Genomic DNA, 426962 nt, shown 5'->3' with positions numbered 1-426962 from the left:
TTGCTCGGACGTAATCGTCGTATAGAACTAGCTACCAAATAAAAAAACGTCCGAAATCCACCGAATAAAAAAATTTGAGGAGTGGGGTTTTTAAAGCCTAAAATCTATCCGATAAATCACTAAAACCAGCTATAACATCAGCTAGGGCCAATAATAAAAGTTTTTTTATCAATCAGTTTAGTGCTTCTCATTTAGCGACATCAGCAATGTGCTGATAACTGAGTGAGGTTAGCATGGCAAACAGGGAAGTTTGACAAGGCTGTTGTTTGTCAGAAACAAATCACAGCCGGTGCGTTAAGAGCGAACGATGGCGGAAGGCAGTCACATCGTGACCACTTGCGTAGTCGCCGCGGGAGTTGGTAAAGAGGGTTCGCGTAAACCCTCTTTACTCGGACGTAATCTCCGTATAGAACTAGCTATTAAACAACAAAACGTCCGAAACTCACCGAATAAAAAAATTTGAGGAGCGGGGTTTTTTAAGAGTAAAATCCATCCGATAAATCACTAAAACCAGCTATAACATCAGCTAGGGTCAATAATAAAAGTTTATTTTTATCAATTAGTTTAGTGCTTCTCATTTAGCGACATCAGCAATGTGCTGACAACTGAGTGAGATTAGCATGACAAACAGGGATGTTTGACAAGGCTGTTGTTTGTCAGAAACAAATCACAGCCGGTGCGTTAAGGGCGAACGATGGCGGAAGGCAGTCACATCGTGACCACTTGCGTAGTCGCCGCGGGAGTTGGTAAAGAGGGTTCGCGTGAACCCTCTTTGCTCGGACGTAATCACCACATAAAACTAGCCACCAAACAACAAAACGTCCGAAACTCACCGAATAAAAAAATTTGAGGAGCGGGGTTTTTAAAGCCTAAAATCTTCTAAAAAAACAATTCTACGGTATTAGGTTGCGCAAAAACAGCTATTTGCCTTTTGCTGTACATTATTCCAGACAATGTTTATAGTAGTTTATATTCTGAATTAATATTGGTTTTAATTACTAACGATATTATGAAGCTTCAACAGTTACGTTACATTTTAGAAATTGCCCGCTCAGGCTCAATCAATGAGGCTGCTAAAAATTTGTATATTACTCAACCAAGTTTATCAACTGCAGTGAAGGAGTTGGAAGCTGAATTTGGTATTGAAATTTTTGTACGGACATCTAAAGGAGTTTCATTATCGACTGATGGAGTTGAATTTTTAGGTTATGCAAAACAGGTTTTAGATCAAGCTCAGCTACTAGAACAGCACTATGCCAAAAAAGTACCTTCCAAACAACTGTGTAGCATTTCAACCCAACATTATGCATTTGCGGTAAACGCTTTTGTTAATTTAATCAAAAAGAATCATACTGATGAATATGAGTTTACCCTACGTGAAACTCGCACTTACGATATTATAACTGATGTTGCTAATTTACGTAGTGAAGTAGGTATTTTGTATCTAACTGATTTTAATCAAAAAGTTATTTTACGCTTGCTTAAAGAACATCGTTTAACTTTTAATCCACTATTTGAGGCTGATCCACATGTATTTATCAGTACCAATCATCCTTTGGCGGCCATGAAATCTTTAACGTTAGATGATTTAGAGGATTTTCCCTATCTTTCATTTGAACAAGGCGAATATAACTCTTTTTATTTTTCCGAAGAGATTTTAAGTACTGTGTATCATAAAAAGAGTATTCATGTCAGTGATAGGGCAACGTTATTTAATTTATTGCATGGATTAAATGGCTATACAATTAGTACTGGTGTGCTCAGTACTGATTTAAATGGTTCAGACATTCTATCTATCCCTTTAGATGTCGAAGAAAAGATATTAATTGGTTGGATAACATCACAAAAAGCACAGCTAAGTTTATCGGCACAAAATTATATCGAAGCGTTGAAAAAGCTTATTCAAGAAGAGTATGGTTTTAAGCTTAAATAAGCGTTTGCGATTAATAAATCAAATTGCTATTTCAGTAAATTCCAGTATAATTGCGCACGATTCATATATTTATTATATGGATGCCGAGGGATGTCTGAATTAGAGATCGGTCATTCCATTTTTTATATTTATTTTAAGAGGTTTATTATGTCTCTAACTGTAGAAGCTAAAGCGAAAATCGTTGCTGAATATGGTCGTGGTACTAACGACACTGGTTCAACTGAAGTTCAAGTTGCTCTTTTAACTGCACGCATTAATGACTTACAAGGTCATTTTTCTGAGCATAAAAAAGATCACCATAGCCGCCGTGGTTTATTACGCATGGTGTCTAGCCGTCGTAAATTATTAGATTATTTACGTCGTAAAGACTTTGAACGTTATAGCCAATTAATTCAAAGACTAGGTTTACGTCGCTAATTATTTATCTACTTGAAAAGAGGCTTAGGCCTCTTTTTTCGTTGTGAAAATTCAAGGCTTTGATATAATGCAGAGTCCGAAAAGCTAAATAAATGCTTTGAAGATAGAAATTAATAAAATAAAAGATTATATCTCATGTTTCGCGCGACTAATGAGAGCTCTATAGTTTATAGATTTGTCATTAGTCGTGACAGTGAAATAATCTTTTGTTTAGTATCCCACACATAGTTGAAGTGTGTATCAATATGTTCCAGCGTCATGCTGCTTCCTGTCGAAATATCAAACTTCAACGTGATTTATTACAAGAGGACATTATTTTGTTTAATCCGACATATCAAAAATTCCAATATGGTCGCCATACTGTTACTTTAGAAACGGGTATTATGGCGCGTCAAGCAACTGCTGCAGTTATGGTTAACATGGACGATACTGCGGTATTTGTCACTGTAGTTGCTAATAAAAAAGTTAAAGAAGGACAAGACTTTTTCCCTTTAACCGTTAACTATCAAGAACGTACTTATGCTGCTGGTCGTATTCCTGGTGGCTTTTTCAAACGCGAAGGTCGCCCAAGTGAAGGCGAAACATTAATTGCCCGTTTAATCGACCGTCCACTTCGTCCATTATTTCCTGAAGGTTTTGTCAATGAAATTCAAATCATTGCAACAGTGGTATCAGTGAATCCTGAAGTAAGCCCTGATTTAGTTGCTATGATTGGTGCATCAGCTGCACTTTGTTTATCTGGCGTTCCTTTCCATGGCCCAATTGGTGCTGCTCGTGTAGGCTTTATTAATGATGAATTTGTGTTAAATCCATCAGTAAAAGAATTAGCAACTAGTCGTTTAGATTTAGTTGTAGCAGGTACCAAAAGTGCTGTATTAATGGTTGAATCAGAAGCTGATTTATTAACTGAAGACCAAATGTTAGCGGCAGTGGTATTTGGGCATGATCAACAACAAGTTGTAATTGATAATATCAATGAATTTGTTGCTAAAGCGAATTGTGAAAAATGGGATTGGGTTGCACCAGCTAAAAATGAAGAGCTATTTAATGCGGTTTCTGAATTAGCTAAAGATCGTTTAGGTGAAGCCTATCGTATTACTGAAAAACAAGCTCGTTATGCGCAAATCGATTTAATTAAAGAAGAAGTGTTAGCTGCACTTAAAGAAAAAGATGAAGAGCTTGACGAAAACGAAGTTATCAACATTATTGTTGATTTAGAAAGCCAAATCGTTCGTCAACGTGTTATTGCTGGTGAACCACGTATCGATGGTCGTGAAAAAGATATGATTCGTGCTCTGGATATTCGTACCAATGTATTACCAAGAACTCATGGTAGCGCATTATTTACTCGTGGCGAAACGCAAGCATTAGTTACCGCAACTTTAGGTACTGAACGTGATGCACAGATCATTGATGAGTTAACTGGTGAATATACCGAACGTTTCCTTTTACATTATAACTTCCCTCCATATTCAGTTGGTGAAACAGGTATGGTTGGTTCACCAAAACGTCGTGAAATTGGTCATGGTCGTTTAGCAAAACGTGGTGTTGCTGCGGTAATGCCAAGCAAAGAAGAATTTCCATATACTGTACGTGTAGTTTCTGAAATTACTGAATCTAATGGATCTTCTTCAATGGCTTCAGTTTGTGGCGCATCATTGGCATTAATGGATGCTGGTGTTCCAATTAAGTCTTCTGTTGCTGGTATTGCAATGGGCCTTGTTAAAGAAGGTGATAATTTTGTAGTATTATCTGATATTTTAGGTGATGAAGACCATCTTGGTGATATGGACTTTAAAGTAGCTGGTACCCGTGAAGGTGTAAGTGCACTACAAATGGATATCAAAATTGAAGGTATCACTAAAGAAATTATGCAAGTTGCATTAAACCAAGCTAAAGGGGCACGTTTGCATATTTTAGGGGTAATGGAACAAGCGATTAATAAACCTCGTCAAGAGATATCTGAATTTGCTCCTCGTATCTATACGATGAATGTTAATCCAGATAAAATCCGTGATATCATTGGTAAAGGTGGTGCAACGATTCGTGCATTAACTGAAGAAACCGGTACTACCATTGAAATAACTGATGATGGTACAGTGAAAATTGCGGCATCTGATGGTAATAAAGCACAAGATGCAATTGCACGTATCAATAATTTAGTTGCTGATGTTGAAATTGGTAAAATTTATACCGGTAAAGTCACTCGAATTGTTGATTTTGGTGCTTTCGTTTCAGTTATTGGTGGAAAAGAAGGACTTGTTCACGTTTCACAAATCGCTGATCATCGAGTGGAAAAAGTTGCTGACTACTTAAAAGTAGGTCAAGAAGTGAATGTTAAAGTACTAGAAATTGATCGCCAAGGTCGAATTCGTTTAAGTATGAAAGATGCAGTTGAGTCTACACCAGAAGTTACGCCAACTGCTGAATAAAATCTGATCCACTAGGAGCTTAATATGAGATTATTCAACCTGAGAATGTTGTGCTGTATTTTTGCAGTCATTATCTTGTCAGGTTGTTCTTATTCTCTACCTTTACTTGCTGTTCCTGAGCAAGTTTCGTATGATGATGAATTGAAAATAGCTGAAATAAGTCAACAGTTATCAAGACGAGATCTTGATACTGTTTCTCGAATGCAGCTGATTTTCGAACGAGGAATTGTTTACGATTCATTAGGTTTTAAAGCATTTGCACAAAGTGATTTTAATCACCTTTTAAGTTTTAATCCTGAAATACCTGATGTTTATAATTTTCTTGGTACTTATGCACTAAGAGATGGTGATTTCGATAATGCTATGATGGCATTTAATACTACACTAGAAATAGATCCATCTTATGCTTTTGCTTATTTGAATCGTGCAATTACTTTATATCGTACAGGACATTATCAAGCTGCACAGCTTGATGCACAAAAATTCTATCAATATGATGTCAACGAACCTATTCGTGTTTTATGGCTTTATTTGATTGAAAAAGAAATAGATAAACAAGCTGCCCTAGCTCAGTTGCAAAATCGTTACGATAAACTAAACGATAAAATGAGTTATGGTGGTGATATCATTGCATTTTATTTAGGTAATATTAGTGAATCTAAATTAATGCAAAACCTTCAACAAGGTGTTGAAAATGACCGGCAATTAGCCGAACGCCTATGTGAAGCGTACTTTTATTTAGGTAAATATTACCTAGGTAAAGGTAACAATGAGCGTGCCAAAATATTATTTAAATATGCTTTAGCTAATAATATTTATAACTTTGTTGAACATCAACAGGCACTCTACGAAATTAAGTTACTTGAAGAAAAGTAACAAGGGTCATGCCAGTTTTAAAAGTGAAAATATTGTTATAGCGTAGTTCTGATTTGCCCATAATATTCTCAATTATTTTTATGCTATCTATCTTTTGTATTAAATAAAGTAATTATTTAAGCAACAGTTATGCATGTTTGATTGTTGATTATTGGCAGTTAGTTATTGGGGTGAGTTGTAAATTTTCAATTTAGTGAGCTGGCATAAATTTATATAGTGTTTTATTTAGGTAATGTAATATTTTATGAGCAATATTGTAATCCTCATAAATTATCTTGATTAGTAATTATCAGGTTTGTTGCTAACTTAAAATTAAGCCTATATATCCAATTTGCAAGCGAGTTTACATGACAACAGAAATATCTTTTATTGACCTTGGTTTATCTGAGGAAATCCTTAACGCATTAAATGATCTTGGTTTTACTAAACCATCGCCAATCCAAGCAGAATGTATTCCTTTACTTTTACAAGGGAACGATGTGTTGGGTATGGCACAAACTGGTAGTGGTAAAACAGCTGCTTTTTCCATTCCTTTTTTGATGAATATTGATGCTAATTTAAAAGCACCACAATTATTGGTTTTAGCACCAACTCGTGAATTGGCAATTCAAGTTGCTGATGCCTGTGCTGAATATGCAAAATATGTGAAAGGAGTAAAAGTTTTACCACTGTATGGTGGTCAACGTTATGACGTGCAATTACGTGCATTAAAACAAGGTCCACAAATTGTAGTGGGTACTCCAGGTCGATTGTTAGATCATTTAAATCGTAAAACATTAGATCTTTCAAACCTTAAAGGTTTAGTTTTAGATGAAGCCGACGAAATGTTAAGAATGGGCTTTATTGATGATGTTGAAAGTATTATGGCTACGATCCCAGAAGATCATCAAACAGCACTATTTTCAGCAACAATGCCGGCACCAATTCGTCGTATTACTAAACGTTTTATGCATAACCCGAAAGAAGTACAAATTAAAGGTACTAATCAAACTGCACCTGATATTGATCAAAGCTATTGGTTAGTACGCGGTATGCGTAAAAACGAAGCAATTGTACGCTTTTTAGAAGCTGAGGATTTTGATGCAGCAATTATTTTTGTTCGTACCAAAACAGCAACATTAGATGTCGCCGAAGTATTAGAAAAAAATGGTTATAGTTGTGCTGCTCTGAATGGTGATATGACTCAGCAACTTCGTGAGCAAACGCTTGATCGTTTACGTAATGGCCGATTAGATATCCTAATTGCAACTGATGTGGCTGCTCGAGGTTTAGATGTTGAGCGTATCAGTTTAGTTATTAACTATGATATCACTCTTGATTCAGAATCTTATGTTCACCGTATTGGGCGAACTGGTCGTGCTGGTCGTGCAGGACGAGCAATTTTATTTGTTGATAGTCGTGAACGCCGTTTACTTAAGAATATTGAACAAACAATTAAAAAGCCGATTCCTGAAGTAGCATTACCATCTAAAGAGTTGCTTGAAAAACGTCGTTTAGCGAAATTTACTCAGAAAATTCAGCAACAATTAGAAAGTGCCGATTTAGATCAATATCAAGCGTTATTAGAGCAAATCCAAGCAGATAGTGGCGCAGATCTTGAAACGATTGCAACAGCATTATTGAGATTAGCTCAGAGTGATCGTCCGTTGATTCTACCGCCAGATCCAGTATTTAAACCATCAAGAGAATTTCGTGATCGTGATAATCGAAATGGTGAACGTCGCTTACGTGGCGATAATCGTGAATCACCAAAACGTCGTGAACGCCGAGATGTGGGTGAAATGGATATGTATCGTATCGAAATTGGTAAAGAAAACGGTGTTGAAGTGCGTCATATTGTTGGTGCAATTGCTAATGAAGCCGATATTAGTAGTCGCTATATTGGTAATATCAAACTTTATGAAACTTATTCAACCGTTGAGTTACCAAAAGGCATGCCGAAAGATATTCTTAAGCATTTTGAACGGGTTAGAGTACTTAATCAACCAATGAAAATGAGCTTGGTAGCAGGTAAGCCATCTGAAGCTAAACGTGGACGTAAAAGTAGTAAAACAGAATCTAATGACAAAGGTTTTGCGAAAAAACGTGGCCGTCCTAGCGCACCTAAGTTCTAATATTTTTTAGGTTTGCTTCTTAAGAACCTCTGCCAAATAGCAGGGGTTTTTTATTGCTTATCTTTTAGATTGTTACCTGCATTTTTTGGCAAGGTAATAAAGTCAATCATTGCTAACAAGGTCATTCCTGCTACCATTAATAGTGCTAAGCTAAAATCTTCCACCATTAAACCCGTTTGGCTATGGCCATTATAGCTAGATGCAATAAATAGAAATAAAGCACTTAACACAATGCCGAGTACGTTATTTAGCTGCTGGAAAATGGTAGATAAAATGTTAGCGCTCTGTATTTCTGTTTTATCAATTTCTGAAAAACTAAGCGTGGTGATGGTAGTAAATTGAATAGAACGAGCACCACCGGAAAAGAATAGCACTAATATAATCCAGATGATAGGTGTTTGTGGCGTGAAAAGCGCACATAACACAAAACTTGAAGATAATAACAGCCCATTGATAATCAGAATTTTGCGGAATCCAAACTTATGAATTAAAGGTGTGTTTACTGTTTTAAGCAGGATATTGCCGGCAAATAATGATAGCAGTAGTGAACCTGCAGTTAACGGTGACCAACCAAAACCGACTTGAAACATTAGCGGTAAGATAAACGGAGCACTATTTAAGCCAATACGTATTAATGAACCACCAAAAAAGGTCATTCTAAATGTACGTTTAGAAAAGGCATATAGACTAATTAATGGGTGTTGAGTATGAGCTAAATGATAGTAGGCAAAGATTAATATTAGGCTACCGACCAAAGATAGTGTTACGCCTACCCAGAGACTACCATTTGAATGAGAAATCATTTCAAGCCCATAAACAAATAGTAAAAGGCCTAAACCACAGGTGATAAATCCAACACCGTCAAATGTACGTTTTTCAGGTAATTCTTTGGGTAATAATCGATGAGCGAAAAATAGGGCGATAAAACCTAATGGAATATTAAGAAGAAATATCCAGTGCCATGTTAGATATTGAGCAAAGAAGCCACCAATAATCGGCCCCATTAATGGCGCAATTAAGCCTGGCCAAACTAAAATAGAAATAGTGCTGACTAAATGTTGTTTTTCCGTTCGACTTAATACCACCGTTCTGCCTACAGGCACCATTAATGATCCACCTAAACCTTGAATTAATCTTGCGATGGTAAACATGGTCAGATTAGTCGATATGGCACACAATATTGATGCTAACATAAATAAAATAATCGAAATCGAAAAGACTCGATAGGCGGTGAAACGGTTAGCGATCCAGCCACTGGCAGGTAAACCAATTGTAAGTGCTAGCATATAGGCGCTAATCCCAATAGATAAATCTTGAGGATTGGTTAAAAATGATTTTGCCATAGCTGGAATTGCCGTGGTGATCACTGTAGCGTCTAGATTTTCCATGAAAAACGTCGCAGCGACTAAAATCGCCATTTTTCGGACGTGACTATTTTGTTGCATCATGTGGTTTGATTAATTCAAAAAAATAACAATAAAACTTTAATATACGCTAAAAATTTGTGTTGTGGTAAAGGTTTTTAACATTTTGCCCTTAATTGTGATTAAGAGTATACTAATGCCATATTAATCGGTAAAACAGAGGTAGAGGTACACAATGACAGATTCTTTAAATAAATGTAAAGCTAACGAAACACCTGCATGTTGTTGCGTTGATGTAGGTACAATTATAGACAATGAAGATTGTAGTGCAGAATATGAGCATGTTTTTACATCTGAATCAGAAGCAAATGCCAAATTAGCTACATTAACTCAAGCTGCAAAAGCTGTTGAAACAGAGCCTTGTGAAATTAACAGCAGCATCGATAAAGTTGAAAATGGCTATAAATTAACAGCTAAATTTACTTTCTGCTGTGGCGCTGAATGTATGATTTTCCAATTGAAATTACGTTAATTATTCATTTATGAAAGTTTGTATTATGAGACATGGTGAGGCAGGTTTTGCTGCTTCATCTGATGCAAGTCGTACTTTAACTGATTATGGTTTAAAACAAGCCTGTCAAGCTGGACTATGGCTTAATCAACAAAATTTTAAATTTGATTTAGGGTTAGTCAGTCCTTATTTAAGAGCCCAACAGACTTTCACTGAATTATCCTCTCACTGCCGAGTTTCTCAATTCGAAACTGATAATCTTTTGGTACCTGGTGGTAGCCCTTCTCATATTGCTGATTTATTAATGACACTGCCCGATCGTGGTATCGAAAATGTGATTATTGTTTCGCATCTACCTCTAGTTGGTTATTTGGTTAATGAGTTATGTCCAGATGTTTCACCACCAATGTTTCCTACAGCTGCTATTGCTTGTGTTGATTTATCCGCCAATACGGCAGGAAAGCTAGAATGGTTTCATGTAGTGGAATAAAAAAGCTTAACTTATTTGATTTACCTTTAACTGGTCGAACGCTAATCGAAGCGTCAGCAGGAACGGGTAAAACCTATTCGCTCGCATTTATTTATCTGCGATTATTATTGGGGATTGGTAAAAACAGTTATCCCACACCTCTTGATGTTAATCAGATTTTAGTGGTGACCTTTACTAAAGCCGCTACTCAAGAACTGCGATCTCGTATCAGGCAAAATATTCAAGAATTACGATTAGGGTTGTTACAAGGTCATCATGATGATCCAATTTATCAACAATTAATTGATTTAGTTGATGATAGCAACCAAGCAATACAGAAATTAACCCAAGCACAACAATCAATGGATGATGCGGCGATTTATACGATTCATGGTTTTTGTCAACGTATATTGACTAGTCATGCTTTCGAATCAGGTGTACTGTTTGAACAAACATTGATAACTGATGAACAAGATCTAAAGTTACAAGTTGTGCAAGATTTTTGGCGTCACTACTTTGTTCCTCTCGACAAAGCATTAGCCTACCTGATTCTTGACTATTGGCAGGATCCAGAAAGATTGCTATCCGACATCAGACCTTATTTAAATTTTGAATTTGATGAGCAGCAAGAAGAACATATTGATATCAGTGGCAAGATTCAGCAATTTTATCAAAAATATTTTCAGCAGATCAGTCTGATCAAAAAACAGTGGTTAGATTCAATTGCCGATCTGCCAGAAATAATTGCTCAATCAGGCGTTAATAAACAATCCTATAGTAGCCGTAATTTACCTAATTGGTTGGCCAAAGTTACTGCCTGGGCGCAGATGCCAATCCGTTCATTTAAACTGCCTAATGAGTTAACTAAATTTAGTCAGTCGATTTTAATTGAAAAAACTAAGCAAGGTAAAAATCCTCCGACTCATGCCGTTTTTGAGAGTATTGAAGCGCTATGTAATAGTTCTATTGATTTACGCGGCGAAGTTCTAATGGATATCGTTAAAGTCATTCAAAAGCGTATTTATATTCAGAAGATCAAACGTGGTGAAATGAGCTTTGATGATCTCTTAAGCCAGTTGAACCGAGCTCTACGTGCTAGAAATGGTAATCGATTAGCAGAGAGTATTGCGAAAAAATACTGTGTAGCGCTGATTGATGAATTTCAAGATACTGATCCGGTGCAGTATAAAATTTTTGATCGTATCTATAATCGTTATCCGAAAGAGACGGGTTTACTGTTTATTGGTGATCCTAAACAAGCGATTTATAGCTTCCGTGGTGCGGATATTTTTACATATCTAAAAGCAAAATCCTCAACCGGTGAAAATAATTTTACTATGCAGGTCAACCACCGTTCTTCATCATCGATGGTGAATGCGGTTAATGCATTATTTAATCATCATGATAATCCGTTTATTTTTGAAAATATTCCATTTTTACCAATGGAAAGTGCCGAACGTAATCAACAAAAAGGTTTAATTATCAATAATCAAGAGGTTAATGCTTTAGCGGCATACTTATTACCTGATGAAGTTAGCTCAAAAACGGATTATCAAGAACATATCGCTAACTGTTGTGCTAAGCAGATTGTGACGTGGTTGATGGATCCGACCATTTTATTGAAGGATAAAGATGGTCAACGACCAATTACAACTGCTGATATTGCCATTTTAGTCCGTACCGGATACGAAGCTGAGATTATCCAACAAAAGTTAACCAGTGTTGGAGTTAAAAGCGTTTATTTATCTAATCGGAGTAGTGTCTTTCTGGCTAAAGAAGCACAGGAGGTCCTGTGTTTATTACAAGCAGTGCTTATGCCAGAAAACGAATCGGCTCTACGCTTAGCTTTAATGACGACACTGTTGGGTCAAACCATGACTGATCTTGAGCAAATAACCGACGATCAAGATATATGGGAAGGTTTGATAGAGGAGTTTAAACAGTATCAGATTATCTGGCAATATTATGGTGTGTTAGTCATGTTGCGCCGGATGATGAAAAAACGTCAGTTAGCTGAAAATATATTAGCTAGCCCAAATGGTGAACGTACTTTAACTAATTTGATGCATCTAGGCGAGCTATTGCAAGAAGCGGCCGACGAACTTGATAGTCCACATGCTTTGGTTCGTTGGTTATCAAGACAAATTGTCAGTCCTGATGCAAATTTAGAAAATCATGAGCAACGATTAGAAAGTGATGAAAATTTAGTAAAAATTATTACTATTCATAAATCTAAAGGTTTAGAGTTTCCTATTGTTTGGTTACCATTTGCAGCTCAATTTCGAAATTCAGATAGTCAGTTTTATCATGACAAAAATAATGACTATCAACCAACTTATGCTTGGCTATTAACCGATGAAATAAAACAACAGATTGAAGATGAACGTTTAGCCGAAGATTTACGTTTACTTTATGTTGCTATGACACGTTCAATCTTTCATTGTAGCGTTGGGTTAGCATCATTAAAAAACAGTCAATCAGCGATTGATTATTTATTAAAAGGTGACTTACGTTCAATTGCTAAATTTGCTAATTTGGTTGAATTACAATTACCTATTTTAGGTGAGCAGTATAATCCTGAATTAGCCGCCAATCTTTCACTTACCGCCAATGTATTTAAACGTAAATTATCTAATAGTTGGCGTGTAACCAGTTATACCGAATTACAAAAGCATAATAATTTGGTTGGCCTTAATTCAACTATGATGAGTGATTGGCGTGAAAATAATTTTGAATCCGCCGATTCATTATCAACTGAAGAGCAATATGATATCCATCATTTTCCAAAAGGTGCATATGTGGGTACATTATTGCATTCCATTATGGAAAATTTAACGCCAACTAATGCCGATGATTTGTGCGCTAGTACGATTAAAAAATTGAGTTTACCACCACATTGGTTAACAGTGCTAAGTGATTGGTTGCAACACGTTTTAGCAACGAAACTAAATAAAAAACAAGATCAAGATGGGCCGTTATTAGCCGATGTTTTAAATAGCCAATGTATTAATGAATTACAATTTTATTTTCCCATTCGTAGTGCAGTGACCAGTAAGCAATTAGATAGTTTATGTAAAGAGTATGATGATTTATCCAAACAATGTCCTTCATTAGATTTTGAAACTGTACAAGGCATGTTAAAAGGGTTTATCGATTTAGTGTTTGAGTATCAGGGTAAATATTATATTGTTGATTATAAATCAAATTGGTTAGGTGACGGGGTAGAGGCTTATACCGAGTCAGCCTTAAATCAAGTTATGTGTGAGCATCGTTATGAGCTTCAGTATCAAATTTATTGCTTAGCCCTGCATCGATTTTTACGAAGCCGTCTAGCTGATTATCGATATGAAACTCATTTTGGTGGTGTTTATTATCTATTTTTACGGGGACTTCCTAAACAAGGGATCTTTTATCATCGACCAAAGCAACAGTTTATTGAGAAACTTGATAAGTTATTTGATGGGAAAGATTTAACTTAAATAACTAGGCACAATTACTTGTGATTTTGCGATATCTGGACAACAAAATTGTGTTGGTTTTATCGTTAACTATCTATTTATTATGATAATTTTTTAGTCATTACCTATTCACTATTATCATTTGTTTGGTTACCAGCAATACTGCGAATGCAATCTTATTTTCAATTATTGTAATATGATCATTAGGCTACTAGCAGGTTGCTGAGAATTTTTACATGCCTAAACAAATCACTTGTAGATAGAATTATATGCACGAATTAATATTGTTGTTCATTGTTCTTCCTGCTTTCTATAGTGATCATTTTTTTGATGAAAATACTGATAAATAATCTTTATTTTTGTCTGTTGATTATTTCAGCAATAATCAAATTATTAGATTGTCTTTTCAATAGTTCGTCGTTTAACAATTGTTAATTAATATTATGATTTTACTTGCTAAGCATAAATATTCGTTTACTAAAAAAGAGTTTTACTAACATTTTGTAATCGATTACATTAAATTTTATTTAAAAATGTTATAAAAAACAATGAACTTTGACAGGAGTAAAATATTAATGTGACAATTGTCACATTCCAGAGATTTATTTGTTAAATGATCAAGTTTATTGGTTATAGTAAATAAGCTTATTTAATAAGCGTTGGATTGCTACCGTAGCAGTATAACGGGCAAAACCTAAAGCATAGATTATTAATCTACGCTTTAGGTTTTTTTTTGTCTCAATTTTCTGAGACTTCTTTAATCTCTATTAAATAATGAGTAGAAAAAAATGAAATATTTAACTAAAGCAGTATTAAAAGTAAAACCTAAACGAATTGTTTTAATTACTTTACTTGGCTTGTGCTATATACCGAACTCTTTTGCTACTACTCAAGATGAGTTAGAGGCTAGAATATCAATGTTAGAGCAAAAATTATTAGCACTATCTCAAGAGTCAATAGATTTAAAAAAACAAGTTATTGAATCGAATAAACAACTCGCACAATTGAATAAAAATATTCAACAACAACAGGTTGTAATTAATAATCAACAGAAAGCATTGAAAAAACAGAGTGTTGCTGTAGCAAATGTTCAAAACAATGCCGATTCTAAAGTTGTTACACAACATCAGCCCGCACTCGATAATCAAATTGTGTTAATTAATGACGCCAAAGCAAACGGTAGTAAAGACCAGTCAACAGCAACTAAAACAATTAAAAATGCCTATACCCTTTCTGAGTTTAAAGATTTTATCAAAGATGAAATTGGTTTTTCATTTAATGGTTATTTCCGTGGTGGTTGGTCTACTTCAAAAAATGGCAAACCAAAAAATTATGCTGAAGGAGCCCTAGGTAGATTTGGTAATGAGTATGGTGGTTGGTATGATTTGGTATTCAAACAAAAGGTGTATGATGAAGATGGTCATAGGGTTGATGCCATTGTTATGATTGATGGTAATGTGGCTACGAATAAGGCTGCTGGTTTGTTTAATACCCAAGATGATAATATCATGCAGTTTTCTGATATCTATTTATCGACTAAAGGATTTATCCCTGGTTTTCCTGATGCAAATTTATGGGTAGGTAAACATTCACTTCCATATAATGAAATTCAAATGTTGGATTGGAAAACGCAAAAAACCCCTGCAGGTGGGGGAATCGGTATTGAAGGTTTAGATGTTGGCGTTGGTAAACTTGATTTAGCTTTAGTAAGAGCTGACGTTAATGTCAAACAAACTAAAAAAACCGAGGTTGTTGAGAACGGTAAAACTGAAATAAAAGAAGTCACTAAGCGTGAAGAAGTTGATTTAAACGAAGTAGAGTTTCGCTATCGAGATATTCCTTTATGGCAAGATGCAACCTTGGCGATTAATGGCCGTTACTCGGCACCAAATAAATCGAAAATCCAAGATAGTGTTAGTGTCAAAAATGCTTGGTTAGGTAGTTTTGTTCTAAGACAAAATAATTTCTTTGGTGGATTTAATCAATTAACCTTACAAACTGCAACTAATTCAGTGGCTTCTCAATTAGCTAATATTAATACTAATAACCCTGAATTTGCAGCTAATTCTGATAACGATTATATTGGTACACATACTGGCGGTAAGGCTTATCGTTTAGTATCTGAAGGTGAGGCTTATTTAGCTGATAAAGTCATAGTCGCTCACGCTTTAGCACTTACAACAGGTAACGATGTCTATTCGTATGATTTGAGTTCAGCTCATACCGATTTTACTAGTTTCAAATCGGCAATCAGACCTGCTTATATTTGGGATACTTACAATCAAAGTGGTGTCGAGTTAGGTTACTTTAAACAAAAAAATAAAGTTAAAGGTAAAAATTATACTGAGGAAGGTTTTAAAACAACACTCTTCCATTCGTTTAAAGTGGGTGAGAGCATTTTAACTTCAAGACCTGATATTCGTTTTTATGTTTCGTATATAGAATCAATGCAAAATGAAATTAGTAAATTTGACTTTAATGGCAAAGAAAATCAAATTAGCTTTGGTGTGCAAACCGAAGTTTGGTTTTAGATAATCTTGTCAGGGTGAAATATAATATTAATGTCGAAAACGATAATTATAGGTTTTCGACATTTTCTAAGAGATTTGTTAGCTTTAAACTTAATATATTAGCCGATATTGTTAACTGAGTATCGCTTTGTTAACGTTGGAATAAATACATTAATTAAGTTCGTCGGAGGCGGCTCTCCTTTTGCTAATCGTAATGCAAGTTCAGCAGCTTGTTCGGCCATTGTGTGTAGTGGATAACGAATGGTTGTTAGCTTAGGATGTAGATACCGAGCAATTAAAAGATCATCAAAGCCAATAATTGAAACATCATTCGGAATTTTTATATCATTATCATATAATACTGACATAGCCCCAGCTGCCATTGAATCATTGTAACAGGCAATTGCCGTAATTTGTCGATTTCGTTCTAAAAGAGACATCATGGCTTGTTCTCCACCTTCTTCATTAGGCGAAGCGAAGGCAATAAAGTTATCATTAATATCAATATTATGTTCGATTAATGCATCTTTATAGCCCTGCAATCTATCTATTGCATCAGATATGCTATGTTTAGAACTTAAATATCCAATGTTGGTATGACCATGCTGAATTAAATGTTTAACTGCTAGGTATGAGCCATAACGACTATCAAGCGCAATACAGCGTTTTTCAAAACCTTTTAATATCCGATTAATTAGGACCATACCAGGTATTTGTTGCATTAATTTTATTAATTGATCATCGGGTAACATTTTTGCATGCACAACTAAAGAAGAACAACGATGTTCTATAAGATTGGTTATAGCTCTATATTCTTGCTGTTTATTATGATATCCATTACCAATTAGCAAAAAATGGCCGTTTTTCGCTGCAACTTTTTCAACAGTACTAATCATTGCGCCAGAAAATGGATCGGATAGGTCTGCTACCACGATGCCAATAGTATTAGAGTTTTGTTGGGATAACGCTCGGGCGTTAGCATCAGGATAATAATTTAATTTTTCCATGGCTCTTTTTACTGTTTCACGAGTCTTATCACTTACATTGTCAGCGTCATTAATTACCCGTGATACCGTTGCAACGGAAACTTTTGCTAGCTTTGCAACATCTTTTATTGTCGCCATAAAAAATCCTTTTAACTTTTTAACTCATTGCCAATATAGAGTTTTTAGATTACCGATTGGTTAGAATATATAGCTCGTAAATTGGCGGAAAACCTAAGATTCAAATATTTCGATTATATTTGCTGTCGATACAACCTGTAATATTCTGAATATCTACTTAACTGCTTATAATAGAATAAAATTTTTAGTTTGCCAATAAGCTCATTTTTATATGAATCGTTTCAGTAAAAAAATATTAATGTAGAAGATTGAAAATATTAAGCTGTAAAATTTAATGGAAAAATTACACACCTTAGTTTGTTATTACGCCTATTAACATGGTGTAACTAGGTTTAGTTCTAGCAACAGTAAATAAATATTTATTAACCAATGGTGTTGGATAGTAGATTGCATAGCATAATTAGTGATTATTAACTCGATATTTTGCTGAGTTTCAAAATTTTCATCTGGTGTAGTTTATTAGTAATCATATTAGTGATGCTGATTTACATTTTAAAGAATCAGTTGGTTATGTAAATTTAGCAATGATAAATATATAAATACTTTTTGCTGCCGATTTGCTACATGATAATTTTATATTATAAGACTACTATCAAGCTTTGATTAGATGCTCTCCCATTTAAGAAATAGCTTATTTCAATTTTAATTGGTAAATTCCGTACATTTACTATCAGTACAATTATCAAATAGATATTTATCAAAAATGTAATCGATTACATGATCAGGGTGAATGGCATAGGTTTGACTGGTTAAAATGATTTATATAACTATGTTATCTAAGATAGATTATCTATAATTATTTTTATATTAATATTATGATTTTAAATCAATTAATATTATTGAAATGTTGTTTTTTGATTCATATAGTTAATCGATATATTCGATTTTATTTGGTTATTAATAAAGAGTTAAACTTCACAAATTTTTATTACAAATGGTTGTGCGAAAAGCCTACATTTTGTGTTATTATGTTTTAATTGTGGGTGAAATTTTAAAATATCATGAAAAAACAGAATATTATTACTTTACTTTCTTTTATTGCTGTAGCTTTTAGTGCAAATGCTGTTGATAAATATGTTACTGAAAATGTTGATATTTATTTACGTCGTGGCCCAGGTTCACAATATGCCTATTCAAACGCAGTTAAAGCTGGTCAAAAAGTAATTGAACTTGAAAAAAGTGCTGATGGCAAATATACCAGGATACAGCTTCCTAGTGGTAATTCAGCTTGGATTGAGTCTAATAAATTAAAAGATCAACCTAGTTTTAAAGAACTTGTGCCATCATTAGAAGCACAACTCGCTGAGTATAAAGATAAAGTTGATAATGCAGAAAAAAATCAACAAAATGCCATCCGAGATTATGCGGAAAAACTACAAAAAGCTGAACAAACGATTGAAAGCCTACAAGCTAAGAATAATGAGTTAGAACAACTTAATAAACAGCAAGATATGAAGCTTGAGTCTATGTTAAATCAAGTTGATGATAAGCGCCGTGATCTGATTGTAACTTGGTTTACTTATGGTGGCTTAGTTGCTGGTGGTGGTTTCCTTCTAGGTCTTATTTTGCCGGCTATTATGCCTGGTCGTCGTAAAAAAGATCGTTGGATGCGTTAAATGAGTAAAATCTATCTTGTTGGTGGTTCAGTTAGAGATAGATTGCTACATCTCCCTGTTGTTGATCGAGATTGGGTTGTGGTTGGTGCAACCCCAGATGAACTTTTAGCATTAGGTTACCAACAAGTTGGTAAAGATTTTCCTGTTTTTTTACACCCCAAAACTAAAGAAGAGTATGCTTTGGCTCGAACAGAGCGGAAATCAGGTAAAGGCTATACAGGCTTTATATGTGACTTTAGTAAAGATATTACTTTAGAGCAAGATCTTATTCGACGAGATCTTACTATAAATGCGATTGCCATGGATCAAGAAGGCAATATTGTCGATCCTTATCATGGTGTTAATGATATTAAGCTTAAATTATTACGCCATGTTTCTCCTGCGTTCAGAGAAGATCCGCTACGAATTTTACGTGTGGCTCGTTTTGCTGCCCGTTATCACCATTTAGGTTTTAGAATCGTTGCTGAAACGAGTAATTTAATGAAAGAGATGGTCTCTGCAGGTGAAATAAATACCCTTACAGCAGAAAGAGTATGGAAAGAGACTGAAAAGGCGCTAGCGACTGAGGATCCTCAAGTTTATTTTCAAGTATTGGAACAATGTGGTGCTTTAGCGTTATTATTTCCATCTCTCAAACTTTCCTGCACTATTACTGATGCATTAAAAAAATCGACTTTATTGACTGATGATTTGACTGTGCGCTTTGCAGTCTTGTGCGGTGAGTTTGCATCCAAAACTGAGCTAGAAAAACTTTGTTTACAAATTAAAGCCCCCAATCAATATACGAAATTAGCAATTATGGTGCAGCAATTTCACAATAGTGTTGCTAATGTGATACAGTTAACTGCGGAACAAATTATCGAATTGTTCAATAAAATAGATGTATGGCGCAATCCAGCCCATCTTAATCAATTGATAATTGCTAGCCAATCTTATGCTAAAACGGAATTATTTCCTCAAGCTCAATACCTTGAACAAGCATATAAATTAGCTCTAGCTGTCGATGTTCAAAATATTATTGCCGAAGGTTATACTGGAAAGTTAATTCATAATGAGTTACAAAAAAGGCGAATTGAAGTGTTATTAAACGGTATTTGATTGCATCTTAATCAATCGTCACTTTTTTTTAAAATATCTAAAAAAAAGGGTTGACGATTTGCCGTAACACAAGCATAATGCGCCTCGCAGTGTTGGTTATGACGTTGCGAATGAAATGGCTACGTAGCTCAGCTGGTTAGAGCACATCACTCATAATGATGGGGTCACAGGTTCGAATCCCGTCGTAGCCACCATTAAGGTTAGTTTGTATTTTTACCGAAAGTATACAGTGCGGGTGTGGCGAAATTGGTAGACGCACCAGATTTAGGTTCTGGCGCCGCAAGGTGTGTGAGTTCAAGTCTCTCCACCCGCACCATTTTAATCTTAATGTCTATCCTTTATTGGGGTATAGCCAAGCGGTAAGGCAGCGGGTTTTGATCCCGCCACGCCCAGGTTCGAATCCTGGTACCCCAGCCATTCCAATCTGCTCATATTTTTATATCTGACTTTTTAGTCTATTTTTTATATTGGAACTTTGCCACTATAATCAATTCTATAAAAATATGCGGAATTAGTAGATTTACTAGATATCTAATCTCCATTCATATTGGGGTATAGCCAAGCGGTAAGGCAGCGGGTTTTGATCCCGCCATGCCCAGGTTCGAATCCTGGTACCCCAGCCATTTAATTTTCAAACATTATCTATGTATCACTTTTTTGAGTGAATTAATAATCATCTTTGAAAAATTAGCCACTATTTATTTTTTGATTAAGTTTACTTGTCTTATTTAGTATATAAATGAAGAGTTGCTTTTAACAGTAAATACTAAAGTAGATTATCTGCTTTTTAAAAGCTAAATTAGAATTATTCTAACTATAATAAGAATAAAAATTGCGCTATACCTTCTTATAACGCAATTTATGAATGTATTTTCTATTTCAGCACACAAACAAAATATAATTCATTATCTTTTAACTGCCATTCAATAGCGCCTTTTGTTGCACCTACTGCATATTGGTTATTACTATCTCTTTCGTCCGAAGTCCAATATAAACGTCCTTTAGGGAAATGGTTGCCGGGATAGGTGTGATGATAATAGTTTTCTTCGTTAGTTACATCACCCCATTCAGCTAAAAGATTGTTTCCAACCCGACGATAATAGTGATTTGTTGTAATGGCTAGACAATTATCTGAGTTATTATCAGATTGGCAAGCACCACCACTAGTAATAAGACTTTGGTCACTGTTGGTTAAATCTTCAATAGATGGCACGATATAGTTTCCCTGACAAACACTTCTACGTTGATTATAAGGATGAAAATCTTGGCTGGGTGCGGAAAACCATTTCTTAATAGTAAACGAATAAATATCTTCACCGTTGGATTTTATAGAAAATGTAGGGTTTGCTTCAGTGGCTTCTCCTAGCAATTTGACTTGAACAGCCGTGTTAGCTAGGTGGCTATCTACATCATTATCACTAATTTTTTTTATCTCTACATTTACTCCCTTTGAACTATTTGATGATGTTATTGTCGATAAATCAAATGGTACGCCAGCTATAAACATGAGAAATCGTGCTTGATCAAACCCTGTATTTGGAAAACCACCAGAACTGACTTTATTAACGAAACCAGAATCAACTATGTATTGATTGTTATCGCCCCAAGTTAAATGGGCCCAGTCGCCAGTATAATCTCTATTTTCGAAAGGAAATGAGTTTACAATTGATGGTCGATTGGCACAAACGGTAGGTTTGATCGCATTGTAAATCAAAAAATCACTCTTGGGCGTAGAATAAATTGTATAATTTGGTATGCCATATTCAGAGACTAAAGCGATGGTGCCTGAAATTCTGATATACGGATTCCACCCCAACCGTGCTAGTTCACAAAAGGTTCTATCTCTATCTGGTTCCAATAATAAATAAGATATATTGGCTGCTCGATAGAACCAATCTATTTTAAAACCGTCATCAGGTGGGGTTATTTTGGCTATAACATCGCCGTCATCATCAGAGACATTCTGGCTATCAATTGGATTAGTCGGTGAAAATGGCATTATTATAGGTTCAAAACCATAATCAGACTTTAACATCGTTAACAATTGATTGGGTGTGGTGGTATTAGGATCAACCTGAGGGAAATTTATGGATTTTATTGTGTCATTTAAACTATTCAATTCAGCGTTTATTGTAGTTTTTAATTTTACTCCAAAATAGTGAAAGTTTTGTTGATTATATTCTCGAGATCCATTTATGCCTATCGCATCTGGGTTAATAAAATAGGGGGCGGAACCATGAATAACTGCTACTGTTTTTGCATCCAAAGCCAAAGCTAAATCGTTCATTAAAAACACTGAAATTAAAAAGAATATGATAAATCGTGTTAACCATGGAAATTGAGAAAACAGAATAAATTTAAATCCTTTCAATAACATCATCTTACCTTACCTTTTAATTCTTAAATTTAAATAAAAAATACATTTATTGTGTTTAAATTATGCTGATACTTATTACTACAAACTTAGATCGTAAAAAGCTTAATTCTTGGATAAAAATGTTTTTCTTATGAATTGCAATATTAGGTCGAGCTTGAAACTGAAAGTTTAGTTACGTAAAAATCCATGTGTAAAAATATGATATTTAACACATGGATAATTATGTAGTGGATTGTTATTTATATAAATTTACATAAACTGTTTGAGCGGTATCGGCACGATTAGCAGAGACTTCTTTAACATAATAGAAATGAGCATCATTAGCGATAGCATATTTTTGTGCAGCAGCACTAATTTCGCTAGTATTATTAAATGTGCCATGGAACACAATAGTTTGATAAGGTTTCATTACTTTGAAAGCATCACTAGTGATTTCATAAGCATCTTGACCTGCAATTGCTTTAGAGATAATAAAGTCACGGACAGGTGCATCTTTTTTATATAAAGCAACATCGATTTCCTGCTCATTATTTTTAACATCATCGGCAGTAATTGAATACACATAAAATGCATAAGCATTTTTTTCAGCAGCTATTTTACTTGCTGAATCCATTATTTCAGATGTGTTGTTGTAGCTACCTTTGAATTTGACTATTTCAAATGGTAAATAATAAAGAGCTTTAGATCGTGGATAAAGCACAATGCCGTTATGGGTAGCTTCATCTTTGCTTACAGCAATTGGTGCATTTGATAAATAAATATCAGCATAAACAATAGCACGATCGGTTGAAGTTCCAGTAGCTGGTTGTTCAATACCAGTGATATGATAATATTTTGCTCCAGCTTCATCAGCAGCTTTAGATATATCATCTGCTGCATTTTGTGCTTGTAAATAGCTACCAGTTACTGAAATTTCTTTGTAAGGAATGAGGTTATTACTTTCTTCAGCTGTTAATGGTAATGCCGCATAAGTATTGGCAACAGGTAGAGATAATAGTAAAGCTAATGCAATAGATGATTTATTAAAACGTTTCATAATAATGTCCTTCATATTTATGTTATAAAAATTAAAAAACAATTTGTAACGCTTATTCTATGAGGGTATTGCATGAGAGTTTTTTAAACAAGAATAACGCTCTCGAAATAATTTTTTTACTAATTCTTTCAGACAGCTAGATAAAACAGGGTAGAAATGATAGAAATGAGAAATAACCGATTAATAGTATATATTAATCAAAATATTTGTGTAGGTACCACTTGGTTTTTTTGGAAAAAATTTTTCTTAAAGCATTTTATGTTAAAGTCAAAACTGAATCATATTTAATTTAGCTGTAATTTATAATTGGGCATTACATTTGATGGTTCTTATAAAACTATTAATAATTTGTGCAGTTAATCCCTAAATAACAAAATTTTCATATTGATAAAAATAAACATCATGTTGTGACTTTTGTTGCCAATTTGCTGTTCGATTAGGTACCAATTCAAATGGAAAATTGTCGTCAGGTTTAAAACCAACTAACATAGTGGCTTGTTTCGGTTGATGGTTAATAAACCATTCAAGTGGAACCGTAAAAATAGATTCAACTTCATCTTGATTAAGTAGCAAATTATCTAAAGATTCAATTTTTGCGACAAATGGATAAATCATCATCCCTAACGAAGCAATAAATTTCGGTAATTGTCCTAAAATAGTTATTTGATCAATAGTAATGCCTAACTCTTCAAAGGTTTCACGTTTAGCTGTATATTCAGGGTTATTATCAGTTGCTTCAACGCGACCACCAGGAAAACAAATATCACCGGGTTGCCATTTAAGTTTCTTTGAACGTACTTGAAAGAGTAGGTGTAATTGATTTTCGATAGTTATAATTGGGATTAAAACAGCAGCTTTATTAATAGTATGAAATTGGTTTTTGTTTTTTTTTAAAGCTTGTGATATTTTTTTTATTGTGGTCATGATATTTATTTCGTTTTATTTTTAGATTTACATTCTTTTTACGTTATAATATAAACTTATTGGAGAAATTGTTCGTCAATAGTACATCTGTTTCACCTGAATAATACTATGCAATACGATATTAATAACATAAAAAAAGAACTTGATGATCTTGCTATTCTGAAACATGAGCGAGCTCGGAGTGGAATGCCTTTGGAATTCCAACGAGTTTTTTCATTGTTACCAGTACTTTTTCATTTTCATCATCCAGATCTTCCCGGTTATCTTGATATAGAAACGCCATCAGGTATTGCATACTATCAACCTTCAAACGAGGTTATTGAACAACTACAACATTGTTTCAATTTTAATAACACTACACAGAAAAAATATTCTGATATATCTGCACTATATTCAATGGGTAGTACTTGCTCTATAGGACAGGCAGTTACCTCGGATCTTGATATATGGGTTTGTATCGAAAATAATTTATCTGCAGTTAAAAAGCAAGCTTTAATAACAAAGTGTCGATTGATTGAAGAGTGGGCTGAAAAACTTGGTGTAAAACTTACTTTATTTGTCGTTGATGTCGATCGATTTATCAATCAACATCATGAGTGTTTGATGGGTGAAAACTGTGGTTCAGCGCAACATATTTTATTGCTGGAAGAGTTCTATCGTTCGGCCAATCTTTTAGCTGGCAAACGACTGCTATGGTTTGCAGTTCCAGCTGATTTTACAATTAATGATGTTACTTATCCAACTTATGACACATGTGTTCAAGCATTGGTGGTTGCTAATATAATCAAACGTGAAGAATGGATCGATTTTGGACCACTTACAGAATTGTCTGCAGAAGAGTATTTTGGTGCAAGTTTATGGCAACTCTATAAAAGTATAGATTCACCATTTAAAGCTGTATTAAAAACATTACTACTTGAAGTTTATTCTTCAATCTATCCTGAAAATAGACCAATTGCTTATGAAATGCGCGAGTATATTCAAAAAGGTGAAATTCATGTTCATCATTATCTTGATTCATACTCTATGTTGTTAGATCGAATTTCCAATTATCTAATTGAAATTAGAGATTTTCAACGTCTTGAGTTGGTAAGACATTGCTTTTATTTAAAAGTAAATGAAAAATTATCAGATAATGATCAACCATCATCATGGCGTCGTAAAATATTACATGAATTAGTTCAACAATGGGGATGGAAGCATAAGTTATTGGTAAAATTGGACGCCAGTAAAACATGGAAAATAGAACAAGTACGTGAAATACACGAAATAATGCTCCACACAATGATGACAGGTTATCGTAATTTACTCAATTTTGGGCGTCGTAATAACTTAGATTCACTTATTAGCCCACAAGATTTGGCCATATTGACTCGTAAATTATATGCCTCTTTTGAAGTTTTACCGGGTAAAATTTCAACATTAAAACTTAATATTTCGGATAATCTGCAAGAAGAGGTATTAACTTTTATTCATGTCAAAGAAGATCGTATTAATCGAGCCGGTTGGTATGTTTATAATCAAACACCTAAACTAAATTCTATTATCGGTCATCAATACTTAGAATATAGTAAATACTTAGTCAAATTAGTTGGTTGGTGTTATTTTAATGGTTTAATTTCTGATTCAACTAATTTTTATTATTACGATGGTGATGAACGAGAAAATCAAAGAATAACCAAGCTCATCGAAGATCTGAAAAATTATTTTCCGATAGATGTACCTACCGCGACTGAGGAACAGTTATATGGGCCTTGTGAAATACGCCATTTAGCTATTATCTTGAATTTAGAAGATGATCCAACTATTAATTTAGAACTTGAGGATGAAATTAGTACTAATGTTTTAAATTATGGCAAGCAAGAATTAAGCTTAGTTGGTTCTATCGATTTACTTTATCGTAACTCATGGAATGAGATTCGAGTGTTACATTTTAGCGGTTCTTTATGTGTACTTGAAGCTATAAAAGCATTACTTAATCGTATGCATAAAGATGCTGATTTACCTAACTCAGTCGAAATTTTCTGTTATAGTAAATATCTTAGTCATGAAATCCGTAAACAAATGAAAAAACTGATGGATGACTGTGTTGATTTACGATTAACTACTACTAAAAATAACTTAACTCAAGTCAAACCACTTAGAATAGATGGTGCTTCATGGTATCTATTTTTTGAACGATTTGGCGTTTCATTTCATCAGTTTGAAAATGCTATTGATTTTTATGGAGCGGTATCGAATAATAAGGTTCAAGGTAGGCCGTTAAATATCTTAGATGAAAGCAATGAATTACCTAAAGAGATAGATAGCGTCGCTTATGAAGGTATTATTCAATTCTTCTTTGAAGATACCACTTCAGGATTTGACTTATATATTTTAAATGAACATAATCAAATAGAAATATACCGTAATTGTAATGGTACTAAAGAAAATATGGTTAAAGATATCAATGATTTTTATGTATTATCTGATGACCGTTTTACTTTCACTACCAGTAGCTCAGTTAATTTTAATTTACCGCAATTTTATCAGATCACATATAATGATGCGGGTGAGCGTGAAATCTTCTTATTGAATTAATTATCTAAAAAAATTTATCCAAAAATTTAATAAAATCATTATCTTTTAGTATATAAATAATTAAAAATGAAAATGATTGATTAAAAAAATGAAATTTCTATTAAAATAATGGGAACTTTTTTTAAATTTACGAATCTAACTGTTAGAGTGCACAGTTTTGGGCCAACTAATAGTTATTAACATAATAAGGAATGGCCTTTAATGGGGGAGCAAATAACAGACCAAGTTTTAGTTGATCGCGTTTTAAACGGAGATAAAAATGCGTTTAATTTACTTGTTGTTCGTTATCAAAATAAGCTAGCTCATTTGGTATCACGTTACGTTTTACCTTCTGAGGTCCCTGATGTTGTGCAAGAAACCTTTATCAAAGCTTATCGTTCGTTAAGTTCTTTTAAGGGTGAAAGTATTTTTTATACTTGGTTGTACCGAATTGCGGTTAATACAGCAAAAAATTATTTAATTTCGCAAGGTCGACGACCGCCATCTTCGGATATTGATGCTAGTGAAGCTGAAAGTTATGAAGGTGCCGACTCATTGAGAGTTGTCGATAACCCAGAAAGTTTGGTTCTTTCTAAAGAAGTTGAAAAAGTTGTATTTGATGCAATTGAAGCATTACCTGATGATTTGAGAACTGCTATCACATTACGTGAAATTGACGGTCTAAGTTATGAGGAAATTGCCGAGATTATGGGAACACCGGTTGGAACAGTTAGATCACGAATTTTTAGAGCTCGTGATGCTATTGATGAAAAAATTAAACCTTTAATTGGTTAAATAAATTAAGTAGCAAGACATTTAAGGTATCTACTATGCAAATAGAACAGAAACAGCAACTTTCATTATTAATGGATGGTGAGTTAACTGATCAACACTTTGTTGAAATGGTTACTCATGATGAAAGTTTGCAATCCTGCTGGCATCGTTATCATATTGCAAGAGACGCAATGCGAGGAGAATTGCACGGTAGTTCATTAACATTAGATATTACTAATCAAGTTGCTATGGCGATTGCTGATGATGATTTATATCCACAATTAACTGAGCAACCATCTCAAAGTGAGATTTTAATTCCAAAAGCCGAAAATCTATTCTGGATTCGAATGAAAGATATTATGGCTAAAGTTAGTCAAGTTGGATTAGCTGCTTGTGTTACATTAGCTATTATTGCTGGAGTTCAATATCATCAAGGTCAATCAGATGAAGCTAGTGGTGCGCCTACGCTAAATACTATCCCTATGGGGGTAAACGTTGCGCCTGTTGGTGGTATACAACAACATAATGATCAGCAACTTCTTGAAAAAAGACAATATGATAAGATTAGGTTGTTGGTTCAAGATTATGAATTACAAAAAAGGTTAAATGCCCGTTAACTTAAAATGAATATTCTTTATTCTTTGATAAGACTTAAGCTGAAACAGAGTAACAATTATATTATTACTCTGTTTTTTATATTTTTCTCCGCATCAGTTATGGCTGAAGAAACTCATGATGCTTTGAGTTTACTCAATAAAATGACCAAAGCGGTGCAGACAAGAGATTATCAAATTCATTTTGTTGCCCAAGATAAAGATCAATATGCAACTACTTTTGAATATAATCACTTAGGTGCTGATAAGAAAGAGAATATTAATGCTCAACTACTTTATCTTGAAGGTCCAGCTAAAGAGATTATTTTACATAATAATACTACTAGTTATTTTCAACCAGATAGCCCTTCTTTTTCGATTTCAAGTTCCCGCATAACAGAAGCTTTTCCTGACGTTATTTATAATGATTTTAATTCATTAGCTAATATTTATGATTTTATTTTATTAGGTAAGGCTAGAACGGCCAATCGAGGTACTCAATTAGTCAAAGTCATTGCTAAAGATAAAGATCGTTACAGTTATGTTATATGGATCGATGACGAAATTTTTTTACCTCTACGCATTGATTTATTAGATGAAGATAATGATATTGTTAATCAATTAAAAGTGGTTGATCTCGATAAAGACTTTGATGCAAAAAAATTTAAAAATTATATTGATAATCGAACCTACCCAATTTTATTATCAATTGAAAAACAAAATAATCTTCTTGATGCATGGCATTTAGCATGGTTACCTAAAGGGTTTAAAGAAATAGCTGCTTATAATGTTAATTTTTATAGCTCTGATATAGCGACTAAGCTGTTTTCTGATGGTGTGTTTTCATTTACTGTAAATGTTTCTTTAGAGCAGGCCAGTCAATTAAATCAGATTATACAGCAAGGTGGCCGAACGATTTTCTCAACTAACATGGGTAATAAAAATATTATAATTATTGGCAATTTACCACAAGTGACAATAGAAAAAATTGCACAAAATATTGTTGAGAAATCACCGGAAAACTCTCGATAACACTATGCTTACTCACTATTAATGTGTAGAATGTCTGCTTTCAAATTCGTGATTATTTGACTTGTTATTTATAGCCAATAACATTAATGATAATTAACAGTACATAACTAAAATATAACTTATTGATATGAATAAAAATATCCGCAATTTTTCAATTATTGCTCATATTGACCATGGTAAATCAACGCTTTCTGATCGTATTATCCAAATTTGTGGTGGACTTTCTGATCGCGAAATGGAAGCTCAAGTTCTAGACTCGATGGATTTGGAACGTGAACGAGGGATTACGATTAAGGCTCAAAGTGTTACTTTAGACTTTCATGCTAAAGATGGCCAAACATATCAGCTGAATTTTATTGATACTCCTGGACATGTTGACTTCTCTTATGAAGTATCACGCTCGTTAGCTGCATGCGAAGGAGCATTATTGGTAGTCGATGCTGGACAAGGTGTTGAAGCGCAAACACTTGCCAATTGTTATACGGCACTCGATATGGATCTAGAAGTCGTGCCAGTACTTAATAAGATCGATTTACCTGCCGCTGAACCTGAACGAGTGGCAGAAGAGATTGAAGACATTGTTGGTATAGATGCTAGCAATGCAGTCAGATGTTCAGCGAAAACCGGTGTTGGAGTAGTTGATGTACTTGAACAACTTGTTCATGATATTCCTGCACCCGAAGGTGATTCCAATGCACCATTACAAGCGCTAATTATTGACTCATGGTTTGATAACTACCTAGGTGTTGTATCACTAATTCGTATTAAAAATGGTGAACTGCGCAAAGGTGAGAAAATCAAAGTTATGAGTACCGGAATGACTTATAATGTTGATCGTTTAGGTATCTTTACACCAAAACAAGTTGATAAAGACTGTTTACATTGCGGTGAAGTAGGTTGGGTGGTTTGTGCTATTAAAGATATCTTAGGTGCACCAGTCGGTGATACCTTAACATCAGCTAGAGCACCTGCTGAGAAAGCATTACCAGGTTTTAAGAAAGTTAAACCACAAGTCTATGCAGGTTTGTTTCCAACTAGCTCAGATGATTACGAAGCATTTCGTGATGCATTAGGTAAATTAAGCCTTAACGATGCTTCACTTTTTTATGAACCAGAAAATTCAGGTGCATTAGGATTTGGTTTCCGTTGTGGTTTCCTTGGCTTGTTGCATATGGAAATCATTCAAGAACGATTAGAGCGCGAATATAACCTTGATCTTATTACAACTGCTCCAACGGTAGTTTATGAGGTTTTAACCACTCAAAATGAAATCATTTATGTTGATAGCCCTGCTAAACTACCGGCCGTAAATAATATTCAAGAACTGCGTGAGCCGATAGCTGAATGTAATATTTTAGTACCACAAACTTACTTAGGTAATGTAATAACATTATGTGCTGAAAAACGTGGTGTACAAGTTAATATGGTTTATCATGGCAATCAAGTTGCTTTAACTTACGAAATACCAATGACCGAAGTTGTGTTGGATTTCTTTGATAAACTTAAGTCGACTTCACGTGGTTATGCTTCCTTAGATTATAGTTTTAAACGTTTCCAAGTTGCTGACATGGTAAGACTTGATGTATTGATTAATGGTGAACGAGTTGATGCATTGGCACTTATCACGCACAAAGATAATGCACCTTACCGTGGACGAGAATTAGTGGAAAAGATGAAAGATCTTATTCCTCGTCAACAGTTTGATATAGCAATTCAAGCGGCAATTGGTAATCATGTAATAGCACGTTCTACAGTAAAACAATTACGCAAAAACGTATTAGCCAAATGTTATGGCGGTGACGTTAGTCGTAAAAAGAAACTTTTACAGAAGCAAAAAGAGGGTAAAAAACGCATGAAGCAAGTAGGTAATGTTGAACTGCCTCAAGAAGCGTTTTTAGCAATTTTGCATGTAGGAAAAGATTAATCAGTTAAAGAGGAAAACAAATGGCTGGAACATTTGCCATCATATTAACACTAGCAACCTTTATTACCGCAATCTTCTGGTTTTTAGAAAAATTTAGATGGAAACCAGCTAGACAACGTAAAGTAGAAGAAGTGCGTAAAGCCCATAATGGTGAGGTTGATGGGCGAATCCTTGCTGAGGTTGGAAAACCAAAAGGTTGGGTAGAAAGCTTAGCATCTTTTTTTCCGGTTTTATTCGTGGTTTTTGTTATTCGTTCATTTATCTATGAACCCTTTCAGATTCCTTCAGGGTCAATGATGCAAACTTTATTAATTGGTGATTTTATTGCTGTAGAAAAATTTTCTTATGGCTTAAAAAATCCAATTAACAATAAAGTACTAATTGCTACAGGAAAACCCCAAAGAGGTGACGTTGCTGTATTTAAGCACCCTAACATACCGCAAATGGATCTAATTAAACGTGTGGTTGGTTTACCTGGTGATAAGATTGTTTATTTGGTTAATGAAAAGAAAATAGTTATTTATCCTGCGTGTCAAACAGCGGATAATAATTGTGTTGGTCAACGATCTGAACCATTAGATTTGCACTATACTCAACCACAACCAAGTAATTGGAAACAAGTACACGAAAAAGATAAATCTAACCCAAGTTTTTATACCTTGGAACAATATAAGGACAAAGGTATTGTTGATTCTCAATCCATGAGAACGTTTGATATAAAAATTCAACAAGAAACCTTGGGTAACAAGTCGCATGATATTTTAACCACGTCAGGAATAGAGGAAGATCCGAGTTATTATTATCATCAAAAAGGTCAACCGGTTGCTACTTGGGTAGTACCACAAGGTAATTACTTTATGATGGGTGACAATCGTGATAATAGTGGTGATAGCCGATATTTTGGTTTTGTTCCCGAAGAAAACTTTGTTGGTCGTGCAACCGCCATTTGGATTAGTTTTGAAAAACAACCTGATGAATGGCCTACAGGAATTCGATTCAGCCGTATCGGTGGGATCCACTAATGTGATAACTATGAAAAATTTGAATCAAATACAACAATCGATTGGTTATCATTTTAATAATACATCTTTACTGCAACTCGCACTGACTCATCGCAGTGCGAATAAAATGCACAATGAGCGGCTAGAGTTTTTAGGTGATTCAATCCTTAGTTTTGTTATTGCTGATGAGCTTTATCATCGATTTAGCAAGCAAGATGAAGGTGATCTTAGCCAAATGAGAGCAAGTTTAGTTTGCGGTCAAACTCTTGCTGAAATGGGTAAAGCGTTTAAATTAGGTGATTATCTTATCTTAGGTCAAGGTGAATTAAAAAGTGGTGGTTATCGCCGTGAGTCGATTATTTCTGATGCCGTGGAAGCTATCATCGGTGCTGTTTATTTAGATAGTAATATTGAAAATATTCGTCAGTTAATTTTAGCTTGGTATACAACACGTTTAAACGAAATTAAACCCGGCATTAAGCAAAAAGATGCTAAAACACGGTTACAGGAATATTTGCAAGGTATTCGACATGAACGACCATGCTATTTAATTCTTGAAGTTACTGGTGATAATCATGAGCAAGAGTTTCTCATTCAATGCAAAATTGACAATGATGATCATCAATATTTAGGACGAGGTTTAAGCCGCCGTAAGGCTGAACAAGCCGCTGCTCAAGAAGCACTAAACCAATTAGGTATAAAATGACAGAATCAAAACAACATTGTGGATTTGTTGCCATCGTCGGGAGACCAAATGTCGGCAAATCAACTTTATTAAATCAACTACTTGGCCAAAAAGTATCAATCACTTCACGCAAGGCACAAACTACACGCCACCGTATTGTAGGTATTGATACTCAAGGTGATGATCAAATTATCTATATTGATACCCCCGGTCTTCATATTGAAGAAAAAAGAGCGATTAACCGTTTAATGAATCGTGCTGCTAGCAGTTCAATTGGTGATGTTGAATTGGTTATCTTTGTTGTTGAAGGCACACACTGGACTGATGATGATGAAATGGTTGCAGGCAAACTTAAAGATTGTAAGGCACCCGTATTACTGGTGATCAATAAAATTGACAATGTTACGGACAAAACCCAGCTGTTGCCTCATATTCAAGAAATCAGCCAAAAGATCAACTTTTTGGATGTTGTGCCTATTAGTGCTGAAAAAGGCGAAGGCGTTGATATCATCAAAGACATTGTAAAAAAACATTTACCTGTTGGTGAACATCATTTCCCAGAAGATTATATTACTGATCGTTCACAACGGTTTATGGCATCAGAAATCATCCGTGAAAAACTAATGCGCTTTTTAGGTGATGAACTACCTTATTCTGTCACGGTTGAAATAGAACAATTTAAAGTCGATGAACGTACTGGCATGTACCGTATCAATGGTTTAATTTTAGTTGAACGTGATGGTCAAAAGAAAATGGTCATTGGTAATAAAGGTGAAAAAATCAAAAAAATTGGTATAGAAGCACGTAAAGATATGCAATTATTTTTTGATAATAAAGTTCATTTAGAATTGTGGGTAAAAGTTAAAGCCGGCTGGGCTGATGATGAGAGAGCTCTTCGAAGCTTAGGCTATAGTGACGATTAATCCAAATTCTTTTGTATAAAAATCAGGCAAGGTTTTGCCTGATGATTACTTTCTAATTTATCAACTTCTGTTCCGGTTTATTTTTCAAAAGTTAATGCTAAACATCTACTCTGGTTTTATATATAATAGCCTTTCACTGACTTGGATTTAGAATTTTAATTTCGGAGCTTTTTTCATGCAGCAGTTTCGTCCTATCCGTCGTGCTCTACTTAGTGTTTCTGATAAAACAGGAATTATTGAATTTGCCAAAGCCTTATCAGAGCGTAATGTAGAACTCCTTTCCACTGGTGGTACCGCCAAACTATTAATTGACAACCATATTCCTGTTACAGAAGTATCTAATTATACTGGTTTTCCTGAAATGATGGATGGTCGAGTTAAAACCTTACATCCTAAAATACATGGTGGTATTTTAGGTCGTCGGGGTGTTGATGATGACATCATGCAACAACACCAGATCGATCCAATTGATATGGTTGTTGTGAACTTATACCCTTTTGCAAAAACTGTTGCTGATCCAAATTGTAGTTTAGAAGATGCGATAGAAAATATCGATATTGGTGGGCCAACCATGGTACGTTCTGCAGCTAAAAATAATAAAGATGTTGCGATTGTGGTTGATTGTCAGGATTATAACACAATCATTGATATGTTGGATAATCAACAAAATTGCCTCTCCTTAAAATATCGTTTTAGTCTAGCAATAAAAGCTTTTGAACATACAGCTCAATATGACGGCATGATTGCTAACTATTTTGGTAAACTTGTCCCACCATATTATGGTGACACTGATAAGCCTGCTGGAGAGTTTCCTCGAACTTTAAATCTGCAGTTTATTAAAAAACAAGATATGCGATATGGTGAAAATGCTCATCAACAAGCTGCGTTTTATGTTGAAGAACAGCTTGAGCAAGCCTCTATTGCAACCGCTAAACAGCTACAAGGTAAAGAATTATCCTATAATAATATTGCCGATACTGATGCTGCATTGGAATGTGTAAAATCCTTTGATGAACCAGCTTGCGTAATTGTTAAACACGCCAACCCATGTGGTATTGCAGTGAGTGATAACATTTTAACTGCATATTTAAATGCTTTTAAAACTGACCCAACCTCTGCATTTGGTGGCATTATTGCTTTTAATCGCCCTTTAGATGCTAAGACCGCCCAAACTATTGTCGATAAACAATTTGTTGAAGTGATTATTGCACCTTCAATTGACCAAGAAGCATTAGCTATCACACAAACTAAAAAGAATGTTCGTGTACTTGAATGTGGTAGTTGGTCGAGTAATTCTACAACTAGTTTAGATTTTAAACGTGTTAATGGTGGGGTTCTTGTACAAGAAAAAGATTTAGGTATGGTTACTAAAGATCAGTTAAAAGTTGTTACCAAACGCCAACCAACTGAAAAAGAACTATCCGATGCGCTATTTTGTTGGAAGGTAGCAAAATTTGTTAAATCTAACGCCATTGTTTATGCCAAAGATAATATGACAATTGGTATTGGTGCAGGACAAATGAGCCGTGTTTATTCAGCGAAAATTGCCGGCATCAAAGCAAAAGATGAAAACCTAGAAGTTGCTGGTTCGGTAGTTGCTTCTGATGCTTTCTTTCCATTTAGAGATGGCGTTGATGCAGCCGCTGCGGTGGGCGTTACTTGCGTTATTCAACCGGGTGGATCGATTCGTGATGATGAAGTGATTCAAGCCGCAAACGAGCATAATATTGCGATGATTTTTACCAATATGCGTCATTTTAGGCATTAATCTTTAAAAGTATTGAAAGGACCTTGTATGAAAGTTTTAGTTATCGGTAATGGTGGGCGTGAACATGCCTTAGCATGGAAAGCAGCACAATCACCATTAGTGACCAAAGTATTTGTTGCGCCGGGTAATGCAGGTACCGCACTTGAAACAAATTTAGAAAACATCAATATAAAAGCAACCGACATTGCCGGACTATTAAATTTTGCACAGGAGCAACAAATAGACTTAACCATAGTCGGACCAGAAGCGCCATTAGTTATCGGCATTGTTGACAGTTTTCAAAAAGCTGGATTGAAAATTTTTGGCCCATCTAAAGCGGCTGCACAGTTAGAGGGATCAAAAGCTTTTACTAAAGACTTCTTAGCTCGTCACAATATCCCAACGGCTGAATACCAAAATTTTACCGAAATTGAGCCTGCTATTGCATATATTCGCCAAAAAGGTGCGCCAATTGTGATAAAAGCCGATGGTTTAGCTGCTGGTAAAGGTGTGATTGTCGCTATGACGCTAAAAGAAGCTGAAGATGCTGTACATGATATGTTAGCGGGTAATGCCTTTGGTGATGCTGGTCATAGAGTAGTCATTGAAGAGTTTCTTGATGGTGAGGAGGCCAGTTTTATTGTTATGGTCGATGGTAAACATATTGAACCAATGGCAACCAGTCAAGATCATAAACGAGTAGGGGATGGTGATACAGGTCTTAATACTGGTGGAATGGGTGCATATTCACCAGCGCCAGTGGTAACTGATGATGTATTTACTAAAGTGATGGAACAAGTCATCTATCCAACAGTTAATGGCATGGCACAGGAAGGTAATGTGTATGTTGGCTTTCTTTATGCCGGTTTAATGATTGATAAACAAGGTAATCCAAAAGTTATTGAATTTAACTGTCGATTTGGTGATCCTGAAACCCAACCAATAATGATGCGAATGCAATCTGATTTGGTTGAACTCTGTTTAGCTGCTGTAGAGGGTAAATTGAACACAGTTAAATCTCAATGGGATCCAAGACCTGCTTTAGGGGTAGTTCTTGCTGCAGGTGGATACCCTGGTGATTACAATACTAAAGATGTCATTTTAGGCTTACCTGCTGAAATAGATCAAGATTGCAAAGTCTTTCATGCTGGAACCAGCTTAGAAAATGGACAAGTATATACTAATGGTGGGCGAGTTCTTTGTGTTACTGCATTAGGTAACACGGTATCTGATGCTCAACAATATGCCTATGGACAACTTAAAAATATCTATTGGCATGGTTGTTACTATCGTCATGATATTGGTTATCGAGCTATTGAACGAGAAAAAAATAGTTAGAAGACTAATCAATAAAAATAGCGCTGTATAGCGCTATTTTTTATCTGTGAATAAGTTAAAAAAATTGAGGAGAGGGGTTTTTTAACCCCCAAATCTCATTATCACTTTTCCAAACATTATTTGGGCCTTTTTATATTTAATTTATTATTGATATTAAATTTTATTATTTACTGTTTTTGACAATATGATGTGGTTTACTGTGAATTAGAACATGATAGATAATAACAAAATGGTAAGATAAATGGGATGTAACAAAATAAAAGGGAAATAATGAAATTGTTTTTTGAAATAGTTTTACAAAATATGAAATAAAAAATTGAATTGTTGAACGCTTCGTAATGACCATGTTTAATGTTGTATTATAATCTTTATTATTGATATAAGCCGCTCGCAAGAAAGGTTGTATTCTCATTCTCCAGTCTAATCATTACTATTATTGGCTTTTTAGTAGGTCATAAAACTAAAAGTTAAGCTCATTTAATTAATTTGTCCCTAATATAGCTTATAAATAATATTATTGCTTATATTGAAGCGAAAAACATAATTAACCCTCACCATGATACTCAATGTTCGTAAAAAAGCTTTTTTTGGCGTTTTCTAACTGATGAATAAAGCCGTTATCACTTTCATTAGTTGATTAAAAATACAGCAAACTCACTGTTTTCCATCTAATAAAAACTTTAGCATAAAAATGTAAAGTTTTGTTAATATTTTTAATATTCTATTAAATATTTGTTTTTTTGTGAAATATTTCTTTTTGCCAAAGAAAATCCATTTTAATAACTCGCTAAAAAATTGACTTTTATAAAATTGATGTAAAAAACATAATTAAAATCATGACATTAACACGGTTTAATTGAAACCGTTTACACAAACAGATAATATATATAGTATATAAATTAAAAAATATTTCTAATTTATCAACGTTAGTTATTAGGTTTTCATAAAGGAATCGAAAACTTGTGTAGTAGCCCAAAAAAGGAGTAGTACGAAATGATTGTAATTTTATAAAACAAATACTATTTTTATAGGCAAGAAAGATGAAGAAAATAAGACTTACTCCCTATCAATCAATTTTTTATTATGAATGGTTAGCAAACCCATCAAGAAGTGATTACAACATTGTATGTGATAATATAATCTCTGGAGAACTCAATCGAAAAAAACTTTTTGAAAGTTTTAAGAATGTGGTTAATGAGCATTTTGTTTTCAGGAGTTTCATTGTAAATCAGGGAGATGGTATTTTCTGGCAAAAAAGAGAATCAATCACAGAAGATAAATTAAAAACATTATTAGTTTATCATGATCACTGCTTAACTAACGAAGATATCAGTAAAATAGTTTCAGAACCCTTTGATTTAGAAAAGGATATTCCTGCAAGACTTCATATTATTCGAGTTGACCATCAACAATATCGAATTATTTTAGTATTTCATCATATTTTAGTTGATGGAGTAAGTACACAAGAGTTTTGGGATAAACTAAGTCAATATTATAACGATATACCTTATGAGCTACCGTCATATGAAGCACAAGCTCAACTGCATGAAAAACTTAATGATTCTTATCATGAAATTCTAACAACGCAAAAACAGCAGATGGAAGATTTTTGGAAAGAAGAGTTACAAGATGTAAAAAATATCGACTTTACTTTCTTAAAGTTAGCAACCGAAAAACCAAAGCAATTAAATCAATTTAAACCTCATATTAGTGAATTTACTTTTAGCTATGATGAAAACATTTATAATCAAGTTAAAGCAATACGACGTAAATATAAGATAACACCTTACTTATTCGGTCAATTAGTAGCGGCGTTGTTATTAAACAAAATGACGTCTCAAAGCGCAATTCCTCTTGTTTATCCAATTGCTTTTAATGAAGGTAAAGAATTAATCTACGGCGCTCATATTAATACATTACCAGTTGTTTACCATTTTGAAGAAAATTCAACTTTAGAATCTGTTATACAAAATATTTTGCTTCATTATAAAAAGGTTAAACAAACTGGCGCTAGATACTTACCAGTTTACGATATTATGCAATTTGCTGAGAATGCTAATATTCTAGATGTGGCGTTTGTGCAAACCTTTGTTCGAGATCATAAAATGAATCTGAATGGGATGATTGATGAAGCTGTTAATCATGAATTTCAAATAGATTTATCTAATAAATTGGTGTTTGAGCAAGAAGAACATAACAACCAAATTAACTATCGCGTTAAATTTAGTGAACAGCAATTTGATAAACAACTGGTTGAACAACTTGTGATGTTCTATCAGAGATTGTTTATAAAATTACTTAACTATTTAAGTAATGATCAAGCCGATATTTTAGTAAATGATATTGAGGTACTGGATGAAGATGAATTAAAAGTTTTAATTCATGATATAAATCAAACTCAACAACCTTATAAAAGAGATAAAATAATTGCTCAATTATTTGAAGAGCAATGTCAAAAAACACCAAACAATACCGCTGTGTTATTTGAACAAATTGAGATGTCCTACTCTGAATTAAACAACAAAGCCAATCAATTTGCTCACTACCTTCAAGATCACTTTTCTATCAAACCAAATGATTTAGTGGGCCTTTATTTAGATCGTACTGAACAAATTATTGTTGCTATTATAGCAGTACTTAAATCTGGAGCCGCCTATGTTCCGATCGATCCAACTGCACCTCCTGAACGTAATAAATATATTTTAGAGGATGCCAATATTCGTGCAGTTATTACACAATCTCATTATGTTGATAAATTGAATGAGTTAATGCCAACTGTTACAAGTGTTCCGGTTGATGATCCATCTTTTATTGCAACCTTACAAAATTATTCAACAGATAATACTGTTATCGAAACTAAACCCAATGATTTAGCTTATGTTATTTATACTAGCGGAACAACGGGAAATCCGAAGGGAACATTAATTGAGCAACACTGTGTTAATCGTTTAGTCCTTGATGCTAATTACGTCGAAGTTGATGAGTCAGATCGCATATTATGTATTGCAGGATATCATTTTGACGCATCAATTTATGAAATATTCATGGCTTTACTCAATGGTGCTGGCGTCGTTATTACCGCTAAAGAAAATCTCTTAGATTTAGATAAGTTTAATCAGTTAATTGAGCAATATGATATTACCAATATCCTAGCTATATCAACATTTTTCAATACGTTAGTTGATGCTCAGTTGCCTAATATAGCAAAATTACGCTATATTCTAGCAGCAGGAGAAGCTTTATCAGCGGTTCACGTAAATAAATGCCTTAAGTTATACCCAAATGTTAACCTCTTGAATGCTTATGGCCCAACAGAAACGACTTGTCTTGCTACAACTTATCTAACTAATCAATGTCAAACAACATTCGTTAACAATGTTCCTATTGGTGTAGCCTTACCAAATACCTCGTTATATGTTTTAAATCCACAACGTCGCCCATTACCTGTTGGCTGTATTGGTGAGCTTTATATTGGCGGTGCAGGAGTCGGTCGTGGTTATCTGAACAATGTTGAGATGACTAATAAAGTGTTCATTAAAAATCCATTTCAAACTGAAGATGAACGAAAACAAAACTATAATGATCGTATTTATAAAACAGGTGATTTAGTCCGTTTGTTACCTGATGGTAATATTGAATATATCGGTCGTAATGACTTCCAAGTAAAAATCCGTGGTTTCCGTATAGAGCTTGGTGAGATCGAAACGCATTTAATGATGCATCCACAGATCAAACAAGCCACGGTATTAGCACTAAATAATCAAGGTGGTTATAAATATTTAGCAGCATATTATGTCGCTGATAATGAACTTGATACAGAAGAATTAGTAGCGTATTTAAACAATGTGTTACCTGAATATATGGTTCCTTCAGCATTTGTTCATTTACTCGCTATGCCTATGACGATAAATGGTAAAACTGATCAAAGAGCATTACCAAAACCAACCTTAATGACCCAAACTAGCTATGTTGCACCTAGCTCAACCACTGAGCATTCAATTGTAGAGGCAATCGCCAGTTTATTAGGATTTGAAGAGAGTGCTATCAGTGTCACAGATGATTTCTTCCGTTTAGGTGGTAATAGTATTTTAGCTATCAAATTATCAAGTAAGTTGACTCGAGAATTTGATCGTTCTATTCGAGTGGCTGATATTTTTACTTTACGTACCACACAAAAAATAGCTCAATTCATTGATAAGAACCAAGAAAAAAGACAGATAATTAATGTCATACCTGTTGAACATATTGAGCAACAATTATTATCTTTTGCGCAAGAACGTCTATGGTTTATCGATTCTTATGAAGGTGGTAGTAATGCTTACAATGTTCCATTGGCATTTAAACTAACAAGCACGACAGATATTAATCTACTTGAAAAAGCAATATACGCAATTATCGAACGACACGAAGTTTTACGTTCTTTAATTAAAACGAATGCACAAGGTATTGGCTATCAGCAAGTTATTGATTTACAAAAATTCCCATGGAAGATTAATAAACAAAACTGTTCAAACAAAGCAGAACTTGAAGCGACAATTTATGAGGATCTGCATAGAATATTTAATTTATCCGAAGAATTACCGATTTATGTTTGCTGTTATCAATTTGCTGGTGAAAGTTATTTAAGCATTGTCATTCATCATATTGCATTTGATGGTTGGTCAACAGATGTCTTTTTAGACGAGTTAGTTAATCTTTATCATTATGTTACGGCTTTATCTCAAGGAGATAACCAATACGCTGAAACATTACGCTTACCGGCAGTCGAAGTTCAATATAAAGATTTCGCTTTATGGCAACGTGATCTTTTAAAAGGTGATTTTTTAAATAATCAATTAAATTTCTGGAAAAGACAGTTAGAAGATTTTGAACAACTTAATCTGCCTACTGATTACCCGCGTCCACGTGAGATTGATTACACTGGTCATGATATTCCTTTTGAACTTAATGAACAAATAAGTCAACAAATCCGTTCATTAGCTAATGAACTTAATGTGAGTGTCTATTCGGTATTGTTGAGTGGTTTCTATCTATTATTAGGTACTTTTAGCAATCAGAAAGATGTAGTTGTTGGTTCTCCAATTGCGGGTAGAAATTATTCAGGTATTGAAAATACTATAGGCTTTTTTGTTAATACTATCGCACTACGTAAATGTATTGATCCGAAAGACAGTTTAAAATCATTCATTTTACAAACCAGTGAGTTAGTCACCCAAGCTCAACAATATCAAGATTTGCCATTTGAACGATTAGTTGATGCATTAGCTATTGAAAAAGATTCTTCACGGCATCCAATATTCCAAGTAATGTTTGGTGTACAATCATTTGGGTCAGCGATACATAATGGTAAAATTGAAGAGCTATTAAGTTTATATCAAAGTGAAATTGTTAATTATCAATCTGCTAAGTTTGATATGACGGTAATGCTTGATGACTCTAAATCAGCTATTACTGGTCTATTTAATTATGCTTGCAAACTCTATCGCCAAGAAACAATTGAGCACTACATCACTATTTATCAAACTATTTTAGAACAGTTTGCTCAAATGTGTCAGTTAGAACAACCGTTAACTGAAATGCGGTTAGTTGATGCGGCTACTTTCGATAGATTGGTCTTTGATAAAAATAAACCGTTTCAACCTTATGCAAGGGACAAGTCTATTGCAGAATTGTTTGAAGAAAAAGCTCAGCAAATACCTGATAATATTGCAGTCATTTTCCAAAACAATGAACTGACTTATCAACAAATTAATGAGCAATCCAATCAGCTAGCGCGTTACCTTAAAAAGCATTTTGATATAAAACCTAACGATTTGATTGGTCTTTATCTCGATCGTTCACAATATATCTTGATCTGCTTCTTAGCTATTTTGAAGGCTGGTGGCGCCTATGTTCCATTGGATCCTAATGCGCCAGATACACGTAACGAATTCATAATGCAAGATGCGCAAGTTAAAGCAGTTCTTACAACCGAAAATCATTGTAATAAATTAACTGGTTTAGCCTCTAATTTATCCATAGTAGCTGTTGATCAAGCTGATTTTGTTGACAATCTACAACATTATGCGAAAGATAATCTTTTGATTAAAGTGAAACCGCATGATTTAGCTTATGTTATCTATACGAGTGGAACAACCGGAAATCCAAAAGGAACACTCATAGAGCATAGAAATCTTAATAACTATATTGTTAATGCTAATTATGTCAAAATCAATTCTGACGATCGTTTACTAAGTATCTCAGGTTATCAATTTGACGGTTCTGTTTATGATTTTTACACACCTTTACTTAATGGTGTACCGTTAGTTATTATTGAAAAAGAGACATTTTTAGATTTAGAACAGTTTAATGAGTTAATTGCCGATAAAAAAATTACTAATTTCTTCTGTACAACCACCTTTTTCAATGCGTTAATCGATAATGAAGTTGCTAATTTAAAATTATTAAATTACATACTTGTCGGTGGTGAAGCTTTATCGGCACATCATATTAATAAATGCCATCAACTTTATCCGCATGTCAAAGTGGTTAATGGTTATGGTCCAACCGAAACCACTGTATTTGCTGTTACTTATTTAACTAATTTAGCTCAAGAACCATTTATTTACAGTGTTCCTATCGGTAAAGCGTTGACAAATACTTCATTGTATATTTTAGATGAACAACTTCGTCCTGTACCTGAAGGGGCAATTGGTGAACTTTATATTGGAGGGGAAGGTGTTGGTCGTGGTTATTTACATAAACCAGAACTGACAAATAAAGTATTTATTCAAAACCCATTCCAGACTGTTGTTGAAAAGGCACAAAATTATAATGCGCGAATCTATAAAACAGGTGATTTAGTTCGTTATTTAGCTGACGGCAATGTTGATTATATTGGTCGTAATGATTTCCAAGTTAAAATTCGTGGATTCAGAATTGAACTTGCAGAAATTGAAGCTTGTTTAATTAGTCATCCTGATATTCAACAAGCTGCTGTACTAGCTTTGAAAAATAGTGCTGGAGCTAAATATATTGCAGCTTATTATGTGGCTAAACAACCATTGACTCAAGATCAACTAATTGATTATTTACAGAAGTCTCTTCCTGAATATATGATCCCAGCTGCGTTTGTTTATCTTGATGCTATGCCAATGAATATGAATGGTAAATTGGATCGTAAAGCGTTACCAACACCACAGCTTCTTGATGAGCAAAACTACGTTGGTCCAACAAATGAAACTGAAGCTATTTTTTGTCAAACCTTTGCCAATATACTTGGTTTACAAGCCAATGAAATCAGTATTCATGATGACTTCTTTAAACTCGGTGCGGACAGTATTAGCAGTATCCAGCTTACCAACCGAATTAAACAGGCTCTTAATTATTATCTATCCATTAAAGATATTTTTAATTTAAGAACGGTAGAAGCTTTAAGTAACCATGTGATTAATAATCGCCATGAATCAAAAGCCAATGTGGAAACCGAACAAGGAATTTTAACTGGAACTCTTGAACTTTCACCTATTCAACAGTGGTTCTTTAAAGAAGTTGAAGTTGGCCGATTCCAAGACTATCACCATTGGAATCAAGCCTTTTTGCTTAAAGTTCCAATGCTAAACGTTGATTTACTCAAACTAAGTGTCCAAAAATTGCTTGAATATCATGATATGTTACGGGTTAATTATCATGATTCAGCCGCAACATATCAATCATTGCCTGATCTGTTGCCATTTTCTACTCAAAATATATCTGGTTGGTCACAAGATAAGATTCAACAATTATTGACTGATTGGCAAAGCCATTTTACCTTTAATCAAGGGGCGTTATGTCATTTTGGTTATTTAACTGGTTTTGATGATAATTCTGCTCGTATTCATGTCGCTGCACATCATTTAAATATTGATGTAGTAAGTTGGCGTATCATTAAAGATGACCTAGAAGCTATTTATCAATATTTAAGCCAACAATCATCCGTTGATGCCAATATCAATGTTAAAGATATTCTTGGTGAAAAAGGTAGTAGTTATCGTCAATGGGTCAATAAACAACAGCAGTATTCAACGCTAATTGCCAATGAGCAAGAATCTGCTTATTGGCAAACTATATTGGCTGATATTAATCAGTATCATAATCACCTTGATCAACATCGTGTTGATACGCTATATCAAGCTAAAATGCAGCTATCTAAGACGCAAACATCTCGTTTACTTAGCCAAGTTAATAAGGTATATGGCACAGAAATTAACGATATTTTATTAACAGCGCTCGCGCAAGCGTTAAAATTGGTATTCAGTGGTAATGATCACTATATTTTATTAGAAGGTCATGGACGAGAAGATCTCTACAGTGAAATTGATATTAATAACACGGTTGGTTGGTTTACCAGTATGTATCCAGTTAAACTAATGGTAAATAACCAGAATGTTATTAATAATGTTGCCATGATTAAAGATACCTTAAGACAAATACCTAACCATGGTGTAGGTTACGGTTATTTGGTGGGGTATATTAAACAAGCTTTACCAGCGATTAGTTTTAACTATTTAGGCCAATTTGATAGTACTGAAAAAGCTAATAAATGGCGATTTAGCGATGAAGATAGTGGTTTAGAAATGTCTCCAAATAATCGCATGACTGACTTTTTATCCGTTAATGGCGGTATTTTGGATGATCAATTACAATTTGCTATTACAGGATACGTCAATAATGTACATGGTGAAGCTTTAGTTACGGCATTTACTCAGCAGCTTAATGAGCTCATTGATCAACTAGTACTGATTGAACGAAGCTATTTGACACAATCTGATATTAATAACGTGATCTCTCCAACACTGCTTAATTCATTACAAAGCGATAAAGAAATAGAGGCAATTTATCCTGCAAATAGTTTACAGCAAGGGTTTATCTATCATGCTGTTTCGCAGGGAGATTCGGATAATGCTTATCGAATTCAGATGATTTGGGATTATCACAATTCACTAGATATCAATTTGCTTAAACAAGCATGGCATCTTACACAGCAAAAATTTCCATCATTACGATTACGTTTCTCATGGGTGGAAGAGCTGGTACAGATTATTGATAAACAATCTGATTTTGCTTGGCAATTTGTTGATCTTAGCAATCAAACTCAAGAGCAACAACAAGTCAGTATCAATCAATTGATTAAACAAGATGAACAAATCGGTTATGATTTAATGAAAGGCCAACTATTTAGAGTGACTTTAGTTAAATGTTCTGATGAGTATTATCGATGTTTATTTAATAATCATCATGCTATTTTAGACGGTTGGAGTTTACCTATCTTACTTAATGATGTACATCAAAATTATCTATCTTTATTACATCAAAAAGAGGTTATTATCCAAGAAGATAGTAGCTATTTAGCTGCACAATCTTACTTACAAAGTAAAACCAATGAGACGGCATCATTCTGGAAACAATACCTTAATGTCGAACTTGAACCTGAAAATCTAGAGAGCTTACTTAAAGCGGATTTAGGGCATATTAATTTATCTGACCATAAATATGTTGAAGATCCACAAGAAATTTCGATAGAGATTGGTTCCCAACAATGTGAAGAATTAAAATCTTTATGTAAAAACAATGAGTTTACATTAAATGCTTTGGTTCAATATTGCTGGCATCAACAATTAAGCATTTTTGGTAATAGCAACACTACCGTTGTTGGTATGACGTTATCAGGTCGTAATTTACCGATTGACGGTATAGAAAACTCTATCGGACTTTATATTAATACATTACCTGTAATTTTAGAGCATACTGATGGTAGCGTCATTGAAACTATCAAAATGTTACAATCACATATTAATAATGTGAATAATAACAGTAATATCAATCTGATTGAATTACAAAAATCTGGTACACGTTTATTTAACTCATTATTCGTATTTGAAAATTATCCATTATCAGAAAGCGAACAAGATGAATTAAAAATTGTGTTTCAAGGTGGTCATGAAAAACTTGATTATCCTCTCGGAATTGTGGTCTTCGAGAGTGCAGGTAAGTTATCGATTAAAATCAAATATGCTGGAGAACTCTTTAATGACACAGCTATAAAACGTGTATTGAAAGGAATAGAATTAACCTTAACACATTTAGCTAAAAATCCAGCTATAGAGGCATCTAAGCTTAACTTATTAACTGAGCAAGAGTATGACCAATTAATCGTTAACCAACAAAAAAATATCTTTCCATTTGAAAATCATAAACTGGCGAGCCGATTGTTTGAAGAGCAAGTTCAGAAAACACCTGACTCTATTGCAGTTGTTTATGAAGGGATAACATTAACCTATCAAAGTTTGAATGAACAAGCGAATCAACTGGCAAATTATTTACGATCTCAATTATCAATTCAACCTGATGATTTAATTGCGTTATATTTAGATAAATCGCAATATATGATAGTAAGTATTTTAGCTGTGCTGAAAGCAGGCGCTGCTTATGTGCCGATTAGTCCAAGTACGCCAGCAGAACGAGTAGAGTTAATTCTTAATGATACTAAAGCGAAAGGAGTGTTAACTCACGCTCATTATGCTAAAGAATTAATTCAATTAAAAACGGAACTGCAACCAGAAGTTATTGCTGTTGATGATCCATCAATGAATAACAAATTTTCACAGTTTGATAAGCACAATCTGGTTACATCAACACAAGCCCATCATTTGGCCTATGTGATTTATACGAGTGGTACCACTGGACTACCAAAAGGGGTAATGATCGAACACCATGGAATAGCTAATTTAGCAACAGTTCAGCAAGACATTTTAGATCTACAACCATGTCATCATGAACAAGAACAAAAAAATGTTCTGTGGTATTCAAATTATATTTTTGATGCGCATGCTTTCGAAATATATAACGCCTTACTTAATGGTCATCAGTTGCACATTCTGTCAGAAGATAAACGTTTAGACTTTATAGCATTATCAAAATATACCCAAGATCAACATATTGATTTTGCCTTTATTCCACCAGCTTTACTCGATCAAGATGAACTGCTTTCTGTTCCTGTTTTGACCGTGGGTGGTGAAGCAGTTAATGCTAAATTAGTTAATCTTTACTGCCAGCAGGGTATCAAGTTAATTAATGTTTATGGACCAAGTGAAACGACTGTTTGGGCTATGGCTCATCGTTATAATAAAGATGACTTAAATACAGATTTGGGAACAGCCATTAAAAACGTGACTTTATATGTTCTTGATGAATATTTGCGTCCTGTGCCTCCTGGTGTCATTGGTGAATTATATATCGGTGGTGCTGGTGTTGGTCGTGGTTATCTAAATAACCCTGAATTAACAAATCAGACATTTATCGCAAATCCATTCCAAACCAGTGAGGAAGAAGCGCAAAATTATAATGCTCGAATCTATAAAACTGGCGATCTGGTTCGTTATTTGCCAAACGGTCATATTGAATATATTGGTCGTAATGATTTTCAGGTTAAAATTCGTGGTTTCAGAATTGAATTAGGTGAGATTGAAACGCGATTAATCAGTCATCCTCAAATTAAGCAGGTACTTGTTGTGGCACTGACTAATAACCAAGGTAATAAATATCTTGCTGCTTATTATGTATCTGATACAGCTATAGATCAGACTGAATTAACCAGCTATTTAGAAAAAACATTACCTGAATATATGGTTCCTGCGGCCTTTGTACACCTAACGATTATGCCTGTTAATGTGAATGGTAAAATTGATCGTAAAGCATTGCCAAAACCTAACTTTGTTATGCAAGAAAGTTATGTTGCTCCTAGTACAGTGACTGAACAACAGTTAGTTGCTGATATTGCTGAATTATTAGATATGGATATCGACTCAATTAGTGTGGTCGATGACTTCTTCAGATTAGGTGGTAACAGTATTTTAGCTATTAAGCTGTCAAGTAGAATAGCCAAAACTTTTGAACGTGATGTGCGTGTAGGTGATATTTTTACATATCGTACCATTAAGGAAATTGCGAAATTTATTGACAGTAATCATCAAAAACGTCAATCAATTACCATACAAAAGGTGGCTAATGAACAAGAACAGAGATTATCCTTTGCGCAGGAACGCTTATGGTTCATCGATTGTTATGAAGGAGGTAGCAACGCATACAATATACCACTAGTATTTAAACTTCTGCCAGAGACTAATATCTCGTTTGTTGAGCAAGCTTTACACGAAATTGTTCAGCGTCATGAAGTATTGCGTTCATTAATTAAAAATACAGCAGATGGTGTTGCCTACCAACAAGTGATAAGTTTGCAACAGCAACCGTTGGTAATCGAAAATCATTATTGTGATAGCCAAGCTGAATTAGATAAAGCGATTCATAATCATATATACAAAGTAATAATGTTATCTCATGAGTTACCGATTTCGATTTGTCGCTATCAATTAGCTCAAGAGTATTATATGAGTATTGTGATCCACCATATTGCATTTGATGGTTGGTCAATTGATCTGTTCATTAATGAGTTCAGACAGTTATATCAATACTATGAGGTTTTATCTTTAGGTGATAGTAATCAAACGGTAACACTTAACTTACCACCTGTCGACGTGCAATATAAAGACTTTGCTTTATGGCAGCGGCAGTATTTGCAAGGTGATATTTTGAATCAGCAATTGCAGTTCTGGCAAGATCAACTAGCTGATTTTGAACCGCTTAATTTGCCGACTGACTATGTTCGTCCACAACAAATTGATTATACAGGTCAAAATGTTATGTTTGAGCTTGATTATGATGTCAGCCAACAAATACGTTCATTGGCAAAAGAACTCAATGTTAGTGTTTATTCTGTACTACTCAGTGGTTTCTATTTACTACTTAGTTCATTCAGTAATCAAAAAGATATTGTCATTGGTTCACCAATTGCAGGAAGAAATTATCAGGGTACAGAAAATACCATTGGCTTCTTTGTTAATACATTAGCATTAAGAAAATGTATTGAACCAAGCGACAGTATAAAAACGTTCATTTTGCAGACTAGTGAATTAATTACACAAGCTCAACAATATCAAGATCTACCATTTGAGCGCTTAGTGGATGCGTTATCTATTGAAAAAGATACTTCGCGACATCCTATTTTCCAAGTAATGTTTGGCGTACAGTCATTTGGTGAAGATGGGAAAGAGGGTAATTTATTGCAGCGTTATAATAATGACAATGCAAGTTATCAAGCTGCTAAGTTTGATATGACCGTGATGCTTGATGATTCTAAACCAGCGATAACTGGCTTATTCAACTATGCGACTAAACTCTATAAGCCGCAGACTATTGAACACTATATCACTATTTATGAATCAATCTTGCAGCAATTTACAAAGATGTATCAACAGCAACAAGTTCTGTCAGATTTACGTTTAATTGATAACTCAACTTATCAAAAAGTGATCTTTGATTGGAATAAGACGCGTTGCGATTATCCAACAGATGTGACAATGCATCAATTGTTTGAAAGACAAGTATTAAAAACACCAAATAATCTAGCTTTAGTTTATGAAAATGATCGCTTGACCTATCAAGAACTTAATGAACAAGCTAATCAGCTAGCACATTATTTGCGTGAAAACTTTGATATTCAGCCTGATGATTTGGTGGCAATCTGTCTTGAACGTTGTAAATACATGTTAGTAAGTATCTTAGCTATCTTGAAGGCAGGAGGAGCTTATGTACCAATGGATCCTAATATGCCAGAAGATCGTCTCAGTTATATGATCGAAGATACAAAAGCTAAGGTTGTATTAACTACTAACTTAAGTTATGAAAAAATCAATTCGTTAGTTTCTAAGGATCAAGTTGCATTGAACTTGCAATCCTCACAAACTATTGATTGCTTAAGTAAATATCCAACAACTAACCCAACACCATTAGCTCAGCCTAAAAACTTAGCTTATGTGATTTATACCAGTGGTACGACCGGTATGCCAAAAGGTGTAATGTTAGAGCATCAAGGCGCGGTTAACCGTATTATTTGGATGAATAACGAATATCCGATTACTGAAAAGGATCATATTTTACAAAAAACGAATTATACCTTTGATGTCTCGGTGTGGGAGCTATTTTGGGCGAATTGGTATGGTGCTTGTATTGTCTTTGCTCATTCAGAACTTTATAAAGATAATGTCTATCTTGCAGAGTTGATTGAAGCTGAACAAATCACCGTATTACATTTTGTGCCATCTATGTTAGTTGCATTTGTGGAAACATTAGAAGCACAACCTAATTTGGTTCCAAAAGTTCAGGGATTAAAATATCTGTTCTGTAGTGGTGAAGCACTTAACCTTTATGAAGTGAAAAAATGTCAAGTGTTGATGCCAAACTGTGAGATACACAATCTTTATGGACCAACAGAAGCAACCATTGATGTACTTTATTATGATTGTAATAATCCGAATATTTCACAAGTATTAATTGGTAAACCTGTTGCTAATACTTCAGCTTATGTTCTTAATGAATTATTACAACCAGTACCTATTGGCGGAATAGGTGAGTTGTATGTCGGTGGTGATAATGTTGCTAGAGGTTATCTAAATAACATTCCATTATCGAATGAACGTTTTATTGTTAATCCGTTCCAAACAGAAGCAGAAAAAGCGCAAGATTACAATGGTCGAATTTATAAAACTGGCGATCTTGTTCGTTCTTTAGCTGATGGTAATATTGAGTATTTAGGTCGTAATGACTTCCAAGTTAAAATTCGTGGATTCAGAATAGAACTTGGTGAAATTGAAGCTCGATTAACCCAATTTAATGGAATCAAACATAGTATCGTTATCGCTTATGAACAGGCTTCGGGCAGCAAGTATTTGGTTGCTTATTATCTTGCTAATGAGGAGATTGATAGCCAATTATTACAAGCTCATTTAAGTGAAACTTTACCAGGATATATGATTCCATCAGCATTTATATATTTAACTGAATTACCAATTACCTCAAATGGTAAGTTAAATCGTCGAGCGCTACCAAAACCAGAGCTTACCGATAAGGTTGAGTATGTCGCGCCAGAAAATGATGCTGAAAGAACATTATGTGAAGTCGTTGCTAATATCCTTAAAATTCCTGCTGAAGAAATTAGTATGCAAGATAGTTTCTTCCGATTAGGTGGTAATAGTATCTTAGCTATGATGCTTAATAACCGAATTAATGATGCATTTAAAGTTAAAATGCGTTTAGTTGATATTTTAAGCGTTAATACAATTCGGGAGTTAGCGAAAAAAATCTCAACGACTCAACAGCAGTTTAATCCTATTGTGGAATTAAGAACAAATCATGAAAAACCACAAATTTTCATGATCCACCCAGGATTAAGCGGTTGTGATGTTTATCAATCATTAGCGAATAAGTTATCCTCAAAATACAGCTGTTTTGGTGTAGATTCTTACAATTTATATCATGACAAACCTATCGAGGATCTCAATGTATTAGCGCAATATTATCTGGATCATATCAGTAAAGTTGCAACAAAAGATCTGCCAATAAAATTATTTGGTTGGTCTTTAGGTGGCAACATTGCGTTACAAATCGCAGTACTACTTGAACAGCAAGGAATCGAAAATATTGAAGTTTATCTATTGGATTCTTGGCTATTAAAAGAGCGGGATTTAGATCAATATAAGCATCCAGTTAACATTACTCGTGCTATGGATCGATTAAATATACCTGCACATGTACGCGGTGAAATTGAGAATTTTGCAAAAATTGATAACAAGCTCGTTGTACAGCCATTATCTGCTCAATTGAAACAGACTCAAGTAGTGTTGTTTAAAGCTACACAGATTGAACAAGGTGGAGATATAGCTGAAAAATATGTATTAAATAATATTGATACTTATTTAGAAGATAATTCTCAATTAAAATTGGTTAAGTTAGATTGTGGTCACTACACAATTTTATCTCATGAACAAGAGATCTTAGCTCAGATTTTATAACCTTAATGTTAATTATCCCCTTAAAAAATCTTATTTTAAGGGGATGCTTTTTAGGTAAAGATAATGAACTTTATTTATTTAGCGAATATCAATAATCTGTCGTGGTCTGTTTTAAAAGATCAAAAAAAAATACTTAGCCACTCTGCACAGTTAGATATCGAGAAATTTAGATTTGATCGAGATAAATGTCGCAATTTAGTTGGCAAACTGCTGTTGCTTTATTCTTTGCAGCGTCATGAAAAATTTGAACAATCCTGTTTACCCGTCATTGATTACGGTCCTTATCGAAAACCATTTATTCATTCAATGCAAGGACATTTCAATATTTCACATGCTCATAATTGGGTTGCTTGTGTATATAGTACTAATGGCGAAGTTGGCATTGATATTGAATATATTACGCCAATTAACATTATTGATTATCAGAATGTTATGACTGAAAATGAGTATCAAATTGCACTTAATAATCCACATTTTGATTTCTTTCAATTATGGACATTAAAAGAAGCAATTATGAAAGCTCAAGGGCAGGGGTTTTATCTTTCACCATCTTCGTTTGAGTTACCATTCCCTTTTTGTAATGATGAGATCGTTGAAATTAACCACACACGCTGGTTCGTTTATAGTCAAAGCTTTGCCAATGAATATCGGTTGTCTTTGGCTTCTTTATATCCAATAGTTGGCAATATACAAGTTATTCCTTTGCAACTTGATCAATTTTGGCAGTAATCAATTATCACGCCTTACTTCATTACTGACAATAATATTAATCGTTAAAATTAACTATCTATTCTTGATATTGAAGTTTAAAATATATCCATATTCATAAATTAGTATGAATATTATTCAAGTTCCAATCTTTTCTTTTCTATCTTTTTCTATTTCATAAATCTTAGCACTTGAGGACAATTATTATGTTTCAATGGCTTTCAAATTGGATTTTAGATGGACTTAAGCATTCACCCGAAATACTTTTATTTCTTTCTTTAAGTTTAGGGTATTTGATTGGTGGAATTCGAATCGGTAAATTTCAATTAGGTGGCGTTGCTGGTTCATTATTGGTGGCAGTGGCATTAAGTGTATTTGGTGTTACTGTCGATGCTGGCGTTAAAGCTGTGCTTTTCGCCCTATTTATTTATGCTGTCGGGTTCGAAAGTGGACCACAATTTTTCCGTTCATTAGGAGTTAAAACTCTGCGTGAAATCTTTTTAGCGTTATTTATTGCTGTTGCTGGTTTTGTAACGGTAGTAGTTTTAGCCAAATTATTCAATTTAGATAAAGGCCTTGCTGCTGGTTTAGCTGCAGGAGGATTAACACAATCAGCTATTATGGGTACAGCATCTGACGCGTTGACTCAGCTAGGTTTAAGTCCAGAAGAGTTAAGCCGATTACAAGGTAATGTGACCATTGGTTATGCTGTGACTTATATCTTCGGTTCACTTGGCGCTATTATTGTCTGTGTAAATATTTTGCCGAAAATTATGGGGCGTGAAATTAATGATGATGCAATTCAGGCCGAAGCAGAACAATTACATGGTTCGCTTTTATTAGGTAATGGCCAGAATTTTGCTTTGTCTGATGTAACTGGTCGCTTATACCGAATTACTAATAAGGTTAATCAAACCGTTGAAAGTTTAGAAAAGGTGATTAATGGTATTAGTATTGAACGAATCAAACGTGGCAATCGTATTATTGAAGCTGCACCTGAAACCTTATTAAAAGCCAAAGATATTATTTTAGTTGTTGGTCATCGGGATGCCATGATTGCTGCAGCTGATTTATTGGGTGAAGAAGTGAATTCAGCACAAGGTATGGATGTGGTGATGAATACTCAAGATGTTGAAATGCGTAATACTCGATATGTCGGTCAAAATTTAACGCAAGTGCTTTCATCTGACGAAGTGATGAAGTTAAAGCATGGTATTTATTTAATTGCTGTTCATCGTGATGGACAACCATTGCCATTAAATAATGATATGGTATTTAAGTTAGGTGATGTCATTACTATTTATGGTACTGATGGTGACTTAAGACGTGTAGTAGATAGAATTGGTGCGCCGATTACCAAAAGTGAAAAAACTGATTGGATATTCCATGGTTTAGGTCTTGTTGTTGGACTTATAATTGGTCTTATTGTGATTAGAGTCAGTGATATTCCAATCACTTTAGGTGCAGGTGGTGGTGCATTATTATCAGGATTATTGTTTGGTTGGTATCGCTCCTTACATCAAACTGTTGGAAATATTCCAACCGGAGCGGTGCAACTACTTAAAGATTTTGGCCTAGCTGGCTTTGTTGCAGTGGTTGGTCTAAGTTCAGGTTTACAAGCCATTAATACGATTAAAGATCAAGGTCTTTCATTATTCTTAATTGGTGTTGTAGTGACTTTATTGCCGATGTTACTTGGCATTTATTTTGGCAAGTATGTACTAGGTTATAAAAATTCAGCGGTATTTGCTGGCGCTTTAGCTGGCTCTCGTAGTGCGAATCCTGCTTTTGGTGAAGTACTTAATAAAGCTGGTAACTCAACGCCTACCAATTCTTTTGCTATTACCTATGCTTTAGCTAATGTTTTCCTAACATTATTGGGACCATTAGTTGTTGCTTTTGTTTAATTGACATCTCAAATTAAGGATACATGGTTATGAAAAGTAATAATGAATATGCAAAATATGCGAATTTAAGTCCTTTTGAATTGAAAGATAACTTAATTAAACTAGCACAAAGCCATACTGACCGTGTGATGTTAAATGCAGGGCGTGGTAATCCTAATTTTTTGGCAACATGGCCACGACAAGCATTTTTTCAACTTGGTGTTTTTGCGCTACAAGAATCCGAAATGTCATTTTCATATATGAATGAAGGTGTTGGTGGTATGCCAATTAAGGCTGGTTTAACTGGTCGTTTTGAACATTTTGTTCGTCAAAATTATCAAACACCTGGCGTGTCATTTTTAGGTAAAGCATTTTCTTATATTCGCGATCAGCTCGGCCTAGATGAAAATGCATTTTTACAAGAGATGGTGGAAGGTATTTTAGGTTGTAATTATCCTGTACCAGATAGAATGTTACGCTTTAGCGAAGAGGTAGTTAAAGCATATGTGCTTACACAAATGGGAGCACAATATCTTGGTCGTGATGATCTTGATCTGTTTGCCGTTGAAGGTGGTACTGCAGCAATGGCTTATATTTTCAATTCTATGAAAGAAAATAACTTAATCGAAAAAGGCGACAAAATTGCGATTGGCGCACCTATTTTTACACCATATTTAGAAATTCCAGAGCTTAATGATTATCAATTAGTAGAGGTATTAGTTAATTCTGATCCTGATGCGAATTGGCAATATCCAGAAGCTGAATTACGTAAATTAGAAGATCCTACTATTAAAGCTTTTTACTTAGTTAATCCATCTAATCCCCCATCAGTAAAAATTGATGATAAAAGCTTGCAGATCATTGCTGATATTGTGAAAAAACGTCCTGATTTAATTATTTTAACTGATGATGTTTATGGCACATTTGCCGATAATTTCCAATCTTTGTTTGCTATTTGTCCAAAAAATACGATTTTAGTTTATTCATTTTCTAAATACTTTGGTGCAACTGGTTGGCGTTTAGGTGTTATTGCTACAGCACGTGATAATATATTCGATAAAAAAATTAAGGCATTGCCTAGCAAAACGAGACAAATTTTAGATAAACGCTATAGTTCTATTGTAACTGATCCTGAAAATTTAAAATTTATTGATCGTTTAGTGGCCGATAGTCGTGCAGTTGCACTAAATCATACCGCTGGGCTTTCAACTCCACAACAAGTACAAATGGTGTTATTTGCATTGTGTGAAATGATGGATACCGATCAAAGTTATAAAGCAGCATTAAAATCATTGATCCGTCGTCGAGCGGCTTCGTTATATCAACATTTAGGACTTGCGCATCATACTGATGAAAATAGTGTTGATTACTATACCTTAATTGATCTAGAACATATTTGTCGTGAGCTTTATGATGACAAATTTGCTAAATGGATCTTAAAAAATAAAAATCCATCTGAAATGTTATTTAGAATTGCCGATGAAGCTGGCGTTGTTTTATTGCCAGGTAAAGGATTTGCTGTACAACATCCTTCGGCTCGAGCTTCATTAGCCAACTTAAATGAATATCAATATGCAGCGATTGGTTTATCAATGCGAAAACTTGCTCAAGAGTATTATGCTGAGTATCAAAGTAAAGCTAAGAAAAAATAGTTAATCATTTAGATTAATTCATCTGTCTACATATCAAACCCTAGTTTAACTAGGGTTTTTTATTTATATATCATTTAACTTGATTATAAATTTTAGTTATTCCTTCTGAATAAAATCAAGTTAATTTAATAATATTGATTTTTTTTAAACAGTAATTTGACAGCTTATTTTCCAATCTATATGATCGCAAATGAAAATCATTATCAACTGTGCGATTCGGATGAAAAAAATAACTGCAAAATTTAGTTTATTTAGCTTGTGCCTTATAAGCTGTTATAGCTCTATTGTTCTAGCTGAAAATAAAATTAAAGATATCAAGGAAGATAATGAAAAAGATAAATTGGAGACAATTACTGTTACTGGTGAAGGGGTCCAACGTAGTGAATTGACATAGTAAGCCTTATGTCCTCATCTTCTCGATATAGTACTTATCAGCAACCATGACAAGTAGGTATTTCTGCACAAATAACCTATTGATAAATCAGTTAAATATTATATGTACGAAAGGTCTAAATTTGTTTTATTTTTTACTACTAAAGAATGGTATTAATGAAAATATTATGACCACAAAATAGGTACTGCAAAAGGAAAATTAGTAAATGAATGACAAAGCAACAATTAAATTACCTAAAAATGTATGGTTATTATTTGTAAGTCTTTATATTACAGAATATGTTGGTATTGGCTTTTTGACTATCGCCTTAGCTTTAATCCTAAGAAAAGATGGCATGGAGTTAGACCAATTAAGTCTTATTCCTTTAATGATGTTACCAATTGGTTTAAAAATTTTATGGGCACCTGTTATTGATAAATATTTAAAAAGACGAATATCTCATTATCGCAATTGGTTATTTATCTCTTTAACGCTAATGTTAGTATGCTTAATCTTTATAGCTTTGTTAGATCCTATAAAACAGTTTTATATCATTTTACCCATCATTTTTATTTTTTCGACCATGACTGCAACTCAAGAATTAGCCATATCAGGATTAGCCTGTAATATTTTTTTAGTTCAGCAACGTTATCTAATTTCAAGTATCAAAACCAGTGGTTCTATGATAGGTAATATTTTAGGTGGCGGAGTAATTTTACTACTTTATGCCTATATTGGTTGGATGGGTTGTTTATTATTAATTGCTATTTTAATTGGATTTACATTAATTCAACTTTTCTTTTTTGAAGAGTACCGTTACTGTCAAAATAAACCAATATATGAAAATATGGATCCTAAATATTGGAAAGATCTGATTATCATCTGGAAAGGTAGAATTAATTGGTTAATTATTTTGATACTTATGCCGTTTAGTTTCTTACCGGCTTATAATCTATTATCACCAATACTTGTCGATGATGGTTGGGCATTATCAGATATTGCTATTTTATTAAAAGTATTTGGATCCATTGTTAGCTTAGTGGCTGTTATATTAGTTGCAAAAATCCTCAAGCGATTATCTAGGAAACAAAGTTTAACATATTCATTACTTTTTCATGCTTTTGGTTTACTTGCATTCATCCCGATCTCGTTAGGTTATGTTAATATTTTTAATGTCTATTTAGCCTGTTTTCTTTACTTCTTTAGTTTACCTTTAATGTCTATTGCGATTACTGCCATCATAATGGACAACTCAGATAGTTCACAGGCACGTTCTACTGCTTGTAATGCTCAATCAGCGCCAAGTTTTATATGTGGATTTATCGTAATATCACTAAGTTATTATCTTGCACAAAAATTTGGTTATTTTCCAGTTGTAATCGGCTCAATAGTATTGGCATTTTTAAATGCATTTTATGCAAGTCGAACAATGGGAAAATAGTATCAGAATAGGTAGATAGGATAACTTTAAAGCGTAATTGGATGGATAATTAAATTAGTATGCTTATTGCTCAAGATATTGAATACCAAATTCAAGATACCCTTGTTGTTAATCATGTAACGACTCAATTTCAACCAGGGCTTGTCTATGGTATTGTTGGTCATAACGGTTCTGGCAAATCGACATTTATTAAATTATTAGCAAAGCAAATTGCCGCAACATCTGGTGTTATCACATTAGATGAAAAAGAACTGACTCACTATTCACATAAACAGCTCGCGAGAATACTGAGTTATTTACCACAATATTTGCCTACTGACATTAATCTGCCGGTTAAAGAACTGGTTAAATTAGGGCGATTTGCATGGCATGGTGTACTTGATCGCTATACGGAAAAAGATTATAAAATTGTTGATCAAGCATTAATACAAACAAATACTGCACATCTTAAAGAACGCTACTTAAGCTCACTGTCAGGAGGAGAACGTCAACGAGTTTGGTTATCCATGTGTTTAGCTCAGCAAAGTCAATATCTTTTACTTGATGAACCTCTTTCAGCGTTAGATATTAATTATCAAATTGAAGTAATGAAATTACTTCGACAGCTGGCCCAAAAGCATCGAATAACCACTATTATTGTTCTTCATGATATTAATTTGGCCAGTGAGTTTTGTGACCAGCTATTAGCTTTTAAACAAGGTCACTTAATTTTTGATTTACCGACAAAACAGATGATTACACCATCGATTTTACAGAAAATTTATGGTGTTCATTTTGAGATCATTGATCATCCTACTCGAAGTCATAAGGTTGCTTTAGCATGAAGTTCAAAATAACCCTAATTAGCCTTGTGATTGTAAGCTCTATTTTATGGATAACGCATTTACCTGATAGTAATCAGGATTATGCACAATTTGATAACCCAACTAGAATTATCACTACGGATTGGACTATTGCAGAAACATTATTAGCTTTACAAGCACCGTTAGTGGGAGTAGGTGATACAAAAGAGTATGCCACGTGGGTAAGTGAACCTGTCTTAAATGATAATATTGTTGATTTAGGGTTACGATCACAACCTAATTTAGAAGTGATTGCTAATTTAAAACCGACTCTATTGATAAATTCAACTTGGACACAAAATCTGATCCCTAAAAATATTATTCCCATAAATTTAGCTGCAATTGATTTTTACACAAATGAAGGTACAAGTTGGTCGCACATCGTGCAAACAACAGAAAAATTAGCGCAACTAGTCAACAAAACCACACAAGCTCAGATATTGATAAGCCAGACCGAAAAACAGTTTACCGATAATATCCAACGATTAAAGAAAATACCAAAACAGTCCTATGCAGTTGTGCAATTTATTGATTCTCATCAATTACGTATCTATGGCGCCAATAGTTTATACGGTGTGGTATTAACCAAATTGAATTTAGATAATGCATGGCAACATTCGACAAATGCATGGGGATTTAGTCAAATTAGTTTAATTGACTTAACGACATTACCTAAAAATACGAGTCTTATTATTGTTAAACCTTATCCAGCTAATGTTAATCAGCAATTAGAAAAGAATTCATTATGGCAAAAGTTGCCATTTAGTCAGCAGGGAAATTATTATATTTTACCCTCCGTGTGGGGATTTGGAGCGTTACCTTCAATGCAACGGTTTAGTTATTCATTAACTAACGCTTTAACTAAGCAAACAGTGAATACATGGTGATTGTATGTCGGCATTGAAGAAAATCATCTTAATTAATTTATCTCTTTTTTTACTTGCACTGATAGCAATCGTTTGGATTATTGTGCATGAGTTACATCAGCCTTTTTTGCAAGTTGATTTAATTCAAGTAAGTGTATTAAAACGTATAATTCTTGTCGATAACTGGTTACCTCGCTTTACTATGGCTTTATTGGTTGGAGGGGCATTAGGTATTAGTACCATCATTCTACAGCAAGTTACTTATAATCCCTTAGCCTCTGATTCAACGTTAGCTGTAAGTAGCGGCGCTTATATTGCCCTACTGGGCACTCATCTATTTATACCATCATTATTACTTTGGTTAAGTAGTGCAATGATTGCATTCTTTGGTGGACTTGCCAGTTTACTGCTTGTGTTTATGATGTCTTATCGTAATCAATTTTTACCAATCAGGATGCTACTGTCAGGTTTGATATTAAATTTATATTTGGGAGCATTAGCCACAGCATTAGTTATATTCCATCCTGAAGCGGCTAAAAATATTTTTGCTTGGCAAGCTGGCTCATTAATTCAAGATAGTTGGCATGATGTCAAACAGATAGTTATTGTCTCTTTGATTGCATTTTCCATCCTGATTTTATTATTGCGCGCATTTGAAGTTATGCAATTAGGTGAAACTCAAGCAAAAAGTTTAGGTGTACCGGTAGTGGTGCTCCGTGTTGTCTGTATTTTGTTTGTCGCTTATTTATGTGCTACAACACTAAGTTTAGTCGGGATGATTGGATTTATAGGCCTAGCCGCAGCTACCATGATTAATCAATTGCAGTTAACTAAAGCCTGGCACAAGCTTCTCTTTTCATATACAACAGCAGGATTAATTTTATTATTAACAGATTGTCTTTTAGTTATTATCCAGTTCTATTGTTCTTTTTATTTGCCTGTCGGCACAGTCAGTGCATTTATTGGAACACCTTTATTACTTTATTTAATTTTCAAAGCGTTACCTACAACAATTAGTATATCAAGTAATAACTCTTTAACTCGATGTGATTTATTAACGCCTATAAAAACAAGGGGACACTGGATATTAGCGATATTAATAATCTTAATATTATTATGGTTTAGTTTAACAATCAGTAATACACAATACGGTTTTATATCGACTGGTTGGAATCATTCTCTTATAAACATTAAATTACCAAGAATTATCACCGCCATTTCGGCTGGAATCATGTTAAGCACGTGTGGCGTTTTACTGCAATGCATGACCCATAATTCTCTGGCTAGCCCTGATTTGTTAGGTATTAGCTCAGGTGCAGCTATTGCTATTATTGTCACAGTTATGACGATGGGGTCTGACATCATGCAACTTTGGTTGCCGGGATTATTGGGTGCTCTACTGACCTTTTTATTTATTATTGCAATTAATATTAAAAATAAATTCCAACCTGAAAAAGTGGTTTTAACGGGAATAGCTTTTGCCGCTTTTTTAACGGCTCTGATTCAATTATTTTTAGTTACTGGCGATCCGCGTATTCAATATTTATTAATATGGTTATCGGGATCAACATACAGTAGTGGGCTACTAAGTAGTGTGGTGATATTTTTAGTAGCATTATTCATTTTATTTATATTATTAATATTTTCACGGTCAATAAGCTTGTTGGAATTGCCAGAAAATATGAGTAATGCATTAGGAATGAATAGCAATATTGTCCGTTTTTTATTAATTGTCGTTTCGACCATTTTAATTACTTTAGCCACATTACAAATTGGACCACTTAGTTTCATTGGTCTACTTGCGCCATTAATGACTCGGATTATTGGTTTTCATTTCATCCGTAACCAATTACTCATGTCATCGCTAATTGGAAGCATATTAATGATCGCTGCTGATTGGTTAGGTCGTAATATTATGTTTCCTTATGAAATTCCGACAGGAGTTATGGCATCACTGATTGGTGGGTCTTGCTTTATCTATCTAATAAGGCGTTCTTGATAATGTCGGCTTTTTTGCAAACTTTTAAACCATATGGTCATACTATTTTTGCTATTAGTCATGATAACAATATTTTGAGCATACTGATGGCATTATTGAGGAGTTCAATGATCAACTATATGAACTCAGTTCATCACCAAAAAGGAGAAAACTATGAGTTATTCAACTCATTTTAAACCTAAAAATCGCATTTTAGCTTGTTCTATATTATCTGTTTTACCTATCATCGCATATGCTGAAACAACCGATACAATGGAAGTTGTTGGTTCAATGGCTAAAACAGGCACGGTCAAATTTTATGATACGCAATCAACAGATTCTATTGATGAAAAGCAGATTAAAGATAAAGACTATAAAAAAGTTGACGAAGCACTATCTTATACTTCTGGCGTATTGAATAGTTCATATGGTCATGATGGCCGAACAAATTGGTTGAAAATTAGAGGGTTAGATGCTTCTTTTACTTTAGACGGTATGCCTCAATTTACTTATAGTTATTTTGGTTCAACACCTGAAATTTTCGGACTGGAAAAAATAGAAATATTAAAGGGCGCAAGTTCTCAACTATATGGTTCATCTAAACCTGGCGGTACTGTCAATATGATAACCAAACGCCCCAAAAATACTCCGGCTGGTGAAGTTAATGTGTTTTATGGAACACATGCACAAGTAGGAATAAATGGAGATTATAGTGGCATATTAACTGATGATATACGATATCGAGTAGTGGGTGCCTATCGAGATGAAAATGGACAACAAACTAAAACTGGATTAAAGCATTATTATTTTGCGCCGAGTTTAACATGGGACATAAATGAACTAACTTCTTTAACTTTATTATCAAGTTTTCAACGTGATTTTGGCATTCCTGAAAATGGATTTTTCCCTGCTTATGGCACGCTATTTCATTCTAAATATGGGAAAGTAGCAAGGGATACTTATTATGGTGATAAAGATTTTGATAATTTTAATCGTAAATCAGAAACAGTCGGTTATGAATTTAGACATCAATTTAATAATGGATTTGTTTTTACACAAAACTATAAATATGCTCATCAAGATTTAGATTTATCAGGTGTTTATGGTATGGATTTTACACCAACAGTTGATGGAAAAAATTATTCACGTTTTGCATATTCTCAAATAGGTATTAACAATACTCATACAATTGATAATCGCCTTTCTAAAGATTTTGAATATGGAAATTGGCGAGACACATTATTAATTGGCATTGATTATTTAAATACCAATATGAGTGGAAATAATTTTAGTGGCAGCGCTAGTACAGTGAATCGTTTTAAACCAAGATTAACCCATTCAAATATTACAGGTAGTTATTCGCCTTTTAAATTAAAAGCACAAGAATTAGGTGCATATGTACAAAATCAACTGACTTTTGATAATAAACTGATTTTCAATCAAGGTATGCGTCATAGCAAAATAAAAAATGATGGATACTGGAGTGGTTCTGATTTTAATCGTGATTATAACCACAATGCCTACAATGCAGGTTTAATGTATATTTTTGATAGTAATATCGCACCTTATATAAATTATTCAGAATCATTTTTGCCAGTGTATGGTTATGATAGTGTCAACAAAACAATGTATCGACCTTATGAAGCAAAACAGTGGGAAGTAGGGGGGAAGTATGAGCCTGATTGGTTTAATGGTACATTCACTCTGGCCTATTTTGATATTAAATCTCAGAATTCATTTGTTTCTAATGGGACAGGGCAAGCATCACAAACATTAGAAACACGCAGTAAAGGTGTAGAGTTGCAAATAAAGGCTGATATTACTAAAAGTATAGATATGGATTTTGCTTATACTTACACTCATGCTAAAACAGATCAAACAGCTTCATTGACAACACGTAGTTCATTAATTCCAAAACATGCTGCTTCAGCTTGGGTAAATTATAAATTTGATGGTCAGTTTGATGGGTTAACTGTTGGATCAGGGCTTCGTTATATTGGTAAAACTGTTGATGAAGTCTATTATCCAAATGAAAGTGTACCTAGTTATACCTTATGGGATGCAATGGTTAAATATCAGTTTAATAAATCATGGTCAGTACAAGTTAATGCAACTAACTTAACCGACAAAAAATATATATCAGGTTGTAGTTATTGGTGTTATTACGGTGCGGAACGCAGTGTGGTTGGAACGCTTAGCTATAAATGGTAGCTATCAACTTTAAACTAATAAAATGCAAACAATTGTTTGCATTTTTTATACTATTTAAAAAGGTATCATTAAAATAAGACAGTTAGAAAGTTCATCCTTGTTGGTTTATATTTGAACAGTTTAAAATGAAATTAGCTTTCTATATTATGGTTTGACTTTAGGTCCATAACTCCAGTCTAGAATGTATGGTTTATAATTAATATCTTGTTCATTATACTTTATAGAAGAGTCCATATCTTCCTCTTCATCTGAAGGAATTTTACCAACAAAATCATTCAAATCACCTACTTTAGGTATTGTAGCAAATTCTTCAATAGTGACTAATTTATCGTTTTTAACGTAAGTGATCTTCCAAATGTAATCTGTAGGCTCTTCACCTCGATAAAAAGTATCAGCAAATTTTTCTACCGTAGTTAACAATGTAAATAACTCACCACATAGATCTGATTCATCAACACAAAACTCAACCGAAACTACACGATAAATATTGTTACCGATGATATATCTTGCGACCGCTTCTCTGGAATAATCGTTTTTATCAGAATAATTATTAATAATAAATACAAAGCGACCATCATCAATATCTGCTGAGTAAGTTAAATATTCTATTCCATCATTTAAAACTTCTTTCTGTTTTTTAAATATGGATATATTTTCAGTATTTGGGGTGGCAAATAATGGAGCAGCAAACAACAAAGATAATATAGTGATTTGTTTTAATAGTTCTTTCATGTGTCATATTCCTATATTTTTATATGCAACAAATTATCTAAATATGCATTTCAGTAAAGATCGCCGTTTATTGCATTTCAATTTGGTTATTGTAGAAATGTTTGGCGCTCAATATTGCCAACAAAATGGACAGATAAGAGTAAAAAACAGATATTTTTCATAAAAAACCGAACATAAATAATCTTCTAATAAATAAATGCTAAAAGCAATGTTTCCCTTTAAAAAAACTCACTTTTTTGGTGTTTTTTGATAAACTAATTATTAATAAACAATATAATCGTAACAGATATAATATGTAGTATTTGTTTTAATTTTTTTATTTAGGAAAAAACGTGCGAGCTTTTTTTCAGCAATCAAATTTTACTGATGGAGCACTAGCTTTAGCGCTTTCTCCTGCATTGACGCCAACAGGTATTGTTAATCATCCGGTATTTTTTTCTGGTTTTGCTCTTTACCCTCAAATTATTGCAAGAGGATTTCTTGTATGAGCAGACATTACTTCTACGAACTATTTCCAGTATAAGCCTGAGTTTCAAAAAGATCCGGTACTTTCAGCGCAAGGCGATCGTGTAAGAGCAGAGTGTTTTTCTGCCTGTAATGGGGTATATGCACGTTTAGATTTATTAAGAGAAGGCCTTGATGGAGAGATTTATCGAGGTACTACTAATGTTGATATTGGTATTGGTTTAAGACAAGCTCTTGCTAAGGTTAATAGTAAAGACAGACTTCATTTAAATATAGGTGATCAAGGGTTACTAACACGGCATATAGAGGATAAAGGCAATCATCTCAAAGGGTTAGATAAAATCATTTTACAACGGCCTGTTCAAATGCCTAATCGGTGGATAAGAGCTTTAGGCAATATCGCTGAAATCCATAAAAACATGAAGCCAGTTTTTACAATAAAAGGACCTCAAGCACAAATGTTTGTGAGTACTCTACCTAATGTAACGAGTAAAAATCAATCTGGTTGGCTTGTACTATCGCGTTCAGGTATTAAATTAATGCCTAGAAGCGATACGCATAGTGTTTATATATCTGGCTTGCATCGTCTTAATGCACTTAAACGTCTAATAACTAATATTATAAGTTTAACCTTTTACTGTTTGCAAAATAACGAGCAGGGGCCATGCATGATTGAAGTAAGCCTTTTGGGCGCTCGTTTAACACTCAGCTTAACAGCTGAAGCATGGCAAGGATATTCTGGTGAAGGAGCATTGTTAACCTCTTTAGTTTCATCAGCAGAACAAAAAGATTCAAAAATAGTGAATGATCTTTTACAGTTTGATGCGCTTATTAATAAAGAACAATTGTCAAATGCTTCAGCATTAGAGGATTATCGCATTGAGCGGGCACTTGCTTATCTTGCCGTTTGTGGAAAACTTGGGTTTGATGCATATGAAGGTTCTTATTTTCATCGCGAGTTACCAGAAGATCCGAACCGAGTTTTAAAAGATAACCCACGGCTTATTGGTGCGTATAAATTAGTTGATCGGATCGAAAAAATTGATGAGATGACATGGATAGTCAATTCTACAGATGATAGTTATCGAGTGTCTATTCCAACAAATCAATTGAATTGCAATCCTCAATGTACATGTAGTTGGTATCTTAAAAATCAACAGAAAAAAGGCCCCTGTAAGCACGTTTTAGCTGTACAAATCAAGGAAGGTATTTATGAACTCTAAGCTTGAAGAAGCCGTCGCTATTTTTAACTCTTTGGGATGGGAAAAAGTAACTATAGATACCATATTACAGCAACCACTAGGAACAAAAGAACAACAAAAAATTGCGCTGAATGGTCTAAAAAATGGAGACTGGGAGCGTCTTATTAAAAGAGAAGCGAACAGTACTTACACCAATGAAGGATATATTGAATGCAATCTCAAACATATTACATTGTATGCTATTAGGATTGGAGTTTCTATCACCCGTGCTCTAGAGTTTGCTTATTTTGCTGATAGGCCATTATTACTGCCTATTATTAAGGATAAGGGTGAAAAGTATGCGACTAACTTTATCAGCAAAGCTTGCGTATCCAGAAGAAGAGTATTTGAACACTCTTCAAGTGTATTTGGTGATATTGCAGTTCAACTTGTTGATCAGTTAAATTTAGCTATTCCTGAAAGCTACGAATATATGAAAGATTGGGCCGTTTATGCTGCTTTGTCCATGGGATTACCTGCTGAAGACTATTCTAGAGCAGTATCGACACAAGAGTTACCAACACAAGAACAAATAAAACGCAGGTTTTCTGAGCATATTAAAATAGCGATTGCCGTCAATGTACCTGCAACCGGACCATTCTTTTCTGTATTTATCGAAGGTGTTAAACAAGGTTGGCTCTCAAAACACGATGCAATAGAGTTTATCTTTTTTGCGTTAGATAATGCTATTCGACCTGGGGATAGAAAGGTTTGGGTTAGTGCTATAGATGAGTTGGGGATAAGTACTACAACGTTACATGAAAGAGCAGCAATTTTGATTCCTTTACTTGCCAAAGGTGAATCAAGTGTAATTGCAAAAATTGCTCCTATATTGATTGAGAATGTTGATGATGAACTTTTAAATGAGGTAATGATAGCCTCATTTTCAGCAAAGGTTAAATCAACAAAACAGTTAGTTTTGAAAACAGCAATGACAAGAGTAGCCCCTAATGATGTAGCGCAACTCACACCATGGCTGGCGATATGGTGTGATGATAAAGATAAATCTATTGCAAAGTTAGCTCGTCAATTGGCTAACCATTGGCAACTCAATTATGCACAAATTGAAGAAAGTCATACACAGGACATTAAACATCTTTGGCAAAAAACACCATCTTTATGGATATGTCCTCAATTTGATTGGGGAGAAGTTACACCTCAAGCACTAACAGAGCTTGCCAGTGAACTAGTTAATCGAAGAGAGTTTGTTTGTGATACTGTTGCTGAAAGATTTTTAGCTGTTGCAAATAAGATCGCTTATACCGATCCTCAATCGGCTAAAACAAGTTTGGCTGGATTGAAAACAATATCTTTTGATGTGCTATTTTATTTAATTGCTTGTTGGGTGAAAGGAATCGAACCTGAAGGCTATTGGGGCGCTGATCAGAAAGATATGGTACATGAAGTATTGCATGCTCGTAATTATGTAGTTTGTAAAAATTTAGATCAATTACCTTGTATTTTATCAACTCCCAGTAAGAGTGATCTTTCAATTACAGTTGATGATCTTTGTAAACGGCTAGAAAAATATCAGAAAAATAATATTCATGCACTTGAAGCAGATATATTTTTAGCTTTAACTCGTTTGGATACCAAAACACAAAGTAGTAAAAATTTAAACTTATTAAAAACGTTAAAGGTTGATGTCATTTTACAATCAGGTAAAAAAATGCCTGTTAACGCTGGTGACATAGTTTTAGCTTATCTTGATTGCCCTGTAAAAGAAGTTTTATTAGATTATAATGAGGAATATTTTGGGGATATAAAAATTCCAACCACTCCATCATTACAATACTTTCCTAAACGGTTTGATTCTTTACGTGATTTGACTACTAGTGCATTTTCTGTGTTTCCGCTCTGGGGTGATGCGGCTATACGACTGAGTGTTTCCTCATTCAATGAAATGGAGCATGCCAAAGGCCTCATTTTTAGGCAAATTGCAAAACGGCAAATACCGTTTACTGCTGGTGTTGCAATGAATATTCTCGCTGCACAGCGTTCAGCATCACCCCGTGCTATAGCTGATATAGCCTTAGCCGTGAATGAGGCATGGGAAAGAGGTTTGCTTATACCAGGAATTGCTGATGTTTTCTTACTAGACTGGATAAATAGCACTCCTTCTAAATTAGTTAGCTTAGTTGCAACGCTGTCAAATATTGCTCAGCAAGGGCTTTTATCAGTTGTATGGCCAATTTTAGACGAATTAATTTTAGCCTCTTTAAAAGCGCCGAGATTACGAGTGGGAACTGATGAAATTGTAAATGCTATAGCAGAATTTTTACCCGAAGTTCAGTTTGCAGTTACCAATGGACTTGCGTCGCCAAATCAACTGGATCTTTTAGGTTTGAGAACTTTAGCTGAAAAAACAGGCAGTTCACGGGTAATCAATGTAGCAAAATATATTATTACTCAATTACCAGACATTAAGTCTGTTAAATCAAAAAAATCTAATGAAGTTAATGTAACTGATTTTGATAAAATTTGGCCTAAAAAAGAAAAAAACATTCCGGTACTTGATGATGGCGCTATTATCTCAATTGATTTATTTGAGCAAAGCAAATCTAATTCCGCTTTCATTTTTACATTGAAACTACCAGATATTAATGACCGAGTTTTTCATATAGTAAAAACAAATTGGTTTTTTGATTTAGAAGAAGGGCAATGTCAAGCATATCCAGCCCCCATAGAACACCCTAAATTTACAACGGATAGCCAAAAAAGTGTTTATTTGCATTGGGATAATGATAAAAAAGCCTTACTGGTCAGCAAATATCGAAATTGGTTAAAAAATGAAGATGGCCCATTGTCTAGTACAAAAATACCAGCATTATCAAATGTTTCATTATTTCTAAATTGGCTAAGTAATAAATATGAACCATTATCTAGTACAGAAATACCCGCATTATCGAATACTTTATTAATGGTTGTTATTGGGCTTCTTGCTCAAGATGGCGAGGGTGCCTATTTTGCTGAAAATTATGTTTTAACGGGTCGTATTAATGACGGAACTGTTCGTAGAGCAATTTTACTATTTTTAAAAAATCCCATTGTAAGTCCTGCAAAACTTATTAGGTCATTAGAAAAAGAAATTAAATTTTTACCGCTACTTTGGCCTATTTTAATTGAATGTGTTCGTTTTGTTGGTAATCTTGTTAGTCGAGGGGAAAAAATACCAGTCTGGACAAATCGTATTTTAGATATATCGTTACAGTATGCTGCTTATTTGAAAGAAGCTGCATTGCGTGGTTACATAACAAACAAAGATGCTAAATGGGAAGGTCTACATACAATAGCTTCATCTAAATTAAAGTCAGCAGCAGTTGCGAAAGCAAAACAGTTGCAAGAAGATTTAAATATTAACCTTTAATCAAAGACTGTTACAGTACTATTAAATGTATATTTATTTTGTTATTTCTAGTGCATCATGAACTTTAATGCCTAAATAGGATGTTATACTTTTGTAGTAGTATGTCTATTTAGGCAATAGTTTTTTAGTTAGAATGAGCCTTAAGCATAGCTAACCCCTTTATCCATAGTCACCCAAACGAGAGTGCTTTATTAATCCCAAAATATTAATATGATGGTATACACTCCTCAATTATTTTTACATATAAATGATGGAGTGATACTACAGGGAAGAAAGATAACTAACACTTCAATAAAAATGACTTATCCTGAAATCAGTTATTTCTTTACCAAAAAATTCCAGATAGAATACTTGCAAATATATATTTTTTATATAGTTATATTCTCGGTTAAACGTATATTGATTAAATTTAATTTTTTATCATAATAACGATGTGTATGAGGAATAGGTGTTCCTCTAGTTTTGTACTCAATATGAAAATGTAACATACTATCTTCAATATTTATCAAGTGTATTTTTTCCATATTCGGATGCATTGTTAATTGTTTACATAATGATTCAAAAGAGCAATTAGTCATTTTATCTAATTTGGAAAGTATTAACTCAGTCTTAATTCATCAAGGTATAAGTGCTTGCGAACTCTTGATACAGCTCAATGGTATTGCGATTAATCAAATGCAATCTTTGGTCAATATTTCTGAAATGAAGAATCTTATATTCAGTTAGTAGTATATAAACGATAATACATTGTATTTTAGGTATGTAATGCCTGAAATACGCTGTACAAACAGTAATGTTTTCCGCATATAGTGTCTTTATTATCAATTATTAAAGCTCGTTTCAGTTGTGATGGTCTCAGCCCCAAACTAGATAAACATGTTCTGCTAAAATGAGCCGAATCAGAAAATCCCATATCATTGGCTAATTTTGTCAGTGTTGTAGAGGAGTCGAGTGTATCAATTACATCCTGTAATCTTTTCCACAATAGATAACCCCTGAAATTAATACCCAACTCAGAACGAAAAAGATGAAGAAAGCGACTTTCAGAAAGGTGTATTTTTTCGGCGATTTCCCTCGATGAAATTTGCTTTATGGGTAATGATGAAATAATAGAGACTGCTTTATTAATGCGGTTATCTTGATCACATGAACAATTAGGATCTGACTCACGTAATAACTTATAGACGTGATAAAGATCAAATGGTTGGCTAATCGTAACAGATTTCATAAAATAACTGGCAATTTTTAATGCTTCTTCTTTAGTTAGAAAATAAACAGGATTAGTTTCAGTAAAATGCGATAATAAGTGATAATAGGGATTTTCTGGGTCAATAAGCAAATTAATACAACAGACATCTGGTGCGCTCAGTTTATGAGGAACATTTGATTGAATAATAAAACCAAACACCTCTTTTTTTTCATCTGGTGTTTCTAGCTCAAAAGACATATTGTGCAATGATATTGTCAATTGAAGAGAAGGGTGACGATGCCAATCCGTCGTGATATTGTTTATAAAAAGCAATGTAGATAAATTTTGTCGGTGCACTTTAACTAACAGATCATTGTCTAACATGATATTTTATCCTTGCTAAATAAACATCCTTGCCATCAAAAACAGTAACATAAACCATATGTAAAGACTATATATACGTAATTCGATTAACTAAAACTAACTAAAGGATAACACACATCATATATAAAGTTAATCAAGAACAATACAAACGTATTTTTGGCTATTTTAAACCTATCACCAAGAACTTTATTATAGGATCTCAAAATATTTCGCTATCTTTTAGCCATTTTCAGTAGATAATTTTAATATTAATAATTTTGATGATTTACCATTAAAATTAAAAAAAGATATTCAATACATTCCAGTAAGGAGAAAAATAGAGTTCTTAGCTGGTAGAGTGTTTTCTGCTATGGCATTAGAAAACTTATTGCGTGAGGGAGAATATTACTGGAGACTAAAAAGTTCCAACGGAGCCATTTTATGACCTAAAAACATAGCTGGTTCAATATCTCACTCTAATAATTTTGTAACTGCGGTTACAATAAAACACTCAAATGAGGTTTAAAGCATAGGCGTTGATATAGAAAAAATAATGTCCACTCAAAAAACAATTGATTTAAGTCAAACGATCTTAAAATGCCTACTCCCAGTGACATGATAATGGACATAACACATTACATTACTTTAGTATTTTCAGCCCAAGAGAGTTTATATAAGGCGTTTAGCTCAACTGGTATTACACTTTCATATGAAAATATTTTTTGCATAGGTATAAACAAAGAAAAAAAACATGTACATTACATGTAGGTAATCCGATCAATAAAGTTTTTGAAGTTCATTTTTATTTTTCAAAATATCATAATCTTGTTATGACTTACGTACTTATCTAACCAACTATTTTTCTATTTCATTCTTTGATGTAATGGTTGATTTTGCAAACCAAACAACTATGATTAATAGTATAAAAATAATTCCATATAGCCAAAAAATTTCGTTGGTTGCGATTACCAGCCCCTGATTAGTAATATTTTGTGCTAGTTTTGCCGAAGCTTGAGTTTCAGAAAAACCTTGCAACTGAAACTGCTGATAAGTGTATTCTAGCGTTTGTATATTTTGATTCATTAGATCAGTTAGTTGGTTGTGATGAATTGCTTCGCGATGTTCCCATAATGAATTTGTTAAAGAAGTACCAATGGAAGTAGATAATGTTCTAAAAAAATTAAATAAACTTCCTGCTGCCGCTAACTTGTGAGAAGGTATATCAGTTAAAATTATTATATTCAAAGGCATAACAAAGCAAGCTATCGCAAATCCTTGAAAGAATTGGGGCCATGCTGAACTCGAAAAATCCATATTAGGCTCAAACGAGTAAGCTCTCCAAAAAAAGCACAAAGCAAAAACAATGAAACCAAAAGTCACAAGCTTCCTCATATCTAAATAAGGAACCAAACGGCCGACAATTGGAGCAAGAACGATAGGAACTAAACCGATGGGAGACAATGCTAATCCAGCCCACGTTGCAGTATAACCAAAAACTCGTTGTAATAGCTGTGGTTGCATAACTAATGTTCCTATATGTAGCAAAAATGCCAAACTTATGCAAATCGTCCCTACTGTAAAATTTCTTGATCTAAATAAAGATAGATCAACAATAGGATGATTCGATGTCATTTCCCAAAGAACAAAAAAAGAAAGTGTTACTAACGCTATCACAGATAAAATAATAATTTCAGATGAATTAAACCAATCCAGTTCTTTTCCTCTATCTAAAATAAGCTGTAAACTACCAACACCAAATATTAATAAAGCAAGCCCGATAGTATCTATTCGAGATTTACTTATTTCTGTTTCTCGTCCTTTTAATAATATTCTAATACTTATCCATGCTATTAGACCAATTGGCACATTTAGTAAAAAAATCCAGCCCCAAAATAAATTGTCACTTATCCATCCACCCAAAATAGGTCCGCAGACGGGAGCAATAATAATAGTCATCGACCATATTGCTAAAGACATATTTTTTTTGGAATCTGGAGAGTTAGCTAATAATAAGCTTTGAGAAAGAGGAATAATTGGTCCAGAAACCGCACCTTGTAGTACTCGTGAAATAATTAACATTTCAAGGCTGTTGGACACACCACATAACCAAGAAGCAAATACAAACAACAAAATTGAAAACAAAAATAATTTAACTTCCCCAAAGTACTTAGCTAGCCATCCAGATAAAGGAATTGAAATGGCATTGGATACGGCAAATGATGTAATTACCCATGTTGCTTGACTACTTGATGTTCCTAGGTTTCCAGCAATAGTAGAGAGAGCTACATTGGCAATTGTTAAATCTAAAATTTGTAAGAAGGCCACTGTTGCCAATGCAACAATAAGCCCAATTAATTTTGCACCTGATAGATATAATGGTGACATTTTATGATTCACTGAATATTACTCTCTAAAATTAAGTTATTTTGCATAATTTCTCGTACTAGTTGCTCGAATTCATCTAAGTCGTAAGCAAGTACATCTGTTTGATATTTAATTTCTTGAGGTGAAATATCAGTAAGTAATTTTCCACTTACATCACTGGTATCCACTGTTACATACATAGATAACCCTACCCGTAATGGATATTCCTTAATTTGCTCTTTATTCAATTCAATACGAACAGGTAAACGCTGAACTACTTTAATCCAATTTCCTGTTGCATTTTGTGCTGGTAATAACGAAAATGCACTTCCCGTTCCCATAGCAATTCCTGTAATCACCCCGTCGAATTTAATATCATCTCCATAAAAATCACTAGTTAACTTAACTTTTTGTCCTAATCGAATGTGTTTTAGTTGAACTTCTTTAAAGTTAGCTTCTACCCAAACTTGATCCAAAGGAACAATAACTAATAATCGTTCTCCTCTATTAACCTGTGTTCCAACTTGGACTTGGCGCCTCGAAACATATCCAGTGACAGGGGAAACAATTGTTACTCGTTTTAAGTTAAGCCAAGCTTCCTTTAGTTTAGAAATAGCTTGTTGAATACGTGGCTGTTCTAATAATGAATTCTGCATTAATAGGGCATTATTAATTTCTAACTCTTGCTTGGAAATTTTTAAGTCATTTAACGCAATTAATACATCTTGCCTAGCATGCTCTATTTCTTCTTTTGAAATAGCATTACGAGACCAAAGGCCTTCTCTCCGAGCTAAATCTTTTTCTAATTTATCTAATGTCGCTTGCTTTAATTGAATACTTGCTGACAATTTTTCAGTTGTCAGTTTGATCTGTTGAATTTCTCTTATTACCTTGGCTAATTCATTTTTTGCATAACTAAAATTATTTTCAGCATCAATTGATTCTAATTGAGCGATAACATCTTTTTTTCTTACAAAGTCATTATCATCAACGTAAATGGAGGAGATTCCTCCGCTTATTTGAGTATGAATTGGAATTTGATTTCCCATAACATACGCATTATCTGTAGATTCTGTAAACCGAGAAAACATGTACCAAAAAATGAAATATCCTATCCCTGAAACAAGGAAAATAACAGATAAAATAATCAATTTTTTATATCGTGTTAAACCATTGAATTGTCGGTCATCGGTGTTGTTTTCCATCGTACACTCCATTTACATCTTTTATTTTAATCATTGCTTCTATGAACAGCATCACAAAATACTGTTTCATTAAGCAGACATTCCACCATCAATAACTAGAGTTTGACCCGTAATATAATTACCCTCACAACCGAGTAAAAAATTCACAGACATAGCCACTTCCATATTATTTTTTATTATGTTACTCCATCTCTTGTTTGGTTATTAGATTGTGAAAAGTTAACGACATTATATAAATGGGTGACTAATATTGTCTTGAACAAATAAGCTGACTTCATTTTATAAAATAAAATTATTGATTTATTTAACTCTTTATATTTCAAATAGTTATTTATTCCTTGACAATTATTTTCATTTAAAAAAAAGAATGAGAGATCTAATATAGCTAGTTTATTCAATTAAATAACCTTTGAATTGATACACGCTCACCCAACATATATCTATTAGAGGATAAAATTCATGACTTACGACAGTGTAATCATTGGTGCTGGGCAAGCTGAACTGTGTTTATCATCATTTCTGACTAAAAAAATATCACTGTTCTTATATTAGAAATGGAAATACATGATTTTTACATGGAAAAAGTGACGGAGAAGAAATTGATGGCTCTAATCACTATAGAAAACAAGCTGTATCGCCTTACGTTATGCCTATATATGTGAATAAATTAATAAGAAAAATAAAAAAAGATTCTAAAGTAGATATAAAATCATTCTATGTTAGTGAAAAAAATATGGCCGATAGATTTAAAAGAGATATAAAAAGCAAAATAACATCCAATCCTGCTTTCAGACAATCAAACCAAGACGTTTTTATGGAAGTCGGTGGGGAGAATTTTCTGGTTATTAAAAATAATAAGCCTACATGTGCAACAGGAAATGCAGCAACATGTAGAGCAATAAGATATTTAGTGATATCAAATAAAATTTTTGATAATTATATATCTCATATTGGAGTTTTCCCTCTTTGTTCATTGGATAATGTATTAAATGGGTATGGAGCTGCTACTTCTTTCTTTGGAAATCTCAATTTACCATGCTTGTTAGTTTTTTTTGGAAAATCATGTTTTGAGTAGTATATGAAAATAAAATTATTAATTAATGATATTAGAGGCTTCAAATTAAGCCCCAATAAAGGTGTTAGTTTTTATATTGAAGATGATAATACAAAAATTCTAATGGATTGTGGATCTGAATGGAGTGAAAATTTAACTCTAAATAACATAACTTATATAGTTTTATCACACGGTCATTATGATCATTCTGGTGGAATAAAACATGTAAATATAAATCAGGATGCATTAGAAAAAATAACGCTAATAGCACATCCTGATGCATTAGAAAAAAGATATGCCATCAATCCACTAAAAATTCGATCGGATGGCAGGTTATCCTTGGAAAAATTGAAAACAAAATTTGATATAAAGTTAACAACAGAAGCTATTTGGTTAACAAAAAAAATGGTATTTCTTGGTGATGTTGGTGGATGCAAATTACCCACAGGAATTATTAAAACTGATAATAAAATAAGGTTAGACTATATTAATGATGATTCTAGTTTAGTTTATTGTTCAGAAAAGGGATTAGTCATTATTACCGGATGCAATCATGCTGGTTTGAAGAAACATATAAATAAAGCTATCAGAATAACTGAGGATAAAAGAGTTTATGCAATAGTTGGTGGATTACATTTTAATGGGCTTTCTGTATTAAAATTACCATTCGTGCTTAGAATTTTAAAAAAAACAAATACGACTAATTTTTATACATGTCATTGTACAGGTAAAATTGCAGAAAAAATATTAAATTCAAAAAAAATGTCTACTGGTGATATATTAGAGTTTATATAATCTATATTTTTTGTCTTAATGATAGTGCGGTTATGTTAAACACTTTAAATATGTGATGGCTTGTTTGTCGACCAATCACTTTACGTCCAAATAAATATAACCATCCTTGTTTTCTTCAACTGTTTTTTTCTCTTAACAACTTTCGACAGTTGCGCGCTTCTTCTCTTACTTCTGACAAAGAAACAGTATGTGTAGCGCCAAGTCTGATTCAATGCGCTCTTTTTTAAATTAACACGAAATATCCAAGATTTGGCTCCCGCATGACTAACGCAAAGCCAAAGTCCACCTTCATCACTATAACAATCAGCTGTATTTATTTTTTTCACAGATAAAGCTGTCAGTTTTTCAATTAGCCTTGCCATGAATAATCCCCCAACATTTTTTTAATGTGTTGAATTATGTAGAACGAGATAGGCGCATTTAATAAAAAATACAAAACGGTCCAGTATTTTTATGTGGACGTTTTGGTACAAGTTCTAAGCGTGGATTGAAATGATTTACTCTGGATGAGCATAAGATTAATGAAAAAGTGGAAATAAAAAAATCCACGTAACCTCATGACTACCAAGATTCTAGTGGATTCTATTACATTGCAGTGGATTCTGCCATAAAAATAAATGGCGGAAGCGCAGAGATTCGAACTCTGGGAGGGTCGCCCCTCGCCGGTTTTCAAGACCGGTGCTTTCAACCGCTCAGCCACACTTCCGCAATGGCTGTGAATATTAAAGGAGACGGACTTGTTTGTAAATAGTAAATTTAATATTTTTTATCGACTGCTTTAATTTTCGCCAAATTCGGGCGAAATTCAGCAAAACTAGATTGTTTACTCGCCAAAACTAGTGTTGCAATCTTATTAATCGAGTATAATACGCAGCAAATATTAAGTTATGTTTTGAAAAATGTTAAATCAAATAGACACTGATGATAAAGGGTATTTAAAAAATTGGCAGGATTGGACTGTTGATTTAGTACCTGAATTAGCTACTTTAGAATCTATAGAGTTAACTGATGCTCACTGGGAAGTGATTTTATTTGTTCGTGATTTTTACTTAGAATATAAAACTTCACCAGCAATTCGTGCATTGGTTAAAGCAATGGAAAAAAAATTTGGTCCAGAAAAGGGCAATAGTCGCTATTTATATAAGTTATTTCCTGATGGTCCAGCTAAACAAGCAACTAAACTAGCAGGCTTACCAAAACCTGTTAAATGTATTTAAGTTAAGAGATAAATTAAACTCATGATTAGGTGGAAAATTCCATTTTTATTACTACTAGTGCTGGGTTATTTACAGTACTCATTGTGGTATGGGAAGAATAACATTTATGATTATCAAGAAAATGTGCAAATATTACAGAATCTGCATCGAGAGAATGATATGTTGAAAGCACGTAACGAACAGATGTTTGCGGAAGTTGACGATTTGCAGAAAGGCTATGAAGCGATTGAAGAAAGAGCGCGTAGCCATTTAGGTATGGTTAAAGCCAATGAGTATTTTTATCGAATAATTATTGATTCTAAAGCAAAATAATAAGGTATTACGTGACAAATAATAGTGATATTATCGCAATCGTTCCTGCGGCAGGAGTGGGTTGTCGCATGAAAAGCCAATTACCTAAACAATATCTAAAAATTGGTCCAATGACAATATTGGAACATACTATACAAAAATTGTTAACTCATCCCAATATTTCCTGTGTAGTGGTGGTTATCAGTCCTGAAGATAAGTTTTTTAATACACTTGAGCTCGCTTCGCAAGACAATGTTAAAATGGCCTATGGCGGTGAAACTCGAGCTGATTCTGTATTAGCAGGTTTGAATTTAGTCAATGATAACCAATGGGCCTTAGTTCATGATGCCGCAAGGCCATGTGTGACTCATGAAGATATTACAAAATTAATTAATCGAGTATTACAAGAAAATAAGGGTGGAATATTAGCAACACCACTAAGTGATACGATAAAACAAGCTTATAGAGATAATCAAACTGTTATTGATCACTCTATTGATCGAACTTATTTATGGGGCGCTGCTACGCCGCAATTATTTAATGCTGGTGAACTTAAAACATGTTTAAATAAAGCATTAAAAAATAACATTGCAATTACTGATGAAGCATCGGCTATAGAGTATTGTGGTGGTCATCCATTATTGGTGGAATGTCGTCGAGATAATATAAAAATTACTCGACCAGAAGATTTAAACTTAGCATCATTTTATTTAACTAATCAAAATTAATATAGGTAGATTATGCGAATCGGTCATGGGTTTGATGTCCATAAATTTGGTGGTGAAGGACCAATTATATTAGCTGGAGTGAAAATCCCTTATCAGTTTGGTCTTGTTGCTCATTCTGATGGTGATGTGGTTTTACATGCTATTACTGATGCATTAATTGGTGCATTGGCCTTAGGTGACATTGGTAAATTATTTCCAGATACAGATCCTAAATACAAAGGTATAGATAGCCGATTATTATTGAAAGAAGTGTATGGTATTATCCAATCTAAAGGTTATAAATTAATTAATTTAGATACGACCATTATTGCACAAGAACCGAAAATGAGACCTCATGTAGATCAAATGCGGGTTAATATTGCTGAAGATTTGCAAGTACATTTTGATCAGATTAGTGTTAAAGCAACGACGACTGAACAATTGGGTTTTACTGGCCGTAAAGAAGGTATAGCTTGTGAAGCCGTAGTGTTATTAGCAAAGAAATAGAGACAAATTAGACAATAGGCGATTACGTGTTAGCACAACTCAATTATTTTTATGGTAAACCAACAAGCTATGGTTTATATAAGCAACAATATGAAGATTTTATTGTTATCGAAGAACTAGGTTTTGATTTAACTGGTGAAGGTGAACATGTTTTAGTGTATCTCGAAAAGAAAGATTGTAATACGGTCTTTGTGGCTGAACAGTTAGCTAAATATGTTGGCATTTCAGCGAAAAATGTCAGTTATGCAGGCCTTAAAGATCGCCAAGCAGTCACCCAACAATGGTTTAGTCTACATATGCCTGGCCAAGATACTCCAGATTTTTCACAATTTGATTTAACTGGCTGTCAAATATTGCAGGTTACTCGGCATAATAAAAAATTGAAAATAGGGGCTTTAAAAGGTAACCGATTTAAAATTGTTTTAAGAAATTTGACTGATAAACAAGAAGTCGAATCAAAATTAGACTTAATTAAACAGCATGGTGTTCCTAATTATTTTGGGGAACAACGATTTGGACGTGAGCAAAATAATATTAATCAAGCAATAAAGTGGGCCAATGGTGAAATTTCAGTTAAAGACCGTAAAAAAAGAAGCTTTTATCTTTCTGCGGCACGAAGTGCTATTTTTAATGATATAGTCAGTCAAAGGATTCAACGCCAGATTCAGCAAACAGTTATTGATGGGGATATATTACAATTATCAAAAAGTAATAGTTGGTTTTTGTCTAAAACTGAGGAATTATCACTTTTACAGCAACGTTTACAAAATGGTGAGATTAATATTACCGCTCCTTTGGTGGGAGATTCAGGATTAGGTACTGAATCTATTGCTTTAACATTTGAACAAAGTTGTTTGGAAAATTGGTTTTGTTTTACTGAGTTATTTAGAAAGGAACGCGTTGAAACTATGCGACGCTCAATATTGTTGCGCCCTGAGCAACTAGAGTGGCAATGGCGAGATGAAAATAACTTAGACATCAGTTTTTATTTACCTTCAGGTTGTTATGCAACAAGTGTATTACGTGAATTGATTATTGAAAATGAGTAACTAAAATGCAAAGTTTAAAAAGGCAGCGGTTGATTGACTTATTACGCCAGCAGGGCATAAAAGATGATCGTGTTTTAGAAGCTATAGCTTCAATACCACGTGAAAAGTTCGTTGATGAAGCGCTTTCACATCAAGCTTATGATGATTGCTCGTTACCTATTGGTAGTGGTCAAACTATTTCTCAACCTTATATTGTTGCTAAAATGACGGAGTTATTAAACTTAACGCCTAATGCAAAGGTACTTGAAATCGGTACTGGTTCAGGATATCAAACGGCAGTTTTAGCCAAGTTAGTAAATCATGTTTGTTCAGTAGAAAGAATTAAAAGTTTACAATGGAATACCAAACGAAGATTAAAATTACTAGATATCCATAATATTTCAACTCGTCATGGCAATGGTTGGCAAGGTTGGCCAGAACGAGGGCCATTTGATGGTATAATTGTAACTGCAGCGGCAACGGAAGTGCCTTCGAGTCTGCTGACACAACTAGCTGATAAAGGGCGGTTAGTATTACCTGTAGGTAAAAATCAGCAAACGTTACAATTAATTGAACGCGATGGTGATAATTTTATTACCAAGAATATAAGTGAAGTGAAATTCGTACCGCTTGTAGATGGCGATATAGAATAATGAAAAAGAAGCAAATAATTTGATTATTTGCTTCTTTTTCAATTTAACTATTCTCTTTCATTTATTAAAAATTAATTTTTCTTCTCTTTTTCATTTTGTTCGGAAAGTTTCCACTCACAAATACCGTATATTGCATTAAACAGATAAATTAAATACTGGGTTGCGATAACAATATTGTCAGTATAAATATTTAAACTAATAACTAATACATTTAATAAGACCCATAAATACCAATTGAAAGCATATCTCATCATTAATAAAAGTTGAGCAACTACGCCCAGACCGAATATAAAGCAGTTAGTAATAAGTTGGTAGGAGGTATTTATTGCGCCGATTTCATTAGTTAAATAAATATTGAAAAAAGCAGCCGCAATGAGGAATATTAACGCATATAAAAAGGCATTTTCATTTAAAGTACGAACTTTAACGCTTTTATTATTATCTAGATTTTTTTGCCAAGTTAATATGCCATAAATATGTGAGCCAAAATAGTAAAACGTTGGCAAACCCGCCCCAATATTGCCACCAAGGAAATTTGCACAACATTCAGCAATTACCGCTAGCATACCAAGCACATTACCTAAATTTTTTCGTTTTGCTAATAAGATCACACATAACAATCCTAAAAATGCACCAGCGTATGATACTGCATAGCGTAAATTGAAATCATTAATTGGATCCGTATATATATATGCTCCGGTGACACAGATAATACAAAACAATGGATAAAATTTATTGCGGCCAATAGCTATGGCAAAATGGCTTAATTTATTCATAATTATTACTCTTCATCATTAATAAGTTGATTGACTAGTTCGATACTTCGCAAATAACGCTCTTCATAATCTGGTGAATCAATTTGGATGTATTTGATATGATTTTTTTCTAACAATGAGATCAGTAATTGTTGAAAATCTTTTCGTTGTTTTGGACTGCCTAAACTTCTTAATCCATCAGCAACCCACGGTGTGTTATTACCTAATAAGATAACTAAATCGAATCGATAATTATTGATCATAGCTTGTAAAAAAGGATGTTCTTTACCTTCATATTTTTTACAAAATGCTTGAGTGGTAATAAAATCAGTATCAATAAATGACACTTTATTAGCATGTTTGATAGCAAAATCAATATATTGAGCATGCCCTAATGCAATTTTATCATAGTCAGCATATTGCAATGCACGTTCATCGCCACCAAGATGAGAAAATACATAATCACGGCCATATTCCCAAGCACTAGTGGTATTAAACATATTGGCTAATTTATTTACTAATGTCGATTTACCGCTTGATTCACCACCAAGAATAGCCACCGTTCTCACAAAAAATGGTCTCACTTCTGTTGGTATATATTGCCAATTTTTTAATGGGGCTTGACGAATTTGAGTACCACTGACTTGCATAAATTGCCGAGTAGGATCGATAAGTACTGTGTCTAAATCGAATAAATCTTTATACATGGCTACATCTTGTGGTTCACTTGAATAGACGCAACTAGGATTAATGCCTTTTTCTTTAAATAATTTTTTGACTCTATCACTCCATTCATTCCAACCATTTGGATAAGCCGGAATACCATCTTCTTCTAAAAGTTCAATATGGATATTTTTTTGATATTTGAATGTTTGTAGCAACCAACGAATCCTATCATTGATCGTTGGTTGGCGTGACATAGCACTTTCTTCAAATAACGCCATATCCCGGATGGTGTCGGAACAAAGAATAATATAAAGTTCATCAACTTGGCTAATTGCACGTTGAATCAAATAAATATGACCAGTATGCAATGGATAAAATTTTCCAAAAATCACTCCAACTTTTTTATTTTTGCTGGCTAAGTCTATTTGTAAATAATGATGCAGTGATTGTAATTTCTGTGCGCTTGGATTTTTAATTTTATCATTAATCAATTGGCTCAAATAACCTTTAGTCATTTGACAAGCATCAGCAACAGTCTGTAATGATAAGTTTTTGCGTTTTATGGCTGCTTTTAAATAATTGAAACCATCCATACCGCCTCCTTTTCGTTTTTTATTTGTTACAAAATTTACATTATTTTTTATAAATGTTCAATATACTAAACAAAAAATAAATATTTTTGATTTGTAATTTAAATCTTATGCTGATTAAATATAAAATAATGAATATTTTTATCATAAAAAAACTGTAGATAATTATATTTTTAATTACATTAATTTAGTAGATTAATAAATAAAATCATGGTGATATAGGGAAATGCTAATATGAAAATTCATAAAATTGCATTGGCGATTGCATTAATTTCAGGGAGTGCTTTGGCAAATAATAATGTTACATTAAATAAAGTAACTTTGTTTTTACAAGGTGCCGAATTACAAGGTCAGTCAACTGTTTTATTAACTAAAGGTGAAAGTGAAATCATATTAACAGGTATCGCTAATAATGTTAAGCCTGATTCAATCAATGTTGGTTTTGGTAATAATGATGTCAAAATATTGTCGACATCATTAAATAATAAATATGCTGGAAGTATTAATAATGATCAGGATATTCAAAAAGTTATTGATAAACTGCAACAACTACAAGAAAAGCATGATATTGTAGAAATTCAATTAAAAGTGGTGAATGAACAAGTTTCACTTTTGCAAGGTAATCGCTTAGATAGTTTAGTTAAAAGTGGATCTGCTGATTTAGTTGCCATGAAAAATGCACTTGATTTTGTGAAAGCTAATCTAATTTTGACATTAAATGAACAAAGTCGATTACAAAAAGAAATTGATTTGTTAGATGAACAAATTAAACAATGCCAAACCCAAATAGATGAAATGCAAGAAGCTGACAAATTACATAATGCGGTTGTTGTCAAAGTCATTTCCAATAAAGATATTACATTACCTATTACACTTTCATATGTTACCTCTGAAGCTGGTTGGGAACCGATTTATGATGTCCGAGTTGCCGATATTAATTCGCCTTTACAATTGACCTATAAAGCAGCAATTTATCAAAACAGTGGTTTAGATTGGCAAAATGTCGATTTTAGTTTATCAACCTCTAATCCAAGTAAAGGTATATCTGCCCCAGAAATTAATCCATGGTATATTGATGTTTATAGTGAAAAAAGTGGTCTATTTTTTTCCAAGTCCGAGAAAGAAGAATATTACGAACGAGAATCAAAATCAAGATTGGTAGAGCCTGGCCAAAATACTAAAGTTAATACTTTAGGTATCAATACCCATTTTGATGTTAAATTACCTCATACTATCAAAACCAATAGTGAAAATAATATTCTTACATTGCAGACAAAAGAAGTTGAAGCTAATTATCATTATATTTCAACGCCTAAATTAGATAGTAGTGTTTATTTACTAGCACAGATAAGAGACTGGGATAAACTGAATCTTTTCTCAGGAAAAGCCAATATCTTCTTTAATGGAGATTTTGTTGGTGAGACAACTATCTCAACCCAAAGTGCTAAAGAGACATTGGATTTTTCATTAGGACGTGATAAAAACATTTTAATCGCCCGCAATCGTAATGTTAAAGAAACCTCAACTCCATTACTATCTGGTGATGATATTTCACAAAAGTATGCTTATACTATTGATGTCAAAAATAATAAAACATTGCCAATTGATATAGAAGTTAATGATCAGCTACCGGTAATTTTAAATAAAACCGTAATACTTGCTGATACCAAATATGATGGTGCTCAATATGATAAACAAACTGGATTATTAACTTGGCGATTTACTTTAAATCCAAATGAAACTAAAGATCTTAATTTAGGTTTTAAACTCACTTATCCAAATGATAAAGAAGAAGATATATATGGTTTATAAACCTCATAAAATAAAGTATAACCTATGTTAACTAATTGGTTCGAGCAATTTAAGCAAAACAGTCAGATCAGTTTACTTGATCTTCATTTGGCCCAATTTTTGGTCAATAAAGTTGATGGCAACGATGAAATTATTAGCAAACGTTTTGCCTTTTTAATTATATCGTTAAGTCAAGAAGTCAGGTCAGGTCATGTTTGTCTTGATATTACTCGCCTGAATCAACAAGTTATTGATCCGCAACTTTGGCAGGAGCTCAATACTCCAACCGTTGAAGATTGGGTTAATGTACTCAGTGTAGCTTCAAATAAACAAGTAGTAAGTGATGGAGAACAACTTGCACCACTTATTTTTATTGAAAATAAACTTTATTTTCAACGTATGTGGCTAGATGAACGTCATGTTGCTCAGTATTTTAATCAACCACAATTGAATATTGCATCAAGTAAACCGATCGACTTAAAAAATATTCTTGACCAACTATTTGTTGATGATAATACAACTGTTGATTGGCAAAAAATTGCGGTTGCGGTGGCTCTAACTCGTAAAGTAGCCATTATTTCAGGTGGCCCAGGTACAGGTAAAACAACAACAGTAGCTAAAATTTTGGCCGGAATAGTGTTAAATGATCCTACCACGCGAATCGTGGCTGCAGCACCAACAGGCAAAGCTGCATCAAGGTTAACAGAATCTCTTAGTCGAGCAATTGAACAGTTATCTTTTGAATCATTAAATATTAAAACCGAAGCAGTGACTCTGCACCGTTTATTGGGTGCAAAAACTGATAATCGCTCATTTAATTATAATAAACACAATCAATTACATATTGATGTTCTTGTGGTTGATGAAGCTTCAATGGTTGATCTGAATATGATGGCAAGAATCATTGAAGCTCTGCCTGATTGTGCTCGCTTAATCTTGTTGGGTGATAAAGATCAGCTATCTTCTGTGGAAGCAGGTGCGGTATTTGGAGACTTATGTGACTTTATTTTAAATGGATATAGTCAATCTAGGGCAGATGAACTAAGTCGATTAACTGGCTATGCTATTCCAATCGCAGACCAACCTGCAAGCATGATCACCGATAGTATTTGCTTATTGAAAAAAAGTTATCGTTTTAATGAGTATTCAGGAATAGGCTTGTTGGCTAATGCGGTGAAAGAAGGTCAATTGCAAGCGGTTAAAAAACTGCTAGCCAATAAATCTTTACCAGATGCTTGTTATTATGAATTATCTTCAAGTCAAACTTACCAAGCTGTTTTAGATGATTGTGTCGCACATTATAAAAATTATCTAAATGCTATTAAACATCATCAAAATAATGATATTGCCAGTATTTTAAGCAAATTTGCTGAGTGTCGTTTACTGTGTGCTTTACGTGAAGGTAAGTTTGGAGTAGGAGGGTTAAATAAACAAATTGAGTTATTATTGACCAAACATAAATTGATTAAATTAAATAATCGTGATCAATGGTATATTGGCCGACCAATTATGATCTTACGTAATAGTACCGCATTAGGTTTATATAATGGTGATATTGGTATTACACTTAGGGCTGAACATGATCACTCAAAACTACGGGTTTATTTCCCTTTTTCTGATGGTTCTATTAAAGGCTTTTCTCCCTATCGATTACCCGAGCATGAAACAGCCTATGCAATGACAATCCATAAATCTCAAGGTTCTGAATTTGATCATGTCAATATTATTCTACCAACAGAATTTTCACCATTACTTAATCGATCATTGCTCTATACAGCAATAACAAGGGCTAAAAAAACAGTTTCAATTTATGCTGATGCTAAAATTTTAGATCGTGTAGTGAAAAGTCAAATACATCGAGAAAGTGGCTTAGTGGAACAGATAAAAAATGTTTTACAATAGTATCGACACTTAAATTATTGCTGATAAAGATAAAGCACCAACTTATTGTATTATAGTTGGTGCTCTTTTTATTTATTAGTGGATGATCTTAGCTAAAAAGTCTTTAGCTCGATCTGATCGTGGATTGGTAAAGAATTGTTCTTTTGAGGTATCTTCAATGATTTCACCTGCATCCATAAAGATTACTCGGTGTGCAACTTTACGTGCAAAGCCCATCTCATGGGTAACAACCATCATTGTCATGCCTTCATAAGCTAATTCAACCATAACATCTAGTACTTCATTAACCATTTCTGGATCAAGAGCCGAGGTTGGTTCATCAAATAGCATAACGACAGGATCCATACATAGTGCTCGAGCGATTGCAACACGTTGTTGTTGACCGCCAGATAGTTGAGCTGGGAATTTATCCGCATGAGCTAATAAGCCAACACGATCTAATAGCGATAGCGCTTTTTCACGTGCTTCTTCATTTGATCGGCCTAATACCTTAATTTGAGCAAGTGTCAAATTTTTCAAAATTGTTAAATGAGGGAAAAGCTCGAAGTGCTGAAATACCATTCCCACTTTTGAACGCAGTTTTGCTAAATTAGTCGATGGATTTGTAATCTCAGTACCATCAATAATAATTTTACCTTGTTGAATAGGTTCTAGAGCATTTACGGTTTTGATTAGTGTTGATTTACCTGAACCAGAAGGCCCACAAACAACAACAACTTCACCTTTACCTACTCTTGTAGTACAGTTTTTTAATACTTGAAATTTTCCGTACCATTTTGATACATTTTGTAAGGAGATCATCGACTTATCCCTTTCTTGAAATAATTAACTAAACGAGAAGCAGTATAACAAATTATAAAGTAACTTATTGCTGCAAAAATAATCATTGAATATTTAACTGTGCCACCCTGAACCGTACCGATTTGGGTCACACTGGCACCAAATAAATCAATTAAGCTCATCACATAAACCAAAGAGGTATCCTGGAACAAGATAATACCTTGCGTTAACAACAATGGCACCATTGATCTAAATGCTTGTGGTAATATTATCAAACGCATTGCCTGACTTTTGGTCATACCTAATGCGTAAGCTGCATGATATTGACCTCTAGCAACCGCATTAATTCCTGCACGTATGATTTCAGAATAGTAAGCTGCTTCAAATAAAGCAAATGCAATCATTGCTGAAACAATCCTAACATCAGCATAAGGCGGTAAATTAAATATATGTTTAATAACTTGTGGTAATGCTAAATAGAACCATAACAAAACTAACAGTAATGGAATGGAACGGAATAAATTGACATAACATTTAGCAAAAATATTTAGTATTTTATTATTTGATAAACGCATTAAAGCTAATACTGTCCCCCAAACAATACCAAATACAACGGCAGTAAATGTAATTTTAGCGGTTAACCACAATCCACTTAATAGTAAATGATAATTGTCTAATACCAATGAAGGTATATCTGCAATCCAATTGAGTAGTTGCATATTATCCTCCATGACTCATATTAGGTAAGCGGGTTTGTTTTTCAACAAAACGCATAATGGTAAGTACGGCATAGTTTATCAACATAAATGCAATTGTTACTCCACATAATATTTCAACAATGCTGTTGGTTGCATCGTTAATGCGATCTATTTGACCAATCAAATCTATCAATCCAATGGTGGATGCAACTGATGAATTTTTAATGATATTGGTCATTTCAGACGTAAGTGGTGGAATAATACGACGATAAGCGTTAGGTAGTAAAACATACATATATGCTTGTCGATTTGTTAAACCAAGTGCAATAGCGGCATAACGTTGACCTTTAGGTAAAGTTTGAATACCGGTTCTAACTTGTTCCGCAATACGCGCAGAAGTAAACAAACCTAGAGCAATTGCTGCCGTAATAAATGCACTAACATCCGGTGATAAGCCAGATATAAACCATGTTTTTAAACTTCCAGAAAGAATTTCTGGAAATAACATGTACCATAAAAACATTTGTACTAGTAATGGGATATTACGGAATAGTTGGATATAACCGGCTGCAAAACGATTTAGAAATTTATTTTCTAATGTTCTACAGATTCCCACTAGTGATCCTAGTATGAATGCAATGATCCAAGCAGTAACCGCTAATGAAACGGTTACAATAATACCGTCCAAAAGCCAGTTTAAGTAAATTCCATCACCATACGGGGTGGATTCAAGAAATAGTGTCCAATTGAAACTCATAATATATTTATTTCACTAAATTAGATTATGTACTAAATGTAACGACCATTTAGTACATAGGATTAGAAAGATAAGAAAAGTATTAATCTAATGCTTTATCATTTGGATTTGCAAAAAGCTCAACCATTTTTGGTGAAATTTCTAGAGCCATATTCGCTCCTTTTGGTGGAACAGGTTGAGTGAACCATTTGTTATAAGATTCTAATGCTTTTCCTGATTTTTGGGCATCAGCAATGGTTTTATCCATTAATTGTTTAAATTGGGTATCACCTTTTCTTAACATACAACCATAAGATTCATAAGATAATGGCTCACCGACAATTTTCCATTCTGCAGGATTAATTGCACGTGAACGTTCGCCCGCTAAAAGTGCATCATCCATTAAAAATGCTACAGCTCGACCAGTTTCGAGAGCATTAAATGCATCACCATGATCTTTTGGTGTAATAATACGAATACCCAATTTTTCTTTATTGTTGATTTGATTTAAACGGACTTCAGATGTAGTACCAGCGGTAGTCACCACATTTTTTCCTTTTAAGTCTTCAATACTATTGATATTACTATCTGCTTTAACAAGGAATCGGGTACCTACAATAAAAATACTGTCAGAAAAATCTACAGTCTTTTGACGTTCAAGATTGTTTGTTGTAGAACCACACTCAAAATCATAGGTATAGTTATTTAGTAATTGAATTCGAGTCTTAGAGGTAACAGGTAAATATTTAACTTTAAGATCCGGTAAGTTTAGTTCTTTTTTGACTGCATCTACAATTAAGTTAGAGTAATCTTGAGAATAACCGATAACTTCTTGTTTTTCACCATAGTAGGAAAATGGGATAGAAGACTCTCGATGACCAACAACAATTACACCGCTTTCTTTGATCTTAGCCAATGTACCACTTAGTTCTTCTGCAACTGCGGCACCACTCATTAGGCCTAGCATTGCTAATGATAACACTAATTTGGTTAGTTTTGTCTTTTTGTACATACTCATCTCCTACTGTTTAATTTGTATCATATTAAATAAATTTAATATTTTTACAAAGGGCGTATATTATAACTTATTTTTTAGCATAAAAGTACTTTTTACTGTTTATTTATCGTTTAAAAGGACAAGCTACAGTCAAGAAATTCTATGATCTTTATCAATTCTTAACGTAGCCAATTTTCTGAATTTCAATAATATAGAAGCAATATTTATGCCAAAATATTGCTTAGCGACGGTTTTTTACAAAAATCAGAATAAATAGTATTGAAATAATTAGGTAATAGGAAAGGTTTCCAAACCTTGCATAAGGGGTTAAACCAACGGTAGGTGATAATTTGTAATTTAAAACCTGAGTTTGAAATTGTGGTAATTGTTTAACAATTTGACCGTGATGATCAATAATTGCTGTAATGCCTGTATTGGTACTACGAATCATTGGTCTGCCAAATTCTAAGGCTCTTGCTTGCGCCATTTGTAAATGTTGTTTGGGGCCAATACTGTTACCAAACCAAGCATCATTAGATACAGTTAGTAAAAAATCTGTGTCTGCCGTAAAGTTTTTCAATATTAAGTCGGATAAAATAACTTCATAGCATATTGCTGTAGTAAATTTAAAGCCTTTTATCTCAAGTGGTGGTTGTTTTTCAGCCCCCGCTTGCATGGATGACATTGGGATATCAAGCATTTGCGCAATAGGATCAAGTAATGATTCAAAAGGAGTAAATTCACCGAACGGCACTAAATGATGTTTCTGATAACGATTGGTGTTAGGGTATTGATATGGTGTTTTTCCACCTAACACTAGCAATGTGTTATAAATATCAGGATTTTCTTGATAACCGTAATTTTCTAAACGGTAATCAATAATACCAACAGCTATTTCACTATTATTTGCTCTTGCTTCGTTGTCTAAAAATTGGAGGAACGGTTGCTGATTAATTTCGTAATCTGTGATACTTGCTTCAGACCAAATAATAATTTTATCTTTAGCAAGATTTTGTTCGGTTAATGAACCATAAGTTTGCAGAGTATTATTTAGTTGCTCTCTGGTCCAGCGAAGAGATTGTGAAATATTACCTTGAATTAAGCTAAAATCAGCAGAACGGCTGTGGTCAATTGTTGTCCAATTAATTAAATTGAATGATATTGGTGCAATAAAGAGCGTAAATAGTGCGAATATTGCACCAATTGGGTGCTTTTTAGTCGAGCGGCTTAATGCCATATTTAAACAATAGATGACCAAACCACAGCAGATAGTCAATATTAATGTGACACCATTTATTCCAACTATTGGGAAGTAGCCTCTTAATGGACTGTCTAGTTGACTATATCCCAGTTCTAACCAAGCAAAACCAGTTAAAATATAACCACGTAAAAATTCAGTAAGCTGCCACAATATAGGGGCCAGGAAAACTAATTGTTTTATTGAGAATTTTGGTGCGAAGCTGTCACATACTCTTAACAATAATGCAAATAACATAGGATAAAATGCTAAGTATGCGATTAGAAGTCCTAAAATAATTACCGCTACCGGAGTTGGTACTTCACCATATTGTTTAATGCTTATATAAACCCAATGAGCACCAGATAGAAAATAGCCAATTCCCCAGCTAAAACCAATAAGCATTGCTTTCTTTTTCGGTTTATCAGCAATTAACCATAAAAGGCCAGCAAATGCTACAAAAGCAAGCGGCCAGATATGAAAGGGCGCATAGCTGAATACAGCAATTGCACCAAAGATAAAGCTCAATAAAATCTGCTTAAGCATTTTCTGATTGCTCTAAATTAGGTATAGCGGCATTTTCAGGGATTGTGACATGCAATTGAATAATACGTCTTCGGTCAGCAATGGTTACTTTAAATTGATAACCATCAATAGTAATCGTTTCGCCACGGATTGGTAAACGGCCAAAATGTTGCATGACGAGTCCGCCAATAGTATCCATTTCATCATCACTAAACGTGGTAGCAAAAATTTCATTAAAATCTTCTACTGAAGTAAGGGCTCGGACAGAATAAACTGATGGTGATAAACGGCGAATATCACGATCTTCAACTTCATCGTATTCATCCTCGATATCCCCAACAATAAGTTCCAAAATATCCTCGATAGTGACTAAACCTGAAACACCACCAAACTCGTCAATCGCCATCGCCATATGATAGCGTTGCATGCGGAATTCTTTTAACATATGGTCAACTCGTTTACTTTCAGGAACGACAACAGTTGGTCTTAGGATCTTTTTCAAATCAAAATCGTTGACACCTTGTCGAATATAAATGAGTAAATCTTTGGCTAATAGAACCCCTTCGATATGGTCTCGATCTTCACTAATTACTGGATAACGTGAATGGCCATGTTCAGAAATAATATCTAAACATTCATCAAGGGTGAAATTATCTTTGATTGTTACAATTTGAGAGCGGGGTATCATGATATCACGAACGCGTTGATCGGCTATATCCATTACACCTTCGATCATATCAAGGGTATCAGGATCAATGAGTTGGTTTTCTTCAGCCTCACGAATAACTTCGATCAGTTCTTCTTTATCTTTTGGTTCTGAATTGAATAATTGACTTAACCATAATGTAAACCCTTTTTTGGGTCTCCGGTGATTATCATCACTCATTTTGCTCTCTTCCTTTTGTAATACCAAATATAATTGGGTTTATTGTTATTGTTCTAATATCTAAACAGATTATTAGTCACATTTATTTAATCAATTAGTTGATAAGGATTATCAAAACCTAATTGTTCCATGATGTCGATTTCGATATTTTCCATTTCTTCAGCTTCTTCGTCAAGAATATGATCATATCCTAATAAATGCAAACATCCATGGACAATCATATGTGCCCAATGTGATGTTAATGATTTATGTTGTTCGCTAGCTTCGATTTCAACCACTTTTTTACAAATCACTAAATCACCGAGTAACGGCACATCAATTTCAATTGGTGATTCAAATGGGAATGATAAGACATTTGTCGGTTTATCTTTATTACGATAAGTGTAATTAAGATGTTGGCTCTCTTCTTCGTCGACAATACGTATAGTAATTTCGGCATTATCCATAAATTGCGGTAAGATCACTTCTAGCCATTGCATAATTTGTTGTTCTGTTGGTAGATTCTCATGATGCTCACTAGCAATTTGCAAATCTAAAATAATAGTGCTCATTTTATAATTCGACCTATTCACGATGATAAGGATGATTAGCCGTTAAACTCCATGCACGATAAAGGCTTTCAGAAACAATGACTCGTACTAATGGATGAGGCAATGTTAAAGGCGATAATGACCAACTTTGGTCAGCAGCCGCTTTACAGGCTGGCGACAAACCTTCAGGACCGCCAATTAACAAACTGACATCACGACCATCGGTTTTCCAACGTTCAAGTTGTTTTGCTAAATCATGGGTCGTATAAGGTTTGCCTGGAATATCCAATGTGACAATGCGATTACCTTTGCCGCATGCAGCTAGCATTAATTCACCTTCTTTATCTAAAATTCGCACAATATCGGCATTTTTAGTCCGTTTTCCTGATGCTATTTCGATAAGTTCTAAAGGCATATCTTTGGGGAAACGGGATTGGTAATCATTAAAAGCAGTGGTTACCCAATTGGGCATTTTATTGCCAACAGCAATAAGCTGTATTTTCACGTCACTAACTCCAAAGTTTCTCGAGTTCGTAAAGTTGTCGGCTCTGTTCTTGCATGATATGTACAATGACAGAATCCATATCAACTACCACCCAATCAGCATCATTTTGGCCTTCACTTCCTAATACAAGATGGCCTTGTTTTTTTGCTTCATCAAGTAAGTGTCTTGCTATTGATGCTACATGACGGCTAGATGTGGCTGTGCAGATAATCATATAATCGGTAATACTTGATTTACCACGAACATCTAGAGTAACTATATCTTCTCCTTTGAGGTCATCAATTTTATCAATAATAAAATCTTGTAATGATTGTTGCAAAATAATCTCTCTACAATTTTAAATAAAGCATTAGTATAACATATTTTTTTTTAATCGCCTTGAAAATAGCGTTTCTCTGAAATAACTCTCTATTTTTAAAAAGTCACAAAAAAAATTTTAACAAGAGCTATTTTAATCAAAAAAATAAAGAAAAGGGGTTTTTAACGGATTGAAAATATGATTTAACTGGTTATCTCACTAATAATATTTACAAAAGTTAACAATTTAACTTTTAAAAAGCAGTTGCATTGGTTATTTTCAGTTACTATACTTTTAGCAGATTTTAAGTACAATACTCGACGAGTATTTAGTCGAAAAGAATTAAAAAAACCAAATAAAACATAAGATTACTTGACAGGATTGTCGCTATGCATTATAATTTACAACACCAAACACCAAACACCAAATCTGCCCAACCTATAATTTAAAATTATTTCATTATTGCAATCAGAGTTTTATATTTCTCAATATTTTAATTTTTCCTCAATTTATAAGATTTATTTTATTCTTACCGTTTTTTTTAGTTATAGCAGTTGTTTTAGTTTTATCCTTTTCACCATGTAGTTATGCATTATCAGTATATACAACTAACGTTATTCATGGTAGTGCACCATATTTAACTTTTGATAAAGGTCGTACTCGTATTACTGATACAAATAATCTATTGGCAATAACCTTATCTGATGGTAGAAAAATTACACCTGATACAAATGATTCATTGATAACGCCAATTGAATTACCCCATGTTGGTGATAGTTTTGCTGATATAGGTATGTTAGTTCCGACCAATATTAATAAAATTGCAATGAATACACTTATTGGTGCACCTTATAACTATTGGGGCGATGATGATGGTGATGGTCAAGGAAGTAATAATATTTCAGCTACTGGCGATTTAACTTTAACTATTGTTGATAAAAATAATAAATCTGTGCCCCGTAATGAAATACCAACAATTTGTAATTCTCCGTATAAGCTATCATTGAGTAGTTCTGCTGGTTATTTAACTACACGTTATGGTATTCCTAATCGAAGTAGTTTTAGTACTGGTAGTGTCAACTATTATATTAATCCTAAAGCATCACCATCCGTTTGTTTTGCAAAACCTAACTTAAAATATGGTGGAGCAAAGGATTGGGTTAATGGTGATATTGTAGACTATCGAGGTCCAGAATGGATGTGGAATACCTATAAAGGTTTTTTAACCCAGTCAGCGACACCATCATCTTATCATCTAAATTTCCCTACAACTGGTGCTGATCATCTATATTTTGATTTAGACATTGGCGGTTATAATGAGCCTTTGACATGGACACCCGTTACGCGAAGTGGCATTACGGCAACTATGAGACCTAATTCAAACAATACTAGTGTTCGTGTTACATTAACCGGCCCTGTAGCTTCCGCTTCTCAATGGAACACAAGTTCTCCTGATCCGATAACTCAACCTGATTTACCACAAACTTTTGAATTAGTTGGTAAAGATAGCAATGGTAAAGAAGTAGTAAAATATGGTTTTGTGCTACGACAGTGGTTTGTCCAGCGTCGTATTAATAGTACTTATTCTCAAGCGTTGTACTGGTGCAAAAATATTGGTTATCGTCTTGCACAAGTTAAAGATTTAACCAATGCTTCTTGTCAAGGCACTTTATCTGACGATCGTTGTGTAGGCGCTGTCGGTGCAACGCCATCATCACCGAATAATCGTTATCAACGCACAATCAATGCTGGTTTTTTCTCGGAGTGGGGATTTATGGATTACTATGTTGGCGCTAATTTTTCTAATACTTTTTATTGGACAATTGATTTACAACGTTCAAGAACTGGGTTTGTGGTATATTCAGATGATGCAGATGTTCATCGTAGAGATATTACTACAAAAACTTTGGCCGTCTGTGTTACGCCTTAGTGTTAATTATGTATTGATTAGCTAATTGCCATAATAAATACACTTTAGTAAAAAATAATATAGATTATATAGGAATAAACCACCCCATATCATCCAAAGATGGTATGGGGTGTATTTAATAATCACAGTAAGTTAATTGAGAGTCATTTTGAAGATAAATTTTACTCTATTAATTAATATGTCCTGAATCGGTTATCTAAATCTAAAACTTACAATTCAACCACTCGATCAAACAATGGACTATCGGTTAATCTATGGGTGACCATTAGTAATGTTTTATTTTTACAGATTTGTTTAATCAGCTCGATGATCTGCTGTTCGGTTTGTTGGTCAAGGCTTTCAGTTGGTTCATCCATTAGGATTAGTGGTGAGTTATGTAATAATGCTCGAGCAATGCCGATACGGCGAATTTCGCCGCCAGATAGAGCGCGCCCACCTTGTCCTAATGGTAAATTCAAACCTTGATCAGTTGCTAACAATTTTGATAGTTCAACTTGATGTAATACATCGATCAACTGTTGGTCAGATGCCTGTCGTTTACCAATTAGCAAATTCTGTTTAAGTGTATCACTAAAAATAGTAATAACCTGAGGTACAACCGCAATGGTTTGGCGGAGTGTAGCTTCATCAAGTTGATCAACTGGAATATCATTGATCAAAATTTTTCCAGAATTTGCTTCCCATGTGCGAGTAACTAAATTAAGCAGTGTTGATTTGCCGCAGCCAGTTTTACCTATTAAACCAATATGTTGACCGGAATTTATGGTTAATGAAAAGTGACTTAAAATAGCAAAAGGTTGATTGGGATAACTAAAACTAATGTCATCGAATTGTAGTTTAGCAATAGATAAATCGATAGTTTTGCCTTGTTCAATAAATTTGATATCAGGTGTTTGGTTAAATAAAGTTGTTGTGCGTGTTGCGGATGTTAATACCTGTCCTAAAAAGATAAATGCTCCTGGTATGGGCGCTAGAATTTCACTACTAGCCAAGCAAACAAAAACAAATAAGGCAACTAAAGGTGATAATGTGTATTGAGTGATCAACCACAGTACCAATAAAGTTAAAAAACCAGCAATCAATACGACGAGCGCACTTGATAGTGCCATTAATGTTGATTGGCGTTGTTGATGAAAAAGCCAGTCTGATTCAAGTTTATCTAGTTTTGTACGATAACGATGTTGCGCATTAAATAACGTTAGTTCAGCTTGACCTTGTAAATAATTAATTAATAACGCCCTATATTCACTTTGTTGTTTAGCTAATGTTTCTCCTAACTGTTTGCCTGCATGATAAAAAATGACAGGTATAGCAAGTAAGGTAATTGTTAACACGATAGTAATGATTAAGGCAATGGGTAAATTGATATAACTTAGCCCGACAAACAGCAACAAAATCATGACTAATGCTGTAACAATTGGTGAAAATAGTTTTAAGTAGAGATGATCAAGTGCATCAATATCGACAATAAAGCGGTTAAGTAAATCAGCTTTTTGATATTGAGCTAATTGGTTAGCACTGAGTGGTAAAATCTTTCTAAATGCTAACGTTCTTAAATAAGCTAAAATTTTAAAAGTAGTGTTGTGATCAACTAAGCGCTCAACATAGCGTGATGCTGTTCGGGTAATTGCTGCTGCTCGTACACCAGCTGCAGGTAACATGTAATTAAAAGTATATAAACCGGCAACACCAACAACGGCTGTAGAGGCTAAAAACCATCCCGATAATGAGAGCAAAAAGACACTGGCAAATAGCGTAAGAATAGATAAACTAAGGCCAATAACGATTTGCCAAAAGTAGTGCTTATAAAGAGCAATATAAGGGCGTAATAGCGTTAGCATGAACTCTCCTTAATAGCGTTAATTTGTCCTTTTGACAGTTTCCAAACTAGCTCAAAATCATGCATATCATCATGTTGATGAGTTATGGTAATACTGTTAGTGGCAATATCATATGGTGCTAACAATTCTACTGTCTGTTTATCTAAACTTGCGGTTGGTTCATCTAGGATTAGTAATTGGCAAGGTTTTAGCATTGCTCTGGCCAGCGCTACACGTTGGGCTTGTCCTACTGATAATCGTACCGCATCATCACCGACCTGTGTCTCCACTCCTTCAGGCAGTTTAGCGATAACATCAGATAATTGTGCTTTGGCTATCACTTCATCAAGCTCACTAGTGGTTGCAGTGGGTTTTCCAAGTAGAATATTTTCACGAATCGAACCGTTAATGAGATAAGGATTTTGGCCAATCCAACTTATTTGTTGTTGCCAACTCTTTAAATCTAAATGATTAAATTCAATACCATTAATTTTGAGTGAACCTTGATAAGGCAAAAATCCAAGTAATACTTGCATGAGCGAGCTTTTTCCTTCACCACTAGTGCCAATTAAGGCTAGTTTAAAGGGTGCATGTAATGAAAAGCTAAGTGGCCCAACAATCGGCAGAGCTTCATTGGATAGTACGATCAGATCTTTGGCTTCAATTGTTTTTAAAACCCCAATATCTAGATAATTGTTTGCTTGCAATTGATTCAAGTTAGTTTTTGGCTGAGCGTTATCAACTTGTTGCGGTAAACTTTTATTTAAAAAAGTTTCGATATTATCAGCAGCAGCAATAGCTTCGGCTTTAGCATGATAATAGACTCCGAGATCTCGTAAGGGTTGAAAATACTCAGGTGCTAAAATTAGTGCAAAAAAACCAGCAAATAAAGTAACAGTTCCATTATAGGCGCCAAAATCAAATTCGCCTAAATAAGAAAAACCAAAATAGACTGCCACAATAGCAATTGAAATTGAGGTAAAAAACTCTAACACAGCAGAGGATAAAAAGGCCATTTTTAACACTTGCATGGTTTTAACACGGAAATCTTCAGATGCTTGAGCGATTTCTTCCGTTTGTTGTTCTCCTTGATTGAATAAACGAATGGTGTTAAGTCCTTTTAATCGATCTAAGAAATGGCCACTTAAATAAGCTAACGCTTTAAAATGGCGTCGATTAATATCAGCTGCTCCCATTCCCACTAAAATCATAAAAATAGGGATCAGGGGGGCTGTGCAAAGCAAAATAACGGCAGCAGCCCAGTTGAAAGGGAAGATAGCAATACAAATTAATATTGGTACCATGCTGGCTAAACGCATTTGCGGTAAATAACGAGCAAAAAAATCATGTAAATTATCGACTTGTTCAATAACTAACGTACTCCATGCTCCGGTAGTGCTTTGATTTAAATAAGCTGGACCAAATAATTCAAACTGATCGATTAATTTTTTTCTAATTTGTTTACGGATCTTTTGACCTAAAGCAAAATTAATCTTTTCACGAAAATAAATTAACGATCCTCGAGCCAGTAAAATGAAAATTAAAGATAAAAAGTAAGGAATAACCGTCAAAAAAGACTGTTGTTCAATAATTAATCTTTGTAAAATAATCGCCAAAAAAGCTGCTTGAGCAATCATTAAAATACTTAACATAAATCCAGTTAAAACCGAAGCCCGTAAATCTGACTTGTGTATATTGGTGTGTTGTTTTAACCAGTTAAGTAAATAAGTTTGGCGTTGTTTATCTAAAGACATATTATTTAGCTGATTCTATTTTAAATTGTCTAAATAATGTTCAGCATCTAACGCTGCCATACATCCCGTTCCAGCTGATGTAATTGCTTGTCGATAAATATGATCCATAACATCACCGGCAGCAAAAATACCCTCAATGCTAGTTTGAGTTGCATTACCTTGAGTGCCTGATTGCACTTTTATATAACCATTATTTAGTTCAAGTTGGCCGTCAAAAATAGCGGTATTAGGTTTGTGACCTATAGCAATAAAAACGCCCATTACATTAATTTCTTCGCTAATATTGGGATCTTGGCTACTACGAATTCTAACACCTGTTACGCCCATATTATCACCTAGAATTTCATCAATAATTTGATGGGTATGCAATATAACTTTACCTTCTTGCACTTTTTCAGATAAGCGGTCCATTAATATTTTTTCAGCCCTAAAACTATCACGACGATGGATCAAATGAACTTCACTAGCGATATTGGCTAAATAAAGAGTTTCTTCAACAGCTGTATTGCCGCCACCGACAACAGCAACTTTTTGGTTACGATAGAAGAAACCGTCACAAGTAGCACAAGCTGACACTCCTTTACTTTTAAATGCTTCTTCCGATGGTAAACCAAGATATTGTGCTGATGCGCCTGTTGCTATGATTAATGCATCACAACTATATTCTGTATCACTGCCAAAAAGTTTGAATGGTTTTTGGCTAAAGTCAACACGGTCAATATGATCTAAAATGATTTCTGTATTAAATCGTTCCGCTTGCTGTTGCATTTTTATCATTAATTCTGGCCCAGTAAGTTCCGAATCGCCAGCAGGCCAGTTTTCTATTTCGGTGGTTGTAGTAAGCTGTCCACCTTGTTGCGTACCAGTAATTAATACTGGTGATAAATTTGCTCGTGCAGCATAAACAGCAGCTGTGTAGCCAGCAGGTCCTGACCCTAGTATCAATAAACGGGCATGTTTGGTCTTCATGTTATATCCTTCTTTATTCTAATATTCTGGCTAATTTGAATATGGTTAGCGCAATTTATAGTTGATAAGTCTAACATTATCAAGCTTTATCGTGCAAAAAAATTGGTTATCATAGCGATAGGTAGCGGTGATAATTTGAATCGCTATTGAATTTTTTATTTCTTTATATTTTTATTTTTTTTATTAGGTTTTACTTTTAAACGTTTTGTGTTGTTTATATTAATTTTTTAAGTTTTCAATTAGATCTTAAAGATTATTTTTATTAAATAATGAGATTAAATGAGTTTCATTTAAAAGCAAATACTATGATCACATCCTCACAATAAACAGTGGAAGCTCTGTTAGCTAAAATAAAGTAGGTAAAAATTTCTAAATTCCACGCAAAAGATATTAGTGATCTGTAAATTGGTAATATTTTATTTAGTATTAAATTTATTTTGCAGTCGCTATCGTTAATGTTGCAATATTGTATCCATTGATGAATTGATTTTTTAGATATTGGCCTTCATGCCGCCGGTTGGCGACAGAAGGAAATTTGTAATTGATTATGATAAATAGGTGGTTACATCTTGAAGTGACCAGCGGATATGTGGTTGTTGCTCATTAACTCGATAACCAAATGCTAAACAGAGTCCAACTCCAAAAGTTTCACCACTAAACTGTGGAATATGTTTTTCTAAAATCTGTATGACTTTATCATGTTCAAATCCACCAATAGCACAAGAATCTATACCTCGATAAGCAGCTGCTGTCATCATATTTGCTGCAGCTAGATAATCTTGCATTTCTGACCAATGATTTACAGTTAAACCATTTGCTAAACCAAATTTAGTAAAATTAATAAAATCTTGGCAAGCAATATCAATTGCGGTTTGATCATTTTGATCAGGTAACGTTCTCGCTACAGCTTGACGTAAATAATGACTTTGTGAAGTAAAGTTACTGGCTTTCCGATAAAGTACAATCACATAGTGTGAGCAACTAGTAACTTGCTCTTGGTTATAACAAATAGCACGTAATTCAGTTTTAATATCTGCATTATCGACAACGACAAAATGCCAAGGCTCCATCCCAAATGATGAAGGTGATAAACGACCAGCCTCTAAAATTGCTTCAAGATCTTCATGATTAATTTTTTTTGATTCATCAAACCGTTTACAAGCGTGTCTAAACTCGAAAGCTAGAGATAGTTTATCCATAGTGTCTCCTAAGATTTTAAATTCCATGGCGCAACTTTTAATAATAACACCATACCAGGTATGGCTAGCATCGTACATAAACCGAAAAAGCTTGTCCAGCCTAAATAATCGACCATAATTCCTGTTGTCGAATTAATAAGTGTTCGAGGAATAGAGGCAATACTGGTAAATAACGCAAACTGTGTTGCAGTATATAATGGATTTGTGGTCTTAGCGATAAAAGCAACAAATGCTGCTGAGCCAAGGCCTACACCTAATGCTTCAAATCCAATGACTAATGCTAATAAAATTTTTTGATGTGTATTGATCTCATCAAAAGGCCCTTCGATCGATAACCAAGCAAAACCTAAAATAGAGATAACTTGGACAAAACCAAAACACCATAAAGCGCGATTAATTCCTATTTTTATCATTAATATACCGCCAATTAGAGCACCAAAAACACTTGGCCATAATGATGCATTTTTAGCAATCCAACCCACATCAAAACGGCTAAAGCCCATTTTTAGATAAAATGGGGTAGCTAAGGACGTTGCCATGCTGTCCCCTAATTTATATAAAAAGATAAAAGCTAAAATCAATACGGCACTTTTAACACCTTGACGTGTAATAAATTCACTAAAAGGTTTAATAATAATTTCATCTAAACTATGAGTCTTGGGAATTTGATTGATTGGTTCTTTGACCAGTAATGTCATAATAATTGCTGGTAACATAAATAATGCAGTAATGAGAAAAACACTGTTCCAAGGTAAATAATTTGATAGTATTAATGATAGTGAGCCTGGCACCAATCCGGCAATACGATAAGCATTAGTATGAATACTGTTACCTAATCCAAGTTCTTTATCGAGTAATAATTCACGTCGAAAAGCGTCTAAAGCAATGTCTTGGGTTGCTGAAAAGAGTGCGATAATAAAACAGATATTAGCGATTAACCAAATATCTAACTTTGGGGAGAAAATACCTAAAATCGCAATCGAAAAGAGTAAAACTAGTTGTGAAATAAACATCCAACCTCGACGTCGCCCAAGTTTGAATAGAGAAATATTATCCATAAATGGCGCCCAGATAAATTTGAAAATATATGGCATCTGGGTTAAAGAGAAAATGCCAATGGTTTTTATGTTGATATCTTCGCTAGCCAGCCATGCAGGTAATAGTTGAATTAATAAATAAAAGGGCAATCCGGATGCAAAACCAGTGAAAATGCAGATTAGCATTTTTGTATTAAAAATAGTTTTGAAAATAGAATCTTGCGGATTATTCATTATTTAATATTATTGGTGAGTTTTTAGTGAGGTGCTATGATAGCATAATAATATAAAAAGTAATTGCTAAAGCCATCATAAAACGTTTTACTATAATATAGATTTGTTGATGCCCAGTTTTTTTAAGGCTAAAAAACAATTAAATCAAATTTCAGTATTCAATGTTGTCAAAATTAGCATGTGACAATGTTTTTCAATCATCATTTAAAATAAAAATAATATATAAAGTTACCTTAAAAGGGAGTAGCCGTTATGAAAAAAACTGTGAAAGTTGCTGTTTTTAGCAGTAAACATTACGACAGAGAACATCTAGAAATTGCAAATAAACATTTCGGATTTGAAATTGAATATTATGAGCATAAATTAAGTCATAAAACGGTGGTTACTGCTGAAGGGTATGATGCTGTATGTGTTTTTGTAAATGATGAAGTGGATAAACGAGTATTACAAAAATTAGCTCATTATGGGATTAAGATTTTAGCTTTGCGCTGTGCTGGTTTTGATAATGTCGATCTAGCTGAAGCTAAAAAATTAGGTATTACTGTAGTGCGTGTTCCTGCTTATTCGCCAGAGGCTGTGGCTGAACATGCTGTTGCATTAATGATGACATTAAACCGTAGAACACATAAAGCTTATCAACGTACACGTGATGCCAACTTTTCTTTAGAAGGATTGACAGGTTTTAATATGCATAATCGTACCGCTGGGGTTATTGGCACAGGTAAAATAGGTCAAGCTGTTATTCGTATTCTAAAAGGATTTGGCATGAATATTTTAGCTTATGATCCTTATCCTAATGATATCGTTGTTGAGTTAGGTGCACAGTATGTTCAGTTAGATGAACTGTATGCTAAATCAGACGTGATTACTTTACATTGTCCGATGTCACCAGAAAATTATCATTTGCTCAATAAAGAGGCATTTAACAAAATGAAAAAAGGTGTGATGATTATTAATACCAGCCGTGGTGGTTTATTAGATGCAACAGCAGCCATTGAAGCGTTAAAACAAACTAAAATTGGTGCATTAGGGATGGATGTGTATGAAAACGAACGTGATCTGTTTTTCGAAGATAAATCCAACGATGTTATTTTAGATGATGTATTCCGTCGTTTATCATCATGTCATAACGTGTTATTCACTGGTCATCAAGCATTTTTAACCCAAGAAGCATTGTTAAATATTTCCGATACAACATTAAATAATATTGCCCAAATTTCAGAAGGCAAAGAATGTCAAAATATTGTTAAATAACAAGAAATAATTTAATATGTCGCCGTTATTTTAATTAATTAAATATGGATGATTTATGCAACGTATCGTTATTTGTCTCATGATGATTTTATGGCTTGCTGCTTGTTCTAGTGGCGGTTCTTCTAAAACTCCAATGCAGAAACATCGAGGACATTCAGATGTAAAAGGTGGTGTTTATTTAGAGAAACAGCATGAACAGCCGAAACCTGATAGTGCACCTTTATCTGTTGATAAAGAAAAGTTTATTGCCATGATGGTAAAAAAACATGGTTTTAATCATCAACAACTTCGTACAGTTTTAGAACAAACAAACAAACTTGATTGGGTAATTGGTTTAATGGATAAACAAGCACCTAAATCAGGCTCTTCAAATGTACCGAATGGCGCTTGGATTCGTTATAAAAATAAATTTATTACACCAAATAATTTGCCTAAAGGTGTTGATTTTTGGAATAAATATGACAAAGATTTACAACGAGCATATAAAGAATATGGTGTACCACCTGAAATCATCGTCGGTATTATTGGCGTTGAGACAGGTTGGGGCCGAGTAATGGGCAAAACAAAAATAATTGATGCATTATCAACGCTAGCATTCCACTATCCTAGAAGATCACAATATTTTGCTAAAGAATTGGAAGATTTTTTAATTATGTGTCGTGATGAAGGAGTGGATCCTTTTGATTTAAATGGATCATTTGCAGGTGCTATGGGATATGGTCAGTTTATGCCATCAGCATTTAGAAATCATGCGGTTGACTTTAATCATGATGGTCATATTGATTTATGGGATCCTGTTGATGCGATTGGTAGTGTGGCTAATTATTTCAAATCACATGGTTGGCAACGCAATAGAAAAGTTGCTGTAGTTGCTGATGGGCAAGCGCTTTCTCTGGATACAGGTTTTAGTACCAAATATTCAATTGAGCATTTGGCTAAATCAGGACTAAAACCGAAAAACTCCTTAGAAGGCCATAAAGAAGTCAGCTTGTTACGTTTAGATATGGGTGATAGTTATCAATTTTGGTATGGTTTACCTAATTTTTATGTCATTACTCGTTATAATCATAGTACACATTATGCGATGGCGGTATGGCAATTAGGATTAGCGGTTAAACAAGCCAGATAAAATAACGCAAAATCCAAAAACTGTAGGTCGCAATTTGCGACCTTTTTTATTAATTCCTGTAAACGCCACTCAAAAATTGAGGAGAGGGGTTTTTACAACCTGAAAATTAGTTAAATCAAAGTAAATAACTATTCTAGATGCTTGCAAAAATACTATCGATTCCCACAATATTTTATTGCTAAAAAAATAATGTTCTGAGGTTTATGTTTTTACGTGTGCTGATAATCAATGGCATTTAGGATGGAAAATATCAAAGAATGCTTTATTAGAACTTAATAAAAAAATAATTAATCATATAATGATTATTTTTGTTTAGCTGTATTAATAATAATTCTACGAAAATAAAATAATCTAGCTAAAACTTAAACTCTTTTAATAATCAAACTTAGAACGATAAAATGGTTTAAGATTATCTTAATAGCTTAGAATTAAGATCGATTCATTCTGCATCGAAACAATTGTTTTTTACAAAACTTAACAATTTTTAGCCTAAAAAATTGTTGCATAGTTTTTCCCAGTAATTATACTTTTCTCGTTCACTACAAAAAGTGATTAGATAGATTGTGATTTAGCTATTTGAGCAAGGAAAGTTCAAATTAAACATTAATTTAATTGACAGGATTGTCGCGATGCATTATAATTTTAACACCAAACACCAAACACCAAACCTGTAAAACTAACCTTATTTTCAAGTTTATTTTTATCAAGTCCACTCTATTTAGTTCCAGTCCTATTTTTTTTATCACTTCCATTTAATAGCCACGCTTTGACGACGAGTACAACGAATTTTATTCATGGTAATGCACCTTATTTAACTTTCGATGATGGTCAAAGTCGCGTTACTGATATGAGTAATTTACTTGGTATCAGCTTATCTGATGGTAGAACTTATTCGCCAAATAATAATTCAGCGACCAATCCGATTGTATTGCCGGATATAAATGAGACATTAATTAATGTTAATATGTTAGTACCAACCAATGTGGACTCAATCGCATTAAATACGCTTATTGGCGCGCCCTATAATTATTGGCGGGATGATGATGGCGATGGTCAAGGTGGTAATGGTATTGCAGTAACAGGTAATTTAACCCTCACCATTACTGATAAAAATAATAAAAAAGTACTGCGTAATACCGCATTAGATATCTGTAATGCACCTTATAAGGTCGTATTAAGTAGTGATGGTGGTACATTATCTACCCAGTATGGTGTACCTAATAGTACTAATTTTAATGCTAGTCGTGCGACTTATTACATTAATCCTAAAGATCGTCCAAAGACCTGTTTTGCTAGGCCAATATTAACATATGGTTCAAATACTGAGATTAGTGACATAGACTTTCGCGGTCCGGCTTCAATGTGGGATCCAAGTAGAGGTTTTATTGTGCAGTCTATGGATCCATCATCTTATGGTTTGAATTTCCCAACAACTGGTGCTAATAATCTATATTTTGATTTAGATATTGGTGGTGTAGGGCCATTGAGATGGGATCCGGTTACTCATGATGGAATAACCGCTACCATGACGCCGAACTCTTCCGGTAGCTATGTTCGTGTTACACTAACAGGTCCTGCAGCAAACGAAGTTCAATCGGAATCGGATTCTCCCGGTATTATATATAGACCTTCTTTACCTCAGACATTCGAGTTGGTTGGTAGAGATAGTTTAGGTAATGCAATTATTAAATATGGTTTTCAGTTAAAACAATGGTTCGTTAATCGTAGAACTGTTTATCGCAATTATTTTAATACATTATCATGGTGTGACAGTATCGGTTATCGGATGGTACAGGTTAAAGACTTAACTAATGCTATTTGTACTGGCGTATGGAGCGGTAGTCATTGTCAAGGTTCTGTCGCGGCTAAACCACCATCAACTGGTAATAATTACCAACGTAGAATCGGTTCAGGTTTTTTTTCCGAGTGGGGGTACATGGATTTTTATTTTAATGCCAGTGTTGATGATTATCGATACAACTATTGGACTAGCGATATTACTTCGGATGGTATCCAGTTTTCAGTTTATCCTAACAATGGTCATGTAAATAGGAATCATTCTAGCGAGACAACCTTAAGGGGGACGTGTTCTATGCCTTAAGATTGCATTATTAGCTATCATAAATCGATATGAATATTTAATGGTTAACTTTAGGACAGAATGCTAAAGATCAAGGAAATCAATTAGAAAAAGATGAACAGTTATTATATTAATAGTGATTTTTATTGTGTATTAGTCATTAGTGTCTATTTTTTTCAAATTACATAATTAAGATGCCTAGAAATATTTGGAAATCATATTAAAAAGCAACAATCTTTGAGAATGACATCAAAAAAATAATAATAGGTTCAATCGTTTAAATCTTATAAAATAAATACTTACTTGATAAGTATATGAGCAATTATTTACAAAAGTTAACAATTTTTAGGAAAAAAAATTGTTGCATAGTTTTTCCTAGTAATTATACTTTTCCCGTTTACTCACAAAAAGTGATTAGATAGATTATTATTTAGCTATTTGAGCAGGGAAAGTTCAAATTAAACATTAAGTTACTTGACAGGATTGTCGCGATGCATTATAATTTTAACACCAAACACCAAACACCAAACCTGTAAAACTAACCTTATTATCAAGTTTATTTTTATCGAGTCCACTCTATTTAGTTCCAGTACTATTTTTTTTATCACTTCCATTTAGTAGCCATGCTTTGACTACGAGTACAACGAATTTTATTCATGGTAATGCACCTTATTTAACTTTCGATGATGGTCAAACTCGCGTTACTGATATGAGTAATTTACTTGGTATCAGCTTATCTGATGGTAGAACTTATTCGCCAAATAATAATTCAGCAACCAACCCAATTGTATTGCCCGAAATGAATGAGACATTAATTAATGTCAATATGTTAGTACCAACCAATGTGGACTCAATCGCATTAAATACGCTTATTGGAGCGCCCTATAATTATTGGTGGGATGATGATGGCGATGGTCAAGGTAGTAATGGTATTGCAGTAACAGGTAATTTAACCCTTACCATTACTGATAAAAATAATAAAAAAGTACTGCGTAATACCGCATTAGATATCTGTAATGCACCTTATAAAGTGGTATTAAGTAGTGATGGTGGTACATTATCTACCCAGTATGGTGTACCTAATAGTACTAATTTTAATGCTAGTCGTGCGACTTATTACATTAACCCTAAGGCGCTGCCAAAATTATGCTTTGTTCGTCCTGAATTGAAATTTGGATCGGATAAGGTGATTAAAGGTACAGACTTTGGTGGTCCAGCTTCAATGTGGAATCCGAATAAAGGTTTTATTCCGCAGTCTAAGGATCCTTCATCTTACGGTTTAAATTTCCCTACAACTGGTGCTAACAATTTGTATTTTTATTTAGAATTAGCTGGTAAAAACTCTTTATCATGGGCGAGTCCTATTTCTCGAGGTGGTATTACTGCTACCATAACACCTAATTCATCTGGTACTAGTGTTCGTGTTAAATTGACAGGTCCTTTTGCGAATGAATCACAATGGAGGTTAGATTCACCAGCTCGTATTACAAAACCAACATTACCACAGACATTTGAATTAGCTGGTAAAGATAGTAAAGGTAATGTAGTGGTTAAGTATGGCTTTCAAATAAAAAAATGGTTCGTTAATCGTGGAACTGTTTATCAAAACTATTCAAATACATTGTCATGGTGTAATAGTATCGGTTATCGTATCGTAAAGGTTCAGGATTTAACTAACGCATCTTGTAATGGCAAAGGTTCTGGTTCTCATTGTCAAGGTGCAGTGGGTGTTAAACCATCATCACTTAACAATAATTACCAACGTAGAATTGGTGGGGGATTGTTTTCGGAGTGGGGCTACATGAATAACTACACGGGAGCTAACTTTGACTCAGACTATCATGATAGTAATGCTCAAGGTAAGCAGAATAGTTCTAATTCAAGCATTGGCCATGCCTATTGGACAAGTGATCCTATCGGTAATGATAATTTTGTCGTATCCTCTAGTAGTGGTTATATCAATCGTTTTAGTTTGGATTATGGTCACGATGGAGTGTGTACCTATCCTTAATGATATGTAGCCTCAGAGTCCGAGCAGCCAATAAATAATGGCTGCTTAAAATTCAATAGAACTGGCATATTTCTATTTCGATTTAAGGTGATTAAATTTTGAGGAACGGTGTTTTTAGATACTAGGATCTTTAAAATCTAAAATCACATGAAATATCATGTACCAATAGTAATTTCATTGAAACACTAATTAAGTATATTTACAAAAGTTAACATTTTTTAGAAAAAAATTGTTGCATAGTTTTTCCCAGTAATTATACTTTTTCCGTTCACTGCAAAAAGTGATTAGATAGATTATTATTTCGCTATTTGAGCAAGGAAAGTTCAAATTAAACATTAAGTTACTTGACAGGATTGTCGCGATGCATTATAATTTTAACACCAAACACCAAACACCAAACCTGTAAAACTAACCTTATTATCAAGTTTATTTTTATCGAGTCCACTCTATTTAGTTTCAGTACTATTTTTTTTATCACTTCCATTTAGTAGCCACGCTTTGACGACGAGTACAACGAATTTTATTCATGGTAATGCACCTTTTTTAACCTTTGATGATGGTCAAAGTCGCGTTACTGATATGAGTAATTTACTTGGTATCAGCTTATCTGATGGTAGAACATATTCGCCAAATAATAATTCAGCGACCAATCCGATTGTATTGCCGGATATAAATGAGACATTAATTAATGTGAATATGCTAGTACCAACCAATGTGGACTCAATCGCATTAAATACACTTATTGGCGCGCCCTATAATTATTGGCGGGATGATGATGGTGATGGTCAAGGCAATAGTGGTATTGCAGTTACAGGTAATTTAACGCTTACCATTACTGATAAAAATAATCAAAAAGTACTGCGTAATACCGCATTAGATATTTGTAATGCACCTTATAAAGTGGTATTGAGTAGTGATGGTGGTACATTATCTACCCAGTATGGTGTACCTAATAGTAGTGATTTTAGTGGTGGTAGTGCGACTTATTATATTAATCCTAAAGATCGTCCAAAGGTCTGTTTTGCGAAACCTACATTAAGATATGGTTCAGATACTGAGATTAGTGGTATAGACTTTCGTGGTCCGGCTTCAATGTGGGATCCGAATAAAGGTTTTATTGTGCAGTCTAGGGATCCATTATCTTATGGTTTGAATTTCCCAACGACTGGTGCTAATAATCTATATTTTGATTTAGATATTGGTGGTGTAGGGCCATTGAGATGGGATCCGGTTACTCACGATGGAATAACCGCGACCATGACGCCGAACTCCTTCGGTACCACTGTTCGTGTTACACTCACTGGTCCTGTTGCTAACGAAGCCCAATGGCAATCAGATTCTCCTGGTATTATATATAGACCTTCATTACCTCAGACATTCGAGTTGGTTGGTAGAGATAGTTTAGGTAATGCAATTATTAAATATGGTTTTCAATTAAAGCAATGGTTTATCAATCGAGGCGTTAACAAATACATTTATGAAAGTACTTCTTCATGGTGTAGTAATATAGGTTATCGTATTCCTACAGTAAAAGATTTAACTAATTCAGTTTGTGAGGGTATATGGAGTCACTCTCGTTGTAAGGATATGGAAGGTGGGATGCCTCCTTCCTCCGGTAATCATTACCAACGCACAATAGGGGCAGGATTTTTTTCTGAATGGGGATTCATGTATTATTACACGGACGCTAATTTTGGTCATAGTGATTACTATTGGACGAGTGAACTTGGGGGTAACGAACGGTTAGATGTTAGCTCTGATGGTGGGCATGTGTTTTGGGCTGGTTATTCATCTTACAGTGTTTATGGTATTTGCTTATTACCTTAGTTATCAATTCTAGGTTTGATAAGTAATATAGTAAAAATAGAATCAAATAGAATTATTCGAGTTTAAGATAAATAAAATTATCATATGGATAGATGATCGTACCGGTAATGATAATTTTGTCGTTCTCGCTAGTAGTGGTTATATTAATCGTTTTAGTTTAGATTATAGTCACGATGGAGTGTGCACCTATCCTTAATGGTTTGGAGCCTCAGAGTCCGAGCAGCCAATAATGGCTGCTTAAAATTCAATAGAACTGGCATATTTCTATTTCGTTTTAGGGTGATTAAATTTTGAGGAACGGTGTTTTTAGATACTAGGATCTTTAAAATCTAAAATCACATGAAATATCATGTACCAATAGTAATTTCATTGAAACACTAATTAAGTATATTTACAAAAGTTAACATTTTTTAGAAAAAAATTGTTGCATAGTTTTTCGCAGTAATTATACTTTTTCCGTTCACTGCAAAAAGTGATTAGATAGATTATTATTTCGCTATTTGAGCAAGGAAAGTTCAAATTAAACATTAAGTTACTTGACAGGATTGTCGCGATGCATTATAATTTTAACACCAAACACCAAACACCAAACCTGTAAAACTAACCTTATTATCAAGTTTATTTTTATCGAGTCCACTCTATTTAGTTTCAGTACTATTTTTTTTATCACTTCCATTTAGTAGCCACGCTTTGACGACGAGTACAACGAATTTTATTCATGGTAATGCACCTTTTTTAACCTTTGATGATGGTCAAAGTCGCGTTACTGATATGAGTAATTTACTTGGTATCAGCTTATCTGATGGTAGGACTTATTCGCCAAATAATAATTCAGCGACCAATCCGATTGTATTGCCGGATATAAATGAGACATTAATTAATGTGAATATGCTAGTACCAACCAATGCAGATTCAATCGCATTAAATACACTTATTGGCGCGCCCTATAATTATTGGGGGGATGATGATGGTGATGGTCAAGGCAGTAATGGTATTGCAGTGACTGGTAATTTAACCCTCACTATTACTGATAAAAATAATCAAAAAGTACTGCGTAATACCGCATTAGATATTTGTAATGCACCTTATAAAGTGGTATTGAGTAGTGATGGTGGTACATTATCTACCCAGTATGGTGTACCTAATAGTAGTGATTTTAGTGGTGGTAGTGCGACTTATTATATTAATCCTAAAGATCGTCCAAAGGTCTGTTTTGCGAAACCTACATTGAGATATGGTTCAGATACTGAGATTAGTGGTATAGACTTTCGTGGTCCGGCTTCAATGTGGGATCCGAATAAAGGTTTTATTGTGCAGTCTAGGGATCCATTATCTTATGGTTTGAATTTCCCAACGACTGGTGCTAATAATCTATATTTTGATTTAGATATTGGTGGTGTAGGGCCATTGAGATGGGATCCGGTTACTCACGATGGAATAACCGCGACCATGACGCCGAACTCCTCCGGTACCACTGTTCGTGTTACACTCACTGGTCCTGTTGCTAACGAAGCCCAATGGCAATCAGATTCTCCTGGTATTATATATAGACCTTCATTACCTCAGACATTCGAGTTGGTTGGTAGAGATAGTTTAGGTAATGCAATTATTAAATATGGTTTTCAATTAAAGCAATGGTTTATCAATCGAGGTAATAAAAGTTCTAATTATAGTTTAGCATTATCATGGTGTAACAGTATTGGTTACAGTGTACCTCAAGTTAAGGATTTAACTAATGCGGTTTGTTCAGGGCCATGGAGTGGTGATAACTGTCAGGGTGCTATCGGAGCCATACCTTCATCTACTGGTAATTACTACCAGCGTCGAATAAATGCTGGATTTTTTACTGAATGGGGATACCTAACCAACTACATTGGTGCGGGTACAGGTCACTATTATTTGTATTGGACTAGAGATCAATCAGGAAGTGAGCAGTTTATTGTTTACCCGTATGGAGGGGATGTTTATATGTACAATCCAGCTATTGACTTTTACGAACCCTACAGTTTTTATGCTCTGTGTACTTCATCTTAGTTGTTGTTTCTTGAATCGAGATTGAATAACTAAAATAGAGTCACGTAAAATTATTCTTGTTTAGGATAAATAGAGAAGTCATATTAACCGCTCTAAATAAGAGCGGTTAATATTTTTGAGAACAGGGATTTTAATTGTAAATTAAGAAACGATTAGTTTGACTGAAATTAATAATAAGAAGATACCAAAATATCTAATTAGTTTATTTATTGATAATTTTTGAGAAATTTGAACTCCGACTTTTGCCATGGGTATGCTAGCTAACATAATTGATAATACTGCGGGTAAATAGACGAAACCCAAACTGTATTCTGGCAGTTCTTTGATATTCCATCCAGCAATGATATAACCAATAGTACCACCTAAGGCTACAGGTAAGGTAAATGCCGCAGAAGTACCGATCGCTTTTCGCATATCCACGCCGCATTTCTTTAAAAAAGGTACCACTAACACACCACCACCTACACCAACTAATGCGGCGAATACACCAATTAATCCGCCGATGAAGATATAGATTGTGTTAGGTAATAATGTCGCTTGGCTATTTTGTTTTTTCGCAACTTTTCCAGTTTTTAGAATAAATTTACTGCCTGTATAGATGAGGAAAACAATAAAAATCCATTTGAGCCAAATACCGGGAATATAAGGTGTCATGTAGGATCCGCCAATAGTGCCAATAATGCAACCTAATACCATCTTTTTTAAGATCGACCAGACAATATTATTATTTTTATTCTGAACCCAACTTGATGATAAGCTAGTACCAATGATTGTTGCTAGAGATGAAGCCACTGCGATATGGTTTATCCATTGCCCTCCATGACCAAAATAATCGAGTACCATAAGTAGTGCTGGTACAATTAACGCTCCACCTCCAATACCGAACATACCTGCAAGTAACCCAGCCAATGCGCCTATACAAAGCAAGATAATAAATTCGACAATCATACTCTATCCTTAAGTTGTGCATTCATAAAACTAATTATTTGATTATTTATTAGTTATAATGAGTTTTTTGGCAAGTCTATTTAAAATAGTATTGGTTATGTACTATGGCAATATTGTACTGAGGCTAGCTAAAAATACCAGTGGATAGTTAACTATTGATGACTTATATCAGAAAAAATAAATCAAAAGATGACATATCGTTTGAAAAGACTTATGTTATTTAGCAATTAATATAAATAAATATGTTTAGTTAATTTTTGATGAAAGGGGAAAATAATGAAAGATCGTTTGAAATGGATTGATGAGTTTGGTTTTTTAGCTGAAACTGCAAGTGGGCACTCCTTAGTAATGGATGGCGGTATTGAACATGGTGGTCGAAACCGTGGTGCGAGACCTATGGAGTTTTTGTTACATGGTGCTGCAGGTTGTATGGCTTACGACATTATTGCTATTTTGAAAAATAATAAAAAGGATGTTCGAGATCTTTGGATCGACATTGATAAAACTCAAGCCACCTCTTCGCCAAAAGTGTATACCTCAATTAATTTTCATATTGTAATTACTGGTAATAATATCGATAACGAGGCTGTTGAAAAGGCGATTAAACTTGCATCTGAAAAATATTGTAGTGCTTCAATTATGTTAGGTAAGACAGCCAAAATGTCCTACACTTATGAAATAAGGGATCATGTTTAATAACTTTTTTATAACTGATAGTTATAAATAAATAACCAGCTGATATTAGTCTGAATTGCATTAATCCTTTAAGATTTCATCCTTTATCAGGAAGAAAACAACGAGAGTGATTATGCAACAATTAAGTAAAAATATGCGGTTTCGAGATTTAGTTATTTTGGGATTGCTTTTTATTGGCCCCGCAGCTCCAGTAGGGCTATTTGGAGTTTTAGATGTTATAAGCGATGGTGCCATTGCACTAGTTTATATTGTTGCGACTTTTGTGATGGCGTTTACGGCATTTTCTTATGCAAGAATGTCAAATGCTTTGCCCCATGCAGGCGCTGTATATGCTTATTGTTCTATTGGTATTCATCCTAATGCTGGATTTCTTGTAGGTTGGTTACTTCTACTAGACTATCTGTTTATTCCTGCTGTTGCCTATTTGTTTAGTGGTATTTCATTAAATGCCTTAATTCCAGAAGTTCCTGTTTGGATATGGACCTGTTTTGCAGTAGTTATCACTACCATGCTTAATTTAATTGGTGTTAAAAAATCGGCTAGAATCACATTAGTTATCTTAGTCGTTGAGATTGCAGTCATGTTTGCTGTGCTTTTAGTTGGTATTTGGATTATTACCACGCATGGAACTAAACAAGATTGGCTTACTCCATTTATTGGTGGTGAGTTATTTAATTGGAGTAGCCTTTTTAATGCGGTCTCTATTGCTGTGCTTTCTTATTTAGGGTTCGATGCTATAGCAACTTTTTCAGAAGAACACAGTGGTAAGCGAAACTTAGTAAGTAAAGCTATTATTAGCTGTTTAATTCTTGCAGGTTGTTTATTTGTAATACAAATTTATATTGGAGCTTTACTTAATCCTTATGATAGCGAATATTTACGTAACCATCCTGAGCTACAAGGCAAAGCTTATTATAATATAGTTAATAATGAAATTAATTTATGGTTAGGATGGTCTCTTAGTTTAATGAAAGCTGTCGGGGCATCGTTTGCCGCTATGGTCGGTCAAGCTGCGGCAAGTCGTCTATTATTTAGTATGGGGCGAGATAAAAGATTACCTGCTTTTTTTGCTAAGATTGGTAAGAAAAGTGGTGTGCCTTCGAGAGCAATTTTATTTTCTGCATTGTTTAATCTATTGTTGGTATTTATTGCTGCCAATCATGCTAAGGGATTACCAATGTTAGTTTCATTTGTCGATGTTGGTGCTTTATGTGCATTTATTATGTTACATGTATCAGTAATAGGTTATTTTAAATTTAAAAAACGTTCGAATGGTTGGCGAGCTAATTTATTTGATATTTTAATCCCTATTATTGGCATTGTCGTATTGTTACCTGTGTTGTTACATATTGATAATTATGCAAAAATTATTGGTGGTATTTGGTTAATTATAGGAGTGATTATTCTTATTTTAAGTAAAAATCAAGGCCAAATCGGTTGGTTAGAAGCAAATAAATAATCAAGATTTTGTTTAATCATTTTAGATGCAAAATTTTTTATAAAATCTGAAAAAATTGTCTGTTATATCTATTTAGCACGGCAATTTACTTTTTGCTATTTTTTGGGGTTAATGGTAATTTTTTATTGATGAGTAAGAGTATTGATGACAGCTAAATGATAATTATGGATATTCATCTTCTATTTAATGCTTTATTGTTGCTGTGTTAATGTTTAATCAAGCTGTTAGTTGTCTGAATTTATAACGGATAAAATGTTTTAAAAGCATTTTTAAGCCAAAAAATTTGAGGAAAGGGGTTTTTTAACCTCTTCCTCAAGTAATCATAAGTTTTACTGTAACGAATAACAGGAAGATAGCAAAATAGTTAATCAGTTTCTTTATTGATAGTTACCTTGCAATTTATCTAACAATGTTTGCTATAAGCTTAATAGAAAATACTACCGCTTTTACCAATCTACAAATAAGCTGATAATTGTATTTGTGCTAAATAAGATAATAAACTCAAAGATAATAAAACTTTCTTGTGTACTTTTTTAATTAATCATATTTTGATTAGTTAACTTCTAGATTTTTAATAATTAATAATTGTATGACTGTTTTTTTATAAAGGATGCATAATCATTGTTGTTTTAATAGTTATACTCATAACCTTTTTGTATAATGCTTCTTATTTACGATGTTAAGTTCAATGCTGACAGAAATATTACGTGGCTCGATGATTTCGGCAAGTTTGATTATAGCTATTGGTGCACAAAATTTGTTTGTACTTAAACAGGGGTTATTAAAAAATCATATCTTTTTTGTCGCTGGTATTTGTTTTATCTGTGATTTTACTTTGATGGCTATCGGTATTTGGGGAGTCGGAGCATTTATTAGTCGTAATCCTATCATAACCGACGTGCTTGCCATTTTAGGCGCTTTATTTTTGATTTGGTATGGATTTAATGCCTGCAAGAGTGCAATACAAGGTAACAGCACTATGCAAATTGATTCTACTCAGCAACAAAAGAATGCGTTAACTAAGGTTATATTGTCTACTTTGGCTGTTACTTTACTTAATCCCCATGTTTATTTAGATACAATTGTAATTGTTGGTGGTATAGCTGGCACTTTATCAACTGAGCAAAAATGGGCATTTTTAATTGGTGCTGTTTGTGTTTCTTTTATTTGGTTTTTTGGTATTGGTTACGGTGCTAGGTTACTTATACCATTATTTAAACAAAAAAGAATGTGGGTTATATTGGACTCAATTGTAGGCGTCGTAATGTTCTATATTGCTTACCGACTTATTTTTTATGTTATTTATGGCAGTTGAATGTTGTTAATTTCCCCACAACATTCAACTTGAAAATCAATTAGCATTAGCTTGAGTACAACTATCTTCATAGCCATTTTGGCAAGCTAGATAATAATAATGTTTGGCTCGTTCTGGATCTTTATCAACTCCCAGCCCTTGTTCATAGATAATTGCTAACATGTATTGGGAGCCTGCTTCGTTTTGAGCGGCTGCAAACTCAAATGATTTTCTGGCTTTGGTATAGTCTTGCTTAAAATAAGTACCTTCATAGAAAAATAAGCCTAAATTGTATTGTGCTAATGGTGATCCTTGTTTGGCAGCTTCGATATCCAATTTTACACCTTTAGCCAAATCTTTGGTTAGTCCAGCATAACCATTGTAGTACATTATAGCCAAATTATGCTTTGCATGACGATCACCACCTTTTGCAGCTATTTCATAATATTTTCTTGCTTTAAATTCATCTTTTTCAACACCACGACCATTTGCATAAAGAACGCCTAAATTATAAGTTGCTTGCATATTTCCTTGTTGTGCGGCTTTTTCATACCATTCTCTAGCTTTGACAAAGTCTTGATAAAATCCACTATCATCTATATTTTTTTCAATTCCTTTGTATGTCTTTTGGGGTTCGGCTTCTTCATATAGAACACCAAAGTAAAATTGACCGATGGGATCTCCACTTAATGCTGATTCTTCAATCAGTTCTTTACCTTTTTGTTTATTTTTATCAATTCCATAACCAAAAAAGTACATTGAACCCAAAACTGCTTGTGCACTCATATGATGTTGTTCGGTTGCTTTTTCAAACCATTCCTTTGCCTTGGTAAAATCTTGTTTAACTCCTTCACCCTTTAGATACATGCGGCCTAAATAGAATTGAGCTTCAGCATCATTTTGCTGCGTTGCTTTTTTATATTGCTCATCAAAAAAAGCCTCAATATTTTCAACTGCAAAGCTGGTATTTATTGCAAATAAAAATAAGCTAATCATTACTATTAATCGGGTCACTGTTTCACCTTATTTGTCCCTAAAATTTAATATTTATTGTTACTAAATACATTTATATATGGATCTTTAATAAATTAATTGGCATTAAAAATTATTACCATTACATGTATAACTAGAATATGCTGAAATTATCTAATAATAACGTGATATTTATCACAATTATAATATTTTTTGTTTATGACAAAAGTAAGTTTTTAATATTATGCTAATTTATAAATTTGGATTGTTACTGTTTAGTTGACATAACTATTCGGGCAAAACCTAAACATCTTACTCAATAAGGTGTTTAGGTTTTTTTGCTTTAAGAAAGCCAAATATATTAACAACTAGGGAATATCAGTTTTAGCGGGTATGCAAAATTAATTGGATACTGAGTAAATAGACAAGGAGTTCTTATGACAAACAAACGAGTGAAATTAGCATTATTGGTTAGTGCGGCTTTGGCTGTTGCTCAAGCAGTTGCTATTGAGCAGGTTGAGATTAAAAGTCATCAATTAAAGAAAATTGTAATTGATAATCTCGAATTTAAAGACTTTGATAAAGATGGCAAATTGTCTCCTTTTGAAGATTGGCGTTTGTCGCCTGAAGTTCGTGCTAAAGATCTACTTAGCAAATTGTCGTTAGAAGAAAAAGCAGGGCTGATGATGCATGGTAATGCCAAAAGTTTAGGCGATGAGCTTGGTCATGGAGATAAGTATAATTTAGAAGAAATTAAACAGTTAGTGCTTGATGATAAGGTAAATAGTTTAATTACTCGTTTAGAAGTGAATCCAAAAGATTTTGCTGAGCAAAATAATCAATTACAACAAATTGCAGAGTCCTCTCGTCTGGCTATTCCTCTGACCATTAGTGTTGATCCGCGAAACACTTTCTATTATGGCAATAAAGTAACGAGTAACGCTGGATTTAGCCAATGGCCAGGAACATTAGGTATGGCTGCGATTGGTAACGAGTCTATTATAAATGAGTACGGAAACATTATTCGACAAGAGTATCGTTCACTAGGGGTAACTCAGGCTTTATCTCCCATGGCAGATTTGGGAACCGAACCACGTTGGTCTCGTTTTGAAGGTACATTTGGCGAAGATCCAATGCTAAGTAAAAGTATGGTGCGAGGTTATATTTCAGGTATGCAAAATGGCAAACTTGGCTTAAATTCACAAAGTGTGGCTGCCGTCGTTAAACATTGGGTTGGTTATGGTGCTGCAGAAGAGGGGTTAGATAGTCATAACTCTTATGGTAAATATGCACTCTATACTCATAAAAACAGTTTAGAACAACATATCATACCATTCACTGGCGCATTTGAGGTCAATGTAGCTGCAATTATGCCGACTTATTCTATTTTAAAAAATGCCCAATTAAATGATCATAAAATTGAACCTGTCGGCGGAGGTTTTAATCGCTATTTATTGAAAGATCTATTAAGAGATACTTATCAATTTAAAGGGGTGATTATTAGTGATTGGAATATTACAAAAGATTGTAATGAAGTTTGTATCAACGGTAACCCACCTGATATAGCGCCTAAAGCGGAAGGAATGCCATGGGGAGTAGAAGATCTCACTGTTGAGCAACGTTTTATTAAAGCTATTCAAGCCGGTGTTCAACAATTTGGTGGAGTGAGTGATAGCTCTGTTATTGTGTCAGCTGTAAAAAACAATAAACTGGATGAAAAAACTATTGATAGTGCAGTTTTAGCAATCTTGACGCAAAAATTTGCTTTAGGACAATTTGAAAATCCTTATGTTGATCCTACTGAAGCAAGCCGTTTTGTTGGTAATCAAGATTTCCAAAAAGTTGCTGATAAAGCGCAATTTGATTCATTGGTTTTATTAGAAAATAAAGATAAGATTCTGCCATTGAAATCCAGTAGTAAAGTCTATTTATATGGTTTTACTGAGGATGCTAAAAACTCCTTAAAAGGTAAAATTACTATTGTTGATAAATTGGATCAAGCTGATGTGGTTGTTGCTAGAGTTAATGCGCCTTATGAACAAAAACATAAAAATTACTTCTTTGGTGCAAGATATCATGAAGGTTCATTAGAATATACTGCTGATGATAAAGATATAAAATTTATTAATGAAGCAAGTAAAAAACATCCCGTTGTTGTCACTGTTTATTTAGATAGACCGGCAGTTTTAACTCCAGTAAAACAAATAGCAAATGCAGTGGTTGCAAATTTTGGTGTAAATGATGATGTGTTATTTAAACGTTTATTAGATAGTAAACCATTCAGCGCTAAATTACCATTTGCATTACCAGACTCAATGGATAGTGTTATAAAACAATCTTCTGATTTAGCAAACGATATGCAGGCATTATATCCATTAGGTTATGGTTTAACGCTTTAAGTCGTCTATTTTGTGCTATTGAATTATGTTAAGGCAATAGCACAATTATTATTTTCAGTAGAGTTTTTAATTATAAATAAGCAATAAATTGAAAAATATGATAATTTTTTCAACATTAACTACATCCACAATCAACACTGCTAGTTTTTTGTTTTTTTGCTTGATTATTTTTCTTAATAATTGCTTGAACTTTTTTGGAAACTACTGATAAATGGTCTTTAGAGTCTAAATAGTTTTGTTCTGCGGCTTTAGCAAACCATTGTTTCGCTTTAAAATAATTCTGTTTAACACCGGTGCCTTTATAATACATAGTTGCTAAAGTATATTGTGCTACAGGATCTCCTTTTTGCGCTGCTTTAGTGTCCCATTCAATACCCTTTAGATAATTTTGCTTAGTACCTTGTCCGTTATAATACAACATAGCTAAACTATGTTGAGCGCCAATATGCCCTTGTTTAGCTGCTTTTTCAAACCATTCTTTTGCTTTGCTATAATCTGGTTCAGTTTTTTGTTCGGGTTCATCAATTGTCCCTTGTTCAATACCTTTAAATACACGTTTTTTAACTGTATAACCATTAAAATACATTATTCCAACATGATATTGAGCCTCAGGATCATTTTGTTCTGTAGCTTTTTGATATTCACTTTCAAAATTTAATTCAGGTTTTTCATCAGCAAAAGCCGAACCATAAGTGAACAAACCTAATGATAGGATTAGAATTAATTTTTTCATTATATACCCAGTAATTTTATTACTGTAAAAAGACTGTAGCGAATTTATTCGTTATAGATAAATCTATTGTCGTTATGTAATTTAGCTATTTTATAAGCAAGTTTACAAAAGTATCAATAGTTTTCTTTTGGTTAGTAAAATGTTGGGTCGTGAGCCAGATTATTCGGCACATCGTGTGCCTGACCCTTTCAGGGCCAACACTTTGTGTTGTTTAAATTCGTTCCAGACGAATTAGTCGAACGCTAGCCGTTCTTATCGCTAAATAATTTATTCGTAATGGAGTAAGTGAAAAAGAAAAAAAGTGGTGGGTCGTGAGCGATTCGAACGCTCGACAAACGGATTAAAAGTCCGCTGCTCTACCGACTGAGCTAACAACCCATTAAGATAGTAAAAGTGGTGGGTGATACCGGGTTCGAACCAGTGACCCCCTCCTTGTAAGGGAGGTGCTCTCCCAACTGAGCTAATCACCCCAAGTGTCTTATTTCTAAAACATCACGGTAAGAATTGGTGGGTGATACCGGGTTCGAACCAGTGACCCCCTCCTTGTAAGGGAGGTGCTCTCCCAACTGAGCTAATCACCCTTACCGTGTGGATGTGCATTATAAGGCACGTCTTATTTCAGTCAACCTTTTTTTTTAAATTTTCTTAAAATTGACCCTGTTCGGTTTAATTTTAGACATTTTTTGGATGATACTTCGCAAATATGCATATTGTTGGCTTATATCCAGCTAATTATGATTATGATTTTTGATATCACCAATCAACATTATTTAAGATACATATGATGGTTTTTAATAAAAAATGTGCTGTTATTACAATCGAACCAGAAATATTACGCTATCAAGTGGTAACTGTTAAAGCCCTTAACGGACATTCTAATAATGAAAATTTAGCTGATATTCCTTATCAAAACTCGACTGATATTGAGCAACTGATACAAATTTTAAAAAAACAGCAGTCAAAATTAACCGCAATAGCACTGAATTTAAGCCAAAGTTACGTTCAGTTTCAGAAAACGGCTTATCCTGAGGTGAAATTAAATTCAGCAGAATTAACTTTATATATAAAAGCAATAATCAATAAACTATATCAGTTACCGGCAAACAATCTGTTTTTCGATTTTGTGTCATTAGCTGGTCCTCAAAAAACTATCATGATTGCTATTTGTGAGAGTGATACAGCCAATTATTGGATAGACTTATCCAAAAAGCATGGTTTAACATTACTTTCTATTAATAGTAAGTTTGAAAATATACAATTTAATTTTTTACCGTGGCGCCAGAAAAAAGCAAGTCAGCATCAGTTTCAATTACTACTTTTCATGGTTAGCTTCATTGGTTTACTGAGTTGTTTGTTCTTTTATCTTTTACTTGATAGCCAAACTACATTTACTCAATATTCGAAACAGCTATCAAAACAACAAGTGCTAGAACAGCAATTGTCTGCTCAATTAGCAAGTTTTATTCCTTATCCTTCACCTAGTCAAAAACAGATTCAACAATCGCTACAAATGTTTGCAGAAATGTTGCCGGAGACAATTTGGTTAAGACTGTATGAATATGAAGCACAACAGATAAAAATTACCGGTCAAAGTATTAATTATGTAGATATTATTAATTTTAATCAGCAGCTTTTATCCAGTCATAAGGTAAATAGTAGCCAAGTGAAAAATATTGAAAATATTGGAGACAGTTTGTTGTTTCAAATGGATATTGAATTAAATGAATAATGATTTTTTTTACAGACCTATTTGGCAACAATACTTAATCAGCTTTTTGCTTCCTTCAATTGTATTTTTCATCTGTTATCAGTTTTTTATTCAAGAACTAAAACAACAAACTGAGATACAAATTACAATATATGAAGAAAAGAAAACAGCAATTAAATTACTTCAATCAAAAATTGAACGTTATCAATCTGCTAAAAAAAGTTCGTTAACTTTACTAACAGAACTTGAGTTTGCTAAAGCAATCAAACGTAATCAATTGCGCTTAACTTCCTTTAAATATGAGAAAAATGAATCGTCAAGTTATTGGCATATTGAGCTACGAGGGCAGTTTATTAATTTTATGCAATTTATTAGTGAGTTAAATGACAATTTTTATTATTTAGATTTTCAGAATTTTATTATTGATAAACAAGATACTTATTTGCAAATTAAATTTAATATATTGATTAAAAAGGATATTAAATGAACCATTATCTTATTATCAGTTCTTTTTTATTAATGATTTGTTGTTTTAATGGTAATGCAGATATTCATTTAGCAAGGGATCCTTTTTTACAAACTATTAATTTTAGTTGTCAGGAGCAGACAGATCTCCTTAATAAACAGATCCAAGTTTGGCAATTTAAAGGTTATATCCAACGCATAGATAACCATTACCAACAATTATGGCTTTTTTCTGAAAATAATTGGTTAGCAATTACTGATAATACCGTACCGCATATTTTGTTTCCATGGACTATAAGTGCTGTATTAGACGATAAACTTTTATGGCAAGCAAATCTACCTAACTATTGCAATCATACAGTGTTATGGACAATGCCGTTAACAAAATAAGTGACTATTCTAATTTAAGGTTGTAATGAATGTTTAAAATTAGCCAAATATTAAAAAGTTTAGCAAAAAAATATTTAAATATTGTTATTATACTTCTGCTTTTTTCTATGTCATGTTGGGCAAATCCTAGAACTTTAACAAGCACTGAATCAGAAGATCTAATTTCTATAAATTTTTATCAAACAGACATTGCCATAATTTTGCAAGCACTTGCTGACAATAAACAAATGAACTTAGTCATGGTCGATGATTTGTCAACTAAACAAACCATTAAACTACGAAATGTTACATGGCAAAAAGCATTAACAGTTGTTTTAAATTCTGCAAATTTATGCTCTGAAATTGACGATAATATCTTATTTATATCAAAAGCTGTTGATCAAGAGGTGTTGCTTCAAAAAAAATTACTAGAACAAAAAGAACTGCAGTTAAATCAGCCTCTAGCTTTACTAACTATTCCTGTTAATCATGCTGACCTTAATAATCTAGTTGAAACTATTCAATCACAAGGATTATTATCTGAACGAGGGAAAGCGTTTATTGATAAAAGAACTAACTCAATCATTATTACCGATATGTCTACAAAATTTTCTAATATTAAAAAATTAGTTAAAAGTTTGGATCAGCCAATTCCTCAAGTACATATTTCGGCTCATATTGTCACAATGAATAAGCAAAGTATGGATGAGTTAGGTATAAAGTGGGGGTATAAGGGGCACTCATCTCAATTGTTAAGTAAGTTTGATGTTGACTTTGGTGTCACCAATGCACCATCTTCTGTCGGTTTTAATTTAGCAAAACTTTCCGGTAGTTTGTTAAATCTTGAACTTTCAGCATTAGAATCAGAAAACCAGTTAGAAATTATAGCAAGTCCGAACTTGTTAACAGCAAATCAGAATATAGCTTCGATAAAACAAGGTACAGAAATCCCTTATGAAGTTTCAAATGGCGGTAATGGATCAACATCTATCGAATTTAAACAAGCTGTATTAGGTTTAGAGGTTACCCCGAAAATTATTGCTAACGATCAAATGATATTAGATTTATATATCACGCAAAATACGGCTGGTCGTTCAATAAAGCGTCGTGATGGAGGCGAAGCGTTAGCCATTGATACACAAGAAATTAGAACGCAAGTCAAAATTAAAAGTGGTGAAACCGTTGTATTAGGGGGAATTTTTCAGCAAGTTAATAATGTTAGTAAAAATAGCGTTCCTGGCATTAGTAATATACCGATTATCGGCAATGCTTTTAAAAACAAAGCAAAAAAACAACAAAAAAGAGAATTAGTTATCTTTATTACTCCGCAATTAGTTGAGTAAATAGTCATGGAGTTGTATCATACTCAATCTTATTTTGTCACTTTGTTTTGAGCATAATAACTCACAGCAAAATATAGTCACTAAAATTACAATTTATTATAAAAGTTGAGAATATCATGTTTCATTTTGTCGCTTCTGATTTAGATGGTACTTTGCTAAATACTGAGCATAGCTTATCGCCATTTACTAAAAAAATTCTTCAAGCTCTACGTCAAATGGGGATTCACTTTGCCTTTGCTACTGGTCGACACCATATCGATGTAGGTCAAATGCGAGAAAATATGGAAATCGACGCTTTTATGATAACCTCAAATGGCGCTAGAGTTCATGATAGCCGAGGTAATTTAGTTTTTAGTCGTAGCTTTGAGCCTAATATAGCCTGTGAGTTAGCACAAATTTGTCAAGACAGTCCATATATTTATACGCATGTTTATCGTGGTGATGATTGGTTAATTAATAAACCAGATGCATACTCGCTTAGTTTTTTCACTGACACGCAATTTAAATATCAGTTTTTCGATCCGCGTAATTTTGTCGCTGATGATATTGCCAAAATTTATTTTACCACTTCTGATGTTGCACATAACTATCATTTGGTTGAACTAAAACATAAAATTGAACAACAATTCGGCAAAAAAGTTAGTATAGCTTTTTCTACAGCAAACTGCCTTGAAGTGATGGCGGAAAATGTAACCAAAGGTAGTGCATTAAAATTAGTGGTTGAAAGCTTAGGTTATCAGCTTAAAGATAGTATTGCCTTTGGTGATGGAATGAATGATTATGAAATGTTAAAAATAGCAGGGAAGGGTTGTATCATGAAAGATGCAAGTCCTGAACTTAAGTCATTACTTCCTGAACTTGAAGTCATTGGCTCTAATGCTGATGATGCTGTACCTCACTATTTAGCTAATCTTTTACTTTAATTTGAATAGTTATATTAACCATAAATATGATTGTTGATAAAGATCTTAATACTCTGGGCTTGCGTTGCCCAGAACCCATTATGCTGGTTCGTAAAGCGATTAGAGAATTAGCTGTTGGTCAAATCTTACATGTTATAGCTGATGATTTGGCTACAACTCGTGATATTCCTAGCTTTTGTCGGCATATGGATCATCAATTAGTTAATGCTCAGATTGAATCTATACCATTTGAATATTGGATTAAAAAATCACATTCATAAATTTATCTGGATAATTTTCAATTAAATTCATTTTCATTACGATAAATCAATTTGTTTTAAATGATAGTGTAGTGTGCGCCAATCATTAGGGGCAAGATTATCGATCATTAAAAATAATACTCTTTTTTTGCCATCACGACATGATTTTAAATTTAAAATTACCATATAACGTAAAAGTAGTGGTTTTCGCATTAAATGCCAACGTTGTTTATGCCAATAAATTTGGTGTATATATTCAAATAATGCCAATTCACCGTTAATAGTTCTGAAATAATTGACACTACGCCACCATTCAACGATTAAAACTAAAATTAAAATATAGATATAACAATTCAAGAATGTATCGGCTAACTGAATAAAACTTATCATAATTAAAATTAAATAAAAACAACTAGAACCTAATAATTGTAAAAAAGATCGAGTAAGATTTGTGCTCCACATATTAATATTCTTAAATTGATGTAAAGCACAATTATTTAATTGTTTTATCTGTTTTATTTAAAAATATAAAAATATTGTGAGATAATACGCAAAATTCTTGAATAATTTAGTAATAATACGGTTAACATCGTCAATTTATTAGCCATTTGGTTGTTGTTTTATAACGTATTGGTTGTAGTAATTTATTAATCAATGTATTAGTAACGATGTATAAAAATGGCAATTAACTTTAATCTAAATTTCTTATTTAAATTAAAAGAATTAATGGTTAAAAAATTTGATTCAAGTATTATTTGCAATATAGATAATTATTGCTTTTTATTTTGAGTCTTATCGAGTAAGTAGTATACTCGTCGGTTAAAAATGATATTAATAAATATAACAACAGTTTTATTATCTTTCTTTGATTAAAAATCAATTGGATAGGAATGATTTGTGATAATACTAAAAATATTAAAATTTTGCCTTAAACTTTTTATAGGTTTATTTCTTTGTGGTTTAATTATTGGCATAGCTGGTTATAGCTATTATTCAAAAGATCTACCGGATGTTGCAACATTAAAGGATGTTAGATTGCAAACACCTATGCAAGTTCTCAGTAAAGATGGTGAATTGATTGCTGTTTTTGGTGAACGTCGACGAATACCATTAAAATACGATCAAATTCCACCTGTTGTCGTAAATGCTGTTATCGCTACTGAAGATGCTCGTTTTCATGAACATTTTGGCATTGACCCAATTGGTATTGTGCGAGCAATGTATGTAGGATTAAAGCAAAAAGGTTTTTCACAAGGTGGTAGTACTATCACCCAACAAGTTGCTAAGAACTTTTTCTTAACACCTGAAAAAAGCATATCTCGTAAAGTAAAAGAGATGATTATTGCTATACGTATGGAGCAAGAATTATCTAAAGACGAGATAATGGCATTATATCTTAATATGATCAATTTTGGATCACGAGCTTATGGTATAGCAGCCGCATCATTTACTTTTTTTGGTAAAACTCCAGACCAGTTAACCATAGATGAAGCTGCATTGCTTGCTGGTTTACCAAATGCACCTTCAGCATTCAATCCGATTTCTCATCCAGATAAAGCGTTAATTAGACGTAACTGGGTATTGGGACGAATGTTAGACCAATCTTATATTACTCAAGCTGAATATGATGAAGCAATTAAGCAACCATTAAATGCAAGTTACCATACACCAAATATTGAATTTTCTGCGCCATATGTTGCTGAAATGGCGAGACAATTTATGTACGATAAATTTGGTGAAAATGCTTATACTGATGGTTACAAAGTTTATACGACAATCTCTAAAACAGATCAAGTTGCAGCAACAGAATCAGTCCAAAAACATATTATTGATTATGATATGCGACATGGCTATCGTGGCCCGGAAAAAATTTTATGGGAAAATAATGAGCCAGCCTTAGATGAAGATCAAATCCAAGCAGCCTTACATAAATATATCTGCTACAGCGGTATGTGCCCAGCAGTGGTATTAGAATCGAATGATAAGGAAGCAAAAGCTGTATTATCTGATAAAAGCAATATTACCATTGCTTACCAAGATATGAAGTGGGCAAGAAAATTTATTAATGATAATCAACAAGGTGCTTCACCAAGAAAAGTTAACGATACATTAAAAGCTGGTCAGTTAATTTGGGTGAAAAAATCTGGTGATAACTGGGCTTTAGCGCAAATACCTGCTGTTAATGCTGCTTTGGTTTCTCTTGATTCGGATAATGGGGCTATTAAGGCGATCGTTGGTGGTTACGATTTCAACTTAAGTAAATTTAATCGTGCAACACAAGCATTACGTCAGTTGGGTTCTAATATTAAACCATTTATCTATACAGCAACGTTAGAACAGGGCTTAACTATGGCAACTCTGCTTAATGACGCACCTATTGTGCGAACTACAGGTAGTGTGACATGGCGTCCTAAAAATTCACCGCCAACCTACGCAGGGCCATTAAGAATGCGAATCGGTTTAGGAATGTCTAAAAACGTGATGATGGTAAGGGCACTACGTGCTATAGGTATCGACTATGCGGCAACTTATTTAGAACGTTTCGGATTCCCGAAAGAAAATATTTCTCATAATGAATCATTAGCCTTAGGTTCAGCATCATTTACACCTTTACAAGTTGCTAGGGCATATTCAGTAATCGTGAACGGTGGTTATTTAATCACGCCATATTTAATTGAAAAAATTGAGCACGATAATGGCAGTGGAGTGTTTTATCAACACCAACCATTGATTGCTTGTCATAATTGTAAAGATGAGGTTGTGAAATTTGATTCAGTTTCAGTATCGTTAGATAATGTTGAAAATGAATCGAATGAACTTGGTAATGAAGAGCCTGAAGAGGCTAATCTTAAGTCAGAAGATAATTTAATCTTACCTGATATTAATAATGATAAAAAAACCGCTGATGTAACACCTAAATATGCGCCACATACGGTTGATAGTGGTATTGCTTATATTATGAAAGATGGTTTACGTACCATCGTGTTTGGTGGCTCTGATTGGCAAGGTACAGCGTGGCGTGTAAAAGCCTTGGGTCGAAGAGACGTTGGTGGTAAAACTGGTACTACTAACCAATCGAAAGATGTTTGGTTTTCTGGGTTTGGTGGCAACATTGTAACATCGGTTTGGATGGGCTTTGATGATCACCGTCGTGCTTTAGGGCGGACTTTCCGTGCCGAAGCTGGTGCAGTTACAGCTAATCCAGTCTGGGTTGATTATATGAAAGTAGCTCTTAAAGATGTGCCAGAAAAACAAGATGTAAAACCAGATAATGTGATTTCAGTGACAATTGATCAACGAACAGGCATGTTACCAGGTTCTGGTGCAAGAACAATGTCAGAATATTTTATTAAAGGAACTGAGCCAACTACATATGGATCACAAGAAGTTGGTACTAGTGTGACGGATTCACAAGGCAATACTCAAGAACTATTCTAAGTAAGGTTATTATATGAATGGTTCAATAAGAATTATTGGTGGTAAATGGCGCGGTAGAAAATTGTCGGTTCTTGATAAGCAAGGCCTGCGCCCAACCACAGATAGGGTAAAAGAAACTTTGTATAATTGGTTAATGCCAATTATACAAAATAGCAATTGTTTAGATTGTTTTTCAGGTAGTGGTTCATTAGGTTTTGAAGCTGCATCACGTGGAGCTCAATCAGTCACTTTATTAGAGAAAGACAAGCAGGTGGCTAATCAGCTGAAAAAAAATAAACAACTCATTGCAAGTGATAATATTGACATTTATGCAACTGATACTTTTCAATGGTTAAATAAACCTGCGCAAAAACAATTTGATATTGTTTTTATCGATCCACCTTTTCATCAATCATTGATTGAAAAGACAGTAAAATTACTTGAAAATAATCATTGGCTTAATTTATCCGCTTATATTTACATCGAGACTGAAACCACTCATGATCTAACTAGTTATATTCCATCAAATTGGTATTTACATAGAGAGAAAACAGCCGGACAAGTTCATAGCTATCTATTTATACGAGAAGACAAATAATGTTTATACTTTTGGGTAAATTAATCTATTCATTTATATGGTTATTTTTATTATTTAACTTAGTTCATCCATTTCCAAAGCCAGCCAATGTTGTTGCATACGTTGGATTGGCCGCTTTTGCTATAACACATGGCTTACAAGCTTGGTTATTACAATCAACGATGACCAATCAAGAAAAGCAGCAGGATAAATATAAAGCACTTAGACTTTTTATTTTTGGTGTTTTTGAAACACTTAGCTGGAAGAACAAAAAATAACGGTTAAAAAAGGTTGCCATACACGAATATTTTTGTATAATGCTCACCACTTCTTTCGAAGCATTCAATATGCGGGAATAGCTCAGTTGGTAGAGCGCAACCTTGCCAAGGTTGAGGTCGCGAGTTCGAACCTCGTTTCCCGCTCCAATTTAAGATTTATAGTATCCTACAATCAACAGTTAACTTATTTCCCTTTTTGGAACTGTCAATAATTGCCATCTCTGTGTCTATATAAGTACATAAATGAAATGCATCAATTCTACTACAGACATACCGACTCAATTATAGAACTCACTAATCAATAAGGTACTATTGTTTTGTGAGCCAATTATAAGACATGGTGTAAAGTTGATAGCTTATGTATCAATAAAATTGAACAAAACCTAAAATATCAAAGCTAATATTTTGGTGAAGAAGCCTGATTATATTACGAAACTTTTAAGTTTTATGAGAAGTAAATAGGGAGATTTATCACTCCAAATCCGATTATGTTATTGGTTGGGATTAACTTATATTAGTATACTTCTAATCCAATAGTTTGGTTTGATCCTTTTGGAATAGATTCTATGTCAGATAAAGTCATTGTTTGTAGAAGATGAGTTTGTTTTCCAGATTGATTGGCGATAAAATAGACACAAAGAAAATTCGTAAAATATTTCTGTTAACTATAGATTTACAAAAACATTAGATAATTAGGTAATGGAATATAACATAATAATGTTGGTGACATACGAGCAACAGGAGGGAGATATCCTCTCCAAATGCTTCTAATCCAAATCATGCAAGCTTATAAGGAATGAATCGTTAAAAAGCGGCATAGTTAATGGATATTTCAAAATTATTGTAGAAGAAAGGTAATTTTTAATGAAAAGTATACTTACAGATCAGGAACTTAAAGAAATATCAGATCGTTGTAGTAAAGCAACAAATGGTCCTTGGATTTCTTATGTGGAAGGAAGGGATCACGTTAGTGGTTCAAATTTTATCATGACTGGTTTAGATGATAATAGAGGTGAAGATATAGAGTTATTCGGTGCAACAATCGATGATCAAGATTTTATTGCTCATGCTCGACAAGACATTCCAAAATTATTAGCGGAAATAGAGTCATTAAAGAAGCAACTTAAAATAATAAGTTAATAATTATGGTATACAGGACTATGCTGCACAAGCAAAATAGAGAAACTTACTTCTATAAAATAGGTAGCTACGCCCAGTTAGATCTATTGATACCAAATACAAAATAGATCAAGTCTATTACAACCATAATGGCGGATGGGTTCATCCATATCCCTCATTAATGAATAAAGAACAATCGTTTGATAAGTCAATTACAAAGCATGAGGCGAGATAGATAGTTTTTGCATTAATGAAATAGAGAAAAATCTGCGTTCTCAATGCAATGACTTTGATAAAAAACTGAGTTACATATACAATATCTTTAGGTATTATGATAAGTATTTACTATTGAAAGACGCGATTGGTTATTAGAAAGGAAGAATCTTTGCTTATAAACCTGATCCTATTACTTAAATTGATCAGCGTAGATTATTATTGATAATTTAAAAAAACAAAACAAAGACAGAAACTCACCATAATATTACACCCCTTACGTAAAATAGAATGTTTGGCCAAAAGATAGCTAATATCGCATAAGTAATCGTATCAAAATGATATTATTTCTTTACCATTTTGGTAATTTGTATTGAATACCCGCTATATCACTAATTGAACTATCATTCATAAATTGAAAAATTTTGAAAATATAGACTAATGACAATATTTCTATTGTTTCTTTATACCTATCTATTTTATCGTCTTATCTATTCATATTGAGGTCAGAAGTTTGGTATCGGCTACGCAAATTTAAAAGAAGTAAGTCCCAACTATGAACCGGTTGTATTTCTACTATAGAGTAGAATAGTTTTTTTATTTAATTATAAATAATCTTATTTTGTTATGCTCATATATTCTATTAAACTATTAACAAATAACCTTACATTCAGCGGTAGGTATTTGGCATGCGGATATAATAAAAAGAATGGCCGTGTTGCGCCATTAAATTCCGTCAATACCTCAACAAGTTCACCACTTTTTAATTCTTTTTCTACCGAAAAACGATAAACTTGCATAAGGCCGGCATGATTTTTGACTAATTCATTAGTTGCCTTTTATTTCTAACTCTACTGGCTTTCCTTTTTTACAGAAATGCCATAATATTTTACGCCCTGTACTCGGTAATTCAAATTCAATACAATTATGTTTTTTTAAATCTTCTAACATAACTGGGATCCCCATATTTTGTAAATATGTTGGGGTTGCCACAACAATTAATTCTGAATCCTCTAATTTTCTGGCGATTAGATTACAGTCTTTCGGTTTTTGTCCTCTTATTGCTATATCAAAATTATCTTCGGAAAAAATTATATTGCGATTGCTAGAGTGTATATCAATATGGATATTTGGGTACTTTTTCTGAAATAGTAGCAAAAAGGGGATTAGTCTAAAATGAGTAAATGGCGTTGGTGCACTTATCCTTATCAAACCGTGCAATGAACTTTGTGCGTTCTTTATCGTAAGTTCTGCATCATTTAACTGATTTAACGCTTGTCGGCATTGATCATAATATGCCTATCCGAAAGATGTAATTCGCAATTGGCGTGTTGTTCTGACAAACAAACGGACACTCAATCTATCCTCTAAACGAGCAATTGATCGGCTAACTGCTGCTGGTGTAATACCTAGCATATTTGCAGCTGCTGTAAAACTGCCTTTCTCTACAGTAAGGCAAAAGTGTTCGATACTACTTAACTGAAAATCTTTGTAATGACGTGACATAATTTCATTGATTACAGTATTGCTAAATGTTAAATATATTACTGGAGAGTTTTATGAGTATTTCAAATAAAACAGTTATTATTACTGGCGCTGCAGGGGGGATAGGTTCAGCACTTGTCAAAGCATATCTAGAATTAGATTATAATGTTGTGGCTAATGGTCGTAATAGTGCTAATTTAGAGGCTATGGCTGCTATGTTGGGTAACCCTGAGCGTTTACTTCTTATTTATGGCGATATCGGTAAACCAGAAACTTCGAAGAAATTATTTGCCAAAGCGATAAAGCGTTTTAATAAAGTAGATGTTTTAATTAATAATGCAGGAATTTTCATTGCCAAACCTATCATTAATTATACTGAGGAAGATGTTGATACAATCATCAATACCAATTTGAAAGGCTTTTTTTATCCATCACAAACAGCAGCTAACCATATGATGAACAACGGTGCTGGTCATATCATTAATATAACTGCATCAATTGCTATTCAGCCGAATGCTAAGTTACCTACATTATTACCTGTATTGATCAAAGGTGGAATAAATCAAGCTACACGAGCATTAGCTTTAGAATTATCTTTATCAAATATACAAGTGAATGCCATTGCTCCAGGTGTAATTGATACGCCTCTTAATGCAATTCATAATGCACATGATAGAGAAAATTTAGCTAAAATGTCTCCTATGGGAAAAATTGGCAATCCGCAAAATATTGTTGATGCAGCTGTTTATTTAACGCAAAGTGAATTTGTGACAGGAACGACAATGATTGTAGATGGTGGCGCCTCAACGGGTGTTTGGTAGAAAAATAATTAAAGTTAAATAAAACTGCAAGTAATAACTATTTATATATTATTGATTGATAAATGTATAATCATACTGCAAAATTAGTTAATAATGTTATTTACTTGCAAACTGAGTTATTAGTTAAAAGTGTATTTTTTATGCTTTTAACCTAGCTAATAAGTTAGTTACAACTTAATTGAGTTAGTCATGGATGCTAAGAAAACAAATATTATTAATAAATTAAATAGGTTATTAAACCGTCAGGTTGCTTTAATTGCGGAAGATATTGATTATTTAAGTTACCAAACAGCCTCTATTCCTAGCGATATTTCTGCTTATGACGCTTATAGAATGATGACTCAATCTCAACCTAAATGGCTTAAAATATTATTTAAGATGAGAGATTTTTTAGGCAGAATGGTAGGAATTAGAACAATAAAAGGTTTTGAACAGTTAAGTAAAAATATACCTAATGTTGGCGATAAAGTGCATTTTTTTAACGTTATTGAGTTAGAAAAAGATAAATTAACTTTAATCACTAGAGATCATCATCTAGATGTTTGTTTACACCTTCGTTTAATTGATGATAATGATAAACAAAATAAATTGTATGTAATTACATCAGTCAAAAATCATAATTTTATCGGCAAGATATATATGGCACCTGTGTCTGTTCTACATCCATTTATTGTTAATAGACTATTGATTAATCTTAAAGCTAAAAAATAAATGTATTAGTAAATGTTGGTTGAATTTGATTGCATAATTAATCATTTTTAACTTTATTTCGTGTTATAAAAAACAAGTCAGAATAAGTAAAATTTTTTAGCTCTGAAAAATTTGGCTAAAGATTTATGCAAATAATTTGAAATATATAAGGAGTGTATAATGATAATTGTAACTTTTAAGTTTAAAAAACCTTTGGAAGAATTGTTAGCTAAATTTGAAGAACATAATAAATTTTTAGATGAGTATTTTGCCAGCAATAAGTTTATTGCGTCTGGTCCTTTAGAGAATAAAACAGGTGCGATTATTGTAGCAATGAGTGATTCACTTGAAGAAGTTAAAAATATTATGAAATTAGATCCATTTTGTATTTATGATCTTGTTGATTTAGAATTTACCTTATTTCAAGCGAATAAAATTTCGCCTAACTTATTAAGTAATTAAATTTACATTACCTGGTTTGATGGGTTAAAAGTAGGTTGCATTCAATGCACCTACTTAATCGAATAATTTAGTAAATACTAAAAAACTTACTTCAATAAAACTAATTTTGTCTATCTAAAAACTATCCGTAGTACGATATCCACCGCCACCAGATGAAGAGCTCGATGAATAACTATTCCTACTGGATGAGGAACTTGAAGAACTTGATGAAGTTCGACTACTACTAGATGACCAGCTTGATGATGAGCGACTTGAGCGCTTAGAAGAAGATGAACTAGAGCTACTTAATATCGACCAGCCACTATTTGTACTTGAGGAAGTTGTATTATTTCTTAGCACGCGTCTAGCTAAAAGTTCCATAACTATTTTTTCAGGAGAATCACCATATTCTATTAAATTATTTAGTAGGTTATTAAGTGTGTTTGAAGAAATTTTATATTCATAAAAAGAACTAGGTATATTATTTTGCCTAAATAAATTTAACGTTTGATTAAAGCGAATAAAAATATCTTCAAGGTTTCCAATTGATTGTTGAAAATGTGGAATACGTTGTTCAAGTTTTTTTATCTGTTTATCTAATTCAGGAATTTTTTTAAGTAATATATCATCTTCTTTGGATTTAGTTTGTAAGGTTAGCTGCTCAAGTTTTTTAATTGACTGATTTTCTAGTAACTTAGCTAGCTTTGAAGATAAATTTTTAAACTGAACGCTTTGTCCTGATTGTGTGTCATTTAATGTATTATAAGCCTCTTGCTTCTGGCATTCAGCTTTATCTAAATCCTGTTCAATTTTAGCTAATTCAGTTTTTAATTGCGGTAGCTTCAAACTGTTTTCAACCAGTTGTTCTTTGTTATTTTTTTGTTTTAAGGCCAAATCGTATAATTTTTTCTGATTATCGTATTTAAATTGCGATTCTTTCATTAAAGATTCGAGTATTTTTTGGTTTTTATAATTTTCATTGAAATGAACAAATTCAGCTAGCGATTCATCCAGATGTCTAAAAATCCAACGACCTTTATAATTATCTTCGCCATAGTTTCTTTTGATTAAATAATTGTAATAGCTATTTTTACTGTACTCGGCTAATTTTTTTGAGAATTCTTTTTGGCATACTTCATAATCTTTGGTTATTTTTTCTAAATTTTCTTGTTCGATAGTAAAACGATTAAACGATGAAACGTAATCAGGATCGCTTTCCAGTTGTAGCACCTTTTGGGTAGTAAGTTCATCTAACTTTGCAAGAGTATTTGTTAATTGCTGTTGATATTGACCAGTTTGTTTTTCTAATTTACTAAGCTTGCTAGTTAAGTCACTATATAGTCCCTGCAATTGCTTAATAATATTTTGGACTTGAGAATCACTATTTTCCGGTGATTCTTTTAAATATATGGTAGCAATTTTTTGATAAATACTAGCCTGTTCATTCTTCAAATTCAAAATTTTATCAAGGGTATCTTGTCTTTCTTTATAAGCCGTATCTAAAGTGGCTTTAATACCCTGTGCTTGTTCATAAATTTTATTTTCAATTATTTTGGTCTGCATGGTTTACCACTCTAAAATCCTTCCAGATTTCACTGATTTTGGACAATTGAAGATTAAACGTCCTTTCGGTTTGGTACAAAGTTTATTGTTATCAATATGCCCATCTTGCATTTTATCGCTTTTAACACTGTTATATTGTTCTAAAGTGACTTGTTGGCCAAATGTATTTACCAATTTTGATTCTCCAGTTTCAATACTTTGTACCCATAATGAATCTGAATGGTTATTGGTTGTCATCGGTCTGACAATCAAGTACCACGATTTACCATTAGTATTGTCATGAGTACGCTCCACTCCCGATTTATAATCTGGATGATCAACAATAGTTAACGTTAAATTGGTTTGAGCTAGTTTTATATAGTAAGCCATCATTTCTTGATAATGTTCGACATGCTCAAAATTCAAATTTTTTAAATCAGCAGTTAAGGCATTTTGTAAAGTAATAACTTCACTCATATCAGAGTTAGGTACGTTTAATGTTTGTAGTTGTTTAGTATCAGATAGAATTTTATTTTCAAGAGCTTCAGCACGTCCAACGGAATGAAAAAGTGTTTCTATTGGTTCAACATCAATATCTTGTTGTCCTTGATTGAGATTATCAAGAATTTTATCAACTGAAATTTGTAAAATAGGATATTTTTTAGTTGCCTCTATAAACTCTTTACTTTGAATTAAATTGGCCAATTTTTTATCCTTTTCAAGTAATTCACTTAATTCTGTTATTTGTTTTGTGATCTCAGGTAAAGTAGAGGAGATTGAGTTATCAAGTTCTTTTAGATCATTAAGTGTTTTCTGATTCATCTCAAACGTTGGCGATGAAATCTCCGTTGATTCAGTAACATGAAGATTAATCTCTTGATTGAGTAAATGAGTAATTGAGTCTTTTAATTTTTTTACGGGAACTTGTGCAAAGTAAACAGGAAGTTTATCAATTTGCAAAAATTTATTGTTAAGATCATTTAAGGTATTTTTTTGGGATAAAATATGACTATAAGTTGTATCGATATTATCATTAATTTTTAGAATATTTTTTAATATGCTGAAGTTGAGCAACAATAAAATAACTAAGATCACACCGATAAAAGGATAAAGTATATTTCTTTTTATGTAACAAAAAGCAAAAAAACGAATTAACCAACTACGTTTAGGTGCAATAAATTGTAATCTTTGGTTAAACCAAAGATTAATTCCCTTCTCAATGATTTCGTCATTAACAATTTGCCCCTTAGCTTGATAATAATTTTTTATATTTTCTGCTAAGTTTGTACGCAAAGCGTTATGATCAAGGTGCTCAAGTAATAATTGTTGCTTTTGATAAAGTTCGTCAATGATTGCCATTGCACCTAGTTGGTCACTAAGCTTAATATTTGACATTAATTATTAGCCTTTAAAATAATATTATTAAAGCGTTGTTTACCATCTTCAACAATACGATCTATCTCTTTCGCATTATCAATTGATTCATTACGTAATTCGGCAATTAGCTGTTGACTTGATTCTTGATAATTGACAATTGCGTCGACTAAAGCACGTAACGAATCAGCTTTAATGGTTGAGCTATATCCAGCACGTAAGCTTTCTTCTAATTGTTTATTACCCGCAGATGCAATGCTTTCAATACCTTTATTCATGCCATCTTTCATCGCGTCTAACGTTTTAGTACTTTCGCTTAAACCAGTTAAAGAAGTGATTGATGCACTTAATGCAGTAAAAACAATTTCATTGGTGGAAAAAAAGCTTACACTTTGTTGATAAACTCGTTCTTTCACTGAGGTTGTTTGTTGTATACGGGCAAAGACTGCTTCTGCTGAATTATAAGAAACGGTTAAATTATTGGCTAAATCCAATATTATTTGATAACGGTTATCTTCTTGTTGGACATTACGTAATGCTTCATCGCGGATAAGCTCTAAACGCGCTTTTGCCACATGATCATCTTCTTTAAAATTATCTACATCGGCAATGGCTAAAGATAATTTATTTTTACATTCTTCAAGACGAGCAGTTGCTATTTGAACTAATTCTTCGGCAGTGATTTGAGCTTGTTTCAATCCAAATCGAAAATCTTGATAGGCATTTAGAATAATATGCTCACGCTCAATTTGATTACCGGTTTCTTGCGATACCTGTAAATAGGTCTTTTTTATCAGATTGAATCGGTCGGGAATAGAGCCTCGTTGAAGTTTCATCCAACCTATTTTTATTCTTTCAAAAAAATCTAATCGACCATCATCAAGCCAACCTAGCATTTTTTCCATATCCGTTCGGATACTATCAAAATGATTAACAATTTTGGTGTAACGTTGTGAAACTTCAACACCATCTATTTGTTCGCGAACCACTTGGTTAAAAGCACTTTGTTGTTGTAAGGTTCGTGCTATTGCGATAACTCGATTTTTATCAATTTCGGCAACATTATCCAATAACTTTAAAATTGGTGCATCGGCTTGTGGTTTAATAATAATTCCGATTTTATTTAATAATTGTACTGCTCTATCAATATAAGGTATGACCTGGCTAGACATTTATAAATCCTTTAATTTTTATTATTACATCGACAAATCTTCTAAATTATATCTTAATATATTGTTTACAACAATTTATCTCAATATTCTTTATGATTCTAAAAAGAATTATTAAAACTAAGAATTTTGAGCATAGTAGGATATTAATTATAAAATAGTTTATTTAATGGGTAGTTTTTTTGCTTGATTTTCTATTTTAATTTTTGAGTAAAATTGTTATTTTAGAATTTAAGTTATTGCAATCGGCTAAAATTTTGCCTACTTATTAAATAATTAAGTTTAAATTATCAGATCCATATAGTTAAAAGTTGGTTGTGTATAATAGATTGAATAATTTAGGAAATGCTAAAAAAAATCATCGGTATAAAATTCATTTTCTTTTTTACACACATTAATATATTTTATTCTTTTAATTGCCAATTTACCTACTATGTGGTAAAAATGAGCGTTGTTCCAGTCAGTTTTCTTTTATGAAAATCAAATTACCTATAACATAGCTTTTCTTTTTCTATTTTAAATTATTTACTAATTTAGTCTTATCATTTGATAAATAAAGTCTTTTTTATTTGTTCGAAATTTTTGCCACGCTCCACAATTGTATAGATTTCTTAGCTGTAAAAAGCAAATGGTCATGCACTTAATAGCACTACTTAAAAATTCTCTATTAGATTTTTCAAATAAAAATGTTGTTTTACCAATATAGATTTATTTTGGAGAGGAAATAATGAATAAAGTATTTAAGTTAGTTTGGAATGCACAGCGTCAGGCGTACGTCGTTACATCAGAAAAAGCACAATCTAAAGGTCGATTGTTTTTACTTAATTTAGCATCAGCTATCAGTTTAACATTAGTCATGACGCCGATGAGTTATGCTCAATGTGATAGTTCATTACTCAACAAAAATTGCACCCGAAACGTTAAAAATGAGATTGTTAATAAAAATTTATCTAATAATCAATTAACTAATAAAAAAATAAATAATTATGTTAACTTACTTTTTGGTGTTACTAACTTTAACGATCCAGTAGAAATATTACTGTCCAAACATATTGAATCTGAGGATGATGGTTATAATTATACTAGTGATAATAATGTTAGTGACATAACTTTACATCAATCTACTGGAGATATTATTGGTGGTAAAAATGGTATTAATCTTAACCATAACGGTAATGGTTCAAGTGGTATTACGATTTCAAGTGATGTCACGGGTAAACAGGGTGATGGAATAAGAACTATAAATAGCACCTCGACTCAAGATCTAAACATTACCGAACTTGTTGGCGCCAATGTTCATGGGCAAGCCAATGGAATTAACGCCGTAAATAATGGACACGGTATAACAATAATTTCAACTGCGGACTCGGTTATCGGTGATGAGCTTGATGGTATTTTGGCTGTAAACGATGGTGATACTCAAGGTTTAAAAATAATCCAATCAGCAGGTGATGTTCATGGGAAAAAAAATGGTATTAATGCTGATAATAAAGGTAAAGGTAGAACCAATATTACTTCCAATGGAGAGGTGGTTGGTGATGAAAATGACGGTATTAATGCCGTTAATGAACAAAATGCAGGTGATTTACTGATTTCACAAAATGGTGGCTCTATTACTGGTGGACTTAATGGTATCAAAGCTAATAATCTGGGCAATGGTTCTACTACAATTGCGGTTTCAGCTAATATTCTTGGTCAACAAAATGATGGGATCTATGCCAATAATAGCAGCAACACTCATGATTTATCGGTGACTCAAAATTCAGGCGTTATTAATGGTAAATTAAACGGTATTAATGCTGTTAATAATGGCAATGGATCAACTATTGTCACAACTTCAGGTACAGTTACTGGTAATGAAAACGATGGGGTAAATATTACTAATCAAGCCAATACGAATAAATTAACTTTTAATCAGTTAAAAGGTGAAATTACAGGTAAAGAATACGGCATAAATATAGTTAATAATGGTAATGGTATAACTTCGATTTCAAGTCATGGAGCGATCGAAGGACAACAAAAAGACGGTATATTAGCTACGGGTAGAGCCAACACAACTGATTTAAACGTTAATCAAACCAGTGGTAGTATAAAAGGTGCACTTAATGGAATGAATTTGACTAATCAAGGTACAGGTTCAACTTTAATTACCACTAATGGCGAAGTGATTGGGCAACAAAATGATGGCCTTTATGCCGTTAATCAGGCTAATACCCACGACATGACGGTTAATCAATCAGCAGGCACGATTTCTGGTCAATCTAATGGTATTAATATTCACAATGAAGGTAATGGATCTTCTGTTATTGGTAGCTCTGGAGATATAACCGGTGAGACTAATTATGGTATTGTTGCTGTTAATGAGACCAATACCAAAGATCTTACAATTATCCAATCGTTAGGTAATATCAATGGTAACCAAGATGGTATTAATATTGAACATAAAGGGACTGGGTCAACCACGATTTCAACTGCAGGACAAGTATCAGGCCATCAAGGTAATGGTATTTATGCAGTGACTCAAACAAATAGCCAAAATTTAACAGCAAAACAATCATCTGGTCGTATCTATGGCAAAAAAAGTGGTATTAATTTTAATAATAATGGTAATGGATCTACATATGTGAATACTTTTGGGGATGTCATTGGTGAAGAGAATGAAGGGATCTTAGTTAATAATGACAGCCATAGCCAAGATGTCAATGTGATGCAGACATCAGGCCTAATTAAAGGTAATACTAATGGTATTAATATTTCTAATAAAGGTAGTGGTAAAACAACAGTAACCTCATCAGGTGACATTATTGGTAGTCAATATAATGCCATTACATTAATCAATGATCAAAATAGCCAAGATATCACGGTGTCACAATTAGATGGTAATATGCAAGGGGAGTCATACGGCATGTATATTACTAATAATGGCAAAAGTACCACAGCTATCACTACTTCAGGCAATGTAACTGGTGCTGGGAATGATGCAATCCGTGTGTTTAACAATAATAGTGCTACGGATTTAAAAATCAATCAATTAAAAGGCTCTATAACCGGTAATCAAGATGGTATAAATATAGAAAATGATGGTCAAGGATTAACCAATATTACTACTTCAGATAACGTTATCGGTAAACAACGAGATGGTATAGCAGCGAAAAATGGTACTAGCTCTAAAAGTCTTAATGTTATCCAATCAGCTGGTGAAATTAATGGAAATCGCTATGGAATATATGCAGTCAATAGTGGTCAAAGCTCTACGGTAATTAGTATTGCAGGTAAAGTGATTGGTAATAATAGTGACGCCATTTTTGCTGTTGCTGAGTCAGCTACAAACAATTTACTTTTTAGTCAAAATAAAGGTAGTGAGATTAATGGCAAGCTCAATAGTGTCAATCTTACCAACAATGGGCAAGGTTCAACGAATATTAAAGTTGCTGGTCAAATTGTTAGTCAAACTTTAGATGCCATTATTGTAGCTAATGATGCCAATACGAGTAGTCTATCCTTTAGACAAGAAGCGGATAGTAATATTCAGGGAGAGATGAATGGCGTTAATCTTACCAATAATGGACGAGGTTTAACGAATATTATAGCTGAAGGTGATATTAGTGCTAATCAAGGTTCAAGCATATTAGCCGTTAATGGTGATACCGCAACAGATCTATTTGTTAAACAATCTAATGGCATTATCAATGGTTTTGATAATGGTATTATGGTAACCAATAATGGCACAGGTATGACTGTACTTGATATATCAGGAAAGGTAGTTGGCCAAAATAATATCACTGGAATAGGCATTAATACTTCTGGTAAAGAAGGTCTTAAAACTTATATCAATTTAAATGAGGGCGCTGATATATCCTCTGCTAGTGGTATTGCGATTAAAAATGAAACAACTGATTCAATTATTTCCCTCAATAATGGTTCTAAAGTTAGTGGTCAAATTAGATTGGGTACTGGCAATGATACCTTATTTATCAATGAGGGTGCAGATATATCGCAATTGACTGTTGTTGATGGGGGCAATAAATTACTTCGCGTAGATGGATCGTCTGATGTTGATAGCCTTAACCTTAATACACATCTTATTGGTTCATCAACCTCTAATGGTACGATAGGTGATGTGGCTATTATTGGTTGGGAAAATATTAATCTTAGCAGTATTGCTAGACTAACACTCACTGGCGATTTAAATACTGATAAATTAACCATTAATTCAGGAGCTATGGTGGATCTTAAAACTGGTCTGCACCAATCTAATATTAGTGGTAGTGTTTATAATAGTGGTGTGATTACCCTCGGTAATCAATTTGCAGGTGACCGTTTAACGATTGCAGGTGATTATATTGGAGATAATGGTAAGTTAATCTTTGACACGGTTGTGCAAGATAGTGATAGTCCAACCGATCGATTATTTGTACAAGGTAATGTTTCGGGTAATACTTTTATAGAGATTAATAATATTGATGGTTTAGGTGCTGATACTAGTAATACTAATGGTATTGAATTAGTGCATGTTGATGGAGCGAGTAGTAATGATGCTTTCAAAATGCAACAAGAGCATCTAGATGTGGGTGCATATGAATATTATTTACATAAAGGGGATCTTAATAATCAAAATAATAACTGGTATTTACGTTCTTACTTACCTAATAACCCAACTGACCCTACAGAACCAACAGATCCTAATGAACCGACACATCCAGTTGATCCAGTAGATCCTTCAACTCCAATTAAACCAATCGACCCAACTGACCCTACGAGACCAATAGATCCTGAACCAGAAAAACCAGCCAGAATAAAAACTTATCGTAAAGAAGTATCAATGTTTGGTGCAATAGCTGAACAACTTCGTTTAGCAGATAACCTTATGCAAAGTAATTTACATCAACGTATTGGTAATGCGCCATTGCAGGATTCATTAATAGGGTGGGGAAGAATTATCACTAAACGTATTAATGTAAAACAGAATGGTACTGCAAATGCACACAGTAAAGGCAACTACTCAGGTTTCCAATTGGGCAGTGATATTTGGCAAAATAACGATTGGCGAATAGGGGGATATTTCGGTTATCTACATGGTAATTTAAGTGTTGATGGCTTTGCTAGTGGTAGATATGGGCGTGTAGGTAGTAATGGTATTAATTCATACTTTATGGCTGCTTATGGTACCTATATGCAAAACGATGGCGGGTATTTCGATATGGTTTTACAAGCTGCTCGTCACCGAGTTGATGTAAATCCAAATAGTAATAAAAATAGCAAACAAAAAGCAAATAGTCTGAATGCCTCCATGGAAACAGGTAAACCATTTGATTTATTTGATACTAATTGGAAAATCGAACCTCAAGCGCAAGTAATTCACCAATGGTTAGATTTAAAAGATAGCCATATCAATGGTAAAACTAAAGTAAAACATAGTGATAATAATGCTTGGCTATTCCGTATTGGGGCTAGATTTGAAGGTGACTATAAAGCTGATAATGAATTATGGCGCCCTTATGCACGGGTAAACCTTTTCTATTCACCAAGTGGTGCTGATCATGTCACTTTTGCTAGTAAAAATGCTGCTACTGAATTTAGTAATGGGGTTAAATCATTCAGTTCTGAATTAGCCATTGGTGGTAGTTATGAAGTTAATAATCAAATTAATGCATATAGTGAAATAGGGCACACATGGACTCATGGTGGCGATGCCAGAGTTAAAGCTCCAATTAGTGCTTCTGTAGGTATCCGTGCTAATTGGTAATCGTTAAATAAAATTTTGTTAACTTTGCTAAGCCGATATTACCTAGTAAATATCGGCTTAATTAATTATTTTTAGTTTTTTGTCAAACTTTCATTCAATTGAAAAATTAAATATTAGGGTTACGTTTAGTTAGCCACTCGACAATTGCTGGATCACGATGTGAGAAGAATGCACTAGTTGCAGTATCAATTGCGGTAATATTGATGAGATCTTGATTTGAAAGTTCAAAATCAAAAACATTAAAATTTTCAGCCATTCGTTCTTTTCTAGTTGATTTTGCTAAGCAAACAATTTGTCTTTGTATTAACCAGCGTAAAATAATTTGGCCAACTGATTTATTATGTTTATTGGCAATAACAGTTAATACAGGGTGATTAAAAATATCGTTTTTTCCCTCAGCGAATGGCGCCCACGCTTCTGGCTGAATAGTTCTACTTTGCATCCAAGGTACTGTCTGCAATTGTTGATTAAATGGATTAATTTCGATTTGATTGATGGCTGGCTTAATTTTATTAAAAGCTATCAAGTCAGCAACACGGTCTGAATGAAAATTACTTACACCAATGGCTTTAATTTTTCCTTGTTGATACAACTCTTCCATTGCTCGCCAAGCGCCATGTATATCACCAAAAGGTTGGTGGATTAAATATAGATCAATGTAATCTGATTGTAGTAAATTTAGCGATTGTTCAAATTGAATTTTAGCACCTTCATAGCTAGCACGATTTAACCAAAGTTTGGAAGTAATAAAAAGATCTTTTCGGTTAATTCCACTCACTTTAATCGCATTTCCGACTTGGCGTTCATTTTGATAAGCTGTAGCGGTATCAATTAGGCGATAACCAACATCAATTGCATCTAATACCGCTCGCTCACACTGTTTTTCATCAATTTGATAAACACCAAAGCCTAAAATAGGCATTTCAATGCCGTTATTTAATTTTGTGCTTTTCATAATGCACACCTCTAATATTAAAATTAACTGAAAATATTAACGGTTGTCTTTTCGAATGATTATTTATTAATCTCACTATTAAGTAAAGCGGAAATGTTATCTCATTAGCCAACAAATAACTTGTTTTATAGTAGTTTTACTAGCTATTTACCTTTATGTTTATCTTCAAAAAACCTTTCCTCAATTTTTTAATCTTAAATAAATTATTATTTAGTTAGTAAAGTGATTATTACTTCAATAAAAACTATTTATTTAAAAAGTGTATTAAATAAAAAAAGAAGAATTATTGATGGATAGGAAACAAGCTGAGTGAATGGATCAGTTATAGTGCAATGGTTATTTGATTTACCAATTATTATAAAAATAATTATTTTTGAAAAAAATATAATATTTATTTTTAAAATATTAGTAATTATTATTTAATTTTTTGCTAACTTCATTAAGTTATATCATGATCATTAAATGATATTAGATATCGCTATAGGTTTATTCTTTGCACATCATTAATCATTATAATTTTTTTTAATTAGTTTTTTGTTAAAAAAATAGTAATTATATTTGCTATTGTTTTTTGAAATATGTTAGAAATATTGGCATAGTAATTGCATGCATTAATATCAGATTAATCATAATTACAGAGAAGTTTAGTAAAGAGGAACATGCGTATGGAAAATCATAGCAGCAGTACCGTTGCTTTTATAAAAAATAGGCGAGCATCGCTGATTAGTGCAATCTTTTTGATGGCAACTTCGGCAATTGGTCCCGGTTTTATTACTCAAACAGCTACTTTTACCGTGACACTTGGCACTGCTTTTGGTTTTGGTATTTTGGCCTCTATCATTATAGATTTTGTGGTTCAGCAAAATATTTGGCGAGTAGTTGCATTAACAAAAATGAACTCATCCGATATCGCTAATAGTACTATACCTTTTAGTGGTTATATATTAGCAATACTAATTATATTTGGTGGTTTAGTTTTTAATATAGGCAACATAGCTGGAGCTGGTCTAGGATTAAATGCATTAGTTGGCCTTGATCCTAAGTGGGGTGGGGCAATTAGTGCTCTAATGGCGGTTTATATATTTTCATCACGTAAAGCGAGTAATTTTATTGATCGCCTAATGATTGGTTTAGGTTTATTGATGATCATTTTGACACTGTTTGTGGTCTTTGCTTCTCATCCACCTGTCGGAGAGGCTTTAAAAGAGACAGTTATACCATCAAATATTGATTTTGCTTCAATCACAACCATTGTTGGTGGTACTGTTGGTGGTTATATCTCCTATGCTGGTGCTCATCGCTTACTTGATAAAGGTATGGTTGGCGTAGAACATATAGACTATGTATCTGGTGCAGCAACAAAAGGGATCATGGTTGTTGGTTTAATGCGTTATATTTTGTTTTTAGCCATTTTAGGTGTAGTAGCCAGTGGCGTAACAATCGATATTTCGAGTTATGCCGCAAATCCTGCGTCACAAGCATTCCAAGCGGCTTTAGGCGAATTAGGTTTGCGTATTTTTGGTTTGATACTGTGGGCAGCTGCCATCACGAGTATTATAGGTGCCGCTTATACCTCAATGACTTTTATTACACCTTTTAAACGTAATATCAGTGAAAAACAACGCCAATTTGCTACTATTGTTTTTATTGCAGCCTCATTGGCGATTTATTTAATTATGGGTACCGCGCCTGTATCATTGCTGGTTTTTGCTGGTGGGTTTAATGGTTTAGTATTACCGCTTGGTTTAACTATCTTTGTTTACATCGGATGGAAACGGGCGGATTTAATGTCTGGTTATCATTATCCTAGATGGCTATTGTGGTCAGGACTTTTGGTTTGTGCTATCACGTGGTATATGGGAGCAATGTCTGTTTTCACTATTTTTAATTATTTAAAATGAAGGGCATCATGATTACTAATAAGATTATTGATTTAAATAGTGATCTTGGCGAAAGTTTTGGTCAATGGCAAATGGGTAATGATGAGGCAATGCTGAAAGTTGTTAGCAGTGCCAATATTGCCTGTGGCTTTCATGCCGGTTCGCCAGAAGGAATTTTAAAAACATTAAAAGCAGCCAAGTTAAATAATGTAAGTATTGGTGCTCATGTTGGATATCCTGATTTAGTTGGTTTTGGCCGACGAAATATGGATATTGGCTCTGAAGAATTAATTGCTGATGTTATTTATCAGATTGGCGCATTAACTGGATTAGCAAAATCTATTGATGCTGAAGTTAGTTATGTTAAACCACATGGTGCTTTATATAACACGATAGCGCATGATAAGCGCCAAGCAATGGCAACGATTGATGCTATTCGACTGATTAATCCTCATCTTGTTTTAGTCGCTTTGGCTGGATCACCATTAATCAGTTGGGCTAAAGAAAGTGGCTTGAAAGTTGTTGCTGAGGCATTTGCTGATAGAGCGTATCATACCGATGGTACATTAGTCTCTCGTAAGGAGGTTGGTGCAGTCTTACATGATCCAGATGTTGTTGCTAATCGTATGTTACAACTTGTTAATGACGGTGGTTTGATATCAATTGAAGGCGAGTTTGTTGAGGTTGATGCTGGATCAATTTGTGTTCATGGTGATAGTATGGGCGCTTTAGCGATGGCGCAAAAAGTTAGCCAACAATTACAAAATAATGGCGTTAAAATTGCTTCATTTACCGATGTTATTAATGAGTAATTTGCAGTAGATATTGCAACAATATAATTCAATTATTTGCCGTAATTATCAAATAAAGATTTACTTATAATCAATCTTCTTTGCGGCTTTTAGAGGTGCATAATGCGTTTTTTACCAGTTAATATTGATGCTCTGCTTGTCGAGTTAGAGACTCTAGAACAAGTGATGGCATTAACTGATGCATTACAATATAAAAAAGATGTATGGAATATAAATGAAATAATACCAGCAGCTCGGACTGTTTTAGTTCGATATAATTCCATTATTTTGGATGGAAATAAACTTGCCCAATATATAGCTCAATTAGATGTATCCTCAGGGCAATTAAGATCAGGTGAATTAGTTACCATTCCAGTTAGTTATAATGGCGAGGATTTAGGTTTTGTAGCAGAATATTTAGGCATTAGCGTTGCTGATGTTATTTCTAGACATACAAGCAATGAATATCAGGTTGCTTTTTGCGGATTTGCACCTGGTTTTGCTTATATGGTAGCGAAGGATATTCAGCTTAATGTTCCTCGCCGTCAATCTCCCCGGGTTCGTATTCCTGCTGGCTCTGTAGCCCTAGCTGGTGAATTTAGTAGTGTTTATCCACAAGCAAGCCCCGGCGGTTGGCAACTGATTGGTGTTACCAACGTTAAAGTCTGGGATATTTATCGTGACGAGCCAGCACTTTTTAAACCAGGTACACGAGTAAATTTTATTGATGCAAGTAAGACTGCTACTAAATATAGCTTACCACAATCGAAAAAAGTGACCCTACCGGTTGAACAACAAGAGCAATCTCAAGATATTGAGATATTAGCCACTGGAATTCAAACTTTATTACAAGATAATGGCCGCATAGGACAAGCTGAATTAGGTATTTCAGAATCAGGTGCAATGGATAAAGCAGCTCTGCATAGTGCCAATCGTATACTAGGTAATCCGACTAATGAGGCTGTTTTAGAAATAACTCAAGGTGGTTTTAAAGCTCGTATTAATAGCGCTATGATAATTGCTGTGACAGGGGCGTCATGTGAGATTAAAGTTACTACAGTTAGCGGTGAAAGCTATTTCGCTCATATGTATCAACCGATCCAATTAGAACAAGGTGATATTGTTCATTTAGGTAACGCGCAGTATGGCGTACGCAGTTATGTTGCTGTACGTGGTGGTTTGCAAATTCAACCAATTTTAGCGAGTTGTTCTTTTGATACATTGGCGCAAGTTGGCCCTAATCCGCTAAAAGTTGGTCAAACATTGGCGATTAAGAATAGTCAGACTTTTAATGCGCTTTCATTAAATGAAACTCCCGTTATCTCTTATCCGTGTAAAGATGATGTTGTCGAATTGGATATAATGTTTGGCCCTCGTACCGATTGGTTTACACAACAAGCTATACAACAATTAACTTCACAATTGTGGCAAGTGACCCCTGCATCAAATCGTATTGGTTTACGTCTTTTGGGGGAAATTCCTTTAGAGCGCGAAAAACAACAAGAATTACCAAGTGAAGGCACTTGTATGGGGGCAATACAAATTCCTGCTAATGGTCAACCAGTACTATTTTTAAATGATCATCCTCTAACAGGCGGTTATCCTGTTATTGCAGCAGTATGTAATTATCATTTGGATTTGGCTGGTCAAATTCCAGTTAATGCCAAAATAAAATTTAATCCGATTGGAGTTTTTAAAGAATTTGAAGGGAGCCATGTTAATCATGTCTGAAATTAATAAACAAGTTGCACACAAAGTATTGATTGCTAATCGTGGTGAAATTGCCGTTCGGATTATTCGTGCTTGTCGAGATATGAATTTTGCATCGATAGCGATTTATGCCGATGTTGATATGGATGCACTGCATGTGCAAATGGCTGATGAGGCTTATGGATTATCAGGTAATACACCGAGTGATACCTATCTAAATATTGATAAGATTATTGCGATTGCGCAAAAATCTGGAGCCACAATGGTTCATCCCGGTTATGGCTTTTTGTCTGAGCGAGTTGAATTCGCCAAAGCGGTACAAGATGCTGGTTTAATTTGGATTGGTCCTAACCCTGAAACAATATCTGTTTTGGGCGATAAAGTAAAAGCGCGACAACTTGCTATCGAAGTAGGGGCACCACTAGTTACCGGTACGGATAAACCTGTACAAAATGCCAAAGAAGTTGTTGAATTTGCACATAAACATGGATTACCAATTGCAATTAAAGCAGCATTTGGCGGTGGAGGCCGAGGACTTAAAGTTGCTTGGCAAATGGATGAAGTAGAAGAACTCTATGATTCAGCTGTGCGTGAAGCAACGGTAGCATTTGGACGTGGTGAATGTTTCTTAGAGCAATTTTTACATCATCCTCGACATATTGAAGCACAGGTTATCGCTGATGCACATGGTAATGTTGTTGTAGTTGGTACTCGTGATTGTTCTTTACAGCGTCGTAATCAAAAGTTGATAGAAGAATCACCAGCACCTTTTTTAGATGAAAAAATAGAAAAACAAATAGTTAAAGCATCAATCGATATCTGTGCTAAAGCAAATTATATTGGCGTTGGTACCGTTGAATTTTTACTGAGTCAGGATGGTAAACTGTCTTTTTTAGAAGTAAATACTCGATTACAAGTTGAACATCCTGTGACGGAAGAAACAACAGGAATTGACCTCGTGATAGAACAGTTACGAATAGCGCAAGGATTACCTGTTAGTATTAAACAAATGCCTCAACCACAAGGGCATGCTATTGAATTTCGCATAAATGCAGAAGATGCTGCTAATGGTTTTTTACCGGTGGCCGGAACGATAACTCATTTTGATATACCGACAGGCCCAGGTGTTCGCTTAGATAGTGGCGTTCATGCAGGATCAGTAATTCCTGCTACATTTGATTCACTCATGGCTAAACTTATTATTGTTGGTAATAATCGCCAACAGGCTTTGGCAAGAGCTCGTCGTGCATTAGCTGAGTTTACCATTAAGGGAGTTGCTAGTGTGCTACCATTTGATCAAAAAGTGATAGACCATCCTGATTTTTGCCAGCAGTTTAATGTGCATACTCGTTGGATTGAAACGGACTTTAATGCAGAACTTGAACCAGCCAAAAGGCAACTTCCGCAGCAAGAAGATATATTGACCCATACCTTTATTGAAATTGATGGTAAACGTTGTAAGCTTGGTTTACCTGCGAAACTATTTTCTGGATTATCTATCAGCCAGACCAATAGTGAAGCCCAATCAGTTGTAACCACTAACACAAATCTTGATTTAATTGTTCCAGCTCCAGTGTCTGGCAATTTGTTTAAATGGTTGGTTGAGGATAATCAAAAGGTTGAACAAGGTGATATGATTGCAATTATCGAGGCAATGAAAATGGAAATTCAAGTAATAGCTCATCGTGAAGGTATTTTGAAACATTCTCATACCGAAGGTACGTATGTTAATGCTGATGATCCTATTGCTGAAATTATTTAGTATTAAAAATAATTTATAAATTAATAATAACAATATGTTTTATTAGATTCTTGCAGTTGGTAAAACATATTGTTTTTTATATTAAGATTATTAGTATTGTCTTTTCGAATCAGTTATATCGGCGATTAATATGTAATTTAAATTTCCTGCTGGTTTTAATATAAATCTCTCTAATCTTATTGTTTGGGATCTTAACTGATAAATTAAACGATATAATATCTAGTATTCATCTCTAATTTGAATTAGTTACCTATTGCTATTCTCGTTTTATCATTATCAAAAACCCCTTTCCTCAAAATTTTTTATTGAATAATAATAGTTATTGGTGACTCTCTCTAATCCTTATATAGATTCAGGATAATAATTAAACTTAATAATTGAACAAAGTAATATAAAAAATAGTTATCATGATAATTTTTTTATAGTTTTAGTTTTAATTTATGATAAGGTTGCCGTTTTGTATTTTATACATAGGGAAGCACTATGACACATTCAACCAATAAATTGGTTCGTTTTTATTTCAAAGTAGGATTAATACCACAAATTATTTTGGGGTTAATCTTAGGTATTGCATTAGCGGCAATTTCAAAAGATGTCGCATTAGATATGTCCTTTATTGGATCACTTTTTATTAATGCTTTGAAATCAGTAGCCCCAATCTTGGTACTTATTTTAGTTATTGCTTCAATATCTAATCACCAACATGGTAAACGGGCCAATATGGGAGAACTATTGGCTCTTTATTTTGCAGGGATGATGTTAGCGGCTTTATTAGCAACTGTTGCTAGTTTTATCTTTCCTTCTGATATCTCTTTAGGTGATACCGCTAATCAAACTAAATTGACACCGCCTGGTAGCGTTATTGAAGTACTAAAAACTTTATTTAACAAGATGATCGACAATCCAATTAATGCTCTGGTTAACGCTAACTATATCGGTCTTATTATTTGGGGTGTTGGTATTGGGATTGCATTAAGACATTCAAGTGAAACCACGAAAACAATGATGAATGATCTTTCTGTAGCTATTTCATTTATCGTTAGAATTATTATTCGTTTTGCGCCATTAGGTGTATTTGGTTTAGTCGCTTCAACTCTTGCTGAAACAGGCTTTGGAGAATTACTTAAATATGCCCATTTAATTCTTGTATTGGTGTCTAGTATGTTAATTGTAGCATTGATCATTAATCCATTACTGGCGTATATGGTCATGCGTAAGAACCCGTATCCATTAGTTTTAACTTCATTAAAAGAGAGTGCTATTCCAGCCTTCTTTACTCGTAGTTCGGCAGCAAATATACCGGTTAATATGGAAATTTGTCGAAAACTAAAAATGGATGAAGATACCTATTCCGTCGCGGTACCGTTAGGGGCAGCCATTAATATGTCAGGTGCAGCTATCACTATTACTATTTTAACCTTAGCAACTGTTAATTCATTACATATAGAAGTTGATGTTCTTTCTGCCGTATTGCTTTGTATTGTAACGAGTGTTTGTGCTTGTGGAGCATCGGGAATTGCTGGTGGTTCATTACTGTTGATTCCTGTTGCTTGTAGTATGTTTGGCATACCTAATGAAATTTCAGCAAAAGTCATTGGTATTGGTATTGCAATTGGCGTAATTCAAGATTCAGTTGAAACAGCACTTAATTCATCAAGTGATGTGGTATTTATTGGTGCTGTTTCAGAGAAAGTACAGCGTAATAAAGCAAAATAGAATCAATTTATTCGTTAGCCAATTTATAATGACTATTAAGCCTGATAGATATCAGGCTTTTTTATGAATTGAAAACACAATCAGTAGCTCAATGATTGCATTTACTCTGATGAATATTTATCATGATTTACATATTAAATGTATTAAGGAATTATCATGTCATTCAATGCAATTATGTTAGGAAAAGATGAGGTTACTGGATTTTCGAATTCCTTAAAGACTATTACTAAACAGCTGTTATTGCAGCAGCAGGGAGATACTTTAGTCCAAATTCATTATTCAAGCATCAATTATAAAGATGCTTTAGCCTTGACGAATAAAAGTCCTATAGTTCGACAATGGCCAATGGTACCGGGTATTGATGGTGTGGGTACCGTCATTGAGTGCCATAGTGGCCGTTATCAAGCAGGTGACTTAGTTATTTTAAATGGCTGGGGATGTGGAGAAACTCATTGGGGATGTTTAGCACAATATGCCTATCTAAAATCAGATTGGTTAATCCCTCTACCTAATAACCTTACTAGTTATCAGTCAATGGCTATGGGCACAGCCGGTTATACCGCTGCACTTTGTGTAAAACGCATTATTGATTATGGCGTTAAACCAGAAGATGGCAAAGTTTTAGTTACTGGTGCAACAGGTGGTGTTGGTTCTGTGGCCATTGCATTATTGTCTAAATTGGGTTTTAACGTTACAGCATCAACAAGTAAAACTTCTGATAAAGAGTATTTATCAAAACTAGGTGCGGTTGATATTATTGATAGTCAATCATTGAAAAAGCCGAATAAACCGTTACAAAAAGAGTTATGGTCAGCTGCAATAGATGTCGTTGGTTCAAACACATTAGCTAATATTTGTGCTCAAACTCAATATGGTGGCATAGTCGCATGTTGTGGTTTGGCGCAAGGTATGGACTTACCTGCAACCGTGGCACCATTTATTTTACGCGGCGTAACACTATCGGGAGTGGATAGTGTGATGGCAAGTTATGATAAACGGGTTGCAGCTTGGCAATTAATAGCAGAAAACATGGACGAGAAACTGTATACTCATATAGCTAAAATCATTACTTTAGATCAATGTTCTGAGATAGCACATAAGATGATCGCTGGTGGAATTAAAGGACGCTTTGTGGTTGATGTGAATTAGTGAACTTTATACTTAAATAAGCAGAATAAATATGCAGCATAGATTAATGCTGCATATTTATTAACTAGTTGGTTGAATTATTGTATAGTTGAATTAAAGAGTTTTCAGTTGTATTTAATGATTTAATTTCTTGGTTAACATCTTTATCATCTAACTTATTTAAAACAAGCTTGATTTGCGTAATCATTTTCGGTAAATAATCAACAAATCCATCATAGTAAATGCGATTTAAGCCTTGTGTTTTTATTACAGAGTCATTACCTTTATATTTTTTTAAATTATCAGAAATATCTACAATTTGTTGAATTTTCAGTTCAATAGCTTGTGTATCTAAATTTTTGAAATTGTTTTTTTCATCAAACGTATTATTAATTAATCCGACAATTTCTTTTGTTATGTCCATTATTTCCATACAATCATATTGAAGAGTTAATCCTCTTTTTTTAAAATCCAATTTTTGAATATCATGTATTTCATTGTATAATTTATTATAAATAAGTTTAGCTGAGTGTTGTGTTTGCATAAACTCATTATATGAATTAGCTAGTTGATTAAAAAGGTTCGGTGCTTTTTGGTAATTATCTGATTGATATTCACCATTAAGAGCGTATTTTTGTAGTTCATGCAAAACTAATGCTAATTTGACATAATTTTCAGCAAATTTTTTACCTTCTATATCTAATTCGAGTAATCGTGGTTCACTTTTTTCTAATTCATCAATTAATAGTTTGTAGTTATGTAGTAATTTTTCAGAAGGTAGAGATAAATTCAAAACAAGAGAAAAATTTTTTAAAGGATCCTTTTTGATTGCTTCCAATGTACAGGCATTATTTTTTTCGCCACAATTTTGAAGAACTTTTTTTGCCTTTTGATCTAAATTAATTAAAGTAGAAGTATTTTTTACGTTTTTATTTAACTTTCGTCCAAAATAACCATAATCATAATTAAATACGGATAGCCAAAGGTTCATTTTCTCGGATTGAGCATATGCTTGACGCGTATTTTCATCCATTGTTTGTTCTATTGATTGAGAAGGTTCTGATTCTGGCTCTGATTCTGAAGCAGGAGTAGGAGCTTGTTCTATCGCTGATATATTGGTAGATTCTACAGGTTGTTGGTCAGCTGGTTGTTGTTTTGTTTTATCATCGCAACTAATTATTAATAAACTAGCTAAAATTAAAGTGAATATTTTTGTTGTCATTTAATTCTTCCATTTAATATAAATAATAACATCAACTAGTTAAGCTTTTTGTATGTAATAGTTTATTAAATAATCGACATTAACTCAATTTGTTATTTTTTAATCAATAAGTAAACCTATTTAGGCTCTTTTGTATCAAATTAAGGTTTATATTAATAACAATATATTTCGAAAAATTTTTTTTCAGTAAAATCAGATTAGATTCAATCTAACTTAACTATTTTGCAGTGATGTTCGTAGTTACCAATCAAAGTTATCAATAATCTGTGATTAATTTCGAAGGGGAATATGATATGCCATATCAAACAAGAGATGATTTACCTGAATCAGTCCGACATGTTTTACCTACCCATGCTCAAGATATTTTTAAAGAAGCTTTTAATAGTGCTATAAAAGAGTATCAAGATCCGAAAAAAAGACGCGATAAAAGTGATGCTGAACAAGTTGCTTTTCGTGTTGCTTGGTCAGCGGTTGAAAAGGTCTATCATAAGGATGAGCATGGCAAATGGGTAGCTAAATAAAACTTAAAACATTTTAGATAGCTTGTTTTATTATTTAATAATGCTATAAATAAGAATAAATGCTAAGCTGACATGGATAGTTGGCTTATTCATATTTAAATTAAGGAGTTATGATGTTCATTTTTTCTCTTTCTTATCTCAAACCTATTAGTCAAGTTGAAAAATATTTACAAGCACATATTGATTATCTAGAGCGTTATTATCAATTAGGACATTTTATTGCTTCAGGTCGCAAAATTCCTCGCACTGGTGGTATTATTATTTGTCGTGCTGAGAGTCATGAACAAGCCATGTCTATCATACAACAAGATCCATTTTATATTCACCAAATTGCTCAATATGAATTAATTGAATTTGTTCCTAGCAAATATGCCAAAGGGTTTGATGATTTTATCTAATGATTATCTAAAACATTAACAATGCTATTAGTGAAATTGATAAACATATTGTTAATTATCGCAAAGCAGCTAAATTCATATTAGCTTATTTAATTATTCCTATTCTTAAATCCTCATTTCAACAAAACTAATAAAAAATTTGAACCTTTTTTATATTTTTTAACCTCTATATAAGTATGGTCATTTTATCAATGAAGTTATATTAAACTCATTTAAACTTAATATTTCATTACGATTTTATTAGCTAGAGATTAAAAACTAATGAGTAAAAATAAACAACAACTCATCGAATTAGCTTGTAAGGGCGATAAACAAGCACTGGAAAAATTGCTAGTCATTTGTCAACCAGATAAAGATTTGCAAGACGAACCTGTTCAAGCTCGGAAGATATTGATGATGCGGTGCAAATTGCACTATGGCAGTTATATCGAAAAATAAGCATGTTGAAAACGGTGGCTACCTTCAGTAGTTGGTTATTTCGAATTGTCGAACGTGAATGTTATCGATTATTCAGAATTAGGAATTCGGAGAATATTGATTCAGGTTTTGATTTCGATAGCCTCAAAACAGCATATACAGATATCGATCTCAAAATTGATTTGATCAATGCAATTCTTGTTTTGCCAATAATCTATCGAGAAGTTCTAATTTTAAGAGATATTAGGGAATATTCATCCCCAGAAGTCGCTGACCAACAAGGTATTAATGTTGAGGCGGTAAAAAGCCGATTGCACCGAGCTAGAATGCTAATAAAAGAAAAAATTAATTCACGAAAACTTTCAAGATTTTAAATAACATGTAGGAGAACTCAATGTATTGTCGTAACTCAATCATTTTACATTTAATAAGAGGTATAGCTGCAATTTCGTTGATATTTGCTGTATTTTTATTTCAACTTCCGCTTTTGCTTAAATTGTTTTTGGTTGTGGGTGCCTTTTTGCTGTTACGAGGTTGTCCTGCCTGTTGGTTGTTAAGTTTAATAAATAAATTACAAACTCAAAAAGGAAAACAATATGAGTGATTATCAATCGAGAGAAGATTTTAAATATTTAGCATGTTTATTGAAATCAGCTCCAAATGAAACACAAGCATTTATTGATTTTGATCAGCAAACGATTAAGCGAAATGATGGAAATATTCCAATAAAAACTCGAGAGTTAATAGCTTTAGCTATCGCACTAACAACGCAATGTGCTTATTGCATTGATGTTCATGTCAAAGGTGCAAAACGAGCAGGAGCTAGTTTAGAAGAGTTGGCTGAATTAATTTCCATTTCCGCATCGGTTAGAGCAGGTGCAACTATGGCTCATGGTTTATTAGCAACGCGATTATTTGAACAAAAAAATGGTTAACTCCTTAGTATTATTGTTTAAATGGCAGTTATTTAGTCATAAATTAGCTGCCAAGTTTTTATTATCTTAAGTTCAAATTTATAACTCCCTGTTTTCTTCCTAATTCTCTTCGTTATCCAAATTTAAGATAAATTTTCCTTATTCTATTTACAATTTTCCTTATCAATACGGAAAAAGTTGGTTAGTAATTATTTATTTTTCCTTTTATACTAAATTTGAATCATCAATAAACATAGGTAATTGATTATGAATAATAAAGGTTTACCAAAAGATTTTCTATGGGGCGGTGCTGTTGCTGCTCACCAATTGGAAGGTGCTTGGCAAGTTGGCGGCAAAGGTATGAGTGTTGCTGATGTGATGACAGTTGGAACGCCGAAAAGCTATCGCAAAATCACTGAAGGTATTATTCCTGGTGAGTATTATCCTAATCACGAAGCTATCGATTTTTATCATCATTATAAAGATGATATCAAGTTATTTGCTGAAATGGGGTTTAAGTGTTTTCGAACTTCCATTGCTTGGACGCGAATTTTTCCAAAAGGCGATGAACTTGAACCAAATGAAGAAGGTTTAAAGTTTTACGATGATTTGTTCGATGAATGTTTAAAATATAACATTGAACCTGTGGTCACTCTTTCACATTTCGAATTACCTTATTATTTAGTAACCGAATATGGTGGTTTTCGTAATCGTAAATTAATCGATTTCTTTGTTCGCTTTGCCGAAGTATGTTTTGATCGTTATAAAAATAAAGTCAAATATTGGATGACCTTTAATGAGATTAATAACCAAGCTAATTTTGACGAAGATTTTGCTCCTTTCACTAATTCTGGTATCTATTATAAAGAAGGTGATAATCGTGAGGAGATCATGTATCAAGCCGCTCATTATGAATTAGTTGCCAGCGCAAAAGCAGTTCAAATTGGTCATGCGATTAACCCTGATTTTCAAATTGGATGCATGATTGCATTAGTGCCAATCTATCCTGAAACTTGTAAACCAAGCGACATCCTAATGGCACAAAAAGTTATGGAACGTAAGTATTTCTTTACTGATGTTCATGTGCATGGCAAATACCCAAATTACATTAAAAAATATTGGCAACGTAAAAACATCAAGCTAGATATTACTTCACAAGATTTAGAAGAGTTAACGAGAGGAACCGTAGACTATATTGGCTTTAGTTATTACATGTCCAATGTTGTTAGGCACAATCAAGGCAATGATCATTATGATTATAATGAAAAAACTGATTTAGTTGGTAATCAATATGTTAAAAAATCAGATTGGGGTTGGCAAATTGATCCAGAAGGCTTACGTTATACCTTAAATTGGCTAACTGACACCTATCAATTACCGCTATTCATTGTGGAAAATGGTTTTGGTGCTTATGACAAAGTTGAGTCTGATGGTAGCGTTCATGATAATTATCGAATTGAATATCTACGTGAACATATAAAACAAATGAAGTTAGCCGTTATTGAAGATGGCGTTGACTTAATGGGTTATACACCATGGGGTTGTATTGATTTAGTTTCTGCGGGTACCGGTGAAATGGAAAAACGTTACGGTTTTATCTATGTTGATAAAGATAATAAAGGCAATGGTACTTTAAAACGTAGTCGTAAAGATTCTTTTGCTTGGTATAAAAAAGTCATTGAGTCAAATGGTGAAATTTTATAACGATTTAAATTCATTAGGAGAAATTATGAAAAAAGCGTTAATTATTTGTGCAGCAGGTATGTCATCATCACTTATGGCTAAAAAAGTTACTGAATTTTTTGCTAGCCAAAATAAAGCCATTGAACTTGATGCGGTATCAGCAACTGAAGGTAGTAATAAGATTAAAAATAGTGATTTTTCACTGTTCTTAATTAGCCCTCAAACCATGATGATGTTTGATAAATTAAAAGCGTTGGGCGATGAAGTAGGAAAACCAGTGGTGAGTATTCCTTTTCAAGCATATATCCCAATACCGTCTGGTATTGAACAATTAGCTAAATTAGTCGAGGATAATATCAACTAATATTCAAGAAAATCTTTGTTCTACCGATCTTAATATGATGCGATTCTTTTATGAAGGCTCGCATCATAAAATGGCTTAAGTTTAACATTGCCATTTTAGTAACTTAACCCTTTGGATAAATTTCATTAATAGTTAAGGTGTAGTAGATAATGATAAAACAAAAACAACGAGAACTAATTAGTTTACTTGTTTGTTCTAAAAATGAATATAAAAGTAGTCAAGAACTAGCTACGCAATTATCGTTATCTGATCGTACCGTACGCACCTACCTTAAAGATTTAAAAACTATAATTGAAAGTAATGGCGGCAATATAATAAGCAAACAAGGTTACGGCTTTCAATTACAAATTGAAGATCGAAATGTATTTAATTTATTTTTAATTGAACATCATTTATTAGATAAAAATGTTGAACAATTTCAATGTCGAGAAGCGAGTGAACGAAAACATTATATTTTGAATTTATTGTTATTAGAAAGTCAAAAAATTGATGTTGAAGCATTATCAGAACAACTATTTATCAGCTCATCTCAATTAAATAAAGATATTACCGAAATTAAATCTCAATTACTTCCTTATGAACTAACGATTAAAAAAAATCATTCACTAGTTTTTGTTGATGGTGAAGAAAAAGCTAAACGTCATTTTATAATGAGCTATTTTTTTCATGAGGATTCAATTAATTTTCTACACCATTTGTCCTATTTTAATCAAGCTTGTGAAACCATTAGTTTTGATTCATTAACTATTATTATTTTAGATGAATGTCGTGAGGCAAATATTAAATTATCAGATGTGATGATACAAAATATTGTCTTGCATTTATCATTAAGTATTAAGCGTTTACAATCGGGACTTTCGATTCAAAATCTTGATTTGCCTGTTTCAACCAATTCATCACTTGAATATCAAGTTGCCGAGCGAATTATCGCTCGCATTGAATCGATTATTGGTTTTCATTTTCCTAAAGAAGAACAGATGTACCTTACTTTACATTTGATGAGTAAATCTAATTTAATTCAAGATGATCTGGATGATGATTTAGGTTCGTCACTAACAAATTTGCTATTAAAGATCCAACAAGAAACAGGCTATCCTTTTTTGCATGATGAACAATTAAAAAATGGATTAATCCAACATTTAAAACCAATGTTAGTACGTTTACAACAGAATATTAAATTAGATAATCCATTAATAGATGAAATTAAACACCAATACTGTGAGGTTTTTGGGTTAGTTAAGCGTTATTTCAATCAATTACCCAATTTACAACAATATGAAGTGAATGATGATGAATGGGGATATTTAGCACTGCACTTTTTAGCATCACTTGAAAAACTAAAAAATGAACAGAAAGCCAAAGTGTTAATTATCTGTGCAACCGGTCTCGGTAGTGCTCAATTACTTAAAAATCGAGTGGAAAATGAATTTGATGAAAGAGTGAAAATTGTGGCAACGCGAGGTTATTATGAAATTGATCCAGAAATGTTAAATGACATCGATTTTATTATTTCTTCGGTCGATTTATCGTCAAAAATATTTAAAGTACCGGTATTTCATGTTTCAGTATTTTTTTGTGAAGAAGATGTTCAAGCGATTCGTCGTTATCTTTCCCATAGACAAAAAACTAATTCATTGCCAAAAAATTCATTTGTGACAACATTTGATGATAAACAGCAAAATCATTCACATTATATTAGCCAAATCTTTGATGATATTGCCGCAGATTATTTTTATTTGTGCTCAAACAAACCATCTAAACAAGCTGTATTGGATCATTTGCTTGATCTCTTATCTATTAATGAGGCAAAAAGCTTTAAACAAGAAATGCAAAAGCAAATGGAAAAACGGATGGTTATTGGTGAGATACTTTTTAGTCCAACCATTGTGGTTCCTCATCCAGCCATTCCAGTAGGTAAAATAGCTAAAATAGCGACTGCCATTATTCCAGAAGGACTTTGTTGGGATGAAAACTACCCAGATGTAAAGTTCGTTTTTATGATTTCACCGTCAATTTATCAAAATTCTCATTTAGCAATGATGACTAAAGCAATTGTCAATTTAATCGATGATTCGGTCATGCAACAAGCCATGTTAAAAATTGCAAATTTTAACCAGTTTAAATCACTTTTTATCCAACTTATTGAAAAAGGAGCATAACAATGAATGACCAAATGAGCTCAGAGGATATTCAAATTACCGCATTTAATATTATTTTACACAGTGGTAATGCCAAAACCAAAATTCATGCTGCTTTCAAAGCAATGAGAAACGCCGAATTTGATACAGCAAATCAGCTGTTAGAAGAGGCCAATGAGGAAATATTAGAAGCACATAAATCGCAAACCGATCTTCTACAATCTTATGCTAATGGTTGTAAAATTGAGATGGAAATTATCATGGTGCATGCTCAGGATCATCTAATGACTACAATGACGTTGCGCGAAGTTGCCATTGAGATGTGTAATCTCTATCAAAAAACCTATAAGTTATCAAATCAATAAAGAGGTTAGCGATGAATACTCCACTAGAAAGCCAACTTAAAATGCATAAAAAAGTCAGTTTGACTAATCTTTATTTTAATCGCTTTTTAGCGGTTCGTTATGCGACAGCCTTCTTTCTATTTATTAACCTGTATTGGGCTGTCTTTCTGTTGGGTAGCTTATCAATTGCTATAGCACTACCACTGTTGCTTATCGTGATGGCTACATTAACCAGTTTTGAGCAAATTAAGCTTTATCGTAATCATAAAAATCATTTACGTTATGCTCGTTTATTGTACCGAACATTATTAATATCCATTATCGTGTTAATGGTTTTGATTTATACCCCATTGTTTCACTTTTTCTTTCCATTTCTAAAAAATTCACCGGAGGCGGTAAATATTATATTAGGCATTTTGGCAGCAAGTTTAGTTTTTACTATTTTTATATTAATAAAACTAAAAAAAATTGAGCGTAATGAGGATAAACATTTTAAAAGAATCCAAGCTTATCAAGAAATCATCAATTGAATGAGGAAAACAAAATGAATACCGGATTTGTGTTGTTACAAAAGTATCTAATGACTCCGATGGCAAAAATATCGCAGTTTAAGATTGTTCGAGCAGTAATGGCAGCTGGAATGGCGTCAGTACCTTTTTGTATAGTTGGATCGATGTTTTTGGTGTTTAATACTTTGCCGATGACATTTACTGGCTTAGAAACAGTATTTGAAAATACTATTTTCAAAGTAAGTGATCTTTATATGATAGCAAATACAGCAACAATGGGGATATTAGCACTCTATTTTAATATTGTTGTTGGTTATGAATTAACTAAAATTGAAGAAGAAGAAACTGGTTTAAAAGTAAATGCACTTAATGGTGCTATGTTATCGGTATTTGCTTTTGTTATGACTCTACCTGAATTGGTGATGCAAAGCGGTGCAATGGTTTTACTTAATGACCAAAGTGAATTAGTTTTTAATGGGTTACGTTTAAAACCATTTGTTTATCGCTTAGGTACATCTGGTATCTTTATTGCCATTGTTATGGCGATTATTGCAACACAGTTGTATTTCCTTTGTGTACGTCGTAATTGGGTGGTTAAAATGCCGGAAACCGTTCCATTAGGCGTATCTCGATCATTCACTGCATTAATTCCAACTTTTGTTATTGCTTTCACAATTCTTATTCTAAACGGAATTTTGGTGTATTTTGGTACGGATATATTTGATATTATCGGTGTTCCATTTACCTTTGTAACCAATTTAACTAAAAGTTGGCTTGGTATAATGGTGATTCTATTTTTAATCCATGCGCTTTGGGTTGTTGGTATTCACGGTGCTAGTATAATTGGGGCATTCATTACACCTATAATGCTTAGTAATATGAATGAAAACGTTGGCGGCGCACATATTCCATTTGCTGGTGAGTTCAATAATTCATTGGTAATTTTAGGTGGTTCAGGTTCAACGTTACTTATGACTTTCTTTATTGCTTTTTGTGCTAAATCGAGTCAATTAAAAATTTTGGGTCGAGCTTCAGCTGTCCCGGCAATTTTTAATATCAATGAGCCAATTATTTTCGGTATGCCGATAGTATATAACCCATATCTTGCCTTACCGTTTTTATTAGCACCAATGGCATGTGGTACTTTAGGTTATTTTGCGATTAGTAGTGGGTTTATGAATCCAATTATTGCATTAATACCATGGCCATCACCAATGGGATTAGGGGCGTTTATTGGTACTGGTGGGGACTATCGAGCTATGTTTGTTGCGATACTTTCAGCAATTTTAGCGTTAGTAATTTACCTACCTTTTGTCAAAATGTACGACAACAAGCTTTATAAAGAAGAACAAGCTAAATCAGACAATCAATAGCTTAATTTATTACTTCACAGATTAACGCACGGAATTAACTCAATTTCGTGCTTTTTTACTTTGTAATATACTCAATTATAATCATCGCTAAACTAATATTAGTTTTTTTCATGGTTAATCTCTGATCGATACAGCCATTTTCTATGCTATATTTAAAATTCCTTTTGATCAAATAATGAATAAAAATCTGAATTTTTTATCAATATTAGAATAGAAGGGAATAATTATTTTTTTAATAAGGAGATGTGAAATGTACTGTATCAAACACAAGTTAAGAAAGTATTGTTGCATTATCTTTCTTCTATCAATAAGTCAATATGTAGCGGCCATAGAAAATGTAAAACATAAGTTTGAAGCTGGTGCTGTGGCTTCTCCTGATTATTATGGCGCCATCGCCGCAGAAGAAATCTTAAAAAAGGGTGGTAATGCAGTTGATGCCGGTGTCGCTACTGCATTTGCTTTAGCTGTAACCTATCCAGAAGCGGGCAATATCGGTGGTGGCGGATTTATGACCATTTGGATGGAAGGAAAACCTTATTTTATCGATTATCGAGAGACAGCACCTAATCAAGCCTCTAAAGATATGTTTCTCGATAAACAGAAAAATGTAGTGGCTGATTTAAGCTTATATTCGCATAAAGCATCAGGTGTTCCAGGAACTGTAGCTGGTATGTGGGCGGTTCATCAGCGATTTGGCAAACTTAGTTGGCAAGAAGTGATAGCACCAGCTATTCGGTTTGCAAACCAAGGTTTTACGGTTGATAAACAGCTGATTACACGTTATCAGGAAGTACAGGATCAAGCACCGACCAATGGACATTTTAAACAGTACTTTGGAACTATGCAGGAAGGAAAAATTTTCAAGCAACCTGAATTAGGCGCTGTATTAACGCGTATCGCAAAAGATGGTGCTGATGAATTTTACCGAGGTAAAACAGCCCAATTAATTGCGCAAGAAATGGCAAAAAATGATGGTTTAATCACACTAAATGATTTAGCCAATTATCAAGCTAAATGGCGAGATCCGATCATAGCTAATTGGCATGATATGCAAGTAGTAACGGCACCACCGCCAAGTTCAGGTGGTGTTGGGTTGATTCAATTATTATTAATGAAACAAAAATTAGCTGATGATTTCAAAGATGTCAAAGTAAATTCTGCTCAGTATGTCCACTTATTAGCAGAGATTGAAAAACGTGTTTTTGCTGACCGCGCTGAATACATGGGTGATCCTGATTTTGTTAATGTACCCGTTGCTAAATTAGTTGATGATAGTTATTTAGCTAATCGGGCTAAATCTATTAATGCCAATGCGGTTTCAATTACTGAGCAAGTAAAACCTGGACTAGATAATAATCATGAAAAATTACAAACTACTCATTTTTCAGTTGTAGACAAATGGGGAAATGCTGTTTCTAATACATATACTTTAAATGGTTGGTTTGGATCTGCTGTTGTTGTAGAAGGAACCGGTATTGTTTTAAACAACGAAATGGATGATTTTAGTAGTAAGCCTGGTATTGCCAATCAATTTGGTGTTATAGGTAAAGATGCTAATGCGATAGAGCCAAATAAACGTCCACTATCATCTATGTCACCTAGTATTTTAGTTAAGGATAATGAAGTTGTTATGGTTATTGGTACCCCTGGCGGTTCGAGAATATTCACTTCTATTTTTCAAGTTGTAACAAATATTTTTGATAATAACATGACATTAAAATCGGCTATGGATGCGCCACGTTACCACCATCAATTATTACCAAATAATGTGATTTTTATCGAGCCTTTTCAGGCTGAAGTACCAATTGATCTAAAAAATCAACTTGAGAAAATGGGATATCAATTTGAAAAACAGGATTTCAGTGGTGATATTCAAGCGATTAGGATTATTAATAATAAACCTCAACCCGTTTCTGATTTACGCGGTAGAGGAACGTCGATTATCGTTAAATAATCGAGTGAATATTACTTAATAACGAAATATAGAATATTCAATTTTGACTCTATTTATCTAATAGATAAATAGTATAAAAAAACCCGTTTAATTAAACGGGTTTTTTGTCACTGTTATTTGATGATTATTCAGGAATAATATCAACAATAACTTTTGCAAAAGCTTCGCTGTGTACTTGGAATAACACTTCGTGTTCACCAGTAGTACGCAATACACCATTTGGTAAACGAACTTCGCTTTTTGATACTTGAATACCACGAGCTTTAACTGCATCAGCGATATCACGAGTACCAATTGAACCAAATAAACGACCTTCATCGCCTGCTTTAGAAGTAATAGTTACTTTACCTAAAGCATTGATTTCAGCAACACGTTGTTCAGCTGCTTTTAATGTTTCAGCTAATTTTGCTTCTAATTCAGCACGACGAGCTTCGAAGAATTCAATATTCTTTTTAGTTGCTGGTACTGCTTTACCTTGTGGAATCAAAAAGTTACGAGCGTAACCCGCTTTAACATTAACTTGATCACCTAAGCTGCCTAAATTAGCAACTTTATCGAGTAGAATAATTTGCATTATATGTTCCCTCTGTTGCTAATTACTGATGATTGTCAGTATATGGTAATAATGCCAAGTAACGAGCGCGTTTGATAGCGCGAGCTAGTTGACGTTGATATTTTGCGCTAGTACCTGTAATACGGCTAGGTACGATTTTACCACTTTCTGTGATATAGCTTTTTAATAAAGAAACATCTTTATAATCAATTTCTTTAACGCCTTCTGCTGTAAAACGGCAGAATTTGCGACGACGGAAGTAACGTGCCATTTGGCTATTCTCCTAATAGTTTAATTTGGTCAGCATGTAAAACTATTTGACTGGTTTTATCTCGTTTAATATGTGTACTAATAAAGCCACTTACCAAAACTTTGCTGCCTTTTTTAATACTGTAACTTAACTCTTGTTGTCCACTGACAATAACGGGCATTATGCACCATGCTTGTCTTGAGAGTCCTGCTTCGATTTGTTCAGAAACATGTTCTAAATAAAACTGACAGTGTGATATCCCACTTGGACTCATTTTTTTAATCGGGGTTTTAGTAATCAATCCCGATAAAACTAAACGATTATTCTTCCGAATCATCGTCCATGTTTGCATCGCTAAAATCTTCTTCAGAACTACGACGTTCATCTTTAGCTTTTAGCATTGGTGATGTTTCAGTTACAGAATGTTTGGTACGCATAATTAAACTGCGAATTACTGCATCATTGAAACGGAAGTTATCTTCAAGTTCATTTACTGCTTCTTGAGTAGCTTCAACATTCATTAACACATAATGTGCTTTATGCAATTTTTCGATAGGATATGCTAATTGACGACGACCCCAATCTTCTAAACGATGGATTTTGCCACCATCAGTGGTTAACGTACCAGTATAACGTTCGATCATACCAGGTACTTGTTCACTTTGATCTGGGTGAACCATAAATACAATTTCGTAATGACGCATTATCGCTCCCTACGGATTAATCAGCTTTCTGTCGGGGCAACCGCAACCCATTGAAAGCAAGGAACATGAAAATTAAGCGGTTGAAATCGACGGCGCATTATATATCAAAATAATTACTTTAACAAATGAATAAATATTAAAAGTGCTATTCGTTTTTTATAATAAAAATAATCTATTAATCATAACTAAAAAATTTAACTAAAAATCGATTATAAATAGGATAAAAAAAACTTTTCGACAAAGTTTTTACTTGAACGGGTGAATTAGGTGTAAAAATGTAACGATATCTATACATCTTTGTCATTAAAATATGTTATTCTTTATAAGATAAAAGTTTAATGTTAATAGCTATTTTTAAAGGAGTGCTTATATGGCTGAAGAAACCATTTTTAGTAAAATAATTCGCCGTGAAATTCCTGCTGATATTGTTTTTCAAGATGATCAGGTCACTGCCTTTCGGGATATTTCTCCTCAAGCCCCTACACATATTTTAATTATTCCCAATAAATTGATTCCAACCGTAAATCATATTGCGGAGTCTGATGAAGCTCTGCTTGGTCATATGATGGTTGTTGCGGCTAAAATTGCCAAGCAAGAAGGGATTGATGAAAGTGGTTATCGTTTAATAATGAATTGTAATAAAGATGCAGGACAAGAAGTTTTTCATATTCACATGCATTTATTAGGTGGTAAAAATTTAGGGCGATTAATAGGTTAGCTTATATGAAACAGTTTAAACGTATCATTGGAATGGGCATGCTTGCTTTTAGTTTAGCTGGATGTCAACTTCTCGGTTATAATCAAAAAACTGAAGTCAATCCGCCAGTAGAAATCCCCGATAACACCGGAGTGGTAGATACTCCTCCACAGATAGTTAAAACAACTGATTGGAATGATATATTATCTCCAGTTGTTAATAAAATATTGCAATCTTCATCAGCAATTGAAGGTAATAAAGTGTTGTTAATTAGTGATATCCAAAATCGTAGTGGTGATTATTTAGCAACAAATCAGATTGATACAACGTTACATAATATACTGAATAAGCAAAGTATTTTCTCTGTGGCTGATAGACAATCGATCAGTCAAGCTAAACAAGCGTTAGGTATTTCTGTTGATGATAAACTTGTTTCTCGCAGTAAAATGATCGGTTTGGCAAAGTCAATAAATGCTGGGTATGTGCTTTTTACCACACTTTATAAGTTACCAGCCGAAAATGAAGATGCCAACCTTTCTATGGAATTACTTTCAACCCAAACGGGTGAAATTTTACAACGTGTGACAACAAAGGATATCCAATCCCAAAATTCTGTTAATCATGCTCAAGGAGCTGCTGAATAATGGGGCCTTTATTGATCGATGTGCCGAGTACATCATTAACCAATGATGATATATCGCTTTTAAAAAATCCAATGGTAGCAGGGATTATTTTATTTAGTCGTAATTATCAGTCTCCTGAGCAATTGACTGATTTGATAAAGCAAATTCGTTCAGTAACATCAGAACGTTTATTAATTTCGGTTGATCATGAAGGTGGTCGAGTTCAACGTTTCAAGCAAGGCTTTACTCTAATCCCTCCTGCGCAATCTTTTGCTTTGCTTAATGATTTAGAAAAAGCGAAATCATTAGCATTTGACGCGGGTTGGTTACTAGCGATGGAATTGATTGCCTACGATATTGATTTAAGTTATGCACCTGTACTTGATTTAGGTCATGATTGTTTAGCCATTGGTAGTCGATCATTTCATCAAGATAGTGATATTGCTTATCAAATTGCATCGTCAATGATTGATGGTATGCATTCGGCAGGAATGAAAACAACGGGTAAACATTTTCCTGGCCATGGCCATGTTATTGCTGATTCTCATAAAGAAACACCTATCGATTATCGTTCGAAAGAACTTATCGAAAATGATATGCAGATTTTTGCCAAATTAATCGCTGAAAAGAAACTCGATGCAATTATGCCTGCTCATGTTATTTATCCTGAATTTAATGATAAACCAGCCAGCGGGTCAGTGTTTTGGCTAAAAACAGTATTACGTGAAAAGTTACATTTTGATGGTGTTATATTTTCTGATGATTTATCGATGGAAGGTGCTTCTGTCTTGGGTGATCACGCTGAACGCGCTAAAGCAGCGCTTAATGCGGGTTGTGATTTATTATTGGCTTGTAATAATCGAAATGGCACATTAGCTATTTTAGATGCATTAACTCGTTTAAATGAAAAACGGTCATTATTAACCGATAAAGCAAAACTACTATTAACTAATACCAAAGTAAATTATGCCGATTTGATAAAGAGTTATGATTGGCAGAATCGTCATCAAAATTTAATGAAGTTGAATGAAAAGTGGGAGCATTATAATGCAAGCAGCCATCATTAAAATCGACAATAATACACATTTAGTTGCTTATAATGATGCAGCAAAAGCATTATTTTCTAGTAATTTATTAAGTTTAGATCAGCCATTTGATTATCGAAATGCATTTAGTTTGGATGCAACATTTGATTTATCCGAACATGACGATACGATTATTGTATTAAACTCGCAGTATTTTTTATTGCAGAAAATTAATGAATCATTTCTTATTACCTTTGTTTTGCAACCAGTTGAATATCTAAAAAAACGGTTATCAAAAATTAATGTTGTTGGACGTCATGCTTTTGATATTTTTGCTGTTAAAAGCCAATCAATGCAAAAATTAATTGCTCAAGCTAAAGCTTTTTCAATGCAAAGGGAGCCACTATTGATTACCGGTGAAACTGGCACAGGTAAAGATTTGTTGGCTAGTGCATGTCATCAATATAGCCCTAGGGGGGATCAAACTTTTTTAGGTCTCAATTGTGCCGCTATGCCTGATGATGTTGTTGAAAGTGAGCTTTATGGCCATGCCGCAGGGGCTTATCCAGGAGCACTTGAAAGCAAAAAAGGTTTTTTTGAACAGGCTAATGGTGGTTCTGTATTACTTGATGGCATCGATGAAATGTCATTCCAAATGCAAACCAAATTATTGCGTTTTATTAATGATGGCTTTTTTAGACGAGTCGGCGATGATAACGAAGTTTATGTTGATGTTAGAATCATCTGTGCAACTAAAGTTGATTTAGCTGAATTGGTGGAACAAGGAAAGTTTAGGAAAGATCTTTATTATCGCTTGAATGTGTTGTCCTTAAATTTACCTTCACTACAAGAGCGTCAGGAAGATATTGCACCACTTACTCAAATTTTTATTGATGAATTTGCTAATAAGCAGGGCATTACACCGCCAACAGTTAATCAAGATGTTATTCCTTATTTAGCTCAATACTCATGGCCTGGAAATGTAAGACAGCTTAAAAATGTACTTTATTCAGCATTGGCTCAGTTAACATCTTCACAATTGACGGTAAAAGACATTGTTTTACCAGCAATAACTTCAACTCAGATCTCATTGATTAGGGATATTGACAATAAAACGCTAGATGAAATGACTAAAAATTATGAAAAAGAAGTCCTAAAAAGTCTTTATGCCAAATATCCAAGCTCAAGAAAACTTGCTAAAAGATTAGGAGTATCCCACACCGCAATTGCGAATAAACTTCGGGATTATGGGATAGGTGATAGATTTTTGTTAAAATAAAAAAATTGGGACAAATTTCATTTTTCAATTATTTCTTGTTTATGGTAAAATAATATTGTTCAATTTATATATATCATATTGTAATAAAATTACTATCTATAAAACATTTTCTTTTATATCTTATCCTTCTGATTTAAATTTTTTGGTGGTGTTTAATTAGTTTGTAATTTAATCTAACTAGGAATAGGTATGACATTACTTTCAGTGGTTTTGCCCATGTATAATTCTGAGAAGTATGCTGATATGTGTATCAGAAACATACTTTCTCAATCATTTAAAGAATTTGAGCTGATAATTATTGATGATGGAAGTTCGGACTCTACTTGTTCAATTTGTGAACAATTTAAATCTGATTTAAGATTAAAATATTTTTATCAACCCAATGGCGGATCTAATAAAGCCAGAAATCTGGGTATTAAAAAAGCATCTGGTAAATTAATTACATTTGTTGATTCTGATGATATTATACCTACTGATTATTTTGAAGTTTTAGTAAGTTTATATAATGACGATATAGACTGTGTATTTTGCGATATTTATCATCAAAAGCATGAAGGTGTAGTTAAAAGTTTCTTTTTTGAAAAGGATCTTGTATCACTAATAAATAGGAAAAAAATAATTTATATGTTAAGTGATGATGCTTTTCCAGCTCCTTATGCTAAATTGTATAATTTAAGTAAAATAAAAAATCTTAGTCATCAATTTCTTGAATATGACAATTATTTTGGATTTGCAGAAGATTTTTATTTTAATTCAATATATTTGATTAATTCTAGAAAAATACTTTATACGAAAAGTACTTATTATATTTATAATAAAATTAACGAAAATTCTCAATGTAACAATCCATCATCAGATATAAAACGACGAAATAATGTAGATAGAGCTATAGTAATTTATTCAATATTACAATATATGTTCCAGAATAAGTTAAATATAAATAACTATAATGCTATATTTTACATGATAAGAAGACATTTGGATTGGGGGGGAGCTGTTACAAAAGAAGCATTATTAAATTTGCTTCAAAGTTCAGACCTACCGAAATCTTACATGAGAAAAATATTTTCTTTTTCATTGGGAATTTGTTTTATTAATTTTTCTAAAAAAATAACAAAGAGTTTAAATTAATTATGATCCCTAAAATAATTCATTATTGTTGGTTTGGTAACAATCCCAAGCCTAAAAAAATATTAAAAAACATAGAAGATTGGAAAGAAAAACTTCCAGATTATAAGTTTGTAGAATGGAATGATAGTCATATTAAATTAGTTAATAATCAATATGTTAATGAGGCGTATGAAGCTAGAAAATTTGCATTTGTTTCCGATTTTTTTAGAATTTATGCTTTATTAACAGAAGGTGGTATTTATATAGATACAGATGTAACTATATCTAAATCATTTGATTCTTTCCTTGATTTGGATTTTTTTTCTTGCTATGAAAACTGGAGAGAAATAATACATCCTATTTCGACAGCTACTTTAGGAGCTGTTAAAAATAATCCATTTATTAAAGAAATCCTCGATACTTATGAAAATGACAAATTTATTAAAAATGGAATGCCAGACCTTACAACAAATGTCGAAAGAATAACAACCCTTCTAAAAAATAAAAATTTGGTATCTGAACCTTACAATAAATTTGATACATTGAAATTATCATCCAAAGAAATAATTTTCCCATCTCATTTTTTTTGTGAAAATATTGAAGGTTATGATAACTATTGTGTACATGAATTTTATGCTTCTTGGAAAGATGACGTAGAAGATATAGCTATTCAAACAGAAGTCAAAAAAGCATTTAAAGTTAAATTTAAGTTAAATAAGAAAGTTGTATTTGTTAAATTAAAACAAGAAACAATTCCAAATAAAATATTATTTTCGTTTTCATTTAATCAAAAAAAATATGCTTTTATTATTATTTAAATAGGAATATTTAATTGTGAAACCTAAATTAACTATTGTGGTGCCTGTTTATAATACAGAGAAATATTTAAGAAAATGTCTAGATAGTTTAGTTAATCAAACTTTTAAGGATATTGAAATTCTCTGTATAAATGATGGTTCTGGCGATAATTCACATATAATTTTAAATGAATACGCTAAAAAAGACTCTAGAATAAAAATATTCAATAAAGCTAACGGTGGGTTGTCATCAGCAAGAAATGTAGGCATTGAACATGCTAGCGGTTATTATATTACTTTTCTTGACTCAGATGATTATGTTGAAAGTAATGCTTACGAATTGGCTTTATCAAGATTTATTAATGATACAGTTGATCTCGTACATTTTTCAACAAATCTAGTCATGGAAGAAAATGATTGTGAACGTTACAATCATGATTATTTTCAACACAAATTTAGTGGACTAGTTAAATTAACTAGTTATGTTATTAATTTTATGGATGTTTGTGCTTGGAATAAAATCTATAAACTTTCGATTATTAAGGACTATAGTATAAGATTTCCAGAAGGAAAACTTTATGAGGATAATCCTTTTTTCTGGTCATATGCGCTAGTTAGTGATTATGTTTATTTTGTGCCAGAAAGGTTACACAACTATTTAAGTCGAAAAAATTCAATTATGAATTTAACTCTACAAGTTCAGAAAAATAAAGAGAATAAATTATCCCATGAATTAGATAGGTTATTTTGTTTCGAAGAGTTATTAACTTTTATTTTTAAATGGAATTTATTATTTAAGGTAGTTTTAACTTTGGAAAAAAATTTTGAAAAGGTTTTTAGAGATGAGCTTGAGCATACATCGAAAAAAAATATAAAAAAAGTATTAGAAAAAGCAACAGATATTGTGAATAAGTTCTCATTAACGACTCTCTTTCCTTCAAATCGTTTTTTTCGTGCATTAGAGAAACGAAAATATTATAAAATAGATGAAATCAATTTTATAACTAGAAAACAGAGCCTTTTCGGTTTTTATCGTTCATCAGGACGTATTACTTTCTGTTTATTAGGAATAAAATTCAAAAAAAGAACATTTAAGAGTAAATTTAAAAAACTTGCTGTAGATACGACTAATAAATTTAATTATCTATATGATGAACTAACAAAGTTACAAAAAATTATTACTTCAAATATTTCAAAACAGAAAAAAGAAAAATTTTCATCAAATAGAAAAAATTTAACTTTATATAATCAAATTAATCTAAATGATTTTAAATATTATTTTGAAAATTTATCTATTATAGCTAATTTGACACCTCATTTAGATGAGTCTAATTCATTGTTTTCTTTTGAACATCAAAATGTTTTTGAAATAATGAAATTAGCAGAGGAAGAACAAAAGCCATTTTATTATATATTTACAGGTTTTATTAGTAATGTAATGCCTCCATATGGAGGTGCAATGCCAAAATTTTGTTCTTGTATTTCGTTTATAATAGATTCAAAAGGTTATTTTAATGATGGTAATGTAACTACGGATCTCGAAACTTTATTAAATACAGAGCAAGTAAATAATAAAGAATTATTAAGAACTAAAAATGTTATAAATAAAATTATTAGTAATAAAATATCCAAATATAATAATTATAATAGAGATTATCTCCTTTATAAGGAAAAGGACAAGAAAAATGTACTTGTTGTTCAATCTGATTGGGAAATTTATAAAAAACACTATGACATAAATTATAATTTTGACGATATGTTAAATGAAGCTATTTGTAATAATCCAAATAGCAATATAGTTATTAAATTTTCCCATAATTGTAATGAGAGTCAGCGTAAACGTTATAAAAGTATTTTGAGGTCTTTATCTGATAATTTATCAGTTAAATTTGTAGAAGATAACATTAACCCATTTGATTTAATTAATCAAATAGATGAAGTGTATGTACATAATGATCTTATAGGATTTGAAGCATTAATGTGTGGTAAACCTGTTAATGTTTATGGTGTACCTTTTTATGCTGGATGGGGGTTAACATTTGATAAAATTCCTCTCCCTCGCAGAAAAAGGCAATTATCTTTAGAAGAGTTATTTTACATTGCTTATATTAACTATTGTATTTATGTTAATCCTGAAACTAAAATGATCTGTGATATTGAAGAAGCTTTAGAGCATTTACTTAAAATAAAAAATATCTATAAATAGCTTAATAAATTTATTTTTTATATTTATTAATATAGTTTAAATCATTAACTGTTTATTTTTGGTATTTATGTAATTTATATTTCATGAAGTAAAAAATATTTTATATAAAAGATTTTAATATAATTCCTATGAATATTTTACCAATTTTATCAATAATAGTTCCTGTATATAATACAGAAAAATATTTAATAAAATGTTTAGATAGTATAATTAATCAAACTATTAAGAATATTGAAATTATTTGCGTTAATGATGGTTCAACAGATGACTCTCTAAAAATATTAGAAATGTATCAAAAAATTGATAATCGAATCAGAATAATTAGCAAAATAAATGGTGGTTTATCTTCAGCACGAAACATAGGAATTGAACAAGCTACGGGGGAATATATTACTTTTGTTGATTCAGATGATTTTATTGAATTAAATACATATGAGAAAGCGATTAAGCAGTTTAATAAACCTGAAGTCGATCTAGTCTATTTTTCGACTAATCTTATAGTTGAAAGTAATCTTAGTAGAACCCAAGACAAACGCTATTTTGAACATAAATATAAAGGTTTTATTAAATTATCTAATGATGTAATGACCAAGATGGATGTATGTGCATGGAATAAAGTTTATAAACTTTCAATCATCAGGCAATACAACATTCTTTTTCCTGCAGGTCTTTGGTATGAAGATAACCCTTTTTTCTGGTCTTATGGATTGTTATGTGATGAAGTCTGTTTTATCAATGACAAATTTTATAACTATCTTATAAGAGATGGTTCTATTATGAGTTATGAGAAAGGAAATCGGAAAAATGGTATGATTTCTCATGAATTAGATTCCTTATTGTGTTTTGATTATTTACTGCAATTTGTTTTTAGATGGCAGTTAATTGATAAGTTTAAACCAGTTTTAGTTGATTTATTACAGGATAAATTGTTAGAGTCGATGCGCCGTTTACCTAAAAAGGATAGAATATTAGCTTTAAATAAAGCTACTCAGATTGTTAAATTATTTGATTTAACGTCTTATTTTCCTAATAATAAATTCTTATATTCAATAGCTGATAAAAACTATTACAAAATAGGAAAGATAAATCAATTATTTTTGAACAAAAGACAACGCTTGATTGGACTTTGGGATGCTGATAAATTTTATATTTTATGTTTTTTAGGTATTAAAATTAAAATAAAAAAATAAATATATCAGTTAATATATATTAAGATTTTATGATGAATTATTACTTAATCTTAACACAAAATATAATTAAATTAACGAGAAAGTCTTATATAGTGTATAATTATATCTAAGTTACTATTTTAATATTCTATTATGCCTCAAAAATTAAACTCAATTACTTCGTTGAAAAAACTTTGGCCATTTATAAAACCATATAAAAGAGCATTAATTGTTGCTGTGTTTGGGCTGTTATTGAATGCAGCTACTGATGCAACATTAATATCACTTACTAAACCTCTACTTGACCATGGTTTAATGGATAAAAATTATTCCCTTTTGATAATAATTGCAATTGCTATCATTGTATTAATTTTACTTAGAGGATTATCGAATTATATTTCAACATATTGTCTTTCTTGGTTATCAGGAAAAGTTGTAACGAAGTTTAGACAAATGATTTTTAATCATTTGGTGAAAAGTCCTATTAGTTTTCATGATAAGCAATCTATAGGAGATTTGGTTTCAGTTATTACTTTTAATACTCAGATGCTATCCAAGGCCTCATCTGACGCTTTAATCATACTTATTCGCGAAATAACTTATGCTGTGGGCTTATGTCTTGTTATGTTATATGGTAGTTGGAAATTAGCTTCAGTATTGATTATTTTGGTTCCATTAATTATTTTTGCTGCCCAGTTTATTGCCAGAAAATTTAGAGAGACAATAGCATCAATGCAAGCAGGAATGGGACAAATTACTATAGCAAGTGACGAAATGTTAAAAGGGCATAAAGAAGTTTTAATTTTTAATGCAAAGGAATATGAAAAACGTAATTTTGATCGTATAACAGATAATTTTCGGCGAAGTATGTTGAAAATAGAAATAGTTTCTAGATTATCAACTCCTATAATTCAGCTAATTGCAACGGCTGGCTTAGGTTTTATACTTTATTTAGTTGCAAGTCAAAATTTAGATATTACGCCAGGTTCATTTACTGTTGTTTTTTCTGCAATGGTTGCCGTAATGCGTCCATTGCGTGAGTTAACAAGCTTACATGTTGAGCTTCAAAAAGGTACTATTGCTTGTGAATCACTGTTTGCACTTTTAGATTCTCCACTAGAAGATGATAATGGAACTATACTTGCTGATAGAGTAAAAGGAAACATTGAATTTAAGAATGTCACGTATACTTATCCGACAAGAAATGCTCCAGTGCTTAATGATTTTTGTTTAAAAATAGAAGCTGGTCAAATGATAGCTCTTGTTGGACGATCAGGTGCTGGTAAATCAACAATTGCTAGCTTATTACCACGTTTTTATGATGTATCAGAAGGCGAAATTTTATTAGATTCTATAAATATTAAAGAATACACATTGAAATCTTTGCGTAAGCAAATTGGTTACGTGTCGCAAAATGTTCATTTATTTAATGGTTCAATTGCAGAAAATATTGCATATGGTGAACAAGGATACCATAGTGAAGAGGACATTATAAGAGCTGCTAAGCAAGCAAATGCTATTGAATTTATTAATAAGTTGGAACATGGTATCAATACTCAAATAGGTGATAATGGGATTTTATTATCTGGTGGACAAAGACAAAGAATTGCAATAGCGCGTGTTTTATTACGTGATAATCCTATATTAATTTTTGATGAAGCAACTTCTGCATTAGATAACGAATCAGAAAGATTAGTACAAGAGGCAATAGAAATATTACAGAAGGATAGAACTTCTATTATTATTGCTCATCGTTTGTCTACCATTGAAAAAGCGGATCGTATTCTAGTTATTGATGATGGAAAAGTAATCGAAGATGGCGATCATCAGTCATTGATCAATTTAAATGGAATTTATGCACAAATGTATGAAATGCAATTTAATACTCAAAATAAACAAAGTAAATAATGAATAATATGAATCAACAAAATAGCCAATACAATATCAATGATATAGATAAAGATTTTTCTACATGGAAGACTTTTTTAAAGTTGTTTCCATTCATTATGGAAAATAAATTCTTTTTATTTTTATCTGTTATTTTGCTTATAGCAAGTGCATTTGCTGATACTTCATTGATAGCATTATTACGGCCTTTATTGGATCGTGGTTTTTCTATGAATGATCAAGATTTTTTACTAATGGCTCCTTTTTACATTTTTGGATTAGTATTATTGCGTGGAATTGCAAACTATGGTTATTCTGTATTTTTGTCATTAATCTCAGGAAAGATTGTGATGAAAATTCGTCAGAGATTATTTAGTCATTTTGTTGATGCTCCAGTTAGTTATTATGATCAAAATTCAACAGGACGGTTGTTGTCACGTATTACTTATGATACAGACCAAGTCGCAGCATCTTCATCAGATGCTTTAATAACTATAATACGTGAAACAGCATTTATTTGCGGTCTATTTTATACAATGTTTTATAATAGCTGGCAATTATCTCTCTCTTTAATCATTATTACACCTATAGTGATAAGTCTTATTACTTTTATCTCAATTAGATTTAGGAGATTGGCAAAAAATATGCAAAATTCAATGGGCAATGTGACAATGTCTGTTGAGCAAATGTTAAAAGGTCATAGGGAAATTATTATATTCGGAGCACAAGAGGAAGAAAATAGAAACTTTGAAAAGGTAAGTAATAAGTTTCGTCGTGATAACATGCGATTGGTTTCTATTTCAGCATTATCAACACCTATTGTTCAAGTTGTTATTTCCTTTGCTATAGCTTTTGTATTACTTACAGCAAGTAATCCTGATTTAAATATCACTCCAGGCGAGTTTACTGTCGTTTTTTCATCATTAGTTGCATTAATGCAGCCGATTAAAAGCCTAACAAGTGTAAATGCAGGATTCCAAAAGGGGATGGCTGCCTGCCAAACATTGTTTTCTATATTAGAACAACCAGTTGAGCAAGATAATGGTAATGTCAATATTGATAAAGTTAAAGGAAATATTATTTTTAAAAATGTTTCATTCAAATATGCAACTAGACAGGATTTAGCGTTAAACAATATTAGTTTTTCTGTGTCTGCCGGTAAAACAGTGGCTTTAGTTGGGAAGTCAGGATCAGGGAAAACTACAATTGCGAATCTATTAACTCGTTTCTATGATATCTCTAATGGAGAAATAACTATTGATGGAATTAATCTGAGTAATTACACATTGTACTGTTTAAGGAATCAAATAGGATTAGTATCACAACATGTGCATTTATTTAATGACACTATCGCAAATAATATAGCATATGGAAAAATTGGTGAGTTTTCTCTGGAGCAAATAGAAGAAGCAGCTAAAAAAGCAAATGCTTATGATTTTATAAAACAATTTGATAAAGGTTTTGATACAATTGTGGGTGAAAATGGCGTTTTATTATCAGGTGGTCAACGCCAACGTATAGCTATTGCAAGAGCTTTATTGAGAGATAACCCTATTCTGATTTTAGATGAAGCCACATCTGCATTAGATACTGAGTCAGAAAAAGCAATACAGAAAGCATTAGATATATTACAAAAGGGAAGAACATCTATTGTTATCGCTCACAGATTATCTACTATTGAAAATGCTGATCAGATATTAGTAATGAATGAAGGAAGTATTATTGAACAAGGTACGCATATCGAGTTATTGAAAAAAGATGGCGCATATACAAAATTATATAAAAGTAATTTTAATGAATAATAATTTATTGATTGTGTAATAAATATGCCTAATATATTTTTAAAATTTATTTAAAGATGAATAGGATTTGTAATCTTTTTTGATATTTAAATCAGGATATTTTTTAGTTATAGCACATTTTATCAGCGCTTTTTTGGCTGAAAATGAACAAGGATTCTTTTTTGTAAATTTTAGTATATAAAAAATATTTCTTATAGCATTCGATTTCTTATTATTAATGATACGTATCATTAATTTGAGGAAGCCGAGTTCCTTTATAATATTATCCTTTATTTTTGTTGTAAATATTTTATCTGATCTTAATAGTGATTCTAAATAGGTTATATTCATGGCAAAAATGTAATTGCATTTTGCTTTATCGGATAATGGTAGTTTATTAATTTTTGTTATGCACTGATTTAAAACTTTTATTAAAGTTTTTAAATTTAAATCATCAATACATTGTTCTGATAATGAGGAAGAACGGACTCGATGAAAGTAACAATTTTTATCAATGAAATAATAAGTTAATTTCGCTTTTGAGATAATAGAAAGCGAAATATTATGATCTTCGTGATTTTTCTCAATGAATTTTTCTGATAACAATTTTCGGTTAAAAATTAATCGCCATACAACGCCAGAATAATTTCTTTTTTCTAGTAAATAATTTAATAACTCTATTCCTGTAGTGAAACTTTTTGTTTTTATTGTCTCCAAATTAGTTGCATAAGAGATTATTTCTGTCTCTTTAAAAGATGTATAATCAAAATAAAAACAATCTAATTGAGGCATAATACTTAAACTGTCTAAGAATTTTTTGAGTAAATCAGAATTTATAATATCATCTGAATCAATGAATAAAATGTACTTACCATTTGAATACTCAATGCCTTTATTTCTAGCTTGACTAACTCCTTGATTTTGTTGCTTGATTATTCTGATATTTTCGAATTTATAACGATATTGTTCAAGTATGTGCTGTGTATTATCGGTTGAACCATCATCAATACATATGATCTCAATTGAATTAGAGTTATATTTTGTTACAGAATCTAGACAATCTATAATGTAGTTTTCAACATTATAACAGGGTATAATTATAGAAAGACAAACGGTGTTATTTATCATAAAATTTTAATTAGATAATTACTTTTTGAGAAATAATTTATATTTTAAATAAATAATATAGTAATAAATAGATTTATAATAGTACCTTTGTTTAAATAAATATTTAGCATAATTTCTTATAGATGAACTATTACCACTTAAAGGCAACTGTTCATCTTTCCAAGGAGATAAAGCTAAATAATACTCAAAAATTTTAGAAAGATAGACTTTAAACCAAGGCTTGTTTTGCGAAATATAGTGTAAAATGACAGTATATGGCCTGATTTCTTTTTCTTGATGTGCGTCGATTGAAATTTTTATTTTAGTATTAAATTTTATAGGCAATAATAGCGTTTTATTTTCCAATAGAATATTTAAAACATCCTGATCTGCAAATTTATAAATATTACCATCATTAATTAATGTTAATGCTTTTTCAGAAATCTTTTCTTCACACCATTTCTTGGTATTTATCAATAAAACTCCAGCATTAAAGTATTTTGTCGAATCAATATCATACATTTTACTAATAGCTTGTTGCATATCTTTAGTATCACTAACAACACCTGCTATATAATCGTCAATATTGAATTCAGCTAATTTAGCTAATGATTTTAAGCAAATTACATCACTATCAAGGTAAATTAATTTGTCAGTCACGGAGACTAGGAGCTTTGGCATAATAAAACGAATACAAGTTGATACAGTTGAAATATGCAAAACCAATGTTTTAGGATTAATGATAAAATTATTATTCAAGTAATATAATGTAATTGATACATTAGAAGAGTTAATTTTTTTAAACTTATCAATGTTTATTGGTGAAACATTATCAACAAATAAGTGGAAATGAAGATTGTAATTCGGAGTGTTTTGGATAACTGATGATATTGTTACGCCTGCAGGCATTGCATAATTATCATCAAAACCTAAAGCAATGTGAAGAGTTGGAAACTGTTGACTATGATTATTACTTATCGGTTCAATCTTGTCAATAAAGTTATTAACGTTATACATTTAATTAATTCTAATTCTTATTTTTCTAACAAAAGATGTGGCTAATTATATATTCGATTGTTAACAAAATATAGGTAAAAATTTTAATATAAATAAAAATCTGGTAAATTCAAAGTTTTTAATTAATCAAATGAATTTACACATTTAATGTATTTATTTAGAATAGAAAAAATTTATAAAGTGAAATAATCAATGTTTAATTCAGAACAATATATAAGTAAAATTGAAAGATTTGCACTAACAGATATTGAAGATAATGAGATAGTTCATATTGCACTTGCATTTGATGATAAATATGCAATGCCTGCAGGGGTAACTATAACTTCAGTAATTGAAAATAATGATAGTTTACATTTTTGTTTTCATCTTCTTGTTGATAACGTCTCTATTGCTAATATAGCTAAGCTAAAAGAACTTGTTCAATATAATGTCAGTATAAAAATATACTATTTAAATGCTAATTTTGATATTAATCCAGATACCTTAGTATTAGGTTATTTATCCGCTGTTTCTTGTGTTCGTTTTATTCTACCTGCTCTATTACATTCTCAGGTAAAAAAATTTTTATATCTTGACAGTGATATTCTTTGTTTGAAATCAATTTCAGAATTATATAATACGGATATATCAAATTGTGTTGCAGGAGTTATTCCTGATGATAAACCAATGCAAAATGAAATAAAAACTTTATATTCTATTGACGCAGAGAAATATTTTAATTCTGGTGTGTTATTAATTAATACTGAAAAGTGGATGGAAAATGATCTAACAAATAAATGTATTAAAAAAGTAAATGATGGGAATATTTATCGTTTTGCTGATCAAGATGTTCTTAATATTTTATTAGAAAACAAAACTATTCTTTTACCTATTAAATATAATACAAAAATTCATATCACCATACCTTGTAGTGAAGAGAAAAAAATTGCGAAATATACCGTTTTGTTACATTATGTGACAGGGTATAAACCATGGTATCAAACGTTTGATTCTCAATTATTTAAGAAATATTATCAATTATCTCCTTGGAAAGATTTAGAACGTCCATTAGCATTAAAAAAATCTTGGTTACGTAATTATGCAAAGTATTGTTTTAAAGAAAAACATTATATGTCGGCTATAAAATTTTATTATTTATATTTACTAAGAAAAGTAAATTAATTACTTTTTGAATAGTTTTAATTTAATATAATGTAAGAAATATTTTGCGCTTTCTTTAAATTTTTTCTGTTTGAAAAAAGAGATAGAATAAATTCGATAATCATTTACTCTCATTTTAGATTTATAACTTTTTAAATTATAGTTAGCCCATGGGGTAAAATGTTTATAAAAACAATAAATATTTTGGGCAAGACCTGTATGTTCTTGATACCATATCTTTCTTGCGCCAGTGAAATGCACAAAACATGGTAATGATTTTTTATTATGGAAAAAAGATTCTTTTTCTTGATCATTCATCCAAGTAAATAAATAATTCCACTTTACATTAATAAAACTAATTTGTTTTTGCAAAACAATGTTTAATGCATCTTGATCTGGGTATATAAGATTATAATTTTGCGGAGATAATAATATTTGGTTAGCTTTATCTTCGGTATCAAATTTTTTCCAATTTTGAGTATTTATATATAAAAAACCAGAGTTAAAATATTTTTCAGATGCTAAACCTAAACGGTTTCTATTTTGTAACATATTATTTACGTCTAAAGAGTCGGCCGTCACAGCGCAAACTACCGAATCAATATCGATATTCAAAATAGAAGATATATCACTAAAGCATAGTATATCTGCATCTAAATAAATAAACTTATCAACATAATCAGGTAATAATCTTGGTACAGATAAGCGAATATACATTGAGCGATTTATATGCTTTATCTTATCATTCTGAATTTCAGAATATTTATCTAACTCATCTGTCGGGATAGAATAAAGATTAATGAAAGGACTAATTTCCTTGAGCTTGTTTTTATCTTCTTCCGAAACATCATATAAAAAAATATGAAAATGAATATTATGATTTTTATTATTAAGTATGATTGAAGTAATAGATACACCAACATGTTCTAAATAATTCGCATCTGTACAATATACAACATTAATAATACTATTATTCATTTCAAATACTCATTGATACGTTGCTTTTAAATATAACATAGCTATTTTGTTATTACAAAATAGCTATGTTATATTCATATTTAATTTTTTCATAAAAATTGATTATGTTACAATAAATAAATTTCTAATTTTGGACATTAAGCCTTGATGTTAGCAGAAAATCTTTTTATTAGTAAGGTCACTACTTTATTTAGTCATACAATTGAATCACAAGAAACAGTTCATATTGCTTTTTGTTTTGATGATAATTATGCAATGCCAGCAGGTATTGCTATGTCATCAGTTATGATTAATAATTCCGATAAAAATTTGGTTTTTCATTTATTTGCCAACAACGTATCTGATGAGAAAATACAAAAATTTCATCAATTAAGTGAAAAAAACACCACAATAATCTGTTACGAAGTTAGCGATGAGTTTTCTATAAATCCAGATACTTTAGTGTTACATGTTTCTGCGTCAACGTGTTTACGTTTTGTCGTACCTCAAATACTAAATAAAATAACATCCAGAGTGTTATATTTAGATTGTGATATTCTTTGTACTAACAATCTGAATCATTTGATCAATACCGACTTATCCGATAAATATGCCGCTGTAGTGCCTGATGTAAAGAAAACTCAAGAAAAACAATGTTCAGCCTGTGATATTCCATATGGCGAATATTTTAATGCGGGTATGATTTATATCAATACTGATATGTGGGTAGATAATAATTTTACCGAAAAAGCTTTTGCAATGATTAATAGTGGTAAAGTTTACAAATTTGCCGATCAGGATGTTCTGAATATATTAATGCAAGGTAAAACTCAGTTTCTACCGAAAATATTTAATCAACTCACATCACTGACTGTTGGTGGAAAAGAAGATAGCGTTTTAAGTGATGATACGGTTATTATTCATTATGTGACAGGTAATAAACCATGGTATCAATTATATTTAACGTCTATTTATCAACGTTATATTGCTACTTCGCCATGGGCTAATCAAAAATTATTATTAGCTAATGAGAATGCGCCATCAACTACAAGGCGTTATGCAAAACTGTTAGCTAGCCAAAAAAAATATTTTTCGGCTTGTAAATATTATTTGCTTTATCTCAAGCATAAAGCGTCTAAAAAACGATAAGGATGAACTTGTGATTCAAATCGATAAATTCATTAATAAAAGAAATGAGTTTTTGTCATGTGATTTTGATAATAACCAATCTATATTAGATATTTTATTATGTTTTGATGATAATTATGCTTTGCCTGCTGGAGTAAATATTTTTTCTATTGTTGAGAGTAATCCTTTACAGCAGATCCATTTTCATTTATTTACGCACAATCTTTCCGATGAAAATAGACGTAAATTTAGCGGAATTAAATTTGATAACATAGCAATAACTGAATATGTGATTAATGATGAATTTAAAATAGATGAACAAAATACCGAACAATTTCCACTTTCAGCCTGTGTTCGCTTAATAGCGCCAATAATACTAAAAAATACTACTGATAAATTACTCTATGTTGATAGTGATACATTATGTATTAACAGTTTGGCAGATATTGATCACATTGATTTAAAAGAAATTATCGTCGCGGCTATTGCAGATGTTCCATATATGCAACAAACTCAATGTGCTAAATATAACGTGGTTCCGGGCACTTATTTTAACTCTGGGGTTATGTTAATTAATATTTCACTTTGGTGTGAAGAAGAAATTACAGATAAAACATTAAGATTATTAAATAGCGGCGAAAAATATCAATATCCCGATCAAGATGTTTTAAATATTTGTGTTGGTCAAAAAAGGCTAATATTACCAAGAAAATTTAATAATTTATTGGCATTATCAATTAATGGAAATGACGATGCAAATGTTCCTAACGGAACAATATTTATCCATTACATTACTAAAAATAAGCCTTGGCACCAACCGTATCGTTCGAAATTATTTGATTCTTATTTAGAAAAATCACCATGGCGAAATGATAATTTACCATTGTATTGTCCTAAAAAGACTTCTTCAATCCGTGCTTATGCAAAATTAATGTTTAGGCAAAAGAAATATCTAGCAGGAATAAAACATTATATTATTTATTTGAAAACTAAATTTAAAAAATAATATTAGGTTAATAATTTTGTTTCTTTCAAGCTTATTTAGTTAATAGATTAGAAAAATTTCAATCTATTTCTAATTAAGCTTTTTATTTATAGTTAAAGTTCATGTATATATTTTTGCCTTGGTTATTGGTATAGTATACCTCGTTGTCTTGATGGTTAATTATCCAATTTCATGACTATTGTTTCATGCCTATTTTAAGAGGACGTTATATTTTACTAACGTTAATTATTTCTTTAACAAATTTTCTAGAAGATATAAATAGGGCTTATCTTTTGATTAGGTGTATTTTAAGTGATTGATGATTTTGCAGAAAATGGTTTACTTGCGACAGCTATTGATGGTTTTGTTGCAAGATCGCCACAAAGACAGATGGCAAATAAAGTCACTAAAGCAATACAAGCGCAACAATCACTGGTAGTTGAAGCGGGAACCGGTACAGGTAAGACCTTTGCTTATTTAGTTCCTGCATTACGAAGTGAAAAGAAAGTCATTATCTCAACTGGCTCAAAAAATTTGCAAGAACAGTTGTATAGTAAAGATTTGCCGATTATCAAAAAAGCTTTGGACTATACCGGTAAAATTTCACTTCTTAAAGGTCGAGCCAACTATCTCTGTTTAGAACGTATGTATCATCAATATGCAGCTGCCGGTGATTTAGATAAGAATTTACGTACAGACCTTGTCCGTGTCAAAAATTGGTCAATTAAAACCAAAGACGGTGATATTAGTAAATGTACAACGGTAACCGAAGATAATCCAATTTGGCCAATTTTAACTAGTACTAATGATAATTGTTTGGGAAGTGAATGCGAGCACTATAATGATTGTTATGTGGTTAAAGCTCGTAAGCGAGCATTAAATGCTGATATTGTTGTGGTCAATCATCATCTGTTTTTAGCGGATGTAGTGGTAAAAGATACAGGGTTTGGTGAATTGATTCCTAAAGCTGATGTGATGATATTCGATGAAGCTCATCAACTTCCAGACTTAGCATGCCATTATTTTGGGGAACAATTAACCAGCCGACAACTTTTTGATTTAGCCAAAGAGATAAATTTAGCTTATCGAACCGAAGTCAAAGATATGTCTCAGTTACAGCAATGTGCTGATAAACTACAAAAATGTACCCAAGATTTACGATTATTAATAAATCAGCAAAATAATAAAGGCAATCTACGTTATTTATTTAATCAAGCTAAAATTAAACAAGAATTATCTTATTTATTTGATGCTCTTGATTTTTGCAAAGAAGTTCTTTTATTAGCAATAGGGCGCTCTACTACCTTAGATAATTGTTTTGATCGCGTTAACCAGTATCAACTATTGTTAAAGCGTCTAACAGAAACACATGTATCTGGTTTTAGTTATTGGTATGAAAGCTCATATAGTTCTTTTTTATTCGCATTAACACCATTGTCGGTAGCTGAAAAATTTGCAGAGTTATTAATCGAGCGCAAAGGGAGCTGGATCTTTACATCAGCAACCTTATCCGTTGATAATCAATTAGATTATTTCACCAAACGTTTGGGGTTAACCAATTCTGACTCATTGATTTTAGAAAGTCCTTTCGACTATAACAACCAGACAATAATGTGTGTGCCGCGTTATATTCCATCACCAAATGAACAAGGTAATGCTGAAAAACTGGTTGATATTTTATTACCCGTTATTGAAGCTAACAAAGGTCGCTGTTTTTTCCTCTGTACTTCATATGCTATGATGAATGCCTTAGCGACACAGTTTCGAGAATTAACCAAACTACCTGTTTTAGTTCAAGGTGATACCAGTAAAGTAAAATTATTGGAACAATTTATTCATAGTGGTAACGCTCTATTAATTGCAACTAGCAGTTTTTGGGAAGGAATAGATGTTAGAGGTGACATTCTTTCTTGTGTTATTATTGATAAATTACCTTTTACTTCACCTGATGAGCCTTTAATTAAAGCTCGAATGGAAGATTGCCAAATGCAAGGTGGTGATGCATTTAATGAGGTCCAATTACCTGAAGCTGTTATTACCTTAAAACAAGGAGTAGGGCGATTAATTCGCCATCACAATGATCGTGGAGCAATTATTATTTGCGATAATCGATTAGTCATGCGACCATATGGCGCAACATTTATTAATAGCTTACCACCTTCGCCAAGAACGCGAGATATAAATAAGGTCATCAATTTTTTATTATCTAACAGTGAATCGATAATCGATAATTTGGAAAACAAATGAGTACTATTTTAGCCATTGATACTTCAACAGAAGCTTGTTCAGTCGCATTATTTTATCAAAATGAAATCACTCATGATTTCATTATTTCAGAGCGAGATCACACCAAGAAAATCTTGCCTATGGTTGATAATATTTTGCATCAAGCTGGGTGTAGTCTTTCACAACTAGATGCAATTGCTTTTGCTCAAGGTCCGGGTAGCTTTACTGGAGTGCGAATAGGGATTGGAGTAGCTCAAGGCTTAGCTCTCGGCATTGATGTACCAATGATAGCTGTATCGACATTGCAAACTTTAGCACAAGGTGCTTATAGAACTAAATGTGCAACTAAAGTTATTCCAGCAATAGACGCTAGAATGGGAGAAGTCTATTTAGGACAATACCATTATCAAGATCAACAATGGCAAACGATCATTCCTGAATGTGTAATTAAACCTGAAGATGTGGTAACTAAAATCCAAAATATTGATAATAATGATTATTCGGCTGGTACAGGTTGGCAAACTTATCCTAATATGTTAGCAATGATTAAACCAAGTGAAATGTTGTTACCTGAAGCACAAGATTTGGTGGTTATCGCCCAGCAAAAATGGTTAAGAAAGGAAGTGGTTAAAGTTGAAGAGGTTGAGCCAACATATTTGCGCAATGAAGTTACATGGCAAAAATTACCAGGTCGATAACAGCAGATAAGCGCTCGAAATGCGTTATCTGCTGTGAAATTAGGTTTACTGCTTATTCTTGAAATAATCCCAAATTTGCTTTGGCATAAGCTTCAAAGTCAGTACAACCACCAATTGGTTTTTCGTCAATAAAAATTTGGGGTACGGTTTCAACTGGTTTACCAACACTTTTTGAAAGATCTTCTTTGGTAATACCTTCAGCATTGATATCAACGTAACGATATGAAAAATCATCTCGTTCTTGTGATAATTTTTCTGCTAACTCTTTAGCTCGCACACAATATGGACATCCTTGACGTCCGAAAATTACAGCATACATAGTTCACCTCTAATAGTTAAATTTAATTGTTGGATCAACTATACTTCAGTTTTAAATAAAAAAAAGTAGTTAAATCTAGTTGATATAATAGATTATACCTATTGATATTACGCTTGCAAAGTTAGCAAGGTATACGTTTTAATCATTTAGATACTTTATTGAATATTTTACCTGTTATTACAAAAAAATATTGAGGAAAGGGGTTTTTTAAGCCTCAAAAATAGTGCTAATTTGATATTACTCGCTATAATTTTAATTTCAACCATTAAATGGATGTCAGTATGTTAAAAAAAATAATATTTATTTTGTCATTAACTTTATCGATAACCACGTTTGCAGCACAAAAAGAGTGCCCTGTAAAACCAAGTTACGACATTGTAATAAATAAAGACAATATCCATATATATAATAAATCTAATGATTTATCTATTATGAATGATGGTCAGGTGATATTGAATAAAAAAATAATATCACTAAATCCATCATTGCGAAAAAAACTTGATCAGTTTCAAAAAGGTTTACGCTCACAATTACCTCAACTAGAGCAGCAATCATTAAGCTTATTGTCTGAAGTAAAAGTTGCTTTTGATCAGGCAATCACCAAAAAGTTGAGTGATGATCGTGAACTACATAGCGAATTAAATAAATTATATAAAAGATTAGTGAAACTATTACATGGTTCCCTTATTAGCGAGAATGGCAGCACAAAATTTTATTATCAAAATTTTAATAAATTAAAAAAAGATGGGCACGATATTGGTGAACGTATTTTTTATAATGTTATCGGCGGCAGTATTTTAGAGTTTAATTTATTTAAAAACATCTCCGCTATTAAAGATATTTCGAAAAATGAATGGAAGGCTCAAAAACCAAAACTTAAAGCCTTTGATGCTCATATTTGCTCAGTTATTACGGATGTTGACCAACAATATCAACAGATTTTAACAGAACTTAGTCAATCGGCCGACAAGTGAATAGACAATAATCAAAACTTTTGCGAGAATATCTTATCTACAATCATCAGGTAAAAGAAGTAATCGGCTTATGACTGCAAATATAATTGATGGCAAAGCGTTAGCATTGCAAATACGCAATGAAATTGCTCAAAAAGTAAAAAAACGTACTGAACAAGGTTTATCTGTTCCCGGCTTGGCTGTTATACAAGTTGGTTCGGATCCTGCCTCGAAAATTTATGTTAAAAATAAACAAAAAGCTTGTGATGATGTTGGTTTTGCTTCTTTTGCTTATGATTTTCCATCGTCAACCACTGATGAATTATTAGCATTAATTGATGAATTGAACCAACGATCCGATGTTCATGGTATCTTAGTTCAATTGCCTTTACCGGATAATATTGATAAAACTAAAGTGCTAGAGCGTATCGATCCTCGTAAAGATGTCGATGGTTTTCATCCTTATAATATTGGCCATTTATTACAACGTGATCCAATACTACGACCATGTACACCATATGGGGTTGTTAAGATGTTAGAATCAACCGGTATTAATTTATCGGGTTTAAATGCGACAGTTGTTGGTGCATCGAGTATTGTTGGTCGTCCTATGGCATTAGAACTATTACTTTTAGGATGCACAACCACAATCACCCATAGTCGAACAGTGGATGTAGCAAAGCATGTTGGTAATGCTGATATTGTTGTGGCTGGTGTCGGTATACCTAATTATGTCAAAGGCGAATGGATAAAACCGGGTGCTATTGTGATTGATGTTGGTATTAATCGTTTACCTGATGGGAAATTAGTTGGTGATGTGGAATTTGATGTTGCTAGCCAGCGAGCCGGCTGGATCACGCCAGTACCTGGCGGTGTTGGGCCGATGACGGTAGCAATGTTAATGAGTAATACATTAGAAGCATGTGAAAGATTTAGTGAGTAAGCATATTAAAAAGATATTGCTCACCTTTTTAACAATTTTTACGTAATAAAATGAAATTAAGGAACATTTTATGATTATATTTCATACTTCATTAGGCGATATTAAGATTAATACTTTTGAAGACAAAGCTCCAGAAACGGTAAAAAATTTTGTTGAATATTGCCAAGAAGGTTTTTATAACAACACCATTTTCCATCGTGTCATTAATAATTTTATGATTCAAGGTGGTGGTTTTGAACCAGGTATGAAACAGAAAAAAACTAAAGCTCCAATTAAGAATGAAGCTGATAATGGTTTAAAAAATAATCGTGGTACATTAGCCATGGCTCGTACTAGTGATCCTCATTCTGCTACAGCACAATTTTTTATCAATGTCGTTGATAATGATTATTTAAATTATCGCTCATCGGATATCAATGGCTATGGTTATTGTGTTTTCGCTGAAGTTGTCGATGGTATGGATGTGGTTGATAAGATTAAAGCGGTTAAAACTGGTCGTAGTGGCATGCATTCTGATGTTCCTGTAGAAGATGTCATAATTAAGAGTGTAACGGTTGAATAATCCGGTTCGTTTTTTTATTGCAGATATTCATCTTGCAGACAATCAGCCTGCTGTAGATCATTTTGATATAACAGCAGGTTTTTTGTCTTTTCTTAAGCAATTACCTAATCAATGTGAGCTTTATATACTTGGTGATTTATTCGATTATTGGGTAGGTGATGATGTACAGTCAATATTACATAATCAAATTGCTGATGCTTTAAAAGAACTCACCTTACGCCATATTAAAAAATTCTTTGTACATGGGAACCGTGATTTTTTGATTGGTAAGCATTACGCTAAACGCTGTGATATGAATTTATTAAGCGATATTAATTGTTTAGTTAATCAGAATAAAAATATTGTATTTCTGCATGGTGATTTGCTTTGCATTGATGATCCTCAATATCAAAAATTCCGTAAAATCATGCATAAAAAATGGCTACAAAAATTATTTCTATTACTGCCATTAAAAATACGTTTAAAAATTGCCACTAAATTACGCAAAGAGAGCAGCCAGCATAATCAAATCAAATCTGAAACTATTATGGATGTAAATCCAAAAGCTGTCATTGATATGATGATTGCTAATAACGCTAGTATTATGGTTCATGGACATACACATAAACCTGCTACACATCATCTTTATATTAATGACGAGCCAGCAACTAGAATTGTGTTAGGCGCTTGGCATGATGGCATTTCGTATATAAAACAAGAAAAAAATAGCGCTACTTTAGAACTTTATAACCACTCTTTCAAATAATCACTTTGTAGAATTTGTTCAGTATCACCATAGGTTTGTAATTTCCCTTGCTCTAAAACCGCTACGTGTTGTGCAATGCGTTTAACTTCATTGATATTGTGCGTTACATAAACAATAGGGATATTGAGATCATTTACTAGTTTATCAATATAACTTAATAGCTCTTTTTTACGAGGCATATCTAAAGCTGAGAGTGGTTCATCCATTAGTAATAATTTTGGTTCAGCTAATAGCGCTCGACCAATGGCAACACGTTGTTTCTCACCACCCGATAACATTGCTGGATAACGATTAAGAAGTGAACCAATGTTGAGTACCGAAACTATTTCGTCAAATCTTTCTGTATTCAATGATTTTGCACCATAAGTTAAGTTTTTTAAAACTTTATAATGGGGAAAAAGCAATGCATCTTGAAAGACAGTACCAATTTGTCTTTTTTCTGGGGTTGTAAAAATTCCTTTTTCAGTATCAACCAAAGTAGTTTGATTTAGTTTAATATAACCGATATCTGGTTTAATCAAACCATTAATAAGGTTAATCAGTGTTGATTTCCCTGAACCGGAGACACCTAAAATTGCCGTCACGCCATGACAGTGAATTTCATGTTTAAACTGGAAAGCATACGAGGCGAGTTTTTTGCTCACATTTATATTTAACATGACGAACTATCCTGTTAACTTCTTTTTATGCCAACGATTAAGCATTTCTGATAAAAATAAGGCAATTAATGATAATACTATCGAAACAATGCAAAGCCGTAATGCACCGGACTCGCCATCAGGGATCTGTAATAAGGTATACATAGCCAAAGGAATTGTACGAGTTTCACCTTGAATATTTGAAACGAAGGTAATTGTTGCGCCAAATTCACCTAGACAACGCGCGAAACCAAGTACGGTTCCCATTAAAATGCCCGGAAATGCTAATGGTAAAGTAATGGTCATAAAAACACGAAATGGTTTAGCGCCAAGGGTTCTTGCGACTTTTTCTAATCTTGAATCAATTGATTCAATCGCTAATCGAATCGATCTGACCATAAGAGGGAATGCCACCACAGCAGAGGCTAAGGCAGCACCTTGCCAATTAAAACTGAAACTGAGATGGAAATAGTTATTTAGCCATTCACCAATAATACCATGACGTCCCATCGTCAAAAGTAGTAGATAGCCTAAAACAACAGGCGGTAAAACTAATGGAAGATGAACAATACTATCAAACAATGATTTACCTATGAATTGACATCTTGCTAAAATCCAAGCAGTTAAGATCCCTAATGGTAGGCTAAAGATTATTGCTGCTCCAGCTATTTTTAAGCTTAGCAGCAATGTTTGCCATTCAAATTCAGTTAATATCATCTTTTCAAAATACTATTTAGTTAAAAAACCATATTTTTGGAAAATATTTTGTGCTGTTTGTGAATTTAAATATTGATAAAACTCTTTTGCTTCAGGTTTCAATAATGTTATTGGATATTCAATAGCTTTAAATGTATCGGCAGGAAAATTACCAACGATCTTCACTTTATCACTTACTTTTGCATCAGTGCTATACACAATCCCTAATGTAGCTTCATTGCGTTCAACTAACATTAACGCATCACGAACATTACTTGCTGGAGCCATTTGTGGTAACAATTTATCAAATACGCCTAAATTAGTTAAAGACTCTTTAGCATAAAGTCCCGCAGGGACATGGTCAGGATCACCGACAGCTAATCTTTCGCCTTTGGGTAAAATTGTTTGCCAGTTAGTCTCTGCATTGATATCTACTTTGTCTAATTTAGATTGTTTTGGCGCTATTAAAACTAAGCCGTTTTTTAACAAATTTTGTTTTTCTGTTGTAATTTTATGTTCAATAAGATAATTCATCCATTTTTGATCTGCTGACATAAAAATATCTGCAGGAGCACCTTGTTCAATTTGTTTAGCTAATACTGAAGAAGAAGCAAATGAAAATACGATTTCGGTATCTTTATGCTCTTTTTTATAACTAGTTGCGATATCTTGCATTGCATTCGTCAATGAGGCTGCAGCAAATACTGTAATTTTTTGACTGGCTGTTGCTGATAAGCTGACAAGTAAAGTTGTTAATGATAGTAGTAATGCAATGATTCTTTCCATGTTATTTTTCATACTCGTTATATAATATAATACATAACGATGCTATCAAACTTTACCTATAATGTACAATTAATCTTTACTCGTTAGCGAAATTTTATTGATCATAAAACGATATGAGGACAATTTTTGGTGAAAAATAAAAAAACGTCTACAATAGAACAACATTACCATTAATAATGGTTTATTAAATCTAATAAGGCACGAAGTAATGTTGTCAGCAGAAATTTTATTAACTTTAAACTTAAATCAGCAACTATTTACTGACCCAAGGCGAATTGCCTTACTAAAAGCGATAGAGCAAACTGGCTCATTAAGTCAAGCCGCCAAACAAATCGGTATAAGTTATAAAACAGCATGGGATGCGGTTAATGAAATCAATAGTTTGGCGCCAAAACCCTTTTTGATTACTGTTACGGGAGGAAAAAATGGTGGAGGTACCAAGCTTAGTGCTTACGCAGTTAGATTTATACAGCTTTATGATCTATTAACTCAGCTACAGTATAATGCATTTAATATTTTAAATAATGACAATATTCCGTTGGATGATATTTTAAAAATTACTGCTAAATTATCATTGCAAACCAGTGCTCGTAATCAAATTTATGGCAGTGTTGTAAGTATTGAAACCAATAATATTGCCGGATTTGTAAAGGTTAAATTGAATGATAATCAAACAGAACTAAAAGCTTATATTACTCAGCAAAGTGTTGAACGCCTAAAAATAGATATTAATAAAACTGTGCTATTACTTATCAAAGCACCTTTGATTGAATTGAATGATTTAAATGAAAATCAATTAACGGTTCAAGTAGAAAAAATAGTCACTGATGGTCAGTTATCTGAAATTTCATTTTCATTACCATCAGGAATGATACTTTACGCAAGCAAATTAACCAGCGAGGTTAATCGTGTAAAGTTAATTGAAGGTCAGCAAACAACCATATCTATCGATCCTCAGCATATTATCATTGCCACATTAGTTTAGTCATTTGAGGTATTTATGTTACAAATTGAAAATACAATATATAAAATTAGTGATTTCCGCGTTTTTACTATCGAATCTTTGATGATTAATGCTGGCGATATTGTTGCTTTTGTCGGCCGAAATGGATCGGGTAAATCAATATTAGCCAAAGCGTTAGCTGGTGATCAAACAATATTATCTGGGAAAGTAATTAATCGTTTTAAATCAATTGCCCACATCTCCTTTGAGTACTTACAAAAAATAATCGATGATGAATGGAAACGAAATAATACTGACATGCTAAGTGATAAAGAAGATGATACTGGATTAACTACGTCTGAGATTATTCAAGAATATAATCAAGATCAAACGCTTTGTGAAAATTTAGCATTACAATTTGGTATAGCACATCTTTTAAATCGTCGTTTTAAATATCTTTCCACTGGAGAAACACGTAAAACCTTAATTTGTCGCACATTAATGAGTAAACCTGAACTATTAATTTTAGATGAGCCATTTGATGGTTTAGATGTTGCTTCTCGAGCTAATTTAGCTGAAATACTTAGCCAACTATCAAAACAAAATATTACTATTGTAATGGTATTAAATCGTTTTAATGAAATTCCGCTATTTGTTAAATATATTGGATTACTGGCTAATTGTCAGCTATTGAAATATGGCACAAAAGACACCATATTAGATGACGTAGCCGTCAAACAACTTGCTAATTTAGAACATTTATCTAATTTTACTTTACCAGATCCAGATGAAATTTCTGTGCCATTACCTAACGATTTAGATCGGATTATTTTAAATAATGGTTTTGTTCAATATGATGGTAAAGCAATTATTAATGGATTAAGTTGGCAAGTTAGAGCTAATGAAAATTGGCAAATTATTGGCCCAAATGGAGCAGGTAAATCCACATTACTCAGTTTAATAACAGGTGATCATCCTCAAGGTTATAGTAATGACTTAACACTATTTGGACGTAAACGAGGCTCAGGTGAAACCATATGGGATATCAAGCGTCATATTGGCTATGTAAGTAGTAGTTTTCATCTTGATTACCGAATTAGTTTAAGTGTAGAAAATGTATTGGCATCGGGTTATTTTGATTCAATTGGCTTATATCAAGCCCCCAGTGATAAACAATTAAAATTAGTTAAACAGTGGTTGCAATTATTGGATTTAACGGAGTTAGCAGAGAAACCATTTCAATCGCTTTCATGGGGTTTGCAACGTTTAGTCCTAATTGCTAGGGCTTTAGTTAAACACCCAACGCTACTTATTTTAGATGAACCATTACAGGGACTAGATTATTTGAATCGTGAACTGGTCAAAAGTTGGATTGATAATTTAATTGATAGAGGTAATACACAATTATTGTTTGTTTCCCATCATACAGAAGATGCGCCAAAATGCATCACTCATCGATTAACTTTTGTGCCTAATGAGCCTGTTGGCTATCAATACAAAATAGAAAGTATGAAATAATTTCTTAGACAAAAACTATTAAACTAAGTTTTAAAAATAGAAACAACCAATAAAAAAAATTTTTAAAACTGTGCGAAATTTAGTCAAAATCCGGAAAAAAGTTTATATTGACTATACTTAGCAAGTTATCCCCTATGCCTGTGGATAAGTCTGTGAGTAGTTTATTGAAAAGTGTGTTAACCTCAATGTTCATCAGGTTTTTATTTGATTTGATTACAACTTAAGCATGATTTTAAATATTTATATATATCAATTGGTTATAATAAATCAAGGGTTGTTTGTTAAGACGCCTTTACATTCTTTTAGCTTAACTGAGCAAAAAATATAACATTTCTAAAGGTCAAGTGTTTTTGGGGATAATTTTTATTAATAGGTAAAATTTTAGGTTGCGAGTAATGAGAAAATTTAAATTATGTTCTGATTTTAAACCTGCTGGTGATCAGCCTGCGGCAATTGATCGGATAAATCAAAATCTTGATGATGGGATAGCGCATCAAACATTATTAGGTGTTACAGGCTCAGGTAAAACATTTACTATGGCCAATGTCATTGCCAAGCATAATCGCCCAACTATTATTTTAGCACCTAATAAAACTTTGGCGGCGCAGTTATATGGTGAAATGAAAGCATTCTTTCCAGATAATGCAGTGGAATATTTTGTGTCTTACTATGATTATTATCAACCAGAATCATATGTGCCTTCTACAGACACATTTATTGAGAAAGATGCCTCAATTAACGAGCATATTGAGCAAATGCGTTTATCGGCTACTAAATCGTTATTAGAACGCCGTGATGTAGTGATTGTGGCTTCAGTGTCTGCTATATATGGATTAGGTGCGCCTGAAACTTATATGTCCATGATTTTACATTTGGCAAGAGGTACCATCACTGATCAGCGTTCAATCTTAACGCGTTTAGCGGAATTACAATATACACGTAATGAAATTGGTTTTAGTCGTGGTACGTTTCGGGTACGAGGTGATGTTATTGATATATTTCCTGCTGATTCTGATGAACTAGCTGTACGTGTTGAGCTTTTTGATGATGAAGTTGAACGGATAGTTATGTTTGATCCATTAACTGGTAATGCGATTAATGAGGTACCTCGTATTACAATTTATCCCAAAACGCACTATGTCACCCCAAGAAATATTATGGACAATGCGATTGCTGAAATTAAGCAAGAGCTTCAAGAACGCCAAAAAGTTTTGTTGGATAATAATCGACTTTTAGAAGAACAACGATTAACTCAGCGGACTCTATTTGATATAGAGATGATGACTGAACTTGGTTACTGTTCAGGAATCGAAAATTATTCCCGATATTTAGCTCAACGTAAAGCAGGAGATCCGCCAGCAACATTATTTGATTATTTGCCGGCTGACGGATTATTATTTATTGATGAATCTCATGTGGCAATTCCGCAATTAGGGGCGATGTATAATGGTGATAGATCACGGAAACTTAATTTAGTTGAATACGGTTTTCGTTTACCATCAGCATTAGATAATCGACCACTAAAATTTTCAGAATTTGAAAACATAATGCCACAAACAATTTATGTTTCAGCAACACCAGCTAAATATGAAATTGAAAAATCGGGTGGTGAAATTATCGAGCAGGTTGTTAGACCTACAGGCTTATTAGATCCAATTATTGAGGTTAGGCCGGTAGCTACTCAAGTTGATGATCTATTATCTGAAATTAAAGTGAGAATAAATCAAGATGAACGAGTATTAGTCACCACTTTGACTAAACGTATGGCTGAAAACTTAACTGATTATTTATCTGAACATAATGTTAATGTTAAATATTTGCATTCGGATATTAATACCGTTGAACGAATGGAAATTATACGCGATCTTCGTCTTGGTAAGGTTGATGTGTTAGTAGGTATCAACTTATTACGTGAAGGATTGGATATTCCCGAAGTATCATTAATTGCAATTTTAGATGCTGACCGAGAAGGCTTTTTGCGTTCAGAAAGTTCATTAATCCAAACGGTTGGTCGTGCAGCTCGAAATGTAAATGGTAAAGCGATTTTATACGCCGATAAAATTACTCCGGCTATGCAGAAAACGATCGACGAAACAGCGCGCCGTCGTAAAAAACAAGAAGATTTTAATGAAGCTCATGGTATTACACCAAAATCAGTACGTAAAGAAATTAAAGATGTTTTAGATGCTGGTTTGAGCACGAAAAAAGCTACGGCTAAAGTACAAGCTTTTGAACCAGGTGGACAGTATAATTATGTTTCGGTCAAAGAAGTTCAAGCAAGAGTTAAAGAGCTTGAAGCTATGATGTATGAAGCCGCCCAAAATCTAGAATTTGAAAAAGCAGGTGTTTTACGTGATGAGATCAAAAAATTACGAGCTGATTTCATCAAAGTATCTTAATAAAAAGTTTTTAAGGAAAATATAATGACAATTACTCGTATAGATCCCGAAGATAGATGGTCGGAAGCGGTGATCCATAATAATGTGATCTATTATACAAGCGTACCAACAGATTTGCGTGATGATGCTTATACGCAAACCCAAAGTGCCTTAGCTGAAATAGATAAAATTTTAGCAAGAGCGAATAGTGATAAAAGTCGCATTTTAGATGCAACCCTTTTTTTGGTAAATAAAAGTGATTTTCCAGCCATGAACAAAGCTTGGGATGAATGGGTAGTGAAAGGGAAAGCTCCAGTTCGTTGTACTGTTCAGGCAGGATTAATGAAAAAAGAGTATTTGATTGAAATTAAAATCGTTGCTGCCGTTAATTCATAAATTTATATGATTATCCGCCATATATTGGCGGATTTAATAACGTTGTATTATGAAATTAACTGTTTTATTTATGCATTAGCTTAAATTGTCCGAATATTGAGTTAAACTTATTGATAAGAAGTCATAGTTCTTGCTATCCCATTTAGCGAATTTTAGTGTATACTTTCGACACTTAATATTTACATCTCCTTATAATCATCTATGCATACTCAACCAAAAATTGCCATTGTAATGGGGTCGAAAAGTGATTGGGCTACTATGCAGCATGCTGCTGATATTTTAGATACTTTAGCCATTACTTATCATGTTGAAATTATTTCTGCCCATCGTACTCCAGATAAATTATTCGAATTTGCTGAAAATGCTAAAACAAAAGGCTTTGATGTTATCATCGCTGGTGCAGGCGGTGCAGCTCATCTACCGGGGATGTTAGCAGCAAAAACCTTAGTTCCTGTTTTAGGCGTGCCGGTTCAAAGTGCAGCATTAAGTGGTGTAGATAGTCTTTATTCAATCGTGCAAATGCCAAAAGGCATTCCTGTTGGAACTTTAGCTATTGGTAAAGCTGGAGCTGCAAATGCAGCCTTATTAGCTGCGCAAATTCTGGCATTACATAACCAAGAAATTTATCAACGTTTATCTAATTGGCGATTGAGTCAAACTGATGAAGTTTTAAATAATCCTGATCCGAGAGTAGCGATATAATATGACAATTCGATCTGTTTGTGTATTAGGAAATGGCCAGTTAGGGCGTATGCTTCGACAGGCAGGTGAACCATTAGGTATTCATGTTTATCCTGTAGGACTAGATGTTGAACCGGCATCAATTCCTTATCAAAATTCTGTTATTACTGCTGAAATTGAACGTTGGCCTGAAACGCAATTTACGCAAATTTTAGCTAGTCATCCTCAGTTTGTTAATCGAGATGTATTTCCTATTATTGCGGACCGTTTAACTCAAAAACAGCTACTTGATGAACTGAAATTACCAACAGCTAAATGGTTTGCTGTTAAAAATCAGTATGATTGGCCGAGTTTTTTTGAAAAATTAGGTGATTTACTAATTGTTAAGCGTCGATCCGGTGGTTATGATGGTCGTGGGCAATGGCGACTTTCAGTAGGTGATGACATCACTGTGCCAAATGACGTTTATGAAAATGCTATTGTTGAACAAGCCATTCCTTTTGAAAAAGAGGTGTCGTTGGTTGGGGCTCGAAATGCCAAAGGGGAAACAGTTTTTTATCCTTTGACTAATAATTTGCATCAAGATGGGATATTAAAAATGAGTGTTGCTATCCCATGTGAAAATGAGACATTACAGATAAGCGCTGAGCAGATGCTAGCAAAGATTATGCATAAACTTAATTATGTTGGTGTTATGGCAATGGAATGTTTTGTCATTGGTGATAGCTTATTAATTAACGAATTGGCCCCAAGGGTACATAATAGTGGCCATTGGACGCAAAACGGTGCTTCTATTAGCCAGTTTGAATTACATTTACGGGCTATTTTAGATTTACCGTTACCTAAACCAGATGTTTTTTGTCCATCAGTGATGGTGAATTTAATTGGTACCGAATTCAACATTAATTGGTTAGCGGTAGATTTAGTTCATTTGCATTGGTATGAAAAAGAAGTAAGAGTTGGGCGTAAAGTTGGTCATATCAATTTAAGCCATCAACATCGCCAAAAATTGATTGAAGCCTTAAATCAACTTGATTCTATGTTACCAGCAGAATATGGTTCACCAATCGAGTGGGCAAAACAGAAATTATAGCTGATTGAACCTCAGGTTGCGATATGATCGATTTTAATAAAAAAATTAATTATCAACGATATGCCAGTAAACAACGACAAGCATCTGATGAATATTCTGTCTTGCGTTTTTTTGAAAGTGATCGTGGTCGCATTCTTAATTCAGCAGCTATACGGCGTTTACAGCAGAAAACGCAAGTATTTCCTTTAGAGCGTAATTCTGTTGTGCGAACTCGGCTTACTCATTCAATGGAAGTACAACAAGTTGGTCGTTATATCGTCAAGGAGATTGTCAATCGTCTTAGTCTCTCTGGAAAATTAAAGACGTTTGGCCTAGATAAATCCGTCATGTCTATAGAAAGCTTAGTTGAAATGGCTTGTTTAATGCATGATATTGGTAATCCACCATTTGGCCATTTTGGTGAAGCTGCGATCAATCAGTGGTTTAATGCGCGTTTGGGAATTAATAAAGATTCAAGCTACCCAATACTTAATATTAATGAGAGCGATGCACAATCACTCAAATCATTAAAATTAAAAATTCGCCAAGATCTTGCAAATTTTGAAGGTAATGCCCAAGCGATTAGATTAGTTCATACTATTCTACGACTTAACTTGACCTATTCACAAATTGCTTCAATTCTAAAATATTCCAAACCTGCTTATTGGTCTAATGATATTCCAGATGAGTTCAGTTATTTGATGAAAAAACCTGGATACTATCTGTCTGAAGAATCTTTTGTTAATGAATTATCACAGCAACTGGATATTCAACCATTTCACCGCTATCCTCTTACTTATATTATGGAAGCTGCGGATGATATTTCCTACTGTATTGCCGATCTGGAAGATGCTGTAGAAAAGAAAATTTTGACTGTGCAACAGCTTTATCACTATTTAAAAGAAGCATGGGGCCCAGTTAAAAAAGGTGATTTATTTGATGAAGTTGTTAATAAACCTTATGACAATTTGAAAAAAAATGAATTTGAAGCGATAGGTATTGACCAATTCTTTATGTATTTACGGGTAAATACTATTGCTAAATTGGTACCACATGCGGCAGAACGATTCATTGAAAACATTGAAACAATCTATCATGGTTCATTTAATCATGCTTTACTTGAAGATCATGAAGCTGAGTATAAATTACTGAATATATTTAAAACAGTTGGATTTGAACATATTTTTAATCATGAGATGGTTGAAAATATTGAATTACAAGGTTATAGAATAATCACTGGTTTATTAGATATTTATAGTCCACTGCTAAATATGTCAACAGAAGATTTTATTAACTTAGCCAAAACAAGTAATCATAAAAACTATCCTATCGAAACAAGGTTGTATCATAAATTATCGGCAAAACATTGTGTTGCTTATCAACAAGCTATTGCATCATTGGACAAAGGGCATTGTAACTTTAAATGTTGGGAATTTTATTATCGTTGCCGGTTAATTCAAGACTATATTAGTGGTATGACTGATCATTTTGCTTATGACGAATATCGCAAACTAATGGTAACATTCTGATTATTAATATCTATCGGCACCAAAAATAGGCATAAGCACCAAATTGGTGCGATAGAAAGCTTATTTTTATCTTTAAAAACCCCTTTCCTCAAAATTTTTTACTTAACAATAATTACCAACCAATTTTAAAAATAGCAAATATTTCAATGGATAATACTTCTCTGCTAATTTTGGCATGCTCCTTGCATTAACTTAAATAACATTAATAGTAATAAGGAGTAATGGATGAAATTTGTCACCGTAGTTATAAAACCTTTCAAATTAGAAGAGGTTAGAGAATCACTATCAAATATTGGAATTACTGGTTTAACCGTAACTGAAGTTAAGGGATTTGGGCGACAAAAAGGTCATGCCGAACTATACCGTGGGGCAGAATATAATGTCAACTTTCTACCTAAAGTAAAAATTGAGCTAGCAATTAGTGATGAATTGCTCGATGAGGTAATTAGTACCATTACTAAAGCTGCTTATACAGGAAAAATAGGGGATGGGAAAATTTTTGTTACTCCGCTAGAACATGTTGTTCGTATTCGTACCGGTGAAACTGATGAGTCAGCACTGTAATTATCAATAAGGATATCATTATGTTGAAAAAATTTATTCTCTGTTTCGGATTCGCTTTAGCAAGTCCAGTGTTTGCTGATGAAGTGGCAATTGCAGATAAAGCTGACAATGGTTTTATGATGATCTGTACTGCATTAGTTTTATTTATGTCAGTACCTGGTATTGCACTTTTTTACGGTGGCTTATTAAGATCTAAAAACGTTTTATCCATGCTTTCACAAGTATTAGTAACATTTTCGTTGATTGCGGTGTTATGGATAGTTTATGGCTACTCTTTAGCCTTTGGTGAAGGTAACTGGTTTTTTGGTAACTTTGACCGTTTTTTATTGGTTAATGTTGGTATTACTGATATTTCTGGTTCGATCTATGAAATGATTTGGATTGCATTTCAAGGTTCTTTTGCTTGTATCACATGTTGTTTAATCTTGGGTGCATTTGCAGAAAGAATTCGTTTTTCGGCAGTTCTTATCTTTATGGTGTTATGGTTCACTTTCTCATATATTCCGATGGCTCATATGGTCTGGGGTGGTGGAATTCTTGGTGATGAAGGCGCATTAGATTTTGCTGGTGGTACTGTGGTACATATCAATGCAGCTGTTGCTGGTTTACTCGGTGCTTATATGCTTAAAAATCGTATTGGTTACAATCGAGAACCATTAAAACCGTTTAACTTACCTTATGTTTATTTAGGTGCAGCTATCTTATATATCGGTTGGTTTGGTTTCAATGCCGGATCGTCAACACATGCTGATGAAATTGCTGGTTTAGCTTTTATTAATACCGTTGCCGCAACTGCTGCCGCTGTTTTAGCGTGGTCATTCGCCGAATGGATATTACGTGGTAAACCATCATGTTTGGGGGCAGCATCAGGCGTGATTGCTGGATTAGTGGGTATCACTCCAGCAGCAGGATTTGTTGGTGTTGGTGGTGCAATGTTAATTGGTCTTATTTGTGGGGTTGCCGGTGTTTGGGGTGTTTCATCTTTAAAAAGGATTTTAAAAGTTGATGATACCTGTGACGTATTTGGTGTACATGGCGTATGTGGTATTGTTGGTTGTCTACTAACTGGGGTTTTTGCTTCTGAGTCATTAGGTGGAACAGGTTATGCCGATGGTATCACTATGACAAGTCAAGTAGGTATACAATTAATGAGTGTTATCACTTGTGTCATTTGGACGGCAATAATAGCTTATATTGCGTATAAAATTGCTGATCTTAGTGTTGGTTTGCGAGTTTCTGAAGAGCATGAACGTGAAGGACTTGATATTAACAGTCATGGTGAAAGTGCATTTAACAGTTAAGATTATTTAGAAGGTTAAAATAAAAAATCTACAGTATGTCAATACTGTAGATTTTGCCTTATTAATTATTGTTAAGTTTTTTTAGTCATCCCAAAGCATAATAGTATTATCCTCAGTTAAGACTAAAGGTGGAGCGAAAAGGTAATCTTTAAATCTAGTTGGTAGCGATTGAACATTGTTCAAGTTAAATTGTATTTCAGGGTAAAACTTCGCAAATTCCTTTAAACGTTCATTTAGCAATTTCTTTACTCTATTTGATTCTTTGGCAATTAATATCTCGTCTTTTAACATGCCAATTTGCTTTTTATGATGTTCTGATTCAAATATTTCTTGAAAAATAAAAGAAAAACCTGACTTGTTATTATTTTGTTTATCATCATGATATTCCCTATATTCAGAATGGTGAAGTTTCAATTCCTTAATACGTAAACCAATAACTTCATCAATATGATCTGTATAATCATTTAATGTTGGGTCAAGATACGCTAAGGTTTTATGCTCAGGTATAGCATCATTGCTATGCACCAAGGTAAATAATGGTTTTTTATATGTCTTCATTCTGTAACTTCCTTTTAATTCAGGGTAAAAATAGAACAATAAATTTGACAACTAAACAGCGTTAATACTCATTATTGTCAAGGCATATCTGTTTAACTTTATGCTTACACATATAAAACAACTAATACTTTTACTATACTGCTATTTACAACTGACTATTAAAACTAATGATTTAATAAAAAATCATCTTGTTACGATATAAATAAGACTAACATGCTATTTGATAGCTTGTTTTAAACCTACTATTTTGTTGTGCCTCCTGTAATGTTATATAAATATTTATTAATAAAAATCTTTAGTTAATATTTACTATATCTAACGGAGATATAGTAATAATTATATAGCTATACTTGATTGGTTTAAGATAAATTAAATAAATCTTAATATGCTTGTTTATTTAGTTATTAATCTATAATAATAAACTGCATGTCTTAGGATGGTGATTTAGATTTGAGATATATTGATACCTCGAATTCCAATCACTGGTTGATATAAGTCCATTTTAGAAGTATCAAATCTTCTGGAAAATGTTTACTAAAAAAGGATAGACTTTATTAAGTTATCATATCGGACTTAATTTTTATGTTATTACGCTATTAAAAATATCTTTTGAAAAACAACTTATTCTTATTCTTGTCAAAGCAACGCTAATCATTCTTAATTGAGAATATCAATAATAATATTGAGACGATCAATAAACTTTTCAATACCTACAGATAACATTACTTCATTTGTGTCATTTTACTAAATGTACTAAATAACAAAATATATCAACCACGGTAAAGACTTTATTTTATAGATGCTAAAACTTATAAAAAATATAGATTACTTTTCTTTGCTATTTTTGATAACACTATACTTTTTTATGCTAATAGATACTAGTATTTTTTATGTTTTTTGTCCAGTATTTGACAAATGATCTATTATTAACTTTGCATGAGCTAAATTGTTGCAACATTATCTTTACGTAAAACTGATAAAAAACAGTGGCTTTCTGAATGGTAATAGATTAGATTAGTAAGATGATCTTGTATGGTGTTCTTTGGAATCACTGTAAATGAATAGTGAAGATAAAGTGTCAAATAGTAGCCGTTTTATTAACCGTTATCAGTTATCAAAGTTACATACATTTGAGTCTGCTGCTCGCCATTTATCTTTTGCTTCCGCCGCAGAAGAGCTCTGTATTAGTCCAAGTGCTGTAAGTCATCAAATCAACAAACTGGAAGAAGAACTGAATTTTAAATTATTTAACCGATTTCATCGAAGGATAACTTTGACCAATGATGGTAAAAATTTATTTGCAGTGGTTAAGAAGTCATTAAGTATTTTAAATCAAGAAATTGTTGATATTAAAAATAAAGATGTTACCGGTGCTATTACTATCTATTCTTGTCCATCTTTTATTCAAGAATGTTTGATTCCAAAGTTATCGCAATTTACGGAATCTTACCCCTATATCATTTTGAATATGATATCAGGCAATACCCCAATTAATTTTAACCAATATCCAGTTGATTTAGCAATCTATTATGATTCTTTGCATTATGATGAATTAGATTGTGAACATTTAATTAGTGAAACACTTATTCCAGTATGTACCCCTGATTATGCTAAGCAATTTAATCTATATAATAATATCGAAAATTTAAAAAAATGTACTTTATTACATTATAACACAGGCGATATGTTAGATTTTAGTTTTGATGAATGGCAAACATGGGCAAATTACTTTTCGTTATCTTTTGATTTTATTAAGATGCAAAATTTGCTATTCGATCGTTCAGACCATGTTGTTGCTGCAGCAATCAATAATGCTGGTATTGCTATAGGTAGAAAACAGACTCTCAAGAAATATCTAGAATCTGGGAAACTGATTGCCCCTTTTTTAGATATGGAAGCACCATGTGCACAGCGTTATTATATTTGCCGATCACATGAAAGATATAATCCTAAAATAGATGTTTTTGTGCAATGGCTTAAAAGCCATATACAAGAATAATTATGATTCAGACAATTAAGTGCAGTAATTCTATTACTACACTTAATACATTGTAGGATTATTATTTTTTTAGGTGTTTTAAATTAGGTAAGGCAATGGCCAACAAAATAATGATCACTCCAATCCATTGGTTGAAATATACCGATTCTCTCAAATAGAAATAAGAGCATGTTACTGCAACGGGAAGTTCTGCTGCTGATAGAATAGCACTTAATGAAATGCCAATTTTTGGAATACCTACCGAGAATAAAAACGGTGGTAAGACAGTTCCTAATAATGCCAGTAAAAAACCTAATTGGTAAATTTTATCATCAATACTGAATTCAAAGAAAAATAGTGGTGGAAAAATAATAAAGGTGACAATACAAGCTCCGGTTATCATGAGTGCACTTTTTTCTAATTTTGGTAATTCGTTACCAATATTGCTACTAGTGGTAATAAAGAGCGAATACATTAATGCTGCTAAAAAACCAAATAAACATCCAGTTAAATTCAACTTAATGGTTTGATTGAATATACCTGCGGCTAAACAACTACCAATGATAATTGTAATGATTGTTACTAACTGAATAGGCGTTGGTTTATTTTTAAAAATAACAAAATCAATAATGACACTTATCCATAAATATTGCATAAGCAAAATAATAGCAATAGATGCAGGAACCAATTGCACGCATTGATAATAACAAATCCCAACTAAGCCTGGAAATATACCAACGGCACACATATGCCATTTTTTAGTTGAGCTTTTTTTGTGTTTATTCGTTACTTTATTTTTATTGGTGGCTTTTACTATAAAATGGATCCCCCATAGTATCAGCATACCAAAGAAACATTGAACTCCAGTCACTTGGCCTAGTGTATAACCTGATTTATAAGCGGTCTTTACAATAGAAGAGAGAACGCCGAAGCTACAAGCGCCTAAAAAAACTAATAAACCACCTAAAAATTTTTCTTTCATAGCTAAATCTCATTACTTTTAAAACTATATGTGTCGTCAATTATTGGCACATAAAAATTATAACCAACAAGAAATATCCTGTGGCTTTATGTCACTATTTTTACGGTATGGGAATACTCAAAAAAACAGAGGATAAATAAGGGATGAGTTATCCCTTATTTATATTGATAAGTTATTACTTCGCAGATTCGGTTTTATGTTGATCATAGTTAAAGGTAAAATAAAACACTATACCTAAAACTAATGCATAAGCTGCAAAACTTAACCATATTGAGTGCCAATCTTTTAATCCATCATGTGTATTGATATCAACCACAATACCACTAATAAATGAACCTATAATCGCACCGATACCATTAACCATGGTCATAAATAACCCTTGGGCACTAGCGCGTATATTAGCATTAACTTCTTTTTCAATAAAGATGGATCCTGAGATATTAAAGAAGTCAAATGCACAACCATATACAATCATTGATAGCATCAATAATACAAAACCAAATGGTGTTGGATCACCATAGGCAAAGAAGCCAAATCTAAGTGTCCAGGCAATTAAGCTGATCATGATGACTTTCTTTATGCCAAATTTATTAAGAAAATATGGAATAGTCAAAATAAAAGCAACTTCTGCCATTTGCGAAACAGATAACAATATTGCTGGATGTTGGACAATTATGCTGTCTTGAAATTCGGCAATTTTGCCAAAATCTTTCAAAAACGCACCACCAAAGGTATTAGTGATTTGTAATATAGCACCTAACAACATCGAAAACAGAAAAAATATTAACATTACTGGTTTTTTAAATAACACAAATGCATCTAAACCTAAACGTGAAATCCATGATTGTTGTTGGTTTTTGGTGATTTCAATATTAGGTAATGTCGCACTATAGATCACCAGAATAACGGAGGCCGCACAAGCAATATAGAGCTGAGCATTGCTTATATCGAATTTTAGTAAACTGATGGTCCACATTGCGATAATAAAACCTACCGTTCCAAAAACGCGGATTTTTGGAAAAACCGTAACAGTGTCTAAATTACTCCTATCTAAACAGTGATAACTTAATGAATTAGATAATGCTATAGTTGGCATAAAAGCCATTGCATTAACCAGCATCACCCAATACAGTTGATTTGGTGTTGTTACTGAGGCTGCATAAAATAACGCAATAGCACAAATAGTATGACAAAGCATAAATAAGTATTTAGGTGGAATAAATTTATCCGCAATAATACCAATAATAAACGGCATAATTAATGCAGCAAAGCCTTTAGTACTGTAAACCAAACCAACGTCATAACCAGAAAAATTTAACGTGTTGATCAAATAAATACCAAAAGTCGTTAACCAGCTTCCCCAAATAAAATATTGGAAAAACATCATGACTTGTAATCTATGTTTTATGTTCATTATTTATATCCAAAATAAAGTGAACTGCTAGTATAAAATTATAAAAAATTACTTTTTAGAATTACCTATTAAAAACTAAAAACGAGCAATTGTTTTAGTAATCAATTGTAAGAAAGTTGATTTAACTCGTTCAGCGGTTTCAATAACTTCTTCATGACCTAAAGGTTGATCTAAAATGCCACAAGCCATATTGGTTAAACATGAGATTCCGATGGTTTTAATACCTGAATGATGAGCAATGATTGCTTCTGGCACGGTTGACATACCAACAGCATCAGCACCTAATACTCTGATCATTCTAATTTCTGCTGGCGTTTCATAAGTCGGGCCAGTCCACCATGCATAAACACCTTGTTGTAACGTGATATTAAGTTCTTTAGCTACTTCGCTAACAGTTGTGCGTAATTGTTTATTGTATACTTCGCTTACATCAAGAAAACGTACACCTAATTCAGGATTATTCGGCCCCATTAATGGGTTATTAGCGGTTAAGTTAATGTGATCTGTAATTATCATTAAATCACCCGGTTTAAAGCTGGTATTAACCGCACCACAGGCATTAGTAATGATAAGTTTTTCTACGCCAAGCATTTTCATTACCCGAACAGGGAAGGTAACTTGATCCAATGAAAAACCTTCGTAGTAATGAAAACGCCCTTTCATGGCAACAACGGTTTTATCGCCACAGTTACCAATAACTAATTCATTAGCATGACCGACAGCAGCAGATTTGGCAAAATGAGGGATATTGTCATAAGGAATATGTACTGCATCTTCAAGAGTATCGGCAAAAGGGCCTAAACCAGATCCAAGTATAATTCCAATTGTAGGTTTTTTATCTGTTTGTTGTTGAATATAGTTTACTGCTTGTTGTATATCTGCTGTTTGATGCATGACTCTATCCTTTCAAATTTTAGTATACGCTTAATTGATAACACGATTAAAAATCATTATTTAAGAAACTTTTTTACTAATGATTTAATTTTGAATTCAAAAAAATCATTATGATTATTAATCAGTTATGTGAAATTATTTATAATATCAATAACTGACAATTGATTAAAATTAGAACAATCATTTAAAAAATAATATATAATAAAAACAAAGTTGTTCTTATTTTCGGCGTATATTATGATGATCTTCGATAAATAAAGAAAGATATGAAATAATATATATTGAATTAAATTTATTTTTATATTAAAAATCAATAAATTGAATGGTTAATTATTTTATTGGTTATGTAAAATAATTGTTTAGTCTGAATTTATTATTGATAGCCTATTTCTCAGTGATTCGTTCACTATCGGTATAAATTACTCCTTGGGTGTTTCTAAAAAAACCAACTAAAGTTAAATTACTTTGTTTGGCTAGTTCAATTGCCATTGTCGTTGCTGCTGATACGGCAAATAGAATTTCTACACCACTACGAGCTGTTTTTTGTACCATTTCATAACTAGCTCGGCTTGAAACAAGAATTATTCCTTGTATGTTTTGCTTAGTTTCTTGTTGTATTTTTGCTCGATAACCTAACAATTTATCTAATGCAACATGTCTGCCGATATCTTCAAATCCAGCAATAAAATTACCAGTTAAATCCAACCATACAGCCGCATGCGTACAACCGGTTTGTCCCCCTACAGTTTGAACTTGCGTTAGATAATCAAGGGCATGATGAAAATCAGATAAACAGATTTTATCGTTTGATAATAGAGGCTGAGTAAATTGACAGACTTGCTCTATTTGTTCTGTGCCACAAATACCACAACCAGTACGACCGGCTAAATTGCGACGCTTTTCTTTTAATTGCATAAACCGTCTTGACGATAGTTCAATATGGACTTCAGTACCTTGTACTGTTTCAATAATATCAATGCTATAAATTTCACTAACTGATTCTATAATTTTTTCAGTTAATGAAAAACCAATAGCAAAATAATTAAGATCTTTTGGGGTTGCCATCATGACGACATGAGAAATACCATTATAAATTAGTGCCACTGGCTTTTCTGTGGCTACGGTATCATCTTCTGATGGTTGCAATTGACCATGTTTAAATTTATTTACATTAAAGTTTTTAATGCCCACTGTCATGGTTTATCTCGTAATAATTGTATGACTGAATCTAGCTATTATTTTAAATATAATAACTTAGCTTAGTATCAATAAAAAGCCCAATATTTAGATTAGTTGATTTTGTAAGATTCTACCAATGGTTAATCCCATTAGAATTATCATATATTTGTTGTGTTAGAATAAAGCCTATCCAAAATGATTATGCGAGGCAACTTTATGTCATTAAATGAAATTACGCATACGATTATGCAGTTTATTGAAACTCATCAAGTGTGGTCTCTGCCAATTATTTTTTTATTAGCATTTGGTGAGTCATTGGCTATCATTTCTTTACTTGTTCCTGCTACAGCAATTTTATTAGGAGCCGGAGCTTTGATTGGAACTGGGGTGATTTCGTTTGTTCCTGTTTTGATTGCTGCATCATGCGGGGCTATCATCGGAGATCTAATATCTTATTGGTTAGGCAAACATTATCATCAACAGGTGATTGCTTCATGGCCATTGAATAAATATCCGAAAATAGTGTTTCGTGCTGAACAGTTTTTTCAGCGTTATGGGACTTTTGGGGTGTTTATTGGACGATTTTTTGGCCCTTTACGAGCCGTCGTTCCTTTGATAGCAGGTACCATGCATATGCCAGCAACAAAATTCAATATTGCTAATGTGGCTTCTGCTCCTATTTGGGCATTTGTCCTTTTGGCACCGGGAGCTTTTGGGGTGCCATGGTTAGAAACAATTTTTGGCTAAACTGTGCCAATACTGTAACTTCGGCGGCCACTTTTACGACCAAGCGCTTCTAAGTTCGTTTGTAGTGGTGGAAATGGTAAGGTCAAGTTATGACGTCGATAAGCATCTAAAATGAGTTTATGTATGGCACTGCGTAGTTTCATTCGATGTCCCATTTCTGCCGCAAATACGCGTAATTCAAACAGTTGAATTCCTTCTTGAATATCAACTAAAAAGACTTGTGGTTCTGGATCGTTAAGTACAAATTCACACTCTTCACAAGCTTGTTGTAAAAGTTTCATAACCAGTTCACTATCTGCATCAATGGTTGCTGGTATGGTTAATACTATACGAGTTATTGAATCGGATAGGGACCAGTTGACTAATTGTTCTGTGATAAACGCCTTATTAGGCATGACAATTTCTTTACGATCCCAATCGACAATTGTAATAGCTCGTGTACTAATTTTAGTGATATTACCGGTTAAATCTCGAATCGTAACGGTATCACCAATCCGCACTGGTTTTTCAAACAAAATAATTAAACCGGAAATAAAATTAGCAAAGATCTCTTGTAGACCAAAACCTAGACCAACACCTAGTGCTGCAATTAACCACTGAATTTTTGCCCAATCTATACCAATGAATGAAAAAGCAATCATACAACCTATCATCAAAATAATGTACTTCGATACCGTTGTAATCGCATACCCAGTACCCGGCGCTAAATCTAAATGTTGTAAAATGCCTAACTCAAGTAATGCAGGTAAATTTTTAACCAATTGAACAGTAATGGTCATGACTAAAATAGCGATACATACCGCACCAAGCGTGATATGTTGTTCAATCTCAGTACCATTGATAATGGTACTTGTACCCCAAAGCTTTATATTATTCATAAAGGCAAAAGCCGAATGAAGTTCCGACCAAAGTAAGATCATACTGATTAATGCTATAAGCATAATAATTGATCTGACTAATTGTAATGATTGGGCACTAATCGCATCTAAATCGATAATAGGTTCATCAACACTATCATTGATTGAGTTTATATCTTCTTCGATGCCTTTGGCGCGTTGCATACGCTCTAATCGGCGTTGTTTAGTCCGTTCGAATTCAATACGACGTTTTTGTATCCACATCCAACGGCGAATCATAAAATAGATAACTAACAAGCCAAACCAGATTATGACTGAGGCTTCTAATCTGCCTAATAAAACTTCTGCCGTCGATAAATAACCTAAACAAGCAGCAATAATAGCTAGCCATGGTGCACTTAATAGCATAAACCACAAAATATGACTTAATACGTTATCACCCGAACCTTTCTTATCAATATAAAGAGGAACGCCAGCTCGATGAATTGAGTTAGTCATAAACACTAAAGCAAAACAGAGGATAATAAATGCTATACGACCGATAGTTGCAGCAAATTGGCGATTACTAAACTGATCAAAACTCATCACAACGACAACTAATGGAATCACGACCCAAACAGATAGTTGATAGTATTTCATTGCGTGACGAACATTTTGTTTTGCCCAACCAAAGTGAGTAATAAATAATCCATTTGGAGATGCAAAGTGTGCCGTAATGATGAATACCCACAAAATAGGCGCTGCGGCATTGACACCATAACCTAAAGCAACTGCGACAGGGTAATCCCAATTAATTTGTAGCGCATAACCCAATGCTGCCCACAAGATAGGTACAGGTAATGCCATTATCAATGAAAAAATAATGACTTTTAAAGTTAAAGAATAATTATCTTGAGTGACTTTGCCGACTCGAGTAGCTGATTTATTTAAGAATGTGTTGTATTTGCCTCGCATTTTAAAATGCACATATACAAACATTATCGATAATACTAAAAAGAATAGTGGTTTTGGGGCACTAAGCACTTCTAAACAAGCATTGTAGAGTTGTGATAGCGTATCAATTGAAACGGTGATATACACAACATCTTTAGCTAAGTCTAAAGGAAAACTAAGTGAAATAGGGTTAACATCAGCAACCCAAAAGAAGTAACGATGAGCGGCATCATTAACTTCATCGATAGCATTGGTTAATTGATTATTGGAAATTTTTAATTTAGTTAATTCAAGAATCGTGGTATCAGTTCCTGAAATTAATGTTTTAAGTAGTTCACTTTGTTCGCGTAACAATCGTCGATATTGACTGGCTGATTTAAGATTACTTAAAGCAACGCTTAGTGTTGGATAATTTTCTAAGCCATTTAAGGTATTTGAATAATTAAGTTGTTGTACTTTCGCCTCAGCGATTTCTGCATCAAGTGGTTGTGACTTAGGTTTTTCTGGTAATCGCAATAGTTGTTGGCGCAAAGTTTCACCTAGGGCGGTTGAAAAACTTAACCATTCGCCTTGTTCAGCAAGCGTGGCAAGGGTATTTTGGACATGTGAAATTTGGGTATTAATATTATTTTGTTCATTAATGATGCTGGTTAAATGTGATTTTTGGTACTCCATATTCTGACGAAGATCTTCATTTTTTTCATCAAGTTTAGTGATCACTTCTGCAAGTTGATCTTCATTATCAATAACAGGTATTGATTCTTCAGCTACAGCAAAGCATGAAATAGCAAGTAATATCCAACACAAAAAACCACGCATCAACATAGATTAGATCCTTTCTGCTAGTTTTTGACCTACTCGGGTAATATCACCATGTTTTAGATGGCTATCAAATTCAACAGCGTTGGAGGCAAATAAGGTGATAACGGTTGAGCCTAATTTAAAGCATCCCATATCTTGGCCTTTTACTAAGTTAACTTCACCAGCATAAGTCCAACGTTTCATCACTCCATCACGAGGTGGTGTAATTATACCAGCCCAATTTAATTCAATACTACCAACGATAGTCGCGCCTACCATAATTTGAGCCATTGGTCCAAATTCAGTTTCAAATAAACAAATTACTCGTTCATTTCGGGCAAAAATATTTGGAATGGTTTCAGTTGTCGCTTTGTTAACTGAAAATAGAGAGCCTGGTACATAAATCATTTCACGTAATATACCATCACAAGGCATATGAAAACGATGATAGTTTTTAGGTGATAAATAAGTGGTAGTAAAAGAGCCATTTTTAAAAAACTTTATCATATCCGGATGACAAGCAAGTAAAGATTCTAATGAGTAAAAATGGCCTTTAGCTTGTAATAATAAATTATCTTGAATATTACCGAATTGACTAATTACACCATCTGCTGGCATGACAATTGAACTTGCCGCAGGATCAATAGGTCTCGCATCTTCATTGAGTTCACGAGCAAAAAAATCGTTAAATGTTGGATAATCTTTAGCATCAGTTAACTTCGCTTCACTTAGATCAATTTTGTATAGCTTACAAAAACCAATAATCATCCATGTTGTGACTTTTCCTAAACGTTTGTTGGCTAACCAACCAAATATAACTGTTAATAACTGTTTAGGTAAAAGATACTGAATTATTGCTTTTAATTGATTTAACATAAATAGCTCTCAATTTATTTACTAAATGAACCATTATATCAATATTTATTATGAAAGTATAAAAACACCACCTTTGTTCTTATTTTGTGGTACAGATCACAAGCATTTTAAAAATTTTGCCAAACTTATTTTGCAATAAGCATTAAAGCAAAAACTAATATTTAGTATTAAGTTTTGATGAAAATCTAAGTGATTTTTTATTACTTATGTTGAACAGGATTTCTGTTTATCCTATTCAAAACAATACAAAAAATACCAAATTATCAATAATAAATATTGGAATTAAAACTCCTATTGACCATTTCATATAACCAAAAAAGCTTGGCATATTAATTTTATGTTGTGTGGCAATACTTTTAACCATAAAGTTAGGTGCATTACCAATGTAACTTAATGCGCCCATAAATACAGAACCCATTGAAATTGCCAATAGTGTGTCTGCATAAGTGGTCATTAATGTAGTTGCATTACCCGAAGCTAAATTAAAAAACACCAGATAAGTTGGTGCATTATCTAAAAATCCTGACAATGATCCCGATAACCAAAAATACATACTGTTTATTGGTGTGGCTTGTTCACTGGTGACCAATGATACTACAGAACTCAAAGCACCGTCATTGCCGGCACGCAAAATTGCCAGAACGGGCACTATAGTAATAAAGATACCAATAAACAATTTGGCAACTTCTTTGATTGGATCCCAATTAAATTCATTGCCAGCTCGTACTTGCTTTGGCGTGATCAGTATTGAAAGAATCGTTATAGCAATAAAAAGGCCATCACGAACTAGATTTTCTAATTCAATTTGCGATCCTAATAGCGTGAAGTTTATCGCTGGATGCCAAATGCCAGATAAAAGCACACTAGCAATTATCGCCATTAGCAAGCCGATATTTTTTAGACCGTATAATTTAACTGCTTCTGAACTATGGGAAAGAGTAATATTGCCATATTGCTTACAATAATAATATCTATCGATAAAATAATAAATAATGAGTAATAAACCGGATGTCAAAATAACTGGCAATAACATTTGTTTAACAGTCCAGAAAAAATCCACTCCTTTTAAAAAACCAATAAATAATGGTGGATCACCTAACGGCGTCAAACCACCACCAATATTGGCGACTAAAAAGATAAAGAAAATTACTGTGTGGACTGAATGGTGTCGTTGCCGATTAGCTCGCAGTATTGGCCGAATCATTAACATAGCTGCGCCAGTTGTTCCCATAATTGAAGCTAATACCACACCAATGGCTAATAAAATAACATTTGATTTTGGCGTACTTATTTTATCACTTTTGATAAGAATACCACCAGAAACAGTGAACAATGCCAAAAGTAATAATATAAAGGGGATATACTCTTCAATAATGGCATGAGCTGTTAATTGAATTGTGGTAGATAAACCAAAAGAAAATAACGCAGAGCCTAGAAATAGTAACGACCAAACCAGAACAATTTTGCCATAATGATGATGCCACAGCCGTGCTAGAAATAATGGGCATAATGCGATAGAAAGCAAAATTCCAACAAATGGGATAGCCCAAAATAACGATAACTCCTGCCCATTAAACTCGCTTGCATGCAGTTGAAAAGAGATTAGCATTAAACTAATAAATGGTATTATTGATAATTTGGATAGACGTTTCATTGCGTTATTATGTGAATTAAAAGTGGCAGATTATAACAAATCCACAGTTAATTTTCGAATTAGTTACACTTAAATAAATTTTAGTTTAACAGTAATAAAAAATTTGAGGAAAGGGGTTTTTACTATCTAAAAGCTTTGGCTATTTTCGCATATTTGTGTAAAAAGGCTATAATGGCCGGCAATTTTTCATATTGGATTATTCATGCAGACAACATCGCCAACAATTAACAAAGATGTTTTACATCATCGTAATAAGCATATTAATGGCTACCCATTTGATTTACTTATTAAAACTTTACCAGCATTATCTAATTTTGTTAAACCTAACCAATATGGCTGGGTAACGATTGATTTTTCTAATCCTATTGCCGTGAAGATGCTAAATAAAGCACTTTTATTGCACTATTATCAACTCTCTTATTGGGATATTCCAGACGATTACCTATGCCCTCCAATACCAGGTCGAGCAGATTATATCCACTATTTGGCTGATTTATTAGCTCAAGATAATCAGAATAATATCCCTAAGGGTAAGAGAATTAGCATTTTAGATATTGGGGTTGGTGCAAATGCCATTTATCCGATTATTGGCTGTGCTGAGTATGGTTGGTCATTTGTTGGCAGTGATATCAATCCAACATCATTCAAGGTTGCGTCGTTAATAGCAAAATCTAATGAATTATTAAAAAATAGCCTACAATGTCGTTTACAACCCAACAGTGATGCTATTTTTGAAAATATCATTAAACCGAAAGAATTTTACTTGGCAACTTTATGCAATCCTCCTTTTCATAATTCAAAGCAACAGGCTCAAGCGAGTGCTTATACAAAACTACAAAAATTGGGTAAATTAAGTTCAGAAAAAGATCAAGTTATACTTAATTTTGGTGGACAACATGCTGAACTTTGGTGCAAAGGAGGAGAAAGTGCATTTATAACCAAAATAATTGCCGAAAGTGTTAACTATAAAACACAATGCCTATGGTTTACTTCGTTGGTTTCGAAAAAAGAATCACTGACAAACATAAAAAAACAGTTAAAAAAATCATCTGTAACTGAATACAAAATTATTCCTATGGCTCAAGGTCAAAAAATAAGCCGTTTTGTTGCGTGGACGTTTTTTGATCGAGAACAACGACAAAAGCAGATCAAAAAATTTTGAGGAAAGGGGTTTTTATGTAATAGCTTAATAACGATATCGTTAATTAACTATAAATTAACTTACACTTCCATAGTCAAAATTAATAGTATTAGATATTTTTTGAGAATATTAAGTTCTATATGATATTTATCTCACTGAAGGCCGATATAATAATTTTGAGTTTTAGCAGTATTATTCTTATTTAGTGATTCTGGTTTTTGAATTCTGTTTAGATTAACGAAAATTAGTTTAATGATCTGTATTATCTAATCTATTAATCATATTTAATCTTTAACTTTACTTCCTTAATTCTGACAATAAACGATATTAATTATTTTGATTATTTTCTTATTTAAAAAATATCCTAATCTAATCTATTTTTTGTTGTATGATGTTTCTGTTATATCAGCAATATAAGGATCATCACATGCAAGAGAAACCAAGAAAAGCAATTATTAATGCGCTATTAACAGTTATCAAAGTTGAACAGTTATCCCGTAGTTTTTTACGTTTGCATTTTAGCTGTGATAAACCATTGATGGTCAATCCGCGTTGGATTTGTCCTCATTTAAAATTACTCTTTGCTGATCCTTTGACTGGTGAAATTACTTTCCCACAATTAGATGAAAATAATAAAATCATGGTCAGTGATCGAATTCGCCAATTAGCACGTAGTTATAGCATTCGTGGGTATGATGAATCCACTAATCAACTAATAATTGATTTTGCTATTCATTCTCAAGGATTAGCGACGGTTTGGGCTCAAAAGGCCAAAATAGGTGATCAAGTTGGTATTGTAGGTACTGCTGGTAAATTAGAATTTGATAATCAATTTTTAGTTTTGATGGGCGATATTTCCGCAGTGCCGAGTATCTGTTATACGCTTGAAAATTTGCCCAGTTCTCAAACAGCATTAGCTTTTATTGAAGTTAATCACAGAACGGATATTGTAGGCCTACCAATCAACAAAAATGTAACAGTTCAATGGTTCGTTAAGGATTTAAATTCTCCTAATCAATTAGTTGAAGCGGTGATGAACATCGATTTGAGTGGTCAAGATAATATATTGTTTTGGGGGGGAATGGAAAGATCATTAGCACAACAATTACGTCATTCAATCAAAGATAAATATCTCAATTTAGAACCTAATGCTATTCAGATCACCAGTTATTGGCGAGAGGGATTTGCGGAGGGAGAATTTAAACATCGTGATTGATTGTTGGTAGAACGTTGTGAATATTCTTGCGCATTTACATTTAGCAACCATTGCCAATAGCTCGCTAATTGGCAATACTGTTGCTGATTTTGTAAAAGGTGATCCTTATCAGCAATTTCCAACTGAGATAGCTGATGGCATTATGTTGCACCGAAAAATTGATAGCTTTACTGATAGCTTTCCTACTGTTAAACAAGCAAAAATGTTGTTTCGAAATAGTCATCAACGTGTTGCTCCAATAACGCTTGATATTGTTTGGGATCATTTTTTATCAAAGTATTGGCATGATTTTGGTTCAACTCAAACTTTATCATCATTTAATATTATGACTAGAAGGTATATCCAGCCTTATATCACAAGTTATCCTTCAGATTATCAACATTTTATGAATGCGATGTGGCAAGAATCATGGTTAGAAAATTATGCTTCAATAGATTTTATTGCGAAAGTATTGAAAGGTATGGCTCAGCGAAGACCAAAACTTTATTTATTGCAAGAAACCATTATTGATATTAAACAAAACTATAGTGCATTAGAATCACATTTTTTTGATTTATATCCGAAAATATGTACAGGTATAAAATCGGTATAAGCTTATGAGATAATAGTTATCGAATAATTTAACTACATAAATTTATTCGATAACCATTAAAAAGTTGGATAGTTTTATTTAGGTAAACTGATTTTTCTATCTTCAATTATAATCAAGTTACTGCTATCCGGTTTTTGTGCTATTGGTACCAAGTTTTCAAGTGTTGCTTGCGGAGCTTGGCTAATGCTGCCACCTCTTGGCTTAGTACGAATTACCTGACTTTCAGGTAATGTAGTATTGTTAGTTAGATTGGCCCATAACCATTCGATGGCATCTTCACCGTAATAGTCAATAGCTAATAGCGTGTTATCAAATGGTGATTTTCCGTCGAGATAACTAGCATTTTCAACTTCGATATAACGTAGTTGCGATTCTTTTCCTTCTACTCCACTATTTAAAGCAACATACGGACGAGATGTATGATTTATTAACTGTTTGACATTATTTTGTCCATGTACAATAAACGTTTTAATTTTATTTAAATTTCCGGTTGCTTGTACTTGTTTTAGTCCATCATTAACTCGTTTCTCGGTTATTTTCTCTCGTAAACAAATAGCCCCTTTAGTACCATAATCTATCTGATTTTTAATTTCAGAGCTTGAGAACCACTCTCTTCTTGGTGAATCGATATCCTTATTTGCGACAAGATCGATTGCGGTAACATCTTTATTGGCCCAAATAGGTAAATGACCATTAGATAGTGACCAGATTTCAGAGAATTTTACTTCTTTTAATGGCATTACTTCACCAAAATTATAGAGTGGATCTTGTTGCGTACTGGCAACAGAATAATCACACATGTTTTCTGTAACATCAAAGCGACCATATGAACTAATATATTGATACGGAAAAGCAATTGATTCTTTATTATAAAAATAGGGTAACTGAATTTCCATCTCTGGACGCCAACCATAACTATATAACTTTTCTAGAGCTTCTTTAGGCGTACCTTTAGTTAATAAGTTAGCCTTTTTTAGTGCATCACAGCGATTTTGCGAATAAAAATATTTTGACGCATAAGGAACATAATTGTCTGCCTTATTAGGCTCAATTGCTGGGATGGCACAAGGAATGTAAAGCGCAGCTGTAGTAGCATAATCAGGGATTGAATTATATTTGAAACTTCTTACACTAGTTCCTTCTTGTATAGTAAGTGAGGCAATCTCTGGATTGGGTTGTATTTGTGGATTAACCGCAACAATACCATTAATGGTTCCGATCTTATCTAATTCACCCGCATTCAAGGCTGCACTAGCACCATCTTCGGCACCATAGATCAATATCAATGTATTATAGCTGGTAAAGTTTCGAGTATTTGTGGCTGAAAATCTATCATTAATTTCATAAAGTGCAAATTCAATTGACTGTAAAACATATTTGCCCCAATTATGTTCAGGGTTCTGTTTTGAGTGTAACTGTTTAACAGCATATCTATTGGGGTAATTTTTTATAAAATTTTCTCTATTTTTGATCTTAGGATTAAATAATAGATTATCTTTTGCAATTTTTCCTTCTATAGTAAAGCCTTGTTGACTACTAATATCATAAATACCATTGCCCAATCCTTTATCATTATAAACTACTGCACAATTGTGTTTTAATCCCCAAAGCCCGCGAATTTGTATATCTTTGGCGTTATATAAACCGTCATAATTGCTAGCTGGAATGGCAACAATACATGGTTTTTTCTTATCAAAATCAACGGGAATTTGTAATAGAACACCGACATTTCCTTCTTTAATTGTCGCTAAAATTTCGGTGCCGGCTATTTTTCCGTCGAACAATGGTGACAAGTTTTGCTGTCTAAATCCAAATAATTGACCTTCACCGGTTTTTGTATCAATAAAGCGATTTAATTTAGCTTGACGGAGCTCACGAGTTGTTGGATTATCAGGATCAGCAAATTTGAATTTTTGTATCATTGATGATAAAGGTGTAAAACCAATGCCGGCTGTAACTAGATCGTCGCTATCTCCATCATAGTAGTTTGAACTGTGAATAGTAATCCATTGTGGTTTTGGATTGTAGGGATTATTTTGATCAGTATAGCCAATATTTGGAATTGCAAGTATTGGTAAAAATAGTAATGATGTTAAAGTTTTTATATTTTTGATTATCAAAGTCATTACACTAACTTCCCATTTTTTAATTAACTTAGTTTTCCATATCATGGATGATAATTATATAATTTATCCGTTAGATGGTAAATTTTTGCTACCAAGAGCCCAAAAGGCTGAAATAATTTTTTCAGATAATCGCCTTTTTTGGACGCATATACCCACATCAAATGGTTCCATTAAATTGGTTGACCATTCAGTAATTCGTTCGCGAACTCTTTCTGGACTGTTTTCCATTACCACTTTTGGCAATAATGCTACACCGCATCCTAAAGCAACCATAGATACAATTGCTTCATGTCCTGCAACTGTTGCATAAATTCTAGGACTGATTATTTTTTGTTGTTTGAACCATAAATCAATTCTCTGTCGGCTGGGGCCATGTTCTGGCAAAATGAAAGGAATATTATGCCAATCTGGCGTTTTTTGATGTAATTTATCACTAAATGAGCTATTGAGCTTAGGAATTAATAAGACCATTTCGATCTCACCTAATTTTATAAATTCAACACCAGCCGGTAATTGTTTAGGTTTGCCTGCAATAGCGAGATCAGCCTGATTAGATTGAATTTTTTCAACTGCATCAGCAGCATCACCAGTAGATAGCTTAATTTCAACTAGTGGATAATGAATGCGGAAGCGATCTAATATATCAGGTAAATGACTATAGGCCGCCGTTACTGAGCAAAATAGGGTTAATTCGCCAACCAATTGTTGATCTGATTGATCTAACTCTTGCTTTAATTGTTGATGTAGATTTACAACTTGTAGAGCAAAACGTTTTACTTTTTCGCCTTCATGAGTAATTTGAACTTGTCGGTTGTCGCGTACAAATAATTGATGCCCAAATTGTTCCTCAAGGCGTTGGATTTGCCTTGAAAGCGTGGAAGGACTTACATGCATTGCATCAGCGCTCATGCCAAAATGGCATGTCTCACACAAATGTAAAAACAATTTTAGGTCACGAATATTCATATTAATGGTTATTTTCAGATATTTCTAATATTAAACACTATTATCAAATAGTGATTATATCACCATCAGTATTAAATGCCGCTATTATTCACAGATATATAAATAAGGCAAATAGCAAAATAGTCTTCTTCAATGGCAATATAGATGTAGACCTGTTAGAATACGCCATTATTTTTGCTTAGCTAAATTGATTAATTTTATGACAGAACAAGCTTATTTAGACGAAGTTAATGCTCGTCGTACTTTTGCTATTATCTCTCACCCGGATGCGGGTAAAACGACTATCACCGAAAAAGTATTGTTGTTTGGACAAGCGATTCAAACTGCGGGTACAGTTAAGGGGCGTGGTGCTAATGCTCAACACGCTAAATCAGATTGGATGGAAATGGAAAAACAACGTGGTATTTCCATCACCACATCGGTCATGCAATTTCCTTATAATGATTGTTTAGTTAACTTACTTGATACTCCTGGGCATGAGGACTTCTCTGAAGATACTTATCGAACGTTAACTGCTGTTGATAGTTGTTTAATGGTTATTGATGCTGCAAAAGGTGTCGAAGATAGAACACGTAAATTGATGGAAGTAACGCGTTTACGTAATACGCCAATTTTGACTTTTATGAATAAACTTGATCGTGATATACGTGACCCGATGGAGTTACTTGATGAAGTTGAAAATGAACTTAATATCATGTGTGCACCTATTACCTGGCCAATTGGTTGTGGTAAATTATTCAAAGGTGTCTATCATTTAGCGAAAGATGAGACCTATCTTTATCAAACAGGTAAAGGCCATACTATTCAAGAAGTTCGTATTATCAAAGGATTAGATAATCCAGAACTCGATACCACAATTGGCGATGATTTAGCACAGCAACTTCGTGATGAGCTTGAATTAGTACAAGGTGCATCAAATGAGTTTGATCTGGAAGCATTTTTATCTGGTGATTTAACTCCAGTATTTTTTGGTACTGCATTAGGAAATTTTGGTGTTGATCATATGCTTGATGGGTTGACTGCTTGGGCTCCGACGCCTCAACCTCGCCAGACCGATAAACGAGAAGTTGTAGCTACTGAAGAAAAATTTACTGGTTTTGTATTTAAGATCCAAGCCAATATGGATCCTAAACATCGTGACAGAGTTGCTTTTATGCGTATTGTATCGGGTAAATACGAGAAAGGCATGAAGTTGCGTCATGTTCGTATCGCAAAAGATGTGAATATTTCTGATGCGTTAACCTTTATGGCTGGTGATCGAGATCATGTCGAGCAAGCTTATGCTGGTGATATTATTGGTTTACATAATCATGGCACTATACAGATTGGTGATACTTTCACTCAAGGTGAAGATCTTAAATTTACCGGTATTCCTAATTTTGCCCCTGAGCTATTTCGTCGTATTCGTTTAAAAGATCCTCTTAAACAGAAACAATTATTAAAAGGTTTAGTTCAACTTTCGGAAGAAGGTGCAGTACAAGTATTCCGTCCAATTGCTAACAATGATTTAATTGTTGGAGCGGTAGGGGTGTTGCAATTTGACGTAGTTGTTACGCGTTTAAAATCTGAATACAACGTAGAAGCGATTTATGAACCAGTAAATGTAACAACGGCTCGTTGGGTTGAATGTAGTGATGCTAAGAAACTTGAAGATTTTAAACGAAAATGTGAGCAAAATTTGGCACTAGATGGTGGTGATAATCTATCTTATATTGCGCCAAGTATGGTTAATCTAAATCTAACACAAGAACGTTATCCAGATGTTGAATTTAGAAAAACACGTGAGCATTAATTGGTTACTCGGTAATTAAGATTAACAATGAGAACACTATTAATGATCTGATAATGAGGAAGGGCTATTTTTAGCCCTTTTTTATTTATTAATTTGTTGTATTTTTAATACGATAATGTTAGTTTAACCATATCTTTTAGATAATTGCTATTTTTATGCAAAATCGATTATCACTATATTGCTCTCTTCTATTAATAAAGCTGTAATTAATCATACCTTCTATATACCTTTATATTCTTGAATTTTGACTGTAATTTTGAATTCCAAATAATAAATTTTTCTTTTTCATTTATATTTATATTTCGATTATACTGTCTTTTAAATTAGGCGAGAATTCTATGAATAACATGAAAACTAAAACACTATTTATTACTGCATTAACCGTTTTTACATTTAATAGTTCATTTGCTATTGAGAATAAGCATGAACATTCTGTATTATCAAATAAAGTTCACCAAAGCGAACGAGATGATCGTCAATATGAAGTGATTGAACTTAATAATAAAATGCGAGTTTTATTAGTTTCAGATCCGAAAGCAACCAAATCACTCGGATCAATAGCATTGCCTGTTGGTTCACTATATGATCCAGTACTTCAACAAGGATTAGCTCATTACACAGAACATATGGTGCTAATGGGTTCGAAAAAGTATCCTCAACCGTCAAGCTTTACTGAGTTTTTGTCACGACATGCCGGTAACTATAATGCTACTACCAGTGGTAATCGGACTGCATTTTTCTTTGAAGTTGAAAACGGTGTGATTAATACTGCATTAGATTATTTAGCTGATGCGATTGCTGAGCCAATTTTTGATCCTAAATTTGCTGATAAAGAACGTAATGCCGTTAGTTCTGAAATGACGATGTACCGATCGAGTGATGGTTTCCGCATTCAGCAAGTTGATTCTGAAACGATTAATCCTAATCATCCAGCAGCACAATTTTCTGGAGGCAATTTAGAAACATTAAGTGATAAAGATAATAGTAAATTGCAAGATGAATTGGTTAACTTTCATGATAAATATTATTCAGCTAATATTATGGTTGGGGTTATTTATAGTAATCAATCCATTGAAAAATTAGAAAATTTGGCTGAATCTACTTATGGTCAAATTCCTAATAAAAATATTGTTGTTCCACCAATTACTAAATCTGCGATTACTCAGGAGTTTACTGGTAAAGAAATTACCATGATACCTGCTCAACCTAGAAAAATGTTGTCTCTAAAATTTCCAATCGAAAATGACATCGATAAATTTGCAGATAAAACCAATGAATACCTTATCTATTTAATAAGTAATAATAGTAAAAATACCTTAGCTGATCAGTTACAAAAACAAGGTTTGATTGAAGCTATTCAAGCAACTTGTGATAGTAAATATTATGGTAATAGTGGGACATTTAATATTAATGTCATTTTAACTGATGAAGGTTTGGCACAAAAAGACAAGGTGATTGCAGCTATATTCAATTATTTACAATTAATTGAAAAACAGGGCGTTTCAGAAGCTTATTACGATGAGATAAAAAAAGTTTTTGCTTTGTCGTTTAAGTATAAAGATGTTAACCGCGATATGTCTTATGTTGAATGGTTATCTGATCAAATGCTGCTTTATCCAGTTAAAAATGTATTAGATGCGGATTATGTTGCTGAACATTTGAATAAAGAAGCTATCATCACTCGAATCAAAAGTTTTACTCCCGATAATGCTAGAGTTTGGTTGATTGCTCCAAATCAAACCACCGATAAAACTGCATATTTTCTTAATGCGCCTTATAAGGTCGATAATATTACAGATGAATTAAAAGCAACGTGGACTAATTTAGCTAAAGATTTTTCGTTTAGTCTGCCTGAATTAAATCCTTATATTCCTGATAATTTTAGTATAATTGCACAAAATGAAGATCAGATTCAACCAGCTACATTTAGTAAACGTGGTAATCATATTCATTTTGTTAGTCGTCATTTTAGTAATGATCCTAAGGCTGTGATTGCTGTTTCTTTACGTAATAATCAGGCTTTTAAAGATGCAAAAACGTCAATTGCTTTTGAGTTACTTGATTACATAGTTAGTCGTGATTTAACTCAATTACAATTTCAAGCTGGTAATGCCGGAATGTCATTATCTACTGGCACTGATAATGGTTTAATGATAACCGCTGCTGGTTTTAATCAACATTTACCAGAAATGGTATTGGCTATTCTTAATAGTTATCGTCAAGTGACTATTGATGAACAAAGTTTAGCATTAGCTAAATCATGGTATCTGCAACGACTTGATGGGGCAGATCATTTCGAAAGTATTCGATTAGCGTCCGAGCCAGTTCTTGCATTATCTAAATTGCCGCACTATTTTGAACGAGATGAAAGACGACAAATTACAAATACTATCACTATTAGTGATGTTGAAGCTTATCGTGATAACTTGATGTCTCAATCGATACCTTACATGATTAGTTTAGGTAATATTTCAAATGAAGATTCTCTGGATCTTTATCATGCAGTACAAAAGACATTAAAACGCAATGTTGAATTTACGCCTTTGGATGATATAGCAATTAAAACTTCGTTTACAGCGAGAATCACCCAACAAGCGAAAAGTACCGATAGCGCATTGTTAATGACTTATTTCCCAACTAATTATGATCCAACTAAAAGCCAAGTAGTTGGCTATACATTAGCTAATATTATGTCACCATGGTTTTTTGATCAATTACGGAGCAATGAACAATTGGGATATCTTGTAGGTATTTTTCCATTTTTCATCGGTGAATCAGTAGGGCTGGGTTTTGCTGTGCAAACTAATCAGTGGGATCCTGCTTATCTATTACAACGTTATCAAGCCTTTTACCCAGCAATGTTAAATAAATTAGATGCGTTAACTGATGAGGATATTGAAGAGTATAAAAGAAGTATCATTGATGAACAGACAATGCCTCCGCAATCCTTAGATGAAGAGTTTGAACGTTTAATTTCAGATTATCGTTTATCTCGTTTTCAATTCGATTCTCGTGATAAAAAAATAGAACTACTTAAGAAAATCACTAAACAAGATTTAATTGATTTTTATAAAAATACCGTTATTGAACAAAAAGGTTTAGTAATAGCATCACAAGTGATAGGAAAAACGGAAAAAGAAGAAAAGCAACCGGAAGCTATCACTGACTATACTGAATTTAAAAATGCATCATCATTACAAAATGAATTATTAAAATAAAAGACTCAAGCATGTATTTAGTCTGAAATATCATTACATTAAATTGGCATTGTACCTACCATATGGTACACTGCCAAAATCCCAATAGTTTGAGTATATTATGATTACTGGATCGATTGATTATTGTGCTATCGGACAGCGATTGCGGGCTTACCGTATCGCTGCGTCTCTCAGAGCTGAAGATGTTGCAGAAAGTCTTAAAATCTCTAGAGCTGCAGTTTACCGTTTAGAAAAAGGCGAAATTGTCAAAATAGAAACACTTGAACGTTTAGCCTCATTATTAGATACTTCATTTGCTAGTTTGCTTGGCATTGACACTGAATACTATTCGAGTGGTGATGGTTTTTTTGAACGCATGCGTCAATTAGAAGAACAATCTACGCACATTTATTCCCATTTTGATCCTTTTTCTTTTCTATTAACTTCATCTGATTATCTTGCTCATTTAGGTATGATGTTAAATGAGTCGAGTGAATCCATTGCAGCGCAAAGATATGCAACATCATTATCGATTTTAAATGAGCGTAAGACACAGTTTTATCAATCTGTACCAAAAGTGATTAATCTAATCAGTTTGCGTAATGTTGAGCGATTTTTGCACATCGGTTTGGTTGGCAATTTAACTATTTCTCCAGGCAAGAAATCTGAAAGAATGTTGTTAGCTCGTAAAGAAATTTATCATTTGATCAAATTGATAGAAGATCAAGCTTATGCGCCAACAATTGCGATTACGGAACAGGCTATCCCATCCATCGCTTTTCAAATATTTTATCAAAATAAAGATGCGTTAGCATTGGCAATGAGTCCTTTTCGATTAGGTGAACTACCTAATATAACCACAGGGATTGCCTCAATAACATCTTCAGAAGATGCAATTAAACGTTATCGCCACTTATTTGATAAGTTATGGCAAAATAGTGCGAAAGATCATAAAGCAATCGATCTATTAAAAACCACCTTAGAAAATTTTTAAAGAATATTAAAATTACTAAAGAGAGTCATTATGTTATCTTTAACATTACAACCGATAAAAAAATTTAGTGGTACCATTAATTTACCTGGTTCTAAAAGTGTATCAAATCGTGCACTATTATTATCTGCACTTAGTCAAGGTAAAACAAGATTAACAAATTTACTTGATAGTGATGATGTTCGCTATATGCTTGGGGCTTTAAAAGCGTTAAACATCAAATATCATCTGTCAGATGACCGAACAATTTGTGATATAGAAGGGTTAGGCGGTAAATTACATTCGGCTCACCCATTAGAACTATTTTTAGGAAATGCCGGGACAGCTATGCGTCCTTTAGCTGCAGCACTTTGTTTAGCCGATAATAATATTGTATTAACGGGTGAACCTCGTATGAAAGAGCGTCCAATTGGTCATTTGGTGGATGCATTACGTCAAGGTGGCGCTAAAATTGATTATCTTGAAAATGAAGGTTATCCGCCACTTCATATCCATGGTGGTTTTACTGGAGGTAAGATTGCTGTAAATGGCTCAGTATCAAGTCAATTTTTGACTGCACTATTGATGGCCGCCCCTTTAGCTAGCAATGATACTGAAATTACTATTATTGGCGATCTAGTTTCTAAACCATATATTGATATTACAATAAAAATGATGGCAATGTTTGGTGTATCGGTTATCAATAATCAATATCAGACATTTGTCATTAAAGCTAATCAAACTTATCAATCGCCTGGTAGTTATTTGGTAGAAGGTGATGCCTCTTCAGCATCCTATTTCTTAGCGGCAGCAGCAATTAAAGGTGGCACTGTTCGTGTTACTGGAGTTGGTAAAAAAAGTTTACAAGGAGATACTCAATTTGCCCATGTGCTTGAAAAAATGGGTGCCAAAATAACTTGGGCTGATGATTATATTGAGTGTACTCGCGGTGAATTAAATGGTGTCGATATGGATATGAATCATATTCCTGATGCTGCGATGACAATTGCAACCACTGCACTCTTTGCTGATGGAACAACGACAATTCGAAATATTTACAATTGGCGAGTAAAAGAGACCGATCGCTTATCGGCTATGGCCAACGAATTACGTAAAGTTGGTGCTACTGTTGAAGAAGGAGAGGATTATATTACTATAACTCCTCCTGCAAAACTCAATCATGCAGAAATCAAAACTTATAATGATCATCGTATGGCTATGTGCTTCTCATTAGTTGCACTTTCTGATACGCCGGTAACTATTTTAGATCCGAAGTGTACAATGAAAACATTTCCTGATTATTTTGAACAATTTAAACGATTAAGCGAAATATAACATGACAAAAAATATTCCTGTTATTGCTGTTGATGGTCCAAGTGGTGTAGGTAAGGGTACATTATGTCAAGCGTTAGCAAATCACTTCAACTGGCATCTTTTGGATTCAGGTGCTATCTATCGTGTATTAGCGCTAGCGGCGTTAAAGCAAAATATTGCTTTAGATGATATTAATCAGCTAACTAAGCTTGCATTGAATTTGCCGTTAACATTTGATAGCAGTCATGATGATGTTAAAGTATTATTGTCTGGGGTTGATGTTTCAAAAGAGATTCGTACCGAACAAACTGGTGGAGCAGCTTCAAAAGTAGCTGCAATAAATGAGGTAAGAACAGCCCTATTACAGCGTCAACGTGATTTTCGACAATTGCCTGGATTAATTGCCGATGGTCGTGATATGGGCACAGTCGTGTTCAGCGATGCCCCTGTAAAAATATTTCTTGATGCTAGCGCTCAATCAAGAGCAGAAAGAAGAATGAAACAGTTGCAAGATAAGCAAATTCATGCTAAATTCCCCGAAATTTTGCAGGAGATAACTGCGCGTGATGAGCGAGATCGAAATCGAGCGGTTGCGCCCTTAAAGCCTGCAGTTGATGCATTAATAATTGATACCACATCTCTCTCTATCGAAGATGTTTTTAATCAAGCTATTATGTATATAAAAGAAAAACTTGCGCTATAAGTTTATATTGTATGTAAACTTATTGTGTAAACGAAGCTCCATTATAAGGATGTAAGTGGAGTAACATAAACAACCCCACAAGACAGGATGTAATGTGGACGTTAATATTAATTTAAGTATATAAAATATGACTGAATCTTTTGCTCAACTCTTTGAAGAGTCTTTAAATCAACTAGACACTCGTTCTGGTAATATGATCCGTGGTACTGTCGTTGCAATCGACAAAGATGTTGTTTTAGTTGATGCTGGTTTAAAATCTGAATCAGCAATTCCAGTAGAGCAGTTTAAAAATGCCCAAGGTGAATTAGAAGTTCAAGTTGGCGACGTTGTAGACGTTGTTCTTGATTCTATTGAAGATGGCTTTGGCGAAACAATCTTATCTCGTGAAAAAGCTAAACGTCATGAAGCGTGGCTAACATTAGAAAAAGCAGTTGAAGATGCTGCAACAGTTTTAGGTGTTATCAATGGTAAAGTTAAAGGTGGCTTTACGGTTGATCTTAATGGCGTTCGTGCGTTCCTACCAGGTTCGCTTGTTGATGTTCGTCCATTACGCGATACTTCTCATATTGAAAATAGAGAGATCGAATTAAAAGTTATTAAATTAGATCAAAAACGCAACAACGTAGTTGTTTCACGTCGTGCAGTAATTGAATCTGAAAATAGCGCAGAAAGAGAACAACTTCTTGAAAATCTACAAGAAGGTTCTGAAGTTAAAGGTATTATCAAAAATCTTACTGATTACGGTGCATTCGTTGATCTTGGTGGGGTTGATGGTTTACTACATATCACTGATATGGCTTGGAAACGTGTTAAACACCCAAGTGAAGTGGTTGAAGTTGGTCAAGAATTACTTGTTAAAGTTCTTAAATTCGATAAAGACCGTTCACGTGTTTCTCTTGGCTTAAAACAATTAGGCGAAGATCCTTGGGTTTCAATTGCTAAACGTTACCCAGAAGGCACTAAAGTAACTGGTAAAGTAACTAACTTAACTGATTACGGTTGTTTCGTTGAAATCGAAACAGGTGTTGAAGGTTTAGTACACGTTTCTGAAATGGATTGGACTAACAAAAATATTCATCCATCTAAAGTAGTTAGCTTAGGTGATGAAGTTGAAGTTGTAGTTCTTGAAATTGATGAAGAACGTCGTCGTATTTCTCTTGGTCTTAAACAATGTAAACCAAATCCATGGTTACAATTTGCTGAATCACACAATAAAGGTGATAAAGTTAGTGGTAAGATCAAATCAATCACTGATTTCGGTATCTTCATCGGTTTAGATGGTGGTATTGATGGTCTAGTGCATCTTTCTGATATTTCTTGGAATATGCCAGGTGAAGAAGCTGTTAAAGCTTATAAGAAAGGTGACGATATTGAAGCTGTTGTTTTACAAGTTGATGCTGACCGTGAACGTATCTCATTAGGTATCAAACAACTTGAAGACGATCCATTCAGCAGCTTTGCATCTAACTTTAAAAAAGGCGCAATTGTTAAAGGTAAAGTTACTGCAGTTGATGCTAAGGGTGCAACAGTTGAAATCGCTGACGGTATCGAAGGTTACTTAAAAGCACAAGATATTGCTCGTGAACGTATTGAAGATGCAACTACTGCATTAAATGTTGGTGATGAAGTAGAAGCGAAAATCGTAAATATCGATCGTAAAACTCGTGCAATTTCACTATCTGTACGTGCTAAAGATGAAGCTGATGAGAAAGAAGCATTAGCAGCTGTAAATAATACTGCAACTCAAGAAGATGCATCATTTACTAATGCAATGGCTGAAGCATTTAAAGCAGCATCAAAAACTGAGTAAAAAATATTTATTCAAAGAGTAAAGAGGGCTTGCCCTCTTTTTCTTTTGTGGTATAAAATGAATAAAATATATACCACATAAAATAAATTAGGAGTGACCATGAACAGATCCGATTTAGCAGAAAGAATAGTCAACTGGCGGGCACACCTTCCTGTGCAACTTGTTGATGATGCTGTTAGAGACATTATTGAACAAATTGCTTTAGCGATGGAAAGTAATGATCGTGTTGAAATACGCGGTTTTGGTAGTTTTAGTCTTAACTACCGCGCTCCACGTAAAGCTAGAAACCCTAGAACAGGAGGAAATGTTGAGGTTAAACACAAATATATCCCTCACTTTAAACCTGGGAAAGAGTTACGTGAACGTGTAAATAATGCAGCTAAAGCATAATTTCAATCCATTTAATAAAAAAGCCTTTGAGTAAAATCAAAGGCTTTTTTATTAATTAGATGAATGATTCTCAATAGAAACAGAAATAGTAATTTTTAAATTGGAATGTAGCTCTAAAATTAAAGGTAAAATAATCCATAGAAAGTTCTAACATATTAGATTGAATATTTGAACAATATTAATATGTAGAAATTGATGCGGCATTACGGTTCAATAGATTTAATGGCAATTGTATTCACCTTAGGATGTGTGCCATTAATGTTTTTGCCATCATTGCCTTCAGAAACAAGTTGGCTTGTTTTGGCTGGGGTATTCATTGTTATTATTTTAGTATGGTCAATACGACGCCATTACTATCTTTGTGTGATTGCTGTTTTTATATTAAGTTTTCTCTGGTCTACAGCAAATGCAAAACAATATTTAAGCCTAATTGAACCATATATTGACCAGACATTAGTCGTCACAGCAAAAGTTGAAACTATTAATACTCAAATTTATTCCCCCAAAAAAAACAATCCGTATTATGCAAAATTTTCCATTTTAAAAATTTCAGATCAGATTTTATCATCACCAATACCTATTATTATTTATTGGCAACAATCAGATTTAATTAAAGCAGGGCAAATTTGGCAATTAACAATAAAAACTAAAGTGACGCAAAGTTATTTAAATGAAGGCTCATTTGATAAACAACGTTTTGCCATTGCAAATCATACTTTGTTAAAAGCTAAAGTTATTAAATCAGTTTTGCTCGAAAAAAAGTTTAATATTCGACAAAGTATTGCTGATAAATGTTTAGCTTATATTAATCTGTTTAGTTATCGAGGCATTTTATTAGCATTAGGATTTGGTGACCGTTCACAGATTTCTGATCATAATCGTTTAACTATGATGCAAACAGGTGTAGCTCATTTAATGGCAATTTCAGGAATGCATATTCTGTTAGTATTCTATATTAGTTGTTTTTTGCTAAAAGGATTACTGTTTTTTTTCCCACAACGCTATAGCCATTTATTATTACCCATATTAATTGGTTGGTTAACAACGTTATGTTATACATGGTTAACTGGTTTTAATCCTCCAGCATTACGAGCTATTTTAGCATTATCAATTTGGATATATTTGCGTTATAAAAATAATCACATCAGCGCGTGGCAGAAAATTAACCGTATTATAGCGTTATTATTAATTTTGGATCCGCTAATGATACTATCTGAAAGTTTTTGGATGTCCTGTTATGCTGTGGTTAGTTTGATTTTTTTATTTGAATGGTTGCCATTAGCTAGCACGTTAAAACATAAAAAACGATGGTATTTTATTAGATTATTACATTTACAATTTGGTTTAACATTATTATTGCTTCCTATCCAATTATTTATTTTTCATGGTATAAGTGTTGTTGCGTTGTTAACTAACTTAATTGCAATTCCTATTGTTTCGTTAATCACCTTTCCCGCGATTTTATTGGCATTATTATTTAGTCTGATGGACTGTTTTTATCTTGCTTTATGGTTATGGTTTGTTGCGCAAACTTCGCTAGAATGGCTTTTTTATTGCTTAGAATATTTAAATATTTTATGGCTAAATATACCAGCGAATTTTTATTTGTTTAGTAGTATTGGATGGTTAACTATTATCATTATTAGGATAGAATTTTGGCGACGTTTCAGCTTTTCTATTATTGTTATGACAATATTATTTTCGCCAATTTATAAACAACCCGATTATCTATGGCGAATGGATATGTTGGATGTTGGACATGGATTGGCCATTGTGATTCACAATGGTAAATCAGCCATTTTGTATGATACTGGTGCAAAATGGGAAAATAGTTCAGCGGCTGAGCAAGTAATCATCCCTTTTTTACAATGGCATAATCTGAATGTTGAAGGCATTATTATTAGCCATAGTCATAATGATCATATTGGTGGTTTAAGCTATTTACGACAACGTTATCCTGATGCGTGGTTAATGAGTTCATCTTCAAGTTTGAGTAATGATTATAACTGTTTAGCTGATCATAAATTTCATTGGCAACATTTACGCTTTAATGTGTTATGGCCGAACAAATTAGTGAGCGATCCTAATAACGGCGATTCATGTGTAATACAAATTACTGATGGTCAATTTTCAGTGTTGTTGACGGGTGACCTAGAACGTAAACAAGAATATGATTTAGTGGTTAAATATAAACGCAATTTACACTCAACCATTCTACAAACTCCTCATCATGGTAGTACTACTTCATCAAGTTATCCATTCTTAAATTATGTTAATCCTTTTAATTCACTAACTTCAACATCACGTTATAACCCATGGAGATTACCTTCCAATAAGATAACTAATCGTTATAAAGCGCTAAATATTAATTATTATGTTACAGGTAAGGAGGGGCAAATAAGTCTATTTTTTTATACGTCATCATGGCAACAAAAAACTATGCGACAAGATATCAATCCAAGATGGTATCATGATTGGTTTGGTAGTTTATCATTTTATGAGTAAAATAGAATTATTGTTAGTATGGTTTATAAATTATGTATTTATCCACTATATAAAAATAAAATTATTGGAATTAGAGAGCATAATAAAGTTATGATTGAGAAACTATGGTATGGTAAAAATAAATCATTTTGGTTGTTGTTGCCATTTTCATTATTGTATGGATTTATTAGCTTTATTCGTCGTCAATTATACAAGTTTGGTATATTCAAAGCATGGCAATCTCCAATTCCCATTATTGTCATTGGTAATTTATCAGCAGGAGGTAATGGCAAAACGCCTCTGGCAATCAGTTTAATTGAAGCCTTAAAGGCTAAAGGCCTGAAGGTTGGATTAGTCTCTCGTGGTTATGGTGGAAAATCCGACCATTATCCATTAATTTTAGATGAACATACTACCACTGCTCAAGCTGGTGATGAACCAATTTTAATTTATCAAAGAACTCAAATACCAATTGCAGTCGCACCTAAGCGAGTCGAGGCAGTTAAAGAATTATTAAAATCATATCAATTGGATGTTGTTTTAACTGATGATGGTTTACAGCATTATGCATTAGCTCGTGATATTGAGATCGTAGTCGTTGATGGTAAACGACTATTCGGAAACGGTTGGTGGATCCCAGCAGGCCCTATGAGAGAGCGAACAAATCGGTTGAAATCAGTAGATTTAATTATGATAAATGGTGACAGCTCGGGCGATATATCAAATCAGTATCCAGATAAAACTTATACTATGCAATTAACCCCTAGTTACGCGGTTAATCTACTAACGAATGAAAAAAGCCAATTATCGGCATTACATCATATTTGTGCCATTGCTGGTATTAGTAATCCAAAGCGATTCTTTGATATGTTAATAAAAATGAATGCAGATTTGTTACATACAGAATCTTTTGCTGATCATCAAAATTTTAGCCTGCCATTGTTAGAGAAAATAGCTGAAAGTAATCAAACACTTTTAATGACCGAAAAAGATGCTGTGAAATGTCGACAATTTGCATTACCTAATTGGTGGTATTTACCAATTGATGCTACGATACCCAATCAGGCTATTGAAAAGATTTATTCACTATTTGTAGAAAGAAAATTACAAAGAGAAAAAAAATGAAACAACTGTTATTAAGTGCTATTGCTTGTCCTAAATGTCATGGACAATTAGAATACGATAAGCAACATCAACAATTAGTTTGCCAAAATGATAGGTTAGTTTACTCAATAAAAGAAGGGATACCGGTATTATTAGCAAGCGAAGCAAATTCACTAAATCAATCTAATTGTAATAAAGAATAATTAAAGTTTTGAGGTAATTTTATGAGTTTTACAGTAATTATTCCTGCTAGATATGCTTCAAGCCGTTTACCGGGAAAACCCCTTGCTGATATCCATGGCAAACCGATGATAATTCGAGTAATGGAACAAGCGCAAAAGTCATCGGCTAGTCGAGTTATCATTGCCACTGATAACCAACAAGTTTTTGATGTAGTGCAAAGCTATGGTGGTGAGGTCGTTTTAACGAGTGATAAGCATAACTCAGGAACTGAACGTTTAGCTGAAGTCATTAATACTTTTCAACTGGCTGACGATGAAGTTATTGTAAATGTTCAAGGTGATGAACCATTAATTCCACCGATTATTATTGATCAAGTTGCTGATAATTTAGTGAAATACAAGACAGGAATGGCAACTTTAGCTGTGCCGATTGCTTCCGTTGAAGAAGCATTTAACCCAGGTGCTGTAAAAGTGGTTATGGATAAAGATGGTTATGCACTCTATTTTTCTCGGGCGACTATTCCGTGGGAGCGTGATCGTTTTGCTCAATTGAGTGAACAAAATAAACTTGATTCGATTGGTGACTTTTACCTACGTCACATTGGTATTTATGCATATCGTGCGGGTTTTATTCGTCAATATATTCAATGGGCACCTTCTGCTTTAGAACAGATAGAAATGTTAGAACAATTAAGAGTTCTTTGGTATGGTGAGAAAATACATGTAGCGGTGGCCAAACAAGCTCCGGCTATTGGGGTTGATACCCAAGAGGACTTAGATAAAGTTAGAGCATTATATCAGGAATAAAATATGGCAAATTTTACTGGCTTTACTCAAGAAGGGTTAAATTTTTTACAAGATGCTTGGATTAACAATAGTAGAGTTTGGTTTGAAGAGCATAGATCAATTTATGACAATGATTTGATCAAACCTTTTCGATTATTGGTTGAGCAACTAACACCAACCATGCTTAAAATTGATGAATGGTTTGAAACGCGTCCAGCTATAGGTAAAACAATTTCACGAATTCATCGTGATACGCGATTCTCTAAAGATAAGTCATTATACCGTAGTCGTTTATGGTTGACGTTTAAACGCCCTAATCGTGATTGGAAAGAAGCTCCAGCCTATTTTTTTGAAATTGGTCCAGATAGCTATAGATATGGTTTAGGTTATTATTGTGCTTCAAAATCTACTATGGATATCTTTAGAGAAGAAATACTAAATGACCCCTCTAAATTTTTGGCGGTAATTAATTGTGTTAAAAAACCATTTGAATTAGTAGGGGAAATGTATAAAAGACCATTAATCAAAGATCAAGATGAAAAATTATCGACATGGTACAATCGAAAGAACATTGCTGTAATGGTAACCAATAATCATATTGAAGATGTTCTAAATGGTGATTTACCGAATAAACTTGCTAAAGGTTTTAAACAACTTTTACCTCTATATGATTATTTGATGCGAGTAGAAATGATAAAAAATATCCCAAATCTATAGTTAATCAATAAGATAAAAAAATTGTAATAAAAAAATAGCCTTTTTCAAATATTTGGGAAGTTTAATATTAATTCTTTAACTCCATTTATAATAAATTGTGTACCAACACAGACCAGTAAAAAGCCCATTATTCTTGATGTGGCTTCTATACCACTTTTACCCATAAAGCGCATTATGCTACCAGCACTACGCATACAGAACCATAAAATAATACATAATAATAAAGGGACAAGTATTGATGAAGTATAAACAACCCAAGTCGATACATTATATCCACCACTTTTTACAGTGGAAGCCATACTGATTATCATAGCAATTGTTCCCGGTCCAGCAGTACTTGGCATTGCAAGTGGAACAAAAGCGATATTATTGGAAACTTCTTTCTTTTTTGCATCTGCTTCTAATGTTTTATGCGAGGGTTGTTGAGGAAAAAGCATTCTAAAACCGATAATGCCAACAATCATACCACCAGCGATTCGTAAACCAGGGATAGATATACCGAATGTGCTCATGACCAATTGTCCACAATAAAATGAAACAATCATGATGATGAAAACATAAATACAAGTCATTTTCGACTGGTAATTACGTTCCTCATTGGTCATATCTCCAGATAGACCTAATAGCAGTACAACGGTAGTTAACGGGTTTGTTAATGGAATAAACAGAATTAAACCAAAACCGACTGTTTGTATAAGTTCCAACATAACATCAATCTAAATCGTAATAAAAGTTCTAATTAAGTATAGATGAAATTTATAAAAAAGATACATTAACTTAGGTGAAAACTAAATAAATATTAGTGCAGTACTGTTTAGTTATGAATCTTTATTTGAAGTCTTGATTTTAAACAATGGTGCTTTTAAGTTTTGTGCTAATATAACGCCGATAAATGACATACCGCCACCAATTAAATGGTAACTACACAGTGTTTCATGCAAAAATAGTATTGAAATTATTGCAGTGATAACCGGTGTTAAATTTAAGAAAAGGGCGGTTTTATTTGCACCTAATTTTTTTATAGCTATAATCCAAGCAAATGGTGCAATAATTGAAGCCGGTATACCTGCATAAATAACAAGCCAAACATTGTCAGAATTTACAGTTAAATTGTTACTCATTAAAAAGCCTGGCAATAACATTAATGTACCAAACAAAATTTGAACATAGACTGAGTGCCAATTTGTGATTTTCATTGTCCATTTTTTGGTTAATACTCCATAAAGTGCATAAGACAGAGCAGCCATTAACATTAAAATTTCACCTTGACCAATCCCAAGTTCGAGAAGCCTAGTTGGCTCACCACCACTAATCAGCCAGATTAATCCAATAAAAGATAAAATACTGCCAATTAGCACCCCTTGAGTTGGTGGTGTTTTTAAAATGAATATGCTTAATAGGATAGTTAACAAAGGAATAATAGACATAATGATCCCCATCGTTAACACACTAATTGTTGCCGCTGCATAATAAGCAAGGCACTGATATAAAGCCATACCTAATAAACTAAGCACCATTAATTTAAGAGCTTGAGGAAAGATTTGCGGTAAGTTCTTAATAATTCCTCTTAGAAAAAATGGGGTTAATAGAATAAGTGCTAAAAACCAACGGTAGAAAGAGATAACCTCAGGTTCAATTGCGCCGACAGATAATTTATTGACAACTTGATTGCCAGCCCAAATAAATACTGCCATCAATGGGTATAAATAAGCCATATATTTCTTATGTAAACAATAGTAAAAGTTATTCGATGTAGTTTAACTTGTCTTAATTTATAAATATCACTAGAATCAGACAAAAAGAGCTATTATAAGACAATATTTATATTATTTAATTACCATGAATTTAATTTTTTAAACTAATTTGAATGATAAGGAATCTAAAAGATTTATGTTTCTTCATGATGAAGCATTTAATGCAGAGACTGAATATTCTTCTCATCAGCATAATTGGGGGCAAATTATATGTGTTAAGTCAGGTATTTTTGTCTTGAAAGTTCAAGGGCATAGATATTTGGCTCCTTCAGGATTTGCATTATGGATTCCGCCATATACCGAACACGGATGTTACAACAAAGAATTAACATGGTTTCGTACAATTAATATAACTAATTGCCAAATTATGCCTGATTACACTTGTTTGTTTGGTTTAAATAAAATCAGCCATGCTATTATTGATTCATTCTTTGAGCGAAATATTCTGGAGCCAGAAAGTGAACAGGATCTTCGTTTAGGACAAGTGTTAATCGATCAGCTCTTAATAGAATCTAACCTCACATTCTATTTGCCAAGTTCGAACGATAAATATTTAGCTCCTATTTTAAAAGAGTTAGAATTAGACCCAGCTAATAATAAGACTCTAGAACAGTGGGCTCAAACAGTATTTACAACCGAACGAACCCTTGCAAGACGTTGCCAACAAAAATTAGGTATGTCATTTAGAATGTGGCGTCAACGGTTACGATTTTTGTATAGTATCTCGCTTTTAGAACAAGATAAATCGATTCAAGATATCGCATTTTCTGTTGGTTATAGTTCAGTATCCGCTTTTATTACTATGTTTAAAAATATCGCAGGAGTTACACCTGATCTTTACCGTTCTAATACAGGTTTTAAGAAAAGTTAAATACAATAAATTGTTATTATTTGATAAAAGCATGTATGAATATGCATTGAACAAAGGCGTAATTTATACGCCTAGGTAATATAGAATTGAATAAATAACCATTAAAATGGAATATCGTCATCGAAGTCCATTGGTGGTTCAGGCATAGTTGGTTGACTAGCTGCTGGTTCATTTGCTGTTGAAGAACGTGGTGTACTAGGAGCAGACGAAGTATTATTAGCACTTTGTCCCCAGTTTTGTGAGCCATCATTAAAACTATCACCAGATCGAGAGCCTAAAATCTGTAATGTGCCACCTACAGCATTTATCACTACTTCAGTAGTATAACGATCATTACCCGCTTGGTCTTGCCATTTACGTGTTTGTAATTGTCCTTCTAAGTAAACTTGAGTACCTTTTTTGACATATTCGCCAGCAATTTCAGCTAATTTACCAAATACAACAACGCGATGCCATTCGGTACGATCTCTGTTTTCACCAGTTTGTTTATCTTTCCAAGATTCTGATGTGGCAACACTAAAATTTGCGACAGCGTTACCGTTTGGCATGTAACGAATTTCTGGATCCTGACCTAAATTACCTACTAAAATGACTTTATTAATACCTCGGTTTGCCATTATACACTCCTAACAATTACATAAATATCTGATATGTATTATTGTATCATGAGACTTAATTAACATCACCGAATTTAATTTAAATTTGGAATTAAGTATCCAAAATTTTAAAATACAGAAAGATTCGCTTTATCATAGGAATTTTTTACTATAACGAGTATAATGCCTGCCATTTGTAGATGTTATATCTTAAATATTTTTTCTCTTGGAGGCCTTATGATTAATGCGTTTGGATTAAAAAACAAACAATTAGTAAAAATTAATGAAGGCGATATTAAAAATGCGATCTGGATTGACTTAATTGAACCAGAAGAAGCTGATCGTGAAGTGATTTTGACTAATTTAGGCCAAAATCTAGCGACAAGTATTGAACTTGATGATATTGAGGCATCAGCCCGTTTTTTCGAAGATAATGAAGGACTACATGTTCACTCGTTCTTCTTTTATGAAGATGCGGAAGACCGAGCCGGTAACTCAACAGTTGCATTTACGGTACACAATGGTCGCTTGTTTACATTACGTGAACGTGATTTACCAGCTTTCCGTCTGTACCGAATGCGTTCACGTTATCAAGGCATGAATGATGGTAATCCATACGAAGTGTTATTGGATTTATTTGAAGTTAAAGTTGAGCAATTAGCTGATCAGATTGAAAATATTTATAGTGAGCTTGAAGAGTTAAGCTTAATTATTATGGATCGCTCAGCTCAAGAACATTATGATGAGGCTATTACATCTTTAGCAGAACTAGAAGATACTGCGTGGAAAGTACGGCTTTGTTTGATGGATAGTCAACGTGCGGTTAACTATTTAGTGCGCCGAGCAAAGATGCCTACAGATCAGTTAGAGCAAGCACGAGAGGTAATACGAGATATTGAATCATTGGTACCTCATAATGAATCTTTGTTCCAAAAAGTAAACTTTTTGATGCAAGCGGCTACCAGTTTTATCAATATTGAGCAAAGCCGAATAATTAAAATTTTCTCAGTTGTTTCGGTTGTATTCCTACCCCCAACTGTGGTTGCATCGGCTTATGGAATGAACTTTGAAAACATGCCTGAATTGAAGTGGGAGTATGGCTATCCTTTATCCTTATTATTGATGTTGCTAGCAGGTGTTGCCCCTTACATTTACTTTAAAGTTAAAAAGTGGTTATAGTTGGTTATTTCCTCCAAATTTCAAATATTAGCCGCTAATATTTTATTAGCGGCAATAATTCCATTAGTGAATTCAGTTAAAGCAATCTAGTTAAATCAATCTAAATAGTCCATAATATTACTCATTATGTTATAGCATTAATTGAATTGATTAAATTAATGGTTATCTAGAAAGATTTTATTTTTAAAAGGGAATCACATGAGTAAATATGCACTAGTTACTGATATTGGTGGAACCAATGCCCGATTTGCACTTTATAATTTAGATAGTAATGAATTATCAGCGATAACTAAAATCCTCATTTCAAAAGATGATGTATTGCTCAATCTTATTAAGACTTATTTAGCATCACAATCTGTAACTATTGAGATGGCTTGTATTGCTATAGCATGTCCAATTAACGAAGGTGATTTAATTGAAATGACGAATAATAATTTGTCATTTTCTCGCTCTGAACTAATTAGAGAATTGAATTTAACTAAGCTTGAAGTTATCAATGATTTCACTGCAGTATCGTATTCCATCCCTCAATTATCATCAGATGATGTGGTAAAAGTTGGTGGTGGTGAAGCTAATCTTAATTATCCAATAGCAATCTATGGTGCTGGAACGGGCTTAGGCGTTTCACATTTAATTAAATTAAACGAACATTGGCTTAGTTTATCCGGTGAAGGGGGGCACACTGAATTACCAATGATTAATGAAGAAGAAGATCGAATTTTACAACAGTTACGCAACAAATTTGGTCGGGTGTCTTCAGAAAGATTTCTATCTGGTAATGGTATTGTTAATATTTATCAAGCATTGTTACAAATCAATAATCAACCGATTGAAAATATCACTCCAGATATAATCGTTAATAAAGCATTGTCTAATAGTTGTCCGCTCTGCTTAGCAACTTTAAATTATTTCTGTACTTTTATGGGACGATTTGGTGGCAATTTGGCTTTAACTCTTAATACCCAAGGCGGTGTGTATATTGCGGGTGGCATTGTTCCCCGATTCATCGAATTTTTTAAATCATCGCCATTTAGAGAAGCATTTGAACACAAAGGTCGTATGTCTTTTTTAGTTAAAAAAATTCCTGTTTATGTCATAACGCATAAAGATCCGGGATTATTTGGTGCTGGTGCTTATTTACAAAATAGCCTGAAATAATTGAGAGGTAAGATGTAATTTTATGATGTGGTGTTATATCTATAGAAGTAGCAAAAAAGAAAACTGTTATTTATATATGGAACGTGAAAATGATTTTTCACATATACCGGAAAAGATAATGTCAATTTTTGGTGCGCCTGTCTTTGTTATGAAAGTATTGCTTGATGGTAAAAGGCGTTTTGTTGTTGGAACAGCAAATGAAATTGAAGAAAAGATCAAAGAGGATGGATTTTTTTTACAAATGTTAAATGAAGATGATTTTAAAGTATGATTGAACCTTTTTGGGAACATAAAACCTTAGATCAGATGAGTGATGATGAATGGGAACAACTTTGTGATGGATGTGGCCAGTGCTGTCTAAATAAATTAATGGACGAAGATACTGACGAAATCCTATATACTAATGTTGCCTGTAATTTGCTTGATTCAAATACTTGTCAATGTAAGCATTATCATACCCGTTTTGATTATGAGCCTGATTGTATAAAATTAACACGGGAAAATTTACTGACTATTGAATGGTTACCAGAAACTTGTACTTACCGTTATTTTTCCGAAACAGGAGTATTACCTGAATGGCATCCGCTGATTGTCGGTAATAAAAAATTAATGCATAAGTTAAAAATATCAGTTAAAAATAGAATTGTTTATGAAAAGGATGTTATTTTTTGGGAAGATCATATTATTTAAAAGAGAGCATAGGCTCTCTTTTATTTTTTAGAATGCTAGCCACAAATTACCGAGAAAATCGATTGCTAATAAATTCAAAAACATCAATATAAACACAACAACCATAAATGAAAGATCAATCATGCCAATTGGTGGAATAATCCGGCGAATTGGCGCAACTAATGGTTCTGTCAATTGAGCAAGTAATTCATCTGCGACTGATTGACCACGACTAACCCAACTTAAGATAGCTCTAAAGAATAATAACCAAAATAATAAATGACCAAAAGCATGCACCATGGCAGCTAAAGCAAATAAAAGATAATAAGGGCTCCAAATCGGTGCATCTATGCCCTCGAAACGATAAATAAACATAACTTTAAGTAATGCAAACAGATAAAAAATGAGCCAAGTTGCTGTATCAATACGTCCGATAGATGGCATTAATTTACGTAATGGACCAATTATCGGTTGGGTAATACGCACAATAAATTGGGTAAATGGGTTATAAAAGTTGACTCTTGCCTGTTGCATCCACAATCGTAGAATAACAACGTATAAGCAAATAGTTAAAACAGCTCTTCCTAAGAAGATTAACGATATCATTGATTACTCCTAAAAAATAACTTGCTCAGCAATATATCATACATATTGTCTGGCACCAAAAATTGCACTGCCAATACGAACCATTGTACTTCCAGCCTCAATAGCAGCGTGCATATCACCAGACATCCCCATAGATAATGTATCTAAAAATGGATAATCAGTTTTTAAAGAACCCAAAAGCTGATTCATTTGTTTAAACACAGCAAATTGTTTCGCAAAATCATTTTCAATTTCAGGGATAGCCATTAAACCTCGTAATCTTAAATTAGGTAATGTAATAATTTGTTTTATCAAATCAGCTACCTCATCTATTGCAACGCCGGATTTGGTCTGTTCATTGCTAATATTTACCTGAATAAGGACATTTAATTTGTCCATATTTGTTGGGCGTTGTGAATCAAGGCGTTGGGCAATTTTGAAACGATCAATGGTATGCATCCAATCAAAATTTTCAGCCACTAATTTAGTTTTGTTCGATTGTAATGGGCCGATAAAATGCCAGACAACAGGGATATCAGGCATACAATGTTTAAAGTGTGTAATCTTCTCAACACCTTCTTGAACATAATTTTCCCCAAATGATAATTGACCAGCATTTATTGCTTGTGAGATTAATTCTACAGGTTTGGTTTTACTAACTGCAATAAGTTCGATTGACTTGGGATCTCTATCGCAATCTAAAGCAATTTTGTTAATTTTGTTTTTAATTGTTATTAAATTGTCATGTACTGTGTTCATGTGAATTCCCAATAAAAGAATGGTTAATTAAAAATAATGTTAAATTCAATGTTGACCTTTAGTTTAACGCAAAAAGCCTCTGATTTGCATCTTTCTAGTGGTGAAGCTCCGTGCATTCGCATTAATGGAAAATTGAAATTTATCTCAAGTGATAAATTATCACCAATTAAGCTAAAAATTGAGTTATTAAATCTACTTGATGATGAGCAAAAAGTAACTTTACAACGAAATCAACAGATTGATTTTGCTTATTATCTTAAGAATGTGGGAAGATTTAGGGTAAACATTTTCTATCAACAACGAGGAATTTCAGCTGCATTTAGAATTATTAACCAACAAATCCCAACTTTATGTGAAATTGAGGCACCAGAAATATTGAAAAAATTGGTAAATGTAGAATCAGGAATTATTTTAGTTACTGGTGCAACTGGTAGTGGGAAATCAACAACATTAGCGTCTTTAATTCAATATATTAATCAAGTTGCAGCTAAACATATTATTACATTAGAAGATCCTATTGAGTTTATTTATCAAAATGAAAAGTCTCTAATCCAGCAAAGAGAAATTTCACATTTTGGTGAAGCTATTGATAGCTTATTAAGACAAGATCCGGATATTATTATGTTAGGTGAATTACGTAATAAAATCACTATTCAAGCCGCATTAACAGCTGCCGAAACTGGGCATTTAGTTTTTGCTACTCTACATACTAATTCAGCAATTCAAACGATTAATCGAATAATTGATGTATTTGAATACGGATCACGTGAGTTAATTCGAACACAATTGTCTAGTAGTTTACAAGCAATTATCTGTCAAAAACTAATCTCATATAATGATACTCGTAAAGCGATATTTGAAGTACTTATCAATACACCAGCAGTGAGTAATTTAATTAGTGAAGGAAAAATAAAGCAAATATTGTCGTTAATGCAGACTGGTCAAAAAAGTGGAATGAAAGTGATGAGTGAAGAAAAATAATAACTTTAAGAATCTTAAAAAAAATTAACAAATTGAGTTTGCCAGATTTTGCAAATTTAATTATAATTTAAGACTTGATTATATTATGAAAATTTGATCAAGTCGTAAAATTAACATTATGACAAAGGACTGAAAATATGTTAAAATACAGTTGTTTAGAGGCCAGCCAGCCAGCCAGCCAGCCAGCCAGCCAGCCAGCCAGCCAGCCAGCCAGCCAGCCAGCCAGCCAGCCATTAATGATCCATCATCGAATTTAGTTTCTTGTTCTTTTTATAGAATTCTAATCGAATTCCTGCAATTTTTACAAAAAAAGATAGTTCCAAAATTTAATAATTGTTTATTTTCTATATTTAATTCTAGCATCTGTTTTTTATTATCTAGCTTATTAAGCAACAAAATTTATACATTTTGTTTTACATTTCAAAAAAGAACTATTAATAAGCGAAAATTTTTAATTGTGTTATTTATTGTATTATCTTTTAGTTCATTAACTATAGATGCTGTATTTGCTTTGACTTCTCACACTGTTAATGTGGTACATGGTAGTAGCCCTTATATTAGTTTTGATGGAGGGGATACCGCTACGGATTCTGTCTTGCCATTAATATCAATAACATTACCAGAGAATAAGGTAATAAATTCTGCAGAAGATAGATCAACACCATCAAATCCTATATTTATAGATAAAGTTTCTCCAATATTCAGCGATATTAATACTTATTTGCCCCATGATAAATACCCATCAGTGGGGTTGTCTAATGTAATATTCACCAATAATTTTTGGGCGGATAATGATGGAGATGAATTGAATATTATTACTGGCAATTTAAATGTGAAATGGCAGAACTCATTAGGTGAGGATATAACTGAGTTTGTCAAATCAAACCCAAATAGTGATTTAGATGCTTGTAAATCTCCTTATAAATTAACAATTACCGTAGATGATGGAATTTTGGTTACTAGTTTTGGTATTCCTAAACAAGGTACTTTTATTGGAGGTAGCCATAGTTATTATATTTCTACAAATTCACCAAAAGCATGTTATGCAAAACCAAGTATTTTAAATGGTACAGGAGTTTTTTTAGGTCCTCCTGAACAATGGGATGCAAATAAAGGTTTCAAACGACAAAATATTGGAATTCCTGATAGCAATTTTCCGACTACAGGTTCACATGGTTTAGATTTTGAACTATTACTTGAGGGAGTAACTTCTCAACAAGTGATATTAGTTAATGGTACAACTATTTCGCCGATATCAGGAAATGGCGTTTCTTTATTATTAACACCTAAAAGTAATAATGTACTAAATATTAAATTACTTGGCCCTAATCATAAATCGGCATCTAAAATATTTTCACCATCATTATTTAAAATTTATGCCGATAATGCAAAAAAACAGCTATTGTATAGTTTTAATCTATCTCGTTGGTATATCGCTAATTCTGAAGGACCAAGAGAAAAAGGGGATGTCAATACAACCTTTGAGACTGCTAAAATTTATTGTCAGCAGTTAGGCGCCTATCGATTGCCTAGTGTTCGAGATTATAGCAATGGTAATAGTGCAGACTGGCATGAAGGTATACCTAATTTTAATCATTTTGAATATCAACGACGCATTAGTTATAAAAATACTCAATCACAATGGGTTGGTGGCATTTTTAACGAATGGGGGATGACTTATACTGATGAAGGGGAATATATAGATAGTGATTGGCTTTATTGGCATGGCTATTGGAGTAGTGATGTATATGTTGATGGGAATCCATATTATGTCGATCCAAGTGATTTAGGTGGAGGTAGTGGTATTGTTCATACCTATCCTGCTACTTATACAAATGTCAGAGTTGCATGTGTGAATGCATATTAGTATAGCAATTAGTAAGCTTGTAGTGCGTAGCACACCAAGCGTTGAATTTAGCAACAAATGCATAACGAACCTTATTGTGCATAGCACGGTAAGGTTCGTCATGTCATCTACTTAAAAAATATACAGTGAAAATAATGAGTAATGAATATTGAAGATAAAATTAAATTAACAGAACAATCTTTAGCAATATACTTTATCAAGGATAGTGGTCTATTTTGTCGGATGTATAATCAGTCAGCGTATATAGTGACCCATTTACTAAAACATAAACTAAAATTACAAGTCAAACAAATTAAAAAAATGAATAACCAATTTATTATTAGTTGTGGGCTTCCAATAGATAGCGTTTTAAACCGTTTTCCTGATGTAAAAAAGACTGACTGGGGATATATTTTATCGAAAAAGTTTGATATGAGTTGTTATCAAGACTGGCGTTTATATCATATTCATCAGGCAAAAGCTAAAATGGTAAAAGATAGCCAATATTCTCAATATGAGAATATGTATAATAATCAAAAAATCAATAGGATAGAGTTATTAAGTGAAAACTTTAGATTAACATCGGAACAAATAGTATATTTATTAAAGCGAAAAGAGGGTAAGTATCCAACCAATTTTGATCATAACTTTTTATCGGAGCTAGCATTAAATATTAGATCATTTTCTCAAAAACATTTATCGGGTAAAACTAAATAGCAAACTTTGAGTATTTATTGAAAAATGTACTATAATTATCCAACTGACTTTTTTGATAGAGGTGTAAATAAATGGAACAGCGTATAGGTTTTATCGGTATAGGTAATATGGGTAATGCTATTTTACAGGGTATTTTGGTAAGTAATATTGTACCTGGCACGCAAATTTATGTTTATGATCCTCACCTTGAAAAAGGCCAAGCATTAAATCAGTCTTATTCAATTAATAACTTGACTTCGGCAAGGGATGTGGCACGAGAATCGGATATTGTGTTTGTAGCCGTCAAACACAACATTATTGCTGATGTATTAAGTGATATTCAAAAAGAATTAAAAAAGAATACTATTGTTATCTCCATTGCCGCTGGTGTAACAATTAAAACTATAGCGAAATGTGTTGGTTATGAGCAAAAAATAGTGAGAGTAATGCCAAATACTCCAGCAGTAGTCAATGCCGCAATGTGTTCAATAACACCTAATACCGAAGTTACAGATGAAGAATTAGCTGTTGTGCAGAAATTATTAAATTGTATCGGTGAAACAGAAGTCGTACCTGAGTATTTAATTGATGCCGTAGTGGGAGCGAGTGGTTCCTCACCAGCTTTCGTATTTATGTTTATTGAAGCGCTTGCCGATGGAGCGGTTAAAGGTGGTTTATCTAGAAAACAAGCGTATAAATTTGCCGCGCAGGCGGTATTGGGCTCGGCAAAATTGCTACTTGAAACAGGTAAGCATCCTGGTGAGTTAAAGGATATGGTTTGTTCACCCGCCGGTACGACAATTGAAGGTGTACAAATGCTAGAGGCAAAAGGGTTTAGATCTGCCATAATTGAGGCTGTAGATGCTGCTATTAAAAAATCTAAAGAATTAGCAGAAAAATAAAAAAATTAACATGATTAATAACAATTGGTTACTAATCATGTTAAGAAAATTTGCAAATTAATAAAAACATTGCTTGTATTGATCATCTTTTTATGAGTTAATAGTCACCAGCATATTACATGCAGATTTATTTTGTAACATTTAGATTTATGCAGTTTGTAGTTTACTTTAATCACGTTTGTATTAGTTTTCTTCAGTCTTGTCTTCTCTTTGTTAATAAGTAGTCTAGGTTTTATGTTTTTAAGTATTGCCTTTTATGGTAGAGATTAATTTATTTATAGGAAGATTATTATGTCTAAAAAAACTGGTCAAGTTAAATGGTTCAATGAAAGTAAAGGTTTCGGTTTTATTTCTCCTTCAGACGGAAGTAAAGATGTGTTTGTTCACTTCTCTGCAATTTCTGGTGATGGTTTTAAAACTCTAGGCGAAGGTCAACAAGTAGAATTTTCTATCCAAGATAGTGCTCGTGGTCCAGCTGCTGCAGATGTTACAATCATCTAACTGATTGTTTAATCTTACCAGTAATATTTTTACTGGTAAGATTCTCTTCTATTATAGAACTTGCCTTATTCCATTCTTTATTCTCAGATTATCCCTAGAACATAAATAAAATTTTATTTTTATAAAATTATTAATTTAGAAATAAAAATTCTAAAAAAATAAGTCCTATTTTTGACTTTGTTTCGTTTCTCTTCGCTCTGTATGGATGAATTAATTGAAAATTGTAAAACTTATTTTGATAAAGTGTATAGTATCTGATGATAAAGTTAATTACCGACAAATGGCTTTGAATAAGCTAAATTTAGAATCAGTTAAACAATGTATTTCGACGAAGTTAGTTGAGAGTCAAGAAGAAGGTTATTAGCAATTAGAAGAAACATTGCAACTATTGGAAGCTATTAGCAAAAAAATTTAAAATTATTTATTACGATAACGAAATTCCCATGGCGCTATCGGACGTTTATCTTTCCATAACCCTTTTTTATTTTGTTTGGCTTTTGACTCAAGTTTCAGCATATTGTTATTATTGACGATGCCTTTATAGCGATAAGCCCACGCAAAACCATTTGCTACCATTTTGGCGTTAATATTGATTTGTTCTAGGTATATGGTTCCTAATGTACGTTGATAGATATCTTTATTACTTTCTTGAACAAAAACATTTTTTCCGGCAATTAATGAGGCTAAGTATTTTCTTGAAGCCTTACCATATGCTTGTTGGCTTTCTGGTGCATCAATATCAAGCAAACGAACGCGAATTTTTTGTTTTTTCGGGGTGAGTATATCTACAGTATCACCATCAATAACTTTAACCACTTTACCATTGAAATCAGCTTGAACTTGGCTAATTACAGTTAAGAATAATGCAATTGAGAGTAAAAATTTGCGAAGAAAATACATTATAGGCCAGCTTTAGAATAGCAAATAAAAAAATACTCCCTGCTAATATTCAGTTAATCACTGACACTAAACAAGGAGTTATATTTTCAAAAATTAAAATTCAGAAGTATCTTTGAATAATCCAACTTTAAGATCAGTTGCTTCGTAAATTAATTTACCATCAACATAAACTTCGCCATCACCGATACCCATAATTAATTTACGGTTAATAACGCGTTTAAAATTAATTTTATAAGTAACTTTTTTATTATGAGGTAATATTTGGCCTTTTAATTTTAATTCACCAACACCAAGTGCTCTACCTTTACCTTTACCACCGATCCAGCCTAGATAAAATCCGACTAATTGCCATAATGCATCAAGGCCAAGACAACCAGGCATTACTGGATCATTTTTGAAATGACATTTAAAAAACCATAAATCAGGGTTAATATCTAATTCAGCTTCAACATAGCCTTTACCAAAACTACCACCGTCTTCGTTCATTTCGATGACACGATCCATCATTAGCATTAAATCAGAAGGTAATGGCGGTCCATCATGACCAAATAATTCACTATTGCCTGATTTAATCAAATCTGCTTTATCATACGAAGATTTACGTTCAAATGTCATAAAAAAAACCTTTTATTTTGTTGTCATTACCTGATTGCTTATAAAAGCATATATTTAATATAAAACAAATAACTATTATAAGCTGTAAAGTTTTACATTATTATCTTTTGATTCCATCAATGGAATTTTGGTCTCAGTTTATTGTGTATTGTTACTTTTTGCAATTTTTTTCCAGCGACCAAGCCAACCATCGTGTTTTCTCTCTTGAACTAACATTGATTGCATACGCGCATGAATCAATTTATAAAGACTAATTTTGTTTTCATCTTTAAAAGGAATACCGGTTAATAAATAGAGTGCATCTGCGACATGTTCGACAGCCCAAATTGAAAATTTATTATTATTAATGGCATCAATAACTTCATCACTTAGACTCAAATGACGTTGATTGCTAGCAGGAATGATTACACCCTGTTGACCAGTTAAACCTTGATGCTGACAAACAGCAAAAAAGCCTTCGATTTTTTCATTTACGCCACCAATTGATTGAACATGACCAAATTGATCAACTGAACCTGTGACAGCTAATTGTTGATCGATAGGTTGATTAGACAGTGCACTAATAAGGGCGCAAAGACCTGCAAGCGAGGCGCTATCGCCATCAATCTCACTATATGATTGTTCAAACACCAAAGATGTAGAAAATGGCAGTTGATGATTAATTGCAAACTCCGACATAACAAATGCTTGCATAATCATCATTCCTTTAGAATGAATATTACCTGCAAGATCGGTTTTACGTTCAATATCAATCAATTCACCGTCACCAAAATGAACTAAACAGCTTAAACGTGTTGGTTCGCCAATGGCTTTAGGATAGCCCGGGTACTCGATAACCGATAATCCATTAATCTGGCCAACCACTTGCGACTTAGTATCAATCATGATTTGATTGGTAAAGAACTCATCATGGAATCGCTCGGTTAAATAATTTTCTCGCCATGCTTTCTGTTCTAAAGCTTTGCTGACTGCTAATTCATCAATATTCTCATTTTGTACAAAATAAGATGAATTTAGTAATAGTGATTGAATCCACTCAATGCTGAGCGGTAGGTAATATTGATCACCGGTATATCTTGTTGCATGCTTGTAAATTTTAGCAAAAGCTGTTTTTTCAATTGTTGATAATGCTAGTTTGCGACTAATAAATTGTAAATAATTCATCCAATCATTGATTTGGGCAGATTCAGTTATTTTTAATTCACTTTCAAATTCAGCATAAATAGATGATGAATAAAATTCAGGTTCAAATTCCTGTAATTCTGCTAAAGATAATCTATCACCAACTAAGATGATACGTAGATCTAACGGCATGGCAGGAATCGATAATGGTAATGGGTGCGAATCATCTGCTGAAAACCATTCAAAGGTTTGCGACATAACCATTTGTTTTAATTTAGTCCAAACAATTGGTTGAGCAAGCAGAGAACGTAAGCCTAAAATTAAAACACCACCATTAGCTTGGTGAACTAATCCCGCTTGTAATTTAATTGGACTGTTTTCTGGTTGGCGTACACAACCAAAAAGTTTTTCAATATCAACTACTGTTGCTGTTAAACAATTATCTTGAACAGCAAAATTATCTTGTTTACTTCTCGCTTGCGTTAATGTGATTTTATTTTCACTAAAATAATAACTATAACCTAGCGTTGTAGAAGTTAAACTTGCTTTAACCGATTGTTTAAGGAGATCAAAAAAAAGTTCGCTTTCAGAAGCTTTTAGTAGCATAAAACGCGAGCGATAATGTGTATTATTATTTTTACACAATAGTGACACGGCTGCGGCAACGCGAGGTTGCCATGATAGTACATTTGTTAATCCATCACTGAATAAATCTGTTTTAATATCGTTATTATTTAAAATGTAATTTATATCAGGTTGGACTTCTTGAGAGTTGAGTTGTTTGATTGCCAAAGTATTGTCTTTTCTATTAGCTATATTATTAAATTAAATTATAACAAGTATCGATTATAACGCCAACAAATAACCAATCTCTTTGTGCTAACAAATAAAAAAATTACAGAAAGATTTTTAAAAATCAGTTAAACTGTTGGGTAAATTTAGTTTAGTTTTTCTTGATTACTACCACTAACAACAATTAAATATGCTCAAACTCAAAAATAATCATATCAAAGATGATCAAACCTCGCAGATAGTCAGTTGGGGGCATTGGTTTACCCTATTTAATATTTTTGTTGTTATTGTACTTGGTAGTCAATATTTGTTAATTGCTGACTGGCCTCGAACTTTTATGGGGCGTTTTTATGCAATCATTAGTGCTATAGGACATTTTAGTTTTCTCACCTTTATAGCCTATCTGATTTTGTTGTTTCCATTAAGTTTTTTTATTCACTCTTCGCGTTGGCAACGAATTATTGCTACTGTAATCGCCACAATAGGTATTAGTTTACTTCTGATTGATATTGAAGTATTTTCTCATTTCAGAATGCACCTTAATCTATCTATATGGCAATTATTCACTTCGGACAAAACGTCTTTTTTAAATAGTGCTTTTATTCTTATTCCTTTTATTCTTTTAATTGAGATATTATTTGCCATATGGAGTTGGAAAAAACTACGTAGCTTAAGTAAACGGAAACGTTATGCTAGACCAGTAGTTATTGGTTTTATTCTTTGTTTTGTTTCATCGCATTTAATTCATATTTGGGCCGATGCTAATTTTTATCGCCCAATTACTATGCAACGTTCAAGTTTACCGCTCTCTTATCCATTAACTGCTCGTCATTTTCTGGAACGTTATGGATTTATTGCCGAAAATGATTACCGAAATAGAACTATTCAGGAAGGTAATCCATTTGCAATTGCTATTGAATATCCACTCGCTCGAATTAGTTTTGATGAACAACAAAATAAGAAAAACGTTTTAATAATCAATATTGATGGTTGGAATAATCAATTATTGGCGAACAATATGCCTTGGCTTAAGGAATTTGCTAATCAGAATATTAATTTTACTAATCATTATGCTACTAGTAGTCAGGCTTATTTGAATAATTTCTCACTATTTTATGGATTAGATCCTAATTACTATAATAGTATCCTTGCCGGTCATAAGACATCGGTTTTATTCGATACAGTAACAAAACAGCGTTATAACATCGGCTTATTCTCTGCTGACGGTTTTTCTGAACCACTTTACCGTTATGCATTATTGTCTAATTTCTCAATTCCTAGTGGTAAAAAACAAACTAATAAACTTACTACTGACTATTGGATGGCATGGCATGACGAACAAAATAAACTTGAGAATCATGCGCCTTTATTTTCTGTCATTCAATATTCTTTTGCTACTAAAAATAAAAAAATACCAATGGTTGAATTAGAAGCAGAAGCTAAAAAACTCGATCAATATTTAGAATCTTTGATTGCTTATTTAAGATTATCTAATGCATATGAGAACACGATAATAATCATTACTGGTTCAAATGATCTAAAAATAGATGAAGCCAAAAAATTAGTACAACGTAATACTGAAAATAGCTTTAATCGTGAGGTATTAAAAGTGCCATTGATTGTTTCATGGCCAGGAAGGGAAATAAAACAAATTAGTACTATTACCTCACAAACAGATATCTTAAGAACATTAATGCAAGATGCATTTAAAGTTACCACCCCAGCGCAGCAGTACAGTCAGGGGCGAAATTTATTTAATGAGTATACTCGTGAATGGATTTTAGCTGGCAGTGAAAATCAAATTGCTGCGCTTTATGATTATAAAACAGTGGTAATTGATGCATATGGACGGTCTAAAATTTATGATTTAAATGGTAAACAATTGAAAGACGAAAAAATTAGCTTACCAATCTTCTTACAAATTGTTACTGAAAATCGCCGTTTTATTGTTGTCGATAATTAAATACTAAATTAATAGGAGGTGATATTTATTTCACCTCTTTTCCCATTGCTTGTAAATCGGCATGATAAGAAGAACGGACAAACGGCCCACAAGCAGCGTGGGTGAATCCCATTGCTAAAGCAGTCTGTTTTAATTCTTCAAATTCTTGAGGTGATACATAACGTTCAACAGGTAAATGATATTTACTTGGTTGTAGATACTGACCTAAAGTTAACATAGTTACGCCATTACTGCGTAAATCTTTTAGTACTTGAATGAGTTCTTCATTTGTTTCACCTAATCCGACCATTAAACCTGATTTAGTCGGAATTTTTGGATGTTTTTCTTTAAAAGAAGCAAGTAATTTTAATGATCCCTCATAATTAGCACCGGGGCGAATTTTTTTGTATAAGCGAGGAATGTTTTCTAAATTATGGTTAAACACATCTGGTGGATTTTCGCTTAAAACCTCTACTGCTTCATCAATACAACCTCGGAAATCAGGTGTTAATGTTTCAACTTTGATATTCGGGCTTAATGCGCGAATTTCTTGAGTACAAGCTGCAAAATGGCTAGCTCCTCCATCTTTTAAATCGTCTCGGTCAACAGATGTGATGACTACATAACGTAATTTCATCTCTTGAATAGTTAAGGCTAGTTTGCTCGGTTCTTCACGATCAGGTGGTAATGGACGGCCATGTGCAACATCACAGAAAGGACAACGGCGAGTACAAATATCGCCTAATATCATAAAAGTTGCTGTACCGTGATTAAAGCATTCAGCCAAATTTGGGCAAGATGCTTCTTCACACACAGAATGTAATCCATGCTTACGCATAGTGTTTTTAATATGGGCAATATTATCGTTATGAGCAGATAATTTAATTCTCATCCAATCAGGTTTTTTTAATGGAGCGATATCCTCAACTGTAATGGTTGGAATGAGACGCGTTTTATCAGCGTCACGATATTTGGAACTGCGGATTTGATTTTCAGTATTTTGCATATTTAATATCTTAGTTGTTTGGTAACTGATTAATAAAATTATCAGTTAATAACTGGTTAATCTCTTGACGATCAATTTGTGCAATATAATGCTTCATGTGAGTCATTTTTAAACCTGCATAGCCACACGGATTAATATAATTAAACGGTGTTAAATCCATATCAATATTAAGTGCTAAACCATGTAATGTACAACCATGCTTAATATGTAATCCTAGTGAGCAGATTTTTTGTTGATTGATATAGACGCCAGGTGCATCCGATTTTGAATAAGCGGTAATGTCATAGTGCTGTAAAGTTTGAATAACACTATTTTCTAAATAACTAACCACATCTCGTATACCTATTTTACGTCTTTTTAAATCAAACAAAATATACATAATTTGTTGGCCAGGGCCATGATAGGTAATTTGACCGCCACGATCAGTTTGCACCACTTGAATGTCAGTAGTGGTCAGTAAATGTTCAGGTTTACCTACTTTACCTTGAGTGAAAACCGGTAAATGCTCAACAAGCCAGATTTCATCTAAGGTTTGCGCATCACGCAGTTTAGTAAAATCGTGCATAGCTTGATAAGTTTTTAGATAAGGCAACATACCTAATTGTTTAATAACAACGTCTTTATTTGGCATATCCAACACTGGTTAAGTTGTAATTTATCAATAAATTTACATCTATATAGCAGATTTTGCTATAACTTGACAACCATCACTCATTCAATGTATAACTCATAACACAAGATTCTTACTATACCCACAAATTAAATTTGATTTTTATCAAATAATTATCATTTTTATCAAATTAATAATTGAAATAGTTGATTAATTTAATAGGAATTAACATTCTTTTATAACCGTCAGTTTACTTTACTTTTTTTAGGAAGATGGCAGACTTATAGCAATAAAGCATCCGTAATGCAAAGTTGGAGCTTATAGAGTTAGTTATGACGTCTGTTATAGCTAAGGATAGCAAAAACTGCATTTTTTAAAACAAAAAAGAGGTTTTTATATGTCGGACATGCAAGTGAATGATATTGATCCAGTAGAAACGCAAGATTGGCTTAAAAGTTTAGAGTCAATTATTCGTGAAGAAGGCGTAGAACGAGCGCAATATATTATTGAACAAATTGTAAATAAAGCCAGAGATGGCGGAGTTCCTTTACTATTTGGTTCATCAACTAGTAACTATATTAATACTATTCCTGTCGATGAACAACCTGCCTATCCAGGTGATTGGGAAATTGAAAGACGTATTCGTTCTATTGTTCGCTGGAATGCAATGATGATGGTTCTTCGCGCTTCTAAAAAAGATTTAGAACTGGGTGGTCACATGGCATCATTCCAATCTGCAGCGACATTTTATGAAGTCTGTTTTAACCATTTTTTCCGTGCTCGTAATGAAAAAGATGGTGGTGACTTAATTTATTTCCAAGGTCATATCTCTCCGGGTGTTTATTCTCGCGCATTTATTGAAGGACGACTAACCGAGGAACAATTAGATAATTTCCGTCAAGAAGTACATGGAAAAGGATTATCATCTTATCCTCATCCAAAATTAATGCCTGAGTTTTGGCAATTCCCAACTGTTTCAATGGGATTAGGTCCAATTAGCGCTATTTACCAAGCTCGCTTTTTAAAATATCTGAATCATCGTGGATTGAAAGATACTACTGAACAAACAGTTTATGCATTTTTAGGTGATGGCGAGATGGATGAGCCAGAATCAAAAGGTGCAATCACAATTGCTACACGTGAAAAATTGGATAACTTAGTATTTGTAATTAATTGTAATTTACAACGCTTAGATGGGCCAGTTACCGGTAATGGCAAAATTGTTAATGAATTAGAAGGCGTATTTGCTGGAGCTGGTTGGAATGTAATTAAAGTGCTTTGGGGTGATCGCTGGGATAAATTATTACAAAAAGATAAATCAGGAAAATTAATTCGCTTAATGAATGAAACGCTTGATGGTGATTACCAAACCTTTAAATCTAAAGATGGTGCTTATGTTCGTGAGCATTTCTTTGGTAAATACCCAGAAACTGCAGAATTAGTAAAAGATATGTCTGATGAAGAAATTTTCAGACTTAATCGTGGTGGTCAAGATCCAGAAAAAATGTTTGCTGCATTTGCTAGAGCAAAAGAAACCAAAGATCGTCCAACAGTGATTTTAGCACATACTATTAAAGGTTATGGTATGGGTGCAGCAGCAGAAGCTAAGAATATTGCGCACCAAGTGAAAAAAATGAATATGGACGGTGTTCGTCATGTTCGTGATTTCTTCAATATCCCAGTTACAGATGATGCACTTGAAAAATTACCTTACATTAAATTTGAAGAACATACTCCTGAATACAAATATATTCATGAACGCCGTCAAGCCTTACACGGTTATGTGCCGTCAAGATTGACTAAATTCTCGGGAACTGTATCAATTCCTTCTTTAACTGAATTTGCACCATTACTTGAAGCGCAATCGAAAGAAATTTCAACCACAATTGCCTTTGTACGTGCACTTAACATTATGTTAAAAGATAAAGAATTAGCGCCTCGTTTAGTGCCGATTCTTGCTGACGAAGCTCGTACCTTTGGGATGGAAGGCTTATTCCGTCAGATAGGAATTTATAATCCACATGGTCAACAATATACTCCGCAAGATAAAGAACAAGTTGCTTACTATCGTGAAGATGAAAAAGGCCAAATCTTGCAAGAAGGTATTAATGAATGTGGTGCAACAGCATCGTGGTTAGCAGCTGCAACTTCTTATAGTACTAATGATTTACCAATGATTCCTTTCTACATTTATTACTCTATGTTTGGTTTCCAACGTATTGGTGATTTAATGTGGGCGGCAGGCGATCAACAAGCTCGCGGCTTTATGATCGGTGGTACTTCTGGTCGTACTACATTAAATGGTGAAGGATTACAACATCAAGATGGTCATAGTCATATTCAAGCGTTAACTATCCCTAACTGTGTATCTTATGATCCAGCTTATGCATATGAAGTTGCTGTTATTATGCAAGATGGTTTACGTCGCATGTATGGTGAACAAGAAAATGTTTACTATTATATTACTACACTTAATGAAAACTATGCTCAACCTGCAATGCCAGAAGGGGCTGAAGAGGGTATCCGTCGTGGTATTTATAAATTAGATACTGTTGAAGGACAACAAGGTAAACCTACTGTTCAATTATTAGGCTCTGGTTCAATATTACGCCATGTTCGTGAAGCGGCAGATATTCTAGCTAAAAATTACGGTATTAGCTCAGAAGTGTATAGTGTAACTTCGTTCACCGAATTAGCTAGAGATGGTCAAGATTGTGAACGTTACAATATGTTACATCCGAGTGAACCAGAGAAAGTTCCTTATGTTGCTCAAATAATGAATAATAATCCAGCAGTTGTTTCAACTGATTATATGAAAATTTATGCAGAACAAATTCGTGGATTTGTACCGGCAGAAAGCTACAGAGTATTAGGTACTGATGGATTCGGTCGCAGTGACAGTCGAGAAAATTTACGTCATCATTTTGAAGTCGATGCATCTTATGTTGTGATTGCAGCATTGGGAGAATTAGCTAAACGTGGTGATATTCAAACAAGTGTTGTTGAAGACGCGATTAAAAAGTTCGACATCAATGCTGATAAGCTCAATCCACGTAATGCATAAGAGGTAAAAAATAATGACTATTGAAATAAAATTACCCGATATCGGAAGTGATGAAGTTGAAGTAACAGAGATTTTAGTTAAAGTTGGCGACAAAGTTGAAGCTGATCAATCGTTATTAACGGTTGAGGGCGATAAAGCATCAATGGAAATTCCTGCTCCACAAGCAGGAATTGTAAAATCAATCATTGTTAAAATCGGCGATAAAGTTACCACTGGTGTAAGTATTATGGAATTTGATGACAGCGGAACAGAGGCTGCAGCAGATAAACAACAAACGGCCGCACCAGTTGCTGCACCATCAGCCCCAAGTGCCAGCCAAGTGGTTGATGTTAATGTACCTGACATTGGTGGTGATGAAGTTGAGGTCACTGAAATTTTAGTTAAAGTTGGTGATTCAGTTTCCGTTGATGATTCACTTATAACAGTAGAAGGCGATAAAGCCTCAATGGAAGTGCCTGCTACTATTGCTGGTGTTGTGAAAAGCATTTCAGTAAAAATTGGTGATAAAGTTAAAACTGGCTCAAAAATTATGGAATTTGAGACAGTTGCTAGCAGTGCACCAGTAAAAACTGATGTTGCACCTGTGGCAGCAGAAAAACCAGCTATTGCAACTCCAGTTGCGAATACTAACAATAATTCTGCTGCGCCAGCCGCATCAGCAAATACCAATGAATTTGTAGAGAATGATGCTTATGCACATGCAACTCCTTCTGTTCGTCGTTTAGCTCGTGAGTTTGGTGTTAACCTTGCTAAGGTACAACCTACTGGCCCTAAACATCGCATTTTACGTGAAGATATTCAAGCTTACGTAAAAAATGCTGTAAAACAGATAGAAAATGGTGGTACCGGTGGTGCATTACCTGGTTTATTACCGTGGCCTAAAGTTGATTTTAGTAAATTTGGTGAAGTTGAATCATTACCATTAACTAAAATTCAAAAAGTATCTGGTGCAAACTTACATCGTAATTGGGTAATGATTCCACATGTTACTGAGTTTGATGAAACAGATATCACTGAATTAGAAGCTTTCCGTAAACAACAAAATGCCGAAGCTGAAAAGAAAAAACTGGATCTGAAAATTACGCCACTAGTGTTTATTATGAAAGCAGTAGCCAGCGCTTTAACAGCTTATCCTCGTTTTAATAGTTCATTGTCTGAAGATGCACAAACTCTTATCATCAAAAAATACATTAATATCGGTGTAGCCGTTGATACACCTAATGGTTTAGTTGTGCCGGTATTTAAAGATGTGAATAAAAAAGGCATTATTGAACTTTCTCGTGAACTTGCAGAAATTTCCAAAAAAGCTCGCGATGGCAAACTTACCGGTAGTGATATGCAAGGTGGTTGTTTCACCATTTCTAGTCTAGGTGGTATCGGAACGACTTCATTTACACCAATTGTAAATGCACCTGAAGTAGGTATTTTAGGTGTATCTCGTTCAAGTATGAAACCAGTTTGGAATGGTAAAGAATTTACACCACGCCTAATGTTACCTTTATCATTATCATTCGATCACCGAGTAATTGATGGGGCTGATGGTGCACGCTTCTTAAGCCATATTGTTAATGTTTTATCCGACTTACGTCGATTAGTGATGTAGTGGGGGAAATTAATTATGAGTCAAGAAGTTAAAACACAAGTTGTTGTCTTAGGAGCTGGTCCAGCGGGTTATTCCGCTGCCTTCCGAGCTGCCGATCTTGGATTAGATGTTACCTTAGTAGAACGTTATTCAACTTTAGGTGGTGTTTGTTTAAATGTTGGTTGTATACCATCTAAAGCATTACTCCATGTTGCCAAAGTAATGGATGAAGCAAAATCATTGACTGAACATGGTATTCATTTTGGTACGCCTAAACTTGAATTAGATAAAGTTCGTGGTTGGAAAGAAAAAGTTATAAACCAACTAACTAATGGGCTTGCTGGTATGGCTAAAATGCGTAAAGTCAATGTTATTCAAGGTGAAGCACAATTCACTGGCAGTCATACTATGGATGTTACTTCATCCAAAGGTATAACTAAAATTACTTTTGATAATGCCATCATTGCCGCGGGTTCAAGACCAATAACTTTACCATTTATTCCACATGAAGATCCTCGTATTTGGGATTCGACAGATGCATTAGCATTAACTACTATTCCTAAAAAACTACTTTTAATGGGTGGTGGTATTATCGGTTTAGAAATGGGGACGGTTTATCATGCATTAGGCTCAGAAGTAGATGTGGTTGAAATGCTTGATCAGGTTATTCCAGCTGCTGATAAAGATGTGGTAAAAATCTTTACTAAACAAATTCAAAAGAAATTTACTTTGAGATTAGAAACTAAAGTAAGTACTGTTGAAGCTAAACATGATGCAATTTATGTCACCATGGAGAAAAAAGATGGAACCATTGAAACTCATACTTATGATGCGGTATTAGTTGCAATAGGCCGTACTCCAAATGGTAAACTAATCAACGCTGAAAAAGCAGGTGTAAATGTGACTGATCGTGGTTTTATCGAAGTAGATAAACAGATGAGAACGAATGTGCCTCATATTTATGCTATTGGCGATATTGTTGGTCAACCGATGCTTGCGCATAAAGGTGTTCATGAAGGTCATGTGGCAGCAGAAGTTATTGCTGGTAAAAAACATTATTTTGATCCAAAAACTATACCATCAATTGCTTATACTGAACCTGAAGTTGCTTGGGTTGGCTTAACTGAAAAAGAAGCTAAAGCAAAAGGTTTAGATTATGAGGTTGCTATATTCCCATGGGCTGCATCAGGTCGTGCGATTGCTTCTGATTGTTCAGAAGGGATGACTAAATTAATCTTTAATAAAGCTGACAATCGTCTTCTTGGTGGTGCTGTCGTAGGGGCAAATGGTGGCGAATTACTTGGGGAAATTACATTGGCAGTTGAAATGGGTTGCGATGCTGAAGATATTGCATTGACCATTCATGCTCACCCAACGTTACATGAATCAATAGGCTTAGCGTCTGAGATTTATGAAGGATCAGTAACTGATTTGCCGAATGCAAAAGCAGTTAAAAAATAAAAACTATTTATTTTATTGTTATCATTGAAATAATGCCGTTAGTTTGCTAACGGCATTTTATTTTTCTAATCAAGATTTCCAATATTTCTAAGTTTACCCGAAATAAGTGTATAACCGTAATAACTTTCAATTTCAATAATCATCTTGCTAAAGCGCTAACTTAATCTTTTAATTATTCATAAAATTATTGTTTATGATTGATTTAAAACTCATTTAATCTTAATAGAAAATTTTGAGGAAAGGGGTTTTTAATTAAAAATAACTGACTAATTATTAAAATAAATATTAAAAAACAACCTTATATTAACGATTATTCGTTTATTACGCTATCAAATCCAATAGATTGAATATATTGTCATACCAAATTTCCATAATTTTCTTGTGCTAAACATCTTTTGTCACGGTTTTGTAATTTGTTTTTTGCATTTTGGTATGCCAATAAATGACATTTATCACATTTTTAGATATTAATGGAATTCCAATTTTGAATGTTGTGAGTAGGATCACAGATTACCTCCCTTATAAGTATTATTTTTTGATTGTCAAAGAATCTCACCTTTCCCCCTAATTGGAGATTGTAAATATGTCTAGAGTAAATGAAGTTATTGATAAACTAGGTAAATTTGCCAATAAATTTAATAGTTTAAGATATATAATGGCAATTAAAGCGGCATTTATTACTTTAATGCCAGTGATAATCGTTGGCGCTTTTGCGGTGCTAATGTCAAATATTGTTTTTGATAAACAAAATGGATTAGCTTATTTTGATTGTTTATCTTTTTTAGCAGTATTAAAGCCCATTGCTAGTAATTTAAATTATGCGACATTGAATTTTCTAACCATTGGCGCTGTGTTTTTAATCGCTATTGAATTAGGACGCATAAATGGTAATAAAACCTTATTTCCTGGATTGTTGGCTATTATATGTTTTATTTCCGTACAACCAACATTTACAGACGTTGTAGTTGAAGGCCAAAAATTTCAAGTAACTAATGTATTAGCACGGCAATTTACTGATACTAAAAGCCTTTTTCTAGGTATGTTTATCGCTATTATATCGGTAGAAATATACTCTAAATTATTAAAAGTAGATAAGCTAAGAGTAAAAATGCCAGATAGTGTTCCATCAAATGTCTCCGCTTCATTTTCAGCACTTATTCCAGCAATAATTACTACTTCAGTCGTAGCGGCTTTTGGTTTTGTATTCTACAAATTAACTGGAATGTATTTGTATGATGCTATCTATATGGTGGTGCAACAGCCGCTTGAGTCTGTCATGCAAAGCCTACCGGGATTATTGTTATTAATGTTTGTCGCACAAATATTTTGGGTTATAGGGATTCATGGTAATCAAATGATAAAACCAATTCGCGAACCCTTATTACTTGGTGCAATAATGGTTAACATGAGTGATTTCGAACAAGGTATTGAGCCAACCAATATTATTACTATGCCGTTTTGGGATGTTTACATGAGTATAGGTGGTTCAGGTTGTACGATTGGATTGTTGATGGCTATTTTTATTGCAATAAAACGCAAAGAAATGAGAGAAATAGCAAAATTATCACTGGGTCCAGGTATTTTCAATATCAATGAACCTGTAATTTTTGGTTTACCAATAATGTTAAACCCGATTTTAGCCATTCCATTTATTATTACACCGTTAATTACTGGCACAATAGGTTATATCGCAACAAGTATTGGTTTTGCAGGTAAAGCCGTGGTTATGGTGCCGTGGACTACGCCACCAATAATTAGTGCTTACTTATCAACAGCCGGATCCTTAGGTGCTGTTGTTACCCAGATCTTCTGTATTATTATTGCTATTTTCATTTATTTACCTTTCCTAAAAATAGCGGCTAAACGTTCTGAAATTCAATCCTAAATTGAATCAACATTCAAGGAGTCAATAATGAGTAAATTAACAATGGATATCCCTAAAAACTTTATTTTAGGCGCTTCAACATCGGCATGGCAAACTGAAGGTTGGTGTGGTAAGAAAGAGAATCAAGATTCATATTTAGATCTTTGGTATAAAAACGATCGTGATGTATGGTATGAAGGTTATGGTCCTGCAATTGCTACTGATTTAATTAATCGCTATCAGGAAGAAGTAGATCTAATGAAAAAGGTAGGACTTACACACTATCGAACATCAATTAACTGGTCGCGTTTTTTAACTGACTACGAAAATGCAATTGTTGATGAAGATTATGCTAAGTATTATGACGATTTTCTAACAAAAATAGTCGAAAACGGTATTGTTCCAATGCTTTGTCTAGAACATTACGAAGTTCCTGCCGAACTATTCAATAAATATGGTGGCTGGAATTCGAAACATGTAGTTGAACTATTTGTTAAATTTGCTGAAAAAGTTTTTGAACGTTATCATAATACCGTTAAACGGTGGTTTGTCTTTAATGAACCAATTGTCATTCAAACGCGAGTGTATCTTGATGCTGAACGTTGGCCTTATGAACAAAATACCAATAAATGGATGCAGTGGAATCACCATAAAAATTTAGCTACGGCCAAAGTTGTTCAGCTATTTCGTCACAAAAATTATCAAGGAAGCATTGGCACTATTATAAATCCAGAGGTGACTTATCCTCGTTCTTCCTCTAAAGAAGATCAACAAGCTGCAAAAATGTATGATCTTTTTTATAATCGAGTTTTTCTTGATCCGGCTTTTAATGGTGAATATCCTCAAGAGCTTATTGATTTATTGGCTAAACATAAAGTTCAGTGGGATTATACCAATCAAGAACTTGAAATAATTAAAAAATTTCCAGTTGATGAAGTTGCTATTAATTTATATTTTCCTCATCGTGTTAAAGCACCTACAAAACAATGGCACAAAGATGCGCCATTTCATCCCGCGTTTTATTACGAATCCTTTGCATTACCTGGAAGAAAAATGAATAAATCTAGAGGTTGGGAAATTTATCCTAAAATTGTTTATGATTTCGCAATGCGAGTTAAACAACAATATAACAATAAATCATGGTTTATTTGTGAAAATGGCATGGGTATTGAAGATGAGCAACGATTTAAAGATGATCAAGGCATGATTCAAGATGATTATCGAATTGATTTTATTTCGAAACATCTTTATTGGACGTTAAAAGCTATCAATGATGGAGCTAATTGTGGTGGTTATATGCTGTGGGCATTTACAGACAATGTTTCACCAATGAATGCATTCAAAAATCGTTATGGACTAATCGAAATTGATCTTGAACAAAATAGAAACAGAAGGTTGAAGAAATCAGCGTTATGGTTCAAAGATTTATCTAAAACAAGACAACTAATTGTAAATCTAGATGATGAAGATAAATAAGGAGTAAAAGATGAAACAAGTTATTTTTGCCTGTGCCGGTGGTATGTCAACCTCATTATTAGTCAACAAAATAAGAAAAGAAGCACTAGAACGATCGTTAGATTTTGATTTTATAGCAATAAGTGAGCAACTTTTATATCAACATCTTAATAGTGATAGTGATAAAATTATCGCGGTATTATTAGGACCACAAATGAGATTCGCCTTAGATGAGAGCAGAAAACAAACAGAAAAATATGGCATACCAATTGACATTATTGATCCAGTTGCTTATGGTACAATGAATGCTGGTAAAGTTTTAGATCAAATTTTGCAAATGATCGAAGCATAATCATAGGAATTAATACAAACATTAGAATATTCGATTTTAATGTTTGTATTTTTGTAGGAACAGGTGAATGTTAACGGACAATATATCGAATCAATATTCTAAAAAACAGTATCAAGAAATAGCAGAACTATTATTGGATAAAATTAGAATGGATGAATATCCATTAGGTTCTAAATTACCACCAGAAAGAACTATTGCCGATGCCTATGGCGTAAGTCGTACTATTGTTCGTGAAGCGTTAATCGCATTGGAAGTAAAAGGTTTTGTATCGATAAAGCAAAGTTCAGGTATTTATGTTATTAATAAACCTGATTCAAATTATTCTCGAGTACTCGGTCCTTTTGAACTACTACAAGCTAGCCAACTGATTGAGACTAATATTGCTTCTTTTGCTTCTCAGATGATAACCATTGCCAATATAGAAAGCTTAAAGAAAATATTAGAGAAAGAATTGCATGCGACTATGAATAACGAATTCAATAACAATAATGATTTCAATTTTCATCTCAATATCGCCGAAGCAACCCAAAATCAGATGTTAGTGAATTCACTTAAGAATTTATGGGAACACAAACAGAACTCATTTAATTGGCAGCAACTTACTGAACATACTAATACTAAAGGCTATCGACTAAAATGGTATGCTGATCATCAACAAATCTTAGCAGCACTATGTCGTCGTGACAGTGTTGGGGCTTATAAAGCCATGTGGCAACATATTGAAAACGAAAAAAATATTTTAATGAATTTATCTGATAAAACATCTATTGATTTTGATGGCTATATTTTTTCATCGATCAATTTATTTGAAAACTTTATCTAAAATATTAATTAGTATTTTAAAATTAATAATCCAATTAAATAAATCCCCATAGTATTACAAAATATTATGGGGATTATTAAATTGTTCAATAAAACAAATGTTGTTAATTAATTATTTTAAAATACGCCAAGTACTACACCAACTGCTGCGATTGCAGTCAAAATTAAAATAACTTTGGTTGCAGACATCTGTTTAGCTGATACTAACCACCATGCTAATAACACCATGGATAATGGCAGTATTTTTGGAAAGATGCCATCAAGTACACTTTGTAATGATCGCATGCTTTCTCCCATCGGAATTTCCAATACTGAATTAAGTACAATATTACCGGCAGCTAAACCACCAACCACCATAATTCCGAGTATGTTAAATGCGTCGGTGATCCGTTTGACGTTATCACCAATAATATTATCAATTGCATTAACGCCTAATTTATAACCGTAATGGAAGCTAAGATAGGAAATTAAAGGGCCTAAAATACCATAAGATAAAATATAGAAAATAGGGCCTATAGCATTACCTCCTGCTGCCATTCCCATAGCAATTGATAACAAAATTGGCACAATAATACCTTGAATCAATGAATCTCCAATTCCAGCTAAAGGGCCCATTAGTGTCGCTTTAATATTTACAGGTAGTTCTTCTGGAACATTTTTGCCTAAAGCAATCTCTTCTTCCATTGACGCAACAATACCGTTAATAATTTGACCGGTTTGTGGTTCAGTATTATAAAACATAGAATGTCTAACTAATAAACGGCGTTTTGCTTCAGGATCATTCTTATAATATTTTTCGGCAAAAGGGATATAGGAAAAAGCCCAAGCATGTGCTTGTAATTTCTCATAGCTCATTGATGATAAATGAGTAAAGCCCCAACGATACCAAATTTGGCGTAATTCTCGTTTTGTTAAACGTTGTTCCTCAATTAATTTATCCATTTTAGTTCTCCTTTTTAGAACAAATCATCATCTTCAAAAACATCTGAATTTGGTGAATTTGTTTCTTTAATTGGTGTTGTTGCCGATTTATTGCTTGCAATAAAGTATAAGTAAGCAACTAAAGCGGAGATGAATACTAGTGCTATCATACTTAACCCTGCAAAAGCTAATAACACGAAACCAGCGAAGAAAAAGATCAGCTGAATTTTCGATTTAATCACGATATTCATAAGCATAGCGATACCTAATGCAGGAAGTACACCACCTAACACTGAGATAATCTTGGTAATAACTTCAGGAACATTAGCTAATAACCATTCAACTAAACCAGAGCCAAAATAGATCGCTAAAAAGACTGGAACGGCACGTAATAAGAATGTTGTAACTTGAGGATAAAATAGATGATTTAGAATGATACCTCGGGTATTGTTAGTTTCAGCTGCATGTTGTGCTTTATTATTCCAGAACGAGTATAATGCCATTCGAGTATTGTAAAATATCAAACCGAAAGTCTGGCCCAATAAAACCGAAAGAGTTACCGCGACAGCAGGATCTTTAGTTGTGGCAAGTGCTAAACCAATTCCACCATAAGCTGCATAGGTTATTTCACTATTTGTTGCCCCTCCAGTTGATAAATTTGCAATAAAAACAGCTTGTACCGCTAAACCACATAATACACCGGCTTGTACATCACCAAAGGCTAAACCAACTAATAACCCAGCAACTAGTGGCCTACCAACTATATAAAAACCACCTGACATACCAAAAAGCCATGGTGATTCAATCGCGCCTAAGTAACAAAATATCCCTGTTAATAAAGCGGGAATAAAAAGAGTTGTTTCCATAATTTTTCCCTCTAAATATGAAAGTTATAAAGTGTCATATTTCTTTTTCATTACGTTCCAATTTTTAGCTTCATCATCTGGCAACAATTGAAATTCAATTTTAATTCCTTGACTTTCAATGTAATCAAATGCTTTATAATCATTCTCATCAATGGCAACAGTTCGTCCTAATACTTTTGCTCCTGCTCGAGTATTCATACAGCCAATATTTAAAGTTGATGGTAATTTAGCACCAGCTTTTAACAATTTTTCAAATGTTTGTGGTGAATCACTAATTAAAAAAAAATTTTTATTTGACTCTGTACCTTGTTTTATTTTCTCTACACCTTGTTCTACTGTGTAAATACCAATTTTTAATGTTCCCGCAGCCGCTTTTAATACTCGTTTGCGTAACTCATCTGAAGCGATATTGTCACCCACTACAAGGATGCCATCGACAGGTCTGACTTTTGTCCAACGCGTCATGATTTGACCATGAATAACACGATCATCGACTCTGGTTAATGTAATTGCCATATTTATTCACTCCTATCGTCTCACTAATTAAAAATCTAAATCTTCACTACTATTTTCGGTTATTGGTGCAATGGATATTGAGGCTTGACCTGCTTCCAGAATTGAATTAATAGCTTCATCTATATTGGGCTCATTAATTATTGTTGCTGCTTGAATTAACATTGATAAATTTAATCCAGCCATAAGATAAACTTTATTTGGATTAGCCAGCATATAACGGAAAGTTTCGTTATAAGGTGTACCCCCCATGATGTCACTTAAAACAATGACAACTTCATTTTTCATAGTTTGTTCATCTAACACGGTTGTTAATCTTGAAGAAAAGTCGCTAATTCCCTTATCGTCAAGTTTGACAGAGATAAATTGTGATATATCACCCGCAATCATTTGATAACTTGATAAGATCCCTTCGCATAATTCGCCGTGAGAAGTAACTACTATTTTCATTTGCAAGTCCCTCTTAAAATAATATTTAAATATATATTTACATATTTATTTTTTAAAACAAATATATTAAGAGTTATTTTTAATGAAATGAGATGTTTATCACATGTTTTATCTATTTTAATTGACGATAAATAAATTTTATTTAAAATATGTAATTACATATTAGGTTGAGGTAAAAAACATGAAAAATTATTCTTTACGAGATTTAAGTCGACTTATTGATCACACTAATTTAAAACCAGATGCAACAACGGCCATGATGAAAAAGCTATGTCAGGAGGCTAGTGACTACCATTTTAAAATGGTTGCAATCAATCAAGTTCAGTCAAAATTGTGTGCTGACCTACTAAAAGATACTGATGTAGATATTGGTGCAGCGATAGCATTTCCTTTAGGCCAAACAACGATAGAATCAAAATGCTTCGAAACGAAAAATGCAATTGAAATTGGGGCAACTGAAATTGATTACGTAATTAATATTTCTGAATTAAAGGCGGGAAATTTGAATTATATTGAACGGGAAATGTCAGAAATCGTTAAGATTTGTCGTCAATATAATGTTACATCAAAAGTCATTTTTGAAAATTGTTATTTAACCGATGAAGAAAAAATAGCACTTTGCCAAATTGCAGTTAAAGTTAAACCAGACTTTATAAAAACATCAACAGGATTTGGTCCTTCCGGTGCGACACTTGAAGATGTTAAATTAATGAAGCAACATGTAGGCGATGTTGTAAAAGTGAAAGCTGCTGGCGGTATTCGTAATGCCGATACATTTAAAAAGATGATTGCAGCGGGGGCGGAACGAATCGGAACAAGTGCCGGTATTGCAATTATTGAAGAGATAAAAAAAGATTTACAAACAACACAAGCGCAAACAATCAAAATTTAAACTTTAATATTTTTGTTGATTAATATACCCACTTATTAGTGGGTATATTTATTATATTAGCTGGAATGATTTAACTCAAAGATAAATGAATTAATATCACCACGATATTTAGATATTGAATATTCGATTGGAGTTCGATCGTGGCTATATCCAATAGAATGGAAATAGAAAATAGGATCTCCTTCTTCAATATCTAATAGATCACTAGTTGTTTCATCGGCTTTTAATACATCTAATTTTCGACGTATTTGGAGAATTGGAAAATTCATTTTTTCTAAAACTGAATACAGTTTTTCTTGTTTAAAGTCATTATCTAAAAAATTAGGCAATGCTTTTACTGGTAAATAAGTTGTCACAAGTACTATTGGCTTGTTTTCGGCATAACGTAGACGCACTAATTTGTACACAGCTTCAAATTCATTGATGTCTAAATGTTTAGCAATATCAACGGTCGCTTTATCCAATTTAAAGGTTAAAACTTTTGTTTTAGGGTGAAGTCCCTTGCGATTCATTTCAGAATCATAACTTTCGATAATATGGGTAAATTCTTGATTAATCTTTTGTTGCTTAACTATTGTTCCTCGACGTTTGCGACGTTCAAGGTATCCATCGTTGACCAAAAACTGAATAGCTTGGCGAACAGTTGGCCGACTGACTTGATAAATATCTGTTAATTCAGATTCTTTAGGAATTAATTGCCCTTCAGCATATTCACCTGACTTGATTTTTTTTAATAAATCTTGCTGAATAAACAAATGGCGTGGAATTTTATTATTAGAATCCATGATGCTTATTTTTAATTATTATATTACTACATATTAATATATTAGTGTAAATATGTAAAACAACCATATTTAACCTATTAAAAAAACTTAATTTTTATTTTTATCCAAAAGCTAATCAAATGCTTTAGCTAATACGCCTAAACCTTGATAATGATATACATCAGTTTGGTAAGCGATTAAAGCCGATTCACCTTTATGTAAAGTTAATGACTGTGATTCAGTTGATAAGGTGATTTCTCCATCAAGACATAACACAATTTGCGCACTATCTACTTTTTCACAATGCAAATTTTGGTCACTTTTTATGATCTCAAATTTAAAATCATCAACCGGTACTGGAAAATCAATTTTATTATCTTTGATAACTGGTTTAGTTAATAATTGATCTAACGCCATACTTTCAAAATTAGTATTATTAATAAGTTCTAAACTATCAATATATTTATGGGTGAGGCCAGCTCTTAATACATTGTCGGAATTAGCCATAACCTCTAAACCAGTTCCAGATAGGTAGGCATGCGGTGTTTTAGCTGATAAAAACATAGCTTGTCCCGGTTTCAGTTCAATTACATTTAATAATAGTGGCATAAATAAACCAATATCATCAGGATAATCTTTAGCTAGAGTCTTAATGGTTAAATAGGGTTCGTCATTAAATGTACTGATTTTCATCAAAAGCTGTTTAATTAACGCGGACTTTGTTTGAGTTGGAAGTGTTAATAAATATTCAAAAAAATGTTTTAATTGGTCAGGATGACGGTGGTTTTTTAATTGTGATATTGGAATAGTTAAATCGGATATGGCAATTATTTCAAACAACACAATAATTTCATCAATAGCACGGAATGAACGCATAGCTTTGAATGGCGTTAATGCATAAATAAGTTCAGGCTTATGATTGGGATCTTTATAATTTCGATTGGGAGCATCACTAGCAATACCTTGTTGGTTCTCTTTTGCAAAGCCAATTTTAGCATTTTCCAATGTTGGGTGGACTTGAATAGATAATGCTTTGTTTGCTGAAAGAATTTTGAATAAAAAGGGAAGTGAACCAAAATGCTGAAAGGTTTTATTACCTAAAATTTGCTGTGGATCGTCTTTTATTAACTTATCAAGCCTTATTTTACCTAGCTTTTCATCAATTGCTAAAGAGCAACCAAGCGGATGCATGCCCATCCAAATTTCAGCCATAGGCTCCGACGTCGGATTGGGAATAGCAAATAAACTGGATATGCCATCGATACTACCCCAATCATAGTGTTTGATAGTATTGTCTAGTTTCCATATAGTTTGGTTCATTTTCGCATCCTTTTCAAATTTTTTATCGCAGTAATCACCACTGGAGATAACATCAATATACACTTGGTATAATAATTTTCAATCAGTAATAAACAACATTGCAGAATTCAGTTATTAATCTGATTTTTAAGATATTAATTTAAATTGAACAATAAAATTACTTAGATATTATACCAATAAATTAATGCTTATCTTAGTTGTAAATGTCATTTATTTCTATCGGCTAAAAAAAGGGAATCAGCTATTTCATTAGCAGTCAGTTTAATCATAATTATAGATTCTGTTTTCGCGATTGGTTTTAATAATATTCGCCTTTGAAATATTACTATTTTGTTCAGATAAAAAAGGGTATAGACAGAGTTATTTTTCTTAATGACTTTATAGTTATGATAAATCCCAATAGCTATTTGACTTTAAGCAATCAGGCTATGGGAGATAGATCATAAAATTAAATTATGGAATGATTAATGTGTTTAGCGAGATTTATCACTTTAAAAATCATTTTTCACTAACAAGTGAAAGCTTTAATTAATATGGTTTTGCTTGATTTATTTTTGAATATCTAAAATATTAAAACATTTTGAAACTAACAAATAGAAAATTGCTGATACATGTAATCATTATTTAAAGAGACAATTAATTATTTAATACCAATATGTTGTTATTCATTGATTAATTTAGCTTCGTCATAAATAAGTAGGAACTGTATTTTACAGGCAATTAAGTATATAATGCCGAGCTAATTCATTTAATCATTAGCAAAAATACAGAGTTATGAAACCTTCAATTATCAGTAAGTTGGAAACGCTACAAGAGCGTTATGAAGAGGTTCAAGCATTACTATCTGATGCAGCGGTTATAGCCGATCAAAACCGATTTTGTACCCTTTCAAAAGAATATGCACAGTTAACCGATGTGGTTAAATGCTTTGCTAATTGGAAGCAAACACAAGAAGATATTGAAACTGCCAAAATGATGCTTTCTGATCCGGAAATGAGTGAAATGGCTCAAGAAGAATTAAACGAAGCATTAAGCCAAGTAGAGCAGCAAGAAAAACAATTACAAGTTCTATTGTTACCTAAAGATCCAAATGATGATTATAACTGTTTTGTTGAAGTGCGGGCTGGTACTGGTGGTGATGAAGCGGCTATTTTTGCTGGTGATTTAGCGAGAATGTATACTAGATATGCTGAATCTCGCAATTGGCGTGTCGAAATCATGAGTTCAAATGATGGAGAACATGGCGGATATAAAGAAGTTATCATGTTAGTAAGTGGTGATGGTGTATATGGACAGTTAAAATTCGAATCTGGTGGTCATCGAGTCCAACGTGTACCAGAGACTGAATCACAAGGACGAATTCACACTTCGGCATGTACTGTTGCTGTTTTACCAGAAATTCCAGAGGCTGAAATGCCAGAAATCAATCCTGCAGATTTGAAAATTGATACTTATCGATCATCAGGTGCTGGTGGTCAGCATGTTAATACTACCGATTCAGCAATTCGTATTACCCATATTCCAACTGGAATTGTAGTTGAATGTCAGGATGAACGTTCACAGCACAAAAATAAAGCTAAGGCGATGTCAGTATTAGCTGCCCGTATTCAAGATGCTGAAATGCGTAAACGTCAACAAGAGGAAGCGTCAACCAGACGTAATTTACTCGGTTCAGGTGATCGTTCGGATCGTATTCGAACTTATAACTATCCTCAAGGCCGAGTTACCGATCATCGTATTAATCTTACTATTTATCGTCTAGATGAGGTCATGGAAGGTAAATTGGATATGTTGATTGAACCAATTGTACAAGAATATCAAGCAGATCAACTTGCAGCTTTATCGGAACAGGATGAATGACCTATTTACAATGGCTTAAATCTGCATCACAAACTTTAACCGACAGCGAAAGTCCAAAACGTGATGCTGAAATTTTATTAAGTTTCGTCACACATAAAACACGTACCTTTTTGATGGCTTTTAGTGAAACATTATTAACTGATGATGAACTAATTGCTTTAGATGGTTATTTAAAAAGGCGTCAAGAAGGGGAACCCATTGCCTATATCACTGGAGAAAAGGAGTTTTGGTCATTGAAGTTTAATGTTTCAAATTCGACCTTAATTCCAAGACCTGATACAGAAAAAGTTGTTGAACTAGGTTTAGAGTATTTGCCGAAAGTCCCTTGTGAAGTTTTAGATTTGGGAACAGGAACTGGTGCTATCGCTATTGCTATGGCCACTGAACGACCAGATTGTTTATTTACTGCAATTGAGAAAAATAAAGATGCTTTGATTTTAGCCCAAAAAAATGCTAATCAAATAGGCGTAAACAATGTTTATTTTTTACAGGGTGATTGGTATAAACCAATTAAAAATCGTAAATTCTCAATGATAACTAGTAATCCTCCATATATCGAACCAACTGATATTCACTTATCTCAAGGCGATGTTCGCTATGAACCTAGAAGCGCCTTAGTTTCTGAGGATGATGGCCTTGCTGATATTAAAGTTATTATTCAAGGTGCAACCAAGCATTTAAATCAATATGGTTGGTTGCTTATCGAACATGGCTGGAAGCAGGGTTTAGCGGTACAAACTATTTTTAAACAACACGGATTTCAATTAGTTGAAACCATCACCGATTATAGTGGCAATGACAGAGTCACCCTAGGTCGTTGGTTTAAACCTTAACTAGGAATAAATTTATGATTAAACAAAAAAGAGTAAAAGTCGGTAATATCACGGTAGCAAATGATTTACCCTTCGTGTTATTCGGAGGTATGAATGTGCTCGAGTCTCGCGATTTAGCAATGAGAATATGTGAGCACTACGTAACGGTAACCGATAAATTAAATATTCCTTACATTTTTAAGGCTTCTTTTGATAAAGCGAATCGTTCATCCATTCACTCTTATCGAGGACCTGGATTAGAAGAAGGAATGAAAATATTCCAAGAATTAAAACAGCAGTTAGGGGTTAAAATTATTACTGACGTTCATACTGAAGAACAGTGTCAACCTGTGGCTGATGTTGTTGATGTTATTCAATTACCGGCTTTTTTAGCAAGACAAACTGATTTGGTTGTTGCAATGGCTAAAACAGGTGCTGTAATTAATGTTAAAAAACCCCAATTTGTTAGCCCTGGCCAAATGGGTAATATTGTCGAAAAATTTGAAGAAGCAGGTAATGACCAAGTGATTCTCTGTGATCGTGGTAGTTGTTTTGGTTATGATAATCTAGTTGTTGATATGCTCGGTTTTAATGTCATGAAAAAAGCCAGCAATGGCTCGCCAGTAATTTTCGATGTTACCCATGCTCTACAATGTCGTGACCCAATGGGCGCAGCATCTGGTGGTCGTCGTGGTCAAGTTACTGAGCTTGCTCGTTCGGGAATGGCTGTTGGTATTGCAGGACTATTTTTAGAGTCTCACCCAGATCCGAGTAGTGCAAAATGCGATGGTCCTTCCGCATTACCATTAGCAAAACTTGAACCTTTCTTAAAACAGATGAAAGCAATTGATGAATTAGTGAAAAGTTTTGAAGAATTGGATACCGAAAATTAAAACAACTGTTTTCATTTTTATCTAAATCAATTATCAAGAGAAATGTTATACATTTCTCTTTTTTATTATTTGTTTATTATTGTTTTTATTCAGATATATATATTTTATAAGTTGGTTCCTTTTAAATTTTTTGGTTGAAGAATAATTAATTTTTTGTGTAAAAAAAGTGAGGGTGATTTTACTTTTAAAAGTTAAAAATTAATTTTTTTGGTGATTTAGATCACGGATTTAGATTAATTAATTTGCGAACTAAAATATGTTTATGCATTATAAAAATGCATATTTATCCTATTTCCACCTTAAGTATGTTTCATAAATGTTGTCTAGATAGCAATTCAAAGCAGTAATACATTCAGTTTGACTTATAAAAACCAATTAAATATTAGGGAATTTTGTGGTCAGTTACACAGTATAATTTTAGGGAAGCAACTATGAATCATAATAATTTACCGATTTTACCTTATCGTTTTAATCTTTTTACTAAGCTTTTATTATCTATTACCGTATTAACCTGTATATGTCCTGCACAAGCCGAATATACTAATAATTTTATTGATGATGCGTCATTAACTGGTAATGTATTTTTCTGGAATCGTGATCGCGAAAGAAAAAATCTTCTTGAACATAAATATGAAAAAAACCTCAGACATTCGTCATTTAATACTAATTTAGATTTTAGATCAGGTTATATCGCTGATCGACTCGCTATTGAGTTGGGCGGTTATGGTGCTTGGGAAGTCAGTAATGGCGGTAAAGGGCATCCAAATGAAATTGGTTTTAGTGGTGCGAATACTCGTTGGGAGGAAGATTGGAAAAAAGATGTCAGTGGCTTAAGTTTTTATAAAGCGCAACTTAACTTTAAGATTGATGAATTGTTTTGGATCAAAACTGGTTATATTCAACCGTCTGGGCAAACTTTACTAGCTCCACACTGGAGTTTATTACCCGGTACCTATCGTGGAGTAGAACTTGGTAGCGTTATTGATTTTGACGATGCGGGTGCTTTATCTATGTCCTATATGTGGGCGGATAAGTACAAAGCACCTTGGTATAAACGTCTTTATGAGTTCCGGCGCTGGGGAAAGGGTAAAAAAATCGATTTTTTACACTCAGCAGGTATGAAATATGATTTTAAGAATGATCTTGTACTTGAAAGTGCCTTTGGCCAAGCTCAGAATTATATGAATCAATTTTTTACTAAAGCTTCTTATAAAACTGATGTGTTAAATAATCCATTAACAATGAGTTATCAGTTTTATGGCGCTAAAGACCAATCTCATAAAGGTGCTAATGTTTATGATGGCTTAGCATGGTTACAAGCAGCTACTTTAGGTTACCAAGTTGGTCCAGTTGGTTTACGACTTGAAGGGGTGTCGGTAAAAGCAGAAGGTGAACAAGGGTTCTTTTTACAACGTATGACGCCAGATTATGCCTCATCTAATGGTCGGTTAGATATTTGGTGGAATTCACGTTCTGATTTTAATGCCAATGGCGAAAAAGCCGCATTTTTTGAGGTGACATATGATTTAAGTCATCTAAATCATTATTTGACTGGTTGGAGAACCGGTGCATCTTATGCTTATGGTTGGGATGCTAAACCAGATTCAAAAGCAAAAAATCAAAAAAATCGTTTAGTAGAATCGGCTTATAATTTTGATTTGGGGTATACCGTCCAAGATAGTTGGGCTAAAGATACTTCATTCCAATTACACTATACCAAATATAATAACCATGAAAGTCATATAAACAGCTGGGGTGGTGGATATGGCAATATTTTCCAAGATGAACGCGATATCAAATTTATTGTTACTTTCCCTTTCACCATTTTCAATGCTAAACAAAAATAGGTAACCGATATGAAAAAGTTTAAATCAGCTATACTTGCTACTTCAATCACATCATTATTAACTCTAGGAGCCAGTCAATCAGTTAATGCTTCACAACACATAGTTGATACGATGAGTTCACAACTGCGTTTAAATTATCAAATAGTCGATAATAATGCCGTTAATGATGGGGTAGATTGTGCTGCATTAGGTGCAGATTGGGCTGCTTGTAACAAAGTTACTTTAACGCTTAAAAACACTGGCCCAGCAATAACCAGTAAAGATTGGGCAATCTATTTTCACAATATTCGAATGATTTTAGCAATAAATAATGATCAGTATAGAATAACTCATGTAACCGGCGATTTACATAAATTAGAACCAACAGCGAAATTTACCAATATTCCTGCCAACTCAGTAGTAACAATCCCAATTATTGGTGAATATTGGCAGATTAGTGAGAGTGATGTGATGCCTCGCTGGTATGTAACTTCAACTGATGCTAAACCTAAAATAATTGCCAACACCAATACTGATTCTGATAATTTATCGGCATTTGTGGCGCCATTAGGTGAACAATGGAAAATATCACCTAATGACCATAATATACTAATGACCCCCGAAAACCGTTATCAACGTAATAATGATATTCAAAAAATTGATGCTGATTTATTAAAAGGTCAAATTTTACCAACACCAGTTAAATTAACGGTTGGTAAAGAATCTATTACCCTAAATCAAAGTGGTGTTAATCTCATACTTAATGGCTTAGCAAAACCAAGCCAATTAGTGTTAGAAAATCATTTCAAACAATTAAATATTGCTGTGACAAAGCAAGGGTTCAAAGTCAATGCATCAATTGATAAAACTGCATTTGAAAAAGGTGTAAATGGCAGTTATAAACTAGATATAACCCCACAAGGTGCAACTATCGTGGCATTTGATGAAAGTGGGATTTTTTATGCTGTAGAATCGATATTATCGTCAATAACAGTTAGTAAACCGCAAATTATTAACACACTTTCAGTTGAAGATGCTCCTCGTTTTGAATATCGGGGTATGATGCTAGATATCGGTCGAAACTTTAAAAGCAAAAAAGCGGTATTACAGTTACTTGATATGATGTCAAAATATAAGATGAATAAATTCCACTTCCATTTAAGTGATGATGAAGGTTGGCGCATAGAAATTCCAGATCTACCTGAACTCACTGATTTTGGTAGCAAACGTTGTCATGATTTAACTGAAAAGCAGTGCTTATTACCACAACTTGGATCTGGGCCAAACAGTGATAATAATGGTAGTGGTTATCTTAGTCGTGCAGATTATATTGAAATAGTTAAGTATGCCAATGACCGATTCATTGAAGTGATCCCCGAAATAGATATGCCTGCACATGCTAGAGCTGCTATTTTATCAATGGAAGTGAGATATCAACGCTTAATGAAGCAAGGAAAAACCGAAGAGGCGAATGAATATCGATTACTTGATCCTACTGATACCTCGAATACTACTACGGTGCAATTCTACAATCGCCAAAGTTATCTAAATCCATGTTTAGATTCTTCGAAAAAATTTGCTAATAAAGTTATTAGTGAAATAACCAAAATGCATGCTGAAGCTGGACAACCGATTTCTACATGGCATTTTGGCGGTGATGAAGCGAAAAATATTCACTTTGGTAATGGTTATCAAGATATCCATGTAGCTAAAAAAGAGGCTGGTAAAGGCTTAATAGATCAAAGCGTTGAAGATCATCCATGGGCAAAATCAAAAGCGTGCCAAACTTTTGTTAGTAATGGTGTTGTGGAAAATATCGAGCATTTGCCAAGTTATTTTGCTATCGAAGTAAGTAAAATCATCAAAAATAATGGTATTAATCGCATGCAAGCTTGGCAAGATGGTGTAAAATTCGCTACCAATGCAAAAGCTTTTGCCACTGATGATGTCGTTGTCAATTTCTGGGATAATTTATATTGGGGAGGATATGATTCAGTCAATGAGTTTGCCAATAAAGGCTACAAAGTGATAGTTTCAAATCCTGATTATGTCTATTTAGATATGCCTTATGAAGTTAATCCTAAAGAAAGTGGCTACTATTGGGCTGCGCGTTTCAATGATGAACGCAAGATTTTCAGTTTTGCACCGAATAATTTACCGCAAAATGCTGAAACTTCGTTCGATCGCAATGGTGACGCTTTTGCAGCCAAAGGTACTATGGATTGGCCAGGAGCCTATGGATTATCAGCACAAATCTGGACTGAGAATATTCGTACAGAAGATAAAATGGCTTATATGACCTATCCACGATTGCTTAGTGTTGCAGAGCGTGCATGGCATAAAGCTGATTGGGAAACTAATTATCAAAAAGATCGCGAATTTGAAAAAGGTAAAACAAAATATGTTGATCAGCAAAAACTGCTAAATGATTGGAATCAATTTGCTAATTTAATTGGCCAACGTGAGTTAACTAAATTAGATCTTGCAGCTATTAACTATCGTTTACCATTGCCTGGTGCCAAAATTGAAAACGGTAAATTAATTGCAAATGTTGTTTTTCCGGGCTTAACTATCGAATATTCGACAGATCAAGGTAAAAATTGGTATTCTTACAATGGCCCTGTAGCGATAAATAAAAACGCTTCGGTTTCGCTTCGTACTGCAACGGCTGATCACAAACGAACTAGCCGTGTTGAACAACTAAATTAAATGTTAACACTATTCTTATCCGTCTGGTGGCGGATAAGAATAGTCATAATTAACAGTTGATTATTTATTAATGAATGGTCTCGCTAACGTCATCTTCATCGAATTGGTCATCACTACCATCTTCAAAATAGGTTCCCCAACCGTCATAATTAACACCAAATTGGTTTGCCAGAGTTATAATTTCGGCGATTTGAGCATTAATTAATTCCGCATTTAACGGACTTTCAGTAATAATATCAAAACCAATTACCACATTACCTGCATCGTCAACATCTTCATCAGGGTCGGTTGCTTCATAGCCTAATTTATAAGCTTCAACAGCGACTTTTTCTAGTTTATCAAAGTCTTGTGATGAAATATGATGTTCAATAATATACAGAGCATGTGGATCACTTCCATCTTCTAAAAGTTCTTGAATAATAGCTAGCGTATCTTGCTGAGCAAGCAGAATTTGATCTTTCATAATATACCTTTTAGTGGTCGTGCAAATTGTGTGGTATATTACACGTTTAAAAATAATTTTCGAGAAAAAAGTGATTGTTGACTTACATTCGCACACAACTGCATCAGATGGAATTTTAACGCCAAGTGAACTGGTCAAAAGAGCTGCTGATAATCAAATCAATATGCTAGCGATTACCGATCACGATACTATCAAGGGATTGCTAGAAGCGAAAGCGACCATAGCACGAGATAATTTGCCGGTTAAATTAATCTATGGGGTTGAAGTGTCAACAATGTGGAAGAATAATGAAATTCATATTGTTGGTTTGAATATCGATATTCAAAATTCTCACTTGCTTGAATTATTAACTGCACAAGAACAAAGTCGTATTGATAGAGCAATCAGTATTAGTGAAAAATTAGCTAAAGTAAGCATAGACAATGCTTATGAGCAAGCTCAACAATTTTCTAAAGGTGATATTGTATCTCGAGCTCATTTTGCGCGCTTTTTAGTCGCTAATAATTATGTTAAAGATATTAAACGAGCATTTAAAAAATATCTAGGTAAAAGTGGTTATGCTTATGTTCCTGCCAAATGGTGCAGTATTGCTGATGCGGTTAATGCGATACATGCGGCAGGTGGACAGGCGGTTTTAGCTCACCCGACACGCTATGATTTGACCTTAACTAAACTAAAATTATTAATTAGTGAATTTAAATCATATGGTGGTGATGGTATTGAAGTTTCTCAGAGTCGCCAAACTCAAGATGATTTACAACGATTAGCAAAACTGGCTAATGAATTTGAATTACTTGCGTCACAAGGTTCGGATTTCCATGATTTGCTTAATTATCTTGATCTTGGTAAAACTACACCATTGCCTGGTAGCGTTACACCTATTTGGCAGAACTGGATATAATAAATATATTGAACTAAAATAGTATCAATTAGCGCTATAAACCGTGATGAAAAAGCCCTTTCCTCACATTTTTTTAACCTGCTGTCAATAAAGAAGAATATTATGAGCCAAACTTTTTATATTCATCCTGATAACCCTCAAACAAGGTTATTAGATCAAGTCGTCAAAATATTAAATGATGGTGGCGTCATTGCATTTCCTACTGATTCAGGTTATTCGCTAGGTTGTTTACTTGATAATAAATATGGTGTAGATCGTATTTGTCAAATCCGTAATCTGGATAAACACCATAACTTTACCTTAATGTGCCGTGATTTATCTGAGCTTTCTTCTTATGCTTTTGTTGATAACACTACCTTTCGATTATTAAAAAATAATACCCCAGGTAAATATGTTTTTATCTTACAAGCGAGCAAAGAAGTACCACGACGTTTGATGAATGAAAAACGTAAAACAATTGGATTGCGTATTCCTGATAATAAAATTGATTTAGCGCTTCTTGAATTATTGGGACAACCTTTAATGACAACTACGCTTATTTTACCTAATGAAAACGAAGCTCAATCTGATCCCGAAGAAATTGAAGATAAAATTGGTCACCAACTAGATGCTATCGTTCATGGTGGTTATATTAGTGAACAGCCAACAACAGTGATTGATTTAACTAACGATTATCCAGATATTATTCGTCAAGGTAGTGGTGATATCAAACCATTCGAGTAAACAAATTAATAATATATCAATGAGTTATTGAGTTAACAAATGATACCTGAGAAGGTAACAGTGAGGATTATATGAAACAAAATAGATCTGCATTTTCCAAAAAACAACGTGGAGCAGATAAACTAATTGAGCAAGAAAGTAATATCGCTCGTAAAAAAAATACCAAATTAAGCCAAACGTCGAATCGTAAAAGTTCACAATCAGATAATACTGAAAAATTACAAAAAGTATTAGCCAATTTAGGCAATGGTTCACGTCGTGAAATTGAAGCTATGATTGTGGCTGGAAAAATTAGTGTTGATGGCAAAATCGCGACTTTAGGTGATCGCGTAGATGTCAATGCTAGTCCAAAAATTCGTATCAATGGTCATTTAGTTCAGTTAAGAAGTAAAGAAAAAGAAGTTTGTCGTGTTCTAGCTTATTATAAACCTGAAGGTGAAATTTGTTCTCGAAATGATCCACAAGGGCGAGCAACAGTGTTTGAGCGATTACCTCGCTTAAAAAATGCACGCTGGATTAACATTGGTCGACTTGATATAAATACATCGGGCTTATTGCTATTCACAACGGATGGCGAATTGGCAAACCGCCTCATGCATCCAAGGCATGAAATTGAACGTGAGTATGCTGTTCGAGTATTTGGTAATATTACTGATCAACAACTTAATCAACTTCGCAAAGGCGTTCAGTTAGAAGATGGGCCAGCTGCATTTAACTCAATTAAACCTCAAGGTGGTGATGGATTGAATCAATGGTTTAATGTCGTTATTACCGAAGGTCGCAATCGAGAAGTCCGCCGTATGTGGGAAGCAATTGATGTTCAAGTTAGCCGTTTGTTACGCATTCGTTATGGTAATATTACTTTACCAAAAGGTTTATCTCGTGGCACATGGATGGAATTAGGTATTGATTCTGTTAATTACTTACGTGAGTTAGTTGGTTTACCTGCTGAAATAAAAAGCTTTACAACCAAATCTTCTGCAGACAAACGGATTGTTAGACCAAAACGTATTAAACTCAATCAGACCAGCAAAACTGCTCGTCAAAAGGTAAATAAAAAACCAACTCGAATTTAATATTTTTGCTGACCCTTACGTAAAATGGTTATTTTATTTAAGGGTTAAAATCATCCCATCGCATTTAAACTAATCATTTTATAAATCCTAATAAATCAGTTAATAGCATTAATTGTTAATAATTAACAAATAACAATTTGATATTAGCAAAAAAGGTTAATAAATACCTTCAAGTTTATAATAAACTCAGCTGACAGTTTTTCTTTAAACTGATAATAAATAGCCATTTTTAATAAAAAGATGGAAATATAGAGTAATGAATGGAATGTTTTGAAAGGTGATTTATGCGCACGATTATTGCTATTTTTTGTATATTTTTATTAACGGCATGCCACACTCGAACAGCAGAAGATGCATTTAAGGAAGGTCGCTATATAGAAAGTATCAATCTTTTAACAGCCAGTTTGGATGAAAAAGGGCCTGCAAAGTTTGATCAAGAGGATGTTAAACGCCTACAAACTATTGTTAGTAGTGTAATGCAGTTTTACGAAAAAGACCTAAATCATTTCCATAAATATGATTATCCACAAAAAATAGATGCATATAAGCATTTATTAACTATGAAAGAGATATTAAGTAATCGCTTTTACTCTGATCAGATCAGTTTTTTCAATGACAAGTATGACACTAGGCAATTAAAGCAAACTCTTGCTAAAGAATATTATGATTATGGTAATTACATCACAGGCACTGACAGTGAAAGTTATCGAACAAAAGCTGAATTATATAAAAATAGTTTGTCATACGACAATTATAAAAATGCCGCTACTTTATATAAAAATGCCAATACCAAATATATGCAGATGGCTGCCAAAAGTTACTATGAGCAAGGAAAACAATTCGAACAACAAGGAAACTATAAAGCTGCCGCTCAAGCTTTTAATCAAGCTTCATCAATACATAAGCCATTAGGTAAATATAAAGATAGTGACAAACGCGCGATAGATAATGACAAAAAATATGCTACCCAGCAGGCCGAAGAAGCTTACCGAGAAGCCAAACAACTCGCAATGAATGCGACAAAGCGTTATGAATATCGGGAAGTAGCCAAGTATTATGCGCGAGCTGCATCTATTTATCGGCCATATGGACAATATTTTGATGCAAGTTCATTAGCTGAAACTTATGAGAGAAAAGGATTAATTAAAGTATATTGTTATTCTTCTTATTTTATTGATGAAATAAGAAACCGATTAAATGCGAATTATATTAAATTTGTTAACTACTCTCGGGATGCAGATATAGATATAAAAATTGATTATGACGACGATTTTGTCGCTAATGGGAAGTCGGTAGAAAACGAAACTAAAATTGAACAAATATTTGATAAATATGTTGAAGTTGAAGATAAAGATGGCAACAAAACTCAAGTAAAAACTTATAAAGACCAAAGATATAACTTGCAAACGGTAACGCATAGTAACAAATTAACCTTTACAACCAGCATCGAGGCTCATGGCATCTATAGTTATAGTAAATCCTTTAAGGTTGAAGAAACCTCATTTAAATATGACTATATTTATAGTGGTGATGTGCCAGCAAGATTTTATAATCATAGTAATGGTCGATTAAAATCGAAAGATGAATTATATACACAAGGCAAAAGAAATCTAATATCTCAAGTAAACTCAATATTAGATAATATAGCTAAAGATCTTTCATATCTATAATGGACAATTTTCAATAAGGAAAAACATGATGAGAATTATTATTGCCTGTTTATTAATGTTTTTATTAATGAGTTGTAGTCACGAACGAACATCTCAAGATGCTTATGCTGAAGGAAGCTATCTTGAAAGCATCAATCTATTAGCGGCAAAAATAGAGGAAAAAAGTGAAGTAAACTTCAAGCAAACTGATGCAGAAAAACTCAGCAATCTGGTTAATGATGTAATGAACAAATATGAGGATGAATTAGCCAGCACCAATAACACAGATTATAAAAAGCGCATTGAAATCTATCAAAAACTGTTAGAGATGAATAAGCGCTTAACTAACCGTTTTTACAGTACGGAATTAGTGAGCTTTTTAGATAAATATCCTGATGAAAGTTTGAGGCAAATTATTGCTAAAGATTTCTATGATTATGGTAATTCAATCACTGGTACTGATTCTGATAGCTATCATACAAAAGCTGAGTTATATAAAAGTGGTTTGTCATACTACAGTTATAAAAATATTGCTACTTTATATAAAAATGCTAATACCAAATATATGCAGATTGCCGCTAAAGATTTCTATGAGCAAGGTAAAGATTTCGAAAAACAGAAAGACTATAAAGCTGCGGCTGAGGCATTTAGTCAAGCATCATCAGTATATCAACCTCTAGGTAAATATAAAGACAGTGATAAACGCGCTTATGATAATGGTAAAAAATACGCTACTTTAATGGCCGAAGCGGCTTATCAAGAGGCAAAAATGCTGGCAAAAAGCGCTAGCAAACGTGTAGATTTTCGTACAGTTGGCGAATATTATAGGCAAGCCGCAAACGTATATAGTCGTTTTGGACGCTATAAAGATGCGGCTTCTTTAGCGAACACCTATAAAGACAAAGGGGTAATATCAGTTTATTGTGATGCCTACGAATATTGTCCTGATATAAGATCGGCTTTTTCAGCTGATTATATCACCTTTGTTGGTTCTCCAAATTATGCTGATATCAAAATTAGAGTAGCTAGTAATAGTTATTATTCTCACCCTCAAGTATCAGTTAGCAACGAAACAAAATTTGAAAAAGTATTTGATAAATATGTACAACAGACAGATGATCAAGGGCATACAACTCAGATCGAAACTTTCAAAGAACTAACTTACTATCAACAAACAGCGATCACTCGCAATAGCTTAACATTATCGACTGAAATAAGCGTTACAGGACTTCTTAACTCTAGTCGCTCATTTAATATAGAAAAATCTTCAGAGAAATATGAATATATTTATTCAGGAAATGTACCTTCACATATACATAACTATAACGAGGGTACATTAGATTCTCAATCTGATTTACAACAAAGAGCTAAAAGCGAACAAAGTGCTGAATTAAGATCAAAGCTAGAAAGTATTGTTCAAGAACTTTCATACCTATAAAGGACAATTTTTAATAAGGATAAATTTGATGAGAATAGTCATTAGCGCTTTATTTATTTCTTTATTAATAGGTTGTGCGCATCAACGCACATTTCAAGAAGCGTACGATGAAGGAAGTTATATTGAAAGTATCAATTTATTAGCGATAAAAATAGAAGAAAAAAGTGAGGCAAACTTTAAGCAAACTGATGCAGCCCAGCTGCGTCAGTTAGTTACCGAGGTGATGAACAAATATGAAAATGAATTAGCTAATACCACAAAGACCAATGATGAACAACGCCAAGAAACATATGAGAAATTATTAGAGCTTAATCAGCGGTTGAGTGATCACTTTTACAATTCCGAATTAGCATTCTTTTTGGATAAATATCCTAGTGAACGTTTAAAACAAAATATTGCTAACTTTTATACTCAACAAGCAAATGCTATCCCAACTAATTCTGCTGGTGATTATGAAAAAAGAGCAGCGCTATATAAAAAATCTTTAGATAGATATTACGATAAAAATATCGAAAAAGCCTATATTCATGCGGATACTAAATATAGGCAGCTTGTGGCACAAACATTATACAATCTTGCTAAACAGGAAATACGTAGCGGTGATTATAATGCAGCGGTAGCTTGTTTTAGAACTATTATTGATATTTATAAGCCATTAGGTCATTACAAAGATACTGAAAAATTAGCTCATTACTATGAAAAAAAAGCGATCAGTCAAGAAGCGTTTAATTCTTATTCTCAAGGTGAAAAAATAGCTAAAAATGCGACTCGAAGTTATCAATATCGACAAGCAGCGACAAATTATCAACATGCCGCGAATACTTATGCAAAGTATGGTAATTATCGAGATTCGGAACAAAAAGCAAGAGACTATGCTAACAAGGGTAAAATAAGACTATATGTGACAGGAAATGCAAATTCATTTTCTAATTTTGTTGAAGATTATTTCAAAAATGATGATGCTATTATATTAGTTTACAACAGCAGTGATAGTGACATTACTATTAATCTTAGTGAAGATGAGCGATATTCTGAAGATGGCGGTTCAGTAACAAATGACACTAAAAAGAATGGTGAAAAAGAATATAACTTAAGAACTGAAACATTAGTAAATAATTATAGTTTAAACCTTAGCGTAAATGTTTCTGGATTAAGTGGTTATTATGACAGTTTTTTAGCTGAAAAAAGTTCAAGGCAAGTTAAGTATATTTATACAGGTGATAAACCTAGTTATGAATTTGATCGTACAGATGGTAATTATTATTCTCGAAGTGAATTAAGACAACAAGCTGAAGATGAAATAAAATCAAGACTTAGTAATTACTTTTCTCGTGTTTCTTCAGCAATTCATCAATTATAAATGATCGCCAATAAATAAAATCCCACTCAGTTATTCTCTAGGTGGGATTTTTATTATTAAAGATGTTTAAATCTCAGTTAAATTTTTAATCAAACCATTATGCAAGACCTAAAACCATTCGTCCATTTCGTGTAGCAACATTAACTACATTATCTAAATCTGTATAACGGCATCCAGTCACTAATAATTTAAGTTCTTCCCACATATTACCGGTTGAAAAAGGTAACATATAATCACTGACGTTATCAGTCCCAATAGCAACAGGTATCCCAGCTGCAGCAAGTTCATCGACTGGCGTTAATGAATTTCGGGTAGGGCCATGTTCTTCACGGCGCGGGCTATCGATCCAAGCAAATGGGCAAGCAATTACCATCATTTTAGCTTCTTTCATTTTTTGATAGAGTTTTTGACGATATTCCAAACTATGAGCGGTAATTGAAATACTATGAATAGCCACCACGCGACCATGCATACCATGCTCAATGGTTTTATCAGTAAGTTGCTCGGTTTCGATTTCATCTGATGAGTTAAATTGGTCAACATGGACATGTACCATTTTGCCTAATGTTTTACCGGTTTGCATTAACACATCTAAATGTTTTAATCCCATGCCTTCACCATGATCTCGCTCATCACGACGCGGCAAACCACCAATAATATCCACTAAATCAGCACCTTTATCAAACCAGTATCGGGCTTCTTTATCAATGACTCCTTTAAGAGTTTGATTGACTAATTTAATCGTAATATCGTTTTTATATGTTTCACGAGCGCGCAGAGCTCCTCTAATTGCTCGCTCTTCGGCAATCGGATCAATATCAACAAATGAACCCATGGCAGTAACACCTTGTTCAATCATGCGTTCAACCGCCATGCTAAAATGTCGATAATAATCATCTTCGGTCATTGCTGCTTTCACTTTATCAAGCGTGTCCCATTTTTCAATTAAAGTCTGTTTTTGGTAGACATCAAAACTATCTACAGAGATAGTAAAAGCACGATCAGCATGCATATGTGAATTAACCCAACCACCATTTTGTTTAATTTTGTTCATCAAATATGCTTTCAAACTCTGATCTCGACTAGTTGATAACATTTGTTTATTATCGGTCATAATGCGCCTCTAAAATTTGGTTACTATTAAGTTTTAATAAAAAATGGATAAAAAAAATCCCCCAAAAAGGAGGATCAAAATAAACCAGTTAGGATATTTCTTATAGTAATGAAAATACAAGTTGTCATGGAAGTTTACACTTTATTATTATTCCTAAGTGGGAGAGATTTTAATGGATTCATTGTTAAGATCAAGTATTTTAATTTTGAAAATATTTAAATAAATGAAATGGTTAAAGTATTATTTTTTAGATTTTTCAAACTAAAAAAAGTCTATTTATACTCTTAAAGAGTAAACTATTAAATTACATATGCCTAACTTACTATTTAATAATAAGTATAGTGGTCGAAAAAATGAGATTAGCATGGTTATTAAAAAGCTGTTTATTCTTAACAGTAGGATTTCAATCATTACAAAACAAATTTACTTATAAGGGTGAAATATGTCACAACTAAACATTATTGCCACCATTACGATAAAACCAGAGTATCATGAAGCATTTAAACCTATATTTAAACGATTAGTTATCGGTAGTCGAGCTGAACACGGTTGTGTTCGGTATGAGCTGAATCAAAGTATTGAGAATCCAAATATTTATATAGTAGTAGAAACGTGGCAATCACAGCAGGCGATTGATTTACATAATACAACGCCACATTTTGTTGAATTTGCTAATTTTGCTAAGGAGCATGTTGATGGATTATCGATTTGTATAGCTAAACAGGTTGATGTCTAAGCGGATAACTAAATACCAACAAAACCACCGATATTTAATCATATCGGTGGCAAATAAGCTTACATTTTGTCAACGGTTTTAATGCCAAGCATATCTAAACCCGTTTTAAGCGTTTTGGCTGTTAATAAGGCCAGTTTCAATCTGCTAACTTTTAAACTTTCATTTTCTGCGGCCAAAATAGGGCAGTGTTCATAAAAACTTGAAAATAGGGTAGCGATATCATACAGATACGCACAAAGAACATGTGGCGTACCTTCGGCGGCAACAGTTGTGATTGTTTCATCAAATTGATTCAAACGAATTGCTAATGCGCGTTCCTTTTCAGTACCTAAATCGATATGACCATCTAGATTGTCTTCATTGATATTTGATTTTTTAAATACTGAAAGTACACGGGTATAGGCATACTGTAAATAAGGCGCTGTATTGCCTTCAAATGACAGCATATTATCCCAATCAAATACATAATCAGTCGTTCTATTTTTGGATAGATCAGCATATTTAACCGCACCAATGGCAACTGCATCAACCACTTGAGCCAGCTCGGTATCAGAAAGATCAGGATTTTTGCTTTTAATTAATGTTGCTGCTCGCTCGGTTGCTTCATCGAGTAAATCATTTAGTTTAACGGTATCACCTGAACGCGTTTTAAATGGTTTACCATCTTTACCTAACATCATACCAAACATATGATGTTCAAGTTTTAAAGATTCTGGGACATATTTTGCTTTATGTACAATCGCCCAAACTTGTTCTAAATGTTGGTGTTGGCGTGAATCGGTATAATATAAAATACGATCCGCGTGTAGCGTTTCATAACGGTATTTTGCACAGGCAATATCGGTTGTTGCATAAAGATAACCACCATCTCGTTTTTGGATGATAACACCCATTGGTTCGCCTTCTTTATTTTTATACTCATCTAAAAACACAACGATAGCGCCTTCACTTTCAACGGCTAATTTTTTCTGTTTAAGATCGGCAACAATGCCCGGAAGCATACTGTTATAGATACTTTCACCCATGGTATCTTCTAGTGAAAGTGTGACATTGAGTCGTTTATATGTGGCAATATTTTGCGTCATGGTAATATCAACCAGTTTTCGCCACATTTCACGGCAATACTCATCACCGCCTTGAAGCTTAACGACATAATTACGGGCTTTTTCAGCAAAGACTTCATCTTCGTCATAATGTTTTTTTGCTGCACGATAAAAAGATTCTAGATCCGATAGATCCATATCGTTGGCCTGTTCGTTTTGCATTTTTTCAAGGTAAGCGATTAACATACCAAATTGGGTTCCCCAATCACCAACGTGATTAGCTCGAATCACATTGTGGCCAAGAAAATTTAAGACTCTAACACTCGCATCACCAATAATCGTTGAGCGTAAATGACCAACATGCATCTCTTTTGCTACGTTTGGTGCTGAGTAATCAACCACAATAGTTTGTGGTTTAGCCGGTAAGGTGATATTCAATTTATCGCTACTTAATGCTACTTCGTTCTGCTCGGCAATCCAACTATTTTTTAAAAAGATATTAATAAAACCCGGTCCAGCAATTTCTACTTTATCGGCAATATCTTCAATATCCAGATGTTGTAATACTTTTTCTGCCAATGCGCGTGGTGGCATAGCCAATTTTTTAGCGGTAGCCATGATACCATTTGCTTGATAGTCACCAAATTGAACTTTGGCTGATTGCTTGATTAAAGCATCACAGTTTTTATCTGCACCAGCCATAATCATTGCTTGCGAAACTCGTTGCGTTAATAGTTGTTGAATGTTCACATTGTACCTAATCAATAATCATAAAATGAGGCATATAATACCGACAAACACAACAATTGTCACTGATTGCCTGTAATCTTACCTTGTTTTAATTTGTCTAAATTTGTATTTATCAACACATCGCCTGTTTACAATTCTATTTGCTATCACTAAACTACTCATCGTTCTCAACGGGGTGCCCTGAAGGGCTGAGAGTGTCAGAAAAACTGACATAACTCGTCGAACCTGAACTGGATAATGCCAGCGGAGGGATTTGAGTTATTATATCTGCTCAAACCTTTTGTCTTTTACACATTACTTTGGAGGCAAAATGTTTCGTAAAAACTTTTTACTATCTGTTATATTTTCATTTTTACTATTTAGTCATCTAGCTAATGCACAACAACCAACTCTAACCGTTTATAGTTACAATTCATTTATGTCACAGTGGGGGCCGGGTGAAACAATTAAAAAAGGCTTCGAAGCGCAATGTCATTGCCAACTTGATGTTGTCACATTGGGAGATGGCGTATCTGTTTTAAATCGCATTCGCCTCGAAGGCGACAAAACAAATGCTGATGTTATTTTAGGATTAGATAACAACCTATTAGCACAAGCCAAGCAAGCGGATATCTTAATTCCGCATCAAATTAGTAAACCCGATAATCTCAATACCGATTGGTGGGATGATAGTTTTATTCCTTATGATTTTGGCTATTTCGCTTTTATCTATAATCAAGATAAAATTAAAAATCCTCCTCATTCATTACATGAATTGATCGAAAACAAAGCTAATTGGAAAATCATTTATCAAGATCCAAGAACCAGTACTCCAGGATTAGGTTTTTTGTTTTGGATGAAAAAGGTCTATGGTGACGAGGTGGCAAATGCATGGCAACAAGTGGCTAAACATACGGTCACAGTAACCAAGGGTTGGAGTGAAGCTTATGGTATGTTCTTAAAAGATGAGGCTGATTTGGTATTAAGTTATAGCACATCGCCGATAGCACATATTATTAATGAAAATAATCATAGCTACGCAGCCGCGATTTTTGATGAAGGTCACTATCGCCAAGTCGAAGTGGCTGGCATCATTAAATATAGCCAAGAAGTCGATTTAGCTCGACAATTTTTACGTTACTTACTAACACCTGAGATACAACGGCAATTTGCTGAAAAAAATGTGATGTATCCAATTATTAAAACCGATCTACCCGATGCTTATAAGCAAATTAATATCATTGATAAATCGCTAGAATTTACACCGGAAGAGATTGAAAAACATCAAAAAGGCTGGATTCGTGAGTGGCAGTCAGCAATAAGTAAATAGTTAAGTATTATTAATGTTAAAATTCAGATCGTTATTACCAGGTATCAGTGCTGCTAGTTTAATTTTAATCATATTAAGTTCAGCACTTTTCGCTATCTGGAAATTTGCCTTGCAGTCAGGAAATTTAAGCATCTATTTTGATAGTTACATATTGCATATTATCTGGATAACTTTTTACCAAGCTGTATTGTCGACGTTATTATCACTAATCGCTGCTATATTAATGGCTAAAGCATTATCTTTAGTGGATTTTAAAGGTAAAAAGTTGTTATTGAAAATGATGCCTATTACCTTTATCTTACCAACACTAGTTGTTGTGACTGGTTTACTATCGGTTTACGGGCGACAAGGTTTATTATCAGATATCTGCCAAATATTACACATACCATTCTCATTTTCAATTTATGGTTTACAAGGCATTTTATTGGCGCATGTATTTCTGAATTTCCCTTATGCCTGCTGTCTATTTTATCAAACCTTACAAAGCGTACCTATTGAACAAAAACATTTAGCTGCGCAATTAAATTTTAGCAATGTAACTTTTTTTAAAATTATTGAATGGCCATTACTGCGTAGACAAATATTACCTATGGCGGCATTAATTTTTATGTTATGTTTTTCAAGTTTTTCCATTGTTTTAGCATTAGGTGGCGGGCCTAAATATACCACGCTTGAAGTTGCTATTTATCAAGCAATTCGTGATTTTGATCTGTTACAAGCAGCATTACTAGCCTGTTTACAACTAGTTTGTTGTATTGCCTTCATTGGATTAATGCAAAAGATAAACAGAATCGATAAAAAATTAACGGTAAACTTTACTCAAACAGACTATCGTTTACCTTTACCCAAAGGATTAAAAATGGTTAGTTCAGTGCTAATTTTGATCGGAGGATTATTTATACTGTTACCGATGCTGACAATTCTGTTTCAAGGTATCTATTTCTTTCAACTCTCATTGTTAACCTTCCCATTACAGCAAGCTTTACTTTTTTCAATCATTATTGCTTTTGGTTCATCAATTATTGCCATGATGCTGGGGTTACTATTACTTTGGACCAATAGTCGACTACTGATAAATAGACAACCTCGATTGAGTAATGGACTATTATTAATTGCATCACTCATTCTAGCCATACCAAGTATGGTATTGGCATCAGGATTATTTTTATTACTATTCGGCTATAGTAATAATGCCGTTTTTATCTGCTTATTAATGATGGTTTGTAATGGACTGATGGCTTTACCATTTATTATAAAAAATCTTGCCGTTCCAATGTATGATATTACCGCTCGATATTGGCGACTTACCCAATCACTGAATATTAATGGTTTAACTCACTTTTATTTAATTGATTTTAGAGGGTTAAGAAGAATCATATTAATGAGTTTTGCATTTGCTGGCATATTGTCATTGGGCGATTTTGGTGTAATTGCCTTATTTGGTGGGCAGTCAGTCACCACTTTACCTTATTATTTATATCAACAGATATCGCATTATCATTATAAAGAAAGTATAGTAACAGCAGCAATTTTATTAATTTTATCATTTAGCTTATTGGTTGTTATGGATTATGATCGAACTTCAAAAAACTGAGTATCAATATGATAACTTCAACATGCACTTTGTGCTTAATATTGCTGCTAAAGAAAGAGTGGTCATTGTTGGTCCAAGCGGTGCAGGCAAAAGTACATTACTCAGTTTAATTGCCGGGTTTATTTTTCCCAATGGTGGAAAAATCATTCTTAATCAGCAAAATGTTACTACAACTTTACCGGGTAAACGGCCGGTATCGATGCTATTCCAAAACAATAATTTATTTAGCCATCTTACCGTCGAACAAAATATAGCGTTAGGTATTAAACCATTATTAAAACTTAGCCGAGCAGAACAGACAATAATTGGTGACATATTAGTGCGTGTCGGATTAGAAGGCTTTAACCAACGTTATCCCGAACAACTTTCAGGAGGTCAACGGCAACGTGTTGCACTGGCACGCTGTTTAATACAACATCGTCCAATTTTACTCCTTGATGAACCATTTTCTGCGCTTGACCAAGCATTACGTTTTGAAATGCTAGCTCTTGTTAATCAAGTTTGTAGCGAATTCAACCTTACTTTAATGATGGTCTCGCATTATTTGGATGATTCTCTTCACCACTTCTCACGTTGCCTCGTTATTGATAATGGAAAAATTATTTTTAATGCAGCTCCAAATCAGCTTAATGAAAATCAAAAGATAGCGGAGTTATTAGGTATTGAAAGTTAGGATTTTAAGTTGAAAAAGTTGAGGAGAGTTTTTTAAATAATTAAAAACTGTGATTTAGCTGGTTATCTTACTAATAATATTTACAAAATTTAACAATTTAGCCTCAAAAAGTGGTTGCGAGTTTTTTTTATGTCTTTATAATTTTAAACAATTTTCAGTAGGATTATCGATCATTATTTAGTTAATTAAACTAACAATTGAAGATAAAATATCAAATTAAACATAAAGTTAATTGACAGGATGTCGAATATGCATTATAATTTTAAACACCAAACACCAAACACCAAACCTGCTCAACCTATAATTTAATTTCAGCTAATTACCTCAATTCAAGTTTACTTTTTCACGATAGTTTATCTTTTCACAGAAAATCCAAGTTAATATCTAGTCTTAGTCCATATCAATTTAGCCAAAGAACAAAAAAAACAAAACGCTGTTTAGTTCAGCCTTCACCTTGTAAAGGTTTCATAGCAAATACAATGCGTTGTATTTTTGCTTTAACAAATTCTTCATTATTATCCGTTTGTTTATCTCTGGTTAAACCGTTTATTTATATTTTATTTATTTTATGCTTTTTAGGCGTCAGTCAAAAAAGCCTAGCACTTACAGCACATAGTATAAATGTCATTATTGGTAATAAACCGAAAGTTGTTGATATTGACGGTGCATCAAAGAAGCATGGTTTTACTGTTAATGGTGTTTTATATAGTTCAAATACCAATAACCTAAGTGACACACAAATCAATCAGTTTGATGGTAATTTAACAATTAATGACTTTATTATTAAAGATTATGCAATGAATGATTTAGATGTGATGGCTAATTATGATGATACCGATGGTGATGGCATTCGCAATAATACTCCGTTCACCGTAGAAGAAACAAATTATAGCTGGTTTGATAATAAAGGGATAAAAATCGAAAATAATGAAAAAATAATTGGTTGTGGTAGTGGTATTTCCATGCCGTTAACTTTAACTATTACAACAAAAGTAAAAACCTATTCCGAATATGGTGTTCCTAATGAAAGCGAATATGTTGATATCACTCAAAAATATAAAATTATGGCTAAACCTGAAATCTGTTATGCTAAACCTTATGGAATGATACTGTATCCACAATATGTTTGGGGAAGTGTTAGACCAGTACCATATCAAGGAAGTCTTGATTGTCTTTTATCTGGTTATGCTGAGCATGAATTTGAATTATCTATGGATGAAAATTTTGTAGATCTTAGAGAGACAAGAGGTTGGAATTATGATAATAGCCGAGAAAGGGATAGCTATTGCGGTGGTGGTTATAATGCGAATGTTTTTGATCCAGTTAATGGTTTTAAAGTGTCAGCTTCTCCTCATTTCCCTACCACAGGCTTTCCAGGAGCAAAATTTCAATTAATTATGACAGGTCATCAAGATGATTTTGAATATACGTTTTCGGCAACGCCAAATGATAGTATTACGGTTGATAAACAAGGTTATGTTATGTTGATTAAAAAGCCGATAGGTCCTGTCACAATAACTGCAAAATTTAAACATGATGAACAAATTCCTGAACAAAATTATACTTTCAATTTAACCGGTATATGGGCTTTACCTCAGGGACAAATTGATAAAGTTTATACTTATCAGCAAGTCGTTAATATGTGCGGAGGGGAGTCTAAATTGCCTACTCGATCCGAAATGTCTAATTCGCCGAATGCCCCTGCTTCTTGGATTAAATATCCTTATAAATGGGATGCTTTTACACGTGATATAGGACAAGGACTTTTGAGTGAGTGGGGAATGACAAGCAAGGAAACTTATCCTGATTCAAATTGGTTCACACATTACTTTTGGTTTTACTCTAAAGACAAGTATCTAGGTCCTTATGGTGATAATAACCATCTATTTGATAGATTTGCCATTGATGCTTGGATTGGGCAAATAGGTGTTTGGGCCTACGCTCAACAACTAAGAGGCGTATGTATTCAATAAGAGAATAATATTAATAAAATACAATGTGGATGAATTTTGGTGATAATTCTCGTAGATGATTTTGATACATGGAGTGAAATACGTTATTAAACAGTCGGTTAAGTGTCTAATAGTTAATGCATTTTCGAAAATATTGATTTTAGTTAAAAGTACTTATCATTTGAAACTTTTATTTATAAATTATTCCTCATAAAACCATCTTTTTCGGATGGAGGTCGTTATTGGCGTCATATTGGTGGAGGATTATTTAGTGAATCGGGGATGTCAATTAAATATAGCTATCCCGATTCTGACTAGCCGGACAGTGGATTACTTTGGTTTTATACAAGAGATCAATATGCAGTATCATCAGATATAGCTGCAGGCTTATCTGATCGGTTTGCTGCTGACGCATGGATAGGACAAATACAAGTTTGGGAAAAAATCAGTCTTTACGAGCGGTCTACAAAGAATAAATACATATTTAACTTAATATTACTATTAGAAAGTTTTAGTATAATTGTTACAAATAAAAAGGGTAGTAATGAATTTTATTCAAAAATTAGAAGAACAATCACAATTTGAAGGTGTTTTATGATTTAAAGAAGGGGTGTTTTTACGTGCATATAATCAAGGCGTGTATATATTAACTGAATTGCTAGGTTATTCATTTAAAGTACGGGTAATAAAATTAAAAACACTTAAAAACAAATCGATAACGACCTGTGCATTTCCACTGAATACACTAGCCACTAGCAAAACGGCTATCTAACGTTAATATAACTGAATTTGGGGTAAGTTATCCGTATGCTTATAATCATGAAAGTTATAGTTTGTGGTTTCAGCGACATTGTCATGAAGAGATCTTTGCAAACGAAAAGGCTATAGCCAGCAGTGAGCCGTTGAAAACACGCGATCGGCGAGCGTCGGCGCTAGCGATTAAAAAATGCACTATAGAGAAAAATACAAACACTATCTATCTAAAATTAAATCAAAAACAAATTAATTATCTTTCAAATTAGCAACAAGGCTGTTATTCGCTTGAAGTAAATTATGCATTTATGCGAAGTTTAAAAAATAAGCTTAATTCTCGATCTAAAAATGGTGATATTGATTATTAACGTAAATCTAATCTATCCAAATTGTTTATATATTATTTAGCCACTTTTTCGGGGGCTTTTATTTGCACTTAAGGTTTTGTTAATCTGATTTTGTTAGTTTAGTTACCATTATTAATTGTGAATAATGGTAACTATGCAAAAGTTAGATAATTCTGTAGGCTTTAATTGGCGTTCATTGATCTATGTAATTTTATTTTTTTGTTACTTTTCTTCTAGTTTGCAACTCTATATTGCATTGTCTGGACATGCTAACTTTATTGGTTTACGTGATTCAATTATTTACAGTATGATTTGGTTAGTACCAGTATTATTTTTCCCTCGTTACACAAAAAAAATTGCTACTGTTTATGGCATTATAATTGGGGGATTATCATTAATTTCTATTGGTTATTTTATCATATATCGACAAGAGTTTTCACAGAGTGTCTTTTTTGTAATGGCTGAGTCCAATTACAATGAATCACATGAGTTTATCTCTCAATATTTAAGCATTAAGTTAGTTATAGTATTGCTGATCTATATTTCGCTTGGTTTTTTTCTATGGCTTAAAGTCAAACCTATTTATGTTAAAAATATGACTAAATGGTTAGTGTCGATAATCATTGTTATTTATGCATTAATGCCGCTGTGTATTAGTGTTGTAATAAAAAAAATGTCGTTTGAACAAGCAACTCAGCATTTTCTAACACGTATGGAAACAACAGTTCCGTGGCAATTAATCAATAGTTATTTAGCTTATCGTTCGCAACTTTCAAATATGGAGAATATCTTAAATCATCTGCAAACACTGCCTGAGTTTGAAAATTTAACGGATGCTAATGGTGATACGCCAAGAACATTAGTGTTAGTGATTGGTGAATCGACTACACGTAATCGTATGGGAATTTATGGTTATGAACGCAATACTACGCCGTTGATTGAACAATTTAAGCAAGATAATCCTGATTTTGTTGTGTTTAATGATGTGGTTTCATCAAGACCTTATACTATTGAAATATTACAGCAAGCCCTAACTTTGGCAGATGAACAAAATCCAGATTTATATCTTAGCAAACCATCTCTTATTCACCTTATGAAGCAAGCTGGTTATAAAACCTTTTGGATCACTAATCAACAGACGATGACAAAACGTAATACGATGTTGACTATGTTTTCTAAACAAGCTGATGAACAGTTTTATATGAATAACGATCGTAATCAAAGTTCACGACAATATGACTCATCGGTATTTGAACCATTTAAAAAAGTATTACATGATCCTGCTGAAAAGAAATTTATCGTCATTCACCTGCTTGGTACGCATATGAAATATGAATTGCGCTATCCTCAAAGTACTGATTATCAGCGTTTTAATAATAGATCAGATTTAGCATTTAAACTTGATGATGATAAGTTAAAAGTTTATAACAGTTATGATAATGCGATAACTTATAATGATTTTGTAACAACTAAATTATTTAATTTATTTAAAGATAGTCAGGAAAATGGTTTTATGTTGTATTTTTCTGATCATGGTGAAGATGTTTATCAGACCCCTCCGCATGATATTCTAGGTCGTAATGAAAAAGCGCCTACTAAGGTGATGTATACTGTACCATTCATGCTATGGCAGTCACCAAAATGGCTAGCTAGTCATCCTAATAACTATCAGTCCTATGTGAATAGAAAATTCAGTACTCAAGACTTGATTCACACTTGGTCTGATTTAGCTGGGCTTAGTTATAAATCCTATACTCCAGAAAAAAGTATAATAAATCCGAAATTTGAACAACCAATTCGTTGGATTGGCGATCCTCATGATAAAAAAGGCTTAACTGATTTTGATAAGTTAACTAAATAATAGTGAGTAATTTGCAGATAAAGTTAAGGTGTGATATTGTATATTTATACAGTTATTTTTTTAATGCTATTACACCTATTATGCGAAAAATTATTCATGTCGATATGGATTGTTTTTATGCCGCTGTCGAAATGAGAGACAATCCCCGTTATCGCAATATTCCTATTGCGGTAGGGGGTGATCCGCGTAAGCGAGGTGTGGTATCAACTGCAAATTACTTAGCTCGTCAATTTGGTGTCCATAGTGCTATGTCCATGGCACAGGCAATTAAGCTCTGTCCTAATCTTAAAGTTATCCCCGGTCGGCATGCTGTTTATAAAGAAGTTTCTAATCAAATTCAGCAAATCTTTAAACGATATACGCAAGCTATTGAAACTCTCTCCCTTGATGAAGCTTATCTCGATGTGACTGATTGTAAGCTTTTTCACGGCTCAGCTACTTTAATTGCTCAAGATATCCGTCAAGCGATATATAAAGAACTCGAACTCACCGCTTCGGCAGGTGTTGCTCCACTTAAGTTCTTAGCCAAAATAGCTTCTGACATGAATAAGCCTAACGGACAGTATGTAATTACACCTGAACAAGTAGGGAGTTTTATTGAGCAGTTACCGCTAAAAAAAATTCCTGGTGTGGGTAAAGTAACTGAGAAAAAGCTAACTGAATTGGGATTATATACTTGTAAGGATGTGGTCAATTATGACCTAACAAAATTGCTTAATCAGTTTGGTAAGTTTGGTCGAATTTTATATGAACGTTGTCAAGGTATAGATGAACGTGAAGTTTGTAATGACAGACAACGTAAATCCGTAGGTGTAGAGCGTACTTTAGTTGATGATATTCATAGTTGGGATGAGTGTTTAGCTCAATTTGAACCGTTATTTGATGAACTCGAAAAAAGATTAAGCAAAGTTCGTGCTGATTTATCGATTGCAAGGCAAGGTGTCAAATTTAAATTTGATGATTTTCAACTGACAACCCAAGAGCATGTATGGTCAAAATTGGATAAGGATGATCTGATTGAACAGGCTTATAAAGTGTGGTCAGAAAGACGAAATAATCGAGGTGTAAGATTAATTGGTTTTCATGTCACTTTAATTGATCCTCAAGTTGAAAAACAGCTAATTTTTCAATTTTGATTGCTAACTGACGATTAAATAGTAATTTTTTACTGTTAGATCATGGTGAGATTTATTAATGATAAAGGATCTGATTTAATTTTGATAAATCAGATCCTTGATTGTTATTTTAAATATATAGCTAAATGATTATTTTAAATTTTGACCATTAGTCTTAATCACATTTTTATACCATTCAAATGATTCTTTTTTATAGCGTTTCATACTGCCGTTACCTTCATTGTCACGATCAACATAAATTACGCCATAACGTTTTTTCATTTCACCAGTAGTGAAAGATACTACGTCGATAATTCCCCAAGCTGTATAACCAATCACATCAACACCATCGTAATCCATTGCTTTTTGCATCGCTTTGATATGAGCGCCAAGGTATTCAATACGTGGTTTATCATGAATTTGGTTATCATGTTCTAGTTCATCTATCGCACCAAAACCATTTTCAACAATGAATAGTGGTAATTGATAACGATCATATAAACGGTTAAGAGTATAACGCAATCCTTCCGGATCGATTGGCCAACCCCAGTCACTGCTTTTAATATATGGATTTTCTACCGCATTTGGTAGCGCACCATTAACAATATTGTCACGATGTTCATTTTTAGCATCAGCTTTTACCACTGTTGACATGTAATAACTAAAGCCAATGTAGTCAACTGTTCCTTGTTTCAAACAGGCTAAATCATCTTCAGTGATATCGAGTTTGTAACCTTCTCGTTCAAACTCTTTTAATGCATAAGCAGGGTAATAACCACGTACATGTACATCAGGGAAGAAGAAGCGTTGATGCATAGCAATTTCTGATGCCATCATATCTTCAGGATTACAAGAATATGGATAGATTGGCACATGCGAAATCATACAACCAATTTCAAAATCAGGATTAATTTTCTTACCAGCAATCACTGCTTTAGCACTGGCTAACAATTCATAGTGAGCCACTTGATAAAGTACTTCTTGTGGATTTTCACCAGGTTTAACTTGCACACCTGAATTAGTCCAAAAGAAGATTGGATTACTGGTGTCCATTTGATTATTAATTTCGTTGAACGTCATCCAATATTTGACTTTATTTTTGTAGCGCTCAAAACAACTAATTGCGAAACGTTCGAAAAACTCAACGGTTTTGCGATTTCTAAATCCACCATAATGACGAGCAATATGTAATGGAATTTCAAAGTGTGAAAGGGTGATAACCGGTTCAATTCCATTAGCAATAAGTTCATCAAACACATCATCATAAAACTGTAGGCCAGCTTCATTTGGTTCTAACTCATCACCATTAGGAAAGATTCGTGTCCAAGCAATTGAAGTACGTAAACATTTCAAACCTAATTCAGCAAATAACTTAATATCCTCTTTATAATGATGATAAAAATCAATCGCGGTATGATTTGGATAAAATTTACCAGCTTCGATATCTTGAGTGATTTGTCTTGCAACGCCATGAGCACCAGCGGTCATGACATCAACCACGCTTGGTCCTTTTCCTCCTTCATTCCAACCGCCTTCAAATTGGTGAGCAGCTAATGCGCCACCCCATAAAAATGGTTTCTTAGTCATTTTTGGTTCCTTGTTATTGCTTAATTTCGAATATGATATCGTCAAGATTTACGTCTTTATTTTCAGTTAATGTGATCAATTGGTACTGATCAGTATTAACAATAATAATTGGTGTGATTAATGGGTAACCAGCTTGTTTAATTGCTTGTGGATCAAAGCTAATTAATAAATCACCCGTTTTAACTTGTTGTCCCATACTCACATGGTAACTAAATTCATTGTTAGTCAGATTAACAGTGTCAATACCAACGTGAATTAATAATTCTACGCCATTATCTAAAGTTAAACCGATAGCATGTTTTGAACTTTCAAAAACGGCAGTCACTTTACCATTATAAGGTGCATAAACATTGTTCTCAGTTGGTTCTATAGCAATACCTTCACCCATCAATTTCTGAGCAAATGCTGGATCTGGTACTTCACTCAGAGGTAATGCTTTACCGATCATGGGACTAGTAATATTGATTTTATCAAGAACAATTTTTGGCGTATCATTTTCAATTTTTTCATTATTTTGGTTATTTTCATTGGTACCAAAAATTTGTATAAGAATAACTGGTCCAAATAACGCAATTAAGGAACCAATGGATACACCGATTACTGAATTATAATGTTCTGGATTAATCGTATTAACAATAGTTAATGGACCGGCTAATGGGGCATAAGCGTAGAAGTAAGGTGTAAAGAAACCTGCGACAATACCACCAATTGATGCACACGCACAACCATAAATAAATGGTTTTTTGAAGCGTAAGTTAACCCCATAAATTGCTGGTTCAGTAATACCAAATAGACCAGTTACAAATGCTGATATTGATACCCCTTTCATCTCGGAAGAACGTGTTTTGATATAGAATCCAAGTGCCGCACCAACTTGACCGATTACGGCAATAGTTTGATAAGCTTGGAATGAATCTTGACCATGTAGCTTCATGTTTTCTAAAACTATTGGAGTTATTCCCCAATGGACGCCGAATATAACAAGTACTTGCCAAAATGCCCCGATAATAGCACCAGCTAACCATGGAGCAAAATCAACTAAATAGTTGTATCCGATTGATATATAGCGTGCAGCCTCAGCAGTAAGAGGTCCAACTACTAGTAATGTTAGTGGTACCATGATAACTAAACAGATGAATGGCATGAACAATGGTTTAATAATGCTGTGTAAGAGCGGTTCTAAGAAACGCTCTAAATGAGAGAGTATCCAGACTAAAAACAGTGGTGGTAATACGGTTGACATATAAGTGGTTTCAGACAACGGTAAACCAAATAAATCAAATGTTCCACCTTCTTTAATAAATTTTGCTATCTCTGCCCAGGTCGGTGAAAGCAGCGCAGCACAACACGCTACCGCAATATAGATATTACAACGGAAATGTTGCGATGCGGTAATGGCAATAAATATAGGTAAAAAAGTGAATGGAGCCCAAGAGATAAAACTAAATACTTGACAAGTGCTCGTTTTATCAAAACCGGGGAAGGCCAGATTAATTAAAATCAAGATCCCTTGTAATATCCCTGCACCAGCTAATACATAAACAAATGGAGCAAAAACGGCTGACATAGTGGCAATAACACGGTTTAAAATGCTACTTTTACTATTTACATCTACTTTATTATCACTTTTCAGTAATTGGGTAAAGGCATTATAAACTTTATCTACATTAGTACCGATAACAATTTGAATTTGTCCACCTTTTTCAACTACCGTGATAACACCCGAAAAACTGGCAATTTTTTCTTTGGCATTTTCGGGGGTAGATTGCGTCACGACACGTAAGCGAGTTGCACAACGTGCAACAGAAACAATATTATTTTCACCGCCTAACTCATTTAAAATATCAACGGCCAATTTATTATAATCTCTAATTTTGGATGACATTAACTAAGCTCCTTTTCATAGAATAGTGAGCTTATATTATCCTTAAATGAAAAATTGTTAATGACCAATTTTATTGTTTGTGATCTAGATCCCGTTTTCTCGCAATTTTGATTTAATAATTAATTTACAGGTATAAAATAAAAACTATTTATAACAATAATAAAGAATAACAAATGTTAAAATATCAAGATGTAGCCAAAAAAATCCAGCAAGCGATTTATCAGCAAAATTTGCCTAAAGGTACGCAGTTGCCTAATATCGAAGGTTTAATTCAGCAATATCAAGTCAGTCGAACCACTATTATTAAGGCACTAAATCGTCTTGAAAGACATGGCGTAATTTATCAAATCCAAGGTAGTGGTATTTTTGTTCGGCAACCCAAAAAACAAGGTTATCTAAATTTTTTAGAAAGTCATGGGTTTAGTGTCGATCTCAATGATTTACCTGGCTCATCGCAAGTATTTAATGTTGATGTTATGCAACCTAATGTCAAAGTTAAAGAATACCTCCAGTGTGAAGATGATGAGTATGTTTATTATATAAAACGGTTGCGTTTGGTTGAAGGTAAAGTATATGGCTTTGAACAATCTTATTATCGAAAAAAAATTGTTTCTTATTTAAATAAAGAAATTGCTGAAAACTCAATTTTTAGTTATGTAAAAGATATTTGTAAGGTCAATATCGGTTTTTCAGACAAATATTTTAAAGCTATAAAATTAGATGAAGATATCGCGCCTTATTTAGGTTTAAATGCTGGCGATCCTGCTCTATGTGTTGAAGAAATCTTTTATACTTCTTCTGGTGAACCTTTCGATTTTTCACAAATTATCTATCATTACGATAATGCGAAATTCTTCGTTCAAAGTCATTCAAAATAGTCTGCAAGATTTCATTTAGTTAATAAATTATTAACCAAATGAAATCTAATCAATCTAAAGTACTTTATATATAAACTTACATCAAATTAGTTTTGCTCGACCTTTTTAAGAGTTTCGAATGAGCCTGATAAGGTTAGGGTGATTTCATATTCAGGTGGTGTATAAATATCAACATTACTATAGTTCTTCATTGAAACCATTTTGAACATCATTTGATCACTACTAGAGTTATTTCTTTCATAAATTGCTTCAGGATATCTTGATTGAATTTCAAGTGAAATAGGTGCACCAACGACATATTGTTTAGCCATTAAACGTTGAACTTTAGTAGTTAATTGGTTTAATAAAAGAGTTTCATGCTCTTTTACTGCAGTTTGAATGGCTTCTGGTGATACGCTATAAGAGATGTCATTATTGACTTTCATTTTTAACTCTTGTGCTTTGGCAATAATCTTACCGATAAGATCGAGTCTATTTATTTTTATTTTTAAAGTGTTATTAACAAAATAACGTTGCTCATTAATTTTGTCTGTATCAATTTGTCTGACAAACGAGCTCTTAATTGAAACATTTGTTAAACCAATATTTTTTAAATCATTCGCGATATTAGTATATTTTTGGTATAGATCTTCTTTTGCTTTACTTTCACTATTAGCGACTGCAGTAATTTGGAATAGATAATAGTTAGTTAACTTCTCTTCTTCAAGCTGAGAAATATCATTTATATTATATTTATCAAGGGCTTTATTTAGATTGATAAAACTGTCATTATCATCAATAGTTAATACAATATTAAGAAACGCTTGATAATGGTTATCTTCTTGATTGTTTTCTTTTGCAATTGTTTTAACTCTGTTTTTGTAGTCTATGGTGACTAAATTATCATCGGTGATATTAAGTGTGTTTAGGTAATTTTTTAATTTCTTCATTGTCTCAACGTTAAGATCTGAAGCTTCAGTAGGTGTTGCACCTTCTGTTTCTAAAGTAATAGAAAATTCAACTGTATCAGGTTTTAATTTAATGCTATCAATAATACTTGAATTAATTTGCCCCACAGGAATGAGATCTTTTCCATATTTTAATTGTTGCAGTTCTAAATAAGAGTTACTGACGTTTAACTCGTTATAGTTTGCCTGAGATGGAAATATGGTGCTTATATTGAGTAACAAAATTAATATAAATGTTTTTTTCATTTTATTTCCTTAATTCAGTCTAGAGAAATGGGCTTAAGTAAATTAATGTAGAAAGATAAGACAAATTATAATTAATTTAATTGAAAAGTTGTCAAATAATTGTAAAAACTTGCAAATATAAAAAAAGCGTCTTACGACGCTTGGTTATTTAATGCCATATTCAGAACGATATGCTTCGACTTGGACTACTTGGTCTTTACGTGATGGATCACGATAAAGATATTGGATCAAATCATCTAAAGTGATAATCGAAATTACGTCACAACTATAAGTTTGTTTGATTTCTTGAATAGCGGATAATTCACCTCTACCTTTTTCTTGACGATCAAGACAGATTAATACGCCAGCAAGTTTAGATTGATTATCTTCTAAAATTCGCATTGATTCACGAATTGCAGTACCAGCGGTAATTACATCATCAACTAACATGACGCGTTGTTGATAAATAGAACTACCAACTAAATTACCACCTTCACCATGATCTTTAGCTTCTTTTCGGTTAAAGCAATAAGGTACATCAACATTGTGGTGCTCGGATAAAGCCACAACTGTAGATGAGACAATTGGGATACCTTTATAGGCAGGACCAAAGATGACATCATATTTTAAATTTGCATCCATTAATGCAGCGGCATAAAAACGACCTAATAACGCCAAATCCTTTCCGGTATTAAATAGTCCTGCATTAAAAAAATAGGGACTTTTCCGTCCTGATTTTAAGGTAAACTCACCAAATTTTAATGCTTGCCTATCTAAAGCAAATTCTATAAATTCACTCTTATATGATTTCATCGATCCTCTCCAATTAATCTTTTAAAGCTTGTTTTTGTGCTTCTATAATGGTTGTAATGCCATTTTTTGCCAGTTCTAATAAAGTTAATAATTCTTCATGACTAAATGGTTCACCTTCGGCAGTACCTTGAACTTCAATGATACGACCATCATCAGTCATTACCACATTCATATCGGTTTCGGCATTAGAATCTTCAATATATTCTAAGTCGCATACCGCTTCACTATTAACAATGCCTACCGATACGGCAGCCACTAAAGATTTAATTGGGTTTTGCTTGATTTTACCACTTGCTAACATCATGTTTATTGCGTCAACTAATGCCACACTAGCACCAGTTATTGATGCTGTTCTAGTGCCTCCATCAGCTTGGATAACATCACAGTCTAATGTAATGGTATATTCCCCTAATAATTTTAGATCAATCATTGCGCGTAATGAACGGGCAATAAGGCGTTGGATTTCCATCGTACGGCCTGTTTGTTTTCCTTTTGCCGCTTCACGTTGAGTTCTTGAATTGGTTGCTCGAGGCAACATACCATATTCAGCGGTTACCCAACCTTGATTTTGACCTTTTAAAAAGCGAGGTACAGATTCTTCAATTGTTGCATTACAAAGTACTTTTGTTTCACCAAACTCGACTAATACAGAACCTTCTGCATGCTTAGTGTAATGACGGGTTATTTTGATTGGGCGGACTTGTTCCGCGGATCGACCAGACGGGCGCATGCAATTCTCCAGCAGTTTTATTTTAAAATTTATCTTTGAACTTATTAAATCATTTAGGAGGACATCAACAAGAAAGCGTTGATGTTTAGCCTAAGCTAAGAGCACATTATACAGAATTTGTGATACAATGCCCAGCAAGTTTTTTATAAATTTAGGACCTATTATGATTTCTAGTATGACCGCATATGCGCGAAAAGAGTTGAACCAATCATGGGGTAGTGCTTCTTGGGAGTTACGTTCGGTCAATCAACGCTACTTAGAAACCTATATTCGTTTACCCGAACAGTTTCGCTCTCTTGAGCCAATTATTCGTGAACGACTTCGAGCACGATTAACGCGCGGAAAAGTCGAATGTAATTTACGTTTCGAATTAGATCCAGCAGCACAACATCAAGAATTGTCATTAAACATTGAACTTGCTAAACAAATATTAGCTGCTGGTGACTGGATAAAACGTGAGTATCAAACGGGACAAATAAATCCGCTTGATGTTTTACGTTGGCCTGGTGTCATGTCAAGTAAAGAACAAAATTTGGATACTATTTCGCAAGAAATTTTGGCTTTACTTGAAACCGCTATTGATGAGTTTATCGCCGTTCGGGAGCGTGAAGGTAAAGCGCTTTGTGAATTAATTACTCAACGCTTACAAGCGATAACCGTGGAAGTTGATAAAATTCGTACTTGGATGCCGCAGATTTTAGAATGGCAAAAAGAACGATTAAAAAGTAAGCTTGAAGAAGCTAATATTGATCTTGATAATTCACGTTTAGAACAAGAAATTGTTATGGTTGCCCAAAAAATTGATGTCGCTGAAGAACTAGATCGGTTAATGACGCATGTTAACGAAACATATTCGATCTTAAAGAAAAATGAGGCAGTAGGTCGTCGACTCGATTTTATGATGCAAGAGTTCAACCGTGAATCTAATACTATTGCTTCAAAATCAATTAATGCTGATGTAACCGCTAGCGCGATTGAACTCAAAGTGTTGATTGAGCAAATCCGCGAGCAAGTACAAAATATCGAATAATTTACTTGTTGATGAATAAGTATCTCGGTATTTTTGCGGTTATTTTGGCATCGCTATTATGGGGCACAACTGGCACAGCAGCCACTTTTGCTCCTACTTTATCTCCTTTATTTGTTGGTTCATTCGCAATGGGCATTGGGGGGATATTGCAATGCGGATTAGCTATTTATAATATCAAGCAAAACCACTCATCATTAACAACTCATAGCCGTTTTTTAATTGTAGGTGCCTTAGCCGTGGCTATCTATCCTTTGGCATTTTATTCATCGATGCGTTTATCGGGTGTTACTATCGGTACGGTTGTTTCAATAGGATCAGCGCCAATCTTATCAGCTATAATTGAATATATTAGTCGTGATTTCCAAGTGACAAAACAATGGGTTATTGGTGCTTTATTGGGTATTATCGGCATGACTATGTTAGCATTTTCTGAAAATGCTTCGACCACAGTTGAATATAATCATGTTGGTTTGGGAATTTTATTAGGACTTATTGCTGGTTTTACTTATGCTCTTTACTCATGGTCAGCACGACAATTAATGTTAAAAGGTATAGATAGCAAAGCGGCCATGGGTGCTACATTTGGTTGTGGCGGTTTATTACTGATTCCAGTGATGCTAATAACGGGAACGACATTTTTTGCAGCATGGAATAATATTGCAGTTGGCTGTTATATGGCATTGATTCCAATGTTTTTAGGATATCTATGCTATGGATATGGATTATCGAAAATATCTGCCAGTTTAGCAACTACTATTAGTCTATTGGAACCGGTTATTGCTGCAATTCTCGCTATGATAATTGTTGGCGAATCGCTGTCATTAATAGCTTGGATTGGTATGTTATTTATCTTTGTCTGTTTGATTATAGTTACATTATCAAGCGTAATTAATAATTAAAAACGATATTATTAATTGAATTTAATTGAACGATTGAATTATTGAACTAAAGACAATAATTTCACTAATCTGATCATTGATTTGCTGGTAACTAAGAATAGATTAATTTTCTAATTTGACTGTCTTGTATTCCTATTTTAAACCTCTAAAATCTATTTTTTCTTCTACTTGAAAATCAATTAAATATTGCTAATATAATGATATTATTTTTGTTGTAAATATATAAAAATATTAAAGGATGAAAAGGAATAACTAATATGAAAAAAATGCTTACAAGTGGTTTATTAATTTTATTTTTTGCATGTTCGGTTAATGCAGCTAAATATGATAATGTACCATATGATGAAGTGCTAAAAATTGCCACCGAGCAAAATGATCCAGTTGCACTAAATGAGTTAGGCTATAGATACCTCAATGGGGTAGATGGTGTTGAAAAAGACTATGTTAAAGCGAGAGAATGGTTTGATAAAGCTATTGCACTAGGCAATGGAAGAGCCGAATCCAATGTAGGTACTATGTATGATAAGGGTAATGGCGTTGAACAAGACTATGCTAAAGCGAAAGAGTGGTATGAAAAAGGTGTGGCAAAAAATGATATGTATGCGCAATTAAATTTAGGTGGCATGTATAAAGAAGGACGAGGAGTTGAAAAAGATCTATTAAAAGCAAAAGAACTACTTGAAAAATCAGCAGAACAAGGTTTGTCTTATGCTCAATCTTTTTTAGGTGATATGTATTTTTTTGGTCAAGGTATTAAAAAAGATGCAATTAAAGCTCGATACTGGTATGAAAAAGCAGCTGAACAAGGTATACCTGAAGCTCAGTTTAATTTAGCTGTCATGTATGAAAATGGTATGGCTGGCTTAAAAAAAGATCACAATAAAGCGATGGATTTATTTGAAAAAGCTTGTGAAGGCGGTGTGGAGCATCCAATTTGTCAATAATTGTTGGTTAATTAGAATTTAGTTTTAGTGAGAATTAACTAAACTACAGTTAAATTCAAATGAAAAAGGCGGACCAAGTCCGCCTTTTTCATTTTTTAGAGTTATAAAATCAATCTTCATCAACTAATTGCTTAATATAAACCTGCTTAAGCTAATCGATGTCTTCTTTTTATCGATTTAAAATACCAATATAACGCAGCATAAGCGATACCCGTTGATAAAAGGTCTGCAGTTGGTGATGCTGCCCAAACGCCATCTAAATCGAAGAATAATGGTAGAATATAAAGTGTTGGTAGTAAAATTAGAAGTTGTCTTGAAAGGCTTAACAAAATAGAGATCTTTGCCATCCCGATACATTGGAAAAAACTAGTTGTTACCATCTGAAAACCGACTAATGCAAATGAAAACGTAGTATAACGTAATGCAATAGCCGATATCGCCACTAAATCGACATCAGAACTAAACGCTCTAACCAGCACCTCAGGAATAAAGCAACCAAATATAAAGCCAACACTGGTGATAACTGTGGCAATTTTAACTGCATAGATAAACGTTTCTTTCACCCGAACATAATTTTTAGAGCCGTAATTATAACCAATAATCGGTTGCATACCTTGATTTACGCCGATGACAATCATGATAATCAGTGTAATTAATCGGTTAGCATTAGAATAACCGGCGATCGCATCATCACTTGAAACAAGTGAAATCGGGGCATAACGGGTTAACTGCCAGTTTATAAAAACAACTACCACTGAGGCGGCAACTTGCATAGCAAATGGTGACATGCCAATCGACAAAATCGACTTAATGTAAGTAAAATCGAGCCTAAAGTTACGACGATATAGCTTTATATTACTGTTTTTGCTAATAAAGTGCTGCATCACAAATAAAAAGCTTATGAACATTGCGAGAGTGGTAGCAAAAGCTGCTCCTCTCATTCCCCAACCTAAAGCAATAATAAAAATTGGTGCAAGAATAATATTCGCAATCACACTAATAAACATAGTCACCATGGCTTTAAACGGATAGCCACTGGCGCGCATCATATTGTTGTAATTAAATGTTAATGTGATAAATATACTGCCCGGTAAAAACACCTCTAAAAACTCACGAGCATAAATATGGTTGGTTGGGCTTGAACCAATAAAGTGTAAAACAGGATCGATAAAATAGAGTAGTAAGGCTAAAGTGATACCACTAAGTACGGCAGTTAACATAAAAGAAGTTCCTGCTACTTTTTCTGCTTTATCGATTTCTCCTCTGCCTAAAAAGATAGATATTCGGCTGGCAGAACCAATACCTACTAGCATGCCAATACCCGCAGCAAGATTCATAACTGGTAAAATAATACCAGCGCCACTTAGTGCTTCACGACCAATCCAATGGCCAATAAAAATTCCATCAATAATGTTATACAGCGTATTCACTGTTGTGCCGATAATAGATGGAAGCGCATATTGCCAAAACAATAAGCTGATTTTTTTATGTTTAAAATCATCATAAATATCGTGTGAGTTTGTCATTTTGATTCACATTGATAAAAGGTTAAAAGTTATAAAGAAGTTTTAGAACAAGGATACGTAAAGTATAAAATTGACTACAACAATGTTACTTAGTTTAGCAGAGTTATAAATTGATGATAGCACTTTTTTAGTGCTTTGTTAAAATATACCCCATTAAATTATCCGATCCAAATAGGAATCTCCATGAGCGTACAAATTGAGAATATAGTTCTACATAAATTAATTAGAAAAAGTGATACTGAAATTGAACTACAACTTCGTGACTCACTCCTCGGTAATGAACAAGCTGTTGCTAACTTGATTGAAGATATTAATAGAATTTACAACAATAAAAGCAAAGCATATGGTTTATTTAATAGTGAAAGTCTTTTTGAACAATCACTTAAAGAGTTACGTTTAGGTAATCAAAATTTTCTTAATTTTAGTCAAGAATCAACCAAACAGTTGCGTAATGAATTAGCCAAATATCCATTTGCAGAAGGTGGTACTGTTATTTTTTGCCACTATCGATACCTTGCTGTTGAATATCTAATTATTGCTGTATTAAATAGTTGCTTAAGCATGTTAGTTAATGAGGAGCTTAATATCTCTGAAACTCAGTATCTAGATATCGATCATGCTGATATTATTGCCCGTATTGATATTACTGAATGGCAAACCGCACCAGAATCAAAACGTTATTTAACTTTCTTAAAAGGCCGAGTCGGGCGAAAAGTATCTGATTTTTTCATGGATTACTTAGGTGCTAGTGAAGGATTAGATGCAAAAGCGCAAAATAAAACTCTTGTTAAAGCGGTAGATGATTACTGTCAAGAGATGCAATTTGACAAACAAGATAAAACCAATGCTCGTGAAAATGTCTATAACTATTGTCAAGCTCAATTACAAGCAGGAGAAGAGATAGAGCTGAAAAATCTTGCTAATGAATTACCAACAAGTGACGAAAATAACTTTATGGAATTTGTAAAAAATAGCGAATATGATTTAGAAGATACATTCCCTGCTGATCGTAGTGCCTTACGTCAATTAAAAAAATTCTCCGGTAGTGGTGGTGGATTAACCCTAAGTTTTAACTCCGATCTATTAGGTGAGCGTATAAAATGGGACCCACAAACTGATTCACTCGTTATTAAGGGCGTCCCACCTAATTTACGTGATCAACTTCAACGCAATAGTGGCTCAAACGAATAATTAGGGGAAAAATATGAAATACATTGGTGCACATGTGAGTGCAGCTGGTGGTGTGGATAATGCGCCAATAAATGCTTATCAAATTGGCGCAACAGCCTTCGCTCTATTTACTAAAAATCAACGACAATGGCATGCAAAACCGCTTGAAACTGCAGTGATTGATAGTTTCAAAAAACGTTGTGAACGATATGGATTCACCAATAAACAAATTCTACCTCATGATAGTTATCTAATTAATTTAGGTAGCCCTGATAGTGAACAACTTGAAAAATCACGTACCGCGTTTCTGGACGAAATGCAACGTTGTGAACAGTTAGGCCTAACTTTGCTAAACTTTCATCCAGGTAGTCATTTACAAAAAATTTCGGTTGATGAATGTTTAGCGCGGATTGCCGAATCGATAAATATCACGCTAGATAAAACCAAAAGTGTCGTCGCTGTGATAGAAAACACAGCAGGACAAGGATCTAACCTAGGCTATAAATTTGAACATCTTGCGCAAATTATCGATAAAGTAGAAGACAAAAGCCGTGTAGGTGTCTGTATTGATACCTGTCATGCCTTTGCTGCTGGTTATGACTTACGCAGCGAAAAAGCCTGCAAAGAAACTTTTGATGAATTTGAAAAAATTGTTGGTTATAAATATTTACGTGGTATGCATTTAAATGACGCCAAAAGTGAACTCGCCAGCCATGTTGACCGTCATGACAGCTTAGGTAAAGGTACCATTGGTGAAATCGCATTTAAATTTATTATGCAAGACTCGCGAATTGATGAAATACCACTTATTCTTGAAACGATTAACCCAGATATTTGGGCACAAGAAATAGCATGGTTAAAAGAACAAGAAAACAGATAACTAACTAGTTTATATATTACAACCTAGTTTTAGCTTAATACAGTCATGTTGGTTTGAACTAATATTATTAAATATGCTGATAGACTTTTTGACTAGCGATAACTAAATGGATATCGGTATTAATAGTACATTAAATAATCTTCAAACAAAAAGAATGTTTTGCTAAAACTAGGTGCTTTGAACAAACATTTGTAATGAAAACCATAGAAGTTAAACCAATAAAAATAGTTTTCCATTTATCTATATAATAAATTACTCACTATTATCAAGCTAGCAATAAATTCAGCGAAATTAATTGTGATACTTATCTGATTACAGCTGTAGCTTTATTTTTACTTTCTAATTATTAAAACTCATTCGATAATCAAATCTACCTTCAATTTTTAGCTTACAAATCATATTTGGTCATGAAAATATGATGGATTTTCTACGTTACTAATAATGAATTATTTTAAATTATATATTGGTCAACTAATTCTAAATAAGATAAAATAAATCAAAATGATAAATTTCTTGCTAGTTTATGTTGAACACTAATTAGCATAAATTAAAGATAATATTGTTTGATGCGATATCACTATCATATAGGTAATTTTTTACCAACTAAAAAGATTGATTTTATCTTCTGATAAAGATATGGCTAATCAGGTAATTGGTGGTTAATTGTTCTCATTATTAAGTAATTAGAAAAGCGAATTTGATAATCATTATTTTTATAAGATGACAAAATTTTGCCAGAGGTCATCGGACAAGGAGAAAGGCTGAAAAATAGATTAACAAAACAACAAAGATTTTTGACTAAACATAACTAGCTTATTGATGATGAAGGAATGAATTATATTGATAATATTTATAATGATTTAAATGGCAAAATTGAATCGGAACAATTAGCGAATAAATATAATGCACAATACTGTTGCAAAGGTATGCCAAAGTTTTGATGTTTTATGTGAGAAAAAGGAATATGAAAAAAATAGAACAATTATCACCTGAACAATTAATTAAGACTATTTTTGAACCATTAAGCGTACAGGATCAAAGCTTACCATCCCGTATTAGCCAATATATTTTACAAGGTGATGAACTAGAGGTGTTGGGCGATTTTGATAAATTATGCCAAACTTCTAAAACAGCTTATAAAATCTATGAATATATGCGCAGGCCTTGCGAGCTTTATAGCGTTGCTACTTTTAGCAAAACTCATGAAGCAGAACAAGCTCGTCTTGAGTTTTATCGCCGTTGGACTGGAACTTTTTCGCCAGAACAAATAATTCGCTTTGCTCGCGTCTTTGCGACCTTATGTGACCATTTATCTTTCGTTAAAGTGTCTAGTGAGAAATTACCAACATGGTTCATCTATCTGTTATATGATGGACTGATTACCTCGTTACCAACTTATTGTGAAAACGAAGAAAAAATTGATCAACGTGAAAGTTGGACAATTCAGCAATTACATCAATTACTTGAAATTGAACAAATAGGTTTAGGCGAAAACTTACTGTTTGCAATCTTTGATCGGCAAAATATTAGCGTTCTATCTCATAGCCACTTCAAATACTTTTTTATGATAAATGGTTTATTGCCCTATATTCAGAAGCATATAACATTATTTAAGCAACTACCGACTCAAGGGTTAGCGATCTTAGGGCAAATAGATCAGTTAAAATATATTCAAAAGCATATGGAACTTCAATTGCCTTTGGCTGATTTTATTACCATGCAGGCATTAAATACTAATAAGCAGATCAATCAATTAGCTACTGAAATTCTGTTTAGCTTACCAAGTGATATTATTCAAATTCAGTTACAATCTTTTTTAACATCTGGTTCAGTTAAGCAACGTAGTAATGCGGCTGTCTTACTAACTAGAATTGTTGCTGATCCTATAATTTTAAAACAAGCATTGGCAGACGAAACCAATAAAACGGTAATTACTGCGATTGAAAGTGCTTTAACACGATTGGAAAGTGCCAATACGGTTAAACGACAATCTGATTTAGTTATTCCTGGTTTTGAACCTCTTATTGACACGCCATTGTCAATAAGTGCTCGTGATTTGTTACAGCAAAATTTTCAAGAATTTTTGATCGAGTGTGAAAAGGATGCACAAAAAGAGATTGAAAATAATCAAAAAAATGGTTTGCCGTGGGTTCATTTGCAAGAACGTTATCAATTATTGAAAAAAACTACCAGCAAAGATTTAGATAATATCTTTGAATATTTGAATGGTAAAATAGAACATTCAATATTAGTAAAAAAAATCAAAAAAAATATCGATTTTCGATTTTTGTTGAGAAAAAAAAGATTACAAAATTTACCTGAGTTTACTTTATTTCACTTACTTCGTGCGACTATATTAGTTGAAGGTCCTACTAATATGAATAGTGAATATTGTTTTCTAAATATGTATAGAAAATATGATGTAATAAGAAATTTTGATCTTCGACAAATCGCCGATATCTTTGAAAAGTTAAACTACTATAAAGGTATTCAATCCATTAAACATATTCAACATATTATCGCAATACCATTTTTAACCAGTGATATTTTTCATGATGTTTATGAAACTGAACCATACAAATTATGGGCTTTTTTTGCTGAGAATGAATTTTTATTGGACGAAGTATTAGGATTTGCTCGCCAACAAAAATACTGGTTCGACTCTTATGTTGATAGAATCAATGCGATAAAAATATTAACCCTTTTTCCAATTATTCCAGTTAAATATGTAACTTACCTATTTGAATTAGCTTTAGATGAACCTAAACAAATTCGTCACGCTGCACAGGATGTGCTAAGCGCAATCCCAAATATACATAATCAAGTTGAACAAGCTTTATCATCGGCTAAACAAGAAGTTCGTCTTGCTGCTGCTGAATGGTTAGCAGAACTAGGCAATAAAAATTCCATTGAAGCCTTAATTGTAGCTTTGAAAAAAGAGAAGCGTGAAATAGTGCAAGCAGCAATATTAATCGCATTGGAAAAAATGGATGAAGACATTAGTCGATATTTAACCGCGAAACAATTATTGACTGCAGCTCAAAAAGGTTTGAAAGGCAAAAAGTCAGCTGATTTTGATTGGTTTGATTTTAACTTAATACCCACTTTGACTTGGCAAAATAGTGATAAAGTTGATCCTCAAATTATTGAGTGGTGGATCTGTTTAGCATTTAAATTAAAAGATCCTAGTCATCCGCTATTCATCACTTATACTCAATTATTAAGTAAACAAAGCCAACAACAATTAGGCGAATTTATTTTACAAAGCTTTATCCAACAAGATACCTTAATGCCAACGATCGAGGAAGCAGAAGCGCAAGCGAGTTCATTAGCTGATAAACGTCTACAACAATATATGAGAGCTTATCAACGTTATCCAAAGTATTATCCTCATTATAATAATATTACTTATGAACAAGTTTTTGACGAAATTAAAAATGAAATACTGGCCAATTATCTAGGTTCAGCCATTAAAGCCAAAGGGATACTATCTTTAACAAGCGGTATTAAAGGGCAGGTTGCTGTATCATTAATAACCCGTTTTATGAGAGAGCATTCTCAACGGCGAGCTCAGATCGAAGCGATACTAGAACCTATGGCGTACAGTAACGATCCTTTTATCATTCAACTGTTATTATCATTAGCGCGTCGATATCGTACAGCTTCAATTCAAGACAAGGCCAGAAATTTAGTAGAACATATTGCTAAGCGTAGTGGTTGGAGTACTGATGAGCTAGCCGATCGTACCATATCGACCGCAGGTTTAGATGATAATGGCTTGTTAATTCTTGATTATGGTGAGCGTACTTTTATTGCTAGTTTGGATGATAAATTTAAGTGGCAATTAAAAAATGCTGAAGGAGAAAAGCTTAAAGCATTACCTGAAGCACGTAACAGAGAAAATCCTGAACTTGTCAAAGAGGCAAAAAAACAGTTCAACAACAGTAAAAAAGAGCTTAGCCAATTGCTGACTATGCAAAGTAGCCGTTTTTACGAAGCCATGTGTGCCCAGCGGCAATGGCGAGTGGAAGATTGGCAAAAATATTTACAGCATCATCCAGTTGTAGGTCGATTAATTCAAGGTTTAGTTTGGTTACAATTAGATAAAAGTGGCCATATCGTTAATAGTTTTAGACCAACGGAAAATAGTCGTTTAGTGACTAATCAAAACGATGAAATCTTCGTTGATCAAAATCACTTTATTACACTAGCCCATTCAGCATTAATGTCCAGTACGGATATTGTACAATGGCAAGTGCATTTTAAACATCACAAACTCAATCAGTTATTTGATCAGTTTAACCATCCATTACCTGACATCAGTAAAATTGACGACGGTATTATTAATGATCGGCTAGGTTGGTTAACAGATAGTTTCACTATACGAGGTATTTTAACTAAATTAGGTTATAGACATGGTGATATCGAAGATGGAGGCAGTTTTTATGGTTATTATAAATATTTTGCCAATTATAAACTTTATATCAATATTGACTTTAGTGGTAGTATGCTGCCAGAGGAAAATATTCCTGTCGTGCTTTATAATCTTTATTTCAGCAAAACACCAGGTTTTATCGAAAGTGCAATTGCACTAGATAATCTACCAAAAGTGTTATTAGCCGAAGGTTACGCTAATTATATGGCGGTAGCTGACGCATCGAATGGTTTTGATCCTAATTGGCAGGATAAATTAATATGGTAAAAAATAACCGAGACCTGATGGAACAGGTCATTCTTGATTGTTTTACTGGTTTACATGATTTAGAACCATCAATGCCTGAACGGAGTTGTCATTATATTTTATATGGCAAAGATCCCATGGTTCTTGATGATCTAAATAAATTAACAAAATCTAATACTTCTAATGAATATGATAAACAGGTTTATAGTTTACTAGGTTGTCCTAGTTTTGTTCTTCTTGCTTATTTTGATGACAGTAATAAACCACAGCAAAGAGCTCGAGGAAAATTTTATCAATTATGGACGAGTCAATATTTATCTTAAAACCGACGATGACATTACCAGCTCGGGACGATTGATTTTATCTAACGCTGATAAACAAAAAATAACCCAATTACAATACCAATGTGACACTCTTGGTTTAAATACTCTAAACCACACTTTAAACAAACTAACGCAAAACCCACCAATCAAAATTAAGCATATTCTACAAACTGCTTATCTTTGTCATTTCGTGAATGAAACCCACTATCAATTGCCAATTGTAATAACACAAAATGAGGAATAAACAAAAATCAACTAACGCCAACTAATAAAATAATTACAACCAAACAAAATAGCTTAGCTAATCATTTTGTTATTGAGTTTTTAATGAATAACATGGAAGGTAACTATCTAAAATCATTCACAAATACCATTATGGTGGTATAGACTTCTCAATATTTTTTACAAGATTTTTGGCTAATTTTTAAGTTAAAAATCATCTTGATTATCTGAATATTTTTATAAATAACTTTATGATGAAATAGACCCCTTAATATTTTTTGCCACTTATGGATTAATTTTGGAGTTAATAATTACATTAAACATTACTATTAGCTTTATTAAATAACGAAAAAGAAACGCATAAATATTAGCCATATTTTACGAGCGGATTGTCTTTGCTATTTGATCAATGAAATCCACTATCAATCGCCAATTGTAATAACAGAAAATGAGGAATAGACAAAAATCAACCAATGCTAACTAATAAAATAATTACAACTAAACAAAATAGTTTAGCTAATCATTTTGTTATTGATTTTTTAATTAATAATATAGAGGTAATTATTTAAAATTATTCATAAATACCATTATGATGGTATAGACTCCTCAATATTTTTTACAAGTTATCTAATTCAATCGTTATATTGAAAAAATTACCTTAATATAAGGTTGTTTATTTCATTGCAAAAGATAATAACCGTTTAAAACAATCCTATTAAGCAGTCTTATTATTCAATTCACAAATAAGAGAAATTATTTCAGGCAATATATCTAAGATTAAGGCTAATTGCTGCATAACCAGCAGATCATTATTACTTTGGTCATCATTGGTTGATAGTGATTCAATATAATCAGCAACCACTTTTTTCAATGGTTGATATTCAGAATCGATTTTTTGGTCACTTAGCATAGTAATTATATAAACCGATATATCATCAAAAATTTCCAAAGTATGCGGTGAAATACTTTTATCGCGATGCGCTCCCAAAGTGGATAGATAACTGATTAAAGTGTGATTAAGGGTCAATAATCTAAAACCTTGGTCAATCACATCTTGTTTAACATGTGGCTCTTTAGTCATTAAGCTGATTAAGGAGGATAAATCTGCATTACTATCATGAGCCGCGCGTCGTGCAACACGGTATTTGGGATCATTAGTTTTACCGGAGACATATTGACTACCTATTACTGCTAAATAGTGGCTATCTTCGTGACAGACTCGATCAACTAATTTAGGTAAATTTCTAAACTTCCAATCAGGCCAGATAAAACTTACAGCAAACCAAGCAATAAAACAGCCAATTAAGGTAGCTATAATGCGTGAAATAGCAACAGAGATACTGCTTTCACCGATTAAACTAAAACTGAAAAATACTAATAAGGTAATAAAGGCAGTGGCATAAGCATATTGTGAGTTTTTGAATAGGAAAAATAACCATCCAGTTATAATGATCAATACTAATTGCGCTTCAATACTAGGAAACAAGTAAGTTAAAGGAATACCGGCAATTATTCCTAAAATAGTACCAAAAACACGCAATTTTAAGCGATATTTCGTAGTTGAATAGTTTGGTTGGCAAACAAATAAGCTGGTTAAAATAATCCAATAACCATGTGAAAGGTTAGAAAAATAAATCACCATATATCCAACAAATAACACAATACTCATACGAATGGCATGTCGAAAGAGTGACGATTTGATGGTTAAGTTTTGCTTAATTTTGGCAAAAATATCATGAAAACGGGTGAGTTCTTCATCAATTAATTGGTTATCATCTTGGATTTTCGATAAATGTTGTTCTGTATCGATATGGGCTAATAATAAATCGATCGCTAGCAGATTTTGATATAAATTTTGTAATGATTTGATGAGTAATAAATTAGCCTTATTTTGTTGTTGATATTCATTTATTGCTTCTTCAAGATAGGCAAAGTAGCGAGCAAATAATGGATCATGTTGGTAAGTTTGATTTAACTTAATTGACAGAGCCAATTTAGCACAGGCTTTAGCTTGTAAATTTAAGATTCTCGCAAAGCGAAATAAAAGATCACTATGTTTAAAATGGTGGCTTAACGCTTTATAATCGCCATGTGATGAACTGGCTCGTTCATGAATATCTTGAGCGACAAAATAGTAACTAAGCATCTTTCTAATATAGCCTTGTCCACGAAAACCTTTTAGTCGATTAAATAATGAACGTTTAGCGTCATTGAATACATTAATAACCTGAGTATTACAGGTCGTTAGCTCAAGAGTTTGTCGCTTAAACCCATCTGTTTCATCAGGATCGAACATTGCTGCTTTTGCATCAAGATAAAAACTTAATTTTATAAAACAATTGGCTAAAGTTTGTTGTGTAGTGCGGATAGGTTGCACAATTGATTCAATTAGTGAAACAAGGTTATACCAAAGTGCACCTAACAATAAAAAACAAGGAAGAGTGTAATTATCAGCAAATAAATTATGTCCGAGCATGGTATAAGCTGCAATTAATAAGGAGCCAAAGGCAATAACACCATAACGTTGCCCCAATGAACCGAGCATAATAAATAGAAACGTTGAGCTAACTAAGCCAATAATAAACAATAGTGGATCATGGAATAGAAATTCGACCGAAAATGTCGCAATTGCAAAACAAATTAGTGTTAATAATATATTAATACAACGGCTTAATAAGCGTGTATCAATCTCTGTCAATCCTGCTGCAACTACTCCCAATGTGAGTGGGATCACTAAAGGTACTGAATCAAAGTACCATGGTACTAATGTAGATCCAGTCAAACTAACCAGCATACGAATACTAAACAGTAAATTACTGCTATAAAAAACTTTGCGTAAGGATAGGATAAATGAATGCACGTTGTTTAGTGTTTGAATTGAGTTGTCATAATAATAGTAAGGATACTATATTGTTATCTTTAGCGAAAGCAAATAAGTATGACGATAATAATTATTTAAATTAGTGGTTTACAGTTTTAGCTATCTATCTTATTTAAAATAGAATTAACTTTATATTATCTATTAAGTTAACTGGTTTTAATTATAATCACGGCATAAGCAAATCAGATAGGCTGATAATTTTTTTTTATTATAAATTAATTTAAGAAAACGTTATATTATGCCTTCAAAAATCATTATGGGATGAAAACATGAAAAACTTATTTAAAGTGATATCGGCGTTAGCATTGTTAAGTTGTGCCTGTCTGAGTGATGCTAAATTACCAGAATCAATCAAAATTGGTTCGGATACATCTTATGCTCCATTTGATTTTATAGATAAAAATGGTGAAATTACAGGTTTTAATATTGAAATTACCAAAGCACTTTGTGAAAAAGCTAATATTAAGTGTGAATTTCAATCGACTGATTTCGATGCATTAATTCCTTCTTTATTGTCACGTAAAATAGATATGATTTCATCATCATTAATGATGACTGAAAAACGCAAAAAACAAATTGCTTTTTCAGATGAAATTTTTCTTACCAATTCTCGATTAATTACTAAACAAGGTGCTAATTTATTACCAAATGTTGAGTCATTAAAAGGCAAAAGAGTAGGCGTTGAACAAGGTACTTCACAGGAACACTTTGTTAATGACAAATGGCGTCCAAATGGCGTTATCATTGTGCCATATCAAAATCAATTACAGGTATTCTCAGATTTAGTAGCAGGTCGTTTAGATGCCGCATTACAAGATGAGGTCACGGGAAGTTATGCATTTTTAAAACAACCACAAGGAAAAGATTTCGCTTTTGCCGGAGAAATTTTAAGCGATAAAGGTTATTTTGATGTTGGTGTCGGTTTAGGATTCCGTAAAAAAGATGATGAACTGCGTGAAGCTTTCAATAAAGCACTAGTTGAAATTTTAAATGACGGTACTTATCAAAAAATAAATGACAAATATTTTGACTTCAACGTCTATAGTAATAAAAAATAGTTCATGCAAGGTTATCGTTCTCTAATATTACAAGGTGCCTTGATCACTATTGAATTAGCGATTTTTTCGCTAATTCTTGCCATTATTATTGGCGTTATTTGTGCACTTGGTAAATTATCAAAAAGGTCAGTATTACGACTAGCTTGTCAGGCTTATACATCATTGATTCGCGGTGTGCCGGATTTGGTTTTAATGATGTTGATCTTTTTTGGCCTTCAATTTTTATTAAATAACATTACCGATTTTTTTGATGTAGATATGTTGGAAATTGATCCATTTGTGGCAGGTATTATTACGTTAGGTTTTATTTATGGTGCCTATTTTACTGAGACGTTTCGTGGTGCATTTCAAGCTGTTCCAAAAACATTAATTGACGCAGCAACTGCATTAGGTATGAATAAATGCCACACCTTTATATATGTCAGGTTCCCATTAATGATGCGTTTTGCTTTACCTGGCATTGCTAATAATTGGTTAGTGATTTTAAAAGCAACAGCATTAGTATCATTATTGGGATTGTTTGACCTTGTTAAAGCCACTAAAACAGCTGGTGAAGCAACATATCAACCGCTATTTTTTGCACTTATAGCTGGCGCTTTTTATCTATTTTTCACCTCTATTTCAAATATTATTCTATGGTGGCTTGAAAAGCATTATTCCACCGGTATCACTAAAGCTAAATTATAAACGAGCAATGTTATGTTAGAAATCCTTCAAGATTATTGGAAAGCTTTATTATGGTCAGATGGCTATCATATTACTGGATTAGCAATGACCTTGTGGATCTTGATTTTATCCGTATCTTTAGGAGGATTATTTGCATTAGTGTTAGCGGTAGGCCGTAATTCAAAACATTTTTTTATAAAATGGCCTATTTGGTTATTTACTTATATTTTTCGTGGAACACCATTATATGTACAGTTATTAATTATTTACACGGGTATATATACATTAAGTTTTGTTAATCAACATCAATCTTTAAATGACTTTTTCCAAAGTGGATTGAATTGTACTATTTTAACCTTTGCTTTAAATACTTGTGCTTATACTACAGAAGTGTTTGCGGGTGCTATTCGCAACGTTCCTAATGGTGAAATTGAAGCTGCTACGGCACTTGGTTTTAATCGTTGCCAATTATATCGATACATTATTTTACCCAGAGCCTTCCGAATTGCATTACCAGCTTATAGTAATGAAGTCATTTTTATGTTGCATTCGACAGCTTTAGCTTTTACGGTGACAGTTCAAGATTTGATGAAAATCGCACGTGATATCTATGCCGAAACTTATCAACCTTTCCATGCTTTTGGTATTGCGGCGGTGATCTATTTATGTGTAAGTTTTGTTTTGATTTTTGGTTTTAGACAACTTGAAAAACATTACTTGCTTTATATGAATATTAGTGGGTCAAAGACTTGTTAAAATAGTAACAGGCAATATTCAATATTGCCTGAAGATATATGAATAAAATTAATTAATTAAATTATCAGCAGGAATTCCATTATCATTGCTATCATGATCTTTTGAACCTGGTAATGCGCGAGTACGATCAATAGGTAAATAACTACCATTTGTTGTTTCGATTTGACATTCACTCCAAAAGATTGAATATTTCGTATTTGCATGCATACTTTCGCCACGGAAATAACAACGGGCTGCATTATATAAATCGCCCCGGCAAAGTATAGCAATTAATAACCAAACGCCAACAACGCTCCATGCAACCCATTTCAAATTATGCCATAAGAAAGACCAAAAACCTTTTTTACTGAAATGGCAATAAGCAAAAATTAATAGTATAACGCCAACAAATCCCAAAAATTCATACAACCAAAATAGCCACATATGGTTAACTCCTAAGCAACAGTACTTAGTATTTTATACTATCTTTAAATTTACATCCACGAACCATTGCGAATAATACCAACAGCAATACCTTCAATAGCAAAACTTTGTTGTTCTAAGTCGACATCAATTGGCGCAAACTCCGCATTTTCAGCTAATAATTTAACGTGACGACCTTTTTGCGATAATCTTTTAACAGTTACTTCGTCATCGATTCGCGCAACAACAACTTGGCCATTTTTAACGTGTTGAGTTTTGTGAACGGCAAGTAAATCACCATCTAAAATACCAATATCTTTCATTGACATACCCTCAACTCTTAATAAAAAATCGGCTTGAGGTTTAAATAAACTTGGCGATACTTGATAATGACTTTCGATATGTTCTTGCGCTAAAATTGGCGATCCGGCTGCGACCTTACCAATTAGCGGTAAACCTTCAAGTTCATTGGGATCATCAGGTTGTTCTAATAATAAACGAATTCCACGTGATGAACCGGCAATCATTTCAATAGCTCCTTTTTTAGCTAAAGCTTTAAGATGTTCTTCAGCTGCGTTAGCTGAACGAAATCCTAATTTTTGGGCAATTTCTGCTCGCGTTGGTGGCATTCCGGTAGTTTGAATGTTTTCTTTAATCAAATCATAAATTTGTTGTTGTCGTTCGGTTAATGGTCTCATGGCAAATTCCTGTTTTTATATACAGATACATGTGATTATATACAGCTAAAAAAACAAAACAACTGTTTTATCTATTTTTTTTTAGAATAATGGATAAAAATGGTAACTAAAGTGAGATTTTCGATCTAAATCACATAATAGTATGGAAAATTTTCATAAAACTATTTAAAAAAACAATTTTATGCTACAAACAATCTATCTATCTATCTATCTATCTATCTAGCTAACTAACTAACAAAGTAATGCTGAGCGTAAATTTAATGGCTAATTTAGCAATTTATTGCCATGTATTCTGTTTAATAGTTGTATGATATAATTCTTATTAAGATGATTCTTTATTGGAAGTAGTGTATGTCTTATATTGTTGCACTTAGTGGTGGCATTGCCAGTGGTAAAAGTACCATTGCCAATCTATTTGCGCAATTAGGTGTACCAATTATTGACGCTGATGTGATTGCTCGTAAAGTTGTTGCTGCAGGCTCCTTTGCACTAACACAGATTGTAAAACATTTTAGTCAAGAGATCTTGTTAGAAAATGGAGAGTTAGATCGAAGTCAATTAAGAGAAATTATTTTCAATAATGATCATGAACGGTTATGGTTGAACAATTTATTGCATCCGATTATTGCACAAGAAACCCAACAACAGATTGCAAAACAAACAGCTCCTTATATTATTTGGGTTGTACCATTATTAATTGAAAATAATCTACATCAATTAGCTGATCGGGTGTTAATAATTGATACCCCAGAGACGTTACAACTAGAGCGCTTAATCGATCGTGATAAAATAAGTGAGTCATTAGCCAAGAGAATGATTGATTCACAAGTTTCATTAAGTGATCGTTTAGCATTTGCAGATGATATTATTGTTAATGACGGTAATTTGGCGTCATTAAAAATGCAAATATATGATTTACATGAAAAATATTTGCATAACTCTAAAATTAAGAATAGCTATGAATAACATTGTTTTTGAACATCCATTAAATGAAAAAATGCGTACTTGGTTACGGCTTGAATTTTTACTTAATCAATTAAACACGCATCATCGTTTCGAGCAAAATAATGCTTTATTGTTTTTTCATGCTTTATCTGAATTACTCGAAATTATTGAACGAAATGATGTTAAAGGGGATTTGATTAAAGAGATTGAATCGCAAAAGCAAAAATTACTTTCTTGGATTGATATTGATGGTGTTGATAAAGAATTGCTTGGTGACATGATTAACCAATATGAACTGTTTTTAACTAAATTTAATTCAAGTTTACGTTTAGGACAGCCGCTAAAAGATGATCGATTTATCATGGCGATTCGTCAGCGTTTGATGATTCCAGGTGGATGTTGTAGTTTTGATTTACCATCTTTCCATTTGTGGTTAAATCAACCGCAAGAAAAACGTAATATGCAAGTTGATAACTGGTTGCAGCATATTACAATACTTGATGAAACGTTAAAAGCATGTTTACAATTTATTAGGCAACTAGGTGAATTTAAAACTTTTATTTGTACTAATAATTTTTTTCAAGAAACTAATGGTGATGTAAATTTGATTCGAATTCGTGTTGCTTTCGAGAAAAATGTTTACCCACAAGTTTCTGGTCATATGTCTCGTTATAGTATTCGTTTTTTACCCCTTTATGCTGGCGATAATAGTAATATTGATGCAATTGAATTTGAACTTGCTTGTTGTTAGCCCAATTAATTTAAGAGTGTTTAGATGAATAAAAATACTGTTACTATCGTAAAGTGTCCAACCTGTCAAAAAAATGTTGAATGGTCTGAAAAGAGTTTATATCGACCATTTTGTAGTAAACGCTGTCAATTAATTGATTTAGGTGATTGGGCTGCCGAAGAGCATCGCATTGCGGATAAGGAACTGAGTGAACAAGATCTTTGGAGTGAAGATGATCTTGCCGATTTAGTGAGTAAACATTAATGAAGATTTTAGGTATTGAAACATCATGTGATGAAACAGGCGTTGCCATTTATGATGATAAGCATGGACTTATTGCCAATCAGCTCTATTCGCAAATTAAATTACACGCCGATTATGGTGGGGTTGTACCAGAGCTGGCCTCTCGAGATCATATTCGTAAAACTGTACCATTGATACAAGCTGCACTACAAGAGGCTAATTTGCGTGCAAGTGATATAGACGGTGTGGCGTATACTGCTGGCCCTGGTTTGATTGGTGCTTTAATGGTTGGCGCATCTATTGGACGTTCACTGGCTTATGCATGGGACGTACCCGCTATTGCTGTGCATCATATGGAAGGTCACTTGTTAGCTCCTATGCTAGAAGATAATCCTCCCGAGTTTCCATTTGTCGCTTTGTTAGTGTCAGGCGGACATACTCAGTTAATTAAAGTAACTGGTGTTGGCCAATATCAATTACTGGGTGAATCAATTGATGATGCTGCAGGGGAAGCATTTGATAAAACAGCTAAATTGTTAGGCCTTGATTATCCCGGTGGAGCCAAATTATCGAAATTAGCTGAACTTGGTGATGCAACACGATTCCGTTTTCCTCGACCGATGACGGATAGACCTGGCTTAGATTTTAGCTTTTCAGGGCTTAAAACCGCTGCTGCAAATACCATTCATCAACAGAGTTGTGGTCAGGATCTTGATGATCAAACCAGAGCAGATATAGCTAAGGCTTTTGAAGATGCTTTAGTTGATACTTTATTAATAAAGTCACGTCGAGCATTAGATCAAACAGGCTTTAATCGATTGGTTATTGCTGGTGGAGTGAGTGCTAATAAAACTTTACGTCGCCAACTCGCCGAGCTTATGGCTCAACGTAAAGGACAAGTTTATTATCCTCGTTTAGAATTTTGTACTGATAATGGTGCGATGATAGCTTATGCTGGAATGATTCATCTTAAAGCATCCCAATTTGTTGATCTAGCTATTGAGGTTAAACCTAGATGGCCACTAAGTGAATTAAACGCGAAAGAATAATATCAAATTAAAAATTAATATTATAGAATTTTATTGTGGGGTAAATTCCCCACAGGTTTTCTTAATATAATACTTATTGATTATCTTCAGTTGATTTATCTAAAGCTAGTTTTTCGATATTTCGGTTAATACTGAATAAAACACAAATTAATTCATATCCGATACGGGTGAATATAGAACCACCAATGATGGTTACAAAACCACTTAGTATGCCTAGTAGTGCAGAACCAAAACTATAACGCATTAGTAGAAAACTTGAGAAGATGAGAACTAGGCCTGAAAATACAATAAAAACTAAGCTAATCCAATAAATTACAGTAATAATTTTAGGAGTGAACATTTTATCAAAAAAGAAAAAGTCTTTAAAAGAAAGTCCACTGGTATCTACTATTTTTTTCATTTTATTTCCTTAATTAAGTTTTATTTATTTTATTGCTTTGACTTTGGTCAAAAAACCGATACATTTAATATCAAATAAATCAATAAAGCAACGTTATTTTTAAAAAGGTTTTTTAAATTTTAATATGAAAACATTCATTCCCGGTAAAGATGCAGCACTTGAAGATTCCATTAACTATTTTCAGCAACAATTAGATAAATATGATTTGGCTGTTAAAGAGGCCTCTTGGCTTAATCCAGTACCTAACGTTTGGTCGGTACATATTCAAAATACAAAATGTCCACTATGCTTTGCTAATGGTAAAGGAGCGAGTAAAAAAGCTGCGTTAGCTTCTGCTTTAGGGGAATATTTTGAGAGACTTTCAACTAACTACTTTTTTTCTGATTTTTATTTAGGAGATACAGTCGCTAATAGTGAATTTGTACACTATCCGTCGGAAAAATGGTTTGCAATTCCTGATGATAATAGTTTACCTAAAGGTTTATTGTCACAAAAGTTACATGATTTTTATGATCCTGACCAGGAATTAACAGCAACGGATCTCGTTGATTTACAGTCTAGCAATGGTGAGAGAGGGATTTGTGCATTGCCATTTGTTCAACAATCTGATGGCAAAACCATTTATGTACCAGTGAATTTAATTGCTAACTTATATGCATCAAATGGCATGTCAGCGGGAAATACACCAAATGAGGCACGAGTTCAAGCTTTATCTGAAATATTTGAACGTTATACCAAAAATAAAATTATTGCAGAAGCTATTAGCTTACCACTTATACCCGAAACAGTAATTAATCGTTATCCTACTGTATTAGCGGCTATTGAAACACTTGAAAAGGAAGGTTTTCCGATATACTGTTTTGATGCTTCTTTAGCTGGCGAATTTCCGGTGATTTGTGTTGTGCTATTTAACCCTCAAAACGGTACATGCTATGCCTCATTCGGTGCTCATCCTAATTTTGGTGTAGCACTTGAACGAACAGTGACTGAATTACTACAAGGTCGAAGTCTTAAAGATCTTGATGTTTTTTCACCGCCAAGTTTTGACAATGACGACGTAGCTGATCTAAGTAATTTAGAAACGCATTTTATTGATTCTAGTGGCTTAATTTCATGGGATCTTTTTAATCAAAAATCGGATTATGAGTTTGTAGATTGGGATTTTTCTGGTACAACCGAGCAGGAATTTACTAACTTAATGGCGATATTTGATCGTCACCAAATTGAAGTATTAATAATGGATTACCAGCATCTTGGGGTTTATGCTTGTCGAATTTTAGCTGTTGGTATGTCAGAAATTTATCCGCCAGAGGATCTGTTAATTGCTAATAATAACATGGCGATCCATCTTCGTGAGTTGATTTTATCGCTTCCTTATCAAAAACGTACTAACAAGCAATTACTCGACATTATTGAACTTTTTGATGATGAAGGTTTAGATGATTTTGCTCGAGTTCGCGAATTACTAGGTATTGCAACAGGTAGAGATAATGCATGGTTAACATTGAGAATTGGTGAATTAAAAGCTATGCTGGCGTTAGCTGCACAGGATTTACCGCAAGCTAAATTATGGATAGATTGGACGATTGAAATGAATGAGTCTATCTTTAGTTCTGAACGCAATCATGCCTATCGTTGTTTGCAAACTTTAGTTAATTTTATTATAGAGCGAGGTGCAAACCAATTTGATAATTATCAATCTGCTTTTAGTAAAATGTATGGCAATTCATGTGTAAGTGAAATGTGGTTGTATGCAACAGCAAAAAAACAATTTTTTGGGCTAACGGATTTAGATCACTCTGATGCAGATAGCGATAGTTTACTGAATCAATTTACCATGCATAAAAAGCTTTTAGAGGTATATCACAAATTACATCAAATTATGTAGTAATAATTATTATTAATCATCAGTAAAAGCTAACCGTTAATAGTTATTACTGATGATTGCAATAGTTTTTATAAAAAAAATTTTAATTAATACTTATCAAACGGGGTTAAATAGCATATTATATAATCGATCTTTGATTAGATTTGTTAGATGAGTAAGATGTCAAAATTTAGATTTACATATCCAAAAGATCTTTGAGGCATTGTTGTATGATATTAAAGCAGTAAGTTTACTTCCCTTATTGCTTTCTTTTTCTCTCTCAATTCGTAGTAACCAATAGCACAATTACGTTCAAAATCGCTAAGTTAACTTATTTTCAATATTTGTTTTTTTTAAATTATATAATTTATTAAGGATAAATGATGACAATATTTACCGTTGGTTTTGCTTGTTTAGATTTATTGTGTTTCACTTCATCTAGTTTGGAACAAAACGGTTCAATTACCTCGGATAATTTTGTCCATTGTGGTGGTGGGTCCGTTGCTAATACGGCATATCTATTAGCGCTATGGGGAGAAGATATTTATCATATTGGTCATCTCAACAATGATCATCATGGCAATCAAATTGAGACAGAACTAGCTAATGTTGGCGTTAATACTCGGCAATTTATTTTTTCGGAGAAAATGATCACGCCATTAGAAGCCATCACCATTGATGAGCAAAGTAATACCTACAGTATTATATCGCATCGTTTGATACAACCGCCTAAATTGACAATAACAGAAAAAGATAAATTAGTTCACTTTATTCGGACAGTCAGTGAAAATAAACACGAGATAGTTATGTTAGCTGATGGCTATGAGGCAGAATTGAGTGAGTACCTAATTGAGCATTTACCCAAAGTCAAAGTGATTATGAGTGTCGATAATCTATCAGCTAATAGTCTGTACTTAGCTCAACAAGCTGATTATTTAATTGTAACAGAACAATTTGCTAGTGCTTTTGTCAAATTAAAAGCTTTCTATAATAGCGAGCAGATCAAAAATGCATTGAAAAAATTACGCAATTTAACTAACGGTAAAATTATTATTCGTATGTATAATAAAGATTGTGTATATCTGGATCATCAACAAGTTGTGATAATCTCTGGCTTTAATAAACAAACTGCTGATAACATTACTGAAAATGATATTTTTCAAGGGGCTTTTACTTATGGTATCAGCTATGGTTGGCCGTTAGCGAAAACGATATTGTTTGCCAATCTAGCAATAGCTGCAGCCAATAAACAGAAAAGAGGGCGTAGTGCAATGCCTAACTTGGTTGACATCAATCTAGCAGGTAAAGATCTTATTAAAGATTTTAAATACTTTTTTTGAATTATCACTAAAATCATTGAACGCTCAAATTGTTCTATTTAAGCGATTTCTTGACCTCTTAAACGGCTTTTCTTTACTTATTATAAAGGATATTAAGTTTTTATTTTTCTTTTTCTCTTATTTAAGGAAAATCTAAATTTTTTATGCTCATTTTATTAAGTTTATTTCTTTTGAGCAGAGCGTGTTTACACAAGGCCACTTTATCAATCACTGTTATCATTCTGGTATATTTTCTAAAACTTTTTTCTCTTATAGGCAACTTTTGCCAAAATATTTGTCAAAAATAGCTAATATAAAACGGTCGGCTTATGGCAGCCTTTTATCGTTTAGTTCTAACTGTCTGAAGGTTATTTTCAATATAAACGACAATTTTGTTAAACGTCCTTGTTTAACATGTTAACCAAACCTAGCTGTTAATTTTTTGCATCGTTATTAACTTAGACGTTCCAGTCAATTAAAATCCATTTCAGGACAATTGTATATTGTGATTAAGCTTGTCTGGCGAATTCACCTGCTTGCTGGATCAATTCTTCGCTAGGGGTGACGCCAGTATATAAAATGAATTGTTCAACAGCTTGTAATACGGCGACATCAGCTCCAGAAATAATAGTTTTATTTAAGTTTTTAGCATACTTTATAAGTGGTGTTTCAACAGGTAAGGCGACAACATCGAACACAATATCAGCATGATTAATTATTGTTTCACTAAATGCCAGTTGGTTCGCTTCGCTACCGCCTTGCATACCAATTGGCGTCACATTGATAATCAATTTTGCTTGTTCCGGTGTAATAGTAGATTCATCTTTTTGCCATTGGTAATTATAACGCTCAGCTAAAGCTTCCCCTTTTTGCTGATTTCTGGCACAGACAATGCCATGTTTAAAACCGGCATCGTAAAACGCTCCAATTACAGCATTGGCCATACCACCACTACCTTTTAAAACAAATGGTGTGTTATTACAGATATGATTAGCCTTAATTAGTTTTTCCACAGCAATATAATCAGTGTTGTAGGCCTTCAAATAGTGATCGGTATTAACAATAGTATTAACCGCTTGAATTGATTGTACCGAAACATCTAATTCATCAATAAATTCAATGCACGCTTGTTTATAAGGCATTGAGATAGCACAACCACGAATTGATAATGCTTTAATTCCATTAATAGCATCTTTTAAATTATTGGTTGTAAAAGCTTTATATAGATAATTTAAATCTAATTTTTCATATAAAAAATTGTGAAAACGAGTACCAAAATTACTTGGTCTTGCTGAAAGTGACATACAAACAATAGTATCTTTATTGATAATTCTTGCCATTAACCAAAATCCTTGTGATCATAATAACTAATTCTGTATTCTATCATCTTTTTAACTAGCATATATTTGATTATGGTTGCAAACAATACTGGTCCGAAAATAACTCAAGAAAAAGTTACCGTAGAAGTGATGATACACCTATATTGTCACCAAAAACACCATACTCCTAAAAAACAACTATGTGCTGAATGTAGTGATCTCTTACAATACGCCATGCAACGCTTAACAATGTGCCGATTTGGTGAAAAGAAAACCACCTGCGAAAAATGTCCAAAACATTGTTATCGCAAAGATTATAAACAGAAAATTAAAGAAGTAATGCGTTATGCAGGGCCAAGAATGATGCTCCATCATCCAATCATGGCGGTTAAACATTTGTATAAAAATTTAAAAACCATTTTGAAGGTATTTTAACAAAAGCATTTTTTCACAATTAAAAAGTTGAGGAGAGGGGTTTTTGGCTTATTTTTATCACTTATTTTTTTGATTTCATCAATGTTGCATTCGTTTTTTCTATCAATACAATAATTTTCACTTATTTTAGATGTTTTTTGCAATTTACTCGCAGTTAAATGCTAAAAATGCGAATGATTATCTTTTAAAATACTGTCATTTTTAAAATACAACCTTATTTGATAGGAAGTATAATGTCTGCATTTACGCTTGATCACCTCTCTCAAGGACGTGAAGCTGTTATTAAACGTCTATTACCTGACTCTTTAGCTTTTCGTCAAAAACTTTTAGCTATGGGAATGACGCCCGGATGTAAGTTGACTGTGATGCAAATCGCGCCATTAGGTGATCCAATTGAAATTAATTTGCGTGGTTTTCTATTGTGTTTACGCCGTCGTGAAGCGGCTGCAATTGAAGTTGAGATGGTCGTATGAAAATTGCATTAGTCGGTAATCCCAATTGTGGCAAAACGACATTATTTAATTTATTAACTGGTTCAAAACAGCGTGTAGGTAATTGGCCAGGGGTAACCGTTGAGCACAAATCTGGTTCGTTTGCTTATCAAAATAACCATTATGATATTGTTGATTTACCGGGCACTTACTCTGTTGAGCCAGAACCAATCGGTATTGCTCAAGATGAATTTATTACTCGGCAGTTTCTATTAGCTGATAACAATAGCTTGATAATTAATGTTATTGATGCAACAAATTTACAACGCAGTTTATATTTAACATTTCAGTTAATTGATATGCAAGTACCTATGATAATTGTGCTTAATATGGTTGATGCACTTAAAGCTATGGGAGAAAGATTAAATATCGATAAATTAACCAAAGCTTTAGGTTGTCCGGTTATTGCGATTTCGTCTACGCGAAAAACTGGATTATCAAAATTTTATCAGCAAATTGAAGCTAGCACATCGAATTTAAAGATTGCAATGCCAACCATTGATACGTTAAGTAGTGATGCACAAGCTGTATTTAACCGATATTTAGGTGAATTGCCTGCAACCAGTCGGATACAACAATTTAATCGTTGGCAGTTAATTGAAGCCTTGCTTAATGGGGCAAATGAATCTTTGGATTTTTTAGAAAACGAAAAGTTAGCTGCTTGTCGTTGTTTATTGTCTATCAATTTCGATAATCAGATTGACGTAGCACTTGCAAGTGCACGTTATGATACGATTGATACGCTTTGCAAGATGGTGATTGATAAGCCTAGAGAAGCCAATATTAATCTTACTGAAAAATTGGATAAATTAGCTTTAGGGCGTTTTACTAGTATTCCATTCTTTTTACTCGCAATGTATAGCATGTTTTTTATTGCGATTAATTTTGGTTCAGTTTTTGTCGATTTTTTTGAAGGGGTTTTTAGTACCATTTTTGTTAATGGCTTTACTTATCTCTTAAATATGCTAGATACACCAACTTGGTTAACGGTTATTTTAGCTGATGGGGTTGGTAATGGCATCACCACGGTATCGACTTTTATACCGGTTATTGCGGCGATGTTTTTTGTGCTATCTTTTTTGGAAGATTCAGGTTATTTAGCGCGAGCAGCAATGATTGTTGATCGTTTTATGCGATGCATTGGTTTACCCGGTAAAGCGTTTGTACCCATGTTAATGGGGTTTGGTTGTGGAGTACCCGCAATTATGGCAACGAGGACACTTGATAGCCCTCGTGATCGTATTTTATCAATTTGTTTAATTCCGTTTATGTCTTGCAGTGCTCGATTACCCATTTATGCTTTGTTTGCTGTAATATTTTTTCCTAATCATGCATCGATTATTGTCTTTATGCTGTATTTGCTGGGTATTTTAGTAGCTATGCTAACGGGATTTATATTAAAAAGTACTCTGTTACAAGGTGAATTAACGCCATTTATTATGGAAATGCCCGTTTATCGTCTTCCGACATTACGGAGTATGTTGAGAATAACTTTTCAACGTTTGAAAAGCTTTGTTTTACGAGCAGGAAAAGCTATTGTCGTTATGGTAACCGTGCTTAGCTTCTTTAATTCCTTAGGAACTGATGGTTCATTTGGGAATGAAAATTCAAATCACTCTGTGTTATCAGTTATGGGACAAAAAGTTACTCCTGTATTTACACCTATGGGAATTGACAAGCAAAATTGGCCTGCAACAGTAGGTATTTTTACCGGGATTTTTGCTAAAGAGTCCGTTGTGGCAACTTTAAATTCACTCTATTCAATGGATCATCAAACGGAACAACCAGCGCAATTTTGTTTTTATAATGGCATCAAGTCAGCGTTAGAAACCATTCCAGATCGTTTTATTGATTTAACTAACGCAATCGCTGATCCGCTAGGTCTATCAAGTATTAATCAAGATGAAAATAATCTACGAAATGAATTGTCTGTCGACTCAACTACGGTATCGAAAATAAGTAATTCATTTGTTACATCATCTTCAGCTATTGCCTATCTTATTTTCGTGTTGCTTTATACACCTTGTGCAGCAGCATTAGGCACAATCTATCGTGAAACAGGGCTAAAATGGATGATATTTGTTGCTATTTGGACCTTTGTTATAGGTTGGTTGTCTGCAACGATTTATTACCAATTTAGTTTATTAGGCCAATCTTCATGCGCGCCTTATTGGTTGATAGCTATTGGAGGATTTATTACTTTCATTTTTATCATTATGCGTAAAATCGGTCGTTTACCTTGCTTTAATCAATATTACTTACCAAAACCACGATCTCACAAAAACCAATCAGCTTGTTGTGAATAAAATTAGTGGTTAATGTTAAATATTGAATAATATGTTAATTACTGCAATTCGTGATTATATTCAGTTACAAGGACGAGCTAATCTACAAGATGTGGCTCGTCACTTTCGTTTGTCTACCAGCGCTGTTGAACCTATGCTAAATTTTTGGGTTAAAAAAGGGTTAATAAAATTAATTAAACGTGATTTATTAACTTGTGCAGGTAAACAGTGTTCAACGGGTATAAGTTGTAATTTAGACGCTTATGCAAGCTATGTATGGATTGAGTAGAATATCTTATACAATCAATTGATGGCTAAAATTAATTTGATTGTATCAAAAGTATTAGTATCTAACCTTTGATAAATTCCAGCCAAATTATTTTAATTTTTTGCTTTTTTTAGCGTTGAATCCACTTTTTTATCCGCCATTAAAAATTAAATTATCTTTAATTTGCTATTTTTTTGCGACTTATGTCACATAATTAAATTTATTTGTATCTCAAAATTACAAATGATATTAATATGAACTTATGTTCATTTTGGTGAAAAAAAAGAAAAATATAAAACCGATAAAAGTAATAAAAAGATATCCTTGGTTTGAATTTAATTAAAAAATTTACTAACTATTGAATTAGATAATTAGATAAATATTAAGAGTCAACTTGTTACATTAATTACTTGTTGATTTTGATGTGCTAAAAAGTTAATTAATGTTTATGGAATAAAAATATTTTTCGTTTTTATCGATAGCTTATTCAGATCAAATTGTCGTTTTATCGTTCTTGTTCATTTTTAGCCAAAAAGACCTTAACCGAAACGACGAAACCTTGTCGTTTTATCACTTAATAAATGTTATTATAACTATGTTTAAAAAACATGTAGTAGAGGAATTAGATATATGAGTCAATTAGATGAATTCAAAAAATTAACTGTAGTTGTTGCTGATACTGGTGATATCGATTCGATTAAACAGTTTTCTCCTGAAGATGCAACAACTAATCCATCGCTTGTTTTAAAAGCTGCTCAACTTCCTCAATATCGTTATTTAATTGATTCTGCTATTGAAACAGCTAAAAAACTAGGTGGTAGTAAAGCTGAGCAATTGGTTAATGCCTGTGACCAAGTAGCGGTAAACATTGGCGCTGAAATTCTAAAATCTATTCCGGGGCGAATCTCGACTGAAGTTGATGCAAGGTTATCATTTGATACCCAAGCTTGTATTGAAAAAGCTCGTCGAATTGTTGAACTTTATAAACAAAAAGGCATTGATAAATCAAAAATTCTGATTAAAATCGCTTCTACATGGGAAGGTATTAAAGCTGCTGAAGTTTTAGAAAAAGAAGGGATTAACTGTAATTTAACTTTATTGTTTTCTTTCGCTCAAGCGCGTGCTTGTGCCGAGATTAATGCCTTTTTAATTTCACCATTTGTTGGTCGTATTTATGATTGGTATCAAGCTAAGAAACCTATTGATCCTTATATTGCTGACCAAGATCCTGGTGTAGTTTCAGTACGTAATATCTATAACTATTATAAACAACATGGTTATAAGACTATTGTCATGGGGGCTAGTTTTAGACAAGTTGATCAAATTTTAGCATTGGCGGGTTGTGATCGTTTAACTATTTCCCCTAATTTATTGTCTGAGATGCAAAAATCAAGTGCCCCAGTAGTGCGTAAATTAGATCCAAATCAAACCTTAGTTGAGCGTCCAGCATTAATGACTGAAGCTGAGTTTAGATGGCAGCATAATAGTGATGCTATGGCCGTTGAAAAATTAGCTGAAGGCATCCGTGCATTTGCTGTCGATCAGGGTAAACTAGAAGATATGATCGGAGCACTACTTTAATTAATAGAATAGGGGAATATATTCTCCTTTTTGTTTTGTTACGAAAGCGTTTTATTTGTCTACTATTTGTAGACAATCAATGAATATTTAAAATATATTTTGGAGAATATGAACATGAATGTAACCACACTATCCCACCGCGAACTAGCCAATGCGATAAGAGCATTAAGCATGGATGGCGTGCAAAAAGCGAAATCAGGCCATCCAGGTGCGCCGATGGGGATGGCAGACATGGCTGAAGTCCTTTGGCGAGGATTTTTAAAACACAATCCTACCAATCCTAATTGGGCTGATCGGGATAGATTTGTATTATCAAATGGTCATGCATCAATGTTAATTTATAGCTTATTACATTTGACTGGTTATAACGTAACGCTCGATGACATAAAAAACTTTCGTCAATTAAATGCTAAAACCGCAGGTCATCCTGAATTTGGACATCTTCCGGGCATTGAAACAACAACAGGTCCATTAGGTCAAGGTATTGCTAATGCTGTCGGTATGGCTATTGCTGAAAGAACATTAGCAGCTCAATTTAACAAACCTGCACATACCATAGTTGATCATCATACTTATGTATTTATGGGTGATGGTTGTATGATGGAAGGGATTTCTCATGAAGTATGTTCATTAGCAGGTACACTTAAGTTAGGCAAATTAATTGCGTTTTATGATGATAATGGTATTTCAATTGATGGTGAAATTGAAGGTTGGTTTACCGACGATACCGCTAAACGATTTGAAGCATATGGCTGGCACGTTATTCGTGGTATTGATGGCCATGATGCTAAGGCATTAGCTGAAGCTATTGAGCAAGCACAAGCTGTAACTGATAAACCATCATTATTAATGTGTAAGACTGTTATTGGTTTTGGTTCTCCAAACAAAGCTGGAAGTCATGATTGCCATGGCGCACCACTTGGTGATGCTGAAATAGAAGCAACTCGTAAAGCTTTAGGTTGGTCATATCCTGCATTTGAAATTCCAAAAGATTATTATGATGCATGGGATGCAAAAGCTACTGGTAAACAACGTGAAGATGAGTGGAATGCTCGCTTTGATGCATATGCAAAAGCTTATCCAGAATTAGCAAAAGAATTCAAACGTCGTATGGATGGTGATTTACCAAATAATTGGCAACAAGTTGCTAAAGATTTTGTTAATAAGCTACAAGCAAATCCAGCAACAATTGCTACCCGTAAAGCTTCGCAAAATGCCATTGAAGCTTTTGCGCCTGTGTTAACTGAATTTTTAGGTGGTTCAGCTGACTTAGCACCAAGTAATTTAACTATGTGGTCAGGCTCTAAAGAGATTTTAGCTAATCCAGATGGTAACTACATTCATTATGGTGTACGTGAATTTGGTATGTCTGCAATCATGAATGGTATTGCTTTACATGGTGGCTTTATTCCTTATGGTGCAACTTTCTTGATGTTTATGGAGTATGCGCGTAACGCAGTCCGTATGGCTGCTTTAATGAAAATTCGCTCTTTATTTGTCTACACGCATGACTCAATAGGTTTAGGTGAAGATGGTCCAACTCACCAACCTGTTGAACAGATGGCAAGCTTACGAGTTACTCCAAATGTTAGTACTTGGCGTCCTTGTGACCAAGTTGAATCAGCCATTGCTTGGCAATATGCTGTTGAACGTAAAGACGGTCCAACTGCGTTAATTTTCTCTAGACAAAATCTTAAACAACAAGAACGTACCGAACAACAATTAGCCAATGTTTATCGTGGTGGCTACATTTTAAATGATTGTGATGGCACTCCTGAACTTATTTTAATTGCCACTGGTTCTGAAGTCGAACTAGCAGTTGAGGCTTATCATAAACTTACTGAAGCAGGTAAAAAAGTACGTGTTGTTTCAATGCCATCAACCGATGCATTTGATAAACAAGATCAAGCTTATAAAGAATCAGTATTACCATCTTCAGTCTCTGCACGAGTTGCTATTGAGGCTGGCATCAGTGACTATTGGTATAAATATGTTGGTCTAAATGGTAAGATTATCGGTATGACAAGCTTTGGTGAGTCAGGTCCAGCAGAACAATTATTTGCTAAATTCGGCTTTACAGTTGAAAACGTTCTAGAACAAGCAAATAGTTTATTAAAATAATAAAATTATTTTAATAGTAAAAAGCCACCTTATTGGTGGCTTTTTTAATCTAATCAAATTAAAAGGCTATAATTTGAATTATTTATTTACTTTGGTATATTAATTAAATTATCGCGAAGCTCGTTTTAATATTATTTCTGTTGGTTGTTTTTGTAGATAAACCATTCTCGCAATTAACAGAAATGCAGCAACAGCAAGTCCTAATATAATCCCTATCCAAAATCCGGCAGCACCAATTGGCTGCATGACCAGATCTGTTAAGCCTAGAATATAACCAACTGGTAATCCAACAACCCAATAAGACAATAAAGTAATAAAAAAGATGCTTTTTGTATCTTTGTAACCACGTAATACATTACTTGCCACTACTTGTAAATAATCTGAAGCTTGGTAAATAGCTAATAGGATGATGAGTTGTAGACAAATAGCTATAACCGCAGCCTCCTTAGTAAATATTGTAATAATAGGTGTTCTAAATACCACTAAAATTAGTGCTACAATAACAGCAATGACTAACGATATGAGCAAACTGATGAAAGCTGTTTGTTTAGCTAAACTTGGTTTTCCTTTTCCTAACAGATAACCGACGCGAATACTGGTTGCCACACCAAGAGATAATGGAATTGCAAATGTTAAGCTACTGATGGTAAAAATAATTTGATGTGCAGCCACAGTTATTTGTCCGAGAGGGGCAATAAGTAAAGCAACGACAGCAAACAAGCTCATTTCAAAAAAGTAAGCAAGGGCTAGAGGCATTCCTAAAACCACTATTTTTTTGATGATGGAAAAATCAACAAGTTTTGTTAATGGTGTTTTACGAATATCTTGTTGGCTAGCAGTAGTTAAAGTATATAAACGGATTAAAATGAACATTAACCAGAAAATTATTGCTGCAGTAATGCCACAACCAACACCACCAAACGCAGGTAAGCCTAATTTGCCATAAATCAAAATATAGTTAATTGGAATATTAGCTAATAAAGCAATGAATATAATCACCATGGCAGGTTTTGTGTTAGATAAACCTTCACATTGATTGCGGTAAACTAAAAATAGTAGAAATGCAGGTACCCCCCACATAATTGCACGTAAAAAAGAGACGGCAACTTCGACCATTTCTGGATCAATCGGGTTATCAGCAGAGCTTCTAAAACTAATTATTCTATCTGAATGATAGAGAATTAACATTATGATCACCGATAAAATTAATGCGATCACCACACCTTGCCGTGTATGATCGGCAACTTGCTCACGTTTAGCTGCACCATTTAAGTTTGATATAATGGGGGTTAATACAGTCAATAGCCCTTGACCAAATAAAACTGTAGGTAACCAAATGGATACCGCAATAGCAACACCTGATAAGGCTGTTTTACTGTAATTGCCAGCCATAATTGTATCAACAAACGTTATTGCTGTTTGTGATATTTGGGCAATCATAACAGGAATAGCTAAGGTGATTAAATTATTAATTTCACTTCGATAATGTAATTTCATTGATTGTATTTACTGTTGTACAGTTCCCCATAAATCGTATTCATCTGAATGTTCAATATTGACTTGAACAATATCACCAACTTTAACAGCTTTTTCTTCATTTAGATAGACAACGCCATCTATTTCTGGTGCATCAGCCATACTCCGTCCAATTGCACCTTCATCATCCACTTCATCGATAAGGACAGACAATGTTTTACCAATTTTGTTTTGTAGCTTACGGGTCGAAATTGTCTGTTGTAATTGCATAAAACGATCGAAGCGTTCTTGTTTTATATGTTCAGGTATTTGGTCGGCTAATTGATTAGCTGCAGCACCTTCAACTGGGCTATATGGGAAACAACCGACACGATCTAACTGTGCTTGAGAAAGAAAATCAAGCAGTAATTCAAAATCTTGTTCGGTTTCACCTGGATAACCGACGATAAAAGTTGAACGTAGGGTGATTTCTGGACAAATATCTCGCCACTTATGAATTCTTTCAAGTGTTCTTTCAATTGTACCTGGTCGCTTCATTGATTTTAATACTGTAGGGCTAGCGTGTTGTAATGGTACATCTAAATAAGGTAAGATTTTGCCATCAGCCATTAATGGAATTAAATTATCCACACTAGGGTAAGGATACATATAATGTAGACGTACCCAAATACCAAGACTAGATAATTGTTCACAAAGGGTATGAATATCGGTTTTTAACGGCATACCATTCCAAAAATTGGTTCGGTTTTTTATATCAATACCATAAGCTGATGTATCTTGAGCTATAACTAATAGCTCTTTTACTCCTCCATCAACCAAACGTTTTGCTTCATCAAGCACATTACCAATCGGTCGACTGATCATTTCACCACGTAATGAAGGGATGATACAGAATGAACAACTATGGTTGCAGCCTTCTGATATTTTCAAATAAGCATAATGTTTTGGTGTTAGTTTTACGCCTTGTTCGGGCACTAAACTAATAAATGGATTATAGGAAGGTTTTGGCGCATATTTATGAACATGTTCAAGAACAGCTTCATAACTGTGTGGTCCTGATATTTCAAGTACTTTAGGATGCACATCACGGATTTGATCTTCTTTTGCGCCAAGACAACCAGTCACAATAACTTTTCCATTTTCATTTAGCGCTTCGCCAATGGCTTCTAATGATTCTTGTACCGCACTATCAATAAAACCACAGGTGTTAACAATTACTAAATCTGCATTATCGTAGCTAGGTACAACTTGATAACCCTGTGTACGTAATTCAGTTAAAATTCGCTCAGAGTCAACTAAATTTTTAGGACAACCAAGGCTCACAAATCCAATAGTAGGGGATGATGTATTCATAATATTTATAATAATTTAAAATTTATTGAGGTATTTATCGAGAATTTAAAAGTTTGCCAATTTAGATTATGACAACAGGCGGGCATTTTAACATATTTAATTTGAACCAAATAAAAAATTTTTAGCGAGTTATTATCTGAATTAATATAATTTCTTATGGCATGTATTATAACACGCCATCTATCGTAAATAAGTTGAAGTGTATCCGTAATAAAGGATGCTTCAATGTCTGTAATTTAATCTTATTGGTTGATTATGTGTAACCGATAATATCGATAAACCGTATTTGTCGGTTTACTAATATTAATATCCTTTGCATCTATTCTTTCCTTTCAATATTCAATTATTACATTATTTTTATAAGCTCTATATTATTGAGCTACTTTATCTAACAAGATTTGACTTATTGTTTAATTATTTTTATTTTCAATATGTTAGATGAATATGATGTAACTTATTAACTTAGTTTTTAATTCTAATTAATATCAATTAAAAATATCCTCTCTAACCATATCAAATTAAGAGTTATTAAAACTGTTTTATTAAAGCCCTTCATAAATTTTTATTTCATTTTGCTGGTCTTCATCCCCATAGTATTCGAAGAAAAGATCGGATTCATATATAATTTTTAGTTTACCTTCTGCGTGGCGATTTCCTTCTAGTAGTAGACTAATACCAGATTGTTTGAAGTTAGAAAAATAGACGCCACAACCTTGATATCCTAAACATTGATAAAATTCGTCACTTTCTCTATATACTTTTAGACCGATTTCTTCAAGAGATTCCGCTTTGCCATATTTTTTTGTTAATGCTTCTTTATATTTAAAATATGCATTTTTACCTTCAACTCCATACGGATCCCTTGTAATTTCCTCACTTAATACTACTTTTATCAAACCTAATTGCTTATGAGCTAATAACTTATATGAAGTAAAATTAGGTAACGTTATAGGAGGGTTAGGTAGTTCATATATGATCAAATCATTTTGTTCAATTATTTCTTTTGCTTTATATTTTGAAACAATGTCCGATATTGGTGCCCCCCATGTTAAACCTATTGGAGCATCTGCACGCGCGTGAACCATGAAAGGAAATAATACTGCAACTAACAATAGTTTTTTCATTAATGTTTACTCACCTTATATTAAATTGGCGTGTAATAATAAACAATAAAAAACATTTATCAATCATTTGATAGGGAGTATGTGAAATATTCTGAGGAAGGGCAAGGCAAAGCTGTTAATTAAAAAACCCTTATAATGATAAGGGCTTTTGTGAAAGGAAGTTAATTTATCATAAAAAATCAAATTACTTTAATGCATTAATTACTTCATCAATTTGACGATCTAAACTTTCAGCTCCACCACCTGATAAATACCAAAGATCTGGTGTTAAATAAACCACTTCAGTTTTGCTTTTCGCTAATAATTTTGCATTGAAGAAGTCATCTTTCATCGCAGACTGACCAATTGCTTTACTACGGTCTACAACATAAATAACATCTGGTTTGACTTTACTGATGAAACTATTATCAATAAAGGTTGGTTTTGGTTTTCCAATACCATTGGTTGGTTGTGGCGCTAATGGCACTGCCCGTTTTACATGTAACACATCATGGATTAATGCTGCGCTAGAGCTTGCATTAATAAGGATCATTTTACCGTCATTATGAATAGCTACAATTGCTTTTTTATCACTAGTTTGAGCAACAGATTGAGCTTTACTTAATTTGGCATCTAATGATTGAATCAGATTGTTAGCTGTTTCTTCAGTACCAGTGATATTTGCTAATACATTGATATGATTTTTGGTTGATTCAAGATAGTTTTTGGCATCAACGCTTAAATTAATGACTGGAGCAATTTTAGTGAATTCTTCCGTATGGCTTGCTTGTCGGCCGTCAATGATAATTAATTGCGGTTTAGCTTGTTTGATTGCATCAATATTTGGTTCTTTCATATTACCTGTATCAATAACGTTTGCATTTTTATATTGTTGAAGATAAGTCGGAAGAACAGAAAGAGGTGTTGCTGTTACAATTGATCCTTTACCTAAAGCATCTAATGTATCTAAGGCTCCATAATTCATCACTACAACTTTATTTGGTGATTTAGGTACAACAACTGATTGTTTATTATCAGGATTTACTGTAATTGACGATTGACAACCAGTCAAACCTAACATTAACGCTGCTAAGCTACTTAATAATAGTTTTTTCTTAGTATTCATAATTAGTTCCTATATGTATGATGCAAATGATAACTATTATTGTTTAAGGTATGTTAATTGTCTAGTAATAAATAATTTTTCGTAAGGATATTGATAATTATTCTCATATAGTATATTGTTATCGGCAGATTTCTTTGCAAAATATCAATATAATTAATAGGGTTATAACAATGAATACGAAGTTTAAGTTGGCTACACATGTCTTAAATACAAGTATTTTATTATCATTATCAGGTTTAGCGATGGCGGCTGATGATAAAAATACTGATACTATGGTAGTGACAGCATCAGGATTTTCACAACAAATTAAAGAGGCTCCTGCAACAATTTCAGTGATCACTCCGGAAGAAATTAGCAAAAAGCCTTATCGTGATGTCACCGATGCTCTGAAAGATATTCCAGGTGTTACTATATCTGGAGGTGGAGATAAGACTGATATTAGTATTCGTGGTATGGATGCCAAATATACTTTATTATTAATTGATGGTAAAAAAGTTAGTACGCGTGAAACTAGACCAAATAGTGATAATTCTGGTTTTGAACAAGGCTGGCTACCTCCATTAACTGCCATTGAACGTATTGAAGTTGTTCGTGGCCCTATGTCTTCTCTATATGGTTCAGATGCTATGGGTGGTGTAGTCAATATTATTACTAAAAAGGTCTCAAATACTTGGCATAGTGGGTTACGTGTTGAATCAATTATGCCTTATCGTTCAGATGAGAAAAATACCTATGTAGGAAGTTTTTCAACGATGGGCCCGATTATTGATGATATTCTAGGTATTCAATTATATGGTCAATATTCAAACCGTCATGAAGATAAATATTTAGGCGGTCATGCACAACAAAAACTAAGAAGTATAAATGGAAAGCTATCACTTAATGCTTTTGAAACACAAAAATTTGATTTTGATTTTGGTCACGCATTACAAAATTCAGGCTCTACTGATAAAAAAACTTTAGAAAAAGGTAGAGGTGATATTAATCGTGATAATCATCGTAATTCATTTGGGCTTACACATAATGGATTATTTGGTAATGTAACAACAACTTCTTATATTTCTCATGAAGAAAATAATAATTTAGCTAGAAAAATGAAAATTCGTAATACCGATGTAGATTCTCGTGTTACGATTCCTTTTAGCATTAATATGTTAACTGTAGGTGGCAAATATAATTATCAAGAGTTACATGATAAAAGTAATGAGATAGAAAACAGTATTTCTAAAATTGATCGATGGAGCTATGCATTATTTGCGGAAGATGAAATAAGTATTATCGATAACTGGAGCATAACAGCTGGTTTGCGTTATAACAAAGATGAAAACTATGGTAGCAACTGGAATCCAAGAGTCTATAGTGTTTGGAATATTGATGATAACTTTACCTTAAAGGGTGGTTATTCAACAGGTTTTGCAACACCTCAACTACGTCAAGTTGTACATGATTGGGGGCAATCAACAGGTGGTGCAGGCAAGAAGGGTAAAAAAGGGGTAATTCTTGGTGAACCTAATTTAAAACCAGAAAAATCTGATAATTTTGAAGTCGGTTTTGGATATACTAATGATTATGGTATTGATGCTTCTGCAACAGCATTTTATACCAAATATAAAGATAAAACACAAAGTTATTATCTTTGTAATGATGAATCAAAAAAACAACGATGTAGAGTAGAAGGTTCCAATAAAAAATTTGATTTCGTTCAGAAATGGCAGAACGTAGATAAAGCAGATCTTAAAGGTTTAGAACTATCATTTAAAACACCATTGTTTACTGATTTCTTGCTAAGTTCTAACTATTCTTGGACTAAAACAGAACAAAAAACTGGTCAAAATAAAGGTAAACCTTTAAATCGTACACCTAAGCAAAAATTCAATACCCAACTTGATTGGAACCTAACTCAACAATTGGATCTTTGGACTAAAGTTGCTTATTATGGTGTAGAAAGTACTACAAACCGAAACGGTAAGAAAATTGAATACCCAGGTTATACCTTCTGGGATGTGGGTACATCTTTCCAAATAAATAAAAATGCTAAAATTTATGGCGGTGTTTATAACTTATTTGATAAGGATGTTTCAAACGATGATTTCGGTAAAACCTTAGAAGGTCGTCGCTATTTTGTTGGTACTGAAATTAATTTCTAATTAATATTCATCAATAAAACTGTTATTATAAATATTGAGTGGCTGTTAATACAGCCATTTTTTATTAATTATATACTATACATAAATATTTTAGTTTATTCGTTATGATTTCGGATTATTTCAAAAAGGGATTTTAAATTAATTCATGTCCAAATTTGGCTGTAAAATTATATTTATTGTTATATTGTTTTTAATGTACTCCCCTGTATATGCTAATAATATTGTATTAGTTAATCTATCTAGATCTAAATTTGTCTTTGACCCGTATGCAGCAATATTTGCGGTAGTTTTAGTTTTTGTTTTATGGCAAGTGTTTAAAATATGGTCAACATGGAAGGTTAAGCAATGGGAGAAAGAACAACAGCAACAGAAGCTGCAGAAGAAAGCTGAAAGAGATCGGTTATTTGCTGAGTCAAGGGCAAGAATGCGCTTGAAAAAACAATTAACTAAACAAAAATCACGGAAGAAAAAAATACCAGAAAAGTAATATCAGTTCTTAGTTGAAATTTCATCAAGTCAGCTAATTTTTTCATTATAAAAATTTTGAGGAAAGGGGTTTTTAGGCTTTCAATTCATCAAGATTTCCTATCAATAATCATTAATAGATAACAAACTTATCAAGCTTAATTAAATATCCTATCTCATTGAATTATTTATTGGTCGTAATACATAGCAAGCTAAAGGATTTTGTAATATATTATCTGTTATGAATGCAAGAAGTTGCTAAAGTGTTGAAAGGCAAATTTAATGGTTATATTTGAAGATAAACAAGAGTCGGAATTACTTACTGAAATTGCAGTCGCATACTATGAGTATGAACAAACTCAAGAAGAAATTGCTCAGCGATTTGGTCTTTCACGCATTAAAGTTGGTCGTTTGCTAAAAAAAGCTAGAGCAGAAGGAATCGTTGAAATAAGTGTTAAATATCATCCGATATTTAGTTCTCGCATTGAACAACAATTTGTTAACCATTTTGGTATCAAACGAGCTTTAATCGCTTTAGATCATCAAGACGAAGAAGAGCAACGTAGACAAGTTGCTGCACTGGTATCGAATTATCTATCTAGTACTTTAAAAAATGGTATGACAGTGGCTGTAGGACAAGGGCGTAATGTTGCTGCTATTGCCAGCCATGTTGGTGTGTTTCCTGAAAAACAGTGTAAATTTATTTGTGGCATAGGAGGTACTCAGCGTGTTGGTGAAATTATTGATGCTGACCACATTAGTCGAAGTTTAGCCAGAAAATTTAGTGCAACTAGTGAAACTTTGTATGCACCAGCTTATGTAGAAAACAGTGAACTCAAAAGGGCATTTACCCAAAATCGGGTTATTAAAGATACATTAGAAAGAGCGGCTAAAGCCGATATTGCTTTAGTTGGTATTGGCGATATGAATGAAAACTGTTATATGGTGCAATTAGGGTGGTTTACTCCACAAGAAGTGACCTATGCAACATTAAATCAAGGTGTTATTGGTGATATTGCCGGATATGGATTTTTTGATATCAATGGCAATCCTGTTGATACAACCATGAATGATCGAGTGATTGGCTTAAGTATTGAAGAATTACGTAATATTCCATGTGTTATTGCTATTGCATCGGAAAATACTAAAGCAACAGCAATTTTAGGTGCACTACGTTCGGGCGTAATTGATATCATTGCGACAAGTGCTTCAAACGCTAGAACTATACTAAGTTTACAACAAAATCTAATCTAATCTAATTTAGCTAATAAGCTATTTGTATTCACATTACAAATAGCCTTGATTAATCTAAATCGAATTTGATTATAATAATCGCTTAATAATTCTATCCACTCTAATCCGGCTTAAACGTTTAATTAATTTATGTACCTGTTTGGGATAGAATTGGCTAGCTTGAATTTGTTGGAAATGGGTGACGATTGTTGTCTTTTCACGAATAGTTATGAGTTCTTGATTCATCTGTTGCTGTAATTCATGTTTAGGATCATGAACAAGTATGGCATTTTCCAAATCTAAACGCCAAGCTCTTGGATTAAGGTTATTACCTGTAATCATCATCCACTCATCATCAACCCAAATACCTTTTAAATGATAAGTTTGATCTTCATCTTTCCATAATCTAATAGTTAACTGTTGTTTATCTATATAATTTTGTAAGCGTTCAACAAAATTTCTTAGGTTAATTTCGTATAAATAAGGTAAACCACCGGAGATGTTGAATGGTTTATCTTCTGGAATATAAAAATCATTAGCTACTTTATCACCAATAATGATTTCAACTTGCTTACCTTTTCTTAATAAACGGATGATGTCACGCACTAATATATTAGGTAAATTAAAATAAGGCGTACAAAAAGTGACTTTTTGTTCAGTCGTGTTTATTAGATGGTGAATAATTTTATTCAGCTGATTATTTCGGCCAAGACCTACAATTGGTGCTACGGATAAAGTATCGCTATCACTATTTCCCGTGTATTGATAATTAGCATCCATAAGATGTTGGCGCAGCTGTTTAATTTCTGACTTAATTTGTTTACGTGTTTTATGTTCACTGACATCTAACCGTTGAACGCCATCAAGTGGCAGAAAATTATCATTAACATAATTCACCATTGTATCAGCTAAAACTTTATTAGTGATAAAGTGATATCGGTCATAACGGTATTTATCAAGTTTATATAAATAAACATTATTTATGCTAGCACCACTATAGGTTACAGTGTCGTCAATTATGAATCCTTTTAAATGTAATACACCTAGAACTTCTCGACGATTAACCGGCACACCATAAACCGGAATATCAATAGATGGATGTTGTTGTTTCAAATCATAATAGTAACGCGCATTCGTTTTAGTTTTATCTTCACCAATTCGACCTCGTTGAGCACGATGCCAATCAACAAAAATTTTAATATCTAAGTTTGGTTGTTGAATTTTTGCTTGATAAAGCGCATCAAGAATTTCACGGCCAGCTTCATCTTGTTCTAAATAAAGTGCAACAATATAGATACGATGTTGAGCTTTTTTAATCTGTTCAAGCAACGCAACTCTATAAGATTTAGGATCGTAAACAATTTGATATTGTTCGGCTTTTTGTTCAAGCTTGGCTAATTCATTTAAATGTTTTTGATGATTATATTTTATAAAGGGTATTCGCATGTTCTAAATATCATTAAAACTGACACAAAGTGTAGAATACCACAATTTGCGTCAGAACATAATACTCCTATTATTCAGGGGGTAATCTATAATTTAATAGATCGGTTTATTGACTCTTTTCTATACCTAATTATGTTTTTAAGCTTGTTCATTAACCCATTGTTGAATAATTTTATAGCTTAAGGCTAAGACTACAGGGCCGATGAATAAACCCATAATTCCGAAGGCTAGAATTCCGCCAATTACCCCAAATAAGATAAGTAGGAAGGGGAGATCGGCGCCTTTCTTTATCAAATATGCTCGCATTACACTATCTAGAGTGGTCAAAATGATAGCCACAACAATTAAAACTATGCCTGATATAATATGCCCATCCCAAAATTGCCAAATGATACAACCTAACATCACAATAACAGGTCCAATTTGAGCGACGCAGCAGATAAATAATATTAACGTTAAAATGCCTGGAAATGGCATTTTGGTAAAGATAAAACTCATTCCGCCAATTAATGCTAATGTAATAGCAGTGACAACTACACCTAATGCCACCGCTCGTATTGATTGGCCTGCTAAAGTAACAGTAGTTGTGCCGTATTGTTTAGATAGACGATTAGCCAAAACATAAACGTATTTAGTGATACTTTCGCCTTTAAGAAACAGTAATAGACTAAAAATAATCATGACACCGGCATGGAAAATAAAAACTCCAATATTGGTTACTTGCTCTAAAAGCCAACCAATCATGATGCCTATATAAGGTTGAATATCGGATATTAATTGTGAACCATCTGTTTTTATAAGCTCAAGCCATTTTTGGTGAACTTCTTCGCCAAACATAGGAATATTGACCAACCAGTCGAAGGTAGGTAATTCTCGATGTGATAAGGTTTTAACCCATTCGACCAGATAATGACCATTTTGAGCAACACTACTAATGATTAAAATAAAAGGAATAACGCAGACAAATGCCAGAATTATTGCCATGACTAATAAAGATAGCCAACGTTTATTAAAGAGTTTTTGTTGGATTTTGATCATTAATGGCCAAGTTGCAATAACCACCATTACTGCCCAAAAAAAGCCAAATAAAAATACTTCGATCACTCGATAAGTTAGAACAATAAGTAAGCCTATTAAGAGTAAATTCAGAATTAATTTTAATAAATCATCAGTTTTTTTTTCTGCTGGCATTTTTATCTCATATTCATTAATCTAGATAATGTTATTATACGCATTATGTTCTAAAAAGCATACGTTGACGTATTAAGTTAGACAATTTTATTGGAGAAATAAACATGAAAAAATTAATGTTATTAGCTTTGATGGGTGTGGCATTATCTGCTTGCGCAAATACGCAAAAAGCGCCGCAAGAGGTGCAAAAACTAAATGAAATTGCTCCCTATCCGGATGCAAAAGTAGGCTCTACTCGTTATGTTATTCATCTACCTAACTTAAAAGATGAAGTTAATGCTAAAGTAGAGATTTTAATTGGTAAAGAGATGAATGTTGATTGCAATACTCAAAGTTTAGGTGGAATTGTTAAAGAAGAAGAGCTTAAAGGTTGGGGGTATTCTTACTATGTCGTTGAAGAAACTAAAGGTAGCATTTCTACAATGATGGCTTGCCCTGAAGGCGCTAACGAGAATAAATTTGTTTCTATCAACCATAAGTTAGGTTTATTGAATTATAACAGCCGTTTACCATTAGTATTCTACGTTCCAAACGATTTGACGGTTAAATATCGTGTATGGCAACCAGAAGCAAAAATTTTGCAAGCTAGTGCCGAATAAAAAAAGTAAATTAATTGTTAATAGCTAGCTAAAAAAGGGTTGATTGATTAAAATGTAGTCACTTAGCCCTTAATCTTAGAATATTTGATTTTTTAAGTAGACATCTGAAAAAAAAAAGGTATTTTATCCCTCGTAATGCAAGGTTAGCTCGACATGTTCATTAATTATATTAATAACTTGTGATTGCCTGATTACCTCGGTTTCACCATATTATTTAATGAGTAATAATGGTAAAATTTGGGGGTCCGTTGTATTAAACAATGGGCTTGTGTCTAACATGTAATATCCCTAACTAGAGGAGAAGTGGTGAGCATGTTTACTCAACGTAAAACAATTCTTTCAATCATCGCTGGTGTATCACTAGCATTATCTCAATCTGCTGTAGCTAAAGACCGTGTGGTGCATTTTTACAACTGGGCCGGTCAAATTGGTAATAGCACAATCACTGATTTTGAAAAATCAACTGGTATTAAACTGGTTTATGATGTGTATGATTCCAATGAAGCTCTTGAAGGTAAATTAATGGCCGGTCATTCTGGTTTTGATGTAGTTTCACCTTCAGATAGTTTTTTAGCTAGACAGATTAAAGCTGATATTTATCTACCGTTAGATAAAAGTAAATTGCCTAATTGGAAAAATCTTGATCCTAATTTAATGAAATTAATGGCTAACCATGATCCAGATAATAAGTATGCAATCCCTTATGTATGGATGACTACTGGTATTGGTTATAACATTGATAAAGTTAAAGAACGTCTTGGAGAGGATGCTCCTGTTGACAGTTGGGATTTAGTTTTCAAACCCGAAAATATGGAAAAACTTAAAGATTGTGGTGTGGCATTCTTAGATGCTCCAACTGAAATCTTAGCAAGTGCTCTTCAATATTTAGGTAAAGATCCAAATAGTACTGATGCAAAAGATTATACTGGTGCAGCTTACGAATTGTTGGAAAAAGTAAGACCAAATATCCGTTATTTCCATTCATCTCAATATATTACTGATTTAGCTAATGGTGATATTTGTGTGATTTTAGGTTGGTCAGGTGATATTTTACAATCCCGTGATAGAGCGAACGAAGCTAAAAATGGTGTGCATGTTGGATATCAAATTCCGAAAGAGGGCGCATTAGTGTTCTTTGATACTTTTGCTATTCCAAAAGATTCTGCAAATCCTGATGAGGCTCATGAGTTTTTGAACTTTGTTATGAAACCTGAAATTGCAGCTCAAGTTACTAATGATGTTAATTTCGCTAGCGCTAATAAAGTTGCAAATGATCAGTTTGTTAAGCCAGAAGTGAAAAATGATCCAGCGGTTTATCCAAAACCAGAAGTGATGGAAAAATTATTCACTTTAACGGTGAAAGAACCTAAACTTGAACGTGTGATTACTCGCACATGGACAAAATTGAAAACGGGTAAATAACCGTTTGAAAATGTCAACTAATTGACTTATATATTCTAGACGGGGAGATTTTAAATCTTTCCGTCTCGTTTTTTTTGGCTTGTTGTTATGAGGAAAAAAGCGTGAACGATAAAACAACAAATCAGGTACAGCCTAAAAAAAAGATGATAACTCCATTATTGGAGATCAAAAATTTAACTAAAGTTTTTAATGATGATTATTATGCCGTTGATGATGTCAATTTAACCATTTATACCGGAGAGATTTTTGCTTTATTGGGCGCTTCTGGTAGTGGTAAATCAACTTTATTGCGGATGCTTGCCGGTTTTGAACAACCGACTTCTGGACAAATTATTTTAGATGGTAAAGATTTATCACAAGTACCTCCTTATAATCGTCCTATTAATATGATGTTTCAATCGTATGCTCTTTTTCCTCACATGACGGTTGAGCAAAATATTGCCTTTGGGTTAAAACAAGATAAATTAGATAAAAATGAAATTAAACATCGTGTTGAAGAGATGTTGGCGCTTGTACATATGGAGCAGTTTGGCAAACGTAAACCTCATCAACTATCAGGTGGTCAAAGACAACGCGTTGCATTAGCTCGAAGTTTAGCTAAAAGACCAAAATTACTATTGTTAGATGAACCAATGGGGGCATTGGACAAACAACTTCGTGATCGAATGCAGCTTGAAGTAGTTAGCATTTTAGAACAAGTAGGCGCAACCTGTGTAATGGTTACCCATGATCAAGAGGAAGCTATGACCATGGCTGGTCGTATTGCGATTATGAATAAAGGCCAATTTGTGCAAATAGGTGAGCCTGAAGAAATCTATGAACATCCAAACAGCCGTTATAGTGCCGAGTTTATTGGTTCAGTAAATGTTTTTGATGGCATCTTACAAGAAACCTTAGAAGATGGATTAATCATCAGTTGTCCGATGATTAAACATCCATTAAAAGTTGATTATGATTCACCTGCAGTAGAAGGTGTACCAATTCAAGTCGCATTACGGCCTGAAAAAATTAAACTCTGTGATGAAATTCCAGACAATGGTTACAATGTTGCAACTGGTGAAGTAGTTGAAATTGCCTATTTAGGTGATCTTTCTATTTATCACGTTAAATTACAAAGTGGACAAATTATTATTGCTCAACTACAAAATGAACATCGTTATCGTAAAGGAATGCCAACTTGGGGTGATATTGTTAATCTTAGTTGGGAAATTGATAGTTGCGTTGTGCTTACCGAATAAACACAAGAGGATATATTGATGCGATCCATTTTATGGGGTTTGTTGTTAAATGCCTTAGTGTTACTTGGTGTTTATTTACGTTTTGTAACAATAAATGCATTTGACAATCTGTTTTTAGATGCGTTATTCACGGCAATGGTATTAAGTCTATTATTATCCTGTCTAGGCACATATTTGGCACATTATAAGCCATCTAAATTTGCTTATCGGCTAATTATAGCGGGTAGTATTGTCTATATACCTGCAGGGTTAGGTTTAGTTGCGATCTATTATGCTTATCGAAAGATGCGATTACAACGTGATGAATCCGACCTGATGACACTATATGGCCGTCTATTGGTAATAGCTATTCCATATTTTTGGATGTTGTTATTATTCTTATTACCGTTTTTGATTGTATTTCGAATCAGCTTTTCTGAAGTAGCGATAGCCGTGCCACCTTATACCGAACTGTTTAGTTATGAAGATGGCCTAGTTAATATTGTTTTAAACGTTGGTAATTATTTTAATCTACTCGAAGATACAATTTATCTAGACTCGTATTTACAATCATTAAAAGTTGCTGCAATTTCAACTTTGTTATGTATTTTGATCGGTTATCCTTTAGCTTGGGCTATTTCGCAATGTAAACCGTCAACCAGAAATATTTTATTACTATTAATCATATTGCCATCATGGACTTCGTTTCTAATTCGGGTTTATGCATGGATTGGTATTTTAAATCCTAATGGTCTATTAAATAATTTCTTGATGTGGTTAGGGGTTATTGATCAGCCATTAATCATCATGAAAACTTACCTAGCTGTTTATATCGGTATTGTTTATTCTTACTTACCTTTTGTGGTATTACCAATTTATACCTCATTAAGTAAAGTCGATACAACGCTGATTGAAGCTGCGTTAGATCTTGGTTGTAAACCAATTAAAACTTTCTTTAAGATTATTGTACCGTTAACCAAAAATGGCGTTATTGCCGGTGGGATGTTGGTCTTTATTCCTGCGGTAGGTGAATATGTTATTCCTGAATTATTAGGTCCTTCTGATGGTCTAATGATTGGTACCCAATTATGGGCTGAATTCTTTAATAATCACGATTGGCCAGCCGCTTCAGCCGTTGCAACAGTGATGTTATTGATATTAATTGTGCCTATTTACTACTTTAATAAGTTTCAAAACCGACAAATGGGAGGTAAATAAATGAATAATTTACCATTAGTCATGCGCTCAGCATTGATTGTTTTTATCTCTGCATTATTAGGTTCAATAGTGCTATCGGTTTTGATTTCTGCATCAGGATTTGCGTTATTAGGTAGTGGTAGCTTATATGTAGGGTGTTTTCTATTTAGCCTTATCCTAACAATTATTGTCACAATTGCATTATTAGTGAGATGTTTAAAAGGGTTAATTCTATTAGTAGTTTTTTCTTTTTTATATATCCCTATGGTCATTTTAATTGTTTATTCGTTCAATAGCTCAAGGCTAGTGACGGTTTGGGCGGAATTTTCAACTAAATGGTATGTTGAATTAATACATAATGAAGCTTTACTTAAAGCAGTAGGATTGAGTTTGACTATTGCGGCAGGCGCAGCTTCTTTGGCGATTGTTCTTGGTACTTTAGCCGCTTTTGCCATCATTCGATTTAGACGATTCCGTGGCTCTAATTTGTTCTCGTTTATGACTACAGCACCATTAGTTATGCCTGATGTCATTACTGGTTTAGCTTTGTTATTGTTATTCGTAGGTATGGGACAAGCGATTGGTTGGCCAAAAGAACGCGGTGCAATGACTATTTGGATGGCTCATGCGACATTTTGTACCGCTTATGTAACGGTTGTTATTAGTGCAAGATTACGAGAGTTAGATAAGTCAATTGAAGAAGCGGCTTTAGATCTTGGTGCGAATCCATTGAAGGTATTTTTTATTATTACCTTACCAATGATTGCTCCTGCACTGGTTTCCGGTTGGTTATTGGCATTTACTTTATCACTTGATGATGTGGTTATTGCTAATTTTGTCACTGGACCTGGTGCAATGACATTACCGAAACTAGTATTTTCTAAGGTTCGTTTAGGTGTCGATCCGCAAGTTAATGCTTTAGCAACAATTATTTTACTAATTGTTGGTATTATTGGCTTTATTTCATGGCTTTGGATGCGTCGAGCCGAAAAAAGACATTTGCGTGAAATTCGTATGCGATAATCTTTCGATTAATTATTGCCGCTTAATGCGGCAATTTTTTTATCTTAATAAAATATCCGTGTTTTTTTACCTATTTTATATTATAGTGTGCGCAGTCAGTTTACTGACAAAATTCTCAGGGCGGGGTGTAATTCCCCACCGGTGGTATAGCCCACGAGCGCTTAGTAAAAATCGATTTTATTAAGGACAGCAGATTTGGTGAGATTCCAAAGCCGACAGTAAAAGTCTGGATGAAAGAGAGTAGCTTATCTTTTCTATAATTAGCGTTATAGCTAAATCACTATGGTCAAGCACTTGCCCTGATTCTGGTATTTAACATATTTATAACTTAATAACTTCATACTAATTAAGGATAAATATAATTAGTTTAATAAAACAGGATAGGTATCTACCATGAATCAGTTTAATTTAAATGAATTTGGCACGTCAATCGAGCGAGTAAAAAAAGCAATTGCTTCAATCAAAGCTGGATCTGGGGTGTTAGTTTTAGATGATGAAGATCGGGAAAACGAAGGTGACATTATCTGGGCAGCACAAACTATTACTACTCAGCAAATGGCATTAACTATTCGTCATGGCAGCGGTATAGTTTGTTTATGTATGCCACAATCTTATTGTGATAAATTAGAATTACCGATGATGGTAGCAAATAATACTAGTAAAAATCATACTGCCTTTACTATTTCTATCGAAGCGGCAAAAGGTGTTACAACAGGGGTATCTGCAGCAGATAGAGTAACGACTATCAAAGCAGCGGTAGCTGATAATGCTAAACCAACAGATTTAAATCATCCTGGCCATGTATTTCCATTAGTTGCTAAAGAAGGTGGAGTACTGAACCGCCGAGGGCATACTGAAGCGTCGGTTGATTTAGTAACATTAGCGGGGTTTAAACCAGCAGCAGTAATTTGTGAAATAACTAATGATGATGGTTCAATGGCAAGAGCTCCACAAGTTGTCGCGTTTGCTAAACAACACCAACTACCAGTGGTAACCATTGAAGATATTGTCGCTTATCTTAAATCAAAGTAATTGTAACCGACTATTAGCTGTCGGATTAATTATTCGACAGTACTCTCAGTTTTATTTAGTTTATTATTGGTAAATTGCTCTTATTTAGCATATCTTATACTTCTTTGATAATTGAGATTCTGGCGTAATTTATGTCACGACTAAGTTTTTTGTATATTCTAATGATTTTTATCCTAACTGGTTGTCAGTCAAAATCTAATCTCTCAAAAAATGTGATTGTTCCAAACACAAAAACTGAAATATTTCATTCGAAATCAAATGGCGATTATAAAGTTACTATTTATACCCCTAATAAAACCACTCCCGAGGGTGGTTGGCCAATTATTTATTTACTTGATGGTGACAGCTACTTTTTAACAACTAACGAGATAATTACCAATCAGGCTTGTGAACGTTGTGTTATTCAAGAAGGTATAATTGTCGCCATTGATTATTTTAATCAAACCCGTCGTGATTTTGATTTTCTCCCTAAACCTGAGAATTATGTTTTTGAAGTTTTACCTAATAAGCAAATTAATTTGTCAGGTAAATATGGTGGTGCTGATGCCTTTTACGATTTTTTAACTCAAGAACTTAAACCTGAAATAGAAAAGCGCTATGTTATTAATCCTAATCAGCAAGCTATTTTTGGCCATTCATATGGAGGATTATTTAATTTATACATTTTTTTAACTAAACCAGTCGTTTTTAATACCTATGTGATATCAAGTCCATCTTTATGGTTTAGTGATGGTTATATGTTTAGTGTATTATCAAAATATTTACTTAATCACCAACATTCTTTAAATCAACCCGTTAATTTGTTGATCACTGTGGGGGGGGCTGAGCAATCTTTATTGCCGATTGATTATACTTTACCAGCATCGAAGCAAAAACTTTTACTAAAACACCGTCAGAATCGGAAAATGGTTGATTTTTCAAAACTATTATTTACTCAACTAAAACAAGCTAAGATTCATAACTTAACAATAAGTTATAAAATTTATCCTGAACAATCTCATAAAACAGCAGCTATTATTGCTCTGCAAGATGGTATTCAATTAAATTTTAGAGTTAAATAAAAACTTATTTAGCCAAATATTCAGAATCAGCTTGAATATAGATAATTTTAATTTATATTACTCCGACCTAATTAATAATGATAACTATTATTAATAAAAATTGTCAGGGATAATATATGAATACAAAATATAAATCGACTTGTTTGTTAGCAGCACTTATCGGTTTTGCTTGTCACAATGCATATGCAGATAATGCTCATTCATCAGTTAATAACAACAGCGATTCAGATGATGTTATGATCGTAACTGCGGCTGAGCAGACCAAACAAGCTCTGGGTGTTTCAGTGATTACGCAAAAAGATTTAACTAAAATGCCACCCAAAAATGATATTTCAGAAATCATTCGAACCATGCCTGGTGTCAGTTTGACGGGTAACTCAACTAGTGGCCAACGGGGTAATAACCGACAAATTGATATTCGAGGTATGGGGCCAGAAAACACATTAATTTTAGTTGATGGTCGACCAGTAAAAAGTCGTATGTCAGTTCGCTATGGTTGGCGAGGTGAGCGGGATACTCGAGGGGATACCAATTGGGTACCGTCTGATATTATCGAAAGAATTGATGTCCTTCGTGGTCCAGCCGCTGCTCGTTATGGTGATGGTGCTGCCGGTGGTGTAGTGAATATTATCACTAAGCAGCCAACCAAAGAGTGGCATATTTCGTGGAATAGCTATTTAAATCTACCTTCACATAGTAAAGAAGGGGCAACCCAAAGAACAAATATCTTATTAACAGGTGGATTAACGGATAATCTAAGTATGCGTTTATATGGTAATCTCAATAAAACTGAGGCTGATGATTGGGATATCAATAAAAAACATCAAATTAATCCAAGTTCGGTTAGTGCAGGGCGTGAAGGTGTGCGTAATAAAGATATAAATGGCATACTTCGTTGGGATATCTCTGATAAACAATCACTTGAATTTGAGACAAGTGTAAGTCGTCAAGGTAATATTTACGCTGGAGACACTCAAAATAATAATCCTGATAAATTGGTTAGTCGATTTTATAACGACGAAACTAATAGAATAAATCGTCAGAATTACTCAGTAACTCATCGTGGTTATTGGGACAATGGCGTAAATACCATGTCTTATATCCAACTTGAAAAAACACGGAATACTCGTTTGAATGAAGGTTTAGCTGGTGGCACTGAAGGCCGCTTTAAAGATGATAATTTTTCAACGATTAAATATAATAATTTTACCTTACATAATGAAACTAATTTTCCTTTAACCATCCTGTTACCACAAACCATGACTATTGGTGGTGAGTATAATCATCAAAAGATGAAAGATCCAACTTCAAATACACAAACTTTTACAGAAGGTGAAAGTATACCATGGATTAAAAATAAATATCGTAGTGAAAATGCCTCAGCTAATCTTTGGGGTGTTTTTGTTGAGGATAATATCGAACTGACTCAAACTACTATGCTGACACCAACGATACGCTATAATCATCAAAGTCAATCAGGTAGTAACTGGAGTCCGGGTTTGAACTTATTTCAGGAAATAGGTGATTATTTTAGTTTAAAACTGGGTATTGCTAGAGCCTATAAAGCACCTAATTTATATCAAACTGACCCTAATTATCTGCTTTATAGTCGTGGACAAGGCTGTTATGGTGCGGGTGGTAGTTGCTACTTAATAGGTAACAAAAACTTAAAAGCGGAAACAAGTGTAAATAAAGAAATTGGTTTAGAGTTTCACAATAATGAAGGCTTAATTGTTGGCTTAACTTATTTCCGTAATGATTATCATAATAAAATAGATTCTGGCATGAGTCCCATTGGGCAAACTGGAGGTAATACAAATTCTAATATTTTTCAGTGGCAAAATGTACCTAAATCGGTGGTTGAAGGACTGGAAGGTAGTTTAACAATTCCCGTTACGTCAAAAATTTATTTTCGTAATAACCTAACTTGGATGTGGCAGTCAAAAAATAAAAAAACGGGTGATTATTTGTCAATCATTCCGAAATATACCTTAAATTCTTCAATAGATTGGCAAGCAACTGACAAATTTTCATTGTTAACTGCTGTTACTTGGTATGGCAAACAACGACCAAGAAAATATGATTATTTTGGTGATAAACTGACTGATAGTTCAACTAATCAACTAAGTCCTTATGCTCTTTTAAATTTAAGTGGACAATATCAATTTAACAAGCATTTTACATTCACTGCTGGTGTTGATAATTTGTTTAATAAACGTTTATTTAGAGAAGGTAATTCTTCAACAGTAAGACAATCAAGAAATGGTAGAGTAACCGTTCGTGGAGCTGGTGCAGCAACTTATAATGAACCAGGTAGAACGCTATTTATTAATACTAACATCTCATTTTAAAGTATTATTTACAAGGAACCGCCGAAGTAATCGGCGGATTTATTCGCTTAACCTAAAACCTTCAAAGCACAAGTTTTAGTAATTTTTACACCATTTTCTAATGCTGATGTATCAAAAGTCATATCAGGATGATGTAAACCTGGTGTTAAATCGACACCTAAGCCCCAAAAACCAGATTTTACATCTCTTTCACGTGGATAATTGAAGAAATCTTCGCCGCCAGGTGTGAAAATAGGATCTTTTAATCCCTCTTTTCCGAGTACATCGGTAATAGATTCAGCAATGATTTTAGTTACTTCATCGTCTATTTCGGCTGCTGGAATTTCTTTAGATACTTTGATATCAGCTTTAGCACCAATCGATGCTACACTTAATTCAATCGCTTTGAGTGTTTTGGCTTTTAATTCATCCATAGCTGGGTTGGTTGGTGCTCGTAAATCCCAACAAACATAAGCCTCTGATGGAATAGCATTTGTTACACCTGCATCACATATACAACGTGTTGCTTTGACGCTATATGTTAAACTAGGAGCAAGATGAATGGTATTTACTGCTTGAATGGCCATTGTTGCCGCATCTAAAGCGTTAACACCTAAATGAGGTCTTGCCCCATGAGCTGGTATACCATGAATATTTACTTCAACTGTGGTTGAAGCGGAATAGAACATAGCCGCTGAGGCAAAGCCTTTAGGGCATTCTTCTTTCGGGCGAACATGTAAACCGATGATCATATCAACATCATCAATTGCACCGCCTTCAATCATAGCCAATGCACCAGAACCTAACTCTTCAGCTGGTTGAAAAATCAATTTTAGTTTACCTTTTTTGATATTTCCTTCTTTGATAAGCTCTTGAGCTGCGGTCAATAACATTGATGAATGGCCATCGTGGCCACAAGTGTGTCTGGCACAATGTTGGCCATCAATAATGTGTCCTAAGGCATCCATATCCGCACGTAATGCCAGTACAGGACCTGATTTCCCAGTGCCATATTCTGCAACAATACCGGTAGTATTATTTATATTACGGGTTACTTTATAGCCAGCTTCTTCTAGTTTATTTGCTATATAGTTTGATGTTTTAACTTCTTCAAATCCTAGCTCAGGAATTTGGTGCAAGTAGTGATAGTGCTCGAGTACATTCGACATAGATATCTCCTTTATCACACAATGAATCGCATAATGATCATAGCAATTAACGCATTAACAATACTATTAATCATTAATAGTGGCCAATATTTTTTAGGCACATCAGCAACACCAAGTAGACGGCCCATATATTGTAATTGTGAGCCCATTAAGAAGATAGCAGGTGCTAAAATAGTGATATCCATACCGCTAAGAATGCCACCATTAATTAAATTTACTGCAACACCAGTCCCAGCGGAAGCTGATAACCAAGCTGTCAATAAAACGGTAATTGCTTCACCAGGTAATCCAAATAGTCCCATGACTGGGGCAAATACTTCACCAATTAATTGCATTAGACCGAGTCTTTTTAAGATTTCGGTAATAACAAATGCCATAATAATGTTAGGCATTAGATTGTTAATGGCAATATTAAACCCTTTCCGAGCGCCAATTACAAAAATATCTAAAGGATTGTTGGTCTGCTTTTGATTGCTTGAATTACTCATTGATAAAATCCTTTTTATAAACTGAATTTAATACAAGGCGGACTAAAATTGCACCGACAAATTTCAATACAATCATAATGACTAGTGGCGTAAATATTGCAACAGACATTGACGCAAAAAGCGCTGAGCCAATTGAAAAATAGTTATTTATTAACCCTGCACCAGAATATTGCCATGCACTAATAATGACGAGATCTTTTTTAGTGATCTGTTTTTCATCGTATAATTCTTTGGTTAACACCGCACCAGCATCAGTACTTTGTAAATCCGTAATTAATGCCAAACCTGTTTTACCCGGAACGCCTAATATAGGTTTAAGTAATGGTGTTAACAATTTGTGAGCCGCACGGATCGTACCATAGTGGGTAAAGATTTCTAAGACACCTAATGCAAGCATTACAGTTGGAATTAATGAAAGAGCGAAAATAAAGCCGGCTCTGGCGCTATTACCACCTTCACCAACAAATGTATTTTTCTCCGGATGGAGCATTGTACCAAACTTACCACTTAAACTGGTAAAATCAAATGCGCCTAACCAAGCTTTTCCATCTACGTTATAAAATAGTCCGGAAAAGAACAGTATGGCCACAATAAGTGACACATAAGCCTTTATGCCGACTTTAAATTCATTGTCCGATTTTTTTGACATTGTCGATTCCTTTTGATTTATTTGATTTATTCTTTAATCGCAGTATTAAATAAGTTTATTCAATGGACCTTATTTGTTTTGATTCTCAGAGTTAAATAAAGTGCCAAGTTTTGTATTCTATATTGATTTTATTTTAAAAAAACCCCTTTCCTCAAAATATTTTATAAATTAATTTATTTTAATATTCCTAACTTGCCTTGATAATTGGGTTACAAGCAAACTATCTAAATTAAAATTGAAAAATGCAATTACAGCTTTTGATAGGTTTCTTAATAATAACAAGATTGGCTAAATGAAGGTTTCAAAATATCTTATTCTTAATAAGAAAGTTATTTAAAAGCATTGAATTATCAATAATTATAGACTTGCCATTTTTTATCCTTCGTTATAAAATTATTTAGGCAGGATAAAAAATGATAATGAAATATTACAAAAATATTTCAATAATTATCTTGCAATTTATATAAGGTTGAATTGTTTTTCTGCATAAACATCATAATCTTTAGGTGGCAAACGTTCTTGTTTGCGAACCATCATTTGTTTCATTGAACACATTAATGAAAAGACAATACTAAGCAATAAAAATTGAAAATAATTAATCGATGAGGTCGTTATGAACAGCAGGAATAAAGAGTGGGCATTTGTTGTTCTCACCTGCTTTTTTGAATTGTGTTGGGTATTTGGTTTCACTACCGCAAGTCAGTGGTGGCATTGGGTTATTGTCATAATGGTAATCGTTGTTGATTTTACCTTTTTAACCAGTGCATGTAAGACTATTCCTACAGGTACAGTGTATGCGATTTTTTCTGGTGTAGGTGCGATTGGTTCATTAGTTATAGATATGGTCTTGTTTGGTAAAGAAATCAAACTTATTGAAATATTTTTTGTTGCATTAATTATTATTGGTGTTGTGCAACTTAAACGAGCTGATAGCTAATTAACTAAAATTTGGATTATGATATGGGATGGTTATTTATTTTAACTGCTGCAATATTTGAAGTTATTGGTGCTATAGGTCTTAAACTTTATTCGCAACAAAAAAATTCATTCCGCTTAATGTTATATTGGGGTGGTTTTTTTGTTTCGTTTTCATTATTTTATTTTTCATTAAAGTATCTGGATTTAAGTATAGTGTATCCAGTATGGGTGGGACTAGGTACTTCAGGTGCAGTATTGGCTAATATGTTTATTTTTAAGGAGCCGAAAAATTTTAGTCGAATATTCGGTCTTACGGTAATTGTGATTGGTATAGTAGGTTTACATTTAACTATGTAATGAAAAATTAATTTATTTTTTTAAATTAGTTGGTAAGGCTGTTTTTATTTTAGAGTATTTGCATTAAAATCTAAACTTCTATATAATAGTTTTCATTCCTTTAGTGGGTTGTTAGCTCAGTCGGTAGAGCAGTTGACTCTTAATCAATTGGTCGCGGGTTCGATCCCCTCACAACCCACCATTTAAAAGCTATAAAATCAATAACTTACCTGTTACCTTTCCTTCCGATAAAATCTTAAAAAATATTAAGTGGCGGTAACTATATTTTTAATATGGTTTATATTTTGCCTGTTTATCTAATCTTAAATAACCCCTGACATAAAAATACTCTTTTGTTAAATTGGATTAATGCTAGCAAAATTTAACGTCGAGATTGACCTCTTGTTAGTTCAACGGTGTATAAACCACTTAAGTGGAATTTTTATGCGTAAAGCTTAGTCACGTCTATTTATGGTGGGCTGGTAAAGGGCTAGAAAGAGCGCCGTTTCATTGAGTGGTAAGACTAACCTTGTTCTGTTCTCAAAATAATATTAATTATAGTACGTTTATTCATCATAAGTATCTATTTCGCTAATCATTTGAACGAATAGAAAATGATTATTTAATTTTAGGAAATTGTTATTTAGGAAAACGCGCAAACATGATGAGGCAAATCGATGGGTTAAAAATAACGTTGGCAAAATATACCCGTGAGCCGTTGAATCAAGCCAATATTGGTACATATATCAAAATTTTGAGGATCACGAATTCAAAAAGGCCCGATATGGAATATGTTAGCGCCTGATATCAATCAAGACATTTATGAATTACCCAAATTTCTAGCTCCCATTAATTCGATTTGGCTGGATAACCTAGAGATAGTATTTAGGTAGCGTTATGTTAAAAATGATTCGCATGCCTAATTTATTTTATATTTATCAAATCAATTACGTAATGAAAAAGATATTGATGAACTAAAAAAGGCGATACAAACAGTCGCGGACTAGGTAACTTTCGTAATTTATTAATGTATGTTCCTAATGGTAAATAGGATGATTTAAAACTTATTCTAGTTGGTGGGGTTGCAGCTAAAGATAACTTTATCGATATTAAATCAGTCATTCAAGATGATGTCTTAACAGCACACCGAGTACCACCATCACTGATGGGGATCTCTCCTAAAAATACGAGTGGATTTGGTGATCCAGAAAAGGCATCAAAAGTATTTGCCCGAAACGAAATTAAACCACTTTAGGTCAGGTTTTTACAGCTCAATGATTGGATGGGAGAGGAGATTGTAATATTTGAACCTTATTTACTTGATTAATTAGCAATATTTATATATAAGAGATAATCGAAACAGATGTAATTAGCATCTGTTTTTTAATCTTAATTTAGGTATAGATAATATGATATGTTTTTGTTGTAAAAAAGAGATACCATTGGATTCAACATTTTGTTGCTATTGTGGAGAAAAACAAAAATCTCTTAATCAATCAATAATAAATCACAATAAAATAAACGGCGATAATAATATAAATAACAATATACTGGGAAATAATTATGGTCCAATAGTTATCAATAATCCTCAAGTTGTTAAAAATGATTGTTTTATGAGTCGAAATAGCATTAAGAAACTAAGTATTGTAGGGAAAACAGTAAAAACAAAATGGATAAGTATTATTAGTGCTATAGGTTTATTAGCTGATATTATAACCATTTTTACAAATGCTTTTACAGATATTTTAAATGTAAACTATTTTGTGATTTTTCTGTTTATACTGTTTTTGGGGATTTTGGCGGTAACTTTTGTAATTGGGTTATTACTAATTAGATGCCGCTTTCTTCTTTTACCATTAGGGTATAGCCTTGAATCAAATAGATATGGAGCGGTTTTTATTACAAAAATTACAGGGAAATGTAATGTACATAAATGTGATGGAAACTTATCACTTAGACAAATAAAAATAAATAAAAATTATAGTGAAAATATTGTGCAATGTAATAGAAATCCAAGTCACAAATGGAAATTCGATTATTCTATTTTTGATGATTCTGATTTGAAATAATGACCTATCTTTCTATAACGATACCTGTGAGATTTTTTTATATATATACAGTTTGTCAGAATTTAAAATATTGTTTGATCCTCCGGTGATCTTTCGTTTTCGTGCAGTGTAGTCATACAGTTCAAAATTACAACTTTATTTATACAAAAATGAAATTTATGATATAACTTTTATATTGATTTTTAGAAAGAATTAGTAAGGAGGTAATAAAATGGCATATACAAACAAAGAAAAAATAAAGTTTGAAAGATGTTTATTTAAAATTGCTGAACCAGAGTTAAAAAAAATTTATGGTGATTTCAATATTGTTGAAAATCAAACAGATACTTAACACAGCTATTATATTAAATAATATAGTAGAAGAATTAGCATTGAAATTGTAACAGCTGACTCTAAAGAATTAATAGAGAACTTAAATGGAATACGGATGGCTAATCAATTAGCAGTACAACGAGTTATAAATGGTAATCAGATTGCGACATTGATAACTAAAGTAAGAGATAGTTTTAATAGTAACTAGTTATTTCCTAAATACACGTCATCCGCATTTTATAAACTGCCATATTTTAACTACTATAATTATGCTTTTAGAAAAAATTTTCTTTACGATAAATTAATTTATGTTTAATATCAAAATAACTCTGAACTAGATGGAGCTATTTTGATTTTCGATAAAAATAAAGAGTATGCTCTTAATTATTTATCAACTTACTGTCAATTATGTAAAAGCTTGTTTTCAGAAGACGAAATGAAATTAATGGTCAAAGTAAATACGGAAGTAAATATAAATAACATTGCAGCAGGATCATCAATTCAAGAAAAGTTAATTGAACAGCGATTAGATCAAAAAAGAAAAAACTGAAATAAGTATTAATTCACTTTCTTAATTTTATTATTATTAACCGTAAATTAGTAATTCAGCTTAGTGAAATTGAGAATTTGCTTATATTGATATAGGTGTAATCACTACAATCACAATTTGGCAGTGAACTGAACAAGGTTGGTATACCGCTTTTACGAGAACACGGCGAGCGTTTCAGCTCTCAGGGATTAATCTCAAATGGCTATATACAGGTAAAGAAAGCCCTAACATCAATGACAACATATAGAAAAATCTATTGAATTTTCAAACGATGATTTGGAGAAATTAAAGCGTATTTCGAAATTAAAAAAAGAAGAAGCAATAGCAGATGATGAATATATGCTATTAAAAAATAGTATTTTTAAGAACTAAAAATAAGGATAGGGAGATGAAAAAAATTATTGCATTAGCTTTACCTTTGGCTGCATGCATTTTATTTACATCACCAAGTTTTGCTGATAAAAGCGATGTACTAAGAGAACTAGCTGAAATTGCAAAAAAAAATTATGAAAAAAAATTCGGTGATTTTCCAATAGAAGTTGACGATAAGATGTCATTAAGAAATATAATTTCATCCGATGAATCAATAATTCATGATTACCGTTATAAAGGTAGCATAGATGAATTTCTTCAAAAAGATGTTGATATATATGCAGATATATTTTTTGATAAAAAACTCTGTAAAAACGAAAAATTTGTATCATCTTTTGAAAACTATCTTGTTGATCTTGATCTTTTATATACATTTAACGATAAGACATCGGTATCAACGTTCAATATTAATGGGCTTTGTGAATATTTATATAGCGACGACTAACAATTATGTCTATCAGAAAACAAAAAAATGGCAAGTGGCTTTTTGAGAAATATCTGGAAGATGGGTGGTGCATTCGAAAAACGTTTGTCACAAAAGGCGAGGCCGCATACGAAAACTATATAAAGGAGCAAGCAATAACTAAGCATTAGATTGCTGAAAAAATGATAGGTGGTGTTAGCTCTAATCGAAATTTGGCTCGACGCCCGTGGTAAGGCGTTAAGTGATGGTGAAAATGTGTAAACTAGTTTGCTATTTATTTCTAAAAGCATTAATAATCCACTAGCTAATAAATTTACATCGAAAATTTTTACAGACTACCGCACCAAGCGGCTGAATGGTGAAATATATCGCCCAGAACGAGTTAAAACCGTTGTACCTCGAACGTTACACCTTGAGTTAGCCTATATAAAATCGATGTTTAATGAACTGATACTAATGGGATAATAGAAACATAAAAAACCGGTTGAGCGCATCAGACAATTTACAATTGATGAGCAAGAAATGGCGTACCTGCTCCCAGACCAAATAAAATTGTTACTAGCATCAGCGGAGTAGAGCAAAGCAAAAGATTTAACGGTCATTGTTAAAATTGGTTTAGCAACTGATGCCATATGGAGTACAGTTGAAAGTTTAAAAAGCTCTCAAGTCAAAGACGGGAAAATTACCTATATTAATACTTAAGGCAAGCATAACCCCCGTCCCTATAAATGATGAACTTTTTAATTAAATTCCAAAAAAATGTTCAGCTTTTTACTCCGTATTACTTGGCTTTCCGTTCTGCCATTAAAAGAGCTGAAATAGAGTTACCAGATCAGCAATTATTGTATGTTTTGCGTTATACCTTTGTGACCTTTTTTATGATGAATGGTGATAATATATTACTATTGCAAAAAATACTTGGTCATACAGATATTAAAATGACAATGCGTTAGGCTCAATTTGCACCCAATCACTTTGAGGATGCCATTAGACAAAATCCATTTAATAACATCTAAGTGGTGGTAAAATGGCAGCCGTAATTGGTTTTATTCGGTTTTGGTCGGTTATTAATATTATTTTAATATGATTGTCTTCAAAATTTTTTTACTGACTGTTTCTGCGATCTTTTTATAAGATAAATGATTTCGGTTGGCATAAATTGCGATTGATACGTCATTCAGTGTCATTCTTGAGATGTAGTGGGAAAATTAAAATCTTTCACAATTGTATATTTACTATGATTCTGGAGTCTATCAGATCAATCGAATTATCTCTAAACTCTGTGATTACAATTGATTGCGCGAACGATTAATCAATAATTATTTTATCTTTTTTTTAATTTTTCATCTAATAGCTCTAACCCGGCAAAAATAGCTTTTTTTGAGTCCCGCAGATTGTGGCTAATTTTTTGAGGAGTTCACTCTCTTGTTCTGTTAAATATGTACCTGGCAAACGAGGGCGTCCAGCGTTCTTGTCTCGATAAGCTTGTTCATTTTTTCGTTGTCTTTCTCTATTCATAATTTAACTCTGTATCAGATGAAATATAACATTCATCGCCGGGAGATGATTGATAACGATAAACGTATAACTTTTTGCTATTGCAAGTCATTAATAATAGATGCTTATTATCATAGTGCGTATTATACAATTGCCAAAAAGCGGCTTTTGCTAGCTCAAAGTTTGTTGTGTTTGTTCTCGTTTCTAGAAGTACTTCACTTCCGCCTTTTCTTTGTTTTAATACATAAATGCGGTAGTTTTTTAAATCTTGAGGTGCAACTAATTTCATTCTCTTAAATCGTTGTAACTTTCTGTTATTGTACTGAACTTGTACTTTAATGACACTGTATAATAATAAATTGGTCTAGGGTTATTCCTTCACGATCTACTATTAAACATCTTCCTTTTTAAGGATCTTCAAAAAATTAACAATCAAATTCAAAGATAACATATTTTCGTTTTTGAAATTTATATTATTAATTAACATTATTATTAGAATAAAAAACTTTAGATTTGTACAATCTAAAAAGGCACTGCTAAGTCACTAAATTTTAGGTATAATGAATAAGTCATATAGAAATAGCTGACTTTTTGTATTTATTTTTGTAAATAGTGGCAAATTGCTATTCATATTAATTGGTTATTAATAGTTATTGTAAAGCCACCATTTAACACATGTAATATTTCATAAATTATTAACGATTTAGCTCGCTTAATTATCTCAATTGTTCACAAAATATATCATAACAAGTCTATATTCTATTTATTAAAATTTTAACCAATTTGAGAGTAAAACTATGAACGCATATCTGCTACTTTTCGCTGCAATTATCTGTGAAGTGATTGCAACATCTTCACTCAAATTATCTAATGGATTTACTAATCTGACTTTTTCAATAATTACCATAATTGGTTATAGTGCTTCTTTTTATATTTTATCATTAGCTTTAAAAACGATACCGGTTGGTATTGCTTATGCAATTTGGTCGGGAATAGGGATTATCATTATTAGTTTAATTGCTTGGATTTTTTTAAAACAGTCATTGGATCTTGCTGCATTGATTGGTATGGGATTTATTATTTTTGGAGTAGTAATTATTAATCTTTTTTCAAATATTTCAGGACATTGATATAGATTTAAACCCTAATAATAAAAATATTAATTAAGTTTTTTGCATTTTAAAAATAAAAAAACCGGAGTTAAACTCCGGTAAAAGTTAGAAGAAAGGTATGTAAAAATATCAACTTTGAATAAAATTAGATTTCACTTGCGTGTTGTTTTAAGTAGCTAGCAACACCATTTGGATTTGCTTGCATACCTTGTTTACCTTTAGTCCATTGTGCAGGACAAACTTCACCATGTTCTTCATGGAATTGGAAAGCATCAACAATACGTAGCATTTCATCAACGTTACGTCCAATTGGAAGATCATTGATAGTTTCATGACGAACAACGCCTGATTTATCAATAAAGAAGGAAGCACGAAGTGCAACACCTGCTTCAGGATGTTCAACACCGTAAGCTTGCATAATGCTATGTTTGATATCTGCAACGATAGGGAATTTCACTTCACCAATACCGCCTTTATCTTGCGGAGTATTACGCCATGCATTATGGACATATTCAGAATCCATTGAAACACCAATAACTTCTACACCACGTTTTTTGAATTCTTCAAGACGGTGATCAAAAGCAATGATTTCTGATGGACATACAAAAGTAAAATCCATAGGCCAAAAGAATACTACTGCATATTTACCTTTGATATGTTCAGCTAAATTAAAATTATTTACTATTTCACCAGAACCAAGCACTGCAGATGAAGTAAAGTCTGGTGCCTTACGAGTTACTAATGTCATAAAATGTCTCCTTGTGTAACTAAATTTGTAATTTATTTGCGGTGAATTATAGCAGTATGTATCAATACGCCAAGCTGTTATCAGCGATTGATTTCATAAGTTTAAACTATGATAAATAAATTATTATTCGGTTTTAATTATCGTTTTCTTTGGTTTACCTTTGTTTTTAGTATCTCGATGACGCTGTTTTACCTTTTTCTTTTTCGTATCTTCTTGCTTTTTAGCTACACTTTTTTGTTTAGCTTTTTGTGACGGTTTCTTTTTGGTCACAGGTTTAGGTGCTTTAGTTTTTGGTCGCAATTCATCAATGGTTCTTAATTTAATCGGTTCACGTATATAACGTTCAATTTTTAGTAATAACTCATTATCGTGAGCTTCAACTAACATTATTGCGGTACCTTTTTTTCCAGCACGAGCAGTACGACCAATGCGATGTAAGTAAACATCAGCGGTTTTAGGCGCATCGAAATTGATAACATGGCTTATATTGTCAATATCTATTCCTCTAGCGGCAACATCTGTTGCAACCAACACATTTACGGTGTCATTACTAATTCTTTTGATTGCTTCATTACGTTTGGCTTGAACCATTTCGCCTTCTAGATAACAACTTTGAATACCTGCTTGATGAAGTAATGTTACTAATTCATGTACTCTTTCCCGTTTACGAACAAAGACAATCGTTTTTTTCACTTCTTCTTGTTTCAATAAATGCGTTAATAATGCAACTTTATGGGTAAAATCATCAGCGCGATAATAAAATTGCAAAATCTTTTTTCGTTCTTTTCGCGAAGGGTCGGCATTGATTTCGACGGGTTGTTCAAGAATACGATTAGCAAAGCTATGTAATCCATCACCTTCAAGCGTAGCTGAAAATAGTAACGTCTGTTTGCGCCAACGAGTTTCTGCAGAGATAGTTTCTACATCCTGAGCAAATCCCATATCTAACATGCGATCTGCTTCATCCAATATTAACATTTCAACCGCACGACAATCGAAGTTTTCTTCTTTAATATACTGTAATAATCGACCAGTAGTGGCTATGACAATATCTTGATTTTTACTAAACACTTCAGCATGGTTCATATAAGCAACTCCACCAGTAATGGTGGCGATACTTAGGTGAGTTGATTGCGTAAGCAATTTTGCTTGCTCAGCTATTTGGATTGCGAGTTCTCGAGTAGGGGTTAGTATCAAAATTCGTGGTGGTCCTGGTTTTCGACGAGGAAAATCAAGTAAATGTTGTACCGCTGGAATCAAAAAAGCTAAGGTTTTACCGGTTCCGGTTGGAGCCGATCCTAAAACATCCTTACCGTCTAATGCTACTGGTATAGTTTGTGCTTGGATTACCGTTGGTGTATTAATATTTTGTGTTTGTAGATTGTCAATTAGGATATCATCTAACTGTAAATCGGAAAAAGTTTGTGTAGTCATAGTGCTCTTTTATCTATCATTTTGTCCCACATTATAACGGCAATTGTTATAACTACAATGTTTATCCTTAACTAACATAATCTTTAAGTAACAGAGCCGAAAATAGGTAAGAATAAAAAACAATTTTTCATGATTACCATATTATTTATTGGCCAACTATGAATGGTTAAACTTATCATAATTTATGGTTTATGCTAAAATAATTAAAATAACAAGGTAGCAAACTTAATACTATTCTTTTTAGTTAAATTGATGATCGAATTATAAATATGACAGAATCTTTTTCTAACGACAAATATAACCAGCAGTTACAAAATAAAATAATCAACTTAAAAACATTATTATCTGATTTTTCATTACCCGATTTACAGGTTTTCTCTTCACCAATTAGTCACTATCGTATGCGAGCTGAATTTAGAATTTGGCATAACGGTGAGGAGCTTTATCATATTATGTATGATAAAAAAACTAAAAAAAGAGTAAGAATTGATAGCTTCCCAATTGCATCACAATTAATTAATCGTGCCATGCAAACAATTTTACCGTTACTTCAATATAACGATAAGTTGCGCCATCAACTTTTTCAGATTGATTATTTTTCCACATTGAGCGGCCAGTTATTAATAACACTCTTATATCATAAAAAATTAGATGACCAATGGATAATAGAAGCTGAGTGTTTAAAACAACAATTAGCGGAGCAGGGTATTTTTGCCAATTTGGTTGGTCGAGCTAGTAATCAAAAAATTGCTGTAAATGTTGATTATGTCGATGAGACTTTACCCATATTTGATAATAACTTTAGTTATCGACAAGTGGAAAACAGTTTTACCCAACCTAATGCGGCTATCAACATTAAAATGTTGGAGTGGGCAATATCGGTTACTAAAGATTCTAAAGGTGATCTTCTCGAATTTTATTGTGGTAACGGTAATTTTTCGATTGCATTAGCACAAAATTTTAGGAAGGTGTTGGCAACTGAAATCGCAAAAGCATCGGTTTATTCTGCACAACATAATATTAAAGTAAATAATATTGATAATTTAATTATTGCCAGATTATCGGCCGAAGAATTTACCACTGCAATTAAAAAAGAACGACAATTTAACCGATTGCAGGGTATTAATTTAGATGATTATCAATGTCAAACCGTATTAGTCGATCCTCCACGAGCAGGATTAGACGATAATACGCTTGAGATTATCCAAAGTTATCAAAGAATTATTTATATTTCTTGTAATCCTAATACGTTGAAAAATAATTTAGAACAACTTACTAAAACGCATCAAATTGAACATTTTGCGATGTTCGATCAATTTCCTTATACCGATCATATTGAAACCGGTATTGTTCTTCGTAAAAACTAACATCAACCATATTCAATTACGGTTAAATTTGCTAAAATGAAATTTGTTTTATAGTGAATTAGCCGTAATCCATGGATAAATTTACGTCAGTAAGTATTAAAGTCAAAAAAAAACCCTAGATCAACTAGGGCTGCATTAAATTGCAAGGAATGGATGAAAGGAAATAAAACAATGAAACAATACTGTCTAGCCTCATGAATCATTGTGGCGATACTATAACAAATCTAACCAGACTATTTAATGACCATTAGATTACAAAATAGTCATTAAATTGTCATGATGCCATTTCCCTTTTTCATATATCCTATTACTGCATTATGCAATTTCGATAACCTGATAGAACATTAAGGAATATTCAATATGAAATTGTTAGTTGTTGAAGATGAACAAAAAACAGGTGAATATCTACGCCAAGGATTAGTTGAGTCAGGATTTATTGTTGATCTCACAGATAATGGCTTAGATGGCTATCATCGAGCAATGACTGAAGATTATGATTTAATTATTCTTGATGTCATGCTTCCCGATATTGTTGGTTGGAAGATAGTGCAGTCTTTACGTGAAGCTGGTAAAGATACGCAAATTATTCTGCTGACGGCAATGGGGAGTGTTGAAGATAAAGTTAAAGGTCTAAATTTAGGCGCTGATGATTATTTAGTAAAACCATTTTCTTTTGCTGAACTATTAGCAAGAGTTAAGTCATTATTAAGACGAAATGTACCACAGGTTAATAATTATCAATTAAGTATTGCTGATCTTGTTATGGACTTACCTAAACGAACAGTAACCAGAGGTGATAAAAGAATTGATTTAACCAATAAAGAGTTTTTATTACTGGAATATTTTTTACGTTATCCTGGTGAAGTGCTTCCTAGATCATTAATCGCATCCCAAGTATGGGATATGAATTTTGACAGTGACACCAATGTTATTGATGTGGCAATTAGGCGCTTGCGGAATAAGATTGATGCTGATTTTGAACCGAAATTAATTCATACAGTCCGAGGAATGGGATATAAATTAGATGTATTGGATGAAGAAAACTAATATCATATCATTTCGTATACCACTTATTGTATGCCTACTGACCTGTGGGCTACTTTATTGTTTTAGCTATCTTATTGAACATACTTTTGAAAAAATTTCGATTCAGCAAAATGTCACCGAACTCAATTCTGTCATTACCTCAATCGAGCGTGAGCTGACCTATTATTCACCCGATGAAAATCGTGATGAATTCTTTCAAAATCTTTTACTTATTTTAACTGGTCATCATCATTTATTTGTTTATATTATTGATGATTCAGGAAAAATTGTCTATCGCACACGAGGTCCAAATTTATCAATTGCTTTATCACAAGAAGATTTTGATCGTTTAATTACTGAAAATAGCACTGCAATTTGGAACATTGATAAATCATCTTATCGTATCGGAGCCTCTAGAGTATTGTTGGACGAAGGCCGCCAATATACGACAATAGTTGCAGTAGCCCGTGATTTACAGCTTGAATTTATTAAGCGACTAAGAAATGGTTTAGGTTTACTTATCGTTATTGCTTGTGTCTTAGCTTTAATTGGTTCATTAATTTCAATATATTTTACGCAAAAACCAATTAACCGTTTAATCAAAAAGATTGAAGGCATTAATATGAAAAGCTTAAATTATCGTATTTCAACCAAGTCAGTACCGGTGAAATATGTTAGTTTGGTTAAAGCTTTTAATAATATGCTTCATCGAATGGAAGATGTTTTTGATCGGCAACGCAATTTTACTGCTGATATTGCTCATGAAATGCGCACACCAATTACTAATTTAACCACACAAACGCAAATAGTATTAAATAATGCGCGATCAACTGATGAATATCGAGAAATTTTATATTCTAATTTAGAAGAGTATGAAAAAATGTCTCAAATGATTTCTGATATGCTGTTTTTAGCTCAAGCAGATAATCATCAATTAGTTCCTAATCTTATTGATATTGATCTTCATTCAATGATTAGTTTGATGTGTGAGTATTTTGAACCTTTAGCCGATGAAAAAAATATAACTTTTGAAATAGAAGGTAGTTGTTCTCATATAGAAGGGGATAAAATGATGTTAGGGCGAGCGATAAGTAATATATTATCCAATGCTATTCGATATACTCCTGCAAATCAGACAATTAAAATTAGCTTGAGTCAAGTAAATCAAAAACGAATCCAAATTATTATTGCTAATCCAGGTAAAAAGATTGAAAGTCGCCATTTACCACATCTTTTTGATCGCTTCTATCGAGTTGATGAATCACGGCACCGTAGTGGTAAAGATAGCTCGGGAACAGGGATTGGTTTAGCAATCGTTAAATCTATTATCGACACGCATAAAGGTCATATTCATGTCGAATCTGATGATTTATCAACTCGATTTATTATTAAACTTCCTACAGTTATTTAACGTCAAAATCGCTGATTAGTAGATTAGCTGCAGCATATGCGGCTTTTTCTCGTAATTCAGTTGGTACTTGTTGATTATCCACTATTTCATTGAGAACTGTCATTACTGCACCTAAAGCATCATCAATATAACCTAAATCATTACTACCAATTTGTGCATATTTTTCCCGAATTAGCTCACTATATTTGTTCATTTTTACTATCCTATAGATTAAAAAAATTTAAATATGATTTAAATAAATGTTATTAACTGTTGATAAACTTCGTCAGCTGTTATGGTTTGCATCATTTTATCTGCTGAAATGATGCTATGCTGGTTTTTTCCATATCCGCCAATAAGCTTCGGATCGGTATTACCAAATAAAGTAATATTAGGTCTATCTAATGCTGCTGTTAAGTGGCTTAATCCAGTATCGACGGATACTACAGCTTTGGCTCCGGCAATAACCGTTGCAATTTCATTGAGAGATAATTTAGGTAATACTTCAACGTGTTTGAATCCTTGGGCTAATCGCAATGCACGTTCTTGTTCATGCGGTGCTCCCCATGGAAGTTTAATTTTAAGGCCAGTAGGCTCAATTAACTCAATTAAATTACGCCATGCCGATTCTGTCCAATGTTTTTCATCCCGGGTAGTTGCATGTAGGAAAATCAAATATTTTTGGTTATCAGGTGGTAATGATGTTAAAAAATGATCAGCAATAGCATAGTCACCAATCGAATCTGGTTGTGAGTAATTAAGACTTTTAGCAAATAACATACGGACACGTTCAATGGCATGCATTTGCTTAGGAACATGATGTTTTACATCATAAAACCAACTAGCAATTGGTTCTTTTATGCTTTGGCGATCCAAACCATGTTTAATACCTTTCGCTTTACGAGTGATTAAAAACGCACTTTTAATTAGCCCTTGAGCATCAATAATGCAATCATACTGTTTACGCTGTAAGTGTTCTATAAATTGATGGCGTTCTTGGCGAATGGGCTTAGCGAACCAGTTTTTTCGCCAACGTCTGATAGCAACCGGAATGATGTCATTTACTGCAAAATGCCAACTGGGAATTTGACAAAAGTTTTCTTCAACCACCCAGTCAAATGTTATGTTAGGTATTCTATTAGCAGCATCAGTTAAAGCAGGTAAAGTATGCAATACATCACCCATAGATGAAGTTTTAACAATTAACACGCGCATAATTAACAGCTCTTTTCACAGCGAACGATAAGATTCATTAATGTTTCAAATACTAAATCTGGTTTTATATCAATAAGGCTTTGATGATAGCCTTGTTCAGCATCACCTTTACGAACGCGATGATAGCCAGTGATTAAACGGATTACTTCTGCTTTATTGGATAGTGGTGGGGTAAAATCAGGACTACTTGGCCCATAAAGTGCGACTAAAGGTTTATCCAGCGCTGCTGCTACATGCATTAGTCCTGAGTCGTTGGTGACGACAGCTTTACACGCAGCAATCAGATTTATTGCTTGTCCTAATTCCGTTTGTCCAGCAAGGTTAATACAGTGTTCTCCATGATTCATTTTAGCAATGATTTGTTCGCCAACTATTTTATCTTTTCCTGAACCGAAAATAATAATTTTAGCGTGTTGTTTAACTATCTTATCGGCTAATGCTGCATAATGATAATCAGGCCAGCGTTTGGCTGGGCCAAATTCGGCTCCTGGGCAAAAACCAATTAATGGCTCATCATTTGTAATATTAAATGTAGATAATGTTTGTTCAACCTCATCGGTTAAAACATTAAGTTTTGGCCATAAAATTGGCTGAGGTATATCTTTTGCTGAATAGATATTCTGCTTAGAATAGGCGAGAGCGACATAGCGTTCTACCATTAATGGAAAGGCTTGTTTATCCAGCACTCGTAAATCATTTAATAAGCCATAACGCATCTCACCTTTCCAACCAGTACGTTTAGCAATTTTAGCAAAAAAAGGAATGAGTGCTGATTTAAAAGAGTTAGGTAAGATGATAGCTTGGTCGTATTGATTATTGCGTAATTCCTTTCCTAACTGATAACGTTTGCTTAAAGCAAACTCACCATGGCTTATAGGCATAGCGATTGACTGATTTACTTCAGGCATTTTATCTAATAAAGCTCGGCACCAAGCTGGTGCCATCACATCAATTTCAATAGATGGATCTAACTGTTTTAATGTGCGATATAAGCTTTGTGACATCATCATGTCTCCAACCCATGAAGGACCAATAATCAACGTTTTCATTGAGGTTCCTTTATTGTTGGTTTAACCATTGCATATATTCAGTTGTTCCTTGAGACACTGTTTTGAACTCAATAGGACAACCTGTTTTCCTGAATTTAGTCAGATCAGCTTGAGTAAAGCTTTGATAGCGTCCTTTTAAGTGTTCAGGGAATGGAATATAATCGATTTCGCCTTTTTTATGATAATCTAAAACTGCATCAGCAACTGATTGGAATGATTCTGCACGACCAGTTCCACAATTAAAAATGCCAGAAACTTTATTTTTCCAGAACCATAAGTTAACTTCAACTACATCGCCAACGTAAATAAAATCACGTCTAAAATTATCACTACCAGCAAATAATTTTGGCTTTTCGCCTTTGGTTATTTGTTCATTCAAGTGATATGCAACGCTAGCCATGCTACCTTTATGATTTTCACGAGGTCCATAAACATTGAAATAACGGAAACCGCAAATTTGCGAATTTGCATTTGGTAAAATTTTTCGTACGTATTGATCGAATAAAAACTTTGAATAACCATATACATTTAAAGGTTTTTCATAAACTCTATCTTCAATAAAATTGTCACTGCGTCCTCCATAAGTTGCGGCGGAAGAAGCGTATAAAAAAGGAATATTAAAATCTAAACAATAATGTAGCAAATCTTTTGAATAGTTGTAATTATTTTCCATCATAAATTTGCCATCCCATTCAGTAGTAGATGAACATGCTCCTTGATGAAAAATAACTTCAATGTCCAGATTTTCACCGGAGACTATTGCTGAAATAAACTCATCTTTATCCATATAATCAGCAATATCTAAATCTGCTAAATTGGCAAATTTAGTTCCATCGGTTAAATCGTCTACTACTAAAATATCTTTTCGGCCTAAATCATTCAAACCTTTAACAATATTACTTCCAATAAAACCGGCACCACCAGTAACAACTATCATAATTACAACCTTTAGCTAATGAAATTAATGACACTATAATAACGATTTATTGGCAAATTTTCGAGTTCTCTTTTAGTTATCTTAATTTTGTTTGTTGTTTCTAGATGATCATAAAATTTGATTTAGTGATATATATCTGTGATATGTATCATGCCAATAAATTGTTTTTTATTATCAATCACAGGTAAAACGGTTATTGGCCTAGGTTTATGTTGTTCCATTTTATATAAAGCCTCTGATACATATTGGCTATGTTCAATGGTTATTGGTGTGGTTATCATTAACTCAGAAACTTGAATATCTAACAAATTAGGTTGGTATTGTAATTGTCTACGAATATCACCATCTGTAATTATACCAAGTAATACATTATTGTTATCAACTATCGCAACAGCGCCTATCCCCGAATTCGTCATAGCAAAAATAGCGTCAGAAATAGATTTTTCTGTGGTAATAGCAACCTTTCTATTATGTTTTTCAACTAACTGTTGCACTGTCATTAAACGTATTTGGCCTAGATTTCCGCCTGGATGATAAAAAGCAAAATCTTGTGAGCTGAATTTCTTTGCATGCATCACTGATATTGCCAATGCATCAGTTAAGGCTAATTCTACCGTTGTACTTGTTGTTGGTGCTAAATTGAGAGGGCATGCTTCATGGGATACATGGGCATCTAAATTGTAGGTTGCAAAGCGAGCTAAAGTTGATAATGGATTACCACAAATTGAGATTAACGGAATATTAATTTGTTTTATGGTCGGTAAAATATTAATAATTTCGGCTGTTTCTCCACTGTTTGAGAGGGCAATAATAGTGTCATCTTTGGTAATGCAACCTAAATCACCATGAATAGCTTCTGCTGGATGCAAATAAAAAGACGGAGTACCGGTGCTCATAAATGTAGCGGAAAGTTTACGAGCAATATAGCCAGGTTTTCCCATTCCTGTCACGATAACTCTTCCTTTGGTATGCAAAATTAATTCTACTGCATGTAAAAAAGTTTCATTAATTGAGTTAACAATTTCTTCTATTGCAGCAGCTTCTTGTTTTAAAACTTGTTTGGCAAGTTGCAAAGTTTCATTTTTGCTTACCAAAGAACTTTCTGATTTTGTTGTCATATCCAAATTATCCTTATTTATGAATTAAATTAACTCTGGTGAAGATTGAAAAAATAGAAGCATAAATTGTATGCATAAAACCGAAAATAATTTTATTGATTCACAAAAAACTAACCAAGAAAAAGTGAAAGTTTGATTCAGATCACATTTGTTAAACTGGGTTGTGAAAGTGTTAAAAGATTAACATTTTGTTGATTATTTTATTACTACAATGGCGCCAACTTAATTGGGAAACTTACTATGAAACAAGAATTACCAAGATATAAAAGAATTTTAGAGTACTTAGATGAATATGATGTTGCCAATATCAATTTACTATCTAATTTATTTTCCGTTTCACATATGAGTATCAGACGGGACTTAAAACTTTTACAAGAAAAAGGATTAATCAAAGTATCGTATGGAGGTGAAATAAAAAGAAGTTTTTTAAATGGCACCCCCCTATATAACATCAAACAGAATCGATTTTCTGAAGGTAAGAAAAGAGTAGGGAAAATAGCGGTAAGTTTATTACAACCAGGGATGGTAATTTTTATTGATGCAGGAACAACGATGCGTGAATTTGCCTTGAATATCAATATTCCAATTACAGTGATTACTTTAGATTTACATGTGGCTTTGGAATTATCTTCCCGGCCAGAAGTGAACACGATTATTTGTCCTGGTGAAATACAAACAACAAATGCGTCAGCTTATAACACTCAAGCCATGAAGTATCTATCAGAGCAGGTTATTGATTTAGCCTTTATTGGTGCGGATGGTTTTAATCTAGAAGATGGTGCATTGACCACTACACAGATTAAAGCTGACTGTAAATGGATGGCATTATCTAGATCTATTCAATCGGTTCTATTGGTTGATAGCAGTAAATTGGGGCTTAGATGTCGTTTTAAAATCTGCGATTTAAATCGATTTAATTATCTTATAACTGAAAAGCAATTTCCTAGTAATTTTGAAAAACAATTAATAAAACAGGATATTAAATATATTTATTAAGTGATGTAACTAATAGTTAGTTAATTTTGGTAGATGTATAAAAAGTTCATTTATTGAGCTTAATTTTTGAGAGGAAGCAAAAATATGAAAGTTGCCGTTGTAGCTGATGATTTGACAGGTGCTAATGCTACCTGTGCTTTATTAAGCAAAAAAGGGTTTAATGCAATTACATGTTTAGAAAAATTTAATGAAGATCTTTCTAGATTTGATGTGATTTCATTTGCAACTGATTCACGTTCAATACCTTATAAAGAGGCGTATTCACGGGTTGTCGATTGCATAAGCCAGTTTAGCAAATATCAACCTTTAATTAGTAAACGTATAGACTCCACGCTGCGAGGTAATTTAGGGGCAGAAGTTGATGCGGTTATCGACAATGATCCTAATCTAATGGCTTTAGTTGTACCTGTGTATCCATCTAGTGATCGAATTTGTGTTGGCGGATCTTTATTAGTTAATGGTATCCCATTACAGAATACAGCAATGCGTAATGATCCTAAAAATCCGATGACGGAGTCTTCAATTTTAGAATTATTTCGTTGCCAGTCTCGATATCCAGTCTCACATATTGCTCTCAAGGATGTTTTAGAAGGTAAAGATAGAATTGAGCAGCGTTTAAAACAAATATATCAACAAGGTGGTCGAATTGTCATATTTGATGCGACTACGGATACTGACATTAGTGTGATAGCGCAAGCAGCGAATAATGTTAATTTGCCTGTTTTTTGTGTTGATCCGGGGCCATTTACTGCCCAGTTTGCTGATCTACGTTATTCATCAGAACGAAAGATGGCTAACAAAGTGTTTGTCGCAATAGGCAGTGTGTCTGATCTTACTCAAAGACAAATAAGAAAATTGAAATATGACCGAAAAGTTTGGTTAGAAACGATATTGGTTGATGAATTGATAGAAATTTCTAAAGACATCAAGAAAGCTAAACCAATTGTAGATAAATTACTGGAAAAGGTTGATCAATTTGATGTGATCGGCATTGATACCGTTGAAATGCCAGAGCATGTTTGTGATTTAGCTAAGTTAGCTGCTAACAATAATATGAGTATGAGTGAAATTAGTAATACTTTGAATCAGGCTATTGCCGAAATAACTGCTCAAGTCTTATTCCACCCTGAATCTATTATTAGAGGTATTTATACCAGTGGTGGAGATGTCACGGTAAATGTTGTAAATCGATTAGGAAGTAGTGGTTTCTTACTTAAAGATGAAGTTGAGCCATTAACGGTTTATGGACACCTTGTCGGAGGGAAATGTGATGGTTATTCGATAGTAACAAAAGGTGGATTTGTCGGTAACGATAATACTTTAGTTCATTGTATCGACTATTTGAGTACCAAGATTTCATCACATGAAAGCATGAAGCATTAATACCTTATAACTAGTTCAACTTAGATAAAACAACATAAGTTGAGCAAATTTTGAGTAATTTTAAAGGAGTAATAAATGAAACGTCGTTGTTTAATCGGAGTTCCTATGGGCGATCCGGCTGGTATAGGCCCTGAAATTGTCGTGAAAAGTATTGCAGCACCAGAAACATATGAATATGGATGTGTACTGGTAACAGGCGATAAAAAGGTGTTAGCTGATGCGTGTAAGTTTTCAAAAGTAAACTTACAAATTAATGAAATTACCGATCTAACTCAAATACAAGATAAACCTAATGTATTGAATCTTATTCAGTGTGGCGAATTAAATTATGAAACGTTTAAAATTGGCCAAATTGAAGGACAATGTGGTCAAGCAGCATTCAATTATATTAAAGTTATCACTGAGCTTGCTATGGAAAAAAAACTTGATGCCATTGCAACAACACCTATCAATAAAGAATCCCTTAAAGCTGGTAATGTTAACTATATTGGTCATACCGAGATATTAGCAGATCTTACTGGCAGTCAAGACCCACTTACTATGTTTCAAGTTCGAGATTTAAGAGTATTTTTCTTAACTCGTCATTTAGCATTGGTTAAAGCTATTGAATCATTAACGCCAGAAAGAGTCTGTGATTATGCTATTCGTTGTAACGATGCATTGGTTAAATTGGGGATCAATAAACCGAGAATGACGGTTGCCGGTATTAATCCACATTGCGGAGAGCATGGTCTTTTTGGTCATGAGGATGATGATGTCTTATTACCAGGTATTGAAATGGCTCGTAAACAAGGGATTGATATTAATGGCCCTAAACCAGCTGATAGTGTTTTCCATTTTGCTATGGGGGGGGGCTATGATGCTGTTTTATCTCCATATCATGACCAAGGTCATATCGCAACGAAAATGGTTGATTTTCATCGTACCATTTCTATCACTAATGGAATGCCGATTCTTCGCACATCTGTTGACCATGGCACAGCAAATGATATTGCCGGAAAAGGAATCGCTAATCCAGTAAGTTTGATTGAGGCTATACGTTTAGCTGCGCTATACGCACCAAATTTCAAACGTTAATAAGTAGCTATTCTTACTTATAACAATTTATTTTTCGGTAATGATTATGTCATTATCGAAGGAGGGTTTGCATATGTCTAAAAAAGAAAATAATAATAAATCACTTTATCCTTATGTCTTATTAAATGGCATTATTTTAGTGGTTGTCGGATTAATTGTTTTTTATCTAGGAAGTTTACATAGTATTGAGAAGAGCAGCTGGCGAATGGTTGCCGGTCTACTTGTTGCAATTACTTTGTTACTATTTATGATTTTGAAAACAAGAATTCAGGCATTTCCTGCATTGATTATATCCGCTTTAATTACTGGCTCATTGGGTGGTATGCCTGGTGAATTTATGATCGCAACGATTAGTAAAGGCTTTGGTAATACGCTCGGTAACATAGGGATCGTTATTGGCTTTGGCGTTATGATGGGGTCAGTTTTGCAGATGAGTGGTGCAGCGCAAAAAATGGCTCAAGTTTTTATTAACCTTTTAGGAAAAGGCAGAGAAGAGTTAGCATTAGTCATTATCGGTTTATTAGTGAGTTTGGCTGTATTTTGTGATTCAGCATTTATTGTTTTATTACCGTTAGTGAAAGCTATTTCGCGTAGTACAGGTAAATCTGTAGTCGGACTTGGTTCAACATTGGCTATGGGACTTGTTATAAGCCACAGTATGATTCCACCAGCGGTAGGACCATTTGGTGTAGTTTCACAATTTGGTATTGGCCTTGGTGAATATATGCTATGGGCAATGGTTGTTGCTATACCTATTACTATTGCTGGATTTATTTATACTCGCCATGTTGGTCGTAGTATTTATCAAATTCCTACGGAGGATGGTGAGAATTTTACCCGTGAACGTCTAACAGTTACTTCGCAAAATTTAGAAGATGATCAACAATTACCAAGTGCATTAGCATCGTTTGCACCAATTGTCACTCCGATTATTTTGATATTAACCGCTACTTTAGTAAATGAAATGAAATGGGATAATTCTATTGCCATTATGTTAAAAACAATTGGACACCCAATTGTAGCTGTGGGCATTGGTTTATTAATTGCTATCATGGCATTAACTAACTCATTTCCTCGAAAAGATGTTGTGCATCAAATGGAAAATTCAATTCGTTCTGCTGGTATTATATTGCTTGTTATTGGCGGTGGTGGCGCATTAGGAATGGTGTTACGTGACTCAGGAACAGGTCAAATTATTGCTGAATATATTGTTAAAATTGGTGTGCCTGGTATTTTGTTACCATTGACAATTTCAACTTTGATTCGCTTAATTCAAGGTTCTGGTGTAGTTGCCATGATTACCGCAGCAAGTATTACTGCACCAATGATTGGAACATTGGGGGTAAATCCGATTATGGCTGGATTAGGCTGCTCTATTGGTTCATTTATGTTTTCTCATTTCAATGATGCTTATTTTTGGGTAGTGAATCGTTCACTAGGCGTTACTGAAGTTAAAGAACAAATTAAAGTTTGGAGTATGACAACTACCGTACTTTGGGCTGCAGGAACAGTGACATTATTAATTGTTAATGCCATTTTCTTCTAAGAAAATAGGGGAGTGTAAAGGAATATGCTTCCCTTAATCTTTTCTCTAAATTAGTTGTTATTAATTTTTGCGGTAACTAAAATATACCTTGCCAAACTGAGATAGGGTTCAGTTTGGCAAAACTGTTTTTCAATTTCTAATAATTGCTTAAAATGTGTTTCGGCTTTTGACTTATTGGTTAAATAGTCATGAAATAATCGAATACCTATTTTATTGATGATCTCAAAATTTTGTTGGTTCAACCATTGATATACTTGATTTGGATCTCGAGGATAATCGGGAGATAAGGTTTTCTTTTTACGTTTATTAAGACCGGCTTGAGTATATCCAAAATTACCTAAAGTCACTGTTTTAAATAATAGCCCGTGATAGTTATAGAACATTAATGACAAATAACCATCTTGTTTAAGATATTGTTTTAGCGACTGTATTATTTGGATTGGATCGGCTACCCATTCTAAAACGGCATGACAAATCACAATATCAAATTGTATTTTAATGAATTGCTTTAGATCTTGAATAGGGCAATGAATAAAATTTAAACTTAGATTTTCTTGTTCGGCTTGCTTTCTTGCTAATTCCAGCATTTGCTCGGAAATATCACAAACAGTAATGTTATGACCTAATTTTGCTAGTCGACAAGCAATCTGACCTTGTCCACCGCCTGCATCTAAAATAGTTAATGGTTTATTCGATGGATAGCTAGCTAATATATTTTCTAGCTCTTGCCAAACGATAGCTTCTCGAATCTTACCTTTGTTTGTGCCATAAATGTTTTTGGCAAATTTATGGCTGATATCATCAAAATTACGATCAATTTTTGTCATAGTATAGAGTTATTATTTCAATTATTTGTTATTTAATTTAGTCACTTCTAAATTAATTTGGGCAATTTTTTCTGACATCAATTGATAGCACTGTTCCATTAATATTCTAGCATCTTCTTTACGTAGATTTTGGGTTTCGATTGGCGGAAGCATCTCAACGATCATATGGCCATTATTAAGGCGGTTAAGTTTTATATTATTGGTATCTGATACGCAAATTGGCACAATAGGAACGCCAGCGGCTATAGCAGCTTTAAAGGCACCAGTTTTAAATGGTAATAATCCGCGTCCACGACTTCGAGTACCTTCGGGGAACATCCATATAGATATTCCTCGTTTTTTTATTTCGTTAACAACTAAGTTAATGGTGTCTCGAGCTTTTGATTTATTATTACGGTCAATCAAAATATTGCCTGTTAAGTAATAAAGTTGTCCAAAAAAGGGAATCAAAGCAAGGCTTTTCTTACCCACTGTAACGGTTTTAGGTTGTACAATGTCAGCAGCAACCACCATATCATAGTTGTTTTGGTGATTAGCAATAAATACGCAACTGCCTAAATTGTTAATATTTGCTTGTCTACGTGTATCAACCTTTACACCTAAAATTGGTTTGAAGAAAAAACTAAAAAGATGGGCAAATCTAGCCACATTTTTAGGGTTACGAGGATTGAATAAACAAAAAATAACGCCTAGCACACAAGTTATAATACCAATAAATAACACACTGATTAAGCGAAAAAGAAAAACCATAATTTACCTCATAAGTTAACTTAGCGTATTATATACGTAATCTATATGAATATACAGTTTGTTAAATATCGCTTAAAGGATGTTTATGCTCGAATCAACTATCATTTGGGATGATAATCAAATTCCACTCTCTCGTTACTTTGATGATGTCTATTTTAATACTGACGGTGCTGTAGATGAAACTCGTTATGTTTTTATTGAAGGGAATTGTTTATATGAGCGATTTTTACAACATCAACAAGAGACTTTTACTATTGGTGAAACCGGTTTTGGTTCAGGTTTAAGTTTTTTAGTTGCTTGGCAAACTTTTAAACAATTTAGACAGAAAAATCCAAATAGTAATTTGAAAAAATTGAATTTTTTTAGTGTTGAAAAATATCCTTTATCTGCCAGTGAAATATCAAAAATTCATGATAAAGTTATTAATAGTGAAGATTCTCTATCGCCATTAGCTAAGCAATTGCAAGATTTCTTAATAAAATCCGATGTTGGCAGTTTAGATGAAACGAATTTATTGATATGTTATGACGATATTAGCTGCTTTGCCGATTTCCTAGTTCAACAAAATAGTTTAATTGATGCATGGTTTTTTGATGGATTTTCGCCAGCCAAAAATCCTGATATGTGGAATGAATCTTTATTTAAACGTTGTTATCAATTAACCAGAGAAAAAGGAACATTTGCAACTTTTACCGCAGCAGGTTTTGTCCGACGTAATTTAATTAATGCTGGATTTAATGTTGAAAAACGGAAAGGATTTGGTATAAAACGTGAAATGCTAATCGGCCAAAAAATCTAAATTAGTTCGCCAATTTAACTTTTGGCGAACTAATACGAATTAACTACTATTAATTAAACTCGAATTGATAGATAAGATCTAGTGTTTGCGCAATACCAGAAGCTGCTTCGACATATAAATTTGGCAATAAACGATAACGTAAGGTAAATGTAGCTAGTGAGTCAAATATACCTACACCATATTTTAGCTGTAGATGAGGTAATATATAACCACTTACTACCACTTTTGAATTATTTCCTGCCCCTTGAGTGTCTAAAGAGAGATTCTTAATGCCAAATGCATTACCTATATCACCAATAAATTGTCCTGTTTTGGCGGTTCCAACACCAACTAAAAACGCTGTCATCATATCATTATCACTTTGGTCAGAACTATCAAGACCTTGACCTCGAATTAGATAAGAGAGCGCTTCTTGTTGTGACATAGCCGGATCGGAGAAAATCTCAATTTTAGGATCTGTTGATGATCCCTTAACTCGAATACCAGCCGTAATATTACTGTTATCCATTGCTTCAGGATTACGAATGGCTTCTATGTCTAACATAGCTTGGTCCGTTGGACCAGAAAAAGTGATAATGCCTTTATTAATGATTAAGTCTTGTCCATAAGCATGAAATCGACCGTTAGGAATTAATATTTCACCGTGTAAGTCTAGTCCTTTATTCGTCTGTGTAGCAATGAGTTTACCTTTTAATGAGGCTTGCAAACCAAAAGCATCTACCGTGACTTTATCACCGATATTGATTTCAATATGACTATTAATTTTCATGCCAAATTTTTGTACTTGAATCTGTTTGTGGTTTCGATCCAACATGACTTCATCTGGTGACACATCAATACTTGACGGTGGAAGCGAATCAACAGTGATTTTACCTTTAGGAATTGAAACTTTACCGAGAATTGTCAGTTCATCTTGCGTTGCTTCTATTTTAATCTCAGGAATGACAGACATGACAATCATTGGTGGTACAGTCACATCCATGGCCGCACCATTAACATTTAAGGTTGCTTGCCATTTTTCCAAATTATTCCAACTGGCTTGACCATTAATATTAATATTACCTGATTTAGTGGCCAATATTCCTTTCATTGTTGAAGTTTTACCATTGAATTTAATATCAAGCATAGCCGATTTGATATCAATTGGTAATTGGCTAGATTTTATGTCACTATGTTTTAAATTGATACCACCGGTTAAACTAGGATCCATTAAAGAACCAGAAAATTTAACCATACCATTGATGGCGCCATTAGCATATTCATCTTTACTCAATAGAGGATTGATAATTGCTAGGGCTAAATTATCGATATTGAGTTGACCACTTAAATCTTTCTTCCCAGTTGGATCATTTATTGAAAGATCACCATTTATTTTACCTAATTTATTTAACCCAAAACGCCAATCTAATTTAGCTTGTTGTTCATTAAATTCTGCATTGATATTGAACATATCAAATGGAATTGGTAGAGCTTGATTATTGATCATCTGTTTAATATAAACTCTATTACTGGTTATATTGGCTTTGATACTTGGAATTTTGCTAGCATCATTGAATTTAATATCTGCTTTGCCATTAATAAAACCATCAATTTTTGTTTCACCATCAGTAGGTATTGGTAATTTAGCAAGATCAATATCTTTTAGTGTTATAGTTGTCTGGTTATTGTTAGTTATTGATAACGATTTATCTAAACAGATACTAGAATTATTGCTACGCCAACAATGCGCACCTATAGTTGGAACGTGGTTAGTAATATCATAAGATAGAGAGATAGGTTTAGCTAATTGCCAACGATTATTATTAGCTAATGTAAGTAAACTATGCGGTATATTTGCGGTCCATTTGTTCTGTTGTTTATCTAATTGTCCACTCAATGATGTTACCATCGATAATGGGCTACCTTCAAAACTTATGTTTAAAGCGTGGCGAGCTTCATTACCTGATAGTTCAATATTAGCTTTTTTAATATTTTGGTTAGCGATATCGATATTTTGAGCAATTAGCTTCAATTGCCCGCTAAGTTGATCGTTGTATTGGATGTTGCCTGATAGATTTGCTTTAGCGATTGAAATATTTTCATAATTTAAATCGTTAATATTTATATTGTTTTCAATAACAGGTGAGGCTTTATTACCTGTGATTCTAATATTTCCTATGATGGCGCCATTTAGATTATCAGCTAATAATGACAAAGACTTTAAATTAAGTTGGCTATTTAAATTACCTTTGTCAGTAGAACCACTAATATTTAATTGGTTTTTGCCCCAAAGCATAGTTAGATTTTTGGATACTAAAGTACGATTAGAATCGATAAATAGATCGCCATTAGCTGAAAAATTAGCTTGTTTTATGTTACCTTTTAATTGTATATCAGGAATCTTTAATTGCCATAAATCACCTTCGAGCATACCCGAAGTTTTTAGTTGACCGGCTAAGCGAATAGGAAAGGTTGGTAACTCTTTAGTTATATCAACATTATTAAGTTTAACACTAGCATTCCATTTAAGAGCTTTTTGCCAATCTAATTGACCGGTAAGATTAATATCACCTTGTGGAAACTTAATATTGGCATGCTCAAAAGAGGCAGATTGGTTGGTACCATCACCAATAATATCAACAGAGGTATCAGGTAAGTCATCTCCCTTAATCAAACCTTTAGCAAGCATATTATATTTTTGTGCATTGCCATTTAAGCTTATAGCAAAATTATCAAGCTGATATTGCGGAGTTCCCTCAATTGGCCATTGGATATGTTTACCTTCTAGTTTTGTAATTAATGGTAAATATTTTTCAATAAAATTTATCTGCCCTTCAATAGCAATTTGATTTAACCCAGCAACATGAGTATAAGTTGATAATTTACCTAATAAGTGTCCTGAAAACTGCCCATTAAGATGATTTTTCTCTGTATCGGCCTTAACATAAGCAAAAATAGGCCAATTATCACCTAAGGTTATTTCACCTGATACATAAGCATGACCACTCGCATAAGGTGTTATTGCATTGGTGTCGACATGTTTAACCATAATATGATTATTAATCATCTCTGTTTTGATATTCACTTGATTGAAATGATAATCTTGCCCTGCAATGTGTAATAACCAATTGTTCCCGGTTAAACTTGTAACATTAATATCGAGTGGAATACTAACTTGTGGCAGTGAGTTTATTAAAGGTTGATTAAATAGTTGCCTAATTTGTTGGTCAAGCGGTAGATTATCATCTATCTGGTTATTAGACTTTTTTGCAGGATAATCTGCAAATATTGCCTGTAAATCCATAGCAATAGCAGGATATACATAGATTTTTTCATTGACCCAGTTAGCTTTGCCTGTAAAGTCTGACATACCAAATTGCATATCGTTAACTTTTACTATGACATCTGAAATATGGGTTTGTTTTAATTCAATAGGTAATGGTGTTTTAATTATTTGTCGTTTTTCTGACGTTGATTCATCAGGTGAAAGTTCTATTTCGTCAGTATTAATTACAACATTAACCCCATCAGCATCAAATTGTTTAACACAAATTTTTGTCTGTATTAAACATAAACCAGACAATTTGAATGTTGCATCTTTCACCTGTACATTGACACCAGGTAGTTCAAGTGACAGTCCTTTAATATGTAAATCATGGAATGTGCCTTCAACTTGTGCTATTTTTAATTCAGGTAAAAATTTATTAAGAACATAGGTTGTTAGTTTTACACCTAAAGAGGTGTAAATCATTAAAATTATAAACGTGATAAGGAAAACAAAAATGGAAAGCACGACAATGCTACGTTTTTTCCATTTACGTATTCGTTTTATTTTTTCAGCCTTTTTCGCTCTTATTGGATTTTTTGCCATTTTATAGTTCGCTTCCTAAACCAATATATAGGTGTATTGAGCCTTTATCTTTTTTATTTAGTGGTGTTGCTAAATCAAACTTAATTGGCCCAACAGGAGAAGCCCAGCGAATACCTAGGCCGGTACCGGTATAAAATTTAGCTGTATCGACTTTATCTATTGCTTCTCCAGTATCAACAAAAGCAGCACCCCACCAAGAACCGGTTAGGTTGTATTGGTATTCCGCTGATCCTGTGATCATTTTCGAAGCCCCCTTAAGTTTACCTTTTTTATCTTTAGGTGAGATAGATTGATAGCTGTATCCACGAATACTGCGATCACCACCAGCAAAAAATCTAAAAGAAGGTGGCACTCTATCAAAGTTACTTGCTTGAATAATGCCGAAATTACCTCTAGCTATAAAACGATGTGATTGTTTAATTGAACGAATCCACGTTTGTTGGGCTTGAAAACGGACTAAATTAATATCAGATCCTAACGATTCGGCAGCGCCTTCAACCGAATAACGTTGAGAGTCGCCCCACATAGATAATAAATTACCGTCATTACGAATACGCGAAATACTAAGTGATGGATAGTATAAAAAGGTTTTAAAACTTGCATCCCCTTGAGTAAAGTCGTCATGTAACATATTAAAACCTAGAGCTGTTTGCCAACCATCAAAGTTATCCCAATTACGCAGAGCACCTAAGGTATAAGAGCGCGAGTAGGTATCATTATTATCAATTTTTTTATAACCACCTTGAATGGTATAGTATTGTTCAATAGGTGATTTTTTCAAAGGTATTTTATAACTCATCGTAATAATTTGCTCAGGTGATGATAGAGATAAATTACTTTGAAAACTATGTCCTCGGCTATTGATCCAAGGTTTATTCCAACCAATTTTACCATGCACGCCGTTATCTGTTGAAAAACCTAAACCCAGATCCATGGCATTTTTTTTACGTGGCGTGGTTACCACATCAATAGGTAACGCTTTGTCTGCTGTTAGATTAGGAAAATCCGGTGTAACAACCACTGAGTTAAACCAGTTTGTTGAACTAAGGCGTCGGTTTAATAATGATAGCTGTTCAGCCGAATATTCATCCCCCTCTTTAAAAGGTACGATGTTGGCAAGATAATCTTGGCGAATTTTTGCGTCTGGAAATTTAACCTCGCTAAACTTATAGCGTTTACCGGTATTAAAATCGATATTCCAAAAAGCTTGATGATCGTATTGAGATACAGCTAATTGATGGGTTGGCATTTCAGCATCAAAATAGCCTTTTTTTAATGATAAGCTTTCTAAGCCTTTTTTGAATGCTTCGTAAGTGCCATGATTTAAAATTTCACCGATTTTAGGCAGTTGTTTAGCTAATAATTCTTGAAAATCTTTATCTTGTTTACCTTCACCATTAATATTAATATTTAATTGTTTAATTCTAACCGGTTCGCCAAGTGATACTTTAACAACGAGGATTTTAGGATCACTTTCGTCGTAACTAAAAGTAGGGGAATAATACCCTAATGCTCGAAGGGCTTTTTGTGCTTCACTTTCAAAATATCGCTTAAAACTAGACGAATTATTGATTTTATCTGGAGTGATTAACGAAATGCGTGCATCAACGTTTTCCGCAAGTTCTCCCGACAATCCTTTAATTGATAACTTCATATCGGCATAACTTGATGTGGCTGTTACCATTAAAAGTACGCATAATGAGCGAGAAAATCGTGACACATACACCTCGATAAAGTTTAGGATTCAAGTAATTTTACATGCCCAATATATGGTAAATGGCGATAATGCTGCGCATAATCTATACCATAACCTACTACAAACTCGTCAGGAATTGAAAAACCGATATACTTTACAGGTACTACAACTTCACGGCGTGAAGGTTTATCTAATAATGTACAAATCTCGATACTACGTGGATGACGTAGTTTTAAAATAGCCATTACCTTGCTAAGCGTATTGCCAGTATCAATAATATCTTCGACAATTAACACATCTTTGTCACGAATATCTTCATCTAAATCTTTTAAAATTTTGACATCTCTATTACTTACCACTGCATTGCCATAACTTGAGGCCGTCATAAAGTCGACTTCGTGACCAACGCTAATTGCTCGGCTTAGATCTGCCATAAAGATAAAAGAACCTCTTAACAAACCAACTAAAATAAGCTCATTTTGACTGCCTGCATAATCTTGACTTATCTGTTGACCTATTTCATTTACCCGCTTTTGGATATCTTCAGCAGATATCATAGTTTCTAATGTATGTTTTTTCATTAATAATGCTCAGTATATATCTTAAAAAATCAGAACAGATTCTAGCAATTTTCGCAGGTAAAAAGAATAACTAAGCCAATTTTTTATTAAATAATTAAAAAATGATTTATAGACTTAATTTTTTAATATTAAGTCAATCGTTAACTGTACTATGACAAGATTATTTATTTTGTTTTTTTTCTAAACGACGTTTTTTGAAAAAATTGCTTAACATTGAGCTACATTCACTAGCTAAAATACCACTAGTTATTTGGGCAAAATGATTGATGCCCGTTCTGGAAAGAATATTGATATAAGAACCAGCAGCACCAGTTTTATAATCACTAGCACCATACACTACACGTTTGATTCGACTATGTATAATAGCGCCTGCACACATAATACAAGGTTCAAGAGTAACATACAATGTTGTATTGACTAAACGGTAGTTGTGTAAAAATCGACCTGCTTGTTCAATCGCCATGATTTCTGCATGAGCAGTTGGGTTATGCTTAATAATTGATTGATTAAATCCTTCACCAATAAGTTGTCCGTTTTCATCAACAATTACTGCGCCGACCGGAATTTCTCCTATAGATTCAGCGCATTTCGCTAATTCTAATGCATGACGCATCCAAATTTCATCTGTCATGCTTTAATATCATAAATTATTTAGATTAAGTACATCACGCATATCATAAAGTCCAACCGGCTGCTTAGCAAGCCATAATGCAGCACGTACTGCTCCATTAGCAAATGTCATTCGACTTGAAGCTTTATGACTAATTTCAACTCGTTCTCCGACATCAGCAAAAATAGCAGTATGTTCACCTACAATATCACCAGCTCGAATAGTAGCAAAACCAATTGCACCTTTTTGTCTTTCTCCGGTATGGCCTTCTCGGCAATAAACTGCACGTTCATTTAAGTTACAACCAAGTGCATCAGCAATAGCTTCGCCCATAGCAAGAGCGGTACCTGATGGGGCATCGACTTTATGACGATGATGGGCTTCGATAATTTCGATATCAGTATAATCACCCATAATTTGGGTGGCTTTTTCAAGTAATTTAAGTACTAAGTTAACACCAACGCTGAAGTTAGCAGCAAATACAATTGCAATTTGTTGTGCGGCATTAGCAATTGCTTGTTTACCTGCTTCATCAAAGCCAGTTGTGCCGATTATCATCATTTTCTTATGTTCGACGCAAAAAGTTAGATGTGCTAGAGTCCCTTCAGGACGAGTAAAATCAATTAATACATCAAACTGATCTTTTGCTTTTAATAGATTATCAGTGACTTTTACACCACACAGTCCAATACCAGCAAGCTCACCAGCATCACTACCTATCAACGATGATCCTACTCTTTCAAAAGCAGCGCCTAAAGTCACACCTTCAATTTGGGATACGCCTTGAATGAGTTGACGACCCATCTTACCTCCGGCGCCAGCAATAGCGATGCGAATCATACTTGTAGACATATAACTTTCCTTACATTATCACCTTATATACATAAACAAATATTATAGCGGAAAACTATTAAGTTATATACCAGCTAAAAGGCAAAATGTTATACTTTGTTCCTATTATTCTTATAATAAAAATAGGATACGTTATGTGTTGTAAATGGTATTTTGGGTGGAACATTGTTATTGCAGCAGCGTTGTTAACTCTACTTTCAAGTGGATTACGTATGAGCATGGGGGTATTCTTTTTACCTATTGCCAATGATCTACAATTTAGCCGTAGTACTTTATCAAGTATTATTGCCATTGGTATGCTGTTTTCAGGAATTGCGATGCCAATAGCCGGTTATTTAGTTAGCAAATATGGAACACGCTTTGTATTATTATTAGGTTCAATAATAATTATTATTTCATCTGTTTGGGCTGCTAATATAACTGATTATTGGAATTTTTTATTATCCTTTGGTATCGCGTTATCTTTTGGTACCTCGTTTGTCGGTTCGGTGAGTTTTACACCGATTGTTGTTCGCTGGTTTAGCAAACATCGCGGATTGGCCTTGTTTATTTTATCGAGTGGTAGTATGGCGGGCATTGCCGTTATGTTACCTGTATTTGCTTATTTTATTCCACATTATGGATGGCAAACTACATTGATAGCATTTTCACTATTTTTTATGCTTTTAGCTTTACCGATAGCGCTCTTTATTATGAAAGATAAAAAAAGTGATACTGAAACAACTGAAAGTAATCATGATTTAAAACCTGAAATGACGTTAGGTCAAGTCTTAAAAACGCGACCTTTTTGGTTACTTAGTTTTGGTTTGTTTACTTGTGGATTTAGCATGAATTTACTTGGGACTCACGGTGTTCCTATGTTAATGGATCATGGGTTTGATTCAATAACCAGTTCTTCTGGACTAGGTTTAATTGGTCTGGTGGCAATATTTAGCACATTACTGCTTGGCTATATTTCAGATATTGTGCCACGAAAATTTGTATTAGCTATGATCTATTTTGTTCGGGGTATAGGATTTATAGCGTTAGTTATTGCAGCAACGCAATGGCAACTTTATACCATAGCCTTATTAGGTGGGTTAGTTTGGGCTGGCGCTTTATCTTTATCAAGTGCCATATCCGCCGATATTTACGGTGTAAAAATTGTTGGTTTGCTTTCAGGTTTAACCTATTTAGGTCACCAAATTGGTGCGATGATTGGTTCATGGCTAGGTGGATGGGCATATGATACATGGCATAACCACTTTATTGCCTTCGGTATAGCTAGTGCTTTATTATTGTTAGCTGCATTATGTACTTGCTACTTACCTAAAATACGTAATAGTTAAATATAACAATAATGGACGCTATCTGCGTCCATATTTATTAAAGAACCTTTAACAATTCAACATCAAAAATTAGAGTACTATATGGTGGAATCGACGCTCCTGCACCTTGAGAACCATAAGCTAATTCTTGAGGAATATATAACCGCCATTTTGACCCTTCAGGCATTAATTGTAACGCTTCAACCCAACCACGAATAACACCATTAACAGGGAATTCAGCCGGTTGACCTCGTTCAACTGAACTATCAAATACCGTGCCATCGATTAGCTGTCCAGTATAATGAACTTGCACTCGGTCAGTTGCTTTTGGATATGCGCCAGTACCTTGTTTAACTATTTCGTATTGTAAACCTGATTCAGTTGATTTTATGTTATCTTTTTTTAGATTTTCCGTTAAAAAGTCTTTTCCTGCTTGGGCAATTTTTTCGGCTTGCTTCGCTTTTTCTTTAGAAGCTTGTTCATGAACGTGACGAAGAGCATCATGCAATTCTTGTAAAGGTAAAGCCGGTTGGTTACCACTTAATACATCTTCCATAGCTAATTTTAGTGCATTAAGTTCTAAATTATTTAAGCCTGACTCTTTCAGTTGTTGGCCAATTTGTAGTCCAATTGCGTAACTTGCTTTTTGCTCAATGGTATCTAATTTCATTTTTTACCTGTCATATTGTTAATATTAAGTTAGTTATTATAGAGCATTACGATTAAAGATAATAAGAAAAATATCAACTCTTATTAATTATCATCAAGATAACAATACTTATTTAGTATAAATTTATAAAGGAATTTATTATTTTATCTAGCGCTTAGTTAAAATATCAGCGATAATAAGCTTTATTGTATTTTTGAATGGATGATTTTAAATGCCGTTTCGTAAATCTATTTCGCTTGCTATTGTGACCAGTATGTTACTAACTGGTTGTTCATTTGTTGATCGTTGGGTTTATCGACCTGATATCAATCAAGGTAATTATGTAACAAAAGATGCAATAGAATTATTACAAGTAGGCCAAAGCAAAGAGCAGGTGGTATTTATTATGGGATCGCCAATGTTAACCTCATCTTTTGGGGATAATGTTTGGTATTATGTTTTTCGCCAACAGCCACGCCATGGTAATGTGAGCCAAATCACTTATGCCGTTTATTTTGATGGGATGGGGGTAGTGAGTGATATTAAAACTTCTACATTAGAAGGTTCTTTGTCATTAGAGGAAATGAATAAACAGGAAATTTCAGATCCTATTGACATAAAGTCTGAAGATGACAATGATAACCTAACTAATCAACAATCCTCAGAACCCGAATCCGAGTCAGAATAGAATCAAAAAAACCTCGTTAATAATAACGAGGTTTTTTATATCTATGTTCAATCAATGTTAAATTCGATTAAATCGGTCTACTTAGTAGTGACCACCAATAGAAGAAATAAGAGCCACTATAAGAATCATATAAATGATGAAAAATACAATTGAACAGATAAAAGCAATTAATGTAAACTTCCAATAGCCATGTAAATTTTCAATAGCTTCAACAAGATTTCGTTCGTTATCAAAATTTGCAGCCATACCAAATGTGCTGCCTGATTTGAATAGTTTTACGCCAGCTAAGATTACCGGAATACCGACGATAGCGGATATGATCCCTAAACAAGATAAGGCGCCGATAATTATCATTATAACTCCATAGATTTGTTGCATTATTGCTATAAATTTCATCTGTTTTTTTAACATTTCAGTTGAATTAATAGTAATACTTTTCGGTTGATTAAGATCCATATTTATTCCTTACATTATATATTGTTGTACTATCAAAAAATGGCGGATAGAATAACATTTTATTTTTTTATGTCGAGGCTAATTTGAAAAAAAAATCTACATTAAATCGTTTTTCAATAGCGCCCATGTTGGATTGGACGGATAGACATTGTCGTTATTTTCATCGTATTTTGACTAAACAGACGTTACTTTATAGTGAAATGGTAACTACAGGGGCAATTTTATTTGGTAAAGGCGATTATTTAGCTTTTAATAGCCAAGAATATCCTTTGAGTCTTCAACTAGGTGGAAGTGATCCTATTGCATTGGCTAAATGTGCAAAATTAGCCGAAGAACGAGGATATGATGAAATCAATCTCAATGTCGGATGCCCTTCCGATCGCGTACAAAATGGCATGTTTGGTGCCTGTTTAATGGCGAAAGCTGATTTAGTCGCAAATTGTATTAATGCAATGCAAAATGCTGTTAGTATTCCCGTAACGGTAAAAACACGTATTGGTATTGATAATCAAGATAGTTATGAATTTTTATGTGAATTTATTGAAAAAGTCATGCCTTATAGCGAAACATTTATTGTACATGCTCGTAAAGCTTGGCTTTCCGGACTTAGTCCAAAAGAAAATCGCGAAGTGCCACCACTTGATTATGAGCGAGTATATCAATTGAAACGTGATTATCCTCATCTAACAATCGCCATAAATGGTGGAATTAAAACCATTGATGAAATCAAACAGCATTTAACTTTTGTTGATGGTGTTATGGTTGGTCGCGAGGCTTATCAAAATCCTATTCTACTTACGCAAATTGATCAACAAATCTTTGGTTCTGATGCTCCAATTCCTGAGCCTATAGCTGCAATACAAGAACTTTATCCTTATATTGAAACGCAGCTAACTCAAGGTGCTCAACTCAATCATATTATGCGCCATACTTTAGGTATCTTTAATGGTAGAAAGGGGGCTAAACAGTGGCGACGCTATTTGAGTGAAAATGCCCATAAAAAAGGGGTAGGAATAGAAGTTGTTGAACAGGCATTAACTTTTATTCAATAGCAACAAATGTTATGAGATGTTTCGAAATATGCTTGATTGCACATGCTTGACGGTTCAGTATATACTAGCGAACAATTTTACTTAGGGTTCTCTTCTGTGCGTTTAAATTCAAGTCAACAACAAGCTGTCGAATATGTTTCAGGACCTTGTCTGGTACTAGCTGGTGCCGGTTCAGGTAAAACTCGAGTAATTATTAATAAAATTGCTTATTTAATTCGGGTAAAAGAATATTTACCTCGACATATTGTTGCCGTGACTTTTACTAATAAAGCGGCTCGGGAAATGAAAGAACGCATAGCCCAATCGCTGAGTAAGCCTGAGGCAAGAGGGTTAAAAATTTCAACCTTCCATACATTAGGATTAGATATTGTACGTCGAGAATATAAACATCTTGGTATTAAAGCTAATTTTTCACTATTTGATGATCATGATCAATTCGCTCTGCTCAAAGAGCTTACCCAGCAATGGTTAGATGGGGATAAAGATCTTATTAATCAGTTACGTTCAACTATTTCGAATTGGAAGAATGATATTGTTGATTCAACCATTGCAATGGCGAGAGCACAAACTAATAAAGAAAAGCTATTTGCTCACTGTTATCAACTTTATGAAAAGCAACTTAAAGCATGTAGCATATTAGATTTTGATGATCTTATTTTATTACCGACACTGCTATTAAAAACCAATGAAGAAGTCAGAGAAAAATGGCAAAACCGTATTCGTTATCTTTTGATCGATGAATATCAAGATACCAATACCAGCCAATATGAATTTATTAAATTATTGGTAGGTAGCCGAGCTAAATTTACAGTTGTCGGCGATGATGATCAATCAATTTATTCATGGCGTGGTGCTCGTCCGAAAAATCTAGTTTTACTCAAGCAGGACTATCCTCAACTAGAAGTGATTAAGTTAGAACAAAATTACCGATCATCAGGAAGAATATTAAAAGTTGCCAATATTTTAATTGAAAATAACCCTCACATTTTTGAAAAGAAATTATTTTCCGAACTCGGTTATGGAGAACATCTAAAAGTCATTTCAGCCGATAATGAAGAACATGAAGCTGAAAAAGTGGTTAACGACTTAATTGGAAATCGATTTGCCAATAATAGCCAATATGGTCAATATGCCATTTTGTATCGAGGTAACCATCAATCTCGTTTAATTGAAAAAATGCTAATGCAATATAGAATTCCTTATCGAATTTCAGGTGGTACATCTTTTTTTGCTCGAATTGAAATCAAAGATTTAATGGCCTATCTTCGTTTATTAACCAATCCTGACGATGATAATGCATTTATTCGGATTATTAATACCCCAAAACGTGAAATTGGACCTGCAACCATTCAAAAATTGGGGGAGTGGGCAAATCATCGTGGAGTTAGCTTATATCAAGCAAGCCATGATATGGGATTAACGGAATTACTATCAGGTAAACGCATGGAGACATTGCATACCTTTATTCACTGGTTTGATTCTTTGATTGAAAAATCACACATAGAGCCTATGGCTGCCATTCATGAACTCTTACATGGTATTCATTATGAAAGTTGGATCTATGAAACTTCATCTTCGCCAACGGCTGGGCAAATGCGCATGCGTAATGTAGAACAGTTGGTAAGCTGGTTAAATGATATGTTACAAGGTGATGATATCGATGAAGGATTAACTTTAGAGCAGGCTGTAGCTAGATTTACCTTGCGTGATATGTTAGAGCGTAATGAAACAGAAGAAGAACTGGATCAAGTACAATTAATGACATTACATGCTTCTAAAGGGCTTGAGTTTCCATATGTATATTTAATTGGCATGTCAGAAGGATTATTGCCACATCAAACCAGTATAGATGAAGACAATATTGAAGAAGAACGACGGCTTGCTTATGTTGGTATAACTCGAGCACAACGGGAATTAACCTTTTCATTTAGTCGACAGAGAAAACAATTTGGTGAAATAGTTTATGTAGAACCAAGTCGCTTTTTACTTGAACTTCCTCAAGACGATTTAGCATGGCAAGATCAGCGTCATGAATTATCACCTGAGAAAAAGATGCAACAAGGGCAAAGTCGTTTAGCTATGCTAAAAGCACAAATAGCCAATGCTAAATAAATGACTAATATTTAAAGTGAGATAAGACAGCCATTGTACTGCTATCATGATTTATAATTAAATCTGACTAAATTAGTAATAACATAAAAAAATTGAGGAAAGGGGTTTTTTAGGCTTAATAATAAATAAATTTTTATTTATTTTTAGCAAAATACCCGATTTTTTATTAGAAAAATTTTCAATATAGCGATTATGCTATTAAATTGATGATATTTTGACTATATAACCTAATAATCGATTAAAAAGCATTGACGGATCAAAATAGCTTTATATAATACTCTGCGTTATATCAATTCTGCTACTTAATGTCTCCTTAGCTCAGCTGGATAGAGCAACGGCCTTCTAAGCCGTAGGTCACAGGTTCGAATCCTGTAGGGGACGCCATCCGAATTTCAAATAAGTTTAAATACATTCTAAAAATCCCTCAATAAGTAGTTTTATATGATAATACTGACACAAGATTATTAACACGGCATTACATTCCTGAATATCTGCTTACTCAGGTGGCTAATAAAAAAAGCTTTGTTTTGATTTTTTCATTATAAATAAAATATCATTAACTATTTGATTTTTATTTTTACAATCAAAAAACCGATAAAATTATTTAACAACAATTAATTATCTTCTAAGTTTCAATGCGGTAGGGATGATATAAAAATTATTAACAAGCAAGTTGTTAATAATAATGGCTTAAGTGTTGTGTATTTTAAGAAACTTTTTTTATCATATCCAACGTTTTATTGTTATTTAATTCATTTTGGCGAATTAATTGTGTCTAGTTTTCAGTTGCTTTGATACTCATATTGTAGTTTGGTTGTTATTAACACAATTATAGCTTTAGATTTGTTTTATAGTGACTTATTAATAATATCTATTTTTCACATGCTTTTAAATTTTTCAAATAATGATAGAATCTATGGCAGTAGATAAAAAACGATTTAAAAGGAATTAAATATGGTGTTAAATGGTTGGGGAGTGTTTTTACTTACCTTGATTATTTATTGGTGGGTTTATTTTGCTGTATTAGCGATTGGTATATTGCTTTTATTCTCATCTCATAAATTTTTAAGAATTACCGGGATATTTTTTATAATTGTTCCTATATGTTGTTATCTTTTCATGTTTCTCTTCTTAATTTTTGCACCTAGATTTTCAGTTGGATAAAAAAGAGCATAATATAACAAAGATTACAATAATCATGTAATTATTTGATTTAATTAAATGATTAAATAGTTTATTTTTGCTTGAAATTAAAGTATAGCTAAAAAGATTAAACTGATTTTGCTATATACTCTTATTATTCAAAAAATAAAGTTAATCAATAGTTATATCAGTTATGATAATCAAATAACCCGCAAAAGCGGGTTATTTGATTCTTGGGATAATTTGATTTTAGAAATCAATGTCTAAACCTAGTTGGAATGTACGGCCAGGTGCAGTAAACATATCTAGGTATTTATGATCTGATGTACTGTATAATTTATTATTACTTAGATAATCCCAATATTTTTGATCAGTAAGATTGTAGATCCCACCATTTAGTTTCACATTTTTGGTGATATTGATATAACCTGTTAAATCAACAATACCATGACCAGCAATTCTAAAGTAATCATCTTTAGATTTAGCAATTGGTTTACCATCATTACCATAACTTTCACGAGATGTTGCTTCAGTTTTTTTGCCTTTTTGGAAAGTTGCCGTAATTGCTACACCATAAAATTTGTTCGGATCGTCCCATGCTAAGCCGATAGTGCTTTTCATTGGGGCAATAGAATCCATTTCAATATATTTATCCCCTAAATAACTCGATTTTGATTTGCCTTGGTTATAACCAATTGCGAATCTGGCACTTAAACCATTAACCGGTTCAATCCATTTTCCGATATTGAATTCACTGCTTAGTTCAGCACCATAAATATAGGCTTTATCACGGTTCTCTGCTTGATAAACAATACGGTTACCAACGCCAACGAAGTTTTTATTATAGCGAGTATAAGCGATAAAGTTTTTATATTTATTATAAAAAGCTGATGATGAAAGTGTCACACCTGATACAGGTTGCCCTTTTAAACCTAATTCAAAGTTGTCACTAGTTTCAGTTTTTAGGTTTGAATCTCCCACTAATACATACTTAGTGCTATGTGCTAAATAAGAGCCATAAAGTTGGTTCTGATTTGGCATTTGTGCAGCTCGCTTATATTGTAAATAAGCAGTAAAATCAGGGGTAATATCATACATAAATGCCATGGATGGTAATACTTTAAAATCGCTATTGCTATTGTATTGTTTACCCAATTGACTACTATTTATTTTTGATAATGACATATTTTCAAGGTTGCGCGGTTTAGTATTTTGGTAAACAGCTCTGACACCGGGAACTAAATAAAAATTATTACTGTCATTAACATTAAAGTTTATCCGATCTTCGAAGAAGCCACCGAGTTGATAACTACGGCTATCGGCTTGAGGTTTACTATAATCTCCATCAGGAAAAAATGATGCATTTGGAGATTTAGCTGATGAGAAGAATGGCGATTCATCTTCGCTCCATTTACCATTTAAACCAGCACTAATGCGTTGATTATCATAACTTTTGATTAGAGTCGTAATAAAGTTATAAGATTTCGTGTTATAGTTAGTTTGGGTATTAAAATTGCCTTTAGTTTTATGACGGAGGTCGGTACTGTCATAAACATTAGTTCGTTGATAATTCAATTGTGTGGTTAAACTATCAATCCAACTGATATTTGTCGGTTTCCATTGATCTTTAATTGCAAGATTGAAACGATTGTTTTTGCTTCTTTGTTTATCAAATGATTCAACTTTTTTACCATATCTATCCCAAGTATCATAATGAGAGTTTTTGGTTTTATTATTGTAATCGATTGTGGTATTGATTAAATGTTCATCCGTCATTTGCCAACCAAAACCAGCTAAGATTGAATTAGAATGCCAATTTTCCGGATAGCTACTGATTGAATCGCCATGATTACGCGTTTGTTGCCCATCGCGTCGACTTAATACCAAAATACCATTGAGATACTCATCACCACCAGCCATGGTTAAACCCTGATGATAACTTCGGTCGGCGCTATCATAGTTGTTTTGGAAACCGAAATAACTGGTTTTTCCTGGATAAAGATAATAACTGGCGGTTTTAGTTTGAAATGATACGGAGCCTCCTAAAGCATTGTTAGCGTTACTTACCGAGGTTGCGCCTGATTGGATATCAACTTTATTGTACATATAAGTATCGATATAATCTCGCCCGATACCATAAGATCCAAATCCAGCTCGACCTACTGAATTAACCCGACCTTGGGCAATAGGTAATGGCATACCATCAATATCGATTGAAACACGGTTAGCATCTAAACCACGGATGTTATAACCAGTAAATCCACCTCGGTCCCAACTGCTTTTGCCACTACCTGAGCCGGAAATACTACCAGATGCTGATATCAGCGGTTGATAACGCATAATGGTGCCAAAATTAGTCCCACCATCACGGCGAATATCTTGTTCCGAAATTTCGGTATTTGTTCCGGGTTTTTTCGTTGCTTCATGAGCGGTAACGGTAATAGTATCAATATCGTTTTGCTCATTAGGTTTATCAGCAGCAATAGCAGGTAACGCTAAGGTTAAACCTATTGCTAATGAACTGGTATTTTTTAAATATTTAAACTTTAACATGTTAGTCCTTTCAAATCTGATATACTAAATAATAAAGTGCACATCTATTGCTTCAATTATTAAAAATTTTATTAAATTCTTTAAAATAACTTATTGTGGATAAAAACTTTGGAAAAGTATTTTGGCTGCTTCATCAACTCGTGGGCCAATGCCGAACAAATAGCTATCATCAATAATGGTAATTCGATTATTTTTAAACGCTGCAGTTTCAATAATACCTGGAATAGTATTAACTTTATCTAGTCCGCCTAGTTGATCAATTGAATGTTTATTCAATATGATGACTTCCGGATTAAGAGTAATTAATGATTCGGCAGTATAACTTTTAAAGCTATTATGATTAGCAAGATTTTCACCACCAGCAATGGTAATTAATGCATCAATAGTTGTGTTTTTCCCTGCTACTGAGTTAGTTCCTCCCATGCTCATTAAAGCTAAAACCTTAGTTTTTTGTGGGTGTGTAGTAATTTTCGTTTCTAGGTCAGCAAGATTCGTCCTGATTTGATTGATGAGCACTTGACCTTCTTTTTGTTTATCTAATTTAACTGCAATTTTATTAATATTTTCGTAAAGTAATTCAATTGTCCCTGGTACACGTTTCAACGCTAGAACATCTACTTTTGACTGATTAACTTGATCAATAATATTTTCAGGTTCAACATCATTTAACGTGATAAACAGTGATGGTTTTAACGATAAAATGCCTTCAATGTTTAATAATTTCCAATAACCAATTTGTGGCAATTGTTTAACTTTTTCAGGAAAACTACTTGTTTTATCTACGCCGACAACCTGATCACCAGCACCCAGAGCAAACACAATTTCAGTAAGGGCGCCGCCGGCAATAACGATTCTTTGACTAGCTGAACAAACATTAATAAAGCTATTAATACTGAGAATTAGCAAAAATAGCACCAATTTTCCCATAAACTTCTTTTTCATAATTTATGTACCTACCATGGCTTAAAAATTAGACTGGATAATATAATGAAAATGATAACCATTATCAACATAAAATCTATAGAGATTTGCTGTAGCAGGGCCAAAAAAAAGCAAATTTAAGAATAAAAATAAACTTTTTTTTAAATAAATAATAAGTTTATAATCAATAAATTATAAACATAAAATTGAAAAAATTTTTTCAAATACTCCCAATTATTAGCTAAATAATCAACAATTACAGCTATAAATGCAGGTTAAGTCATCATTTGATGATAATTAATAATGAATTTTAGTTGTTATTTTTTCTCTGAAAAAAACTATTTTTATCAACTCCACCAATTATCGGTGGAGTGATTATTTTTTAAGATTAAAAATCAATATTTAAACCTAATTGGAAAGTACGACTTGGTGCAGTAAACATATCTAGGTATTTATGATCTGATGTACTATATAATTTATTATTACTTAGATAATTCCAATATTTTTGATCAGTAAGATTGTAGATCCCACCATTTAGTTTCACATTTTTGGTAATATTGATATAACCTGTTAAATCGACAATACCATGACCAGCAATTCTAAAGTAATCATCTTTGGAATTAGGAATAGGTTTACCTTCATTGTTATAAGTTTCACGAGATGTTGCTTCGGTTTTTTTTCCTTTTTGGAAAGTTGCCGTAATCGCTACACCATAAAATTTGTTCGGAGCGTCCCATGCTAAGCCGATAATGCTTTTTATTGGAGCAATAGAGTCCATTTCAATATATTTATCTCCTAAATAACTTGATTTTGATTTGCCTTGGTTATAGCCAATTGCAAATCTGGCACTTAAACCATTAACCGGTTCAATCCATTTTCCAATATTGAATTCACTGCTTAGTTCAGCACCATAAATATAAGCTTTATCACGGTTCTCTGCTTGATAAACAATACGATTACCAATGCCTAAAAAATCTTTTTTATAGCGAGTATAAGCGATAAAGTTTTTATATTTATTATAAAAAGCTGATGATGAAAGTGTCACACCTGATACAGGTTGGCCTTTTAAACCTAATTCAAAGTTGTCACTAGTTTCGGTTTTAAGATTTGAATCACCAACTAATAAAGCAATACTACTATGGGCTAAATAAGAGCCATAAAGCTGATTCTGATTAGGCATTTGTGCTGCACGTTGATACTGTAAATAGGCAGTAAAATCAGGGGTAATGTCATACATAAATGCTATCGAAGGCAATACTTTAAAATCGCTGTTACTATTGTATTGTTTACCTAATCGATTGCTATTAATATTCGTCACTGACATATTTTCAAGATTACGCGGTTTAGTATTTTGGTAAACAGCTCTGACACCGGGGACTAAATAAAAATTATTACTGTCATTAACATTAAAGTTTATCTGATCTTCGAAGAAGCCACCGAGTTGATAACTACGACTATCGGCTTGTGGCTTACTATATGGACCATCGGGAAGAATAATGATATTTTCTGATTCAGCCGATGTAAAAAATGGTGATTCATCTTCACTCCATTTACCATTTAATCCAGCACTAATGCATTGATTATCATAACTTTTGATTAAAGTGGTAATAAAGTTATAAGCTTTGGTATTGTAGTTCGTTTGGGTATTAAAATTACCTCTAGTTTTGTGACGGAGATCGGTACTGTCATAGACATGGGTTTGTTGATAATTCAACTGTGTGGTTAAACTATCAATCCAACTGATATTTGTCGGTTTCCATTGATCTTTAATTGCAAGATTGAAACGATTGTTTTTGCTTCTTTGTTTATCAAATGATTCAATCTTTTTACCATACCTATCCCAAGTATCATAATGAGCGTTTTTGGTTTTATTATTGTAATCAACAGTGGTGTTGATTAAATGTTCATCGGTCATTTGCCAACCAAAACCGGCTAAGATTGAATTAGAATGCCAATTTTCTGGATAACTATTGATTGAATCGCCATGATTACGCGTTTGTTGCCCATCGCGTCGGCTTAATACTAAAATACCATTGAGATACTCATCACCACCAGCCATGGTTAAACCTTGGTGATAACTTCGGTCGGCACTGTCATAGTTGTTTTGAAAACCGAAATAGCTGGTTTTTCCTGGATAAAGATAATAACTGGCGGTTTTAGTTTGAAATGATACGGAGCCTCCTAAAGCATTGTTAGCGTTACTTACCGAGGTTGCGCCTGATTGGATATCAACTTTATTGTACATATAAGTATCAATATAATCTCGTCCAATACCATAAGAACCAAATCCGGCCCGACCAACACCATTAACTCGACCTTGGGCAATAGGTAATGGCATACCATCAATATCGATTGAAACACGGTTAGCATCTAAACCACGGATGTTATAACCAGTAAATCCACCACGATCCCAACTGCTTTTACCACTACCTGAGCCGGAAATACTACCAGATGCTGATATCAGCGGTTGATAACGCATAATGGTGCCAAAATTAGTCCCACCATCACGGCGAATATCTTGTTCCGAAATTTCGGAACTTGTTCCAGATTTTTTTGTCGTTTCATGGGCGGTAACGGTAATAGTATCAATATCGTTTTGCTCATTAGGTTTATCAGCAGCAATAGCAGGTAACGCTAAGGTTAAACCTATTGCTAATGAACTGGTATTTTTTAAAAATTTAAAATTTAACATTCTAGTCCTTTAATCGATAATGTAATAAATAACAAGAACGCTCATTTATTGCTTCAAATGATAAAAATATTAATAAAAAATATAAAAATAGTTATTCTAAAAATTTATTGAGGATAAAAACCTTGAAAGAGTATTTTTACTGCATCATCTACTCTTGGGCCAATGCCGAACAAATAGCTATCATCAATAATGATAATTCGATTATTTTTAAATGCCTCTGTCTCTGAAATACCAGGAATAGTATTGATTTTATCTAAACCACCTAATTCATTGATTGAATGTGTGGTTAAAATAATAGCTTCTGGATTCATAGCAATTAAGGATTCAGTTGTATAAGTTTTAACACTGTTATGAGTAGCAAGATTTTCACCACCAGCAATAGTGATTAAAGCGTCTGTAGTCGTATTTTTTCCTGCAATCAAAATGCTTCCCCCCATATTCATGATACACAACACTTTTATTTTATGTGGTTGCGTCGCTATTTGAGTTTGGATATTAGAAAGATTCTTTTTGATTTGATTGATTAGTTCTTGGCCTTTTTCTTGTTTATCCAATTTTACGGCAATCTTATTAATATTTTCATAAAGTAAATCAATTGTGGCTGGTACACGTTTCAACGCTAGAACAGCAACTTTTGCTAGGGTTATTTGCTGAAGAATATTATCGGTTTCAGTATCATTGAAACTAATAACTAGTGAGGGATTAAGAGATAGTATTGACTCAATATTTAGTAATTTTAAATAACCAATTTGAGGAAGTTGTTTTACTGTTTGAGGAAAGTGACTGGTGCTATCAACACCGACAACCTGATCACCAGCACCCAGAGCAAACACAATTTCAGTCAGTGCGCCACCAGCGATAACAATTCTCTCATTTGCATAACTGAAATTAGTAAAGTTATGTACACTAAAAATGAATATGAATAATAAAATATTTGCCATAAATTTCTTTTTCATTCTGTATTTTCTCATTAAAAGTTTACAAATAGACCAATCAATATATTGAAAATGATAATCATTATCAATATGTATTAATAATAATTTATAAGAAGTTTTAAAAAAATAGGAACTAAAGCTAAAATAATTTTATTATTCAAATAAATAGTAAATTCATATTACATAACAAATAAATAAATAATGAAAAAAATATTGATAAATGAGAATAATTATTATTTAATTCTGCAAGATTATTTTTATGAATGGAAGTTATGAAATCATTTGATGTAAGTGCCTATTACGCTTTAAATTCAGTTTTACCCTTTAAAGATCGTTGGGCTGTAATGCCATTACAAGCCAGTTTACCTGTTCCGCCTCCAGAATTAGAGCAACAATGGAATAACCTACTAAATTCAAATTTAGCTGGCAAAAAAAGGTTAATTTATCTACATATTCCTTTTTGTGATATTCATTGCCAGTTTTGTGGTTTTTATCAAAATCCATTACGTAAGTTTGATACCAAAACTTATATAGACTATTTACTACAGGAAATATCTTTAGAAATCAATAGTAAAGCAATGCAGTCGGCCCCAATTCATGCTATTTATTTTGGTGGTGGAACACCTTCAGCATTGGCGACTGGACAATTAGCTCGAGTAATTAGTTATTTTAAACAACATGCCCCTTTAGCGCCTGATTGTGAGATTACCGTAGAAGGTCGAATTTCTGATTTTGATGATGAAAAAATTGATAGTTATATTGAGTCTGGAGCTAATCGTTTTTCGATAGGTGTACAAACATTTAATACTGAAATTAGACAAAAATTAGGGCGCCAATCATCGGAAAAGGAGATTATTCAACGTTTCGAAAACATTGCTTCACGAGATAGTGTGGCACTAGTTTGTGATTTAATGTTTGGTTTACCTAATCAAACAACGGCTACATGGCAAAGAGATTTAGCAATTGCCGATCAACTTCCGCTTGATGGCGTTGATCTTTATTCTTTAAATCTTTTGCCAACTACTCCTTTAGCGAAAGGGGTTGAAAATAGAAGAATTGAATTACCATCGGTTATTGATAAATGTGGTTTTTACCATCAAGGTGCCGAGTATTTAGCTAAACAAGGCTGGACACATTTAACTAATGCTCATTGGGCTAAAACCAGTCGTGAGCGCAATTTATATAATTTTCTCATAAAGCAAGGCTCACATTTTTTTGGATTTGGTTCTTGTGCTGGTGGTAAATTAAATGGTCAATCCTATATGATCCATCGTGATTTAAATCAGTATTATGCATTATTAGACCAAGGTAAGAAACCAATAATGATGTTAACAGATAAACCATTACTTGGCGATTGGTTACATAAGTTACAAGCTGGCATCGAGAAAGGCCGAATTGATTTAACTCAGTTAACCGATCGTGCAGAATTGTTTGATCCACTAATCAAACAATGGCATGAAGTAGGGCTATTACAAAATGAAGATCACTGTTTACGACTTACCTTATCGGGACGATTTTGGTCGAGTAATCTATTACAAGCCTTACAGCAACTGTTATTACAACTTAATAATCCTGAACATCTCGAATTACAAAAACAAATGGCACAAGCTAGACAAACCATGCAAAAAAGTAATGGTGTAGCTAAAGCTCATCCTCATATGCAAAATATCCATTTAAAAAACAAATGATTAAAGGAAATTACTATGGCAGATAAACCAACTGTTTTAAATAATCTTGCAACTTATATGCAATCAAATCCAGAAGAATTATTAGAAAAAATCGCGCAAGATTATAAAGTGACACTTACACAAGTAATCCAAGCAATACCTGATGTTAAAATTGTTGATGGTAGCAATTTTGATATGATTTGGGAGGAGGTAACAACTTGGGGTGACGTATTATTTTTAATTCATACTGGGGATATTATTGCCGAGATTTCTGGAGAACTGCCCCCTGGAACGCATAGTCAAAAATATTTTAATTTACGTCATCAAAAAGGCTTAAGTGGTCATATCAAAGCGGAACATTGTCTACATATTGCGTTTATCGAACGAAAATTTATGAAAATGTCGACAGCATCGATAATTTTCCTTAATCATTTAGGTCAATCAATGTTTAAAATTTTTGTCGGTCGTGATGAAAAACACCAATTAAAAGCAGATCAACTTGAAAAATTCCGAGCATTAGCCGAAAAAATCAATTAATTTTAAGAATTATACAAATGAAAACATTAATTATTTTTGGTGTAAGCGCACATCTGGGTACTGGCTATCAAGTATCTCAATTAGTAAAACAATGCCATCCTCAGTGGCGTTGTATTGTATTAGTTCGAGATGCTGTATTTGCTAAACAATTAGCGGAACAAGGTATTGAAACTCATGTTGGTGATGCAACCGATAAAGAACTAGTTAAAAAGATCTGTCAGCAAGCAGGGCCTGAAGCTATTATTATTTCAACGCTAGGTGGTGAAACGGGGAATTATATTGCTCAACGTATTATTATCAATTGTGCTGAACAAGCTGGTGTTAAACAGATGCTTTTAGTCACTTCACTTGGTTGTGGCGACTCATGGCCAACACTATCCCTACGTGCTAAACAAGCTTTTGGTTATGCTGTCCGGGAAAAATCACTAGCTGAAGTTTGGTTACAAACAAGTTTATTAAATTATGTGATTTTAAGACCTGGTGGTTTGCGTGATGGCGAGATAACCGGTAAAGGTCAGTGCTATACCGCTCAAGAAGTTCATGGCTTTGTATATCGAAAAGAATTAGCCAGAATAATCATTGATAAAATTGCTAATCAACAATTTGATAATTGTATATATAGTGTTGTAGACCCAAATCTAACAGTAAATTATTAGTATTAAATATATGAGGTTAATTGGTGCACAAATCTAGCCAAGCAATATTATTATTGGGATTATTTATTTTGCTATTAATTTTAATGATCTATTCTGCAAACACAGGAGCATTAAAATTATCATTTACACAACTAATGAATTTGTCATTTGATGATCCTTTATGGAATATCTGGTGCAATATTCGCCTTCCAAGAATTATTTTAGCGATAATTGTTGGTATGGCATTAGCAAGCGCAGGAGCTGTGATGCAAGGGTTATTTAGAAATCCTTTAGCTGATCCTGGTTTGTTAGGTATTAGTAGTGGAGCAAGTTTAATGGTTGGTATGACAATTTTATTTCCTGCTGTTTTCCCGCCAATTATGATGCTTTACGGCAAAATGGTTGCAGCATTTGCTGGTAGCTTATTTATTTGTGCACTTATTTATCTTTATAGCCTTAATGAACAATGTAATCTAGCTAAAATGATTTTACTCGGTGTTGCTATTAATGCCATCATTGGGGCTGTAATGGGCGGCTTGAGTTATATCAGCGATGAATCTCAACTAAGACAAATTTCTTTATGGTCAATGGGCCATTTAGGTAAAGGTTCATGGGATCTGGTGATTATGTCGCTATCGTTAATTTTTCCAGCATTATTATGCTTAATTAAGCTAGCTCACCAGCTTAACATATTACAATTAGGTGATGAAGATGCCCATTATTTAGGCATTAATGTTGAACGCACTAAACGCTATCTTTTACTTCTTTGTGCTGTGTTAATTGGTACATCAGTTGCGGTAAGTGGCATCATTGCTTTTGTTGGTCTAGTTGTTCCGCATATGATTCGTTTGCAAATTGGAGCAAATCATAAATGGTTAATTCCGGGATCTGCATTAGGTGGAGCCTGTTTACTTCTGTTAGCAGATACCTTAGCTAGGACGTTAGTTGCCCCGACAGAAATTCCTGTTGGTCTCTTAACGAGCCTTATTGGTGGTCCATATTTTCTTTGGCTTATTTTAAGACATAAATAATTGGTGGAACTTTATAGTGTTAATTGCTAAAAATCTGACATTTGCTTATAGCAGCCGTATGATAATTGACGATGTTTCTTTATCGATAAAATCTGGTGAAATTGTTATTATTATTGGCCCTAATGGTGCAGGTAAATCAACCTTGTTACGCCTATTAACTGGTTATCAAAAACCATCTTCTGGTGAATGCTATTTACTTGACCGTCCCTTGTCCCAATGGTCTCAGAAACAATTGGCTAAAACAAGAACAGTGATGCTGCAACAAAGCCAACTTACTTTTCCATTCAAGGTAAAAGAAGTTATTGCTATGGGGCGAGCACCTTATGGTAAAGTCCATTTTAATGAAGCAATTGATGAAGTTATGTCACAAACGGATTGTTTGCAATTTGCTGAACGTGATTACCGAGGATTATCTGGCGGAGAACAACAAAGGGTACAATTAGCCAGAGTTTTAGCACAATTATGGCAACCGGAACCTAGTGAAAAATTATTGTTTTTAGATGAACCTACATCAGCTCTCGATCTCTATCATCAACAACATACATTACGATTATTAAAGCAATTAGCAGTTAAACAAAAATTAGCTGTTTGTTGTGTTTTACATGACCTTAATCTAGCAGCCTTATATGCGGATAAAATAATTTTGCTTAATAAAGGTAAAATTGTTGAACAAGGTGCCCCATCACAAGTACTGACAGTGGAGAATATTCAACGTTGGTATGGGGTCGATTTAGGTATTTTGGTTCATCCTAGCCAATCATCAATACCGCAAATCTATTTGAATCCTTAATAGTAAAAAATATCGATTACTAATCATTCGCTGCATTTTAACGCAAAATCAGTATATAATTAAGCAAACTTAATAAATGGGGCTGATGATGACTAACGAAAATAGTGATAACTCTATTCTGGTTTCAGATCTACTTGCAGCACAACCTGTTTTTAGTTGCCAATTGGATGGTAAAGGAAAAGCAAATCCTTTAAACGATAAAAATAAAGCTTCTACTAAGCAACCATATTGGATTCATCTGGATTTTGCTAAAACTGAAACTATTAATTGGATTAATCAAACAAATTTAATACCGGAACTTGTTAAACATGAGTTGATTAAAGCTAATCAATTTCCAAAGGAGATCCGTTGTGATTCAGGTATTTTAGTGGTCTTGAAAGGGGTCAACTTTACTCCAAATGAATTACCAGATCCTATTGTTACTTTTCGTTTTTATATCACCGATAATTTGATCATTTCAACCAGACATCAAAAAATAGATGCAATCATTAAATTAAAAGAAAATTTAGAAAAAGGTATTGGCCCTGTTGATGTTGCCGATTGGCTGATACAACTTTCAGAATTAATATGTGATCAAGTGAATTTATCTTTTGATGGTGTTCACAATAAAATAATAAAATTAGAAGATTTATTATTAAATCAGCGGATATTTTCCCATAAAGAAATCGGTAGGGTGCGCAAACAACTTTTCATATTGCGTCGTCTACTTTCGCCACAGCGTGATATTTTTGTAAAAATTTCTACCGAAAGAATATCTTGGATTGATGATAATGATCGTCAACGGCTTCATGATATTTCCAATCAACAAAATCATTATGTTTCTGAAATTGATAGTTGCCTAATCAGGATTGGTTCAGTTATGGAGCAAATAAATAGTATTTTGGCTGAATCGACCAATAAGCGTATCTATTTAATGTCACTATTTACCATTATTTTTACGCCAATTACATTTATAACAAGTCTACTTGGGGTTAATTTGGCTGGTATTCCTTTCAATGAAAAAGAGTGGTCTTTCATTGGCTTAATTGTACTATTAATTGTGATTAGCATAGTTTCTGTTTTATGGCTTAAGTTAAAAAAATGGTGGTAAAGGGACTGACTTTTAAAATAAATAAAAAATGGCAAATATTCATAAAATTAGGAATAAACAGAAAATAAAGTTGTTATTTGCAAGTGTACCACAAACACTTTTACCCGCTGATATGAAAAGAGATCTAAGCAATGCTTATATAGATAACAAATTACAAGCTAATTCTGTAGTAATCAATATTGGTTGCTTGTTTTGTAGATGTTAAACCGAAACCTTAACTGATTAGTTATATTTCACAAAGATGTAATAAGGATGATACTAACATTGTTCCAATTAATAAATTATGGAAAATTTAATTGAAAGCACCTATAACTATAATGATGAAAAAATAATTGGCTACAGCTTTCATATAAATCTGTTAATTATTATGAATAGATGAATCTTTATTCATGCAAAATTGCTGAAAAAATTATCAACTAAAACTAATTGCTAAATTATTTTCAGCAAATTCTTAGACTTGAATGGACTAAAAAGTTGTGTAACAATCTCAATTTCTATGCAAAATTGGTTAATGCTGGCGTAAGACTTCTTATTTTAACAAATGAAATTATAGTTGCAGATATATTATCTTATTTTGCTAATAATGAGATTATGAAAATAGACGTTGAATCTATAGAATAGGTGAAAGGCGAGGAGCGAGTGCTAATTAGTTCAGCAAAGCTGATCTTAGCTTGGTTACTAAATCATATACCATCTTATTGCAATGCAAGTAATCAGGCTGCTATTAAGCTTACTAGCAAATTAAGTTATAGTTTAAATAAACCAGATAATGGGTACGTCGTTTAAAATTTATGATTAATAATAATTATTATGCAATCTAATCAATCTTTTCGCTTATTTATTGCTGAAAAGCCCAGCTTAGCTAGGGCTATTGCTGATGTTTTGCCGAAACCTCATCAAAAAGGGAATGGATTTATAAAAGCCAGTAATGGTGATATTGTTAGTTGGTGTATTGGCCATTTACTAGAACAAGCCACACCTGAAGTATATGATGAACGATATAAAAAATGGGCACTTGATGATTTGCCTATAGTACCTGATAAATGGATATTGATGCCTAAAAGTAGTACTGAAAAGCAATTCAATATTTTAGTGGATTTGATTAAATCTGCAGATCAGATTGTTCATGCTGGTGACCCAGATCGAGAAGGGCAGTTATTGGTGGATGAAGTACTAAACTATTGTCAGCTAACACCGGAAAAACGTAAAACTATCCAGCGTTGTTTGATTAGTGATTTAAATGCCAGTGCTGTTGAAAAGTCACTTGAACAGTTACGTAGTAATCAAGACTTTATTCCTTTGTCCACCTCGGCATTAGCTCGAGCGAGGGCTGATTGGCTGTATGGCATGAATATGAGCCGAGTCTGTACTCTGGTTGGTCAACGTAATGGTTATCGAGGCGTTTTATCAATTGGCCGAGTACAAACTCCTATTTTAGGCTTAGTCGTTAGGCGTGATTTAGAGATAACTCAATTTGTTCCTAAACCATTCTATGAAGTATTTGCTATATTGCAAACCAAACATAACGAAATATTTAAAGCCAAATGGCAACCAAGTGAAGCTTGTGCACCTTATCAGGATGAAGAAGGTCGTGTATTGGTTAAACGGTTGGCTGAAAATGTTTGCCAACGAATAAAAGATCAGTCGGGCATTATTGATAAAGTCAGTAACAAAAAGAAAGAATTAGCGCCACCAATGCCGTTTAATTTATCGGCCCTACAAATTGAAATGGCAAAAAGGAATGGTTTAAGTGCGCAAGAAGTACTTGATATCTGCCAATCTTTATATGAAAAACATAAGTTAATTACTTATCCTCGTTCAGATTGTCGTTTTTTACCAGAAGAGCATTTAAAACAGATTAATGGTGTAAAAGCTGCCATCGAGAATAATTGTTTAGAACTGCAAACTGCGGTTAATGATGCTGATTTCACTCTACGTTCTAAAGCATGGAATGATAAAAAAGTTGAAGCACACCATGCCATTATTCCAACTTTACGTAAAGCCAAAATGGATAATTTATCTTCTAACGAGCAAGCAGTATATCAAGTGATAGCCACACAGTATTTGGCACAATTTTATCCTGTTTATAAATATGCCGAATTACAAATAGATGTTGATATTGGTGGTGGTAAGTTTACTTCTAAAGCCAATCAAATGTTAGATGAAGGTTGGAAAGTTTTATTTAGAAGTAAGAACTATCAAGCCGAGAGTGATAAAGATAGCAACGAGAATAATGGCTTATTAACCAAATTAGTTAAAAAAGGCGAATTGGTACAATGTATTGATACAGAGTTACTTAGTAAAGAAACACAACCTCCACGACCTTTTACCGATGCAACTCTACTTTCAGCAATGACGGGTATAGCAAGATTTGTTAAAGACCCTGAGATAAAAAAAATCTTACGCGAAACAGATGGGTTGGGCACTGAAGCGACACGTGCAGGAATAATTGAACTTTTATTCAAACGGCAATTTTTGACCAGACAAGGTAAATCAATACGTTCAACACCAATTGGTCAGAATTTAATTCTATCATTGCCCGAAAGTGTCTCAATGCCAGATATGACTGCACATTGGGAGTTACAACTAGAAGAAATTAGTAAAAAGGAGTTTAGCTATCAGCAGTTTATGTATCAATTAAATTCATCTTTGCTGAGTCTGGTTGAACAACTAAAACATTCACGATTGAAAATTCAATCTGCATCCCCAAATATGAAAAAAGGATAATCGATAATATCGCAATTATTGATTATCCTTTTAATGGATAAATCCAAATAATTTTAATTAGTCTGTTGTTTCTTCATTTGCAACTTCTTGTGAAACGATAGACTCATTTAGTTCCTGATTTTCAGCAAGTATATTCGTAAATTCTTGATTTGCTCTGTTTAAAAAGTCACTATCTTTCAAAATTAAGCGATAAGTATTTAATCTTTTTAATGGTCCTTTAGCAAATTGACTAATTATAAAAATCATAATAAAAATTGTTAAAAGAGAAATAATCACATTAATAATCCAAGTTGATTTAAAGATGGTATGCAAATTGGTTATTAACATAATAAATGTAAACAGACAAACAGCGGCACTTAAAATTATCTCTTTAATTAAAAAAGGTTTTAGTAATGT

344 protein-coding genes, 11 tRNA genes, 6 pseudogenes and 2 riboswitches (1 of these 363 cut by a window edge) are annotated in these 426962 nt (G+C 33.4%); of the genes and pseudogenes, 237 read left to right on the top strand and 124 right to left on the bottom strand.

Annotation, left to right across the window (positions count from 1 at the left end; all coding sequences use genetic code 11):
* The first annotated feature begins 1009 nt into the window (after positions 1–1009).
* The 5 genes from H3T54_RS02695 (at position 1010) to H3T54_RS02675 (ending at position 7772) form a co-directional block, all read left to right on the top strand.
* Complete coding sequence (locus tag H3T54_RS02695) at positions 1010–1933, top strand: LysR family transcriptional regulator (protein ID WP_065651727.1); 924 nt, start codon at positions 1010–1012, stop codon at positions 1931–1933.
* Between the two features lie 147 nt (positions 1934–2080).
* Positions 2081–2350 (top strand): 30S ribosomal protein S15, encoded by a 270-nt coding sequence (gene rpsO / locus H3T54_RS02690; protein WP_065578587.1) that lies wholly within the window; start codon positions 2081–2083, stop codon positions 2348–2350.
* A gap of 317 nt (positions 2351–2667) precedes the next feature.
* Positions 2668–4782, top strand: a complete 2115-nt coding sequence (gene pnp, locus H3T54_RS02685; RefSeq protein ID WP_198221135.1) for a polyribonucleotide nucleotidyltransferase — start codon at positions 2668–2670, stop codon at positions 4780–4782.
* A gap of 24 nt (positions 4783–4806) precedes the next feature.
* On the top strand, positions 4807–5658 hold the full coding sequence (gene nlpI / locus H3T54_RS02680) for a lipoprotein NlpI (protein WP_198220785.1): 852 nt from the start codon (positions 4807–4809) through the stop codon (positions 5656–5658).
* 347 nt (positions 5659–6005) lie between these two features.
* The gene (locus tag H3T54_RS02675; protein WP_198200638.1) at positions 6006–7772 is read left to right on the top strand and encodes a DEAD/DEAH family ATP-dependent RNA helicase; all 1767 of its coding nucleotides are present in this window, start codon (positions 6006–6008) and stop codon (positions 7770–7772) included.
* A gap of 50 nt (positions 7773–7822) precedes the next feature.
* On the opposite strand, the gene H3T54_RS02670 is transcribed toward H3T54_RS02675, so the two are convergent.
* Positions 7823–9220, bottom strand: coding sequence for an MFS transporter (locus tag H3T54_RS02670; RefSeq protein WP_198220783.1), 1398 nt, complete (start codon positions 9218–9220; stop codon positions 7823–7825).
* A 151-nt stretch (positions 9221–9371) separates the two neighbouring features.
* Here H3T54_RS02670 and H3T54_RS02665 point away from each other — a divergent pair, with 151 nt between their 5' ends.
* The 4 genes from H3T54_RS02665 (at position 9372) to H3T54_RS02650 (ending at position 16105) form a co-directional block, all read left to right on the top strand.
* Complete coding sequence (locus tag H3T54_RS02665) at positions 9372–9668, top strand: YfcZ/YiiS family protein (RefSeq protein ID WP_065651730.1); 297 nt, start codon at positions 9372–9374, stop codon at positions 9666–9668.
* A 25-nt stretch (positions 9669–9693) separates the two neighbouring features.
* Entirely contained in the window at positions 9694–10137 is a 444-nt protein-coding gene (sixA, locus tag H3T54_RS02660) for a phosphohistidine phosphatase SixA (RefSeq protein WP_198200636.1), read from the top strand.
* Positions 10116–13595, top strand: a complete 3480-nt coding sequence (gene recB, locus H3T54_RS02655) for an exodeoxyribonuclease V subunit beta (RefSeq protein WP_198220781.1) — start codon at positions 10116–10118, stop codon at positions 13593–13595. The genes sixA and recB overlap by 22 nt, the downstream gene beginning before the upstream one ends.
* Before the next feature lie 767 nt (positions 13596–14362).
* Complete coding sequence (locus H3T54_RS02650) at positions 14363–16105, top strand: carbohydrate porin (protein WP_198220779.1); 1743 nt, start codon at positions 14363–14365, stop codon at positions 16103–16105.
* A gap of 98 nt (positions 16106–16203) precedes the next feature.
* Here the strand turns inward: H3T54_RS02650 and H3T54_RS02645 are convergent, their stop codons facing one another.
* Complete coding sequence (locus tag H3T54_RS02645; protein ID WP_110447314.1) at positions 16204–17208, bottom strand: substrate-binding domain-containing protein; 1005 nt, start codon at positions 17206–17208, stop codon at positions 16204–16206.
* A 1001-nt stretch (positions 17209–18209) separates the two neighbouring features.
* On the opposite strand from H3T54_RS02645, the gene H3T54_RS02640 reads away from it, so the two are divergent.
* The 6 genes from H3T54_RS02640 (at position 18210) to H3T54_RS02615 (ending at position 20545) form a co-directional block, all read left to right on the top strand.
* Entirely contained in the window at positions 18210–18824 is a 615-nt protein-coding gene (locus H3T54_RS02640) for a TIGR04211 family SH3 domain-containing protein (RefSeq protein WP_198220777.1), read from the top strand.
* Positions 18825–19922 (top strand): multifunctional CCA tRNA nucleotidyl transferase/2'3'-cyclic phosphodiesterase/2'nucleotidase/phosphatase, encoded by a 1098-nt coding sequence (locus H3T54_RS02635; protein WP_110447316.1) that lies wholly within the window; start codon positions 18825–18827, stop codon positions 19920–19922.
* 117 nt (positions 19923–20039) lie between these two features.
* A tRNA-Met gene (locus tag H3T54_RS02630) sits at positions 20040–20116 on the top strand.
* Between the two features lie 37 nt (positions 20117–20153).
* Positions 20154–20238: transfer RNA gene (locus H3T54_RS02625), tRNA-Leu, on the top strand.
* Positions 20239–20264: 26 nt separating this feature from the next.
* A tRNA-Gln gene (locus tag H3T54_RS02620) sits at positions 20265–20339 on the top strand.
* A gap of 131 nt (positions 20340–20470) precedes the next feature.
* Positions 20471–20545, top strand: a tRNA-Gln gene (locus tag H3T54_RS02615).
* A gap of 251 nt (positions 20546–20796) precedes the next feature.
* On the opposite strand, the gene H3T54_RS02610 is transcribed toward H3T54_RS02615, so the two are convergent.
* From H3T54_RS02610 to H3T54_RS02600, 3 genes are all read right to left on the bottom strand, one after another.
* Positions 20797–22302 carry a hypothetical protein gene (locus H3T54_RS02610; protein WP_198220775.1) on the bottom strand — a complete coding sequence of 502 codons (1506 nt, stop codon included), beginning with the start codon at positions 22300–22302 and terminating at the stop codon, positions 20797–20799.
* Positions 22303–22534: 232 nt separating this feature from the next.
* Entirely contained in the window at positions 22535–23335 is an 801-nt protein-coding gene (locus H3T54_RS02605; RefSeq protein ID WP_198220773.1) for a YdgH/BhsA/McbA-like domain containing protein, read from the bottom strand.
* Between the two features lie 363 nt (positions 23336–23698).
* Positions 23699–24259 (bottom strand): CoA pyrophosphatase, encoded by a 561-nt coding sequence (locus tag H3T54_RS02600; RefSeq protein WP_198220771.1) that lies wholly within the window; start codon positions 24257–24259, stop codon positions 23699–23701.
* A gap of 108 nt (positions 24260–24367) precedes the next feature.
* Between H3T54_RS02600 and H3T54_RS02595 the strand changes: the two genes are divergently transcribed.
* The 19 genes from H3T54_RS02595 (at position 24368) to H3T54_RS02505 (ending at position 64715) form a co-directional block, all read left to right on the top strand.
* Positions 24368–26839: a class I adenylate cyclase gene (locus H3T54_RS02595; RefSeq protein WP_198220769.1), complete on the top strand. Its 2472-nt coding sequence runs from the start codon at positions 24368–24370 to the stop codon at positions 26837–26839.
* A 201-nt stretch (positions 26840–27040) separates the two neighbouring features.
* Entirely contained in the window at positions 27041–27613 is a 573-nt protein-coding gene (gene rpoE, locus H3T54_RS02590; RefSeq protein ID WP_198200610.1) for an RNA polymerase sigma factor RpoE, read from the top strand.
* Positions 27614–27648: 35 nt separating this feature from the next.
* Entirely contained in the window at positions 27649–28209 is a 561-nt protein-coding gene (locus tag H3T54_RS02585; RefSeq protein ID WP_198220767.1) for an RseA family anti-sigma factor, read from the top strand.
* Between the two features lie 99 nt (positions 28210–28308).
* Positions 28309–29217, top strand: coding sequence for a MucB/RseB C-terminal domain-containing protein (locus H3T54_RS02580; RefSeq protein ID WP_198220765.1), 909 nt, complete (start codon positions 28309–28311; stop codon positions 29215–29217).
* A gap of 127 nt (positions 29218–29344) precedes the next feature.
* Positions 29345–31141 (top strand): translation elongation factor 4, encoded by a 1797-nt coding sequence (gene lepA / locus H3T54_RS02575; RefSeq protein ID WP_065578602.1) that lies wholly within the window; start codon positions 29345–29347, stop codon positions 31139–31141.
* Positions 31142–31161: 20 nt separating this feature from the next.
* Positions 31162–32163: a signal peptidase I gene (gene lepB / locus H3T54_RS02570; protein WP_110447323.1), complete on the top strand. Its 1002-nt coding sequence runs from the start codon at positions 31162–31164 to the stop codon at positions 32161–32163.
* A gap of 10 nt (positions 32164–32173) precedes the next feature.
* Positions 32174–32848, top strand: a complete 675-nt coding sequence (rnc, locus tag H3T54_RS02565) for a ribonuclease III (RefSeq protein WP_232351486.1) — start codon at positions 32174–32176, stop codon at positions 32846–32848.
* On the top strand, positions 32845–33750 hold the full coding sequence (gene era, locus H3T54_RS02560) for a GTPase Era (RefSeq protein WP_110447324.1): 906 nt from the start codon (positions 32845–32847) through the stop codon (positions 33748–33750). The genes rnc and era overlap by 4 nt, the downstream gene beginning before the upstream one ends.
* A gap of 175 nt (positions 33751–33925) precedes the next feature.
* On the top strand, positions 33926–35518 hold the full coding sequence (gene purH, locus H3T54_RS02555; protein ID WP_198220761.1) for a bifunctional phosphoribosylaminoimidazolecarboxamide formyltransferase/IMP cyclohydrolase: 1593 nt from the start codon (positions 33926–33928) through the stop codon (positions 35516–35518).
* Between the two features lie 27 nt (positions 35519–35545).
* Positions 35546–36835, top strand: coding sequence for a phosphoribosylamine--glycine ligase (gene purD, locus H3T54_RS02550; protein WP_198220759.1), 1290 nt, complete (start codon positions 35546–35548; stop codon positions 36833–36835).
* Between the two features lie 1040 nt (positions 36836–37875).
* Positions 37876–52758, top strand: coding sequence for a non-ribosomal peptide synthetase (locus H3T54_RS02545; RefSeq protein ID WP_198220757.1), 14883 nt, complete (start codon positions 37876–37878; stop codon positions 52756–52758).
* 63 nt (positions 52759–52821) lie between these two features.
* Positions 52822–53487: a 4'-phosphopantetheinyl transferase superfamily protein gene (locus H3T54_RS02540; RefSeq protein ID WP_198220755.1), complete on the top strand. Its 666-nt coding sequence runs from the start codon at positions 52822–52824 to the stop codon at positions 53485–53487.
* Between the two features lie 185 nt (positions 53488–53672).
* Positions 53673–55373 (top strand): aspartate-alanine antiporter, encoded by a 1701-nt coding sequence (aspT, locus tag H3T54_RS02535; RefSeq protein WP_110447329.1) that lies wholly within the window; start codon positions 53673–53675, stop codon positions 55371–55373.
* 29 nt (positions 55374–55402) lie between these two features.
* On the top strand, positions 55403–57004 hold the full coding sequence (locus H3T54_RS02530) for a bifunctional aspartate transaminase/aspartate 4-decarboxylase (protein WP_086359349.1): 1602 nt from the start codon (positions 55403–55405) through the stop codon (positions 57002–57004).
* A 599-nt stretch (positions 57005–57603) separates the two neighbouring features.
* Positions 57604–58818, top strand: coding sequence for an MFS transporter (locus tag H3T54_RS02525; protein ID WP_086359347.1), 1215 nt, complete (start codon positions 57604–57606; stop codon positions 58816–58818).
* Between the two features lie 59 nt (positions 58819–58877).
* Entirely contained in the window at positions 58878–59642 is a 765-nt protein-coding gene (locus tag H3T54_RS02520; protein ID WP_086363302.1) for an ABC transporter ATP-binding protein, read from the top strand.
* Positions 59639–60547, top strand: a complete 909-nt coding sequence (locus H3T54_RS02515; RefSeq protein ID WP_198200588.1) for an iron-siderophore ABC transporter substrate-binding protein — start codon at positions 59639–59641, stop codon at positions 60545–60547. Before H3T54_RS02520 ends, H3T54_RS02515 begins: the two co-directional genes overlap by 4 nt.
* Before the next feature lie 4 nt (positions 60548–60551).
* Positions 60552–62525: a Fe(3+)-hydroxamate ABC transporter permease FhuB gene (gene fhuB / locus H3T54_RS02510; RefSeq protein WP_198220753.1), complete on the top strand. Its 1974-nt coding sequence runs from the start codon at positions 60552–60554 to the stop codon at positions 62523–62525.
* Positions 62526–62678: 153 nt separating this feature from the next.
* Entirely contained in the window at positions 62679–64715 is a 2037-nt protein-coding gene (locus tag H3T54_RS02505) for a TonB-dependent siderophore receptor (RefSeq protein WP_198220751.1), read from the top strand.
* A 144-nt stretch (positions 64716–64859) separates the two neighbouring features.
* On the opposite strand, the gene H3T54_RS02500 is transcribed toward H3T54_RS02505, so the two are convergent.
* Positions 64860–65447, bottom strand: a complete 588-nt coding sequence (locus H3T54_RS02500) for a hypothetical protein (RefSeq protein ID WP_110447333.1) — start codon at positions 65445–65447, stop codon at positions 64860–64862.
* Between the two features lie 332 nt (positions 65448–65779).
* On the opposite strand from H3T54_RS02500, the gene H3T54_RS02495 reads away from it, so the two are divergent.
* The 4 genes and pseudogenes from H3T54_RS02495 to H3T54_RS12035 form a co-directional block, all read left to right on the top strand.
* Positions 65780–65935 (top strand): hypothetical protein, encoded by a 156-nt coding sequence (locus tag H3T54_RS02495; RefSeq protein WP_198220749.1) that lies wholly within the window; start codon positions 65780–65782, stop codon positions 65933–65935.
* 342 nt (positions 65936–66277) lie between these two features.
* The gene (locus H3T54_RS02490; protein WP_198220747.1) at positions 66278–67135 is read left to right on the top strand and encodes an SWIM zinc finger family protein; all 858 of its coding nucleotides are present in this window, start codon (positions 66278–66280) and stop codon (positions 67133–67135) included.
* The gene (locus H3T54_RS02485; RefSeq protein ID WP_198220745.1) at positions 67125–70520 is read left to right on the top strand and encodes a hypothetical protein; all 3396 of its coding nucleotides are present in this window, start codon (positions 67125–67127) and stop codon (positions 70518–70520) included. The genes H3T54_RS02490 and H3T54_RS02485 overlap by 11 nt, the downstream gene beginning before the upstream one ends.
* A 564-nt stretch (positions 70521–71084) precedes the next feature.
* A pseudogene (locus H3T54_RS12035) lies at positions 71085–71246 on the top strand (KilA-N domain-containing protein); the annotation flags it as partial.
* A gap of 28 nt (positions 71247–71274) precedes the next feature.
* On the opposite strand, the gene H3T54_RS02480 reads toward H3T54_RS12035, so the two are convergent.
* From H3T54_RS02480 to H3T54_RS02470, 3 genes are all read right to left on the bottom strand, one after another.
* Positions 71275–72093, bottom strand: a complete 819-nt coding sequence (locus H3T54_RS02480) for a helix-turn-helix domain-containing protein (RefSeq protein ID WP_198220743.1) — start codon at positions 72091–72093, stop codon at positions 71275–71277.
* An 834-nt stretch (positions 72094–72927) separates the two neighbouring features.
* Positions 72928–74457, bottom strand: a complete 1530-nt coding sequence (locus tag H3T54_RS02475) for a DHA2 family efflux MFS transporter permease subunit (protein WP_198200573.1) — start codon at positions 74455–74457, stop codon at positions 72928–72930.
* Positions 74458–74465: 8 nt separating this feature from the next.
* Positions 74466–75653, bottom strand: a complete 1188-nt coding sequence (locus H3T54_RS02470) for an efflux RND transporter periplasmic adaptor subunit (RefSeq protein WP_198220741.1) — start codon at positions 75651–75653, stop codon at positions 74466–74468.
* 646 nt (positions 75654–76299) lie between these two features.
* Between H3T54_RS02470 and H3T54_RS02465 the strand changes: the two genes are divergently transcribed.
* Both H3T54_RS02465 and H3T54_RS02460 read left to right on the top strand, forming a co-directional pair.
* Positions 76300–76716 (top strand): hypothetical protein, encoded by a 417-nt coding sequence (locus H3T54_RS02465; RefSeq protein ID WP_198220739.1) that lies wholly within the window; start codon positions 76300–76302, stop codon positions 76714–76716.
* Positions 76717–76719: 3 nt separating this feature from the next.
* A complete protein-coding gene (locus H3T54_RS02460; RefSeq protein ID WP_198220737.1) occupies positions 76720–77490 on the top strand; it encodes an MBL fold metallo-hydrolase in 771 nt (256 codons plus the stop codon).
* 80 nt (positions 77491–77570) lie between these two features.
* Here H3T54_RS02460 and H3T54_RS02455 read toward each other — a convergent pair whose 3' ends face one another.
* Both H3T54_RS02455 and H3T54_RS02450 read right to left on the bottom strand, forming a co-directional pair.
* A complete protein-coding gene (locus H3T54_RS02455) occupies positions 77571–77852 on the bottom strand; it encodes an Arm DNA-binding domain-containing protein (protein WP_198220735.1) in 282 nt (93 codons plus the stop codon).
* A gap of 256 nt (positions 77853–78108) precedes the next feature.
* A tRNA-Ser gene (locus H3T54_RS02450) sits at positions 78109–78196 on the bottom strand.
* Positions 78197–78389: 193 nt separating this feature from the next.
* Between H3T54_RS02450 and H3T54_RS02445 the strand changes: the two genes are divergently transcribed.
* Genes H3T54_RS02445 through H3T54_RS02420 form a run of 6 tightly spaced genes read left to right on the top strand, consistent with a single transcriptional unit; the run spans position 78390 to position 81893 of the window.
* Positions 78390–78707: a TusE/DsrC/DsvC family sulfur relay protein gene (locus H3T54_RS02445; RefSeq protein WP_034902173.1), complete on the top strand. Its 318-nt coding sequence runs from the start codon at positions 78390–78392 to the stop codon at positions 78705–78707.
* A 21-nt stretch (positions 78708–78728) separates the two neighbouring features.
* A complete protein-coding gene (ftsB, locus tag H3T54_RS02440; protein WP_198200554.1) occupies positions 78729–79019 on the top strand; it encodes a cell division protein FtsB in 291 nt (96 codons plus the stop codon).
* A gap of 11 nt (positions 79020–79030) precedes the next feature.
* Complete coding sequence (ispD, locus tag H3T54_RS02435; protein ID WP_198220733.1) at positions 79031–79726, top strand: 2-C-methyl-D-erythritol 4-phosphate cytidylyltransferase; 696 nt, start codon at positions 79031–79033, stop codon at positions 79724–79726.
* A gap of 12 nt (positions 79727–79738) precedes the next feature.
* On the top strand, positions 79739–80212 hold the full coding sequence (ispF, locus tag H3T54_RS02430) for a 2-C-methyl-D-erythritol 2,4-cyclodiphosphate synthase (protein WP_198220731.1): 474 nt from the start codon (positions 79739–79741) through the stop codon (positions 80210–80212).
* Positions 80213–80238: 26 nt separating this feature from the next.
* On the top strand, positions 80239–81261 hold the full coding sequence (truD, locus tag H3T54_RS02425) for a tRNA pseudouridine(13) synthase TruD (RefSeq protein WP_198220729.1): 1023 nt from the start codon (positions 80239–80241) through the stop codon (positions 81259–81261).
* A gap of 5 nt (positions 81262–81266) precedes the next feature.
* Positions 81267–81893 carry a protein-L-isoaspartate(D-aspartate) O-methyltransferase gene (locus H3T54_RS02420; protein ID WP_198220727.1) on the top strand — a complete coding sequence of 209 codons (627 nt, stop codon included), beginning with the start codon at positions 81267–81269 and terminating at the stop codon, positions 81891–81893.
* A 71-nt stretch (positions 81894–81964) separates the two neighbouring features.
* Here the strand turns inward: H3T54_RS02420 and pnuC are convergent, their stop codons facing one another.
* Together pnuC and nadR are read right to left on the bottom strand one after the other, a co-directional pair.
* Positions 81965–82669 (bottom strand): nicotinamide riboside transporter PnuC, encoded by a 705-nt coding sequence (gene pnuC, locus H3T54_RS02415; RefSeq protein WP_110447413.1) that lies wholly within the window; start codon positions 82667–82669, stop codon positions 81965–81967.
* Positions 82670–82674: 5 nt separating this feature from the next.
* Entirely contained in the window at positions 82675–83907 is a 1233-nt protein-coding gene (gene nadR / locus H3T54_RS02410) for a multifunctional transcriptional regulator/nicotinamide-nucleotide adenylyltransferase/ribosylnicotinamide kinase NadR (protein ID WP_065614557.1), read from the bottom strand.
* Positions 83908–84138: 231 nt separating this feature from the next.
* Between nadR and H3T54_RS02405 the strand changes: the two genes are divergently transcribed.
* The gene (locus tag H3T54_RS02405; RefSeq protein WP_198220725.1) at positions 84139–85716 is read left to right on the top strand and encodes a DUF4139 domain-containing protein; all 1578 of its coding nucleotides are present in this window, start codon (positions 84139–84141) and stop codon (positions 85714–85716) included.
* A 24-nt stretch (positions 85717–85740) separates the two neighbouring features.
* Positions 85741–87597 (top strand): exodeoxyribonuclease V subunit alpha, encoded by a 1857-nt coding sequence (gene recD / locus H3T54_RS02400; protein ID WP_198220723.1) that lies wholly within the window; start codon positions 85741–85743, stop codon positions 87595–87597.
* A 75-nt stretch (positions 87598–87672) separates the two neighbouring features.
* Here recD and H3T54_RS02395 read toward each other — a convergent pair whose 3' ends face one another.
* The 9 genes from H3T54_RS02395 to rsfS form a co-directional block, all read right to left on the bottom strand.
* Positions 87673–88398, bottom strand: a complete 726-nt coding sequence (locus H3T54_RS02395) for an amino acid ABC transporter ATP-binding protein (RefSeq protein ID WP_198220721.1) — start codon at positions 88396–88398, stop codon at positions 87673–87675.
* Positions 88395–89096 (bottom strand): ABC transporter permease subunit, encoded by a 702-nt coding sequence (locus tag H3T54_RS02390; protein ID WP_110447417.1) that lies wholly within the window; start codon positions 89094–89096, stop codon positions 88395–88397. Before H3T54_RS02390 ends, H3T54_RS02395 begins: the two co-directional genes overlap by 4 nt.
* Before the next feature lies 1 nt (position 89097).
* A complete protein-coding gene (locus H3T54_RS02385; RefSeq protein ID WP_110447418.1) occupies positions 89098–89832 on the bottom strand; it encodes an amino acid ABC transporter permease in 735 nt (244 codons plus the stop codon).
* A gap of 82 nt (positions 89833–89914) precedes the next feature.
* A complete protein-coding gene (locus tag H3T54_RS02380; RefSeq protein WP_110447419.1) occupies positions 89915–90823 on the bottom strand; it encodes a glutamate/aspartate ABC transporter substrate-binding protein in 909 nt (302 codons plus the stop codon).
* A gap of 226 nt (positions 90824–91049) precedes the next feature.
* Positions 91050–92591: an apolipoprotein N-acyltransferase gene (gene lnt / locus H3T54_RS02375; RefSeq protein WP_198220719.1), complete on the bottom strand. Its 1542-nt coding sequence runs from the start codon at positions 92589–92591 to the stop codon at positions 91050–91052.
* Positions 92584–93456, bottom strand: a complete 873-nt coding sequence (corC, locus tag H3T54_RS02370) for a CNNM family magnesium/cobalt transport protein CorC (protein WP_110447421.1) — start codon at positions 93454–93456, stop codon at positions 92584–92586. Before corC ends, lnt begins: the two co-directional genes overlap by 8 nt.
* An 86-nt stretch (positions 93457–93542) precedes the next feature.
* Positions 93543–94007 carry an rRNA maturation RNase YbeY gene (gene ybeY, locus H3T54_RS02365; protein ID WP_198220717.1) on the bottom strand — a complete coding sequence of 155 codons (465 nt, stop codon included), beginning with the start codon at positions 94005–94007 and terminating at the stop codon, positions 93543–93545.
* A 13-nt stretch (positions 94008–94020) separates the two neighbouring features.
* Positions 94021–94491 carry a 23S rRNA (pseudouridine(1915)-N(3))-methyltransferase RlmH gene (gene rlmH / locus H3T54_RS02360; protein WP_198220715.1) on the bottom strand — a complete coding sequence of 157 codons (471 nt, stop codon included), beginning with the start codon at positions 94489–94491 and terminating at the stop codon, positions 94021–94023.
* 4 nt (positions 94492–94495) lie between these two features.
* Entirely contained in the window at positions 94496–94810 is a 315-nt protein-coding gene (gene rsfS / locus H3T54_RS02355; RefSeq protein WP_232351485.1) for a ribosome silencing factor, read from the bottom strand.
* Positions 94811–95474: 664 nt separating this feature from the next.
* Between rsfS and H3T54_RS02350 the strand changes: the two genes are divergently transcribed.
* Positions 95475–96719, top strand: a complete 1245-nt coding sequence (locus H3T54_RS02350) for a hypothetical protein (RefSeq protein WP_198220713.1) — start codon at positions 95475–95477, stop codon at positions 96717–96719.
* A gap of 209 nt (positions 96720–96928) precedes the next feature.
* Here the strand turns inward: H3T54_RS02350 and cydC are convergent, their stop codons facing one another.
* From cydC to H3T54_RS02325, 5 genes are all read right to left on the bottom strand, one after another.
* Positions 96929–98560: a cysteine/glutathione ABC transporter ATP-binding protein/permease CydC gene (gene cydC, locus H3T54_RS02345; RefSeq protein ID WP_198220711.1), complete on the bottom strand. Its 1632-nt coding sequence runs from the start codon at positions 98558–98560 to the stop codon at positions 96929–96931.
* A complete protein-coding gene (cydD, locus tag H3T54_RS02340; RefSeq protein ID WP_198220709.1) occupies positions 98554–100293 on the bottom strand; it encodes a cysteine/glutathione ABC transporter permease/ATP-binding protein CydD in 1740 nt (579 codons plus the stop codon). The genes cydC and cydD overlap by 7 nt, the downstream gene beginning before the upstream one ends.
* 15 nt (positions 100294–100308) lie before the next feature.
* Complete coding sequence (gene trxB / locus H3T54_RS02335) at positions 100309–101262, bottom strand: thioredoxin-disulfide reductase (RefSeq protein WP_198220707.1); 954 nt, start codon at positions 101260–101262, stop codon at positions 100309–100311.
* 545 nt (positions 101263–101807) lie between these two features.
* Entirely contained in the window at positions 101808–102461 is a 654-nt protein-coding gene (locus tag H3T54_RS02330; protein WP_181414634.1) for an NAD(P)H-dependent oxidoreductase, read from the bottom strand.
* An 8-nt stretch (positions 102462–102469) separates the two neighbouring features.
* Positions 102470–103732 (bottom strand): AmpG family muropeptide MFS transporter, encoded by a 1263-nt coding sequence (locus H3T54_RS02325; protein WP_198220705.1) that lies wholly within the window; start codon positions 103730–103732, stop codon positions 102470–102472.
* A gap of 264 nt (positions 103733–103996) precedes the next feature.
* Between H3T54_RS02325 and H3T54_RS02320 the strand changes: the two genes are divergently transcribed.
* From H3T54_RS02320 to H3T54_RS02295, 6 genes are all read left to right on the top strand, one after another.
* Complete coding sequence (locus tag H3T54_RS02320) at positions 103997–104986, top strand: 2-hydroxyacid dehydrogenase (protein ID WP_198221133.1); 990 nt, start codon at positions 103997–103999, stop codon at positions 104984–104986.
* Positions 104987–105041: 55 nt separating this feature from the next.
* Entirely contained in the window at positions 105042–106115 is a 1074-nt protein-coding gene (mltB, locus tag H3T54_RS02315; protein ID WP_198220703.1) for a lytic murein transglycosylase B, read from the top strand.
* Positions 106116–106881: 766 nt separating this feature from the next.
* Positions 106882–108216: a hypothetical protein gene (locus tag H3T54_RS02310; RefSeq protein WP_198220701.1), complete on the top strand. Its 1335-nt coding sequence runs from the start codon at positions 106882–106884 to the stop codon at positions 108214–108216.
* Positions 108217–108823: 607 nt separating this feature from the next.
* Positions 108824–110206: a hypothetical protein gene (locus H3T54_RS02305; protein ID WP_110447433.1), complete on the top strand. Its 1383-nt coding sequence runs from the start codon at positions 108824–108826 to the stop codon at positions 110204–110206.
* Positions 110207–110704: 498 nt separating this feature from the next.
* Positions 110705–112033: a hypothetical protein gene (locus H3T54_RS02300; RefSeq protein ID WP_198220699.1), complete on the top strand. Its 1329-nt coding sequence runs from the start codon at positions 110705–110707 to the stop codon at positions 112031–112033.
* 690 nt (positions 112034–112723) lie between these two features.
* Complete coding sequence (locus H3T54_RS02295) at positions 112724–114067, top strand: hypothetical protein (protein WP_198220697.1); 1344 nt, start codon at positions 112724–112726, stop codon at positions 114065–114067.
* A 141-nt stretch (positions 114068–114208) separates the two neighbouring features.
* On the opposite strand, the gene H3T54_RS02290 is transcribed toward H3T54_RS02295, so the two are convergent.
* Positions 114209–115015, bottom strand: coding sequence for a sulfite exporter TauE/SafE family protein (locus tag H3T54_RS02290; RefSeq protein WP_198220695.1), 807 nt, complete (start codon positions 115013–115015; stop codon positions 114209–114211).
* Between the two features lie 276 nt (positions 115016–115291).
* On the opposite strand from H3T54_RS02290, the gene H3T54_RS02285 reads away from it, so the two are divergent.
* From H3T54_RS02285 to H3T54_RS02275, 3 genes are all read left to right on the top strand, one after another.
* On the top strand, positions 115292–115711 hold the full coding sequence (locus tag H3T54_RS02285) for an OsmC family protein (protein WP_198220693.1): 420 nt from the start codon (positions 115292–115294) through the stop codon (positions 115709–115711).
* A gap of 112 nt (positions 115712–115823) precedes the next feature.
* Positions 115824–117170, top strand: a complete 1347-nt coding sequence (locus H3T54_RS02280) for an APC family permease (protein WP_110447438.1) — start codon at positions 115824–115826, stop codon at positions 117168–117170.
* A 688-nt stretch (positions 117171–117858) separates the two neighbouring features.
* Positions 117859–118485, top strand: a complete 627-nt coding sequence (locus tag H3T54_RS02275; protein ID WP_173795321.1) for a LysE/ArgO family amino acid transporter — start codon at positions 117859–117861, stop codon at positions 118483–118485.
* Positions 118486–118521: 36 nt separating this feature from the next.
* Here the strand turns inward: H3T54_RS02275 and H3T54_RS02270 are convergent, their stop codons facing one another.
* Positions 118522–119478 carry a tetratricopeptide repeat protein gene (locus H3T54_RS02270; protein WP_198200511.1) on the bottom strand — a complete coding sequence of 319 codons (957 nt, stop codon included), beginning with the start codon at positions 119476–119478 and terminating at the stop codon, positions 118522–118524.
* A 395-nt stretch (positions 119479–119873) separates the two neighbouring features.
* Between H3T54_RS02270 and H3T54_RS02265 the strand changes: the two genes are divergently transcribed.
* Entirely contained in the window at positions 119874–121835 is a 1962-nt protein-coding gene (locus tag H3T54_RS02265; RefSeq protein WP_198220691.1) for a glycoside hydrolase family 3 protein, read from the top strand.
* 115 nt (positions 121836–121950) lie between these two features.
* On the opposite strand, the gene H3T54_RS02260 is transcribed toward H3T54_RS02265, so the two are convergent.
* The 4 genes from H3T54_RS02260 to H3T54_RS02245 form a co-directional block, all read right to left on the bottom strand.
* On the bottom strand, positions 121951–122568 hold the full coding sequence (locus H3T54_RS02260) for a tetratricopeptide repeat protein (RefSeq protein ID WP_198220689.1): 618 nt from the start codon (positions 122566–122568) through the stop codon (positions 121951–121953).
* Between the two features lie 302 nt (positions 122569–122870).
* A tRNA-Lys gene (locus H3T54_RS02255) sits at positions 122871–122946 on the bottom strand.
* 16 nt (positions 122947–122962) lie between these two features.
* A tRNA-Val gene (locus H3T54_RS02250) sits at positions 122963–123038 on the bottom strand.
* 35 nt (positions 123039–123073) lie between these two features.
* Positions 123074–123149 (bottom strand) — tRNA-Val (locus tag H3T54_RS02245).
* Between the two features lie 200 nt (positions 123150–123349).
* Here H3T54_RS02245 and H3T54_RS02240 point away from each other — a divergent pair.
* From H3T54_RS02240 to tusA, 6 genes are all read left to right on the top strand, one after another.
* Positions 123350–124297, top strand: a complete 948-nt coding sequence (locus tag H3T54_RS02240) for a PilN domain-containing protein (protein ID WP_198220687.1) — start codon at positions 123350–123352, stop codon at positions 124295–124297.
* Positions 124290–124763, top strand: coding sequence for a hypothetical protein (locus tag H3T54_RS02235; protein ID WP_198220685.1), 474 nt, complete (start codon positions 124290–124292; stop codon positions 124761–124763). Before H3T54_RS02240 ends, H3T54_RS02235 begins: the two co-directional genes overlap by 8 nt.
* On the top strand, positions 124760–125131 hold the full coding sequence (locus H3T54_RS02230) for a hypothetical protein (protein WP_198220683.1): 372 nt from the start codon (positions 124760–124762) through the stop codon (positions 125129–125131). The genes H3T54_RS02235 and H3T54_RS02230 overlap by 4 nt, the downstream gene beginning before the upstream one ends.
* A 29-nt stretch (positions 125132–125160) precedes the next feature.
* Entirely contained in the window at positions 125161–126453 is a 1293-nt protein-coding gene (locus H3T54_RS02225) for a secretin N-terminal domain-containing protein (protein ID WP_198220681.1), read from the top strand.
* A 116-nt stretch (positions 126454–126569) separates the two neighbouring features.
* Entirely contained in the window at positions 126570–127376 is an 807-nt protein-coding gene (locus tag H3T54_RS02220; protein WP_198220680.1) for a Cof-type HAD-IIB family hydrolase, read from the top strand.
* A gap of 26 nt (positions 127377–127402) precedes the next feature.
* Positions 127403–127636: a sulfurtransferase TusA gene (gene tusA, locus H3T54_RS02215; protein ID WP_198220679.1), complete on the top strand. Its 234-nt coding sequence runs from the start codon at positions 127403–127405 to the stop codon at positions 127634–127636.
* Positions 127637–127672: 36 nt separating this feature from the next.
* On the opposite strand, the gene H3T54_RS02210 is transcribed toward tusA, so the two are convergent.
* Positions 127673–128077 (bottom strand): protein YgfX, encoded by a 405-nt coding sequence (locus H3T54_RS02210; protein ID WP_198220678.1) that lies wholly within the window; start codon positions 128075–128077, stop codon positions 127673–127675.
* 435 nt (positions 128078–128512) lie between these two features.
* On the opposite strand from H3T54_RS02210, the gene H3T54_RS02205 reads away from it, so the two are divergent.
* The 5 genes from H3T54_RS02205 to H3T54_RS02185 all read left to right on the top strand — a co-directional run bounded on the left by H3T54_RS02205 (position 128513) and on the right by H3T54_RS02185 (position 133027).
* A complete protein-coding gene (locus H3T54_RS02205) occupies positions 128513–131053 on the top strand; it encodes a PBP1A family penicillin-binding protein (RefSeq protein WP_370527334.1) in 2541 nt (846 codons plus the stop codon).
* A 13-nt stretch (positions 131054–131066) separates the two neighbouring features.
* A complete protein-coding gene (gene rsmD / locus H3T54_RS02200; RefSeq protein ID WP_198220677.1) occupies positions 131067–131630 on the top strand; it encodes a 16S rRNA (guanine(966)-N(2))-methyltransferase RsmD in 564 nt (187 codons plus the stop codon).
* Entirely contained in the window at positions 131630–131887 is a 258-nt protein-coding gene (locus H3T54_RS02195; RefSeq protein WP_086359615.1) for a DUF1145 domain-containing protein, read from the top strand. The genes rsmD and H3T54_RS02195 overlap by 1 nt, the downstream gene beginning before the upstream one ends.
* Before the next feature lie 71 nt (positions 131888–131958).
* Positions 131959–132034, top strand: a tRNA-Gly gene (locus H3T54_RS02190).
* A 717-nt stretch (positions 132035–132751) separates the two neighbouring features.
* Complete coding sequence (locus H3T54_RS02185) at positions 132752–133027, top strand: hypothetical protein (RefSeq protein WP_110447450.1); 276 nt, start codon at positions 132752–132754, stop codon at positions 133025–133027.
* A gap of 809 nt (positions 133028–133836) precedes the next feature.
* On the opposite strand, the pseudogene H3T54_RS12030 reads toward H3T54_RS02185, so the two are convergent.
* Positions 133837–134725, bottom strand: a pseudogene (locus tag H3T54_RS12030) (LysR family transcriptional regulator).
* Positions 134726–134778: 53 nt separating this feature from the next.
* On the opposite strand from H3T54_RS12030, the gene H3T54_RS02165 reads away from it, so the two are divergent.
* From H3T54_RS02165 to H3T54_RS02155, 3 genes are all read left to right on the top strand, one after another.
* A complete protein-coding gene (locus tag H3T54_RS02165) occupies positions 134779–135525 on the top strand; it encodes an SDR family NAD(P)-dependent oxidoreductase (protein ID WP_198220672.1) in 747 nt (248 codons plus the stop codon).
* A gap of 189 nt (positions 135526–135714) precedes the next feature.
* Positions 135715–136236, top strand: a complete 522-nt coding sequence (locus tag H3T54_RS02160) for a DUF2867 domain-containing protein (RefSeq protein WP_198220670.1) — start codon at positions 135715–135717, stop codon at positions 136234–136236.
* A 159-nt stretch (positions 136237–136395) separates the two neighbouring features.
* Positions 136396–136677, top strand: coding sequence for a YciI family protein (locus H3T54_RS02155; RefSeq protein ID WP_110447454.1), 282 nt, complete (start codon positions 136396–136398; stop codon positions 136675–136677).
* A gap of 114 nt (positions 136678–136791) precedes the next feature.
* Here H3T54_RS02155 and H3T54_RS02150 read toward each other — a convergent pair whose 3' ends face one another.
* Genes H3T54_RS02150 through H3T54_RS02140 form a run of 3 tightly spaced genes read right to left on the bottom strand, consistent with a single transcriptional unit; the run spans position 136792 to position 140744 of the window.
* Positions 136792–138219, bottom strand: a complete 1428-nt coding sequence (locus H3T54_RS02150) for a hypothetical protein (RefSeq protein WP_198220669.1) — start codon at positions 138217–138219, stop codon at positions 136792–136794.
* A 3-nt stretch (positions 138220–138222) separates the two neighbouring features.
* Positions 138223–139593, bottom strand: coding sequence for a DUF6384 family protein (locus H3T54_RS02145; protein ID WP_198220667.1), 1371 nt, complete (start codon positions 139591–139593; stop codon positions 138223–138225).
* Positions 139593–140744: a hypothetical protein gene (locus tag H3T54_RS02140; RefSeq protein ID WP_198220665.1), complete on the bottom strand. Its 1152-nt coding sequence runs from the start codon at positions 140742–140744 to the stop codon at positions 139593–139595. Before H3T54_RS02140 ends, H3T54_RS02145 begins: the two co-directional genes overlap by 1 nt.
* 724 nt (positions 140745–141468) lie before the next feature.
* On the opposite strand from H3T54_RS02140, the gene H3T54_RS02135 reads away from it, so the two are divergent.
* Positions 141469–146487 carry an autotransporter outer membrane beta-barrel domain-containing protein gene (locus tag H3T54_RS02135; protein ID WP_198221129.1) on the top strand — a complete coding sequence of 1673 codons (5019 nt, stop codon included), beginning with the start codon at positions 141469–141471 and terminating at the stop codon, positions 146485–146487.
* A gap of 106 nt (positions 146488–146593) precedes the next feature.
* Here H3T54_RS02135 and H3T54_RS02130 read toward each other — a convergent pair whose 3' ends face one another.
* Complete coding sequence (locus H3T54_RS02130) at positions 146594–147442, bottom strand: aldo/keto reductase (protein ID WP_198220662.1); 849 nt, start codon at positions 147440–147442, stop codon at positions 146594–146596.
* Between the two features lie 665 nt (positions 147443–148107).
* On the opposite strand from H3T54_RS02130, the gene H3T54_RS02125 reads away from it, so the two are divergent.
* From H3T54_RS02125 to H3T54_RS02100, 6 genes are all read left to right on the top strand, one after another.
* Positions 148108–149343: an NRAMP family divalent metal transporter gene (locus tag H3T54_RS02125; RefSeq protein WP_198220660.1), complete on the top strand. Its 1236-nt coding sequence runs from the start codon at positions 148108–148110 to the stop codon at positions 149341–149343.
* A gap of 8 nt (positions 149344–149351) precedes the next feature.
* A complete protein-coding gene (locus H3T54_RS02120) occupies positions 149352–150134 on the top strand; it encodes a LamB/YcsF family protein (protein WP_198220658.1) in 783 nt (260 codons plus the stop codon).
* A 102-nt stretch (positions 150135–150236) separates the two neighbouring features.
* Entirely contained in the window at positions 150237–151844 is a 1608-nt protein-coding gene (locus H3T54_RS02115; protein ID WP_198220656.1) for a 5-oxoprolinase/urea amidolyase family protein, read from the top strand.
* Positions 151837–153585 (top strand): biotin carboxylase N-terminal domain-containing protein, encoded by a 1749-nt coding sequence (locus tag H3T54_RS02110; protein ID WP_198220654.1) that lies wholly within the window; start codon positions 151837–151839, stop codon positions 153583–153585. Before H3T54_RS02115 ends, H3T54_RS02110 begins: the two co-directional genes overlap by 8 nt.
* A gap of 483 nt (positions 153586–154068) precedes the next feature.
* Entirely contained in the window at positions 154069–155301 is a 1233-nt protein-coding gene (sstT, locus tag H3T54_RS02105; RefSeq protein ID WP_110447462.1) for a serine/threonine transporter SstT, read from the top strand.
* A 156-nt stretch (positions 155302–155457) separates the two neighbouring features.
* A complete protein-coding gene (locus tag H3T54_RS02100; RefSeq protein ID WP_198220652.1) occupies positions 155458–156450 on the top strand; it encodes an MDR family oxidoreductase in 993 nt (330 codons plus the stop codon).
* A gap of 64 nt (positions 156451–156514) precedes the next feature.
* Here H3T54_RS02100 and H3T54_RS02095 read toward each other — a convergent pair whose 3' ends face one another.
* Complete coding sequence (locus H3T54_RS02095; RefSeq protein ID WP_198220650.1) at positions 156515–157651, bottom strand: DUF3829 domain-containing protein; 1137 nt, start codon at positions 157649–157651, stop codon at positions 156515–156517.
* Between the two features lie 293 nt (positions 157652–157944).
* Between H3T54_RS02095 and H3T54_RS02090 the strand changes: the two genes are divergently transcribed.
* The 13 genes from H3T54_RS02090 to ggt all read left to right on the top strand — a co-directional run bounded on the left by H3T54_RS02090 (position 157945) and on the right by ggt (position 168266).
* Positions 157945–158172, top strand: coding sequence for a ChaB family protein (locus H3T54_RS02090; RefSeq protein ID WP_110447465.1), 228 nt, complete (start codon positions 157945–157947; stop codon positions 158170–158172).
* A gap of 113 nt (positions 158173–158285) precedes the next feature.
* Complete coding sequence (locus H3T54_RS02085; protein ID WP_110447466.1) at positions 158286–158570, top strand: YciI family protein; 285 nt, start codon at positions 158286–158288, stop codon at positions 158568–158570.
* Between the two features lie 261 nt (positions 158571–158831).
* The gene (locus tag H3T54_RS02080; RefSeq protein WP_198220647.1) at positions 158832–159008 is read left to right on the top strand and encodes a hypothetical protein; all 177 of its coding nucleotides are present in this window, start codon (positions 158832–158834) and stop codon (positions 159006–159008) included.
* Positions 158972–159361, top strand: a complete 390-nt coding sequence (locus H3T54_RS02075) for an RNA polymerase sigma factor (protein WP_370527333.1) — start codon at positions 158972–158974, stop codon at positions 159359–159361. The genes H3T54_RS02080 and H3T54_RS02075 overlap by 37 nt, the downstream gene beginning before the upstream one ends.
* Before the next feature lie 20 nt (positions 159362–159381).
* A complete protein-coding gene (locus H3T54_RS02070; RefSeq protein ID WP_198220645.1) occupies positions 159382–159591 on the top strand; it encodes a hypothetical protein in 210 nt (69 codons plus the stop codon).
* Entirely contained in the window at positions 159584–159922 is a 339-nt protein-coding gene (locus tag H3T54_RS02065) for a carboxymuconolactone decarboxylase family protein (protein ID WP_198220642.1), read from the top strand. Before H3T54_RS02070 ends, H3T54_RS02065 begins: the two co-directional genes overlap by 8 nt.
* 246 nt (positions 159923–160168) lie before the next feature.
* Positions 160169–161605 (top strand): 6-phospho-beta-glucosidase, encoded by a 1437-nt coding sequence (locus H3T54_RS02060; protein WP_198220640.1) that lies wholly within the window; start codon positions 160169–160171, stop codon positions 161603–161605.
* 25 nt (positions 161606–161630) lie between these two features.
* Positions 161631–161948, top strand: coding sequence for a PTS cellobiose transporter subunit IIB (locus H3T54_RS02055; protein WP_065613497.1), 318 nt, complete (start codon positions 161631–161633; stop codon positions 161946–161948).
* 149 nt (positions 161949–162097) lie between these two features.
* The gene (locus H3T54_RS02050; RefSeq protein WP_198220638.1) at positions 162098–164107 is read left to right on the top strand and encodes a transcription antiterminator; all 2010 of its coding nucleotides are present in this window, start codon (positions 162098–162100) and stop codon (positions 164105–164107) included.
* 2 nt (positions 164108–164109) lie between these two features.
* Positions 164110–164451, top strand: coding sequence for a PTS cellobiose transporter subunit IIA (locus H3T54_RS02045; RefSeq protein WP_086364133.1), 342 nt, complete (start codon positions 164110–164112; stop codon positions 164449–164451).
* A gap of 11 nt (positions 164452–164462) precedes the next feature.
* A complete protein-coding gene (locus H3T54_RS02040) occupies positions 164463–164960 on the top strand; it encodes a hypothetical protein (RefSeq protein WP_086364132.1) in 498 nt (165 codons plus the stop codon).
* A gap of 14 nt (positions 164961–164974) precedes the next feature.
* On the top strand, positions 164975–166312 hold the full coding sequence (gene celB, locus H3T54_RS02035) for a PTS cellobiose transporter subunit IIC (protein ID WP_110447472.1): 1338 nt from the start codon (positions 164975–164977) through the stop codon (positions 166310–166312).
* 250 nt (positions 166313–166562) lie between these two features.
* Complete coding sequence (gene ggt / locus H3T54_RS02030; RefSeq protein ID WP_198220636.1) at positions 166563–168266, top strand: gamma-glutamyltransferase; 1704 nt, start codon at positions 166563–166565, stop codon at positions 168264–168266.
* Positions 168267–168390: 124 nt separating this feature from the next.
* Here ggt and rplI read toward each other — a convergent pair whose 3' ends face one another.
* Genes rplI through rpsF form a run of 4 tightly spaced genes read right to left on the bottom strand, consistent with a single transcriptional unit; the run spans position 168391 to position 169773 of the window.
* A complete protein-coding gene (gene rplI, locus H3T54_RS02025) occupies positions 168391–168840 on the bottom strand; it encodes a 50S ribosomal protein L9 (protein ID WP_065579335.1) in 450 nt (149 codons plus the stop codon).
* Between the two features lie 22 nt (positions 168841–168862).
* Positions 168863–169090, bottom strand: coding sequence for a 30S ribosomal protein S18 (gene rpsR / locus H3T54_RS02020; protein ID WP_025314965.1), 228 nt, complete (start codon positions 169088–169090; stop codon positions 168863–168865).
* A 4-nt stretch (positions 169091–169094) separates the two neighbouring features.
* The gene (gene priB, locus H3T54_RS02015) at positions 169095–169421 is read right to left on the bottom strand and encodes a primosomal replication protein N (protein ID WP_370527331.1); all 327 of its coding nucleotides are present in this window, start codon (positions 169419–169421) and stop codon (positions 169095–169097) included.
* Positions 169390–169773, bottom strand: coding sequence for a 30S ribosomal protein S6 (gene rpsF / locus H3T54_RS02010; protein WP_065579333.1), 384 nt, complete (start codon positions 169771–169773; stop codon positions 169390–169392). The genes priB and rpsF overlap by 32 nt, the downstream gene beginning before the upstream one ends.
* Before the next feature lie 370 nt (positions 169774–170143).
* On the opposite strand from rpsF, the gene H3T54_RS02005 reads away from it, so the two are divergent.
* From H3T54_RS02005 to msbA (H3T54_RS01960), 10 genes and pseudogenes are all read left to right on the top strand, one after another.
* Entirely contained in the window at positions 170144–170491 is a 348-nt protein-coding gene (locus tag H3T54_RS02005) for an HIT domain-containing protein (protein ID WP_065579332.1), read from the top strand.
* A 5-nt stretch (positions 170492–170496) separates the two neighbouring features.
* Positions 170497–171114 (top strand): penicillin-binding protein activator LpoB, encoded by a 618-nt coding sequence (locus H3T54_RS02000; RefSeq protein ID WP_198200456.1) that lies wholly within the window; start codon positions 170497–170499, stop codon positions 171112–171114.
* Positions 171114–172160 carry a beta-N-acetylhexosaminidase gene (gene nagZ, locus H3T54_RS01995; protein WP_198220633.1) on the top strand — a complete coding sequence of 349 codons (1047 nt, stop codon included), beginning with the start codon at positions 171114–171116 and terminating at the stop codon, positions 172158–172160. The genes H3T54_RS02000 and nagZ overlap by 1 nt, the downstream gene beginning before the upstream one ends.
* 352 nt (positions 172161–172512) lie before the next feature.
* Positions 172513–173397 (top strand): annotated as a pseudogene (locus tag H3T54_RS01990) (sigma 54-interacting transcriptional regulator); the annotation flags it as partial.
* 189 nt (positions 173398–173586) lie between these two features.
* On the top strand, positions 173587–174528 hold the full coding sequence (locus tag H3T54_RS01985; RefSeq protein WP_198220629.1) for a glycosyltransferase family 2 protein: 942 nt from the start codon (positions 173587–173589) through the stop codon (positions 174526–174528).
* 2 nt (positions 174529–174530) lie between these two features.
* The gene (locus H3T54_RS01980) at positions 174531–175325 is read left to right on the top strand and encodes a glycosyltransferase family 32 protein (RefSeq protein WP_198220627.1); all 795 of its coding nucleotides are present in this window, start codon (positions 174531–174533) and stop codon (positions 175323–175325) included.
* A gap of 16 nt (positions 175326–175341) precedes the next feature.
* Positions 175342–177510, top strand: coding sequence for a glycosyltransferase (locus tag H3T54_RS12025; protein WP_198220625.1), 2169 nt, complete (start codon positions 175342–175344; stop codon positions 177508–177510).
* A 128-nt stretch (positions 177511–177638) separates the two neighbouring features.
* The gene (locus tag H3T54_RS01970) at positions 177639–178700 is read left to right on the top strand and encodes a glycosyltransferase family 2 protein (RefSeq protein WP_198200437.1); all 1062 of its coding nucleotides are present in this window, start codon (positions 177639–177641) and stop codon (positions 178698–178700) included.
* Positions 178701–178832: 132 nt separating this feature from the next.
* Positions 178833–180587 (top strand): lipid A export permease/ATP-binding protein MsbA, encoded by a 1755-nt coding sequence (msbA, locus tag H3T54_RS01965; protein WP_198220623.1) that lies wholly within the window; start codon positions 178833–178835, stop codon positions 180585–180587.
* An 8-nt stretch (positions 180588–180595) separates the two neighbouring features.
* Positions 180596–182368 (top strand): lipid A ABC transporter ATP-binding protein/permease MsbA, encoded by a 1773-nt coding sequence (gene msbA / locus H3T54_RS01960; protein WP_198200434.1) that lies wholly within the window; start codon positions 180596–180598, stop codon positions 182366–182368.
* Between the two features lie 39 nt (positions 182369–182407).
* On the opposite strand, the gene H3T54_RS01955 is transcribed toward msbA (H3T54_RS01960), so the two are convergent.
* A complete protein-coding gene (locus H3T54_RS01955) occupies positions 182408–183475 on the bottom strand; it encodes a glycosyltransferase (RefSeq protein WP_198220621.1) in 1068 nt (355 codons plus the stop codon).
* Between the two features lie 18 nt (positions 183476–183493).
* Positions 183494–184471 carry a glycosyltransferase family 8 protein gene (locus H3T54_RS01950; RefSeq protein WP_198220619.1) on the bottom strand — a complete coding sequence of 326 codons (978 nt, stop codon included), beginning with the start codon at positions 184469–184471 and terminating at the stop codon, positions 183494–183496.
* 192 nt (positions 184472–184663) lie between these two features.
* Here H3T54_RS01950 and H3T54_RS01945 point away from each other — a divergent pair, with 192 nt between their 5' ends.
* Entirely contained in the window at positions 184664–185632 is a 969-nt protein-coding gene (locus H3T54_RS01945) for a glycosyltransferase family 8 protein (protein WP_198220617.1), read from the top strand.
* Here H3T54_RS01945 and H3T54_RS01940 read toward each other — a convergent pair whose 3' ends face one another.
* The gene (locus H3T54_RS01940) at positions 185633–186589 is read right to left on the bottom strand and encodes a glycosyltransferase family 8 protein (protein ID WP_198200425.1); all 957 of its coding nucleotides are present in this window, start codon (positions 186587–186589) and stop codon (positions 185633–185635) included.
* 147 nt (positions 186590–186736) lie between these two features.
* Here H3T54_RS01940 and H3T54_RS01935 point away from each other — a divergent pair, with 147 nt between their 5' ends.
* From H3T54_RS01935 to tsaB, 4 genes are all read left to right on the top strand, one after another.
* Entirely contained in the window at positions 186737–187717 is a 981-nt protein-coding gene (locus H3T54_RS01935; protein WP_198220615.1) for a glycosyltransferase family 8 protein, read from the top strand.
* Between the two features lie 10 nt (positions 187718–187727).
* Positions 187728–188702, top strand: coding sequence for a glycosyltransferase (locus H3T54_RS01930; protein ID WP_198220613.1), 975 nt, complete (start codon positions 187728–187730; stop codon positions 188700–188702).
* A gap of 291 nt (positions 188703–188993) precedes the next feature.
* Positions 188994–190928, top strand: a complete 1935-nt coding sequence (locus H3T54_RS12020) for an ATP-dependent DNA helicase (protein WP_198220611.1) — start codon at positions 188994–188996, stop codon at positions 190926–190928.
* Complete coding sequence (gene tsaB, locus H3T54_RS01920; protein WP_198220609.1) at positions 190925–191605, top strand: tRNA (adenosine(37)-N6)-threonylcarbamoyltransferase complex dimerization subunit type 1 TsaB; 681 nt, start codon at positions 190925–190927, stop codon at positions 191603–191605. The genes H3T54_RS12020 and tsaB overlap by 4 nt, the downstream gene beginning before the upstream one ends.
* 52 nt (positions 191606–191657) lie before the next feature.
* Here tsaB and H3T54_RS01915 read toward each other — a convergent pair whose 3' ends face one another.
* On the bottom strand, positions 191658–191924 hold the full coding sequence (locus H3T54_RS01915; protein WP_065579308.1) for a GrxA family glutaredoxin: 267 nt from the start codon (positions 191922–191924) through the stop codon (positions 191658–191660).
* A gap of 281 nt (positions 191925–192205) precedes the next feature.
* Between H3T54_RS01915 and H3T54_RS01910 the strand changes: the two genes are divergently transcribed.
* The 4 genes from H3T54_RS01910 (at position 192206) to H3T54_RS01895 (ending at position 195127) form a co-directional block, all read left to right on the top strand.
* Positions 192206–192898: a DUF2884 family protein gene (locus tag H3T54_RS01910; RefSeq protein WP_198220607.1), complete on the top strand. Its 693-nt coding sequence runs from the start codon at positions 192206–192208 to the stop codon at positions 192896–192898.
* A gap of 70 nt (positions 192899–192968) precedes the next feature.
* A complete protein-coding gene (folD, locus tag H3T54_RS01905) occupies positions 192969–193820 on the top strand; it encodes a bifunctional methylenetetrahydrofolate dehydrogenase/methenyltetrahydrofolate cyclohydrolase FolD (RefSeq protein WP_110447506.1) in 852 nt (283 codons plus the stop codon).
* A 70-nt stretch (positions 193821–193890) separates the two neighbouring features.
* Positions 193891–194382: a peptidylprolyl isomerase B gene (gene ppiB / locus H3T54_RS01900; protein WP_110447507.1), complete on the top strand. Its 492-nt coding sequence runs from the start codon at positions 193891–193893 to the stop codon at positions 194380–194382.
* The gene (locus H3T54_RS01895) at positions 194375–195127 is read left to right on the top strand and encodes a UDP-2,3-diacylglucosamine diphosphatase (RefSeq protein WP_086364030.1); all 753 of its coding nucleotides are present in this window, start codon (positions 194375–194377) and stop codon (positions 195125–195127) included. The genes ppiB and H3T54_RS01895 overlap by 8 nt, the downstream gene beginning before the upstream one ends.
* On the opposite strand, the gene modC is transcribed toward H3T54_RS01895, so the two are convergent.
* From modC to modA, 3 genes are read right to left on the bottom strand one after another with little or no spacing between them, the layout of a single operon-like run.
* Positions 195106–195786 carry a molybdenum ABC transporter ATP-binding protein gene (modC, locus tag H3T54_RS01890; RefSeq protein ID WP_086364029.1) on the bottom strand — a complete coding sequence of 227 codons (681 nt, stop codon included), beginning with the start codon at positions 195784–195786 and terminating at the stop codon, positions 195106–195108. The two genes, H3T54_RS01895 and modC, sit on opposite strands and share 22 nt — an antisense overlap.
* 6 nt (positions 195787–195792) lie before the next feature.
* Complete coding sequence (gene modB / locus H3T54_RS01885; RefSeq protein ID WP_065651810.1) at positions 195793–196482, bottom strand: molybdate ABC transporter permease subunit; 690 nt, start codon at positions 196480–196482, stop codon at positions 195793–195795.
* A gap of 12 nt (positions 196483–196494) precedes the next feature.
* A complete protein-coding gene (gene modA, locus H3T54_RS01880; RefSeq protein WP_370527330.1) occupies positions 196495–197259 on the bottom strand; it encodes a molybdate ABC transporter substrate-binding protein in 765 nt (254 codons plus the stop codon).
* Between the two features lie 196 nt (positions 197260–197455).
* Here modA and H3T54_RS01875 point away from each other — a divergent pair, with 196 nt between their 5' ends.
* The 9 genes from H3T54_RS01875 (at position 197456) to amtB (ending at position 207629) form a co-directional block, all read left to right on the top strand.
* On the top strand, positions 197456–198232 hold the full coding sequence (locus H3T54_RS01875; protein ID WP_198220603.1) for a TOBE domain-containing protein: 777 nt from the start codon (positions 197456–197458) through the stop codon (positions 198230–198232).
* Between the two features lie 15 nt (positions 198233–198247).
* Complete coding sequence (gene modF, locus H3T54_RS01870) at positions 198248–199708, top strand: molybdate ABC transporter ATP-binding protein ModF (protein ID WP_198220601.1); 1461 nt, start codon at positions 198248–198250, stop codon at positions 199706–199708.
* Between the two features lie 395 nt (positions 199709–200103).
* Positions 200104–202107, top strand: coding sequence for an excinuclease ABC subunit UvrB (gene uvrB / locus H3T54_RS01865; RefSeq protein WP_086364025.1), 2004 nt, complete (start codon positions 200104–200106; stop codon positions 202105–202107).
* Between the two features lie 24 nt (positions 202108–202131).
* Positions 202132–202482, top strand: coding sequence for a RidA family protein (locus H3T54_RS01860; protein ID WP_086359936.1), 351 nt, complete (start codon positions 202132–202134; stop codon positions 202480–202482).
* A 201-nt stretch (positions 202483–202683) separates the two neighbouring features.
* Positions 202684–203184, top strand: a complete 501-nt coding sequence (gene purE, locus H3T54_RS01855) for a 5-(carboxyamino)imidazole ribonucleotide mutase (RefSeq protein WP_198200399.1) — start codon at positions 202684–202686, stop codon at positions 203182–203184.
* Positions 203185–203191: 7 nt separating this feature from the next.
* Positions 203192–204256: a 5-(carboxyamino)imidazole ribonucleotide synthase gene (gene purK, locus H3T54_RS01850; protein WP_198221123.1), complete on the top strand. Its 1065-nt coding sequence runs from the start codon at positions 203192–203194 to the stop codon at positions 204254–204256.
* Positions 204257–204279: 23 nt separating this feature from the next.
* Positions 204280–205764, top strand: a complete 1485-nt coding sequence (dgt, locus tag H3T54_RS01845; protein WP_198220599.1) for a dGTPase — start codon at positions 204280–204282, stop codon at positions 205762–205764.
* Positions 205765–205989: 225 nt separating this feature from the next.
* Entirely contained in the window at positions 205990–206328 is a 339-nt protein-coding gene (gene glnK, locus H3T54_RS01840) for a P-II family nitrogen regulator (protein WP_086359933.1), read from the top strand.
* A gap of 20 nt (positions 206329–206348) precedes the next feature.
* A complete protein-coding gene (amtB, locus tag H3T54_RS01835) occupies positions 206349–207629 on the top strand; it encodes an ammonium transporter AmtB (RefSeq protein WP_198220597.1) in 1281 nt (426 codons plus the stop codon).
* 81 nt (positions 207630–207710) lie between these two features.
* On the opposite strand, the gene H3T54_RS01830 is transcribed toward amtB, so the two are convergent.
* Positions 207711–208187, bottom strand: a complete 477-nt coding sequence (locus tag H3T54_RS01830) for a hypothetical protein (protein WP_110447516.1) — start codon at positions 208185–208187, stop codon at positions 207711–207713.
* Between the two features lie 1057 nt (positions 208188–209244).
* Between H3T54_RS01830 and dsdC the strand changes: the two genes are divergently transcribed.
* Positions 209245–210186 carry a DNA-binding transcriptional regulator DsdC gene (gene dsdC, locus H3T54_RS01825; protein WP_198200393.1) on the top strand — a complete coding sequence of 314 codons (942 nt, stop codon included), beginning with the start codon at positions 209245–209247 and terminating at the stop codon, positions 210184–210186.
* A gap of 61 nt (positions 210187–210247) precedes the next feature.
* Here dsdC and H3T54_RS01820 read toward each other — a convergent pair whose 3' ends face one another.
* From H3T54_RS01820 to fdhD, 4 genes are all read right to left on the bottom strand, one after another.
* Positions 210248–211147 carry a DMT family transporter gene (locus tag H3T54_RS01820; RefSeq protein ID WP_198200391.1) on the bottom strand — a complete coding sequence of 300 codons (900 nt, stop codon included), beginning with the start codon at positions 211145–211147 and terminating at the stop codon, positions 210248–210250.
* Positions 211148–211322: 175 nt separating this feature from the next.
* Positions 211323–212561, bottom strand: a complete 1239-nt coding sequence (locus H3T54_RS01815) for a nucleoside permease (protein WP_198220595.1) — start codon at positions 212559–212561, stop codon at positions 211323–211325.
* A gap of 75 nt (positions 212562–212636) precedes the next feature.
* Complete coding sequence (locus H3T54_RS01810; RefSeq protein ID WP_198200387.1) at positions 212637–213455, bottom strand: purine-nucleoside phosphorylase; 819 nt, start codon at positions 213453–213455, stop codon at positions 212637–212639.
* 384 nt (positions 213456–213839) lie between these two features.
* Complete coding sequence (gene fdhD, locus H3T54_RS01805) at positions 213840–214652, bottom strand: formate dehydrogenase accessory sulfurtransferase FdhD (protein WP_198220593.1); 813 nt, start codon at positions 214650–214652, stop codon at positions 213840–213842.
* Between the two features lie 198 nt (positions 214653–214850).
* Here fdhD and H3T54_RS01800 point away from each other — a divergent pair, with 198 nt between their 5' ends.
* Positions 214851–215381: a DedA family protein gene (locus tag H3T54_RS01800; protein ID WP_086365467.1), complete on the top strand. Its 531-nt coding sequence runs from the start codon at positions 214851–214853 to the stop codon at positions 215379–215381.
* Here the strand turns inward: H3T54_RS01800 and mscM are convergent.
* The 3 genes and pseudogenes from mscM to H3T54_RS01785 all read right to left on the bottom strand — a co-directional run.
* Positions 215378–217909 (bottom strand): annotated as a pseudogene (gene mscM, locus H3T54_RS01795) (miniconductance mechanosensitive channel MscM); the annotation flags it as partial. The gene H3T54_RS01800 and the pseudogene mscM sit on opposite strands and share 4 nt — an antisense overlap.
* 90 nt (positions 217910–217999) lie before the next feature.
* On the bottom strand, positions 218000–218848 hold the full coding sequence (asd, locus tag H3T54_RS01790; protein ID WP_198220589.1) for an archaetidylserine decarboxylase: 849 nt from the start codon (positions 218846–218848) through the stop codon (positions 218000–218002).
* A gap of 235 nt (positions 218849–219083) precedes the next feature.
* Complete coding sequence (locus tag H3T54_RS01785) at positions 219084–220502, bottom strand: sodium:proton antiporter (protein WP_198220587.1); 1419 nt, start codon at positions 220500–220502, stop codon at positions 219084–219086.
* 202 nt (positions 220503–220704) lie between these two features.
* On the opposite strand from H3T54_RS01785, the gene rlmF reads away from it, so the two are divergent.
* The 3 genes from rlmF (at position 220705) to H3T54_RS01770 (ending at position 223451) form a co-directional block, all read left to right on the top strand.
* On the top strand, positions 220705–221664 hold the full coding sequence (gene rlmF / locus H3T54_RS01780) for a 23S rRNA (adenine(1618)-N(6))-methyltransferase RlmF (protein ID WP_110447532.1): 960 nt from the start codon (positions 220705–220707) through the stop codon (positions 221662–221664).
* 406 nt (positions 221665–222070) lie between these two features.
* On the top strand, positions 222071–222859 hold the full coding sequence (locus tag H3T54_RS01775; RefSeq protein WP_198220585.1) for a siderophore-interacting protein: 789 nt from the start codon (positions 222071–222073) through the stop codon (positions 222857–222859).
* Between the two features lie 16 nt (positions 222860–222875).
* Positions 222876–223451 carry an ACP phosphodiesterase gene (locus H3T54_RS01770; protein WP_198220583.1) on the top strand — a complete coding sequence of 192 codons (576 nt, stop codon included), beginning with the start codon at positions 222876–222878 and terminating at the stop codon, positions 223449–223451.
* A gap of 74 nt (positions 223452–223525) precedes the next feature.
* Here H3T54_RS01770 and H3T54_RS01765 read toward each other — a convergent pair whose 3' ends face one another.
* Together H3T54_RS01765 and ilvY are read right to left on the bottom strand one after the other, a co-directional pair.
* Positions 223526–225577: a 3-hydroxybutyrate oligomer hydrolase family protein gene (locus tag H3T54_RS01765; RefSeq protein ID WP_198220581.1), complete on the bottom strand. Its 2052-nt coding sequence runs from the start codon at positions 225575–225577 to the stop codon at positions 223526–223528.
* A 63-nt stretch (positions 225578–225640) separates the two neighbouring features.
* Positions 225641–226543 carry an HTH-type transcriptional activator IlvY gene (ilvY, locus tag H3T54_RS01760; RefSeq protein ID WP_198220579.1) on the bottom strand — a complete coding sequence of 301 codons (903 nt, stop codon included), beginning with the start codon at positions 226541–226543 and terminating at the stop codon, positions 225641–225643.
* Between the two features lie 199 nt (positions 226544–226742).
* Here ilvY and prfC point away from each other — a divergent pair, with 199 nt between their 5' ends.
* The 12 genes from prfC (at position 226743) to H3T54_RS01700 (ending at position 241992) form a co-directional block, all read left to right on the top strand.
* Positions 226743–228335, top strand: a complete 1593-nt coding sequence (gene prfC, locus H3T54_RS01755) for a peptide chain release factor 3 (RefSeq protein WP_198220577.1) — start codon at positions 226743–226745, stop codon at positions 228333–228335.
* Between the two features lie 338 nt (positions 228336–228673).
* Positions 228674–231553 (top strand): pitrilysin, encoded by a 2880-nt coding sequence (gene ptrA / locus H3T54_RS01750; RefSeq protein ID WP_198220575.1) that lies wholly within the window; start codon positions 228674–228676, stop codon positions 231551–231553.
* Between the two features lie 100 nt (positions 231554–231653).
* The gene (locus H3T54_RS01745) at positions 231654–232526 is read left to right on the top strand and encodes a helix-turn-helix domain-containing protein (protein WP_110447539.1); all 873 of its coding nucleotides are present in this window, start codon (positions 231654–231656) and stop codon (positions 232524–232526) included.
* A 27-nt stretch (positions 232527–232553) separates the two neighbouring features.
* Positions 232554–233837, top strand: a complete 1284-nt coding sequence (gene aroA / locus H3T54_RS01740; protein ID WP_370527340.1) for a 3-phosphoshikimate 1-carboxyvinyltransferase — start codon at positions 232554–232556, stop codon at positions 233835–233837.
* A 1-nt stretch (position 233838) separates the two neighbouring features.
* Positions 233839–234519: a (d)CMP kinase gene (gene cmk / locus H3T54_RS01735; protein ID WP_198220571.1), complete on the top strand. Its 681-nt coding sequence runs from the start codon at positions 233839–233841 to the stop codon at positions 234517–234519.
* 127 nt (positions 234520–234646) lie between these two features.
* On the top strand, positions 234647–236329 hold the full coding sequence (gene rpsA, locus H3T54_RS01730; RefSeq protein WP_110447542.1) for a 30S ribosomal protein S1: 1683 nt from the start codon (positions 234647–234649) through the stop codon (positions 236327–236329).
* 99 nt (positions 236330–236428) lie between these two features.
* Positions 236429–236719, top strand: a complete 291-nt coding sequence (gene ihfB, locus H3T54_RS01725; RefSeq protein ID WP_034901983.1) for an integration host factor subunit beta — start codon at positions 236429–236431, stop codon at positions 236717–236719.
* A 222-nt stretch (positions 236720–236941) separates the two neighbouring features.
* Positions 236942–239224, top strand: coding sequence for a DNA internalization-related competence protein ComEC/Rec2 (locus H3T54_RS01720; RefSeq protein ID WP_198220569.1), 2283 nt, complete (start codon positions 236942–236944; stop codon positions 239222–239224).
* 90 nt (positions 239225–239314) lie between these two features.
* Complete coding sequence (gene lpxK, locus H3T54_RS01715) at positions 239315–240328, top strand: tetraacyldisaccharide 4'-kinase (protein WP_198220567.1); 1014 nt, start codon at positions 239315–239317, stop codon at positions 240326–240328.
* Positions 240325–240510 (top strand): Trm112 family protein, encoded by a 186-nt coding sequence (locus H3T54_RS01710; RefSeq protein ID WP_086359461.1) that lies wholly within the window; start codon positions 240325–240327, stop codon positions 240508–240510. The genes lpxK and H3T54_RS01710 overlap by 4 nt, the downstream gene beginning before the upstream one ends.
* A gap of 21 nt (positions 240511–240531) precedes the next feature.
* Positions 240532–241296, top strand: a complete 765-nt coding sequence (kdsB, locus tag H3T54_RS01705) for a 3-deoxy-manno-octulosonate cytidylyltransferase (protein ID WP_110447544.1) — start codon at positions 240532–240534, stop codon at positions 241294–241296.
* Positions 241297–241299: 3 nt separating this feature from the next.
* Positions 241300–241992 carry a DUF2461 domain-containing protein gene (locus H3T54_RS01700; RefSeq protein WP_110447545.1) on the top strand — a complete coding sequence of 231 codons (693 nt, stop codon included), beginning with the start codon at positions 241300–241302 and terminating at the stop codon, positions 241990–241992.
* A 44-nt stretch (positions 241993–242036) separates the two neighbouring features.
* Here the strand turns inward: H3T54_RS01700 and H3T54_RS01695 are convergent, their stop codons facing one another.
* Positions 242037–242699: a MarC family NAAT transporter gene (locus H3T54_RS01695; protein ID WP_133052222.1), complete on the bottom strand. Its 663-nt coding sequence runs from the start codon at positions 242697–242699 to the stop codon at positions 242037–242039.
* 111 nt (positions 242700–242810) lie between these two features.
* Entirely contained in the window at positions 242811–243707 is an 897-nt protein-coding gene (locus H3T54_RS01690; RefSeq protein ID WP_110447547.1) for a DMT family transporter, read from the bottom strand.
* Positions 243708–243882: 175 nt separating this feature from the next.
* Here H3T54_RS01690 and H3T54_RS01680 point away from each other — a divergent pair, with 175 nt between their 5' ends.
* Positions 243883–244617 carry an AraC family transcriptional regulator gene (locus H3T54_RS01680; RefSeq protein WP_198220565.1) on the top strand — a complete coding sequence of 245 codons (735 nt, stop codon included), beginning with the start codon at positions 243883–243885 and terminating at the stop codon, positions 244615–244617.
* 101 nt (positions 244618–244718) lie between these two features.
* Here H3T54_RS01680 and H3T54_RS01675 read toward each other — a convergent pair whose 3' ends face one another.
* The gene (locus tag H3T54_RS01675; RefSeq protein WP_110447548.1) at positions 244719–245234 is read right to left on the bottom strand and encodes a single-stranded DNA-binding protein; all 516 of its coding nucleotides are present in this window, start codon (positions 245232–245234) and stop codon (positions 244719–244721) included.
* A gap of 216 nt (positions 245235–245450) precedes the next feature.
* Here H3T54_RS01675 and corA point away from each other — a divergent pair, with 216 nt between their 5' ends.
* The 4 genes from corA (at position 245451) to H3T54_RS01655 (ending at position 248240) form a co-directional block, all read left to right on the top strand.
* Positions 245451–246392 (top strand): magnesium/cobalt transporter CorA, encoded by a 942-nt coding sequence (corA, locus tag H3T54_RS01670; protein ID WP_110447549.1) that lies wholly within the window; start codon positions 245451–245453, stop codon positions 246390–246392.
* Between the two features lie 198 nt (positions 246393–246590).
* The gene (locus H3T54_RS01665; protein WP_198220563.1) at positions 246591–247550 is read left to right on the top strand and encodes a glucokinase; all 960 of its coding nucleotides are present in this window, start codon (positions 246591–246593) and stop codon (positions 247548–247550) included.
* Between the two features lie 22 nt (positions 247551–247572).
* Positions 247573–247821 (top strand): YcgL domain-containing protein, encoded by a 249-nt coding sequence (locus H3T54_RS01660; protein WP_086363790.1) that lies wholly within the window; start codon positions 247573–247575, stop codon positions 247819–247821.
* Positions 247818–248240: a YcgN family cysteine cluster protein gene (locus H3T54_RS01655; RefSeq protein WP_086363791.1), complete on the top strand. Its 423-nt coding sequence runs from the start codon at positions 247818–247820 to the stop codon at positions 248238–248240. Before H3T54_RS01660 ends, H3T54_RS01655 begins: the two co-directional genes overlap by 4 nt.
* Before the next feature lie 27 nt (positions 248241–248267).
* Here the strand turns inward: H3T54_RS01655 and H3T54_RS01650 are convergent, their stop codons facing one another.
* Positions 248268–248825, bottom strand: a complete 558-nt coding sequence (locus H3T54_RS01650; RefSeq protein ID WP_198220561.1) for a YggT family protein — start codon at positions 248823–248825, stop codon at positions 248268–248270.
* A 36-nt stretch (positions 248826–248861) separates the two neighbouring features.
* The gene (locus tag H3T54_RS01645) at positions 248862–249563 is read right to left on the bottom strand and encodes a YggS family pyridoxal phosphate-dependent enzyme (protein ID WP_198220559.1); all 702 of its coding nucleotides are present in this window, start codon (positions 249561–249563) and stop codon (positions 248862–248864) included.
* 36 nt (positions 249564–249599) lie between these two features.
* Here H3T54_RS01645 and H3T54_RS01640 point away from each other — a divergent pair, with 36 nt between their 5' ends.
* Positions 249600–250544 (top strand): type IV pilus twitching motility protein PilT, encoded by a 945-nt coding sequence (locus H3T54_RS01640; protein ID WP_198220557.1) that lies wholly within the window; start codon positions 249600–249602, stop codon positions 250542–250544.
* A gap of 78 nt (positions 250545–250622) precedes the next feature.
* Here H3T54_RS01640 and H3T54_RS01635 read toward each other — a convergent pair whose 3' ends face one another.
* The gene (locus tag H3T54_RS01635) at positions 250623–250778 is read right to left on the bottom strand and encodes a hypothetical protein (RefSeq protein ID WP_198223309.1); all 156 of its coding nucleotides are present in this window, start codon (positions 250776–250778) and stop codon (positions 250623–250625) included.
* Positions 250779–251001: 223 nt separating this feature from the next.
* Between H3T54_RS01635 and H3T54_RS01630 the strand changes: the two genes are divergently transcribed.
* The 4 genes from H3T54_RS01630 to H3T54_RS01615 all read left to right on the top strand — a co-directional run bounded on the left by H3T54_RS01630 (position 251002) and on the right by H3T54_RS01615 (position 254489).
* Positions 251002–252411, top strand: a complete 1410-nt coding sequence (locus H3T54_RS01630; RefSeq protein WP_198220555.1) for a hypothetical protein — start codon at positions 251002–251004, stop codon at positions 252409–252411.
* Positions 252412–252552: 141 nt separating this feature from the next.
* Positions 252553–253107 carry a hypothetical protein gene (locus H3T54_RS01625; protein WP_198220553.1) on the top strand — a complete coding sequence of 185 codons (555 nt, stop codon included), beginning with the start codon at positions 252553–252555 and terminating at the stop codon, positions 253105–253107.
* Between the two features lie 71 nt (positions 253108–253178).
* A complete protein-coding gene (proC, locus tag H3T54_RS01620) occupies positions 253179–253988 on the top strand; it encodes a pyrroline-5-carboxylate reductase (RefSeq protein WP_198220551.1) in 810 nt (269 codons plus the stop codon).
* 291 nt (positions 253989–254279) lie between these two features.
* Complete coding sequence (locus H3T54_RS01615; protein ID WP_065579252.1) at positions 254280–254489, top strand: cold shock domain-containing protein; 210 nt, start codon at positions 254280–254282, stop codon at positions 254487–254489.
* 417 nt (positions 254490–254906) lie between these two features.
* On the opposite strand, the gene H3T54_RS01610 is transcribed toward H3T54_RS01615, so the two are convergent.
* The 3 genes from H3T54_RS01610 to H3T54_RS01600 form a co-directional block, all read right to left on the bottom strand.
* Entirely contained in the window at positions 254907–255389 is a 483-nt protein-coding gene (locus H3T54_RS01610) for a thermonuclease family protein (protein WP_198220549.1), read from the bottom strand.
* A gap of 93 nt (positions 255390–255482) precedes the next feature.
* Complete coding sequence (gene fabA / locus H3T54_RS01605; RefSeq protein WP_065579250.1) at positions 255483–256004, bottom strand: bifunctional 3-hydroxydecanoyl-ACP dehydratase/trans-2-decenoyl-ACP isomerase; 522 nt, start codon at positions 256002–256004, stop codon at positions 255483–255485.
* A 138-nt stretch (positions 256005–256142) separates the two neighbouring features.
* Positions 256143–257918 carry a Lon protease family protein gene (locus tag H3T54_RS01600; protein WP_198220547.1) on the bottom strand — a complete coding sequence of 592 codons (1776 nt, stop codon included), beginning with the start codon at positions 257916–257918 and terminating at the stop codon, positions 256143–256145.
* Between the two features lie 190 nt (positions 257919–258108).
* Here H3T54_RS01600 and H3T54_RS01595 point away from each other — a divergent pair, with 190 nt between their 5' ends.
* Entirely contained in the window at positions 258109–259881 is a 1773-nt protein-coding gene (locus H3T54_RS01595) for a DUF3413 domain-containing protein (RefSeq protein WP_198220545.1), read from the top strand.
* A 25-nt stretch (positions 259882–259906) separates the two neighbouring features.
* Here the strand turns inward: H3T54_RS01595 and lipA are convergent, their stop codons facing one another.
* On the bottom strand, positions 259907–260866 hold the full coding sequence (gene lipA, locus H3T54_RS01590) for a lipoyl synthase (protein ID WP_110447560.1): 960 nt from the start codon (positions 260864–260866) through the stop codon (positions 259907–259909).
* A gap of 10 nt (positions 260867–260876) precedes the next feature.
* Positions 260877–261497, bottom strand: a complete 621-nt coding sequence (gene lipB, locus H3T54_RS01585; RefSeq protein ID WP_110447561.1) for a lipoyl(octanoyl) transferase LipB — start codon at positions 261495–261497, stop codon at positions 260877–260879.
* A 376-nt stretch (positions 261498–261873) separates the two neighbouring features.
* Between lipB and aceE the strand changes: the two genes are divergently transcribed.
* The 7 genes from aceE (at position 261874) to H3T54_RS01550 (ending at position 272077) form a co-directional block, all read left to right on the top strand.
* Positions 261874–264540, top strand: coding sequence for a pyruvate dehydrogenase (acetyl-transferring), homodimeric type (aceE, locus tag H3T54_RS01580; protein WP_110447562.1), 2667 nt, complete (start codon positions 261874–261876; stop codon positions 264538–264540).
* A 13-nt stretch (positions 264541–264553) separates the two neighbouring features.
* On the top strand, positions 264554–266143 hold the full coding sequence (gene aceF, locus H3T54_RS01575) for a pyruvate dehydrogenase complex dihydrolipoyllysine-residue acetyltransferase (RefSeq protein ID WP_110447563.1): 1590 nt from the start codon (positions 264554–264556) through the stop codon (positions 266141–266143).
* 15 nt (positions 266144–266158) lie between these two features.
* Entirely contained in the window at positions 266159–267583 is a 1425-nt protein-coding gene (lpdA, locus tag H3T54_RS01570) for a dihydrolipoyl dehydrogenase (RefSeq protein WP_110447564.1), read from the top strand.
* A gap of 583 nt (positions 267584–268166) precedes the next feature.
* Positions 268167–269468 carry a PTS sugar transporter subunit IIC gene (locus H3T54_RS01565; protein WP_110447565.1) on the top strand — a complete coding sequence of 434 codons (1302 nt, stop codon included), beginning with the start codon at positions 268167–268169 and terminating at the stop codon, positions 269466–269468.
* 27 nt (positions 269469–269495) lie between these two features.
* Positions 269496–270923, top strand: coding sequence for a glycoside hydrolase family 1 protein (locus H3T54_RS01560; protein WP_110447566.1), 1428 nt, complete (start codon positions 269496–269498; stop codon positions 270921–270923).
* Between the two features lie 10 nt (positions 270924–270933).
* Positions 270934–271254 carry a PTS sugar transporter subunit IIB gene (locus H3T54_RS01555; protein ID WP_110447567.1) on the top strand — a complete coding sequence of 107 codons (321 nt, stop codon included), beginning with the start codon at positions 270934–270936 and terminating at the stop codon, positions 271252–271254.
* A 67-nt stretch (positions 271255–271321) separates the two neighbouring features.
* On the top strand, positions 271322–272077 hold the full coding sequence (locus H3T54_RS01550) for a GntR family transcriptional regulator (RefSeq protein ID WP_198220543.1): 756 nt from the start codon (positions 271322–271324) through the stop codon (positions 272075–272077).
* A gap of 116 nt (positions 272078–272193) precedes the next feature.
* On the opposite strand, the gene H3T54_RS01545 is transcribed toward H3T54_RS01550, so the two are convergent.
* The 4 genes from H3T54_RS01545 to H3T54_RS01530 are packed head-to-tail and all read right to left on the bottom strand — an operon-like array spanning position 272194 to position 274826.
* Positions 272194–273018 (bottom strand): PTS system mannose/fructose/sorbose family transporter subunit IID, encoded by an 825-nt coding sequence (locus tag H3T54_RS01545; RefSeq protein WP_086359482.1) that lies wholly within the window; start codon positions 273016–273018, stop codon positions 272194–272196.
* 14 nt (positions 273019–273032) lie between these two features.
* The gene (locus H3T54_RS01540) at positions 273033–273863 is read right to left on the bottom strand and encodes a PTS sugar transporter subunit IIC (RefSeq protein ID WP_198220541.1); all 831 of its coding nucleotides are present in this window, start codon (positions 273861–273863) and stop codon (positions 273033–273035) included.
* A 24-nt stretch (positions 273864–273887) separates the two neighbouring features.
* Positions 273888–274379: a PTS sugar transporter subunit IIB gene (locus H3T54_RS01535; RefSeq protein WP_110447570.1), complete on the bottom strand. Its 492-nt coding sequence runs from the start codon at positions 274377–274379 to the stop codon at positions 273888–273890.
* 27 nt (positions 274380–274406) lie between these two features.
* Positions 274407–274826, bottom strand: a complete 420-nt coding sequence (locus H3T54_RS01530; protein ID WP_110447571.1) for a PTS sugar transporter subunit IIA — start codon at positions 274824–274826, stop codon at positions 274407–274409.
* 181 nt (positions 274827–275007) lie between these two features.
* Between H3T54_RS01530 and deoC the strand changes: the two genes are divergently transcribed.
* Complete coding sequence (gene deoC / locus H3T54_RS01525; protein WP_198220539.1) at positions 275008–275718, top strand: deoxyribose-phosphate aldolase; 711 nt, start codon at positions 275008–275010, stop codon at positions 275716–275718.
* Between the two features lie 56 nt (positions 275719–275774).
* On the opposite strand, the gene H3T54_RS01520 is transcribed toward deoC, so the two are convergent.
* On the bottom strand, positions 275775–276503 hold the full coding sequence (locus tag H3T54_RS01520; RefSeq protein ID WP_144188306.1) for a GntR family transcriptional regulator: 729 nt from the start codon (positions 276501–276503) through the stop codon (positions 275775–275777).
* Between the two features lie 111 nt (positions 276504–276614).
* Positions 276615–277802, bottom strand: a complete 1188-nt coding sequence (manA, locus tag H3T54_RS01515; RefSeq protein WP_198220537.1) for a mannose-6-phosphate isomerase, class I — start codon at positions 277800–277802, stop codon at positions 276615–276617.
* A gap of 774 nt (positions 277803–278576) precedes the next feature.
* Here manA and prfA point away from each other — a divergent pair.
* The 5 genes from prfA to H3T54_RS01490 all read left to right on the top strand — a co-directional run bounded on the left by prfA (position 278577) and on the right by H3T54_RS01490 (position 285902).
* A complete protein-coding gene (prfA, locus tag H3T54_RS01510) occupies positions 278577–279662 on the top strand; it encodes a peptide chain release factor 1 (protein WP_198220535.1) in 1086 nt (361 codons plus the stop codon).
* Entirely contained in the window at positions 279659–280495 is an 837-nt protein-coding gene (gene prmC / locus H3T54_RS01505; protein WP_065579243.1) for a peptide chain release factor N(5)-glutamine methyltransferase, read from the top strand. The genes prfA and prmC overlap by 4 nt, the downstream gene beginning before the upstream one ends.
* A gap of 17 nt (positions 280496–280512) precedes the next feature.
* Positions 280513–281367: a 3-deoxy-8-phosphooctulonate synthase gene (gene kdsA, locus H3T54_RS01500; RefSeq protein WP_110448040.1), complete on the top strand. Its 855-nt coding sequence runs from the start codon at positions 280513–280515 to the stop codon at positions 281365–281367.
* 431 nt (positions 281368–281798) lie between these two features.
* The gene (locus H3T54_RS01495) at positions 281799–283214 is read left to right on the top strand and encodes an OprD family outer membrane porin (protein WP_198220533.1); all 1416 of its coding nucleotides are present in this window, start codon (positions 281799–281801) and stop codon (positions 283212–283214) included.
* Positions 283215–283223: 9 nt separating this feature from the next.
* Positions 283224–285902 carry a beta-N-acetylhexosaminidase gene (locus tag H3T54_RS01490; RefSeq protein WP_198220531.1) on the top strand — a complete coding sequence of 893 codons (2679 nt, stop codon included), beginning with the start codon at positions 283224–283226 and terminating at the stop codon, positions 285900–285902.
* A gap of 67 nt (positions 285903–285969) precedes the next feature.
* Here the strand turns inward: H3T54_RS01490 and rraB are convergent, their stop codons facing one another.
* Positions 285970–286365: a ribonuclease E inhibitor RraB gene (gene rraB, locus H3T54_RS01485; RefSeq protein ID WP_110447577.1), complete on the bottom strand. Its 396-nt coding sequence runs from the start codon at positions 286363–286365 to the stop codon at positions 285970–285972.
* Positions 286366–286393: 28 nt separating this feature from the next.
* Between rraB and H3T54_RS01480 the strand changes: the two genes are divergently transcribed.
* The 6 genes from H3T54_RS01480 to H3T54_RS01455 all read left to right on the top strand — a co-directional run bounded on the left by H3T54_RS01480 (position 286394) and on the right by H3T54_RS01455 (position 293512).
* Complete coding sequence (locus tag H3T54_RS01480; protein WP_198200311.1) at positions 286394–287266, top strand: PHP domain-containing protein; 873 nt, start codon at positions 286394–286396, stop codon at positions 287264–287266.
* Between the two features lie 102 nt (positions 287267–287368).
* Complete coding sequence (locus H3T54_RS01475) at positions 287369–287989, top strand: L-threonylcarbamoyladenylate synthase (protein WP_086320192.1); 621 nt, start codon at positions 287369–287371, stop codon at positions 287987–287989.
* Positions 287990–288060: 71 nt separating this feature from the next.
* Positions 288061–289065 carry a 23S rRNA pseudouridine(2605) synthase RluB gene (rluB, locus tag H3T54_RS01470; RefSeq protein ID WP_198220529.1) on the top strand — a complete coding sequence of 335 codons (1005 nt, stop codon included), beginning with the start codon at positions 288061–288063 and terminating at the stop codon, positions 289063–289065.
* Between the two features lie 284 nt (positions 289066–289349).
* On the top strand, positions 289350–290735 hold the full coding sequence (locus H3T54_RS01465) for a hypothetical protein (protein WP_198220527.1): 1386 nt from the start codon (positions 289350–289352) through the stop codon (positions 290733–290735).
* A gap of 25 nt (positions 290736–290760) precedes the next feature.
* Positions 290761–292152 (top strand): hypothetical protein, encoded by a 1392-nt coding sequence (locus tag H3T54_RS01460; protein WP_198220525.1) that lies wholly within the window; start codon positions 290761–290763, stop codon positions 292150–292152.
* A gap of 28 nt (positions 292153–292180) precedes the next feature.
* Positions 292181–293512, top strand: coding sequence for a hypothetical protein (locus H3T54_RS01455; RefSeq protein ID WP_198220523.1), 1332 nt, complete (start codon positions 292181–292183; stop codon positions 293510–293512).
* A gap of 97 nt (positions 293513–293609) precedes the next feature.
* Here the strand turns inward: H3T54_RS01455 and H3T54_RS01450 are convergent, their stop codons facing one another.
* Positions 293610–294626 (bottom strand): amidohydrolase family protein, encoded by a 1017-nt coding sequence (locus tag H3T54_RS01450; RefSeq protein WP_198200306.1) that lies wholly within the window; start codon positions 294624–294626, stop codon positions 293610–293612.
* Positions 294627–295068: 442 nt separating this feature from the next.
* Here H3T54_RS01450 and H3T54_RS01445 point away from each other — a divergent pair, with 442 nt between their 5' ends.
* A complete protein-coding gene (locus tag H3T54_RS01445; RefSeq protein WP_086357150.1) occupies positions 295069–295362 on the top strand; it encodes a putative quinol monooxygenase in 294 nt (97 codons plus the stop codon).
* Positions 295363–295421: 59 nt separating this feature from the next.
* Here H3T54_RS01445 and argS read toward each other — a convergent pair whose 3' ends face one another.
* Positions 295422–297155: an arginine--tRNA ligase gene (argS, locus tag H3T54_RS01440; protein ID WP_198220521.1), complete on the bottom strand. Its 1734-nt coding sequence runs from the start codon at positions 297153–297155 to the stop codon at positions 295422–295424.
* 161 nt (positions 297156–297316) lie between these two features.
* A riboswitch (TPP riboswitch) is annotated at positions 297317–297425 on the top strand.
* Between the two features lie 40 nt (positions 297426–297465).
* On the opposite strand from argS, the gene thiB reads away from it, so the two are divergent.
* The 6 genes from thiB to dinB all read left to right on the top strand — a co-directional run bounded on the left by thiB (position 297466) and on the right by dinB (position 306780).
* Complete coding sequence (thiB, locus tag H3T54_RS01435) at positions 297466–298464, top strand: thiamine ABC transporter substrate binding subunit (RefSeq protein WP_198220519.1); 999 nt, start codon at positions 297466–297468, stop codon at positions 298462–298464.
* 13 nt (positions 298465–298477) lie between these two features.
* On the top strand, positions 298478–300058 hold the full coding sequence (thiP, locus tag H3T54_RS01430; protein ID WP_198220517.1) for a thiamine/thiamine pyrophosphate ABC transporter permease: 1581 nt from the start codon (positions 298478–298480) through the stop codon (positions 300056–300058).
* Positions 300036–300731 (top strand): thiamine ABC transporter ATP-binding protein ThiQ, encoded by a 696-nt coding sequence (thiQ, locus tag H3T54_RS01425; RefSeq protein WP_198220515.1) that lies wholly within the window; start codon positions 300036–300038, stop codon positions 300729–300731. The genes thiP and thiQ overlap by 23 nt, the downstream gene beginning before the upstream one ends.
* Before the next feature lie 479 nt (positions 300732–301210).
* Positions 301211–302704, top strand: a complete 1494-nt coding sequence (locus H3T54_RS01420; protein ID WP_198220513.1) for a hypothetical protein — start codon at positions 301211–301213, stop codon at positions 302702–302704.
* Positions 302705–303937: 1233 nt separating this feature from the next.
* The gene (gene cptA / locus H3T54_RS01415; protein ID WP_198220511.1) at positions 303938–305644 is read left to right on the top strand and encodes a phosphoethanolamine transferase CptA; all 1707 of its coding nucleotides are present in this window, start codon (positions 303938–303940) and stop codon (positions 305642–305644) included.
* Positions 305645–305724: 80 nt separating this feature from the next.
* Positions 305725–306780: a DNA polymerase IV gene (dinB, locus tag H3T54_RS01410; protein ID WP_198200287.1), complete on the top strand. Its 1056-nt coding sequence runs from the start codon at positions 305725–305727 to the stop codon at positions 306778–306780.
* A gap of 129 nt (positions 306781–306909) precedes the next feature.
* On the opposite strand, the gene H3T54_RS01405 is transcribed toward dinB, so the two are convergent.
* Together H3T54_RS01405 and H3T54_RS01400 are read right to left on the bottom strand one after the other, a co-directional pair.
* On the bottom strand, positions 306910–308346 hold the full coding sequence (locus H3T54_RS01405; protein ID WP_198220509.1) for a 6-phospho-beta-glucosidase: 1437 nt from the start codon (positions 308344–308346) through the stop codon (positions 306910–306912).
* A gap of 13 nt (positions 308347–308359) precedes the next feature.
* On the bottom strand, positions 308360–310231 hold the full coding sequence (locus tag H3T54_RS01400; RefSeq protein ID WP_198220507.1) for a glucose PTS transporter subunit IIA: 1872 nt from the start codon (positions 310229–310231) through the stop codon (positions 308360–308362).
* Positions 310232–310404: 173 nt separating this feature from the next.
* Between H3T54_RS01400 and H3T54_RS01395 the strand changes: the two genes are divergently transcribed.
* Positions 310405–311109 (top strand): GntR family transcriptional regulator, encoded by a 705-nt coding sequence (locus H3T54_RS01395; RefSeq protein ID WP_110447591.1) that lies wholly within the window; start codon positions 310405–310407, stop codon positions 311107–311109.
* A gap of 86 nt (positions 311110–311195) precedes the next feature.
* Here the strand turns inward: H3T54_RS01395 and H3T54_RS01390 are convergent, their stop codons facing one another.
* From H3T54_RS01390 to rph, 3 genes are all read right to left on the bottom strand, one after another.
* A complete protein-coding gene (locus H3T54_RS01390; protein ID WP_110447592.1) occupies positions 311196–312302 on the bottom strand; it encodes an SIMPL domain-containing protein in 1107 nt (368 codons plus the stop codon).
* Positions 312303–312446: 144 nt separating this feature from the next.
* Positions 312447–313094, bottom strand: coding sequence for an orotate phosphoribosyltransferase (gene pyrE / locus H3T54_RS01385; protein WP_086354000.1), 648 nt, complete (start codon positions 313092–313094; stop codon positions 312447–312449).
* A 13-nt stretch (positions 313095–313107) separates the two neighbouring features.
* Positions 313108–313824 carry a ribonuclease PH gene (gene rph, locus H3T54_RS01380; RefSeq protein WP_198220505.1) on the bottom strand — a complete coding sequence of 239 codons (717 nt, stop codon included), beginning with the start codon at positions 313822–313824 and terminating at the stop codon, positions 313108–313110.
* Between the two features lie 163 nt (positions 313825–313987).
* Between rph and H3T54_RS01375 the strand changes: the two genes are divergently transcribed.
* The 3 genes from H3T54_RS01375 (at position 313988) to H3T54_RS01365 (ending at position 316697) form a co-directional block, all read left to right on the top strand.
* Positions 313988–314854, top strand: a complete 867-nt coding sequence (locus H3T54_RS01375; protein ID WP_110447593.1) for a YicC/YloC family endoribonuclease — start codon at positions 313988–313990, stop codon at positions 314852–314854.
* 11 nt (positions 314855–314865) lie between these two features.
* Positions 314866–315753: a DMT family transporter gene (locus tag H3T54_RS01370; protein ID WP_198220503.1), complete on the top strand. Its 888-nt coding sequence runs from the start codon at positions 314866–314868 to the stop codon at positions 315751–315753.
* A 257-nt stretch (positions 315754–316010) separates the two neighbouring features.
* Entirely contained in the window at positions 316011–316697 is a 687-nt protein-coding gene (locus H3T54_RS01365; protein WP_110447595.1) for a tetratricopeptide repeat protein, read from the top strand.
* Positions 316698–316843: 146 nt separating this feature from the next.
* Here the strand turns inward: H3T54_RS01365 and H3T54_RS01360 are convergent, their stop codons facing one another.
* Positions 316844–318223 carry an MATE family efflux transporter gene (locus H3T54_RS01360; protein WP_198220501.1) on the bottom strand — a complete coding sequence of 460 codons (1380 nt, stop codon included), beginning with the start codon at positions 318221–318223 and terminating at the stop codon, positions 316844–316846.
* Positions 318224–318406: 183 nt separating this feature from the next.
* Here H3T54_RS01360 and yejK point away from each other — a divergent pair, with 183 nt between their 5' ends.
* From yejK to H3T54_RS01340, 4 genes are all read left to right on the top strand, one after another.
* Complete coding sequence (gene yejK / locus H3T54_RS01355) at positions 318407–319414, top strand: nucleoid-associated protein YejK (protein ID WP_065613239.1); 1008 nt, start codon at positions 318407–318409, stop codon at positions 319412–319414.
* Positions 319415–319427: 13 nt separating this feature from the next.
* Positions 319428–320273: a deoxyribonuclease IV gene (gene nfo / locus H3T54_RS01350; protein ID WP_198220499.1), complete on the top strand. Its 846-nt coding sequence runs from the start codon at positions 319428–319430 to the stop codon at positions 320271–320273.
* Between the two features lie 964 nt (positions 320274–321237).
* The gene (locus H3T54_RS01345; RefSeq protein WP_198220497.1) at positions 321238–324975 is read left to right on the top strand and encodes a DUF4132 domain-containing protein; all 3738 of its coding nucleotides are present in this window, start codon (positions 321238–321240) and stop codon (positions 324973–324975) included.
* On the top strand, positions 324969–325277 hold the full coding sequence (locus tag H3T54_RS01340) for a hypothetical protein (protein ID WP_198220495.1): 309 nt from the start codon (positions 324969–324971) through the stop codon (positions 325275–325277). Before H3T54_RS01345 ends, H3T54_RS01340 begins: the two co-directional genes overlap by 7 nt.
* A 937-nt stretch (positions 325278–326214) precedes the next feature.
* Here the strand turns inward: H3T54_RS01340 and yccS are convergent.
* On the bottom strand, positions 326215–328359 hold the full coding sequence (yccS, locus tag H3T54_RS01335) for a YccS family putative transporter (protein WP_370527327.1): 2145 nt from the start codon (positions 328357–328359) through the stop codon (positions 326215–326217).
* Between the two features lie 290 nt (positions 328360–328649).
* On the opposite strand from yccS, the gene H3T54_RS01330 reads away from it, so the two are divergent.
* Genes H3T54_RS01330 through hisM form a run of 3 tightly spaced genes read left to right on the top strand, consistent with a single transcriptional unit; the run spans position 328650 to position 330860 of the window.
* Positions 328650–329438 carry a lysine/arginine/ornithine ABC transporter substrate-binding protein gene (locus H3T54_RS01330; protein ID WP_198220491.1) on the top strand — a complete coding sequence of 263 codons (789 nt, stop codon included), beginning with the start codon at positions 328650–328652 and terminating at the stop codon, positions 329436–329438.
* Positions 329439–329441: 3 nt separating this feature from the next.
* Positions 329442–330125: an ABC transporter permease gene (locus tag H3T54_RS01325; RefSeq protein WP_110447604.1), complete on the top strand. Its 684-nt coding sequence runs from the start codon at positions 329442–329444 to the stop codon at positions 330123–330125.
* Positions 330126–330137: 12 nt separating this feature from the next.
* A complete protein-coding gene (gene hisM, locus H3T54_RS01320) occupies positions 330138–330860 on the top strand; it encodes a histidine ABC transporter permease HisM (protein ID WP_198220489.1) in 723 nt (240 codons plus the stop codon).
* A 48-nt stretch (positions 330861–330908) separates the two neighbouring features.
* Here the strand turns inward: hisM and H3T54_RS01315 are convergent, their stop codons facing one another.
* On the bottom strand, positions 330909–331283 hold the full coding sequence (locus H3T54_RS01315; protein ID WP_110447606.1) for a hypothetical protein: 375 nt from the start codon (positions 331281–331283) through the stop codon (positions 330909–330911).
* A 50-nt stretch (positions 331284–331333) separates the two neighbouring features.
* Positions 331334–331960, bottom strand: a complete 627-nt coding sequence (gene lexA / locus H3T54_RS01310) for a transcriptional repressor LexA (RefSeq protein WP_110447607.1) — start codon at positions 331958–331960, stop codon at positions 331334–331336.
* 351 nt (positions 331961–332311) lie between these two features.
* On the opposite strand from lexA, the gene coaE reads away from it, so the two are divergent.
* The 4 genes from coaE to tsaD are packed head-to-tail and all read left to right on the top strand — an operon-like array spanning position 332312 to position 334927.
* Complete coding sequence (gene coaE, locus H3T54_RS01305) at positions 332312–332926, top strand: dephospho-CoA kinase (protein WP_198220487.1); 615 nt, start codon at positions 332312–332314, stop codon at positions 332924–332926.
* The gene (gene zapD / locus H3T54_RS01300; RefSeq protein ID WP_198200251.1) at positions 332919–333656 is read left to right on the top strand and encodes a cell division protein ZapD; all 738 of its coding nucleotides are present in this window, start codon (positions 332919–332921) and stop codon (positions 333654–333656) included. Before coaE ends, zapD begins: the two co-directional genes overlap by 8 nt.
* A gap of 24 nt (positions 333657–333680) precedes the next feature.
* Positions 333681–333899 carry a DNA gyrase inhibitor YacG gene (gene yacG, locus H3T54_RS01295; protein ID WP_086358539.1) on the top strand — a complete coding sequence of 73 codons (219 nt, stop codon included), beginning with the start codon at positions 333681–333683 and terminating at the stop codon, positions 333897–333899.
* Positions 333899–334927, top strand: coding sequence for a tRNA (adenosine(37)-N6)-threonylcarbamoyltransferase complex transferase subunit TsaD (gene tsaD / locus H3T54_RS01290; RefSeq protein ID WP_198220485.1), 1029 nt, complete (start codon positions 333899–333901; stop codon positions 334925–334927). Before yacG ends, tsaD begins: the two co-directional genes overlap by 1 nt.
* Positions 334928–335000: 73 nt before the next feature.
* Here the strand turns inward: tsaD and H3T54_RS01285 are convergent, their stop codons facing one another.
* Positions 335001–335327 carry a DUF4282 domain-containing protein gene (locus H3T54_RS01285; RefSeq protein WP_110447612.1) on the bottom strand — a complete coding sequence of 109 codons (327 nt, stop codon included), beginning with the start codon at positions 335325–335327 and terminating at the stop codon, positions 335001–335003.
* 124 nt (positions 335328–335451) lie between these two features.
* Here H3T54_RS01285 and ycaO point away from each other — a divergent pair, with 124 nt between their 5' ends.
* Together ycaO and H3T54_RS01275 are read left to right on the top strand one after the other, a co-directional pair.
* A complete protein-coding gene (gene ycaO / locus H3T54_RS01280; RefSeq protein WP_198220483.1) occupies positions 335452–337215 on the top strand; it encodes a 30S ribosomal protein S12 methylthiotransferase accessory factor YcaO in 1764 nt (587 codons plus the stop codon).
* Positions 337216–337577: 362 nt separating this feature from the next.
* On the top strand, positions 337578–338534 hold the full coding sequence (locus tag H3T54_RS01275) for a carbohydrate kinase family protein (protein ID WP_198220481.1): 957 nt from the start codon (positions 337578–337580) through the stop codon (positions 338532–338534).
* Positions 338535–339022: 488 nt separating this feature from the next.
* Here H3T54_RS01275 and H3T54_RS01270 read toward each other — a convergent pair whose 3' ends face one another.
* Positions 339023–339853: a shikimate 5-dehydrogenase gene (locus H3T54_RS01270; protein WP_198220478.1), complete on the bottom strand. Its 831-nt coding sequence runs from the start codon at positions 339851–339853 to the stop codon at positions 339023–339025.
* Positions 339854–339925: 72 nt separating this feature from the next.
* Here H3T54_RS01270 and H3T54_RS01265 point away from each other — a divergent pair, with 72 nt between their 5' ends.
* The 6 genes from H3T54_RS01265 to tkt all read left to right on the top strand — a co-directional run bounded on the left by H3T54_RS01265 (position 339926) and on the right by tkt (position 347013).
* On the top strand, positions 339926–340267 hold the full coding sequence (locus tag H3T54_RS01265) for a nitrous oxide-stimulated promoter family protein (protein ID WP_086363911.1): 342 nt from the start codon (positions 339926–339928) through the stop codon (positions 340265–340267).
* Between the two features lie 233 nt (positions 340268–340500).
* A complete protein-coding gene (locus H3T54_RS01260; RefSeq protein WP_198220476.1) occupies positions 340501–340740 on the top strand; it encodes a FeoA family protein in 240 nt (79 codons plus the stop codon).
* Positions 340737–343064, top strand: a complete 2328-nt coding sequence (gene feoB, locus H3T54_RS01255; protein WP_198220474.1) for a Fe(2+) transporter permease subunit FeoB — start codon at positions 340737–340739, stop codon at positions 343062–343064. Before H3T54_RS01260 ends, feoB begins: the two co-directional genes overlap by 4 nt.
* A gap of 31 nt (positions 343065–343095) precedes the next feature.
* The gene (locus H3T54_RS01250) at positions 343096–343332 is read left to right on the top strand and encodes a FeoC-like transcriptional regulator (protein ID WP_198220472.1); all 237 of its coding nucleotides are present in this window, start codon (positions 343096–343098) and stop codon (positions 343330–343332) included.
* Positions 343333–343941: 609 nt separating this feature from the next.
* Entirely contained in the window at positions 343942–344892 is a 951-nt protein-coding gene (gene tal, locus H3T54_RS01245) for a transaldolase (RefSeq protein WP_065613207.1), read from the top strand.
* A gap of 114 nt (positions 344893–345006) precedes the next feature.
* On the top strand, positions 345007–347013 hold the full coding sequence (gene tkt, locus H3T54_RS01240) for a transketolase (RefSeq protein ID WP_198221121.1): 2007 nt from the start codon (positions 345007–345009) through the stop codon (positions 347011–347013).
* Between the two features lie 108 nt (positions 347014–347121).
* Here the strand turns inward: tkt and H3T54_RS01235 are convergent, their stop codons facing one another.
* The 4 genes from H3T54_RS01235 to H3T54_RS01220 form a co-directional block, all read right to left on the bottom strand.
* Positions 347122–348510 carry an MATE family efflux transporter gene (locus tag H3T54_RS01235; protein ID WP_198220470.1) on the bottom strand — a complete coding sequence of 463 codons (1389 nt, stop codon included), beginning with the start codon at positions 348508–348510 and terminating at the stop codon, positions 347122–347124.
* 9 nt (positions 348511–348519) lie between these two features.
* The gene (gene rimO / locus H3T54_RS01230) at positions 348520–349842 is read right to left on the bottom strand and encodes a 30S ribosomal protein S12 methylthiotransferase RimO (RefSeq protein ID WP_198220468.1); all 1323 of its coding nucleotides are present in this window, start codon (positions 349840–349842) and stop codon (positions 348520–348522) included.
* Positions 349843–350384: 542 nt separating this feature from the next.
* Complete coding sequence (locus tag H3T54_RS01225; RefSeq protein WP_198200233.1) at positions 350385–350966, bottom strand: hypothetical protein; 582 nt, start codon at positions 350964–350966, stop codon at positions 350385–350387.
* A gap of 184 nt (positions 350967–351150) precedes the next feature.
* Complete coding sequence (locus H3T54_RS01220; protein ID WP_198220467.1) at positions 351151–352071, bottom strand: ABC transporter substrate-binding protein; 921 nt, start codon at positions 352069–352071, stop codon at positions 351151–351153.
* A gap of 170 nt (positions 352072–352241) precedes the next feature.
* Between H3T54_RS01220 and H3T54_RS01215 the strand changes: the two genes are divergently transcribed.
* From H3T54_RS01215 to H3T54_RS01205, 3 genes are all read left to right on the top strand, one after another.
* Positions 352242–354218: a TonB-dependent receptor domain-containing protein gene (locus H3T54_RS01215; RefSeq protein ID WP_198220460.1), complete on the top strand. Its 1977-nt coding sequence runs from the start codon at positions 352242–352244 to the stop codon at positions 354216–354218.
* 193 nt (positions 354219–354411) lie between these two features.
* Entirely contained in the window at positions 354412–354705 is a 294-nt protein-coding gene (locus tag H3T54_RS01210) for a hypothetical protein (protein WP_131798859.1), read from the top strand.
* Positions 354706–354965: 260 nt separating this feature from the next.
* Positions 354966–355937 carry a sugar-binding transcriptional regulator gene (locus H3T54_RS01205; RefSeq protein ID WP_198220459.1) on the top strand — a complete coding sequence of 324 codons (972 nt, stop codon included), beginning with the start codon at positions 354966–354968 and terminating at the stop codon, positions 355935–355937.
* Between the two features lie 69 nt (positions 355938–356006).
* On the opposite strand, the gene pssA is transcribed toward H3T54_RS01205, so the two are convergent.
* The gene (gene pssA / locus H3T54_RS01200; protein ID WP_198220458.1) at positions 356007–357362 is read right to left on the bottom strand and encodes a CDP-diacylglycerol--serine O-phosphatidyltransferase; all 1356 of its coding nucleotides are present in this window, start codon (positions 357360–357362) and stop codon (positions 356007–356009) included.
* A 138-nt stretch (positions 357363–357500) separates the two neighbouring features.
* On the bottom strand, positions 357501–358553 hold the full coding sequence (ydiK, locus tag H3T54_RS01195) for an AI-2E family transporter YdiK (protein ID WP_198220457.1): 1053 nt from the start codon (positions 358551–358553) through the stop codon (positions 357501–357503).
* Positions 358554–358657: 104 nt separating this feature from the next.
* Between ydiK and eco the strand changes: the two genes are divergently transcribed.
* From eco to H3T54_RS01155, 8 genes and pseudogenes are all read left to right on the top strand, one after another.
* Complete coding sequence (gene eco, locus H3T54_RS01190) at positions 358658–359152, top strand: serine protease inhibitor ecotin (protein ID WP_232350096.1); 495 nt, start codon at positions 358658–358660, stop codon at positions 359150–359152.
* 312 nt (positions 359153–359464) lie between these two features.
* Positions 359465–360574 (top strand): extracellular solute-binding protein, encoded by a 1110-nt coding sequence (locus H3T54_RS01185; protein WP_198201144.1) that lies wholly within the window; start codon positions 359465–359467, stop codon positions 360572–360574.
* A gap of 101 nt (positions 360575–360675) precedes the next feature.
* Positions 360676–361812, top strand: a complete 1137-nt coding sequence (gene potG / locus H3T54_RS01180; RefSeq protein ID WP_220000047.1) for a putrescine ABC transporter ATP-binding subunit PotG — start codon at positions 360676–360678, stop codon at positions 361810–361812.
* Positions 361813–362124: 312 nt separating this feature from the next.
* A pseudogene (gene potH, locus H3T54_RS01175) lies at positions 362125–363009 on the top strand (putrescine ABC transporter permease PotH); the annotation flags it as partial.
* Between the two features lie 243 nt (positions 363010–363252).
* Positions 363253–364011, top strand: coding sequence for an ABC transporter permease subunit (locus H3T54_RS01170; RefSeq protein ID WP_198221119.1), 759 nt, complete (start codon positions 363253–363255; stop codon positions 364009–364011).
* 107 nt (positions 364012–364118) lie between these two features.
* Positions 364119–364257: riboswitch (FMN riboswitch) on the top strand.
* Between the two features lie 147 nt (positions 364258–364404).
* Positions 364405–365043, top strand: coding sequence for a 3,4-dihydroxy-2-butanone-4-phosphate synthase (gene ribB / locus H3T54_RS01165; RefSeq protein WP_198220456.1), 639 nt, complete (start codon positions 364405–364407; stop codon positions 365041–365043).
* A gap of 131 nt (positions 365044–365174) precedes the next feature.
* Positions 365175–366104, top strand: a complete 930-nt coding sequence (locus H3T54_RS01160; protein WP_198220455.1) for an alpha/beta hydrolase — start codon at positions 365175–365177, stop codon at positions 366102–366104.
* A gap of 116 nt (positions 366105–366220) precedes the next feature.
* Positions 366221–368455 carry a TonB-dependent siderophore receptor gene (locus H3T54_RS01155; protein ID WP_198220454.1) on the top strand — a complete coding sequence of 745 codons (2235 nt, stop codon included), beginning with the start codon at positions 366221–366223 and terminating at the stop codon, positions 368453–368455.
* Between the two features lie 47 nt (positions 368456–368502).
* Here H3T54_RS01155 and H3T54_RS01150 read toward each other — a convergent pair whose 3' ends face one another.
* The 3 genes from H3T54_RS01150 to H3T54_RS01140 are packed head-to-tail and all read right to left on the bottom strand — an operon-like array spanning position 368503 to position 370740.
* Positions 368503–369603, bottom strand: coding sequence for a M20 peptidase aminoacylase family protein (locus H3T54_RS01150; RefSeq protein WP_198220453.1), 1101 nt, complete (start codon positions 369601–369603; stop codon positions 368503–368505).
* Positions 369604–369617: 14 nt separating this feature from the next.
* The gene (locus H3T54_RS01145) at positions 369618–370091 is read right to left on the bottom strand and encodes a YjiG family protein (protein WP_198200213.1); all 474 of its coding nucleotides are present in this window, start codon (positions 370089–370091) and stop codon (positions 369618–369620) included.
* Positions 370084–370740, bottom strand: a complete 657-nt coding sequence (locus tag H3T54_RS01140) for a nucleoside recognition domain-containing protein (protein WP_198200211.1) — start codon at positions 370738–370740, stop codon at positions 370084–370086. Before H3T54_RS01140 ends, H3T54_RS01145 begins: the two co-directional genes overlap by 8 nt.
* 613 nt (positions 370741–371353) lie before the next feature.
* On the opposite strand from H3T54_RS01140, the gene H3T54_RS01135 reads away from it, so the two are divergent.
* From H3T54_RS01135 to H3T54_RS01110, 6 genes are all read left to right on the top strand, one after another.
* On the top strand, positions 371354–371677 hold the full coding sequence (locus H3T54_RS01135) for a multidrug efflux SMR transporter (protein WP_110447637.1): 324 nt from the start codon (positions 371354–371356) through the stop codon (positions 371675–371677).
* Between the two features lie 23 nt (positions 371678–371700).
* Complete coding sequence (locus H3T54_RS01130) at positions 371701–372015, top strand: multidrug efflux SMR transporter (RefSeq protein ID WP_198220452.1); 315 nt, start codon at positions 371701–371703, stop codon at positions 372013–372015.
* A gap of 105 nt (positions 372016–372120) precedes the next feature.
* A tRNA-Lys gene (locus H3T54_RS01125) sits at positions 372121–372196 on the top strand.
* A gap of 1240 nt (positions 372197–373436) precedes the next feature.
* Entirely contained in the window at positions 373437–374063 is a 627-nt protein-coding gene (locus tag H3T54_RS01120) for a hypothetical protein (RefSeq protein ID WP_198220451.1), read from the top strand.
* Positions 374064–374724: 661 nt separating this feature from the next.
* Entirely contained in the window at positions 374725–374925 is a 201-nt protein-coding gene (locus H3T54_RS01115; protein ID WP_086364385.1) for a hypothetical protein, read from the top strand.
* Positions 374926–375313: 388 nt separating this feature from the next.
* Complete coding sequence (locus tag H3T54_RS01110; protein ID WP_110447649.1) at positions 375314–375742, top strand: hypothetical protein; 429 nt, start codon at positions 375314–375316, stop codon at positions 375740–375742.
* 1335 nt (positions 375743–377077) lie between these two features.
* Here H3T54_RS01110 and H3T54_RS01105 read toward each other — a convergent pair.
* Entirely contained in the window at positions 377078–377239 is a 162-nt protein-coding gene (locus tag H3T54_RS01105; RefSeq protein ID WP_198220450.1) for a hypothetical protein, read from the bottom strand.
* On the bottom strand, positions 377232–377507 hold the full coding sequence (locus H3T54_RS01100) for a hypothetical protein (protein ID WP_198220449.1): 276 nt from the start codon (positions 377505–377507) through the stop codon (positions 377232–377234). The genes H3T54_RS01105 and H3T54_RS01100 overlap by 8 nt, the downstream gene beginning before the upstream one ends.
* Positions 377508–378006: 499 nt before the next feature.
* Here H3T54_RS01100 and H3T54_RS01095 point away from each other — a divergent pair.
* Positions 378007–378348: pseudogene (locus H3T54_RS01095) on the top strand (multidrug efflux SMR transporter); the annotation flags it as partial.
* A 127-nt stretch (positions 378349–378475) separates the two neighbouring features.
* On the opposite strand, the gene H3T54_RS01090 reads toward H3T54_RS01095, so the two are convergent.
* Both H3T54_RS01090 and srmB read right to left on the bottom strand, forming a co-directional pair.
* Entirely contained in the window at positions 378476–379078 is a 603-nt protein-coding gene (locus H3T54_RS01090) for a peroxiredoxin C (protein WP_034902551.1), read from the bottom strand.
* A gap of 123 nt (positions 379079–379201) precedes the next feature.
* Positions 379202–380512, bottom strand: a complete 1311-nt coding sequence (srmB, locus tag H3T54_RS01085; protein WP_198220448.1) for an ATP-dependent RNA helicase SrmB — start codon at positions 380510–380512, stop codon at positions 379202–379204.
* Positions 380513–380781: 269 nt separating this feature from the next.
* Here srmB and trmA point away from each other — a divergent pair, with 269 nt between their 5' ends.
* The 3 genes from trmA to H3T54_RS01070 all read left to right on the top strand — a co-directional run bounded on the left by trmA (position 380782) and on the right by H3T54_RS01070 (position 384316).
* On the top strand, positions 380782–381879 hold the full coding sequence (gene trmA / locus H3T54_RS01080) for a tRNA (uridine(54)-C5)-methyltransferase TrmA (protein ID WP_198220447.1): 1098 nt from the start codon (positions 380782–380784) through the stop codon (positions 381877–381879).
* Between the two features lie 360 nt (positions 381880–382239).
* On the top strand, positions 382240–382926 hold the full coding sequence (locus tag H3T54_RS01075) for a heavy metal response regulator transcription factor (RefSeq protein WP_034902561.1): 687 nt from the start codon (positions 382240–382242) through the stop codon (positions 382924–382926).
* Entirely contained in the window at positions 382913–384316 is a 1404-nt protein-coding gene (locus tag H3T54_RS01070; protein WP_198220446.1) for a heavy metal sensor histidine kinase, read from the top strand. The genes H3T54_RS01075 and H3T54_RS01070 overlap by 14 nt, the downstream gene beginning before the upstream one ends.
* Here H3T54_RS01070 and H3T54_RS01065 read toward each other — a convergent pair.
* The 5 genes from H3T54_RS01065 to H3T54_RS01045 all read right to left on the bottom strand — a co-directional run bounded on the left by H3T54_RS01065 (position 384309) and on the right by H3T54_RS01045 (position 388614).
* The gene (locus H3T54_RS01065; RefSeq protein ID WP_198200194.1) at positions 384309–384509 is read right to left on the bottom strand and encodes a YaeP family protein; all 201 of its coding nucleotides are present in this window, start codon (positions 384507–384509) and stop codon (positions 384309–384311) included. The genes H3T54_RS01070 and H3T54_RS01065 overlap by 8 nt on opposite strands.
* A gap of 38 nt (positions 384510–384547) precedes the next feature.
* On the bottom strand, positions 384548–385510 hold the full coding sequence (gene rfaC, locus H3T54_RS01060; RefSeq protein ID WP_198220445.1) for a lipopolysaccharide heptosyltransferase RfaC: 963 nt from the start codon (positions 385508–385510) through the stop codon (positions 384548–384550).
* A 2-nt stretch (positions 385511–385512) separates the two neighbouring features.
* On the bottom strand, positions 385513–386559 hold the full coding sequence (rfaF, locus tag H3T54_RS01055; protein ID WP_198220444.1) for an ADP-heptose--LPS heptosyltransferase RfaF: 1047 nt from the start codon (positions 386557–386559) through the stop codon (positions 385513–385515).
* Between the two features lie 10 nt (positions 386560–386569).
* Entirely contained in the window at positions 386570–387496 is a 927-nt protein-coding gene (gene rfaD / locus H3T54_RS01050; RefSeq protein WP_198220443.1) for an ADP-glyceromanno-heptose 6-epimerase, read from the bottom strand.
* A 122-nt stretch (positions 387497–387618) separates the two neighbouring features.
* Positions 387619–388614, bottom strand: coding sequence for an SIS domain-containing protein (locus H3T54_RS01045; protein ID WP_198220442.1), 996 nt, complete (start codon positions 388612–388614; stop codon positions 387619–387621).
* A 240-nt stretch (positions 388615–388854) separates the two neighbouring features.
* Between H3T54_RS01045 and H3T54_RS01040 the strand changes: the two genes are divergently transcribed.
* The 4 genes from H3T54_RS01040 (at position 388855) to H3T54_RS01025 (ending at position 393616) form a co-directional block, all read left to right on the top strand.
* Positions 388855–389610: a DeoR/GlpR family DNA-binding transcription regulator gene (locus H3T54_RS01040; RefSeq protein WP_198220441.1), complete on the top strand. Its 756-nt coding sequence runs from the start codon at positions 388855–388857 to the stop codon at positions 389608–389610.
* 84 nt (positions 389611–389694) lie between these two features.
* Entirely contained in the window at positions 389695–390993 is a 1299-nt protein-coding gene (locus tag H3T54_RS01035) for a four-carbon acid sugar kinase family protein (protein WP_110447660.1), read from the top strand.
* Between the two features lie 75 nt (positions 390994–391068).
* Positions 391069–392070, top strand: a complete 1002-nt coding sequence (gene pdxA / locus H3T54_RS01030) for a 4-hydroxythreonine-4-phosphate dehydrogenase PdxA (protein WP_065651908.1) — start codon at positions 391069–391071, stop codon at positions 392068–392070.
* A gap of 205 nt (positions 392071–392275) precedes the next feature.
* Complete coding sequence (locus H3T54_RS01025) at positions 392276–393616, top strand: gluconate:H+ symporter (protein ID WP_363317448.1); 1341 nt, start codon at positions 392276–392278, stop codon at positions 393614–393616.
* Positions 393617–393666: 50 nt separating this feature from the next.
* Here H3T54_RS01025 and cmoM read toward each other — a convergent pair whose 3' ends face one another.
* Positions 393667–394443, bottom strand: a complete 777-nt coding sequence (gene cmoM, locus H3T54_RS01020) for a tRNA uridine 5-oxyacetic acid(34) methyltransferase CmoM (protein ID WP_198200185.1) — start codon at positions 394441–394443, stop codon at positions 393667–393669.
* A 21-nt stretch (positions 394444–394464) separates the two neighbouring features.
* The gene (locus tag H3T54_RS01015; protein ID WP_198200183.1) at positions 394465–395193 is read right to left on the bottom strand and encodes a 1-acylglycerol-3-phosphate O-acyltransferase; all 729 of its coding nucleotides are present in this window, start codon (positions 395191–395193) and stop codon (positions 394465–394467) included.
* Positions 395194–395278: 85 nt separating this feature from the next.
* Between H3T54_RS01015 and mnmD the strand changes: the two genes are divergently transcribed.
* Positions 395279–395992, top strand: coding sequence for a tRNA (5-methylaminomethyl-2-thiouridine)(34)-methyltransferase MnmD (gene mnmD, locus H3T54_RS01010; RefSeq protein WP_198220440.1), 714 nt, complete (start codon positions 395279–395281; stop codon positions 395990–395992).
* A gap of 49 nt (positions 395993–396041) precedes the next feature.
* Here mnmD and H3T54_RS01005 read toward each other — a convergent pair whose 3' ends face one another.
* From H3T54_RS01005 to dapB, 5 genes are all read right to left on the bottom strand, one after another.
* Complete coding sequence (locus tag H3T54_RS01005; RefSeq protein ID WP_198220439.1) at positions 396042–399842, bottom strand: translocation/assembly module TamB domain-containing protein; 3801 nt, start codon at positions 399840–399842, stop codon at positions 396042–396044.
* A 1-nt stretch (position 399843) separates the two neighbouring features.
* Positions 399844–401526 carry an autotransporter assembly complex family protein gene (locus H3T54_RS01000; RefSeq protein ID WP_181414675.1) on the bottom strand — a complete coding sequence of 561 codons (1683 nt, stop codon included), beginning with the start codon at positions 401524–401526 and terminating at the stop codon, positions 399844–399846.
* Between the two features lie 53 nt (positions 401527–401579).
* Positions 401580–402119, bottom strand: a complete 540-nt coding sequence (hpt, locus tag H3T54_RS00995; RefSeq protein WP_110447667.1) for a hypoxanthine phosphoribosyltransferase — start codon at positions 402117–402119, stop codon at positions 401580–401582.
* A gap of 160 nt (positions 402120–402279) precedes the next feature.
* A complete protein-coding gene (gene tadA / locus H3T54_RS00990; protein ID WP_198220438.1) occupies positions 402280–402750 on the bottom strand; it encodes a tRNA adenosine(34) deaminase TadA in 471 nt (156 codons plus the stop codon).
* A 9-nt stretch (positions 402751–402759) separates the two neighbouring features.
* On the bottom strand, positions 402760–403581 hold the full coding sequence (gene dapB, locus H3T54_RS00985; RefSeq protein WP_198220437.1) for a 4-hydroxy-tetrahydrodipicolinate reductase: 822 nt from the start codon (positions 403579–403581) through the stop codon (positions 402760–402762).
* A 134-nt stretch (positions 403582–403715) separates the two neighbouring features.
* Here dapB and H3T54_RS00980 point away from each other — a divergent pair, with 134 nt between their 5' ends.
* Positions 403716–404909 (top strand): MFS transporter, encoded by a 1194-nt coding sequence (locus H3T54_RS00980; protein WP_198200175.1) that lies wholly within the window; start codon positions 403716–403718, stop codon positions 404907–404909.
* A 37-nt stretch (positions 404910–404946) separates the two neighbouring features.
* Here H3T54_RS00980 and H3T54_RS00975 read toward each other — a convergent pair whose 3' ends face one another.
* Entirely contained in the window at positions 404947–405558 is a 612-nt protein-coding gene (locus H3T54_RS00975) for an FKBP-type peptidyl-prolyl cis-trans isomerase (RefSeq protein ID WP_198220436.1), read from the bottom strand.
* Positions 405559–405769: 211 nt separating this feature from the next.
* Here H3T54_RS00975 and bamE point away from each other — a divergent pair, with 211 nt between their 5' ends.
* Positions 405770–406225, top strand: coding sequence for an outer membrane protein assembly factor BamE (gene bamE / locus H3T54_RS00970; RefSeq protein ID WP_198220435.1), 456 nt, complete (start codon positions 405770–405772; stop codon positions 406223–406225).
* A gap of 81 nt (positions 406226–406306) precedes the next feature.
* On the opposite strand, the gene H3T54_RS00965 is transcribed toward bamE, so the two are convergent.
* Positions 406307–406681 (bottom strand): DUF5362 family protein, encoded by a 375-nt coding sequence (locus H3T54_RS00965; RefSeq protein ID WP_198220434.1) that lies wholly within the window; start codon positions 406679–406681, stop codon positions 406307–406309.
* Between the two features lie 125 nt (positions 406682–406806).
* On the opposite strand from H3T54_RS00965, the gene dusA reads away from it, so the two are divergent.
* The 3 genes from dusA (at position 406807) to H3T54_RS00950 (ending at position 410229) form a co-directional block, all read left to right on the top strand.
* Entirely contained in the window at positions 406807–407733 is a 927-nt protein-coding gene (dusA, locus tag H3T54_RS00960; protein ID WP_198221116.1) for a tRNA dihydrouridine(20/20a) synthase DusA, read from the top strand.
* A 96-nt stretch (positions 407734–407829) separates the two neighbouring features.
* Positions 407830–409845: a DNA helicase Rep gene (gene rep, locus H3T54_RS00955; protein ID WP_198220433.1), complete on the top strand. Its 2016-nt coding sequence runs from the start codon at positions 407830–407832 to the stop codon at positions 409843–409845.
* 307 nt (positions 409846–410152) lie between these two features.
* Positions 410153–410229: transfer RNA gene (locus H3T54_RS00950), tRNA-Arg, on the top strand.
* A gap of 1008 nt (positions 410230–411237) precedes the next feature.
* Here the strand turns inward: H3T54_RS00950 and H3T54_RS00945 are convergent.
* The 4 genes from H3T54_RS00945 to H3T54_RS00930 form a co-directional block, all read right to left on the bottom strand.
* Positions 411238–413541 carry a TonB-dependent receptor domain-containing protein gene (locus tag H3T54_RS00945; RefSeq protein WP_198220432.1) on the bottom strand — a complete coding sequence of 768 codons (2304 nt, stop codon included), beginning with the start codon at positions 413539–413541 and terminating at the stop codon, positions 411238–411240.
* 90 nt (positions 413542–413631) lie between these two features.
* Positions 413632–414483: a hemin ABC transporter substrate-binding protein gene (locus H3T54_RS00940; RefSeq protein WP_198220431.1), complete on the bottom strand. Its 852-nt coding sequence runs from the start codon at positions 414481–414483 to the stop codon at positions 413632–413634.
* A gap of 367 nt (positions 414484–414850) precedes the next feature.
* Positions 414851–417154, bottom strand: a complete 2304-nt coding sequence (locus tag H3T54_RS00935) for a TonB-dependent receptor domain-containing protein (RefSeq protein ID WP_198220430.1) — start codon at positions 417152–417154, stop codon at positions 414851–414853.
* Positions 417155–417258: 104 nt separating this feature from the next.
* Entirely contained in the window at positions 417259–418110 is an 852-nt protein-coding gene (locus tag H3T54_RS00930; RefSeq protein WP_181414655.1) for a hemin ABC transporter substrate-binding protein, read from the bottom strand.
* A 251-nt stretch (positions 418111–418361) separates the two neighbouring features.
* Here H3T54_RS00930 and hutW point away from each other — a divergent pair, with 251 nt between their 5' ends.
* The 8 genes from hutW (at position 418362) to H3T54_RS00890 (ending at position 426566) form a co-directional block, all read left to right on the top strand.
* Positions 418362–419777: a heme anaerobic degradation radical SAM methyltransferase ChuW/HutW gene (gene hutW / locus H3T54_RS00925; protein ID WP_198220429.1), complete on the top strand. Its 1416-nt coding sequence runs from the start codon at positions 418362–418364 to the stop codon at positions 419775–419777.
* 15 nt (positions 419778–419792) lie between these two features.
* Positions 419793–420293 carry a heme utilization cystosolic carrier protein HutX gene (hutX, locus tag H3T54_RS00920; protein WP_110447703.1) on the top strand — a complete coding sequence of 167 codons (501 nt, stop codon included), beginning with the start codon at positions 419793–419795 and terminating at the stop codon, positions 420291–420293.
* A gap of 17 nt (positions 420294–420310) precedes the next feature.
* Positions 420311–420949, top strand: a complete 639-nt coding sequence (locus H3T54_RS00915; RefSeq protein WP_198220428.1) for an NAD(P)H-binding protein — start codon at positions 420311–420313, stop codon at positions 420947–420949.
* 23 nt (positions 420950–420972) lie between these two features.
* Positions 420973–421959, top strand: a complete 987-nt coding sequence (locus H3T54_RS00910; protein WP_294893073.1) for an iron ABC transporter permease — start codon at positions 420973–420975, stop codon at positions 421957–421959.
* A gap of 13 nt (positions 421960–421972) precedes the next feature.
* The gene (locus H3T54_RS00905) at positions 421973–422749 is read left to right on the top strand and encodes a heme ABC transporter ATP-binding protein (protein ID WP_370527339.1); all 777 of its coding nucleotides are present in this window, start codon (positions 421973–421975) and stop codon (positions 422747–422749) included.
* 88 nt (positions 422750–422837) lie between these two features.
* A complete protein-coding gene (zntB, locus tag H3T54_RS00900) occupies positions 422838–423839 on the top strand; it encodes a zinc transporter ZntB (RefSeq protein ID WP_198220427.1) in 1002 nt (333 codons plus the stop codon).
* A 426-nt stretch (positions 423840–424265) separates the two neighbouring features.
* The gene (locus H3T54_RS12015) at positions 424266–424460 is read left to right on the top strand and encodes a GNAT family N-acetyltransferase (protein ID WP_110447707.1); all 195 of its coding nucleotides are present in this window, start codon (positions 424266–424268) and stop codon (positions 424458–424460) included.
* A 189-nt stretch (positions 424461–424649) separates the two neighbouring features.
* Positions 424650–426566: a DNA topoisomerase III gene (locus H3T54_RS00890; RefSeq protein WP_198220426.1), complete on the top strand. Its 1917-nt coding sequence runs from the start codon at positions 424650–424652 to the stop codon at positions 426564–426566.
* Positions 426567–426623: 57 nt separating this feature from the next.
* Here H3T54_RS00890 and H3T54_RS00885 read toward each other — a convergent pair whose 3' ends face one another.
* A protein-coding gene (locus H3T54_RS00885; RefSeq protein WP_198220425.1) for a hypothetical protein crosses the window boundary here: on the bottom strand, positions 426624–426962 show its 3' end. 348 nt of this gene lie beyond the right edge of the window; 339 of the gene's 687 nt are visible here — the last part of the coding sequence; its start codon lies off the right edge, out of view — the gene reads right to left on this strand; the stop codon is at positions 426624–426626.

It is taken from the genome of Gilliamella sp. B14384G10 (assembly GCF_016101685.1).
Classification (GTDB): domain Bacteria; phylum Pseudomonadota; class Gammaproteobacteria; order Enterobacterales; family Orbaceae; genus Gilliamella; species Gilliamella apis_A.
Note: the sequence above shows the minus strand (reverse complement) of the source record. Positions and strands in the feature narration are given on the sequence as shown.

Coding starts and splice junctions, on each gene's coding strand:
- H3T54_RS02695 (WP_065651727.1), top strand. CDS start 1,010: ATGAAGCTTCAACAGTTACGTTACATTTTAGAAATTGCCCGCTCAGGC.
- rpsO (WP_065578587.1), top strand. CDS start 2,081: ATGTCTCTAACTGTAGAAGCTAAAGCGAAAATCGTTGCTGAATATGGT.
- nlpI (WP_198220785.1), top strand. CDS start 4,807: ATGAGATTATTCAACCTGAGAATGTTGTGCTGTATTTTTGCAGTCATT.
- H3T54_RS02675 (WP_198200638.1), top strand. CDS start 6,006: ATGACAACAGAAATATCTTTTATTGACCTTGGTTTATCTGAGGAAATC.
- H3T54_RS02670 (WP_198220783.1), bottom strand. CDS start 9,220: ATGATGCAACAAAATAGTCACGTCCGAAAAATGGCGATTTTAGTCGCT.
- H3T54_RS02665 (WP_065651730.1), top strand. CDS start 9,372: ATGACAGATTCTTTAAATAAATGTAAAGCTAACGAAACACCTGCATGT.
- sixA (WP_198200636.1), top strand. CDS start 9,694: ATGAGACATGGTGAGGCAGGTTTTGCTGCTTCATCTGATGCAAGTCGT.
- recB (WP_198220781.1), top strand. CDS start 10,116: ATGGTTTCATGTAGTGGAATAAAAAAGCTTAACTTATTTGATTTACCT.
- H3T54_RS02650 (WP_198220779.1), top strand. CDS start 14,363: ATGAAATATTTAACTAAAGCAGTATTAAAAGTAAAACCTAAACGAATT.
- H3T54_RS02645 (WP_110447314.1), bottom strand. CDS start 17,208: ATGGCGACAATAAAAGATGTTGCAAAGCTAGCAAAAGTTTCCGTTGCA.
- H3T54_RS02640 (WP_198220777.1), top strand. CDS start 18,210: ATGAAAAAACAGAATATTATTACTTTACTTTCTTTTATTGCTGTAGCT.
- H3T54_RS02635 (WP_110447316.1), top strand. CDS start 18,825: ATGAGTAAAATCTATCTTGTTGGTGGTTCAGTTAGAGATAGATTGCTA.
- H3T54_RS02610 (WP_198220775.1), bottom strand. CDS start 22,302: ATGATGTTATTGAAAGGATTTAAATTTATTCTGTTTTCTCAATTTCCA.
- H3T54_RS02605 (WP_198220773.1), bottom strand. CDS start 23,335: ATGAAACGTTTTAATAAATCATCTATTGCATTAGCTTTACTATTATCT.
- H3T54_RS02600 (WP_198220771.1), bottom strand. CDS start 24,259: ATGACCACAATAAAAAAAATATCACAAGCTTTAAAAAAAAACAAAAAC.
- H3T54_RS02595 (WP_198220769.1), top strand. CDS start 24,368: ATGCAATACGATATTAATAACATAAAAAAAGAACTTGATGATCTTGCT.
- rpoE (WP_198200610.1), top strand. CDS start 27,041: ATGGGGGAGCAAATAACAGACCAAGTTTTAGTTGATCGCGTTTTAAAC.
- H3T54_RS02585 (WP_198220767.1), top strand. CDS start 27,649: ATGCAAATAGAACAGAAACAGCAACTTTCATTATTAATGGATGGTGAG.
- H3T54_RS02580 (WP_198220765.1), top strand. CDS start 28,309: ATGGCTGAAGAAACTCATGATGCTTTGAGTTTACTCAATAAAATGACC.
- lepA (WP_065578602.1), top strand. CDS start 29,345: ATGAATAAAAATATCCGCAATTTTTCAATTATTGCTCATATTGACCAT.
- lepB (WP_110447323.1), top strand. CDS start 31,162: ATGGCTGGAACATTTGCCATCATATTAACACTAGCAACCTTTATTACC.
- rnc (WP_232351486.1), top strand. CDS start 32,174: ATGAAAAATTTGAATCAAATACAACAATCGATTGGTTATCATTTTAAT.
- era (WP_110447324.1), top strand. CDS start 32,845: ATGACAGAATCAAAACAACATTGTGGATTTGTTGCCATCGTCGGGAGA.
- purH (WP_198220761.1), top strand. CDS start 33,926: ATGCAGCAGTTTCGTCCTATCCGTCGTGCTCTACTTAGTGTTTCTGAT.
- purD (WP_198220759.1), top strand. CDS start 35,546: ATGAAAGTTTTAGTTATCGGTAATGGTGGGCGTGAACATGCCTTAGCA.
- H3T54_RS02545 (WP_198220757.1), top strand. CDS start 37,876: ATGAAGAAAATAAGACTTACTCCCTATCAATCAATTTTTTATTATGAA.
- H3T54_RS02540 (WP_198220755.1), top strand. CDS start 52,822: ATGAACTTTATTTATTTAGCGAATATCAATAATCTGTCGTGGTCTGTT.
- aspT (WP_110447329.1), top strand. CDS start 53,673: ATGTTTCAATGGCTTTCAAATTGGATTTTAGATGGACTTAAGCATTCA.
- H3T54_RS02530 (WP_086359349.1), top strand. CDS start 55,403: ATGAAAAGTAATAATGAATATGCAAAATATGCGAATTTAAGTCCTTTT.
- H3T54_RS02525 (WP_086359347.1), top strand. CDS start 57,604: ATGAATGACAAAGCAACAATTAAATTACCTAAAAATGTATGGTTATTA.
- H3T54_RS02520 (WP_086363302.1), top strand. CDS start 58,878: ATGCTTATTGCTCAAGATATTGAATACCAAATTCAAGATACCCTTGTT.
- H3T54_RS02515 (WP_198200588.1), top strand. CDS start 59,639: ATGAAGTTCAAAATAACCCTAATTAGCCTTGTGATTGTAAGCTCTATT.
- fhuB (WP_198220753.1), top strand. CDS start 60,552: ATGTCGGCATTGAAGAAAATCATCTTAATTAATTTATCTCTTTTTTTA.
- H3T54_RS02505 (WP_198220751.1), top strand. CDS start 62,679: ATGAGTTATTCAACTCATTTTAAACCTAAAAATCGCATTTTAGCTTGT.
- H3T54_RS02500 (WP_110447333.1), bottom strand. CDS start 65,447: ATGAAAGAACTATTAAAACAAATCACTATATTATCTTTGTTGTTTGCT.
- H3T54_RS02490 (WP_198220747.1), top strand. CDS start 66,278: ATGCCTAATCGGTGGATAAGAGCTTTAGGCAATATCGCTGAAATCCAT.
- H3T54_RS02485 (WP_198220745.1), top strand. CDS start 67,125: ATGAACTCTAAGCTTGAAGAAGCCGTCGCTATTTTTAACTCTTTGGGA.
- H3T54_RS02480 (WP_198220743.1), bottom strand. CDS start 72,093: ATGTTAGACAATGATCTGTTAGTTAAAGTGCACCGACAAAATTTATCT.
- H3T54_RS02475 (WP_198200573.1), bottom strand. CDS start 74,457: ATGTCACCATTATATCTATCAGGTGCAAAATTAATTGGGCTTATTGTT.
- H3T54_RS02470 (WP_198220741.1), bottom strand. CDS start 75,653: ATGGAGTGTACGATGGAAAACAACACCGATGACCGACAATTCAATGGT.
- H3T54_RS02460 (WP_198220737.1), top strand. CDS start 76,720: ATGAAAATAAAATTATTAATTAATGATATTAGAGGCTTCAAATTAAGC.
- H3T54_RS02455 (WP_198220735.1), bottom strand. CDS start 77,852: ATGGCAAGGCTAATTGAAAAACTGACAGCTTTATCTGTGAAAAAAATA.
- H3T54_RS02445 (WP_034902173.1), top strand. CDS start 78,390: ATGTTAAATCAAATAGACACTGATGATAAAGGGTATTTAAAAAATTGG.
- ftsB (WP_198200554.1), top strand. CDS start 78,729: ATGATTAGGTGGAAAATTCCATTTTTATTACTACTAGTGCTGGGTTAT.
- ispF (WP_198220731.1), top strand. CDS start 79,739: ATGCGAATCGGTCATGGGTTTGATGTCCATAAATTTGGTGGTGAAGGA.
- H3T54_RS02420 (WP_198220727.1), top strand. CDS start 81,267: ATGCAAAGTTTAAAAAGGCAGCGGTTGATTGACTTATTACGCCAGCAG.
- pnuC (WP_110447413.1), bottom strand. CDS start 82,669: ATGAATAAATTAAGCCATTTTGCCATAGCTATTGGCCGCAATAAATTT.
- nadR (WP_065614557.1), bottom strand. CDS start 83,907: ATGGATGGTTTCAATTATTTAAAAGCAGCCATAAAACGCAAAAACTTA.
- H3T54_RS02405 (WP_198220725.1), top strand. CDS start 84,139: ATGAAAATTCATAAAATTGCATTGGCGATTGCATTAATTTCAGGGAGT.
- recD (WP_198220723.1), top strand. CDS start 85,741: ATGTTAACTAATTGGTTCGAGCAATTTAAGCAAAACAGTCAGATCAGT.
- H3T54_RS02395 (WP_198220721.1), bottom strand. CDS start 88,398: ATGATCTCCTTACAAAATGTATCAAAATGGTACGGAAAATTTCAAGTA.
- H3T54_RS02390 (WP_110447417.1), bottom strand. CDS start 89,096: ATGCAACTACTCAATTGGATTGCAGATATACCTTCATTGGTATTAGAC.
- H3T54_RS02385 (WP_110447418.1), bottom strand. CDS start 89,832: ATGAGTTTCAATTGGACACTATTTCTTGAATCCACCCCGTATGGTGAT.
- H3T54_RS02380 (WP_110447419.1), bottom strand. CDS start 90,823: ATGTACAAAAAGACAAAACTAACCAAATTAGTGTTATCATTAGCAATG.
- lnt (WP_198220719.1), bottom strand. CDS start 92,591: ATGCTTAAGCAGATTTTATTGAGCTTTATCTTTGGTGCAATTGCTGTA.
- corC (WP_110447421.1), bottom strand. CDS start 93,456: ATGAGTGATGATAATCACCGGAGACCCAAAAAAGGGTTTACATTATGG.
- ybeY (WP_198220717.1), bottom strand. CDS start 94,007: ATGAGCACTATTATTTTAGATTTGCAAATTGCTAGTGAGCATCATGAG.
- cydC (WP_198220711.1), bottom strand. CDS start 98,560: ATGCTAACGCTATTACGCCCTTATATTGCTCTTTATAAGCACTACTTT.
- cydD (WP_198220709.1), bottom strand. CDS start 100,293: ATGTCTTTAGATAAACAACGCCAAACTTATTTACTTAACTGGTTAAAA.
- trxB (WP_198220707.1), bottom strand. CDS start 101,262: ATGAAGACCAAACATGCCCGTTTATTGATACTAGGGTCAGGACCTGCT.
- H3T54_RS02330 (WP_181414634.1), bottom strand. CDS start 102,461: ATGGATAAACTATCTCTAGCTTTCGAGTTTAGACACGCTTGTAAACGG.
- H3T54_RS02325 (WP_198220705.1), bottom strand. CDS start 103,732: ATGAATAATCCGCAAGATTCTATTTTCAAAACTATTTTTAATACAAAA.
- mltB (WP_198220703.1), top strand. CDS start 105,042: ATGCAACGTATCGTTATTTGTCTCATGATGATTTTATGGCTTGCTGCT.
- H3T54_RS02290 (WP_198220695.1), bottom strand. CDS start 115,015: ATGATTGTCGAATTTATTATCTTGCTTTGTATAGGCGCATTGGCTGGG.
- H3T54_RS02285 (WP_198220693.1), top strand. CDS start 115,292: ATGAAAGATCGTTTGAAATGGATTGATGAGTTTGGTTTTTTAGCTGAA.
- H3T54_RS02280 (WP_110447438.1), top strand. CDS start 115,824: ATGCAACAATTAAGTAAAAATATGCGGTTTCGAGATTTAGTTATTTTG.
- H3T54_RS02275 (WP_173795321.1), top strand. CDS start 117,859: ATGCTGACAGAAATATTACGTGGCTCGATGATTTCGGCAAGTTTGATT.
- H3T54_RS02265 (WP_198220691.1), top strand. CDS start 119,874: ATGACAAACAAACGAGTGAAATTAGCATTATTGGTTAGTGCGGCTTTG.
- H3T54_RS02260 (WP_198220689.1), bottom strand. CDS start 122,568: ATGAAAAAATTAATTCTAATCCTATCATTAGGTTTGTTCACTTATGGT.
- H3T54_RS02240 (WP_198220687.1), top strand. CDS start 123,350: ATGATGGTTTTTAATAAAAAATGTGCTGTTATTACAATCGAACCAGAA.
- H3T54_RS02235 (WP_198220685.1), top strand. CDS start 124,290: ATGAATAATGATTTTTTTTACAGACCTATTTGGCAACAATACTTAATC.
- H3T54_RS02230 (WP_198220683.1), top strand. CDS start 124,760: ATGAACCATTATCTTATTATCAGTTCTTTTTTATTAATGATTTGTTGT.
- H3T54_RS02225 (WP_198220681.1), top strand. CDS start 125,161: ATGTTTAAAATTAGCCAAATATTAAAAAGTTTAGCAAAAAAATATTTA.
- H3T54_RS02220 (WP_198220680.1), top strand. CDS start 126,570: ATGTTTCATTTTGTCGCTTCTGATTTAGATGGTACTTTGCTAAATACT.
- tusA (WP_198220679.1), top strand. CDS start 127,403: ATGATTGTTGATAAAGATCTTAATACTCTGGGCTTGCGTTGCCCAGAA.
- H3T54_RS02210 (WP_198220678.1), bottom strand. CDS start 128,077: ATGTGGAGCACAAATCTTACTCGATCTTTTTTACAATTATTAGGTTCT.
- rsmD (WP_198220677.1), top strand. CDS start 131,067: ATGAATGGTTCAATAAGAATTATTGGTGGTAAATGGCGCGGTAGAAAA.
- H3T54_RS02195 (WP_086359615.1), top strand. CDS start 131,630: ATGTTTATACTTTTGGGTAAATTAATCTATTCATTTATATGGTTATTT.
- H3T54_RS02185 (WP_110447450.1), top strand. CDS start 132,752: ATGAAAAGTATACTTACAGATCAGGAACTTAAAGAAATATCAGATCGT.
- H3T54_RS02165 (WP_198220672.1), top strand. CDS start 134,779: ATGAGTATTTCAAATAAAACAGTTATTATTACTGGCGCTGCAGGGGGG.
- H3T54_RS02160 (WP_198220670.1), top strand. CDS start 135,715: ATGGATGCTAAGAAAACAAATATTATTAATAAATTAAATAGGTTATTA.
- H3T54_RS02155 (WP_110447454.1), top strand. CDS start 136,396: ATGATAATTGTAACTTTTAAGTTTAAAAAACCTTTGGAAGAATTGTTA.
- H3T54_RS02150 (WP_198220669.1), bottom strand. CDS start 138,219: ATGCAGACCAAAATAATTGAAAATAAAATTTATGAACAAGCACAGGGT.
- H3T54_RS02145 (WP_198220667.1), bottom strand. CDS start 139,593: ATGTCAAATATTAAGCTTAGTGACCAACTAGGTGCAATGGCAATCATT.
- H3T54_RS02140 (WP_198220665.1), bottom strand. CDS start 140,744: ATGTCTAGCCAGGTCATACCTTATATTGATAGAGCAGTACAATTATTA.
- H3T54_RS02135 (WP_198221129.1), top strand. CDS start 141,469: ATGAATAAAGTATTTAAGTTAGTTTGGAATGCACAGCGTCAGGCGTAC.
- H3T54_RS02130 (WP_198220662.1), bottom strand. CDS start 147,442: ATGAAAAGCACAAAATTAAATAACGGCATTGAAATGCCTATTTTAGGC.
- H3T54_RS02125 (WP_198220660.1), top strand. CDS start 148,108: ATGGAAAATCATAGCAGCAGTACCGTTGCTTTTATAAAAAATAGGCGA.
- H3T54_RS02120 (WP_198220658.1), top strand. CDS start 149,352: ATGATTACTAATAAGATTATTGATTTAAATAGTGATCTTGGCGAAAGT.
- H3T54_RS02115 (WP_198220656.1), top strand. CDS start 150,237: ATGCGTTTTTTACCAGTTAATATTGATGCTCTGCTTGTCGAGTTAGAG.
- H3T54_RS02110 (WP_198220654.1), top strand. CDS start 151,837: ATGTCTGAAATTAATAAACAAGTTGCACACAAAGTATTGATTGCTAAT.
- sstT (WP_110447462.1), top strand. CDS start 154,069: ATGACACATTCAACCAATAAATTGGTTCGTTTTTATTTCAAAGTAGGA.
- H3T54_RS02100 (WP_198220652.1), top strand. CDS start 155,458: ATGTCATTCAATGCAATTATGTTAGGAAAAGATGAGGTTACTGGATTT.
- H3T54_RS02095 (WP_198220650.1), bottom strand. CDS start 157,651: ATGACAACAAAAATATTCACTTTAATTTTAGCTAGTTTATTAATAATT.
- H3T54_RS02090 (WP_110447465.1), top strand. CDS start 157,945: ATGCCATATCAAACAAGAGATGATTTACCTGAATCAGTCCGACATGTT.
- H3T54_RS02085 (WP_110447466.1), top strand. CDS start 158,286: ATGTTCATTTTTTCTCTTTCTTATCTCAAACCTATTAGTCAAGTTGAA.
- H3T54_RS02080 (WP_198220647.1), top strand. CDS start 158,832: ATGAGTAAAAATAAACAACAACTCATCGAATTAGCTTGTAAGGGCGAT.
- H3T54_RS02070 (WP_198220645.1), top strand. CDS start 159,382: ATGTATTGTCGTAACTCAATCATTTTACATTTAATAAGAGGTATAGCT.
- H3T54_RS02065 (WP_198220642.1), top strand. CDS start 159,584: ATGAGTGATTATCAATCGAGAGAAGATTTTAAATATTTAGCATGTTTA.
- H3T54_RS02060 (WP_198220640.1), top strand. CDS start 160,169: ATGAATAATAAAGGTTTACCAAAAGATTTTCTATGGGGCGGTGCTGTT.
- H3T54_RS02055 (WP_065613497.1), top strand. CDS start 161,631: ATGAAAAAAGCGTTAATTATTTGTGCAGCAGGTATGTCATCATCACTT.
- H3T54_RS02050 (WP_198220638.1), top strand. CDS start 162,098: ATGATAAAACAAAAACAACGAGAACTAATTAGTTTACTTGTTTGTTCT.
- H3T54_RS02045 (WP_086364133.1), top strand. CDS start 164,110: ATGAATGACCAAATGAGCTCAGAGGATATTCAAATTACCGCATTTAAT.
- H3T54_RS02040 (WP_086364132.1), top strand. CDS start 164,463: ATGAATACTCCACTAGAAAGCCAACTTAAAATGCATAAAAAAGTCAGT.
- celB (WP_110447472.1), top strand. CDS start 164,975: ATGAATACCGGATTTGTGTTGTTACAAAAGTATCTAATGACTCCGATG.
- ggt (WP_198220636.1), top strand. CDS start 166,563: ATGTACTGTATCAAACACAAGTTAAGAAAGTATTGTTGCATTATCTTT.
- rplI (WP_065579335.1), bottom strand. CDS start 168,840: ATGCAAATTATTCTACTCGATAAAGTTGCTAATTTAGGCAGCTTAGGT.
- rpsR (WP_025314965.1), bottom strand. CDS start 169,090: ATGGCACGTTACTTCCGTCGTCGCAAATTCTGCCGTTTTACAGCAGAA.
- priB (WP_370527331.1), bottom strand. CDS start 169,421: ATGCAAACATGGACGATGATTCGGAAGAATAATCGTTTAGTTTTATCG.
- rpsF (WP_065579333.1), bottom strand. CDS start 169,773: ATGCGTCATTACGAAATTGTATTTATGGTTCACCCAGATCAAAGTGAA.
- H3T54_RS02005 (WP_065579332.1), top strand. CDS start 170,144: ATGGCTGAAGAAACCATTTTTAGTAAAATAATTCGCCGTGAAATTCCT.
- H3T54_RS02000 (WP_198200456.1), top strand. CDS start 170,497: ATGAAACAGTTTAAACGTATCATTGGAATGGGCATGCTTGCTTTTAGT.
- nagZ (WP_198220633.1), top strand. CDS start 171,114: ATGGGGCCTTTATTGATCGATGTGCCGAGTACATCATTAACCAATGAT.
- H3T54_RS01985 (WP_198220629.1), top strand. CDS start 173,587: ATGACATTACTTTCAGTGGTTTTGCCCATGTATAATTCTGAGAAGTAT.
- H3T54_RS01980 (WP_198220627.1), top strand. CDS start 174,531: ATGATCCCTAAAATAATTCATTATTGTTGGTTTGGTAACAATCCCAAG.
- H3T54_RS01970 (WP_198200437.1), top strand. CDS start 177,639: ATGAATATTTTACCAATTTTATCAATAATAGTTCCTGTATATAATACA.
- msbA (WP_198220623.1), top strand. CDS start 178,833: ATGCCTCAAAAATTAAACTCAATTACTTCGTTGAAAAAACTTTGGCCA.
- msbA (WP_198200434.1), top strand. CDS start 180,596: ATGAATCAACAAAATAGCCAATACAATATCAATGATATAGATAAAGAT.
- H3T54_RS01955 (WP_198220621.1), bottom strand. CDS start 183,475: ATGATAAATAACACCGTTTGTCTTTCTATAATTATACCCTGTTATAAT.
- H3T54_RS01950 (WP_198220619.1), bottom strand. CDS start 184,471: ATGTATAACGTTAATAACTTTATTGACAAGATTGAACCGATAAGTAAT.
- H3T54_RS01945 (WP_198220617.1), top strand. CDS start 184,664: ATGTTTAATTCAGAACAATATATAAGTAAAATTGAAAGATTTGCACTA.
- H3T54_RS01940 (WP_198200425.1), bottom strand. CDS start 186,589: ATGAATAATAGTATTATTAATGTTGTATATTGTACAGATGCGAATTAT.
- H3T54_RS01935 (WP_198220615.1), top strand. CDS start 186,737: ATGTTAGCAGAAAATCTTTTTATTAGTAAGGTCACTACTTTATTTAGT.
- tsaB (WP_198220609.1), top strand. CDS start 190,925: ATGAGTACTATTTTAGCCATTGATACTTCAACAGAAGCTTGTTCAGTC.
- H3T54_RS01915 (WP_065579308.1), bottom strand. CDS start 191,924: ATGTATGCTGTAATTTTCGGACGTCAAGGATGTCCATATTGTGTGCGA.
- H3T54_RS01910 (WP_198220607.1), top strand. CDS start 192,206: ATGTTAAAAAAAATAATATTTATTTTGTCATTAACTTTATCGATAACC.
- folD (WP_110447506.1), top strand. CDS start 192,969: ATGACTGCAAATATAATTGATGGCAAAGCGTTAGCATTGCAAATACGC.
- ppiB (WP_110447507.1), top strand. CDS start 193,891: ATGATTATATTTCATACTTCATTAGGCGATATTAAGATTAATACTTTT.
- modC (WP_086364029.1), bottom strand. CDS start 195,786: ATGTTAAATATAAATGTGAGCAAAAAACTCGCCTCGTATGCTTTCCAG.
- modB (WP_065651810.1), bottom strand. CDS start 196,482: ATGATATTAACTGAATTTGAATGGCAAACATTGCTGCTAAGCTTAAAA.
- modA (WP_370527330.1), bottom strand. CDS start 197,259: ATGAAAAATAACATGGAAAGAATCATTGCATTACTACTATCATTAACA.
- H3T54_RS01875 (WP_198220603.1), top strand. CDS start 197,456: ATGTTGTCAGCAGAAATTTTATTAACTTTAAACTTAAATCAGCAACTA.
- modF (WP_198220601.1), top strand. CDS start 198,248: ATGTTACAAATTGAAAATACAATATATAAAATTAGTGATTTCCGCGTT.
- uvrB (WP_086364025.1), top strand. CDS start 200,104: ATGAGAAAATTTAAATTATGTTCTGATTTTAAACCTGCTGGTGATCAG.
- H3T54_RS01860 (WP_086359936.1), top strand. CDS start 202,132: ATGACAATTACTCGTATAGATCCCGAAGATAGATGGTCGGAAGCGGTG.
- purE (WP_198200399.1), top strand. CDS start 202,684: ATGCATACTCAACCAAAAATTGCCATTGTAATGGGGTCGAAAAGTGAT.
- dgt (WP_198220599.1), top strand. CDS start 204,280: ATGATCGATTTTAATAAAAAAATTAATTATCAACGATATGCCAGTAAA.
- glnK (WP_086359933.1), top strand. CDS start 205,990: ATGAAATTTGTCACCGTAGTTATAAAACCTTTCAAATTAGAAGAGGTT.
- amtB (WP_198220597.1), top strand. CDS start 206,349: ATGTTGAAAAAATTTATTCTCTGTTTCGGATTCGCTTTAGCAAGTCCA.
- H3T54_RS01830 (WP_110447516.1), bottom strand. CDS start 208,187: ATGAAGACATATAAAAAACCATTATTTACCTTGGTGCATAGCAATGAT.
- dsdC (WP_198200393.1), top strand. CDS start 209,245: ATGAATAGTGAAGATAAAGTGTCAAATAGTAGCCGTTTTATTAACCGT.
- H3T54_RS01820 (WP_198200391.1), bottom strand. CDS start 211,147: ATGAAAGAAAAATTTTTAGGTGGTTTATTAGTTTTTTTAGGCGCTTGT.
- H3T54_RS01815 (WP_198220595.1), bottom strand. CDS start 212,561: ATGAACATAAAACATAGATTACAAGTCATGATGTTTTTCCAATATTTT.
- H3T54_RS01810 (WP_198200387.1), bottom strand. CDS start 213,455: ATGCATCAAACAGCAGATATACAACAAGCAGTAAACTATATTCAACAA.
- fdhD (WP_198220593.1), bottom strand. CDS start 214,652: ATGACAGTGGGCATTAAAAACTTTAATGTAAATAAATTTAAACATGGT.
- H3T54_RS01800 (WP_086365467.1), top strand. CDS start 214,851: ATGTCATTAAATGAAATTACGCATACGATTATGCAGTTTATTGAAACT.
- asd (WP_198220589.1), bottom strand. CDS start 218,848: ATGTTAAATCAATTAAAAGCAATAATTCAGTATCTTTTACCTAAACAG.
- H3T54_RS01785 (WP_198220587.1), bottom strand. CDS start 220,502: ATGAAACGTCTATCCAAATTATCAATAATACCATTTATTAGTTTAATG.
- rlmF (WP_110447532.1), top strand. CDS start 220,705: ATGCAGACAACATCGCCAACAATTAACAAAGATGTTTTACATCATCGT.
- H3T54_RS01775 (WP_198220585.1), top strand. CDS start 222,071: ATGCAAGAGAAACCAAGAAAAGCAATTATTAATGCGCTATTAACAGTT.
- H3T54_RS01765 (WP_198220581.1), bottom strand. CDS start 225,577: ATGACTTTGATAATCAAAAATATAAAAACTTTAACATCATTACTATTT.
- ilvY (WP_198220579.1), bottom strand. CDS start 226,543: ATGAATATTCGTGACCTAAAATTGTTTTTACATTTGTGTGAGACATGC.
- prfC (WP_198220577.1), top strand. CDS start 226,743: ATGACAGAACAAGCTTATTTAGACGAAGTTAATGCTCGTCGTACTTTT.
- ptrA (WP_198220575.1), top strand. CDS start 228,674: ATGAATAACATGAAAACTAAAACACTATTTATTACTGCATTAACCGTT.
- H3T54_RS01745 (WP_110447539.1), top strand. CDS start 231,654: ATGATTACTGGATCGATTGATTATTGTGCTATCGGACAGCGATTGCGG.
- cmk (WP_198220571.1), top strand. CDS start 233,839: ATGACAAAAAATATTCCTGTTATTGCTGTTGATGGTCCAAGTGGTGTA.
- rpsA (WP_110447542.1), top strand. CDS start 234,647: ATGACTGAATCTTTTGCTCAACTCTTTGAAGAGTCTTTAAATCAACTA.
- ihfB (WP_034901983.1), top strand. CDS start 236,429: ATGAACAGATCCGATTTAGCAGAAAGAATAGTCAACTGGCGGGCACAC.
- H3T54_RS01720 (WP_198220569.1), top strand. CDS start 236,942: ATGGCAATTGTATTCACCTTAGGATGTGTGCCATTAATGTTTTTGCCA.
- lpxK (WP_198220567.1), top strand. CDS start 239,315: ATGATTGAGAAACTATGGTATGGTAAAAATAAATCATTTTGGTTGTTG.
- H3T54_RS01710 (WP_086359461.1), top strand. CDS start 240,325: ATGAAACAACTGTTATTAAGTGCTATTGCTTGTCCTAAATGTCATGGA.
- kdsB (WP_110447544.1), top strand. CDS start 240,532: ATGAGTTTTACAGTAATTATTCCTGCTAGATATGCTTCAAGCCGTTTA.
- H3T54_RS01700 (WP_110447545.1), top strand. CDS start 241,300: ATGGCAAATTTTACTGGCTTTACTCAAGAAGGGTTAAATTTTTTACAA.
- H3T54_RS01695 (WP_133052222.1), bottom strand. CDS start 242,699: ATGTTGGAACTTATACAAACAGTCGGTTTTGGTTTAATTCTGTTTATT.
- H3T54_RS01690 (WP_110447547.1), bottom strand. CDS start 243,707: ATGGCTTATTTATACCCATTGATGGCAGTATTTATTTGGGCTGGCAAT.
- H3T54_RS01680 (WP_198220565.1), top strand. CDS start 243,883: ATGTTTCTTCATGATGAAGCATTTAATGCAGAGACTGAATATTCTTCT.
- H3T54_RS01675 (WP_110447548.1), bottom strand. CDS start 245,234: ATGGCAAACCGAGGTATTAATAAAGTCATTTTAGTAGGTAATTTAGGT.
- corA (WP_110447549.1), top strand. CDS start 245,451: ATGATTAATGCGTTTGGATTAAAAAACAAACAATTAGTAAAAATTAAT.
- H3T54_RS01665 (WP_198220563.1), top strand. CDS start 246,591: ATGAGTAAATATGCACTAGTTACTGATATTGGTGGAACCAATGCCCGA.
- H3T54_RS01660 (WP_086363790.1), top strand. CDS start 247,573: ATGATGTGGTGTTATATCTATAGAAGTAGCAAAAAAGAAAACTGTTAT.
- H3T54_RS01655 (WP_086363791.1), top strand. CDS start 247,818: ATGATTGAACCTTTTTGGGAACATAAAACCTTAGATCAGATGAGTGAT.
- H3T54_RS01650 (WP_198220561.1), bottom strand. CDS start 248,825: ATGATATCGTTAATCTTCTTAGGAAGAGCTGTTTTAACTATTTGCTTA.
- H3T54_RS01645 (WP_198220559.1), bottom strand. CDS start 249,563: ATGAACACAGTACATGACAATTTAATAACAATTAAAAACAAAATTAAC.
- H3T54_RS01640 (WP_198220557.1), top strand. CDS start 249,600: ATGTTAAATTCAATGTTGACCTTTAGTTTAACGCAAAAAGCCTCTGAT.
- H3T54_RS01635 (WP_198223309.1), bottom strand. CDS start 250,778: ATGGCTGGCTGGCTGGCTGGCTGGCTGGCTGGCTGGCTGGCTGGCTGG.
- H3T54_RS01625 (WP_198220553.1), top strand. CDS start 252,553: ATGAATATTGAAGATAAAATTAAATTAACAGAACAATCTTTAGCAATA.
- proC (WP_198220551.1), top strand. CDS start 253,179: ATGGAACAGCGTATAGGTTTTATCGGTATAGGTAATATGGGTAATGCT.
- H3T54_RS01615 (WP_065579252.1), top strand. CDS start 254,280: ATGTCTAAAAAAACTGGTCAAGTTAAATGGTTCAATGAAAGTAAAGGT.
- H3T54_RS01610 (WP_198220549.1), bottom strand. CDS start 255,389: ATGTATTTTCTTCGCAAATTTTTACTCTCAATTGCATTATTCTTAACT.
- fabA (WP_065579250.1), bottom strand. CDS start 256,004: ATGACATTTGAACGTAAATCTTCGTATGATAAAGCAGATTTGATTAAA.
- H3T54_RS01595 (WP_198220545.1), top strand. CDS start 258,109: ATGCTCAAACTCAAAAATAATCATATCAAAGATGATCAAACCTCGCAG.
- lipA (WP_110447560.1), bottom strand. CDS start 260,866: ATGCAAAATACTGAAAATCAAATCCGCAGTTCCAAATATCGTGACGCT.
- lipB (WP_110447561.1), bottom strand. CDS start 261,497: ATGCCAAATAAAGACGTTGTTATTAAACAATTAGGTATGTTGCCTTAT.
- aceE (WP_110447562.1), top strand. CDS start 261,874: ATGTCGGACATGCAAGTGAATGATATTGATCCAGTAGAAACGCAAGAT.
- aceF (WP_110447563.1), top strand. CDS start 264,554: ATGACTATTGAAATAAAATTACCCGATATCGGAAGTGATGAAGTTGAA.
- lpdA (WP_110447564.1), top strand. CDS start 266,159: ATGAGTCAAGAAGTTAAAACACAAGTTGTTGTCTTAGGAGCTGGTCCA.
- H3T54_RS01565 (WP_110447565.1), top strand. CDS start 268,167: ATGTCTAGAGTAAATGAAGTTATTGATAAACTAGGTAAATTTGCCAAT.
- H3T54_RS01560 (WP_110447566.1), top strand. CDS start 269,496: ATGAGTAAATTAACAATGGATATCCCTAAAAACTTTATTTTAGGCGCT.
- H3T54_RS01555 (WP_110447567.1), top strand. CDS start 270,934: ATGAAACAAGTTATTTTTGCCTGTGCCGGTGGTATGTCAACCTCATTA.
- H3T54_RS01550 (WP_198220543.1), top strand. CDS start 271,322: ATGTTAACGGACAATATATCGAATCAATATTCTAAAAAACAGTATCAA.
- H3T54_RS01545 (WP_086359482.1), bottom strand. CDS start 273,018: ATGGATAAATTAATTGAGGAACAACGTTTAACAAAACGAGAATTACGC.
- H3T54_RS01540 (WP_198220541.1), bottom strand. CDS start 273,863: ATGGAAACAACTCTTTTTATTCCCGCTTTATTAACAGGGATATTTTGT.
- H3T54_RS01535 (WP_110447570.1), bottom strand. CDS start 274,379: ATGGCAATTACATTAACCAGAGTCGATGATCGTGTTATTCATGGTCAA.
- H3T54_RS01530 (WP_110447571.1), bottom strand. CDS start 274,826: ATGAAAATAGTAGTTACTTCTCACGGCGAATTATGCGAAGGGATCTTA.
- deoC (WP_198220539.1), top strand. CDS start 275,008: ATGAAAAATTATTCTTTACGAGATTTAAGTCGACTTATTGATCACACT.
- H3T54_RS01520 (WP_144188306.1), bottom strand. CDS start 276,503: ATGGATTCTAATAATAAAATTCCACGCCATTTGTTTATTCAGCAAGAT.
- manA (WP_198220537.1), bottom strand. CDS start 277,802: ATGAACCAAACTATATGGAAACTAGACAATACTATCAAACACTATGAT.
- prfA (WP_198220535.1), top strand. CDS start 278,577: ATGAAACCTTCAATTATCAGTAAGTTGGAAACGCTACAAGAGCGTTAT.
- prmC (WP_065579243.1), top strand. CDS start 279,659: ATGACCTATTTACAATGGCTTAAATCTGCATCACAAACTTTAACCGAC.
- H3T54_RS01495 (WP_198220533.1), top strand. CDS start 281,799: ATGAATCATAATAATTTACCGATTTTACCTTATCGTTTTAATCTTTTT.
- H3T54_RS01490 (WP_198220531.1), top strand. CDS start 283,224: ATGAAAAAGTTTAAATCAGCTATACTTGCTACTTCAATCACATCATTA.
- rraB (WP_110447577.1), bottom strand. CDS start 286,365: ATGAAAGATCAAATTCTGCTTGCTCAGCAAGATACGCTAGCTATTATT.
- H3T54_RS01475 (WP_086320192.1), top strand. CDS start 287,369: ATGAGCCAAACTTTTTATATTCATCCTGATAACCCTCAAACAAGGTTA.
- rluB (WP_198220529.1), top strand. CDS start 288,061: ATGAAACAAAATAGATCTGCATTTTCCAAAAAACAACGTGGAGCAGAT.
- H3T54_RS01465 (WP_198220527.1), top strand. CDS start 289,350: ATGCGCACGATTATTGCTATTTTTTGTATATTTTTATTAACGGCATGC.
- H3T54_RS01460 (WP_198220525.1), top strand. CDS start 290,761: ATGATGAGAATTATTATTGCCTGTTTATTAATGTTTTTATTAATGAGT.
- H3T54_RS01455 (WP_198220523.1), top strand. CDS start 292,181: ATGAGAATAGTCATTAGCGCTTTATTTATTTCTTTATTAATAGGTTGT.
- H3T54_RS01450 (WP_198200306.1), bottom strand. CDS start 294,626: ATGACCGATAATAAACAAATGTTATCAACTAGTCGAGATCAGAGTTTG.
- H3T54_RS01445 (WP_086357150.1), top strand. CDS start 295,069: ATGTCACAACTAAACATTATTGCCACCATTACGATAAAACCAGAGTAT.
- thiB (WP_198220519.1), top strand. CDS start 297,466: ATGTTTCGTAAAAACTTTTTACTATCTGTTATATTTTCATTTTTACTA.
- thiP (WP_198220517.1), top strand. CDS start 298,478: ATGTTAAAATTCAGATCGTTATTACCAGGTATCAGTGCTGCTAGTTTA.
- thiQ (WP_198220515.1), top strand. CDS start 300,036: ATGATCGAACTTCAAAAAACTGAGTATCAATATGATAACTTCAACATG.
- H3T54_RS01420 (WP_198220513.1), top strand. CDS start 301,211: ATGCGTTGTATTTTTGCTTTAACAAATTCTTCATTATTATCCGTTTGT.
- cptA (WP_198220511.1), top strand. CDS start 303,938: ATGCAAAAGTTAGATAATTCTGTAGGCTTTAATTGGCGTTCATTGATC.
- dinB (WP_198200287.1), top strand. CDS start 305,725: ATGCGAAAAATTATTCATGTCGATATGGATTGTTTTTATGCCGCTGTC.
- H3T54_RS01405 (WP_198220509.1), bottom strand. CDS start 308,346: ATGACTAAGAAACCATTTTTATGGGGTGGCGCATTAGCTGCTCACCAA.
- H3T54_RS01400 (WP_198220507.1), bottom strand. CDS start 310,231: ATGTCATCCAAAATTAGAGATTATAATAAATTGGCCGTTGATATTTTA.
- H3T54_RS01395 (WP_110447591.1), top strand. CDS start 310,405: ATGTTAAAATATCAAGATGTAGCCAAAAAAATCCAGCAAGCGATTTAT.
- H3T54_RS01390 (WP_110447592.1), bottom strand. CDS start 312,302: ATGAAAAAAACATTTATATTAATTTTGTTACTCAATATAAGCACCATA.
- pyrE (WP_086354000.1), bottom strand. CDS start 313,094: ATGAAATCATATAAGAGTGAATTTATAGAATTTGCTTTAGATAGGCAA.
- rph (WP_198220505.1), bottom strand. CDS start 313,824: ATGCGCCCGTCTGGTCGATCCGCGGAACAAGTCCGCCCAATCAAAATA.
- H3T54_RS01375 (WP_110447593.1), top strand. CDS start 313,988: ATGATTTCTAGTATGACCGCATATGCGCGAAAAGAGTTGAACCAATCA.
- H3T54_RS01370 (WP_198220503.1), top strand. CDS start 314,866: ATGAATAAGTATCTCGGTATTTTTGCGGTTATTTTGGCATCGCTATTA.
- H3T54_RS01365 (WP_110447595.1), top strand. CDS start 316,011: ATGAAAAAAATGCTTACAAGTGGTTTATTAATTTTATTTTTTGCATGT.
- H3T54_RS01360 (WP_198220501.1), bottom strand. CDS start 318,223: ATGACAAACTCACACGATATTTATGATGATTTTAAACATAAAAAAATC.
- yejK (WP_065613239.1), top strand. CDS start 318,407: ATGAGCGTACAAATTGAGAATATAGTTCTACATAAATTAATTAGAAAA.
- nfo (WP_198220499.1), top strand. CDS start 319,428: ATGAAATACATTGGTGCACATGTGAGTGCAGCTGGTGGTGTGGATAAT.
- H3T54_RS01345 (WP_198220497.1), top strand. CDS start 321,238: ATGAAAAAAATAGAACAATTATCACCTGAACAATTAATTAAGACTATT.
- H3T54_RS01340 (WP_198220495.1), top strand. CDS start 324,969: ATGGTAAAAAATAACCGAGACCTGATGGAACAGGTCATTCTTGATTGT.
- H3T54_RS01330 (WP_198220491.1), top strand. CDS start 328,650: ATGAAAAACTTATTTAAAGTGATATCGGCGTTAGCATTGTTAAGTTGT.
- H3T54_RS01325 (WP_110447604.1), top strand. CDS start 329,442: ATGCAAGGTTATCGTTCTCTAATATTACAAGGTGCCTTGATCACTATT.
- hisM (WP_198220489.1), top strand. CDS start 330,138: ATGTTAGAAATCCTTCAAGATTATTGGAAAGCTTTATTATGGTCAGAT.
- H3T54_RS01315 (WP_110447606.1), bottom strand. CDS start 331,283: ATGTGGCTATTTTGGTTGTATGAATTTTTGGGATTTGTTGGCGTTATA.
- lexA (WP_110447607.1), bottom strand. CDS start 331,960: ATGAGACCATTAACCGAACGACAACAACAAATTTATGATTTGATTAAA.
- coaE (WP_198220487.1), top strand. CDS start 332,312: ATGTCTTATATTGTTGCACTTAGTGGTGGCATTGCCAGTGGTAAAAGT.
- zapD (WP_198200251.1), top strand. CDS start 332,919: ATGAATAACATTGTTTTTGAACATCCATTAAATGAAAAAATGCGTACT.
- yacG (WP_086358539.1), top strand. CDS start 333,681: ATGAATAAAAATACTGTTACTATCGTAAAGTGTCCAACCTGTCAAAAA.
- tsaD (WP_198220485.1), top strand. CDS start 333,899: ATGAAGATTTTAGGTATTGAAACATCATGTGATGAAACAGGCGTTGCC.
- H3T54_RS01285 (WP_110447612.1), bottom strand. CDS start 335,327: ATGAAAAAAATAGTAGATACCAGTGGACTTTCTTTTAAAGACTTTTTC.
- ycaO (WP_198220483.1), top strand. CDS start 335,452: ATGAAAACATTCATTCCCGGTAAAGATGCAGCACTTGAAGATTCCATT.
- H3T54_RS01275 (WP_198220481.1), top strand. CDS start 337,578: ATGACAATATTTACCGTTGGTTTTGCTTGTTTAGATTTATTGTGTTTC.
- H3T54_RS01270 (WP_198220478.1), bottom strand. CDS start 339,853: ATGGCAAGAATTATCAATAAAGATACTATTGTTTGTATGTCACTTTCA.
- H3T54_RS01265 (WP_086363911.1), top strand. CDS start 339,926: ATGGTTGCAAACAATACTGGTCCGAAAATAACTCAAGAAAAAGTTACC.
- H3T54_RS01260 (WP_198220476.1), top strand. CDS start 340,501: ATGTCTGCATTTACGCTTGATCACCTCTCTCAAGGACGTGAAGCTGTT.
- feoB (WP_198220474.1), top strand. CDS start 340,737: ATGAAAATTGCATTAGTCGGTAATCCCAATTGTGGCAAAACGACATTA.
- H3T54_RS01250 (WP_198220472.1), top strand. CDS start 343,096: ATGTTAATTACTGCAATTCGTGATTATATTCAGTTACAAGGACGAGCT.
- tal (WP_065613207.1), top strand. CDS start 343,942: ATGAGTCAATTAGATGAATTCAAAAAATTAACTGTAGTTGTTGCTGAT.
- tkt (WP_198221121.1), top strand. CDS start 345,007: ATGAATGTAACCACACTATCCCACCGCGAACTAGCCAATGCGATAAGA.
- H3T54_RS01235 (WP_198220470.1), bottom strand. CDS start 348,510: ATGAAATTACATTATCGAAGTGAAATTAATAATTTAATCACCTTAGCT.
- rimO (WP_198220468.1), bottom strand. CDS start 349,842: ATGAATACATCATCCCCTACTATTGGATTTGTGAGCCTTGGTTGTCCT.
- H3T54_RS01225 (WP_198200233.1), bottom strand. CDS start 350,966: ATGAAAAAACTATTGTTAGTTGCAGTATTATTTCCTTTCATGGTTCAC.
- H3T54_RS01220 (WP_198220467.1), bottom strand. CDS start 352,071: ATGAATACTAAGAAAAAACTATTATTAAGTAGCTTAGCAGCGTTAATG.
- H3T54_RS01215 (WP_198220460.1), top strand. CDS start 352,242: ATGAATACGAAGTTTAAGTTGGCTACACATGTCTTAAATACAAGTATT.
- H3T54_RS01210 (WP_131798859.1), top strand. CDS start 354,412: ATGTACTCCCCTGTATATGCTAATAATATTGTATTAGTTAATCTATCT.
- H3T54_RS01205 (WP_198220459.1), top strand. CDS start 354,966: ATGGTTATATTTGAAGATAAACAAGAGTCGGAATTACTTACTGAAATT.
- pssA (WP_198220458.1), bottom strand. CDS start 357,362: ATGCGAATACCCTTTATAAAATATAATCATCAAAAACATTTAAATGAA.
- ydiK (WP_198220457.1), bottom strand. CDS start 358,553: ATGCCAGCAGAAAAAAAAACTGATGATTTATTAAAATTAATTCTGAAT.
- eco (WP_232350096.1), top strand. CDS start 358,658: ATGAAAAAATTAATGTTATTAGCTTTGATGGGTGTGGCATTATCTGCT.
- H3T54_RS01185 (WP_198201144.1), top strand. CDS start 359,465: ATGTTTACTCAACGTAAAACAATTCTTTCAATCATCGCTGGTGTATCA.
- H3T54_RS01170 (WP_198221119.1), top strand. CDS start 363,253: ATGGTCATTTTAATTGTTTATTCGTTCAATAGCTCAAGGCTAGTGACG.
- ribB (WP_198220456.1), top strand. CDS start 364,405: ATGAATCAGTTTAATTTAAATGAATTTGGCACGTCAATCGAGCGAGTA.
- H3T54_RS01160 (WP_198220455.1), top strand. CDS start 365,175: ATGTCACGACTAAGTTTTTTGTATATTCTAATGATTTTTATCCTAACT.
- H3T54_RS01155 (WP_198220454.1), top strand. CDS start 366,221: ATGAATACAAAATATAAATCGACTTGTTTGTTAGCAGCACTTATCGGT.
- H3T54_RS01150 (WP_198220453.1), bottom strand. CDS start 369,603: ATGTCGAATGTACTCGAGCACTATCACTACTTGCACCAAATTCCTGAG.
- H3T54_RS01145 (WP_198200213.1), bottom strand. CDS start 370,091: ATGAGTAATTCAAGCAATCAAAAGCAGACCAACAATCCTTTAGATATT.
- H3T54_RS01140 (WP_198200211.1), bottom strand. CDS start 370,740: ATGTCAAAAAAATCGGACAATGAATTTAAAGTCGGCATAAAGGCTTAT.
- H3T54_RS01135 (WP_110447637.1), top strand. CDS start 371,354: ATGAACAGCAGGAATAAAGAGTGGGCATTTGTTGTTCTCACCTGCTTT.
- H3T54_RS01130 (WP_198220452.1), top strand. CDS start 371,701: ATGGGATGGTTATTTATTTTAACTGCTGCAATATTTGAAGTTATTGGT.
- H3T54_RS01110 (WP_110447649.1), top strand. CDS start 375,314: ATGAAAAAAATTATTGCATTAGCTTTACCTTTGGCTGCATGCATTTTA.
- H3T54_RS01105 (WP_198220450.1), bottom strand. CDS start 377,239: ATGAATAGAGAAAGACAACGAAAAAATGAACAAGCTTATCGAGACAAG.
- H3T54_RS01100 (WP_198220449.1), bottom strand. CDS start 377,507: ATGAAATTAGTTGCACCTCAAGATTTAAAAAACTACCGCATTTATGTA.
- H3T54_RS01090 (WP_034902551.1), bottom strand. CDS start 379,078: ATGACATTAGTAACTCGTAAGGCACCAGACTTTACTTCATCTGCAGTG.
- srmB (WP_198220448.1), bottom strand. CDS start 380,512: ATGACTACACAAACTTTTTCCGATTTACAGTTAGATGATATCCTAATT.
- trmA (WP_198220447.1), top strand. CDS start 380,782: ATGACAGAATCTTTTTCTAACGACAAATATAACCAGCAGTTACAAAAT.
- H3T54_RS01075 (WP_034902561.1), top strand. CDS start 382,240: ATGAAATTGTTAGTTGTTGAAGATGAACAAAAAACAGGTGAATATCTA.
- H3T54_RS01070 (WP_198220446.1), top strand. CDS start 382,913: ATGAAGAAAACTAATATCATATCATTTCGTATACCACTTATTGTATGC.
- H3T54_RS01065 (WP_198200194.1), bottom strand. CDS start 384,509: ATGAACAAATATAGTGAGCTAATTCGGGAAAAATATGCACAAATTGGT.
- rfaC (WP_198220445.1), bottom strand. CDS start 385,510: ATGCGCGTGTTAATTGTTAAAACTTCATCTATGGGTGATGTATTGCAT.
- rfaF (WP_198220444.1), bottom strand. CDS start 386,559: ATGAAAACGTTGATTATTGGTCCTTCATGGGTTGGAGACATGATGATG.
- rfaD (WP_198220443.1), bottom strand. CDS start 387,496: ATGATAGTTGTTACTGGTGGTGCCGGTTTTATTGGAAGTAATATTGTT.
- H3T54_RS01045 (WP_198220442.1), bottom strand. CDS start 388,614: ATGACAACAAAATCAGAAAGTTCTTTGGTAAGCAAAAATGAAACTTTG.
- H3T54_RS01040 (WP_198220441.1), top strand. CDS start 388,855: ATGAAACAAGAATTACCAAGATATAAAAGAATTTTAGAGTACTTAGAT.
- H3T54_RS01035 (WP_110447660.1), top strand. CDS start 389,695: ATGAAAGTTGCCGTTGTAGCTGATGATTTGACAGGTGCTAATGCTACC.
- pdxA (WP_065651908.1), top strand. CDS start 391,069: ATGAAACGTCGTTGTTTAATCGGAGTTCCTATGGGCGATCCGGCTGGT.
- H3T54_RS01025 (WP_363317448.1), top strand. CDS start 392,276: ATGGTTGCCGGTCTACTTGTTGCAATTACTTTGTTACTATTTATGATT.
- cmoM (WP_198200185.1), bottom strand. CDS start 394,443: ATGACAAAAATTGATCGTAATTTTGATGATATCAGCCATAAATTTGCC.
- H3T54_RS01015 (WP_198200183.1), bottom strand. CDS start 395,193: ATGGTTTTTCTTTTTCGCTTAATCAGTGTGTTATTTATTGGTATTATA.
- mnmD (WP_198220440.1), top strand. CDS start 395,279: ATGCTCGAATCAACTATCATTTGGGATGATAATCAAATTCCACTCTCT.
- H3T54_RS01005 (WP_198220439.1), bottom strand. CDS start 399,842: ATGGCAAAAAATCCAATAAGAGCGAAAAAGGCTGAAAAAATAAAACGA.
- H3T54_RS01000 (WP_181414675.1), bottom strand. CDS start 401,526: ATGGTAACAGCCACATCAAGTTATGCCGATATGAAGTTATCAATTAAA.
- hpt (WP_110447667.1), bottom strand. CDS start 402,119: ATGAAAAAACATACATTAGAAACTATGATATCTGCTGAAGATATCCAA.
- tadA (WP_198220438.1), bottom strand. CDS start 402,750: ATGACAGATGAAATTTGGATGCGTCATGCATTAGAATTAGCGAAATGC.
- dapB (WP_198220437.1), bottom strand. CDS start 403,581: ATGTCTACAAGTATGATTCGCATCGCTATTGCTGGCGCCGGAGGTAAG.
- H3T54_RS00980 (WP_198200175.1), top strand. CDS start 403,716: ATGTGTTGTAAATGGTATTTTGGGTGGAACATTGTTATTGCAGCAGCG.
- H3T54_RS00975 (WP_198220436.1), bottom strand. CDS start 405,558: ATGAAATTAGATACCATTGAGCAAAAAGCAAGTTACGCAATTGGACTA.
- bamE (WP_198220435.1), top strand. CDS start 405,770: ATGCCGTTTCGTAAATCTATTTCGCTTGCTATTGTGACCAGTATGTTA.
- H3T54_RS00965 (WP_198220434.1), bottom strand. CDS start 406,681: ATGGATCTTAATCAACCGAAAAGTATTACTATTAATTCAACTGAAATG.
- dusA (WP_198221116.1), top strand. CDS start 406,807: ATGTTGGATTGGACGGATAGACATTGTCGTTATTTTCATCGTATTTTG.
- H3T54_RS00945 (WP_198220432.1), bottom strand. CDS start 413,541: ATGTTAAAGTTTAAATATTTAAAAAATACCAGTTCATTAGCAATAGGT.
- H3T54_RS00940 (WP_198220431.1), bottom strand. CDS start 414,483: ATGAAAAAGAAGTTTATGGGAAAATTGGTGCTATTTTTGCTAATTCTC.
- H3T54_RS00935 (WP_198220430.1), bottom strand. CDS start 417,154: ATGTTAAATTTTAAATTTTTAAAAAATACCAGTTCATTAGCAATAGGT.
- H3T54_RS00930 (WP_181414655.1), bottom strand. CDS start 418,110: ATGAAAAAGAAATTTATGGCAAATATTTTATTATTCATATTCATTTTT.
- hutW (WP_198220429.1), top strand. CDS start 418,362: ATGAAATCATTTGATGTAAGTGCCTATTACGCTTTAAATTCAGTTTTA.
- hutX (WP_110447703.1), top strand. CDS start 419,793: ATGGCAGATAAACCAACTGTTTTAAATAATCTTGCAACTTATATGCAA.
- H3T54_RS00915 (WP_198220428.1), top strand. CDS start 420,311: ATGAAAACATTAATTATTTTTGGTGTAAGCGCACATCTGGGTACTGGC.
- zntB (WP_198220427.1), top strand. CDS start 422,838: ATGACTAACGAAAATAGTGATAACTCTATTCTGGTTTCAGATCTACTT.
- H3T54_RS00890 (WP_198220426.1), top strand. CDS start 424,650: ATGCAATCTAATCAATCTTTTCGCTTATTTATTGCTGAAAAGCCCAGC.